The following is a 461,373-nucleotide window of genomic DNA, read 5'->3' on the forward strand; positions in this document are numbered from 1 at the left end:
TCTAATGTAATTCTTACAGAGCGTCCACTTTCAAAGTGTTGGGCAGCAAAACATGTAATTCCGGCGAACCCGACATCTTCCCTCTTAGAAGTGGGAAAAGGTTGATCCTCTATGAGAGTAATCTCTAAAGGAAGGTCTTTCGGATGTGAAACAAATTCCATCGCAACAAGCCAGCTAATTCAAGTATTAAAGTTATCGGCCACAAAGGCAGAGTGTTTAAAAAAGAATGCGAATTGTACGCTTTCTGTTCGGGCTGTACAGACGAATTTTAAGATAGCAAAATAGACATTCATAACTTCAGCTTATAAGAAAAAAGTCCCTAATCAGACACTATTAAGAAGTAATCCATTTTTTATCAGTTCGCCACTTAAAATGCGTTATAAATCATGTATTTTTGAAAAGTTATGTCGGAGAGTGCTGATAAATGTCGTTATCAGTCAGCACGTCATTTTCTAGACTATGAACCAAGCTTCCCAATTCCAATAAGGCCTGAAGATTTTTTTCATCCCATAACACGGCATAATTGAGCCTTAAATGGTGGGCATATTGGTTGGAAAGGCTAAAAGCAAGGCCGGGCAATAGGCCAATTTTCTGCGCCAGCGCCTCTTGATAAAGTTGCATTGCATCGACTGTGTCTGGGAGCGTGACCCAAAGTAAAAATCCCCCAGTAGGCTGGGACACTTTCGTCCCTGTAGGGAAAGCCTCCAGCACAAGGTTTTGACAGCGGATCAAATTGGTTTGATAAATTTGCCTTGTTTTGCGCAAATGGCGGTCATAAGCGCCATGCTCCAGAAAGTGGGCAATCGCAATTTGTGTCACGGTTGGAATCGCCAGCGACTGCACATAAGCATAATGTTCTATTTTATCTTGATAACGCCCACCAACTATCCAGCCGACCCTAAACCCAGGTGCGATGCTTTTCGAAAAAGAACTGCAATAAATAACTCGACCTGCTGTGTCATTGGCTTTTAAGGCGTTTTCTCGTTTGTCTTGATACCCCAATTCGCCATAAACATCGTCTTCGATGAGCGCGATATCGTATTGATTCACTATGCGCAATAAGTCGGCTCTGGCTTGCCTAGAGAGTGTCGCTCCGGTTGGGTTTTGATTGTTTGGTGTGACAATGCAGGCTTTTATTTTCCATTGCTGTGCCGCGTGCTCAAGTTGCTGGAGGTTGATACCAAGAGTTTCAGAGCAAGGGATTTCAATGGCCTTTAAGTGCAATACTTCGATGGCTTGTAACACGCCGTGATAAGCGGGGCTTTCTATTGCGATGGTATCGCCAGGTTGGGTGGTGGCTTGAAGCGCCAGCATGATGGCATTTTGACAACCTAGGGTGATGGTGATGTCATCCGTTTGAAGGCGGCACCCAGTATCGAGCATGCGAATGGCTATTTGTCGTCGTAGATCCAGTGACCCCGGCGTAAATTCATAGGTTGAACAAATCTCGGGCTCTGCCCGCATAAGCCGAACCACAGAGCGTTGCAATTGTTTGAGAGGCAAAAAGTCACTGTGTGGAATGGCGGCGCCAAAAGGGGCGATATTTTTATCTTGGGAGGCATGCAATAACTGGTTAAGCAGTAGGTGCATGTGGCCATCGTACTTTTTAGGGGCAATGTGCGCCGTTTCTGCGGTTGGTTGGTTACTCTGAACAAAGTAGCCTTTTTGGGGCCGAGCTTTAATTAAACCGCGATCTTCCAATAAGCTAAAAGCTTGCATCACAGTGGCAATGCTGACGTTGAATTGCTTACTCGACTTTCGAAGAGAAGGGATGCGGGCGTTGGGCAAAAAAGTCCCTTCGATAATTTGTTTTTCGATCTGCGTTGCGACTTGTTCGTAGAGAGGTTGATCCATAGCGGTTGCTGATACTCGTTAGTCGTTATGAATTGAATTTAGCAGATCCTTTTCGGGAAACCTATGGCTTCATTCTTGGTTGAGAGCATGATTTCTTGGTTTATGGGGCTGAAGCAAAAGTTTCATGGGATATCATTTGTCTATCAGGTCAGTTTTCTGCCAATATATGGTGTGATTTATGCACGTAATATGAAGATCAATTCCATTGCTAGAGGTTAGTTATGTCACTGTCTGTCATCCAAAGAATCCTATTGGGTTTTGGTGTCCTGTTATTGTTGTTGCTGGTGATTGCCGCCTCGGGTTTTACTGGAATTAAACAAATTGAGGATAATCTTGATGATATAACAGGAAATGTCGCCAAGATTACCGCACAAAGTAATGAATTAGGGCATGATCTGTCTCTCGCGAATGCGACAGTGTTGCAGTATTTATTAAGCAAATCGCCGGCTTCATTAGTCGGTTTGAAAAAATCGTTTGAACAGCATAAAAAGGCCATTGATGGTCTTTCAACAGAGTTGCAGCAAGAGGTCAATTCGCACCCTGAAATGGCAGATCTGCTAGCAAACATGCAAGTTCAGCTTCAAGCCTTCTATAAAAACACACAAGTCGCGTTTGCTAATCATGAGCACATGCTGAATCTACGAAACCAAATTCCAGATAAAAAATTCGATCTTAAAGATGACCTTTCCTACACCATTGATGACCTCAAGGCCATTGCTGAAGATAGCGATTCGCAAGCCGCTAAGTTTGCCGCGTCTTATGTGCGCATTCGTTTAGAAAGCCTACAAGTATCGATCGGCGACTATTTCGACTCCAGTAACTTAAAAGACATGAAATCGATCATGGATAGCATGGCTAAGGCCTTTACCGGCTTGGATGACAAGTTAAGTTATTTGGATAACCCAGACATTAAAGACTCGATTGAGTTACTGACCACAGAAATAGAGAAGAAAGACAGTGTCATTAATAATTATTATGACTATATCCGTTTGAATCAAGAGGCAGAAGTCATTGCCAAGCAGCTTTCTACTAGCATGGAGAAAGTGGATTCACTCACCAACTCTTTACTCAGCAGCACCGCTTCAATGCGCGATCAGGCGAAAATGGCGGCCAAAGAAAGCGCTTCTGTGTCGACTGTGATGATGGGCGTTGTTTTGCTTATATCCATCCTTATCGCCGTTGCCATTACTGTGTGGGTGAGTCGCAGTATTCGCAACCCATTGAATGAGGTGATGGCGGTTTTGGGCAAAATCTCAGAAGGGGATTTTACTCAGCGCAGTAAAGTAAAAACAAAAGATGAGTTTGGCGATTTGTCTCGCTGGGTGAATGATTTAGTCATTAAACTGCAGCAAGTCATGTTAGAAATCGATAACGCATCGAACGATGTTGCCGAGTCGGCGCAAAATAATGTTCGCTTAGCGGGCGATACCAAGGTGCTGATGCGAGCTCAAAACGAGCAAACCTCGAGTGTGGCCACTGCGATGACGGAAATGGCCGCCACCGTGCAGGAGGTCGCTAAGAACTCTGAAATAACCTTGAGCCAAATTCAGCACGTCGACCAACGAGCGAACGACAGCCGTGAGCAAATGAGCCGTAATATTGAAGAGGTGGAATTGCTCGCCAGTCAGCTTGAGCAGTCTACTGGCGTGGTGAATCAACTTGATGAATACTCACAAAATATTGGTCGTATTCTGGAAGTGATCCAAGAAATCGCTGAACAGACTAATTTATTGGCATTGAATGCAGCGATTGAGGCGGCACGAGCCGGTGAACATGGACGTGGGTTTGCAGTTGTCGCAGATGAAGTACGAACGCTTGCCACTCGTACCCATAGCTCTACGGAAGAAATTCAGAATGTGATTAACCAGTTACAACACAGCGTGAAAAAAACGGTGTCTAGCATGGAAGAAAGCCGCAATGGGGCTTATTCAAGCGTTGAAAACACCCGAGCGGTTGGTGTCTCTATCAATGAACTGCAAGCGGGCATGACGGAGATTCGAGATTTAAGTACGCAAATCGCTACGGCGGCTGAGCAACAATCGCTAGTGGCACAAGACATCAGTAAAAGCATTCATGAAATTTCTGAAATGTCGGATCAAGCCACTCACGGAGCCGATCAAAGTGAGCAGGACAGCAGCCGACTTTCTGCGTTGGCGACGCACCAGAAGCAGTTGTTAACACAATTCAAAACCGTGTAATAAATTGCATTTTAACGGGGTTTATCCGATTTGATGCGTTTTTCCTGTAATATGCGCTCATTATTATTTTATGGAGAGTATCTATGGCTGTTCAAATTGGGGATATGTTGCCTAATGGTCAGTTTCAAGTTATGGGTATTGAAGGCCCTGAAAGTGTTGATGTGACCGAGTTTTTCTCAGGAAAAAAGGTGCTGATGTTTGCAGTACCTGGTGCTTTTACTCCAACTTGTAGCGCAAGTCATCTTCCTGGATATGTGGTTCATTTTGATGCGTTTAAAGAAAAAGGCATTGATGAGATCGTGTGTTTGTCTGTTAATGATGTTTTTGTGATGAATGCTTGGGGCGAAGCTAACAATGCTGAGAACCTTGTTATGGCAGCCGATGGCTTGGCTGAATTCACCCATTCGCTTGGCTTAGAGTTGGATATCTCAGCGGCTAAGATGGGCATTCGAAGCTTACGTTACGCTATGCTGGTTGATCACGGTATTGTACAAAAGCTTTGGCTTGATGAGCCTGGTGAATATAAGGTTAGTTCTGCCGAATACGTACTAACACAAATCTAAAGCAGAACACCACTACGCTAAAAAGCCGCTTCACTCAAAGCGGCTTTTTTTGTGGCTAAATACAGCATTATCGAGAGCGTTCTACGCCAGCATAGTCGGTATTGAGTTAAGTGTATTAAAAAGAGATGAATTGTTCGCTCCATAAAAAGTGAATGCTTCAGATGTGTCAGTCAGATCGTGTTTCTTCTTAGTTATCACCACAAAGAAAACAGCATTGCTTGGTTCTGTGTATATCACTTCTTATAAAACTCAATTAAATCAATGTATTGAAGTATTTTTTTCCTGCCTTGTTATTGCCTTCAAAGGCTTTCTGATAAAACACAAAAGCAGCATTTCATCAGAAGTAAAAAACCTATCTATATCAAAACTCAATATCTTTTAAGTTAAATTGAACTGGTCAAAGAGCGGGTAGAAATCAATACTCAGGGATCGTTTTTCACTTGCAGCATAGACGTTGTGGTTGTATTCCACTTTTCGGAATGTGCTTTTTGCGGGTGTTATTTACCTTAAAACAAGACAGAGAAAAGTAGCATGATTATAGATTGCCATGGTCATTACACGACGACCCCGCCAGGGGTAGGTGAATACCGAGATAAGCAAAAAGAGCAGGTTGCTAAAGATCCTTCCTTCGTTGGGGAAAAAGGGAAAGTCATTGTTTCTGATGATGAGATCCGAGAAAGTATTGTGAATAACCAGCTTCGCTTACAGCATGAACGCGGCACGGATTTAACCATTTTCTCTCCTCGTGCAAGCTGGATGGGGCATCACATTGGCAACGAGCACACCAGCCAATATTGGACGGAACATCAAAACGACCTTATCCGCCGGGTGTGCGATCTTTTCCCTGAAAACTTTGCGCCTGTTGCTCAGCTTCCTCAATCACCAGGTGTTGATCCTGCAAAATCTGTGGCTGAAATTGTGCGTACTGTTGAGCAAATGGGGTTCATTGGCATCAACTTAAACCCAGATCCGAGCGGCGGTCATTGGCAGGATGCGTCACTAGGGGATCGTTCTTTTTACCCGATTTACGAAAAAATGTGCGAATACGACATTCCCGCGATGATCCATGTCAGTGCGGCGTGCAATGATTGTTTCCACACCACGGGGTCGCATTATTTAGGGGCCGATACCACGGGGTTCCAGCAACTTATGATGTCAGATGTGTTTAAAGACTTTCCAGAGCTTAAGGTGATCATTCCTCATGGCGGCGGCGCGGTACCTTACCACTGGGGACGTTTTCGCGGCTTGGCACAAGATCAGGGCTTCGACCTTGCCGAGCGCGTGTTGAATAACATCTACTTTGATACCTGCGTTTATCACCAGCGTGGCATTGATCTGTTATTGGATATTATCCCTACGAAGAACATTTTATTCGCCTCTGAGATGATTGGGGCTGTTCGTGGTATTGACCCAGAATCAGGCCATTACTTCGACGACACCAAGCGTTATATCGACAACAACACAGTGTTGAGCGCTGCGCAGAAGCAAGATATTTTTGAGGGCAATGCCCGTCGTGTCTTTAGCCGCTTGAAAGCATAAGGGGATTACCATGAGAGAAAATAAAGTGGTTCAACATATTCAACGCGCAGAACAATCCGTCATCGATGGCTTGGCAGAATGCGGCGTAGCGACCGTCCATGAAGCACAAGGTCGAGTTGGGTTATTAGCGCATTATATGCGTCCTATTCAAATGGATAAAACCATCGCGGGTTCGGCCGTCACCATTTCTGGTGCAGCCGGAGACAATTGGATGATGCATGTTGCGATCGAGCAATGCCAAGCGGGAGATGTGATGGTTTTTGCCCCGACATCCCCTTCAAATCACGGCTTTTTTGGTGACTTATTGGCGACGTCTGCACAGTCTCGTGGCGTAGTGGGTTTGATCATAGAAGGCGGCGTTCGTGATACACGAGATCTGCGTCAGATGAACTTTCCTGTGTGGTCAAAGGCGGTTTTCTCAGAAGGCACGATTAAAGAAACAGTTGGCTCGGTCAATGTGCAAATTGTCTGTGCCGAGCAAATTGTCAACGCTGGCGACGTTGTCGTTGCCGATGATGACGGTGTGGTGGTGGTGCGTCGTGAGAACGCGGCCGAAGTGCTTGAGTTAGCCCGCGCTCGCATGGTGAATGAAGAAGCAAAACGCCTGCGAATGGCGAATGGCGAATTAGGATTGGATATCTATGAAATGCGTCCTCGCTTAGAGGCGAAGGGTTTGAAATATGTCTAATCAAGGCGTGTCATGCATGTGGATGCGCGGTGGCACCTCGAAAGGGGCCTACTTTTTGGCGTCCGATTTACCGTCTGATGAGACGGCTCGGGATGCGTTGCTGTTGCGCGTAATGGGGTCACCAGATGATCGTCAGATAGATGGCATTGGTGGCGCCGACCCATTGGCATCGAAAGTCGCCTTGATCAAAAAATCAGAGCGTGATGATGCGGACGTAGACTATTTGTTTTTACAGGTCTTCGTTGATCAGGCTATCGTCAGTGATGCCCAGAACTGTGGCAATATTCTCGCCGGTGTTGGGCCTTTTTCGATCGAGCGTGGTTTGCTTGGTGGTGATCATGATGGCGAAGTTCCTGTGCGTATTTTTATGCAAAATACCGGACAAATTGCAGTGGCTCGTGTCTTGGTTAAAGACGGAGAAGTGCAATACGAAGGCGATGCGAGAATAGACGGCGTTCCAGGTTTTTCCGCCGCATTACCAATTACTTTTAAGGATACGGCAGGCTCCAGTTGTGGTGCCTTATTGCCAACCGGTAACACGGTAGATGTGATTGATGGCATTGAAGTGACCTGCATCGATAATGGCATGCCTGTTGTGGTGATGCGCGCACAAGATATGGGCATTAGTGGCACAGAAAGCCGAGAAACCTTAGAGGCGAATGAGGCATTGCGAGAGAAGTTAGAATCGATCCGCTTGCAAGCTGGACCTATGATGAACCTGGGCGATGTGACGTCAAAATCAGTGCCTAAAATGACCATGGTCAGTGCGCCGACAAAAGGCGGAGCAATCTCGACGCGAACCTTTATTCCCCATCGATGCCATGCTTCTATAGGTGTGCTCGGGGCCGTTAGTGTAGCAACAGCGGCGGTGCTTGAGGGATCGCCGGCTAAAGAAGTGGCGGTGTTCACGCAAGCGGGAAATATGTCGTTAGAAGTCGAGCATCCAATTGGTTCTATGACCGTCATTTTAGACAAGTCAGAGGATGGCGAGATAGGTTCAGCCGCGATCCTGAGAACCGCTAGAAAGCTTTTTGATGGCCAAGTATTTACGCATAAAAACGGCCTTTAAGGCTGCTTTTTTGTTTCAAGAATAATAAATAGGTAAGCACTTATGATGGATAAAGATTATCTTCCTTTTCACCCTGCGCCAAGCAAGCCCACTTTTGTTGTGCCAGCCGGTGCAGTAGACGCCCATTGTCACGTTTTTGGCCCAGCGGATAAATTTCCTTACCACCCGAAACGCAAATACACACCTTGCGATGCCTCGAAAGAGCAGCTCTTTGCGCTGCGCGATCATCTTGGTTTTTCACGTAATGTGATTGTCCAGGCATCGTGCCACAGTACGGATAACTCAGCCCTAATTGATGCTTTAACGAGTGCTGGTGAGCTGGCGCGTGGCGTGGCGTTTGTCGATGATTCTATTACCGAAAACGAGCTAAAAGAAATGCATGCTGCGGGTGTGCGTGGGGTGCGTTTTAACTTTGTAAAACGCCTAGTCGATAGCACGCCAAAAGAAGTGTTTTTCTCCATTGCTGAAAAAATCAGACCATTTGGCTGGCATATTGTGGTGTATTTTGAAGCCGCAGATTTAGCCGAGTTGATTCCTTTTTTAAAAGCATTGAACACCACCATTGTGGTCGATCACATGGGGACGCCGAACGTAGCAAATGGGGTGGATCATCCTGATTTTAAACGTTTTATTAACTTTATGGCCGAGAATGATAATGTCTGGTGTAAAGTGAGTTGTCCTGAGCGTTTAACGCTTCATGCGCCAGATTATTCAGATGTGGTTCCCTTCGCCCGTACCCTGGTAGACGCTTTTCCGCAGCGTGTTTTGTGGGGCACAGATTGGCCTCATCCTAATATGAAGGTGCATGTGCCAGACGATGGTCACTTGGTCGATGTTATTCCACATATCGCACCGACAGCAGACCTGCAGAAAGCCTTGCTGGTTGACAATCCTATGCGACTTTACTGGTCCTAGCGGCCGGTAAAATGTCACGACACAGTAAGACCTACAAAGGTTTATGTCATGTCCCAAAACGATCCAAGTCAGCCGATACCAGGCACCTATCTGTTTAATGGTCAGATGGCAAAAAAAGGGTATGGCTTAAACAAAATGTGTTTTTCATTTAACGAGCAATCTGCACGGGATGAGTTTATTCGTGATCCTGATGCTTATTGCGCCAAATTTGGTCTGAATGAAAAGCAAATTAAAGCCATTCATGAGCGTAATATTATTGGCTTGTTGCAAGAAGGCGGCAGCATTTATTACGTGGCAAAGTTTGCCGGTCTATTAAAGTTAAACATGCAGGATATTGGTGCGATTCAAAGTGGGCAAAGCCTTGAAGCGTTTAAAGAAATGCTAGAAAAACGTGGATCGGGAGAAATCTAATGGCAACGATTATAGGGGCAGTAACCACCTCTCATATTCCAGCGATTGCGAATGCAATGGCCAATAAGCAAGAGCAAACGCCTTACTGGAAGCCCTTTTTTGATGGCTACCCACCGGTTCGAAAATGGCTCAACGAAAAAAAACCAGATGTCATTGTGTTGTTCTATAACGATCATGGATTGGAGTTTTTTATTGATAAAAAACCCACCTTCGCGATGGGGGTTGCCGATGAATACCATAACTCTGATGAGGGCTGGGGGATTGCCACAATACCTCCTGTTACCGGTGAATCTGATCTGTCTTGGCATATAGCCAACAGCCTAGTAGACGATGGCTTTGACATGACGATTTGCCAAGAAATGAAGGTGGATCATGGTTTGACGGTGCCGTTGAGTTTGATGTGGCCAGGCAACGATTACGGCCATGTTAAAGTGATTCCCGTGTGCATTAATTGTGAGCAATACCCAATGCCGCAACCGAAGCGCTGCTATGCATTAGGCCAAGCCATCGGCAAGGCGATTGAGTCTTATGATGGGGATTTAAAAGTCGCTATTTTCGGTACTGGTGGTATGTCTCACCAACTAGATGGTGAAGCGGCAGGTACGTTAAATCGTCAATTTGATCTTGAGTGCATGGATACCCTAGTCACCAACCCAGAAGCATTGGCCCAGTACACCAACATGGATTTGGTTAAGAAGGGTGGCGCACAAACGGTTGAGCTGAATATGTGGATTGCGATGCGTGGTGTATTGCGTGGCAAGGTGACAGAGCTTCATCGTAACTACCACGCTCCGATTTCAAATACCGGCGCGGGGTTATTGTTACTTGAGCATGAGATGCCAGTACGAGAATAAGCACGGCTTTCATTGTTAAGAAAAAGACGAATAAGCAGGGGAAAGACGCCGACAGCCTCTCTCTCCTGCTTTGGCGATTAGTTAGAGCTTTTCAGTAGCTTATTAACGGTTTCTGAAACATGTTCAGCGCCAGTCAAAATTTCATCAATAATATCTGATGCTTGGCTAATTAGCTCGGCACTCTCGCTAGAATAACTTCGAATGCTCCCCATGCTATTTTTCGCTTTACGGGTAAGCTCGCTGTTTTGTGCGACCATGGCTTCTATTTCAACGGTAGACGTACTGGTTCGCGAAGCAAGTGTCCTGACTTCATCGGCAACCACGGCAAATCCTCGTCCATGCTCACCGGCTCGCGCGGCTTCAATCGCAGCATTCAGTGCCAATAAGTTAGTTTGATCAGCGATTGAGGCAATGGTCGTGACTATCTTGGCTATGTTCTCTGATTGCTTGTTTAGTTGCTCAATTAAGTCCGTAGACTGGTTGATTTCGGTGATGATTTTATCCGACGTGTTAACCGTATTCTGTAAAATATGAACGCCATTTTCAGATACTTTAGCGGTTTGGGTGGAGGTGCTATAAGCGACTTCAGCTGCGCTCTGTATTGCCATTTGGGTCAACACCCGATCGGTAATGTCAGAGGCTAATTTTACCACCTTAATTACCTTGTTTTGATCATCAAAGATGGGGTTGTAGCTGGCTTCTAACCACACTTTATTACCCTGTTTATCAATGCGTAAAAATTGACCTGTCTTAAATTCGCCCGCCGTAAGTTGTTGCCAAAAATTTGGATTGGATGCGTAAAATTCGTCAAGGCAGAACATGCTGTGATGCTTGCCTATGACTTCTTGCTTAGCGCTGTATCCCATGGTTTTTAAAAAGTTTTTATTCGCGTACTGAATGATACCGTCAGGAGAAAACTCAATGAGGGCTGAAGATCGATCAATGGCTTTATAAACGGCTTTTTGCTTGTCTGCTTGGCTTTTTTCTTTGGTAATGTCATTGGCTGTTTTGATGATTTTAACGACTTTTCCATCCAATTCGATGGGCACATAAGTCGCCTCTAACCAAAGATCTGAGCCGTCTTTGCGTCTCCGCTGAAAGGTACCTTTTTGGCTTTTTCCCGCGGCCAAATTTTGCCAGAAAAGTGCGTATTCAGGCGCTTTGATTAGGCTTTCAAGACAAAATATTGAGTGGTGTCTGTGCTGGATTTCTTCTAGCGTATAACCCGTCGCACTCAGAAAAAGAGGGTTGGCTTCTAGAATCTTACCGTCAGGGGTGAAGCTAATAATAGCGCAGTGTTTCTGTAGTGAGCTGATAAAGGCGTGATTCAACTCCGCAAGGGCCTGCTCTTTAAGGGCGGCGGTGTTGTCTCTTTTTTTAAAAAACATAATAGTCCTTTTCATCTCTATTAACGGTAAGGTTTTATAACTTTTTCTTGTAGGCTAATTCCTACATCGATTTGGCTAGTATAAAAAACATTCAGCGTGATTGATGCTGTTTTTTTGTTTAAAAAGGTGACAAAAAAAAGAAATTCTCATTCAAAAATGACAAAGTCACCGGTTTTTGTCACTTTTTTGTTACTTATAATTACAAAGCAAGATTTAGAGTGCTGAGCCAAAAAGAAGCCTTTATGCTGGTAGACCTATGTGGCGCAGAATGAGAGTGAGGCATAACCATCCCATGCAGAGCTATCCGACTTTTCAAGCAAGGTACCAAGCCATTCGCCGCCGAGATTCACAGGCGGTCGGGCATTTTTTTTATGGTGTGCTATCGACGGGTATTTATTGCCGCCCTGATTGTGCATCTCGTCAGCCGTTAATTGAGAATGTGCGTTTTTTTGATAGCACGGCGAGTGCCATTGAAGCGGGGTTTCGAGCTTGTAAGCGATGTCGGCCAGACTCCAATGAAGAGGGGTCTTTGATCCATCAGAAGGTCAGCGCCATGTGTCGTATGATTGAGACAGCAGAATCGTCGCCGACTTTAGATCAATTGTCTCGTTCCGTTGGCTGGAGTCCTGCGTATTTGCAGCGCGTATTCAAAGCCGAAATGGGGATGAGTCCCAAAGCCTATTCACGTCAGATTAGAATACAGCGAGTGCAAAAGGCATTGTCAGCGCCGCAATCCATTACGCAAGCAGCCCATCAAGCAGGTTTTGCCTCTACCAGCCATTATTATTCCGAGGTGAAAAAAATGGGCATCTTGACGGCAACTAAAGCCGCACAACCAAGAGCAGACATAAAAACAGGAAAAACAATGACCTCAGAGCAAGAAATACACTATCAGTTGGTTTCCACTTCGTTAGGGTTTTGTTTGATGGCCGCCACCGAAAAAGGGCTGTGTGCCGTGAGTTTAGGAGACGATGAAGAAGCATTGCTGGCAGAATTTACCACTCAGTTTTCTGCGGCGAATTTATTGGATGTCAGTACCCTATCCACACAACAAGACCAGGATACTGGGGGGTGGAAAGGCTGGTTCTCGGCGGTGATTAAGCAGGTGAATTCGGCTTCGTGGGAAGCCAGTAGTTTGCCACTAGATACCCAAGGGACGCTTTTTCAGCAACAGGTTTGGCAAGCATTGCGAACGATTCCACGAGGAGAAACTCGTACCTATAGTGAGGTGGCCGAATTAATAGGCAAGCCAAACTCTGTGCGAGCGGTTGCCACCGCGTGTGCCGCGAATAAGATTGCTTTGTTGATTCCTTGTCACCGAGTACTTCGCAAAGGGGGCTTGTTGGCGGGTTATCGCTGGGGGCTGGCACGTAAAAAAGCCTTGTTAGAACGCGAATCCCGTTATTAAGGAATATTATGACAACCGCGACACTGATTAGACCGCTTCCGAGCCATTTTCATCGTCAAGACTTTTTGGCTTTTCATCGCCGTGATAAAGACTCAGTCGCAGAGCGGTGTATGGAAAATGTCATTGAAAAAGGGATTTTTTGGCATTCTATTCCTGCGCTAATTAGGTTTGATTTCTGTGAAACCGAGAGCGTGGCTGTCACCCTAGACTGCGTGGGTGAGGATGCGAGTATTGACGCCGATGAAGTGTCTATATTGGCGGATCATATGCTGGGACTGGATCAGAATATTGACGAATTTGAAGCCGTCTGTATGGCGAAAAATACGCCATTTTCCGCTTTGGTTAAACAGCAAAAAGGGCTGCGTATTCCGCAAAGCGCGTCACCATTTGAAGCCTTTAGTTGGGCGATTATTGGTCAGCAAATCAGTGTTAATGCGGCCATCTCAATACGTCGCCGTTTTATTCAGGCATTTGGTGTGGCTCATCCAAGTGGGCTCTTGTGTTATCCGACGGCAGAGTCGCTACAAAATATCCCTCCAGAGGTGTTACAAGCGACGGGCTTTTCGAAAACCAAAGCGGCCAGCTTGTTGCTTTTATCTGAACAAATTTGTCAGGGAAAGTTGGTGTGGCCACAGCGAACGGATCGACACTCGATAAACGCATTAACCGAGCAGTTGCTGGCGCTGAAAGGCATTGGTCCTTGGACGGTCAGTTATGGACTATTACGAGGGTTTAGTTGGCTTGATGGTTCTCTGCATGGGGATGTTGCTGTACGCCGAAATTTATCCGCTTTGCTCAAATCGCCAGCGCCGTTAGACGCTAAGGCGACCGAGCAATGGTTGGCCGACTATTCACCATGGCGAGCCTTGGTTGGCGCGCATTTGTGGTCGATGGATTTGGCGTCTGGTTATTGACTCATCAGGCGTTGGAACATGGCTTCAAATTGACCAATGTTCTGCTGCACATAATCAATAAAAGAGCGCATGGTTGGTGTTGGGTGCTGACCTTGAGGGCTGACCAAACACCAAGACCGGCGTAAGGGGAAATCTTTAATTGGCAGCTCTACTAGGGTGCCTAAGGCTAACTCAGAGAGCACCCCTAAACGTGGTAATACCGCTACGCCTAAGCCGGCAATAACCGAGTGTTTGATGGCATCGTTTGAGCCCATAATCATTTTATTTTGAAAACGCACTCGCTGTTTCTGACAGTGCAATTCCAACGCCAAACGGCTGCCCGACCCAAGCTCCCTCAACAGCAATGTGTGCTCTAAAAAGAGTGCCAAGGTGACGTCATTTTTGTGCTCTAGTAATGGATGGTTTTTAGGCACAACAGCAATCATTTCGTTGCCCAAAAAAGGAATACTCAGCATGGGCTTATCGTTTGGCACCATGCCCATAATCGTCAATTCAGCGCGGTTCTTTTCGAGTCGCTCAATGGCTTGAGTTCGGTTAACCACATCGAGAGAAATGGTCACATTTGGGTTTAGGCTGCTGTAGGCTTTCAGTAAGTACGGCACTATGTATTGTGCTGTGCTGACGGCGACCAATTTCAATTCCCCTGAGACTAAACCGGTTTCAGCGGCCAAGTCATTTTGAAAGCGTTGTACTTCATTAAAGACCGCAAATGTACACTCGGCTAAGCGTTTGGCGATGGCGGTGCTGTACAGTTGGCGACCAACATATTCGAATAAAGGCTGCTCGATCGTTTGTTCTAATTGGCGAATTTGGTTGCTGACCGCAGGTTGGCTCAAGCCAAGCATGTCACCAGCACGACTGTAGCTGCTGAGCTCATAAACGCTATTGAAAACCTGAAGCTGCCTAAATGTTAATCGATTGGCTATATTTTGAACGGACGATGACATTTTTCTTCCTATTTTTCTTTTTATCCATCACGTATACCTTATAGATAACCTTTGAAATATCAATTTTTACTTTTGTATTTCTTTGAGTAGGCTAAATGTTCACCAAGTTAAGGAGTGACCCATGTTAAAGAAAGTGTTGATCGCTAACCGTGGTGAGATCGCGGTTCGTATTATACGTGCATGTTCAGAGTCTGATATTCGCTCAGTGGCTATTTTCACCGAGCCGGATCGTTATGCATTGCATGTTAAGCGCGCGGATGAATCCTATTCATTAGGCGATGACCCTCTCGCTGGTTATTTGGATCCTCTACGCATCGTCAATTTAGCGGTAGAAACTGGCTGTGATGCGATCCATCCAGGTTATGGTTTCTTATCTGAGAATGCACATTTCGCCGAGTTGTGTGAGCAAAAAGGCATAGTGTTTATCGGGCCTAAATCCAGTGTGATCAACAAAATGGGGGATAAAACCCAAGCACGCGATAGCATGCGTGCAGCGGGCGTTCCGGTTACTCCTGGCTCGGAAGGAAATTTAAAAGACCTTGATGAGGCGTTATCACTTGCGGGTAAATTTGGTTACCCAGTGATGATTAAAGCCACATCAGGTGGTGGTGGTCGCGGTATTCGCCGTTGTGACTCACCAGAAGAACTGATTAGCCAATACCCTCGAGTTATTTCTGAAGCCACCAAAGCGTTTGGTTCTGCTGAAGTTTTTCTTGAGAAATGCATTGTTGACCCTTGCCATATCGAAGTGCAAATTTTGGCCGACTCTCAAGGCAATGTGATTCACCTTTATGAGCGTGACTGTTCTATTCAGCGACGTAATCAGAAACTGATTGAGATTGCGCCTAGCCCACAATTGACCCCAGAGCAGCGACAATACATTGGTAATCTTGCGGTTACCGCTGCCCAAGCGGTGGGGTATGAAAACGCTGGTACCGTTGAATTTTTGCTATCGGGCAATGAAATCTACTTTATGGAAATGAACACTCGTGTTCAGGTAGAGCACACCATTACTGAGCAAATCACCGGTGTGGACATTGTGCGTGAGCAATTGCGTATTGCCTCTGGTTTAACGCTAAGTTTTCGCCAAGAAGACATCAGCTACACAGGGTATGCGATGCAGTTTCGGATCAATGCCGAAGACCCTAAAAATGACTTTTTGCCAAGCTTTGGACGAATTACCCATTATTACGCGCCAGGTGGTCCTGGGGTTCGAGTGGATACCGCGATTTATACCGGTTATGAAATTCCACCGTACTTTGATTCCATGTGTTTGAAGCTGGTGGTTTGGGCTCTCACTTGGGAAGAAATGATTGCTCGTGGTCGTCGTGCCATCGATGACATGCGTTTGCATGGCATTAAGACCACAGCCAACTATTACCAAGAAATTTTAAAACACCCAGATTTCATTAAAGGTGAGTTCAACACGAGCTTTGTGCCCGCGCATCCAGAACTATTAAATTATTCCGTAAAACGCCATCCAAGTGATATTGCGCTTGTATTAGCCGCGGCCCTTGCCGCACACCTTGGTCGATAATCCGCAGGAGGAAGGAACATGAGTCAAATTAACAAAACAAAAGTAGAAATCACGGACGTTACTCTGCGTGATGCGCATCAATCACTTATTGCTACACGGATGCGTACCGAAGACATGCTGCCCATTTGTGAGAAGCTCGATAAGGTTGGCTTTTGGTCTTTAGAAGTTTGGGGTGGTGCTACTTTTGATGCCTGCGTTCGATTTTTAAAAGAAGATCCATGGGAGCGTTTACGCCAACTAAAAGAAGCGTTGCCGAACACTCGTTTGCAAATGTTGCTGCGCGGTCAAAATTTATTGGGCTATCGCCATTATGCGGATGACGTAGTAGAAGCTTTTGTCCAAAAAGCGGCTGATAATGGGGTCGATGTTTTCCGTGTATTTGATGCATTGAATGATTTGCGTAATATCGAAACCGCAATGAAAGCGGTTAAAAAAGCCGGCAAGCACGCACAAGGTACCATCTGCTATACCACGAGCCCTGTGCATAATGCTGAATTGTTTGTTGAGCAAGCGAAAGCCATGCAAGCCATGGGCGCGGACTCGATTGCGATTAAAGACATGGCGGGGTTATTGACGCCTTATGCGACGTACGATTTGGTCAAAGCGATTAAAGCGGCGGTCGATTTACCGCTAGCGGTACACGGTCATTCCACTTCTGGTTTGGCGCCCTTGTGCCAATTAAAAGCGATTGAAGCGGGTGCGGATCGCATCGACACCGCGATTTCTTCTTTTGCTGGTGGCACCAGTCACCCAGCGACAGAATCTCAAGTTGCGGCATTGAAAGGCACAGAATACGACACCGGTTTGGATCTAACGTTGTTGTCAGAGATTGCAGATTACTTTCGTGAAGTGCGTAAAAAGTACCATCAATTTGAAAGTGAATTTACGCGTGAAGACGTGTCGGTACAGATCAACCAAGTGCCAGGCGGCATGATGTCTAACTTGGCGAATCAGCTGAAAGAGCAAAACGCACTGGATAAAATCCGTGATGTGTTTGCCGAAATCCCTCGAGTCCGCGAAGACCTTGGTTTCCCGCCATTGGTGACACCAACATCACAAATCGTAGGCACTCAAGCTGTATACAACGTATTGGCTGGTCAGCGTTATAAAACCATCACAAATGAAGTGAAACGCTATTTGTTGGGGGGATACGGTCAACCGCCAGCCGCCGTCAATGCTGAAGTACAGAAGAAAGCAGTGGGCAACGAAAGCGTGAATGAAAACCGCCCAGCGGATTCATTAGCTCCAGAGTTGTACAAGTTGCGCCAAGACATTGGTGAACTGGCGAAAACAGAAGAAGACGTACTGACGTACGCTATGTTCCCAGAGCTAGGTCGTGAATTTTTACAGCAGCGTGCCGATGGCACATTAGCGCCAGAAGCCTTATTGCCGCCTGAACAAGCGGGCAGTGCTGCTGCGTCGGGTGGTTTGGCCACCGAGTTTAAGATTGATGTGCATGGCGAAGTTTATGACGTTGAAATTACCGGTGTGGGTGACTTTGGTGCGGGCAAGCGCAAGCTGTATTTGTCTCTTGATGGCATGCCTGAAGAAGTTGTCTTTGAATCTTTGAATGAGTACGTTTCTGAAGGCGGCAGCGGCCGCTCGAAAGCAACGGAGCCTGGTCATGTTAGCGCCGCTATGCCAGGAAACATCATTGATGTGTTGGTCGCCGAAGGCGATACCGTAACAGCAGGCCAAGCGGTATTGATAACAGAGGCGATGAAAATGGAAACCGAAGTGCACGCCAATGTCGCGGGTACGGTGAAATCCGTTTGCGTGGCTAAGGGTGATCGAGTAACGCCAGGCGAGATGCTGATTGAAATTGTCTAGGAAGCGCTGGATTATGCTTCCTCAAACCGAATAGGTTGACCTCGATCTTGTTTGAGACGCCTATTTTGGTTGACTTAAAAGGCCGTCATTCTAGTGTAGAATGACGGCCTTTTTGTTACTTTTACTGGGTTTTTCGTGTTGTAACCGGGTCTAACTCAGGCAAATTCTTCAGTGCTAACATCGGCTTGTTGGGCCGCGTTATAACGAGCGCCAAATGCCTTGCCTTGATTGATCATCTCATCCAGGGCTGTCATTTGTTTTTGATTCAGTGTGAGTGTTCCTGCGCTCAAATTGTCTCGCATGTGACTTATTGAGCGGGTACCAGGGATCGGCACTATGTGTTTCTCTTTCGTGCGCGTCCACGCCAGAGCAAGTTGAGCGGGAGTGCAGCCAATGTCTTTTGCCATGAGCAGAAAATCTTGCAGTAAATCCATGTTTTTTGGGTAGTTCTCTGCACTAAAGCGCGGCATGGTTCTGCGAATATCGTTTTCTTCTAACTTGGCGACATCGGTAAGCTCGCCACACAAATAACCACGAGCGACAGGGCTAAACGCCACAAAAGTGATATCGAGTGCTTTGGTGGTTGCTAAGACGGCGATTTCTGGATTGCGAGTCCACAGGGAGTATTCGGTTTGTAAGGCAGTGAGAGGCGATTCCTTTTGGGCGCGTTCAACGATGTCAGCAGACACTTCTGATAATCCAATGCCGCCAATTTTGCCTTCTTTAACAAGATCGCCAAGCGCGCCAACGCTTTCTTCAATTGGCACATCTGGGTCCATACGATGCAAATAGTACAGATCGATATGATCCGTTTGTAAGCGTTTTAAGCTATTTTCACATTGGCGGCGTAAGTTTTCAGGACGACCGTTAATGACGCGTTTGCCATTCTCCATTTCCATGCCGCATTTACTGGCCAGAAAAAACTCATCGCGGCGGTCGTGTAAGGCTTTGCCAACCAATAACTCATTTTTTCCTGCGCCATAGAGAGTGGCAGTATCAAAATGGCGATAACCCATTTCAAACGCAGCGTGCAGCGCAGCAATGCCTTCGTCTTCTGACAGCGGCGTGCCATAAGCATGGGAAAGATTCATACAGCCTAAGCCGATGCTTGGGTTGCTTAGATGGGGATGTTTAGGCATGGGTACCTCGTTGTTTTACTAGCCGTTGGCCCTCGCGTTTTGCTGCGTAGTGATCAGCAAGGTGCGTGGTTATCTTGTGGGGGTATTTTGCGCTTAGAATGGCGTTTGAGCAAAATTATCATACTGTTCATGATTTCATGGAGCAACAAAATAAGCATAGGGAGCCGGCGCTCCCTATGCTTATCGCAATGATCCGCTTAGTCTTCTAAGCACTGCTCTAGGCGACTCAAGGTCTCCATGGCTTCAATGGCTTGGGTCACGCAAGAGTTTGGTTCTCGGCCTTCTTGAATCGCAGCGATAAACTCGCGGTCTTGCAGTTCGATACCGTTGTTAGACACAGCGACATCAGATAGGTCAATTTTATGGTCGTTACCATCATAAAGGTCATCGTAACGAGCAAGATAGGTGCCCTGGTCGCAGATATAACGGAAGAAGGTGCCAAATGGACCATCGTTATTAAAAGACAGGGACAAGGTGCAAATGGCGCCTGCCGGCACTTTCATGCCAATGCTCATGTCCATGGCAATGCCAAGTTCTGGATGAATAGGGCCTTGTAATGCTTGTACTTTGCTGGCGGTTTCGCCTGTTTGGTATTGGAATAAATCGACCGTGTGGCAAGCGTGATGCCAAAGCAGATGATCTGTCCAAGAGCGGGTTTGGCCTAATGCGTTTTTGTTAGAGCGACGGAAGAAGTAAGTCTGTACGTCCATTTGCTGAACCGTCAGTTCGCCGGCTTTGACCTTGTTGTGAATCCATTGATGAGAGGGATTGAAACGGCGAGTATGACCTGCCATTGCAACCAGTCCGGTTTCTTTTTTTACCGCCACAACGCGACGAGCATCTTCAATGCTGTCTGCCATTGGGATTTCAGACATCACGTGCTTGCCGGCTTCTAAACATTGAATCGTTTGCGCTGCATGCAGTTGTGTTGGCGTGGCTAAAATCACAGCATCCACATCATCACGCGCTAGGCTCTCAGCCAAATCCGTCGTGAAGTGTGGGATCTGACGTTCTGCGGCGAACGCTTTAATTGCATCGATTTTGGTGCCGACAACGGAAACAACCTCTGCGCCTTCAATAGCGGCAATCGCATCCATGTGTTTCATACCAAAAGCACCGGATGCTCCAGCGATACAAATTCTCATTAGTCTACTCCTGAGCGAGCGAGTGTAGGGGAATTAAAGCCAAAGCAGGAGACGAGTCATGATGGTATGCGCTTTATAAACCTGACACTTCACCTTACTTGTTGGCTTTTGCATTGTTCACCAATCTAGCATTGGTGTGAAAAAGGGGATAATCCATAAACCGCATTAGACATTCAAATTTTGCAATGCTTACTTTTTTATTCTTATCTAAAATCATCAGATACATTTCTCAGCATGCTGAGAAAATGAGACTGGGTTACCGTTGGAAGCCAGCTTTTACGGACACAAAGGCCGATTGGGCGGCGTGTATGCTCTAGTGGAAAAGTAACCTTTTTCAGCAACCCGATATTGATTTCTCGTTCAATCTGGCTGGCTGTTATCAAGGTTAGTCGATCACTTTCAAGCAATAATTCACGAATTAATATTTGCGAGCTGGACTCCACAATGCGTGTTGGTAGGGGCTCTCCAGCATCGTTAAAAATCGCTTCGAAAGCCTGACGTGTTGGGGTGGACTTAGCGGGAACGACCCACGCATATTGGGCTAAATCTTGCGCAGAAACGTTTTTTTGTTTCATTAACGGGTGGTCGCTGCGAGCCACAATCGACAGTGAAGGTGCCCATAACTCTTCTTGAATAACGTCGTCTGCTGGCGCTGGGTAGCGTAATGCGCCGAGCATCATATCGATATCGCCCTGACGTAGGTGATGCAATAAATCGGGGTAAGGCCCATCGGTGACATTGATGTTTACATCGGGGTGGCCATCATTAAAGCGCAGAATAGATTTTGGCAATATCGTGGTTCTGGCGAGTGGCATACAGCCCACTGAAATAGTACTCACATCGCGACGTTGTAAGGCGTTTATTTCATAAATACCTTGGCGCAGCTCGCTAAACGCGAGTTTGGTGGCAGTAGAAAGGGTTCTTGCGGCCTTGGTTGTGAGTATGCCAATGCTGTTTTTTTCGAACAAGGTGACGCCTAGTAAACGCTCTAAATCCCGTGCCGCTCTATGTACCGAAGATTGGGAAACCGCCAAGTTGCGACTGGCAATGCTGAAGTTTTGTACTTCGCAGACAGCGACTAAGGCTTTAAGTTGGGTGGTGCTGATTAGGCCTATGAGATTTTTAGGCGTCGTGTCTTTTAGCGTGTTTTCTTTAACAACTTCGAGGGTCGCGACCTGAAGATGTTCGATCGCGCGCGACACTCGATTGCGCCATACTTCCCCAGAAATAGTTGGATACATGCCATCAGAGTGGCGCTCAAAAAGTGGCGCGCCTAATTGTTGCTCTAATTTTGCAATGGCTTGAGTGATGGCGGGCTGCGACAAGAAAATACTATTAGAAGCACGTGTAATGCTCTTTTTTTCAGTAACCGCTAGAAAGACTCTAAGGTGACGTAAATTGGGGATTGGCATTTCCACGGTGCGATCCTTGTATGTTGTTTATAGAAAATACTATATCAAAAACGAATAACTAAAAATAAAAAAATAATACATGAAAAAGGGTAGATGATAGGAAAACTATCATTTTTAGTCTGTTCTAGCTCTATGTTATAACTTATATTTTTAAACAGCACTCTATTTTTCAAATAATAGAATCGCATTAAATAGCCCATATTCATAGTCTACTCCACCCATCATAAATCGATAAATAGCCTTTGCTGGCCTCACATAGCCCCACAGAATCCGCTACAGCATGGGGTTGAATAGCACCGTAAAGAGTACCTTTGGACTTGGGTTTAACCCTGTCCCTCTGTCGATCATTTACTCTATAATTGATGGTGTATAGGGAAAGTGCATGACGCATCAGACCCTGAATATCTCCGCTGTGCGCTTTTTAGTTTATGTATTTTTAATGCACTGCTTAGGGTGACTCTAAGCTTATTGAGGAAATTTGTATGTCTACCATTATGGTATTGAACGGTCCAAACTTAAATTTGTTGGGGACTCGCGAACCAGAAATGTACGGCCATGAAACCATTTTTGATGTGGAGGTGCTGTGTCGTGATACCGCAGCAGCATTGGGGCATGAAATTGATTTTCGCCAATCTAATCATGAAGGCACACTCATTGATTATATTCATGAAGCGGGTCGTCGAATTAAAGAAGGAGAAGTGCTAGGCGTGGTGTTTAATCCCGCTGCTTATACGCACACCTCTGTGGCATTACACGATGCCATCAAAGGGGCTGATGTGCCTGTCATCGAAGTGCATATTTCCAATGTTCATACTCGCGAAGCGTTTCGCCACCATTCTTATATTTCGTCTGTTGCCTTGGGGGTTGTGGTTGGTATGGGAGTGCAAGGGTACGCATTGGGGATCCAAGGGCTCGTGCATAAGCTCACAGCCTAAGATCATCTTTGTTTTATTAATGAAAAAGAGACCGTATCGACATCAATACGGTCTCTTTCGTTTAAGACAAAGCACTTAAAAAAAACGCTAAAATCTTCTATAAAACATGAAAAAACGCTATTAGTTCTGTTTTTTCAATGCTTTTTTTCCTTGCTCATCTAGGATCATCTCGCCATCTTCTTTGTAATAAGGCCCTTCAGGCCATAGGTCTAAAAGATCAAGTACTTGCTCGCTGGGGCGGCATAATTTAACGCCTTTTGGTGAGCAGACAATAGGGCGGTTAACGAGAATAGGGTGAATAAGCATCGCCTCAAGAATCTCATCGTCGGTGATTTTCTCATCAAGTAAACCCAGCGCTTGCGCAGGAGATTTGCTCGTGCGCAGGGCGGTTTTGGGTGTTAAATCTGCTGCTGCAAACAGTGCCAATAACTGCGCTCTGCTCCACCCTTCCGTTAAATAGTCGATAACAACGGGTGTAATGCCAGCATCTTGAATGATCTTTAGCGTATTTCGCGAGGTGCCGCATTCTGGGTTGTGGTGAATCACTATCATAAAGCTGAGTCCTCTTTGCTGCTCTTAAGCAAACCAATGACGAGTTCGATTGGCGAACCAAACGAGAGAAAGCATAACGGGAACTTCCACCAAGACCCCAACGACGGTGGCTAAGGCGGCGCCTGAATGCAGACCGAATAGGGAAATCGCGACGGCGACGGCCAATTCGAAAAAATTAGACGTGCCTATCATGCTGGCCGGTGCAGCTTCTGAATGGGGCAGTTTAAGCTTTCTGGCTAGCCAATAAGACACCGCGAAAATCCCATAGGTTTGAATCAATAATGGAATGGCAATGAGTAGAATGGCTTGAGGTTTGGCCAAGATGGTTTCCGATTGAAAACTGAATAGCAGCACCACGGTTGCCAGTAAGCCGACGATAGACCAAGGTTTCATTGTGCGTAAAAAACCATCGAGCCGTGAGTGGTCATTCTGTTTGTCTAACGCTTTGCGTGTCAGGGCTCCCGCAATCAGGGGCACCAGAACATACAAAACAACCGACAGTAATAATGTGTCCCAAGGCACATGAATGTCCGTGGCACCGAGTAAAAAACCGGCAATAGGGGCAAACGCAAAAATCATAATCACGTCATTGATGGAGACTTGCACTAGGGTGTAATTAGCATCCCCTTTAGTCATTTGGCTCCAGACAAATACCATGGCAGTACAGGGTGCGACGCCAAGCAGTATCATGCCTGCGATGTACTCTTTGGCGGTTTGAGGGTCTACCCATTGAGCAAATAGGATTTTGAAAAACAGCCAGCCTAATAGCGCCATAGAGAAGGGTTTGACCAACCAGTTGATCACTAAGGTGAGCAGCAAGCCTTTGGGTCTTTTACCTACGTCCTTGATGGAGGAAAAATCGATTTGCACCATCATTGGGTAAATCATAAGCCAAATCAGCACCGCGATAACGAAGTTAACGTGGGCGTATTCTAGGCGTGCGATGACCGAAAAAACATCAGGCACCAGGCTACCAGCCATAATGCCCACGATAATGGCCAACCCTACCCAGATCGTAAGATAACGCTCAAACAGTCCCATTTTTAAGTCCTATATTGATTTTTGGTTAACACGCTGGCTTAGTTGCTCAGCACTTTCGACTCGCTCGGAATAACGGTCGACTAGGTAATCTTTCTGATCGCGAAGCAAGAGAGTGAACTTCATCAGTTCTTCTAGCACATCGACGATGCGGTTGTAGTAAGAGGAAGGTTTCATGCGACCGTCTTCGTCAAACTCTAGAAACGCCTTAGCAACGGATGACTGATTCGGAATCGTCACCATGCGCATCCAGCGCCCCAAAATACGCATTTGGTTGACAGCATTGAATGACTGAGAACCGCCACTTACTTGCATTATGGCAAGCGTTTTACCTTGTGTCGGGCGTACGCTACCAATGCTCAGAGGCACCCAATCTAGCTGGCTTTTCAGAATGCTTGTCATCGAACCGTGACGCTCAGGTGAGCACCAAACTTGACCTTCGGACCACATCATAAGCTCTCTAAGTTTTTGTACTTTTGGGTGTTGTTCGTCTTCTGAATCCGGTTGCGGCAAGCCGCTTGGGTTGAAGATTTTCACCTCAGCGCCAAAACTGGTTAATAAACGCGCAGATTCTTCAATCACTAATCGGCTATAAGAGCGCTCACGCAGTGATCCGTAGAGTAATAAAATACGTGGTTTGTGACGGCTAGGCGTGGTGGTAAATTGCTCATGGCTGGGGATGATGAGTTGCTCATGGTCGATGTTTGGTAAGTGGCTTTCGAGTACTGACATTAGGTTCTCCCAAATTCTTTAATGGCGTTTTAGCAGCAATTAATCGCGGATGATTGACCGGCTAATAGTTTGACCAATGCTGCTTGATAGTAGTCTTTATTATGCTTGGCGGTCTCTGTGATGACGTTTTTTGCCCATTCAGGCAGCTCAGGATGCAAGCGGTAGTAGACCCATTTGCCACGGCGTTCGTCTTGCAATATGCCGCATTTACGTAACTCAGCGAGGTGGCGTGAGGTCTTGGGTTGATCAAGTTCCAACGCCGCCATTAAGTCACAGACGCAAGCTTCATCGGCTTGCTTGATCAGCATAATGGACTTCAAACGAGTGTCGTCAGCGAGACACTTATAAAACTTACAAGGGTTCATAAACATATCCGAAAAATAACATATGTGAAATTTCGTATATATTGATTCGAAAGTCAACAAGCTAATCGAGATTGTTTTTTTAGCTACTTTGTTAGGGAAGATGAAGAAGAGGTTAAATGGCCTGACTCCGGTAGAGTACCGAAATCAGGCATTGTTAGCCGGTTAATAAAGTGTCCAACTTTATGGGGTCACTTTATTTTCAGCCCCTTTTTATCGAACTGACGGTCTTGATGCGAGCGCTATTTAGAGCGCAACAGACGTGGCTTTAGGTGTTTTTTCCACAAGCTAGTTTGCGAGACAAAGATTAAGACAATACTCATAAACAAGATGCTCGAAAGCGGGCTGGTGAATATATGAGCAAAGAAGTTGCCCAAGCTACCACTCTCTGTGAGGATCGCACGTCGCCAGTTTTCATCGGTCAGTGAGCTTAGAATCACACCTAGAATGACTGGGCCAACCGGAAAACCATAGAGGCGCATAAAATAGCCAAAAGCGCCGAAGGCGAGCATCCACCATATATCGATCACGGCATTATTAATGGCATACGCGCCAACAATAGACAGCAAGAAAATGAGTGGGATCAGGATGCCTTTTGGGCACTCGACGATTTTTGAGAATAAACGGATGCCGGTTAAGCCAAAGATCAGGACGAAAATGTTCGCCAGTGTGAGATTGCCCACGGTAAACCAAAACATCTGTGGCTGTTCGACCAGTAGTAGTGGCCCTGGATTCAAACCATGAATAAACAAGGCGCCAATGAAAACCGCGGTAACCGCATCGCCAGGAATTCCTAGTGTCAGCATTGGAATATAAGCACCTCCGACGGCGGCGTTGTTGGCGGATTCAGGGGCGATTAAGCCTTCTTTTGCGCCTTCACCAAACGGAACTTTAGGGTCTTTCGTGGTGCGTTTGGCGTGGTCGTAGGCCATCAGCGCCGCAATGTCGCCACCGGTACCTGGTAGAGCACCGACAATCACACCGATAAAAGAGCTTTGCAGACTAAGCGGTAGATATTTTTTGATGTCTGATAGCTTTGGAATAATACGAGATATCTTCTGTTTTACGACGGCCTTGTCCATATGGTGGAGCTGATGCAAGGCTTCAGATACGCCAAACATTCCTATCATCACGGCGACAGGATTAATACCATCCCAAAGGTCGACAACACCAAAAGTAAAGCGTTCTTCTGCTGACATGGGGTCAAGCCCAACGGTGCCAATCAGTAAGCCCAGCGCCCCCGCGAAAATGCCTTTTGCCAAGCTGTTTCCAGACAATGAACCTACTAACATAATGCCCAATACACCGAGCATCATATAGTCTCTTGGTTGGAAGGTGATGGCGAATTCGCTGACGGTCGGCGCGGCCAGAGCCAGCACGATAATACCAACGAAACCGCCGATCACAGACATCACGGTAGACAGCCCAATGGCTTCGCCTGCTAGGCCTTTTTTCGCCAATGGGTAGCCGTCCATCGCGGTGGCAATGGCGGAAGGTGCGCCAGGGATGTTTAACAAAATAGCGGTGCGAGAGCCTCCATAAACGCCGCCCATGTAGACGCCAACCATTAAGCAAAGGGCGTTATTTACATCCCAAGAGAAGGTGAATGAAATCAGGATAGACACGGCCATGGTGACAGACAAGCCGGGAATAGCGCCCACATAAATACCTAAGAATGTGCCCAAGGCCGTTAAGCCAAGCAGTTCAGGAGACACCCAAGAGGTAGCGAAAAAGTGAAATGCGTCCATTCGTTTAGTGACTCCACCAAGTGGTAATTGCGGCTATGATGTCGCGCTCAGGCACAACCCCTTCTGGTAACACAACCTGAAAAACGAGGCGAAAAATAATGTACACCACAATCAGGGCGAGAATCGAAATACTTAGAGTAAACAATGGACTACGACGGTATAGAAGTTGAATACAGACGCATAAAAAAACCAAGCTGCTAAGGATAAAACCAAGACTTTCGATGGCCACTGCGTACAGCAAAATAATCGCCATAATGATGGACACCACAGGCGGAAGGCAGTGACGGAAAAACTGGATGCCTTCTGCGGCAGGTAATTTTAAGGTATTCACAAACACCACGCAGGACGCCATAACCATGGTGGCAGACGCCGCTAATGGAAAAGCACCAGAGGAGCTTAACGAGCTAAAACCAGCGATTTGGTAGGCTTGCCAGAAAAGAAAAACACTAAAGACGATCAGTAGAAAACAAAAAATGCGTTCGCCGGGCTTACGGACTTTTTGAGTAGAGAGCAGACTGGACATGATGACCCCAGGTGAGCGTAAACGAGGCGTGTGGGAGGTTAACCCCACACGCTAGAGAAACAAAATTATTGCGGTTTAGGGATGCCAAATTTCTCTGGAGAATATTTGCTGAAACCCGCTTCATCGACTAACCACGACGACGTTGAGCGATAAGAATTCAAGAATTGGTCTGCTTTTTCACCTGAGATATTCAAAATGGTAAAACCGCGTTTTTTCATAAGCGCCGTAAAATCAGGGCTGTCTGCTGCGGTATGGAACGCGGCTTGAAGTTTTTCGACGGCGTCTTCAGGAGTGCCTTTTTTCACGAAAACACCAAAGAATGGTCCCCATGGAAGGTAACGAGCCAGACCTGGCAGAGTGTCAGTCGCGGGTGATACACCTGGTAGCAAGGCATTGCTCTCTTTGTCGATCAGGCCGATGACTTTCATACGACCGGCTTTGATGGATTCAATAGAAGCGCCAAGAACAACTGGCATCACGTCGATCGCGCCACCTTGTAAGGCTGTTAATGCTGGGCCGTCGCCGTTGTAGGGAATGCTGATGTAATTTAAGGAAACTTGTGATTTCAGCATCGCCAAGACGATGGACGCTAGGCCACCTTTGCCAGTCGAGCCAAGTTTTACTTTGCCTGGGTTAGCGGACGTGTAATCAATGAATTCTTGCATGTTGTTAAAAGGTGCGTCGTTATTGGCGACTAAGACAGGCGTGCCGCGTGCAAGCACATTAATGGCAATCATATCGCTGTAATCTATCTTTGCCAGCCCTAATACCTTGTACATTTGTGGGTTTTCAGCGCCCATTAATAAGGTATAACCATCGGCTTTTTTTGCATTGACGTATTTAGTGGCAATAGCACCAACGCCACCCGTTCTATTGGTCAAGATCAAATCTGTGCCTAACGCGTCTTCCACATGAGGCGCAATAGAGCGCATTACGGTATCCGTTGAACCACCTGCACCCCATTGGATAATGCCTTGAACATCTTTTGTTGGGTAGTCAGCAAAGACTGCAGTAGAGGAGAGCGACAGGGCTGCAAGTAGTGCTATTGTTTTTTTCATTGGGGCTCCGATGTTGCCTATAATCAGTGAGTTGGTAATGATGTTTTTTAACAGTATTTGCTCTTATCGGTGTGCGCGTCTTGGCAAGAATCACTCGGTCGGCAATGTCTGTGGCGTTAACCTATCAATATTTTCCTCGAAAAGATGCAGTCGATTTTCGAGTTTGTTCATTTTATTGTCTTTTCGTGTGAGATGGCACCCAGAATGGAATAATTCTCCTAGGGAATCACGAAATAACACCGGCAGCATAAGATAAAAAGCAGAAAGGCACCCCTGAAGGTGCCTTTTTAGTGGCGAGTCGTTTGGACTGGATTAAGTGGCGCTTTAGCCCTGAAATGCGTTACGAGTTAGGTTCACAGGCACATCATCTTGAACGACAACATTGTCTTCTATGCGAATGCCACCATAAGGCTTGAAGCGTTCGATTAGCGCAAGATCACAGCCGTGTTGTGGAATGTCTGCCTGCATTTTTTCTAATAACATAGGGATAAAATATAAGCCGGGTTCTATGGTGATCACCATATTTTCTTCCAGCGTTCGAGTAAGTCGCAAGAAGGGGGCTTTCTCGTCTTTTCGGGTGGTGCCTAATTCATCGATTTGAAAACCACCCACATCATGAACTTGTAAGCCGAGCAAGTGACCTAAGCCATGAGGGAAAAACACTTGTGGAATGCCTTTTGCCATTTGTTCTTCTGGGCTTAAACGACAAATTTTATGCTCGTTAAGAAGACCCGCGATCCCTTCTAGGGTGTCTTGGTGAAGCTCTCGGTAATCCACACCAGACATGGCACTGCGGGCTAGTCCTTGCTCCATGCTGTCTAGGCTGTCGACTAGGGCACTAAATTCATCATTATGACGTACAAAAGTACGAGTGATATCGCTGGCATAACCGTGCTCACTAGCGCCGGCATCGATAAGTAACGTCAATGGACGTGCCGAACGATTAAAATCTTTGTGTTCGTAATGCAATACCGCCGCGTGCTCGTTAATGCCGACAATGCCAGGATAAGGTTCTTGTGCCGCCGTTTGTTGGCTGGCTTTTAAGAACGCCAAGTGAACTTCTAACTCACTCATACCCGCTAGAAAGGCGTCTTTGGCGGCTAGGTGGCCTTTTACAGCTCTCTCGGTGGATAGGCGCATGGCATTGATTTCAAACGGTGTTTTAACCGCTTTGGCAAAATCCACGTAAGCGTTTAGGCCATCGACAGTGCGAGCAAAAGGCTGGGGCTTTGGCCCTAGCCAAGCGCATTTTTCTGGCAAAGAGGAGAACCAGGCATCGTCTTTTCGTGCGGGTGAAATCTGCCATTCATTTTGCCATTCACCTTCTGGAACTGGGTTAGGCGCGTGCCAGAAGTCGTCTCGAATTGGCCACACAAGACGCGGTTTTGTTCCTGCTTGGATAACAAGGTAGGTTTCTGCGCTTAGGGTAAAGGGAAGCCATTGTTGGGCCCCAGAGTAGGCGTGGAAAGGCGCGGTATGATCGTCTTGAAAATAATAAGATTTATCGCCAGAAGCCAGCACAATGGCGTCAATTTGAAAGTGCTGCATGGCTTTTTCATAGCGAGTTTGTAGTGTCGCGAGGTGTTCTTGGTAAAGTGATATTGTCATAGCTCGGAACTCGTATTGGTAAAAGAAAACGTCAGCCAATCTTGTGTGGATTGATTAGTCGACAAATTAGCAACATAAGGGGGGGGGAGTCCAATCTTTAGGATACAGCAAATCGACGCGTGTGTTTGTGCCTGGCGATTTTTTCTTTGTGTTTTAGCGGAGCGAATGTTCATGATTATTTGATCGGTAAACCTATTTTAGTTATGTAGTCTTTTGACAAGGGCGTATCACAGGGGCCGGTTTCAAAAATCTCGACCCCAGGGCGCTTTCGATCTACTCGTTTATGGTGCAGGCGCATCGCGCTGTGGGCAACATGCCAAGCCAAAGACAGGTTCTGGTAGCTACCCGAATAGCGTAAGGTCAAATACTTGCCTTCTAATACAATGCGCTCTGGTCGGGAGGAGCAGGGTTCGAGATTTTGGACCGGAATCCCCAGCTTTCCTGCAAAGTAATGCTGTGCGGGGTCGGCTTTTGTGTATATGGCAAAGCTGGGATCTGAAGGCATATTATCAGGCCCTAGGGACAACATGAGATCGTGAAAGCCTTGTTCCATTTTTTGCGACATCGGTTGGTCGCTGACAACAAAAGGGCGTGTCACAGCATCGAAATGTTCCATTCTTGTTTCGCTTAATAACTCGAAATGAGGGTCGTCGTATTCATGCAAGGACGCGGTGTTGAGTTTTGCTAAATGCGCGTTTAGTCGAATCAAGGCGAGTTCGAGATCTCGTGCTGCACGGGTCAAATACAGGGCACTTTTCCAGCGTTGAAAAAAGGGAACCTTGCTGGTGATTTGCATGGACACTAGCGTGTGGGAACCTTGTTGGCCTAGGTCGATGTTGAAATGCAGCTCGCCTGGGTAAAAAGCGTCGGCTTCGACTATGGTGTGACAATAATGGGCGCTGGAGCGAGCAGGGATGATGGAAATGTAGCCTTCTTTAATCAGTTCGCCTTGCCATTCTAAGCAGGAGGGTAAAACCGCGTTATTACCAACGCTTGAGTAGCCAAAGTGTATTTTGGCGTTTGTGTCGTAAATAAGCCAAGGAACCCAGTGTGGCCAGTTACTTAGGTCGTTTAAATCTTGTGCGATAACAGAAGCTGGCAAATCAATAATGGTGTTTCGGCGAACGACAAATCGGCCCTTGTAGAAAAAAATATAAAACAGCAGAACAACAATGGATACCGTAATCACTAGGAAGCTTATGACCATTCTAGGACTCCAACTACGTTAAATGACTTTTCATATGGGTAACTATAGTGCTGAATAGATAAAGCTGCCGTGAAACAGTCGGTTTTATTTAGCGAGCCGGCGGAGTGTGTTATAGAAGAACAAGGTGATTCTTACGTGATTGTATTCGCAACCGTTTAACGAGGTAGATGCATGAAATCTGTGTTGGTATGGGACTGGTCTATTAGGGTGAGCCACTGGCTAATGGTGCTGTTATTTACCGGCTTAATTATTACTGGGCGCTATGACCGCGACTATTTCGATTACCATTTTTATTTGGGTTATGGCTTGTCCGCGTTAGTGTTGTTTCGTTTGATTTATGGTTTTTACGGTTCTCGTTACGCTAAATTTAGCCAGTTTCTTAAAGGGCCTCAGGCGATGCTTGCCTACGCAAGCGACATGCTAAAAGGGAAGCCCAAAGCCCATTTAGGGCACAATCCTGTTGGTGCTTTGATGGTAATTGCTCTGTTATTAGGATTAACACTGCAATGGGGGTCTGGACTTTTTACCAGTGACGACCTTTTCTGGACTGGGCCATTAAACGCGTATTTATCGGATGATTGGTTAAGTCGCATGGGATGGCTCCATCATGTTTTACCGAATGTCTTATTAACCCTGGTTGGGTTGCATATTTGCGCTGTGTTGTACCATGAATTATGTTTGAAAGAACGCCTTGTTATGGCGATGATTCATGGTAAGAAGAAAGCGAAACAAGCACCAGCCGAGGCCATAAAAGCGCCGCGTTGGGGACTCATATTTTCTATGTTAATTGGTCTTTCGTGGTTGGCATGGTTATGGCTCTTGCCTGTTTGACTTAATTGTCTATACAAGCTGTTAGATTATTAGTAGTCGCGATATAATGAAAAAATTGACCCCATAAACCGATAGGATGCCCCTTGTCAGATCAAACCGTTACTATGCTTGAGCATTTATTTGATGGCTTGCCAGATGTACCACAGCCTATTTATGCGAAGCTGAAACAAGCTATTTCGCAAAAAATTTCAGCGGGCGAGTGGTTGGCAAATCAGCGTGTTCCATCCGAAGCAGAAATAGTGAAGTCACTAGGTGTTAGCCGAATGACGGTAAATCGTGCGTTACGCGAATTAACCGTAGAAGGTTTTCTGGTTCGTCATCAAGGGCTTGGTACCTTTGTGGCCGAGAAAAAAGCGCATTCAGCTCTGTTTGAAGTGCATAATATTGCAGAAGAAATCGCAGCTCGCGGCCACAAGCATTTATCAAAGCTGCTAACCCTTGAGTCTGCTAGAGCCAGCGTAGAAGAGGCTATGATGTTAGGCGTTCGCACTAATCATGGCATTTTTCGTTCTGTTGTTCTGCATTATGAAAACGATATCCCTATTCAAATTGAAGAACGTATTGTTAATGCCAGTTTGGCGCCTGAGTACGATAAACAGGATTTCACGCTTCATACCTCTTATGAATATTTGATGGGGGTGGCTCCGATGACGGAAGGAGAGCATTTGGTTGAGGCTGTATTGCCGAATGCCATCGAGTGCGAGCGTTTGCAAATTGGTGCTCATGAGCCGTGTCTACAAATTAAACGCCGTACTTGGGCGGGAGATGACATTATTACCGCCGCTCGTTTGCTTCACCCAGGCTCGCGTTTTCAGTTGTTTGGCCATTTTGGTCGCTGATATTAAGTCGTCATAAGAAGGGCTGAGTCACCGTCCTTCTTGTTTTTTCTGCTCCGCGCTTTTATTACTTTTGTGTCGGAATGCCTTTCTCAGAATAATTCAAATCGCTTGAATCCCCTCTTTTCTGATCGTTTTCCTGAATAAACGCGTAATTTCCCCGATTGTTCCATACAAATCCTGCCGAATTATTATTTGGGTCATGTAAAGTCTGGCCCTTAGTTCAAGAAGATTTTGATAAGTCCGCTTATTTCTCTCCTTTCTTGGCCTCACTTTCGTTGCTTAAAAGACGATTGAAACAATAAATGAATACTCTGGTTGTCTGTGATTTAGCAGTGAATCGTTTAACAGCTGATTTTCAAACATCGATAAACTAAAGAAGGGAAAGCTCAAGTGAAAACAATGAAAAAGATGAAGTGGGCGTTCGTAGGGTTAGCTCTGTCGGTGGGAGCCAATGCCAGTTTTGCCAGTGAATGGTGTGATTCTGGCAAAACGATTAAGTTTGCAGGGTTAAACTGGGAAAGTGGCATGCTGCTTACCGTCGTAATGCAGGACATTCTAAAAGAAGGCTACGGCTGCAAAGTGGATAGCTTGCCTGGTAATTCTATTGCCATGGAAAATGCCCTTAGCACGAATGATATTCAGGTGTTTTCGGAAGAATGGGTAGGCCGAAGCAGGGTGTGGAACAGAGCCGCCGCGGCAGGCAAAGTCATTGGTGTTGGCTCACCTGTAAAAGGCGCTGTAGAAGGTTGGTACGTCCCGCGCTATGTAGTCGAAGGTGATGCTTCAAGAGGCATTAAAGCCTCCGCGCCTGATTTGAAAAACATTGCGGATCTGGCCAAGTACGCTTCTGTCTTCCGTGATCAAGAAGAACCATCTAAAGGGCGTTTTTACAATTGCCCAGCAGGTTGGACCTGTGAAACGGAAAACACCAAGATGCTTAAGGATTATGGTCTAAGCGCAAGCTACACGAACTTCCGTTCAGGTACTGGCCCAGCGCTTGATGCGGCGGTATTGTCTAGCTACAAACGCAAACAGCCTATTCTATTTTACTATTGGTCTCCGACTGCGTTATTAGGCCGTATTGATGTGATTAAACTGGCTGAGAAGCCTGGAGTGGATAAGAATATCTCGATAAAAGTTGGCTTATCGAAAACCTTCCATGATGAAGCCCCTGAGCTGGTGGATGTCTTATCTAAGGTCAATATTCCAATCGAATTATTGAACAGTTACTTGGCTCAAATGACAACCACTCATATTAAGGCGCCTGCACTGGCTAAGGTGTTCCTCAAAGAAAAGCCGGAGCTTTGGACTAAGTGGGTCAGTGCCAGCGCGGCAGAAAAGATTCAAAACTCACTCTAACATCATGCCCTTATGCTAATTCATTGGCTGAGGGCATTTTTTATTCGACGCTATTAGGGATGGGCATGTTTCCAAGCTTTATTACGTTTTCAATGACCGACTGGATAAACTCCGGTGTTGACAGTTTAGTGGTCAACTACGGTGACTTCTTCCGACAAATTTCTGACTTTTTAATTGTATTTATTATTAACTTGGAAAAATTTGTGCCTTGGTGGCTAATGCTGTGTATTGTCGCCCTCATTGCGTTTCATGCGACGCGAAAAGTAATCCCGGCCTTGGTTATTAGTGGTCTGCTGTTTTTAGTAGGGGCTGTGGGCTTGTGGGATAAGCTGATGCAAACGCTGGCTCTGATGTTGATCGCGATGTTTCTTTCGGTGCTAATCGGCATTCCCATGGGCATCTTATCTGCTCGCAGCGATCGCTTACGAAAAATCCTGATACCACTGCTAGACATAATGCAGACCATGCCGAGCTTCGTGTACTTGATCCCTGTATTGATGTTATTTGGCTTGGGTAAAGTGCCGGCGATTTTTGCTACGGTGATTTATGCGGTGCCTCCCCTGATCCGTTTGACCGACTTGGGTATTCGCCAAGTGGATAAAGAAATTATTGAAGCGGTAAATGCGTTTGGTGTGACTCGAACGCAACGCTTGTTTGGCGTGCAGCTGCCGTTGGCGTTGCCGAGTATTATGGCGGGCATCAACCAGACCACTATGATGTCACTGTCTATGGTGGTGATTGCCTCTATGATTGGTGCGCGAGGTTTAGGAGAGGAAGTGTTGATCGGCATTCAAACCTTAGACGTCGGGCGCGGGCTTGAAGCTGGGTTAGCGATTGTGATCTTGGCGGTGGTGTTTGATCGTATTATTCAAGCCTATGGCAAACCTAGATACGGAGAGTCATTGTGACGGTTGCTAAAATAGTCATTGAGAATGTATTGAAAGTATTTGGCCATCGAGTTTCTGACGCCTTGGTGCAGATAGAAAATGGCGTATCAAAAAGCGATGTGCTCACTGAAACCGGTTGTGTGGTGGGGGTAAACGACATTTCTCTTCGCATCGAAGCGGGTGAAACCTTCGTCATCATGGGGTTATCAGGGTCTGGAAAATCCACATTAGTGCGTCACTTTAATCGTTTGATTGACCCAACCCGTGGCCAGATTTATGTGGATGGGGAAGACATTCTTAAATACAACGACGCTCAGTTACGCGACTTTCGTCGTAAGAAAATCAGCATGGTTTTCCAGAGTTTTGGTTTGCTACCCCATAAAACCGTATTAGAGAACGTGGCCTTTGGTTTAAAAGTTCGTGGTGAAAGCAAAGCATTACAGCACGAAAAAGCGCATTACTGGGTGGATACTGTGGGCCTGAAAGGCTATGAATCTCACTATCCGAGTCAGTTATCTGGTGGTATGCGTCAGCGTGTTGGCCTGGCGCGAGCATTGGCGGCTGACACGGACATTATTTTGATGGATGAAGCCTTCAGCGCCTTAGACCCATTGATCCGTGCCGAAATGCAAGATCAGCTGATAACGTTGCAAAGTACCCTAAATAAAACCATTGTGTTTATTACTCACGACTTGGATGAAGCGCTGCGCATTGGTAACCGCATTGCCATTATGAAAGATGGGCAATTGATTCAGGTTGGCACACCGCATGACATTTTGAGCAATCCAGCGGATGAATACGTAGATCGTTTTGTGCAACGCAGAACCACCACCTTGCAAGAGGGTATTTGAGCGCTTATTAAAGGGTTAGGCCCGTTTAACAACCAAGTCGAGTGGCTTTATTGATGATAGGGTGGCCGGCTTGGTTGTTTTTACCTCGGCAGAATATCGATCCATACACCGCTACCACTCATCACTTGGAGGCTCTCAAGCTCGTTATTGCTGGCAGAGAAGGTCATAAAGCTTTGGGCCGGAAGGCGTCGCGTTTCAGTGTCGCCAGTGCGATCTATTTGAAACACTAATAGACTTTCTTCATTGGCATAAAAGCCTGTTAGTAGGCTGTTTTTGCTGGGTAGCGATAAGGCCGTTGGTGCGAAGCAGGCGTGTACTGTTGCAAGGGTATCGCTGTCTCGCACCATGATATTTAAGTCTTCAATTCGCCCCTTTGTTAGGCTGGCATGGGTGTGATCGCCGCCAGCAAAGCATGCCATGTCTAAAGGGGCTGTCAGCGCGTGTTCTACGCTTTCGTTATTGGCATTGCGATGGCTAAGCGTCATACCTTGGCTACTCAGTAAAACCAAAGTGCGATGTAAGCCACTGAAGTCGGAAAAAACACCATGATCGTTGACAGAGGCTTGGCTGATGCGAAAGCGCAGGCCTTGCTCATCGTCATGACGTTGGATTTCGAGTGTTTCACCTAGCCCATTTTTCCATGGCATGCGCAAATAATCGCTTTGCTCAATCAGGTGGCAGTGAAGTGGGGTGTTAAGCGTCATACATCACCTTTTTAATGATTCGAATAAACGCGCTACGGCTACTTTCTTCGTGTTCGTGGTGGAAGTTTTTAATGCGTTGTTGCCCTGCGACAAAAACGTCTTTTACCAAATTTTCATTGGTCGCAAACAACCAGCGGTTGAGCAAATCTTTGTTGTCACTGGCGGCCATAAAAGGCTGGCTTTCATCGAGTACCATGAAGTCGGCTCGGTTACCTGCCGCCAGCCCAAGAGAGACGCCACAGGCCTGATTCCCGCCTAATAATGCTTGCTGATAGAGATTATCACCGACGCTGGTTTGTTCTGGCCGGTACAGGCGGTTACGTTGTTGGTCTCGTAGGCGTTGGCCGTATTCTAATGTTCGTAACTCTTCGACAATCGACAAACTCACATGGCTATCAGAGCCAATCCCCCAGCGGCCACCTTCCTTTTCAAACGCCACCGCAGGAAAAATGCCGTCGCCTAAGTTGGCTTCTGTGGTCGGACAAAGCCCCGCAATGGCTTGGCTGGAGGCAATGGCTTGGCGTTCTGTTTCTGTTAGATGCGTGGCGTGCACCAGACACCAGCGATCGCTCAAGCCAATTTCGTTATGCAACCATTCTACTGGCCGTTGCCCACTCCAATTGATGCTGTCTTGCACTTCTTTTTGCTGTTCTGCGATATGAATATGGATCGGACTTGTTGTGTTGAAAGAGGCGTTTAATGTCTGCAATACGGTGTCGATTTGCGGTTTAGTGACCGCGCGCAGCGAGTGAAAACAAACGCCCAATTGATGAATCGGATGATTGGCCAATGTTTTAGCACAGGCTTGATGCAGCGTTAAGTAAGAGTCGGTGGAATGAATAAATCGCGCTTGCCCGGCATTGGGGGCTTGTCCGCCGAAACCTGAATGAGAGTAGAGCACTGGCAGTAGGGTTAAGCCTAAGCCTGCATCATCGGCAGCTGCGATGAGCTGATTCGACATTTCGGCCAACTGTCCATAGTGCTTGCCACCTATGTCGTGGTGCAAGTAATGAAACTCCCCTACTTGGCTGTAGCCCGCTTTTAACATGTCGATGTAAAGCTGCTTTGCAATGATGTGGGCATCGTCTGGGGTGAGTTTTTGGACGATTTTATACATCAGATCGCGCCAACTCCAAAAACTATCGTTTGGGTTCAAGCTGACTTCAGCGGCGCCCGCCATGATCCGTTGAAAAGCATGGGAATGTAGGTTCGCCATAGTAGGCAGAACGGGTCCAGACAATCTTGTGCTTGTGTCGGTGGCTGTCGTGTTTTCTGCAAATGAATGGAATTGGCCATCTTTAACCGAAAACAGCACATTGTTCACCCAGCCTGTCGGCAATAGGGCGCGCTCTGCAAAAAAATATTTAAGGTCAGAATTTGTTTGGTTAAGACTGCTCACAATGCCATTCCTAGGTTAGTTAGAATGGTTTGAGTGTAATAGAAAATATAATGTATATACAAGTTTGTTTTTATCTATTTCATTTTTGCTGGGTCGTCACTTAAATAGAGCCTTTGTTATACAAGGGTTTTACGCTTTTTCACTCTCTTTAAAAGTTGTTTTCCACAGAAATACTCTGTGTTTTTTCAGAAAAAAGACTTGCATATAGAAAACGAAGATTTTATCTTTAGATTGATTGTATATACATGTTCATTCTAATTCGTTTCGAGATGCCTGATTGGCTTTCTTTTTAAAGGTGCAGAAAATGACTAAGCAAACTATTACTCAAAAGCGTTATCGTGCCGGTGTGGTAAAAGCGGCAACAGGAACAAAGTTAACCGCTAAATCTTGGTTTACCGAAGCGCCAATGCGCATGCTGATGAACAACCTAGATCCTGATGTGGCAGAAAACCCTGAAGAGTTAGTGGTTTACGGTGGTATTGGTCGCGCTGCCCGTGATTGGGAAAGTTACGACAAAATTGTCGAGTCCCTCACTGAGTTAGAAGATGACGAAACATTATTGGTTCAATCGGGTAAGCCAGTAGGCGTATTCAAAACACACAGCAACGCACCTCGCGTGTTAATCGCTAACTCTAACCTAGTGCCACATTGGGCAAACTGGGAACACTTTAATGAGCTGGACGCCAAAGGTTTGGCTATGTACGGCCAGATGACCGCGGGTTCTTGGATCTACATCGGTAGTCAGGGCATAGTGCAAGGCACTTATGAAACCTTCGTTGAAGCGGGCCGCCAACATTACGATGGCAACCTAACGGGTCGTTGGGTGCTAACTGCGGGTCTTGGTGGTATGGGGGGTGCGCAACCATTGGCCGCGACCTTGGCCGGTGCTTGTTCTTTGAATATTGAGTGCCAACAAAGCCGTATCGATTTCCGTCTACGTACCCGTTATGTGGATGAGCAAGCAGCCGACCTAGACGACGCACTAGCGCGCATTAAAAAATACACAGCAGAAGGTAAAGCGGTTTCTATTGCTCTATGTGGCAACGCCGCCGACATCTTGCCAGAAATGGTAAAACGCGGTGTTCGTCCAGATATGGTGACTGACCAAACATCGGCGCACGACCCACTAAATGGTTATTTACCCACTGGCATGAGCTGGGAAGAGTACCGTGAAAAAGCACTGACTCAGCCTGCTGAAATCGTCACGGCGGCGAAGAAAACCATGGCGGTTCATGTCCAAGCCATGTTGGATTTCCAGAAAATGGGCGTACCAACCTTTGACTACGGCAACAATATTCGTCAAATGGCGATGGAAGAAGGCGTAGAAAACGCCTTTGATTTCCCAGGTTTTGTGCCAGCCTACATTCGCCCATTGTTCTGTCGCGGTATTGGCCCATTCCGTTGGGCGGCGTTATCGGGTGACCCAGAAGACATTTATAAAACCGACGCAAAAGTAAAAGAAGTGATTGCGGATGATGCGCACTTACATCATTGGTTAGACATGGCACGTGAACGTATTCAGTTCCAAGGTTTGCCAGCGCGCATTTGTTGGGTTGGTCTTGGTCAACGTGCCAAGCTTGGCCTAGCCTTTAACGAAATGGTTCGCAGCGGCGAATTGTCGGCGCCAATCGTCATTGGTCGTGACCACCTAGATTCAGGTTCTGTAGCAAGCCCGAACCGTGAAACGGAAGGCATGCAGGATGGTTCTGATGCGGTGTCGGATTGGCCATTATTGAACGCATTATTGAACACGGCGTCTGGTGCCACTTGGGTGTCTTTGCACCACGGCGGCGGTGTTGGCATGGGCTTCTCGCAGCATTCGGGAATGGTGATTGTGTGTGATGGTAGTGATGATGCCGCTGAGCGTATTGCTCGTGTCCTTCATAATGATCCAGCAACCGGTGTTATGCGTCACGCAGATGCAGGCTATGATATCGCCATTGAATGCGCGAAAGAACAAGGCTTGAATTTGCCGATGATTACGGGCAACCAAACAAAATAAAAATCCTACGCGTTAGTGCGAACAACATTGCAACGCAGAGAATTAAAATTAAGGATCATCATGTTTGAATTAACGATAAAACCAGGTCAATTGACGCTAAATGAATTACGACAAATCAGTCGTCGTTCGGTGAAATTGAGCTTAGATGAAAGTGCGTTTGCGGCAATCAATGCCAGTACACAGGTGGTAAATGATGTGATCGCAGAAAATCGCACCGTTTACGGAATTAACACAGGGTTTGGTTTGCTGGCGAATACTCGTATTGCGCCAGAAGATTTAGATGAGTTACAGCGCAGTATTGTGCTGTCTCACGCGGCGGGCATTGGTCAGTTGATGGACGATAAAACCGTCAAGTTGATTATGGCCTTGAAAGTAAACAGTCTCGCTCGTGGCTTTTCTGGTATTCGTCTAAAAGTGATTCAAGCACTACTCACGCTGATCAATAAAGAAGTGTACCCATGCATTCCGAAAAAAGGCTCAGTGGGCGCTTCTGGTGATTTAGCCCCCTTAGCTCACATGAGTACGATTTTGTTGGGCGAAGGTAAAGCCCGTTATCGTGGTGAAGTCATTTTTGGGCAAGCCGCTTTATCCATCGCAGGACTTGAGCCGATTACCTTAGCGCCTAAAGAAGGTTTGGCATTGTTGAACGGCACGCAAGCGTCGACGGCATTTGCGCTTGAAGGTTTATTTGAAGCGGAAGATTTGTTTGCTTCTGCCATCGTCTGTGGTTCCTTGTCAGTAGAAGCGGCATTGGGCAGTCGTAGTCCATTTGATGCGCGTATTCATGAAGTTCGTGGTCATCAGACCCAAATGGACGCCGCGGCTGCGTATCGTCACTTATTGGGTGAATCCAGTGAGTTAGGCGACTCTCATCAAGGCTGTGAAAAGGTTCAAGACCCTTACTCTTTGCGTTGTCAGCCACAGGTGATGGGCGCGTGTTTGGAGCAGATTCGCAGCACGTCGAAGGTTTTGTGTGTCGAAGCCAACTCGGTTTCTGATAACCCATTAGTGTTTGCTGCAGAAGGTGACATTATTTCTGGTGGTAACTTCCACGCGGAGCCTGTTGCTATGGCTGCGGACAACTTAGCCTTGGCGATTGCTGAAATCGGCAGTTTGTCAGAGCGTCGCATGGCACTTTTGATCGACAGCAACCTCAGTAAATTGCCGCCTTTCCTTGTGGATAACGGTGGTGTGAACTCTGGTTTTATGATCGCTCAAGTCACCGCAGCGGCCTTGGCGAGTGAAAACAAAAGCTACGCACACCCTGCGTCAGTGGACAGTTTGCCAACGTCTGCCAACCAAGAAGACCATGTTTCTATGGCGACTTTCGCGGCGCGTCGTTTGAAAGACATGGCGGAAAATACTCGTGGAATTTTGGCGGTTGAAATTTTATCTGCTGTGCAAGGGTTGGATTTTCGTGCGCCATTGAAATCGACCCCACGCTTAGAAGAAGCGCGTGCGACATTGCGCTCTCGTGTGCCTTTTTATGACAAAGATCGTTACTTTGCGACCGACATCGAAAAGGCCAATGAGCTCTTGTTAGAAGCGGTGCATAACAACACCATGCCTACTGGTTTGTTGCCTAGCGTGTTGTAAGTGCTGATTGAGCGCTGTGAATAAACCAGACGTTATAAATGCCTCGAAAGAGGCATTCTTGGTTGTAAAAACTTGCAGTCGTTAACAGCCGTTTTCTTGTGTCACTTTGTGTGTGATAGCAAGGGGTATTTAATAGTAATGAAAAGCGGACAACAGTAGGGGTAAAGAATGACAGCATCAATGGTTGACGACCAAACAGCGCTTAAATTGGATAGCGTATGGCGTGGTGCGCATGTAGCGACCATGAAAGAAGGGCGCTACAGCATCATTAAAGACGCCGCCATTGGTGTTGTTGACGGTCGTATTGCATGGCTTGGTGAAGCGGATTTGCTACCCAAATATCAAGCGAAGCAAGAGCATGATCTCGACGGCGGCTGGGTGACGCCTGGGCTAATCGATTGCCACACGCATTTGGTGTTTGGCGGTAATCGTGCGGGAGAATTTGAGCAGCGCTTGAACGGTGTGAGCTACCAAGAGATTGCCAAACAAGGCGGTGGTATTGCCTCGTCTGTGAACGCCACGCGCGCCGCCAGTGAAGCCGAGTTGGTTGTCAGTGCAACACGACGTTTGAAAAGCCTGATGGCGGATGGTGTGACCACCATTGAAATCAAATCAGGCTATGGTTTGTCATTGGACAGTGAGCTAAAAATGCTCCGAGTAGCGGCCGTATTGGAACAGCAATTTCCAGTCACCATTAAGCGTACTTGTTTGGCTGCGCATGCGATGCCACCAGAGTTCGATAATAAAGACGCCTACATTGATTACTTGTGCGAGACGGTGTTGCCCAAAGTGGCTGAACTTGGTTTGGCCGATGCCGTGGACGCGTTTTGCGAAGGGATTGCGTTTAGCACTGAGCAGGTGTCACGCTATTTCAAAAGAGCTCAAGAATTGAAACTGCCAGTGAAGATTCACGCGGAGCAGCTTTCTGCGTTAGGCGGTACGCGTATGGCTGCCTCTTATCAGGCGTTGTCAGCGGATCATCTGGAGTTTATGGAAGAATCTGATGTGCAGGCCATGGCCGAATCTGGCACTGTGGCAGTGTTGCTGCCGGGGGCATTTTACACCCTGAAAGAAACCCAGTTGCCGCCGCTGGATTTGCTGCGTCAATATGGTGTAGACATCGCCATTGCAACGGACGCCAACCCAGGTACATCGCCTGCTTTATCGTTGCGTTTGATGATGAACATGGCGTGCACCTTATTTGGTATGACACCTGAAGCGGCACTGGCAGGGGCAACGATTCATGCGGCAAAAGCCTTAGGGATCAGTGAGTCTCATGGCTCTTTAGAAGTCGGCAAGGTGGCGGATTTTGTCTGCTGGGATGTGGAAAGTCCTGGTGAACTTTGTTATTGGTTAGGTGGGCAATTAGTAAAACAACGCATCCAACACGGAGTATGCCATGAGTAATGTAGAGCTTCAGCCTGTTCATAATCGGATTGAATCGCCTTTTGAGTTCCATCAGGGGGATTCGCCATTATTGGTGAGTATGCCGCATTCTGGTTTGCAATTAACCGTAACAGAAGAAGCGTCGTTGACGGAGAAAGCCAAGCGCTTGCCCGATACGGATTGGTATATTCCAGAGCTTTATGACGATCTAGCGGCTCGTGGCGTCAGTGTTATTTCAGCCAATTACTCGCGTTATGTGATTGATTTAAATCGACCTTATGATGATGCAGCCTTGTACACCACTAAGACAACAGGGTTGTTCCCAGATATTTTGTTTGATGAAAGCCCGACGTTTTTAGCAGGAAAAGAACCTACAGATGTGCATCACGCATTATGCAAAGAGCAGATCTGGCGCCCATATCATCAGCAAATTGAAGACGAGCTGGCGCGCATTAAAGCCAAATTTGGTTACGCTATTTTGTTGGATGCACACAGCATAGCAGCAGAAGTGCCTATGTTGTTTGAGGGCAAACTGCCAGACTTTAACTGGGGCACCAACGCCGGTGAATCTTGTGCCCCTGCGGTTTTAAAAAGCGCGCAAGCGTGTTTGTCGAACAACTACAGCCAAGTGGCTAATGGTCGCTTTAAAGGCGGCTACATCACCCGTGGTTTTGGTCAGCCAGCAGAAGGCATTCATGCCATCCAGCTGGAACTCTCTCAAGCCACCTATCTAAACGACGAGCTAGTAAAACAAGGTCAATACTTACTGGACGAAGGTAAATTCCCCGTGATTCAGAAACAACTGAGAAAACTGGTGGACGCTTTGTTGAGTGTGAAGCTCTAACGTTCAAAGGAGCATTTCTTTGAGAACTTTTTAGCCAAGTTTAGAGATATTTAATCTCCACAAAAAAACGCCCATCTTGCAAAAGACGGGCGTTTTTATTGGTCGTGGTTTCTTAGCCAATTATGGCTATTACAGGTTAGGCCACTGTGCTTTCTTTGCTGTAGCCTTCTTTGTTGTAGATTGATTCGTCTAGCTCATTTTCGCTTTTGCCGACCAGTGCAGACACCATCAAGTCACCACATACGTTTACGCTGGTTCTCGCCATGTCTAGGATACGGTCGATACCGGCAACAATCGCTAAGCCTTCAATAGGTAGGCCAACGGTGGTAAGTACCAATGACAGCATGATCAAGCCCGCGCCAGGAACACCAGCAGTACCAATAGAAGCCAGAGTAGAAGTCATGATGATAAGTAGGTAATCGGCCATGTCTAGGTCAATGCCAAAAGCTTGTGCGATGAAAAGAGCACACACACCTTGGTATAACGCGGTGCCATCCATGTTGATGGTGGCGCCCAATGGCAAGACGAAGCTGGCAACGCCTTTAGAAACACCAAGCTCTTCACGTGATGCTTTGATGGTAGCAGGCAAGGTGCCGGAGCTACTGGTAGTGGTAAAAGCAACGGCAGCAGGGTTTAACAAGGCTTTTAAGTAACGCACAGGATTCAAGCGACCGATAGTACCGATTAAGCCTGCGTAAACGACAAGAACGTGAACGATACAGCCAAGGTAAACGACAGCGATTACTTTGATTAATGGTAGCAAGACTTCGATACCGTATTTGCCAGAAACCCAAGCCATCAAACCAAAGACACCGTATGGCGCTAGTTTCATAACCAATTCTGTCAGTTTGTACATGGCTTCCGCTAGACTTTCAAACACAGCAACCGCCGGTTTTGCCTTTTCGCCACATAGATTAAGCGCGATGCCTAGACCCAATGCAAAGACGATGATTTGCAAAATATTGCCTGCCGCTAAGGCATTCACCGGGTTTTTAGGAATAAGGTTTAAAAAGGTTTGCACTAAAGTAGGGGCTTCTTTCATCACGGTTGAGGTTTCATTTGCCACCATATTTAAGCCAGCGCCAGGGGCGAAAACAGACCCAAATACTAGTCCTATGGTAATGGCTACGGCTGTTGTTCCTAAATAAAGAACAACGGATTTAGCGCCAATGCGACCCATTTTGCGACTGTCTTCCATAGAGGTAACACCTACTACGAGAGAGCAGAAAATAAGTGGCACTATCAGCATCTTGATGGCATTAACAAACAAGGTGCCTATGGGTTTTAGAAACTCAGAGTCTGGCCCAAGGAGTACCCCAGCCACGACCCCTAATCCCATACCGATGAATATCTTCTGCCACAGTGGCATTTTTCCCCAGAAGCCAGGTTGCTTTTGGTCTGTTGTGTTATTTGTCATAGAGGTTTCCTTTTGTATTTCGTTATTTTTTAGAATTTATAATTATGTGAATTTGCAATTGGTGTGCCAGCTAGGTTTATCTATTTAACGCTTTGTTTTTATTGGATTAATTTTTAAATCTATTTAAAAAAACGGTATAACTTATATTATTGAAAATCTAAGGCTATTAATAAAAACTCTATGTTTTTCAATTGGTTAGAATGGCTATAACCAAACGCCTGCGTATAACTTAAGTTATAAGGTTTCTTGTTTCGCAATGGCGTACCAATCAACACAGGCTTTAGCGAGAGTGTCTGTCGCATCGAGTGTGAATGGCTTGGTTTCTGAATGTATATGGTCTAAAGCGAAAGGAATTTCGGTGCAGCCGAGAATGATGGATTCCACGCCTGTGCTTAGTAAGTCTTTCACGCAGTCTTCCAGTATTTTGGCGCCTTCTTCGACTGAGCCCGCTTTCACTAAGTAAATGCCACTCATGACTTTTTCTTGAATTTTTGTCGATGGCAGTGTTAATTCGATACCGTACTGCGCCAATTCTTTGCTATAAAAACCGGCTTTTAAGGTGCCATCTGTCGCCATGAGGGCAACCGATTTAATGTGTTGGTGGGTTAATTGTTGGGCACAGGTTTGCGCAATATGCAGGATCGGAACCGAGCAGATGCTTTGTAAATCTGGATGCCAATAGTGGGCGGTATTGCAGGGAATGGTAATACAGCTTACTTTGGTGGCGATTAAAGTATTGAGGCCTGCGGTGAGTGCGGGCAGTGGGGATTCTCCGCTGCCCATGAGAAAAGCGGTGCGATCAGGAATTTGCGGGACGCAATGAATCTGCAGAGGAATATTTTCCTGATCACTGCCTGCATGGGTATGATGAATAATTTTTTGTACGAAATCCAATGTCGCCAAAGGACCCATACCACCTAAAATACCAATTGTAGCACTCACAGCGATTTCCTCTTTAAGTTAACAAGGCAACAGTAACGCTGAAAGTTAGGTCGTTCTAATGCCGCTTTTGCAAGGGCTATGCGTATTAAACATATACTGTATTTTTAATTAATAAAATCATATGGTTAGTTGGTTATTTTGGTTTGTATAAAGAACGCATAAGAGGGCTATTGGGTGTTTATCGTCGCTAAAAAGGTATACTTAGGGTTATTATTTAGAAGGTCTGAATTCCATGAATATTGAAACAAAGTGGCTTGAAGATTTTTTATCACTCGCCCATACCCAAAGCTTTTCAAAATCTGCGGAGGAAAGGTTTTTAACCCAACCAGCCTTTAGTCGCCGTATTAAAGCGTTAGAAGCCGCGGTAGGCCGTGAGTTAATTGATAGAACTCGGTTCCCAGTACAATTAACCGATGAAGGTACCTTGTTTCGGATTACGGCTAAAAATCTAGTCTCACAATTGAATGAAAGTATTGCCCACCTTTGTGCCTTAAAAAAATCCGCTACGCCGGTTTTGAATGTGGCCGTTTCGCACACGCTTTCGTTGTCCCTTTTTCCCTCCTTCGCGCAGTCAATTAAAGCCGATTTAGAGCATGTGCAGATCCGTCAATTGGTTGCCAATGTCGATGACAGCGTGCATGCGCTGAAAAATGGTTTGTGTGATTTTCTTGTCGCGTTTGACGACTTTAGCCTGTCAAATGGGCTCTTTTCGCGACTAGAGTTGCAGACAGAATCGTTAGTGCCTGTGTGTTATCAAGACGAAGAAGGGGAGCCGATATACAGCTTAGATGCAAAGACACAAGAAGACATCCCTTACCTCGCTTACCCTGAGGGCATTTATCTTGGTCGACGGGTAAAAAGCTTGTTGGATGATCCGCCACGTAAACTTAATCTTCGTCAGTTGTTTGAATCTCCAATGGCCGACAGCCTTAAAGTGATGGCGCTACAGCGCATGGGTGTGGCGTGGGTGCCTACTTTCTCTGTGACAGAAGAGCTTAAACAAGGGTTTTTGTCTATTTGTGGCGACGCCTCTTGGCAGTTGCCTCTTACCGTGTGTGTTTATCGTTGTAATCGACTGTTAAGCCCTGAAGCGGAAAGGCTCTGGGGTATTTTGCAGCGCCGTTATGACGTTGTAGATTCTTCACTGGAAAAGACCTAAATCATGTTTCGATATTATGTGTGTGTTTGCTGCTTGTTCTTTTTGCCTTCGTTGGAGGCCGACGCTAGAACGCTTGCTGGATCGACCAACAAAGTAGTGATTGTCGGTGGGGATTTTAATTACCCTCCTTACGAATTCCTAGATCAAGAGGGCAACCCCACAGGCTATGGCACTGAACTCACCAAAGAAATTGCCGCCGTGATGGGCATTAATATTGAAATCCGTTTAGGCAAATGGTCCGACATGCGAGACGCGATAGAAAAGGGGGAGATCGATGTATTGCAAGGAATTACCTATTCCGATGAGCGCGCCAAAGTTTATGATTTTTCCCCTCACTACGCGATTATTAATCAGTCGGTGTTTGCCAGAGACGACCAGTCAACCAGTATCAATAGCATAGAAGATCTTAAAGGTAAGGAAGTCATAGTGCAGAAGGACGGCATTATGCACGACTTGATTTTAGAGCAGCACATTAAAATGAACTTGTTTACCGTGGATACCCACGCGGATGCTTTGCGATTACTGGCGTCTGGTAAACACGATTATGCGGTGGTGGCGAACCTTCCTGGTTTGTATTTGGGGCGAGAGTTTGCTTTGTCGAACATCAAGCCGGTGGGACAGACATTTGCTGCTCAGCGTTATGGTTTTGGGGTCAAAAAAGGCAATGAAGACTTGTTGGCTAAGTTTAGCGAAGGTCTGGCGATTTTAAAAAACACCGGCAGGCAGGAAGCGATCTACGAAAAGTGGTTTGGCGCATTAGAGAAAAGCCAATACCCTTGGAAAAAAGTAGGGCAGACCGCGGCGATCCTCTCTTTGTTGTTATTGATTACATTGGGCGGAATTGTGGTTTGGAATCGCATGCTCAAAAAAGAAGTTAACCGTCGCACTAAAGAATTAAAGCAACAACAGCAGCAATTATTACAAGCGGACAAGATGGCTTCGTTAGGGGTATTGGTGTCTGGTGTTGCCCATGAAATCAATAACCCTTGCAGTCTGGTGTCGATGAATATTTCCATACTTAAGGGCGTATTGCGAGACAGTGAAGAGGCCTATGACGCTTATTATCGTGACCACGGAGACTTCGATCTCGGCGGTTTGCCATACAGCAGAATGCGCGAAAAAATCCCCTATATGCTAGAAGACATTGCCACTGGAGCCCAGCGCATTCGCCGTATTGTGGATGATCTTCGAGACTTTGCTCGTCAAGGCCCACTGGATTTAAGCGAGCAAGTAGACCTTAATCTGGTCGCCGAAGTGTCAATCAGGCTGGTGGATAATACGATTAAGCAATCGACCTTTACTTTTAGTACGGAGCTGAGCAAATCTTTGCCAAAGATTTTAGGCAATAAACAAAAAATAGAGCAGGTTGTCATCAACTTGATTGTGAATGCATGCCAAGCCCTGAGTAGCCAAAAAGAAGGCATCAAGGTGATCTCTTATTACAATGAAGAAAGAGCTATGGTGTGTTTAGAGGTGCAAGACCAAGGAAGAGGCATAGAGCCAGATAACCTTTCTAAGCTAAATGATCCGTTTTTCACCACGAAGCGGGATCAAGGCGGAATGGGATTAGGGCTTTCTGTGTCGTCGGGGATTGTTCAAGAACATGGCGGGACGCTGGAGTATGAATCGGTGTTAGGGTTAGGGACACGCGCAATCTTGTCCTTGCCCATTAGTGTGAAAGGCGAAGAAATATGAGTGTGAATTTGTACCCCGCATTCGGTGTGTTGTTGATCGATGATGAAGCCTCGTTTTTGCGAAGTTTTAGTTTACTGTTAGAAACCGCCGCCGGAATTAATCATATTTATACGTGTGAAGACAGTCGGCAAGCCATGGATATGATTGAAAAACACAGCATTGGTTTGGTGCTGTTAGACATTAATATGCCGCACTTATCGGGCGAGGCCTTGCTGTCTGAGATTGTAGAAAGGCACCCTGAGGTTCATGTCATTATTGTCAGCGGTTTAAACCAGTTGGAAACCGCCATCAGTTGTATTCGTTCTGGTGCGTTTGATTACTTTATTAAAAGCTCAGAAGAAAAGCGTTTGATCGATGGCATAAAACGCGCCATTGAAATGCAGGAAATGCGTTTAGAAAACCAAGAAATGCGACGTTTGTTTTTCTCCGACACACTAAAGCATCCAGAGGCATTTGCGGACATTTTGACGCAAGACAAAGGCATGAAGCTGGTGTTTCAGTATTTAGAGTCTGTTTCAGAAAGCAGTCGGCACGTGCTGATTACAGGAGAAAGTGGCACGGGCAAAGAAGCCATTGCCCAAGCTATTCATGATTTGAGCGGCCGCACTGGGCCATTGGTCAGTGTGAACGTGGCTGGCGTGGACGATAGCTTTTTCTCCGATACCTTATTTGGGCATGCCCGTGGCGCTTTTAGTGGTGCCGACCAAGCTCGATCAGGCATGGTGGAGCAGGCCAGTGGTGGGACGCTATTTTTAGATGAGATTGGGGACCTTAGTTTGGCATCGCAAGTGAAATTATTGCGTTTGTTACAAGAAGGCGAATATTACCCACTAGGGTCGGACAAACCAAAGCGGCTTAACGCGCGCTTGGTAGTTGCGACGCATCAAAATCTAGACACCAAACAAGCCGATGGCAGCTTTCGAAAAGATTTATATTATCGCCTGTGTACCCATCAAGTCGACTTGCCAGCATTACGAAAAAGGCCCACAGATATTCCATTATTATTGGAATATTTTCTTGAAAAAGCGGCACAAGAACTGGGGCGCAGTAAGCCAACAGTGCCAAAAGAATTGCCTGTTTTGCTACAGAACTACGCTTTTCCAGGCAATGTTCGAGAGTTGCAGGCCTTGTGTTTTGATGCCGTGAGTCGTCATCGAGGCGGTATCTTATCGATGGCGGTGTTTAAGCGTGCTTGTGACAATGCCGATGTATCCATAAGCCCTGAAACGGCAGACGCTTTTTTCCAATACCCAGTTGATCACCCGTTGCCAACCTTGCAAAAATCAGCGGATTTATTGGTCGACGAAGCGATGAAACGGGCCAATGGCAACCAATCTATCGCGGCTCGATTGTTGGGGATTTCTCAGCCCGCATTAAGCAAAAGGCTAAAAAGCCGTAAAGGTCTAGAGACTCCTTCTGAATAGAGTCGCGATGCGTATTTTCTAAGAAGAGCTAAGTGATGTTTTATCCCCTGGTTCTTTTTTTTGCTTTTGTACTTGGCTATAAACAGAATTCCTGCCTTTTCAAAAGCTTACAATTCTAAATTGAGATGTTTTTCGGCCTGTACTAGGCTTAGTTTTAGTATTGGTATGGGACGCTGATATCTGGTTTTGAGTGTTCTAAAAGAGCAAAGGATTGCTGGTGTTACTGTGTGCTAGGGTCGTATTTGAACTCAGCGATGATTAATAACGCAATTTGTAGGACGAGGAAGCGGTGAGTGGAAGATTCAGACGATTTTTTGAGGTTAATCTTAGACTCAATTGCAGAGAATATTGCGGTGATTAATGAGCGCGGAGACATTTGCTTTGTTAACCATAGCTGGTCTCAGTTTGGCAGTGATAATGACTGTTTGGTTGTGCAGGATTGGAGCAAGGTGAATTATCTATCCGTCTGCGATAGTGCCGCTTTAGCAGGGGATGAGTTTGGGGCTCTGGCAGGGCGCGGCATTAAAAGTGTTATTGATCAAAAAGAGGCGTATTTCAATTTAGAATATCCCTGTCACAGTAATAATGAGCAGCGCTGGTTTATTATGCGTGTGTCTCCTTTTAAGCTGAACGAAGCGCATTTTTTTGTTATTTCTCATCAGGATGTCACTGAGAGAAAACTGGCAGAAAAAGCGGTGGAAAAACTGGCACGCCGAGATGGTTTGACCAATATTTATAATCGCCGAGCGTTTGATGAAATCTTGAGTGAACAATGGCAGCAATGTTTGACATTAAAACAGCCAATTAGTCTGGCGGTGATCGACCTAGATCACTTTAAGTTGCTCAATGATACCTATGGTCATCAGACTGGGGATGATTGTTTGATCGCGGTGAGTACGCTATTAAAAAACTTTGCCCGCCGCACAGGTGATGTTTGTGCTCGCTATGGTGGGGAAGAGTTTGCCGTTATTTGGAGCTATACCACTTTACTGGAAGCGCTAGTATTGTCTAAAGCCTTGTTAGAAGAGATACGTCAGTTAAAAATTCCCAATGAGCGTTCGCCTATAGCGCCTTATATGACCGCCAGTATTGGCTTAGTGGAAATGACCCCCAACCGTATCTTGGAGACAAGAGATCTAATCGCGCAAGCGGATGATCTACTTTATCAAGCGAAAGAAAGTGGCCGTAATAAAGTCTCAAGCTTAATTGTTGTGCCTTCCTCTGCTGTAGAAAATCAGAACTAGATCATCTCATTCGTGCTTTGACAGACCAATATCGCCATAAAAAAGAGCAGACCACTTGCGTGATCTGCTCTTTTCGAGGGATATCTCGTTTGGAATACTGTTACCAGTATTACAGTACCGTTAGGATGTTTTCTAGTGCTAGACGAGATTTTGGCAATGCGGCATTGTAGTCTTCAGTCGCATCGTTGTAGCCCATTGCTAGTGCTACGTCACATTGGTAGCCTTCAAGCTCTGGGAACAATTCACTGATCAGCTCATGATCAACACCTTCCATTGGCGTAGAGTCGATGCCCATGCGAGCAAGCGTTGTCATTGTGTTGCCAAGCGCGATGTAAGTTTGCGCTTTTGTCCAAGGTGCATTGATGCCTTTATCGTCTGTGTTCATATCAACGAAAGCGAAAGCGCCAAATGCTTGTTCTTTGTTTTCTGCTTTAGTACGGCCAGCTTCGATGTCAGCGTCGATGACTTTTGAGTAATCTTCACGTTTGTATTCTACTTTGTGGGCGAACAAAATAGTGTGTGACGCTGCTTTTGCGTGTTTTTGGTTGAACTGAAATTTGTTTGCAAAAGTATCATGGAAACGTTGTTTCGCTTCGTCACTTTCAATCACAATGAATTTCCAAGGCTGTGAATTGATAGAAGACGGAGACAGGCGAATAGCTTCGTAGATCACAGCCAAATCTTCTTGAGAAATACGTTTAGACGCATCGTAATGTTTTACTGTGTGGCGTTTTTCTAGTTCAGAAATAATAGGGTTTGACATGTTTGTCTCCATAAAAAAGTAAGCAACTTGGCAGCTTTGCCAATTGAGATGGCGCCATATTAACGCTTCTTCATCAAATGGAAAACAGGGTTTTTGTTGAATTATTATCAATTCTTATTTGATAATACTTTCATGACATTTCTATGAAAAAGGGTGAATTATGCAGCTTGAAGACCTCAGAGTCGTGCTGAACGTTGCGGAGTTTCGTAGCATCACTGCGGCGGCTAGACATCTTGATATGCAAATAGCGACGGCCAGCGCGGCGGTGAAGCGAATTGAAGCGGCGTTAGGGGTGGAATTGTTTGTTCGTACAACACGGCATTTACGATTATCGAGTGCTGGAGAGCGTTATTTGCCGCAATGTGCTGAAGCGTTATCGTTACTTGAGCAAGCCAAACAAACCATCCACAATGATCTGGATGTGATTAACGGTGAAATTCGAATTGCCGTATCGTCGGACTTAGGTCGAAATCTTGCGATTCCTTGGATTGACGATTTTATGATGCAGCATCCGCAAGTGACACTGAGGGCTCATATCAGCGACAGTAATATCGATTTCTATCGGGATGCTTTGGACATGGCGCTGCGTTATGGGCCGCCCTCAGACTCAAATTTGTATGGCTTCAAAATTTGCAATGTGCCGAGGTTATTGGTCGCCAGCCCCGAATACATTAATCAGCATGCGTTGCCATCACAGCCAAAGGATCTATTAAGCCACCAGGGATTGTTCTACCAGCTGCAAGACATTCTAAATGACACATGGCGCTTTTCTGATGATGAGCGCAGTTACAAGGTAAAGCCTAAAGCCATCTGTGCCGCCAACGATGGCGACTTAGTGAGGCGCTGGTGTGTTGCTGGCAAAGGGGTTGCGATCAAGTCGTCACTCGACATCGCTCACGACTTACTCTCGGGGCGCCTTGTTCCTCTGATGCAGGGTTATAAAGTCCCCGAAGGTGAACTTTGGCTGGTCTGTTCCAGTCGCCAATCCATCACGCCAACCGTGCGTTTATTGCGGGATCTCTTTAGAGAGCGCACGAAAGCGTTGCTGACGGAATTAGTGCAAAAAGGCTTTATTGACAGCAGCGTATTGGAGGAAGCGAAAGGCAAATAGGTCTTTTAAAGCGACGTTTTAGCGTGATTGACGAGCAGCCCTAACTCTTCCAGCAGCCAATCACGAAAAACCGTGGCGGACTTAGAGAGCGGCTTGCCTTCAGGAAAAGCCAGAAAGTAGTTGTCTTCTGTGGGTAAGCGAACCTTGAGAGGAGAACGTAATGTTTCTTTAAGGTCTTGTTCGGTAAAGAAATCCGGGTAAGCGAGCATTACGCCAAGCCCTGATTTTACCATCTGTGTGGCGGCCACTAGAGTGTCGACTTTATGGCATACCACCTTACTGACATCCATGTCGATGCCAACTGTTTCAAACCATTGTGACCAAGTGTGGCTGCTTCCCATGACTTCAATAAGGGGCAATGAGAGAAGGTCATTGGGCGAGTGGATTAATTTAGCCAGCTGAGGCGAACAAAACGCCTGTACTTCCGCCTTCAGCAGAGGTTCTAGGCTCAGTCCTGGCCAGCGCCCATTGCCATTCATGATGGATAAATCATAGTTACTTTCAGAAAAGTCACGTTCCCAGTTCGAGTGAATCAGTTGTAAGCGAATGCCCGGATAGCGTGTGCAAAATTTATAAATATGATGGGTTAACCAGAGCGACGAAAACGCGTAATTCACATTGAGTACTAAGCGGCCTTTGCCAATAGGAGAAAAAATATCCGCGGTCTTACGCTGCAAATTATTAAGCACCCCTTGCACGACAGGGAGATAGGCCAATCCACTGTTAGTAAGAGTGACCTTTCTGTGTTTACGAATGAATAAAGGATCACCTAAATGATGCTCTAATAGCTTAATTTGCTGGCTAACGGCAGATTGAGTCATGTTGAGTTCACGAGCCGCCGCACTAAAATTAAGCAGACGAGCTGCCACTTCAAAGGTTTTGACCCAGTTCATAGGAGGAAGGTCTGTTTTCATATTAATCCATCATAATTACTTATCAACTTTGTAAAAATATGTTGTTTGAATAAAATATACAATAGATCCATCATGGCCTGATGATTTTAGTCGATGTATTTCGTGTACTCAGGAGCGTGCCATGACCGCCAGTGTTAGTCAGCCAATCCCCTCTCTTTTGCAACAGAAAATTGTCTCAGTTCAACAAGCTGAACACAGTTTAACGCTTGAGTGGGAAACCGGAGAAAGTGCTCAATATCACTATTTGTGGCTCAGGGATAACTGCGATTCTGCGTTTCATCCGGAGACACAAGAACGGGATTTTGATCTGCTCAGCGTGACGGAGGACATTCACCCGTTGCGTATTCAGGTGAATGACACGAGTCTTGATATAGTGTGGTCAGAAGGAGGGCACAAGAGTACTTTTTTGCTGTCTTGGCTCTATGAACACAATTATTCTCGTCCCACTCGTGCGCGTCATACGAGTAGCTATCAAAGCTGGGATTCGTCATTTGCTCAGCGTATCCCGCGAGCGAATTATGCCTCGGTAATAAGTGATGATGCTGCCTTGTACCAATGGATGGTCGAGCTGGATAAGTTGGGTTTGACCATAGTGGAAGGCATGCCGGACACGGCAGAATCGATGGCAGCATTGGCGACTCGAGTGGACTATTTACGCCAGACAAATTTTGGTACGACCTTTGATGTGGTGTCTGTTGCGTCGCCAATTAATTTGGCTTACACCTCCATTTCACTGCCGCTGCACACGGATTTGCCCAATCAAGAAACGCCTCCGGGATATCAGTTTCTGCATTGCCTTGCGAATGAATGCGAAGGGGGAGAGTCAAGGTTTGTGGATGGGCTACGAGTAGCAGAGGCGTTGCGCGAACAATGCCCAGATCACTTCAAACTATTATCAGAACAAGTGATTCCTTTTCGATACCACGATCAAGAACACGATATTCGTCAGCACCATAGCGTTATCAATGTTGACGACTTCGGTAATATTATCGAAGTGAAATACAATGCGCACATCGCCACTGTGTTTGATTTGCCGGCCGAGGTAATGCATGACTATTACCTTGCTTACCGCAGTTTTATGGCGCGGTTACGGGATGCGCGTTTTGAAATAGAATTGAAGCTGCAAGCCGGTCAAATGGTGGTGTTTGATAACCGCCGAGTGTTACATGGGCGCAACAAGTTTGCCGACACCAGTGGCCGCCGTCATTTACATGGTTGCTATGTTGATCGTTCTGAGTTCAAAAGCCGCTTACGAGTACTTGCCCAAAAACACGGCTAGTTTTCTGATGATGGCGGCAGATAAAGCGCTTATCGCGGAAAATGACAACAAATAAAAGGCAAGGCCAACATACTTTATGTTGGCCTTTTTTTAGGCAATAAAAGGGCCGTGCCTTTATTTGGCGAATAGCTGCCCCATGTCTTTAAACGCTTTAAATTCTAGGGCGTTACCGCATGGGTCTAGGAAAAACATGGTGGCTTGCTCTCCGACTTGCCCTTTAAAACGAATGTAGGGTTCGATAATAAAATGTGTGCCCTGAGCTTGTAATCGTTTAGCCAGGTCTTCCCATTGCTCCCATGTTAATACCACACCAAAGTGAGGAACCGGCACATCGTGACCGTCGACAGAGTTCGTGCTAGCGCTTTCTTGTGTCGGTGTTTTAGGGTGATGATGGATCACTAATTGATGACCAAAGAAATTAAAATCGACCCATTCTTTGGCGGAGCGACCTTCTTCTAATCCGAATACATCGCGGTAAAAAGCACGCGCTAGAGGAACGTCATAAACAGGAATAGCGAGGTGGAAAGGCTGTAGACTCATGGTTTTCTCTCACAATTATTGACTGGTATTAATGATTGTAAGTTCTGCAATAGAACAATAATATCAATGAATATTTGACTGAAATACAAATTTAAATGATGAGTTAAGCCGCGAATGATCAAAGAACTGAAAACCTTAATCGCCGTCGCAAGTGAAGGCACCTTTGCAGCGGCAGGCGCTAAAATTGGCCTAACTCAAGCGGCTGTAAGCGCGCAAATGCAGCGTCTTGAGCACATGTTAGGTATGCAGATTTTTGATCGAGTGGGGCGTACAGCGTACCTCAACCAAGCTGGGTTGCATGTATTAGAGCAAGCCAAAGATATTGTTGACCGTTGTCACAGCCTTGGCACCACGCCGATATTCAAAGAAGGCATGAAGCTGATTAACATCGGGGCCATTACCTCAATACAGCGAAGTGTTTTGCCAACGGCATTGGCGGACTTTCACCAAGAATATTCCAGTTGTCGAACAAGAATATTTCCAGGGGTGTCCATGGCGTTATTGGACAGAGTCGATTCCGGCGAATTGGATCTTGCTGTGATGATACGCCCCACCTTTGATATTCACCCAGATGTCATTTGGGAGCCGCTGATTGAAGAGCCTTTTGTGCTGATTGCTCCTAAGCATTTCGCGGTTGTGGATTGGCAAAGCGGATTATCAGAGCACCCATTTATACGTTACGACCGCTCTTCTTTTGGTGGCCGTCAAGTTGACAAACTATTGCAGCAATTGCCATTTTCCGTGAATGAAAAGTGCGAAGTGGACGAGATTGATGCGATTGTTAAGCTGGTGGAACTGGGCGTTGGGGTCGCGATTGTGCCACAAACGGATGCTCATCCTAATTGGCCTGCTTCTATTGATGCCCTCACGCTAGGTTCGCATTATTTAAAGCGTGAAATTGGTTTAGTCTATAAACAAATGGCCAGTGTGGATCCAGCAATAAAAAGCCTAATTCAGGCGATTACCACAGCAATGACATGGCGATAACCGCCGTCTAGATGGTTAATTTATAACGCTCAATAAATGGCTTTTAATAAAGAACCAACAATAAAAACGGCGACATTAGGTCGCCGTTTTTCTTTTTTAGTGGGAGCCCATTAAGGCTCTTAACTGGGTTTAGGCGCTTGCCACCCAGAAGGCAACAGGGGTCGCGATGGCCATGGTCAGCAGGGTACGTATGTACCAAATAACCAGTATTTGTCGGATTGAAATAGGGATTTGAGTCGACAAAATACAAGGGATAGACGCCGAGAAAAAGAGAATCGATGAGATGGAAATTACGCCGATAACGAACTTGGTCACGAACACACTTTTGGCCGCGATCAATGCCGGCAGGAACATTTCAGCTAGACCTGTTGCCGAGGCTTTGGCAACCAGCATTGGGTCTGGTAAATGCAACACCCATGCAAATGGGTAGAAAAGATAACCAACCCAATCGAAAATCGGTGTGTATTTGGCTAACAACAAGCCAAGTAACCCCACCGACATAATGGAAGGCAAAATACTCATTGCCATTAACATGCCGTCTTTGGTGTTTTGGATGATGCTTTTAGTGAGTGGTTCCGCTTGAGAGGCAACGGATAAGCCCTCTTTTAGTGCATGTTGAATGCGAGAGCCTTCTATTTCATCTACGTCTGCAACGGTTTTTTCATTGTCCATACTGCGTAATGGTGGCAAGCGAACGGTAATTGCAGTCACGATAAAGGTGATGAGTAGGGTGCTCCAGAAAAATAGATTCCATACTTCCATCAAGCCTAACGTTTTCGCAACGATAACCATAAAGGTAGCAGACACGGTAGAGAACCCTGTCGCAATAATCGCAGCTTCTTTGGCGGAATATTGCCCTGATTTATACACCTTGTTGGTAATCAATAAACCAACGGAATAGCTACCGACAAAGGAGGCAACCGCGTCAATGGCGGATTTACCTGGGGTTTTAAAAATGGGCTTCATAATCGGCTGTAGAAGGATGCCTGCTAATTCTAAAAGTCCGTAACTGATTAAAAACGCTAAGAAAATAGCACCAAGCGGCACAATTAACCCAACTGGTACAACCAGTTTTGAGAATAAGAAGGGCAGCATGTCTTTTTCAAATAAGAAAGCGGGGCCGACAGAAAAGAAAGCCATTAACGCAGTTATTACGCCAAGGACTTTGAATACGGACAGCACTTTATTAGTGGTGCTGGTGTGCCATGTCCCTTTCCAAAAAGGGTAGATGCCCCCTGCGATAATCACGATCAATGCGTAGATTTGGATTCCATAAGAGAAATCGGAACGCAGCCAAGAGACGATGTGGTCCAGTGGTATAGTACTTTTACCGTTTAGAGTAATCGGTATAAAAAAGAACAGGAAACCAATGGCGCTAAATAAGATGAGCTTTGCAGCAGCAAGCCCTTTGTTTGTCGTTTGAGTGTTGCTTGAGTTCATGGGGGTCGTCCCTTTTGGTTTTAGTTGCTATCGTAAAGGCAAGAATTACGCCAATATGTATATACAACCTATATTTCTGTTTGTTTTTATTGTTAAACCAACAAGTGATAACAAGAGAGTTAGTGTTTTTAGAGGCAATAGTCTCTATTAACCGCTCTTTTTCACTTGCGGGAATAATTTACCATCAAAAATATATCATTAATACATGTATAGACAATCAGTGTTTTTTAATGGCGTTTCAAATGGATCGTTAAGGAGAAGGTATGGCTGAGTTTTTGGTGTTAGGCGCAGGGATGGTGGGTGTTAGTAGTGCGCTCGCGCTACAGGCGGCGGGCCATACCGTGACACTTGTGGACCGTATGGAGGTTGGCTGTGAAACCAGTTATGGCAATGCTGGCATCATTCAAGCTGAAGCGGCAGAGCCCTATGCATTGCCTAGAAACCCGATGGCGTTGTTTCAATACGTGTTTGAAATGAACAATGATGTGACTTGGCGATTAGATGGGTTAATGCAAATGGCGCCAGCGCTTTTGTCTTATTTCCGACATTCTTCTATGGCGAAGCATCGTGAAATTTCCCATTTTTATTCCCAGCTTACTTCGCGATCGACAAAGGATCATGCTGGTTGGATTCGTGATTCTGGTGCTGAAGCGCTTATTCAGCGTAATGGTTTCGCTATGCTATACCGAACGGCAGAGGCGTTTGAGCAAGCCGCTCAAAAGGCGACCTTTTTGGAACGTGAATACGGCGTAACATCGCGGATTATCGACGGAAAACGCTATCGTGCAGAAGAGCCTGAGTTACGCGGTGACCCAGTGGGCGTGGTGGATTTTGAACAAAACTGGAGTTGCCGATCGCCGGGTGATTTGACGAAAGCGTACGCGGCCTTATTTGTGTCTCGCGGTGGGCGCTTTGTTTTTGGTGAAGCGGACAGTTTGCTGCAAACCGCAACCGGCTGGCAAGTCATGACCCAAGAAGGGGCCTTGCATGCTGAACATGCGGTGGTTGCGTTAGGTCCTTGGTCGCCAGAGTTGCTCAAGCGCTTTGGTTATCGAATTCCGATGATTTACAAACGTGGTTACCATGGGCATTTTACGACGCCAACCTCACTTATTCGGCCTTTGATGGACGTAGAAAATGGCGTATTAGCGTGTTCGATGGCATCTGGTTTGAGAGTCACAACTGGGGTGTCGCTGGTGCCAATGAATGCGCCGCCTGAGATTAGCCAATTAAATCGTGGTGCTAAGGCGTTAAGCGAAATCCTCCCTTTGGGTGAGAAAATTGTTGAGCCGCAATGGTTAGGGACTCGTCCTTGTATGCCAAAGATGCTACCTCTGGTGGGGGCGGCGCCGAACCATAAAGGCTTGTGGTTTCATTTTGGTCATGGGCATCAAGGTTTTACACTGGGACCAACAACCGCAGAGTTGTTAGTAAAGTCGATCTCGGGTGAGACAGGCGCCTTATTAAGCGCGTTAGATCCAAAGCATCAGCTAGCGCATTAATCTGCGGGTTTTAAAAGCGCGCTAGTGAGGATAAAAAAACGTGACCTGAGGCCACGTTTTTTATGCGCCCAATAAATGGGGCGCGAAGGGCGGTGTTACAGCGCTTAGTGTTTCAGAAAACCGCGTTCTTGTAAGAAAGCTAACATGTGCTCGCGTTTCTTTTTCTGTACCGCTGCGGCGGTTTGTTCTGACCAATTGCTGGTTTTTTGGTTGTCACCACGACTTTGGTAATAGCCTTCCATTTGAGCGTCGTAGGCTTTGACATCCGCTTCGCAACGAGACGCGTCGTAGCGATCAGTATGCAAAACAACGTCGACAGGTAAACGCGGCTTAACGTCTGGCTCGGCATCAGGGTAACCAAGACAAATGCCAAACACAGGATAGACTTGTTCCGGTAGGGAAAGGAGTTCAGACACTTGGGCTGGGTCGTTGCGAATGCCGCCGATAAATACAGCGCCAAGACCAACAGATTCCGCCGCTAACATGAGGTTCTGAGCCATGAGCGCCGCATCGACGGTAGCGGTTAGGAAGTGCTCAGCATACCCCTCTAGTTTACCAAGACCTTGTTCTACACAGGCGTATTCGACTCGGCTAAGGTCGGCGCAAATTACCAGAAATTCAGGGGCGGCTTCTACCCAATTCTGACCGCCAGCCAAGGTGGCAATCTTCTTACGGTTTTCTGTGTTTGTTACCTGAACCAATGAATAGGCTTGAATAAAGCTAGACGAGGCAGCACCTTGAGCGCTGTTTATTAGCTGGTGTAAAAGTGTTGGTTCTATGTCTTTGTCTAGGTACTTACGGATGGAGCGGTGCGCCAGTTGTGCTTCAATAATAGGGTTCATAATCAAACTACTCGATGAATAATAATCATCGATACTAATCAGACGTTTCGTAGAATGAAAGCGTGCCACTGCACTTTCGCATTTTGCTGCACAAAGAGAACAAGATGGGGAGTTTCGCTTATCAAGCTTGTCTGCGTGCGGGGCATTGGGTATTGTCTTGAGCTTTTCATTATCCCGTGAAAAGCCCACTTATCTTTTTGAAAGGACGTCATTATGTCGAGCAAAGTGTATTGTATTGCGCAGTTTTTACCAAAAGCAGGCCAGGAAAAGGCCGTGTTCAAGCTATTGCAGGGGCTTGAAGCGAATACGCTACGTGAAGACGGCTGTATCCAATATCGCGTCACGCGCCAAATCGCCTGCCCTATGGCCACAGGCACTAGCTTTCCTATTGTTTTCAATGAAGTTTGGCAAGATATGAAGTCATTCGAAGCGCATAACCAGCGTAGCGAATTGGTGGCGTTTTTTGAAAGCCAATGCAAATCGAGCGATGGCTTAATTGAAGATTGGAATGTGTGCGTGTACTCAGATGAACCTGAAGACTTTGATGCGCCAAAATTAGGCTGATCTTGTGACCGCCTAAACAGGCTCGACAAGGTTAACCTTGTCGAGCCGCCAGTGTTTAGAAGCGGTATTCAGCACCCACGCTGGCTTGGTTAAAGTCCGTATTGGTGTGAGTGCTAGAGCTGTCGGTTGCGCTCTTCGCATCTAGATCAACGTCATACCAAGTGTATTGTGCGTTGAGCAAAAAGTTATCCGTCACCTTGAAGCCAACCCCGGCGCCTGCAAAGACTCCAGTGTCGTCAGAACTGTCGCTATAAGAAGCAACGGAATAATCGGTTGAGTACCAAAGTTGTCCGGCTTTTGCGAACAGCTCGACGCGATTACCGACAGGAATGGTGCCTTTAATCGCCGCAGTATAGCCGTCTGTTTTGGCGCTGGTCACATCATTACCATAGTGTCCAAAGTCGATGTAACTCCCTTCTAAAGCAATGTATTGGTTGATTCGATAGCCAATCACACCTTGCTTGATATCATGATCACTGTCTTGGTCAAAATCATCATCACCATCGAGTTTTAAATAACCATAGTTACCACCAACATAAAATCCGTGCGTGTTGGTTGGCCCTTCATTTGCTGCTGCAATTGTGCTGAAAGAAACTAATGCGACCGTTGTCGCGAGTGCGGGAATTAAGTTCTTCATGTGCTTACTCCTCAGTTACTTTTTAAAAAATGATACAAGCAAATTAGCGCTGTACTCAGGTAAGTAACAAGGTGCGTGCCAGTCTGACAGGAGCCCGCCTTTCTTCACTTTTACTGCTCTTTTTATGAGAAAAAACTGACAAACTTGTCACATCCCTCGCAGAAAAAGGGCTTTTCCGATAAGGCTAAGCGGTAAGGCTCAAGGTAAAAAGCGTTTGTTAGTCAGGCTGATTTTTTATATTTCTGTAGTTTTTTTATACAGTCTGAAAAAATTACCGCTGCTGACTCTGTGAGTTTATGTGGAACTCATCAGGGTCAGTGTTGGTTTATTTTAGACAGGTTAACTTGATCGCTGCGTTCTATGCCTTCGGTGATGGTGCGGCACAATAGGAGAAATTCTCGAATGCTTGGGGTCTGGAATTTTTTCTTATGCCAAAGAAAGTAGAAATAACGTTTTAGATCCAATTCAGGGGTTTCAATGGGGACTAAGCTGCCACGGCGAAAGGCATCTTTTAACGCAAGGCGGGAAATGCAACCAATGCCCAAGCCAGATTCCACCGCGCGCTTAATGGCTTCGGTGTGTTCAAGCTCTAAGCGAATGTTAAGTTGAGCATGATAGTGATGAAAGGCATGGTCAAAGGTTTCGCGTGTTCCTGAGCCACTTTCTCGGAGAATCCAAGGGGTTTTAATGAGCGTTTCCATACTGATGTTGCCGGCGTTGGCTAACGGATTATCAGGTGCGCAGAAAACAACCAGCTCATCGGCCATCCACTTTTCGACTTCTATGTCTGGGTGGTGGCATGCGCCTTCGATCAAGCCGATGTCTAATTCATAGTTGCTGATTTGTTGAATGATCGCGCTGGTGTTGTGTACTTCGAGCTTTATTTGGCTATCTGGGTGTAGGTGTAGAAACTCAGCGACCAAGAGCGTGGCCAGATAATTGCCTATGGTTAACGTGGCGCCAATTTTCATTAGACCGTAGCCTTGGTGGCCTTTGAGGGTGTTGTTAATGTCTTCGGCTCGATCCAACAACTCGACCGCTAAAGGCAGAATTTGGCGTCCCATTTCGTTGATTTTGAGCGATTTTCCGGCGCGATCAAATAACTGTGCGTTGTACTGGCGCTCCAGTTCACCCAATGCTGTGCTGGTTGCGGATTGCGATAAAAATAGGGTGTTGGCAGCACGGGAAACACTGCCGGTACGTGACACAGCAACAAAAATCTCAAGTTGTCTCAGGGTAAACTTCATAGGCTATATATCTATTTTATAGATGGATAATATCTAAACAATCAACTTAACAAATACTATAGTCGTTTATAAAATAGACAGCAACGAAAACGCTGAAGTCTCGACTGTTTAGTCTTCTTAGTCCTTCAGACGACCATTTTTATAGATTTATAGCAGGATAATCATGAGTGGATTTGCAACCGAACAAGTATTGAGTGTTCATCATTGGGATGACAATCTTTTTAGTTTTAAAGTGACGCGAGACCCAAGTTTGCGCTTTGATAATGGCCAATTTGTGATGATTGGCCTAGAAACAGACTCTCGTCCTTTGATACGCGCTTACAGCATTGCCAGTCCTAATTACAGTGAGCATTTGGAATTCTTTAGTATCAAGGTCGCCGATGGCCCTTTAACGTCACGCTTGCAGCATTTAAAAGCAGGCGATGATATTTTAGTCAGCCGCAAACCAACAGGCACGTTAGTGACCCGTGATCTGCACCCAGGTAAGCACTTGTATTTGTTATCCACAGGCACTGGTTTGGCGCCATTTTTGAGCTTGATACAGGACTTTGAAGCCTACGATGAATACGAAAAAATCATTTTGGTTCATGGTGTGCGTCACGTTAGCGAATTAGCTTATGCGGACTTTATTGAAAACGAGTTGCCAAATAACGAGTACTTTGGCGATTTGGTGAGAGAGAAACTGATCTATTACCCAACGGTGACGCGAGAGCCGTTTCGTAATCAAGGGCGTTTAACGGACCTAATCGCCAGTGGCAAATTATTTGATGATATCGGCTTGCCGCCATTAAGCCCAGAGCATGATCGTGTGATGATTTGTGGCAGCCCGCATATGCTAAAAGACACGGCGGCCTTGTTGGATCAGCGAGGCTTTAATGAATCACCTAAGATCGGTGTTCCTGGCGATTATGTGATTGAAAGAGCCTTTGTCGAGAAATAAGGTTTTTACTTCCCCATTTTTTCATCCTTTGTGCTCTAGTGCACAAAGGATTTTTTGTGTCATTATTTTCGTGTGCATTGTCGATATGGCCTGGTTCTGGTAGCAAGGCTATTGTGAGCCTCAAAAAAGGCCCCATCTAGACAGATACGACTGATGAATCAGCTAAATTTTGTAGGCCATTGGGCTGCAAAGACTTTTTTACCTGGTTTGCAAAAAGACACTTAGGAGATTCTATGAGTACTGAGACAAGTTACACCCCACCAAAAGTTTGGCAATGGGAGTCTGAAAATGGTGGTAAATTTGCTAGCACTAACCGACCGACTGCAGGGGCGACACATGAAAAAGTATTGCCGGTAGGTGAGCACTCACTTCAACTGCATTCTTTAGCAACACCGAATGGCCAAAAAGTGACTATCATGCTCGAAGAGCTATTGGCTATGGGAATCGACGCCGCCGAATACGACGCCTATTTGATTAACATTGGTGAAGGCGATCAGTTTGGCTCCGGTTTTGTAGAGATCAATCCGAATTCAAAAATCCCTGCTCTGATGGATCACAGTACAACACCGCCAACTCGTGTGTTTGAATCTGGCTCTATTTTGCAATATTTGGCTGAAAAGTTTGATGCGCTTGTGCCGAGTGACTTTAAAGCTAAGACAGAATGTCGCAATTGGTTGTTTTGGCAAATGGGTTCTGCTCCATATTTAGGTGGCGGTTTTGGTCATTTCTATGCCTACGCACCGTCTAAAATGCAGTATCCAATTGATCGTTTTTCAATGGAAGTAAAGCGTGAACTAGACGTACTTGATCAGCACTTAGCAAACAATGAATTCTTTGCAGGTGAAGAATACTCGATTGCAGACATCGCGATTTGGCCTTGGTACGGTAATTTGGTACTGGGTAACTTGTACGATGCCGCTGAGTTTTTGGACGTAGCAAGCTACAAAAACGTGATGCGTTGGGCAAAACAGATTGAAGCACGCCCAGCGGTTCAGCGCGGTCGCATCGTAAACAAAGGGTTTGGTGACGGAGCCAAACTGCTGGAGCGTCATGACGCTTCCGATTTTGATGGTTTACTCGACTAATTAGACTGGGTTAAATCGTTATTGGTTAAGTAAAGGGCTAACTTGGTTAGCCCTTTTTTATGGCTTTGAAAAGCGTTAAAAGCTGAGTTTTCCTACAATAAACTGCAAAAACGCGTCGATTCTAGAGGCAAGTGCTGTGTGCTTGTAATACACAGCTTGAATCAATTCTCGTGGATTTGGTGTATGGATGGCGTCTGGCAGTAAGGTAACTAGGCGGCCAGACTGAAGATCATTGGCAATCATAAAATGAGACAGCAGGGCAATGCCATTGCCCTCTAAGCACAGCTGGCGAATGGTCTCTCCGCTGTTGGCTTTGATGCTAACCGCCAGATTGACGGGAGGGGTATTGGGTAGCTTGTTTAAGTTCGCACTATCAGAGAAGCCAATAATATCGTGCTGGCTTAGCTCATCCAGTGTGCTGGGGGTGCCTGAGCGCAAGAGATAATCAGGCGCAGCCACTAAATGCAAAGGGCTGCGTCCAAGCAGTGACGCGTGCAGCCCTGAATCACTTAAGCCGCCGATTCGAATGGCTAGGTCGGTGCGCTTTTCGATCAAATCAATAATGTTGTCATTTGATACCAGCTCTAATTCGATGTCTGGATAGGCGATTCGAAACGGCTTGATCAAAGGAACAAGCTGATGAAGAACAAAGGGGCTGGCAGCGTCGATTCGTAAACGGCCACTAGGGCGTATTTTTTGTTCGGTGAGGGCGAATTCCGCGCCCATTATTTGCTTCATTGCCTCACGAATCGAGCGAATAAATTGCTCGCCTTCTTGTGTCACTGTGACCTTTCGAGTGGTGCGAGTAAATAAACTGCAGGCGTGCTCTTGCTCCAGGCGCGAGATAGCGCGGGAAACCTTGGCGACTTGTATGTCGAGTGCATTGGCTGCGGCAGAAAACCCCCCATGATCCGCGACGGCAAGGAGTATTTCTAAGTCTTCTGTTTTTGAGCGTATACCATTCATCTTGCCTCACTCGTATATTGTTGCCGTTTATGAAAAGGTGATTTGTTATTAATGCTGTTTTTGTAAATATTAACAGGCTTCATAATCCACTCCAACAAAACTTGAATCTCATTTTTAATAGGAGTGCATTATTATGCCGCTTGCTCTTTGGGCACTGGCGCTCAGCGCCTTTGCAATTGGTACGACTGAATTTGTTATTGTCGGCCTGATCCCGACCATTGCAAACGATTTGTCAGTGAGCCTGCCTAGTGCCGGTTTATTGGTTAGTTTATACGCGCTAGGTGTGGCCGTTGGTGCGCCTGTATTAACGGCGTTAACTGGTAAGTTAAACCGAAAATGGCTGCTGATTGGTTTAATGAGCTTGTTTATTCTCGGTAATATGCTGGCGTGGATTGCACCTAGCTATGAGGCCTTGATTACCGCCAGAATATTAACCGGCTTAGCCCATGGTGTGTTCTTTTCTATTGGTTCGACGATAGCGACTCGCTTGGTGTCGAAAGAAAAAGAAGCCAGTGCGATTGCTTTGATGTTTACCGGCTTAACGGTTGCCTTGGTGACAGGGGTGCCTTTAGGAACTTGGATCGGTCAACACTTTGGGTGGCGTGCGACCTTTTTAGTGGTGTCTGCACTTGGTTTGGTTGCCATGATTGGCAGCGCGATCTTAGTACCTAATAACTTGCCTCAATCTGCCAGTGCGAGTTTGGTGAAACAGTTGTCTGTATTGGCGAAACCGCGTTTGTTATTGGTCTATGCAATGACCGCGATAGGCTACGGCGGCACCTTTGTTGCCTTTACTTTTTTAGCGTCCATTCTTGAATCTGTGAGCGGCTTTCCCTCTTCTGCAATTGGTTTAATCATGCTGGTGTATGGCGTGTCGGTGGCGGTTGGTAATATTTACGGCGGCAGAATGGCGGATCGCATGGGACCTGTGTCGGCTTTGTCTTACCTTTTTGTAGCATTAGCGGCGGTACTTTTCTTATTTTACTTTACGGCGCCTTACCCATGGTTGGCGTTAGCAACTGTATTGATTTGGGGCGCCTTTGCCTTTGGTAATGTGCCAGGACTACAAGTCTATGTGGTGCAGATTGCTGAGCGAGAAGCGCCACATGCGGTAGACGTAGCCTCTGGACTGAATATTGCGGCGTTTAATGTTGGGATTGCGCTTGGTGCGCTTATTGGTGGCCACATAGTGGATAAATTCCAACTAATAGACACCGCATGGGTTGGCGGCGTTATTGTGCTGGTGGCGTTTGTTTTAACGCGTTTTAGTGGTTACTTGGATAACCGCTCCGTGGTGGAACGAGCCGCTGCTTAACGCCTATTAGGTGTACTAAAAGAAAAGGGAGCGATGATGATCGCTCCCTTTTTTGTTGATAAGCGTTTCGTCTTATTTCTTCGGTCTATTTTGCCGTTCCGTGTTGTTTGGCTTTTGGTCGATCATTTGCGCTGATGATCGACCGTGATAACTGCTATAAAGATGACAAAAGTCACAGGCGACTCTTCTTTGATGTAGTAGGCTGTCATTTCCTATAAAAATAGCAATTGATTCATCGAGTTATCCCTTTCTGGTATAGAGTTAATGAATGCTCCTCTGAATACGATTGAATAAAACACAACGAGAACGTCAGCATGGAACTCGAGCGTACCCTAATATCGGCTTTTCCCATTGTCCTTCTAATCTGGATGATGACCAAGAAGCGTGCCCTGCCATCCCATATCGCTCTGCCTATAACCGCCTTATTGGTGGGTTTGATCCAACTTTTCTATTTTCAATCCGCAGGGCGTGTAATGGGCGCCAATGTGATTTCTGGTGTGCTGTCTGTGCTCACGCCGATTTCTATTATTGCAGGGGCCATCTTGTTAAATCGAGTGTTGGCCATATCGGGTGCCGAAAAGGTGATTGGGCGTTGGCTGGATTCGATCAGCACGAACGCGGTTGCGCAGTTGATGATTATTGGTTGGGCTTTTGCGTTTATGCTGGAAGGGGCGTCGGGCTTTGGCACGCCAGCGGCGATTGCCGCTCCCATGTTGGTTGGTTTGGGGTTTGCACCGTTACATGTGGCCATTTTTGCTTTGATTATGAACTCGGTGCCTGTGTCTTTTGGAGCAGTGGGGACGCCTATTTGGTTTGGTCTTGAGGCCTTAAATCTGAGTCCTGAGCAATTATTAAGCGTGTCTAGCCAGACCGCTTTAATCAATTTGTTTGCCGCTTTAGTGGTGCCTATTCTGGCGCTGAAGTTTGTAGTTAATTGGCATCTTATTCGTCGCAATATCGTCTTTATTTTATTGAGTATCTTGTCTTGTACCTTGCCCTATTATGTCTTGGCTAATTGGAATTATGAGTTTCCTTCGTTGATTGGGGGTGCTATTGGTTTGATGCTGAGCATTGTGTTTGCCAAAGCAGATATAGGGTTAAACGCTGCGGAGCACGATTTGCCAAAAGGTGTGCGGGTGCCTTTTCGTGAGGTGTTCACGGCGGTGTTGCCACTGGTGTTGTTGATTGTGATCTTGATCGTTACACGCATCAGTCAGCTGGGCATCAAAGGGCTGCTAACGAATCCCCAAGCTTGGCTGGGCATGGATGTTGGCGCCAGCCATCTAGGGGTCAGTCAATCCTTGGTCATTTCATTTGAAAACATCTTATCGACTTCGGTAAGCTGGTCGTATAAGACGCTTTATGTGCCCGCATTGATTCCGTTTATGCTGGTGGTTTTGGTGTCGATTCCCTTGCTAAAGATGACCGGTCGACAAGTTAAAGAAGCCTTTTCTGAGACCGGTCGCAGGGTGCGACTTCCATTTGTCTCTTTGGCGGGCGCTCTAGTGATGGTGAATCTTATGATGTTGGGCGGTGAAAAATCACCTATCTTCTTGATTGCTAATGCTTTTGCAAACGCAACAGGGAGCAGCTGGTCGTTGTTCGCGGCTTTGCTGGGGGCGTTAGGCAGCTTCTTCTCAGGCTCTGCTACCGTGTCTAATCTGACCTTTGGCGGCATTCAACAAAGCATCGCCGAGCAAGTGGGCTTATCGACAACCTTAATATTGGCACTGCAATCCGCTGGTGCGGCCATGGGAAACATGGTTTGTATTAATAATATTATTGCCGTTTCTACTATTCTTGGCATTAGTAACAAAGAAGGTTTTATCATTAAAAAGACCATTATTCCAATGATGGCTTACGCAGTGATCGCCGCGTTGGTAGGCATTGTTCTCGCCAGTGGCGGGATTTAATCGTCAGGCCAACAAGGGGAAAATACCTATGTTGGCCTGATTGATTTTAATGTGATTATTTAAAAACCTTCTAGATCAATTTCTTACGAATATTCACCACGAGAATTTCCGCTAGAATAACCACCACAAAAATGGCCAGTAGCGACACAGACACCCGCTGCCATTGGAACAGGTTCATCGAGTCATTTAAGACAACCCCAATGCCGCCAGCGCCCACCAAGCCCAGCACTGCTGACTCGCGGACATTAATGTCCCAACGGAACAAAATGATGCTGAAAAAGGCAGGTAAGACTTGAGGCCAGTAGCCTTTGATTAATATCGAGGTTGGCGACGCACCGGTTGCCCGAATCGCCTCAACGGCGCCCATGTCCACTTCTTCCAGTGCTTCTGCGAGCAACTTACCGACAAACCCAACAGAGCGAAAGGCGATCGCGAGCACCCCAGCGATTACCCCAGGTCCAAAGATAGAAACAAACAGTAAAGCCCAAACCAGAGAGTTGACGGAGCGCGAAGACACTAAGAAAAAGCGAGCGATCCAATGCCCCCAAGCAGAATGGGTAATGTTGCTGGCGTTCATGAGCGCCAGAGGAATGGCGATGATCAAGGTGAGCAAGGTACCTATGGTGGCAATGTTTAGCGTTTCTACGATCGCATCATGGACGGAGAGTGGGTAATAGCTCCATTCCATTGGCCACATACGGCCAAACATATCCGCCATTTGTTCAGGCGCATCAAAGAAGAATTCAGGAATCACTTCGACGGTTTGCATGGATTGAACCAAGGCAACAACTAACACAAGATAGACACTGTAGCGTGCTAGTTTTTGCTTTAGCGTGAAGCGTTGCCAGTGGTGATTAATGGTCGTTTGCATAATAGACTCCTTCACACCTAGCTAAAAATTCGGCGCACAATGTTAGACAAAAACTCACCGACCATAATGATGGCAATGATGGTGATTAAAATGGCGGACACAAAGTCATAATCAAAGCGTTGGAAGGCGGAGAATAAAGTGCCCCCTAAGCCGCCCGCACCGACAATGCCAACCATGGTGGAGTTACGTAAATTGGAGTCCAATTGATAGGTCGCAAAACCAATAAAGCGTGCAAATACTTGTGGCATAACGGCAAATAAAATAACGCTAGCGAACCCTGCTCCTGTCGCACGCACGGCCTCGACTTGCTTCAAAGAAATTTCTTCAATGGCTTCGGCAAACAGTTTTGCAATAAAGCCGATGGACGCCACCACCAGTGTGAGAATCCCTGCGAGCGCTCCGAATCCCACACTTTTCACAAATAAGATTGCGATGATCACAGGGTGAAAAGTACGGCATAGGGCGATCAGGCCGCGCATGGGAATGCTGATCCAGTTGGGCATCAAGTTACGTGCCGAAAAGAGGCCAAAAAACAGCGACAGAATGATCCCTGTGATGCTCGCAATAATGGCGATTTCAAGGCTTTCTGCTAAGCCGCTAAGAAGCAGTTCCCAGCGTGAAAAATTAGGCGGAAACATGCGATCCAATAAGGCATTGGCGTGCCCTAACCCTTCTACGATCCGTGTCCACTCTAAGCCCATCGCATTAAAGGAATAGACCAGATAGGCGGCAATTAAAAACCAACCAAGACGGACTAAGTTATTGCCTTTAAAAGGGTTTTCGTGATTGCCTTGCGAATTTATACGAGCCATGACTCACCCCCATAAATTTGTTTTAGGTGATCATCTGTGATGCCTTCAGGTGGACCGTCGTAGACCACAACGCCGTTGCTCATGCCAATCATGCGTTTGGCATAACGGCGCGCCAAATTCACATCGTGAATGTTCACCAAGGCAGGCATGTTTTTTTCAAGCGCAAAACGCTCCAGTAGCTCCATGATTTCGACGGCGGTTTTCGGGTCTAACGAAGACGTAGGCTCATCGGCTAACAGTACGCGTGGGTTTTGCATAACCGCTCGGGCGATGCCGACGCGCTGTCTCTGGCCACCTGATAAACTGTCAGCGCGCTTTTTGGCGTGTTCGGCCAAGCCAACAGCCTCTAATAGTTCAAAAGCGGTATTAATGTCTTCTTGAGAGAAGTTACGGCGCCATGCGTTCCAAGCTGACATGTAGCCTAAGCGGCCCGTTAACACGTTTTCGATCACGGTTAAACGTTCGACCAGATTGTACTCTTGGAACACCATGCCGATTTTACGACGCAGCATACGAAGTTGTTTACCGCGCGCTTGGGATAAGTCTTCTTGCTCTAACAGAATGTGCCCTTTGGTTGGGTCAATCAAACGATTAATGCAGCGTAATAATGTGCTTTTCCCTGTGCCAGAAGGGCCTATGATGGCGATGATGCCTTGTTCTTTAATGTCTATATCAATGCCTTTTAAAATGGCATTTCCTGCCACATATTCTTTTTGTAAACCTCGAATAGAAAGAAGAGTGTGAGGCTCTGCGCTACCAGCTGTTGTATGCATAATCATTTCCTACGGGCGAAGAGGGCTATGCGACGCGATCTAGGTCATCGCATAGCCCATTCTTTAAAAATAATGAAAAGTAGTAAAAGAGTGCTTTATGGACGCGAACGTCCATAAAAATGATTAACCTTTTTCTTTGGCTAATTCAGCAGCGCGTTTTTTCGCGGCTTTTGCGGCTTCTTTTTCCGCCAGCTTTTGTAGGCCCGTTTTGGTGTAAGCGGTTCCTGTTGCGTGGGCGATGTCACGAATTACTTTCCAATCTTCTTTGTAGGTGATTGGGAAGAATCGGTCGGCGCCACCAAAAGTGCTTTGCATGTCTTTTGAAAAGCGGAAGGTGAAAAACGCGTCTTTGATTTTTTCGACAAGCTCAGGGTTTAGATCGTGAGCGTAACCAAAGGCAGACGTTGGGAAACGCGGACTGGTGTAAATAACACGGAAGTCTTTTTCTTGAATACGCCCCGCATCGATCATGCGATGGTAAACGTCAGACGCCACAGGCGCGGCATCATAGTCACCAGATAATACGCCCATAATAGATTGGTCGTGTTTACCTGAGTATTTCACTTGGTAGTCTTTATCAGGTGTGATGTTGAGGTTTGGAAACAAAGCACGAGGGGCTAGGTTACCAGAGTTAGACGACGCCGATGTATGAGCAACGACTTTGCCTTTTAGATCCGCAACGGTTTTGATGTCGCTGTTTGCTTTGGTAATGATGATCAGGTTATAGCCTTGGAAAGACTCTGCTGTGCCTTTGACGGCAATTGGTACATAGCCACCTAGGTTGACGGCGTAGCCAGTTGGGCCTGTTGAAAAACCAGCAATGTGCAAGCGACCAGAGCGCATGGCTTCTACTTCAGCGGCATTAGAATGCACTGTGTAGTAGATGACTTTTTTGCCTGTTTTTTCCGTTAGGTATTCTTGGAACTCATGAAAAGCGTCTTTATAAACGGCGGGGTCTTCCACTGGGGTATAGGTAAAGACCAGCGTGCTAGGGTCGCGCCATTGGCTTGGGTCTTTTGGCGTATCAGCGACCAGATCCATATTCTCATCACAGAATTTTTCATCCAGTACACCGCGATTGCTGCATTCTGCGGCGTGGGTCGTGGCAGCAGCAAACAGCAAAGAGCCGGAGACTAATAGTCCAGTCAGTATATTTTTAGACATGTTTCTTTCCTCAACACATATTTTTATTATTATCACCGGTCGGGAGGTTCCGTAGTCGGGGATGCGTGAGCCCACACCTTGTGTGATGGCTTCTTGCTATAGAGCAAAGCTAATGCCAGTTAATAAAAACAATTTAAAATCAAAAACTTATGTTGACTCTTTGATTTATTGAATCGTTTTTTGGACATTATTGTCTTAGTAAAAATAAGGAATGGGTCAGCCTTGTCCATTTTCTTCGCCGCGTCGGAAGTTCTGTTTATCGAGATGATACTTTTTCATTTTTCGATACAGGGTTTTGCGGGACAAATCCAACAATTCTGCGGCGTCGTTAAGTTGCCCTTGCGTGGCTCTTAGTCCATCGGTGAGCAATTGTTTTTCGAATTGTTCCATGCGCTCTTCGTAACGACCAACGCCATCCTCTTCCGCTTTGATAGAGTCGATCGAGGCTTCGCTGATGCCGAGCACAAAACGATCAGCGGCATTTTTCAATTCGCGCACATTGCCAGGCCATTGGTGTTGTAAGAGCTTATTGAGCAAGTTGGCATTGAGCTCTGGTAAGTCTCTCGTATAACGCTCAGCCGCTTGCGATGCGTAGTGATGAAACAGGGGCAACACATCTTCAGGGCGATCTTTAAGAGGGGGGATGGTGAGACTGGCGACATTGAGGCGATAGAATAAATCTTTACGGAATTTGCCTTCGTCGCCCATTTGCGCCAGATTTTCTTTGCTGGCGGCGATAACGGTCAGTACCACTGGAATGGTCTTGGTGCTGCCAACACGTTCAATGGCGCGCTCCTGGAGTACGCGTAACAGTTTAATTTGTACCGAGATCGGCATGGTTTCTATTTCATCTAAAAACAGCGTGCCGCCGTCAGCGGCTTCTATCTTGCCGATGTGGCGTTTGCTGGCACCAGTAAACGAGCCGGCTTCGTGACCAAATAGCTCGCTTTCGATCAGACTTTCACTCATTCCACCGCAGTTGATGGCAATAAATCTGTGGTGTTTTCGCTCACTAAATTCATGCAGGGCGCGAGCAACAATGTCTTTGCCGCAGCCGGTATCGCCATAAATAATAGTGTCGACATTGGCTTGGGCCAGCGCCAGAATTTGTTGACGAATAGTCTGCATAGAAGGGGAGTCGCCAATGATATAAGCCTCCAATCCTTGATGCTTTAATAAACCTTGGCGCAACTTACGGTTCTCTAAAACAAGGCGGCGTTTTTCCACCGCCCGACTGAGTTGCTGGATCAATATTTCCGGCACCAGTGGCTTTTCTAAAAAATCGTAAGCGCCTTCTTTCATCGCCTCAATTGCCATTGGCACATCGCCGTGGCCGCTCATCAAGATCACAGGGATGTCTTCATCGAGTTGATGTATTTGCGCCAATAGGCTCAAACCGCCCATCTTAGGCATTTTTACATCACTCAACACCACCACAGGTGCGTGCTTTTCAAGTGCATTTAGCGCATGGCTAGGGTGGTTGTAAACCTGTATTTGAAAGTCTTCTAGCTCAAGCATTTCAGTGAGCGCTTCGAGTATGTAATGGTCGTCATCTACGATCATTATGTGAATATCATCTAGCATTTCGGGCTCCGTTTTTGCCATTCTATGTTTGTTATTATTGTGTGTTTTAATGCTGTTTTTTAACTCTGCTTCTGTAGCTCTAGCGTGAAGCAACTGCCTTGACCTACGGTCGATTGGACGCGAATTTTCCCGCCAAAATCTTGGATAATGTTGTAGCTAATCGACAGCCCAAGCCCCAACCCTTCGCCGACTTCTTTTTGGGTGTAAAAGGGGTCAAAGATGTCTTTGAGACTCTTGCTCTCAATCCCGCAACCTGTGTCACTAACATGAATCAATACCCGCTCCGCTTGTTCTTCTATTTGAATACTGATGCGCTTTATTTGAGCGTCTGATAAGGCGTCTACCGCGTTGCTTAATAAGTTGACCAGCACTTGCTCTAAACGGATTGGTTCTGCCAGTACTAACAGAGGCGTTTGCGATGTTATGTCTTGTGAGTAGAGGCATTCGCAGCCAATGTCGTGCATAGGTGCAGACATTAGTTCAATCGCCTCTCTAATGACTTGGTCTAGGTCGACGGCGCTGCATTCTGTGCCTGCTTCGCGGGCAAAGGCTTTGAGGTGTCGAGTGATGCCAGCGGTCTTTTTCAACAGATGATTAATCTTCAACAAGCTTGCGTGTACCTTGTCGTAATGACCTTTTTCTAAGTGTCTACCGGCGCTGTGTATATGGCTCGCCATGGCGGTAAGAGGCTGGTTTATTTCATGGGTAATGCCCACGCTCAGTTGCCCTAGTGCGGCGAGTTTTCCGGCTTGTACCAGCTCTGATTGCGTTGTTTTTAGCTGACTTTCGGCGGCGATGCGCTCTTCAATTTCAGCGGCCAGCTGGTGGTTGGTTCGTTCAACTTCAATGGCCGTGTCTTGGAAGAATTTTAGATCACGAGCCATGCTTGAAATCTCATCATGGCCGACAATACGAACCTCGGTTTCCAGTTGCGAACTGGCGATGGCCCGCATGTTTTTTTGCAATTCAGAGATGCGTTGTAGAACATTTTTTCTGACATAAAACCATGAGATCGCACAGGCAACCGCCAGACTAACAAGAGACAGCAGTAAGACGTTGCGAATGCTGCTCTTCATCAGTTGCATGGCATTATTCAGAGAGTCTCGAATGCTGGTGTTGGTGCTATTGGTGTATTGGTTTATTTGCGCCGCTAGTTGCTGAATGTGGTTTTGGCTGTTTTCTAGAAAATAGCTCTGTTGGTAGCCCAGTTCTAGCTCTTCATTTTTGAGTTGAAACAAGTCTCCTTGACGCGAACTTAGGGCGATCAGGGTCGTGATGTCTTGGCGTAAAAGAGGCGTTAAATAAGGCAGCTCAGGCAAACGACTTTGTATTTCACTGCCTAGGGCTTCGAGTCGTAAAAAAGTGTAATCCAACTCATTAAAAGACGCATCATTGCTAACCTTCTCCATTAATCCTGCCAGATAATAGAGGCGATGGATCACCGGAGCCCATTTGGCTGATTGCGGTAAATTGTTCAGTTTTACAATTAAATTGTCGAAGAAAGGGAATATATAGTGGTTCTGCTCAGTAATGGCCGCGCGCACCGTCTCACGTTTTTCTACGCTTTGATTGAGTAGGGTAAGGCTGTTGTGGATCTGTGTCATGAGCTCGACAAAGTAGCGGTTGTAATCGGGTAAATTGCGCATTAGCGCATCCATTTCTGTAATGGCGCTACGCAGCACTTGCATGGCATTTTTACGAGCGGTATTGGCGTCAGCGGTTACCAATAATGGTGCGGTGGCAACGATCAAGCGGCTTTTATCGTTGAGGCGTGCAGCGGCCTCTAAGCCAGGAATGTCCTGTTGATTAAGCGCGGTAAGGCGATGACTCAAATCTAAATAAGTGTGTGTTGCCAGTCCGCTGGTAATAAGCGTGATCGACGAAATAAGCACAAACGCAAAAAACAAGCGTCCGCCGATGCCTATTTGCCGTATCCATGAAGAAAGCGATACGTACATGAGAATTGAGCCCTGTTTGTTATTATTGTGTGTTTGGGTAATGAAAAATTAGTGCCAACTTTCTCGGCTGAGAAATGGGGCATTACGCCACTTAAGCGCGGACAAAAATGTCCCATTAATAGTTATAACGGTTATTTGTAAGAAAGGTAAGGGATGTTTCAAGAGACTAACAATGGACGCCCTTTATGGCGAATTGGCTGTAAAAACAAAGCCACTGCCCATAATAAGCAGCGGCTTTGTCTTACAAGGCGTGATGAGTACTAGTATTGAGAGTCTTTTAGCACTCTTTCACCATAAATGCCGTTTTTAGGGATTGGCTTATAGCTCGAGTTGGCGGCGCGCATCACTCGAATGCCTTCTGCTCCAGCGTCACGAGCGGAAATGATATCGCCGTCTGCATCGCCGTAGTAGATCTTGATGTCATGCGCTTTTATGTACTGAGTCTTTGTGTATTCAGTACGGCTGCTGCCGGCAAAAATAACATCGTTCATTTTCTTGATCTGAAAGGTTTTTTGCAAATAGTCAGTGGTGAAATGACAAGCAGAACCTGTGCGTCCCGTAATGAAGTAAATATCATCGCCACGTTCTTGGTGCATTTTAATTAGCTTCTGTGCAATCTGCTTAGGCATACTGAACTTATCCCATCCGCAGTTCGCTTTATCCCAGAATTTTTGGTTTGTTAAATAAGAGTAGCCACCTGGTGAAAACATCTGTTGACCACGATAAAAGACAGGGGAGCTAAACAGGGTCGTATCATCGATATCAAAGCCCACGGCAAAAGGGGGCTTCCCTGCTAATTCATGCTTAATGTCCGCGACGGAAATCATTTTGACATCCTTTGGTATGCCCGCAGTGGTCATATCAATGGTGGAATAGCCTTGATGAGTGCCTGGAGTCTTTGGGTCTGCATTAGCAGATAGGCTGGCAACACAAGCCAGCACGAGAGTAAGAGTGCGAAAGGTATGGTTCAATGTGATCCCTCAACGTTATTGTCTGAATAATAATCCTGCATTCTATAGCGAAAAAATACGACTTTCTATGGTCTTGTTTCTAATGGAATAGGTTTGCTAAATGGCGACAAGGAAGATTCAATCGACAGGTGTATTAGCCTTGTACTGTACCTTTGCACATGAATTTGGCAGCTGTCTGATCATGCGTTTATCTTAGTTTTTTACAAAATAGTTCGAATAAGGGGCTATGATATTATTATTTATCATAATATCCCTAGGGATTACTGAATATTTAAGGTGGTTTAGATATGTCTCTAAGTTATAAAAATGAGATGATTCTACCTGATGCCAACATTGTTCATGCGTTATATGAGGGACTGACTGATCGAGAAGGTTTTCATCATTTTTTAGATCTTCTCCGAACGACGCATAATGCATGTGCTGCGGAATTAGTGGTTGTTCGTAAGCAACCATTACAAATTGATCACCTTTGGTATGCAGGACTGCCGGATGATTTTATAGATTGGTATACAAAGAATAATATGATCCAGCAGGATCTAGTTTCTAGATATGCAACTTTTCAGCCTCCAGGGTTATTTCACTCAGCTTTGTCTATCAAGGATGAGTTGAATGTCACAGAAGATTATAAGCGCTGGCAGAATGATCAGAATATGCTAGATAGTGCTTGGTTAGTTGTTCATTGCACGCAGACTCACACAATATTATTAACGATGCAGAGGACTGTTGACCAAGGTATATATCATCCTGAAGAGCTAGCTCGGCTTAATCAATTAGTGCCCTTTATCCGGCAAGCCGTTTTGTTGTATCAGCAAATTGATCAGCGAAATGTGGCGAGAAAAACACTAACCAGTGTGGTTAACGCTATGCCTCAGGCAACATTGGTACTAAATGAACAGGCTGTTGTCATTCATTCTAATCAGCCTGCGAAAGTATTTTTATTAGAAGAAAAATTATTGTCTGTTCGGAACGAGCGATTAATGTTCCAACAGAATGATGTTCAAAAAGCCTACCTTAGATCGTCGGTGCAAGTGATCCGAGCTAGCATGGGACAAGGTGAATATGATGCAGATACCTTATTTTTGCAAAGAATAGGCCGCCCCCCACTAATTGTCCTGATAAGGCCAATGGAAAGCACTGATGTTTCACGGGGTGGTGCCTTAGTGACTATTGTTGAGCCTGCTAAGAGAAAACTACCAAAGGCGGAAACGATTGGACAATATTTTTCGCTTTCACCTGCCGAGTCTGAATTATGTGAGGGTTTAGTCACAGGGCTAACGTTAAAAGACATTTCAAAAAAGAGCGGAAAAACAGAAGCAACAATCCGCTCTTATTTGAAAAATGTTTTTATTAAAACCAATCACTCAAGGCAAGGAGAGCTCATTAGTAGTATCTTATCCGCTTTGCTCCATTGACTAGATACAGAGTTAGCAACGCTTACTAAGTGTTAGAAACTATTCTTTTTGACATACAAAAATCATAGTCACATTACAGCGAAATTCATTTTTCTTTTGCTGACAATTCTTTTTGGCCATGTTGCCACTGTTCGCCTTTAACCGTCCATTGTGGTCGTTACGACACATTGAATGCGCCTTGTTTTCAGCGTTGGTTTGTGACAAATCAAGCGCTTGCTCATACGTAAAATAGCTACCTGTTGTACCGCTTGCCTCTATGTTTATGTTGGTTGGCTGAGCCGCTATCACTTTGGTTTCTACAGGTTTTGACTTGGCTATGGTTTGTTGTGAGTGCGGCTTAGCTTTTGGCAGGGGAGCATAGCGCTGCTCAATTTTATTCACATTCGATTGAACCTGTGTTGTCACTTGTTCTTTGTGCTGTATAAAGGACGCTTTTTGCTGTTCTGGTGTTTTTTGTGTGTTTGTGAAATCACCCATGGTGGAAGAAAACATGCTTACATCTGGTCCCAAATCGCTGAAATCACTAGTGGCGACGGCCACCGTCGCTGCAATCGCAATGATTTTACCGAAGTCGAAGCCGTTACCTTGGTCTTGTACTCTGGCATTTTGTTGCGCTTGTTGTTCTGATTTTAAGTCGCGTTTGAACTGAGCCAACATGCCCGCGTCAGAAGGTTTTAACCCAGAATATTTTGAACTGATAAAAGGCATGCCGATGAAGTAATTTGTGCCGGCTAACGTGGTGATTTCTTCTTCACCTTGATAGCTCACTTTCCCAATAAAAAGGATATTAGCGATTGAATGTCTCAGTGAGGTGTCGGGATTTTCCTCATAAATATGCTTAAACATACCCCGGCTAGGAATGGCATAGAATTCTCCGGTTAACGTTGCGCCAGTGATAGAGTGGTAAATCCCTTCATGGGGAAATGTGATGGTTTGCTTGCTGAAAGGATCATAATACTGTGTCCATTCACCGGTAAAATAATCTAATTCGCCATTAATATGCGAGTAAAACTTAGTCCCACTGACCGGCCTGCCATCTTTATAAAGAGTGGTAAACTCTTGACCTTTGTAGTCAATGGTATAAGTACCGCTACCAATCTCCCCTCCATCCCATTGGCCGTGGTAGGTTACTTTTGCGAATGGTGAGTAGAGAGATCCAACACCATTAGAGCAGTCCCCAGATTTACATTCTGCAGGCCCAAGCCCATGAGGCATCTGTAATGTTGAGCAGCCCGTACATGCTAAACAGATAATCAACAAAAACCATTTAGAGATAATAGTAAACATTATTTAAAAGGTCTCACAATCTGATTTCTGTACAAGTTCTCCTTGATCAAAACATAGGTTGGAACCGTATTTCCCAAAACTCTCCTGTAGACCTTGTGCTTTACCGTTTAGAGAGCGCCCAACGCCATCATGAACCGCTCCTGTATATCGATAAGAGCGAATCCGTTGTTCTTCTTTGTTTAAGGTCATAAAGTGTTGAGTAAAATAGATGTCAGGACTTGATGGTGCTTCAATCATATTTAATTGGTCATTTCCTTTCTTATAAGTGTAAATAAACGAAGGATCTTTTAAATTACTCAGGCTAAGTGCCAACTTAGTACCAAAGTCTTTTGTGAAGTCATCACCAATAATAGAAGAGTATAGGCTGATAGACACACTATGATCAGGGGCTATTCGCTGAACATGTTTTGTTTCAGTAATAGAGTGTGTGCCATTAAAGTTAGCTCCTGTTGTCTTGATTAGGTATTGGCTATCAATTAAAAAACTAACGTTACTAGCATCTGAATGGTTCGTTAATTTTTGACAATCTATGGTTGATGCATATAAAGCACCACCTTGCCAATTATAAGTCTGCTGGATATCTTGCCCTGCAGCAGAAGATGCGTCCTGACCAATTCGTGCAGTGAGTGATTTTTTTGAATCTTTATTTTTTCGAGTGGTATCAAGTAGGTCAGCAATGGCTGTAAAACCGGATATGTCTTGAAGTGTTTTTTGGTTGAGGTTACAGCTGCTGTATGAACTGGTATCCACAGGCATTTTATTGGTGTTGTGATATATCTCTAATTTTTTTCTAAAATCAGCCTGAGCATTTGTGAAAGCGGGTTGTTGAAAAGCAGGAAGTTCGCCTTTTTTTGCCCCCGTCGCATCCATTATCATTGAAGTGTTTGAGAAACAGCCAGATAAAGTGAGAGTGATTCCTGCAGATAATACGATCTTTAGCGACGTTACTTTATTCATAATTCATCTTCTTTTTGGTTTTTGCTGACGATTTAAATATAGACTCTTTACAATCGAGCAGACCACCCTCATTTGAGGGGGGGGGAAGGTAAAAAAGCTGACCTGATGGAATTGGCACGAGAATCAATGGTAGAGTTGTCGTTTTAATGATACTGCGTTTTACTGTGTCCCTGCCGAAGCGTATGGAGCCTTAATGGATAAAATGGAAGATATGGAGCTTGTAGCTCTCGCGAAGAAACGCGCAAATGAAGAAAGTATCTCAGTCAGCATCGCTGACTTATAAACTCGAATTTAAAAAGGGCGCTCTGCAAGAATGGCAAAACTTGGAGCCGCGTTATAACAGTAGTTCTAAGTATCAGATTGAATGAAATTTAGGCTCAGGCTGTTTTTTATATTCAGAAGCTTGTCCTTTAATTGTAAACGGAATGCTCTATGTCAATTGATACTTTCTATCGTTTCCGGTCTATCGAAAATCTTTTAGGTGAACGCGAAGAGTTGGAAAAACAGTCCATTTTCTTCGCTCCTCCACATTTACTTAACGATCCTGTAGAGGGTTTTAAGGATATTTATTGGCAAGGTGATCGCATTTTATGGACGAATTTATTTAACCACTACTTGTTGTGCTTAATGAAGTGGTGTGTGGAATTTTTGATAATTGGAGATGAGTTTGACTTAGACTTAGATAAACACTTTGATGCCTGTGTGACTGTTGATGATTTACACGAAAATTTCCAAGCAGAGTTTTCGATTGTTTCAGAAAATTTTATCAGAAGTGAACACATTCAAAATCTTATAGATGGGATATATATCTATAGAGAGAGCATTGGGGAAAATGAGCTTGAATTATACTTTCGGATGGTCCATTCCTTTGCGCTTTATTGTATCTATGAAAGGCTAGAGGAGATATCCGCCGTATCTGATAATGTTTTTAAAAAGATAGACTTCTCGTACTTAAAGAAAATAAATGATACCTATTTTCAAGACCTTAAAGATTTTGAAGCTAAATACGGAGAGGGTAAAGTTCAGGAGTTTCAACATAAAAATATCTTGTTTTTTGCCAAAGATGATGTAGCGCTTGCGTTCGTAAGTAGAATGTCAAAGTTTCGAAGAAAGATTTTTACTACTGAATTCGCGAGTTTATACGTTCAGCAATTGGAACGGTTAATGTTTCCCGACTGGTTTACGGCATGTTTTATGAGCGATTGTACTAATTCGTCTGTTTGGGGGCATTATGGGAAAAATCATACCGGTGTATGCATGGTTTTCTCAGCCGAAGTTGATAGTAATAAATATAGCTATCTTTCACTAAATAGTGACATTAAAGGGTGGAATAAAAATGGAGTAGTAAAAGGAAAATCGCCATTTAAATTTTTCCAAATTGAATATGAAAAAAAATATGAACCGATTAACTTCTTCAAGACAATAGGGCAGCTTCCTAAACCTTTAGTATACAGGAATTGGTATTCTTGGAATAGAGTTCTCAGTCCATTGGCTGAAAGTTACAATGTTGATTGGGGGGGTGAGCAATATTGGGATAATTTCTATAAATCAGTTACTAAGAAAACCAATGACTGGAAATATGAGAATGAGTATAGATTGTTGATATGTGATATGAATGGTAGTTACTCGCAAGAAAGCACTACTCTTCAATATGACTTTAAATCTTTGAAAGGGATTATTTTTGGCATTAAGACATCTGATGAAGATAAATGGAAAATCATTGAGCTGATAGAAAAGAAAGTCAGTCAATATAGTCATTATGAATTTTGTTTTTATCAGGCCTATTACTGTAGAGATGATGGAAATATCAAGCATTACGAGATATCTTCCCTTAAATTCGAGAGGCCAGAAAATACGTAAGATAATTGAAAGTGTGTCCTGAATTCACAATCTTCGAAAACACAAAAGCCAACTCTGTGAGTTGGCTTTTGTGTTTATGGCAGCCGTAAATCTAGTGGTTCTTAACCAACCCCAAGTAGTTTTCAATCCCTTTGATCTGGTCTTCTGCGTGGTGGTTGACATACAGCACAGTGGTTTCTTTGCCTTCGCAGATCTTTTCGATCAAGGCGAGTACTAGCTGGCGGTTCATGTCGTCTAGCCCTAGGCAAGGCTCGTCTAGGATCAATAGTGGTGGGTGCTTTACCATGGCGCGGGCGATGAGTAACAAGCGCTGGTCGCCGTAAGAGAGCTTGTTAAAGGGCTGGTCTGCGCGGTCTTTCATGCCGAGTAGTTCAAGCCACTGGTCGGCGATTTTCTTCTGGTTATCGGTGGACTTTGTGTACATACCGATGCTGTCAAAAAAACCTGAAATAATCACGTTGCGACAACTGGTACTCACGCGATATTCCCATTGTAATGCTGTCGAGACGTAGCCGATAAATTGCTTAATTTGCCAAATACTCTCGCCGTTGCCACGCTGGAAGCCGAAGACGAAAATATCGTTGGTGTAGCATTGCGGGTGATCGCCAGTGATTAAAGATAAAACACAGGTTTTGCCGCTGCCGTTAGGGCCGCTAAGCTGCCAATGCTGGCCTGGTTCAATTGTCCAATCCAGCTTGTCGACGATGGTCGTATCGCCGTACTTTATGGTCGCTTGTTTGAGCTTAACGAGGGGTTGGCTTGAATCTAACTCGGGCAGTTTATTCGCAGGGTCCGCGTCTGGCACATGCAGATCGGTGGTTTTTAAATGCAGCAGTTGGTAGAGCTCGCCAAACGCTTGCTCGTCATTTTTGTCTATTGTCAGTGTTAGGCGTCCCTTATCGCCTTGCTTTTTATCCGAGCTGTCTTTGTCTAGGTAGGCGACGTGAGTGATAAACTCCGGCATTTCATCAAAGCGATTGAGTACCATAATCATCGGAACTGTGTCAGCGATGCTGATCAGGTGCTCTTGTAGCATGGTCAGTGTGCCAGCATCTAAACCATCAAATGGTTCGTCTAAAATCAACAAGTTGGGTTTGCTGGAGAGGGCGCGGATCAACATGACTTTGCGTGTTTCACCTGTCGATAGTTTTCGAAAGGCGCGATCGAGTAAGGATGTTAAACCAAATTTTTCAACGAGTTCTTGTGCCAGTTTAGGGTCCTGACAGTCATCGAAAATCATTTCATGGACAGGTGTGCCAAGGGAGATAACGTCCATGATATCGGCGTCGTCTTTTTTTAATTCTTTGGCAATCAACTCGGCTTGAGCCTCAAAGGACACAAGGCCAACCTTGCTTGGTAAACCTGATAACTCACCGCCTTCGATCTCTCCAACGCCTGCAAGCACCGCAGCTAAAGCGGATTTCCCAGAGCCGTTGGTGCCAGTAATTACCCAATGTTGGTTAGCTTCAATGGTCCAATTAATCTCGCTTAGTTTAAAGCGATCATCAAAGTTCACTGTCACTTTCTTTAACTGGATAGTGTCTAAGCGGATTGTGTCCATTCTACTTTCCTAATTGTTGTGTATTTTTAATAGAGATTGAGTTTTAAAAGAGACAAAAAAGCCGAGTTTTCAGTGATGAAAAAACTCGGCTTTTTATGAGTAAATTACGATGTTATGAGTTATGCCAATACCCGTTTATGTTGAACGAAGTATTGGCAAACTCAGCAGTCGTATTAAACGATTTTTTTCATGTCAGCCATGTGGCCGCGAAGTACTGCACCGATCGCTTCTACTGGATGAGAGCGAAGTGCGGCATTTACTTCGATTAGACGAGCGTTGTCTACGCCGTTGTCTTCAGTAGAAAGACCTTTACCGATTACGTCAGTTTTGATGTCTTTCATGAAGTCACCTAGCAATGGTAGGCAAGCGTGGTTGTATAGGTAACAACCGTATTCAGCCGTATCAGAGATAGTTGCGTTCATTTCGTAAAGTTTCTTACGAGCAATAGTGTTCGCGATTAGTGGTGTTTCGTGTAGAGACTCGTAGTAAGCAGACTCAGCAACGATACCAGCGGCTGTCATTGTTTCGAAAGCCAATTCAACACCCGCTTTAACCATAGCAACCATCAAGATGCCATTGTCGAAGAATTCTTGTTCAGAGATTTCAACGTCACCTGCTGGTGTTTTTTCGAAGTTGGTTTCTGCTGTTTCTGCGCGCCAGCCTAGAAGATTTTTATCATCGTTCGCCCAGTCTTCCATCATAGTTTGAGAGAAGTGGCCGCTGATGATGTCGTCTTGGTGTTTGTTGTACAAAGGACGCATGATTACTTTCAATTCTTCAGAAAGATCAAAGGCTTTGATCTTAGCTGGGTTAGAAAGACGATCTAGCATGTTAGTCACGCCGCCGTATTTCAATGCTTCAGTAATCGTTTCCCAACCGTATTGAATTAGGCGAGATGCGTAGCCTGCGTCTATGCCTTCTTCAACCATTTTGTCGAAGCAAAGGATAGAACCCGTTTGCAACATACCACAAAGGATAGTTTGCTCACCCATAAGGTCAGATTTTACTTCCGCGATGAAAGAAGACATCAAAACGCCTGCTTTGTGACCGCCAGTACCGACAGCGTAGGCTTTTGCTAAAGCAAGACCTTCGCCTTTAGGATCGTTGTCTTCGTGAACAGCGATAAGCGTTGGAACACCAAAACCACGAACGTATTCAGCGCGAACTTCAGAACCTGGGCACTTAGGTGCAACCATGATTACTGTTAGATCTTCACGGATCTGCATGCCTTCTTCCACGATGTTGAAACCGTGAGAGTAAGATAGGCAAGCGCCTTGCTTCATAAGAGGCATCACCGCTTTAACAACAGGAGTGTGTTGCTTATCAGGCGTTAGGTTAAGCACTACGTCTGCAGTCGGGATAAGCTCTTCGTAAGTACCTACAACAAAACCGTTTTCAGTGGCATTTTTCCAAGACTGACGTTTTTCAGCAATGGCTTCAGCACGCAATGTGTAAGATACATCTAAACCACTGTCGCGTAGGTTCAAGCCTTGGTTAAGACCTTGAGCACCACAACCAATAACAACAATTTTTTTACCTTTAAGCGCTTCTACGCCATCAGCAAATTCAGAGCTGTCCATGAAACGACATTTTGCCAATTGAGCCAATTGCTCACGTAGCGGTAAGGTGTTGAAGTAGTTAGCCATGATAAACACATCCTAATTATTATGATTAAAGCATTAGCGATTAAAGGCGCCAAAGTGCTATTTAAGTTCAGAAATGGGTTACATCGATTGCCAGAACACTGGCAAATCATGTTAGTGGGGTTACTGTATAGAAAAGGCACTTTTTCGTAAATTGATATATTTGCAATATAACGTCCCATTTTTTGCAAACATAAGATAAGATGACGTTTATGAATATACGATCCTTAAAACACTTTCTTGCGTTAGCAGAAACGCTCCACTTTGGTCGCGCCAGCGATGAGTGTCATATTAGTATTTCTGCGCTCTCGCGTAACATCCGCCAATTAGAAGACGAGGTGGGGGTCAGCCTGTTTAATCGTGACAACCGTACGGTCACCTTAACTCAGGAAGGGAAGAAATTTCTCAAATACGCTCGAGACACCAGCAACCAATGGAACATGATTCGCCATGAGCTGATGGACAATTCCGATCAGTTACATGGAGAAATTAGCCTATACGGTTCGGTGACGGCCAGTTACAGCTTCTTATATGAGTTGCTTAGTCGTTTTCGTATTGCATACCCAAGTATCGAGATTAAGTTGCGCACAGGCGACCCCGAACATGCGATTGCTCACATTCTTGATGGCAAAGAAGACATTACAATAGCGGCACGTCCTGCCAATTTGCCCCGTGGTTTGGCTTTTAAACCTCTTGCAACCTCACCGTTACTGTTTATCGCGCCATTAGAGCAGCAAGTACCGAATGTACCCACGTTGGCGCCTGCCACCTCGCAAGAATGGGCAAATATTCCAATGATATTGTCAGAAAGTGGTGTGTCACGGGCTCGTGTTGATGAATGGTTTCGACAGCACGGAATTGTGCCGCGTATCTATGCTCAGGTGACGGGGAATGAAGCCATTGTGAGTATGGTGAGTTTGGGTTTTGGCATTGGCGTCGTGCCAAAAATTGTATTGGAAAACAGCCCGCTAATGGATCGCATTCAAGTATTAGAGGTGAAACCAGAGCTAGCGCCTTATGACATTGGTTTGTTTACTCTGAAAAAAAACCTCAAGAACCCCATGGTCGAAGCTTTCTGGAATCTGATGTAATTGGTCTGTTTGATGGCGGCGTTTGAGCAGAGACTGTTGCGGCTCCATTTCTCTGTTTTTATTATTCTCCGGTTATTGTGCTGGTTTAGTGTTACAGTCGTCACGTCGCTGCTCTGATCTATTAGCCTTTGGCAAGCTAAGACCCTTCTCCTTTATTTACGGCTTCTTTTTTCAGTTCCTCTTCCGACAATGCGTTTAGTAATAACCAGTTTATTGGCGTGGCTGATCACGCGTTTGTGAGCTCAATCCAGTTTATTTACATATAAAAGGACATGGTATGAGTCAATTAACATTCGGCGTTATTGGTACTTCTAGAAAAGAAGATGAGCGACGTTATCCAATACACCCTGAGCACCTACTTCGTATTCCCTTATCTGTTCGCCAACGGCTTATTTTTGAAGAAGGTTATGGTGCGGCGTTTAATATAAGCGATGCCGAGATAGCAGCGCAGACAGGTGGAGTAGCGACTCGGCATGAAATTTTAGCTGACATTGGCTGCGTGATTATTGCTAAACCTGTGCTAGCCGATTTAGAAGAATTGCGCGAAGGTGGCATCTTGTGGGGGTACGTACATTGTGTGCAGCAACAAGATATTACCCAGGCTGCTTTAGATCGTAAACAGACACTCATTGCTTTTGAAGATATGTTTGTTTGGTCTCCAAGTGGACAAGTAGGGCGCCATACTTTTTATAAAAACAATGAGATGGCCGGCTACTGTGCCGTAATTCATGCCTTACAACTAAAAGGTATTGATGGTCATTATGGCAATCAGCGTAAAGTCATTATCTTTAGTTTTGGTGCAGTAAGTCGAGGCGCCATTTATGCTCTTAAAGCCCATGGATTTCGTGATATCACCATATGCATACAGCGTCCTGATCATGAAGTTCGTGAAGAAGTATTGGATTGTCATTACGTAAAAGTCCGTGCAGGTCATGCAGGAGAAGCGCGTATGGTGGTGGTTGAACACGATGGCGCCATTCGCCCGTTAGCGGACTTGCTGGGGGAAGCGGATATTATTGTGAATGGTACTTTCCAAGAAACCGATCACCCTACGAATTTCGTTATCGAATCTGAGGCATCTACCTTGAAGCCTAACAGTTTGATTATTGATGTAAGTTGTGACGAAGGTATGGGTTTTTTCTTTGCTAAGCCAACGACCTTTCAAGAGCCACTGCTTCGTTGTCATGGCGTAGATTATTATGCGGTGGATCATACGCCGAGTTATCTTTGGGAAAGTGCAACTCGTTCTATTTCGGCCGCTTTGGTTGTGTACTTAGAATGTGTCTTGGCTGGGCGTGATGATTGGCAGAATAATGAAACGATTCGTCGGGCAATTAATATCGACAAAGGCATTGTGAAAAACCCACTTATTTTATCCTTCCAGCATAGAGGGCTAACACCCCCTTATATTGCTTTAAACTAGTTTCTTATAAAGTTACTTATTGAAAGATACGCAAAGGGCGTACAGATTAAGTTTTGTACGCCCTTTGCTGTGGTGCCGACACATAATGTGCCAAGCCTGTTTATTATCATTGTTGTTTTTCCTTGTGGTAAAAGTGACTTCCTTTTAGTCTGTTGGCCACGTTATTTTCAGACAAGGAGTTTAGCATGCAGCACGATTCTCTTTCCGTTCAAGTCACCCGTGGCGGTATTGTTGAAAGCGAACACAGTATTAAGGCGGTTATTGTTTCAAGCACTGGCGAAGTAGTGGAATCGTGGGGGGACGTGAACTCATTGGTTTATCCGCGTAGCGCCATTAAAGCCATGCAAGCCTTGGCTTTTATTGAAATGGGGGGCGCTAAACAATTTGCTTTTGATGACGAGGAGATCGCGATTTGTTGTGCGTCTCATAGCGGTGAGCCGAAACACGTGGCAACCGTGCAGAGCATGTTGGATAAATTGGCACTGTCTGAAACCGACTTTGAATGTGGTTGCCATTGGCCTATGCGCGCCGCAACCAGTTATCAACTGGCGGGTGAAGGAAAAACGCCAACTCAATTACACAATAACTGCTCAGGTAAACACGCCGGAATGCTTGGTTTAGCCAAACTGTTAGGCTCGTCGCCTCGTGGTTATATCGAGGTTGATCATCCTGTTCAACAAAAAATCGCCTCTACCATGGCTCAGATGTGTGAGTACGATTACAGCACCGCACCTTGGTCGCCAGATGGCTGCTCAGCGCCTACTTGGGCGATGCCGCTGACCAATCTTGCGTTGGCATTTGCCAAATTTTCTTGTCCTCAGGGGCTGGCACCAGAGCGCCAACTTGCCTGTAAAAGTTTATACGATGCCGTCGTTAAACATCCCTTTATGGTGGCGGGCACAGAGCGTTATTGCACCGATATGATGACGCTTCTGCAACAGCGGGTATTTTTGAAACTAGGCGCAGAAGGCGTGTATGTGGCGGCGATTCCTGAATTGAAACTTGGCATTGCTTTAAAATGTGACGATGGCGCTATTCGTGCGGCAGAGTCTGCGATGACCGCTTTATTAGACCATGTCGGTATTACAAATTTTGTGTCTGACGAGAAAATGAATAATTACCGTTCAGTGACACTGAAAAACTGGGAAAAACGCATCACAGGCGCGATTACTTGCGCACTGTAAAACATCACGAACCTAGGCACAGAGAATCACAGATAGATCCCTATTATGGGCTTTTGTTTTGGTGTCAACGGTGGACAATACGCACCTTAATATTAATGCGTCATAGATAGGTAGGAAGGGATCAGCTTGTTCAGCTTGCTTAAAAAAGAATGGTTTCTAGTGGGGATGTTGGCCGCTATTGGGCTGTCGGTTATATTGCCTAATGCGGGTGCCAGCCATGGGCTCTTGCGATTGGATCAAGTAACGCAATGGGGCATTGCTCTGGTGTTCTTCCTGCATGGAGTCAACCTTTCTCCACGAGAAGTCCGCAAAGGCTTAGGCAGTTGGCGTTTGCATGTGTTTATTCAGCTTGCGACCTTTGCAGTGTACCCGCTTATCTGGATACTGCTTGGTCAGTGGTTTGAGCAATTTTTACCACAAGCGCTGGCGTTCGGTTTTTGTTTTTTATTGATTCTACCGAGCACAATTTCTTCGTCAGTGGCCATGACCGCCATTGCGGGGGGGAATGTCCCCGGTGCGATTTTTAATGCTTCACTGTCCAGTGTGTTAGGGATATTTCTGACGCCGTTATTCGTTCAACTTTTTATGGGAATGAGCGGCGGGCATGTCGATCTTGGCGATACAGTGGGGCATATTGCCGCCTTGTTACTGCTGCCGATGGTGATAGGGCAGGTGATAAGACCTTTTATTGGGGAGTGGTTACGCCAATATAAAAGCGTCACTAGCAAACTGGATAAACTGGTCATTCTGCTGATTGTCTATAACGCCTTTTGTGACTCTGTGGTGCGGGGTGTTTGGCACGACTTTGATGTTATGACGTTATTCACTGTTATCGCCTTGTGTACGGTGATTTTGTTGCTGATGATTGTGTTGTTGATGAGCCTCTCGAAGGGGTTGGGCTTTTCCCCAGAGGATCAAGCCGCGGCACTGTTTTGTGGTACTAAAAAAACACTGGCAGCTGGTGTGCCTATGGCAAAAGTAATCTTTGGCGCTAGCCCTATGCTAGGGATGTTGTTATTGCCCATTATGATTTATCATCCGTTACAAATATTCATTTGTGCAGTGTTGGCTAATAAGCTGGCAGCAAAAAATAACAACGCCTCCTAATAAAAACACTTCTAAGTCAGAGCGCTTTGCCTAGCAAGGTGCGTGTATTTCTATTGGCTGAAACAAACGTATTTCATACTTCTGTTTTTGTGTAACAACGGACAGTAAATTTCCTTCTACTATTTTGCAGGTCAAAATGAACTTGGACTCTTCTACGCTTGATAACACCTCAACCCGGACTCAATACCTTCGCGTTATTCTGATGGGGATTGCCGCTTTTATTGTGAATACCACTGAGTTTGTGCCGGTGGGGTTGTTGTCTTCGATTGCCAACGACTTTCATATCTCGCCGGCCCATGCTGGCTGGATGCTCACCGTGTATGCCTGGATTGTGGCCTTAATGTCGCTGCCTTTAATGCTATTGACAGGCAAGATGAACCGCAAAACCTTATTGTTGTGTAGCTTCGCGCTGTTTGTGATAAGTCACGCCTTATCCGTAGTGGCTTGGAGTTTTGAGGTGTTACTGGTGAGCCGTATTGGGATTGCGCTTGCCCATGCTGTGTTTTGGTCTATCACCGCGTCGATTGCGATTCGTGTCGCGCCGTGGGGGAAAAAGAATCTGGCGTTAAGTATCTTAGCGACGGGAACAGGCTTGGCTATGGTGTTAGGCGTACCATTAGGGCGTTTGATTGGCGAGTCATTAGGTTGGCGAACGACATTTGCCGTGATTGGTGTCGCGTCTTTGGGCATTACCATTGCGCTCATGCGCTTGCTGCCTAGCTTACCTAGTCTGTTTTCGGGCACCTTGAGCAAGGTTTCTGAGCTGATGAAGAACCCTGTTTTGATTTTCTTGTACTTCTTCATTTTTCTGGTGTTTACCGCCCATTACACGGCGTACAGCTATATTGAACCTTTCTTAGCCAATGTTGGAGACAACAGTGCTGGTTTTACCACACTGATTCTGTTGTTGTTTGGTGGTGCTGGCATTTTAGGCAGTGTGATATTCGGCTACTTTGGCGAACGAGCCAATGCTCAGTTGATTGTGGCGAGTACCTTGATTGTGACAGCGTCGACCGCTCTTCTGTATTCGGCCGCTCACGATAGTACTTTTATGGTGTTGGTGATTCTCTTTTGGGGGGCGGCACTGATGACGGTCACGTTATCAGCTCAAGTGCGTGTTTTTAATGTCGATGCGAATGCTTCCGACATTATTATGTCATTGTTTTCAGGGATTATTAATCTAGGTATTGGAGCAGGTGCGTTAATCGGTAATCAAGTCATTCAGCTGGTTAACATTCAAAGCGTTGGTGCTGCTGGTGCCTTTTTCGGTGCGGCTGCTTTTATTGTGATCGTCTATATTTTACGTCACATTGCATCGCTTACCCAGGCAGAGAAGAACCTCAAACAGTAGGTTGTCCTACCTTTGAGGTTCTGTTGATGGCCATTACTAACCGAGGTTAGCGATGAGAATTTGCCGTTTTAAAGTTTTTTATTGATCTTCACCATTAAGGCTTGAATTTCTTTGTGACGGCCAGTGTCTGCCACTGGACGAGTGGGTCTTGGTGCGGCTTTTTCAGCACTTTCTAGATATTGTTTTGCTGCTTTATAATCGCCATCGTCGTACAAAAAGTCAGCGTAGAAATAGTTGCCATCCAGCCCTTGTGGGTTGGCTTCGACCCCTTGTTTTAGTAACTTCTTGGCTTTTTTATCGCTTCCAAAGCCAATCGGCCACCCCGGTACTTTGTGATAAAGCACACCGAGGCTGGTTAAGGCACTGCCCGATAATGCATTGGGGTTGATGGCAATGGCTTTCTCAAGATTGGCTTTGGCGCTTTTTGCGTAGGATAAAGCGCCTATGCCACCTTTGGCGCCTGCTGTGCTTGCTTGAATGATGCCAAGCCAGATCATGTTGTCTGGATTATTTGGGGCGGCCTTGATCATGCTCTCTACGTTTTGCGCTAAGGCGTTAAAGGCATCGACCTGCTTGTCACTGTCCGTCATTTGGTAATTGATGTGAGCCCATTGATGTTGAATATCCAATAAACTTGTCGTGTCTTGTGCCCACGCTTGAGAGATAAAGCTTGTTGTTATTGCCAATGCTAGTAGTAGGGCTTTCATAAGGCCTCCTTTGTGTTTTGAAAAATAAAACGTTTAATAACTGGGAGCTTTTTCAATAATGCTTTATCGACAATCGATGGAAAGGCACCATTGATTTTAACGAACAACTTCTCAGGAAAGCCGACAACGCGACGGCTCTTCCCTTGTTCTAACTGGTCGATAAGCGCTTTCGCTACCTTATCAGCGGTATCGACGGCGGTGCCCAGCTGGGCATTCATCGCCATCGCCTGTTGGCTGTTAATCGATGTGGCAGTGGCTCTTGGGGCAAAGTAAGAGACACGAATGTTGGTGTCAGCCAGCTCTCTATAAAGCGCTTCGCTAAAGCCTCGTAAGCCAAATTTACTGGCGCAATAAAGAGATTGCCCTGCGAAGCCAATGCCACCGAGGACAGAGCCAACATTGATAATATGTGACTCAGTGTCTTTGTTTAGTAAGGGCAGCAGGCGTTGAGTCAGCAAAATAGGCGCGGTTAAATTGGTGTTGATAACCTCATTGGCTTCTTCTGCGGAAGTGTATTGCAAGGCTGAAAATTGCCCGATACCGGCATTATTAATCAACATAGAAAACTCAGGGGTAACCGTCATCGCTTCTGAGATGGCCGTTAATCCGCTTGCTGTAGCTAAATCAGCGACAAGTATTTGATGATCGCCGGGCAATAACGCCGCTAACGCTAATAAGCGTTCTTCATTACGACCTTGCAGGATCAGAGTAACGCCTTTAGAGGCTAAGGCATGGGCGATCGCTTGGCCGATGCCTCCCGTCGCGCCCGTTAATAGGCAGGTTTGTTGTTGCCAGTTCATAAAACCTCCTAAGCGGCTTGTTCTGATGCTGTTTCATTATCAATTTCACGAAAGATATTCGCGTACAATTTGAAGAACATTTTGGCGCTGTGAATGATTTGGTCTTGCTCTTCTTTAGCGGTGATTTTATTCATGAGGTTTTCAAAGAAAACGATGTGCTCTTGGTCTAAAGCCCCGTGTGAACTCAAGTAACTAAAGGCTTCTTTTGGCAGCTTAAGTTTGTCTTGGATTTGCTGTGCAGCATTGTCCGCCAGCGCAATACTGGTTCCTTCTAAGACAAACACCATGCCAAAAAAGCGCAGAGGGTTTTTACGCTGAATGGCATCGTAAGCATAAGCGACCATTAGCTCTGCGGCCGCTCCTGGTTTGCTGTGGCGCACGGCGTCTTTATCACCGCCAGCCGCGGCTATGTCATTGAGTATCCATTCCTGATGGCCCATTTCTTCTTCAATGTATTCGCCTATGGCCTCGCGCAACCATTCTTTTTCATCCGGTAGTCGGCTGCCTGTGGCCATTAATAATGGCACGGTATGCTTAACGTGGTGGTAGGCTTGGCTTAGAAAATCTAAGTAATTATCCAATGTTATTTTGCCGTGGAAGCAGCGTTGAATAATCGCAGAGGTGACTAAGTATTGGCGCTCGGCTTGGGTTTCGTTTTGCAAACGTTGATAAAGTGACATTGGTTTGTTTCTCTCTTGTCTTTGCTGCTCTAGTAAAACTCGAAAGTTTTCTTTATTTTCAAGGGAATAAAGATTTTCGAGCGATGCCTTAAAGTGGTTAAAAATGCGTTCTCGAACGGGCTTTCCGGTGGCTGTGACAAGGCCAGGAACGCTGACTAATGGTTGTTCTAGTGTGATCCAGCCACCTATTTGAGCGTAATCGGGTAGCCTAATATTGACTTGGTCAACCACGGCGGCAATCTGTTGTTGGCTGGCGTTTTTTTGCAGTGGGGTGAGCAATGCCACGCAATGCGGTTGCGCATCCCCAGCAACCAGCACCTCGCGAAAATGACCGCTGGCCATCAATTCGGCTTCGACCCATTCCGGTGAAATATTTCTACCAAAGGAATTGATTAATACGTTTTTACGGCGACCCTCTATGGTTAAAAAACCGTTTTCTAGAGTGACTAAATCCCCCGTATAGACAGCGCTTGGATAGAAGCTTTCGGGTTGGTTAAGGTAGCCTAAAAAGAGGTTTCCCTTGATCACCAGTTCATCGTCTTCAATGTGTACTTGGTTGTGCGGGAGTGTCTTGCCAGCGGCGCTAATCTGTTCTGATTTTTTGGTGTTGAGCGCCACCACAGAAGCGCACTCCGATAAGCCATAGCCTTGATAAACCGGTAAGCCTAAAGCGCGGGCTTTTTGCAGCAACCCTGCTGCCACTTTACCGCCGCCAACGGCAATAAATTGGAGGGATTGCGGTGGTTGCCAACCTTGGGCGCAGGCGCCGACAAACAGAGATAATAGTTCAGGAACCAGTATTAGACTGTTAGGTTGCTGTTCATTAATCAGCATGAGTAGGCGCTTTGGGTCCGTTAAGCGACTGCCACTAAATCCGCGTTCGGTTTGGCTGGCCAATAGAATGGTGCCCCCAACCATTAAGGGAGCGTAAACCCCAGCGATGTTTTCTAATAAGGTCGCTAACGGTAAGAGGCTAAGATGGCGGACGTGTTTTATGTCTACGGCATCGACCAGAGAGCGGGCAACGTTTCGTTGCGACTCTGCGCTTAAACAAACACCTTTAGGGTTTCCTGTGGTGCCTGAGGTGAAGGTGATTTTATGAGTGCCTTCTGGTATCTGCGGTGTTTGTGTGACAGGAAAGCGCACGGCATTAATACCTGCGAATGGCGACGCTCTTGTGTCCTTCTGTTCGCTGTTGTTATTGCTCTCAGTGAGCAATAATTCAATGCCACTTTGTGTAACCAGATGCGTGGTTTGGGTGTCACTGAAGAAGCCTGGTACCGGCACGCAGCAGATATTCGCCTGCTGACACGCTAGGTCAAATAAGACCCATTCTATGCTGTTGTCCATGGCGATAGCGACGCGCGTTACTTGCTGTGCCTTGAGCCAATTTTGGCGAGCGGTTACTGCTTCAGCGAGAGCCTGGTACGTCAGTGTTTGATGGGACGTTTGCAGGGCGATCTTGTTCGCCCATTCCGGTGAGGAAAAGTACCACATAATTAGAGTTCCTCCATTTGCAGTAATAGGGGTTGAAGATGCATTTTGACTAGCTCAAGTAAGGCTTCTAGTTCAGGTTGCATCAGTGCGATCGAGACTGATTTTTTGACGTCGAGGAGCATGACTTTAGGGCTGTTTTGGTAATAGCTCCCCCATTGCTTTTCTGCATTGACTAAGCGTTTAGGGTTCGCGTCGGCTAAAAAGGTCATTGGTAATTTGAGCTTTTCGAGCAGTTGGCAAACTGTTTTTGTTCCTGAAAATACCAAGTAATCGACGTCGGATAAGTACAGGCTCATTACGACTGTCATCAATAGAGGTAGGGTGAAGCGTTGGTTCTGGCTGTACAGATTGCCCAGCTCAGCTACGTTATGGCGATCTGTCCAGATGCCATGTTCTTGCAGTATTTCGGTAATGGAGGCAGGTAAATATTGTTCGGTGAATAATGGCTCATTGCCACGCCTTATCCCTACCACCGCTTTTAGTCCGCGAGCTTGTATGCCAAGTAGCAACGGCATGAAGGTGTTGACATCCGCCTGGTATTTTTTATGAAAGCCTTCTTTTATAAAGCTTTCCAATTGGGTTCTGGTTGCTCCTGAAGCGTTGGCGGCTACAAATTCATAGGGCAATGTTGGAATCGCAATCGTATATTGCTTGGGGGCAATATTTTGTGCATTTGATAGCTGCATACGCGCTCACTTTCTTGCTGGATATAAGCAAATTAAGTGAGTGTAAGTGAAAAAAAAATTAATTATGAGCGGCGTTATAACGCTTGACCAAATAATCCACCTTATATGAATAATCTTTTAATCTGAGCGTAAAAAGGCGCTAATTGTGTAGTGAGAGCAGCATAACCTCTGTTGTTCAACAGAGGTTATGCTGCTCTCGATAGTGCTAAGAAAAGTTTATAAAATATTGATATATAAAATTATTCTGATGGCAGGCCAAATAAGAAAACCAATAAACACAGCAGTGAAATTAAGCTAAATAAGCGTACTTTTTGTGTGCGTTTTTCTAGTGTTTTGGTTTGGTAAGCAACAATGGCCGCGGTTGCAGATTGCAATGTATAGAATAAAGCAAAGGCACGTGAAGCGTACGCAATGATGGCGTTTACATCCGTCATCCAAGTCAGAAAAAGCGTCACAGCAAGGACCAGAAGATAGGCATAACGAATAGGGATTTTTTGCTGAACAATGTCTTCAACTAAACCGCCAGCCCCTGAGGTGTCCGCAACAGACGCCGAAAATTGACTGCCAATAGCGGCTACTGAAATGAGTATTGGCAGTAGTATTGCCACCGGTGCAACCATGCTCGTGATCGCGGTGACATCTGCGCCCATGCCATGCTGGAATAGCACCGTCATCAGGCTTAAGAAAACAATATAAATCCCCGCCGATATCCATTGAGCAAGACGCATGGTGCTTATGCGTAATTCGGCTGGGTGCTCACTTTGTAGATAACGCGATGTTTCAAAGCCCTGCACAACAATGAGTAACCCTAGTAGTACACGTAAATCGTGCAGGTCTATGGTGGAATCTAGAGTGGGTAAGTGCCAACTTCCTGTTGACACTAAGCGAATATTATAGAGCGCTAAAGCGAAGAGTAGGCCTGCGATCATACCGAGATTAAGGCTGACGGCGTAACTCTCTATTTTCTCTAATTGGCTCAGCCCGCGCCACATACCCACGCCTCCAATAAAGAGTAAAATAAGTGACGTAATAATGTTTGACCAAAGCTCGCTGCTGTAACCAAAGGCGTTGAGCAAAAAAGCCGATAAGAGTTGCAGATAATAAGTAACAGAAATGAAATAGGCGCCAGCTAAAACAATGCGTGACACGAACGACACCGTTTGAGCTGGGCCTCTTTGATGTTCAATGGGCTCAAAATGGCGAATGTTGAAGCGAATAGCGCCGCCGACAGCGTAAGCGAGAAGCAATAAACCCCCCATACAGAGCACCGCGAAATACCCCACGGAGTCCGCCAATAAGGGAGCGACAACGAGAAACCCACTGCCCATGATGGAAGCCAGCGGTGTGACGGTTGCTTTCCAGCCCTCAGAGCGGGCAAGTCTTGTAGAAAAAGCGAGGTAAAGAAAAACGCAGGTGGCGATAGCCACAATAAAAAAGTTCAACATCCGTGGTGATTCCTGTGTAGATATTCCGCCCCATAGCACAGAGAGTTAGATTATTTGCTGTAAAAAGGATTGTGGTTATAACAAGAGGCTACCAATAAAGCGCTATTTATTAATTTATGGTACTCCAATACCTTCTTCCTTTACAGAATATATGATTGATCTGGTTATTGTTTTTATAGGCTTTTGAGGGGGTACTCCTGTTGTTGAGATGATTTGCTATTTGTATTTTCTCTTCTAAAACCTATGGGTTTGATTCTTTATTTAGTGTGTAAGTTGTTTGCAGATAGCAAGGAACCCCAGCTGTTTTGCTGATTAAGTGAGCGATATCACGCATGCTTGTAATCACTTTTCATCACCTTAGGGAGTTAGAAATGAGCAAAACAGTATCGAAAATCATGGTAGAAGCATTGACCGAAGCCGGTGCCAAACGTTGTTACGGCATAGTGGGCGACACCATCAATCACCTCACCGATTCCATCCGTGGCTCAGATATTGATTGGGTTCATGTGCGTCATGAAGAAGTGGGAGCCTTTGCTGCTGGTGGCGAATCCTACATGACCGGCGAGCTTTCTTTGTGTGCCGGAACCTGTGGCCCTGGCAGCTTGCATTTTATTAATGGCATTTTTGAAAGCCATCGCAACGGTGCGCCTATGGTGTTGATTGCGTCTAATGTGGATCGTCGTGAAGAAGGGCTAAACTTCCCCCAAGAAGTTGATCAAAAATCACTTTATGAGCAGTGTTCAGTATTTTGCGAACGCATCTCTCACCCTGATCAAGCGCGAAGAATTACCGTGCAGGCGGCTCAAACAGCCTTAGCTAAAAATGGCGTTGCGGTGATTGTGGTTAACGGTGATATGTTTCAAGAGACTGTGCATGATGATGCACCTTGGAAGGTGCATTTAGCCAAACCAGAGATACGACCTAATGAAGCAGAAATTGACCAGTTAGCCGACATGATAAACAAGGCAAAGCGTATTACCTTGTACGCAGGGATTGGTGCTCGTGAGGCAAAAGAGGCGTTGGTGTCATTATCTGAGTTGTTAAGGGCGCCCATTGTTCATAGCTCACGCTCCAAAGAATTTATTGAACCGAATAACCCTAATCAAGTCGGTATGACTGGGGTGTTAGGCAACCGTGCAGGTATGGAGGCGGTGGCCGATTGTGATTTATTACTTTGTCTGGGGAGTGATTTTGCTTATACCCAGTTTTACCCTGAGAAAGCCAAAATAGTACAGTTAGACCGAGACGCCAGCCATCTGGGTAAGCGCAGTCCAATTGACCTAGGTTTAGTCGGTGATGTAGGGGATACCATCAAGGCATTATTGCCGAAACTGAGTGCTAGATTAGACCAAGAGCATTTAGACAAAGCTCTACAGCAATGGAAAAAAGACAAAGCTGATTATGTTTCTGAAGCCAAATCAGGCAACGATTTATTGCACCCACAAACCGTGGCGCACATGTTGGATAAGCTCGCCGATGACGACGCGGCATTTACCGCCGATGGCGGCTCTCCTATGGTCTGGTTATTACGTCATTTGACCGCCACCGGAAAACGCAGTTTTTTAACCAGTTTATTGCATGGCACCATGGCGAATGCTTATCCACAAGCGCTAGGGATTGCTAAAGCCTATCCAGATCGACAAGTCATTGCCATGTGTGGTGACGGTGGTATGAGTATGCTGATGGGGGATTTATTGACCCTAGTGCAGGAAAACATCCCGGTGAAGCTGATTATCTTTAACAACGAATCTTTGGGCTTTGTTGAAATGGAGCAAAGGGTAGAAGGGTTATTGGATTCGTTTACGGGGTTACAGAACCCAGATTTTTCAAATGTTGCACGCTCGTTAGGACTAGACGGTTGGCGGGTAGACAGTCTTGATCAGTTAGAAGGGGCGATGGCGCAGTGGTTAGCATCGGATAAGCCCGCCATTTTAGACGTTAAAGTCAGTCGTATGGAGCTGGTTATGCCGCCAAAAATTGAGGCCAATCAAGTGGCTTCCACCGCCATGTTTGGACTAAAAGCGGTGCTTAACGGTCGTAGTGATGAAGTGGTATCCTTGCTTCGAGATAACTTTCTACGTTAGAGAATGATGAAAAATAAGGACATTAGATGCTTTTATATCACTCTGATGTCCTTGTTCAGCCCAAAAGGATAGGACAAAAAGTGCCAAGCAATAAACAAGTATTTGAGTTCGATTTAGACCAAGACCATATTGTGATTCAACGACGTTATGAAGCCCTTGGTGCCGTGAATGACCTTTTGATTGCTGTGTGGTTTTTGATCGGTAGTTTCTTTTTTTTAACAGAGGCCTTGGTGGTGGATGGAACCTGGCTGTTTATTTTGGGCAGCGGCCAATTGCTGATCAAACCTATTATTAAATTGATCAGCTTGGTGCACGTGAAGCGTGTTTATAAATCCACTTGTAACAAGCAGATTGAGTGATGAACCCTCAGTCTGTTAGTAGACTGAGGATACGTCATTTCAGGGCTTATTTGGTGTCGCGGTATGCTTGCATCTGTGTCTTTATTTCTGGGTCAGACGCTTCTAGAAAGGCTTTTACTTTTGCAATGTAATGGCTGTTTTCGTGCGCCGGTACACCAATTTTGTGAGCATCCGCAACGGCGACCATAGCGTCTTGGTCGTGTTGTCGGTATAGGTCGACCATCTTCTCGGCGTTTTCTTGCGGGATTCCAAGTGCTTCAAATGCCGAACGCCCCATGCGCAAACTACTGTCGTGTACTTCACGAATGATGTCGCGACAACCGTAAGACCATAAATCGTAAACATGATGACGGTCGTATGCCCGTGAAATAACGTGCAAATGAGGGTAGTGCTCCATCACGTATTTAATCAGCTTAGAGATCTGTTCTGGATCATCAATGGCGACAATTAACAGTTGCGCGTCTTCAATGCCGGCGGCGTGCAACAGTTCAGGGCGCGTCACATCGCCAAAATAGTTATTCACACCAAAGCGCTGCAGTGTTCTTAATTGCTTGGTGCTGTAGTCGATCACTGTGGTGTCGTACCCAGCAAGACTCATCATTCGATCGATCAAGCTGCCCATTCGGCCTGAGCCGGCAATAATGATTTTCTTATCTCCTGGCATGCCAACCCCTTGAGGCTGATCATCTTTGTCCTTTAGATAATGTGGCGCTAAATAACGATCGTAGAGAATAAATAGAATAGGGGTGAGTAGCATAGAGAGCGCCACCACCAGTAAGAGTTGATCGGCCAGTGCTTTGGGGATCACGCCATTCGATTCGGTAAACGACAGCAATACAAAGCCAAACTCCCCTGCTTGTGCCAGTCCTAGCGCGAACAGCCATTTGTCTGCTCCGCGAATTTTGAACAAACTGCCCAGCATCAACAATGCGACCATTTTTAGCACAATCACGCCCAGAGTAAGACTGATGATGCTGATCAAATGATCGGCTAATAGACTGAAGTTGATCCCTGCGCCCACTGTCATAAAGAACAGCCCAAGTAACAACCCTTTAAACGGGGCAATGTCGCTTTCTAGTTCGTGTCGGTAGGGCGAGTTAGCCAAAACAACCCCCGCGAGAAAAGTCCCAAGAGCAGGAGACAAGCCAACCACTGACATCAATAAGGTAGTGCCAATAACAAACATCAAAGCCGTCGCGGTAAAGAGCTCGCGCAGTTGTGCGGACGCGATAAACCGAAATATCGGGCTGGATAAGTAACTACCGCCCAGTATCACGGTAATAATGGCACCGATTGTGACTAGGGTAATCTGCCAGGTGGCCAGCCCTTCCAATAAATTCCAGCTGCTGCCATGGGCTGAGGCTTGCTCGGCCGCATGATTTAAGGCGCTGAGTAATTCAGGCGTGGCGAGTAAAGGAATAAACGCCAGCATAGGGATCACTATGATGTCTTGAGCGAGCAAAACCGAAAAAGACGCTTGCCCACCGTCTGAGCGCATTAAGCCTTTTTCCCCTAAGGTTTGCAGCACGATAGCGGTTGAAGAGAGCGCCAAAATAAGGCCGACCGCAAGACTGATTCGCCACGACTGGTCGAGCATCATGGAGGCGCCCATGATAAACAATGCCGTTAACGCGACTTGTCCGCCACCTAACCCAAGTAAGCGGGTTTTCATTGCCCACAGCTTCTTCGGCTCTAGCTCTAGACCCACTAGAAACAGCATCAAAACGACCCCTAGCTCGCCAAAATTTTGTACTGAGACTAGGTCCACATTCAGAATGGAAAGAATGGGGCTGATGATTATGCCGGCTAATAAGTAACCGAGAACTGAGCCGAGTCCTAATCGAGAAGCGATGGGGACAGAAATGACTCCAGCAACAAGAAAAATGAACGTCAGTAGTAAAGCGTCAATCATGAAAGGCAATTTCCAGTAGGCAGCGAATTAAAGACTTATAATAAAAGGTTTATGAACTTTAATCTTCTTACAAATAGGCTATTTTATTTCATTGGTGTGTTTATTTTACGACATCTTTCATCCTTAGCTGTGTGCTGGGTTTGGTGTGTTGCAAACGATCATAAATAGAGCCTATTTTGATCATCTTATGTCGCATGAAAGTTGCTTTTAGACACTCAAGTAAATGGTTTTTTCTTTGAGTTGATAATGCGGCTTGTGTTCATATTCTCTCGCTTTCTATGGATAAAGGGATTATAAAGAAAGGACATCGCATGTTCATAAGTGCCTCTTTTTGAGAGTGTGTTCTTGCTGTTAACGCATCGCGCTCTTCATTCTATAAGCATTCAGCTACGCCTATTTTATTCATTACTCAGAGCTCAAACGAAGATGAAAATATTCAGTTGCCAACAGTGTTCACAAGTCTTGTTATTTGAAAATACCTTGTGTGAAAATTGTGGATCTGCCTTAGGTTTTTTGCCGGACCAAATGGTATTAAGTGCACTTAAGCCACATGATTCAGGCTATCTTGCTTTAGCGGACACATCTGTGCCGGCACCCGTATGGCATTATTGTGATAATCATCAACATGGGGTGTGTAATTGGCTGGTGGAGAGCGACCATACTTTTTGCATGGCCTGTGATTTGAACCGACACATACCCAATCTAGAAGCCATTGAGCAACGCCAAGCTTGGCAGCAGCTAGAGTTTGCTAAACATCGATTAGTCTATTCATTGCTGCAATTAGAGTTGCCCTTGATCAGCAAAAAAGAAGACCCTGAAGACGGTTTATCATTCGACTTCATCTCAGAAGAAAATGTGGTGCCGGACAATGCGCAATCCAGTACCGGTCATGCGCTTGGGCAAGTCACTATTAATGCCGCAGAAGCGAACAGTGCTGATCGTGAGCAAATGCGAGAAGACATGAATGAGTCTTACCGTACGCTAATTGGCCATTTTCGCCATGAGGTTGGGCATTATTATTGGGATCAATTGGTGGCGACAGACGAAAGTACGTTAGCGCTTTATCGCGAATTGTTTGGCGATGAACGGGAAAGCTATAAAGATGCTTTGCAGCGCCATTATGAGACGCCAGTCGAGAATTGGCGTGAGCAGTTTGTCAGTGTTTATGCATCCTCTCACCCTTGGGAAGATTGGGCCGAAACTTGGGCGCATTATCTGCATATCCTCGACACGTTAGAAACCGCGAGTCAGTTCGGGATGAGCCTTCAGCCGCCTAATGCTCAATATCAGTCACTTTGTGTGAATGTGACGATTGACCCGTATCAACACTCAAACTTTGATGACATTCTGGCTCAGTATTTACCGCTTACGTTTGCTGTGAATAACCTCAATCGAAGCATGGGGCAGCCGGATTTATACCCGTTTGTTATTGTCCCCGCTGTGCGTAAAAAATTGAATTTCATTCATCAATTATTACAGCCGATGTTATGAGGGGCTTAGCCTTCATGAGTCATCGTTAGAGCCAAAAATCTCAGTTAGAAAAGACAAAAACGCCATCAAGGAGAGGGCGTTTTTGCTAAAGGCTCGCTGTGGGATTAAGCCGCGTCGCTTTCAGGGTAATCGTTGCTATCTTCATCGAATGAGGTGGAGATTTCCTCTGCATCGTAAATAGCGTCTTCATCTGGTTCTATGACAAGATCTTCTAACGGCAAAGTGTCGTTTTTGTTTTGCTCTTTCGGTTGTGTTTCTTTGGCTTTGGATTTTATCTTTGGTGTGGTCTTACGCTTTGCACCTAAGGCCTCTAGCAGCGTGTCCTTGTTTTCAGCAAGATACATCGACAAGGCTTCTTTTTGCTGATGGTCTCCTGCTAAATCACTACTTTCTAACACTTCATAAAGTGCGTCTGCTGTGTCGAGTAACTTGTCATAGGCATCGGCTTCAGCTTTGGAAGTAAATGTCATTTTCTCAATTCCATCACGTTCTACAACGTATTTAATAACTACAGGCATGATCCACCCTCGTGAAAAATTATACTGTATAAATATACAGGAATGTTTTTCGTTCTGTCTAGTGCTTTTAGTTGGTGATTAATACAATGATTGATAAAGTAGTGCCCTTAATGAAGGAACCTAATTGTTATGTCATTCGATTTTTCTCAGCTCTCTTTTTCCGATTTTGACTTTTCGGTTGTGAAAGACCACCTCGAAATATTTTTGACCGTTGTTTGGCTATTGCTCTCCTATATTATCCGTCGCTTTACTAAGCGCGCTATTCGGCTGCATCCGACCTTAGAACATGACAAAAAACGTCAAAGAATCAATTCATTAGACAATATTTTCAACCTACTGTTGGTGGTGGGTTTTATTTTAATTTGGTCTTCTGAATTACAAAATATTGCGATCTCCATTGCTGCCTTTATGGTGGCCTTGGTATTGGCGACGAAAGAGTTTATTTCTTGCATAGTCGGGGCCTTTTATCGCGCCAGTACTCGACCTTATCAAGTGGGCGATTGGGTAAGAATTGCCAATTATGAAGGCGAGGTCACAGACAGCGATTGGCTTTCAACGACGCTTTTTGAAGTGGATTTGAAAGGTGGCAGTTACGGTTATACAGGACGAACAACTGTGATCCCCAACAGTGTATTGCTGACGCATACGGTGCAAAACCTGAACTACATGCGTCGCTATGTGACCCATACCTTTTCGATTTCTAGACTGACTGATGACGTCAATTTGTTTGAAATTAAAGGCAAAATACTGGATAAGATACGGGAATACAGCGAGCACTTTCATGAGGTTGCGATTCGTTACAATAGCCTGATTGAGAAGCGCTTAGACATTAAAATCTCAGGGCCTGAGCCTAAAGTGCGAATCACGACCTCCCCTGAAGGCTATAATATTTTCACCGTTTCATTATTTTGTCCGACGGAAGAAGCCATGGTGATTGAACAAAAAGTAACGGAAGACTTTATGAACTTTTGGTTTGAAAAAAGGGCTAGATAGTGAACAAAGTGGCTTTTTAGGAGAAACAGATGGCAATTCGTCGAATGATCGCATGCGTGGTTTTACTCGTAACCACTTTGATGCTGACAGGCTGTGACGGTCTAAGCATAAGTGAAGCTGAGTTAAATCAAGCGGTCGCGAAGCAGTTAGAACAAAGTAAACAAAATCATATTCAATTAACGCTAGAAGGTGGTAACACCTTGGATATGAATTTATTGGTAAAAACAGCCCATATTGATTTAACCGATCGTGATGGTGGTTTGGCTTTGGTGGACCTTAATACAGATTTACAGGGCACCTTAAGCGCATTTGGACAGTCTTTTTCATTTAGTACACAAGTGAACCCATCGTTCGAGTCAGGTGTGCGATTAGAAGAAAACCGTGTTTATTTAGTGGCGCCCAAAATCACTAAAATAGACGTTGAGGGCTCTAGCTTTAGTGACAAAATGCTGCGTTCGACATTGGGGTCTTTGCATGACGATTTCGAGAAAGCCTTAGCAAACTACTTCGATTCGCACCCTGTTTATGTGCTAGATCATTCGACAACAGAAAAAGCGACAGCGTCGATGATTAAAGACATCTCAATCAAAGAAGATGCGATAGAGTTCGCCATTTTCTAGGGACTCTCTATAATATCGCGCAAAATGCGCGGTTGCGCCGCTTAACTAAACCGCTGAGCCAAGTCGCTAAGTCAACACTTAACGACCTTGCTGAGTTGAAATAACAGAGGAAATATCATGTCCATTGCTGACAACCAAGTCGTTCAATTTAACTACACGCTTCGCCATGGTGAAGAGTTGATCGAAACTTCCGCGGGTAAAGACCCTATTTCTTACCTACACGGCCACGGCAATGTGATTCCTGGTCTTGAAAAGGCCATGGAAGGAAAAGAAGTCGGTGCTGAATTTGAAGTGACAGTACCAAGCGCAGAAGCGTACGGCGATCGTCATGAAGACCGTACTCAAGAAGTGCCTGTGAAACACCTTCAAGGTGGAAAACGTTGGAAACCAGGCATGATTGCTATGGTTCAAACAGATCAAGGTATGCGCCAAGTCAGCATTATTAAAGCGGGTTTAAAGCGCGCTCTTGTGGACTTGAACCACCCTCTATCTGGTAAAGACCTGACGTTTAACATTGAAATCGTAGACGTACGTGATGCGACAGACGATGAGATTGCCCATGGCCATGCTCACGGCGTAGGCGGTCACCACCACTAAGCATTATTCGTCTGATAAAGCCCCTGTTGCCTTTGGCAATAGGGGCTTTTTTGTGGCTCATGAGCTAGGTCATCAATCGAGTTGTTTTTAATGGGAATCGTTATCAATAACTTGACAGGAAAAGAATGTCGTCTCATTATTGATAATAGTTATCATTTCAATAGGCAGGACGACATCATGAGCCATTATCTAGTTCCCTTCTCGGTAATAGAGCAAGCCATTCAAGGCGGTCAGTGTGCGGATTCACCAGAAGTACTCTACCATTATCTCAATACGAGTGAAGAATACGCTGAGCGGCTAAATATTAATGATGCCGTGATCTTGCATCAGCGTGTTTTCAATGTTTTATTGGATACTGTGTGCGATTCACACATTGCACTGAATTGGCGACAAGTCTGCTTAGATATGGTCTATCGGCCATTAGCGAATCTAAAACGACTGATTGTGACTTATCAAGACGCCAAAGCGTATTTCAAAATGGAACATGACTTACGAACGTTGAGTCATTATTTTTTGTGCTCGTTGGAACAAGAAGGAAGTCGTTAGATCATGAAAATGCGAATTGAAAAAGACAGCATGGGCGAATTAAATGTCCCTGAAAAGGCCCTATACGGCGCACAGACACAGCGTGCAATCAATAATTTCCCTGTCAGTGGTGAAGCATTGCCAGAGGCGTTTATTCGCTCTCTTATCTTAATTAAATCCGCTGCGGCTCGCGCCAATCAAACCTTAGAATGCATCACACCGGCTCAGTCAAACGCCATTCAAAATGCTTGTGAAGAGTTGCTAAATGACCCTGATTTAATGACGCATTTCCCTGTGGACGTCTACCAAACAGGGTCTGGCACTAGCTCTAATATGAATGCCAATGAAGTGATTGCTACCATAGCGAATCGCTACAGTGAGACAAAAATCAGCCCCAATGATCATGTGAACTTTGGTCAAAGTAGCAATGACGTTATTCCAAGTGCGATCCATGTAAGTGCGAGTTTGGAGCTGACTGGGCATCTCATTCCTGCCATTGCGCACTTAAAATCGACGATTAAAGAAAAAGGCAATGCCTTAAAAGGGTATACCAAGACAGGGCGAACCCATTTGATGGATGCCATGCCGGTGCGTTTCGATCAAACCTTCCATGCTTGGGCGGCTCAACTTAAAGATAATCTCGATAATTTAAAATATTTAGAAACCAAGATTACTCGCTTAGCACAAGGCGGTACGGCGGTAGGCACTGGCATCAATGCGCACCCTGAATTCGCCGCCTTATTTGCGAAAGAATTGTCTGATTTAACCAATGTTACTTTTACTCCTGGCGACAATTTCTTTGCATTAATTGGCTCTCAAGATACTGCCGTCGCACTATCAGGGCAGCTAAAAGCGGTGGCGGTTAGCTATATGAAAATCGCGAATGATTTACGTTGGATGAATTCAGGACCATTGGCAGGATTAGGTGAAATTACGCTAGAAGCGCTGCAACCTGGCTCATCCATTATGCCAGGTAAAGTTAACCCAGTGATTCCGGAAGCGGTTGCCATGGTTTCTGCGCAAGTTATTGGTAACGATGCTGCCATTACCATTGGTGGGCAGGCGGGCAACTTTGAGCTTAATGTCATGCTGCCGATGATTGCAAAAAATCTATTAAGCAGCATTAAATTGCTAGCCAACAGCGGTCGCTTATTAGCGGACAGCGCCATCGCGACCTTGACGGTTAATGAAGACAAACTCAATGAAGCCTTGCATCGTAACCCGATTTTGGTCACCGCATTGAACCCGATTATTGGCTATTCAAAAGCCGCAGAAATCGCCAAAAAAGCCTATAAAGAAGGCCGACCTGTGGTTGATGTAGCAGAAGAAGAAACGGATTTAAACCGCGATGAGCTTTTATCATTATTGGATCCAGCAAAATTAACTCATGGTGGTTTGTAGTGTTTTTCTGATTTCTTTTCCCTGAATCAGAAGAGAAAAAAACCAGCGTGTGAGGAACGCCTCACTACGCTGGTTTTTTTTGTCAGCCAGTGATTATCGCGTGACTATTTTGCTCATCTGTTCAACCTGTCTTTGCCCAATGCCATCGCTTCTAGCTACTGTGTATAAGTGCCCATATCTTATTCTCCTAACGTCTTTGTTTGACTCACTACTAGGAATACTTGCCTATTAAACAAGAAGATGATTATCTTGAGTTTCTTGATCTGAACAAGATCTTAAGCCAGTGATTGGTCTGCTCGATAGAAGCCGTTGTTTATTTGGAGAAAACTATGAATTCGGAGTTGTTCCTTCGGCCCGCGACCATGGCTGATGCAGATTGTTTATTAGAATGGCGCAATGATCTAGCAACGCGTAAGGCATCCCTGTCTGCTGGTCGAGTGGAAGTAGCAGATCATTTAAAGTGGCTGCGAAATACTATCCATAATGATCAAAGGCGTTTACAAATTGCAGAATTAAACCATCGCGCGGTCGGTACAATAAGAGCCGATTTAGACCCTGAAGGGTGGCTTTTATCGTGGACGGTTTCCCCTAAAGCACGAGGCAAGGGGGTTGCCCAGAAAATGTTGGATTGTTTTATTCTTGAATTGGATGGGACGCTTTTAGCCCAGATAAAAGCGACCAACATAGCTTCACAAAAAGTCGCAGAGCGAGCGGGGTTTACCCTTGAAGAAGCCCGCGCTGGTATTTTGTATTATCGAAAAGCGCTTGGTTAAGGCGCTGTTTGATGTCTAGTTTTCATCAAAGCGAATTCGAACTTTAGGCTCGTTAGCCTGTTTTCTAGTGGGCTCGCGTAATGGATCAACCAACTTTTCTAAGCCATTAATCTTGATTTCTAAGGCAAGCTGTAGCCATTGCCCTAGGTTGCCATTCGGCCAACCTTCATGAGCGAACCACAATAAATAGGCTTCTGGTAAGTCGATCAAAATACGACCTTGGTATTTTCCAAACGGCATGGTTTGGCGGGCGACTTGAACAAGGTCTTGTTGAGAAAACATAAAGAGACTCATTTATTAGTACAATTTAGCGTATTTAATCATAGCTTGGGCGTGCTCGCTAATCGCTAAAAAGGCGGTTGTTGACTGAAGCGCTGAATCAAATAGTCACACACTTTTTGCAATTTAGGCGACGGCTGCCGCACTTTTGGATACACCAACCAAACACCGCTGTATGGGTATTGGTATTGTGGCAATAGAGCAATGAGCTCACCGGATGCCAGTTCATCGGCAACGTAATAATCGGGGAGTTGAGCAATGCCTAAGCCTTTTTTGACCGCGTCTAACAATGCCGGCCCCGAGTTACTGCGCCAATGGCTCGATACTTTCACTTCTTTGCGCTGACCATCTTGTTGAAATAACCAATGAGTTTTTGAACCGATGAGGCAGTGGTGCTTATTAAGTTCAGCTAACGTATGAGGGATACCGTGGCGATCTACGTAGTCGCGGGAGGCGCATAAATATTCTACTCGGTCGCATAAGCGGCGAGACAGGTGGCTAGAGTCTTTTAATGAGCCCATACGGATGGCAAGGTCATAGCCTTCTTCGATAAGATCGACAGGGCGATTACTGAGGTGAAAATCCAACTCTATTTTTGGGTGTTCGATTAAAAAATCGTTTATCACAGGCGCAATAAAACGCTCTCCAAATGTCGTTGCACAGGTTATTTTAAAAGGGCCTACTAGCGCGTTATTAAGGCTAGAGATGACTTCCTCTGCACTGCTCAGTGCTTCGGGTAGACCACGACAATGGTGATAATACAATTCCCCCGCTTCACTTAAACGAATGCGTCTTGTGGTGCGAAACAGCAAGGTTGTTCCCAGCTCACTTTCGAGTTGAGTGATGAGGCGACTAATATGAGAAGCAGAGACTTTCAGCTGTAGAGCAGCGGCCGAAAAACTGCCTTGCCTCACGACTTCGATAAAGGCTTCCATTGCTTCCCAATTCTTCATAGTGTGTTCATCTGCTGGTAAAGAGGCGTGTATTTTAGCGCAGATTTTGGAATATCGACAAGGATTGTTGCTGTATAGCAACAATCCTTTTCTGAAATAGCTATTATCGTCCTAATCATTTGCGACTACACTACAAGCAGTTAAGTAATTCGTACCTTATTGAAAGCACATATTGGAGAAGACAATGAAATGTAAAGCAGCTGTTGCTTGGGGCCCAGGCCAACCACTTAAGATTGAAGAAGTCGATGTTCAAGACCCACAAGCGGGTGAAGTTCTTGTGCGTATGGTGGCAACGGGTGTTTGTCATACGGACGCTTTCACTCTGTCTGGTGAAGACCCAGAGGGTGTGTTTCCTGCCATCCTAGGCCATGAAGGTGCAGGTGTAGTAGAAGCGGTAGGTGAAGGCGTGACCACGCTAAAACCTGGCGATCACGTTATTCCACTATACACAGCAGAGTGTGGCGAATGTAAATTCTGTAAGTCTGGCAAAACCAACCTTTGTAGCGCCGTTCGCGAAACACAAGGTAAGGGCTTAATGCCAGATGGTACTAGTCGTTTTAGCATTAATGGTGAGCCAATTTTCCATTACATGGGAACCTCTACTTTCTCTGAATACAGTGTCGTTCCTGAAATTTCTCTGGCGAAAATCCACGTAGACGCGCCATTGGAAAAAGTGTGCTTGCTAGGTTGTGGTATTACCACGGGTATTGGCGCGGTATTGAATACGGCAAAAGTAGAAAAAGGTGCCACAGTCGCGGTCTTTGGTTTGGGCGGCATTGGTCTGTCGGTTATCCAAGGTGCGCGCATGGCCGGTGCTTCTCGCATTATCGCGATCGATTTTAATGAGTCTAAGTTCGAGATGGCGGAGCAATTTGGTGCTACAGACTTTATTAACCCGAAAAAATTCTCTGATCCGATTCAGCAAGTGATCGTAGAAATGACGGATGGCGGTGTAGATTACTCTTTTGAATGTATTGGTAATGTTCAAGTAATGCGCCAAGCACTTGAGTGCTGCCATAAAGGATGGGGCGAATCCATTGTCATTGGTGTGGCGGGTGCAGGCCAAGAAATCTCAACGCGTCCATTCCAATTGGTAACAGGTCGAGTCTGGAAAGGGTCTGCTTTTGGTGGTGTAAAAGGTCGCAGCCAATTACCTGGTTACGTAGAAGATTACATGAATGGCAAGATCGAAATCGACCCATTTGTCACGCACACAATGCCACTTGAAGACATCAATAAAGCCTTTGATCTAATGCATGCAGGCGAGAGTATTCGTACTGTTATCCTTTTTGATAAGTAAGTTTTTTGATTCGTTTGCACGGTGTTTGCCGTGCAAACTCAAAGGAAGCTAACGATGGAATTATTATCCAATACAAAAAGCTTTGGTGGCTGGCTGAAACGCTATCGTCATGAAAGTTTGTCTGTTCGTGGTGAAATGACGTTTGCAATCTATTTGCCGCCGCAAGCTGAGACGCAAAAAGTGCCTGTTTTATACTGGTTGTCAGGTTTAACCTGCACGGATGAAAACTTTATGCAGAAGGCGGGAGCGTTCCGAAAAGCCGCAGAGCTAGGTTTGGCCATTGTTTGTCCAGATACCAGCCCGCGCGGAACGGACTATCCTGGAGAGCATGAAAGTTACGACTTTGGCTCAGGCGCAGGTTTTTATGTAAACGCCGAGGTTGCACCTTATTCCAATACGTACCATATGTACGATTATGTGGTGCAAGAGTTGCCTCATTTGGTCGAAACGCACTTTCCTGTGACGGATCAACGTTCTATTTCTGGCCACTCTATGGGTGGGCACGGCGCCTTGATTTGTGCGCTTAAAAACCCAGGTAAATACCAATCTGTTTCTGCTTTTGCTCCCATTACCAACCCAACTCAATGCCCTTGGGGCGAGAAAGCGTTCGCTGGTTACTTGGGAGAAGATCGCAAAGCATGGAAAGAGTGGGATGCCACTTGTCTAATCGAGAAAGCAGAAGAGCGTTTACCGCTGTTTATCGATCAGGGCGAAGCGGATAATTTCTTGGTGGAACAGCTTAAACCAGAGGCGCTCGAAGTTGCATGTGAAAGCGCAGGACACCCAATTACCTTGCGTCGTCAGCCTGGTTACGACCATAGCTACTTCTTCATTGCCAGCTTCATTGATGAGCATCTAGAGTTTCACTCTAAAGCATTGAGCTAGTCTCTAGTGAAAGGCGCTGCCGCGCAGTAGAAATGCATTGAAAAGCGAGCGACTGCTCGCTTTTGTTGTTTTTATCGATGTGCTATTTCGCCGTCAATAAGCAACGACAAGTCGATATTTAAAAAGCGGCTATTTGGAGTGGGCAGCGCAAGCGAGGTTTGGTTTATGTTTGTTTGTGATCTACCCTTTTGAAAGTAGGTGAAGCATTATTTTATTATCTAAACCGCATTTTCTGACTATTGCGTTTATGGCTATCACTGTTTTCAGTGAGGCCAGTTGTGAACGATTAACAAAAAAGAGGTCTATATGGATGTGCCTAAAAAACCTTTAAATGAAGCTGAGAGGCTGCATGCTTTAAGGGCGTTAAAAATTCTGGATACGTCTCAGGATGAGAGGTTTGATCGTATTACGCGTATGGCAGCACGCATATTTAGAGTGCCGATTACATTGGTTAGTTTTGTTGATGAGTCACGCCAATGGTTTAAATCTAGCCAAGGGCTAACGATCCAAGAAACACCAAGAGATGTTTCTTTTTGCGCCCATGTTATCAATCAAGATGATATTTTCGTTGTGGCTGACACCTTAAAGGATAGTCGTTTTTTTGATAATCCCTTGGTGCTCAATGACCCCTATATACGCTTTTATGCAGGCTATCCTCTGGCGTTACGGCCAGGGATTAATCTAGGGACTTTGTGCCTGATGGATTCCAAACCACGTGAGTTAAGTCGGGAAGACATGAGCCTTTTGCAGGATTTTGGCGCCATGATCGAGCAAGAAATAAAATCCATTCAATGGGCTACATTTGATGATCTCACCATGATTTCGAGTCGACGTGGTTTTCTGATGTTGGCAGAGCATGCGTTGAAAGTGTGTGTGCGTAAGAAATTATCGGCCACACTTATCTTATTTGACCTAGACAAATTTAAGCTAATCAACGATCTGCATGGGCATTATGAAGGCGACTTTGCGCTGGTTCGGTTTGCAGAGACGTTGCAGCAAACTTTTCGAGAAAGCGACATTACTGGGCGTTTCGGCGGTGACGAGTTCATTGTAATGCTTTCAGGCACGAACCTTGAAGATGTTCACTCGCTGCTGGTGCGTTTTGACAAGGCAGTTGCGGAGATGAATGCTCGCATCAATAAGCCTTATCAGGTCGAATTCAGTGCTGGCATGACGTTTTTTCCTAGTGAGAGTATAAAGTCCATTGATGAAATGATCGAAGAAGCGGACGCTGCCATGTACGCAGAGAAGAACAAGAAGAAGTCTCGAATGATTGGCTCTGAATAAAAACCAGCGGCTCATATCGTCAGTCAGCATGCAGACAAATAAAAAGGAGAACCTAGGTTCTCCTTTTTATTTGTCTGCTGTTGGACGGCTTAGTTAAACGAAGCCCAGATAATGGCGACAACTAACACAGGGCATACGAAGCGCACATACCAAGGCCAAATTTTTCCAAACAAGGAGTTGCGGAATTCCGCAAAACCGCTTTCCAGCTCTTTGAATTTTGCATTGCGGTTCCAAACCCAGCCGCCAAATAAGCAAAACATTAATGCCGCGAAGGGTTGCAAGTATTGTGTCGACAAGGTCGCGACTAAACCAAACATGGCACCGAAGTGATACACAATCACGCCGCTAAACAGAGCAATGATGCTGCCTAGCACCCAGCTTGTTGGCGTACGTTTGGTGTTGAATCGTTCTGACACTAACGCAACAGGGCACTCTAACATTGAGATAGAAGAGGTGAGTGCGGCTATGGTTAATAGTAAGAAAAAGACCACGGCAAACAGTTGTCCGAATAAGCCAAGACTATTAAACATGAGTGGAAGGACAGTAAACACAAGAGTGTCTGAGCTTAATAGTGAACCATTGTCGGCGTAAATCTGTACGCCATTGTGCATAGCAACAAACATAGCAGGAAGCACGACTAAACCAGCAACAAAAGCCACTGCGGTGTCGATGCAAGTGACGCTGAATGCCATTTTCGGCAGATTTTCTTTTTTGCTTAAGTAGGATCCGTAGATCAACATAGAGCAACCGCCGATGGTCAGCGAGAAAAAGCCTTGTCCCATGGCCGCTAGAATGAGTTTGCGATCCCAAATTCGATCGAAGTCAGGGATTAGGTAGTGTTTTAACCCTTCCATTGCGCCTTGTTGCATCATGATATAAATAAAGAGCACTGCAAACAGTAGGAATAGCGCAGGCATAAGACGGGTAGACCACTTTTCAATACCGCGTTTAACGCCCCCTTGAACGATTAAAATAGTAAGTACATAGAAGACAATAGTGCCAAATAGGTTACGCTCAATACTGAAGCCTTTTAACCAGTTTGCTTGTTCTGTTAGGCCTAATAGGCCAGCGATGGCGGCCAGCATAAAGCAAATAATCCAACCACCGACTATGCTATAAAACGCGAGTACCGCGCTGGGAACGCTGAGTCCAAGCCAACCAACCAAAGCGCCAACGCGTTTTGCGCTAGGGTTTTGATTAAGCGAGCGCATACTGTCGACAGGGTTGGCTTGCCCATAACGTCCAATGGCCATTTCGACGACTAACATAGGAAAAGCAACGACGAAAATTAATACCAAATAGACAAGTAGAAAAGCGCCACCACCATTACTTGCCGCTTGAGTGGGAAAGCCCCAAATATTACCTAGGCCGACCGCCGCGCCTGCGGCGGCTAATACAAAGCCAAGGCGAGAGCCGAAGGTTTCTCGGGTATTTTCGTTTTTAGCACTTTCGTTCATTACAACCACTTTAGATAGACAAAAAATTGCCAGTAACCTAAGTGAAAACCAGTAAAATAACAAGGCTATTTGAAGTGCAATCGAAGAAGATGGCATATTAAGTGCCGAGGCTTAGGCGACTGGTGCAGACGGTTTGTTAGCATTTATTTACTTTTAAAAAAGGGTCCGACATGCAGTATTCGATTTTAATTACAGGGTGTTCAAGCGGGATAGGTTTGGAAGCCGCGAAAATGTTGCAACAACGAGATTTTCTGGTCGTCGCGAGTTGCCGTCGAGAAGAGGATATTGAAAAGGTGAAAGCGGCGGGTATTCGCCATGTGGTGCAGTTGGATCTGGCTGATTCAGCGTCCATTGAAAAAGGCTTGCAAGACACGTTAGCTCTAACGGGCGGTCATTTATACGCGCTGTTTAATAATGGGGCGTATGGGCAACCTGGTGCTGTTGAGGATTTATCCGTTGATGTATTGAAAGCGCAATTTAATACCAATTTTTTCGGCACTCATGAACTGACCTGTAAAGTATTAAAGCTGATGTTGGCTCAAGGCTATGGTCGAATTGTTAATAATAGTTCGGTCTTAGGTTTGGTCGCTATGCCATTTCGTGGTGCTTACAACGCCAGTAAGTTTGCCCTAGAAGGGTTAACGGATACCTTGCGTTTAGAATTGAGAGGGACGCCGATTAAGATCAGTTTGATTGAGCCTGGCCCCATTGAAAGTCGTTTTAGAGCCAATGCATTGATCGCATTAAGAGATAATGTGGATAGTTCACAAAGTCGACATAAACAAGGTTATGAAGAGGCAATTGAGCGTTTATCCAAAGAAGGGCCAACCTCGTCTCAAACATTGCCAGCCAGTGCAGTGGTTAAAAAACTGCTGCATGCATTGGAGTCACAGCGGCCTAAAGCGCGTTATTACGTAACCACACCGACGTACATTGCAGGCATATTGAAACGTCTTCTACCAACCTGCTTACTGGATTTATTGATGAGTAAACAAAGTAACTAGGGCGTTATGACTTCTGTGTGTTTGTTTGCCTATTTAGCCAGTGATCTATGCTGGCTAAATAGGCTTCTCTTGCAGGTAATTGAGAGAGAAATAAGTCATGAAAGCCATTAGGGATGGAGGCTGTTGATAGTTGCCCAAAGGCTTTGGCTGCGGCTTCTTGCATGCTCTTCACATTCAGCACACCATCGCCTCGCTGCATATCTGAAACCGTTTTTTTATCCACTGTGCTGAATTCTGAATGACATAGCAGCGTCGGAATCTCAATGCGTTTCGTGCTGAGTTTGCGCTGTGCTAAGACAATTTGTTTAAGCCAATGAAATGATAAGGGATAGCCCGCAGCCGGTTTCCAATCCAGACGGTAATCCCACTCCCCGCCAAAGACTGTGTGCAATGTTTTACTGTAAAGAGTGGCTTTTTTGGTGTGTAAAGAAGCAAAAGGAAACAGAGTAACCAGTGCATAAATAGGGCAACTTATCCACTGCAGCGTTTTAGGAGAAAAAGGCAAGGCTAAAAACGGGCTGTTTAAAATAACGCCACACACCTCTGGAAAGGCCGTTTGGTAAATTTGTGCTCGTTCTTCTGAACGATAAGGCTGAGCTAAATAGGTTGCGGTAATAAGCCCACCGGTTGAGTGCGCCAGCAAAGTCACCTTATCGACCCCATCTGCCTTCATAGTGGCTAAGGCGATGTCTAAGTCTTGTCCGTACTGTTCAATCGAGTCACACCAGTTTGGGGGCGTATTCGGACGAATTGAACGGCCATAACCTTGTAAGTCCAGCGCATAAAATCGATGGCCCTGAGTAATAAAGTGCTCAGCTAAATCGGTTTGGAAAAAATAATCTGTGTAGCCGTGAATGTATAAAATAGCGTGCGTGGCGTGCTGTGCGCCGAGGTGATTGATTAAGGTGGTATGGGCTTCTCTTTTGGCACCTTGGAAAGAAAAGGTACGGGCGCGGTAACTCGCTCCCAATAGGTCTTCGTGGTCGTTAATTTGCTTCCAGTGTTGCCCTATTGGTGCGCTCATAATGTTCTTCTTTTAATCGTTGAGTCGTGTTTTAGCCAAACAGATTATCGCCTAATTGATCGATTGTCAGCTTGGTTTTACGCATTGTTATTTCAATGCATTCATCGCGGTTAGGAATCAGATCCGAGCGGATGAATTGATGGACTTTTTGCGCATCGCCTTCGCCTTTGGTGATGGTAGCCGCAACGCGATATTGGCCACCTTCCGCCATTGGTGCAGGAATGATTTCAAAGCCTTTGTATTCGACGGCTTTTTCTGCCGCTTCAGGGGCACTTTCGCCACCAGAAAATAGACCTTTCAGCCCGGATAAAATACCCATGATGTTCTCCTGTTATATGATCTATTTAGTGTGATCTCGTCTATTTTTCGGTGATTTTCATTATTAGTCAAATGTTCTGAGCGGTTTTTTGGGTATTTCTCCCATTAAAATCATTTGTAGATGCTCGTAAGATAGCGTGCTAGATGAGGTATAATTGCACAACGATTTTTTGAGAGTGAACAAGCAATGACAGCACAAGTGAATAACCCATTACATGGTGTTAAATTAGAAAAAATAGTTTCCGATTTGGTTGAGCATTTTGGTTGGGAAGAGTTGTCGATTAGGATCAATATCAATTGCTTTAAAAGTGATCCATCGGTGAAGTCGAGCTTAAAGTTTTTGCGTAAAACCCCTTGGGCAAGAGACAAGGTAGAGGCGCTTTATCTAGAAACGTTTTGTTAGTTTGCAAAACGGACTTGTTGGCTAAACACAGACGGCATTGCGGCCTGCGTTTTTAGCCTGATAGAGTTTGATGTCGGCAAGGCGTAAGGCGTCATTCATTCGCCCTCCTGGCGAGGAGCGCGCCACGCCAATACTAACGGTAAGGCGCAAACGCAAGTCGTGATTATGGAAAATATAGTGTTCGATGGCGTGGCGTATTTCTTCTGCTTTATGTTGTGCTTCTTGATGACTTTGCTTGTCGAGTACAATAACAAACTCTTCACCCCCAAGGCGATAAACCGCATTGCTATCCACATGGTTTTGTAGGCATTCAGCCACTTCAACCAGAACGTAATCTCCAATACCGTGGCCAAATTGGTCGTTGACCCGTTTAAAAAAGTCTATATCTACCAATAATACATTAGCCTGAGCTGAGTGTTGTTCTAATTTATCAAAGCACTTTTCTAAAGCATGGCGATTCTTTACGCCAGTCAAGGCATCATTGAGCGCCATTTGATGTAACTGGTTTTTATCTTGATAGTGCTGTTTTTCATATAAATGACATAAAGACCAGATGAAAAAGTGAGCGAGGCTATAGTTTGTCATTGCCCGATAAGAGATGAAAAAATCGGATGGTAAATGATAAAAGATGACATAAAGGCTTGGAAATAAAGCCACTAACGTGAAATAGAAACCTTGCTTTGAGCCAAACATAATATAATAAATAATTGGTAGGGTAAGTCCCCAAAGAATAGAAAAGCCTCTGATGTCCGCATGATAAGCGGCAAAGTAAATCAGAAAAGTGGTTAAGCCTGCGAGTGTATAATATTGGACGGTTTTTACTCGGCCTGATGAGGCAGCCCAAAAACAATAAAAACTGTAAAGTGAAATGCCAATTTCAATAAAGCCTATGATGGGGGTGTTCAAATAAAAAATATTGATGGGGCTGTAGAGCACCATTAATATTCCCAAGAGGAGACTGAGGGTTTTCTGCAGAGAAAGGCGTAACGAAGTTGTTTTTTTAGTAAAAATCATAAATCACATCGCAGTCCATTGTCGATAAACTCAAAAGAGAGGCCAGTACCACTGAGAAAGTTATAGTGGATTTGGCCATTTGACTCTTTTTAATTGAGTAGTAAGTCGTCCTTGATCGGGTAAAACCTTGTCGCTGCATTCACTAGAGAATTTGCTGTTAGCATGGGTACTCCATAAACTTCGACTTGGGTATGGTATTTATCGTCAAGCTTTTGTGCGAGTAAATCAAAGTCACCATCGCCGGATGCTAATACTAAAATGTCACTGTCTGGCCCATATTCCATCGCATCTAAGGTGATGCCTACGTCCCAATCTCCCTTACTAGAGCCGTCAGCACGCTGAATATAGGGCTTTAATTTCACTTCAAAGCCAATGGCTCGGAGAATGTTTTGAAACTGACGTTGTTTTTCATCGCCTCGGTCGACGGCATACGCAATGGCCTTAACCACGTTTCTACCTTGTGTGATTTTTTTCCAGAAGACGTTGTAATCAAAGCGACGGCCATACGCCTGCCGGGTTGTGTAATAAATATTTTGGACATCTACTAAAATGGTGACGTTTTCCATTTACCGCTCGATTTTTTTAAGGATCTCCAAAGATAAAGTAGTTTAAACAAACGGACAAGAAAATACGTTACGCAGTCTAATTTACGTCAATTATTTTTGTATTTGTCTTATTACCTTGCGGCAAGATTCATCTCAGATTCTCGATAAAGTGATTTGTTTTGAAACAATGTCATTAGCGTGGCAAGTTTAATCGCTTGTTTGGGCATCATTGAAAAAGAAAGGCGTTGAGGCTTGGTGAGAAAATCTTGGATTTGTGTCGCTATATGTTCCGCTTGTATTGACTCGTAAGGTGCCAATCCCGTGTTATTAATGAGTGTTTTAAGAAACGCTAACGTGTCTTTATTGTTTCGTGTATTTTGCGCATTGGGCCAAATATGTCGAGTCAGTCCATTATCTTGAAAGCGAAAAGCAAGGTTATGCAGCGCAATACTGTCACCATATAAAATAGGCATGGCATCAAGTTGCCCTAATGCCATAGATGCAAGGAAATCAGAGCGCAGTTCATTTAGGGAGAAATTAGCATCTAAAATGTCCATATTACTGGTTAACAAGAGTTTGCCTACTTGAGAAATATCCAGCGTGAGGCTGGAGTTGATATTGTTTCCTTTGGGCGTGGATAAAAAACGCCCGTGTCCTGCTAGCTGTTTTATTCCCGCAATGGCCATAAGGCGCCGAGTGTCTCTAGCGAGCGGTTGCGAGAGGCTGTCAAACTGAAACTCAATGTCTAATTTTGGGTAAATAGCGGGAAGGGAATTGAATTTGATTTGTGAGAACCTGAGCCAAGGGGCATTTTTATTGCCTATAGAGACGGAGTGCAGAGTGGGGGTTAGCGTCAAAGGGTCAAAACTGATTTTTTGATAATGGATGAGCGGTGTTAAGCCTGACTCTTGTATCTGATCATCGATCATCTGTATGGCGTAGCGAGTACCAAAGTATTTGAGCGCCAAAAAAACGGCACCGACCAACAATAAGCCAATAATGGCCGTGATCATCATGAAGCGCTGTTTTTTCTGGTTCGGCAGAGCTGTAGAATGCATGTAACCCTCTATATAATGAGCTTCAATATCCGCAAAGTAACCGCGAAACCTCTGCTTTAAGAGCGAATGAATGACGTTCGCTTATGTGTACGAGCATGGAATCTTATAAGAAATCTCTTTAGATAGACAAAACCTTTCTATTTACGTTCCTCTCTCTCTTGGCGTCTTGATGTTCACTCTGTGGGGTGGTCGTTTTATCCTCAAATCGGCTAACGAGCCATCTATCTATTTTGTAGATGGATGGTAACTACAATCTATCTGAATAAAGGTTGATAATAGCCTGAAATATTCCGTTCTAAGGAAAAGAAATGCGCACGACATTTGATAGGCTCAGACATACCATTGGCTTTGAAGTATTTGGTTTGATCATTTTGACTTTAGGTATCAGTCAGCTGATGAGTATGGATATGAAGAAAATAGGCGTGTTGGCGATTGCGTTCTCGCTCATTGCCATGGGGTGGAATTATTATTACAACATTCTGTTTGATCGGTTTATGCTCAAAAAAACAGGACGTGTTCATAAAACAACGCTGGTTCGTGTACTTCATGCGCTGATATTTGAGTTGGGTTTACTGACGATCAGTTTGCCGATTATGGCATGGTGGCTAAACATTAGTCTTATTAGCGCCTTTGCACTCGATATGGGGATAGTCGTTTTCTACTTGGTTTACGCCTTTGTTTATAACCTAGTTTACGATTATGTGTTTCCTATACCAGCGGCAAAAGCCTAATAAAGTGGACCATGGCCGCGCTGATGCCATCGACTTAAGTGCGGTCGTTTTATGTGTTGATGCAAGCCCAAATCACTTTCACTGTCGGTAAACAAAGAGAGGGTAAGATCAAATTTATGCAAATCTGAGGAATTTAGTCCCTTAAAGTTTCGCAGGCTTCCTAGGCAAACTGATATCTTTATAATAAGCGCGTACCATAGAGAAAATTATTTGCATAAACGGGAGTCAACTATCTCATCTTTGATACCAAGGGAACAAGATCTGTGGTTTTTACCTCTGGGAGGAACAGGGGAAATTGGCATGAATATGAACCTTTATGGTCATAACGGCCAATGGCTAATGGTAGATTGTGGGGTGTCATTTAATGAGCCACTTAAGCCAGATGATCTTCACACTGCAGAAGTGGTGTCGGCCGATCCAAGTTTTATCTCAGCACAAAAAGAACGCCTCGCGGGCATTGTCATTACTCATGCTCATGAGGACCACGTGGGGGCATTGCCGTTTTTATGGCGCCGTTTCCAATGTCCTGTTTACACCACTGCCTTTACCGCCGAAGTGCTACGTCGCAAGCTCGTCCAAGTCGGATTGGCCGATGAGGTGCCGGTGATTGTCGTTAATGAAAATGAAACACAACAGATTGGTGTTTTTTCGGTGTCTTGGCTGGCGTTAACTCATTCTGTCCCAGAGCCGTTTGCGATGACGATTAATACCCCAGCAGGGAGTGTCTTTCATACTGGTGATTGGAAAATTGATAAACAGCCGATTATTGGTGAAGGGTTTTCCCCCTCGCGTTTTCAAGCGCTGGCGAAAACGGGTGTGAAAGCGATGGTGTGTGACTCGACTAACGCATTGCGAGATGGGCATTCGTTGTCAGAAAGTGAGTGTTACGAGGGGCTGTTACAAGCCATAGCGCCTGAAAAAGGTCGTGTTGTCGTTGGTTGTTTTAGCAGTAATGTGGCAAGACTCGTCGCCTTAGGGCGAGTCGCAAAAGAGACAGGGCGTTATTTAGCCTTGATAGGTCGCTCGCTGATTAATATGGTGGGGGCCGCCAAAGCCACTGGCTATTGGCCGGATGATGTGCCCGTCATTGACTCGGCTCACTTAGGCTATTTGCCAAGAGAAGAGGTGTTGGCGGTTGTCACGGGTAGCCAAGGTGAACCGAGAGCGACGCTTAATCGATTGGCCGCTGATAATTGTTTTGATCTCAGTTTGGACGCGGATGATCTGGTGATTTTTAGTGCCATGATGATCCCTGGAAATGAAGCGGCGATTATGCGATTGGTTGAGCAGTTTAAAGGGCGAAAAATCCGCACCTTACAGCAGCAAGATACGGCGCTTACTATTCATGTGAGTGGGCATCCCTGCAAAGACGAACTGAGCCAGTTGTACACTTGGGTGCAACCTGAAATAGCGGTGCCTTGCCATGGTGAAGCCGCGCATTTAGAGGCCAATGGGCAAGTGGCGAAAGCCAGTCAGGTACCTCGCCAATTGATTGGCCGCAATGGCGATTTGTATCAATTGGCACCACAAATCTGTGTTCGCCGTCAGTTAGTAAAAACCTCTCGCATTGCGTTGGCTCGTTAGAAGTATGCGCCGCGTTTCGGCGTAGACACGCTAATCAGTCAAGGGTGCAAAGACGGTTTTTGCCTGCTTGCCGGGGATTTCTTTGGCAAGCCTTGGCACTAGGTAGCCAGGCAATTCAGCCGCTACTTTTCCCATTAGACGTTGTGCTTGCTCAATACTGATATCAAAGTGAGCGGCCCCGTCTACTGGGTCTAAGGTGAACATGTAATAAGGCAATAAGCCGGCTTTAAACACGGCTTCACTGAGATTGACTTGCGCGTCTACTGTGTCGTTTATCCCTTTTAATAATACGCCTTGATTCAACAAGGTAACGCCCGCTTGCTTTAATTGTGTGGCGGCGTGTATTACCTGTTCGTCCACTTCGTTAGCGTGGTTAATATGCCACACCATAACGATGTCCAGACGACTTTTTTTGATCCAATGCAGCATCTCATCACATACTCGTTGCGGAATCACCACAGGCAAGCGTGAGTGAATTCGCAATCGTTTGATCTGAGGTAAGGACTCAAGCTTAGCCACCTTATCGGCGAGTAACGAATCCTTCATCATCAAAGGGTCTCCACCACTTAGAATGACTTCGTTTACCTCGGGGTGAGCGATTAAATAGTCGATGACGGATTGCCATTCTGACTGAGCTAATTGGTTTTCACCGTAAGGGAAATGGCGACGAAAACAATAACGGCAATTTACGGCGCAGCTGCCAGCCGCAATCACCAATAGACGGCGTTTGTATTTATGAACAATGGCTTTTTGCGGAGTGTGATCCGCTTCTTCTAATGGGTCTGCCGTGTAACCAGGGACGACTTGCATTTCTGCGGCGCTGGGCAGAATCTGCAGTAAAAGAGGGTCCTTTGGATTACCGCTTTCTATGCGTGATAAATACGGACGTGGCACCAATAACTTAAAGGCCGTTTGAGCGTCACCGCCGTCTTTTACCATACTGGTTGGCAGATTTAGGTGCTGGATAAGTTCAGGTAAGCTCGTTAACGCCTTAGAAAGGTGTTGCGACCAAGTGAAAGTACTGTCTGTTTGAATCGGGATCACGTCAAATATCTGCAAAATAGAGTTAATTTGGGTTATGATTAGCGCCAACTTATTTCAGGCCGAATAGGCCTTAGGCTCTTTGAGATCTTCGCAAACGTTCTTTTATTGTTAAAAAGATGTTTGCTGAGATCGTCAGGCTGACATGATACGTCAGTTGGGGCCTTTTCTCTAAAAAATACACGGTGAGGATGTATGGCTAATATTTCTACTAGCGAAATGCGCAGTGGTACCAAGGTAATGGTTGATGGTGATCCATGTGCGATTTTGGATAACGAACACGTTAAACCAGGTAAAGGCCAAGCGTTTAACCGCCTAAAGTTGCGTAACCTTCGTTCCGGTCGTGTTTGGGAGCGTACCTTTAAGTCTGGTGATACGCTAGAAGGCGCTGATGTCATGGAAACTGACATGGAGTACTTGTACACCGACGGCGAATTCTGGCACTTCATGATGACTGACGGTTCTTTCGAGCAGCACGCTGCAGACGAAGCGGCGGTAGGCGACACAATGAAGTGGCTTAAAGAGCAAGAGAAGTACGTTATTACTCTATACAACGGCGCACCTCTTGCCGTTACACCTCCTAACTTCATTGAGTTGGAAGTGAAGGAAACAGATCCAGGTGTTAAGGGAGACACGGCGAACGGTGGTTCTAAGCCAGCTTTCTTAGTAACAGGTGCTATGGTTCGCGTTCCTCTATTTATCAATATTGGCGAAGTATTGCGTGTTGATACGCGTACTGGCGAATATGTATCACGTGCCACAGGCAAATAATCCTTTAAACTAAGGTGATTATTTCTCTTAAAAAGCCTTCAATGTTTGCGCATTGAGGGCTTTTTTGACTCTATTCCTCCCCCTTTTAATAAGACGTCTTTTAATTGAGTGACGTTTTGTTTTTCTTGTGTATTGATAACCATTATCGAATAACTAAATTCAATGTGCTTTTTCTATCACAATAAGGATCATCTATGACTCTGTGCCTGTTTTATATCAGGAATGTCGTAAAATAAGGCTTTAAATTCTTGTTTTATAAGGCAAAAATAAATTTATAAGCGGTGTTTTTTTAAAGATACTGACGTTATTGTGCGTTATCTGTATTTTTAACGACTTTTCGCTGTGATTTCTCTTCTCTTTTTCGGCATTAGAAGAAATCTTCATAATCCTGTTTTCTTGCGCTCATCTTCCTCTGTTCAGATACATAAAAAATGAACTTCTCTGTTTATAGTACCGCCGCATAAAAAAAACGCAGAGGACCGCTTTCATGAAAAGGACAATATTAGCTTTTGCTATACCGGCAGTGACCAGTATGGTGGCGCCAGCATACGCAGCGAATGTTTATAACACTGGTGGACAAACACTGGATGTTTATGGACGTGTGGAAATTGATGCCACCAATGCTGGTGGTAACAATTCAGATTCAGATAAGTACACGACAGATACGCAAGGTGATATGACATCCTCTGCGCGTTTGGGATTAAAAGGTTCGACTCAGATCAACGAAGACGTTTCCATATTTGGTAAAGCTGAGTGGCAAGTGGCGGGCGAAACCAGTGATGGTAACAAGTTCAAAACACGCTATATGTACCTTGGCGCAGATTTTGGGGAAGACGGTAGCGTCTCTTTTGGCCAGCAGTACACGCCTGTATATACCAGCCTAGTTAGTACGATCGATATTTTTGACCAATGGGGAATGGAAGCTCAAGGTGGTCTGTATGGGGAATCTCGACAATCTGGCCTTGCGATTTATTCCAATCACTATGGTCCTGTTACGGTTCAAGCCAGTTATCAGTTTCATAATGAAGATGGTACAGATGTCACCGGTACCAATGTGGGCGAAACCGAGAACGATGTACAGAATAACGCCTACTCAGCCGCGGCGGTTTACGATACAGGGATTGGACTAAATCTGCGCGCTGCATTTGCTAATCAAACCTTTGAAAATGACGCCAAAATTAATACCTATGGGGCAGGGGCGGATTACGCTGTTGGAAACCTCTACATGGCGTTTGTGTATTTGGGCGCTCGTGCAGATAACGGGGCCTCATCGAACTCTGAAACCAACATAGACTCATACGACTTAGTTGGTGCGTATAATATTAATCAATACCGCTTGTACACAGGCTATGGAGTGCAACGTCGTTCAGGTAGTGCACTGACAGACGCCTATGAAGCTGTCAGCTCCTACAAGCTAGGCGTTGAATACAACATTACTTCGAATGCCTTAACCTGGGTAGAGTATCGTCACAACAATGGCGACCTAGATACTAACTATGCGTCTTCAAGTGATTTCAACTATGACGATGCATCACAGCATCTTGGTACAAACGAGATCGCCGTTAGTGCTCAATATAACTTTTAAGCTCCCTTACCTTAGTTGAGGTTAACATTCCTTATTAAGTGAGGCTTAAAGCAAAAAAGACGAGATGTTTTTCATCTCGTCTTTTTTTTGTCTCTTTATGACAAGCTCACGATGCGGTACCTATCGTGAGTTATTGTTTAGACAGTATTTTATCAACAGAGTAAGAACCTGCGCCGCTGATCATCAAAGAAACAGCCACCACGAATAAAGTCAGAGCATATTCATAGCCATTGTTTGCCATGAACAAACCGTTGGAAATGTGCACAGAGAAAATAGCCACTAACATAGTGAAGGCAACCACAGCAGAGGCTGGGCGAATTAATAGGCCCAGTAACAGAGCCAAGCCGCCAAAAAATTCACTAGAACCAGACAGCAGTGCCATCAAATAGCCAGGGTTAAGGCCGATCGAGGCCATCCATTGACCGGTTCCTTCTAAACCATAGCCACCAAACATGCCGAACAATTTCTGTGAACCGTGGGCCATCAAAACAAGACCAACTGGAACACGTAATGCTGTACTAGCAATACCGGAAGTAGTGTGAGTAATTTTCTGAACGAATGTAGACATATTGACCTCAAGAAATAGACTGTTTGAATTGCCGCCTACTATAGTCAAACAGAACGGATAATAATAACGAATATTTTTAACGTAAAGATTCAGATTTTTTGAACTAGATTAAATATGCTTTTTTAAATAAAAATGCCAATTTTAGTGTAGAGAAAACCATCCTATTAAGCTGTATAAGCTAAAACCATTGCGCTGTGAATTAGCTGAATTGCTTTATGCCAAAGGCATATTTCCTATTTTGACCATCTTAAAAAATAAAGTTGTTCCGAGGGTACTTCTCTCTTTGTTTAGGTATGAACCCAGCTGAAAAGGAGACTGCTCGCGATCGGTCTATTTGTATTTCAATTGTAATTAAATGTCATAAAATGTGATCTATAATAGAAAAAGAGACAGATGTTTACCCTCTGCATCTGATTTTTCTAAAGGGGGAATTTCCTTGGAGATCACTATGAGACGATATTTGGTAGCAATGAGTGTGATGGTTTGCGCGTTATTATCCAGTATGAATGTACAGGCTAGTAATCCAGGACAGAGTGCAGAAAGGTGCTTGGACGCTTCTACTAATTCAAAGAGCTCGCACAATCTTATTTTCAAAAACCGATGTAGTTATCAAATTTTTGTCGTCTGGTGCGGAGACTTGAAATACAGTAAAAAAGATTGTGGTGATGGCCCTAACAATACCTATTACACACAGTCTGCTAACATCAAAGCGTACGGTGAAAAAGAAGTGACGCTAGAAAGAGGCGGCTCCTATGAATATGCGTCTTGTAAAGGAAAAATTGGTTTTGGTTCAAAAGGAATAGAGCACTCTGCATACGATAATGGCCGATACCGCTGCACTCGATAGCAGGTTCTACAATAGTACTGGTGGCTAAAAATAGTAACCAGTAGATACACAATAAAAAACTCGATTCAGTCTAACAGCAGGATCGAGTTTTTTATGTTCTATTACTTTCTTATTCTTTTTTTGAATGCAGTGCAGAGACAAAATTATCCGTTAATCTGAGTGTTGCGATGACTTGCCCGATGTCGTCAGGGTCTCTTTTGATACTGAAGCCGAGGTGCTTGCAAAAAGTGATCATGCGTTTATTTTCTGCCAAAACAATACCTTGCATAACTCGAATCCCTTTGTCGGCAGCGGCCAGAAAAAGCTGTTTCATCAAGTAAGAGGCCAAACCTTGGCCTTGAAACTCATCGTCTAATACCACGGCAAATTCACAGCTTTGGTCATCGAAATTATCAATATAACGCGAGGTGCCGATTAAGCGTTCTTTGCCGTTTATCTCATGAACTGCCATGAAGGCCATTTCTCGATCGTAATCGATATGCGACATACTGGAGAGCATGCGTGGCGTAAGTTCTTCAATATTCGAGATAAAGCGTAAGTAGCGGGTTTCTTTCGACATTCCACGGACAAAATCTGCAATCAGAGGGGAATCCTCTGGGCGAACTGGCCGCACTGTGGTGTTGCTGCCATCTCGTAATGTTAGGTGACTGACCCATTGGCGCGGGTAAGGCTGAATCGCCAAATGGTCGTAGCGACGTGCGTTGCTACAAGGGGCAAGCGTGATGGCAATGTCACCGTTTAAACAGTCATATTGGTCTATGTAGAGCTTGCTTAATTGTAAGGTTTGGCATTCAGGCAGTTCACACGCCAGGCTGGAGACATTCAGTAGTAATGCTTCCACTTGAGGGTAATTGCCAGGTGGTAATAACTGGGAAATAAGATCCCTTGCCAACAGTGTATTGAGTGGTGGTAAACCGACGACTTCGCTTTTTTGCGGAGAACCCTGATCAGACCCACCTAGGGCAACGCCTATGGCGGTACCAAAAACAGGGTCGCGAAAAATCCGTACATGCAAAGCTGCCTTGATGACACTCTGCGAGCGAGGGAACTGGGCGAAACTCAGGTGAAATAAAGCCAATACAGGGGCGAAATCGGCGGCGCAGAGCTGTGTCTTCCCTTGACGGATGAAGGTCTTAAGATGCTTTCTCGCTTGTTCTATATTGACTTGTTGACTGGCGGCATTACTGTCAGGAGACTGTTTTGCAAGCTGTTGGTTGCGCTGGAATTGCTCTAGAAATTGAAAGCCTTCAATGGCGGTTTCAGGCGTGCGAAATGTTGGGATTCCTGCTTCATTGAGGCGAGTTCGCATAGAGACAATATCGCCACCACCAAGTAGACACACCATGATGAGTTTTTTCTGTTTACGATGCAGTGCGATGACTTGCTCGTAAAAGGAAGACAGATCAATCAAGGCGGTTGGGCTTAACATTAATAAGACGGCACCGCAGGATTTACTGCTTAACGCCGTTTGTGCCAGATCAACAAAGACATCGCTTGGGCAACTCGCCCAGACGGTGCTGACTGGGCCGATATGACCGCGTTGGTCGACAATGTTTTCCAATTGTTCGCGCAGCACTTGATCAGGTTCTAATAACGACAGATTCAACTCCGCGGCCCGTTGAGCAGCCAATTCCCCAGGCCCTGCGCCATTCCCTATGATCATCAAGGCGCCTTCTTTAATACGGCGCGCATTGGTCATGACCGAAGCGGCACCGATCAAATCGTTTAAGCGACGGCCTCGTACCGCCCCTGTACGCATCAAGGCCGCGTCTAATACTCTTGGGTCGGCGCCTAGGTTGTGCTCGGTTACCACGGCGACCGGTTTACTGCGACTTGCTGCGCGCAAGCTGCTTAGAAAACGGGTTGGTTGGCCGACACTTTGTAAATACATCAAGATGGCTTGGCTTTCAAAATCGTTAGATAGAAAGTCGAGTACCTGAGAAGGCATGACATCGACCGGTGACCCCATCGCCACCACTTGTGAAAAGCCAATACCTTGCCAGCTAGCCCAATCGACAAGCGCGCTCGCGACTGTGCCAGACTGTGACATGAGTGCTAATCGTCCAGGGAGGGGATGCGTGAGCCCTAGCCAAGCTGAAATACCTTGTTTTGGTCGACAGATTCCGAAGCTATTTGGCCCTAATAGACGCACATTATGTTGTCTTAGGTGGTGTTGAATATCGCTTGGTGGCTCGCCAGTCCAAGAAAGCATTAGCAAGGCGTGAATGCCAGCTTGACTGCAAGCGGCGATGATTTCACTCATTGGTTGCGTGGTTTTACCGGCCAGGATCGCTAAGTCGTAAGGTTGAGTGAGTTCACTGAGAGAAGAGTAATGCTTAATCGGCGAGTTTTCAGCACCCCAATGTGGCTTGACTCCGACAAGGGTGAGACCCTTATTGTTTTTACTCAGCGCCTTCAATAAGGCGGTGAGAATAGGATCTGCCGCATCCTGACCTGTCAGAACGACCGTGGAAGAGGGGGCTAAAAGCGCTTGCAAAGCATGCTGTGACACAGGGACTCTCCTCTAAAATGCATACCCAATATGGGCGTGTAGACCATAGTAGGATAGCGCATTTGGCTCGATTTATGTTTTGATTTCACTCAGAATAAAACGAATTGCTTAGCGCATAAAAGAATAATAACGGATGGAATGAAGATGACGACCGCGTACATTACTCACAACCATTGTGACAAACATGACATGGGCGAAGCGCACCCTGAATCCCCCCAGCGTTTGGGGGCGATCCGTGATCGTCTGATTGCAGGGCAGTTACTTGACTACCTACGCTGTGTCGAGGCCTTACCTGCGACACAAGCGCAATTGAAGGCTGTTCATGATTCTGCCTACGTTGATTCCATTTTTGCGAAAGCACCAGAGCAAGGCCATATTGAAATAGAGGCCGACACCCTGTTAATGCCACACAGTCTTGCGGCTGCGGTGCACGCAGCTGGCGCGGTCGTACAAGCGGTGGATCTGGTGATGAGTGGCAAAATGGATAATGCATTTTGCGCGGTAAGGCCGCCTGGCCATCACGCTGAAATAGACCGCGCAATGGGCTTTTGTTTCTTCAATAACATTGCCGTAGGCGCCAAGCATGCGCTGACACATGGTGGTGTGAAGCGCGTGGCCATTATCGATTTTGATGTACACCACGGCAATGGCACAGAGGCTATTTTTAACGGCGACCCTAATGTGCTGTATGCGTCGAGTTATCAGCACCCTTTCTATCCTTATGCAGACCCCGGGGCTTCCCACGATAATATCCTGCACATGCCTCTCGATGCTGGTACTGGCAGTCTGGAATTTCGCACTGCAATGACGGATGTGCTGTTTCCGCGATTAGCGTCGTTTCAGCCAGAGTTGATCATGATTTCGGCTGGATTCGATGCTCATAAATCCGATCCCATGGGGCAACTTCGCTTAGAAGACAGTGATTTTCAATGGATCTCGGAGCAGCTCGTAGCGATCGCGGATGAGCGTTGTCAGGGTCGGGTTGTTTCTGTATTAGAAGGCGGCTATCACCTAGATGCGTTAGGGCGATGTGCGTTTAGCCATATTCGAAGTTTGATGAAAATGTAACGTCGTGGCGATTTTTTTATCGTGTTTTTCGTCATTTAGGGCAATAAAGACGAGTAAATAACCACTTTTATTGAAACGTTTTCCGCGCATCAAAAAGGCTATGTTAAAATAGAAACGGGCAGATCTTTGTTGTCCCATCATTATTTGAAAGTTGATCTTTTGGTCTAGGATTCTCCATTAAAGATCAGGTTTTTCTATTGGGTATTACAGGCCGCGAGCAAGGTGTTATTTAGTCTCTTGGTTTGTTTCAATGGTCTATTTTTGATGCGCTATTCTAAATTTAAAAAGCACATGCTAACCCTTTCCCTTGTCAGCTTGATCAGCATGGTTGTTTTGCTGTTTGTCATTGTTTGGCACCTTTATAGCTCCATACTCAAAGAACGAAAAATTCTGATTCACTCTCAAGTAGATACAGTCATGAGCCTAATGCAGGAGGTTTACGAAGACGCTCTTGAGGGCAAATTAACCAAGGCTGAAGCACAGCATCAGTTTTTAGAATATATAGAGAAACTTAAATACTCAGACAATGGTTATTTTTGGGTCCTTAACACCAAAGGGGTGATGCTAATGCACCCTTATAATAAGAGCAGTGTGGGCCAGTCTTTAATTCACTCTAAAGACAAAGATGGCAAGTTCTTTGTGAAGGCGTTTATTACAACCACTCAACACAGCGGCAGTGGCTTTGTGTCTTATTATTGGCCAAAACCGGATGACGAGGTGTTGGCGCAAAAACTCAGTTATGTGGCGCTGTTTAAACCCTGGGGCTGGATTGTCGGTACTGGCTTGTATGTAAGCGATTTAAATCGTGAGATTGTTAGCCAAATTTATATCGGCTTACTCATTATTATCGGGTTGTTTTTATTAAGCATTTTCGTTTCGTTGCAATTATATAAACGCTATTTAACAGAGCTTAGAGAGGTGGCTATTTTTGATCGATTGACGCGTCTTTATCGGCGCAGCTATTTAGATGAAATAGGCCCTAGAATGCTTAAAGAAGAGCACTCTTTACCTTTGTCAGTGATATTTTTTGATATCGACTTTTTTAAAAAAGTAAACGACCAATACGGTCATAATTATGGCGATAATGTACTGTCAGCCATTAGCAGTATTATCCAAAAAGAGTTATTGCCTCACAAAAATGTATTTCGTTATGGTGGGGAAGAAATGGTTGCTCTGCTGCACGCTACTGAAGAAGAATGTCGAATGTTTGCAGAGAAAGTAAGACTTGCAACAGCCAAGCATGTTTTTCATTACTCCGACAGCGAACATTTTCATATTACGATAAGTGCCGGTGTCGCCGTGGCGAGCCCACAAGATTCCTTCTCTGATATGGTGAGAAGAGCCGATCGATGCATGTATTTCGCCAAAGCAAGAGGGCGTAATAAAGTCGTGACAGAATCTGAGGTTCGTGGACTTCCAGAAGAATAAAAGGCGCTATTTTCAACAAAACTCCTCTACTAAGAGGAGGTTTTGTTATGATTGTGTTTATTTAATCGAGCCTTTTTTATGTACGACGCATCTTTGTGGCAACCCAGTGCGGATATGGCGACCTTGCAAAAGCGCGCCCAGCTATTTTCCACTATTCGCGATTTTTTTAGCGCCAGAAATGTGATGGAAGTGGATACCCCTTGTTTGTCATTAGCCAGCATCACAGACCCTCATATCGAAGTCTTGACCAGTCACACGCATTCACTTGGTAAAGCGCTGACTTATTACCTGCAAACCTCTCCAGAATACGCGATGAAACGCTTGTTGTGCGCGGGTTCCGGCTCAATTTATCAATTAGGCAAGGTGTTTCGAGCGGAAGAGATTGGCCGTCGGCACAGTATTGAATTTACTATGTTGGAGTGGTATCGCGTTGGTTTTGATCACTGGCGATTGATGGATGAGATAGAGAAATTACTAGCGTGTGTTTTGCAAAATGATGCATTGAAATGTGAGCGTTTAAGCTACCAGCAGGCATTTCTTCGTTATCTTGATTTGGACCCCTTTACGGCGTCGTTGCGTCAGTTGCAAGAATGCGCCCATAAACACACAGAATATGGCCTGCAAGAAGAAGACAGAGATACCTTGCTAGAATTGATTTTTGCGAGTGTGATTGAGACGGCTATTGGTCAAAATGAGCCTTGTTTTATCCATGATTATCCGACTAGCCAAGCGGCGCTGGCGAAGATTTACCAAGATGCAAAAGGTCAGTCAGTAGCGGCTCGCTTTGAATTGTATTGGCAAGGTATGGAACTGGCCAATGGCTACTATGAACTAACGGACGCAGAGGAGCAGCAGCAGCGTTTTAACGAGGATAAGCAATCCCGGCAAGCTCTAGGCTTGGCGGAACGACAGTTTGATGAGCGCTTAATCAGCGCCCTCCAGGCAGGCTTGCCAGACTGTGCTGGTGTTGCCTTGGGTATTGATCGATTGTTAATGCTGTTGTGCGAACAGCAACACATAGAAGCGGTGCTGCCGTTTGCTCATCAGCGGGCTTAAAAGATTAACTATGGCCGTCTTACTCGAAGGTCTTTATCCACTGTGCTTCGCTTAACGGCTTGGAAAGGTGATAGCCCTGTAGATAATCCACGCCTATGTCCACAAGGTAATCGTGTACCGTTTGGTTGTGGACAAATTCCGCCTGGGTTTTTATTCCTAGAGAATGAGCCAGCTTGTTAATGCTAAGCACCAATTTCTGCATTTTTTCATCGTGATCAATATTTTTGATGATGCTGCCATCCAGTTTGAGAATGTCAGGGTCCAATGAAATAAGCTTCTCCAAATTGGAATAGCCAGCGCCGAAATCATCAATCGCCAATAAAGCCCCCGCTTGACGAAATTCTGCCAGAATCGGGTTGATCCATTCGTAATCTTGGATCGACTCGGATTCGGTAATCTCAAGGGTCAAGCGGCCTGCAACTTGATTACGCTGAAAGAAACTTTTTAACGTATCCAGTGTGGCTTGATGTTTAAAATCCAATATCGACAGGTTCAGCGCGACCTTGATATCCGGGTACTGCTTTAGCAAACGCTCGCATTGAGCCAGCATCAGTAGTGTGATTTTTGGGTAAAGCTGAGTTTGTTTTATCAAATTTAAGAACGCGAAAGGGCCAATGATTTCGCCATTTATTTGCACTCGTAAGAGCGCTTCCGCGCCGACTTGCTGAGTCGTCTGGCTATCAAAACAAGGCTGGAAATACGCAAAAACCTGATCATTTTCTAACGCTTTTCGAATGCTTTGAATCCATTCTAAGTTTTCCCCAGAGCCAGATTGATGCTGTATGTCCCCATTCCAAGAGAGCGGCAAATTGCTGGTTTGCGCAAAGCGTCGTGCTTCACTGGCTTTTATTAATAAATGCTGGTGTTGGCACAAAGTATGGCCGTTGTGGTCTTTAGTCGACGCTAAGCCAACGGACAATGTGAGGGTGAGTAAATTTTTTGCTGAGTCGGTAGTGAAAAAAGTCCTGTCTTCTATTTTCTCAATTAATTTATGGAAGACTTGTAGGGTTCTTTTCGGAGTGATTTTGGTCTCAATGGATACGGCGATTTCATTGGCTGACAGTCGATAGCATACGAACCCCAGTTCAGTACCATCGAGCGTTAACTGGTGTTTTATATGATGGGCCAATTGAGCCAATAGATCGTCGGCGACACTGTACCCATATTGCTCGTTAATTAAGCGGAAGTTACGTACTCGTATCACCGCCAAATGCAAAATATCATCGTGTTTCTGCAATCGATTTAGTAACGCAAAGCGATTGAGTAAGCCGGTTTGAAAATCATAAAGCCAGTTGTTATCCGTGCCATTATTTTTTAATAAAGACAAAGCTTTACGTTCTTGTTCAATATCTAATAGCGTATTGTTAATGAGATTGAGAATAGGGAATATAGGGTTTTCGTTCGCAGGTAGGGTAAGCGTTTGTTGGGGGGGGTGTTCGCTCACTGCTGATTCGCTAAATGCCAAATAAGTGAGGGCGTGCTGGCGGTTATGAGTACCAAACTGCGAGCTGTAAAACTCACCGTAACAATAAGGCCCATTGAGTGTCTGCGAAGAGCCAATAAGCGCTAGGTTCTCCGTTGGCGATTCGCTATTAACGTCATTGCGACTGATGCATTTGAAGACAAAGACGCTTTCAGGCTGCAAGGTCTCTAACTCTTGTGCTTTCAAGGTGGCAGAGTAGATAGAATGCGATGGGTTAATGTACAAAAATTGAACCTGAGCACCTTCTGCTAGCGGCTCACTCATGGTTAATGCGCCATCGGCTTCTAGTTGCATAGGGATTGCATTAATTTCAAGACTATCGTCCACGGTTTGCAATGCAAATTGAGCCGCGATGGGCAGCTGTAGTCGTTCACCATTTGTTAGATAGCGCTGATACACTTGTTGAGCCGGTAAGTGGTCCAAGCATTTTAAGATATTGCCTTCGCTGGAGGTCACCAGCATCCGCTGACCAATGCGAATACTGTCGACAAAAATGTCTCTGTGTACCAATAAATTTGGATTTACAAAGCCCACGGCCAGGGCGTGATTTTGCAGTACATTGTCTTGATACAAAACCCAGCTCTGTGTCGTATCAGACAATCCCGCGCGTCCCCCGCTTATTAAACAATCATGTTCATTTGGGTAACTGAAAAATTGGTTCGAGAGAAAACCGTGGTTATCGGTTAACACAATATAAGAAGCAGCTTGTTGAGAACCTAGAGTGGTGATTAAAGGTTCAAACAGTGCTTGGCCGACCTGTTGAGCTTGTTGTGAAAATGGCGCGCTATTATGAATGAGCTGGGTGTTATCAAAATAAGAGAAAATGACCGTCATCCCAGTGGCTTTAATGTCACCATTGTAAATATGGCGATCACAAGCCATGCCGATGCGACATGCGGTAGGAAACAACCTTGTCAGTGATGAAGCCCATGTTGCCATTTCTTTAACAGGAGTAGTGCCGTATATTTGGATTAAATCAGGTATTTCTTGGTCTTTTATCTGCGAAATAAACGACGCGAGTGAAGTGCAATAAAAGCTATTGGAATACATTCCTACTGACCATCTTCCTTAATTAACGTGTAACGCATGCGAGTAGGGTGCAAAATGCCCTAAAGGCGATGAAATTGCAATTCGAATAAAGTAAAGATTATCAACACATTAGCCATTTTTAGGTGCTATTTTGAACGGTAAAAAAACCATCACCCTATCTGTAATTTTCAGTATTATTCGTAAGAGATTGATCTTTTTCTGCTTTTTGATATTCGCCTTGGCACTATTGGCCATTTGGAAAGGGGGGGATGCCCTTCGTGCTCAACAAATAAAAAATTTGCACGGTGAGATGGTAGGGCAGCTAGATCAATTGGCGGGTGTTTTGGAAGGCGCCATTGTTAAATATCAAAACATGCCAACGTTATTAGCGTCTAACGATAGGGTTAAGAAAGCGTTGCGCGATGGTTCCGCTGCCGACATTAGGCAACTGGATCGCGAGTTGGAACAAATAAACCGCATCACGGAAGCCTCTGATAGTTATATTATTAATGCAAATGGGTTAACCATAGCGGCGTCTAATTACCAAAAGAAAACCAGTTTTGTTGGCAATAACTTTTCGTTCCGACCGTATTTTAAAGACGCAATGGAAGGCAAGGCTGGGCGCTATTATGCCTTGGGCACCACCTCGAACCGTCGCGGCTATTATTTCTCCTATCCTGTTTATGATGGCGCCAAGATTATCGGTGTTGCCGTTGTTAAGGTGGATTTGACGCAATTTGAAAAGCGCTTCAATAACCAAAGTTATGAATTCTTATTAATTGATCCAGATGGCATTGTGTTTAGTAGTTCTCGAGTGGATTGGCTCTATCACTTATTAGGTGAGCTGTCTTATCACGAGTTGCAGCGTATTGCTGACAGCCAACGCTACAAGGGCAAAGACATTCAAAAGTTGGCGATTGTGTATAGCAAACAACTGGATGAAAAATCGAATATTGTGGATATTCTGGAAGAGGTGAGCAGCGATCATGATCAGCGATCGTTAGGCCGTCACTCTTATCTGCAAATGACTCGTCCGATACAGTTGCTGAATTTTCAGGTTTCCATCTTAGCGCCCCTCAAAACCATTAATGAAGAAATTGCCTTGTGGCGAGCCATTTTTGCGGGCGGTGTCACCATTACTGCCTTGTTATTTGGTTTGGCGATGTTGCGTACTCGTATGCTGCGAGAGCGCTCTGATGCGAATGAAATGGCACGCCACAATCAGGCCTACATTCGAGAAGTGATTCAGAATACGCAGGCGGGCCTGGTTACCTTGGATTCTGCCCATCGTATTGAGTCATTCAACCCTGCGATTGAGCATTTGATGGGACAGCCCTTGTCACCCCTGGTTGGGGAACCACTGAATAGCCTCTTTAAACCGCTCAACAAACAAGGGGAGAGCCTAAATCAGGCACAAGATGTGGTGCTGAAAACCGACGAACTAGGCGTTAAAGTGATTACCATGGAAGGCTCTCTGTGTTACTCGCAGCACAGCTCGATACCGGTTGAAATGACCTTGTGTGAGATGCAGTTGCCGAATCGTCGTAGTTATTTGGTGACTTTTCATGACATGACAGAGCGCAAACGCTACGAACAAGAAATCACTCATGCGCGCAATGCATTGGAAGAGCGGGTTCGCGAAAGAACCTTTGAGCTAGAAAATGCCAATGCGCTGTTGCGCCAAGAAATTGAAGAGCATAAGGGCACTCAGCGGGAATTGATACAAACGGCTAAGTTGGCAGTTTTAGGGCAGCTCAGTGCGGGTATTAATCATGAGCTTAACCAGCCGTTGACGGCGATTCGAGCGTTTGCGGACAATGGCTTAAAGTTTCTTGATCGAAATAATCATCAGCAAGCGTATGCGAACCTGCAGCACATTAGTCAGCTGGGTCATCATATGAGCGATATTATCGCGCGCTTTAAAGTATTTGCTCGTAAAGGGGATGTTCAGCCAGCCCCTGTTTCGGTTTCCACGGCGATTAAAGGCGCGTTGCGCATCATGGAGGCACGTTACAAAGAAGTGGGGATCGAACTTGAGCTGGCCGACCATGATGAAGACTTGATTGTGAATGGGGATATGGTGTTTCTGGAGCAAGTGTTGGTGAATTTACTGGCCAATGCAGCGGATGCCATATTGGAAAAAGAGCGAACGATTAAGCATGTGGTCATTCAGCAAAGTGCCAGTCAAGAGCAGGTTACGATTTGTGTCAAAGACTCTGGTGATGGCTTGAGTGAAGAGGCGATTAAACATTTGTTTGAACCTTTTTTCACCTCAAAACGATCAGGCTCAGGGCTGGGACTTGGCCTCTCCATTAGCCAACGTATTGTGGAAGCGATGGGTGGGCAAATACAGGCTCAAAACCAAGCAAAAGGTGGCGCAGAATTTTGTGTTACGCTACCGCGCTATCAAGCATCTTTAAATCGAAAAGGGGAATCTTAATGCCAGACGGAAATCAAATCATTTTGATTGATGATGAGCACGCGGTGCGAATGGCCATTTCGCAAACACTGCAGCTAGAAGACTTTGATGTGGTCGAGTGTGCGAGTGCCCAAGGCGTGGTGGATCGCCTGTCGATTGATTGGTCTGGCGTTATCATTAGTGACATCAACTTACCTGGGAAAAGCGGTTTAGAGCTGTTTGAAGAGGTGAAAAAAATTGATGCGGAAATCCCCTTTATTTTGATTACCGGCCATGGCGATATCAGCATGGCTGTGAATGCGATTCGTGATGGCGCTTACGACTTTATCGCCAAGCCTTTTTCCAGTGAAGACTTCCTGGAAGTCGTGCGTCGTGCCAGTGAAAAACGTCAGCTCACATTAGAAAATCGCAATTTACGATTAGAGCTGGCCGCGCAGAACGCCCCAGGCCCTCGTATTATTGGCAACACTCCAGGTATTCACCGTCTGAGACAAGCGTTATTGCATGTGGCAGACACGGGAGCAGACATCCTAGTGCAAGGGGAAACGGGCACTGGTAAAGAGCTCGTGGCGCGCTTCATTCACGAGCACAGCTCGCGTCGTCGTCATTCTTTTGTGGCGATTAACTGCGGTGCCGTGCCTGATTCTATAATGGAGTCGGAACTGTTTGGCCATGAAAAAGGCGCCTTTACCGATGCAAAAAGCCAGCGTATCGGCAAGCTTGAGCACGCCAATGGTGGCACCTTATTTTTAGATGAAATTGAAAGCATGCCGATGACCATGCAGATTCGCTTATTGCGAGTATTAGAAGAACGTCGTTTAGAGCGTTTGGGGTCGAACACGGCGATTGACCTTGATCTGCGTATCTTAGCGGCGACCAAGGTGGACCTGAAACAGCTTTGTGACAGTGGCGCTTTTCGTGAGGACCTTTACTACCGATTGAACGTAGTGCGTGTGGACATTCCTCCTTTGCGAGAACGTACGGATGATATTCCTTTGCTGTGGCAACACTTTTGTTTGGTGGCCACGGCGCAATACAAGCGAGAGTCTGAGCCGTTGTCGGCGGCGCGTATGCACAGCTTGTTGAGTTATGACTGGCCGGGCAATGTTCGTGAATTGCGTAACCTAGCAGAACGTTATGTATTGATGGGAGAAGCTGGGTCATTTGAGTTTGATGACATCATTATCAGCAATGAAAATAACCCAGGTGTGATGACGTTGCCAGAGCAAATGGAACGCTTTGAAAAAACCTTATTAGAACAAGAACTGCTGCGTCAAAAAGGCTCGATAAAGGGCACAATGGACGCATTAGGGCTGCCGCGTAAAACCCTCTACGATAAAATGCGTAAGTACGAATTAGACAAAGACATTTACAAGCTCTAGCGTCTTGGTGCTGCTTGAAAGCTGCGTTGGTGTTTGCTTAACCAGCAAACACCAACGAGAATGTGTAAAGAGTCCAACGGGCTCTGCTAGTGAACCCATTGCATAAACACCTCTATCAAGCCCCCCATTTTTTAGGCCGCTGTGGCATCCGGCACAGGAACGCGGGCGATTTGGCTTCTTAAATAAGTCGCAATGGCGATAGCAATACAAAGTAAGGAAACGACCAGCGCGACCAATCCCTGCCAACCTAGATGGGTGTACACATAGCCATTGCAATAACCAATGATGGATCCGCCTAGGTAATAGAAGAATAAATAAAGCGACGTGGCCTGGCCGCGATTGTTCAGCGCATATTTATTCACCCAGCGCAGTGAAATTGAGTGGCAACCAAAGAAACAACCGGTAAAAATGACCACACCGACGAGTACCATAGGCAGAAAATGGGTAAGTGACAGAGTCATTCCTAATGCCATGATGAGAAAAAGACCGGTTAATACTTTTGTACCGCCAAACTTATTGGCTAAGCGGCCAGATTGTGGTGCGGTAATGACACTTAATGCGAAACAAATAGAAATTAAACCGGCGTGAGCGTGTGATAAGTTATACGGATCATGGGACACGTAAAAGGTTAAATAATTATACAAAGAAGTAAATGATCCAAAAATTATAAAACCAATCAGGTAAACAGGAACGATCATTTTATTTTTAAAATGCCCGCCTATACCATGGATCATGGTGGTTAGTTTTAATCTTGCTGTTGGTTTGAAGTTTTTAGATTCGGGCAATATCACTAAAACCAGAACAGAGATAAAAAGAAGCAGCGCTGAAAAGCCATAAAAAATGTTGGTCAATTTCGTGTAGGCAATCATCTGGCTGGCAAATACACGGCCAAACATACCCCCCATCGAATTACCAAACACGAAATAGCCAGTTACTATACTGGCCACCGCAGGTGCGACTTCTTCACTGATGTAGGCTGTTGCAGCAGAGGCAATGCCACTCAATGTTAGCCCGAGTAACCCCATCATAGCCACGAGCATTTCCCATGAGTTGGCGGTAGAGCACAAGCAGGTAATCACCGCGCCGGAGAATAAGGCGGTCACTATGAGTTTTTTGCGGCCAAAGCGGTCGGATAAACTGCCAGTAAATAATAAGCCTATGGCCAACATGGCGGTTTCAACAGAGAGAATAATACTCACATTATCGATAGGGACATGATATTGCTTTGCTAAGGCTGGCAGTAAAGGTTGAATAAAAAACAAAGACGCCAGCTCCGATAACCCGGCTAAAGCCAATGCAATCGTAATGGTGATGTAAGATTTATAATGTACTTTTTCTTTTAATTGTATAGACATTTTTCATTGCCTTATCTCAAAGTTTTGTGTTGTTTTATGTTTTTAATCTCTCTTTGTTTTTATCGCTTTTATTTTAAATGACGTTTTATAGATGTATGGCAAAGAGAATCAGAAAGTGAGGCTTTCCTTTAAAAAGAGTGAAATAAAATAAGCCACTCAATAAGTGGCTAAAAATAGTTAGGACGGTGTTCTGTCATACCCATCACCGAGGAGTTCTAGCACCTTGATTGTCGAGCGGGGGGAACGACAAGACCCAGCCATGCAGATACGACTGAGTGAGTAGAAAGCGTAATGGATAAAGGTTGGTTTAGAGCGCTGAAGACAGCCATGAATACATCCTAATTAAAGCAACAACCTGCAACAGGCATTATTGTATTTTGGTTAAGGTAAGACCAAAAAAGCGCTGTTGGAGAGTGTGATGACGATATAACTGGATCGGCGTTGTATCTTGCGACCAGTTGCATTGTCTTTAGGCTTGTTCGCCGGCGAGTACAATCGCATATTCTTGATTGTTGCATCAAATGCAAAAAAAGAGGTTAGTTGATAAGGTTAACGAATTAATGGAGAGAGGCAAGTCGACAAATACACAGGAGTAGCGTGTAGCGCTGTCAGTGTGTTTTTTCGGATTATAAGGCGTCTATTTGTTTAAAACACAGGCGCAGCGTCAATATTTGTCGACGTGTGGAGGCTTATATTTCCATTGGATGAGACCAAGCGACCGCATTATGAGGATGCAGACTTTCTAAATGCCGAACATGAGCTTTGGGGTTAATGAAGGTGCCATGAAGTGCATGTCGAATACGCCGTACCGCGTCTTCAACAAACATCAGGTTTTGGCCATTAAGGGCCGCAAAGGCTTGCTCATCGGCTCGTTTTACCGCGGTTTGTAATGGGGTCTGCAAGGCTTTTTCTACGTTATTAATCAGTGCTAGAAGAGAAAAATCAGCGCTATTCTCAGCCGCTTCAACACAGACTTCTGCTTCACTGCGTTGGCTGTGAGGTGTGGCTAAGGTGGCGTTGTCACTTAGCCATAGGGCGACCTTTTCTGGTGAAATTTGTGCGTTATCAGAGAATTCGGCTAAGAAACCTTGTTCTATTAATTGCCGTGACAGAGCGGCAGAACAAGGGCATGTTGAGGAATATTCCACGCCCACTGTGGTGTGAATTCGACACTCTTGATTGATCATATGAGCGCTAATACTGACAGGATATGATTTCCAGCCGCCGATATTTTCTGTGATTAGAGCAGGGCGATAAACCAATAAGTTGAACTGAAGTCGCAGTCGAGCGCTGTCAGTATGACAGTCTTGGTGAGTGTCTATCATGCTTTTCAATAAGGCGTTGATGCGAGCAGGGGAGAGCGCAGTCCCTTTGCTCAGTGTCTCTAGTAATCTGTATAGGCGTGACATGTGAATGCCTTTTATATGAGCCGCTGGCAGGTTCACTTGTAAGTCCGCTTGCCCATGAAGCTCTTTTTTATAATCGCCTTCAGCAATAACGATGGGCAACTCAATGCCTTCCATACCAACCCATTCTATGGGGTGCTGGTGCGCGACTAGTTCACTAATGGAAACATCAGGCAATGTTTCATTCATGGTGTGTTTTCCTTGGATGGTCTTTGTGGATGATGGTGAATGCTTTTAAATTAATGTTATAACATATCATTAATACAAAGAAGAGCGATATCACGAATAAGCAGCATGAAGAAGAGAGTGGATTTGCGTTTCTAATGAGGCGATGAGATGAGCTATGCTGCACGAGCGTGAAGCGCCAGAAAGGCATAAAAAATGCCCTTGTTGGTTTATTAACAAGGGCATTTTGAGGGGGACGCTTTGTTGATAAAAAGAGGGGCTTTCTAGACTTTAGTATTTAGTCCCCTAGCACCAGCCCTTCACGTCGTGGATCAGCACCGCCGGTGAGTTGACCGTTGCGAATTTCGATCCCTTGAACCCCAGAGTTCATGTCTTTTATCGCCACTTTATAGCCCATTGCTTCGAGTGGTTTTGCGAGCTTAGTGGCCGTTGTGCCTTTTTCTAGTTCAAAAGTACCAAAGCGATTTAAGCTGTTGGGCAAAGAAATAGCCTGTTGAATGTCCATTCCCCATTGCAGATTGGCGATTAAGGTTTTGGCCACATAGCCAATGATCTGTGAACCGCCTGGTGAACCAACCACAAGGTAAGGCTTGTCGTCTTTCATGACGATAGTCGGCGACATGGAAGAGCGTGGACGTTTCCCAGGCTCGACGCGGTTCGCAATAGGGTGACCATCTTGGTAAGACTTGAAAGAGAAATCGGTCAGCTCATTATTAAGCAAAAAGCCGTGGCTCATCAAAGTAGACCCAAATCCATGCTCAATGGTCGTCGTGACTGAAATGGCATTGCCATCTTTATCGACGATAGAGACATGGCTGGTGTTAGGGAATTCAATGGCCTGATCATCGGCTAGCGCAATAGGGTGGCGCCATGCTGGTTCTCCAGGCGCGACTGTTTTCAGTGCTTTACCAGGAGTAATCAGTTTTGCTCGCGCTTTTAAATAATCCGCATCAAGCAGACCTTCAGGCATAGGGACGTAATCTGTGTCGGCGATGTAGCGCCCCCTGTCCGCAAAAGCAAGGCGAGAGGCGTCGCCAATGATTTGCCATGCTTTGGGGGAATTTGGCCCCATAGAAGCGAGGTCAAACTGATTGGTAATGCCGAGAATTTGACCCACGGTCAGGGCGCCAGAACTTGGTGGTCCCATGCCGCAGACATCGTAACCTTGGTAGGGTAAGCACACAGGCGTGCGCTCTTTTACGGTGTAACTGGCGATGTCTTTTTCAGACAAAACACCTGGATTATCTGGCACGCTGCGGACTTTTGATACGATGTCTTTGCCAATTCGACCGGTGTAAAAAGAGTCGGCTCCATAGGTGGCGAGCATTAACAGGGTTTCAGCATAAGGGGTGTTTTTAAGACGCTGTCCCGCTTGCTTGGTGGTGCCATCTGGATTGAAGAAGTAGGCTTTTGTTTGCGGGTAGCGAGCCAAACTTTTTTTGCTGTCGGCCAATGCGCCCGCCAACCGAGGCGACACGATAAAGCCATCTTGTGCGAGTGTGGCCGCAGGCTCTAATAAATCTTTCCATGGCAGCTTGCCATAGCGCTCATGCAACTCGCCTAACAATTTTACTGTGCCTGGGGTGCCGACTGAGCGCCCGCCGACAACCGCATCGTAGAACTTAAGCGGCTTGCCGTTCTTATCTTGAAACAATGCAGGGGTGGCTTCTAATGGGGCGGTTTCACGGGCATCGAAGGTGGTGAGCTTTTTCTGACTCGCATCGTAATACACGGCAAAAGCCCCGCCACCTAAACCAGATGATTGCGGTTCGACAAGGCCTAACGCCATTTGTACAGCAACGTAAGCATCGGCTGCAGAGCCTCCGGCTTTGAGTATCTCATAACCGATTTTACTCGCCACTGGGTTGGCTGTGGCAATCATAAAATGTTGTGCATGGGCGAGTTTTTGCGTTTGCAACGTGCTTGCAGCTTCAGGCGCTACCGTATCGGCGGCTTGGCCTGCTGCAAAACTGAGGCTGCTGGCTAGGCAAAGAGGTGCGGCCGTGAGTAGAGCGCGCCAAGGTAAAGGTTTGATCATTCTTTGAAGTCCTTTTGCAATATTGTGCTTGCCATAAAAACAAAAATAACGGCCTTTAGGAAGTCAAAAACGGACATTTACACTTTTCAAAAACGTCTGACAAAAAGTGCCTTCTAGCAAACAAAATCCAGCGTGTCAGCAAAAGGTAAAGTATCGATAGATGACATTCGATAGCCATGAACGGGTTTTACTCTGCGCGAGAAAATTGCTATTGGTAGTGCATAGTATCCCCATGATTTTTAGGAGACAGCATGTACATTGCGATGAATCGTTTTCGTATTGCGCTTGGGCGCGAAGAAGAATTTACCGACATTTGGCGTAACCGAGACACGCATTTAAAAGCCGTGCCAGGGTTTAAAGAATTCCATTTATTACAAGGGCAAACGGATGAAGAATGCACCTTGTTTGCGTCTCATACCGTGTGGGAAAGCGAGCAGGCGTTCCGCGATTGGACCCAGTCTGAAGCGTTCAAAAAAGCCCACGCAAACGCCGGCTCATCAAAAGGGGTATACCTTGGTCCGCCTAAGTTCGAAGGTTTTGATATCGTTGTTTAGGCCAGTAGCGAGTGACGGTTAACCTTTCACTCGCTTTATATTGATCAAAATAGGGCTGCCTGTCATTGGGTCTTCGATCAGATCACACTCAATACCATAAAGCTCGCGTACTAATGCTTGGGTCATTACCTCTTTAGGTGGGCCTTGCGTGATGATTTTGCCGTCTTTCATGGCAATGATATGGTCAGCATAGCGGCAAGCGCTGGGCAGATCATGAACCACCATCGCAATGGTTTTACCCTCTTGAGATAAATGTCTGATTAATTCAAATACTTCAATTTGATGGCCTAAATCGAGTGCTGATGTGGGCTCGTCTAATAGCAACAAAGGTGTTTCTTGAGCGATGGACATGGCGATCCAGGCGCGTTGTCTTTGTCCACCTGACAAGGTGTCTAGCTGTCGGTCTTTTAAATCATGCAGATCAGCGGCATCTAATGCATAGTCAATGGCTTGTTTGTCATCCATCGCCCACTGTTTCATCATGCTTTGATGAGGGTGACGACCAAAACGGATAAGTTCAGACACACTGATGCCGTCGGGTGCTGAGGTGTCTTGCGGTAACAGGGCTAAATATCGAGCGACGACTTTAGAAGGCACCCGATGGATATTACTGTTGTTGAGCAATACTTCTCCGCCGCTTGGCATGTGCACACGAGATAACCCATTAAGTAGTGTTGATTTACCGCAGCCATTGGGGCCCACAATAGCGGTCACCTTACCGGCGGGTAAGGTCACATCTAGGTGATCAATAATATGGGTTTTACCATGCTTAAGGGTCAGGTCATTTGCGCTTAGCGTGGTGTTTGCGGAATCACTCTGCTGCAGTGCCAGCTTGTGGTTATGGGGCATAGTAGAAGCCATGATTAGTTCCTTGGAGAGCGACGGACAAGTATCCAGATTAAATAAGGGGCGCCAACAATAGAGGTGACAATGCCAACCGGCAGTTCAATCGGAGACAATAAGGTTCGGCCAACTAAGTCAGCCAGTACCATAATAAAGGCCCCTGCTAAGGCCGAGCCGATTAACGGAATTCCTCGATAACCAGACATAGCGCGCGCCAACTCCGGCCCAACCAGAGCGACCAGCCCAACCGGTCCAGCGACGGCGACGGCTAATCCTGTGAGTAATACCGATATACTCAATGCCGCCACGCGGATCTTTTTGATTTGTTCGCCAAGTCCGGTAATGACTTGATCGGAAAAAGGCAATAGAGCAAAGCGCCGAGACAACGCAAGGCAAGCAATTAAACTGAGTAGCAGTCCAGCCCCTAACAAATACACCATATCGGTAGCGCGTGCGTTAAGGCTACCCACAGTCCAAGGGTAGGCCGCATTGGCCGTGTCCACATTGACTTGGCTGAGCATCAGCTGGGTAATAGAGCCGGCAATTGCTCCAATGCCAATACCGGCGACAATAAACCGATAACCTCGGGTACCGCTGCCACCAGACAAACCAAATGCTAACGCAGTGGCCGTTGCCGCACCGACGAGCGCCATGCCAGAAGGGGCCATTGAAACGCCAGTGCTCACAATAGAAGACACAGCAAACGCCATGGCAGCGTTGTCTATGCCAATAATACCTGGTGTGGCCAATCGGTTACGGGCGAGAGTTTGCATTAAACAGCCCGCTAAGCTGAAAGCTGCACCGGTAAAAATAGCCGCCAATAAACGCTCCATACGAAGGCTTTTAATGATGAATTGATTCAATTCAGAGCCTTGACCGAATAACGCTTCCAGCACATGCCATGGAGACATGATCAAGCTTCCCATGCCCAAAAAGGCAATACTAACGGCGGCGAGCATCAACAATAAGAGAATGTTTCGACGAACGGCTCTGTGTTCAATGAGCAGGCTATTTTGAGCGCCAAAGGTCAGCGCAGAATGGCCCTCAAGCGAGGCGGCTGATGACGTTTCTTCTACCTTGTGTGTTTTCATAGTTATCATAATGTTGGGAGGCGGCGAGCCCTGACAATGGCCAATAGAACTGGGGCGCCCACAATGGCTGTGAGAACACCTAGAGGCATTTCAGCAGGTTGGGCGATGAGACGCGATAAGGTGTCTGCGTTGATCACCACCATAGGGCCAATAGGCAAACAAAGCCATAAAGTGCGGCGAATATCGGGGCCGATTAAGGCACGAGCGGCAAACGGCACCACCAAGCCGACAAAGGCAACCGGCCCAGCCACCGCCACGGCAGCACCAACCAATAACGCCACGCAGACGATAACGATCAAACGGATGCGACCAGGGTTATGTCCAAGGCCAATGGCGACTTTTTCACCTAACGCTAATGAGGACAATGGGCGGGCTACATGCACTGTGCCCATCACGGCAATAAACATCGAAGGCAGCACGGCGGTTAATTGGTCTAACCCGCGGCCAGCCACACTGCCAGTTACCCAAAAGCGAATTTCATCGGCGGCTCTTTGATCATAAAGTAGCAGCAGCGAAGTCAGGGCGACCAATAAGCTCGATAACGCAGCACCGGCTAAAACCAAACGAATAGGGTCTCTATTTTGCCCCTGCATGCGCGCCGCGGTAATCACACAAAAGCAGCCAACGAGCGCACCGATTTGAGCAATGCTGACCGTAAGGGTCGCGGCGCTGGCGCCCATGACGAGTGCCAAGGCGACCGCAAACGTACTGCCTGCGCTCACGCCCAGTAAGCCAGGTTCGGCAAGAGGGTTACGTGCTACCGCTTGCATAAGCGCGCCGGCAACACCTAAGGACAGACCCACAAATAAGCCCACCAAGGTACGTGGAAGCCGCAGCTCGGTGACCACAAAATAGGCCTCGGAGCTGCCTTGATTAAACAATACTTGAAGCGCTTCAAATGGGCCGATTGAGCCTGCGCCATAGAGCAAGCTTAAGAAACACGAAAGTGCCAGCAGAAAAACGGCTGGCACTAGTGCGCTTAACAAAGAGCGTTGAGCGGGTATTCGATTAAACCAAGGGATCATTCAGGGTAAGACACCTTAGAATCAAGCATTTTTTGAATGTCGTCTAGAATCACGCTAGCGGCAATCGGGCCTGAACCACTGGTCCAAACTTGGCCATCAACGGGGATTACATGGTCTTTTTTAACCACGTTTAAGCGTTCAAAAGCAGGGGACTTTTTCGCGGCATCTAATGACTTTTGACCTTCTAGGTTCATAGTCGCAAGAAACACCCATTCGCTATCAATGCTAGATAGGTTTTCTAAGCTTAGCGCGCTGCTATGAGGGCTGCCTTGTTTCACAATGCCACCATCATTTACATTGAAGCCAGTGTTCGCCAATACTTCGGTAGAGAAGATTTTAGTCGACATCACCATGGCGCCTTGAGGCATCCAACGAATTAATGACACGTTGCATTTTTCTTTAGGAATTTTTACTTCGACGACATTTTTAATGTCGGCTTCACGGTCATGGATACGACCAATCACAGCTTCGCCTTGTGCTGTCTTGTTGAGCGCTTTGGCAAACAGGCGAGTTTCACTTTCCCACGATGGGAAGCTATGAGGTTTGGATTTTGGCACTATCGTTGGTGCAATTTTTGATAGGATTTTATATTGCTCTGGCGACAAGCGAGAAGACGCTAGGATCAGATCTGGGTGTTGCGCAGCGACCGCTTCAAGGTTTGTTTCACGGGTTGTGCCAACGATTTTAAGACCTTTTGTACGGTCACCTAGGTAAGTAGAGACAGTATCGCTGCCACGCGTAGTGAAGGCTCCAACAGGGTTAACGCCCAATGCGTAACTGATGTCTAGCGCGCCTTCGTATAAGGTAACAACGCGTTTTACATTGTTATCTACTTTTACATCACCGTATTTAGTGCTAACAATATGGTCGGCTGCTAGCGCGCCCATTGCGGCGGTTAGACCGGCAGTAAGTAGTGCTGCATGGCGAAATGATCGAGCTGAAAACATCAAAGACTCCTTTAGGGATGTGAGTAGATAAAGTGTACTCTTGAGCGAATCGCTCTGGTCGCTATCAAGCTGTAAAGAAGACGACAATTCTTTACCAGTGTAAAACTGGTTGCGAATGTTAACGCTTCTCATTTGTTTTTTAAACAAAGAGTGTATCAATTAACGAATTCAAATCTGCAACGCAACGTTTTACAAAAAGAGATAGCTTGTGAAAAGATGGGGGATTAGCGATTGCCGTTTAGGTGCGGTTATTCGCTCATAGGTGGAAAAGGGGTTGGCGAATCTAGGCTATGGGTTCGCTGAGTCGATAACAATGATAAAAATTCCGCTGCATGAGTGGATCAAAAGGAGGGAATATGAAACGTGTGCTGATGACTGGCGCGGCCGGTAATCTAGGTAAAACCATGCGAGCGTCATTGGCCGATTGGGCTGATGAACTGCGTCTATCCGACATTGTAATGGTGGATGACTTATTACCGAATGAAGCGTTTGTGGCGTGTGATTTAGCGAGTGCAGAAGACGTGATGTCGCTGGTTGAAGGCTGTGATGCCATTGTGCATTTTGGTGGTGTATCGACAGAAAATACCTTTGATAAAATTTTAAATGGCAACATCAAAGGGACTTATCATATTTACGAAGCCGCAAGAAAGCATGGTGTGAAACGTGTCTTCTTTGCGAGCTCAAATCATATTGTAGGCTTTCATCAGCGCGAAACCCTACTAGACGCCCATAGCCAGATGCGCCCCGACAGTCTATATGGTGTCTCCAAAGGTTTTGGCGAACTTCTAGCGCAGTATTATTTCGACAAATTTGGTATTGAATCGGCTTTGGTACGGATAGGTTCTTGTTTCCCCAAACCGTTAAACCGCCGCATGGTGTCTACTTGGTTAAGTGAGGGCGATTTGGCCGATTTAATCAAAAAGGTTTATGCCGCGGATCGCTTAGGCTGCACTGTCATTTATGGCGTATCGAATAACGCCAGCACTTGGTGGGACAATCGTCATGCCAAATTTATCGGCTGGTCTCCGCAAGACAGCTCGGCGGTATTCGAGCATGAAGCCTATTTGCAAGAAGAGTTGGTGGACCCAAATGATCCTGCAGTGCGTTTTCAAGGGGGGATTTTTGCAAGCGACGGGCATTTTGAAGATTGATTTTTTTATCTAAGGAGAGTGATCGATGCAAGGTTTAGGAAACGTACAGTTATCAGGCAAAATGTTAATTGGCCAAGCGTCCGTAACGGGGCAAGAAGAAGTCATTCGAGCGATTAATCCAGCCACGAATCAGGCGCTAGAGCCCGCTTATGCAGGGGCTAACCAAGATCAAGTCGACCAGGCTGCGAGTTTAGCATGGCATGCTTTTGACACATATAGAACGGTTAGTATGGCGTCTCGTGCCGACTTTTTAGACTGCATTGCGGATGAGATTTTGGCGCTTGGTGATGCCTTGATTGAACGCGCTGTAGCCGAGAGCGGTTTGCCGCGCGCTCGTATTGAAGGCGAACGTGGCCGGACCATGGGGCAATTACGTTTGTTTGCTCAGGTGGTGCGCTCGGGTGGTTGCTTTGATGCGCGTATTGACCATGCGATGCCTGAACGTTCTCCACTACCGCGCTCTGATTTACGTCTGCAAAAAATTCCTCTTGGTCCTGTGGCTGTGTTTGGCGCGAGTAACTTTCCATTGGCATTTTCGGTGGCTGGTGGCGATACCGCCTCAGCGCTAGCGGCAGGTTGCCCTGTGGTAGTAAAAGCGCATCCTGCCCACCCAGGTACTTCTGAGCTGGTGGGTAAAGCGATTCAAAGTGCGGTGAGAAAATGTCACCTTCCAGATGGCGTCTTTTCCCTTATCTATGGTGCGGGCCACTTTATTGGTGGCGCCTTGGTGTCGCATCCGCTGATCAAAGCGGTTGGCTTTACTGGCTCACGACAGGGCGGTTTGGCCTTGTTAACAATAGCAGCACAGCGTCCAGAACCGATTCCTGTTTACGCAGAGATGAGCAGTATTAATCCGGTGTTTGTGATGCCAGATAAATTGGCAAAAGACGCGGCGTCGGTGGCGTCTGGTTTTGTCGCCTCTCTCGCCATGGGCGCAGGCCAATTTTGTACAAACCCAGGCTTGATATTGTTATGTGGTGAAGACGGCGCCGACGAGTTTATCGCCAAAGCCAGTGACGAGGTTCGCAGCCTAACCAGTCAGACTATGTTAACGCCGGGCATTTGCGATGCGTATTATCAAGGTGTGAACAGTTTGGCACAAAATGCTCATATTACTCAGTTGGCCGCAGGGCAGCGCAGCGAACAAGCGAACCAATGTCAGGCTCACTTATTTGTGACCGATGCCACGGCTTTCTTGGCCGACTCGACAATGGGGCAAGAAGTGTTTGGGTCTTCATCTTTGATCATAAAATGCAAAGATATGAGTGAAGCCTATGCTGTGGCCGAGAAGCTAGAAGGGCAATTAACCGCGACGATCCAAATGCTCGATGCCGACATAGAAGCGGTAAGACCTCTGCTGCCTACGTTGGAGCGAAAAGTGGGACGGATACTGTGTAACGGTTATCCGACAGGCGTGGAAGTTTGTCATGCCATGGTGCATGGTGGGCCTTTCCCAGCCACATCAGACAGTCGAACCACGTCAGTTGGCAGTGCGGCGATAGACAGATTCTTACGCCCAGTTTGTTACCAAGACTTTCCGGCCGCATTGTTGCCAGAAACGGTTCAGGACGCGAACCCTTTGTCTGTGCCGCAGTTGCTAAACGGTGTGCTGACCTCGTAATGCAGACGGACTAGAGAAACAGCCAAGGAAAAAGGAGCAGACTAAATGCTCCTTTTTTTGGTGTAAAAAAAGGCGCCCCGAAGGACGCCCAAAACCAAAATTAAAGGTCTTCTATTGATTAATGGACAATCTCTGGCCCCATGATGCTGTATGGCAACATAGTAGAAAGCGCAGGGATGTAAGTAACCAAGACTAAGAACACCATCAACACGAGCACGAACGGCATTGCAGCCTTAACGACTCGTGCTAAGCTCATTCCGGTGATACCTGAGGTCACAAATAGGTTTAAACCAATAGGCGGCGTGATCATACCGATTTCCATGTTAACCACCATGATGATACCAAGATGGATAGGGTCAACGCCCAGTTTCATCGCGATTGGGAAAACCACAGGCGCAACGATCACCAATAAGCCGGATGGCTCCATAAATTGACCGCCAATCAATAACAAGATGTTGACTGCGATCAAGAAGGTAAACCAGTTAAAGCCGACGCCTAGCATCCATTCTGTGATCATCTGAGGAATACGCTCAGAAGACAAAGTATGAGCAAACAACAGGGCGTTGGCGATGATGAACATCAGCATAATGGTGGTCTTGGTGCCTTCCAACATGACCTTGCGGGACTCTTCACCAAATAGTGCAGGGAAGAAGCCGCGTAGCATAAGAGACAAGTTACGTCCCCAGATAGGCAAGCCGGCTGACAAACATACGAGGATAGACTGCTCTAGTTTTGCAGAGCGTTTGTAAACGTAGAATATGGCTAAGGCCACCGACATAATCGCTCCCCAAAGGGCACGGTCACCACCGGTGATGGTGTCGCTGCCAGCGAGAGCGAAGAACGACATAATTTCCCAAACAAGGAAAAACGACACGCCATAAACCGTACCGTTGAAACCAACACGGGCATGAGCGGCGTCGTTATCATTGGTCCACGTTTGGCCTTTCAATGGCCCCATATCGCGGTAAACGAACAGCGCGACAAAGATGGAATATACGGCGGCGACCACGGCGGCTTCTGTTGGCGTAAAGACACCACCATAAATACCACCCATGATGATAACCACAAGGAACAAGCCCCAGCCCGCTTCTTTACCGCCACGAACAAGATGGCCAAAGCCTTTCCATTCTTCAGCAGGAAGGTTCTTAATGCGCGCCACAACGTAAATGGCCAGCATCAACATACCGCCTGCTAGCAAGCCTGGAATAACACCGGCCAAGAACATACGTCCAACAGACACATCCGTGGCCGCTGCGTACACCACCATAACGATAGACGGTGGGATCAAGATGCCTAACGTACCGGCATTGGCAATGATGCCAGAGGCGAATTCTTTTGAATAACCAACTTGCTGCATACCAACGATCGCGATACTACCAATAGCGACAACCGTTGCCGGTGATGAACCAGACAAGGCTGCGAACATCATGCACGCCAATACAGACGCCATGGCTAAACCACCACGGAAGTGACCAACGCTGGCAATGGCGAAGTTGATCAAGCGCTTTGCCACACCACCGGTCGACATGTAAGACGAGGCGAGAATGAAAAACGGGATGGCCAACAAAGTATAATGTTGACCCGCCCCAAACAGGGAAATCGCAACCGATGACAAAGAGTCATGGGAGAAAAACGTAATAAACAGGATGGACGATAAGCCCAACGAAATACCAACTGGAATACCGATAAACAGCATCGCTAGTACAAAGGCAAATAAAATAATGGCTTCCACAATAAGCTCCTAACCGGCTAGTCTTTTAAGGCGTCTTTGTGTTCTTTGACCAGATCTTGTGCTTCATGGCCACTGATCAACATGTCACGTTTACCACGTGCTATATCAATGAAGGCCTGCAAAGAGCGGAGAGAGAGCATTGCTAAACTGATTGGCAGAATGACCAGTACTAACCAGCGCTGAACGCGCGGACGTAAATCAAACGCTTCTTGCATGAAGAGCGGATAACGAAGCTCTTCGCTGCCGATGCCAATTTTGTACATTTTTGACCAATATTCGATGGCCCCGCCGCGGGTGTCTATGCCCAATAACGCCAACCAAGTGGAATCAAGAAGAATCAAGCCATACATGATGGCGGCGAAAGCGCCGAATAGGGAAAGGGCTTTGGATACCTTTTTAGGAACCGCATTGAGGACAATGTCGACACCAAGGTGAATGCCTGTTTTGATACCATAACTCATACCAAGAAGGATCAGCCAAGAGAAGGCGATGGTATTGAATTCTAGCGCGGCGTCCCAGCCTGTATTGAAACCGTATCGTGCAATAACCTGACCAAATGACACCACCATAATCGAGGAAATGACAATGATCATCAGGTTTTCTTCTGCACGCTCCATGACTCTGGGGAAGCATTTTTCTAATGCCCAAAGCACGAGGACGAAAATCAATAAATAAATATGTGGCCAGTATGCCATTAGTGTCTCCTGAACAAATATAAGAGCGGCGCCAGTCGGTAACGAAAAGAGGGGCGTATTCTCAAAAGAGGGTAAAAGAAAGCCTGTTACCTAGCTGGCAAAAGCTGGCCTAATTAGGCCAGCTCATTGCTGGGTACTAAACGATAAATTACGCGCCTGCGGCGGCGTTAATAACGTCTTTACCGATGTCACCTTCAAACTTTTTCCAAACAGGTTTCATGGTATCAACCCAAGTTTGACGCTGTTCTGCTGTCAAAGTATTGATCTTACCGCCTGCTTTTAGAATGTTGGCACGGTTTGCCGCTTCTTTGGCTTTAACCGATTCGTTCGCTTCTTGAGTCACTGTGTCGGCAATGGCTAGGAATTGCTCGCGGTCAGCCGCTGAAAGGCTGTCTAGAAAGTCTTTAGACGTCATGAACAAGTAAGCCAATAATTGGTGGTTTGTTTCAGTGATGCTGTCTTGAACTTCGTAGAATTTTTTCGTGTAGATGTTAGACCAGGTGTTTTCCTGACCATCTACTACGCCGGTTTGCAAGGCACCGTATACTTCAGAAAACGCCATGGCTTGTGGTGATGCGCCCATGGCAGAAATCATGGATTTTGCTACGTCGGACGTTTGTACACGGAATTTTAGGCCTTCCGCATCGCTTGGTAAGATCAGTTTTTTGTTGGCAGAGAAGTATTTCATGCCAGACATCCAATAACCTAAACCAACGAAACCTGCGTTGTCTTCCATTGCCATCAACAAGTCTTTACCTTCTTCCGTTTTGGTAAAGCGGATCGCGTGGTCCATGTCTTTAAAGATGAAAGGTAGGTCGAAAACGCCGTATTTTGGAGAGTAAGAACCAAATTTAGACAAAGACGGTGCAAGCAACTGAACATCCCCTAATAGTAGGGCTTCAAGCTCTTTTGAATCACCAAATAGCGTCGAGTTTGGGTATACAACGACACACAACTTGCCGTTCATTTCTTTGTTTACGCGATCTGCGAAGTTATTGGCCGCCACGACTTTAGGGTGGGTTGTACCGCCAGTTACGTGGCTGAATTTGACAATACGTTCGCCTGCATCACAAGCGGAAGATGAATCTGCAAAAGCACTTCCTGCGGAAAAGGTAAGCGCAAGAGTAGTTAGGGCTAAGCTGAGTTTTTTCATTGTTATTGGACTCCAAAACTGAGTAATTATTATTGTTGCTCGTTTAATCTTTGTTAAACGGATAACAAGGTTAATAAATAACGTTGCAGCATTAGTTATTACACATTTTGTGCCAATTCTTTATTAATTTAATTAAGCTTTTGATTTGTATATAAAAATAGCATGATTATTTTTTGTGAAGTTAATTTAAACCGAGCAGATAGTGTTGTTTTGGGTGGAATTCCGCCCAAACTTTTTTTGTTAATGGGTGAAAAGTCACACATTTAATCAAATCGAGACCACACGGCCTTTTTACATCGATAATAAAGCGTCAACGACGGACTTTAAGTGTTTTTCTACTTGTTTCTTGGTGTTTAATTGGAAGGCGGAAAAGTCGACTTTATTCGCTGGTTGGCGGATTAGCGCATTAAGCAGCGAGTAATCTGGGTGCGTTACGGTCAGCTGCTGGCGGCTGATTTTACTTTGCACTAGGCGAGTGAGTTGCGCTCGTATGGTGAGGTAAGGGCGGTGGTGATGCACAAATAAGAGAAGGTCTTTTTTATCTTTGTCGGAAATAGTGTCGCAGACAGGCGGGTTTTCACCCCTAGACTCGTTAAACCTTGTGGTTATGAGGGGCGTATTTTCCACAAGCGGCATTGCCAGTTTATCGGCTAAATGAGCATCAATGTCTGAATAATCGCGTGGCAAGTTAATGGCGAGATTGGCTAAATAAGAATGATGCCAGTGCGCTGTCCGCTGGCGAGCCTTGTCTGTGAGCGGTTTTACCATCATCAGGGAATAGCAGCCGCTGGCCTGATCTTTCGTGGTGCCTAAGCGCACGGGCACAAACGCATTTTTTTGCCAAAAAGCCACCACATCGGCTGTTGCAGCAAAACTCGTGCACAGAAAATCACACGCTTCGTGTGCGTTTTTTTGTTTCGCGATTGCTTCAATGTGGTTAAGCAGCTCGCTGGCCATGCCTTTGTTTTGCTGGTTTGTTTGGGTGGCAATACGGCTGATACGCCAGTAACGGTATTGGCCTGCGTCTTCTATGCCTTCATGGGCCAACAAGGATTGCGGTATTAAATGCCCACGAGGACGTCGCGTCCCTTGCAGCACCGCGCTACTGAGTTCATCTGGTAAAGGACCTTCTTCGGTGACAATGGCCACGCTATGAAGATGATCGCCTTGCATCGATAAATACGTTGAGACAGAAGGGTCATCTAATACCCAGCGTAGGTTATCAGGCGAGGTTTGATAATGTGCACTGACCAAGAGTTGAAAGGTTTGTGATAAGGCGGCTGTTTGGGTTAACCATTCGGCTCCCTTGATAACAGAGTATTCGAGAACAGCGTCATCGTGCTTGGCGACAGACTGTGGGTTTTTTGTGTTTTGCTCTGGGGCTAAGAAGAAACAATCATTCATCCAATTTTCCAGTGGGTCATTTTCCCCCCACCGAATAGGGCGACGCAAAGTCAGTCGTTCCAGCGGTAATAAACAGCCATCAGATTGTGCTTCCAAATAACGGCAGAAGCGTATGCCAAAGCCTTTTCCTGCGCCTTCATAGCCATAATCTGTGGTGCTAAAAAGACAGTGCTTGGCTTTTTTATTGAGCGCCATCAGCATCGGAAGAGGAATACTTGACGCCTCATCGACCAACAATAGATCCCAATGAGTGTCACTGGAGAGCAACGCGTCAGGCGCAAAGAAAGGGAACTCCGCGGTGACTGCTGAGTGTTGTAATTGCTCGTCAAAGCGCTTTTTGAGAGTCGTAATGGCGGTTTGATTGGCGGCGGTCAAAGCGACTTTTTTCCCTGCTTGCAGCATTTTGGCAAGACTATCACCGAGCAGTGTGGATTTCCCACGTCCGCGTGGAGCGATTAGAACATAGGACTTTGCTTTTAGGCTCAGTAAACAAGCTTGTGCCGCGGTTTGCTCTTGAGTTAACGGGGCGTTTTCATTAAGGCGATCCAAGGCTGGCAAAGGTGTTTGTTGGTGAGAGTGACCCTGACTGGATAAGGCAATAAAAGGGGATGAATTATTTTCCAGACGTGCCAGTAAAAAACGCTTGAAGCTGGAGTCTATCTGCTCGCTTTGATAAGGCCATGGCAAATAACGGGGCAGGTCTTGGTCGACAACAGACAACCAATCTTCTTCAGGTAAGGCGATGGCGAAGATACCATTGCCGCGCACTGTACCTGCCAAAATAGCGAGCGCACTGGCGGATACTCCATGGGTTAAATCCACCAAGATGGCATCGTGGCTGCTGCCCAGCTCTTGTCGTGCTTGTTTGAAGGAACAGGTTCGAAACGCTGTGTTCTGTGACGGTGCAAGTTGTTGATATGGTTCAACATCATGGGCACAAATAAGCGGTGTGGTTAAGTGCTCACAAAGGCGTAAAAAGCCTGACAACACCTCAGGAGTAGATCCTTTAAATAAAAAACAATGGCGGTGGTTGTCGGCTGAATACATAAAATCTCCTCATGGTCAGCGTATGATACTGTGACCATGAGGCATAGCCAACTTAAGCTTATTTAAGCGTGAAGGCGTCTAGATCTTTTTGTAGAGATTTCGCCAGTTCTCGAATGTGCTGGCTGTGTCCTTGAGAGACATCCGATTGTTGCAATGTGGCGATGGCTGCCTCTTGCAGGGACTCTGAATTCTGACGAATTTGAGTGGCCGCGACACTTTGCTCCTCGGTGGCCGCTGCCACATTCGTAATGCCCGTTGCGACGGTCTGAGTGGATTTGAAGATTTGATCTAACACCTCTCCTGCGTACATGGTCTGCTTGACGCTATTGTCCACTTGTTCACGGCCTTTGTTCATTTCATTCACCGCTGATCGACTGTTTGATTGCAGGGTATCGATGACCTTGCGAATTTCTTCAGTCGATTGCTGAGTGCGTTGTGCAAGCACACGAACTTCGTCGGCGACGACAGCAAAACCACGTCCATGCTCCCCAGCGCGAGCGGCTTCAATGGCGGCGTTTAGCGCCAATAAGTTTGTTTGCTCGGCGATTTCATTAATCACAGTCGCAACGGCTCCGATGTTGTTGGAGCTGGCTTCGACACTGGCAATGGTTTCAGAAGCTTGGCTAAAAGCGAACGACAATTTACTAACGGTTTCTTCAACTCGTTTCACTGCTTCATGGCCGCTTTCCGTGGAGACTTGCACCGCAACGGATTCGCTCGACACCTCGGTGGCGCTTTGGGCGACTTCTTCAATGGAGGCGGAAATTTGCGTGATTGCTGACGCCACTTGAATGCTGGCATCTTTGCTGTTGTTCGCGCTTTCTTTTAAATCTAAGTTGGCGTTTGAGATGGCTTGTGTGGAGGCGAGCAACTCATTGCTAGACATTAATACCTTATTGATCAGGCTAATAAGGCTATCCCGCATGCGTATCGTGTCGTTCTGTAATAAGTCAACTTCATTGCGACTGTTGTGATCTTTATTGCTGGAAAACTCAAACGCCAAATTTCCTTGCCCTAGCTGATTCAAGCCATAAGAAATGTCTTTCAGAGGTTTTAATGCGCGGCGAATGAAAATCCATAAAATGCAGGCTAAAAAGAGTGACGCAAATGCACAAAGTAAGCTAATTCCCAATAACACAGCGTTTACTTCTTCCTTGTACTCATCATCGTAAGATTTCAAAGCAACGACCCAATCCCAGCCAGGCACTTTTTTGAAGACAATTTTAGATGGGCGCAATGTGTCGTCTTGCCCCGGTATTCTTAGCGCATAACGGGTGATGCCTTTATCGTGTTGATACATTTTATCTAAGGCACTATTTATACTCGGGTACATTTCTATCAGGCTTTTGCCAACCATCTCTTTATTTGGATGAACGAGAAGAGTGCCTTTATGTTCGCCGCTATTGGTAACGTAAACATAACCACTTTTGCCGAATTTAATGTTATTGAGAGACTGAGAAATGGGCGCAAGAACGCTGGCGTAAGGAATCAAAAGCTCATAATAAAGATCAGATGAGCCGCTGACCTTTGCGTATCGAGCAAAGTAGTTTTGTTTATTAATGCCTATTTTACCGGCAAACACGCGACCTTGCTGAATCGCTTTATAAGCAAGGGATAAACGAGGAATCTCGCTGCCAATGGCGGGTTCGCCTCCAATCTCATCCAGTGAGCTGGTTAAACGAATAAGCTTGCCACCTTGATTAATGATTAATCCAATTTGCAGCTCAATACTGCTGGCGAAATGGCTAATAAAGCGATTTTTACCATTGAGTATTTGGTCGTTCAGGGACAAGGTTGGAACCTGATAACCCTTCATGTTTATGGTGTTGCTCTTATCTACTTTGAGATCGTCGAGCGCTAAGTTAAGTAACTCTCCATCGCGCAGCGTGCGGCGACTTAACTGTTCGTACTTATCGTGTAATTGATTAGAAATCAGTGCGACTTCTTTTTCTTGATGACTGGTGACTATTTTATTGATTTGCTCACTAAAGAGCATTCTCATCAACAGAATGAGCAACAAAAAAATAATCACAACGGCCGATAAGGCACTTAAACCGAGCTGCTGCGGTAGCGGCGATTTTTTTAAATAAGACAACATGCTTTATTCCTTAATAGAGAAGCGAGCGTACGTTTAAACATTTAAAGGGGGAAACGCTAAAAACCACTAGGCATAGCTTGGCTGGACGCTTTATGGGCAATTAAAAGCGTCTCTTTGAGGCAATGAGTGATTCTTTAAAATTCTGGTGTTTTTATTATTGTGAGGCGATCTATAAAAATAATTTATAGGTTATTGATTAAATTTTCAATTTTTTAACGAATTCTTTAATAAAAACGGGCGGATGATAGTTTTTTTAGCGGGCCACGGTAAGCACCTAATAAGCGGTTTCATATTATCTACGAAAAGCCGGATGATTAAGGAGAAACTCAGGGGGAAAGAAGGCTTTCTAAGGAAAAAATGCCCAGAGACAAAGGTCTGTGGGCATTATGTGACTGCTTGGGTTTACGCTTTAGCTAAACGCAGATTACGCGATAACAAATAAATCCATAAAGCGATTCACAGGGGTTTGTTCTAACTTAGTTTGGTCTTTGCAAAGGGTGAAGATGTTTTGGCACTGACGGCTTGGAAAACGTGTTGCCAAGTTGTTTTTAAACTTCTGCTCTAAGAGCGGAATGCCTTCTTCACGACGACGGCGATGGCCCACTGGGTATTCGACAACCACTTCGTCTGTGCTGCTGCCGTCCTTGAAGAACACTTGGATCGCGTTGGCGATGGAGCGTTTGTCCGCTTCTAAGTATTCTGCGGTGAAGCGTTTGTCTTCAACAATCTCCATTTTCTCGCGCAGTTCATCAATAATAGGGTTCGCTGCGTGGAAGTCGTCTTCGTAATGCTCGGCAATTAAGTTACCAAAAGCCAATGGCACCGCTGCCATGTATTGCAAGCAATGGTCGCGGTCGGCGGCATTGGCTAATGGGCCTGATTTCGAGATGATACGAATCGCAGATTCATGAGTACGAATGACGATTTTGTCGATCTCAGCCAAACGGTCTTTGACTTGAGGGTGCAGAGTCACGGCGGCTTCAGCGGCCGTTTGAGCGTGGAATTCTGCCGGGAAAGAAATCTTAAACAAGATGTTTTCCATCACATAGGTGCCGTAGTCTTGGGAGAAAGAGAATTGACGCTCTGCTTCTGGCTTGATCGCTTGGTCTTTGTTTGTTTTCGTAAAAGACACATCATAGAAGCCCCATTGTGGCGCGGTTAGCACACTTGGTACGCCCATTTCACCACGCATCGACATGTCCGCTAGGCGTACTGCGCGCGAGGTAGCGTCGCCCGCTGCCCAAGATTTACGAGAACCGGCATTTGGTGCATGGCGATAAGTACGCAGCGCCGAACCATCGACCCAAGCTTGAGAAATGGCCGCCATGATTTGCTCACGGTCGCCGCCCATCATTTTAGTGACAACGGCTACAGAAGCGACTCTGACCAGTAATACGTGACACAAACCCACGCGGTTAAAGGAGTTTTCAAGCGCGATAACGCCTTGGATTTCATGGGCCATGACCATGGCTTCTAGTACTTCACGCATGGTTAGCGGCGCTTCACCATTCGATAGACGAACTTGAGACAAGTGATCGGCTACTGCCAAAATGCCGCCTAGGTTGTCCGAAGGATGTCCCCATTCTGCCGCCAACCAAGTGTCGTTGTAATCAAGCCAGCGAATAATACAACCGATATCCCAAGCGGCTTTAACAGGGTCAAGGGATAGCGAGGTACCAGGAACACGCGCGCCATTTGGCACCACTGTGCCTTGTACGATGGGCCCTAAATGCTTAGTACATTCAGGGAAACGTAGGGCAAGCAAGCCACAGCCTAGGGTATCCATCAAGCAATTACGAGCGGTGTCGAGCGCTTCTTGGTTGGTGACTTTATAATCAATCACATAGTCAGCGATGTCTTGGATGACTTGATCATAATCAGGGCGGTTATTTACATCTACGTTGGCGCTCATGTTCTTTCCTTTAAAATAGAAGAGAGTTATTTTTGTTATCAATAGGGTTCTGAAATAGCCTGTCTAAATACCATTGAAGATAGGCTTATGGCCGATCGTCTATGGCGATCCATTTTGCATGGTCTGGGCCGGTATAATCTGCGCTAGGGCGAATGATCCGGTTGTTCGCTCGCTGCTCCATGACATGGGCAGCCCATCCAGTGATGCGAGAGCAGACAAAAATGGGCGTGAACAACTGGGTTGGAATACCCATAAAGCGATAAGCACTAGCGTGGAAGAAGTCGGCGTTACAGAAGAGCTTTTTCTCCCGCCACATCACAGCTTCACAGCGCTCTGAAACGGCGTATAAGTGATCATCGCCGGTTTCTTCGCTGAGCTTTTTAGACCATTTTTTGATGATGTCATTACGCGGATCGCGCTCGCTATAAATGGCATGACCAAAGCCCATGACTTTTTCTTTATTGGCGAGTTTTTCCAGGAGGGCAGCTTCGGCTTCATCGGCGGATTGCCAAGGCTCGATCATCTCCATTGCGGCTTCGTTTGCACCGCCATGCAGTGGGCCACGTAAGCTGCCAATGGCACCGGTTACACAAGAGTGCATGTCCGATAAAGTGGAAGCGCAGACACGAGCGGTAAAGGTAGAAGCATTGAATTCATGCTCGGCATACAGAATCAAAGAAACGTTCATGACCTTGGTGTGTAATTCGCTCGGTTCTTGGTCGTGGAGCATGGTCAAAAAATGCCCAGCCAAAGACGGCACGTGACTATTCTGGGTGTCGATGCGCACGCCATCATGGGTAAAGCGATACCAATAAACAACCATGGCAGGTAAGGTGGCGATCAGACGGTCTGCAGCGGCCAATTGGCCTGAAAAGGCGTGCTGTTCAGAACTTAGCTCTGGCTCAAGGTTGCCTAAAAAGGAGCAGCCAGTGCGCATGACATCCATAGGATGCGCGTCTTTTGGTATTAGCTCCAAAGCGGCTTTTAGTGCTTCTGGCAGACTGCGCAGCTGCATCAGTTTGTGCTCGTAATCTTGCAGCTGAATCCGATTTGGCAAGGCGCCATAGAGTAATAGATACGCCACTTCTTCAAAGCTTGCATGGTCGGCTAATACATCGATGTCATAGCCTCGATAGGTTAACCCTGCGGCGGCTTTACCGACGGTACAAAGCGCTGTTTCGCCTGCACTTTGACCGCGTAGCCCGGCACCAGAAAGTACTTTAGCCATGTCGTCTCTCCTTTATTATTGTTCGCTGAGAAATCATTAGATTAAGTGTGCTTTATGTATTTTAGAGATTGATCAACGCCTTATTTTTGCGTCTTTTGCTCTGAGAAAAGCGCGTCTAGCTTGTCTTCGTAATCATGGTAGTTCAAAAAATCGTAGAGTTCGTTGCGCGTTTGCATCGTCTCGACGGTTGCACGTTGGTGGCCGTCGTTTAGTAGATGTTGATAGACGTTTAAGGCGGCTTTATTCATGGCCCTGAATGCACTCAATGGGTAAAGCACTAGGTCAACGCCTGCGCCGGCCAGCTCTTCTTTACTAAACAGTGGGGTTGCGCCAAATTCGGTGATATTGGCCAGTACTGGCACTTTTACCGCCGCGACGAATTCTTTGTACTGATCTAAGGTGATCATGGCTTCTGGGAAGATCATATCGGCGCCGGCTTCTACACACGCAATGGCGCGTTCAATCGCGGATTCCATACCTTCTACCGCCAAGGCATCAGTGCGTGCCATGATGACAAAATCGTCGTCATTACGAGCGTCGACACAGGCTTTGACACGATCGACCATTTCACTTTGGCTAACGATGGCCTTGTTTGGGCGATGACCACAGCGTTTCTGCTGAACTTGGTCTTCAATGTGGACGGCAGCGGCGCCCGCTTTTTCCATTTGTTGAACGGTTCTGGCAATGTTAAACGCGCCACCGAAGCCGGTATCGATATCAACCAACAAGGGCAAGTTAGACGCGGAAGTAATACGGCGTACGTCTTCTAGCACGTCGTGTAAATCTGTCATGCCTAAGTCAGGCAAACCATAAGAAGCATTGGCGACACCACCACCCGATAGGTAAATAGCATGGTGTCCGGTTTGTTCGGCCATCATGGCGCAATAGGCGTTGATGGTACCAACGACTTGCAGTGGTGATTGTGTTTGTACCGCTTTTCTAAAGCGGGCACCGGCTGAAAGATTAGTCATGATTTAGCTCTCTTTTTGTTGTTCTAATAAATGGGGGTCGACTTATTGTGAGGCGAGGGCGCTGTGCTCCATCGCTTGCTTCAACAAATGACTTGCCCGACTGATATGACGACGCATCAGCAACTCGGCGAGGTCGCCTTCGTGATTGGCAATGGCGTCTAGGATCGCTCTGTGTTCACGTAATGCCTGGCGCGGATCGCTGCGTTGGTCGGCCGTATGACGGCGATACATGCGAATCACTGCGTACAATTCTTCGGTCAGCAGACGCACTAACTTGGCGTTGCCGCTGGCGTGGATGATGCGCAAATGAAAGTCATCATTACCGCCTTGCTGAACATAATGTTCATCTTGGTTGTCATCGAGATAGGCTTGGTGTTTATCAAGCAAGGTATACAGACGATTGACTTCGGTAAGCGGCATGGATGCCGCCGCGAGTCTAGCGGCCATGCCTTCTAGAGCTTCACGCATGCTAAAGGTGTCTAGCATGTCTTGGATATTCAGTTGGATAACACGAGCGCCCACATTGGCGGTGCGGGTCACTAGACCAAGCCCTTCTAATTTGACGATGGCTTCTCTAAGAGGCCCTCTAGAGACGCCATATTGTTTGGCGAGCTCAGGCTCGGAGATTTTACTGCCCTGTGGAATTTCACCTTGTACGATCGCATTACTAAGTTGCTGCGCAATATCTTCAGATAAGGTGGCAGATTTGATGGAAACAAGGTTATTCATAAAGGGGTAAATCACTCTATTGTCGACAATGTGTTTCTTTATAGCCTTGATTTAGGCGTATATCAAGCATGATTGTCGACAATTTAAGGTTTGATTTTGTATTTTTGATGACAAATATAGATTTTATTATTGAAGGATTATCCGACAACGCCTTGTTTAATAATCGTTTTTTACGGTTTATTGCTGAGAAAAGTGTGGCAAAGAGGAAAAAACTGCTAGAGTCGAGGAAATGTCTCAAATCGCGTTTTTATGCAATGTGTCGACAATGCTTGAAAAGCATCGCTGTATTGATAACTGAACAGGTGAGGAAATCCATGAAAAAAGTTAAGAACGAAGCCGCACTGAGTAAAAAAGCCATTCAAGTTGGCGAAAACTATGCTTTAAAGCGAGGCTATGATGGTTTTTCTGCCACTATGTCAGCGAACGAGAAAACAGAAGCCATTTACCGTTTATTGGTTTTGGATAAATTGATTGTGGGGCTACCTGCGGATAAAGAAGATTTGCCAAGCATGAAACATAAACTGGCCTTGTGGATTCAAAAGCTACTGCCTAAAGACGATCCACTGCTTAAGTAATAAGCCACTCTTGCTGTTTGTTACCCAGTGACAGTGACGACAAAGTGACCACTTTTAGTCGATAGGAAGCTGGGTGACATTCTTGACTTCACGCATTGTGAAATGGCTTTGTGCTTCTTGGATATGCGGTAACTGTAATAACTTGCTGCGTAGAAAGGTTTCATAACTGCCAATGTTTTTTGCGACCACTCGCAAGCTGTAATCCATCGACCCTGAAATCGTCCAGCATTCCACCACTTCTGAAAAGTCGACAATAGATTGTTCGAACTCATCCAGCATCTTTCTGCCATGGGAAGACAGCTTTATGTTCACTAACACCACAATATCTAACCCCACTTTATGACGATTCAAAATCGCTTGAGTAGATTGAATGTAGCCCTCTTGTTCCAGGCGATTGATTCGTCGCCAACAAGGAGATTGTGATAAACCAACATGATCGGCTACTTGAGTCGCGGTTAAGGTCGCGTCTTTCTGCAGTAGGTTGAGTATTTTGCGGTCAGTCTGATCCAGATCATCCATAGGGAGCTCGTTGTTGATGGTTAGCATGTCTTCTGCTTTTCTATGCAGCGTTTTACCATTCAATAGGCTTATTGTTCCAGTCTAAATACGCGGCTTGTTGGTCTACGGGCGCACTCTCTAGTACCGATAAAACCCTTTCAGCGACAAATTCAGGGGTAAACAGTTTGTCTTTGGGCACATTATTTTGAAAGGGTTTTGACAGGGGCGTGTCTGTTGTACCTGGGTGAAAGGCGATGAGTTTTACGTTCGGGGCGCGTCTTGCGTATTCAATGGCACTGGTTTGTATCAGCATATTTAAGGCGGCTTTAGACGCGCGATAGCTGTACCAGCCGCCAATTTTATTGTCTGCGATACTGCCGATTCGAGCGCTGAACACCGCGACTTTTACCGCGTTTTCGCTTTTTAGTAATGGCAAAAGACGACTGATCCAAAGCATCGGAATAATGCTATTAGAGTGGTAAAGGCGAGCTAATTGATCGGCGCTAATGTCTTCGAGTTTTTTCTCGGGCATGCGTGAGGAGGCCGACTCGTCGTTGGCCTCATTGTGTAATACGCCATTGCAAATGAGCACTCTGCTAAAAGTGCCAGCATAAGGTTTTAAGGTGTGGCAGATGGTGTCGATGGAGTCGTCACTGTAATCGCATAATAGAGACGTGACTTTGTTTGCGAAAAGGTTAGCTGGGGTACGACTGACCGTGAAAACCCGTTGGCAGTCAGGGTCTTGTGCGAATAGCGCTGCGGCAGCTTGGGCTATGGTACTGCTCGCGCCAATGATAAGGGCATTGAAAGGCATAGCATTGTCCTCAATCGTTCTGTCTGAATAAACCTCAAAATGAGTGATGCTGCAGTGATAAATGTCCGTTTCTTAGCCTGATTTCTTAGCGTTAACCTAATGGTGCAAGGCGCCTTATTTGATGGCATTTGGGCTAATGCTAAAGAGCGTTTTATTAATAATGTGGAAAGAGCACTAAAATATGCAAAACGCAAACAATAGTGATGAGCACAAAACGTGTTCTAGAGTGGCCATCGCTGTGTGCGAAAAGCAGTTTCAGGCAACGGATTTCTAGCCAAAAAGTTGAAATAAAGCCGAGTAACAAAACGACGACAGCAAGAGTCGGGACTCCCATTAGCAAGGTTCCCCATGCCAACAGTGAGATAAGATGGCTAAACAGCATCACGCGACGACTATAAGTGCGCTGAGGATTTTCTATAACTTGCCCAAAAACCACGCCATTAAAGAAGCTCAAAATAATCGCACCGTAACTGGCAAATAATTGAACGCCAGAGTAACCCATTAAACTTGTGCCTGTTATGGCGAAGAGCGTCCATATTGCAAACGGGAGCACGCCAAAGAGGCCAAAAAGAACAATAGGGAAAATGGAGGTTGAGCGCATAGAAAATCCTGATCTCGGCTTCAAATGTGTAATTAATACGAATTATCTTACAAAATGAATGCAAAAACACCCTAAAAAGTTCAAAAAAAGAATGTTTTTGTACTTGCATCCTCCGCTATTTGTGAATTAACGATAAGCGTCCTAGCTAAATGAGAAATACTGTCATTCCCCAGCTGAAAAGCGATTTTATTTTCCCGAGTAATCGCCATTGAGGGAAATTCGGGCACAGAGTACAATGCCTAGTTATAACTTTCTTTGATATGCGCTCTTAGTTATGTCGAGCGTCTTTTCTATTAACGAATTTGCTTAAGGTGTGTTTAGAAATGCCAGCTAAAACAATGGATGAACTCGTTTCCCTGTGTAAACGTCGCGGATTTATTTTCCAAGGCAGTGAAATCTACGGTGGTATGCAAGGCGCTTACGATTACGGTCCGTTAGGTATTGAGTTGAAAAACAACCTAAAAGCGGCTTGGTGGCGTTCGATGGTTTACGAACGTGACGACGTAGAAGGTTTGGATGCCGCCATCATCCAAAATAAAAACGTCTATAAATATTCTGGTCACGAAGATACCTTCACTGACCCAATGGTCGATTGCCACGAATGTAAATCTCGTATGCGTGCCGACCACATGAAAGACATTAAAGTGTGTGATAACTGTGGTTCTACGAACGTAACAGAGCCTCGTGACTTTAATCTAATGTTTAAAACCAATGTCGGTCCAATGGTAAACGAAGAGTCTTACACTTACCTTCGTCCAGAAACCGCACAGGGTATTTTTACTAACTTTAAAAACGTGGTTGATTCAACTTCTCGCGCTTTGCCTTTTGGTATTGCTCAGATCGGTAAATCTTTCCGTAACGAGATCACGCCACGTAACTTTATTTTCCGTGTTCGTGAATTCGAACAGATGGAATTAGAGTTTTTCTGCAAACCTGGTGAAGACGAAAAATGGCATGAGTTCTGGGTCGGCGCTCGTAAGCAGTGGTGGTTGGATCAAGGCCTAGCCGCAGAAAATATTGAATTTGAATACGTAACGGGTGATGACCTAGCGCATTACTCAAAATCGACTGTGGATATCTTGTACCGTTTTCCACACGGTTTTGAAGAGTTAGAAGGTGTTGCTAACCGTACTGATTACGATCTAGGTTCTCATACCAAAGCACAAGAAGAGTTTGGTCTTTCTGCGAAAGTGAAAAAGAACGAACACTCTACTGCGAAATTGGCGATTCGTGATCTAGAAGCGAACAAGTGGGAAGTGCCTTTCTGTATCGAACCTTCTGCTGGTCTTGACCGTGGTTTGCTTGCGGTAATGACAGAAGCTTATACAGAAGAAGAGCTGCCAAACGGTTCGACTCGTACGGTTCTTAAATTTAAGCCTCATCTAGCGCCGATCAAAGTCGCTATCATGCCGCTTAAGAAGAACAAGCCAGAGATCGTTGCGCTAGCGAAAGAATTGAAAAACAAGCTTCAAAAACTGGGCTTGGGTCGTATTCTTTATGAAAACACAGGTAACGTAGGTAAAGGCTACCGTCGTCATGACGAAGTCGGAACACCAATCTGTGTCACCGTCGATTTCGATTCTATCGAAAAAGAAGGCGCACCAGTGACCGTTCGTGACCGTGACACCATGGAGCAAATCGTAGTAAACGCAGTGGACCTTCCTGCTTACGTGATCAACTACTTTATCAACCAAGACTAATCTCTTGATGCTCTAAAGTCGTCAGATTAAAAAGCCGTTATCATGACAACATGATAACGGCTTTTTTGTTTTTGAGGATTAAAGAAGTTTGGAGAAGATTACAGCACCATGGCCGCTATCCAAGCAAAGATCACCATACCAAAGTTGGCGTGCATAAAGGTAGGGATAACGGAGTCACGCACATGGTCGTGCTGACCATCGGCATTGAGTCCTGAGGTTGCGCCAAGTGTAATGGTTGAGGCTGGAGAGCCGGCGTCGCCTAATGCTGCAGAAGCACCTAATAATGCAACCGCCGCCATTGGCGAAAACCCTAATGTGAGGGCAAGAGGAATATAAATAGGCGCTAAAATAGGCACGCTGGCAAAGGAATCCCCAAAGCCAATGGTAATAAATAAGCCAACAATTAACATGATGGCCGCCGCTAGGGCTTTGTTGTCACCAATGATTTCAGCAGACGCTTGAACTAACGGTTTAATTTCTCCTGTCGCATCTAGGACACCTGCAAAACCAGACGCAATGGTGATGATAACGGCAATTTGCACCATCATTCTCATGCCTTCGGTAAACACATCATCCTGTTGGTCCCAACGGAATATGCCAGAAAGAGACAGAATCATAAAACCAATCATGGCACCAACAAGCAGTGAATCAAACAGGATCTGGATGGCTAAGGTTGCCGCAATGGCGATCAGGGTCATGATCAGCTGAAACGGTTTAAGTACAGTGTCTTTGGTTTTATCCAAATGCTGTTGTGCAATCTCGCTAACTTGGTAATCGCGAGGCTTGCGATAAGTAAAGAAAACCGCAACCAACATCCCAGCTAAAATCCCCATAACAGGAAGAAACATGGCTTTTGGTACCATGCTTGCCGTAACAGAGAGGCCATAAGCGGAGCCAACGTCATTGACGTTGGCGAGCAAAATTTCATTCAGGAAGATGGCACCAAAGCCAGTCGGCAACAATAGATAGCTGGCGCTGATAGAGCAGGCCAAAACACAGGCTACAGCACGACGGTCAATGCGCAATTTATTAAACACCACCAAGAGAGGTGGAATCATCACAGGAATAAACGCAATGTGCACAGGCACAGCGTTTTGCGACAAAATGGAAGACACCATAAAGATCAAATAGAGTAGCCATTTGACTTTCTTTTGCTCTTTTACGCTTTCGTTACCCAGCAAACTGACCATTTTTCTGGCCAATAAATCCAGAATGCCGCTGCGAGCTAGTGCCACCGCTAACGCGCCTACCATGATGTATGTCATACCGACTTGCGAGCCAATTAATAAATTATCATTGATGGCGGCAATGGCTTCATGGGTAGACAAACCGCTGTGTAAGGCACCGACTAAGGCCGACGCGATGAGTGCGATGGTCACAGGTACTCTGACGATACACAGAAAGATCATCAGACCTATCGCGAGTACCACAGAGTTAATTGGCAAACTATCAGGGTTAAGAATACCGACGCCTAAAATAGCGCTTAATACACAGGCGATACTGATGACCCGATACGGTGGTGTATTGGACGAGGTTGTAACGTTATTGTTCATCGTGTTCACTTTTATCTGTTTGAAGGGAGTGAGAATAGAGAGCATAGGATGACATCGAGTCATTCCTATTAAGACGAATCTATTCACGGCAGAAAATGAGCCGAACTAATCTAGTTTTTAATCCACCTTCTGTAAATGGTCTTGCTCTATTAATGGGTAATAAAGGTGACTTTTTCTCTGGGTAGGAAGGGTGAATCACGCCAGAAAGGCAGAGGGGATTTGAAAATGCTTGTGTCTAATAGAAAAAAACCGTTACTAGGAAATAGTAACGGTTTTTGATGATTTTCTATTCGTGCTGTTTAGGCTTGCTAGATTAGAAGGTCATTCTGATTTTTGCGTTATAGCGGCGGCCGTCTAACACTTCTTCATAAGTATCGTAGTCCACTTCTTTGTCCAGTATGTTGTAGATTCCGGCATAAACCGTCACATCTTTGGTCAAAGCGTAGCTCATACCAGTGTCGACGAAAGTATAAGAAGGGATGCCTTTAGAAATACTAGTACGTTCTAGGCCATCGCTTGATTTGCCACGGTAGTTAACTCGTGCCCAAGATTTCATCTTGTCACTCATGACCCAGTTCGTTGTTGCATTGATCATGTGTTTAGGCAAACGGTTAAGTGGTTCACCTGCATATGCGCCTGTTTTCTGCTCGGACTCTGTGTAAGTGTAGTTACCCGTGAAGGAGACATCTTTTGTAATGTGCGTGTTCAGGGTTAACTCAACCCCTTGCATAACAACGCGGTCGACATTGTACCTCTGGCTTAGGTAGGTATAGCTACTATCTCCGTCGTATGTACAGGATGCATCCCCTGCACCGGTATCACAAATACGTTCTTCGGTGATTTTGTCTTTATAGTCGGTGCGATAAATCGTCCCGCTGATTTGCGTGCCTTTATGGTTGTTCCAATAAAGCCCCGCTTCGCCACTGACGCTTTTTTCTGGGTCTAGGTCTGAGTTGCCAAGTATTAGTGCGTTTCCGGTTCTACCGCCTGTGGCTTGTGCCCAGCCGTCTGTACCTTGGCGCAAATCAGGTGAGCGGTAACCTGTGCTCACGCCACCTTTAAGTGTCCAATTTGGAGTGAAATTCCAGTTGGCGTACAGGCGTGGTGAGAAGTTATCCCCGTAGTTTTCATCCTTGTTGTAGCGTAGCCCCGAAGTTAAAGAAAGGTCATCGGTCAGGAAGTATTCATCTTCCACAAACAGCGCCGCTTGCCAGCGGGTTAACTGATCAACACCATTACTTGAGCCGTTGCCAGAGTCATCAAGCTTTTCATATTGGTATTGGCCACCAAGGGTCAAAATATGGCTATCAAAGGAGATGGTCGTTTGGTTGTTTAAAACGGTGTCCTCGTAGTACATATCTCGACTTGGGTTATCGATCTTCTCATTGGTGATGTAGGTCTGAGCACTGGTATCACCAACAGTAATATTGTGGGTGACGGCGTAGTGATCGCGGGTGTATTTAGTATTAGAGGTAGAGGTAGACGATTTGCCTTCCGTTGTATCTCTATCTTGGGTTTCCTTGCCCGCTTCAAAGACGATGTCTTGATCGTCAGAAAGTTTCCAAGTGACCTTGGCGGTACCATTGTTAATGTCTTGGTCAGCATAGCCATTGGTAATGTCATCTTCATCACGCTGAGAAACTTGACCGTAAAATTGCAGCCCCAATTTATCTTTGATCAAGGGGCCATTTACCATAATGTCGGCTTGGCGGCTGTCGCCTGATTTGTTGTTGTCTTGAATTGTGGTGCTGGCGGAAATTTCGCCGCCCCATTTATCCTGAACCTTTTTGGTGATGATGTTGATAACGCCACCGAGTGCGTCTGAACCATAAAGAGAAGACATAGGGCCACGTACCACTTCGATATGATCGATAGCAGACAATGGCGGTGTCCAGCCTTGTTCGATACCTGAGTTATCGCTGTTAGGTCGCGTTTCACGTGAACCTTGGCGTTTACCATCCACCAAAATCAGGGTGTATTTACCACTCATGCCTCGCATAGAGATGTCTCGGCTGGAACCACCGCCCGTGACCATCACTCCCGGTACGTCTTGCAGTGCATCGGTCACATCTTTATAAGGTTTGCTTTCTAGTTCTTCTTGGGTCACCACGGTAATCGACGCTGGCGCGTCTGTAATTTGTTGCTCATGCCCAGATGCCGTGACTACTAGCTGATCTAAGGTTTTTGCCACATCGGTATTATCTAATGCGGTGTTATCTGCTGCCAATAGAATAGGCGAGTAGCTTGCTGCGCTAATGAAAGCGGCGACTAGTGTACGTTTAAAATGGCGTGGTGAAGAGGTCATTTTGAGCATTATCTCCTTATATATTTGAGAACTTTTGGGTATGATGTGAATCATTAAAAATAGTAGTGAGAATGTTTATCATTTGCATTTTCTTACATATTTGATGCGATGTGTTGACACGCTCTGTTTCAATTTCTGCAACATTGCTAAATAATGAATTTATATGACGGATTTTTTCTTATTTTCCGGAGAGGCTCTAGGACCGAAGTATGTATGATTTGAACGAAGTAAAGACGTTTGTATCAGTAATGGGAACCGGTAACTTAAAAGAGAGTGCGCTTGAACTTGGGGTGTCTAAATCGACATTAAGTCGTCGCATCAATCATCTTGAAACCGTGCTCAACCAGCCATTATTGCGTCGTCAAGCGAATCGATTAATTGCCAATGAAGCGGGCCTTCAATTTTTACCCTTTGCCCGGAAAATGCTTGAAATAGCCGATGAAGGACTGAAAGCGGTTGAAGATTTAAAAGGAGAGGTCACCGGTAAGCTGACAGTCTATGTGCATAATGTGCTGATAAGAGGCTGGTTCTCAAGTCGAATGTTTGAATTCTTGGATCAACATCCAGGCGTCAACATGGAAGTGAAAACCGGTAATAACCTTGTACAAGGTTTATCAGGAAATGACGTTAGCATTTGGGTGGGTCAGCCAGCAGACGAAGGTCTAAAAGCAGAGAAAATAGGCGAATTATCACAAGGTGTATACGCCAGCCCTCAATATCTGGAAGAAACGACTCATATACAGCACCCGAGTGAGCTTCATCATTACGCGTGGGTGGATATGATTAAAAATGACGAAGGTTCTATTTGCCTAGAGAATGATGTCGATGGGAAGGTGTGTTTTGAGGTGCCCGAAAGTCGTTTAATCGTGGATCAGTTCACGCTTCACGCAGACGCGATTGTGAGAGGCAATGGAGTGGGGATTCTGCCGAATTATTTGGTCGACATGCGAGCTAAGCATCATGCTGATTCCTTGGTGAATTGTTTACCAGATTGGCGTGCTGATCCTATGCCCGTCTACATCCAGTACCCATATGGGCATTTGCCGAAAAAGCTACAAGTACTGATCAACTATTTAAAAGAAGAGAGCCGACATTTTTATTGAGTGCTTGGAGATAGTACTGACTCTGGGCACCATTGAGATGCCCAGAGTAAGAGTTAAATGACGAAGGTAATTAATAAATTGAAACCAAGTGCCGCGACAAAGCCAATGGGCGCGGCGCGGAATAAAAGCTGAGGGAATAAAATAGTTCTGCTTTTTTCAGTCGGACAAGCGCCTAAGATCAGACTGCCACCAGATGAAAAAGGCGAAATAGCGGTAGCTTGAGCTCCGACGACAATGCAAATAAACAACATCATTGGATCAATCGACAAGCTTTCTGCGATGTTTGGTACAAGAGGAAATAAAGCAGGAGTAACCACACCAAGAGTGCTTGCAAAGAGAGACATAAAGGCCGCGACAACCCCAAAAGCTACCGGTACTAATACATCTGGAATGGTGCTACTGATCCAAGAAGCCAATAAGTTAATCGTTCCCGCTTTAATGGCAACAGAAATCAGCATGCCGACACCACATATCATGATCATCGTCCCCCAAGGTAAAGATGCAATTGCCTTTTTCTCATCGCCAAGTTTTAACAGTAAAGCAATGACTGAGAAAATACTGGCAATTAATCCGATATCCATTTTGGAGTTAATGAAAGTAATTGTTTCATTGTCTGGTGCGATTAGGTTGGCAATAGGTGCGATTAACACACAAGCCATCATCATTAGTGTCAGCACTAAAGTGTGGCGCTGCTCAGTATTGAAGGTACTTGGCTTGTTTATTTCAAAATCTGAACTTGTCATCGATGTGCGGTGTTTGGTAAAGAAAATCAGCACTGTGATAACAATAAATGGAATGATAGCGGTACTTAAGAAAATGCCGATTGAGTTAATAAAGGCTTGGTTTTCGGAGATCCCAGAATTGGCCATAATGCTACGAAAAATAATGCCACTTTGACTAGACATGAAGTTAGCCCCAGTCAGCGCCCCATACCCTACTGACATTGCCCCTACTGTCATGCTCATTCCAGTACGCTGGCAGAGTAATAGTGTGATAGGGGCCATAAACGCAAGAACTGTGTAGTAGCCTGCACCTAATGCTGAGATCAATGTTGTGCAGATGAAAATAGCGTAAGGCAGCAAGTGAGGAAAGCGACGACAGCGGTAGAGTAGGTGCTCAGCTAGCTTTTCCAGAGTGCCATTAATAATGGCGAAGCTATAAAATAAAGACACAGAAAAAATAATAAAAAATATTTTCAGTGGCCACATGTAAATAACAGATTTTGGTGATAAACCTAAGCCAAAACAGCCTAACAAGTAAGCAAAAGCAATGGCAAATAGACCAATGTTGATGCGGGTTTTATACCCTAAAACAATGGATAGTAGGATGGCACCTACAACTAGAAGACTCATCATAATTAATTTCCTATTGGTATTATTGTTATCTTATGGAAAGGGTCTAAAATTGAAACCGGAATCGGCTAGCAGGGTTATGAATCAGCACTTTATTTCTTTCTTCAGTATCTGGTAATAGTCGAGTTAGTATCTCGTATTGTGCTGAATAATTTGTTTGCTGCTCAAACTGAGTGTGAGGCCAATCGCTTCCCCACAATAAGCGGTCAGAATGGCCATAAGCTTCTCTCAATACCTCTAGCATTTTCTCTGCATCACTGAGGCTTGCGTGGCAGCGATACGGGGCGGATATTTTTGTCCATATAGCGTTACTTTTGAGTAGTGCTAAAAACTCAGTATGCTGCTTGTTATTTGGGTCAATTTTACGAGTTGTTCTCCCATAATGATCAACAATCACTTCGACACCAGCAGCTAAAATACTAGGTAAAATCTGGCTAAGATCTTCAATCCCACGTTGTATTTCAATAGCCCAATTTCTTTGCTGAATTTTACTTAAAAAAGCGCGCCATCTAGGGCTACTATAGTCCTCAAGCTGTTTGTTAATTAAGTTAAAGCGGACACCAACCACCCCAGAGCTGTCCAGCATATCCAGATCAGCATCGCTGATGCTGGGGTCAACGACGGCAATGCCTTTTAATCTCCCTGCATATTTGTGTAGTGCGTCCAACATAAAACGATTGTCGGTACCTAAAAAACTGGGCTGAACTAATACCCCATGAGACAACTGGTGCGCATCTAAATTATCAATAAAAGATGACGCTAACGCGTTGTATTCAGGGGCGTAGCGGCGGTTTTCCGCCATGGGCAAGTCACTACGAAAGATATGAGCGTGAGTATCAATACCTAAAATAGGTTGAGTTAAGTTTGTAGCCATGAAGCTTGTACCTTTGTCGTTATTATCATTATTTATTGCTGTATCTTTAAATTCATATATATGAATGTATGACTATATGTATAAAATATAATCGAGTCAATAATCATGGACGCAGGCAGTACCGACTATTAAAATAATTGCCTTTTAGGAGCCTAAAAACGAATGGAGCTATCGAAGTGTGGCCACGATGAGCGTTTGCCGCTTTATCAGCAAGTAAGGGATGAGATCTTTAAGAACATCCAATGTGGAGTCTGGCTGCCTGATGTTGCTATACCAACAGAAGCAGAGCTAACTAAACACTACGGCGTAGCTATTGGTACGATACGTAAGGCGGTTGATACTTTAGTGGCAGACGGTGTGCTTTATCGCAGCCAAGGGCGTGGCACTTTTGTGCGTCGGCCTGATTTTTCTTCATCTTTATTTCGCTTTTTTAGACAGGTTTCTTCGGATGGAAAGGTATCGATACCGACCGGCAACATACTCTCGCGTACGCTTGTGTTGCCACCGGAGCATATTGCTAAGTCATTAAAAATTAAGCCTAATGAAATTACGATTCGCCTAGAGCGTAATAGAGTGCTAGATAATAGTGTCGTGTTAACAGAAGAAATCTGGTTGCCTGAGAGTTTATTCGCAAGCTTATCCGACATTGAGTTAACATCGTTTGGTAACTTACTTTATCCATTTTACGAGAAACAGTGTGGTTTGCTGGTGGCTTCAGCAACAGAAACATTGTCCATTGAGTCTGCGATGCCGGAAACAGCAAGCGTACTGGGGATTGACGAAGGTCGCCCTGTGGCTGTTATTGAACGGGTTGCCTACAGTTATGATAAAACTCCGTTAGAATATCGAATTTCTAGAGGCCCAGCTGAAACCTTTCGTTATCAAGTTAATATTTCATAGTGTTTTTTATCTGGGTTGGCAGACTATTGGGGTAGACGTGTTGGTCGCATAAATGTAAAAAATCATGTCTATAAATGCCAGCATTTCGGCGATTTTAGAAATTAATATAAGTTCCTTAGATTGTAAATAAATCCCCATCTTTTCTTTATTTAATAATAAATAGCATGAAAGAGATAAAAATGATCATCTCAATTGATGAGTATTGTTTTCTTACTCTATTCTTTTTAAAGTGCAGTTGTTTTTTGAAAGCTTTATGCAAATAAACTAAATAATGGTTGCGGTATGGATGAATGCATAAATTATCGTTTGTCAAAGCTTTATGATATTAATGACTGTTGAAGGGTTTTTAAAATGAGTACCGTTACCATATCGAAAGAAAAGCTTGAGTGGAGCCTATTGGGGCTGCGACTGAGTGTGTTTATTGTGCTAATTATGTGGACTGTGGATAAGTTTGTGAATCCTAGCCATTCCGCTGCTGTCATGAAAGTTTTCTATTCAATTCCTGACATAAGCGTCAGTATTGCTTATATCATGGGAGCCTTACAACTTGCTTTGGTGCTGAGCTTTTTGGTAGGTTTTCAGAGAAGATGGGCAACATTAATTATATTAATCATGCACTTAAGTTCTACTCTAGTGTCTTTTGGGCGTTACCTAGACCCTTGGGCAGGATCAAACTTACTCTTTTATGCTGCATGGCCGATGCTGGCGGCGATTGTGGCTCTTTACCTGTTTAGAGACTACGACAACAAATTCTCTCTGGGTAAGTAATCGGTTATATCGATTTTTCTTAACAGAAAGCAAATGTAAATTTTTAAAAAGCATGTCTTTATAGATGTGCTTTTTTTATTAAGTAATTGATGTTTTTATTAAGTAATTGATATTTTTCTAAAGTAAGTGATCGCTAAAATAATGGTTTGCTGAAGTGGTTTTTTTTGTTTGAAGTGTTTTGTTTGTTTAGTGGAAGAGAGTTTTTTTAATGTGTTTTAAAAACGAAGAAAAGCGAAACCCAAAAAGGATTTCGCTTTTTTTAAATATTTGTTTTTAATATTTGATGTTAGCTATTAAATTAATTCACCACGGGCTGGGTAGTTTTTATTAATAGCAAAATCGACAGCACCTAGAACTTCTCTAAAGTGTGGTCGAGCAAATGGCATTGTGCTGATATTGCTCCAATATAAAGTACCATCAGGGCGAACAAGGAAAAATCCTGGTTCAGTAAACTCAGCCGGTTCTTCAATTCCGATGCTGGTTAATCCGCGTCCAGCGCTGCGATGTAATCCCCATGCTTGTGATTGCTCAGGCGTTAAGCCGTAGCCCATGGTTAGATTTTCAATCGCCCAGTCAGTAGAAGCTTGCTGCGCGCGTTCTTGAGTGTCGCTACTAAGGGCGATAATACTCACACCTTTTGCGATAAAGTCATCGGCTAAACGACTTAGTTCTTTTAGGTAGTCACGGCATTTAGGGCAATGTAGGCCACGATAAACGACGATCATGGTGAAATTCTCTGGCGTTTGCTCAGCCAAAGACCAAGTGCCTGTTAGAGTGTTAAGCGCTAACTCTGGAGTAGCGGCTCTAGGCTTTAGTACAACCATTGGTATCTCCTCATGTTTCGTTGATTTTTACTATAAGGGCATACTACGATAAAATTCGATACGATAGGTGTTTTATAATCCTAAATGTATTGCAGATCGTATTTTCATAAGGCTAGGTAAACAATGGATCGACTTTCTTCTGTGTTAAGCGCGTTTCGTCCAAAAGCCACCTCAGTGAGCAGTTGCCTTTTTTTGGAGGAAAAAGGGCATTTGCCCCTTTCTCCGGACGCAAGTTATTGGCTGTACATGATGGAAGGAGAGTTGACTCTACGAGCAAAAGACAATCAGCTAATCACCTTAAAAACCGGTGATGGGGTTTGGTTAGCGTCTGGTATTGCATTTGACACATCGCTCTCAAAAGCGCCTACAGAGAATCATAGTGAGGCAAACAAACTGCTGATCTGTGAGTACGATTTTGGCAAAAAAGCACTCAATCCGCTTTTAGACGTTGCAGGGCAGTGGGTCAAGGTAGAAAGAGGCGATGAGATCGCCCAGCAATTATTGTCGTTAAATACTTTATTGCTTACTGAAATCACCCAGTTGCGTTGTGGCTCTCAAATTGTCTTAGAGCGATTGGCAGAAGCGCATTTGGTGCATCTGTTGAGATCTTTCATGCAGGCCAAAAAAGTACAATTTGGTCTGCTCGCAGGGTTAAGCGATGCCAAACTCGCCAGAGCCATCGTGGCTATTCATGAATCCCCACAGCAAGCGTGGCAAGTGGCCAGTTTGGCACAACAAGCAGGCATGTCGCGCTCGGCGTTCAGCGGCCTATTTAAAAGTACCATGGGCATTACGCCGATGGCCTACCTTACCTTATGGCGCATGCGCCTGGCGGCTCAGCGTATAAAAAGAGGGGAGAGCAATCTAGCACTTCTCTGTGATGAGTTAGGTTATCAAAGCGAAGCCGCGTTTCGCCGCGCCTTTAAAAAAGTAATGGGTATTGCTCCTGGGGCGATAATTCGTCAGTCGTGAACCTTGAGTACGCCAAGAAAAGTAGCCTTTTTTCTGTATTAGACTGAATTTACAGGCAAAACCATCTTGGCATTGGTTGCGCATATAGCTATAATGCGGATCGTTTTTAGGGCCTGTAGCTCAGTTGGTTAGAGCATCCGACTCATAATCGGCAGGTCCCCCGTTCAAGTCGGGGCAGGCCCACCATATAAAATAAGCCTCTAGAAAGTTAGTGAAAACTGACCTTCTAGGGGCTTTTTTATTGGCCAAAATAAGCTCGATTTCTTGTTATAGCACTCAGTCTTTTCCGTTCTCCCCCTATGCTGTATGGCCCACATACTGGGTCATTGATTGATTATAGGCGGTGATTAAACTGATCACTAATATGTCTAATCAAGGCTTTGAGAGTCGGGTTAAGAAAGCGGTTCGAAGCATATAAAATGTGCACTGGTAATGGTTCTGGCGCAAAATCGGCGAGGACTTCGACCAAGCTTCCCTCTGCAATATCTTGATTTACATACAGTTCTGGTAACAGCGCCACACCGTGTCCGGCTTTTGCGAAGGTGAGTAGGCATAATGATTCGTTGGTTTCTAGATCGCCATTCACTTTCACCATTTTATTTTTATCCTCTATTTTATAACGCCAACGTTTTGGTGTTGTGAGTGCTGTATTTATCAAGCAGTTATGATCCGCTAAGTCTTTTGGCATAAGCAGAGGTGGGCGAGTGTCGAGGTAACTGGGCGCCGCAACGGTTTTGAAAGCGATGTGGCCTAGCTCACGGGCGTATAAATTTGAGTCTGCTAAGTGGCCTGCTCGAATGGCAAGGTCATAATCTTCTTCGATCAAATCGACTTTTCGATTCATCAGAGAAAGCGATATTTGTACTTCAGAATGCTGAGATTTAAAGCCAGAGAGTATCTCGGGCAGGATGTGTTGACCAATCATCATCGGGGCTGTGATGCGCAATTTGCCTTTTAGCGTTTGAGGGTTCTGCGGACTCTGTTGTAGGCTCTCAACTTGATCCAATATCAATGCCATTTTTTCTAAATAATCGCGTCCTTCTTTTGTTAGGTGCAAAGAACGAGTGGTACGGTTGATTAAGCGAATCCCCAGCCACTTTTCCAACTCATTAATTTGTCGACTGACCGCCGATGGCACCAAATTTAATTGCTCTGCTGCTCGAGTAAAGCTTTGCTCTTTTGCAACCTGTTGAAATATTTGAATTGATTTGATGATGTCCATTAAGCTTCGCTTCTTTTTCGAGATTTAATTGTTCAGTAAAAATGACAAGTGAAATTATATTGTTGATATTTTTCGCATTATAAATCAAGAGTAAGATCCTCACTATCTTAAATTTTTATGAATAGTGGAGACTAAAATGAAGATTGTTTTAATCGGAGCGACGGGCACCGTTGGTTCAGCGGTAGCGAAAGAATTAAGCGAATTTGATGTTGTAAAAGTGGGTTTTAGTGGCGGTGATTATCAAGTCGACATTGAAGACAGAGCCGCTCTTGATGCCTTGTTTGAAAAAATCGGTATGGTAGATGCCATCATCTCAACGACAGGTCAGATCGCCTTTGGTCCCATCAAAGAACTTAATTATGAGCAGTTTGCGACGACGGTAAACAGCAAGATTTTGGGGCATATTAACCTTTTTCAGGCTGGTCGTGAGTACGTTAAAAAAGGCGGCAGCATGACCTTTACTTCTGGCTATTTGGCTCAGCATCCTATCGAAGGGTCATCGGCTGTTAGTCTAGTGAATGCGGCGTTAGATTCTTTTGCTAAGGCGGCTGCATTAGAGTTAGCCGGTGAGCTTAGAGTGAATACGGTAAGCCCAAGATTCTTAAAAGAAACCCTAGAGCAAATGGGCATGGAGACGGCAGAAGGCGTGTCAGCAGCGGATACGGCAAAAGCGTATCGCCACGCGATTCTAGCCACAGAAACTGGTCAAGCGTTTGATACCGCAGCGTTTGTTACTGCAGACTAGGCTGTTCTCGAGATAGACCATATCAATGATAAAGCCCATGAAGCGTCTGTTGAGACAAGTTTCATGGGCTTTTTATTGGCTTATTTAAACGTGCGTTGACGAACTTTTTCTAGGCGATTGAGTATCTTATCAAGACGTTCAGGTTTGACCATGAATTCTTGAAAGCCCTTCATGCCTTCTTTTGCCATATTAGGGTGAGTGTCACGGTCATAGAACTGAGCGGTGCCACTGGCGTTGCTTAATACTTCTACGCCTTTGTTTAAGAAGTAGTTATCCACCGCAGAGGCGTGTTTGTTAGTGGGGATTTGCAACAAAGCAGCGTTGACCAAGGTTTGGTTCTCTGCCCGCGCCATAAACTTAAGAAACTTCCGAGCGTCTTTTTTATTGTGAGCTTTGGCGGGTATATGAATGGTGTCGGTTGGCGCGTCTTCCGCGACAGGAACGTTAGGATCTATGATGGGGAATTGAAAGAAGCCCATTTTTCCATCCAGTTCTTTAGGGAAATTCGGCGCAATATAGTTACCAATCAAGTACATGGCCGCTGTGCCATTGTATAGGAAAGGCTGTGCTTCTTGCCAAGAGTAAGAGGAATGATTGGCCAAGAAGTAGCCTGGTTTCACCAGCTCTAGCCAATATTTGAATACGTTACGTACTCGCTCGTCAGTATAAGCGATGCGACCCTCCATCAAATCCATGTGAAATTTAAGCCCATTAAGGCGCAAATCTAGGTAGTCGAACCAAGCGGCAGCAGGCCATAGAAATTTTGTCCCAATGGCGATGGGGGCAATGTTATTGGCTTTTAGTGTTGCGCTGGCGTCTAGTAAGTCTTGCCATGTTTTTGGCTCAGAAAGGCCATACTTTTCAAACAAATCTTTGCGGTAATACACGCCTACTTGGTAGTAGGTGTAGGGAATGCCCCATTGCTTATTGTTGATTGTCATGGAAGACAAAGAAGACGGCATGCTCTCTTTGAGGTTGAGCTCATCCCAGATATCACTGACATCGTCAAACAAGTTCCGATCGACAAAGGTCTTCATACGGTTGCCCGCATACCAGAACACAACATCTGGTGGTGAGGTCGCTAACCAGTTACGAATGGCGGTTTTATAGGCTTCTTTATCGTAGAGGTTGTACTTTACGTCGATGTCAGGGTTTTCTGCTTTGAATTTGCTAATGATCTTTTCGAAGGCCGCTTTTGGTGCGGAATCGGCTTGGTCCGAATTGATCACAAGAGTATCGGCATGGGCTGAGCCTGCCAGTGCGGCGGCCAGTATCAATGGGCTTAATAGTGCGGAGAGTTTCTTCATGACGGTTCCTTTTTTCTTTTTATTTAGGATGGCATTGATTGTTTTATATTGCTTGCTTCTGTGACTCGATGTGATGAAAAAACTGAAATGTCTTTTCAATCTGCTGATGCCAATAAGGCCAGCTATGTTCTCCTGGAAAACGCTCAAACTGATGTGCTATGTTGAGTTTTTCTAGGTTCTGGTGCAACTCGACATTGGCGTCAAATAAAGGGTCTTCTACGCCACAATCAAAGCGCAAAGGAGGCAGCGTGGCAGCGTGTTTCTGACACCAAAAAAGCAGGTTATCTTGCTCGTTATTATCCCCACGATATTGGGTCAGCGGTGTCTTGGTAAAGTTACTCATTTGCTCGATCTTGGTGATGGCGGAGTGTGCGGAAATAGCGCTAATTTGCTCGCAGTACTTTGCTCCTAGGCGTAATGCGCCGTAGCCTCCCATCGACAGGCCGGTCAGATAAATACGGCTGGATTCAGAAACGCATGGCACGCTTTGGATAACGGCTGCGAGTACATCTTGCATGATCCATTGCTCGTAATTGCCGCTGTGCATTGGCAAATAAGCGGAACCGTCGTGCAAGCCGCCATCAGAAGGCATCACCAAAACGAAATCCTGTAGATTGTGAGTGCGTTTTACGGTTTCGTACACCAGATGAACGCCGCCTAAATGCATCCATACCCAATGATTCCCATAGACGCCATGCAGCAGCAAAATAATCGGGACGTTTTGCCCTTGGGTGTTCACGTTGTACACAGACACATCATGGCGACGTTCAAGATGAGATGAATGAATCGTCAAAAACTGCGTGTTATCGGGTGTGTAAATGGGGTTGGACACTTCTAAGCGTTTGATTGTCATGATTTGTGCCCTTAATCAAACACCACGACGCCTTTGGCAATGCGACCATGGATCAGGTCATCAAAGCCTTGGCTTAGGGTGCTTAGTGAGTATGTGAGACTAACCAGCTCATCCAGCTTTAAGTCGCCTTGTTGGTATTGCGACAAAATGCGGGGAAAATCGCGTTGCGGATTGCACATGCCGTATAACGGGTTGATGTATTTTTTATCCCATTCGAAAAGCTGGCAATCAAACTCGATACGTTGCTCTATGCCGCTGACTTGCACGGCGGTGCCAGCATGACGGATCAAGGCTAAAGGCGCGGCGCCAAGCGCTGGAATCGCGGTGCACTCAAACGCGTAGTCGGCCCCGAGGCCATCAGTGAGTTGCTTCACCTGAGCGGTTATCTGTCGAAAATCTGGGTCATTTTTATCCGCGATAATGCCATGAGTCGCGCCAAAGCGTGTGGCTTGGTCAAGTCGTTCTTGGGTGATATCAATCGCAATGATCATGCGGGCGCCAGACACCTTGCTGGCTTGAATCACATTGAGCCCGACGCCACCACAACCAATAACACAGGCTGAGCTGCCCGCTTTTAACTGGGCGGCGTTCACCACAGAACCCCAACCAGTCATGACGCCACAACCAATAATGGCGGCGGTAGGGAAGGGGATCTCTTTAGGAATTTTGACCACAGCGGCTTCTTTTACGACGGTCATTTCACTCATGGTTCCTAAATGAAAGGAACGTTCGAGGGGGCGCGTGTCATGCTGGCAAGCAGCGGCATGAGCATGCCCTTTAAGCCCACAACCACAGACAGGGGAATGGTTGGCGCAAAGGTGCAAGTTGCCTTCTGCGCATTGAAAGCATTGTCCGCAAGGAATTGCCCAATTTAAAATGACATGGTCGCCAACCTCGACACGAGAAACGTGTTCGCCTACTGCAGACACAATGCCTGCGCCTTCATGGCCAACAACAAAGTGTTTATTCCAATGTTGGATAGAGTCCCAATCAGTATGGCAAATGCCACTGGCTTTTAGGCGGATTTGAACTTCGTCTGCAGCAGGTAGGCCAACGTTGATCTGAGTAAGTTGATAATAACCTTGGCCGTTTGAAACGATGGCTTGAACCTGAGGCATGGCTTTTCCTTAACGCTTAAAAGAGGGTGATAGTTCACTCATTAACCTCGATTAGAACATGCAAGGGAGACGCTATTCTGCCAAATGATTGTCCCGTAATAGCATATATTTGTGGTTTTCTGTGTTTTGGCTATGCTAAAGATAATAAGCAATATCTGATACTTTTGTTCGTTGTGATGCAGGTTGAAATACAATAATGATAAAAACACAAACCTACTGCGAGCCTTTTTGTATTCAAGAAGGCTACCAATTTGAAGTCCATAGCGTTGCCTATGAAGAAGGGGAAAGCTACTCGTGTTTTATGCATTTTCATGAAGTGCACGAGTTTATTATTTTTGATCAAATAGACGGTTCATACTTTTACTCGCAAGGTGAATCCCAGCTCAAAGACAAAGACATTGTTTTTACCCCAGCGCTGGAAACCCATGATTTTGAATTAAACTCAGGGCAGAAATCTTGGACTATTGTGCAGTTTTTACCTGCCTTTTTAGACGATAATAATCTCAGCAAAGAGGCCGACTTCCTTCAGTTTGGCATTCATCTACGCTTAGGCAAAGAGCAGTTGCTCAACGTGCAGCAGCAAGTGGCGTGGCTAAAGCAGAGTTATCAAGCCGATCCACACAGTGAGATGAGCTTGACCTTATTGAAGCTGTTGATTATTTGGGTCGTAGAACACGCTAAGCCAGTCAGCTATTTACATGCCCAGCCGATTACTAAAAGCAAAGGCTATGAGCGTCTTGAACCTGTGATTGACCTGTTTCGGCATCATGCTTATGTTGAGCTTTCTTTGGTGGAGGCCGCGGCGCTTTGTCATATTTCAACGTCGTATTTCTCGCGCCTTTTCAAAAGTGTTTTTCGTTTTAATTTCTCTGAATATACGATTCGGCATAAGCTTTACAGTTCGGCTCGTATGCTGACACAAAGCAATAAATCGATCACAGAAATCAGTTATGAATTGGATTTTTCAACGCCGTCTCATTTTATTTCTGTGTTTAAAAAACAGTTTTCAGTCACCCCAAAACAGTATCGAAATGAGCTGTTAGGGCGTTCAGTGGCTAAAACATCTTAGTGCAAATATTTGATATTTTTGAGCGATAGTAGCGTTTTTCTTTGGCTTGTTAGTTCGTAATCTAATGGCATATCTATGTTGTTAGAGGAAGGCCAATCATGACGTGTTTTGATCAACTACTCAGCGTACCAGAGGACACCATCACGGCGTTTAATCAACAAGGCCATGTGCGAATCAATGGCGTGTGTGATGAACCGCAAGTAGCGTTGAGTCGACAAGCGATCCGTTCCGCTGTAGAGGATCGTAAATCCCGCCTTGCCCTAAAACCGCTCGAAGAACGCGACACTTATGGTAAAGCCTTCTTACAAATCATGAACTTATGGCCAGATTACCCAGAAGTCGCAAAGTTTGTTATGGCGAAGCGCTTTGCCGGTATTGCTGCGCAATTGTTAGGCACAGACAAGGTGCGAATTTATCATGATCAGGCCTTATACAAAGAGCCTTATGGTGGCTTAACCCCTTGGCATCAGGATCAATATTATTGGCCGTTAGAGACGGATAAAATCCTCACCATGTGGATGCCTTTAATTGATATAACAAAGAACATGGGCACGCTGAATTTTGCCAGTGGCACCGGTAAGGTTGGGTATTTGGGGGATATTCCTATTTCAGATGAATCTGAAAAAATCCTTAGCGATTTGTGCCAGAAACGAGGCTTTGAGATAGTTAATCATGGTGCAATGCAAGCGGGTGACGCGACCTTCCATTCGGGGTGGTGTTTGCACGGAGCCCATGAAAACCAATCCAATGTGATGCGTGAAGCCATGACCATTATTTGGTATGCCGATAACACCAAAATTATCGAAGACCCAGATAGCCAAGGGCGTTGGAACAAAGGCCGCCGAGATGATATGACTCGTTGGTTGCCAGATCGCCAGCCTGGGGAAATGGCCGATGGCAAACTTAACCCATTGATTGAGCCCTTTTCCTAGGGGGGCTTCTCGTTTTTTATCGAGTTCTTCTCGTGGTTTTATCAAGAGTCCTGCAGGTACTTTCTTTCATTGAGTACCCGCTTTAAGGAAGAGGCTTTACTTCTTGTATAGATTGGCTTCTTCCTTTTTTTTATTCCGAGGTTGGTGAGTGCTTTTGAGGACAAGGAGAAGCTAGGCGTTGGCGAGTATTTTTAGTGCAATGCCTGCGGCGGCGGTGCGGTTTTCGACACTCAGTTTCGGAAAAATCTGCTCTAGGTGCTTGTTCACGGTTCTTGGGCTCATATCGAGTATTTGGGCAATCTCACGGTTGGTTTTTCCATTGGCGAGCCAGTGCAATACTTCGGATTCTCGTTCTGTTAATTCCAACTCTTGGCGTAATAAATGGGGGCCGGTGGGGCGGCGTCCGTCTTCTAATTTGAGTAAGCGTTCTTGTCCTTGTTCTGCGCTCACGATTTTAACCGACAATGGATAATCTAACCCGCTGAGTGGCAAACGACTGTCTATTTCGGGCTGATGATCAAGCCACTGTTTTAGTTGTTGGGTGAGAACCTTGTGCTGCCATTGGGTTGAGGCGCGTGCCTTGGCAAGCAGCGCATAGGTTTGTGGCGTTGCCCACATTATATTACCGTCATCGGACACCGTCATTAGGTGTTGGCCTGTGCTATCCAGCGCTAATTGAGCGCTGCTGGTTAGGCGAGCATTATTAAGATGAACCTTCATGCGTGCCAGCAACTCGCTAGGCTTGATCGGCTTTGTTAGGTAGTCGACCCCTCCCACTTCTAGGCCTCGAACTATGTCATCTGTGTCACTCAATCCGGTCATAAAGATCACCGGAATGGAGGCCAGACTTGCGTCGGCTTTTAGAGCTCGGCAGGTTTCAAATCCGTCCATGGTTGGCATGATGGCGTCGAGTAAAATAATATCAGGTCGAATGCGCTTGGCGATGGTGAGGGCTTGTTTGCCTTCTAGTGCCACCAGCACATCCATATTCGCGGCTTCTAAAGTGTCGTTAATCAAGCTGAGCGCATCGGCAGAGTCGTCTACCACCAAGACAATGTCATTGTTCGTTTTCATCATGTTATTTTGTCTCCTGCGTTGCTTGAGAAGCTTGGCTCATGGCATCGATTGTGCTGTGTTGGGTTAAGTAAGTGGCCAAGATATCGAATTGAAAGGTGTTGTAAAACTGTTCGATCTTGTTCTGTTGTTCGGTGTTTAGTAACTCAAATTGCGCTATTTTTTGTAAGGTATTGCCCACGCCTTTTCGATACCCCATTTCAGCGAAGGCGACCAATTCACGGATCAGTTCATGGTCTGGAATAGGAGCCTCTGAGTCATTGTTGTTGTTTTTTAAGGTGTTTTTTACTGGCGAACAATAATCGACAGACGTCGTTTTGGACGCGGAATCTGGCGCATTAATGGGCGTTTGATAGACCCAATCAAGGTCAATATTGGCCGAGATTTTTTCAAGCAAGGTTTGGTTATTGACCGGTTTGACCAAGTAGTCATCAAAGGCGGCTTTTTCGTCGGGCTGTCTATGTTGTTCTTGGGCGTCAGCAGACAGCATAATGATAGGAACCTTAACGCCTTGTTGGCGCAGTTTTTTGGCCAATTCTAGGCCGTTCATGCCGGGCATAGAGACATCCAAAATAAACAGATCAGGGGCAACGTCGGGCAATTGAGACAAACAATGTTCCGCGTCGTAGGCTTCATAGGTGATGAAGTTAAGAGGCACTAAAATGTCTGCCAGCAAGCCACGCACCACAGGGTCGTCGTCCACCACAAAGAGCTTTTTTTGGAAGCCATGGTAGCCAATAACACGTTGTTGGGTGTTTTCTCGTAGGGTTTCTTTGTTTACCCAAGGGAGCATTAGGTTCACTGTAAACTCACTGCCTTCACCTACTTGGCTGTTGGCTTGTAAATCACCCCCCATAATTTCTGTGAGTAATTTTACTATGGTGAGGCCTAAACCTGTGCCGGGTAAGTTGGCGGTATCGGCATTACGAACCCGTTCAAAAGGGTCGAAAATACGCGCCATCTGATGCTCTGGGATGCCAGGGCCTGAGTCTTTAATCACAAATTCCGCCACTTGATTACGATAGCGAATAAAAAAATCTACACGGCCCGCTTTGGTGTATTTAATGGCGTTGGATAACAGGTTGATCAGAATCTGACGTAAGCGCTTTTCGTCAGTCATTACCGAGTGTGGCAAAGGGTCGAGAATGTGATGTTGGAAATGCAGCCCTTTGCTGGTGGCCTGCATCGAAAACATATTGCAGAGCTGTTCAATTAGCGCCGGTAAATCCACTGTGTTGCGATACAGGTCTAAGCGCCCCGCTTCGATTTTCGAAATGTCCAACAATCCCTCGATCAGGTCTGCTAAATACTGACCACTGCGCTGGATAATGTCTAAGCCATGTTGGTGTTGTGGTGGCATTTCATTTTTATCAGAAAGCAGTTGGGCGTAGCCAATGATCGATTGCAGTGGGGTTCTTAGTTCGTGACTTATCCCGGTTAAATAGCGACTTTTTGCCGCATTAGAGCGTTCTGCCAGCTCTTTTGCTGATTGTAGTGCCTTGTCTGTTTCCTGGTGGGCATCGATTTCTTGCGTCAGCTTTCGAGTTTGCCGATTGGACTCTTTTTGTGCCACCACTCGGCTTTCATGAGCGAGCAGAAACAGCCAAGAAAGCACCCCAGAAACAATTAAGAGTGTAAAAAAGAGGGTCCACATGGTCTGGCTTAATAGGGCGGCTTCGGAGAGCGTTTGCGGTGCCATTTGCCGATAGATTAAGGTCATCAGTGCGGCGTTAATTAAGTTGATCACCAGCAGCAGGGTGGCAAAACGCCCGAGTCGGGAATTGATTAGGCGCACAACTTTTTTCGGCAAAAACATGCGTTGAAACGCGATGCTCTGTTGGCTGATGCGGGCGTGAGGTTTGCAGCTGTCCATGCAGCGAACATCCAAAGAGCAGCACAATGAGCAAATCGGTTGCTGATACGCTGAGCAGTAGCTCATGTCGGCGACTTCAAAGGTGTTTTCACAAATGCCACAAGTGAGTACGCGATAGGTGATCTTCGGGTGTTGATCTGCTTCTAGGAGAATCAATGGCAGTAATTCGGGCGATTGTCGTGCTAAATAATACTTGCCCTTGGTGAGCCAAGCGATGGTTGGCACGCACACAAAGCAGCTGGCAAGACTGACAAAATGACACAGGGCTTTCATGGTGTCGCCAAACACGCCCAAATAGCTCACCAACCCCAAAATAGTCGCGATCAGCATGGAGCCGGTGCCAACTGGATTAATATCGTATAAATGCGCGCGTTTGAACTCCACATAATCAGGGCTTAATTTGAGTGGCTTATTGATCAATAGATCCGCTGACAAACACCCTAACCAACTTACCGCGGCGATGGCAAACACCCCCAATATGGCCTCTAGGGCTTGGTAAATCCCCAACTCCATGAGCAATAATGCGATGGTGACATTAAACACCAACCAGACCACGCGACCTGGGTGGCTGTGAGTTAACCGAGAGAAAAAATTAGACCAAGCAATTGACCCTGCATAGGCATTGGTGAGGTTGATCTTCATTTGACAGATAAACACCATGATGGCGGCCATGATGAGCGCGAGAATGGGGGAGTTGGTAAGAAACTCGAACACCCCTTGATACATATGAGTAGGGTCGGCGGCTTGCTCAAACGGCAAGCCATTTGAAAAGGCGAGGAAGGCCAGAAACGACCCAAGCAGCATTTTTATTCCCCCCATAAACACCCAGCCAGGCCCAGCAATAATCAGCCAAAACCACCAGCGTCTTTTATTCTCTGCGGTCTTTTCTGGCATAAAGCGAAGGTAGTCTACCTGCTCTCCAATTTGCGCCATGAGAGCAAAGAGCATAGAAGCGGCGGCGCCAAAAAGAATCAGATTAAAGTTACCGCTGTTGGGTAAGTCGGGGACAGTGTACTCGCTCCAAGCCTGGAAATGATCGTATTCGTTGAACACCACAACCAACAATGCGGTTAATTGCAACGCCAGCCAAATGTATTGGGTGAGCCACTGAAATCGGCTTATTGCCCGTATGCCATGGGTCACGATCGGTATCACAAACACCGCCGATAGAGCATAACCAATGGCTAGAGGAATACTAAATAAGACTTCTAGTGCCGAGGCGAGAATGGCGGCTTCAATGGCAAAGAAAATAAAGGTGAAGGTTGCGTAGATAAGCGATGTGATGGTGGAGCCTAAATAGCCAAAGCCCGCCCCACGAGTCAGCAGGTCAATGTCCAAACCGTGCTTGGCAGAATAATAGGCAATGGGAAAGCCGGTGATAAAAAACACCAGTAAGACGACAGCAATTGCTGCGATGGCATTCGTAAAACCATAATTGAGCGTGATGGCGGCGGCAAGGCCTTCCAGCGCCAGAAAAGCGGTGGCGCCTAAGGCGGTGTTGGCCACTCGCTCAATGCTCATTGTGTGGGTTTGTTTGGAGGTGTAGCGTAACGCAAAATCTTCCAGAGTTTGGTCAGCAACCCATTTATTATAATGGCGTCGAACTTTAAATATTTTTTGTGATACCGGCATGCGCATCTCGACAGAATAGTGAATGGCGGTAACGCCATGCATTAAAAAGGTGCGAATGAATAGTGTAATGCACCAATACTGTATCTCTAGATGTGAAAAAGCCGCATTAACTGAAGTCGTTTAATGCAAATACACAGATAGGTCCGTAATAACGGTAGATGGTGAGAAATCTTGCAGGCATCGTGCCACCCCATGGTCTTGCGGGGCGGCACGATAGTGAGCAGTTAGTCTTGTGCTGGACTTGGCTTGCGGTTACGACGAGCAGGCGCTAACGGCTTGCTGCGTATGCCTTGCCCTGGTGTAACATCTGCCTTTGGAGCGGCTTTTGCGCCATTTCCAGAGCGACGAGCGCCAGAGAATTTTGCAGAGCCGCCAGAACCTTGTTTTGCCCCAGCGTGCTGGTCACGTGGTGACTTAGCGCGTTTGGGTTTATTTGGTTTAATTGGACGCGTGTCTAATGTGGTGTCTGGCAACATATGCGTTGGCATAAAGTCGTCCACATAACGGCGTTCGATTAACTTTTGAGTAAGACGTTCAATAGCTCTTAGTTGGTCTAGCTCATCAGCCGCGACGAGAGAGATCGCTTTACCTGTTGCACCAGCACGACCTGTACGACCGATACGGTGAACATAGTCTTCTGCCACATCTGGTAGATCAAAGTTCACCACATGAGGCAATTGTTCGATGTCCAGACCGCGAGCGGCGATGTCGGTCGCAACCAGCGCTCTAACACGGCCTTCTTTAAAGTCTGCTAGGGCGCGAGTTCGTGCGCCCTGGCTTTTATTACCATGGATGGCGCTGGCACGAATGCCGCTTGCTTCAAGTAATTTCGTGATCTTGTTTGCGCCGTGTTTGGTGCGCGAAAACACTAAGACCTGTTCCCACTCACCTTCAGAAATCAGTTCGATCAAAAGCTCTGTTTTGCGTTTTTTATCGACCGGATGAAGCCACTGTTCAACCGAAACGGCTGTCGCGTTTCTTGGGGTAACAGAAATTTCAACTGGGTTGTTTACCAAGCCTTTTGCCAACTGACGAATTTCTGGAGAAAAGGTGGCAGAAAACAATAGATTCTGGCGTTTCTTAGGCAATATCGCGAGGATCTTTTTGATGTCATGAATAAAGCCCATGTCTAACATGCGGTCAGCTTCATCGAGTACCAACACTTCGAGATTGTCGAAGCGAACGGCTTTTTGATTGTACAAATCCATCAAGCGACCTGGCGTGGCGATAAGGATATCGGCGCCGCGGCGCAATGCCATCATTTGTGGGTTTATTTTCACGCCACCGAATACTACGGTGGATTTTAGCGCAAGGTGTTTGCCGTATTCTTGAACGCTGGCGGCGACTTGTGCAGCAAGTTCACGGGTTGGCGTTAACACAAGGGCACGGACTTGGTTACTTTTTGCAGGTTCGCCTTGGATTAGGCGTTCTAGCAATGGCAAGGTGAAACCAGCGGTTTTACCAGTACCCGTTTGGGCTGCAGCCATCACATCTTGACCTTCCAATACGGCTGGAATGGCTTGAGCTTGAATGGCAGAAGGCGTGGTATAACCTTGCTCTTCAATGGCTTTTAAGATGGGGGCAGATAGCCCAAGGGCGTTGAAACTCATAGGTGTTCTCATTTATTAAAAAAGGTGGGTGCTAGGCAAAGAAGTTCTACCTAGTATAGATTGTGTGGAGCTTACCCTATATCCCTTTTACATGCTATGTCATCGATGTTGGGAAAATGTACGATGACCTTTACAAATAAGGTTAAAGGCGTCGTACATCCACAGAGACCGACATTTGTTGGCTGCCACCGCCTTCAAAGATAACCCCTTGAAGTGGTGTCACATCGGCGTAGTCACGTCCCCAAGCGGTCACTATGTGCTGATCGCTGGGCATTAAATCGTTGGTAGGGTCGAACTCAACCCAGCCCAGTTCCGGCAGGAAAATCGCAAACCAAGCGTGTGAGGCATCGACGCCGATGAGTTTTTCTTGACCAGGCGGCGGTAAGGTTTCTAGGTAACCGCTCATATAGCGTGCCGGTAACCCAACGGAGCGTAAACAGCCGATGGCAAGGTGTGCAAAGTCTTGGCAAACCCCGCTGCGTTGCTCTAATACTTGCTCAAGTGGCGTCGCCACCGTGGTTGTATTGGGGTCAAAAGTGAATTCACTGAACAGTTTATGGGTAAACTCTAGCGTCGCTTTTAAGGCATTTTTATCCTCTGTAAACACTTCTGCGGCGTAATCCTGAAGTGCTTTTGAACGACGCACTTGAGAGGAGTCCAACAAATACTCTTTGGCTAAGCGCTCTTCAGGTGTGCTTGGCGCTTTTAGCAAAGCTCGTAATTGACCACAGCTGATGGTGCTTTTGGCTTGATAGGTCTCAAGGTCAATAGGGGTAATTTCGAAGTCACACGTTACGTCTATTTCGAGTTTTTTATGGGCTTCTTGAATCGAAAAATAGAAGGTTTGATTGCCAAAGTAATCGGTGCTTTCGTTTTGATAAACGGGCAGTGGCGTAATGCGTACTTTTTGATTAAGGCAACGCTGGTGCTGGGTGTCTCTGGGTAATAAATGCGCCATGTTGTAACACAGGCTAACGGGGGCACCGTATGAGTATTTTGTGATATGACGTACACGGTATCGCATTATTGGCTCCCCCAGCTATTTTCTACCAAGGAATGAGGCCCAGCGGTATGATCAAAATATTTGTCACTGATAAACACAGTAAACTGTTCTAGTTGCTCTAATAGTTGTGTCATGAGTTGCTCAAGAGGCAGCCGTGTTTGAGTGCTGCTGTCCACTTGAACGAGAGCGTCTAAATCGGCCAGTTGAATGTCATTCAACGACTTAATAATCAAGTGGTTTTCTGGGCTTAATCCTGAGGTTGGCAGATTATTGCGAGGCAGCTTTTTAAGGTGCTTACGCAACTGATTGATTTGATAAATCAACGACCTAGGGTTAGTGCCATCGAGCATAAGCAGCTCTAATCCGTATTCAACACGCGCGCGATTGCGGTAGCGTCGACGAAAAGAAATCAACGCCTCAACACTGAGTAGCACAGACTCAAGGACTTGCTGTTGTTGCGGCGCTGGTAATGGCTTGGCTAAAGATGAACGCAGTAGCGTGGCTGTTTGCAGCGCGCGCTCAGTACGACGGCCAATTTCTTGAAAGGTCCAATCGAGGCCGCGTAACATGCTTTCGTGGTTTAACCCAGATAAAGCCAGTAATGAGGTAACCAAGCTGTCGAGAGACTCTTCAGGAGCCGCAGGCAAGCCATTGGTGTAAGCGCGATCCAGTTCGTGAATGTGATCGCGTAACTCATTAATGATGATACGAGTGTCGGCGGAGAGCATTTCTTTGACTTGTTCACCACAGTTGATCATGGCTTGTAAGTTCGCTTTGATCGATCCGGGGCGATTGCCATCGGTAATGATGGACACTAATTCACTGTCTGGTGTGTCAATGAGTGCGTCGTCCGCGTCGGTAAATCCGGGCAAACAACCGGTTTGTATGGACACCATTTCCAGCATCAAGCGACGGCTTTCAGCGGGCAAGGGGTCAATGCCATTCATCTGCTTGAATAGGGTGCGTAGTAAACGCGTACTGAGTTCTGCTCGTTCAGCGTAGCGTCCCATCCAGAATAAGTTTTCCACAACTCGACTGGGCAAATTGGTCTGCAAAACTTCATTTTGCAAGATGACTTTGTCTGACAGCTGCTCGGTTTGTTTTTCCGGCTCGGAGGCCAGAATCCAGGTGTCCTTGCTTTTAGAAGAAGAGAGATTGGAGACTATGGTGTCTTTTTCCCCATTACTAACGCGCGATAAGCCACCAGGCATGACGGCAAAATGGCCTTGGTCTGAGACAGTGAAGGCGCGCAAAATGCTCGATCTCGCTTGTAATCCGCCATCTTGCCATACCGGTGCCACAGACCCAGGAATGTAGCTTTGTGCGGTATACAAATGAGGCTGTTTTTTGATCATGGCTAAGGTGTTTAGCTGTTGCTTTTCATTCAGTGTATGGCCATAAATACTGGGCTGATTAGGGTGTCGAATGGCCGACTTGATAATCAAGTCACTGATATTCTTAGTGACGTAATCGAAATCGTCCGCATCGCCGCACCACCAAGTAGACACGGATGGAATAGCCAGTTCAGAGCCGGTTAAAAAACGGCTAATCTCGGGGAGAAATTTCAATAACGCAGGTGTTTCAAGGACTCCGCTACCCAGAGGATTCGCTATGGCAACGTTGCCAGCACGAACCACTTCCAATAAGCCTGGTACACCTAGCATGGAGTCTGTTCTAAGTTCGGCTTGATCACAGTAAGCGTCATCAACACGCCGTAAAATCACGTCGACTCGTTCTAGTCCACTGAGGGATTTCATCCAAACCGCGCCATTACGAACGGTTAAGTCACTGCCTTGTACTAACGGTAGCCCCAAATAGTTCGCCATATAGGCTTGTTCAAAATAGGTGTTACTAAAGGCCCCTGGGGTGAGCATGACAATGCGAGGACTATCGGTCCAGTCACTGGCAAGTTTGGAAAGCATGCCTTTGAGTGAATGGAAAAACGCCGACAATCGGTGCACCTGACTGTCGCGGAAAATACTGGGAATGACGCGTGAAACGACGGTCCGGTTTTCCAGTGCGTAGCCCGCGCCACTAGGTGCTTGTGTGCGATCGCCAATGATCTGGAATTGACCGCTACTGTTGCGCACCATGTCGACACCATGCAACAGCAGCTGGTGGGGACCTGGGGTAATGATGTTGTCACATTGACGCAGAAAACCTGGATGACTAAAGAGAATTTCAGCCGGCAGAATGCCGTTTTTTATCAGCTCTCTTGGGCCATAGAAATCTTTTAAGATGAGGTCAAACAAAGAAGAGCGCTGTGCCAAACCTTCTTCTATGTGTTGCCATTCATCGCTTTGAATAACATTGGGAATCAAATCCAGCGACCAAACGCTTGGCGTTAATGGGTCGCTGGTTAGATTGTATGTCGCACCGTCTTCACGGAGTATGCGCTGTGCACGCGCTTGTCTATCGACCATGCCGACATTAGAGAGACCTCTAATGCTGTTGAGCAAGTGCTCCCAGTGTGGGCGCGGTTGGCGATCTTCCGTGAAGGCCTCATCAAAAGCATCCATTGGCATTTCATAATCAGAAAATAACGCCTGAGCGGATGATGAATCATCCGCTGGCGTACTAAGAATACTAGATTGAGATTGCATAGTGCGTGTGAGCCTAAAAAATTAACGATCAGAGTACAGTATACTGCTTACGCAAATCTAATGTATGAGGATATTCATCCATTGGCTCTTCTGCTGGTGGTGCCATGGCTTTAGGAGGCTCCTCATTGGGGTAAAAAGCCCGCAATGCATTAAACGCCGACGGTTGTGATAACTCGCCTTGGGTAAAGCCATGATCCCAGAAGCGATTGACACGACGAGCTTCCGCCTCGTTGCTATTGACCGGCAAATTATCATAAGTACGTCCACCTGGGTGCGTAACATGATAAGTACAACCGCCAATCGATAAGCCATTCCAAGTATCGATTAAATCAAATACCAGTGGCGTATCTGTTCCCAATGTTGGGTGTAAAGCGGATGGTGGCGCCCATGCTTTGTAACGCACCGCGCCAACAAACTCACCTTTACGGCCAGTAGAGCGGATTGGTACACGGCGGCCATTACAGCTCAATACATAACGACCTTCGGTTAAACCAGTAAGTTTGACCTGTAGACGTTCCACAGAAGAATCAACATAACGGGCGGTGCCGGAGGCGGTAATTTCTTCCCCAAGTACATGCCAAGGCTCGATGGCCCAGCGCAATTCAATTTCTACATCGTCTATTTGCTGGCGACCATAATGAGGGAAGCGGAATTCTTCAAACGGCGTTAACCATTCTAATTTGAATGGAAAACCGTGGCGTTGCAAGTCTTCCACGACTTCTTTGATGTCTTGCCAGACAAAATGCGGCAGCATGAATTTATCGTGCAAGCTGGTGCCCCAACGAACCAGTGGCTTTTTATAGGGTTCTTTCCAGAAACGTGCCACCAAGCAGCGCAATAGCAGCATTTGCACCAAAGACATGTGTGGATGCGGTGGCATTTCAAAACCACGAAACTCCAATAATCCTTGGCGTCCACTGGCGCTACCGGCGGCGTACAATTTGTCGATACAGAACTCTGAACGATGGGTATTACCGGTAATATCGACCAGTAGGTTGCGCATCAAGCGGTCGACCAACCAAGGCTCGTGAACAAAGCCATCGGGCATATTTTGAAAAGCAATTTCCATCTCATATAAGGCTTCGTCTCGACCTTCGTCTGGGCGTGGTGCCTGACTGGTCGGGCCGATAAACATGCCAGAAAACAAGTAAGAAAGGCCTGGGTGATGCTGCCAAAAAGTCACCAGACTTTGCAGTAATTCTGGACGTCTTAGTAAGGGGCTGTCTGCTGGAGTACGACCGCCAAGGGTCACATGGTTGCCGCCACCGGTCCCAGTATGGCGACCATCGAGCATGAATTTTTCAGCGCCAAGGCGTGACAAATACGCTTGGTGATACAAGGTTTCTGTATTGTGTACGAGCTCTTCCCATGAACCAGCAGGATGAATGTTTACCTCGATCACACCTGGATCAGGGGTGATCAAAAATTTCTGTAAACGCGCGTCTTTAGGTGGTTCATAGCCTTCAATCACGACTGGCAGGTCAAGCGTTGTTGCGACACTTTCAATGTGGTTCAACAAGCTCACAAAATGCTCTAGATGCGTGGTCGGCGGCATAAAGACATGCAAGCGTCCCTCTCGTGGCTCTATACAAAGGGTGGTGCGAATGACGTTTTTCAGTGTCTTTTCAGTCGCTTGTTTTTCTTCCGCTAACAAGGGCGCTGTTGGCTTTTTCGCGAAGTGCTGTTTGGCCACATTGTTAAGGACTGTTGCGCTGGCTTTTTCGGTTTTATTCGCGAGCGGCTGACGAGGGTCGAAAGGGTCCCGTTCGGGAATTCGATCTTCTTCGGCAACGGGCGGCAATGAATCCAAAGGAAGACGATAACCCATTGGGCTGTCGCCAGGAATCAAGGTGATGACGTCGCTGCGCATTGGCCACAGTGAACTTTGCCATTGATGACGGCTGGTATCGAACTCAATTGGCAAAATATAACCGGTTGTCGTGCTTAGCCCGCGGTTCAGCAGTTTGGCTAAGCGACGACGTTCTAAGTCGTCTTTTAGATCGGCTTTTCTTGGGTCGGCTGTGACTGGAAGAGACTGCTCTAGCCATAAATAGTAAAGCGTGTCTTCGTAGGTGTCTTGTAGGTATTTGCCATCCAATTTGAGGGCAGTACACAGCTGATCACCAAAGGCTTTGGCGTCTTTGATCGTGTGTTTGTAATCTTTATCGACGCGTGCGAGATAGTCTTGGTTGTGCCACAGCGCTTCGCCATCGGTGCGCCAGAAACACCCTAATGCCCAACGTGGGACTTCTTCTCCTGGGTACCATTTGCCTTGACCGTAATGCAGTAACCCATTGGCACCAAACTCTTTTTTCATGCGCAGTAAGAGGTCTTTAGCCAGTTTGAGCTTTTCAGCACCGAGTGCACCGGTATTCCATTGTTCGCCATCCATGTCATCGATGGAAACAAACGTAGGCTCACCCCCCATGGTTAAGCGGACGTCGCCTTCGTCAAGCTGCTTATCGACGGCAAAACCTAGGGCTTTGATGTTTTCCCATTCGCCTTCTGCATAGGGTTTGGTCACTCGTGGGTCTTCGTGAATACGAGTGACTATGTTGCTGTAACTAAATTCGCATTCACATTCGTCAATCAAGCCCGAAATCGGCGCGGCCGAAGCGGGTTCTGGCGTACAGGCTAATGGAATGTGACCTTCACCGGCAAAGAGGCCGGAAGTGGGGTCTAATCCAACCCAACCAGCACCTGGTAAGTAGACTTCACACCACGCGTGTAAGTCGGTGAAATCTTCTTCAGGGCCAGATGGGCCATCAAGGGCTTTGACATCGGAAGTCAGCTGGACCAGATAGCCAGAAGCAAAGCGTGCGGCCAACCCTAAACTGCGCAAAATTTGCACCAATAACCATGAGGTATCACGGCAGGAGCCTTTTGCTAGTGTTAGCGTTTCTTCTGGCGTTTGCACGCCAGGTTCTAGGCGAATGCCATAGCCAATATCGCCTGCCAAACGGCTATTGATCGCCACTAGGAAGTCGTTGATAGGCGTTTCTTTGCGGTCTACCGCAGACAGCCATTTGTCTAATAACGGGCAAGAGTCGGTGACTTGTAAATACGGGTCCAACTCTTTTTTCAGCGCTTTGTCATAGGCAAAAGGGTAGTTTTCTGCGTAGCTTTCGACAAAGAAATCGAATGGATTGATGACCGTCATGTCAGCGATGACTTCCACCATAAATTCGAGTTTATTGGTTTTTTCAGGGAACACCAAACGGGTTTGAAAATTGCCAAATGGGTCTTGCTGTAAATTGATAAAGTGCGTTTCAGGCAGTACTTTTAGTGAGTAACTGTGGATTTTGGTACGAGAATGCGCGGCCGGTTGCAGCCTCAAAATATGAGGCCCAACATTGATAAATCGATCAAAGTCGTAAGTGGTTTTATGCTGTATTGCTATTCTAATCGTCACGCGGCATCTCCTTGGCGAAAATTGAACCAACTCTCAGTAATGTGGTGGTTTATTTCGATGACTTTTAGTTGCAGATCATTGAGATAATCGTGGAACTCAGCATTAATGTCTTCGGAGCTGGAAATCGGGTAGTGCTGCTCGCTTAATGCTTTTATTTGAGCCGTGATAAGGCCCGCGCGCGGTAGCTTAGCCGCCGCTTCTCTAATTTGTTCTAAACAATAGGTAAGGCTTCGTGGGAAGCAAGGATCATTCAGTAAAAAGCTCACCGCTTTGGCGCCATTAATGGATGAGCGGACAGTACGGCGGTAGTCTAGGTGGGCGCTTTGCGATCTAAGCACTTTCGACCAAACCACCTGACCAAGACGAACATCTTCCTCTTCTTTCGATTGCAGCATCACTGACACGGCGGCATCAATAATGCGGCTATTCATGTCAGCACGTTCAAGGTAACGACCCATGATCAAAAAGTGCCAACCGCAGTCGCGACTCATGGCCCCAGCTAAGAGGCCGATGATTTTCTGGCAGCCTTCAATAATGGTGTTTAAGAAAACATGACGTTCCGAGCGGTTAATGCCTTGTTTGATATTTTGCCTAGCGTATAAATCCAACTCATTGATCAGCTCCCACATTTCTTCAGGCACAACGTCTCGTGTGGTACGAATGTTTTCGCGGACGGCTTTAAGGGAAGACAGCATGGAACCTGGGTTGATGTCATCGGCGAGCAAAAACTTCACCACATTGCGTTCGTCTTTTACTTTGTAGCGCTGTTCAAACTGTTCTACGCCACTGTTGATTTCAATTAAGTTGTACCAAGAGATTTCAATGTCTCTTGGGAGGTCAAAAAGAAGCTCGTCGTACACACTGACTAAGCGGGCGGTGTTTTCCACACGCTCCAAATAACGTGCGCTCCAATATAAGCGCTCTGCCACTCTAGATAACATAGTTATTGCCCCTTTGTTTCGACAATCCAAGTGTCTTTACTACCACCGCCTTGTGACGAGTTAACGACCAAGGAGCCTTTTTTCATGGCCACTCGTGTGAGTCCGCCTGTGGTGACATAGGTTTCTTTGCTTTGCAAAATGAATGGACGCAGATCCAAATGGCGAGGCTCTAATGTGCCTTTTGCAATGAGCGTTGGGGCCGTGGAGAGCTTCAAAGTAGGCTGTGCGATGTAGTTGCGTGGGTTGCTTTGAATGAGCTCTGCGAACATGGCTTGTTCTTTTTTAGTTGAGTGAGGCCCAACCAGCATGCCGTAACCACCTGATTCGTTAGCGGGTTTTACCACCAATTTGTCGAGGTTTTCTAATACGTAGGCTCGTTGTTCTGGGTCTTCACATAAGAAGGTTTTCACGTTCTTCAGGATGGGTTCTTCGTCGAGGTAATAACGAATAATAGCCGGTACATAAGCGTACACTACTTTGTCATCCGCTACGCCGGCACCTGGTGCGTTGGCGAGAGCCACATTGCCTTTGCTCCAGGCTCTCATTAAGCCTGGAACGCCCAATACGGATTCCGAATCAAACACGTCTGGGTCGAGAAATAAATCATCAATACGACGGTAAATAACGTCGACACGCTCAGGCCCATTAATGGTTTTCATGTAGACACAGTCGTCTTCTTCATCAACAAATAGATCACTGCCTTCCACCAGTTCTGCGCCCATTTGTTGTGCTAAGAAAGCGTGTTCAAAATACGCTGAGTTATAGATACCTGGGGTGAGTACGACAATTTCTGGGTTTTCTATGTCCCGTGGCGACAGCGCCGCTAAGGTATCAAAAAGGTGAGAGGTGTAAGAGCCAACAGGAAGAATGTCGTCGTTTTCAAATAGCTCAGGCAATACACGTTTTGTGATCGCGCGGTTTTCTAACATGTAAGAAACGCCAGAAGGAACGCGTAAATTGTCTTCTAACACATAAAAGTCGCCGACGTCGTCGCGCACTAAGTCAGTACCACAAATGTGCGCCCAAACGCCGAAAGCAGGTGACACGCCGACGCATTCTGGTCTGAAGTTTTTTGAATCTTTAATGATGTGGGCGGGGATAATGCCGTCTTTGATGACATTTTGGTCGTGGTAGAGGTCGTCGATGAATAAGTTAAGGGCTTTTAGGCGTTGTTTTAAGCCCGCTTCTGCAATGCGCCACTCTGACGCTTCAATGGTGCGAGGAACAATGTCAAAAGGCCAAGCTCTGTCGATGTTTCCTTCTTCGGTATAAACAGTAAAGCTTATGCCCATTTCTTGGATAGTGGCTTCGGCAGTGAGCCTGCGCTTTTCTAACTCTTCTTCGGATAAACTGTTTAAATAATTCAGTAGTTGTTCGGCTGGTGCTCTTGGCTTTCCTTGTGGGTCTATTAGTTCATCAAAAAAATCTTTTGATTGATATTGGCTACTCAAACTGTCCATTTACACCTCGCTTTATTATTAGCTTTTGGGCTTTGATCTTAAAAATGGTGCGATTCCTTGCACTTGTTGGCCTAGCGCGCCCCCTTTTTCAGAGGCTTATTTGTTATGCTTACGCGTTATAGAATTAATAATAACCGTACTGATAATCTGACATTAGCGCGCTAATTAGGCAAATGAAATACAGCAAGTATTGCGCCAGAGTGTGTTTTTTTAAGAGAAATAATCGAATGACTATGACTTGGCGTGATTAAGCGCAAGACATTATTGGACTAAGGTCGTTACTATTTCTTTATTGGTTGGAATCTAGCTAAACAACGTCAGAGAGCAAATTAATCTGGCCGTAATAGGAAAATATCGTGAATAAGGCAAAGCAAGTCGCTATCGCAGGGGCTGGAATCGGTGGACTGAGCGCCGCATTGGCGTTGGCAAAGACAGGTCATAAGGTCACTATCTTTGAACAAGCCAGTCAACTTGGTGAAGTGGGAGCAGGCTTGCAAATGAGCCCGAACGCCATGAAGGTGTTGCGTTACTTAGGGGTAGAAGACGCCTTACGTGCGTTTGCTTTTGTGCCACAGCATGCCTGTATACGACATTTCAAAAGCGGCGATTATTACCTTAAAAGCCCATTAGGGGCGTCGTCGGAAGCGCGTTATGGGGCGCCTTATTGGCATTTACACCGTGCTGATTTGCATAAAGTACTGCTTGCTGCCTGCGAAAAGGTCGGTGTGACGCTGGTGTTAGGCCGCAGTGTGGAAAGTTATCTTGAACAAGATGATCAAGTCATTGTCATGTTGGCGGACAAATCACAACACAGGGCGGATTTATTGATTGGCGCTGACGGCATTCGTTCCGTGATTCGAGAGCAGATGTTAGGAAAAGAGTCGCCGACCTTTATGAAACAGGTGGCGTGGCGTGGTGTGATTCCTGTTAGCGAACTTGATGGCGTGACCATTCAACCTGATGCGTGTGTGTGGGTGGGGCCAAAGCGTCACCTAGTGACTTATTACTTACGTGGCGGTGAATGGGTGAATTTTGTTGCGGTGGAGGAACGAGATGATTGGCACCAAGAATCTTGGCGTGAAGAGGGCGACATCAACGAGCTGAGAGCCGCTTTTGCTGGCTGGCATCCAGAGGTGAGTGGTCTATTGGCGAAAGCGCAGAGTACTTTTTTGTGGGCGTTAAATGGCCGTGAAGCCTTGTCGACTTGGCATCAAGGCCGAGTCGTGTTGCTCGGCGATGCTTGCCACCCTATGTTGCCTTTTATGGCGCAAGGGGCCGCGATGGCGATTGAAGATGCTTATGCGTTGGGGCGATTGCTTGAACAACATGCGTTGCCACTTGCACTTGCTCGTTATGAAGCGCTGCGTAAACCAAGAGCGACCAAAATTCAGGCGATGTCAAAAGACAATGCTGGTTTATACCATATGCGTGGTGGTGCATTAGGTCGGATGAAACTGAACGCTCTTCGCGTCGCATCTGAGTATTGTCCACAGCTCATTCATGCCAAGTTGGACCCTGTTTATGGGTATGATCTTGAAGATGAGTTGGTTGACTCTTCCCGTGAGGGTTAGAGGGTATTATGGTGTCTTGTTTTTATAGCGGTTTAATATAAAGAGTTAATAAAATTGCGATAAATCGTTATAACAATTTACAACAAATACAGCACAAATTATTATTGGCCTAGACTTGCCGATTTCATTAATATCGGCGCCCTTCTCATTCTCAAGGCCATAAGCTGCGAGGAAACGTTTTAATTTAGAAACAACTCAATCTGGAAACAACAGACATTATGACTTCTAAAACTCCGCTGGCGCTTCTGCCGTTAGCGCTTTTTCTCGTTCTTTTTGTAGGCAGCGGCCTTTGGTATCAAGCGCATGATGTTGATTATGCCTTTTATCAGATTTCGGCGCCGGTCGCGATTTTACCTGCTATAGCGTTGGCTATTTTGTTAGGCAAAGGCGCTTTGAATAAGCGCATTGAAACCTTTGTGAATGGGGTTGGCGATAACACCATCACAACCATGATATTGATCTACTTGCTAGCCGGCGCGTTTGCCAGTGTGGCGAAAGCAGTCGGTGGGGTGGATGCTACGGTTAACTTTGGTTTAAGCATAGTGCCTCCTTCGATGATCTTGCCGGGCCTGTTTGTGATTACCGCCTTTGTTGCAACGTCGATGGGAACCTCAATGGGTACGATTGCTGCCATTGCACCGATTGCCATAGGCGTCGCTGAAGCAGCGGATTTACCTATGTTGTTGACCGTTGGTACCGTCATTGGTGGTGCTATGTTTGGTGACAACTTGTCGATTATCTCTGATACCACGATTGCGGCAACTCGCACCCAGGGTTGTGATATGAGAGATAAGTTCAAAATGAACTTTAAAATCGCTTTACCAGCGGCGATCTTGACGCTGATTTGGTTGTTCTTTCAAAGCAGCGCTGCGCAAATTAGCGCGCCTCAGGACTACGACCTTATTCGAGTCTTACCTTATGTGGCAGTTTTAGGGCTGGCCGTTGCGGGTGTGAACGTTATGTTGGTGCTGTTTAGCGGTATTGTGTTGGCGGGTGGCATTGGTCTTTCGCTACAAGAGGGCTACACCTTCGCTACCTGGTCTAAAGACATCTACTCAGGCTACACCGGCATGCAAGAAATTCTGATCTTGTCTTTGTTGATTGGTGGTTTGGGCGCGTTAATGAAAGCGCAAGGTGGTTTGGATTGGCTGGTGTCGGCGATTGAGAAAATCAGTCGCATTTTTGGTGCCAAACCAGGCTCCACCAGAGCAGGCGAGCTGAGTATTAGTGCATCGGTGGCGTTAACAAACCTATGTACTGCTAATAATACTGTGTCTATTTTGATTAATGGCTCGGTCGCAAAAGACATTTCAACACGTTATAACGTTGATCCACGTCGCAGCGCTAGCCTATTGGATATATTCTCTTGTGTGACGCAAGGAATCTTACCTTACGGTGCGCAAATATTATTGGCGTCTTCTTTGGCTAAGGTATCGCCTTTGTCTTTGATCGGCTATGTGCAGTACAGCTGGATATTGGGTGTCATCGCTTTGTTGTCTATTTTCTTTGCATGGCCAAAAGTAACGCCGTTACCAGCAAAATAGCCACGGGATTTTAGTCAGCAGTAGAAAAGCCTGTTTTACATGGATAAAATGTAAAGCGGGCTTTTTATTGTCTTGAAAATGAGAGAATCAATCGCGCCTTTTAAAGGAGGCATAACCTCCTGCATTATCCGCTACCCTTTTCATATATACTCACCGCAAATTATTACTGCCGAATTGATACTAAGGACAGATTTTGAAACAAGGATCGCACTTAAAAGCCGAATTTATATTGGTTTTTGTTACTGTTTTGGCCGGCCTTGGTTGGATTTTTTCAAAAGAAGCGCTAGCCGGGTTACCACCACTTTTTTTTATGGGTGCACGGTTTTTGGTCGCGGGCTTCATTTTGGTGCTGGCAGGGCGTCGATTTTTTTATGGCTTAGTGTGGGATGACGTTAAAAAAGCCATGCTTGTCGGTTTGGTGATGGGCGTGGCCATGATGTTTTGGATCAGTGGTCTGGATCGAGCTTCCAACCTTGGTGTGGGGGCCTTTATTACCAGCTTGGGCGTGGTTTTAGTGCCTGTATTTGGGCGCTTTATTTTTAAGGATCATCCACCAAAGAGTATTTGGGTTGCGCTGCCAGTTGCTGTGGCTGGGTTGGCTTTTTTAGCACTCGGTAATGGCGTGAGCTACGAAGTGGCGCAGTTGTTATTTTTGGGCGCCGCCTTAACGTTTGCGTTCCAGTTTAATTTATTGTCTCGATTATCTACCCGTATTCACGTGTTGGTGCTGACCGCGATTCAACTAATGGTAGCTGGGTGCTTTTTACTCCTTTTGTCTGTGTTTTCGGAGGATTTACCGAGCAGTGTATCGCTTGAGGTGGCTGGTTGGTTCTTAGCAAGCGCCTTAATTGCCACCAGTTTGCGTTTTTTATTGCAAACCTACGGGCAAAGTTTAACGCCCACCAGTCATGCGGCCGTGATCATGAACCTTGAGCCTGTTTGGACCTCTTTGTTTGCCGCCGTATGGTTTTCGGAGTCGATGAGTCAGCAACAGCTGGTTGGGTGTGGGCTTATTTTTCTGGCGATGCTGATCAGTCGCTGGACTCAGATCAGGGCGATATTCACGGCCTCTTAGCTGGGCGGCAGTGTGTTAGGTTAGCCTGGCAATATATCTTCTAATACTTTGCTGTATAAGTTTATGGTGGCGGTAGATGGGGGCTCCCGTTGGTCGTCCCAGCGCGTCATAAAACCTTCTGTAATGGTAATCAGCAAATCAATACGCGCGATAATTTCTTCTTTCCCCATCGTTGGGTATCTTTCTTGCATTATTTCAATCGCTCTATTCTGCAAGAGTAGATGCGATTTGTAGCAAATATTAGAGATCACGGTATTGCGTGCTGCTTCCGCTTTGATCTCTATCGTCAGAATGCGCATATTGTGTCTGGTTTCGTTTGGTGTCGCGACATGACGAGCGAGCCAGTTTTGCTTATTTAAGAATTCCGACATGAATTCTAGGCGATAGGATGTTGTTTGTTCTACCAATGCACAAATAATGTCATCTTTATGTGCAAAATAACGATAGATCTGTCCGACGCTCAATTCGGCAGATTTGGCGACTTCGCTCATGCTTGCTTTATGAAAGCCCTTGCTTATTGCTTGCTCTTTCATCGCATCGATAATGCGTTGGCGATGATCAGTGTATTTTTGAATGCAGTTGGTTTTCATAGCGTATTTACTCTGTATTTCTATTAATGCACCTAGTTCTCATTTATTTGCACGTTTATTCGTATAACGGTTTGTTATGTTCGATTATAGTGAGAATGAACGTTCATTCTCAATGTACTTAAAGGATAAATCCTCGATGTTGTCTAAATTCAAATATGCCTCAGGCGCTCTTTTAATCATGCTTTTAGCTGGTTGTGAAGAACAGGCATCTTCTAATGCGGCGGCGCCTCAAGCGCCAAAAGTGGAAGTTGGTGTTGTCGTTGTAGCACCTCAAAAAGTAGTACTTACTACCGAGTTACCAGGTCGGACTGCATCTAGCCTTGTTGCAGAGATTCGTCCTCAAGTGGGTGGCATTGTTCAAAAGCGTCTTTTTGAAGAAGGACAAGATGTAAAAGAGGGTCAACCTCTGTATCAATTAGATGACTCTACTTATGTGGCAACTTATAACCAAGCACAAGCGGATTTAGACTCCTCGGCTGCGAGCCTTAAGTCAGCAGAGCTAACTTACAATCGTTACAAAGTACTGCGTAAGCAAAATAATGTTTCTCAATCGGATTTAGACGATGTTTACGCGGCTTATTTAGAAGCTGTCGCGAGCGAGAAAAAAGCGAAAGCGTCCGTTGAGAACGCTAAAATTGATCTAGAGCATACTAAGGTACGCTCACCAATCAGTGGTCGCATTGGTATTTCTCAGGTAACCGTTGGCGCCTTGGTTACCGCAAGCCAGACTACGGTAATGGCAACAGTTCGTTCACTTGATCCTATTTTTGTGGATTTATCTCAAACCAGTTTAGACCAACTGAATAAGCGCAACTTATTGAACGAGCCAAATATCACTAAGAGTGATAACAAGGTTTCTTTAGTACTTGAAGATGGCACAACCTATGAACATCAAGGGGTTCTAAAAGCCCGTGAAGTCAGTGTTGATGAGTCAACCGGCAGTGTTACTCTGCGCGCTGAGTTCCCTAACCCAGACGATAAACTTTTACCGGGTATGTTTGTGCGCGGTGAAGTCAATGAAGCTGTGGACAGTGCCGCTATCATAGTGCCTCAACAAGCGGTTTTTCGTAATGCGAAAGGTCAGGCAGTATCGTATGTTGTGAATAAAGACAACAAAATTGAGCAAAGAATTCTGACTACGGCAAGAACGTTCGGCAATCAATGGATGGTCACTTCAGGCTTGAAAGCAGGCGATAAAGTGGTTGTAGAAGGATCGTCTAAGGTTCGTATCGGCAGCGATGTGTCAGTTGTTCAGCTTCAATTTGACTCTAAAACGGACACAATGAAAGAAATTAGCGCTTCAGAAGCTTCTTCTTCAAACTAAGGACATATCGATATGTTGGCTCGTTTTTTTGTTAATCGTCCCGTTTTTGCGTGGGTGATTGCGATTGCAATTATGCTGACTGGGGTGGCTGCTATTTTTGAGCTCCCAGTTGCGCAATATCCTGATGTGGCGCCGCCGTCCATCAGTGTTTCAACTACCTACACTGGGGCCTCTGCAAAGACGGTTGAAAACAGTGTCGTACAGGTAATTGAAGAACAGTTGAGCGGTATCGATGGCTTATTGTACTTCTCTTCTACTAGTTCATCCGATGGCTCCGCTAATATTACGGTTACCTTTAAACAAGGTACGGACCCTGACATTGCGCAAGTTCAAGTGCAAAACAAGGTGCAGCAGGTAACATCCCGTTTGCCGCAAACCGTTCAGGACAATGGCGTTACCGTTAAAAAAGCAAACAGCGATTATTTATTGATTGCTGCGATATACGACTCAAAAGATAAAGATAGAGCGAGTGATATCTCAGACTTTATTGTGTCGAATATTCAAGACCCAGTATCTCGTGTAGCGGGTGTGGGTGATTACAAGGTATTTGGTTCGCAATATTCTATGCGTATCTGGCTTGACCCTTTAAAACTGGCGTCTTACAGCTTAATGCCGAGTGACATTACCAGTGCGATTGAAGCGCAAAACGTTCAAATAGCGGCCGGTGATCTTGGTAGTCGTCCTTCTGTGCAAGGGCAAGAATTGAACGTAACCGTCACTGCTCAATCGAAAATGGAAACGGTGAAAGAGTTTCAGAATATCATTCTGACACACCAAGAATCTGGTGCCATTGTTCGAGTTAAAGACGTTGCGAAAGTAGAGCTAGGCAGTGAATCTTACGATGTGATTGCACGCTTAAATGGCCACCCTGCGGCCGGTATTGCGGTCATGCTTTCTCCGGGCGCGAACGCATTATCGACCTCTGAAGCGGTAAAACAGAAATTAGCGCAACTTCACGGGACTTTCCCAGATGGCTATAAATTAGCCTACCCTGTGGATAACACTGCCTTTATCAAAGATTCTATTGAGGAAGTGGTAAAAACGCTATTTGAAGCGATCGTACTCGTTGTTGTCGTGATGTTTGTCTTCTTGCAGAACTGGCGTGCCACCTTGATCCCGGCCATTGCGGTTCCTGTTGTACTTTTAGGTACCTTCGGTATTTTGAGCCTGTTTGGTTATTCGATAAACGTACTGACCATGTTTGGTATTGTGCTCTCGATCGGGTTGCTGGTGGACGATGCCATCGTGGTGGTGGAAAACGTCGAACGAGTCATGCGGGAGGATAATTTATCGCCCCGAGATGCCACGCTTAAGTCCATGCAAGAGATTACCAGCGCCTTGATCGGTATTGCGGTTGTATTGGCTGCGGTATTCTTACCTATGGCGTTCTTTAGTGGTTCAACTGGAGTTATTTACCGTCAGTTCTCTATCACTATTGTTTCTTCTATGGCTTTGTCTGTACTGGTTGCGTTGACGTTAACGCCAGTATTGTGTGCAACCTTGTTGAAACCAGGGCACGGTGAAAGCGAAAAAGGTTTGGCGGGTTTCTTTAACCGCAATTTTGATCGTGCGACAGACGCTTATAGTAATACCGTGGGGCGTCTAGTTAAGCGCCCGATACGCTGGATGTTTGGCTATGCCTTGATTATTGGTGCACTAAGTTGGTTGATGACGAACTTGCCAACGGGCTTCTTGCCAGTAGAAGACCAAGGTTATGTCATTGTCATGGTGTCCTTGCCTGAAGGTGCTTCATTGAATCGTACCAATGAAGTAATGCGTGATATTGAGCATCACTTCATGGTGAACGAGAAGAAAGATATGAAGAGTATCTTTACTATCTCGGGCTTTAACTTCATGGGAACGGGGCAAAATGCCGGTCTTGCGTTTGTGGTATTGAAAGATTGGGCTGAACGTCCTAATCCTGAAGACAGTGCTGGGGCCGTAGTGGGTCGTTCTTTTGCCGCACTGGGTAAAATACGCGATGCGCGCATCTTTAGTTTGTTGCCGCCTTCTATTCGTGGTCTAGGTCAGAGTAATGGCTTTACCTTTGAATTACAGGCTTCGGGTAATACAGACCGTGCCACTCTATTGAAAATGCGTGACAAACTCTTGCAAGACGCCAATGCAAGTAAATTGCTGATGGGTGTTCGTCTGGGTAGCCAGTCAGAATCGCCTCAGTTGTTTATTGATATCGATAAAGAGAAAGCGTCCGCACTGGGGCTGTCATTGTCGGATATTAGTAATACGCTAAGTACTGCTTGGGCAGGTGATTACGTCAATGACTTTATTGACCGTGGCCGAGTGAAAAAAGTCTACGTGGAAGGCGATGCTAAATATCGCTCTTCACCGAATGACCTTGAAAATTGGTATGTACGTAGTGCCGATGACACCATGACGCCTTTCTCTGCGTTCGCTACGTCTAAGTGGACTTATGGGGCGAAAAGTTTGGCTCGTTTCAATGGTCTTCCAGCGTACGAAATTCAAGGGAGCGGCGCGCCAGGAGTAAGTTCTGGTCAAGCAATGAGTGAGTTACAGAAAGTAGCCAGCAGTTTGCCTGGTACAACTGGCGCATGGAGTGGCTTGTCTTATCAAGAGCAGCAATCCAGTGGTCAATCGTTGGTCTTGTACAGTATCTCGATTCTGGTTGTCTTCTTATGTTTGGCTGCGCTATATGAAAGTTGGACGGTGCCATTCTCGGTTATCTTGGTGATTCCTCTTGGGGTTATTGGTGCGGTTTTCGCCGCTCATCTAAGAGGCTTGGAGAACGATGTTTACTTCCAGGTTGCCTTGCTCACGACAATAGGTTTGTCATCCAAAAACGCCATCTTGATTGTGGAGTTTGCGGAAGCGGCCTACATGCGTGGTGCGACTGTGTGGGAGGCGGCAAAAGAAGGGGCGCGTTTACGACTAAGACCAATCATTATGACTTCGATGGCCTTTATCGTTGGTACTTTGCCACTGGCTGTCTCCACTGGCGCTGGTGCGAATAGCCGAGTGTCGATTGGTTCTGGTATCGTTGGTGGTACTTTGACCGCGACCATATTGGCGATCTTCTTCGTGCCTTTGTTCTTTGTCTTAGTGCGTCGTTTGTTCCCAGGGCGTAAAGTGATTCCAGCAGACAATGTTGAAATGACTGCGATCACTGATGACCATCAAGATACGCTAAACAACGAAAAATAAGTCGCTAATAAAGACACATTATGAGCGATAAAAAAGGAGCCGAGAGGCTCCTTTTTTTGTGCTTTACGTTTGACCTAATGTCATTCTGGTCGCGTAATTGAGTGCAAGAAGGCGATTAGGCCGTCAGTTGGTTCGCGTTGTTATGATTGCCCCATTGGCTGATGTCGATCAAGGCATTGGCCAAGGTGCGAATTTGGTGAGTTTGCAGTCCGGCGATGTTTATTCGGCCATTAGAGGTGCCGTAAATGGCGTGCTTCTCTTGCAGTTGTTGCATCTGAGCTGCGCTAAATGGCAACAAAGAAAACATGCCTTTTTGCTTGGCTAGAGCGCACAGTTCCGCGCTGGCGCCTAACGCTTTTAGGGTGCTTCCTAGTTGCTGGCGAATGGTTAAGATTCGTAGGCGACACTTGGTTAGCTCTGCGGTCCATTGTTCTGGATGGTTGAAAACAAATGCCGCGACGGCGGCCCCATGATCGGGTGGCATTGAGTAATTAACGCGTGCAATGTGCTCTAATAACACTCTTACACTAGGTTGTTGTGCCGTGTCCTTTGTGACTATGGTTGCTGCGCCTGTGCGTTCACAATACAGCCCCATGTTTTTGGAGCAGCTGGACGCAATCAAGACGAGGTCCAGTTGGCTGACGAGCCATCTTAAGCCCGCCGCATCGGTCTCAGGGCCGTCGCCAAACCCTTGGTAAGCCATATCGATAAGCGGGATCACACCGGTGTTTTTACAGAAGGTTGCCAACGCCTGCCACTGAGCAAAAGTGGGATCAATGCCAGAAGGGTTATGACAGCAACCGTGCAGCAGCAGAATGTCGCCGCGGTGAGCGTCTATCAAATCAGAGAAGCAGGATTCGATGTCCAACACCCCCTCTTTTTGCTGCCATCTGAAGTGGTTTACCCTAAGTCCTGCCGCCTCCATGATAGGTTGATGATTGATGTAACCTGGATCAGTATTCCAGACGGTGGCGTTGGGGGAGAGGCGATGAATAAAGTCACCTAAGACACGGAGTGCCCCTGTGCCTCCGACCGTTTGTATGGTGCAGTGGTGGGCGGTGGATGCCTTGTCTGGCGACAATAAAAACTGCCCCATATGATGATTAAACTGAGCATTGCCAGACAGCGGTTTATAAGCTTTGGATTGTGCGTTATTGGCAAGCCAATGTTCTGCTTTTTGAACAATATCAAACACCGGCGTTTGCCCTGATTCGTCTCGATACACGCCGATGACTAAATCGATTTTATGGTCTCGCTTATCTTCTTTGAATAGGCGAATTAATTCCCATAATGGGTCTGTTTCTAATGGCGGAAGTGTGGATAGCATTAGTTGTTTTCCTTGTGGGCAGCCGGTTTTGTTCTTGTTGATAAAAGAACGCCAATAGTGGTGAGAGAAATGCCAACGATAATGGGCATAGAAAGTGATTCGCCAAAAATAGGGAAAGCCAGTAATGCGGTGAGTACTGGGGAGAGAGACCCCATAACGGCTGCGCGAGCAGCGCCCAGTTGGCGGATTGCATAGGTGTAGCCTGTGGTGGCCAATACGCCAACACCTACCCCTTGAACCAAAATAAAGGCGAATGAGTTTTGCAGAGTGGCTTGTTCTAAGTGGCTGTCAACAAAACCGAAAATCATCATGGCGATGGTTATGACCAGGGAAATGGCCGATAAAATAAGCGCCACGGCAATAGGGTCTAGCGTCGCGCGCTTTAAACCAATGGTATAGACAGCCCACACCATGCTGGCAGCAATCAAAAACAATAAACCGTCTTTCATGGTGTTGGATAAGGTCTGATTGTCACCAAAGGTCATCACCATGATGCCGATGAGAATAAGAGAAAGCGCAGCACCTTGTGTTTTGGTAAGGATTTGGCGATAGACTAGATACAAAAGCGTAGGCACAAAAAAAGGTTGAGTGCCGACTAAAAAGTTCCCCACATAAGCCGTCGGTACTTTACTTGCGCCATAAGCGGCCAGAAAGAAGAAGGGCAAGCCGCCCAATAAAATCAGCATAATATCCGACCATCTTGCGTTCTTGATCTGTTGGAAACGAGAAGGAAGAAAGGGCAGCAGCAAGATAAAAGGCACCGCAAAGCGAATAAGGGCCACATCGGCAGTGGTCAAAGGCGAACTGTGAATCGCGCGCATAGTCAGCGCAAAGCCAGACCAGATTAACAGCACCAGTGTCATAGCAATATAGCCCATCAGAAGAGGAGGGAAGGTGTCTTTCGAGCGGCTAATTTGAGGGCTTAATTCAATCTGTTTCATGGCTAAAATACTCGGTTTAGAGTGGCTTGTTATGACTGCTATTATCTCCTGTGATGGACGCTTTTATCTGGCAAATTGATCTCTAATTTTGTTAATCTTGGTGGAAAGAAGCGTTTTAAAATTAAATACTGATGGAAATCGGCGTCACTATGGATCGAATTGATAAAGACATACTAAAGATTATTCAAAGCGATGGGCGACTCTCTACGGCAGAATTGTCAGAGAAGGTTGGTTTGTCACCCTCACCATGTGCAAGACGTTTAAAGCGCCTAGAGGAGGAAGGTTACATTGAGTCCTACCAAGCGCGCTTAAACAAAACAAAAGTCGGCATAGGCATGAGTTTCTTTGTGGACGTGCGTTTGAATAATCATCAGGCGTCGTCGGTTGAGGATTTTGAAAGGGATATTTCGGCTATAGAAGAAGCCATTAATGTGCATATTGTTTCTGGCGCTTACGATTACCTAGTGGAAGTGGTGAGCAAAGATTTAGCCGGCTTTGAAGCCTTTACCAGAAAGCTGCATCGCTTATCCAGTGTGAAAGACTTCCATACGCACCTTGCTGTGCGTCAAGTGAAAGGCAACACGGCCTTGCCGATTTACCTTTAAAACGAGATGGGATGAGCGCGCTAATAAAAGTGAATGGGCTAACTCGTGCGAAACTTCTGCATTTTTAAATGAGCGAAAAGAAAGGGGTTTTGATAGAATCCCGCCCAACAGTAAAAAATTGCATAAAACACGTTTTGTATCCAATAAAAACGTGCATAAAAGAGAATCCTATAAAGATGAGTCAAGAATTTATTAGTAAAGTCGATGAGCGTCGCACGTTCGCCATCATCTCTCACCCGGATGCTGGTAAGACTACGATTACCGAAAAATTGTTGTTGCTTGGGCAGCTTATTCAAACCGCAGGTTCGGTAAAAGGGCGCAAAGGCGATAAGCATGCGACCTCAGACTGGATGGCCATGGAGAAGCAACGTGGTATCTCTATTACGTCTTCTGTCATGCAGTTTCCTTATAAAGGTCGTACCGTCAATTTGTTGGATACACCTGGGCACGAAGATTTCTCGGAAGATACTTATCGCACATTGACCGCTGTTGACTCAGTGTTGATGATCATCGATGGCGCAAAAGGGGTCGAGGATCGCACGATCAAATTGATGGATGTCTGTCGCTTACGTGATACGCCTATTTTAACCTTCATCAATAAAATGGACCGTGATATTCGTGACCCTATTGATTTGTTAGATGAAGTCGAAGACGTTTTGAAAATTGCTGCGGCCCCCATTACCTGGCCGATTGGTATGAGCGACTTCTTTAAAGGGGTCTACAACCTTTATACCGATACGATTCATGTGTTTGTTCGTGGCCGCGGACATACCTTGATGGACGATATTCGCATTGAGGGTTTGCAGTCGGATGAAGCCAAAGAATTGCTTGGTGATGACTGGGAAGCTTATGTTGATGAAATCGAATTGGTGCGCGGTGCAAGTCATGAATTTGATCAAGAAGCGTACTTAAATGGTGAATTAACGCCTGTGTTTTTTGGTACGGCACTGTCTAACTTTGGCGTACGTGAAATGTTAGATGGCTTTGTTGAGTGGTCACCATCACCGATTGGTCGTGAAACCAACACTCGTAAAGTAGAAGCGACGGAAGAGAAGTTTTCCGGCTTTATCTTTAAAATTCAAGCCAATATGGACCCGAAACACCGTGACCGTATTGCTTTTATGCGAGTGTGTTCAGGGACTTATAGTCGTGGTATGAAAATGCGCCATTGCCGCTTAGGCAAGGACATTAAAATTACCGATGCGGTGTCCTTTACCGCCGGTGATCGAGAAGGGGTTGAAGAAGCTTTTTCTGGTGACATCATAGGTCTGCATAACCATGGCACGATTCAGATCGGTGATACGTTCACCGAAGGTGAAGACCTTAAATTTACCGGTATTCCACACTTTGCGCCTGAACTTTTCCGCCGTGTTCGCCTTAAAGACCCAATGAAGATGAAGGCCTTGCAGAAAGGTTTGCAACAACTGTCTGAAGAAGGTTCGACACAGTTATTTATGCCACAGCGCAATAATGAGCTGATTGTTGGTGCGGTTGGTCAGCTGCAGTACGAAGTGGTGGCTTACCGTTTGAAAGATGAGTACAAGGTTGAGTGTATTTACGAAGCGGTTAACGTCAACAGTGCGCGCTGGGTTGATTGTGAAGATCCAAAGCGTTTTGAAGAATTTAAACGAAAATGTGCAGATAACTTGGCAATCGATGGCGGCGGACATTTGACGTATTTGGCGCCAACCCGCGTAAACCTGATGATGGCTGAAGAAAAGTGGCCTGAAGTTTCGTTCCGTTCAACGCGAGAGCATTGATCAATACTTGACTATTTTACTAGGATAAGAGGATAATTTGATTATTCTTAAATTAGGTTTAGTGGTATCAAAATGAGTGTTGTTGAATCGGCAAATCCCATCGAGTTTACTTCGGCGGCGGCAGCTAAGTTGCAAACTCTGATTGAGGAAGAAGAAAACGATCGCTTAATGTTACGAGTCTATGTGACAGGAGGCGGTTGTTCTGGGTTTCAGTATGGTTTTACGTTTGATGAAGAGCATCAAGAAGACGATACAGAAGTTCAGCGAGATGGTGTGACGCTAGTGGTAGATCCTTTGAGCTTTCAGTACTTGGTTGGTTCAGAAGTGGATTACCAAGAAAACTTGGAAGGTTCTCGCTTTACCGTGAAAAACCCTAATGCGACATCAACTTGTGGTTGTGGCGCAAGCTTTAGCATCTAGTTCTTTGTTTGAATATTAAAAAGGCCCTTCAGTTTTGAAGGGCCTTTTTTTTGCATTGATAGAAAAAGTCATGCCTTTGTATAAAGGTAATTGCTTTTTCTGTTGGTTTCTTTGAGTGCTTGAGCGTGGCTGTTGAGCGGTGGGTAATGCCCAATGTACAAAAGCCCCATTTTTTTGTCACCAAGAACAATAGGGCGAAGGCTCGCGCCTTGGGTTCGCCAAAGTCGTAAGCCATAAATGTCGGGTGTTTTATTGTCTTCCTCTGACGGCGGCGGTGTGAGCAAGGGGTATAAAGGCGACAGTTGATCCGGCTCGCCGTCTAGATCCAGCAGAATATGGTAGTAGGTAATCTGCTGGCCGATAAATTCGGGCGTGTAAGGGGTTTTTAATAAGGGCAGTGTATTTTCCTTTGGGATGTGTGAGAAAAAATACGGTATTTCTGGTGACCCTTGATGGGCAGACAGCAGAACGGTCATTTCGACGGGGTTGCCGTAAGCAGGTTTTACTGGAATGCGAAAGCGTAGCTGCTTTTTTGCCGGCTGCTTTTTTATTTCAGGCTCTTGATAACTGTTGCTGTTGATGACCGGCGCGTCAGATTGGGCTCTGTTGGGAGGGGCTTGTAAGAAAAGACGCCATTCTTTGTTGTCTATATTGAGCTCTTCTGGAGACAGAATGGATAGCTCAGTGTTTAATATGTGATTAAGAATGTGTTCGATCAGATTTGCAAAAATACTAGATGAAGCTGTTAGTGGTGTTTTTTGTTCGCTGTCTAAGTGAATTTCTTTCACTTCATTCGCGGCCGTGCTTAGGTCCACAGAGTCTTTCTGTGTCATCAAAGGACGGTTTTTTAATTTGCCTGTCGCCTGAGGTTTGTTCGGCTGAGTTCCGACTCTATTTAAAGCTTCTATAAATAGCATTGGATGAATCCTTTATGAGATACAAAGGATATCGGCCAAATTCCAGGTAAGTTTAGTGAAATAGCCTGTTTTTTAAACAGCTAGGCTATTTCACTGACGTTCTTAGCGAAGTAGGTTGGAAAGCTTTGGGTTAGCTTCTAACGCTGCGCGGTAAAAAAGTGCAACCTTACCAATCGTTTGGACCACTTCACACTTCATAATTTTACTGATTTCTGCAATCAGTGCTGTTCTTACGTCACGATCCATGACGCTAATACGAACCTTGATTAGCTCGTGATCTTCTAGAGCACGATCGATTTCGGTTAGTACCGATTCCGTTAAGCCGTTACCTGCGATCATAACAACAGGATTAAGGGCGTGACCAATTAAGCGATATTGCTTTTTTTGTGCGTTTGTCAGACTCATAATAAAAATTTCTCATCTTAGTTAACCCTCTTTATTGGAGGCTTTAGAGGTTAAGCGATATTATAGCGGAATATAGACTGATTTAGGTATGATGAAACCGTGGCAAGATCAAAAAGTAGTAATAGTTGGATGAAGGAACATTTTGACGATCCATATGTCAAAAAATCCCAGCAAGATGGTTATCGCTCTAGAGCCAGCTATAAGCTGATAGAGATTAACGATAAAGACAAATTGTTCCGCCCTGCGATCAGGGTGGTTGATTTGGGGGCGGCCCCTGGTGGGTGGTCTCAAATCGCAGCGAAACTGGTTGGGGATAAGGGCACGATAGTCGCGTCTGATATTCTTGAAATGGCGCCTTTGCCAGGTGTCACCTTTGTGCAAGGTGATTTTACTGAGCAAAGTGTCTATGAAGCCATTTTGGCAGAAATGGGGGATGAAAAGGCAGATCTTGTAATTTCAGATATGGCCCCCAATATGAGTGGTAATAGTGCGTCTGATCAGCCTCAGGCTATGTATCTTGTAGAGCTGGCTTTGGATATGGCGGCGCAAGTGTTGCGTCCTGGCGGGAACTTCTTGGTGAAAGTGTTTCAAGGAGAGGGTTTTGAGGAATATCTCAAAGCTATGCGTGCGCAGTTTGCGAGCGTTGTAACACGAAAACCGGAAGCATCGCGTGCACGTAGCCGCGAAGTTTATTTATTAGGAAGACAATACAAAGGTTAATTAAGCGTGTTCTGGTATGATACTGGAAACATTAAATATAACCGTTTAGAGGTGAGCTCTTGAACGATATGCTGAAAAATATACTGTTGTGGTTGGTCATTGCCGCTGTGCTACTGACCGTATTCAACAATTTTAATACGACATCTGACACAAATCGAATTTCTTATTCTGAGTTCGTCCAAGAGGTTCATGATGGCCGCATCGCGAAAGTGGTTGTTGATGGTTATACCATTAGCGGTACGCGCACCAGTGGTGACACTTTTGATACGGTTCGCCCAGCGGCGGCAGATCCAAAGATCATGGATGACTTGTTAAGCAATAAAGTCGTTGTAGAAGGCAAAATGCCTGAGCGCCAAAGTATTTGGACTCAGCTGCTGGTAGCCAGTTTCCCTATCTTGCTTATCTTGGCCATTTTTATGTTCTTTATGCGCCAGATGCAAGGCGGTGGCGGTGGTAAAGGCGGCCCTATGTCCTTTGGTAAATCAAAGGCGCGCTTATTACCAGAAGATCAAATTAAAACAACCTTTGCCGATGTGGCAGGTTGTGACGAAGCAAAAGAAGACACCGAAGAGTTAGTCGACTTCTTAAGAGAGCCGAGTAAATTTCAGCGCTTAGGCGGTAAAATACCTCGTGGTATTTTGATGTGTGGTCCTCCAGGTACTGGTAAAACATTGCTGGCTAAAGCGATTGCTGGTGAGGCAAAAGTGCCTTTCTTCACCATTTCTGGTTCTGACTTTGTTGAAATGTTTGTGGGTGTGGGTGCATCTCGTGTACGCGACATGTTTGAACAAGCGAAAAAACACGCCCCTTGCATCATCTTTATTGATGAGATTGACGCAGTAGGTCGAAATCGTGGTTCCGGTATGGGCGGCGGTAATGATGAGCGCGAGCAGACATTGAACCAATTGTTGGTTGAAATGGATGGTTTTGAAGGCAACGAAGGTATTATCGTTATTGCGGCGACTAACCGTCCTGACGTGCTAGACCCTGCGTTGTTGCGTCCTGGTCGTTTTGACCGTCAAGTACAGGTTGGTTTGCCTGATATTCGTGGTCGCGAACAAATTCTTAAAGTGCATTTGCGTAAAGTGCCTTGTGATGATGATGTTGAACCGAAAAACATTGCACGTGGTACACCGGGTTTCTCTGGTGCCGATTTGGCTAACCTAGTCAATGAAGCAGCGTTGTTTGCAGCACGCTCTAATCGCCGTTTGGTGAATATGGAGCAGCTTGAACTGGCGAAAGACAAAATCCTCATGGGCGCAGAGCGCAAAACCATGGTGATGAATGAGAAAGAGAAGCTGAATACGGCTTATCATGAAGCGGGTCACACCATCATTGGTTATTTAGTGCCTGAGCATGATCCTGTTTATAAAGTGTCTATTATTCCTCGTGGACGCGCCTTGGGTGTAACCATGTATTTGCCTGAAGAAGACAAATACAGTGTGAGTAAGACAGGTCTTGAGAGCCAAGTTTGTAGTTTGTATGGCGGCCGTATAGCAGAAGAAATCATTCATGGTTTTGATGGCGTATCGACCGGTGCATCGAATGATATTGAGCGCGCAACAAGCATTGCTCGAAACATGGTGACGAAATGGGGCTTATCTGAAAAACTAGGACCATTCGCCTATGAAGAAGACGATAATAGTGGCAGCTATATCTCAGGCCCAACAGGAAGCAAGGCAAACTACTTCTCTCCTGAAACTGGCAAAATAATTGACGCCGAAGTTCAGGATATTATTAATCGTTGTTACGAAAAAGCATCACAAATCCTAAATGACAACCGCAGCAAGCTGGATGTTATGGCAGAGGCTTTGATGCAATATGAAACGATTGATGCAAAACAAATCAAAGAGATTATGGATGGCAAGAAGCCATCTCCACCAGAAGGTTGGACGGATCCAAGTGGCAATGCGCCAGCGGGTGATGCTAAGTCTGAAAACGATGAGACAAAAGCGTCTGATCAAGAGGTAGAAGAAGCAAAAGTAGAGACTCAAGATGATCTTGATTCTTCTGCTAATCCTGCGAGCTCTACTAACTCTAAAATATCGGGTGAGTCTTAACTCACTCGATAGTCATGTCTATGGATAGTGAATGTCTTTTATGACCTTTGGAGACAAGTCGCTCGACTTGTCTCGTCCTCATGTAATGGGGATATTAAATGTCACCCCAGACTCATTCTCTGATGGCGGGTCTTATTCTTCCCTTGATGATGCTTTAGCGAAAACCGAAAGAATGATTTTGGATGGTGCAAGCTTCATTGATGTGGGAGGAGAATCCACTCGGCCAGGTGCCCTTCCTGTTAGTGTTGAAGAAGAAATGGATCGCGTGCTGCCGGTTGTTGAAGCCATTAAAGCGCGCTTTGATACGATTATTTCTGTTGACACCAGTACTCCCTCGGTAATGTCTGAAAGTGCGCGTTTAGGGGCTGGACTGATCAATGATGTGCGAGCGTTAGAGCGAGAAGGTGCGCTCCAAGCAGCGGCCAACACTGGATTGCCTGTTTGTCTTATGCACATGCGAGGCAGTCCAAGCACCATGCAGGATGATGTGGTGTATGATTCTGTTGTAGAGGAAGTGAACGCGTACTTGATGGCACGTGTTGCGGCTTGTGAAGCGGTTGGTATTGGTCGAGATAAATTGATTTTGGACCCCGGTGTCGGCTTTGGAAAATCTTTGCCACACAATCTTGCGCTGTTAAATCACACGGTAGATTTTAGGCGTAAAGGGTTTCCTGTTTTGATCGGGTTGTCGCGTAAAACAATGATTGGTGAGGTGCTAAACGTGCCTGTCGATGAGCGTCTTTATGGAACCATGGGGGCGAACGCTGCGACCTATTCCCAAGGTGCTCGATTATTTAGAGTTCATGATGTGAAGCCTCATGTGGACATGTTAGAGCTGATGTATCGTATTGAGAGAGAAGTATAATGCGCAAGTATTTTGGAACGGATGGAATTCGAGGTAAGGTCGGCACGACGCCAATTACGCCAGAATTTATGTTAAAACTTGGCTGGGCTGCTGGTCAGGTGTTTAAAGAGAAAGATAAGAAAATCTTAATCGGTAAAGACACGCGCATTTCTGGCTATATGTTTGAGTCGGCGTTGGAGTCTGGGATTGTGGCGGCGGGCGCTGATGTGCGTCTTGTTGGGCCTATGCCAACACCAGCTATTGCTTATTTAACGCGAACCTTCCGTGCAAGTGCCGGCATTGTCATTAGTGCTTCTCACAATCCTTATACGGACAACGGTATTAAGTTCTTTTCTGCCGAGGGTGGAAAAATTTCAGATGAGCTTGAAGAGCGAATTGAATATTACCTAGATCAGCCAATGGAAGTGGTTGATTCAAGTTTGATTGGTCGGGCTAGACGCATTGAAGATGCGGCTGGGCGCTACATTGAATATTGCAAAGGGACTTTTCCGATCGGCCTTCAGCTGAGCGGTTTGAAAATTGTTGTTGATTGTGCCGATGGTGCAACCTATCACGTTGCACCTCGTGTGTTCTCTGAGTTGGGTGCGGATGTTATCGCCATTGGTATTAGTCCAGATGGGCTGAATATTAATGAGATCAGTGGTGCCACTAAACCAGAGCTATTGCGTGAAACCGTATTGGCTGAAAAAGCAGACATTGGTATTGCGCTCGATGGTGACGGCGATCGATTGATTTTGGTTGACCATAATGGTGTTGTGCGCGACGGCGATGATGTCTTGTATGTGATTGCTAACCACTTGATGCAAACTGGCCGCTTTAGCGGTGGTGTGGTTGGTACCTTAATGAGTAATTTCGGTCTTGAGTTGGCGTTTTCTGAAAGCGGAATTGGCTTTAGTCGGGCCGCCGTAGGCGACCGATACGTTAACGAAAAATTGGTTCAGCATGGCTGGGTGTTAGGTGGTGAGCCATCAGGGCACATTGTTTGTCGTTCTATTACGACCACGGGAGACGGCATTATAGCGGCTCTTCAAGTGCTTAGAGCCATGATCGAAGAAGAAAAAACACTAGAAGAATTGCTAAAAGGTTTGGTTAAGTTTCCACAGAAACTGAAAAATATCCGTGTAGAGAAGCGCTTTGTGCCAACGGAAGTGCCTTCTTTGCAAAAAGCCATAGCGGTGGCCAACGAGCGATTAAATGGCTTGGGGCGTGTGCTTTTGCGCGCTTCTGGAACAGAGCCTTTGATTCGCGTTATGGTTGAAGGCCGAGATGATGAAACGGTTGATGAGCTGATCGAATATTTAGTCGATGAAGTGAATGCTGTGGTGGCGGGTTAATTTGTATTGATGCGTTAAGGTGTTTTTGCTTTAGGCAAAAATAAATGCTTGAAACAATGCGCGCCATTCCATAGAATGGGCGCCTCGAATTTAAGGGTTAGAGTATGATTCGTCAAAAAATAGTTGCGGGTAACTGGAAAATGAATGGCTCGACAGAGTCAATTACAGCGCTTGTAACTGATTTGCTTAAGGCGGGTCACTCTAATTCTGAAGTGGTTGTATCTCCTTCGTTCCCTTACTTGCATTTAGTGTCTACTTTATGTGCCCAGAGCGATCTGATCAAACTGGCTGCGCAAAATGTAAGTGACAAAGAAAGCGGCGCTTTCACTGGCGAAGTATCGGCTTCAATGTTAGAAGATTTTGGCGTTAAGTATGTCTTAGTAGGGCATTCAGAGCGTCGCTCCCTTTATGGGGAAACTGATGATCTTGTCGCTTTGAAAATACAGTCACTGCTTAATAAAGATTTTACTCCTATGTTTTGCATTGGTGAAACATTGGAAGAGCGTGAAGCAGGGCAAACACTGGCTGTTTGCGAAAGACAAATTCAAGCAGTTTTGAGTTTGTTGGGTGTGGAAGCGTTTAATCGTATAGTAATTGCCTACGAACCTGTTTGGGCAATTGGTACAGGACTATCGGCAACATCAGAGCAAGCGCAAGAAGTGCATTGCGGGATCAGAGCTTTCATCGCTAAATCCTCAGACCTTGTTGCTCAGCGTGTTCAGATTCTATATGGCGGCAGTGTAAAGGCGTCAACCAGTCGTGCTTTATTTGCGATGCCAGATATAGATGGTGCTTTGGTAGGTGGTGCATCACTTGATGCAAAAGAATTTTTAGAAATAGTAAAAGCGGCAGGTTAATTTAATGGAAGCACTTGTGTTAGTTCTGCATGTATTGGCGGCGATTTTGATTATCGCTCTAGTATTGCTACAGCAAGGTAAAGGTGCAGACGCTGGAGCCTCTTTTGGTGGTGGCGCTTCTCAAACTGTATTTGGTAGTCAGGGTAACAGTAGCTTCTTTGGTCGTATGACGGCTGTGTTTGCGCTAGTGTTTTTCTTGACAAGCTTTGGCTTGGCATATTTTGCCAGCGAAAAAGCAAACGGTGTTTCTGGTGCTCACGATTTGGCACCTATCGCGTCTCAAGTAGATGACAGCGTTGAAATGCCTAAACTAGGTGATGATAAGAAATCCTCAGATACAACGTCCGATTTACCAACAACTAATTAGTAAATTGGAACGTAGTGTGGTTATGCCGATGTGGTGGAATTGGTAGACACGCCACCTTGAGGGGGTGGTGGCCTTAGGCTGTGCCGGTTCGAGTCCGGCCATCGGTACCAATATTGAGTTGACGTTATATTTCCTGTATAGTGTCGTTAGTTTGTCGCGGGGTGGAGCAGTCTGGTAGCTCGTCGGGCTCATAACCCGAAGGTCGTTGGTTCGAATCCAGCCTCCGCAACCAATTTTTACTCAGTGTTGAGTTTTGGAATGACAAGCCATTTTCGAATGGCAGCTCTCTTAATTGTATTCTTAAGGCGAGCTATGAGGACCCCTATATGGGGTTTTTTGTTATCTGCACTGTGACTGGTTATAAATGGAAATGGGCCGCGAGCCCGTTTTTTGTTTCTGCGTTTAGAAAATTACCGTTTCGGAGAAAGCGATTGTCAGCGAAATATACGATTTTAGAAGAACTAATCCGACCTGTCGTAGAAGGTTTGGGGTTTCAATTTTGGGGAATGGAATACTTATCTCAGGGTAAGGATTCTGTGCTTCGTATCTTTATTGAAACCGAAGCTGAGAAAGGGATAGATGTCGAAGATTGTGCTCAAGTCAGCCGACAAGTCAGCTCTATCCTAGACGTTGAGGACCCAATTACAGGGGAATACAACCTAGAGGTATCTTCTCCTGGGTTGGATCGTCCGTTGTTTGATCTGGTTCAGTACCAAGCTTATGTAGGATCTATTGTTTCTCTGCGCTTACGTGTTCCATTTGATGGACGTCGCAAGTTTAAAGGGCAGTTAGTGGGTATCGAAAACGAAGACATCGTTATCCGTGTAGACCAAGAAGAATACCTATTGCCAATCGACTTGATCGAAAAGGCAAATGTTGTTCCACAATTTTAAAAATTAACCTTGAAGAGAGGCTAAAAGGATGAGCAAAGAGATTCTTTTGGTAGTGGAAGCCGTTTCCAACGAAAAAGATGTTCCGAAACAAGTTATTTTCGAAGCCGTTGAAATTGCTTTAGCTAGTGCTGCCAAACGTCGTTTTGAAGAAGACGCCGTTATTCGTGTTTCTATTGATCAGCGTACAGGTGATTATAAAACATACCGTCAATGGAATATCGTCGCTGATGAAGATTACTCTGCGCCAGCTTCCGAATTAACAATCGATGACTCCGAAGAACAAGATCTTGGTGTTGGCATCGGTGAAGTGTACGAAGAAGAAGTTGAGTCTGAAGAGTTTGGCCGTATCGCTGCACAAACAGCGAAACAAGTGATCGTACAAAAAGTACGTGAAGCTGAACGTGCAAAAGTGGTTGCTCGATACTCAGAAAAAGTAGGCAAACTGGTACACGGTCAAGTGAAGAAAGTGACTCGTGACAGCTTGATTGTTGATCTTGGTGAAAATGCAGAAGCAGCGTTGCCAAAAGATCAGCTGATTTCTCGTGAAACATTCCGCATGAATGATCGTATTCGTGCCTTGTTGTTAGAAATTCGCGAAGACAATCGTGGTCCACAACTTATTTTGTCACGTAACTCTCCTGCCTTTATGATCGAGTTATTCCGTTTAGAAGTGCCAGAAATCTCTGAAGAAGTGATTGAAATTCGTGGCGCGGCTCGTGATCCAGGCTTACGTGCAAAAATTGCAGTAAAAACCAATGACCGTCGTATTGACCCAATTGGTGCTTGTGTGGGCATGCGCGGCGCTCGTGTACAGGCTGTTTCAAATGAAATGAATGGTGAACGAGTTGATATCGTCCTTTGGGATGATAATCCAGCTCAATTAGTCATCAACGCAATGGCTCCTGCTGAAGTTGATTCTATTGTGATTGATGAAGACGCGCATTCTATGGATGTTGCAGTAAAAAGTGACAACCTTGCGCAAGCCATTGGTCGTAATGGCCAAAATGTTCGTCTAGCTTCAACATTAACAGGTTGGGCTTTAAATGTGATGACGAGCGAAGACGCCGAGGCGAAACAGCAAGAAGAGTCACAAAAGTTGATCGACTTGTTTGTTGATAACTTGGAAATTGACGACGATTTGGCTATTCAAATGGTCGAAGAGGGATTTGCTTCCTTAGAGGAAGTGGCTTACGTCCCAATGGAAGAAATGTTAGACATCGACGGATTTGATGAAGATTTAGTAAACGAATTACGTTCTCGTGCAAAAGAGGCCTTGCTAAACCAAGCGCTTCAAGCTGAAGAACAGTTAGATGGTGCTAAGCCAGCAGCAGACCTTTTAGAGATGGAGGGGATGGATAATCACCTTGCTCTTGTTCTTGCTTCTAAAGGCGTGATCACGATGGAAGATCTTGCCGAGCAGTCTGTTGATGAGCTACTTGATATCGACGATATGACAGAAGAGCGTGCCGGCACACTCATCTTGACTGCGCGTGCACCATGGTTTGCTGAATCTGAGTAAAATCTGAGTACATAAGGGGGAACTTAATGACAGTTCAAACCGTAAAGATACTATCCGAATTGGTGGATACACCAGTCGATAAGCTACTGGCTCAGATGAAAGACGCTGGTCTTCCTCAAAAGAGTGAAAATCAAGACGTCTCTGATGTTGAAAAGCAAATACTGTTAAACTATTTAAAACGTCAGCACGGCGATGAGGATGATGGAGCGCAGCGTATTACATTGCAGCGTAAAAAGACCAGTACCTTGTCCCGCAGTGATGGCGGTAAAGCAGTTAATGTTGCTGTTAAGAAAAAGCGCACTTATGTGAAGCGAAATGATGCCGATGAGGAACTTCAGAAGCAACAAGAAGTTCTTGCGCAGCGTCAGGCCGAAGAGCAGGCGCGTCTAGAGGCCGAAGAACAGGCTCGTCTTGAAGCTGAGCGCAAGCTTGAAGCGGAAAAGGCGGCAAAAGCCAAAGCTGAAGCCGAAGAAAAAGCACGTCAGGAGGCGGTGAAATCCACTGTTTCAAATGCTGATGTGCAAAACGATACGGAGCAGAATGACTCCGATATAGGAGCGGCAGAACCCGTGGAAGCACCAAAACAGCCTAAAGTGACGAAAAAAGCGTCTCAACCAGCGATGGACAATAAAAAATCGCCAGTTGCGCCTAAAGGTAAAAAAGGGGCCCCTCGCCAAGACGGCGATAACAAGCCTCGTGGCCGTAATAACTCAGATAACAAGCGTTCCCGCGTAAATGTAAACGGCGATGATGATTTCCGTCGCGGTAAACTGGGACGTAAAGGTAAGAAACCTTCTAAGCAAGAACACGGCTTCCAAAAACCGACAGCGCCTCAGATCCATGAAGTTGCTCTGCCGGAAAGCATTACTGTTGCTGATCTTGCAGAAAAAATGTCAATCAAAGCCGCTGAAGTGATCAAGGTGATGTTTAAAATGGGCGCAATGGCGACCATTAACCAAACTATTGACCGCGATACAGCGACCTTGGTTGTTGAAGAAATGGGTCACACGGTTAAATTCATCGATGAAAACGCAGTCGAAAATGACATGCTTGAAGCCATCGATTATGAAGGTGAAGCAATCAAACGCGCACCTGTTGTGACGGTAATGGGTCACGTAGACCATGGTAAAACATCGCTACTTGATTACATCCGAACGACTCGTGTTGCCGCGGGTGAGTCTGGTGGTATTACACAGCACATTGGTGCTTACCACGTTGAAACACCACATGGCATGATCAGTTTCCTAGACACACCTGGACACGCCGCCTTTACTTCTATGCGTGCACGTGGTGCGAAAGCAACAGACATTGTTATTCTTGTTTGTGCTGCGGATGACGGTGTTATGCCACAGACAATCGAAGCGATTCAGCATTCTCGTGCAGCCGGTGTTCCTATGGTTGTTGCGATGACTAAAATCGACAAAGATGGCGCTGACATTGATCGTGTTAAAAACGAATTAGTGGCTCAAGAAGTTGTGCCTGAAGAATGGGGTGGTGACATCCAATTCGTTGGTGTTTCTGCTAAGTCTGGTGAAGGCATCGAAGCGCTTCTAGAAGCGGTTCTACTGCAAGCTGAAGTACTTGAACTGAACGCCGTACCTAGCTCTCCAGGTAAAGGTGTTGTGGTTGAGTCTCGTCTTGACCGTGGTCGCGGTTCGGTTGCTACCTTGTTGGTTCAAAATGGTACTTTGCGCAAAGGCGATATCGTTTTGGCTGGTCTACAAATGGGCCGTGTTCGTGCCTTGTTAGACGAAAATGGTAAAGCAATCGACAGTGCTGGTCCTTCTATCCCAGTAGAAATTCTAGGTCTAGATGGTACGCCAGAAGCCGGTGAAGAATTCATCGTGGTGGCTGATGAGCGTAAAGCGCGTGAAGTGGCTAACTTCCGTCAAGGCAAATACCGTGAAGTACGCTTTGCTCGTCAGTATTCTGCGAAATTAGAGAACTTGTTCTCTGAAATGGGCAAAGACGAAGTTCGTACGCTTAATGTTGTGCTTAAAGCCGATGTGCGTGGTTCTTTGGAAGCCCTAATCAAGTCATTGACTGACTTGAATACTGAAGAAGTGCAAGTGAACATCGTTTCTAGCGGTGTTGGTGGTATTACCGAAACAGACGCGACATTAGCGCTTGCTTCTGAAGCGGTTATCTTTGGTTTCAACGTTCGTGCGGACGCATCTGCGAAGCAATTCATTGAGCGTGAAAGCATTGATCTACGTTACTACAGCGTAATCTACAACATTATCGACGATGTGAAATCTGCCTTGTCTGGTATGTTGACTCCAGATCTTCGCGAAGACATCCAAGGTACAGCAGAAGTACGTGATGTATTCCGTTCTCCTAAGTTCGGTTTGATTGCTGGCTGTATGGTTATTGAAGGCACGGTATACCGTAATAAGCAGATTCGTGTATTGCGTGATGATGTTGTTATTTACGAAGGTGAACTTGAGTCTCTTCGTCGCTTCAAAGATGCGGTTAACGATGTTAGTAAAGGCATGGAATGTGGTATCGGTGTTAAGAACTACAACGATGTTAAGGTAGGCGATAAAATCGAGGTTTTTGAAACCGTCGAAGTTGCGCGTACTCTTTAATAGGACAAAATCATGGCAGGCGAATTTAGTCGTACTAGTCGGATTGGTGACCAGCTCCAAAAGGAGCTGGCGTCCTTGATCCAGTTTGAAGTAAAAGACCCGCGTTTAGGGTTGGTTACTATCAACGAAGTGCGTGTGGCCAAAGATTTAGGCTACGCGGACATTTATTACACGGTTTTGGGTAAAGACGATCAGCCAGAAGTGTTGGCTGAAAATCAAGAAGCCCTAGACAGTGCGAAAGGTTTCTTACGTGGCCGTTTGGCAAAAGAAGTAAAACTTCGAGTTATGCCGCATTTGCGTTTCCATTATGACCAGAGTGTGGTCAATGGGTCGCGAATGTCTGCTTTGATCGACGAAGTGATTCGTGATGATGAAGCAAAAAACGGTAACGAAAGCGAGTAATTGGTCGGTATGTCTAAAACAAAATGGCGTTCAGTGGACGGTATTGTCTTACTGAACAAGCCCATCGGTTTAAGTTCAAATCAGGCGTTACAGCGAGTTCGTCGCTTGTACCGGGCAGCTAAAGCAGGCCACACAGGCGCTTTAGATCCATTGGCAACAGGTATGTTGCCTTTGTGTCTGGGAGAGGCGACGAAGTTTTCGCAGTTCCTTTTAGACGCTGATAAGCGTTATCTAACCTGTATTCAGCTAGGTAAAAGAACCACAACGGGTGATCGTGAAGGCGATGTGCTGACCGATGAGCCGGTTCCTTCTTTAACAGAAGACGAGCTTGAGTCTGTGCTTGATCGTTTTCGTGGCGACATAGAACAAATTCCCCCGATGTATTCTGCGCTTAAGCACGAAGGCAAACCTTTGTATGAATACGCCCGCAAAGGCATTGTCATCGAACGTAAACGTAGACAGGTTACTATCTCTGATCTGACGTTAGTGTCGAGAACAGAAGACTCGCTTACTTTGGATATCCAGTGTTCTAAAGGCACCTATATTAGAACGATTGGCGAAGACATTGGTGAGGCATTAGGTTGCGGAGCGCACTTGAAGTCCTTGCATCGTATTTCAACGGCAGGCTATGCCCCAGAGGGTATGTTAACCCTTGAAGAGTTTGAAGCGATTGCAGAGCAAGGTGAAGCGGCCCTTGATGCCCATTTAATGCCGATGGATTCAGCGGTAGACTATTTGCATCGCATAGAATTGCCGACCCACGATACTAAGGATATGTTGTTTGGTCGTACGGTTTCTAGCCCTATCCCATTAGAGGAAGGTCGCTTACTGAGACTCTACGATCAAGACAGTCAGGACTTCCTTGGGTTGGGCAAAATCAAAGAGACAAATATTCGTCCGCATCGACTATTAAATACCAGCGAGAGCGCGAATAAATAGCAGTGAGTTCTGCTAAAAAGAGTGTTAAACTTGCAGGCTATAGGGTAACTGAAAATATGCTCGGCTACCCTGTATTTTTTTATAGCATATTAATTTGGAGTTATAGATTATGGCATTATCTGCAGTATCAAAAGCAGCATTGGTTAAAGAGTTTCAAGTAGCGGAAGGCGACACTGGTTCTCCTGAAGTTCAAGTAGCATTGTTGACTAAGAACATCGAAGGTCTTCAAGGTCACTTTAAAACTCATATCCATGACCACCATTCTCGTCGCGGTCTAATTCGCATGGTAAACCAACGTCGTAAATTGTTGGATTACCTTAAGCGTAAAGACGCTGCACGTTACACTAGTTTGATCAAAAAACTAGGTCTGCGTCGCTAAGACTGAGGAAGGGCCATAAGTTATTATGGCCCTTTTTTTATTTATTGGTCTCCCAAGGGACAGCCTGTACTTCATATGCATTTTTCGTTACTGGAAAACGAGACAGAAAGAGTGCATATGAGTACTGGCTTTAAAAGAAGATCTTTGGGAGAAAGTAATTTTTTTAATGAAAAGGAATACGTGTGAGTATTACGACAAAAACTTTCCAGTTCGGTAACGATACCGTAACACTAGAAACAGGCCGCATTGCTCGTCAAGCAACCGGTGCGGTTCTTTGTACTATTGGTGATGCACAAGTGCTTGCAACTGTTGTTGGCGCTAAATCTGCTAAACCAGGTCAAGACTTTTTCCCATTGTCTGTTCATTACCAAGAGCGTGCTTACGCGGTTGGTAAAATCCCAGGTGGTTTCCTAAAACGTGAAGGCCGTCCTTCTGAAAAAGAAACTCTGACTTCTCGTCTTATTGACCGTCCAATTCGTCCATTGTTTCCAAAAGGTTACATGAACGAAGTTCAGGTTGTTTGTACGGTTATGTCGACAAACACTAACTTAGACGCTGACATCGCGGCTATGTTGGCAACGTCTGCAGCATTGACTATCTCTGGCATTCCATTCAATGGCCCAATTGGTGCAGCACGTGTCGGTTTTAACGACGAGTCTGGTTACATTCTTAACCCAAGCTACTCTGATCTAGATGGTTCTTTGCTAGACATGGTTGTTGCGGGTACGAAAGACGCTGTATTGATGGTTGAATCTGAAGCGCAAGAGCTAACAGAAGACGAAATGTTAGGCGCGGTTCTTTATGCTCATAAAGAAATGCAAGCGGCTATTTCTGCGATCACTGAATTCGCTGCTGAGTGCGCTAAGCCTCGTTGGGAATGGGAAGCAGAAGTGGCGAATGTTGCTTTGACTGAAGCGCTAGCAACAGGTTACGCCGCTCAAATCGAAGAAGCATACGGCATCAGCGAAAAAATGGCACGCTACGCTAAATTAGGCGAAGTACGTGCAGCGGCTGTTGAAGCGCTAGTGACTGAAGAAGGTGAATTCTCAGAAGCTGACGTAACCGGTGCTTTCGCGAAACTTGAAAAACGCACCGTTCGCCGTCGTGTTATCGATGGTCAGCCACGTATTGATGGTCGTGACAACAAAACCGTTCGCCCAATCAACGTTGAAGTGGGTTTGTTAAGCAAAACTCACGGTTCTGCTTTGTTCACACGTGGTGAAACTCAAGCGATTGCAACTTGTACTCTAGGTACTAGCCGTGATGCGCAAATGTCTGACGGTCTAGCTGGCGAAAACAAAGACAGCTTCATGTTGCATTACAACTTCCCTCCATACTCTGTTGGTGAATGTGGTCGCATGGGTGGCGTTGGTCGTCGCGAAATCGGTCACGGTCGTCTAGCACGTCGTGGTGTTCAAGCGGTATTGCCTTCTGAAGATGAATTCCCATACACCATTCGTATTGTGTCTGAGATCACTGAATCAAACGGTTCTAGCTCTATGGCGTCTGTTTGTGGTGCGTCTTTGTCTATGATGGACGCAGGTGTTCCTCTTAAAGCGCCCGTTGCTGGTATCGCAATGGGTCTGATCAAAGAAGACGACGGTTTTGCTGTCTTGACTGATATCTTGGGTGACGAAGATCACCTAGGCGATATGGACTTTAAAGTAGCGGGTACTGAAGAAGGTATTACCGCGCTTCAAATGGACATTAAAATCGAAGGTATCAATGAAGAAATCATGGATATCGCATTAAGCCAAGCAATGGAAGCGCGTAAGCACATCCTTCGCGAAATGGCGGAAGTGATTGGCTACGCTCGTCCTGAAGTGTCTCCAAATGCGCCGTCTATGGCAACGATCAAAATCGATCCTGAGAAAATCCGTGACGTTATCGGTAAAGGTGGTGCGATGATTCGTTCCATTACTGAGCAAACAGGTGCTTCTATCGACCTAGATGACGACGGTACAGTACGTATTTACGCAGCGGATAAAGCCGCGTCTGATGCTGCATTGCTTAAGATCCATGAGATCACAGCAGAAGCAGAAGTAGACAAACTTTACCAAGGTAAAGTGGTTCGTCTTGCTGAGTTCGGTGCTTTCGTGAATATCTTGCCTGGTAAAGATGGTTTGGTTCACATCTCTCAAATCGCTGAAGAGCGTATCCGTGCTGTTTCAGACTTTTTGTCTGAAGGTCAGGATGTGATTGTAAAAGTACTAGACGTTGATGCGCGTGGCCGTATTAAATTGTCTATGAAAGACGTAACAGAAGAAGACAAAGCGAACTTTACTGAATAAGTAAACGCGTTATGACTTTTTTGAAAAGGTGCCTTTTGGCACCTTTTTTTGTTTTTATGGGATGAATTCGTCTACTATACAAAGAATTCAAATTGTTTATTTGAGAGTGAGGAAAGGATGAAGTTTAAGTTACTTGGTGTTGCCGCCGCGGCCTTGTTGTTAGCGGCATGTAGTTCAAAAGAAGTGCTTACTCAAGCTGAGCCTGTGCCGGATTGTGTGTTTGCCGATGGTTCAAATAAAGCGGCACCACAATGGGTTTGTGGCGCGCCGGTTGAAGGTGTGGCACTTTCGGCTGTAGGCTACAGTGAAAAATCCGCAGCAGGTCCAAACTATATGAAACAAATGGCGGCAACAGCGGCCAGAGTGGAACTGGCTCAAGTGCTGAGCCTGAATCTGCAGAATATGGTGAAGCAATATGTAGAAACGACAGGGGCTGGCGACGCTGAAAGTGTTGATCGTGTAAACAGTGTTGTCACTAAGCAAGTGACAGAGCAAACCTTAGTTGGCTCTCGTGTGTTGCGTCAGCTGCCAACGCCAAGCGGCGGTTTGGTGGTGTTAGTGGGTCTAGACCCAAAGCAAACGGAGAGTATTTCTGAAGATATTTTGCGTACATCAATGAAGAATAACCAAGCAATTTATCAAAAATTAGAAGCAAAAAAGAGCTTTGATGAATTAGCGTCAGAGATTGCTAAACAGAAAGTACAATAAGTTAGGGAGTAAGCCAGCGTCTACATTATGAGGCTGGCTTACTCTTATTTTCCCTTCTTTTTATTCTTGATCGTCTTCTGAGAAAATAGGGACAGGTTTTTTGTTTTCATCAATGGCCACGAAATTGAAGTGCCCAGTGATGGCTTTGGTTCGTTTGTCGCTGTCGAGTTCTTCTAAGAAAATATTCACTTCAACTTTTAAAGAGGTGCGACCAACATGGACAACGCGAGCCACCAATTCGACTAAAATACCGGACGGAATAGGCTGTTTGAAATTCACTTGTTCGGTCGAAATAGTGACTAAGGGTTTTCTGGCAAAGCGTGTCGCGGCAATATAGGCGACTTCGTCCATCCATTGTAAGGCGATTCCACCAAACAGGGTGTCATAGTGATTGGTGGTTCCTGGGAAAACCATTTTGGCGACGCGGGTTTCAGAGATTTCTTCACGTTTTTGGATTAGCAGCTTGTTCATATTAATTCGTATATTTCCTCAAGTCGTGTGGGCTATCGCTTTGGGTTGCTTGCTGGTGCTGACTGGCTGCACTTCTCGGTATCAGCCTGAGTCATTGCTGATGGATTACGTGAAGGATTTATCCCGTTCGAAATACATACAGCTTGTCGTACCGGACTTCGTTTCGCCCAGCTTGTATCCTCCTTTGCATCAGCGACAGCAAGCACTCACTAAATTTGACGTTAGCATACTCGATTTTCTCTCATTACAGCAGTGTGATGTGGGCTTTTTAGTGGGCGAGAAAAACAGCGTGTTGGGGAAGGTTATGCCGGCAAGTCAGCGCTTTTTGTATGAAATTAATATTATCCGCGCCATTGAGTCATGTCATATTGGCAATGTTCAATTGGCTGAAAAACTCAATGCTATTGCCAAAATTAAGCGACAAGAGTTGCCTATTGCTTTTACCAATGCCGTGTTTAATGGTGCTGAAGGGAAGGATTTTTTTAGTTTGTCGAACGGCTTTTTACCACTTAAAAACGATTTGACTCATTATCAAGTGTTGCTGGCCTCATTGCGTGACATAAACGCGCTGGGGGCGAATTTATCTTCTTTGCCTAAGCTTGAAGGAAAGGCGTTTGAAGAGGATCTAAAGGCACTGAGTGACAGTGAGTACGCAGGGCAATTAATCTATAGCTTGGCGCAATTAAGTCGTTTTTTGAGTGTTGTGTCAGAGGCAATAGAAGACTTGCCAGAGGGCGTTTGTGGGCCACCGGTGACCTTTCTTAAGCAACAGTTTGAGCGTCATTACATTAAGATTATCCAGCCTTATATGGCAAAAATTAATGCGACGGCTTATCAGATATTACCTTTGATTAGGCAAGCTGCCGTCTATGGACAACCATTGCCGAAAGCCTTGGATCAATACTTGTCTATGTTATCGCTTGATCAAAAAGAGGGGCTTTGGGGTCGTTATCAGCGCGCTTCCCAGCGTCATGCGCAGGCTTGGAGTCGATTGTTTAATCGCTGCGATATCGCTTTATCAGGTATTGTAAGATGAGGGTTAAATACGAGTGCTGATTTGGCTTTCTAGTGCTTCCACTGCGTTATATTGGTAAGGCATGCCTTGTGCTAAAGGTTCTTCGTTAAGTGCTTTTAGCAGAGCAATATTGGCTGATGGATTATCGATAATGCCGCCAGAGAACTGAATAGGGCGGGTAATGGCGTGAGGTTCATGCACGCTGCGAGTGTCAGGTGCGTCTATGATTGCAGGGCCTGGTTGGCTAAACAAACTCATCATTAAAGCAAATTGAGCGTTACCTGAGACGGGTTTGCCCGCCGAGGTGCTCTGGGTCAGTTGTGTTTGGACAACGTCTCTAATGTTCATTTGCATTCTCACTATCATGGATGAGAAGTGTATCGGCCGATTATTCTAATAGATTAGCGAAATACATAAGTTTTTTTGCTTTGTTTGGGGAGGCTGGGCGCTTTTTTGGGGATTGTGGAAAAACTAAGACGATCGTATTTTGTTACAAAAGTTTCGCGTCGTTTGGACGTTATTAATGGCTCAAAGGATTGAAGCGTCGTACTATAATATATTATAGATCAATTGCTTTTCTAAATATGGCGATGACTTTTTCTATGTCGCAACAGGGCGGTCGGGACATTTGATGCATGCATGATATTAATGAGCTAATAGACAATGTTAGGCATAACGAGGCAATCGCGCTTAAATTTTTCGAGATTGAGCGGTGTATTTTGTCTATCGGTCGTTGTGATCAATTTGTGTCGACCTTGACCAAAGAAGTTCAGAAGCAATTTAATGTCCCTTATGTCTGGGTCAATTTGATCAATGAAGCGCCCTTGTCTCACCTTATTGACACCCTTGAGAAAACGCCTGACTTAAGAGATCGTGTTCTGTTTACCCGTCGACGGGTGATGATAGACGTTATTAAGTCTGGTAATAAGACGGTGCTTTTAAATCATAACCTTGCTGCTTGTAGCGAAATCATCCCGCCAGTGTATCGTGATATCATCTCCTCTGTGGCGGTTTCTCCGCTGACAATCGATGGCGAACTGGTGGGGTTATTTTGCCAGGCTGACTCGGACAGCACTCGCTATGATGCGGCCACTAAAGATACCTTTTTATTAGACCAACTGGCGATCAAGATTTCTATCTGCTTAAGCAATGTGACGGCTCGCGAAAAGCTCGAATATTTGGCGACAAGAGATCCGCTGACAGGGCTGCTTAATCGCCGTCAACTAGAGTTGATGTTGGACCGTGAATTTTCCCGGTCGAAAAAGCAAAACCGAGATTTGACCGTAGTATTTATTGATTGTGATGCCTTTAAATCAATCAATGATACGTTAGGGCATAATTGTGGGGATGAGGTGTTAGAATACATAGCCAAACGTCTGCTAAAATATGTCCACAAGCAAGGCTTGGCATTTCGTTTTGCTGGTGATGAATTTGTCTTCGTGACGCCTGGAAAAAGCTATGATCAAGCGCTGTTGATTGCTGAATCTATTCACGAATATCTTCAGTCTAATCCGTTAAGGTATAAATCTAACTTGGTTCCTATTACCATAAGTTATGGCGGCGCCAGTGTGATCAGCGATACGCCTACCAGCTACAAGCATCTGCTGAAATTAGCAGATGAACGTCTCTATAATTATAAAAATAACCGTAAAAGATCAGTACCAACGAAGGTGTTCAAGTTTTTAAATAGAATCAAATAAAATGTAATTTTATTACATTCTATTCGGTAAAAATTCCATTCTTCGGTATTTTTCAAGGTTGTTTTGTTATAAAATTTCAAAAAAATCAGATAGGGTTCTTTTATGTCCCACGCTTTGATCGCCGACTTAGGCGGCACCAATGCTCGTTTTGCGCTGGTTCCAATACATGAGTACATACCACAAGAAGTACGAGTGTTCTCTTGCAAGAACTACGAGAATTTTTTTGATGCTGCCGCCGACTATATAAATAACTGTAGTGTCGATATGGATAATATTGACGCCATAGTGCTTGCCATTGCAGGCCCTGTAGACCTTCCTGTCATTCGTTTCTCTAATAATCCTTGGCAATTTACGCGAGCAGAAGTGCAATCTTACTTCGGTGAGCATAAGGCCGTCGCGTTATTAAATGATTTTGATGCGGTCGGTCACAGCTTAGAGGTGCTTACCCCAGAAGATCTAGTGGTCATTGGTGAGTCGTCTGTTGTTGATCCAAAAGAAGCGTCTTGGGTTGTTGGAGCAGGCACCGGCCTTGGTGTTGCTTGCGTCGTACCGCAAGATGTTGGTCCTAATATAGTGCTTTCTGGTGAAGGTGGTCATGTTGATTTAGCCACTTGTAACGAACAAGAAGATGATATTTTACGCTTTTTGCGTACTCGTCATAAGCGAGTTTCGGCAGAACGTGTTTTATCAGGAATGGGCCTAGAAAATATCTACGAGGCGTTGGCGGCCAAACAAGGCATCGAGCGTCGTCTTACGGCACCAGAAATCGGTGCTGCGCTCAAAGCGGGTGACGACCCTATTGCTGAAGCGGCATTAGAGCAGTTCTTCGTGTTCTTGGGACGGGTGATTGGCGATCTCGTGTTATCGGTAGAATCTCGTGGCGGTGTGTATATTGCCGGTGGGATTGTGCCGCGTTATGTGAATGAAATTCTAAAAAGTGGCTTTCGTAATGCCATGCAAGAAAAAGGTCGTATGAAAGAATTTGTGTCACCGATTCCGACCTTTGTTGTTCTGTCTGAATACCCAGGGCTGATGGGGTGTGCTTGTTATGCATCTCATCTTGTATCGAAAGCCTAGACTAGTTGGAGAATGAAGAATATGAAGGCAAGTTTGAAAGCCTGTGATGTAGTGATCTTCGGTGGTGGTGGTGATCTTGCTATGCGCAAGTTGTTACCCGCTTTGTACCATCTTGAAATGGATGGATTGTTAGCCGCGACAACACGCATTATTGGCGCCTCTCGACGAGAGATGAGTGCAGAAGATTATCAAGACAAAGTGCGTGTTGCGTTGGATGAGTTTGTTCCAGCGAGTATTGGCGATGATAAAACATGGTCTCAATTTAAAGCGCGTTTGAGTTATGTTTCTGTGGATGCGCAAAAAGAGTCGGATTTTGCTCGTCTTAATGACGACAATGTTGGTGGTGATGATAGAGACGTTGTTTTCTACCTAGCCACATCGCCTAGTTTGTTTGGTTCTATTTGTTCTTCATTGGCGGCGCATGGCTTAAACAAAAACCGTATGCGTGTTGTATTGGAGAAGCCTCTTGGTCGTGACCTTGATTCTTCCCGTGCCATTAACAATGAAGTAATGGAGAACTTTACGGAGCAGCAAGTATTCCGTATTGACCATTACCTTGGCAAAGAAACCGTACAAAACCTATTGGCAATTCGCTTTGGTAACACCTTATTCGAACCTCTTTGGGACAGTGCACACATAGATAACGTGCAGATTACCGTGTCTGAAACAGTGGGTGTTGAAGGGCGTTGGGGTTATTACGATGACGCAGGCGCTATGCGAGATATGGTTCAAAACCATATTATTCAGCTGTTGTGTCTTGTGGCGATGGAGCCTCCAGGACGTATGGATGCGGACTCTGTGCGCGACGAAAAAATTAAAGTGTTGAAAGCATTGCGTCCAATTGAAGGCGCGAATGCTTATACCAAAACAGTACGTGGTCAATACGCTCGTGGCGTTATTAAGGGCAAAGAAGTTCCTGGCTACTTCGATGAAGAAGGAAGTAATCCTGCTTCTCGTACGGAAACCTTTGTGGCATTACGCGCCGATATCGATAACTGGCGCTGGGCGGGGGTTCCTTTCTATCTGCGAACGGGTAAGCGTCTCGGTCAACGTTATTCTGAAATTGTTATTCAGTATAAAGCGGTCCCTCATAGTATTTTCAGCGATGAAAGTAATCGTCAGCTACAGCGTAACCAATTGGTGATTCGTCTACAGCCAGAAGAGAAAATCTCCCTGACTGTGATGAATAAGGTGCCAGGTGCGAGTGAAGGTATGAACCTTCAGCCGGTTGATCTGAATTTGAGTTTGACAGAAGCCTTCCATAACAAGCGTAGCCCAGAGGCTTACGAGCGTTTGCTATTGGATGTTATGCGTAACGATGCGACCTTGTTCATGCGCTATGACGAAGTTGAAGCCGCTTGGAAATGGGTTGACGGCATCATGTCTGCTTGGAATCAAACGAGCGAACGTCCTAAAGAATACGCAGCTGGCTCTTGGGGGCCTGCGGCTTCTATGGCGTTACCGATTAAAGATGGCCGTAACTGGCACGACTATTAAGCTAAGAAGGACTAGATTATGACGACTTCATTAACTTCAGCGCAAGTGATGACGGCAACGCCGGTAGTACCTGTTATTGTGGTAGACGATGTTGCACAAGCGGTAGCACTTGGAAAAGCTTTAGTGGCTGGCGGCGTGCCTGTATTAGAAGTGACGCTGCGTACTGAAGCGGCACTGGAAGCGATTACCGCTTTGCGCAAAGAAGTACCTGATGCCATTGTTGGTGCTGGCACAGTTTGTTCCCGTGAGCAGTATGTACAGGCGGTGGAAGCAGGCTCTCAGTTCATCATTAGTCCAGGTATGACGCCAGACTTGTTGGCCGTTGGTAAAGAATACGATATTCCTTACTTGCCAGCGGTTGCGACTATTTCAGATATATTGTTGGGTATGGAATATGGCTATGACCATTTTAAATTCTTCCCAGCGGAAGTGAATGGTGGCGTCAAAGCTCTGAAAGCCTTTGGCGGTCCTTTGCCGCAAATTAAATTCTGTCCGACAGGCGGTATTGGTGCAAACAACTTCCGTGAATACTTGGCTTTGCCTAATGTGCTTTGCGTTGGTGGTTCGTGGATTGTGCCGACAGATTTAGTAAAAGCCGGCAAGTGGGATGAGATTACTGAGCTGGCCAAATCGGTTAATCAGTAAAGCGTTTCTCTCTAAAGAGAGCATCTGAAAAGGGAAGGCGATTTGCCTTCCCTTTTTTATTGCTTGTGTGCCTGTTTGAGGTTCGTGCTCAGAGGTTTTCTTCAGCAAACTCTGCCAAACGGCTTCGTTCTATGCCATTAACATGCATCACGCTGGCGTATTTAAAGGATTTACATTTTTCGACCAGATAGGTCAGGCCAGACGTCAGTGGGGTGATGTATTTGTTGTCAATTTGCGCCAGATTCCCTAATACAATGATTTTAGAGTTACTGCCCACCCGAGTAACAATGGATTTGAGTTGAAACTGGGTTAGCCCTTGGGCTTCATCAATGATGATTAAGGCGTTGTTAAAAGAGCGTCCACGCATAAAGTTTAGGGATTTAAATTGAATGTTTGCTTTTTGTTTGACGTAATCAATGCTGCTAAAGGCATGCTCATCTGCGCCATGCAATATCTCTAGGTTATCGTCAAACGCAGCCAGCCAAGGCGCCATTTTCTCTTCTTCTGTTCCTGGTAAAAAACCAATATCTTCCGCCATTGGCGGGGTTGATCGAGCCACAATGATCTTATTAAAGCGTTTTTCCTCCATAGTAACTTGCAGCCCATAAGCCAAGGCGAGTAGGGTTTTTCCTGAGCCCGCAGGACCGGTCATGATCATGAGGTCTGAGTTGTCATGGCGTAGCAGATAAAAAGCCATGGCTTGCTCAAGATTGCGAGGTTTAATGCCCCAAAAGCTTTGGTGCATTATATTTTGTTTGTTGATGTCTAAAAGGTAAACGTACTCTTTGTCGATATTGACAACAAAGCCAACAAACTCCTCATCGTCAATAATAAACATGTTGAGATAGAGTGTAGGGAGGGTGTTTTTTTCTATCAGGTGTACCGTGTGTCGACCATGGGATTCGGTGCGCACACTGTCAACGGTAGACCAAAAGCTACCCTCTGCTTGGATGTAGCCTTTACTCATTAAATCGACGTCATCCAGTACCTTGTCTTTTCTGTAGTCCTCCACGCGCTCTAAGCCAGAGCCTTTTGCTTTGATGCGCATATTGATGTCTTTGGTGACTAAGCAAACAGAAGATCTAGGGTTGGTGGCTTGTAAGCTTAGCGCCACATTGATGATGCGGTTGTCATTGGCATGGTCGTGATTGCCATTCAGGAAGGGGATATTATCAGTGTGGGTGATTTGTTGATCAGGGAAGATGGCTAAAGAGCCTTCAGTGGCTTTTCTTGGGCTGTCCTCATCGCTTATTTGATGGGGCTTTCTAATGGTGACACCACTTTGTAGCGCTTTAGGGGAAGCGTCACCAACTATTTTATCTATGGTGTTGATGGCAAGCCTGGCTTCTCTGCTTACGTCTTTGTCTCGTCTGTCTTTGATGACATCTAATTCTTCTAGTACCGTCATCGGGATGACGACTTTATGCTCAGTAAAGGCATAAATCGCTAAAGGGTCGTGAAGCAGTACATTGGTATCTAGGACGTAAATTTTTTCCATACAGCATTACTCCTTTTGAACGAGAAAAGTTTTTTTGACACTTTGATCGGCTAGAAAAATACGTATTTAATGGATGAGATTGCGAAGTTTTTGGGTATAAGAGGGAAGCGGCGTTTACTGTAAAAGCGCCATTTAGAGTCACTGCAGAACGTTTTTCTGGGAGAAAATCGGTCAGCAAACTGTCGTGCTTGTTATCACGATAAGGTTTTTTCAAGCTGAATCTCACTGTCTTTTGCTCGATTATGCTTTGAGTGTATGACAGTTTTGTTGAAGATGCTTTCTTTTTTGGAGGGATTTTAAAAGAAAAAAGCCATTGAAAGTATCAATGGCTTTTTATAGTGACTCGAAGTAAAACAATTACTTACTCGTCTAAGAAGCTTCTCAAATGCTCTGAGCGGCTTGGATGACGAAGTTTGCGCAATGCTTTGGCTTCAATCTGACGAATACGTTCACGAGTTACATCAAACTGTTTGCCCACTTCTTCAAGCGTGTGGTCGGTATTCATATCGATACCAAAACGCATGCGAAGTACTTTTGCTTCACGGGCGGTTAAGCCTGCCAATACGGTTGTCGTTGACTCACGAAGACCTTCAATCGTTGCTGTATCGATAGGGGATTCAGCGCCGTCGTCTTCAATGAAATCGCCTAGGTGAGAATCTTCATCATCACCAATTGGTGTTTCCATCGAAATAGGCTCTTTCGCAATTTTCAGTACTTTACGAATTTTGTCTTCAGGCATATCCATACGAGCAGCAAGCTCTTCTGGTGTTGCTTCACGACCCATCTCCTGAAGCATCTGACGAGAGATACGGTTCAGTTTGTTGATGGTTTCGATCATGTGTACTGGAATACGAATCGTGCGGGCTTGGTCGGCAATCGAACGTGTGATTGCTTGACGAATCCACCATGTCGCATAAGTAGAGAATTTGTAACCACGACGGTATTCAAATTTATCAACCGCTTTCATTAGGCCGATGTTACCTTCTTGAATCAAATCCAAGAATTGTAAGCCACGGTTGGTGTATTTTTTCGCGATCGAAATAACCAAACGTAAGTTGGCTTCTACCATTTCTTTTTTAGCTCGACGCGCACGCGTCTCACCAATAGAAATGCGACGGTTAATTTCTTTTAGTTGGGCAATGGTTAGCCCTGTTTCTTTAGCAACGGTGCGTAGTTTACGTTGGCTACGCATGAACTCTGCTTCGTTTTCTTCAAGTCCTGCTGCGTACCCTGCGCCAGAGCTAATTTGCTCTTGTAACCAATTGGCATTGGTTTCATTGCTTGGGAAGCGTTTTAGGAACTCGGTACGAGGCATGCCGGCTTTACGAACACATACTTGCATAATCAAACGTTCTTGCTCGCGTACTTTGTCCATACGAGAACGAACACGGTCGATTAGTTCATCAAATAACTTGGGTACCAGTTTAATCGGAGCAAAGCTAATGCTTAGCTCTTCTTGCTTGGCTTTTACAACAGGGTCGTGTCTGTCGCGAGTTTCAAGCAAGACTTTTAATTCTTCATAAATGCGCGAGATGTCATTGAAGCGCAGTGCGGTTTCTTCTGGATCAGGGCCGCTTTCTGTTTCTTCTTCTTCGTCATCGTCGGAGTCATCGTCGGAGTCATCGTCAGCGCTGTCTTTTTCTTCTTCAGTAGGAACGTCTTCTAATAGCTCTTCGAAGATAGGTTCTTCGCCGTCGCCATCGATGAAACCACTAAAGATGTCGCTTAAGCGGCCTTCTTCTTCTTTCACCCTTGCGTAAGTGTCAAGTAGGACGTCTACGGCACCAGGGAAGTAAGAAATGGCAGCCATCACTTCGCGCGTACCTTCTTCGATACGTTTCGCAATGGCAATTTCGCCTGCGCGGGTCAGTAGTTCAACTGTTCCCATTTCGCGCATGTACATTCGGACAGGGTCTGTAGTACGAGTGACATCGCCTTCTACAGCGGCCAATGCAGCAGCGGCTTCTTCCGCAGCCGCTTCATCGGTCGAATCACCTTCTTCCATCAGAAGGCTATCTTTATCTGGAGCAACTTCAGAAACCGTGATCCCCATGTCATTGATCATGGCGATGATTTCTTCTACTTGCTCTGGGTCAGAAAGGTCATCAGGAAGGTGATCGTTTACTTCTGCGTAGGTTAAGTAACCTTGTTCTTTACCTTTAGCGATCAGCTCTTTGAGACGCGACTGTTGAGTGTCTGGCATTCGACAACCTATCGTTAGAAATTCGTTTGGGAGTTTTGCAAGCAGCGGATTATAACAAAATCAATCAGTTTTATCCAGATATTCGTCTCTTTTTTGAGTGAATATTAGACAAGAATTATGATTTTTTTCGTCGTATTTGCTCTATTCTATTCCGCCAATCTTGCTTTTCTTGCTCTGTATTTATGGAATCACTTGCGCCATTTTTCAAGGACTCCATGCCAAGATTTTTTTCTAATTTAGCAATAACGTCAATCACCTCTTGTTGTGGGTGAGGGAGTTTGAGTTGAATAGGCGCGTCTTTGTGATTTAGTAGCTTAAGAATGGCGGCGCTCATGTCAGGGTCGCTGAGATCCACTAAAAAGTGCCCGACATTTCGACTTGGGTGTTTCTGGAAGTAGCGCCATACCTTGCATAGGAGCTGCAAGTGCCCTTCGGCTTTGTTTACGATTGGGTCGGGAATATCGATGTCTTTAGCGATGTGTGGGTGTAATAAAAGACACAAAGAAGCTTTGGCCAAGCGGTTTAAACTAGGCGGCGCTGGCGGAAGGGCAGGTTCATCTTTTTGAAACTTGCCTTTTTTAAATGGCTTTTTAAACGAATTTTTTTGGGGTGAGCTGTACTCAATATGGCTGTCAGTAGGCTGGTAATCGTCGTATTCGTCAAACGAAGGCGCCATTTCATAGTGGCTTAAGTCTGGCGCACTGTGATCGTAGGAGGCGTCCATTGAGGTGTTCGCTGAGCTTGTATGGTCGCTGTGCGCGCTGTTCGAATGGTGGCGCGTCTTAATGTTTGTATTGCTTAGTGTTTCGCTGTCAATGCCCGACTGCTCACTGAGTTGACGAATAAGAACTGAGCGGAAGGTAAGCTCTTTCGGGATCTGTTGAATCAGCCCCATGGCGTTGCGGGTAAACTGAGCTTCGCCTTCTTCATCGCCTAGGGTAACTTGGCTTCTGGCGTGTTCAAACAGTGCATGCGAAAGTGAGGAGGCGTCTGCAAGGCGATTATTGAACGCTTCCTTGCCCTCTTTTCTGACCAACGAATCTGGGTCTTCCCCTTCAGGAAGAAAAAGAAAGCGGATCTGTTTTTCATCTTGCATGACGGGCAGTGCCGCTTCGAGGCCACGGACGGCGGCGGCTCGACCGGCTTTATCGCCATCGAAACAAAGCACGACTTTGCTGACGAGCTTGAAAAGCTTGCGAATGTGCTGGCTATTGACCGAGGTGCCCAGCGTCGCAACGGCGTTGGTGATGCCATGCTGAGCCAGGACGATGACGTCCATGTAGCCTTCCACAACGATGATTTGATCGAGTATGGGGGTGTTCTGTTTGGCTTCGAAAAGTCCATAAAGCTCTTGGCTTTTCTGAAAGACGGGGGTTTCGGGAGAATTTAAATATTTTGGCTTTTCATCGCCGAAGGCGCGTCCGCCAAAGGCAATAACGCGTCCGCGAGAGTCTCGAATAGGGAAAATTATGCGATCACGAAAGCGGTCGTAGTAATGGCCAGGTTGGTCTTTTTTCTCGACTAGCATGCCGCCATGAAAAAGCTGTTCTTGGCTTTCGGCGCGAGTACCAATGCGTTTTAGTAGATTATCCCAGCCAGGTGGCGCATAACCCAAGCCAAATATTTTGGCGATTTGGCCTGACAGCCCTCTGTCTTTGGCGAGGTAGTCGGTGGCCTTTTTCTTATCTGGGTGTTGTGTCAGCTGTTCTTGGTAGAATTGCGAGCTTTCTGAAAGACGCTTTAGGAGTTCAGCGTTTTGCTCATAACGATCAGGAGCGCCTTGATCGCGAGGCACTTCCATGCCGGCGTCTTTGGCAAGCAGTTCAATGGCGTCTACAAAATCCAGGTGGTCGTGTTCCATAACGAAAGAAATAGCGTTGCCGCCAGCACCGCAGCCAAAGCAGTAATAAAACTGTTTGTTGGGGTTGAGGCTAAAAGAAGGGCTTTTTTCATTATGGAAAGGGCAAAGACCGCTGTAGTTTTGCCCTGTTTTTTTTAAGCTAATGCGGGACGCAACCACGTCAGTCAAGTCGGTTCGAGCGAGTAGCTCGTCAATAAATTGATCGGGAATGCGTCCAGCCATATTGTTAGCCTAATTGCGCTTTAACTTGTTTGCTGATTTGTGCCATGTCCGCGCGGCCTTGTGCTTGAGGCTTAACAATGGCCATAACCGCACCCATTTGCTGCATCGAGCTGGCGCCTGTTTCTGCGATAGCGGCTTTCACGATCTCAGCCACTTCTTCGTCTGTTAGTTGTGCTGGCAAAAACTCGCTGATAATCTGCATTTCTTCTTGTTCAACTTTGGCTAGATCTTCACGGCCACCATCAAGAAACTGCTGAGTAGAGTCTTTGCGTTGTTTGTTCATTTTATCCAGAACGGCCAATACGCGCGCGTCGTCTAGTTCTATGCGTTCATCGACTTCGATTTTTTTGCATTCAGAAAGGATGGTTCGAATAACGGTGACGCGTTGTTTTTCTTTCGCGCGCATGGCGGTTTTAAGCGTATCGGAAATGTGTTTTTTTAAGTCTGACATGAGGTCCTCTTTACTTTCTAGTAGGCAAGTATATAAGCAAAAAAAACGGCTAGTTTGTTAACTAGCCGTTTTTTATAAGCCTAAATGCAATAAGCGTCTAGGCAAAACATTTGTTTTTTAGCAAATTGCCAAACGGCAGATCGACCTAGTACAAACGTTGGAATTTTTTCTGCTCACGAGAAACTTTCTTAGCGTGACGTTTAACAGCAGCGGCTGCAGCACGTTTGCGAAGAGTTGTTGGTTTTTCGTAGCATTCACGACGACGAACTTCAGCCAAAACACCTGCTTTTTCACAAGATCGTTTGAAGCGACGTAGAGCGATGTCAAATGGTTCGTTATCTTTTACTTTTACAGCTGGCATGTATTTACCTTTAGAATGTTTTTTTAAGTTTAAGTGTTCACAAAAACGGCGTGAATCATACCTGTATTTGACAGGCTTTCAAAGCGCGCTTTTGTTGGACAGAGTGAGATCTACTCGAGATCGATTTTTCTTACCCTGAACAGACTCTTTCGCGTCTGTAATGTATTGATGTCTTTAATAATAAGAGGGGTTTGATATCTCTTCTCTGAATTTATCGAAATAAATAAGAGCCGAGCCAAACTAGAAAAATCACCTGCCTTTTAATTTAAACGTTGAAAACGCGCGTATTGTAAATGTTTTAATCAGTCCTGTCTAATCTGTTTTGTAACCTGCCTCCCTTTGGTCAGATGAGTTACAATACTGGCACATAGAGATTAATGAGATGATGTGAATGAAAGTACTGGGTTTGGAAACATCTTGTGATGAGACGGGCATCGCCATTTATGACACAGAAAATGGCTTATTAGCTCACAAAATATATTCTCAAATTGCTCAGCATGCTGAATACGGTGGTGTCGTGCCGGAATTGGCGTCTCGAGATCATGTCCGTAAAACCTTGCCTTTGATTGATGAAGTATTGCAAGAAGCGAACATGACGAAACAAGAGTTGGATGCGATTGCTTATACGAGTGGTCCAGGGTTGGTTGGCGCCTTAATGGCTGGCGCGACCATCGGGCGTTCTTTGGCTTATTCATTAAACATCCCTGCGTTGGGGGTGCATCATATGGAAGGTCATCTGTTGGCGCCCATGCTTGAAGAAAAGCAGCCAGCCATGCCGTTTATTGCTTTGTTGGTGTCGGGTGGGCATACGCAATTAGTGCGAGTCGATGGCATTGGTCAATATCGCTTGCTCGGTCAATCGTTAGACGACGCGGCAGGTGAAGCGTTTGATAAGGCGGCTAAAATGATTGGTTTGCCTTATCCTGGTGGTCCGCAAATCGCGGCCTTAGCAAAGCAGGGGAACAGCCAAAGTGGGTTGAAATTCCCTCGCCCCATGACAGATCGCCCAGGGTTGGATTTCAGTTTTAGTGGGTTAAAAACCGCCTTTCTAACGGCAGTACACAGCGCCTTAGATGAAGGTCGTTGTGATGAGCAATTTAAAGCAGACGCGGCGCTCGCGTTTGAAACCGCGGTAGTGGATACCTTGGTGATTAAATGTCGTCGAGCGCTTGAGGCAGAAGGTCTTAAACAGTTGATTATTGCTGGCGGTGTGAGCGCCAATCAGCGCTTAAGAGAACAATTAGAATCACAGTTGAAAAAGATTAAGGCGAGTGTGTTTTATGCACGGCCTGAATTTTGTACCGATAATGGCGCCATGATTGCGTACGCAGGCGCACAGCGATTGGTAAAGGGTCAATCTTCGCCCTTGAACCTCTCTATCCGAGCGCGCTGGCCATTGTCTGAATTGCCCCCAGTGAAGGAGAGTGCAGTATGAATGATCTAGTCTTTATTGAAGGTCTTGCCGTTAAAGCTGTGATTGGCGTATACGATTGGGAAAAAGTGATTGAGCAAGACCTGGTCTTTGACCTGGAGATGGAGCACGACAATCGTGAGCCTGCGCAAACTGATGATTTGGCTAAGACGCTGGATTATGAGGCGATTTCCAATTTCATTATAGATTTTTGTGCAGAACGTCGATTTGAGCTTATTGAAACTTTAGCAGAGCACTTGTGCGATGAATTGATTAAAGTCTTTCAAATGAACGCCTTGGTCATGACGTTGCGTAAGCCTGGCGCGGTAAAAGCCGCCAGTGCGGTGGGCGTAAAAATAGCTCGTAGCAAGGTGAGTGCTTACTAATCACCTTGCTCTATGAAGGGGTGGGGAAGCTCGCTTAGGCTGAGAATTCTTGCTTCTTTTAGGGCTTGGCCTAATTCAGCGCCGCTAAAACCTTGCTTCATGAGGCTGGCGGCATTGATGCTGGCGACCTGGTTACGCAGTGCCAGCCAAGTGCTTTGCTGGGTTTGAGTCATTAAAGATAAAACCTCAATCAGACGTTGGTATGGTTGAGGTTTTTTTATGGCGCTCACTTGAGTCAGCCAGTTTTCCCATTGCGTCGCCGACATGGGGATTTGTTGCTGCTCTTTAAATGCTCGGACTTGCTCTGCCAAGCCTTTGAACTGATTTGGGCTCTTTAGCTGTTTGTGCAGTGTGACCAATACGTCTAGTTGAGTATCTTGGCACAGCAATGACCAACGCTGTGCTGGGGTCAGGTTTGCTTGTTTAAATTGTTCTTGGTGTCGTTGGCTGGATTGCCAGACAAAGCCTGGAAACAGTATTTTTAGTGCATCTATGCTTGCTAACACAGCAAAAAAGACAGGTGCATTTGGCGTTAATAAGGCCTTTTCTAACTCTTTCCATACGCGTTCAGGGCTTAGGCTAGAGAGCTCCCCTGAATGGCTGATGGCTTTCATTAGGGTGACGGTCTCTGGCGCAATAGTGAAGCCAAAGTCGGCAAAACGGGCGGCAAAACGGGCGATGCGCAAGACTCGCAGCGGGTCTTCTATAAAAGCGCTGGAAACGTGACGAAACAGGCGATTGTCGAGATCTTGTTGACCGTTGAATGGGTCAATGAGGGTGCCGTTTTCATCTTGAGCAATGGCATTGATGGTGAGGTCGCGTCGCTCTAAATCTTCTTCCAAGCTAATGTCGGGCGAGAAGTCACAAATGAAGCCAGTGTAGCCTTGGCCTTGTTTTTTCTCTTTGCGAGCGAGTGCGTATTCTTCTTTGCTCTTAGGATGAAGGAAAACAGGAAATTGTTTTCCAACTTGTTGATATCCCTTGTTTTCTAGTTGCTCAGGTGTGGCACCAGTCACAACCCAGTCATGGTCTTTTACTTCCAGTCCGAGTAGTTTATCTCGCACCGCGCCACCGACTAAATACACCTGATAATGTGACATAGTGTTGTTTAAGCACCTAACTCACATTGCTCTGGGAACATGGCGCTCCACTGGCTGTATCCACCATTTAATGAATACACTTCATGAAAGCCTTGAGCGGCTAGGTATTCTGCTGCGCCTTTGCTGCTGTTGCCGTGATAGCAGCAAACAATAACGGGGCGGCTTTTGTCGCTGCTCTCAATAAAGCTTTGTACGTTATCATTATGGAGGCTGATCGCATTAACGATATGACTATTTTGATAGCTTGTTGTGTCGCGAATATCGACAATGAGAGCATCGTTTTCGATGATTGGAAGCGCGTCAGAGACGTCAATACAAGAATAAGTCATAGTGATTTCCGGTTCGTTGAACAAGGGGTGCTAAAGCTTTGTTTATCTTCTAAGCGAAGCGCGGTTAAGCTACCTCCCCAGACACAGCCTGTGTCTAAAGCGTGTATTTTGTCTTGGTTGGTTATGCCTTCTAATGCGGCCCAGTGACCAAAGACAATATGGCAGTTTTCAGGCAGTTTTGAAGGGTAAGTAAACCAAGGAGCATAGCCTGCTTGAGCCGTGTTGGGGCCTTCTTTGCTTTTTAGGTCCAGTTTGCTGTGAGGATCACAAAAACGCATGCGCGTTAAATAATTGGTGATGGCGCGTAAGCGATCCATACCTACTAGGCTGTCCTTCCACATTCTGGGTTTATTACCATACATAACTGCAAGGAAATCATCAACATGATTGCCCTTGAGTTGATTTTCCACTTCTTTGGCAAGCTCGAGTGTCTGTGAGAGCGTCCAGCAAGGTGGAACACCTGCGTGGGTCATTATGGTGTTGAGAGATTCATCGTAATGGCAAAGAGGTTGTTGTCTAAGCCATTCAATCAGCTCGTCACGGTCACGGGCGCTGAGTATTTCGAGTAGGGTGTCGCTGCGTTTTAATGTGCTGTGACCATGGGCCACAGCAATCAAATGAAGGTCATGGTTGCCAAGTATGACTTTGGCGTTATCGCCAAGGGATTTAACAAAGCGAAGTGTTTCAAGAGACTCTGGTCCGCGGTTGATCAAATCACCAGCAAACCAAAGTTGATCGTCTTCTTGTCGGTAGTCAATTTGCTTAAGCAATTCTATTAGCGGCGTCAAACAGCCTTGTAAGTCGCCAATGACATAGGTTGCCATAGTAAATCCTTAGTGTACCTGGTTTGGAACGTACAGCGTAAATGGGCGAATTGGGGCGTCGAATTCAGTGCCATCGTCTGCGGTAAAGCGGTAACTACCTTGCATGCTGCCCACCATGGTTTCCATGATAGTGCCACTGGTGTACTGGTAAGATTCACCAGGCGCTAGATAAGGGTATTCTCCGACAACGCCATCACCTTTCACTTCTTGGACCTTTTCGTTGCCATTGGTGATGATCCAGTGTCGTGATTTCAACTTGGCCGGTTCGCTGCCACAGTTGGTAATAGTGATGTGGTAGGCAAACACAAATCGAGACTCTGAGGGCATCGATTGTTGGGCCAAGTATTCAGTCTGCACAGTGACAGCAACGTCGTGCTTTAACATCAACTAGGCTTCCTTGTTATGGATAAAATTAGCAATGCGCACGAACTCTTCCACATCGAGACGTTCTGGACGCAGGCTTGGATCAATCTGTAGTGCTTCAAAATCGTCATTGTCTAACACCCCTTTGTAATTGTTACGTAGGGTTTTTCGTCGCTGATGAAAGCCAATTCTTACGGTGTCTTCAAGGCCTTTGATGTCTTCCACTGGGAAAGGCAGTGTTTTATGAGGCGTCATTCGAACAATGGCAGAATCCACTTTTGGCGCAGGGTCAAAGGACTCAGGTCCGACAATAAACAGAGACTCAACGGAACAGTAATATTGAGCCATAACACTTAATCTACCGTACAGGTTGTCGCCAGGGCGTGCGGCCAGACGATCAACCACTTCTTTTTGAAGCATGAAGTGCATGTCTTCAATCACATTCGCTTGGCTCAGCAAGTGGAAGATCAGCGGGGTTGAAATATTGTAAGGCAGGTTACCAACAACGCGGATATTTTGCTCTGTGGCCAGTGAGCTAAAGTCGAATTTCATCGCGTCCGCTTCATGCACAGTAAGCTCAGGAAAACGGAATAAATTAACCTTTAAAATAGGAATAAGGTCGCGGTCTAATTCAACCACGTCCATGCGTTCTGTGGTGCTGATAATGCCTTCCGTTAGGGCGCCTTTACCAGGGCCGATCTCAACAATTCGCTGGCCTTTTTTGGGGCCGATGCAGGCAACGATACGACGGATCACGCCGTGATCATGTAAAAAGTTTTGGCCGAAGCGTTTTCGTGCTTTATGGGACTGTGGTTTGCTCATTAGGAATGTTTTTTCGCGTTATTGGCCATGTTGATGGCGTGTTGAATGGCGACTTTTAAACTGCCGTCATTGGCGGTGCCAGTACCTGCTAAATCAATGGCTGTGCCATGATCTACGGAGGTTCGAATAATGGGTAAGCCTAACGTAATATTAACGGCATTACCAAACCCTGAATATTTTAACACAGGTAGACCTTGATCGTGATACATGGCGAGTGCGCAATCCGCATGGTCTAAATACTTGGGAGTGAACAAGGTATCGGCAGGCAAGGGGCCAATTAAATCGACGCCTTCGTTTCTTAATCGATCTAGGGTTGGAATGATGACGTCTATTTCTTCCATACCTAGATGCCCATCTTCACCCGCGTGTGGGTTTAAGCCACAGACGAGGATTTTGGGTGACGCTATGCCAAACTTTGTTTTAAGATCATGATTAAGCGCATTAATAACCAAGCTTAGGCTGTCGTCGGTAATGGCTTGAGAAACCTGCTGTAATGGCAAATGGGTAGTAACCAGTGCCACCTTCATTGCGTCAGTGGCTAGCATCATGACGACCTGCTCTGAGTGGCACAGTGCTTGAAAAAACTCAGTGTGCCCAGAGAAATGAACGCCAGTCTCACATAAAATCCCCTTATGAACAGGGGGCGTGACAATGGCGTCAAAGTCGCCATTCAGGCAGCCTTGCCCAGCAATCTCTAATGTTTTTAGCACATAGGGGGCATTGGCGACATTGAGCTGGCCGACTTCACTTGGTGTGGCTAACTCAATGGGGAGTATGCTAATGGTGCCTTTTTGATGTGTAGCTGCTTGATCGGCCGATTGGATGATCTCCCAATTTGGCGCGAGCCCCAGCTGCTTCGCTCTCGCTTGGAGCAGTACTGGGTCAGCCAGAATAACAAGACGCGCAGCAAATGACTCTGTCATTAATGCGCTGAGAATGATGTCTGGACCAATGCCTGCGGGCTCCCCTGAGGTAATCGCAATAATAGGCAGTGGATTGTTCTCGTCTTGTTTAGTCATGTTAGTGGTTTAGTCCTTGATGTCGATAAAAGCATCCGCTTTTAATTCTGCCAGCCAATTGCTTAGTACCACGTCTTTTTTCTGGGCGATTAACGCTTGTTCAGCTTTTGCGCGCTGTACTTTTTCACTGATGTCCGCTTTACGGCGGCCTTCTACTTCAACAATGTGCCAGCCAAATTGAGTTTGGAAGGGTTGGCTAAAGTCGCCAATGGCCGTTTTGTCCATGACTTGCTCGAATTCTGGCACCATGGTTTTAGGAGATACCCAGCCAAGTTCGCCGCCTTGTAGGGTGGAGCCTTGATCTTCGCTGTATTTTCTCGCTAGATCACCAAAGTCCGCGCCTTTCTTAAGTTGCTGGTAGATGTTTTCAGCCAATGCCTTGGTCTGTTTCATGTCTCTGATTTCGTTAGGGCGAACCAAGATGTGACGCGCTTTCGTCTGTTGCTGAATCGTAGTCGAAGGGGAGCGCTTGTCCATTAGCCAAAGTAAGTGAAAACCTGCGTTACTTTGAATCGGACCCACCAGTGAGCCTGGCTGGCTATCACCCAGAGCTCTCACAAACAAAGGGGGGAGTTGGTTAAGAGGGCGCCAGCCTAGGTCACCACCTTCGATGGCAAATTGACCATCTGAGTTGGCAATGGCTTCGTCGATGAAATCGCTCTCGCTGTGGATTTTCTTGGCAATGGCTTCAATTTTTGCCTTGGCTTCGCTTGGTTGGCTTGAACGAATTAATAGGTGTCTTAAATGCACCTCGTCTTTGTCTTTGCTCAAGCTGGTGTCGGAGCTAAGGTAATCGCTGATTTCTTGGTCGCTAATCGTAATGCGTTTTTTGATGATTTCTTTTTTGATGTTGTTGATCAAAATTTCTTTTTCGATCTGATCGCGATAGCGGCTGTAATTGATGCCTTGTTTGGCAAGCACTTGTTTTAAGCCATCTATATCCGTATTCATACGTTGAGCCACGCTCATAATGGCTTTATCAACCGTGCTGCTAGAGGCTTGCATACCAACGCTTACCGCGTAGTTTGCTTCTAGGGTCTCGTCGATCAACTGGTTGAGAATTTGACGGTGGATATTTGCGGACATTTTACCGCCTGGAATACGACTTTTTACCACATTGAAGCGGGCTTGAATGTCGCTGTCTAGGATCGGTTGAGAGTCAACAATAGCGGCAATGCCATCAAGTTTTGTTGGCGCGGCTTGAAGGCTTTGAAAAGGCGCAAGAATGAGCAGCGCGCTTAGTATAAAAGAAAATAATTTCATCATTAGTATCCAACTTTTCCTTCGTTCCAATATTCATCAGCGATGCTAGATGTGCTGTTATCTTTAGCACCAGGACTACTTAAACTACGTAACGTAAATTGTAGGAAGAAGCCGCTTTCAAATTCGCTGTCATCGTTAAGCCAGTGTTGGTAGCTTGCTGATACTTTGACACAGCAATTTTCATAGCCTAGGCCGGCGACTTCTTTTGTACTTCTATTATCAAAGAAGTCATAGGTGTGTTGTAAAAACATCGACCAGTTTTGATTGATTGGGAAAATGGTGCCGATATTACTTTGGTTAGTGTCGTCATCTTCGTCATCGTTATCAATGCTATAAAGATAACTTAAATTGACTTTGACTTCGTCAACTGGTTTCAATTTTACAATAACTTGAGTAAGCGTGGTGTCGCGTCCGCCGAGATCATAGTTGGCATTGGCGGTTAAACTGAAACGATCGCTTCCGGTGTAGGTGACAGACCCAAGTAATGGACTGGTGCTGTCGTCATCGACCGGTGTATCGCTGTCAGTGTCTCCACTAGTGGAGACAAAACGGTCTTTTAGGTATTGAATTTGTCCCAGTTTGAAGGCCCAGCGCTCATTGTTGTTTTCGTCGTATAAACGGCTTTCAACGCCGAGCGTAAACTGTCTTGTGTCACCAATGCGGTCATTACCACTGAAGCGTTCATGACTGAAGGCTTGAGAGTAACTCATTACCGAGGTGCTGGCGTCAAAGTCGACAATGTCTGTTTGGTCTGTGTAAGGCGAGTCTAAAAAGCTAAGTCTCGGCTCAAGGGTTTGACGCCATGTTTTATCACCGTTGGTGATGCTGCGTTCAAACACTGTCTTAGTGTCAAAATACGTTGAGACGTGGTTCAGGCTGGTATCGTAATCAGAATCGTCTGTGTAATCGTGAATAGAGTAATCACGATTCTGTATCAAGACACCCGGACTGAAACTGCCCCAAGCGTTACTGAAACTGAGACTAAGGTCTTGATTTAAGACGGTACGTTGGCCGTCAAAGTCATCTTCATCAGGGTCATAGAAGTCCGTGTATTGCATGTCGACACTGTAATCAAACAACCCTGTGGCATAACGGTATGAAGATGCAACACGAGGTAGCCATTCAAATGGCGCATCCTCATCTGGATCCGGTGTTTGGTAACGTCGTACAGTGGCTTTACTGCTAAAGTTGCCATTGTTAAACGAAAGATAACCGCTTCGCTCGTAGTTGTCTTCTTCACCGATGGAGGTGGTGTTGGCGTCTGGGTATTTGTCTTCGGTTGGGTTGTCTTCTAGTAATAAACCGCTACTAAAGTACTTATTAAATGTTAAGTCTGTTTTGAATTTACGAACGATTTGTTCGCCTTCGTCATTATCCTCAAAGGTCGATTGTTCAAAGGTCGTCTCGTCATAGTCACCTAAATGGCGTAATTCAAGGTCAAACCCAGAACCTTCTTCTTGAATGTAGTTGGGGGTAATGGTGGCGTCGTAGTTTGGCGCAATGTTCCAGTAAAAAGGCGCAGAAACACTGATGCCTTTGCTGCCAGAAACACCAAACGTTGGGAATAAGAAACCGGTTTGACGCGCGTTGTTTAAAGGAAAGCGTAACCAAGGAAAGTAAAAAACAGGCACATCGTGAATTCGGATCTGAACGTTCTCAGCGGTACCAAAACCCTCTTGAGGGTTAAGCTCAATCGCGGTTCCGTACAGCTGCCAGCTTTCTTCTGTTGGTTCACAAGTGGTGTAATACCCTTGATGAATAAAGATTATGCCATTTTTACTGCGCAGTAAGGATTTTGCTGCTCCGCGTTGGCCTGATTCCAAGTTGATAAACTTGGCATCAACAAATTCGGTTGGGGAGTCGGTTGAGTTGGATACATAGCCGCTGGAGCCACGAATCATCTGACCTTTCTGCCTCAAAATAACGTTGCCGTCTGTTTTATAATATTTGTCGGGCACGCCTTCAATATTATCAGCCTGCAGGCTTGACGTTGGCTGAATGATTTCTGCCGCCCCATTGAGGTGGACGACACCATTCTCATCTCGATAAATTAAATCAGCCTTAAGATTAGTGTCTTCAGAGTTAGGGCTTTTCCATTGGTCGATGTACGACCCTTGGCAATATCGGCCAAGTTGTGCCTGTTGCTCTGCAGGTAGGGATTCCCGTGGAACCCAGTCCCATTGGTTTGCATGAGCCGCAGGTAAAATGAAAAGACTTTGAAAAAATAAAGCGTAAATACGTGAATGCTTAACCATGCAGGGTATACTTGTCGCCAAATGATGATTGTCCTAAATTGGACTCTGCCCCTAGTCGGGTCCTTGATAATGACAAATGATAATCTAAGCAGGCCTCTACGGGCTACCGATTCTGGAGAAATATCTTTATGTGGAAGTTGATTGGTGCAATTTTTGGCACCGTCGTGATGGGATTCTGGGGCGGGCTGCTGGGCTTGTTTATCGGCGCAATGCTAGATGGTGCAAAGCGTGGCGACGCTTTTGTTGGTTTACGTGGGCGAACAAATGTTCGTCAACAGCAAGAAACTTTTTTTCGTACACTATTTTTACTAATGGGGCGATTAGCGAAGTCAGACGGCCGTGTGTCCCAAGAAGAGATTCAATTAGCTGAAGCGGTCATGCAGCGATTGCGTTTATCGCCGATGGCGCAAGAGCAGGCCCGTCAGTTATTTAATGAAGGTAAATCTGCTAATTTCGACTTAGTTTCTGTGTTGGGGCAATTCAAAGAGGTCGTGGGTCCTGGTGATCTGACTCGAACTTTGCTGGAAATATTATTGGTCTCTGCTTATGCGGATGGTCATTTTAGTGTCGAAGAAAAATCCTTGGTGTCGCAAGTATGCGCTTACCTTGGTGTTTCCGTTGCTGAGTTTGAAAGCTTGCACATACAGGTGAAGCAGCAGGCGCATTTCAGACAAGGTTACCAATCTTCAGCAAACGCTGCGGATTCGAAAGATTTATTAAAAGCGGCTTATGATGCATTGGGCGTCAGTGCTGATATGAGTGATGGGGATATTAAAAAGGCGTATCGTAAACTGATGAGCCAGCATCACCCAGATAAGCTGAGCGCAAAAGGCTTGCCAGACGAAATGATTGAGCATGCAAAAGAGCGTACTCAAGAAATACAATCTGCTTATGAGATGATTAAAAAATCTCGTAAATAAGCGGCTTGGCTCGTCATAAGGTTAACGATTAAGGGCTTTCATAGAAAAGCCCTTTTTTGTATGCGGGAATAGATTTTAACTGCTCTGTTTGGGCCGTGTTTTGTTTTAGAAATCCGCGCACTCGCTGAAGAACTTGCTGAACATCTTCGACTGGTGCGTTTGCTTCGTCAGTGGCGGTGAGTTGAGTAAATTCACCCGTCTCGCCCTTTCTTTGGTTGGCGGCCTGTTTTCGCCATACTGCAAATCTAAGAGCTTGCGCGGAATCATCAAAGTAATAATCGAGCACGGGTTGTTCTATTACACTTAATTCTTGAGCGAGGTCATAGTCAGTGGTTGGGCTAGGGGTGAGTGTGTCTATGAGGATGAGAGCATCGCCTAAGGTTTTGTTTTGGGCAAGAAAGTGTAGCGCATAAGCAGCGCCCGTTCCGTAACCTATAAAGACGAATTGTTTGTTATTGCCTTTGCTCTTTGCGTCGTCAATGGTGGCTTGGATACGAGCAAAGACCATCTCTTGGTTTGGTAAGGTTATTTTCTTAGAAGCGGGGTCTTGTGTGCCAGTAGCCAGCGGCTTAGTTGGTATTTTGACGGCTTGGGCACGCTTGGTGATGTCTGGTATCTCAATAGAAACGGTGCACCAGCTGTATTTTGGGAGTGCGTTTCTCAGAGGTGATATAACAGAAGGCCAATCAGGGTGCTCATTGTCAGACTGAAGTAAAATGGCACAGCCTTGGGAGTCTCCAGTGAGCGCGCTTCTGTAGAGAGTAAGAAAAGGGCTGCCTTGCGCTTGAAGGATGTTGATCTGATGGGCTAGGTGATTCTGTTTTAAGGTGTCTTCTAAAGCTTGAATGCGTGATTTTTCCGGGTCAGGCACCACCCTTTTGGTCGAGTTTGGCTGAGGTGGGCTGGTGGGCGAGTCTTCTGCAGCCTTGGCAATTGACGACAAAGGGAGTGTCAGCCCTAATAAAATCGTCTGTATAAATCTCTTAGTATTTTTCTTCATTGTTATCAATACTTATTAAGTGTGCCTTGTTAAAATGCCAAAAAGAGTAAGATGTTTTCTATTTTGTCACTGCTGGAGCCAGATATGAATGATTTTATTATCGCCCCTTCTATCCTTGCTGCCGATTTTGCCCGTTTAGGGGAAGAGGTAGATAAGGTATTAGAAGCGGGAGCCGACATGATTCACTTCGACGTGATGGATAACCATTACGTACCTAATCTAACGATAGGGCCTATGGTCTGTAAAGCATTGCGCAAGCATGGCGTGACAGCGGATATTGATGTTCACCTGATGGTGAAGCCTGTTGATCGTATGATCAAAGAGTTTATTGAGGCCGGTGCAACGAGCATTACCTTTCACCCAGAAGCCAGTGAGCACATCGATAGATCTTTGCAAATGATAAAAGATGGCGGTTGTCGCGCAGGTTTGGTTTTTAACCCAGCGACGCCATTGCATCACTTAAAGTACGTGATGGACAAAATCGACATGGTGCTACTGATGTCGGTAAACCCAGGGTTTGGCGGACAATCTTTTATCCCTGGTACATTAGATAAACTTCGCGAAGTCAGAACCATGATTGAAGCCAGTGGCCGTAATATTCGCTTAGAAGTGGACGGTGGCGTGAGTGAAAAGAACATCGCTGAGATTGCTCAAGCAGGTGCGGATACCTTTGTTGCTGGTTCGGCTATCTTTGGTAAAGAAGACTATAAAGCGGTGATTGATATGATGCGCACAGAACTGGCGAGTGTGCGTTAATGAAAACACCACGACATTTTAAGCGGTGGTTTGACGGTTGGCCTGATTTGGTCTGTTTTGACTTAGATGGCACGCTTGTCGATAGTGTGCCGGATATTGCCGCTTCCGTTGATGCCTTCCTGGCTGAGCAAGGGGTGGCGTTGGCAGGTGAAGATCGAGTGCGCGGCTGGGTTGGTTTGGGCTCGGCTAAGCTTATCGAGCAGGCGATGGCATGGGCTGACCTTGATCCGAACAAGCATGAAGAGTGCTACAGTCGGTTTTTGAAGCATTATTTTGAGCACTCGACGGACAAAACAAAGCTGTACTCAAATGTAAAAGAGTTGCTGAAAGCCTTTAAACATCAAGGTGTGCCAGTGGCTTTGGTGACCAATAAACCAGGTATTTTTATCAAACCTATTTTGGATCACTTTGAAATTACTGAGCATTTCGGTTGGTTTTTGGGTGGCGATACATTGGCCGAGAAAAAGCCATCGGCGTTGCCGCTATTGCATTGCAGTGAGGCGATTGAAGCGGAACCTGAGAAGTGTTTAATGATCGGTGACTCTATCACGGATTTTCGTGCGGCGAACAATGCGGGCTTTAAGTGCGCGCTCGTCACATATGGCTACCATCAAGGAGTAGACTTGGCTTCTTTGGGTGCGGATGCGGTGATGGATGACTTAGCAGAGTTGCTGATTTAGACAAGACATACAGAGGATAAAAAGGGTCAAGTCGGTTCGCCGCTTGACCCTTTTTTGTTTTCTATTGGCCTTTCTCAGCGGTGGAAGCGTCACCTTCTGGCGTGTGGTCAAATGGCATATGAGCATGGTTTGCCATATGGACTGTGTGCGTTGGGAAAGCGACTTCAGCGCCATGGGATTCAATAATGGCCATGATTTTAAACAATACGTCTTGTTTGACGTTGTGGAAAATTTTCCAATCAACTGTCTTGGTGAAAGTGTAGATAAAGAAATCCAAAGAAGAGGGGCCAAACTGGTTAAAGTTCACCATGCATGTTTGGCTCATGTCTAAATCATCATGGTTGGCGATCATTTCTTTTACCTCGGCAATAATGTCAGGCAATTTGCTGAAATCATCATAACGAACACCGATGGTTTCGTTAATTCGGCGGTGGCTCATTCGTGATGGGTTTTCGACCGAAATTAAAGAGAAGGTTGAGTTGGGAACATACAAAGGGCGTTTATCAAATGTTCTGATGCGTGTTTGGCGCCAGCCTATGTTTTCCACCGTACCTTCAATGTTTTTGTCTGGCGAGCGAATCCAGTCGCCGACCACAAAAGGTCGGTCTAAATAGACCACTAGGCCACCAAAAAAGTTGGCTAGCAGATCTTTAGCGGCAAAACCAACGGCAATACCGCCGACCCCACCAAAGGCTAACACCCCAGAAATACTGTATCCCAAGGTTTGTAGGATAACGAGCATGGCGGTAATGATAACGGAGACTCTAAGTAGCTTACTGATGGCTCCCGCCGTCGTGTAATCTACTTTAGAGGCTATTTTTTCGGACGTAGTAAGGGTGGTTTCTGCGCCTTTTATAAACCTTAATACAAACCAAGCAAGCAGCGTAATGATACCGACTTCACGGACTGCGCTGATGAGGGAGGCAAATTTCGGGTCTAATTCCGTGCCTGATATTTCCGCGGCAACCGAGAGACCAACGAGCCAAATAAAGACCCCAATTGGTTTTTGAGTGGCTTGGATCAGCACGTTGTCCCAAGGGTTTTTGGTCTTCCCTAGGTGGTGCTCAATGCGGCCTAATACTCGCACAGCAATAAAGTTGACGATAAGGGTGAGTAAAACGACGATAAAAACACGCACTATCCAGTGCATATTGGAGTCGCCTAACCCTAAGTATGTTTGTGCTGTTTCCCAAGTCATTGTCTGTCTTGTCCTGTTTTGTTTAGTGCTAAAAAATGCATCGTAATCTGGTTAAAGAAGAAAGAGTGTGCCCAACCCTAAGAAAGCGACAAAGCCTGCGATGTCTGTCACCGTGGTTAAAATGACGGAGCCAGAAAGCGCGGGGTCGATTTTGAGTTTGTCTAAAACAACAGGGATGATGACACCAGAAAAAGCGGCCATAATAATATTGACGATAATGGCCATGCCGATAACAGCCCCCAACATAGGGTTTTCAAACCACCAAAGTGTGACCACTCCAATGACGATGGCCCAGAGAATGCCGTTTAATATGCCGACTTTTAGTTCTTTTGAAAGCAAAGATTTTAAGTTGCTGCGGGTGATTTGCCCTAGCGCTAAGCCTCGTACGATCAATGTGAGTGTTTGGCTACCGGCGATGCCTCCCATTGACGCAACAATAGGCATCAATACCGCAAGAGCGACCACTTGCTGGAGGGTCGCTTCAAAGAGACCAATAAAAGAAGACGCTAAAAAAGCCGTTAAAAGGTTGATGCCAAGCCAAATTCCTCGCGTCGCCGCGCTGCGTTTTACCGGGGCAAATAGGTCCGACTCTTCGTTTAAACCTGCTGTCGTCATTTGCTGTGTTTCATAGGCAAGTCGCAGGCTTTCCAGTGCGAGTCCAGTATGGAAGCGACCTAATAATATGTGATTTTCATCCACCACGGGTAAGGCAGAAAGCTCTGCCCTTTCGAGTTGCTCAGCGGCTTTTGTCAGCTCGGTTGTTGCCAAAATAAAGGGGCAGTCATCGTCTACTAAACTGGATATCGCTTCGTGCCCTTGGGCTTTGAATAGGGCGTCAAACTTCACGCAACCAACCCAGCGTCCGGTGCGATTAACCAAGTAAATCATGTCGGTGTAATTGGGGGTGCTCTTTTTAAGTAAGCGCAATGCTTCTGATGAGCGAATGCTTTGCGAGGTGATGAGCAACTCATGATCCATCCAGCGGCCAACAAGGTCATCATCATAGACAATCCCTTTTTGGTAGTATTCTCTCTGTTTATGGTCCATTTGGTTGAGTGCGAGATCTACCATTTTGTCAGGTAGGGAATCCGCAATCTCGAGCAAATCTTCAGCGTCAACATCTGCAAATAAGGCTTCAATGTCAGATTCATCAAGCTCTTTTAACAGCAGACGTCGAGATTCACCTCGCATTTCAACCAAAATATCGAGGCGATTCGCTTGTTTTATGTTCTGCCACGCTCTCGTTCTTTGTGCGAGCGGAATGGACTCTAATGCCAGCGCCACATCGTCTGGTGTTAATTCGGCTATGGCTTTGCCGATGGACTCATAGGAGTACTCATCTTGAATTAGTGCTTCAATAAGGTCTGCAACTTGGTTGTGCACAGCATGTCCTTTATAACCAAAAAAGAGAGGAAGTAGCGATGGAGCGTTAGTGTGAAGTATAACGGTGATTGTTTCAAACAAGAGACGATTGTTAAGTACTTTTTGACGAAAAAATTGAATAAGGCTTAGCTTTCTTGATATTTTGTTGTGTTTTTATTTAGAGAGCGAGGCAATCGCTCCAACGTCAGAGAAAGGTGTTAGTGTTCGTGAGGCAAATCCTTTAAAATCGAGCTCTAACGAATGTTATGCTTCCCTGCGGTGAGGCGAAAAGACGCGCCAGCTAGATGAAACCATAACCGTGTATTTTAATGCCTTATATGAATTTAAAGAGTTAGTACAAACATGCTGTTAATGATCGATAATTACGACTCTTTTACTTACAACCTAGTGCAGTATTTTCGTGAATTAGGCGCTGAAGTTTGTGTTTACCGAAACGATGAAATTAGCCTAGAAGAAATTGCACAGCTTGCGCCTTCTCATTTGGTTATTTCGCCGGGCCCTTGTACGCCAAATGAAGCCGGTATTTCGATGGACGCGATTCGTGAATTTGCCGGTAAAATTCCTATTTTAGGCATTTGCTTAGGCCATCAAAGTATTGGGCAAGTCTTTGGTGGGGATGTGATTCGTGCTAAAAATGTCATGCATGGGAAAACCTCGCTTATTTATCACCATGGCACGTCTGTATTTCAAGGCTTACCGAATCCGCAAAGAGCAACGCGTTATCATTCTCTGATTGTTGATGAAACCAGTTTACCGGACTGCTTTGAGGTGACGGCTTGGACACAGGACCAAGACGGTAATCGAGACGAAATTATGGGGATGCGACATAAGTCCCTACCTGTAGAAGGGGTGCAATTTCACCCAGAATCTATTTTGACTGAGGCGGGACACGCCTTGTTAGCAAATTTTTTGACGCGATAGGAGAAACGGGTGGATATCCAAAAAGCAATCTCAGCGGTAGCGAGTCATCAGGATTTGACCAGTGATCAAATGCGTCTTGTTATGACCGATATAATGACAGGAAAAGCCACACCCGCTCAAATTGGCGGATTCTTAATCGGTTTACGAATGAAAGGCGAAACCGTCGCCGAAATTACAGCCGCCGCAGAGGTAATGCGCGAATTGTCTATGAAGGTTGATTTGCCATTAGACAATTTGGTCGATACCTGTGGTACCGGGGGCGATGGCGGTAACTTATTTAATGTGTCTACGGCGTCGGCGTTTGTGGTGGCTGCTGCTGGTGGCAAGGTTGCTAAGCATGGCGGGCGTTCTGTTTCCTCCAAATCGGGCAGTGCCGATGTATTGGAAGAGGCGGGAATCTACCTTGATTTAAGCGCGGAGCAAGTCTGTCGTTGTGTTGAAGAAATTGGTTTGGGTTTTATGTTCGCGCCAAATCATCACTCTGCAATGAAGTACGCAGTAGGCCCTCGTAAAGAAATGGCCACACGAACGATTTTTAACTTATTAGGGCCGCTGACTAATCCGGCTGGTACTAAGAATCAGGTGATGGGTGTTTTCGCGAAAGAGTGGGTTCGTCCCATTGCCGAAGTGCTTAAGGCATTAGGCAGTGAGCATGTGATGGTGGTTCATTCTCAAGATGGCTTGGACGAAATTAGCATTGGCGCACCGACGTATGTCGCCGAGTTGAAAAACGGTGAGATCTCAGAATATACGGTTGCACCGGAAGACTTTGGGATTCCGACCCAATCTCTTGAAAGCTTGCAAGCCACAGATTCAAGTAACAGCTTGGTGCTGGTGAAAACGGCATTAGAAGGCAAGGGTATTGAGAATCCGGCGCGCGATATTGTGGCGTTAAATGCTGGTGCAGCTATCTATGTTTGTGGTGTCGCTGACACGCTAAAGCAAGGCGTAGAAATGGCGGAAGACATGATTGGTAGTGGGCTGGCGAAAGTGAAGCTTTCTGAGTTGGCTAGTTTTACCCGTTATTATAAAAACGCTGAGTAAGTAAAGCGAAGGATGTTGTTATGCAAGTAGAAATTCCAACCATTTTAAGAAAAATTGTCGCGCGTAAGTTTGAAGAAATAGAGGCGCGTAAAGCCCAAACCTCTTATGCGAATTTGGAAGTGGCCGCTTCTGTCGCCAATGTTCATAATGCGACAAGAGGCTTTGCTCAGGCGCTGCGTAACAAGGTGGCAGCGGGTAACGCTGGGGTAATCGCAGAAGTAAAGAAAGCATCCCCTAGTAAAGGCGTTTTGCGAGAAAATTTTTCGCCAGCACAAATTGCTCGCTCTTATGAGCAGTATGGCGCTGCGTGTTTGTCTGTACTAACCGATCACGATTTTTTCATGGGCCATGAGGATTATCTGGTCGAGGCGCGTAATGCCTGCAAGTTGCCAGTGATTCGCAAAGATTTCATGGTCGATGAATACCAAATAATGGAATCTCGTGCGATTGGAGCGGATTGCATTCTTCTGATTGCGGCCTGTTTAGATGGTGCTCAACTGAAAGCGTTTGATTCCTTGGCGCGAGAGTTGGGGATGGATGTTTTGGTTGAGGTTCACAATCAGGCAGAATTGGAGCTTGCATTGGAGTATACCGAGACAGAATTGTTAGGCATTAACAATAGAGACTTGCATACCTTTGAATTAAGCCTAGATCATACTTTTGAGTTGATGAAAGGCGTTCCTGAAAATCGTCTAATTGTGACGGAAAGTGGTATTCATTCACGCGATGATGTGGCGCTAATGCGTCAAAACAATATACATGCCTTTTTGGTTGGTGAAGCCTTTATGAAAGCGCAAAATCCAGGTGAAAAATTGGCAGAGCTTTTTGATTAAGATTGTAAAGAAGGTTAGACGATGAAAACCGAAGTAACATGGCAAGAAGATGTGCATTTTACCGCACAAACAGGCTCAGGCTTTAGTATTGAAATAGATGGTAATCAACAAGCAGGCGCTCGCCCAATGGAGCTCTTATTGGCCGGCTTAGGTGGTTGCACCTCTTATGATGTGGTGAATATTCTTAAAAAATCTCGTCAAGATGTGGTCTCTTGTGTGGCTAAGATTGACGCGGATCGTGCGGATACCGTTCCGTCCGTTTTTACTGAAATACGCGTTCATTTTGTAGTGGCTGGGCGTAACCTCAAGGACAAGGTGGTAGAGCGCGCCGTTAAGCTATCGGCTGAAGAATATTGTTCTGCGTCTTTGATGCTTGAAAAAGGCGGTGTGAAGATTGTTCATAGCTTTGAGGTGATAGAAGCAGAATAACAGCACTTTCTGTGCGTTTAAAAAGAGCGGTAACGCTCTTTTTTTGTGTCTGGTGTCCCCTGCGAGATTCGAACTCACGTCTAAGACTTAGGAGGTCCTTGTTCTATCCGGCTGAACTAAGGGGACATTATCTTTCGATCTGAGATTTATACCTGATTTTGCACGCTAACTCAAATTCTGAAGCGGGAAATAATTGATTTGTATGAGTATTTTAGGCTCTTCCTAGCGTGTGTTTGCTACTAATTGGGCGGGTGGCGCCTCTGGAAGTGTAGACTTTACTTTTGTCATTATGACCTTGCAGTAACTCAAAAAGGTGTTTGTTGCGCTTTTGCAAGGTGCTAAGAATGCGAGCATTACTTTGGTTCTTTGTTTTGCAGATTGTGAGCAGGGCTTCGCAGTCTTCCATAAGTTGGCGGGTTTCATCCATTGAGCTGTCTTGCTCAGAAAGCCATACTTTGAAATCTTCTTCGGACGGTTTCTTGCGGTCAAGGATATTGAACTTAATGAGTAGATTGACTCTGCGCTCATTTAGCAAGTTCATTTCATCAAGGAGGGTGCTTTTTTCGGTGGCGATACTGACAATGGCTTCGCTGTTTAACTCACCAAATGCGACTCGTTCGCTATCAAGCAGAGAGGATAGCTGTTGCAGTATTTCTTTGCTTCTTAGAAAAACAGGAACGATGGGCAGCATAAGGCAAACCAATTAAGACTGTATTAGTAACAGTCTAGAATAATGAATCCATAGAAGCCATGTTGCTGGCAAGTTTTTGCGAGTCGATTTTGTAGTTTCCAGATGCAATGGCTTGTTTGATTTGATCTACTTTTTGCTGATCAATGTCAGAAAGGCCATTAATTTTGGATTCTTGATTTTGCAGTGTTTGAGCGGCGCCACTGAGCTTGACGGTATCTTCGGCCATAATGCCACCGCTGCTCGACGTGTTGGCGTCAACAGAAGCTTTCGATGTAGTGGAATCTTCTACAGGTGTACGGTTGTTTTTAGCAACGTTGCCCTGATTTGATATCCCTGTAAAATTTATTGCCATTGGGTTATTACCGCCTCGAATGATTTGCCTACTAGCTTTAACGGCTTTGAGTTGGAAAACTTTAGTAGAAAAAGCCGATATTTATACATCGCAATGAAACACTGCTTAGTAGTTTACAAGAACCTCACTGTCGGTTACAACTTTCGCGTATATAATTCGCCCCGAACTGGTGTTTTGTACGCGAATTTGTTGACCTTTAATGCCATTCTCTAGTGCTTTGCCATTCATTTTCACGACGATATTGCCGGTTCTTGCTGTAATTAAGATGCGCTCGCCTTTTTTGATCAGCGTCGGCTGTTTCGTGACGTTGTCGGTGATGAACGCATTAATGCGTAAGTTGCGAGAAGCAATTAATCCGTAAGGTGGGTGACTTTTAGTAAAAACTTGCCCTCTAAGACTTGTGATATCAACTTGGCCAATGTCTGTGTTTTGCTGGTTAATGGTCTGCCCGCGGTTGATCGGTGAGGTCGCTTTGATGGCAGAAATTAAAATGGTTTGGGTGACCGGCACAAAGGACTTCCATTCAGGCGATGTGCAGGATATCGCGTAGGTAGTGCGTTTTGACGCGTTAGGGCGTTGGTTTTCTATTGTTATCTTGGTGTCTTGGCAATCTGGCAAGTAGCTCAGAGCGGCTTGATTATTGAGATCAATTTTAATGTCGGCATCGGGGTACACGCTTGCCAGTCTTGGAATCTCAACAAGATTAATATAGTTGTGAATTTGCTCGGTTACCGATAAAGCGAAGCTATAACTGGCTTGGAGGCAAGCAAAGGCTATTATTAGCCTTACTGACGACATAATTAACTCTCTTTGTTATTGTTAAGTTATTAGTAAAATAGGGATAATCCCTCTATTATGGCTTTATATTTTAATATTAATGAGTCTGACTTAATACTCACTTTACGTATACATATTTTAGGAGACATTTATGGCTAGTGTTCTCGATAGCGTTAACCAGCGTACCCAGCTAGTTGGGGAGAACCGCCTCGAATTACTGCTTTTTCGACTGAATGGAAAACAGATTTACGGGATCAATGTTTTTAAAGTAAAAGAAGTATTGCAGTGTCCTAAACTGACCGCTTTACCGCACAGCAACCCGGTTGTTAGGGGTGTGGCGCATATTCGTGGTGGCACCATTCCTATTTTAGACTTAGGGTTGGCAACAGGCGCGAGCCCAATGGAAAATATCGGGCAGTGCTTTGTCATTATTACTGAGTATAACCGTCGTATTCAGGGTTTCTTAGTGCGTGGTGTTGAGCGTATCGTGAATATGAATTGGAGTGATATACAACCACCTCCAAGAGGCTTGCTGAATGACAATTATCTTACTGCTGTCTGCCAAGTAGACAAAGAGATGGTTGAAATCATCGATGTGGAACAAATTTTGTCCGAGGTGGCGCCAACTCGTCAGGATATATCTGATGGGATCGTCAACGAAGGCGTGCAAAATAATGCTAAGAAACATCATATTCTTATTGTTGATGATTCGTCTGTTGCCCGTAAGCAGATCAAGCGTTGTATGGAACAAGTGGGTTTTGCAACCACAGTATTAAATGATGGGCGTGAAGCCTTAAACTATCTGCAAGGCATGGTGGCTGATGGTGCGGATGTGACGAAAGAATTTGCCATGGTTATTTCAGACATCGAAATGCCTGAGATGGATGGCTATACCTTGACCACGGCAATTCGAAATGACAGCCGTTTACAGGATTTGTTCATACTCCTTCATACTTCATTGAGCGGCGTTTTCAATGAGGCGATGGTGAAGAAGGTAGGAGCGGATGGGTTCTTAGCGAAATTTCAACCTGATGAATTAGCGCGCTTAGCGATTGAGACGGTTCAGGTTCAAGCGGATTGATACATTGTTATAATCGAGCCGTGTCTCGATGCGCTTTTATTGTCTGCTGCTTTAGGAGTTTTAATGCTCAGTAGTACAAATGCAATTACACCTAATGGTTATCTTAGGTTTAGAAATTTCCTACAAAAGGCTTGTGGTATTTCTCTTAGTGAGAATAAGCAATATCTTGTTGCTAGCCGGTTAGGAAAAACCCTTGAGAGGGAGAATTTTACTAAAATTGAGCAGCTGGTCGACGTGTTAGAGCGTGCCGGCAGTGCGAGGCTCAAAGAAGAAGTGATTAATGCTATGACGACTAACGAAACCTTGTGGTTTCGTGATTCTCACCCGTTTACTATTTTGAAGAATAAAGTGTTGCCAGAGATGACGGCCAGGCCCCTTAAAATATGGTCCGCCGCGTCTTCTACTGGCCAAGAGCCTTACTCTATCAGTATGGTGATTGATGAGTTTAAGTCTCTCAGACCTGGCGTCTTAAAAGCAGGCGAGCGAATTGTAGCAACGGATATTTGTACGAATATTTTGCAGCACGCTAAGCAAGGGGAATACGACAGTTTGGCCATTGCTCGTGGTCTCGGTGCGGATTTGCAGCACAAGTATTTTGATAAAGTCGATGTGTCTACTTGGAAAATAAAACCGCATTTAAGTGCTCGAGTCGATTTTAGGTATTTGAACCTGATTGAGCCATTTTCGTCACTAGGCAAATTTGACATTATTTTTTGCCGTAATGTGCTGATTTATTTTAATGGGGAACTTAAGTTGGATATTTTGAAGCGCATGCACGCTTCGCTTAATCCTGGCGGCTATTTGTTTCTTGGTGGCTCTGAGGCGTTAAGTGGCTTGTCCTCTCTGTTTGAGATTGTGCAATGTCATCCAGGCATAGTGTATAGAGCTAAGTCGCTTTAAAACAAGATTGTACAGATTAAAAGCCCGTACTTTGGTAGCACCAAGGTACGGGCTTTTTTTGTTGCTGTCTGTTTGAGATGCCTTGCCGATTTTTGCCGGATATAAGGTGTTGAATTTTAACCTATTGAATAATAAAGGTTTTTTATTTGGCATCGATATTGCTTAAAGAATGTTAGGTTTTAAGTATTTGTCGTTAGGAGGTGGTGTGGCCATATCATTTAATCAAGCGTTTGCAGGGCATGACAAGATGCTGGAGTTTAGAAGTGCGAGAGCTTCTGTCTTGGCAAATAATATTGCCAATGCTGATACGCCGAATTATAAGGCTAGAGACATCACCTTCGGCTCTATGTTTGACGAAGCGAAAAATAAGCTGCGCTTAGCCAGTGACGACGATCAACATATACAAGGAAGTAGCGCTGCCGATGACGATAGTGGGCTCTTCTACCGGAATCCAAGCCAGCCTTCTTTAGATGGTAATACAGTAGACATGCAGCGTGAGCAGGCGGAGTACGCACAAAACTCCATGCGCTTTGATACCAGCTTTATGTTTTTGGACAGAAAAATTAGCGGCCTGAAAAAAGCCCTCACAGGGAATTAATAGCCATGTCTTTGAGTAATATTTTTACCATTTCTGGGTCTGCAATGAGCGCTCAAACGATTCGTTTGAACACCATTGCAAGTAATATGGCCAACGTGGATAGCGTGGCAAGTTCTGCTGATCAGACCTATCGGGCGCGTAAGCCTGTGTTCTCTCAGATGATGAATGACGAGATGCAAAAGAGTGGCTGGAATGGTGCTGGTGTTGATGACACAGGAGCAGGTGTTGGGGTTAAGGTTGATGGCATTGTCGAGTCTGATGCGCCTTTAAAGCCTCGTTACGAGCCAGATAATCCAATGGCTAATGAAGAAGGGTATGTCTACTACCCTAATGTAAATCCCATTGAAGAAATGGCCGATATGATGTCTGCCTCTCGATCTTTTCAAACCAATGTGGAAATTATGAATTCGGCGAAAAGCATGATGCAGAAGATGCTTACGCTAGGTCAGTCATAGAGGTGAGATATGGCAAATATATCTGAAAACAATGGCTTAAAGAGCCTGATATCTCAATACGGCACGGACGGCGCAAAATCGAAAGCGGGCATAGAAAAGCCGGAAGAGGTGGCGAAAAAAGACGCCACTGGCGGTCTTGCGGATAAAAACGTCTTTTTGAAACTTTATATTGAGCAGTTGAAAGGGCAAGACCCAACAGCGCCCCAAGATACCAATGATATGGTGTCTCAGATGTCTCAATTTAGCTCATTGGAAAAGTTGTCTAGTATTTCGGATCAGCTTAAGAATATGACCACTTCGCTGACGTCAAATCAGGCTGTGGGGGCTTCTAGCTTAGTTGGCAAGTCGCTCATGATGAAGGCAGATAAAACCACGGTTACAGACTCACAAGAAGATGTGGCATTAAAAACAGTGCTGCCAGAGGGTGCTAAGTCGGCAACGTTAAAAATTTACGACGCCAATAATCAACTGGTGCGCACCGCTAAGCTTGATAGTGGGCAGTATGATTGGGATAAGAAAGACGACGCCGGAAATGTTTTGCCGCCTGGCGAATATCGTTTTGCCGCCTCGATCGTGAATGACAAAGGCGAGGTGTCTGCTTTATCGACTCAGCTGCCAAGCCGGATTCAAGGGGTCACGATCAATGGTCCAGACGGTACGGTTTTGAACGTGGAAAATCACGGTAAGGTCAAACTAACAAACGAATTGGAAATATTAGGATAACTGGAGCGTAATATGGGGTTCAATACAGCATTATCGGGTATTAAAGCGTCTGCTGACTACTTAAGCGTGACAGGTAACAATATTGCCAACGCAGACACAACAGGCTTTAAAAAATCGCGCATCGAATTTAATGACCTTTACAACAGTAATGTGTTGGGAGCAGGCAGCAGTAACGTTATTGGTTCAGGTGTTAGCGTTGCTAGCGTTTCACAAGAATTCTCATCCGGTAACCTTGCTTATACCGACAACAATTTAGATTTGGCGGTAGATGGGACAGGCTTTTTTGTATTGGACGCTGGGGCTGGAACTCAGGCCTATACTCGCGCTGGTGAATTTAAATTGAATGCGGATGGTAACTTGGTTACGAATGCGGGTTCTAAAGTGCAGGGTTATAATGCGGTCGATGGCATCATTGGCGGTAACTTAGAGGATATGGTTGTACCCACTGCCCGTATTCCACCTAAGGCGACTTCATCGGTTGAGTTGAAAGTGAACTTGAACTCTGAAGGGGAAGATGTTCCTCCTTATATCCGTGCTGATTTCGATCCTGCCAATCCGGACACTTACGATTATACGCAAACGCAAACCGTTGCAGATGGTAATGGCAATAACCACCTTATTAGCTACTACTACGCTAAAAGTAAAATGCCCAATACGTACGAGGTGTATGCCACGGTTGATGGTAAGTCGACAGACGATACTGGCGCGCCTTTTATGCAGCCAACCTATGCGACATTTAATGGCGCAGAGGCATCGGATTATAATGGTGATGGCGTGGATGAGCCGCCATTCTCACTCTTGTATAGCGGTGCCGCTGAACCAACGGTGACGGACATTGCGAATTTGACGAAGAACCCAATCGCAGCAGGCGGTACTTTGAATGGGGTCGCCATTGCTGGCACGTTGGATCCAACGCTAGTACGTACGCCAGATAATATTGCGCGTCCAGCATTCGATCCAAAAGACCCATCTTCTTACAGTTATGGCAACACCAAAAATGTTTACGATGCGCTAGGTGAGACTCATACCTTGGGTTATTACTTTATTCAGCAAGGTGAAGATAATACCTATGAATTGCGAGCGACGGTGGATGGTAAAGAGTCTTATATTGACCCGACCACAGGCGAAGACAAACGCTACCTTGATAAAGACACAGTAGTGACCTTTGATCCAGCGGGTAATTTGTCGGGCGCTTATAAAGGAATTCCACCTTTTGGTTCTTCTCAGCCTGTTCAGTTGCAAATTCAAGGCTTTGACCCGACCAACCGAAATTCAATTATTCCTGTGGATTTAACAGGTTCAACTCAGTTTGCTCTGGATAGCACAGATGAATTGAAACAGGACGGTTTTTCAGCGGGTGAGTTGCAAGGGGTGTCTTTTGATGAAGACGGTAACCTTATTGCGACTTACACCAACCAACAAACGGCAACACTTGGCCAGTTAGCCTTGGCAACCTTTGATAATACCGACGGTTTGGTGCCAGATGGTGATACGGCTTGGGTGGCAGGGAAAGATTCTGGCCCAGCAAGTGTTGGTCGGCCAAACAGTGGAACACTGGGCAGTGTTCAGGGTGGCGCGCTTGAAGAGTCAAATGTGGATTTGACCTCTGAATTGGTGGCTTTGATAGAGGCACAGCGTAACTATCAAGCCAACTCTAAGACATTAGAGACCGAAAACACGGTCACGCAGACGATTATTAACCTGCGTTAGGTTCACTGAGAACGTTAAAAAAAGCCGTAACACGAACTGTGTTACGGCTTTTTTTTGTCCAATTTTTACTTATTTTTTAATTTCTTACGAGTTGGTACAGTTTTTGATAGTAACTCTAGGATAGAGAGTTGTTATTGAGGGGAAGGGGAATGGATAGAGCGTTATATCTTGCAATGAGTGGTGGGGTTCAAACCATGAACGCCCAGACAATACATGCCAATAATTTGGCTAATGTTAATACCACAGGCTTTCGAGCAGATTTTGAGCAAGCTAGATCCATGCAGGTAAATGGCGACTACTACCCTAGCCGTGTCTATGCTATGACCGAAAACCCTGCTACTCGATACTCTCAAGGTGACATGATTCAGACCGGAAGAAATCTGGATGTGGCGGTCAAAGGAAAAGGCTTTATTTCCGTTTATGACAGTGAAGGCCAAGAAGCTTATACCCGTGCTGGAGATTTACAGATCAATGCAGGTGGGCAACTGGTGACTGGGAGAGGATTACCGGTAGTCGGAAATAACGGGCCTATTTTTTTACCGCCTCTACAAAGTCTTACTATCACTTCTGATGGCTCTATTTCTATTGTTCCTCAAGGTGGCGCTGCGAATGAAGTAGCGGTCATTGATCAGATTAAACTGGTTAACCCAGACACTGATTCAATTCGCAAAGGCGAAGATGGCTTGATCCATTCAAAAACGCCAGGTCAGGTTCTCGACATAGATCCAAATATTCAGCTAGCCTCGGGTTTTATTGAGGGTAGTAATGTGAATGCGGTTGAAGAAATGACGCACATTATGGATCTTTCTCGCCGTTTCGAAATGAGCATAAAAATGATGGACACGATTCGTGAAGACAGTGCCGCATCAGCAAGAATTTTACAGCGTAACGCTTAATTCAAGTCGTTCGTTTTATGTGTTTTCTGTTATCAGTATTTAACGTTTTAGTATTTATAAAAAAGAGGCTTCTATGAATTCAGCGCTTTGGGTAAGTAAAACAGGTTTGAGCGCCATGGATAAACAGCTAAATGTTGTTGCCAACAACTTGGCTAACGTATCCACAACGGCGTTTAAAAAGGACCGTGCTGTCTTCGAAGACCTAATGTATAAAACGGTTCGTGCGCCAGGTGGTCTTAGTGCGCAAAATGCCGAGCTGCCATCGGGTTTGCAGTTAGGTACCGGTGTTAAAGTCGGTGCTACCCAGAAAGATTTTTCTGATGGTGATTTTAATGTTACCGACCGAAAACTGGATGTGGCCATTCAAGGAAAAGGCTTTCTGCAAGTCGTGCAGCCAGATGGCACTATGGCGTATACGCGAAACGGCAGCTTGCAATTAAACAGCGATGGTAACTTGGTGACTTCTAATGGCTTGTTAATCGACCCAGGTATTCAGATTGACCCAGACGTTACTGAGATCGATATTGCCCAGGATGGCGTTGTGTCTGTGAAAAAAGCAGGCCAAACCGACATGCAGCAGGTCGGCGCGATTAACTTGGCTGGGTTTGTCAATCCGACAGGCTTGGATTCCATCGGTGCGAATTTATACACAGAAACCAATGCCAGCGGTCCTGCGATTGTTGGGGCGCCAGGGACAGATTCTCTGGGGACTCTAGGGCAAGGTATGCTGGAAGCTTCCAATGTAAATTCAATCGAAGAGTTGGTGAACATGATTACGACGCAAAGAGCGTATGAAATGAACTCTAAAGTGATTGCATCTGCAGATGGTATGATGAGCTTTGCAATACAACAGCTCTAGGATTGGTGCACGGATATGAACATCAAATTAGCATTTTTAGTGCTGCTCACAACCTGCTTAAGTGGTTGTTTGTCATGGAATATTGATCAGCAAGAAGTGGCTAATGCCGCTGCTGCTGGCGCGGGTGCCGCGGCGGTTAACGCTGTGGCTGATGCGGTAACAGATGACGGTGAAGCAGCCGATGCTGAAGACAAGGAACCGGAAAAAGAAGCGCCTCGTAAAGGCTATGTTCCTGATCCTACAAACCCTATGTCAGGTCCAAAAGTGACGGAACACATTCAGTCGGACGATCCCGCTTATGCACCGGTTTACCCTGATGGCATTGAACCGCCTCAGGCGCCTACTGGAGGCATTTATAAAGCCAGTATGGGCGATGTGTTTTTTGGCGACCAAACCGCCAATAAAGTAGGGGATATACTTACTATTAACCTTAATGAGAGCACGACATCCACTAAGGCGAATACGGCCGCCATATCAAAAACGGCGTCCGCTACGATTCCAGATCCTAAAGTGCTAGGCCAAACATTGAACATGGACACTGATGTGCCGGCACAAACGACAAACTTTTCAGGCAACGCATCCGCGGATCAAAATAACAGTTTAGCTGGCACCATTACGGTTACGGTATATCGAGTTTACCCGAACGGATTGTTGGCGGTTCGTGGTGAAAAATGGCTTAAGTTAAACCAGGGTAATGAGTACTTACGCTTCACTGGTGTGGTAAGAAAAAGAGATATCTCCCCAGATAATACCGTCGAGTCTGGGCGTGTTGCTGATGCTCGAATTACTTACTCTGGCACTGGGGAAGTGGCCGCAGGAAGCGAGCAAGGATGGGTGAGCCGGTTATTAAATTCTAGAGAAATGCCGAATTAACAGGGCAACTGATTTAACCGGTTAGCTAATGCCATTGGGCACTTATTTAATTAGCGAAATAGCGCTTGAGACCAGAGGTCTCAACAAGGGTGATAGACATGAAGTATGTAGCATTAATCTTGACGGCCTTCCTCTCTTTTGGGGTGTTTGCTGAGCGTTTAAAAGACATAGCCAGTGTGCAAGGCGTGCGAGATAACCAATTGTTCGGGTATGGTTTGGTGATTGGTTTGAATGGTACTGGAGACAGTACGCCTTTTACGAACCAGAGTTTTGCGAGCATGTTGTCACGCTTTGGCGTGACGCTACCAGCCGGTGTGACAGCAACCTCTAAAAACGTCGCCGCGGTGTCTTTAACCGCCACCTTGCCGCCTTTTTCAAAGCCGGGTCAAAAAATTGATATTACGGCGTCATCGATTGGTAATGCAGCGTCTTTACGTGGCGGAACACTTTTACTGTCGACGCTGAAAGGGGCCGATGGGCAGGTGTATGCGGTTGCTCAAGGGAATCTTGTCGTGGGTGGTTTAGGTGTTGACGGTGCGGATGGCTCACGTTCTTCACTGAGTATCCCAACGGTTGGCTTGATTCCAAACGGCGCCAGTGTTGAGCGTTCTGTTCCCAACAGTTTTGTGAATGGCGATACGCTTACCTTTAATCTCAATCGTCCTGATTTTACCACGGCCAAACAAGTCACAGATAAAATCAATGGCTTGTTAGGGCCTGGTGTGGCGAAAACCCTAGACGCTACATCGATTCGAGTTACGGCGCCACGAGACTCCAGTCAGCGTGTCACTTTCTTGTCTATTTTAGAAAATTTGGATGTCAAGGTTGGCGAGGAGAGAGCGCGCATCGTTATTAATTCCCGTACTGGGACGATTGTGATTGGTCAACATGTGAAAGTCTCTCCGGCGGCGATTACTCACGGCAGCTTAACCGTTACGATAAAACAGGCGCCACCAGTGCCTGGCCAAGATGGCACCTTGACGGGAGGGGAGACCATATTGTCGCCTCGTAATAACAATGTCCAAGTGGATAAAAACAGTGGGCATATGTTTGTTTTTAATCCAGGAACCTCGCTGAATGATATTGTTCGAGCTGTGAATCAGGTCGGTGCGGCACCGGGTGATGTGATGGCTATTTTGGAAGGCCTGAAAGAAGCCGGCGCGATCAACGCTGATTTTGTTGTGATATAGGTGGCACTATGAATTCTGTTTCTTCTCAAGATTTCTTTGGTAACTTTTCTGCGCTGTCTGATTTGAAGACAAAAGCGCAGAAAGACCCTGAGACAGCGTTAAAAGAGGTGGCTCAAAAGTTTGAAGCCATCTTTATTAATATGCTGCTGAAAAACATGAGAGCCGGTAATGAGTCTATTGGTAGTGGCCTTTTTTCCAGTGCGCAAACCAAACAATATCAGGACATGATGGACTCTCAGATGTCTCAAACTCTCGCTAAAACGGGAGGCATTGGCATTTCAGACGCTCTGATTAGGCAATATGAAGGCAAGGGGAGTGTGTCTGCTCCATCTCATGATGACACGAGTTTATTACATCGTGTATCCCAGCAAGACTTAGTTCGAGTGCAGGCATTGGCGCACAAAGCATCAACGGAATTTGTACAGGCGGTGCAAAAAGAAGTGGCGGAGAAAGCGTCAATTGATTCGGCGAAAAGTAATTTAGCCGGCGTAGCGGCAAGCGATGTCACTAAGCCTTCTGCCCAGTCTGTGGCGTTTGATTCACCAGAGTCATTTGTTAAGGCTTTGTGGCCTCATGCACAACAAGCCGCAGAGAAATTGGGGGTGAACCCTAAGGCCATCTTAGCGCAAGCAGCGTTAGAGACCGGCTGGGGAAAATACCCAATTGCGAAAGAAGATGGCAGTGCCAGTTTTAACCTTTTTGGGATTAAGGCAGACAGTCGCTGGCAAGGGGATCGAGCTGTCGTAAATACCTTAGAGTATCGGGATGGTATCGCGAAGCGAGAAAAAGCGGCGTTTCGTGCTTACGATTCATTTTCTCAAAGCTTTAATGATTATGCTGATTTTTTGAGCGCCAGTGATCGTTATAAGGATGCCTTGGAATCGGGTGATGATGCGTCTAATTTTGCCGCATCATTGCAGAAAGGGGGATACGCAACGGATCCCAAGTACTCGGATAAAATTAATCATATTCTGTCCAGTAAGTGGTTTGAGTCCCTATAGTCACGGCTGGTGTGATTTTCACGGTTTGGTAAAGTTCTTGCGGTGCTTGCCGATAGTTTATTAAGCAAAATGCTTTTTCATGTTCTAGAGGTGTGAGCGATGGGCTCTGGTTTATATTCAATTGGTTTGTCGGGATTACAGAGTAGTAGTGCTCGTATTAACACGACAGGTCAAAACACAGCCAATGTGGATACTGAGGGCTATAGTCGTCAGAAAACCACCACAGTTAGCTCGCCAACGGGCGCGGTTAGGATTCAAGACACCTCACGAATAGTTGACAAGTTTGTTAACGATCAGGTGCGCTCAGACACGTCTACTCATTCTTATTACGATACATACCATTCTATGATGTCGGCTTCAGACGGCCTTTTGGGTGAAAACAGTGTCTCATTAAATAACTATCTCGATAAGGCGTTTAAATCTCTGCATGAGGTCAATAATGACCCGACGTCCTCTTCTCTTCGAGAGCTTGCCCATTCAAACTTAAAAGGTCTTACCGAGCACTATCACACCTTATCTAAGTTGGTTGGAGAGCAAAAAACAATTGCGGATAAGCAAACGCAGACGTCGTTGGGTGAGCTGAACAATCTGACCTCTCAAGTGGCTCACATGAACAGTCAAATTTTGCAGGAAGAAACGGGTTCCACATCCCCTGCGAATGAATTGAGAGACCAGCAAGAGCTGTTGGCTAAAAAGATATCTAATTACGTCAATGTAAAAGTTCAATATGCGGACAATGGTGTGATGACCATTCACCTTGGTAGTGGTCAGCCACTGGTTATGGATCAAAATGCGACCGTATTGAAAGCCATCCCCGATCCTAATAATCCAAGCCAGAAGAAGCTGTTTATTGATTTTGGTAAATACGACGTGGCGGCGAAGACCGAGCATCTAGGTGGCTCCATTGGGGCTTTGATGGACTACCAATCAGAGTTCGCAGAGAAAAGTGATCGAGAATTAGGTCTGAATGCAATTTCTATTGCCGATGCAATGAACAAACAAAACACCTTGGGATTAGATGCCAGTGGTGCGTTCGGTAAGGACTTATTTAAAATTGGCGACATCAAGGTTTATGGTGACTCTGCCAACAAAGGCGAGGCCGATAACATTGCCGTGCATGTTGCTGACGGTCAGTCAGCAAATCTGGCGCTTGGAAATTATGAACTGTCTAAAACGGATACCAATCAATTTACGGTGAAAGTATTCGACTTGGATGGGAAGCTGAGTCAGAGGTCTGCTGTATTAGACCTCAATTCAGCGCAACCAGATAAAAATGGAAACTATCAAATAGATGCGTTGGGAATCAGCGTGCATCTAGGTGATTTAAAAGATTACGAGTTACATGATACCTACCGTTTTTCACCCACTGATGGGGCGGCTTCAGGGGTGAGTTTGTCGGCCAAGAATGGTGACGACATTGCACTGAGCGCGCCATTGGGTGTTAAGACGAATCCCAATAATTTGTCGGATGCAAATTTAAGTGTCACTTCGGTTACGAATACTGATCCGAGTAATTCGGCGTTTTCGATGAATGGCGAGCTATACCCGGTGGCGCCCCATAGTATTTATTTTACATCAGACAATGCCTATGAAGTACGAGATGGACAAGGCAATGTGCTTGCTTCAGTGAATGATGCACAAGACTTCAACGACTTGTTGGGCAAAGCAGGGTTGGCTGAAGAGGCTGGTTTTGATGTTTCTGTGTCGTCTGCCCCTAAAGCCGGTGATGAATTTAGCATGAGCATGGGAGACCTGGGGCCTGCAGATAACTTTAATGGCTTACGTTTGGCCGATTTGCAAAACCAGTCGTTGGTGTCTGGAAAAACAACGTTGGCGGAATCTTTTTCTGATTTGGTTACTTCGGTTGGTAGTAAAAGTGCCGCTTTAGAAACCAATAGACAGTCTAGTGAAGTGGTGATGAATCAGAGTGTTGCGAGACGTGATGAAGTTTCCAGTGTCAGCTTAGATGAAGAAGCTGTGAACTTATTGAAGTATCAGCAATCTTATTCAGCTGCTGCCCAAGTTATTACCGCAGCGAGAACAACCTTCGATGCGTTGTTAGGGGCTGTGAGGTAAGTTTATGAGAGTCACAAATAACCTAATTTATGGTCAATCCAGCCAGGCGATTTCAAAAGCAAATGATCGCTATATGGACATTCAGAATAAAATTTCTGAGCAGACAAGTATCGTCAAACCCAGTGACAATCCAGTTGGCACTGGGCAGGTATTGCAATATGAAAACAGTACCAGCCAGCTTAAACAGTACGATGGCAATATGAAAATGGCGAAAAGTCACCTTGAGTACGAAGAAGTGGCTTTAGACAGTTTAAATGGCCTTCTTGATGATGCTAGAACCTTGTTCATACAAGCTGAGAATACGGCAAACACTCAAGATGACTTAAATGCTATTACTGAGCAGGTTTCCAAAATGGTTGATTCCATGGCGGACTTAATGAATTCAAAAAGCGCTGATGGCAGTTATATTTTTGCTGGCACAGACATTAAGAGCCCAGCGTTTACTTTGAGACCGGATGGTCGTTATGACTGGACGGGCAATGAAGGCCAAAAGTTTGCTCAGATTTCAGAAAATAGAAAAATCCCGATCAATGACACCGGCAAACAGCTTTTTCAAGATGTGTGGACGCGCAATAACTTCACTGCGACCTTGTTGGCGGGAAATGTATCCTTGAGTGCCAAGGTGCATGATGAAGGGGATTTTGATAATTTCCTGAGCAAAAATTACAGCGCAACAAGTGGCGTGGCGAATAACTTTGTATTGACGACGGTACCGCTAGGTGGGGCGGATGCTCAAGCAGCGAATGCTGAGTTGCCTCCGCAAGACGGTTCAAAAGTGCCTTTTTACGGAGGACCTCCAGGGCAATATTCGTTAACAGACTCTGCGGGTAATGTTGTCTCTTCTGGCGTGTATGAGCCGAATCAACCCTTGATCATTAATGGCATGTCGTTTGTTATCAAAGGGGCGCCGGGGGCGGCAATTGAAGTCTCTTTGAATCCACCTAAACGTGACAATGTATTGAACCAGTTGAACGATGCGATTGCTGTTTTACGTGATAAAACAGCCACGCCCGATGAAAAAGAAGCGGCTTTTCATGATGCTCAAGTGAGCGTTGTTAATACTCAGACTTCAATCGGAGAAGGTCGCTCTGCCGTCGGCTCTCGCTTAAATACATTGACTGAACGAGGCGATTTTAGTTCGGCCAATCAATTATCAAATATCATGGCCCAAGATAGGGTCGCTGGGCTAGATATGGGTTCTGCAGCAACGGAGTTGTCGATGGCTGAATCCGCACTTACCTCTTCCCAAAAGCTTTTTTCACGAGTCAGTAATCTGTCTTTGTTTAATAAAATTTGATTTTAAAACTCAAGGTGATCAGAAATGTCTTCATTTCAGATAGAGTCATGCTTTGGGGCTGAAATCGGTGCTGGATATTTTGATATCGATGAAATACTCGATATTTTCAAAATAAAAAATGCAGTTGTTAACCATAAACGTGCTAAAAAACTAATTCTTGAACATGGACGTAAAGAACGCATTGTTAGTGTGGTTCTACGACAGTTGGCGCTCGATGAAGTACGCCCTGTTCTTGAAGGAAAAATGCTTCCTTTTGATCCTTATTTTAATGACGATCAGTTGTTAAATAGTCGACAGGATCGATTATACGATGCCCAAGAGCGCTTCCTTATGTTGTGTTTTTCTATTGCAACGGGCAAGTCGGTTCGTAGTCTTAAAAAACTGCATGAGGGGTTGTCGTCTAAAGAATGGCGAGATAGGTCGATAAAAGGCGGGAATTTATTTCGCTATTTTCGACAAGAGCTCAACGATAATACACGTGAATATATTTTGTCTTATAAGGCGAGGTTAGAGTCTATCGAGCCTGACCAAGACATTAGAAAACGTGTTATTAATATTCCCTCTACCACGCTAGAGCCAGAAGTAAATATTCCGTCTCATGCGACTAAGCCTGTGCTTATTGAGGATGACGTTGCAGAGAGAGCTAAGCTCGAACCGACGGCGTTTAATGATGAAGTATTAACCGCGCTTCGATTGTTTGAAGATGGTCACCTGTTACTGCTTGAGCAGGTGGAGCGCTTTAAACAAGGCGATCGGCTGGATATGGGGAGCCTAAAGCAGTTTTGTACTCGTCTTATTGAGTCTTATACAAGAAATCCACACGCCTTAATGGCCATAAGGCACATTAAAGATTCCTCAGCGTACATTGCACAGCATGCTATGGGAATGGCGGTGTTGGGTGTTCATTTTGCGAGAGCCATGAAGCTGTCAGAGTCTTATGTTGATGTTATTGCATTGGGCGCGCTGCTGTTTGATTTAGGGCGTTTTCGCTTGCCAACCCCGATGGTGAATAAAACCACTAAGATGACGGCTGGCGAATTTGATTTGTTTCGTAAACACATTCAGTTAGGCGAGCAAATCATTAGGCGCTCCGATAATATCTCTAAGGTGATTTATCATATGTTGCTGGACCACCATGAACGAGTGGATGGTGCTGGGTATCCGAAAGGTAAGCAGGGCGAAGAGATTTCAATCTATGGCAAGATCGCGGCCATCATTGATGCTTACGATGCTTTGACATCAGAGCAGGTTCATCAAAAGTCAATGGGACCGGCCCAGGCAAGGCGACAACTTATTAAAGAAGCGGGGTTGGCATTTGATAAGCGTTTGCTGGCCGTCTTTCTGAAAAATATTGGTCGCATCCCCGTCGGCTCGTGTGTGTCTTTGTCTAATAGACGAATTGGCTTTGTGCTGACTCTCGGCCATGATTTTCAGCCTGCGCTGGTGCGACAAGTTTACAGTGCGAATAATAAAGCGTTTATCGCCTCTACCGACATTGACCTGTCTAAGCCAGGAACAAGCGTTAAGGTAGAAGGTGAAGTGGACGCTCAAAAATTTGGCCTGCAGTTCATTAAACATCTTGTTTGATGGCTGCGTTAGGTCGTTGATAACCATCTCCTTTCTTTGTGTTTCTCTTTTGTACCTTAGCTTTAGTAAATAAATCTTAAAAAAGATTAAAAAAAAGTTAAAGGTACAAAGGCGCTTGCCGATAAATAAATCATACAGGCAAACAACCAAATAACTAATTAAATCAAACGGTTGTTTTCCAAGATTTTAATGTTTAGGAGAGAAACAAATGGCTTTATATGTAAATACAAACACGTCTTCCTTGAATGCTCAGCGTCAGTTGATGCAGTCTGGAAAAACTCTAGATACCGCTTTTCAGCGTTTGTCTTCTGGTCAGCGAATCAATAGTGCCGCAGATGATGCAGCAGGTTTGCAAATCAGTGACCGATTAACCTCTCAGGTTAATGGCTTGAACCAATCAGTACGAAATGCCAACGATGGTATCTCCCTTGCACAAACAGCAGAAGGGGCGCTAGACGAAACAACCAACATGTTGCAACGTATGCGTACCTTGTCTATCCAGTCTGCAAACGGATCCAATACCGACAAAGATCGTTCAGCTCTTCAGCAAGAAATGTCTCAATTGTCGAAAGAAATTAACCGAGTGGCTGATACAACCACATTTGGTGGACGTAATTTGTTGGACGGTACTTACGCCGGTGTGTTCCAAGTAGGTGCTGATGCGAACCAAACGATCAGTTTTACAATGGAGTCTGGTGGTAGCGCTAACTCAATCGATTTTGCAGGAAACGGTGGTTTTACCATGTCTGGCTTGTCTGCAGGGTCTTTAACACCTCAAGTCTCTGTGTCGACCGCTTCTGTATCTAGCATGACCAATGCACAAAGCATGATTTCTGTTTTGGATACCATGATTTCTGCAGTTGATACAAAACGAGCAGAACTGGGTGCGGTACAAAACCGATTCAGCTCTACGATCAACAACTTGAGCAATATTACAGAAAATGTTGCTGCGGCTCGTTCTCGAATTAAAGACGCAGATTTCGCGGAAGAAACCGCGTCACTAACCAGTGCGCAAATTCTTCAGCAAGCGAGCAGCAGTATGCTTGCACAAGCCAATAAACGTCCGCAAACGGCATTGTCTTTATTGGGTAACTAATCAGATCCATTAGAGCGGTACGTTTGTGCCGCTTATTTTATTGTTTCGGATTTGCTTTCGAAGCAAGGTGGCTTCTCTCTCCTAGAAGCTGCTTTTAGCCAGGTGAGAATTCTGTCATCTGGTTTTTTTATGTCTAAATTTTACCCAGATTAGACATTTAACTAAATGTTTATAAACAAAATAAACATGATGTTTTTCAATATCTTAGGCATAAAACCACCCTTTGCGTGGCGTGTTTTTGCCTATATTAGGTAAATAATTGCCATAAATTGCTAAAGTTTTTTAAAGAGACGTCGATATCAAGGACGAGTACTGCTTTTTCGCAGGATTTCTGAAATCTTTGGAGGCTATATGGCTCTTTATGTAAACACGAATGCCTCATCTCTTAACGCTCAGCGTCAATTGATGAGTTCAGGGAAAACGTTAGACACAGCTTTCCAGCGATTGTCTTCTGGTAGCCGTATCAACAGTGCTGCTGATGATGCTGCTGGCTTGCAAATTTCGGATCGATTAACTTCTCAAGTTAATGGTTTGAACCAATCTGTACGTAACGCGAACGATGGCATTTCTTTGGCGCAAACCGCTGAAGGTGCATTAGACGAAACAACAAATATGCTTCAGCGTATGCGTACTTTGTCTTTGCAGTCTGCTAACGGCTCTAACACTGATAAAGATCGTACTGCACTACAGCAGGAGATGGGTCAGTTATCGAAAGAAATCAACCGTGTTGCATCGGATACTACTTTCGCAGGTCGTAACCTGTTAGACGGTACTTATGATGGTGTCTTCCAAGTTGGTGCAGATTCTAATCAAACCATCAGTTTTAACATGAAAGACGCTGGTGCGAATGGATCTATCGACTTTGCGGGTAACGGTGGTTTCACCATGTCCGGTTTGTCTAGCCAAGCATCTTCTCAAGTCAGTGTGTCTACTGCGTCTGTTACCTCTATGGCCAATGCTCAAAGCATGATCAGCGTTCTTGACTCGATGATCTCTGCGGTTGACTCTAAACGTGCGGAATTGGGTGCGGTGCAAAACCGTTTCGGTTCAACGATTAACAACCTTAGTAACATCACAGAAAACGTATCTGCAGCTCGTTCTCGAGTGAAAGATGCTGATTTTGCTCAAGAAACTGCGGCGCTAACAAGTGCACAGATTTTGCAGCAAGCTAGCTCATCGATTCTGTCACAAGCAAACCAACGTCCTCAAACCGCGTTGTCTTTATTGAGATAGTTCTTTCGTTAAGATAGTTCTAACATAGCTAAAAGCTGGGGCAGTGCCTCAGCTTTGTCTGTTTTTAGGAGACTTGGGGTATGTCGATTAGTTCTAGTGATCTTTCTAAACAAGCTTTCCACAGTATGTCGCTTAGACCAGAGCAACGTGCTTCCCATGAATTTACCGCTCGAAAGCAACTTGAGTCTAAAGTTGTCCAAGCTCTGTCCGATACAGATAGGGTAGGCAGTAATACACCACAAGGGCAAGGTCCTTCCCCTACGGTTGAGCCTAACCAAATTGAAGAAATGAACAGCAAAATGACACAATTGAATGTGCGTTTGTCATTTGAAACCACCGAAGATGGTGGCAGAAATATCATTAAAGTAGTCGATCAATCTTCCGGGGATGTAGTGCGTCAGATTCCTACTGAGGATTTTTTGAAAATGTCAGAGCGAATCGATGATATTATTAGTGAGCTAAGTGATGTTAAAGGCACCTTAGTGAACAGTAGGGTGTGATATGTCGTTTTGATGATGTCTAAAAGATCAGGAGAAAAGCTATGGCGGTTGGCTCATTGGGTGCTGGATCAGGTGTTGATCTAGAGTCACTTGTTAATAAAATGGTGAGCGCTCAGAGAGATGATAAGGTTAAGCTGTATAAAAATACCATCCAAGGCTACGACTCGAAATTATCAGCGTTAGGGTCTGTTGGATCAGCCATCGACACCTTCAAATCTACCGTAGAAAAGCTAAATGATAGCGATCTTTTCACTGGTCGTAATGCCATTGTTGATCAACCTGATGACAAGAAAGTACTTGATGTAAGTGCAGACCGAAACTCTTCAAACGGCTCTTATGAAATCAGTGTTAATCAGACTGCAAAAGGCAGTCGAGCTTTATCTACACCAGGGTTATTCAGTTCAGCCGATGATGTGATTACCGCTCGCGGTGGTAAATTAACCTTTAGTGCTGGAGATAAATCTTTTACGCTTGATGTACCGCCTAAAACAACACTCTCCCAATTAAGAAAACAAATAAATAGCGCAGAAGACAATTTCGGCGTGTCGGCCAACTTGGTTGATAACGGTGAAGGAAATTTGTTTTTTACGATTACCTCGGATAAAGAAGGGGATGGCAGTTCTTTACGCATCTCAAACGTACCGACTCCCTTATCTCAGTTGGCTATTTCGGATTCCTTAACGCAAGATGAAAAAGACGCATTAGAAAAAGCACCGACTAATGCCAGTGGTTTGTCTTTAGACAGCGTATCTACCGAAGGTTTGTCAGCAGGTATGTCTGTGTCACTCAATGATCAAGCGCGAGACGCTGTGATTACGGTAGATGGCATTCAGATTCGTAACGACAGTAATACGTTTGATAAAGCGGTGTCTGGCTTATCAATAGACGCACTTGCTCTAACGACCAAGCCAACAAAGGTGGATGTTAGTTATGACGAAGAAACAGTGAAAGAGACGATTAAAAGTTTCGTCTCTTCTTATAATGATCTTGTTGGCGTTTTAGGTCGAAGTGCTGCGAAAGGCTCTGTCTTGAATGGTAATAGCATGATTCGCAACTTGCAGTCATCAATGACCAGTAGTTTCATGATGAGTCATTCTAATACTGGCAAGCTAGCTTCTGTTTTTGACCTTGGCCTTAAAATGGGCAGTAAGGGGACCTTGAGTATCAATGAAGCTAAGCTTGATAAAGCAATAAGCCAGAATTATGACGAACTTCCTGACTTATTTACCGGCACTGGTGGCGTCGCTGGGTCTTTGGATAAATTGCTGAACAGTTATACCGGCAGAGACGGTATGAATCAGGCGCTTAAGGATTCCATCCAAAAGTCCAAAGATAACACAGAAGAAACCTTGCAATCTTATGAAGATCGCATGACCAAATACGAAGCTTCTCTACGGGATAAATTTACCAACTTAGGCTCACAACTTTCTAATATGAAAGCCCAGGGCAACTATTTAAATTCCACACTAAATAATCTGTAACAATGTTTTAACTGTAACAAAACGGGGTTGTGTATGTACGAGAAAAAAGGGATTCATGCTTATAAAAAGGACTCACTAAAGTCTGATTTGGCCTCTGCAGATCCTCATCGAGTCATTCAGCTCTTAATGCAAGGTGCCTTAGAGCGGTTAGCACTTGGTAAAGGCTGTATTGCGCGAGCTGATTGGGAAGGAAAGGCCGCAGCACTGACAAGCGCTGTTGAAATTATTAATAGCTTACGCGATGCCTTAGACCGCGATGTTAATCCTGAGTTAGTCGATAATCTTGAGTCTTTGTATGACTACATGACGGCTCAAATTACTGAGGCGAGTGTGAAGAAAGATACCGCGATTCTTGATCATGTAATGGGTCTTATCTTACAGATCAAAGGCGCTTGGGACCAAATTTCTGATATGGACAAACAGAAAGCCTACGAAGAAAGAAATCAAGCCAGAACAGGAACGGTTTAATGCTGGATGAGGCTTACCTAAAACGCTCGATTACGATACTAGAAAAAAGCATCAAGGAAAAAGACAGTCAGGAAATACTGCGCTTTTGCGAAGAAAATGATGCTTTTATTCGCTCTATCGAACCTTCAGGTAATGCTCAAATAGACTCTCAGATAAAGGTCTTTATACAGCTACATCAACAAGCGATTATGCTTATTCAACACCTACATGACACCATGAAAGAGCAGCTTTTTCAGTCCACCAAAACACGCAAAGGTGTTAGTCAGTACAAAGGCGTCAAACATGCTAAATGAGAGCTCCCCTGTTTCTGTTGAGCAAACAGAAGAATTTATTTTGCTTTTTTCTCAAGGTTTAGCGCGCATTAAAGAGCATGACCAAGTTCTTACTGAGCGTTATCTTAAAAATATGGCGTTATTTGCCAGTGTTATGCCGCACATATACGACGAGTTTGTTCACTTCCAGCCGACAAAAAAACATATTTACATGGAAGCTTGCGGCGACTTAAATTTATTTCGCGAAGACATTGCCGCGCCTCTGTTTTCCCAACAACCAAGAGCGCAGTCAGAGCGAAAAATACTGTCATCGTTGGCATCGCCTAATAAAACCTTCCTCAATTTAAATAAGACTGATAATCACCCAAGTCGCCATGTGTTTTATAGCAATAAAATGATGGACGTGATGGCTGAGCAAAAAAAAGGTCTAGAAAAGCAAAAAGGGCTACCTGCATTTGTGGGTTCTGCTGTCTTTTTTGGGATTGAGCTGGGCTACCAACTAGAAGCGTTTCTAGCGCGTCAGGACGTCAAACACCTGTATTTATATGAATGCGATTTAGACTATTTCTACTATTCATTGTTTGCCATCGATTGGCAGCCAATATTAGAAGCATTCAACTCGGATGGCCGTACCATACATTTTTTTCTAGGTGTGGAGCCTGAAGAGTTTACCGAAAAGTACATTCTTCAATTGGCTGAAAATGGCTATTTCATGGCCCCTGAGACGTTTTTGCACGTGGCTTATGGTAGTCCTGAAAATGACAGCGCCATTGCTTATTTTCAAAAGCACTACGCTCGACAGGTCATGGGATGGGGCTTTTTTGATGATGCGTTAATTGGGATTGCTCAAGGACTGCGTTCTCTACCGAACACTCGATTGGCGGAATTTAAAGGCCGCGACGCATTACCAAAGTGGGTGACAGATGTCCCTGTGTTTATTTTGGGTAATGGCCCTTCTTTAGACCAAGGCATTGAATTGGTTAAAGAAGTCCGTGATCAGGTTTTGTTAATTAGTTGTGGTTCGACGATTAATACCTTAAAAAAATTGGGCATTACACCGGACATTCATGTGGATATTGAACGCATGAAACAGACGGTGGACAAGTTCTTGTTTCTTGATCAAGACTACCTTGATCAGATTTGGGGATTGTCGGTAGATGTCATGCACCCTGAATATTTTCAATACTTCAAGCGCTCAGGAATGGCGATGAAGCCAGGGGAAGCCATTACTTCTCTGATCCTAAATCAAGCCCGTGCCCAAGGCGATACTAAAGACTATGTACAGCTTAATTTCTGTAATCCAGTTGTAGCGAATTTGGCACTGTCTTACGTTCAACTATTTGGCTTTAACACTGTGTATTACCTTGGTGTGGACAATGGCTTTAAAGACAAAGGCAGTCATCACTCGATTCACAGTGGTTACTATAAAGATGGAAAAGAATCCGGTTTTCAGAGCTTCCAAGACGCCACGTTAATTGAGCGAGAAGGGAATTTCGGTGGTGTTATATACGGCACCAACATCATGGAAACGTCTCGAGTTCAGCTAGAGTCTCTGACGCGACAGCTTAATAAGCGCCGAGGGTTTAACAGTTATAACTTGTCTGATGGCGCGAAAATGGAAGGCGTTGAGCCGCTCCGGCCAGAAGATGTGATGATTTTAGATCCTAAAGTTGATCATAAACAGATTGTCGATTTACTTGATAAGGCATTTTTTACCGAACCGCCTGAGAGTATATTAAATCAAACCCCCGAAGCACTGATCTCGGTAGAAGATTTTCGTAAGGTCACTCAATTGTTGATGCAAGGCTGGGACGACAGCGTCACGTCCCGAGCGGCTGTGTGCGATTTGCTATGGTCTCATCATCGTACTATTTACTTCTTGAAAGGCAGTGTTCATAGGCATATTCAAGATTTATTAATTGGCTCTTTCACCTATTCGGCGTTTTTGATCATTAAATTTATTTTTGAGTATGAGGATGAAGCGGAAGCCGTTCGTCGTGCGCAAAATTTATTTTCTGTTTGGTGTGAATTTCTGGAAGAAATGCCGAGTTTAGTACAGCAAGCGTCTGATTTTGTTGACCAGGGAAATGACCATCTTATTACTTTTTATAATGGCTAGCGCTTAATTATGTTTGAAAATACGCCTTTTATTATTGCCGAACTTTCTGGCAATCATGACCAGAATTTTGAGTTAGCAAAATCAATGATCACGGCCGCTGCAAAAGCAGGCGTTGATGCGATTAAGTTACAAACCTACACGCCCGATACCATGACGTTAGATGTTCGTCATGGTGAGTTTATGGTGTCGGAAAGCGACAGTTTATGGCACGGCTCTAATTTATACGATTTATACGCTAAAGCATCGACACCTTGGGAATGGCATAAGCCTTTATTTGAATACGCTGAGTCCTTGGGACTCGTTGCATTTAGCTCTCCTTTTGATTTGAGCGCAGTGGCATTTCTTGAGTCATTGGATGTGCCCTTGTACAAAATTGCCTCGTTTGAAATGACCGACATTCCTTTGATTCAAGCGGTGGCAAAAACGGGAAAGCCAATCATAATGTCGACTGGCATGGCGAGCTTTGAAGAAATTGAAGAAGCCATTGCGGCGATTCGAGCAATAGGGGATAACCCTCTTACCCTGCTTAAATGCACCAGTACTTACCCTGCTAAAATAGCCGACTCTAATTTGCTCACCATGGCCGATTTAGCGAAACGCACAGGCTGTTCAGTCGGTTTATCGGACCATACTCAGGGGATTGGTGCTGCGGTTTCTGCGACGGCATTAGGCGCCACCGTGATCGAAAAACATTTTGTTCTCGATCGCAGTGCAGGAGGCGTCGATGCGGCTTTTTCTATGGAGCCTGCGGAAATGAAAGCCTTGGTTGAAACCTGCAGAAGTGCCAAAGAGGCATTAGGCACAGTGACTTATGGTGGCTCTGAAGCCGAGCAAAAGGCCAAGAAATACCGTCGCTCAATCTATATCACTCAAGACCTTCCCTCTGGCACTGTATTGTCTGATCAGCATTTGAAAATCATTCGTCCTTCGTTGGGTTTAGCGCCTAAGCATTGGTCTGAGGTGGTGGGCAGAACACTGGCATCGGATGTGCAAAAAGGTCAGCCGTTGTTTTGGGATTTGATGGAATGAAAGCTCTAATCCGTGCCGATGCGTCTGTGCAAATCGGCATGGGACACAGAGTGCGTTGTCAGGCATTGGTGGTGGCATTGCAAGCGCTTGGCTGGCAATGTCAGTTTGTTGTGCATCGTGATTGCGCGGCTTTCTCTGAATTGAATGATCGCCTGATTGATGATGAATGCGAATTTCTTATGCTTGCCATGGAGGTAGATCTCGTCATTTTGGATCACTACCAATACCAAGCTTCTGATATCGAAAAGGTATACCAGCAACAAACCAATTTATTCGTGCTGGACGATATGAATGATCGAGGCGCATTCCCTGCTAGATGGGTGTTGAACCCACTTCATGAACGGTATTCTTCGCGTGTTATCACGCCTTTAACCGGACCTCAATTTGCCTTGCTGCGTCCTGAGTTTTCCGCTCCTGCGGAGCCTGTTATTGCTCCCCCTGAAAAATTATTGATTACATTAGGTGGCACAGACCCACTTATGCTGACATTGGGTATTTTGCAGTCTTTGCTGCGTCATGCTTTTCCAGTAGAGAAAATACAGGTCTTGTTAGGTAAAAATGCTGCCAATAGTGAGGCTGTTAAGGCTTTCTCAGAGCAGTATGGAATTCAGCTTGCGCAAGGGGTCGTGGAAGTCAGGCCGTTCATGGCGAACGCAAGGCTTGCGATTGCGGCGGCGGGTGGGACCTTATTTGAGCTGGCGTGTATGAGAGTGCCGACCGTGTTTGCTCAAGTCGCTGATAATCAAACGCGCTCTTTAGAAGAGCATGTACCGCTGGGCTGGTGCCAGTGCGTTCGTTTTGATGATCTCCCTGAGGCAAAGCGAAGCGATCAGATTGAGACATTAGTGCATCACGTATTGCTGGCTTGGTCTGATTCCGCTTGGCGGCAAGCGTCTAGAGTAACGGCTCAGTCGCTGGTTGATGGACAAGGCTCTGTCCGTGTTGCGCAAATAATTCATAACGCGTTAGTTGCGAAATAACAGTGCCTTTATGGGCTATTCAGTTTCATCAATTGGGTTAAACGCTGCCAGTCTTCTTCTGTGTCCAGATCCTGAATTCGGTGTCTCGGTAGCATAATGGGTTTCGACCTTTCGCCAAAGATATGACCATCTGTTAACCAACTTTCAGTCGTCGCCCAATAGAATTGGCCGGCATCATGAATGGCTTCGACCAGATCTTGCGATCGTTTGCCGATGTGCTCTGGGAACAAGGTGGTGAGTTTGCCTTCGTCGTTTAGGCATAATGCGCGTTGGATAGGAAAATCAAAGGTGCTGGCTGAGAAACAAAAGCTGGCATTTTCTAACGCTTTAAAGCCTTCAATAATGTCATCGGCGCGCAGCAAAGGGCAGGTCGCGTATATCAGACAGGCTTCGCTTGGCGCTTGCCCCAACTCGGTTAGAAAGCGCAGAGCGTGCTGCATAACAGGGGTGGTTCCGGTAAATGCATCGGCTAAATTAGCAGGCCGCATGAAGGGCGTTTCTGCGCCATATTCTCGTGCTACAGCGGCAATTTCGTCATCGTCTGTTGAGACAATAATGCGGTCAAATAGTTGGCTCGCATACGCGCTTTCAATAGAGTAAGCAATGAGTGGCTTGCCATTAAGTAAACGGATATTTTTACGTGGGATGCGTTGTGAACCACCGCGTGCAGGGATCACGGCAATACGCTGAGAGGGACGTGTTTGGCTCATGCAGACATCACTCTACTGGTAATTAAGGCGTGTTTTAATAGTAACGCCACACGATTTTGTTGGGCTTCACTTAACTCAGAAAAAAGCGGCAAACTCAAAGTGCGGGCGTAATAATCTTCTGCCACAGGGTAGTCCCCTTTGGCAAACCCGAGGGCTTGATAGTAGGGTTGAGTGTGCACCGGAATATAATGCACCTGAGTGCCTATGCCTGCTTGTCGCAAGATATCAAATACCGACTTTCTTGCATCTTTACTGCTCTTAGGTAATAAGATTGGGAACAGGTGCAAAGCGGAATAACTGTCTTCGGCTTGGAAAGGCAAGGTGATGGGGAAGTCTTTTAGCAATGTCTGGTAGCGCATGAATTGAGCGTGGCGTTGTTCAATAAATTCATCTAAGCGCGACAATTGCGACAAACCTAACGCCGCTTGTAGCTCGGTCATTCGGTAATTGAAGCCCAGAGTATGTTGCTCATAATACCAATCACCAGGATCTTGTGTGAGCTCTTCTGGCGATTTTGTTGTGCCCTGCTGAGCGTGGGTGCGCATATGGCTGGCGAGAGCGTCATGATTGGTAACCGCCATGCCGCCTTCCCCAGAGGTAATGATTTTGACCGGATGGAAACTAAAGACGCAGATGTCACTGAAGCGACCATTGCCAACCGGTTGTCCTTGATAATCGGCGCCAATGGCATGGGAAGCGTCTTCAATAATCGCAAAACCGTATTCTTTTGACAGCTGGTGAATCGCTTGCATATCGCAAGACTGTCCTGCGAAATGCACCGGAATCACCACCTTTGGCAAGGTGTTTTGGCGCTTTGCTTGCTTGAGTTTATTGGCGAGCTGACGCGGACAAAGGTTGTAGGTTTGTGGGTCAATGTCCACAAAATCTACGTCTGCCCCACAATAGCGAGCACAATTTGCCGATGCAATAAAGGTATTTGGTGATGTCCAAACACGGTCTCCAGCGGTGACGCCCAAGGCTAAACAGGCCAAATGCAAAGCCGAAGTGGCACTGTTCGCTGCGACGGCATAACGGGCACCAACTTTGTTGGCAATGGCGTCTTCAAACTCGGTTACTCTTGGTCCTTGGGTGAGAAAATCGGACTTAAGAGCCTGCACAACGGCGGCAATGTCGTCATCGCTGATGGATTGTCTGCCGTAAGGAATAAAGCCGGTATTACTCATCGAAGGAGAGGATCTCGTCAACGGTTAAAAAGTGTGGGTTGCTGCCTGATTGGTATTCAAACCCTGCGTTGACCAAGGTGCCTTGTTCTCCTGTTTTATTGCGATCAAAACGGATTTCATCTTGGAAAAATTTAATGCTAGGCGCAATCACATAATGATCTGTGAATTCAAAGGTGTGGAAGGAATCGTCAGTCGGGCACATCACTTCATGGAGTTTTTCACCTGGTCGAATCCCTACTTCCTTTGTTGGAATGGACGGTGCATAAGCCGCCGCTAAATCCATAATACGAACCGATGGAATTTTAGGAATGAAAATTTCACCACCATGCATGCGTGTGAAGTTACGCAGTACAAAATCGACTCCCATTGGTAAGGTAATCCAAAAACGTGTCATTTCAGGATGGGTGATGGGAATCGCCTTTGCGCCCTCGTTTACCAGCTTTTGGAAGAAGGGAACCACTGAGCCTCGTGAGCCAACCACATTGCCATAGCGAACCACAGAGAAGCGAGTGCGGCCTTGTCCAACCATATTGTTGGCGGCAACAAAAAGCTTATCAGAGGCCAGTTTAGTGGCTCCGTATAGGTTGATAGGCGCTGCTGCTTTATCCGTAGAAAGCGCAATGACTTTATCTACATTATTGGCAATGGCGGCCGCAATCACATTTTCGGCGCCATGAATATTGGTTTTAATGCATTCCATGGGATTGTATTCAGCGGCGGGCACTTGTTTTAGTGCCGCCGCGTGGATCACATAATCGACGTCGCGCATGGCTTGGGTTAAGCGGTCTTTATCGCGTACATCGCCGATGAAATAACGCATGCAAGGAGCATCAAATACTTGCTGCATTTCATATTGTTTTAGCTCATCACGAGAGTAGATGATCAGTCGTTTAGGCTGGTAGAGTGCCAACAGGGTTTTGACGTATTGGTGGCCAAAAGAGCCGGTACCACCAGTGATGAGAATACTTTTGTTGTTAAACATGGAATCAATACCGAACCAATCAAGTGTGAGTGTCGTTTGTTGCGTGGCGTATTGGTTGTATTTTCGGCACGCATAAGGTCTAAACTATTATCGGCAAGCCGACGGAAAACATTAATAAAATCAAGACACTGACGCCATAAGTTAATGGCGTGCGCAGCAGTTTTCTAAATGGTCATTGACCATGCCCGTTGCCTGCATAAAAGCATAGCAGGTGGTTGGGCCGAAAAAATGAAAACCGCGTTTTTTCATGTCCTTGGCTATTTTGCTAGAAAGCGTCGTAATGGCTGGCACATCGGCCATCGAATGTACGGTGTTTTCGATTACTTTGTGGTCGCTAAAAGACCAATAATACTGACTAAATGAGCCAAACTCTTCTGCAATGGTCAAAAAAGCCTGCGCATTTTTTATCGTCGCGCTGATTTTTCCACGATGACGAACAATATCAGGGTTGAGCACTAATCTGTCTATGTCTTGCTCGGTCATGGTGGCCACTTTTTGAGGGTCAAACTGGTGAAAAGCAGACCGATAACCTTCACGTTTGCGTAAAATAGTGATCCAACTTAGACCCGCTTGAGCGCTTTCGAGTACAATATACTCAAACAATGTTTGGTCATCATAAACGGGTTTTCCCCATTCTTTATCATGGTATTGAATGTACTCTGGCGAGCCTAGACACCAATGACAACGGACAGCTTCCATCAGTTTGTCTCCTTAATCAAGAAATGAGCATACCTTGTTGATTTGATAGCGTCATCTGGATTTCAGAATTCTCTACGTTGTCACTTTGTTGAGCATGCTAAGAAATCTTAACACGCCACGAAATAGGATGAATAATTATGGCTTTTAAACCGACCTATAGTCAGAAAGATGTGGACATTATTAACGATGAATGTGTCTACAAAGGCTTTTTTGAAATGCATAAACTGACCTTGAAACACAAAAAATTCAACGGTGAGTGGAGCCAACCCATGACCCGTGAAATGATGGTACGTGGTGATGCTGTATGCGTTCTCTTGTTTGACCCTGTGGCTGATAAAGTGCTGTTGATTGAGCAGTTTCGTCCAAGTTTACCAAAAAGCGAATCACCTTGGTTGATTGAATTGGTGGCCGGTATGGTCGAAGAAGGGGAAGGCGACGAAGAGGTCGCGCGCCGTGAGTCATTGGAAGAAGCAGGCGTTACTGTAAAGCGTCTTGAGTACCTCTTTAAATTTGTGCCTTCACCTGGTGGGTTGGTGGAATACCTTCGTATGTATGCTGGTGAGTTTGACGCCAGCGCTGTGGATGTTAACCGTACTCATGGTTTGGATGCAGAAAACGAAGACATTCGCCTGCATCTTCTGGACGCAGATGACGCCATTGCGTTGCTCGATAGCGATGTGGAAAACGCCAGTACTATTATGGGGTTGCAATGGTTTGCGCTAAACAAAGACAAGCTATTAAAGCGTTGGTGTTAATCGACCATGAAACAAAAAACGACGTTGGGATTAGGGCGGATGAGCGTTATACAGCCAATAGTAGGTGTTCTGTCCTTTTTCTTTATGTGTGGGAATGTGTTGTTTTGGGCCGGCTTGATGCATGTGTTTGCCCTGGTTCGTCTGCTGCAAAAACACGGTGGATTGGCACGCACAGAGCAGCTTTACGACCGCTGCTTTGCCGGTTGGATTACCACTAACGAATGGTGGTTCCAGCGAGTGCTTGGTGTTTATTGGCAACTTGATGAGAACATGGTTAAAGATTTTGAACATTGGCATTTAATGGTGGCCAATCATAGATCTTGGGCGGATGTGTATATTATTTTGGCGCAACTTAATGGCCGTCGTCCGCTGCCTCGTGTGTTTATGAAACAGGTATTGTTCTGGTTGCCTTTAGTGGGTTCAGCGACTTGGCTGATGGGGTTTCCTTTTATGAAACGCTACAGTAAAGCCAAATTGCAGAAGTCGCCGCACCTTATCGGCAAGGATTTAGAAACAACGAGACAATCTTGCCGGCGTTTTATCCAGCGTCCTAATTCGGTGCTAAGTTTTGTAGAAGGTACCCGATTTTCGACTAAGAAGCAGCAACAGCAAAGGTCGCCGTATCAGTACCTACTGAAGCCAAAAGCTGGTGGTGTTGGGTTTGTCTTGCAAGCCATGCCAGGGAAGTTTTCTAGGATTACCGATATCAATGTTTTATACGGACAGGAAAATATTTCTTTTTGGGATTTGCTGTGCGGCCGATTGACCGCCGCGCAAGTGATAGTAAGAGATGTCGCACTGCCAGAGACCATGTTACAGCCTGATTACCAAGCGGCAAAAAAGGATCGTGAAGACTTCTTTGTTTGGTTTAATCTATACTGGCACGATAAAGACAACAGAATAGCAAGCCAATTGGCGGCTATGAAATCGAATGTGATGCCGTTGAAAGAGGTTCTGACAGAAGGAAGTTCATCACAAGAATGACTGAGGTAATAGAGCAAATGTCAAAACAGTACGTCCCTGATTTATCCAGCTTACAACTGCTTGGCGAGTTGAATTATCGCCGTGTGGTTAAGCTGATGCGCGGGCACGAGGAAGAAAAGGCATGGCATTTTTCGATTCACAGTGCAGGCGACCAAGAGAGCAGATTGTGTTTGTCTCTTGGCAAAGAAAGCCGCTTCACGTCAGAAGTGTTGTTAGAATTTGGGCCAGAGAGTTCAAATGAATTGCTGTTTGATAGCAAGGTCGTCATGACGGTGCGTTTATATCATGATGTGGGTATTGCTGAAATTACCGATGGGCATCGTCAGTACAGTGGTAGCTACCCTTATCCTAATGGGGACATGTACCACAAAGACGAAAAATTCCGTTTGAATCAGCAGCTGTCTGATTTATTAGAGCTGTGTCTAAAGCACGGACATCGCCTGTACGAAACGCCTTATTTTCAGTTTGCCTAGGCTCTCTCTTTATATTGAGAAAGCATCTTTGAGTTTCCCATTTTATAAACCACGATTTGAGAGGGTGCTGGGTTGAATAGCTTGCTCTATATTCACGGATTTAATAGTTCAGAACGCTCCCACAAAGCCTTGGTTTTAAGTGAAGCCATGGCTGAGATTGGCACAGCGGGTGGTTTTTTATCTCCGCGGTTGCCATGGCAGCCCGCGCAAGCCATCGCCTTATTAGAAGAGATCATAGGCTCTTATCTTGAGACCCACGGTGCTGGCACAATGACGCTAGTTGGCAGTTCATTAGGAGGTTTTTATGCCTGCTATTTGGCTGAAAAGTTTCAGATAAAAGCGGTGTTGGTGAACCCAGCAATGCAAGCGCCGCGTTTATTAGTTGATCATGTAGGGGCACAATATAATCCTTATACTGATGAGCATTATGAATTGACCCATGAGCACATGGATGAACTCAGCACCTTGGTGATTTCACAGCCGACGCCGGAGCGTTATTGGCTGATGCTGCAAGAAGGCGATGAGGTGCTGGATTATCGCGTGGCGCTAAGCGCCTTTCCTCAAATCGGCAAATTGACCTGTGAAGCCAATGGCGATCATCGGTTTATTGGCTTTGAGCGATTTGCCAGCGATATTTTGCATTTCGCAGGAATCAAAGTGTAATTAAATTGGCTAAGTAGGTGGTCGATTTCACAGGCTTCAACTCCAGTGATAGACTCTAGACCATCTTATTTACATCCTAACTCGATACTGTATTTTACCTTGGTATCGTAATCTCAATTTGGAAGAACAAATACGCATGTCTGCTAAAGAATATAACGCCGGATCGATAGAAGTGTTGAGTGGCCTAGAGCCAGTACAAAAACGTCCAGGAATGTACACCGACACAACACGCCCCAATCACTTAGCACAAGAAGTTATAGACAATTCAGTGGATGAGGCGTTAGCAGGGCATGCTGATCGCATCGAGGTCATTTTGTATAAAGATGGCTCAGTCAGTGTGGAAGACAATGGCCGTGGTATGCCTGTTGATATTCACCCAGAAGAGGGGGTGTCTGGGGTCGAGTTGATCCTCACCAAGCTCCATGCTGGGGGCAAATTCTCTGGAGACAATTACCAGTTTTCTGGTGGTCTACATGGTGTGGGCGTGTCAGTGGTGAACGCCTTATCGACCTCATTGGAAGTGTTTGTTAAGCGTGATGGCAAACAATATCAAATTGGTTTTGCTGACGGTTTTAAAGTCTCTGAGTTGGCCGAAATCGGCACGGTTGGTAAGAAAAATACAGGCACAAAGGTCAAATTTACCGCCGACGGAAAGTATTTCGACAGTCCTAAGTATTCTTTATCGCGTCTTAAGCATTTATTAAAAGCCAAAGCCGTTTTGTGTTCTGGTTTGCATGTGATCTTCATTGACCAAAGTGGCGCTGAAGAAGCACGTGAAGAGTGGTTTTACCAAGACGGACTAAAAGACTATCTAGCACAAGCCAACGAAGGGTTTGAGTTATTGCCAGATGAGCCATTTTTAGGCGGCTTGACCGAAAAAACTCAAGGGGTTGACTGGGCAGTACAATGGTTGCCAGAAGGCGGAGAGTTGATCACAGAGAGCTATGTTAACCTGATTCCTACTGCGCAAGGCGGGACACATGTTAATGGTTTGCGTACCGGTTTATTGGAAGCGATTCGAGAGTTTTGTGATTTCCACAACTTGTTACCGCGTGGCGTTAAACTCACAGCAGAAGACGTCTGGGATCGCTGCAGTTATGTGCTCTCCGCTAAAATTCAAGAGCCTCAATTTTCAGGGCAAACGAAAGAGCGCTTATCGTCTCGTCAGATTGTGCCGTTTATTTCTGCAACCGCTAAAGATGCGTTTAGTTTATGGCTGAACAAGCACGTTGAAGACGGTAAAAAGATCGCGGATTTAGTGATTAATAGTGCGCAGAAGCGTTTAAAAGCCAGCAAAAAAGTGGTTCGTAAAAAGATCACACAAGGTCCTGCGTTACCAGGTAAATTAGCGGATTGTTCTGGTCAAGATTCAAGCCGAAGTGAACTTTTCTTAGTGGAAGGGGATTCAGCTGGTGGTTCTGCTAAGCAAGCAAGGGACAAAGATTTCCAAGCCATTTTGCCGCTGCGAGGCAAAATTTTAAACTCTTGGGAAGTGGATTCTAGCCTGGTGCTGGGCTCTCAGGAAATTCATGATATTTCTGTCGCCTTGGGAGTGGACCCTGGTGAAGATGAGTTGGCTGGATTACGTTATGGAAAAATTTGTATCTTAGCGGATGCCGATTCCGATGGGCTGCACATTGCGACTCTACTGTGTGCGTTATTTGTTCGTCATTTCTCAAGCCTTGTGAAAGCTGGGCACGTGTTTGTTGCCATGCCGCCGCTTTACCGAATCGACTTAGGGAAAGAAGTCTCCTATGCCTTGGATGATGAAGAAAAAGACATCATTTTGCATAAAATGCAGGCCGAGAACAAACGCGGTACACCAAACGTTCAGCGTTTCAAAGGCTTGGGTGAGATGAACCCTTCTCAGCTGCGTGAAACGACAATGGCACCAGACACCCGTCGCTTGATCCAATTAACCATGGAAGACCCATTAGATACGGGTGAACTTCTGGATAAGTTGCTGTCAAAAAAACGCGCAGGAGATCGTAAACATTGGCTAGAGACTTACGGAAACCTAGCGATTGTTGAGGCGTAATATGACAAGGCGCCTTTGTTAAAAAGGCGCTTTCTTACCGCATTCTGTCTAGAGTGCTGAAATACCCTGTTTATCGAATTTAAGTGTTTCATCAGCAAGTCTAATAAAGACGGGTTACACTTAGAGAAACCAGCAACAAAGTGGAACACAATTACATGTCTGATAACGAAGATCCTAACGTCATTAGTGAAGAGGCGCTTTATGAGCGTCTAGATCACTATTTGTCCACGCTTGGAACCGATAGATCTATTCTTTGTGTGTCAGAGTTAGATGGCTTTTTAACCGCCATTGGTTGCTCTGAACAAGAGCTTGCCCCAGACTTTTGGTTGAGCGCTATTTGGGGGGCTGATGAAGATCAGCCAGCATGGGCGTCGTCAGAGGAAGAAGATGAGTTTCTAAGTCTTGTTTTGATCATGTACATGGAAACCATGAACACGATTGTCCACGGTGACCTTTACCCTGTGTATTTAGAGCAAGAAGTAGACGGTGGAGAAAGTCAGGTTGTTGTGGAAGAATGGTGCGTGGGCTTTATGCGAGGTTCTCGCCTAATTGGTCTGGGTTTGGATGAAACCAATCGAGATTTTTATGATGATGTACTGGCATCGGTGCGTCTCTTTGGTACCGAAGCGGGCTGGGTAAAGCTAGAAGGCATGGTGGACGAAGAAATTCAATTTTGGCAAGACAATATTGAGTCCTCTATTTTACGGCTGGCTCAGTTTAACCACCCAGAAATTCAAACCATATCCACAGAAGATGAAAAGTCCCATACACTGCATTAAAGAGGATTCTTTTAGGCTGTTAGAAGGGCAAATAAAAACGCGAAAAGAGACGATCTTTTCGCGTTTTTTTATGGCCGTTAAGCTCGGCTTTAAACGAGGGTATTAACCAACTACTTTAGCAATGCTTTCGCATAAGTAATCAATGTTGTTGTCGCTGACGCCTGAAATGCTCATGCGGCCAGAGTCGGCAATATAAATTGAGTAGTCGCTGCGTAAGCTGCGAACTTGCTCAAGGGTTAAGCCTGAGTAAGAAAACATACCGCGTTGGTCTTTGATAAAGCTAAAGTCTTTGCTGACACCAGAAGCGGCCAGTTTAGCGACCAGTTTTTCACGTAAGCCATTAATTCGATTACGCATTGCCGTGACTTCTTGTTCCCACTCTGCTTTTAACTCAGGGTTGCTCATAATGGTATAAACAACCGCAGCACCGTGTGCTGGAGGCATAGAGTAGTTTGCACGAATCGCTTGACCGACGATAGAGAAGGCCGCGTTGGCTTCGTCTTTGCTTTCTGCAATGATGCTTAGGCCGCCACAACGCTCGCGGTAAATACCAAAGTTCTTCGAGAAGGAGTTCGCAATTAGCATATCTTTTACGTTAGCCGCCATATGACGAAGGCCTGCCAAATCATCGTCTAAGCCATCGCCAAAACCTTGGTAAGCCGCATCAACAAGAGGCAGTAAGCCTCGCTCGTTGACAAATTCAGTCAATATTTTCCAATGTTCAGGCTGTAAATCGATCCCCGTTGGGTTATGGCAGCAAGCGTGAAGCAATAACACATCACCTTCTTTCACTTCGGCTTTTAACGTTGCCATCATGTCATCGAAGCGTAGACCGTTGGTTTTTGGGTCATAGTAAGGGTAAGGTTTTACTTCAACACCAGCGGAATTAAAAATAGATTCGTGGTTGCCCCATGTTGGATCACTCACCCACAAACGCGCGTCTTTTAAGTTGGCGCTGATGAAGTCTGCCGCTACTTTAAGAGCGCCGGTACCGCCAGGTGTTTGAGTTGAACGAATGCGTTCAGAAGCAATCAATGGATTGCCTTCGCCAAGAATTAAATTCTGGATAATAGCTTCAAATTCCGCCGCGCCGTAAATACCTAGGTAGCTTTTAGAATCTTCTTGTTCAAGCAAAATTGCTTCCGCTTTTTTCACGCTATTTAAAATGGGAGTGGCACCATTGTCGTCTTTGTAGACACCCACACCCAAATCAATTTTTTTCGGATTCGTGTCTTGCTTATGAGCAACGATAAGAGCTAAAAGAGGGTCGCCAGAAACGGCTTTTAAATGCTTAAACATGATAGTTACGGGGTCCTTTTAGAATGACTCACAGCGTTACCGCCATAAGGAAAAATAGCGTGTGTTACTTGCTTGAACAAGCAAACCATTCTGCCGTATTTATCGCAAAATACAATGCAAGAAGAGGGGAAATTCTGGATTAGATGTAAAGAAAATAAGACACCTTATGTTTCTTTATTAGAGACGCGTTCTTTTGCTGCATCAGTGCTATCAATGTTGCCTTACCAAGGAAGGGGCAGAGACTCAGAAAGTCGCTGCCCCTAGTGTGGCAATAGCAGGATTAAGCCAGATCAAAAATCAGTGCTTTTGCTTGCTGTTGGCCGGCGTTTTTCAGTGTGATCGCCTCTTCAAGACGGATCTTGGCACCATCGCCCTGTGTTAGCACTGTGCCATCGGTCAGGGTTAATTCGCCTTCGACCTGATGAATATAAAGGCTTCGATCAGGTTTAATGCTGATGGTTTGCTCTTTTTCAGTGTCTAAAATAAGCTGAAATAATTGTGCATCTTGCTTGATGCTTAACGTGCCATCACGGCCATCGGGTGTGATGATGCTTGTTAGCCCGTGTTCATTGCCAAACGCTTTTTGTTGATATCCAGGTTGGCCACCAATAACATTTGGCTCGATCCAGATTTGCAAAAACTTCAATGTGTCTTTGTCTGAGGCATTAAATTCACTGTGAAATACGCCTTTTCCTGCCGACATTAATTGAAATTCACCCACGGGCAATTCTTTGATGTTTCCCGCGCTGTCTTTATGGGCAATACGACCTTGCAAGACATAACTGATGATTTCCATGTCTTTGTGACCATGAGTATCGAATCCTGCGCTGGGTGCGACCGTGTCATCGTTGATGACTCTTAAGTGAGAAAAGCCCATTTGTTGTGGGTCATAATAGCTGCCGAAAGAAAACGTATGATGGCTATCTAGCCAGCCAAAATTAGCGTGTCCACGATCGTTTGCGTTACGAATAGTTATCATCGTTCAACTCCATCTATTGAGTAGGTTAGTGGGCTGGCGACTTCTCTTCGCTCGGCCCTTTGTGGTATGAAGTGAGTGTAAGAGACCGCAACTCGAAAGAAAATTAGAAGATTCTGAGCTGTTATTTCAAAATATTTGAATAAAGAGATATGACCATGAATAATGCCGTAACCCTAGACGCATTACGGGTGCTGGAGGCAATAGATCAGCTGGGCAGTTTTGCCGCCGCCGCAGATGCTTTGTTTAAAGTACCATCCGCCCTTACTTATACGGTTAAAAAACTTGAGGAGGATTTAGGCGTATCACTCTTTGATCGCTCGCGGCAAAAAGCGGTATTAACACCAGCGGGACAACTTGTACTAGAACGAGGCCATTTCATCTTGGAAGCAACGCGTCGTTTAGAGGAGTCGATAAGCGCGCTTGAATCCGGTTGGGAGCCAAGGTTAAGAATTGCACGTGACACTGTGTTGGCGGAGGAGCCATTGATGTCTGTCGTAGGTGATTTCTTATTGCAGAACCGGCCGGTAGAGGTGATTTTATCGGAAGAGGCGGTCGGTGGTGCCTGGGATGCATTGCAAGATGATCGAGTGGATTTGGTGATCGGAGCAACCGGAGAATTACCCAAAGGGCATTTTCATACCCGTGCTTTAGGCGAGATCGAGTTTGTCTTTGCTGTTGCACCGACACACCCCTTGGCTCTGACGCAAGGGGCGGTGAGTGCGTCACAATTACGAGAATATCCTGCCATCGTGGTATCGGATACCTCAAAAATTTATCCGGCACGTAACAATGGTATTTTTGAAAGCCGACAAGTACTGAAAGTGGATACTATGCGCAGCAAAATACAGGCGCAGTGTTTGGGGTTGGGGGTTGGTTACCTACCTAAGCACAGGATTCGCGAAGAACTAAAAAACGGGCGTTTGGTGGCGCGTGAATGCGATATCCCAAGGCCCAATCAAATGGCCTATTTGGTCTGGAAGAAAGAAGAGCTAGGGCGCGGACTTAGCTGGTTTGTTGAGGAACTGGAAAAACAAGATTGGTGTTTAATTAAACGTTAATATTTAGGCTTTAACCACGATAAGGACTTAGTGTGTTTTCACTTTCAATGGCGATTATTCCAATATTTTTGTTGCTCATGGCTGGAGCACTTTGCCAGCGCTTGCGCTTCCCGATGGAAGGCTTTTGGGTGGGGGTGGATAAGTTAACCTATTGGTTGCTGTTCCCTGCGCTGCTTTTTTATAAAACCTCTCAAATTGATTTCTCTAATCCCTTGTTGTCTCAATATGCATTGATTTTATTATGCGCTTTAGTCATCACGGCGATATTTACTTTTGTTAGTGCATGGTTCGTAAAAGCGACAGCGCCAACGGCGTCGTCCATGTTACAGGCAGGGGTGCGTTTCAATACCTTTATTGTGTTGGCGTTAGCCGGCAGCTTATATGGCAATGACGGCTTGATTTACGCCGCGTTGGGCGCTTCTGTGCTGATTCCATCGGTGAATGTGTTTTTGGTGGTGAGCATGGTGTTGATGCATGGTAAGCCATCAAAGAGTGACCCTGGTAATGCGCTTTGCTCTTCCTTGCCCAAGCTATTAAGCGGTGCGTTAATTCGCAATCCTTTGATTCTTTCCATTGTGCTAGGCAGTGGTTTGAATTTATTAGGACTCACTCCGATTCCAGTGGTGTCTGAGATGGCAGAGCTACTTTCTAAAGCGGCGCTGCCGATGGTTCTATTGGCTGTGGGGGCGAGTGTCCGCTTAGAAGCTATTCGCTCTGTAGGCATCTTCTTTGTGCTTTCAACGATTGCCCGTTTTGTGGTTTTTCCCTTGTCGATAGGCTTGATGTGCTGGTGGCTGGGCATAACCGGTTTACCGGCTTTGGTGGCGGTTTTATTTGGTGTCGTGCCAACGGCCACATCCGCTTATGCTCTTGCACGTCAGTTAGGAGGCGATGCGGAGCGCATGGCGGCCTTTATTACATTACAGACCATTCTGTGTGTGGTGACGCTTCCTGTGAGCGTGTGGCTTAGTCAAATGGCGTTTAACTAAGTGCGTGAGACAGTTTAACCGCCGTCATAAAAAAGCCATGTGTGACCACGCTTCAGAGAAGTTAGATCAAACATGGCTTTTTTGTTTTTGTCGTGAAGCATCAGTGCTTGTGGTGATGGTGCTCATGATGGTGATCATGAAGCTCTTCTTCTGGATGGCGAAGCTCAGACTCACCAGGGTAGTGAAGCCCCATGTCCTGACGAATTTCATCCAGCGTAGCAATAAGCTCAAGGCTGTCTTTCCAGCTGTGGTTAGGGCTTTCCTGTAGGCCTTCAATTAAGCAGCGATTCACCTCATCCACTTCGAATTGGTAACCTTCGCCAGGGAAGTCAAATTCAACCGCACGTTCTTGGCCTTCACTGCTAACAATGCGGCAGGATTTGGCTTTAAACCATTCAGAGTCGATTTCAATGTAGCCTTTTGACCCAGAGAATATGGCTCGGTTTGGATGGCAAGAAATGAGAGACGCTTCTAAAGACGCCAATTGGCCGTTTTCCCAACCAAGTAATATTTGCTCAAACACGTCCACGTCGGTATCGCCAATCACTGCTTGGTTTTGTACAAAATCGGGTTTGCCAAAGAAAAGTTGGGCTAAAAATACAGGATAAATACCAATATCAAGTAGGGCACCACCGCCCATTTCCAGATTCAACAAACGGTGTTCTGGGTCAGTGGGGGCCAGAAAATTAAAGCTTGCTTGAATGCTATGCAAAGCGCCGATTTCGCCTTCTTCAACCCACTCTATGACCTGTTCAATAACAGGATTAAAACGGGTCCACATGGCTTCCATCAAGAAAACGTTTTGCGCCGCAGCAAGGTCGTACAACTCTTTGGATTGTGCTTCATTGAGGGTAAAAGGTTTTTCGCACAATACCGCTTTGCCTGCCAGTAGACAGGCTTTGGTCAAATCGTAATGGGACGTGTGTGGCGTCGCGATATAGATAACATCAACTTCGTGGCTGTTGATAAGTGAAAAGTAATCCACAAATGCGAGTTCGATATCAAAGTCGGCGGAGAAGGCGTCAGCCGACGCTTTATCCCGTGACGCGATGGCGCGTAGTTCGCCCGATTTAGCATAACGAAAGTCGCTCGCAAAACGGCGTGCAATGTTACCTGTGCCGATAATTCCCCAGCGTACTTGTTTCATGGGATTCTCCTTTTCACATAATAAGGCGTACAGCACCAGTTACTTTTGGTGACCAGTGCTCGCGTTCAAAAAGCGGCTAAGTCTGACGCTAATTGTCATTATAGTCCACTGGCATTTTCTAGCTGCGCGATTCGTTCTGACAAGTTTAAGACCAATTCTTCTAAAGCCTCAATGCGTGCGAGGAGTGGCTCATCATCTACAGGCTGGTTAGGCTGGATACGGGGACTGAGCTCGGCGCTGTATTCTGAGCAAAAACACTCTTGGTAGCGCGACTCTCGTTTGCCTGGTTCGCGTGGCAACGCTTGAACATAAGGTCCACCGGTTTTGTCTTGCAGGGCTTTCAGTGCAGATTCGACTTCTTCTCGGTTTTGAAAGTTATGCAGGCGCCCGCTTCGTGAACGCAGTTCGCCCGGAGTTTGTGCTCCTCGTACGAAAAGTAAGCAAACGATCGCTAACTCGGCTTGAGACAGCTGTAAATCAGAAAACTCCGTATTGCAAAAACGGTGTTGGTATTTACTTACGCGACTGTGAGAAGCAGAGACTTGAGTAACTAACCCTCTTTCCACCAGTTCGTCTACCGCGTCTTGAATTTCTAGTTCCGTGTAGCTTGTGACAGGCTCACGGCTGGACTTTTGATTGCATGCATTGACCAGTGCATTGACGCTGAGCGGGTATTGATCGGGCGTGGTGATTTCTTTTTCAATTAGGCAGCCGATGATTCGCATTTCAATCTGGTTTATATCGTAATAGCTCATAGTCTTTCCTAAGGTTTTTTATTGTGAGTGACGTCTCGTGTTGATGGTGGAGGGGATGTGAAGGGCATCAACAACAAGGTTTTTAAAGAGGCTTTGTTTGTGTTTTGCGATCTTGGTAAACCGATCCGGATCTGCTCGTCACCTCCTTGAGCTTGTTCTGTATAGCTATGAAACAAACGGTCCCAAAGGCTCAGGCAAAACCCATAGTTGCTGTTGGTTTCTTTAAAACGAACAGAGTGATGGATGCGATGCATATCTGGCGTGACTAAAAAGCGTTTGATAATAGACTCTGCGTATTGAGGCAAACGAGCATTTGTATGGTTAAACATGGCGCAGGCATTTAACAATATATCGAAGACCAGTACGGCTTCAATAGGAATGCCCAGGCATAAAATCGCAATGGCTTTTATGCCTAAAGAAAGAAGAATTTCGATGGGATGAAAACGCACTGCAGAACTTACGTCTAATGCTTGGTCGCTGTGGTGTACCTGATGGAGACGCCAAAGTAGGGGAACGCGATGAAATACACGATGTTGCCAATAAATTAACGCGTCTAGGGCAATAATGCCGAGTAAAAACTGGCTCCAATAAGGTAAATGAAACAGGCTAAAAATGCCTTGTTCAGCGTTGATAAAGGCAATAAGAGATAACAGTAGCGGTTGGAAAAGTCGAACACACAAGGCTCCCAATAACAATAAACTAAAGTTGTGAAACCATCGTGTCGACTGTTGTTTGAGAGGGGCTCTTGGGGTTTTCCATTGCCATATTATGAGTAGGCAAAGTAAACATATAAAAATGCTAATACGTAAGGAAAAATCAATCATTCAGCCTGAGTGCCTATTAGGTCAAGGTACAAGTATTATGACTTTCTAATGTGCCTATTTACTATGGTTTTATAGTAAAGCACTTTGCTAATCAATGACATGGCTATTTTATTTTTGCGGCTAACGCGTCCTTCAATAGCGCCAATTGAGCGCTATTTGAAGAAGCGATTCGCTCTGCATTAATGCAGTAAATGCGCTAACCGGTCACGACCTCGCTTGATTGAATGGACTTTGATTTGGCTTAAAAGTTCAGCAAAGACATTAATGTTGATGTCGTGAAGATGGTGGAAAGTGAGGCAATTTTCACCAAATTGGGCATGATTTAAGCGCTCTGCGAAAGAATAAAACTCAGAGGTATCATCAAAGTAGATGCACAGGTGATCTTCTCTGGCAGCGACACCAAATAGCAGGTCAGAATCTTGCTGAAAGTAGGGGATACCAAGCTCGAAAGATAGCTCCGCATGCGGCGCTATCAATCGCATTATCGCTAGAACTTCATGCAAATCAGCACGCATGCTTGCAGCAGCGTGCTCAATATAGCTATCAACAAAGGTATTTATAGGTAATGTCATCATAATAACCTCCAAGGGGCTCGATTATGCGTACCTAATTCCTTTTTAATAAAGAGAACTATAGATAATTATGCTTTTTCAGAGCATCGTTTATTCGCTTTATCGCGTCTTCGAGTCGTGATTTAGGACAACCAAAGTTTAGGCGAATATAGTTCGGATTGCCAAAATCTTTTCCATCAGAAATACCGACACCCGCTGCCAAGAAGAATTGGTGAGGGTTGTCAATCTGCAGTGCAGAAACATCAATCCAAGCCAAATAAGTCGCTTCTAAATGAACCATTTTAAGGGGCGTACTTGGTAACCAACGAGCAATAATATCGCGATTCTCTTTGAGGTAAGTTAGCAATGACGCATGCCATTCTTGGCCTGCTTCATAAGCCGCATTTGCTGCAGTTAGGCCCAGCAAGTTCGGGTAAGGCACTAGCCCAGTTTTGGCCTCATTAAAGGCGTTTCTTAGGGTCGGGTTGGTAATCACAGCAAAGGCATAACCTAAGCCTGCCACATTAAATGTTTTGCTTGGTGCCATCAAAGTGATGGTGCGATTGGCGGCATCCTCATTAATGCTGGCAAAAGGCACGTGAGGCACATCATCTAGAATAAGGTCGCAGTGAATCTCATCGCTGACGACCAATAAGTCATGGCGTTTTGCGAGCTGGTGGATGGCTTCAAGCTCTGCTTTGGTATAAACCGTGCCGCCTGGGTTGTGTGGATTGCATAGCAGAATCATCTTGCTGTTAGGTTGGGCACAAGCGGTTTCTAGCGCTTGCATGTCCGGTACCCAGCGACCTTCTTTTACCTCCATATCAACACGAGAAAGGGTACGGTTGGCCAATAACGGGGCTTTATTTAAATGGTAATAAACTGGCCCAGGCACCACGATGGCATCGCCTTCGTTCGAGAAATTTCTAACGGCTAGGTGTAAGGCACAGACAAGGCCGGGTAAATGAACAATGTGAGTCCTTGAAATAGCCCAGTTATAGCGACGTTGGGCGTGTTCTACAATATTGTTTTCGAGTGATTTGGACGCGTGGGTATAACCAAAAACCCCTTCATCGACGCGCTCATTAAGTGCGTTTTTGATGCACTCAGGTGACTCGAAATCCATGTCGGCGACCCATAATGGAATCACTTCTTGAGGGTATTTAGTCCATTTGTCACTGTGACTGTTTGTGCGGTCGATTTCTTTATCAAAACAAGACATTTGCTCATCCATTCTATTTCGATTCCTATCAGTATTTTGAACTCTATTCTTAACGCCTATAGATCCTTTCTCACTATATCTCTTCCGCGAATGCTTTTTAAACAAAAGAGTAAAAAATCACTCTATAATGGATGAAAAACAAACAATTGTTCAAAAAACGTCCTTAAACTTTATTATTCCGACAAAAGTGGGTCATGAAAAAAAGTTGAAAATTATTTAAATTGTTATTTTATTCTTTTAAATCATAGAGTTAAGTTGTTTAGTGTACTAAGTTTTTGATTTGTCAAGGGTTGACCCAAATTGTAAAAGCAGCCTAGTATAGTTTTCATTAAACGGCTGTTTAATAAAAAAGGACGCGTAATGCCAAAAGTGGGAATGCAAGAAATACGAAAACCTCAGTTAATACAAGCGGCCATCGACGCGATCGATGAACACGGCTTTACAGGCGCAACTGTCAGTATTATTGGTAAAAATGCCGGCGTGTCCCCAGCCATCATTAATCATTACTTTGGCGGTAAAAACGGTCTATTTGAAGAGACAATGAAAAGTTTAATCCAAGAGTTCTTTTCTGGATTGCATAAAGAAGTTTCGCAGGCTAAAGATAAGACCTCTAAAGAAAAAGTCATGGCGTTAGTCCGAGCGAGTCTTAGCCAGTCGCAAACACATCCACAAGTGGTGAAAGCGTGGATCGGGTTCTGGGCATCCGCCATGCATACGCCGTCTTTATACCGATTACAGAATGTGTATTACCACCGCTTGCATACGGCCTTGGTGGTGGTGTTGAAAGAAGCGTTTGAAGTAGAAAAAGCGCGTGAGATTGCGCAGACCATGGCTGCCTTAATTGATGGTATGTGGTTAAGAGGGAGTTTATCGGGAGGCATTGATAAAGCCCGCTCAACTCGGCAAATCTCCGCCTACCTAGAGTTGGTATTTAAGTACTAGTACTAATGGTGTGTATCTGAGATAAGTTAATTGAACATATTTTGTTCGTAATGGGTTTCCACAAAAAGAGGAAGAGTTATGTTAAAGAAGGCAAGTAAGGTCGCGTTAGCGGTCAGTATCGCCAGTATTTCTGGCTTAACAATGGCTGCGAATTGTTCAACAGTTCGCTTTTCCGATGTTGGCTGGACTGACATCACTTCGACTACTGCAGTGGCTACGGAAATTCTTCAAGGTTTGGGTTACCAAACCAAAATACAACTTCTTTCTGTGCCTGTTACCTACACCTCTATGGCGAACGGAGACATTGATGTTTTCCTAGGTAATTGGATGCCTTCGATGAAGGCCGATGTTGCTCCTTATCTTAAGGCTGGCACTGTTCAAGATTTAGGCCCGAACTTAAAAGGCGCAAAATACACACTGGCTGTTAGTAAAGAAGCTTACGATGCAGGGGTAACGGATTTCTCTGATCTTGCTAAGCACCGCAAAGAATTTGCCGGTCGTATTTACGGGATCGAACCTGGTAATGATGGCAACCGTTTGATCCAAGACATGATTGATAAGAATGCCTTCGATCTAGGTAACTTCCAATTGGTTGAATCAAGCGAAGCCGGCATGCTTTCTCAAGTAAAACGTAATATCCGCCGTCATAAGTGGATTGCGTTTTTGGGTTGGGCGCCACACCCAATGAATTCAAATTTTGATATGGATTACTTGTCTGGTGGTGATGAATATTTCGGCCCAAATTATGGCGGTGCGAATGTTCATACCAATATCCGTAAAGGCTACCTTGCTGAGTGTCCAAACGTTGGCAAGTTTGTGAAAAATCTTAAATTCACCATGTCTATGGAAAACCAAGTCATGGGTTACATCCTTGACGATGGTAAAAAGCCAGCGGTAGCCGCAAAAGAGTGGCTGACGGCAAATCCCGATGCTTTGACTGCTTGGCTTGATGGCGTAAAAACACAATCAGGTGGAGATGGTCTCGCCGCGGTTAAAACCCATTTAGGTCTATAAAAAACCACTAATGACTGTATAGAGCGTCAGTGGTGATTTACCGCTGACGTCTTTTTTTGATGTATCGGGAGAAAAATATGAATTGGCTAACGGATAATAAAATCCCTCTTGGCGCCTGGATGGAAAGCTTTGTTGACTGGCTTGTGGGCTCGGCTTCTGGCTTCTTTGATCTGATTTCTATGGTATTGGAAACCATGATCTCATCTATGGTTGACTCAATTATGTGGGTTCATCCGCTGGTCGTAATTGCGATTGTCTTGGTTGGTGTTTGGTTCTTACACCGCAGTATTGGGTTGTTGGTATTTATTGCCGCTTCTTTATTGTTGATTATTAATATGGGGTATTGGGAAGAAACCATCCAAACCTTAGTGTTAGTGGTTTCTGCAACGACCTTCAGTGTGATTATTGGTGTGCCTATTGGTATTGCGGCAGCACATCGGTCGTGGTTATACACCATGCTGAGACCTATTTTAGATTTGATGCAAACCATACCTACCTTTGTGTACTTGATTCCAACCCTTATTTTATTCGGTCTAGGTTATGTTCCTGGTCTGATTTCCACGGTTATTTTTGCGATTGCTGCTCCTATACGATTGACCTATTTAGGCGTCAGTAAGGTGCCGAGTGAGTTGTTAGAAGCGGGCCTTGCTTTTGGTTGTACAAAATCAAAACTACTTTACAAAGTGGAATTACCCGCGGCGATGCCAAGCATCATGGCCGGTATTACCCAATGTATTATGCTGTCCTTGTCCATGGTGGTGGTCGCGGCTCTGGTTGGTGCCGATGGTTTAGGTAAACCAGTGATTCGAGCACTAAATACGGTAAACATTTCTCAAGGTTTTGAGGCGGGTGTTGCCATCGTATTGGTCGCAATTATGCTGGACCGTATTTGTAAAACACCATCAATGAGAAAAGAGGGATAATTATGGCTGTGGTAACAATAGAGCACTTAGATATTGTTTTTGGCGATAATTTGGCAAAAACACTCCCTTTAATGGACAAAGGTCACACTCGAAATGACATCATCGGCCTGACGGGCGATGTGGTCGGTGTGCAAGATGCCAATATAGAAGTCAACGAAGGCGAAATTTGTGTCCTGATGGGGCTGTCTGGTTCAGGTAAATCCACTCTGTTAAGAGCGATTAATGGACTTAATAAAATTGCCCGTGGACGCTGCTTAGTCAGAGACGGCGATGACATGGTCGATATGGCAACTTGCGACGAAACCAAATTACGCCATATGCGGACTCACCGAGTGTCCATGGTGTTTCAAAGCTTTGCTTTAATGCCTTGGTTGACTGTGTTGGAAAACGTCGCCTTCGGTCTAGAGATGCAAGGCATGGGGTTAAAAGAGCGTCTTGTCAAAGCGAAAGAGCAGCTCGACATGGTGGGTCTAACTCGATGGGCAGACAAAAAGCCGGATGAGCTATCAGGCGGCATGAGACAGCGAGTTGGTTTGGCGCGTGCCTTTGCAATGGACACCGATGTGTTGTTGATGGATGAACCTTTTTCAGCACTCGATCCGCTTATTCGTTCTCAGTTACAAGACGAATTGATTGAACTGCAAAAACGGTTAAATAAGACAATTATCTTTGTAAGTCATGATCTAGATGAAGCGCTCAAAATTGGCACAAAAATCGCGATCATGGAATCGGCGCGCATTATTCAGCAAGGCGAGCCTGAGCAAATTGTATTAAATCCAGCAACCGAATACGTTGAGAAGTTTGTGGCTCATACCAACCCACTCAATGTGTTATGTGGCAGTGCATTGATGACGCCGATCGCAGAGCTAGCGCAAAAAGAAGCGCGTTTCGCCATGGGGGAAAATCTGTGGCTTGCATTGGATGCAGGGCAATTCCAAGGCGTGTATTCCAATGAGGAAGAGGTGACGAGTGCCCAATGGACGCCAGATATGCCGATTGAAAAAGTGCCTGCTAATACGGTTGTTCGAGTGCATGAGACGATCAAAATGCGGGATGCGGTAGAAATTCGTTATCACACAGATCGACCAATAGTGCTTGAGAATGAGGGTCAGTGTGTTGGTATTTTGAGCGACCATAATTTTTATCACGCACTGCTAGGGAAGCACTTTAGCCGCACTGAATCATAAGATTTTTCACCCTCATAGTAAGTGTGAGTGATGGATACAAAGCGAAGACAAGTTACTTGTCTTCGCTTTTTTTTCATCTGATGACAGCCCTTTACTCTCGTCAACACTAAGGATTGTGTGGCGAATGAGGCTCGTATTACGCTCGGATGAGCGTGCCTGTGAGCTCTGTGCCAGGGGCGATAGTGTTAAATACGGTGCCGAATTTGCGGACATTGTCGTGCAAAAGAGCGAGTCTATGGTCGGATTCTTCGCTGGTGACCTTGATTGTATATTGTATGGATTCCATCTTGGGTGGTGTGTCTTGTCGTACGCCATGTATCTCTACTTCAAGACGTTGCAGATCAAATTTTAGAATAGGCGTGACACGCTCTATGCCTTTAATAATGCAGGCTGCTAATGCCCCCATTATCAGCTCTGCTGGGTTAAAAGCATCCAACCTGCCTTGCAAATCGGTGTCGATAACAAGCGAGGCGTCTTTGCAGCGGACTAGGCTGCCATGAGCGTCTACTCGATTGGCGATAACGTTAAAGGTCATTTTATTGCTCATAATTAGGCTCCAGACAACATCAGGTTCGACGGACATAAGAGGCTTGCATCAACCGGTTATCTGGGGGTCATGCTAACCATTCTTTTATTTGTGACGTCTGGGGTACTGAGCCTGAATGGATTAAGGTGTCGTCGATCACCACCGCAGGTGTGCTCATTACGCCATATTCCATCATGATTTGAGGGCTGGTTTCTTTTTCCACAGAAACTGCAGAGCCTTGTTCTTGAGCGACTTGTTTGATGAGGTCCGCTGTTTTTGTACATTTGGCACAACCGCTGCCCAGTACTTTGATGATTTTCATCGTGTGATCCTCTATAGGAAAGGGGTGAAGAAATTAAATAGCCAACCCACTAAAGTGAATGAAAACAGCAGCATCACAAATAGAATAGCCAATAATTTCCACTGCATAACTTGTTTGAGTAGGATGAATTCAGGAAAGCTCGCCGCGACTGTGCTCATGCAAAATGCCAGCGTTGTGCCTATTGGCAAACCGTTAACGATGAGGCTTTCCATCACGGGGATCACGCCTGTTACGTTGGAGTAAAGAGGAATACCAAGCAGTACCGCGGCAGGCACAGACCACCATTGACCGTCGCCAAGGTGTTCTTGAAGCCAGCCGTCAGGGATAAAACCGTGCAACGCGGCGCCAAGACCCACCCCGATAATGACCCACTTCCAAACACGCCCAAAAATTTCAAACGACTCTTCTTTGGCGAATTGGTGGCGCTCTTTAAAGGAGAGGGTTTTCGCTTTTAATGTGCTGTTTGTTGAGCCATGTTGATTGCTTTGTCCTTTCGCGAGCGCTTTTGCGGCAAAGGACTGCAGCCATCTTTCCGCTTTGATGGTATCCAGAAAAAATCCCCCCAAAATCCCAACTGACATGCCGATGACCACATAAAGCACGGTGAATTTCCAGCCTAAAAGACCCATCAGCAAAAGCACGGCAACTTCATTAATTAAAGGGGAGGTGATAAGGAAAGCCATGGTGATGCCCACAGGGATGCCTGCAGAAGTAAAACCAAGGAAAATAGGGATGCTAGAGCAAGAGCAAAATGGGGTAATAGCACCAAAGCTAGAGCCTATAAGGTAGCCCATGCTGCGATGTTTTCTCGCTAAGTAATCTCGTACGGTTTCGACGTTTAATGACGCGCGCATGAGGGCAATCACGTAAATCATAAACAAGAGTAAGGCGAAGATTTTACTGACGTCTTCAACAAAGAAGTGCAGGGCATCGCCTAATTTTGTGTCGGGCGACAAGCCTAAAATGGTGTAAGTAAGCCAACTTGCAAAATCCGTAAAAATTCCCAGCATGGCTCAAGTCCTTCAGTAAAAAAGCGTGATCGATTCCAATGAAAAGGAGGTTTCTTAAGTTAGCGTAAAAAGCATCCATAAACTGTGCCACTGCACGCCTTTTGTGTCATTGACCTAGATCGTCTTTCTTTGATTTAAGTGCTCTTTTAGGGGAAATAAATCCCCTAGTATTTTGATGAAAGCATGATTTTTTAATAAACACATCACTGGGATGCGTCACCGATAATGGCATAGGTCGAAGTGAGTAGGCGTGGTTTGGGGCTGTGAAGATCACAGTGTTAGCATAAGTTGGCAGTGTGACAATGACATGGTGTTTATTTCTCTCTCTTTAAGGCTTGTGCCGCTGCCTACTCGGTGTATTTCAATAGGATGAATTTGTAAAACCCTCCCGCTATAAGCCGATCATTTTTTGCTTTAATGCGTTTGAGTGCTCTACATTGAATAATAAAATTGCTATCTTGGTTGTTAACTTTTTAACCTGTTGATTAGTTATTGCATTCACGAATTGTGTCGGTATAGTCTGCCGAAATTATAACCACTTATTTTGTTAAAACCGCGCCCTAGTACGAAGGATTTTCATGTTTAAAACCTTACTGCTTCCTATTTGGAGCTTGCTTTTCGGTATTGCCATTCTTTCTATGGCGAGCGCTTTGCAGAGCTCTTTAATCGGTATTCGAGCCTCATTAGAATCTTTTGATACGACGGCGACGGGTTTGATTATGTCGGCGTATTATTTAGGCTTTATTATTGGCTCAATGTTGGTGCCGGGGTGGGTTAAAAATGTCGGCCATATTCGTGTATTTGCCGCTGTTGCATCGTTGGCGTCGATTACTATCTTGATGCAATCTGTGGTGGTGAATCCTTGGTTTTGGATGCTGATGAGAATGGGAACGGGCCTGTGTTATGCGGGTCTGTATATTGTGACGGAGAGTTGGTTAAACGACATTGCAACGAACCAAACTCGAGGCCGATTGTTCTCCATTTACACCATTGAAATATGGGCCAGCCAGACGCTTGGTCAGGTGTTATTGAACTTATCTTCCCCTGGTGGCTATGGTTTGTTTATTTTGACCTCCGTCTTGATCTCCATGGCCTTGGTACCCTTGTTATTGGTGCGTACGCCATCGCCAACCATTAATGTTCCTGAGAAATTAAACATAGTCGGGCTGATTAAAACCGCGCCGCTTGGGGTGACGGGAGTGACCGCAGCCGGTGTGACTGCCGGGGCTTTGTTGGGGCTTGGTGCGCTTTATGCTCAAAGTATTGGAATGAGTGTTGGGCAGATCTCATTGTTTATCGGTGCGAGCTATGTTGGCGGTATGCTTTTACAGTGGCCAATAGGGAAGTTGTCGGACCGTCAGGACCGTCGAGTGACCATTTTGTGGGTAAGTCTAGTTGGTGCTCTTGCCGCTTTTATTGTGCCACTTGGCAATATGAGCAACAGTCAGATATTGATGATGGTGGGGATGTTCTGTGTCGGCGCATTTACTTTTCCTATGTACTCGTTGGCGTCTTCACACATGAATGACCAGCTGCGACCTGAGCAAATTTTATCTGCGAGTAGCGGCATGATCCTTCTCAATGGTATTGGTGGCATGATGGGGCCTTTATTAGCCGCGTCCTTGATGGATTTGGTTCGTATTGATGCTTTGTTCTGGTTTGTTGCTGCGATTAACTTCTCAGTCGCGCTGATGGCGTTATACCGAATTAATTATCAGCCACCTATGGTGATTGAAGACCAGAGTGACCCTATTCAGGTTGCGCTTTCTGTAAGCCCAATTGCGACCGCTGAAATGTGGGTGGAAGCGGATTCCACCTCAACCTCAGACGAAAGTCATGAGGTTGAGATCAAACTGTAAGCGTGCCTATGGGTTGGCTTATCAAGGCGGCCTTTAGACAGCCATTGGCGACTAGCTCGCTAATGGCTGGGTGGCGATTTTAAACGCAATGCTCCAGATCAATAGTGCATTAGCGCGATTAAACCAGCGCCAAAATACGGCTGAACTCAACCATTTAGCACACGCATGACCGATGAAAGCGAGTAATAAAAACCAAACGGTAGACGCCACAGCGCCACCGAGCACAAACATCCATTTATCGTCTAAAAATTGATTGGACAAGCTGCCCATTAATATCATGGTATCAATATAAAAATGTGGGTTTAACCAGGTGACCGCCAAGGCCATCATCAGTAATGGCCACCCCGCTAAACGAGTGTTTAAATGCTTGATAACAAGGTGCTCGTCTAGAAAGGATGAACGCCATTTTTGCAAAGCAAACCAGGTCAGAAAAGCCACACCGCCCCAGCGAAACAGGATTAACAGCCAGTCACTGCTTTGAATAAGTAGGCCAAAACCAAACGCCCCGAGAGCAATAGCAACAATGTCGCTGAGAATAAACAAAAAGGCGATGGGAAAGGCGAGGTGTCGTTTTAAGGCTTGCTCTAGCAGAAAGCTGTTTTGCGCACCAACGGCAATAATAAGTCCGCCGCCAGTAATCGCGCCACTAAAAAATGCAATCATATCTCTCTCGTCTTGTTAGGGTCAGTTTAACGGCCTTGATCCTAAACGTATTTACACTTAAATTTAAATTAATTTAACTTAAATTACATAAGAAAATATTATGATGGATTATAAGGCGTTAAGTTGTTTTGTCGCCGTATTACGCTTTCAAAGCTTCGAACGAGCTGCGGATCATCTAGGGTTGACTCAATCGGCGGTGTCTCAGCGTATTAAGCGTTTAGAGCAAGAATGCGGCGGGCCTTTATTGATAAGAGCGCGTCCTGTATCAGCGACGCCACTCGGCGAGCAGTTGTTGGCGCATGCCAACAAGGTTGCCATGTTAGAAGACGGTCTGTTTGAGTCATTGCAGCGGGAGCACAGCCATCAACCGCTTTCTATTGCGGTCAATCATGATGTGTTAGCGACTTGGTTTACGAAAGTATTAAGTGCCTTTTCAGCCATAGATGAGACGCGTTTGCATATTAAAGCGGCGGACCAAGGAAAGACGAGAGAGATACTGCAAACCGGAGAAGTAGTCGCTTGTTTGAGCCAAATAGGCACGCCTGTATCCGGTGGAGAGTCGGTGTTTTTGGGTAACATGACCTATGAATTGGTAGCGACTCCTCACTTTGTAAAAGAGCGTCTACATGGTGAGATTAGTGCGCTTTCTGTGCTGGCGGCGCCTTCTCTGGTTTTTGACGAGTTTGATGAGTTATGGGGGCGTTATCAGAATGAGTGCATGCAAGTAAAGGCGGACATTCGTAATAGTCACTGGTATCCTTCGTCTCATGGATTTGTGGAAATGGTGATGTCTGGCACAGTCTGTGCTTTAGTACCCAGTGTGCAAGTGGCGGAGGAGTTGAATAATGGTCTTCTTATTTCGTTGTTCCCCCACAAGAAACTTAGCGTACCCTTGTATTGGCATTGGTATAAGTTAAATTCCCCAATTTTGGATCGCTTAACGAGTGTTATTTTATCAACAACACGCAACACGTTAAGCTAATTAATAGGCTGTTATTTATCATTGTTTAGTGGCCATTCTTTAATGCTATTTTAAGGATAGAGTATGATTCGTAAATGTTTGTTTCCCGTAGCGGGCTACGGAACCCGATTTTTACCTGCGACCAAGTCGATGCCTAAGGAAATGCTTCCTATCGTCAATAAACCTTTGGTGCAGTATGGTGTAGAAGAGGCTGTGCAAGCAGGTTTAAAGAATGTGACCTTTGTAACGGGTCGTGGTAAGCGTGCCATTGCTGATCATTTTGATATTAGTTACGAGCTTGAACATCAGATTTCTGGCACCAGTAAAGAGCAGTATTTGGAAGGTATTCGCCACTTGATTGCGAACGCTGTTTTTTCTTTTATTCCTCAAAATCAAATGCTTGGTCTAGGCCATGCTATTTTGACAGGGGAGCCGTTAATAGGCGGCGAAGCGTTTGGTGTGGTGTTGGCTGATGACCTTTGCTTTGGTGAAACTGACGATGACGGCGTGATGGCGCAAATGGTGAAACTGTACAATCAGTTCCGCTGCACCATAGTGGCGATTCAAGAGGTGCCAGAAGACGAAGTGCATAAATACGGGGTTATTAAAGGCGATGATATGCTAGAAGGCCTTTATCGTGTGACCGATATGGTAGAGAAACCATCTAAAGAAGAAGCCCCTTCCAATCTTGCTATCATTGGTCGTTACATTTTGACGCCAGATATTTTCGATAAAATCCGTAATACGCCAGCGGGTCGAAATGGAGAAGTGCAAATCACCGATGCGATTTTGCAACAAGCAAAAGAAGGTTGTGTGTTGGCGTATAAATTCAAAGGTCGACGCTTCGATTGCGGTAGTGTAGATGGCTTTGTAGAAGCGACTAACTACTGTTACGAAAATATTTATAAAGCGTAAGTTAGAGTTTAATAAAGCAAAAAAAAAGCCCGCTTCAAAGCGGGCTTTTTTTGCTTAAATATTAGTTTAAGTGTTTGTTTAGAATAGGTAATAAAACCTTGAATAAACGAGGGTTAGCACACAATACATCGCCACTTTCAATGCTTGGAGAGCCATCAAAGTTAGCAAATAGGCAACCTGCTTCTTTTGCAATAAACAGCGGAGCTTGCATTTCCCATTCTTGTAGCTTGATACCCCAAGCGGCGTCTAAACGGCCAGCGGCGGTATTAACAAGCGTCAAGGCAGGAGTATCTTGCATAACAACGCGAGCGCCTTTCTCAGCGATTTCAGACAAAATAGTCAGCTGACCTGATAAGTAAGGAGCCGTGCGGTCTGTTGCTGGGAATTGAGCGGCAACGGTTGTTTTATCTAGGGTGCGAGCAATGCTGGTACGAATTCGAGAGTTGTTTAAGTAAGCGCCACGGCCTTTACTTGCGTAGAATTCGTCTTTGGTGTGAGGGTTTAGCACAAGAGCGTGCTCAACTTTACCGGCAACTAAGTAGCTCATGGTAATAACGTGGCCTGTTAAGCCGCGAGAAAACAAATGCTGACCTTGAATCGCATCAATAATCCATTCACCTTCAGTACCATTTTGAACGCTGCCTTGAAGGCGAGTCGTAATGGTGTCGCCTGGGTAGGCTTTTTCTAAATGATAGACGATGGCACGTTCCGCGCCAGAGCATACGATTTGGTAAACCTGAGCGGCATCTTGTCCCTGCTCTTTGTCGAAAAGTAGCTTCTCTTGAGAGTGAATGATGTATTCTGCTGCCGCGCGAGCAGCTTTGATTGCGACATTGATTCTAGGTTGCATAGGGTACCGTCAATTGTTCTAAATGAGAGTTCATATGCCGTCTTATTGTAAAAGACAGCACAGTTGCCAATAAAGTGTTAAAGAGCAAGCGCCCCTCCTGTTTCAGTCCATCGCAAAGCGTTGAAAAGGGGAATCAGGAAGGGCGCAAAATATGAGCGCGGATTCTAACGTAAAAGGAGTTTTTTGGCTAGTAAAAGTTGTTCAAAAACTGAGCGCCTTGAGGAATTGAAAGAAAAATCTGTTAATATTCACCGCATCATTTGTCCGCTATAAATTGGTAGTTCATAACATGCAGAATAAAGTAAGAATTGTCCTTGTAAACACCTCCCATCCAGGAAATATTGGCGCTGCCGCAAGAGCAATGAAAAACATGGGGTTAGCGGATTTGTATCTGGTGGCGCCTAAGCAATACCCAAGCCCTGAAGCGGTGAGTCGCGCCTCTGGTGCGTCTGATCTGTTGGACAATGCCGTGGTGGTTGAAACACTAGAAGAAGCCATTGCCGATTGTCAGTTGGTGATTGGTACCAGTGCGCGTGAGCGTCATATTCCTTGTCCTTTGGTCGACCCAAGACAAGCTGCAGATTTGGTTTTTGAAGAGCAGTTGGAAACCGCGTTTGTCTTTGGTCGTGAAGATAGAGGGTTAACAAACGAAGAGCTACAGCGTTGTCATTACCATGTTCATATTCCCTCTATTGAAAGCTTCAGTTCTTTAAACCTAGGTGCTGCGGTGCAGGTGATTGCCTACGAACTGCGCATGAAGGGGTTGCTAATGGCTGATGCGCCTGTTGTGGAAGCCAAATGGGATGTGCCAGCGGCGACGGTCGAGCAGCTGGATTTTCTGTTGGAGCATTTAGAAAAAGTGCTGACCGATACAGAATTTTTAGATCCTAAAGCGCCGCGTAAAGTCATGACGCGTTTTCGTCGATTGTATCAGCGTGCTCAATTGGATCAGCAAGAAGTGGGCATGTTACGAGGCATGCTAAGTGCGGTTGAGAAGGCGACGAAAGCGGAATAAATTTCGTTAAAAAGCCCCATTAAAGGCAGTGTTGAGTCTCTTTTGTATCAAAGCTATGTCTATTTTCATGGCTTTTTTACTTCTATGCTGCGCTCTCTCTAGGCGTATCTTGTTTCATGATGTAATCTTTGCTGATGTATATTGATAGCCACTGTCATTTAGATTTTAGTGTTTTTGATGATTCTCGCGATGCGTTAATGAACACCTGCATCGAGGCGGGCGTTGAGGGTTTTTTGATCCCTTCGACGACGAAAACAAGCTGGGCAAAAGTCGCTGAACTTGCCAATCGTTACCCTCAATGGCGGGTCGCTTATGGGTTGCACCCCTACTTTTTGGGAACGGCGAGCATTGCTGACATTGATCGCTTGGCTGAGCAGTGTGAATTGCATGGTGCATTGGCCATTGGTGAAATTGGTCTTGATTGTTGGCCCGGAGCGATAGCGCTGGATCAACAAAGCCTGTTCTTTTCTCGACAGCTTATTGTTGCTCGTGATTTAGGGCTTCCAGTTATTGTGCATGCCCGCAAGAGCTATGACTTGGTGATCAAAGCTGTGCGTGAGACGCGCTTTACATCTGGTGGGGTTATTCATGCCTTTAATGGCAGTATTGAGCAAGCTAATCGCTTAAGAGGGTTAGGGTTTCTGTTGGGGATTGGTGGTACTGTCACCTACCCAAGAGCAAAAAAGGCACAGACTGTCTTGGCGCAATTAGATGATTCGGCTTTTGTGTTAGAAACAGACTCACCGGATATGCCTTTGTGTGGCTTTCAAGGGGCGCTTAACACTCCGCTTTCTATTCCGATGATTGCCCAGTGTGTTGCAACGATAAGGAAGAGCTGTGTCGATGACATTGCTCGACAAACAAATAAAAACCTTCTTAGTACTTTTCCTAAGTGGTACAAGGATACACTTTGACTAATAAACAAGATATTAATGCGCCTATTCGTGTCCTTTTATTGGGCGCCGAATCGGAAGTGGGCACGGCCTTGCTGGAATTTTCAAAAGGGCAAAATGACATTGATTGGATATGCCCTCAAGAGAACTTGCTGCTTGAAAGTGGGGCTGTAAAAGAGCTGGCATCGATTGACTATGATGTTGCCATTGATGCACTTAGCTTACGTTACGCCTTACAAAGTGACTATAGTAAGTTTCAAGCGACATTGGCGGGAGTGAGTGAATCGAGTGCGCCGCTTATTATGTTGAGCAGTGCCAAAGTGTTTTCAGGCGACAATAATGTGCCTTACCTTGAAACGGATACACCAGACAGTAACGAGCCTTATGCTCTTGCTCTTATTGAGGCTGAATCCATTGTCGCGAAGAACCCTGCCAATATTATTTTAAGAACGGGTTGGCTTTTTAGTGGCAAGGGGGATGACTTTGTATGTCGTACTTTAGGTCTGATTCAAGACGGCGTTAATCTTGCTTACAAAGACAATTTAATTGGTAGTCCTACGCCGGTTTCAGATTTAGCGCGTGTTATTTTGTCTTTGATTAAGCAGCGTTACTATGGCGCAAGCAATACCGGTGTTTACCATTATTGTTGTGCAGAAGAGATTAGTTGGGTTGGATTGGTGGAGGCGATTTTGGTGACCTCTAGTCAGTTTGATCCGAAAGCGCAAATGGAAGTCGAATCGTTGGAAGGGGCTTTTTCAGAAGAAGATGGCGTAGTGGTGCAGATTAAAAGGCAGTCTCTTTCATGCCGGAAAATATTTAACCATTATGGTGTGAAACAAAGGCCATGGCGTTCAGTGCTGAGAAATTTAGTTCGAGAACTCTATAAAACATAACGAAAAGGGAGGTAAGGTTTAGCGTGAATAAAATCAATCATAAAGCCATTTTTCTGGTCTTCTTATTACAGGTCCTGGTTGGATTTTTGTGGTATTCGGCTGCCCCAGCCGCGTTGATTGATCCTAATCAAGGTATGGCTAAACTTCCTTCAATTGAGCGCCTAGTAGGCTTTTTTGTTGCCTCATTTGTGTATTTGTACTTTACCGCTTGGTTGTTGGTAAAGGTAAAGCAGATGTCTGGTTTTTCAATGATGCTGCTGGTGTTCGGGGTGTGGGTGTGTGTGGTGTTGCCAAACTACCTTTTCATTAGCTTTTACCTGCAGCTTGAATTCTCAAGTGCTTTGTATCTTTTGTCTTATAGCGCGGTATGCAGCTTTTTGGCGGCGATTATATTGCCTATGTGGCGAGCGTCACGTTCTATTTTCAAAGGCTGATTCTGAGGAGGTGGCCACGAATGGAGTGGTTTTTAAAAACCTGTGATTTGAAGGGTGATGGTTTAATAAAAATAGCTAATACCGGGCGGTATTAGCTATTTTTTTGTGTTTAACAAATGTCATCAAACTCAGTGTTGGTTCCGAAAGTTACTGGCATTTCGTAGCCTGGTAGGCGAATTTCTTTGTCAGTAATATTGAGGTCTTCACCACCAAGAACATTGAAGCCAAATTTATAAACAGGCAGAACTTGGCCATGAATCGCGGCTTGGTTGTAAGCTTCTGCTGCTTCTTTTACTTTGGCATTCTTAATGGCATATTCTTCAAGTTCGGCGTTTGAGTAGCGTTTGCTAAGCATTCCCATTACTTTATGAGGCGCTAGCAAAATGGCTGTTGCGTTATTGCCACCAAAACCTTTCGAGTTAAGCAGGGCAGCGTCAAAGTAGTCTTTGCCGTACGCTTCATGTTTAAGCTGAAAGTGTAACCCTTCTTGATAAACGTCGTTAGCGAGTTCAGTCGACGTTGTGATGCCGGGTAGAATACCGTCTTTCCATACACCTAAAGAAAGGTGTAATTGGTCGCCGCCAGCGGTGCCTTGAGAGTGGCCAAGAAAGGCTTTAAGTGCGGTAACAGGCATGCCAGTCGCCCCAAAGCTTGTTGCGGCTTTACTAAGGACATGGGACTCTGTGACTCTATTTTGCGGTGTGCTGGTACCGTGAGCTTGAATAAAGGTGCGCTCGGTAAGACCGTCTTTGCCAATCATGTCCTGTAGGTAGGCCATGGCTTTGCTCATGGTCAGATAGTTACCAATACCCGGTGCGGATATGGACTTCTTATGGCCGTCGGCATGGGAAAATACCGCCGGAATGGCGCCATAAATTTCAGCCCCTAATTCAATGGCTAACGCATCGTCCATTAATAGCGTCCACTGACTTGATTCACCAATGGTGAAGCCGCAGTTTTGAGCAAAAGGACGGCAGCTGCGCGTGTGATCGGGTTCTTCTTGGTTGTCTATTTGATCAAGTGCCAATAACGCAGTGTCTTCTGCTAAGGCTCCCATGGTACGGAAACCTTCAATAATTTCAGGTGTGATAGGGGCATCGCTACCGCCCACCATGGCCACTCGGAATTTACCGGTCTTAATGCCTTCAACGGCTTTTTCTAAATTGAAAAAGTAAGTGGCACAAGCACCAATTGAAGTGCCGACACTGCCGACGCTGCCTAGAATATAAGCGTTGACGAAGTCCGCTGGCATTTGCGCATAGCCAAGAGGCAAATGCTTAGACGTTGTTCGTTTGCCAATTAAGGCGGATTTTAACATGCCGCCAAAGCCGAGGTCGTCCATTTGTCCAATGGAGTTCGCAGCGTAGACCGCCATTTGATCAGGAGCCACTTTGCTGCGAATGACTTCCCAGTCGATACCACTGCTTTGTACGGCATCCGAGGCGCCGTATACCGTCATCTGTAGACCGCGAGGGTGATTACGACTTTGGTATAGTTTAGAGGCATCAAACCCTGTTGGTAGCTGACCAGCAGATTTTACAGACAGGGCTTTTGAATCCTTGATAAAGGCTTCTAAATTACCGTCAATGGTGACTTTTGATAAATGATCAGAAATTTCTGTCACTTGCCAATTGGTAGGGCGGTCAGAGGGGAGTGAGCGAGTCTTGATCGTGAAACTGAGTTTCTCTTCTTGGCTGTTTGGTGTCAGCACGGAAGATTTATGCAGTGTGACGTGATCAACATCAAAAAGACTAGGGTGTATTCTGCGAATCAATGTTCGGGCTAATAAGGATTCGCCGATGCTATCAATAAGAGAGGCAGCATCTAGCTCTTCTCCACCTTCCGTATGCCAAAAACCGTTTTTGTATTCTGCGGCATTCGTTAGTGTGGCAAGATCAAGCAATACGTCCTGCTGAATAGCGCTTGGGAGGAGATCCAATACAATTCGGCGGTAGGCTTGATGTGAAGATGAACGACCAGCCGAATTAATTCCGCCAAAGCCAACAATAACAGGTAAACGGGCCAATTGAATTTCCTCGTTTTTATGAGTGGGTAAATAATCAGGCTATTGTAATGAAGCCGCGATTGCTTAGCCACCCTGTGGCGCGCAATTCGCTTCAAATACATAGGTCTATATCACAATTTTATGCACAGAGTTGCTGTGACGTTTTATTTTTCGGCATTTTCTTTGTTGCGATTACTTGCATTGAACCGCCAAAGTTTATTGTATTGGATCAATCCTTCTATTTCGTCAACATAATCTTGTCCACGCTGTGAGTAATGGTCTAGACCATGAACGAGTGCAAGTCCGGTAATCGGTGCATTATTGTCGCGTAAATCTGTGCGTATGCCTCTTAGTTCTTTATAGGCATTGTTGCTGTTTAAGTTATCAATGTAAGCGAAAACAGATTCTCGGGCGTCGCGGAACTTTCTAACCTCGTGATCCGCATCGTCATCTCTTGACTCAGGTACTAGGCCACAACCCTTTCTAAAGCACCATTGGCCAAAAAAGTTATTGCCGTCTGTGGCAAAGCGAGAAGTCCCCCAAGCGGATTCATTAGCGGCTTGGGCAAGCACTAATGAGACTGGCACAATGTCTATGTAAGTTAATAATTCATTGATGTTCTCAGCGCTAATCGTCTCTACTTTATCAAGCTTGTAGTTAGACATTAACCCACTAACCCAGTTTTTATCTTTTCTTGACAGATTCTTGGCTTTCCCTCTTAACTCGATAAGGCGTTTTCTTTCAGCCAGCAAGAGGGTGTTCTTCTCATCCACAAAGGGGGTTAAGAAATTAAAAAAAGCCATTTTGCGTTGCTTGATGTCTTTTATGGCTAAGAAGTCAGGCGTTTTGCTCTTAATGGGGTGAGCTTTGAAGTAACTTTTTTCATCCGCCGTGGCTTCGCCAGAACGGTCACTTGCTTTGTCACTTGTCGACTCTGAGACCTGTTTTTGAGACTGATGGCTTACTGAGTCTTCAGCGGGCTCTATTTTTAGCCACAGAATGAAGAGCAGAGCAAAGGAAATAAGCCAGAGAATTTTTCTTTCCATAAATGACCACGAGTCTCAAGTTTTGTACGCTTTCTAAGCCTATTGTTCATTAAAGGCTTTGTCATCGTACTTTCATATATTAGTAAAAAAAGTACGCGCATTATCTCGAAAAAGAGCTTACTTTAATAGCTTTATCCCTGACCTCCTCTAATTTGCCTTATTCGGTTATTATTGTAGACATTGTTAATTAAATAAAACGTTAGGCCCTGTAGGGATGATTCTACTTGGGTTAATAGTGGCATGGCTGTAGTAATAATGGCGTTTAATATGCTGGAAATTAACCGTCTCTGAGATCCCTTTGGTTTCATATAAGCGTTTCAAATAGGCATTTAAGTTAGGGTAATCAAGCAGTCTTTTTAAGTTGCACTTAAAATGATTGAAGTACACCACATCAAAACGGATTAAGGTTGTAAATAAACGCCAGTCTGCTTCTGTTTGCTGTTCCCCTAGTAGGTAAGTTTGCTTGGCAAGTTTGTCCTCTAAAAAGTCTAGTGTAGAAAACAGAGGAATCAAGGCTTCTTCGTAAGCCGCTTGTGTGGTGGCAAAGCCACATTTATAAACACCATTATTGAGCGTGTGATAAATTCGATCGTTGAGTTGGTCTATGTCGGATCGAAGAGCGACTGGATAAAAATCCTTTGAGTTGTGCGTTATCTCATTGAATGCTGTATTGAAAATTCGGATAATATCAGCCGATTCGTTAGACACAATCGTATGTGTTTTTTTGTCCCATAGGATGGGGACGGTAACTCGGCCTGTGTAGGTTGGCATGGCTTTAGTATACAGCTGATGGGCAAAATCGAAGTGGTAAAGAGGATCTCCGGTAGGCACTTGAGGGTCTGAAAACCGCGTTTCATGTTTAAATTCCCAACCATTAGAGAGCATGTCTGGGTGCACGCAACTTACGCTGACGATGTTTTCAAGTTGCTTTAACTTTCGAAAAACAAGGGTTCTATGTGCCCAAGGGCAGGCCAATGAAACATAGAGGTGATAACGATTTTCTTCTGCCAAAAATGGCATATCATGACTCTCTTTATCATCGGTTTTAGGGATGATCTGATGCCGAAACTCAGAGTCATCACGAACAAATTTCCCTTTTGTGGCTTTGGTGTCATACCATTGGTCGACCCATTTACCTTTAATCAGTAATCCCATCGTTTTCTCCTAATAATTTATTTCTCTATTATTAATGAAACGTAAGTGTTTTCGGGGCAGAATATTGATTGTATTTAATCGAATGATTTGATGTTTTAAGGCGTTGTATGGTTGAGCGTTTACAGTCTCTTTTGATCCCATTCCTGATTTTGCTAGCCAGTGTGTATGCTAGCTTATATGTTGGGACACTGCCGCCGTTGTGGTTTGCGCTACTGCCATTTTTCCCTTTTATATTATCCATCATCGCTTTGTTGTTATCTTGGCACTTCAACAAAGGCCGAGTGCTCATCTTGGTTTGTCTACTGCTGATACCTAAACTGCATGGTGCGAGTGATGATGCTTCGATGACGGCGTATTTGGTGGTGTCGTGCTTTTGTATTGCACTCTTGTCCTTTGTAAGAGAAAGAGGGTTTTTTAATCGCTTTGTGATTAATCGATTACTCTTTGTTGGTATGTTGTTGGGGTGGTGCTACGCGGTTGAATCCCATTGGGTTTCTTTCGGCTTTTTAGATCAAGCCATTTTCCATTTTGAAACCACATGGTCGAGCTTTCTACTTTGGTTGATATTATGCTTCAGTATTGTGTTGGTGTTTGTAGGTTGGTGGTCAACAGGGGATAATTTTCAGGCGAGCGGTCTGATTAGTATTGTTAGCCTTATTGTTTTAACCCACTTCTCTGTTTCTCAAAGTCAGTTTGATGCCTTGCTGTCTGCGCAATTTCTCCTATGGATTTGGTTTTTGCTAATGGAAAGCCATCGTATGGCGTATTTAGACGATTTAACACAATTGCCAGGGCGTCGAGCCTTGAATGAAAAATTGGTCGGATTGCCTAAAAAGTACGCCTTAGCGATGGTCGATGTTGATCACTTTAAAAAGTTCAACGATACCTATGGGCACGATATGGGGGACATTGTCTTGAAGAATGTCGCCGCTCAATTGAAACGCTTTTCTCACCCAGGGAAAGCATTTCGTTATGGTGGGGAGGAATTTACCATTGTATTTCGACACAATCGCTTGGAAGGCGTAGCGGACATTCTAGAAGACATTCGTTCGCATATTGAGCAGGCCGAAGTGTCTGTTTTTGACCCTAAGAAGAAAAAAGAGGTGTCGGTAGCTGTTACGGCTAGCATCGGGGTGGCTTTTGCGACTCAAGGGGATCTTCCTGATGAGGTGTTAAAGCGGGCAGATGAAGCTTTGTACCAAGCAAAACGCAAAGGGCGAAACCGAGTTGCCCAAGCGCCCGCTTTGAAAAAGAGCTAAAGTGTAAAAAGTTGTACGATTGGTCAAGTTTTTTACCTTGATCTATTGCGCTTGCTGAACAGCTGTTTATAATTCCCTTCACTGAATTCAACGAAGCCTTCTAGGCTTTATTAAAAGCGAAGTATTTATAGTGAGTGCTTGCTTAGAAAAAGAACATTGTGAAAAAGCTCTTCTTGCTTTGAACAATAACTGAGCCAACGTGGTGCAGCAGTTAGCGTAACGATGAATGCCTATAGTCGTTTTAACGTCTCTGCTGTGAGGGGAAATGGGGAGCTTCGGCTCCCTTTTTTTATGCCAAACTTTCTGATTCGGCTCTCTCGCTTCTTCCTCTCATTAAAGAGTGTTATCTTTGCCAGCAAATATTGCGAATGGAAAAGCAATATTCCCCTTTTCGTTAATATCCGTCAGCAAATGAGGCATTATTTTGTCTGAAGTAAAGAGAGCCAAAGATCAGCTAAAGACGCACATTCGTGCTCAAAACCAAGCGCTTATCCTCGAAACAGCAGAGCGTGTTTTTGCACGCCAGGGCTTGGCAAAAACCACCACACAAATGATTGCGAATGAAGCCAACCTACCCAAAGCGAATATCCATTATTACTATCGCTCCAAAAAAGATTTATTAGAAGCGGTATTAGAACGTATCTTAGCGATGTGGCTAGCGTCGGTGAGCCAGTTTACTTTAGAAGACGGTCCGAGAAAAAATTTAACCCGTTACATCAGCGAAAAAATAGACCAGTCGCGTATCAATGTAAGTGCTTCTAAGGTGTTTGCGATGGCGCTTATTGGTGAAGATGAGTTTGTCTTGAACTATCTTCGTGAGAACTTTGTGACAGAGTTGAGTCGGGAGAAACATACGATCCAAACTTGGGTTGAGCAGGGGCTAATGGCGCCGATTTCAGTAGAGCATCTTTTTATCAGCATGTGGGCTATGACCCAAACGTACGCCGACTTTGATGCCCAGGTGAAAGTACTACTTGGCAAAGAAAGCTTGGATGAAGAGGACTACGCAGAAGCGAAACAGTTTATTACTCGAATGGTGTTGGCCGGCTGCGGTGTAAAGGAGGAGTAACAATGACTTTGCAAAGTGCGATTACCTTCTTTATTGCGATTTTTATATTTAGTGTGACGCCGGGGCCTGGTGTATTTGCGATTATTGGCCGTAGCATGATGAGAGGTGCCAAAAATTCGGTTGCCTTGTGCGTTGGGATGGCACTAAGTGACATAGTGTATTTAATCATGGCTTGTTATGGTCTGGCTGCTATCGCAGCACAATGGGAAACCGCCTTTTTACTGGTGCGTTACCTTGGGGCAGCGTATCTGATTTACCTTGGTTGGAAAATGTGGACTTCTCCAGTCTCGAATGGCAATGAAGCGTCTTCAAAAAATACGACAAATGGGCTGGCAAGCTTTTTACAGGGCTTTATGATTTCGGCATCGAACCCCAAAGTTATCGTATTTTATATCGCTTTTCTTCCTAACTTTCTAGACGTTACCACCTTACATGGCATGGATGTTTTATTGGCGGCAGTGATTGCTTTTACGGCGTTATTACTTGGTTTGTCGATTGTTTCTGTTGGCGCTTCTCAGGCTCGGCGCTATATGAAGTCTGAAAAAGCCATGAAAGGTATGAACCGATCGGCTGGCAGTATTATGGCGTTGGCTGGCTGCTATTTAGGCTTAAAGGGATAGTGTGAAAAAAGCGGCGTTAAAGAGAGTGTGAAAAGAATCGATATTGGAAAGGTAGGCCATCCAGCGCAAAGCTAGATGGCCTTTTTTACTAGCGAGTTCCGTAAATTCGGTCGCCAGCGTCGCCAACACCTGGGCGAATGTAGGCGTGTTCGTCTAATTCTCGGTCAATTGCCCCTACATACATAGGCACATCGCTGTGGGCTTTTTTGAAGGCTTCAATGCCTTCAGGTGCTGCAAATAGGCAAATGAAACGAATGTCTTTCGCTCCCATCTCTTTCATTTTATCGATGGCTGCGATAGCTGAATTCCCCGTTGCTAACATAGGGTCAACGACAATGATGGTTCTTTCGTCTACAGAGTGAGGCATCTTTAAGTAGTATTCTACTGGTTGCTTGGTCTCTGGATCACGATACATACCCACGTGGCCAACACGGGCAGAAGGAGACAGCTTAAGCACGCCTTCTGCTAAGCCGTTGCCGGCACGCATGATGGTTACTATGCATAATTTTTTGCCTTTTAACATTGGGCTCAATGTTGTTTCTAAAGGTGTTTCTACCTCGGTATCCACTGTTTCTAAATCACGAGTCGCTTCGTAACCAATTAAGGTCCCTAACTCTTCTACCAACATGCGGAACTCTCGAGTGTTGGTGTTTTTGTCTCTCAAACTGGTCAGTTTATGTTTAACAAAAGGGTGATTGATCACGAAAATATCAGGGTAAGTCTTAAGGAGCTCATCGCGAGTCATGGTTGTTTCCTTCTATTTAAATGGAGGCGGCGCGTTGTTAATAAATATTGTGCAGGAATGATACCACAATGGTTTTGTTGATTAATCAGCAATCCTGTCTTTTTGGTTAGCACGCTTAGGAATGGGCAAAGAATAGGAAAAAGACAGTTAGGGATTGTTTTCATTCGGATTGGCATTACATAAATGAGTAACGTAGCTAGATTCTAGTGCAGTATTTTGAATCTCAATATTGAGAGCGAAACTTGGATTCATTGAGAAGTAGATTATGAATAATGATGATCAGTACCCAGATGTAGAAGATGAACAAATAACAGACGTTGAAGAAGACAGTGTCGCGATTAATGACCCAAGAGGCTTAGCATTACCGGATGATGTGCTGCCTGATACTCTGTATCTTTTGCCTATCTCCAGCCGACCTTTCTTCCCCGCTCAAGTACAGCCTGTGATGGTGGATGCAGACCCATGGGAAGATACGTTAGATCGCATTGCCGAGGATCCTCAGACAGCAGTGGGATTGGTGTATGTCGACAAAGTAAAAGGGGCGCCACCGGTTGAATCTTTTCGGGCCATCGGTTGTGTTGCCCGCGTACACAAGGCAGAAAAACAAAATGATAAAATCACCTTCTTAGCGCAAGGGGTGAAACGCTTTGAAGTGGTTGAGTGGTTAAGTGAAACCACGCCGTACTTAGCACGTGTTCGTTACATTAACGATTCTAAAAAGAGTGATGATGAAACGAAAGCGTATTCCATTGCTATTTTAGACTCGATTAAAGAGTTGATCCGTTTAAACCCTCTTTTCAGTGAAGATTTACGTCAATACATTGGCCGTTTTTCTTTTAACGAGCCTGGATTACTGGCAGATTTTGCCGCATCGATCACTTCTGCGGATGGGAAGGATTTATACGAGGTACTAGAAACGGCGCAGGTTCAGGCAAGAATGCACTTGTCGCTTACCTTGATCAAAAAAGAACTCGAGATTGCCCGTCTTCAGAATGAAATTAGTGCGGAAGTAAATGACAAAATCAGTCAGCATCAGCGCGAGTTCTTCTTAAAAGAGCAGCTTAAAGTCATTCAAAAAGAGTTGGGCATTTCGAAAGATGATCGTACGTCTGATGTGGAAACATTTGAGGCGCGCCTTGAGGGGAAAACGGTTCCTGATGCGGTAAATGACAAAATCCAAGAAGAGCTTCATAAGTTAAGTATTCTAGAAACAGGTTCTCCAGAATACGGAGTAACTCGTAACTATTTGGATTGGGCCACATCCTTACCATGGGGTGTTCATTCTGCCGATAACCTTGATATTAGCGTTGCGCGAGACGTACTTGAATCTCACCATGCTGGACTTGGAGACATAAAGGATCGCATTGTTGAATTCTTGGCTCTGGGGGCGCATCGCGGTGAAATGGGGGGCTCGATTTTATTATTAGTTGGACCACCAGGGGTCGGTAAAACATCGATTGGTAAATCCATAGCAGAATCCTTGAATCGTAAATTCTATCGATTTAGCTTGGGTGGTATGCGAGACGAAGCAGAAATCAAAGGTCATAGACGCACTTATATTGGCGCGTTGCCCGGGAAATTTGTTCAAGCTCTGAAAGATGTAGAGGTTGAAAACCCCGTTATCATGTTGGATGAAGTGGACAAAATTGGCTCTTCTTTTCAGGGGGATCCCGCGTCTTCTTTATTAGAAGCGTTAGACCCTGAGCAGAACAGTGAGTTCTTAGATCATTATTTAGACATGAGAGTCGACCTTTCTAAGACCTTGTTTATTTGTACTGCGAACCAACTTGATACTATTCCTGCGCCGTTATTGGATCGAATGGATGTGATTCGGTTGTCTGGTTATATTGGCGATGAAAAGCTTGCTATCGCCAAGCAGCACCTGTGGCCGAAATTACTTAAAAAGAATAAGTTGTTGAAAAAGCAGCTTAATATTACCGATGCTGCGTTGCGCCATATTATTGAACATTATGCGCGTGAAGCTGGGGTTCGAGGGCTGGATAAACTCCTGCAAAAAATCTTACGTAAGTCGGTTGTTAGCTTAATGACGGGTGAGAAAGAAACGATCAGTGTGGGTGTGAAAGATGTAGAAAAGTTACTCGGTATGCCGTATTTCCGACCTGAAAAAACCTTGCAAGGCGTAGGGGTCGTGACTGGGCTTGCGTGGACTTCAATGGGCGGAGCAACACTGCCTATTGAAGCCAATAAGGTACATGATTTGACTCGTGGCTTGAAATTGACAGGTAAATTGGGCGATGTCATGAAAGAGTCGGCAGAGATTGCGTATTCTTATGTTTTCTCACACACCAAAAGTTATCAACGTACCCCTGAGTATTTTGATAAATGTTTAGTGCATTTGCATGTGCCGGAAGGCGCCACGCCAAAAGATGGCCCTAGTGCCGGTGTTACTATGGCAACGGCGTTAATGTCATTAGCGCGAGGTGAGCCTATTCGCAAAGGGTTGGCGATGACGGGTGAGCTAACCTTGACTGGGCAGGTGTTGGCGGTTGGTGGTATCAGAGAGAAAATTATCGCGGCAAAACGCAGCAAAATCAGTGAAGTTATTTTACCTGAGCCAAATCGCCGGGATTTTTATGAATTGCCAGAATCCGTGAAAGAAGGGATGACGGTGCATTTCGCAGAGCGTTTTGCTGATGTCGAAAAGATTGTTTTTAATCGAGGCAGCAATGATGTTCACTAAGCATTTCTAACCCCAGTTTATGGCGAGGGTTTAACTATCCTCAAAGTATCCATTCTCACCAACTAAGATACGTGAGAAAATAATTATGCCGGACGAGCACGAGCTCGCCCGGCTTTTTCATATTGGTATTAATTGTAGGGGAAGTGAATGCCGCATCAGGCAAAACTAACACAGGGCTCAACGCTAAAGCATGTGGTAACTATGTCGTTTACCAGTGCGCTTGGTTTGATGTGTATGTTTTTGGTTGATCTGGTCGACATGCTTTTCCTTTCAATGTTAGGTGAGAAAGAAGCGGTGGCCGCGGTGGGATTTGCTGGCACCATTATGTTTTTTACTATCTCGCTGAGCATCGCTGTTTCTATTGCTGCTACAGCATTGGTTGCTCGAGCCATAGGGGAAGGGGACGTTGCATTAGCGAAACGCAGAGCGGTGAATGTGTTGGCTTTCGGGGTGATTTTTTCCACCGCCATCGTGTTACTTTTATGGCCTCACATCGCAGATCTCCTCTCCTTTATTGGGGCGACTGGGCGCACGCTTGAATTAGCCAATGGGTACTTGCGCATTCTGGTGCTGGGTATGCCTGCGGTGATGATAGGTATGATAGGTTCTGGCATTATGCGCGCATTAGGGGATGCACGACGTGCCATGTATGCCACCTTAGTTGGCGGTATTGTGAACGCTATCCTAGACCCTATTTTTATATTTGCATTGGGGATGGGGGTGCAAGGCGCTGCGCTAGCGTCTTTGATTGCGCGATTTTCTATGGTCGTGGTGTCGTATTATGGCGTGGTTCATGTTCATAAAATGCTGGGGAAATTTGACCTCGTTGGCTTTTTTAAAGATCTTAAGCCGATCTGTAGAATCGCCTTACCTGCGATGCTGACGAGCTTGTCCTCACCATTGGCCAACACCATTGTTATGAGTCATACCGCCACCTTTGGGGATGATGCTGTCGCTGCAATTGCCATTATTGGGCGTATTATCCCTGTGGTATTTGGTGGTTTGTTTGCCTTATCTGGTGCAGTGGGGCCTATTCTTGGGCAGAACTACGGTGCGCGACGATTTGATCGCATGCATGGCGCCATTTATAGCGCGGTCACTTACGCTTTTGTGTATTGTTTTGTTCTGTGTATTGCTTTGTATCTTATGCAGGATTGGTTGGTTTCTGTGTTTAATGCAACGCAAAGAACCGCTGATCTTATTCGCTTTTTTGCGACCTATGTGTCTTTTAGCTTCTTTTTTCAAAGCTTGTTGTTTATTGCGATCGCCGTGTTCAATAACTTGGGAAAACCCTTTAACAGTACCTTGTTAAATTTTGGGCGTGCAACGCTAGGGACTTGGCCGCTGATCTTTGTGTTTGGTTTCTTTATGGGAGCCGAAGGGGTGTTGTTTGGTCAAGCCGTGGGCTCGGTTGTGTTTGGCTGTTTAGGGTTTTATATGGCACGTCATTATATTGCCGAGTTAGAAGCGAAGGACGGCAATGGAATCTCCGCGAACTCATCTTTGGGGTACGAAGAGATTCTTTAGATGCTTTCTACGCGTCTTTTGTTGCCCAAAGAAGAAATTCTCGATTGCCATCACCGCCCTTTATAGGGCTTTCAATGTAACACTTTACTGTCATGCCAAGGTGCCTTATAAAAAGCTGAATGTCCTCTTCAAGCTGCTTTATACGCTGCTTATCTTTGACAACCCCTCCTTTGCCGACAAACTCTTTACCCACTTCAAATTGTGGTTTGACAAGGGTGATCAAATGACCAGATTGCTTTAGTAATGAAGGCAGTTGCGGCAGTATTTTAGTTTGCGAGATAAAAGACACATCCATAACAACAAGATCAAAGCCAGCCTCTGGGAAATGCCCATTCAGGTGCTCTTTTGTCAGACTTCTTGCATTAATCCCTTCTAAGCAAATGACATTGGGGGTATCTCGTAAACGTTTGTCGAGTTGATCATGACCCACTTCGATACCCACAACGCGCTCAGCCCCATGTTGAATTGCACAGTCAGTAAAACCGCCGGTAGACTGTCCTACGTCTAATACTTGAAACCCAGTGAGGTCTATTTGGGTGTGTTTGATGGCCCCCTCTAGTTTCAACGCGCCTCTAGACACATAACGATCGGCGTCATTGACAGTGACATTGAGCTTGCAGTCGGCTTCGAGCTTTATGCTGGGTTTCGTTGCCGTAATCCATTTTTCTTCTTGTAGGAAAGACACGCGACCTTCGCTGATAAAAGTTTGTGCTTGAGAGCGGGATTTAGCGAGGCCTTGCTCAGTGAGTAATAGATCAATACGAATCATTCGGTGCTCAATGGAAGTGGTAATGTTAGCGCGGGATATTAGCAAAAAGTTGCCAATCAAAGTAGATTTATGGGATCAATAAGATGAATTTCCGTTACCAATCGAATCAGTAAGGAAGAATTATGCTGTTGCAGACTTTAATCAGTGTACAGGCGCTAAACGACGTGCTTGAGCAAGAAAATACAGTAATTTTAGATTGTCGGTTTTATCTAGTGGATCATAAGAAGGGGAGATATGAATACGAAAAGGGTCATGTCCCCAAGGCGATTTTTGTTGATGTTCATCATGAGTTAGCGGGTAAAGAGACAGAATTAACGGGTCGACACCCGCTACCGGAGCAAGAAGATTTTGCCGATCAACTTCAGCGTTGGGGCATTGATCAGCATTCTCGCGTGATCGTTTACGATGACATGGGAGGTGCTATCGCAGCGCGTGCTTGGTGGATGCTTTCCCAGCAAGGGATTGAGACCTACGTATTAGATGGAGGCATTGCCGCTTGGCAGACGCCGCTTGCAACGCAAATTGAGAGACCTGTCGCTTCCTCTTATCGCTTTAATGTGTCTTTCCCTTGGCAAGTAACGGAAAGAGACGTTGTTGAAAATTTCGAACTGGGTTCTTTTCAGTTGGTGGATGCTCGTGCTTCTGATCGATTTTATGGTGAAAATGAAACGTTAGACCCTATTGCTGGGCATATTCCAGGAGCGATCAATCGTCCTTTTTCTAAAAACCTCACTGAAGGTGCTTCGTTTAAATCTAAAGAGGCTTTAGCCAGCGAATGGCATGCTCTATTAAGAGGAAGCGAAAATGTGGTGCATTATTGTGGTTCCGGCATTACATCGTGCCATAACGTATTGGCCATGAATTGTGCTGGGATAGAAGCGAAAAGAGTGTATGTAGGCTCTTGGAGTCAATGGGCTAAACGCATGTTGCGTGCAGCAGAAATAGGGGCTTAAACTTATCATAGATAAAAGCCGCGGCTTTTGAACTGGCCTCTTGTCGCTGCGGCTTTTAGGGTTATGTGTTATTTGGGCGTGACGCCAGACAGGAAGATTTGAACTTGTTGATGGGCGTCTCCCCAGATGTGGGATTTAATACTAAGAATGAATTTTTCAGCTTCTTTTAGTGACACTATGCCATCCAATAATCGAATGCCTATGCCTTCTTGAGTAAAAAAGAAGTGCCAGATGTGGTTGTCGATGGAGACTTCACCTTCTCCGTTCTCGTAGGATACCTGGGTAAAAGAATAATCAGAAGGAACAAAGCAGGCTAACTCTTGCCCAGCGCCTCCATAATTTAGGTCGGGAATATAGCCTTGACGATCAACCAGTTCAAACTTCATAGAGAACTCCTCATCTTGTTTTCTTTTAGAGTAGTTTTAAATAATGCTTTTGACTATGTCTTTTTCATCAAAGGGGAGAAAGGTTAAGCTTCAGTGTCTACTTATGGCGTAATTTGGGGTGGAGTAATGATAGAAGCGAGCGGAATAATGACGTGAGATGAATCTCACGTCATCTAAAAAGCTATGCCATACCTAGAGAGTGTTCTAATGTTTTCCAGCGTTTGACCAATTTGAACCGAGCCAATGCTTTTATATTGCTCACAAGAAATAGTTTCAGGCCGTAGCGTCTGGTACCTAATCCATCAATGATTTTGGGAACATAGCCATTTTCTGTTTTTTTCAAAAGGATCTGGTCTTTTGTTACGTCACCCAACAAAATGGCGTTTTTATATAGATCTTGAAAAACAGTACCTAGTATCTCTTTAGCTTCAGTCTCAGAAATGATTTTATTTTTTAATAACGAATAAATAGACTGGCTTGAAGTGCCGTCGTTATCTGTAACCTTTTCAAAGACTAACCCTTCTCCCATGTTGGTTGTTACTTCACCATAGAATTCAGAAAGGAAAGGGGATAGGTTTTTTCTTTTTTTTAATTTTGTGTAATAGTATTTTTCTATTTTATTTTGACTTCTGTGTTTTCTTCTTTGAACTTTTACACACAAGTCTCTATTCAAAGGGTTGGTGTAGCAAGCTCGCTCATTTCCTTTGCCAATAAAATCGGATTCTTTAAGAAAAAGTGGTTTGTCTTTTGGTAAGGCTAAACTGAAAGAAGTCATGGTAAGCACACCCTAAACATATATTTGTTACTGGGATGTTAAGTTTTTTTTATTTATTTTTCATTTTTTTTGAGGGAGAAGATAGATCTTCCATCTTACATTCACATTTTGTTCACTTTTTTAATGGCGATTCTTGAATGGAGAAGGGAAAACTTATACAGAAAGCAGCTTGATAGTCAGCTTTTGAGTGTCTTCAAAAGGAATGTCTGTATTGAAGTATATGATTTTATTGGGCCTTATCAGGACAGAGCTTTCTAAGTAAAAATGGCTGAGAAAATTGATGGTTTGCTCTGAAAGCTCATTTCTTCTAGATAAAATGACATCGGCAGGAGCGTCTAACTGAATGATTGTTTTTGGTGCAGGAATAAATCTGCTCTTAATCGAGATCTTCTGGCTGGATTTTGGAGGGGCTTCGGCTCTCAAGTGAGAGGCGAGATGATCATTAGTGTAGCGATCACAGAGGATTTTTTTTGTTGAAAAAAAAGACAGTATTGATTTGATATAAAGTCGTAATAGAGAGGAAATTAAAACCGCATTGGGGTGTAAATCATCGTAATTATTTTTCGATGTATATTTTCTCTGTTGTAGGGAATAGAGGACTTTATAAGTAAGGGATCTACGGAAAACACTTTTATAGCGAAGCGGTTTAGAAGGGGTGTCTTGTTGAATGACAGAAGCGATGGTGCTTTTGCCTACGCCATCAGGGCCAATAAGGCAGATGAAATTGTTTTTAAAAATCTTAACATTACGTATTTTGTTCCATAGGAAGCAGGCATTTTTTTTAGTGGGTAGTTGTGTTTTGCTTCTTACTAACCTCTCAGAGGCTAAGAGCTCTATATGAAGTTGCGCAACCTCATCAATGTTTGGCGAGACGATTGATAGGGTTTTTTGATGATGGTTCTTGTTATAAAAAACAAAACTAATAGATTCTTTTCTACAAAAGTCTTTTATTGTCTTTAGCAATAAAACTAAATTCTTATGTTCTAAGTATATGACCTTGTTGAGCGTATCTTGCTCTTTTTGAAACGGTAAAATAGAGAGTCTAAAGTGACTCTGAGAAATTAAAGTTGTTAAGATTTTATTAAGAAGATTAGTCATGGTCACTGTTTGAATGAAAGTAAGATGCGCTAAACATGCATTAATTACAGGGGATGATAAAACGTTTGTATTTATTAATCATCCTTTTAGTAGCGTTATGGTTATGTTTACTCGCTGTTTAGCTACCTTGCTACTTATAGGGATATATTAAGGAGAATGGCTGGTAAATATGCAGGATAGATACGCATATTTACCAAGTATACTCAAACTTACTGCCCCTTTTTGTATAGGGCCAAATAGCGCTCAGCCATTTTTTTCGGGGTGTAGTTTTCAAGGCGAGCAGTCGCGCCAGCGACCAGAGACTGTTGCAAGGCTTTGTTGCAAGAGAGGGTTACGATGGCCTCTTTAAGCGCTTCACTGTCATTAGCTGGCACTAACAACCCAGTTTCTTGGTGGATGACAATATCTGGAATGCCACCAACGTCAGAGGCGATAATAGGCACGCCCGCGTCCATGACATCCAATAGGGTGGAGCCAAGCCCTTCGTTTCTTGATGGAAAGGCGAAGAGGTCAAAAAAGGGTAAATAATCCCCAATATTGGGCTTGAACCCCATCCAAGTTACATTGCTGCTCTTTTCTGAATAGGCTTTGAGTTCGTCTTTATCTGCGCCGTCACCAAAGAAGACGAAGTGGAATTCAGGGTGAGTTTTTTCCAGCTTCACCGCGGCATCGAGTAACACTTTTTGCCCTTTATGTCGGTCGACTAGTGCGCCAACGTGACCAATGATGACTTTGCCGGGAAAGAGGGATCTAAACTTCTCCCCTTCTTCTTTATGGCGTTCTAAGTGCGCCAAGGTACTCGGTATCTGCTCCACATCGCCCCAGCCCTTATCTCGGATATGGTTGGCGATTAAGCTCGATATACCAACGCGAAAAAGTGCATTTTGGTAAGAACGAGTGTTTGACCATTTATCTTTAATCGGTGTGTCAACACGTCGAGTTAAAAGGTAAGGGGTTTTACGCAACAGTTTATGTAAGTAAGCCCAATGAACGGCTTTGGCTTCATGAGCATGCACTATATCGACTTTTGGTGCGCTGAAATGACCATCAAGCTGGTGGTTGGCCGTTAGAAAGGTCACCTTATTTATCAGCTTTAATCTGTCTCGTAACGGTGAGTCATCTCGGCAGGCCACGATTTGCGTGACATCAAAATGTTTAGCAAGTGCGGTTATTAATAGCTCAGTTTGCCTTTCGCCGCCACGAAACCCTTTTGCAAGGTTGACGTGCATAATAGTAAGAGTATTAGTCAAAATAGGGGGCCTAGTTGATTACCAAATATTGTTGAAATCGTCTTGTTTCGTCACGCTGGGATCACGTTGATATTCAAGTAGTTTTGCGTATTTCAAATAGCTATTAATCGCCGAGCTTAATGCGACAGTCATTCCATCCACACCGCCTAAAAAACCCCGTTGAAAAATATACTTACGAATAAACGCATTGAGGCCATGTAAGAAGGGGGAAAAAGCGTTGGCTTTTTTGCCTTTCGCATACATTATTTTAGCGGCACGGCCACTGAAGTTACGTCCCGGCTTAGCGAACAATTCGCCTATATTCTTAAAGGAAAAATGAATAATGTCAGCGTTAATTTCTTGTACAGATTTGGCCTGTACGCTGGAATGTTGTTTGACATCGGCAAAGCGAGTTTTGTCGGTATTGTAAAGACGTATGCAGCGATCTGGGTACCATCCGCACTGCTTAATCCAGCGACTGCCTATCATATTTTGGCGACGGAATGAGAAGCCTTCGACCGATGCTGAAGATAAATCCAGTTGGCTGATAGCGAGGGACATTTCAGGCGTTAGGCGTTCATCAGCGTCAAGGCTGAGAACCCAGTTGTGTTTGGTATGAGATAAAGCCACATTTTTTTGAATACCATCCCCTAAATAGGCTTGATGGACAACCGTTGCTCCTGAACGCTGGGCAATTTCGACCGTTCTGTCGGTGCTTCCTGAGTCAACCACCACAATGTCGTCACAAACGCTTTGCATGGATTCGATACAAGCAGCGATGTTGTTTTCTTCGTTAAGGGTGATTATGTTGCCTGAAATATTCATGTTTGGCTCTTTAGTATGAATGCTTTAATAGATTGATAGCGTGTTCTGTAACCAGCTTAATGCTGATTGTTTTAATGTCTTGGTTTTGGTGTGGTGTCACTTTAATGGATTTAGGGTGCGTTAGAAACCATTCAGGATTAGCTTCTTTAAATAGCCCAATGTACGGTCTTTGCATACATTGGGCGATATGAGATGGTCCGCAATCGTTAGCTATGGTTAAGTCGCAGAGCGACACCAATTTACAAATATCTTTAATGGGCAGTGCGGTGTGTAAAAACAGGTCTTTAGAGGTTGCCAATAAGTTATTCATCAGCTGGATTTCTTCTGTTTCATCTGGGCCAAGCAGAACGTGGAGGTGACATTTTTCCCCCGATTGCTCAGCTATTTTCTTGCTTACTTTAAGGTAATTTAATAACCCCCACTTTTTGTGTTCTCCACCACCGCTACCTGGCATGACCAATACATTAATGACTTGCTTGTTAATGGTAAGGCTGGATGATTCGGCGAGTTCATAAAAAGGCAAAGCGAGGGCTTCTGATAGCTCGGCTTTATCCTGAGTGAATATTTTAAGATAGTTGAGTGCTCGGTACTCTTCTTCATTCAGAATGCTGTATTGATGAGCAGGTAAACCTGCGGCTTCACTATTCACCAAATCAAAGATCTGACCATTTTTAATGGTCTTATAAAGCAAAACTGGAAAGCGATTACTCGGCCTTAAGTTTAAGAGGTTGCTGCCATTAGAGAGCGCTTTGAGCTCAGCTAGGTAATTTGTAGAATGTATTGTACTTTCTATCCAGGGGAATTGTTGGAATACCCAGCTGACCTTATGTCTTGATAGAAGAATAAGGGGGTCATCACCACAATGGCGTTGACTAAATAGCCTTAACGCTGGGAGTGTGGTGATTTGAGCGCCGAAATGAGGCCGGTTTCTGAGCAATACAATATTCGTCATGTCAGTACGGATCTTGCGATTATGTCAGGAGTGAGTTGGTTTTGGCAGTTTGTGTGACCAAGAGGGCAGGTGCGTTTAAAGCACGGAGAGCACTCTAGGTGCAAGTTGTGTATCGTCTTATTGTCAGTCAATGGTGGTGTGAATAACTCACTGGTTGAACCATAGATACCATGCACCTCAGTGCCCACGGAAGCGGCGACATGCATCAGCCCTGAGTCATTGCTGACGGCTTTTTCAGCGGCGGCAAGTAGATCTATCGCGTCAACAAGCTTGGTCTTCCCGCATAAATTGAAAGCATACTCTCCCAATCCTTTGGTGATATTCGCGCCATCTTCAGCGTCTTTAGGGCCACCTAGTACCCATATTTGATAACCCGCCTGGATGGCTTTCTCTGCTAACTCGTGGAAATAAGCGATAGGCCATTGCTTAGAAGGGCCAAATTCTGCTCCTGCCATTAAGGCAATCGCTGGGCGATCTGGCAATTGGTAAGTATTAAACAAGGCTTTTTGATTGTTAGGGTCGACTCGTAATGCTGGGTAAGGCAATGTTTTAGGTGGGTACGCCTCTTCACTAGGTAGACCAAGAGAAGTAAATCGCTTCACGGTTTGATTTAATATGTTCTTATCAAGCTTACGGCGTTCATTCAATAAAAAGTAGCGCTGCTCACCGGTAAACCCAACTCGGTGTTTGGCTTTGGCAAAAAAGGGTACTAAGGCCGACTTCCAGGAACGGGGTATCACTATGGCGTGGTCATAGTGCTCGCTGCGTAAGGATTTGCCCAGCTGTCTGCGGGTGCTAATTCCCCATTCGCCATGCCCTGTTGGTAAGGTGATGGCATTACGGACCTCAGGCATTCTCGCTAAAATAGGCGATGACCAGTTAGGCCCAATAACATCAATAATCGCCCCTTTATCACGCTCTTTTAGGGTGATAAAGAGGCTTTGCGCCATTACCATGTCACCGACCCAAGAAGGGCCGACAATTAAGTATTTAGCCATTTGAATCAAGCCATGTTAGGTAATCTTGTACGCCTTTTGCTAGGCCGCGGAAAGTACCAGGGTAGCCTGCGTCTCGTAACTTTTGGATGTCTGCCTGAGTGAAACTTTGGTAAGCACCTTTCAAGTGTTCTGGGAAAGGAATGTATTCGATTTCGCCTTTTCCGTAATGCTCAATCACGGTTTCAGCAATGGTGCGAAACGGTTCAGCATTACCGGTACCCAGGTTGAAAATCCCCGACTTATCGCCATTCTCCATAAACCAAAGTTTAGTATTTACTAGATCTTCTACGTAGATGAAGTCACGGCTTTGGCCGCCGGCTTCATAGCCATCGTAAGCGCCGAATAATTTAGGGTTTTCACCTTCCAGTACTTGATTGCGCAAATGAAACGCAACGCTTGCCATACTGCCTTTGTGCTGTTCACGAGGGCCGTAAACATTAAAGTAACGAAAGCCGACAATTTGGCTTTTTGCTGTTGGTAAAACAGCACGAATGTATTGGTCGAACTGAAACTTAGAGTATGCGTACATGTTTAATGGTTTTTCGTTTTCACGGGATTCTTGGAAAACAGGACCAGAACCATAAACCGATGCCGACGATGCGTAGGAAAATGCAGCGCCGTGCTTTAAACAAAAATCCAATACCGCTTTGGAATATTGGTAGTTTACATCCATGACATATTTGCCATTCCACTCAGTGGTCGCAGAACAAGCGCCTTCGTGGAAAACCGCTGTAGGTTTAATGTTTAGAGTGTCATTTTTTATGGCGTCTAAGAAATCGTACATGTCCATGTAATCTGCGATATCTAGGTCGGATAAATTGAGGCATTTCTTGCCGTCAGTCAGGTCGTCAACCAATAGGATGTTGCTGATGCCTTTGTTATTTAAGGCTTTAATAATATTGCTGCCGATAAAGCCAGCGCCGCCAGTTACGATATACATAAATTGTTCTTCCTCAGAGAGTAAAATCGGAATGAGATTGTTGCCATCTTATCACTTCGGCGAGGCCGAGAAAAATGTGATAGCTGCTGGTGCCTGGTAGCGGGAAGTCTTTCGGCTGGTTGTCAGCGTCAAGGTACTCATTCCAACGACCGTTTTCGATAAAGTAATGATCTTGAAGGAAGTTTAGCGCTTCAGTGATGCGCATGACTTTTTCTTCCTTGCCGATCGGCATGACCGTAATGGCTTTTAGGTATTCGGTGATCGGCCAAATGCGTTTTTCTTTGTCTATGGGGGTGTAGTCATTGCCATCTATTTGGTTATAAACGCCACCGTTATCTGCTAGACCATGGCGCGATGCGGTAAGCCAAAGATGTTGCGCCAACTCAGTATAGTCTGAGTTTGGAAGAATTTTATTGGCTTGAAACAGCAGCCAGACCCATTCGAAATGATGTCCTGGCTCGACTTGATGGCCTGTTTTAGGGTGAAGTTGCCAATCTAGAGTGAAAAATTCTCGTAAGGTCTTTGTTTTTTTCTCGTAAAAATGCTCAAGGGCCAGTGTTAGTAATGCCCCGATTTGTGTTTTGTATGTGTCGTCTTGAGTGGCTTCATAAGCGGCGATGTAACCTTCAAGCAAATGCATATGAGGGTTTTGTCGACGCAATTGAGTGGGATCAACAGGAAAGGCTTCATAAAAACCACCGGACTTAGCCGACATGTGCTTGATCAGAAAACAATGTGTTTTCTTCATCAAATCAAGAGCACGTTGATCTTTTGTGAGGGTGTAATAATGGCTAAAAGACAAGAGTACGAAGGCTAATGCATAGGCATCCGATTGAGTGTCCTTTATGGATAGGTCATCGTTGAGTGAGAATATCCAGCGTTCGTCTTGAAAATAGTGGTGAATAATAAAATCAAACAGAGGCGGTAACTGGGCGCGCCATTGTTCATTGTTGCTCATGCTGGCCGCATGACTGAAGGTATACAGTTGGCGACATTGTGTTAGCAAGCGTACACGACCTACTTTGTTTCGGCTCCAGTCGTGATTCATACTCTCATAGCTAAAGCCCAAATTTTGGTCAATACCATGCTTTGCCCAGTTAGCGAGTAGCTGATCAAAAAGGAAGTTTTTACAGGAAGTTAGGGGGGGATTCAGCATGAGTAAATTTGCCTTATTACTTGTGATGTAGGTATGTCCAACTTATTGAGTGAGTATGATAGGATGAGCGCTCTCAAAAATCGATTATTATGTGGCTATGAACTCTTCATATTTGAATTTTAAGGATAAACACATCCTCGTTGTGGGCGATGTCATGTTGGATCGCTACTGGCATGGTGGCACCTCTCGAATTTCACCAGAAGCCCCTGTGCAGGTAGTAAAAGTCTCTACTATTGAAGACCGACCTGGCGGAGCAGCGAATGTCGCTCTTGGACTTGCTAAACTTGGCGTAGCCGTGACCTTGGTTGGTGTGGTTGGTAAAGATGAAAACGCCGAAGTATTGACGCGCTGTTTAGAAGCAGAAGGCGTGAACTGTCAGTTTGTCTATTCCGATGCCTTGCCTACCATTACCAAGCTGCGTGTGATGAGTCGTCATCAGCAGTTGATTCGCTTGGACTTTGAAGAGCGAGAAGACAGTCTATCTCAAAATGACGCTGTCGCTACTATGGTAAAAGCCTGTCTGCCTAATGCCGACGCGGTGATTTATTCCGATTACGCCAAAGGCTGTTTGGCGGATGTACAGACGTTGATTCAATTATCGAATGCAGTCGATGTCCCAAGTTTTATAGACCCGAAAGGCGATGACTTTTCTATCTATAAAGGGGCAACTCTGGTTAAGCCTAACTTATTAGAGTTTGAAAATATTGTTGGCAAGTGCAGCTCAGTTAAAGAGTTGGAAGAAAAAGCCAAGGCGCTGCGTGAACAGTTTGGTTGGGATGCTTTATTGGTCACCCGTGGTGAAGACGGTTTAATACTATTAAGTGATAACAAGCCACCATACTCACTGGCGACAGCGGCAAAAGAAGTGTTCGATGTTACTGGTGCAGGAGACACTGTAGTGGCGGTGTTGACCGCTGTTTATGTCACCAGTAAACGTTTTATTGACGCTGTAGAGTATGCCAACCAAGCCGCAGGGTATGTGGTGGGTAAGTTGGGAACCGCGTCTATTAACGCCGAGCAGCTTGATGCCATCATGTATCAGCGTAATCGTACGACAAATTTTGGTGTGTTATCGCCTACGGAAGTACTTGAGCAAATCAAATTGGCTCAAGTGAGCGGTGAAAAAGTGGTTTTCACCAACGGTTGTTTTGATATTCTCCATCCTGGCCATGTAGCGTACATGAAACAAGCCAAGGCTTTGGGGGATCGATTAATCGTTGCGGTGAACACCGATGCATCAGTGAAACGCTTAAAAGGCGAGAAGCGACCGATTAATAACCTAGAACATCGTATGGCTGTGTTGGAAGGCGTTGGCGCGATTGATTGGGTGACCTGGTTTGATGAAGACACGCCAAAAGAAATAATCGAAGCGCTAAGTCCAGATGTATTGGTAAAAGGCGGTGATTACACCATTGAGAGCATAGTAGGTGCAGAGCATGTACTGTCCCATGGTGGTGAGGTAAAAGTATTGACCTTTGTTGATGGTTATTCAACAACCTCCATTATTGAGAAGGCAAATCTTTAAATGCAAGACGAAACGACATTGAATGTGAAAAAACAACAAGAAACCGCGTCTGGGATGTCACTGTATTTCAGGTTATTAGGCTACGTAAAGCCATCAATAGTGTATTTCTTATTAAGTGTGCTTGGCTATATTTTATACTCTTCCATGCAGCCGGCGTTAGCCGCATTGCTTAAGTACATTGTAGATGTTGTCTCAAATGGCACAGTGGTTGAAGGGCGTATGCTAATCCCAATGGCCATTCTTGGTGTTTTCTTAGTGCGTGGGGTAGGGACCTTTTTGGGTAGTTACTGCATGGCTAAAGTCGCCAATAACGTGGTGTTTGACCTGCGAACCAGCATGTTTAATAAAATGGTGACCTTGCCATCCAGTTATTTTAACAACATGCCAAGCGGCCGTTTATTGGCGAAGTTAACCTACGACACAGAGCGAGTCATCGATTCTGTTACCCAAGCCATTCAGGTGATTTTGCGAGAAGGGTTAACCGTTGTCGGTTTGCTGGGGTATATGTTGTTCATCAACTGGCGCCTTTCTTTATTATTTTTGTTTGTGATTCCAATTATCGGCTTGGTTGTACGGTATGCTTCTAAACGTTTTCGTAAATTAAGCCTGAAAATTCAAAATGCCATGGGTGGTGTGACAGATGTGGCCTCTGAAGCGATTAAAGGTCATGAGGTTATTAAAATTTTTGGCGGTAATGAATACGAAACTCGACGCTTTTATAAAGCGGTGCAAGAAAACCGTCGCTCACAACTGAAAATGGAATTAACCAAGGCGCTGAATGTGCCTATTATTCAGTTTGTTATTGCGATTTCTTTGTCGCTATTGATTTGGTTAGCGTTAGATCCTGCTATTTCAGCAAGTATGTCTGCCGGTGATTTTGTTGCCTTCATCGGTGCTGCAGGTATGTTGAGTAAGCCGATGCGCCAACTGACCTCAGTAAACAGCATTTTGCAAAAAGGCATTGCTGCAGCGCAGAGTATTTTTGCCTTTTTGGATCTGGACAGTGAAAAAGACACCGGAAGTAAAACGGCAGATCGCTTGAAAGGGGACATTAGCTGGAAAGGGTTAACCTTCAGTTACCCTGGAATGGATAAGGACGCCTTGAGTGATGTCACCTTGTCCTTGCCCGCTGGTAAAAAGCTTGCGTTGGTTGGTCGTTCAGGCAGTGGTAAGTCTACTTTAGCCAACCTGATTCCGCGTTTTTATGATGTGAACGATGGTTGCTTGTTCATTGATAATGAAAATATCAATGACTACCAACTAGATGATCTGCGTAAAAACATTGCTTTAGTTAACCAGCAAGTCGTACTTTTCAATGGCACTATTCAAGAAAATATTGCTTACGGTGGCTTGAAAGACGCTTCAGAAGAAGAGGTGATTGAAGCCGCAAAAGCCGCGAATGCTTGGGGCTTTATCCAAGAGTTAGAGCTTGGTTTGCAAACATTGGTGGGAGAAAACGGCGTATTGCTTTCTGGTGGTCAGCGCCAGCGTCTTGCAATCGCCCGAGCGATTCTAAAAAATGCGCCTATCCTGATTCTTGATGAAGCGACTTCTGCACTGGACACAGAGTCTGAGCGTGCGATTCAGCAGGCGTTAGACACATTGATGGAAAACCGTACGACTATTGCCATCGCGCATCGACTGTCTACGATTGAGAACTCAGATATCATTGCGGTCGTGGATCATGGCCAAATTGTTGAAATGGGTTCCCACAGTGAATTGTTGGCGAAGAATGGGGCCTATGCACAGCTTCATAATCAACAATTTAGCGATGTTGCTGAATAATTATGTGGCTTTATCGTCTTCTCTTGTTGGCATTGACGCCGCTTATCTTAGTCAAGGTTCGGCGCTTTAGAAAAAGCTACCCTGCGTATCGAGCTCGTGAAGCCTTTGGTTTTTGGCAGCCGGTTAAAGCGGATATTTGGATTCATTGTTCGTCGGTTGGCGAAGTGTTAGCGGTGCGACCTTTGGTGGCTCAATGGGTAGAAAAATACCCTGAGCGTCCCATTTTGATCACCACAATGACGCCGACTGGTGCCGAACAAGTCGAAAAAACGTTTCCGTTTGCGGTTCATCGATACTTGCCTATGGATTGGCGGTGTGCGGTGAAACGTGCCTTAAAGCAGATTGAGTGTGATCGTTTACTGATTGTGGAAACAGAGCTTTGGCCAAACCTTCTCCTTCAGGCGAAGCGAAAAGGTTTGCGTATCAATATCGTGAATGCTCGTTTAAGTGAACGCTCCTTTAAGCAGTACCAGAGATTTTCTCGACTATCGAAGCGTTTGATGGCATTGCCGAACAGTTTCTTAGCCCATGCACAGGCAGATGCGGAGCGCTTCAGTGCATTAGGGGCGAATAATGTATTGGTCACAGGCAGTATTAAGTTTGATTTGAGTGTGCCTGATTCAGTGGCTGAACAAAACTGGCATCGCCAAATGTCGAGCTCGTTTGTTTGGACCGCAGGCAGCACGCACAATGGTGAAGATGAGCCTTTGTTAAAAGCCCATCAAGCGTTAGTGGAAAAGTACCCAGATGCCTTATTGATTCTAGTGCCTAGGCATCCAGAGCGTTTTCAAAGTGTGTATCAACTAGCGTGTGAGTATTTTGACAAGGTTGCTTTGCGTAGTCAGGTAGAGCCTCAATGTTGGGCGGGGCTTAACGTTGTTATCGGTGACTCTATGGGTGAACTGATGCATTATTATCAGGCGGCAGACTTGGCTTTTGTTGGTGGCAGTTTGGTAAAACGAGGCGGCCATAATCCCATTGAACCTGCTTTGCTGGCTCGTGCCACATTGGTTGGGCCCTTTACGTTTAACTTTGCGGATATCACTGAGCAGTTGATAAAGCAGCATGGGGCGATTCGTTGCCAGAATGCAGATCAGCTACAAGAGGTGGTTATTTCACTGGCAGGCAAACACAGTCAGTGTCATCGTCTTGGGCAGGCTGCGTTGCGTTTTGCACAGCAAAATCAAGGGGCGGTCACACGGGTTTTATCTGAAATAGACTTCCGTTAAACGACTCTTTACAATAGTCCCACTATATATCTCATGGGGTGTTTTGGTTGTATTTTAGCCAAAACTGAGAAGCCTTTGCTAACCCATTGAACCTGATCCAGATCATGCTGGCGTAGGAATCGAGATAGCAAGCCTTCCTTGCCATTTCCCCTGTACGCCGCTCATTTTTAGGAGCGACACAATGAATAAGTTTTTACTAAGCAGCTGTGCCATCGCAGGGGCGTTACTGTCTTTCTCAAGTTCTTCTTTTGCTGAAACCTTGAACGTTTATACCTATGACTCTTTTGCTTCTGATTGGGGGCCAGGTCCAAAAATCAAAGCCAATTTTGAAAAGGAATGTGGGTGTGACGTTAACTTCGTAACGGTTGATTCTTCGGTTGGTATCTTGTCTCGGGTACAGCTGGAAGGGAAAAGCTCAGAAGCGGATGTGGTGTTAGGCTTGGACCTTAATTTAATGCAAAAGGCCAAGCAGACTGGGTTATTGGCAGAGTCAGGCGTCGACACAAGTCATGTTGTGACCCCCACACCTTGGACAGACCCGGTTTTTGTGCCTTTTGATCAAGGCTATTTTGCTTTTATCTATAACTCAGAAACCTTGTCATCACCACCGACGAGTTTGCAGGACATTGTAGAGAATCAAAATCTGCGGGTGATTTATCAAGACCCAAGAACCAGCACCCCAGGGTTGGGGTTATTACTTTGGATGAAGGCGGTATACGGTGACAAGGCTGCAGATGCGTGGGCGACACTTGCCAAGCATACCGTGACGGTTACCAAAGGCTGGTACGACGGTTACAGTCTGTTCTTGAAAGGTGAGTCGGATGTCGTGTTGAGTTATACAACGTCTCCTGCTTATCATGTGGTCGCAGAAGGGAAACATCAGTATAAAGCCGCGCCTGCGAGTGAAGGTTTTTACCCTCAAGTGGAAGTGGCGGCGATGTTAAAAAATGCCCCTCATCCAGCCTTAGCGAAACAATTTATGTCATTTATTTTAACGCCTGGTTTTCAGTCCACGGTGGCTACAGGTAACTGGATGTTTCCTGTGATCAAGCAAGACAAACCGCTGCCGGCGGTATTCAATACCTTGCCTAAACCTACCAAGGTATTGACCTTGGACGCCGATGAGGTGGCACAACAACGTAAAGCTTGGATAAATGAATGGCTTGAGGCAACGACGCGCTAATGATTTACCGCTTGTCAGTCATGCGTCAGTTGGTGCGGCTATTGCCCGCGTTAATTGGCGTCTTGCTTTTTGTGCTTGTTGGAGCCGCCAGTTTGGCGGCTCTTTTACATCATATGGACATGTCGCAGTGGAAAGGCTATTTACAAGACGCCTACTTGTGGCGAATTATTCGATTTTCATTGTGGCAGGCTCTATTAAGTAGCGTGCTCAGTTTGCTGATTGCTATTCCGGTAGCCTCTTGCTTGAGTCATCGGGAATTTAAAGGCAAACGGGTTTTGTTGCAGCTGTTTGCTGTGTCTATGGTGGTGCCTACCATAGTGGCAATTTTAGGCATTGTGGTGGTTTATGGTCGCTCAGGCTGGCTAGCAGATGGGTTGGGGATTCATGTGCCCCTTTATGGCTTGTTAGGGATTCTGCTGGCGCATGTTTTTTTTAATATGCCATTGGCAGTGCGTTTGCTTATTCAAGGGTATGATTTGATCCCTTCTGGCCAATGGCGGCTCGCGTCGCAACTGGGGTTTTCAAGAGGAACCTCCTTTCGTCTTATTGAATGGCCTTACATTAAGAAAGTGTTGCCAGGCGCTTTTGTATTGATCTTTATGCTTTGTTTTTCCAGCTTTTCTGTGGTGTTAAGTTTAGGTGGCGGGCCTAAATCCAGCACCTTAGAAGTTGCTATCTACCAAGCGCTACGCTTTGATTTTGATTTGGATAAAGCCAGTTTTTTATCGCTTCTTCAGGTGGCGATTTGTACCTTGGTCGCGACCTTGATTTATAAAGTGGCTCCTAAGAATCAGCAAGACGTTAGTTTGTTGAGGGCGCAATGTTATTTTGTCAAAGACACGCGTGTAGCTCGTTGTTTTGACGGTTTTATCATGACGCTGGCGCTGCTGTTGGTGCTCCCCCCTTTTGTCGCTATTTTTGACCCTATTTTCTCAGCCCAATTTTTGCCAACTTTATTGGCGCCAGCAACGTGGCAGGCGTTGTGGGTGTCATTAAAAATAGCGCTGCCTGCGGCCATGTTAAGTGTGTTGTTAGGGGGCTGCTTTGGGGTGTTGGCTCGCATGGCAATGGGTCGAGGCTGGTGGGATTTTTTGCCCAGTAAATTAGAGCATTTGGGGAATATGATTTTGATGGTGCCCGGGCTTGTGTTGGCGACAGGGCTTTTTCTGTTATTGCGTAGCCTTGGTTTCGGACTGCAATCCAGCTATTGGGTGGTGGTGTGGGTGAATGCCGTGATGGCGTTGCCTTTTGTGCTTAGGGTGTTGATGCCCGTGTTGTACCAGCAAGAGAGGCGTTATCGAAATGTGTATTCGAGTCTCGGTATTTATGGTTGGTCGCGCTTTAAAATTGAGTGGTCGTTAATTCGCTCGAGCGTGGCTCAAGCGTTAGGATATGCACTCTTGTTGTCATTGGGTGATATGGGGGTTATCGCGCTATTTGGTAGTCAAGGGTTGGTGTCCCTGCCTCTTTACTTGTTCCAGTTGGTTGGTTCTTACCGTTTAGAAGAAGGGGCTTGTGTTGCGGTGATATTGATTTCTCTTTGTCTTATTTTGTTTTATCTTGCCACGCGCGTTATCGGAGGAAAGTCAGATGTTAGAGATTAATCTCCAATACGATTGGGAGCAATTTCATGCCGCCTATCAAGTGTCTATTGAACCTGGCATGACAACCTTGCTGGGGGCGAGTGGGGAAGGTAAAAGTACCTTGCTTCATTTACTTGGTGGGTATTTGAAAGGACGCGGAACCTTGTCTTATCAAGGCGAGGATTTTTCAGGCTTAGCGCCTTTTGAACGTCCGATCTCTACCTTGTTTCAAAGTGACAATCTTTTTCCTCAGCTAACGGTTTGGCAGAATGTCGCTGTGGGACTTGAGCCGTCAATGCGGCTGACGAATGAGCAGCAGAAAAAAGTGGAGTGGGCCTTGTTGCAAACACAGTTAATGGCGAAGCGGGATCAATACCCTCAAGCCTTGTCTGGTGGGCAGGCGCAGCGGGTCGCGATCGCCAGAGTGTTGGTGCGTAAAAAACCCATCTTGTTGTTAGATGAACCCTTTAGCGCCTTGGACCCTATGTTACGAGAAGAGATGCTCAAGCTGGTTCACGATGTAACAAAAGAGTTTCATTTGACGACGGTTTTTGTGTCCCACATGCCAAGCGAGGCCTTGTTGGTCGGTGGGCGCGTGATGTTGATCGCAGGCGGTCGAGTTGTGGCCCATGAAGCGGCCGATGTTTTAGCCTCTGATGTTATTCCTAGCACTTTTTCTCATTACCTTGGCACGGCAAATCGTTCGACAAATGAGATGAAATGATTTAATTGTTGAGTCGTGCGCGGTCACTGTTTGGCCGTATTATTACAATGGAAGTGAGGTGTGTGTGTCACTGGAACTCAATGAGAAGCAGAGGCTAAAAAAAGGCATATTGCTGACGATTGCTTATGCGTTTGTTATGTCGGTGACTGGGCTTGCTGCAAAGCAGGTGCAGACGACCATAGCGGTTCCAGTGTTGGTATTTTGGCAGAGTATCTTTTGTGTCGCCGTGCTCTATCCGCAATTACGAGGCCGCTGGCAGCGCCGACCTATCGCTATTTGGAAAATTCATTTTCTACGCAGTGTGGGAGGATTTACAGGCTTTTTGTTTTATTACTGGGCGCTCAATCACATCCCTTTGGTTGAAGCGACCTTGTTGCGTTACTGTGCGCCACTTTGTGTGCCCTTGGTGGTGTTTATTATGCATAAAGTGGCCGTGCCAAGCGCCCGTTGGGTCCCTCTTGTTATTGGCTTTATTGGCGTGGCTTGTATTATTCAACCGACGCCAGAGCACCTTAATCCGTGGCATTTAATCGGTTTTCTATCCGCCATTGGTTTGGCTTTTTCTATGGTGACGACTCGTATGTTGTCTCATCAGGTGAGTGGTCAAGAAACCATGATGATTTATTTTTTGATCTCGGCAGGGCTGTCATTCTGCTTAGTGTTAATACAAGGAGACAGTTTGTTATTGCCAATGGCGAGTTGGCCATTGGTCGCGGTAGTTTGTATCACCTTGTATGTTGGTATGTTTCTCTACACCAAGGCCTACACTTATGCACCGGCGAGTGTGGTTTCTCCGGTAAGTTATGCCGGCGTAGTGTTTAGTGGCTTATGGGGATGGATGGTGTGGGGGCATGTACCAGATGCCTTTGCTTATGCGGGGATGGCATTGATCTTTATAAGCATCCTTATTAGTACCCGCATCGCAAAGAGTCAAAGTGCCTAGTGTTGTTCGGCTGGTTTGAGGTGCATCAGTTTTTTGTTTAATAGGGTGGCGACGAAAATGCCCGAAAAAATCAAAACAATGCCAATGTAGTGGAAGTGATAAAGTTGTTCGCCAAGAAACAGCACAGAGAGTGAAATGCTAAACACAGGTAACAGATGAATAAATTGCCCTGCAGTGGCAGCCCCTAGCTTTTGCACACCTAAGTTCCAGCAAAGGAATGCCGCCAAAGAAGCAAACAATCCCATGTAGAGCAAAGTTCCCCAATTAATGGCGGATAACTCATTAAGCGACGTTGTGCCGAAAATGAAGAACAGCGGTGCTTGAATGGCGGTGCCAACGAATGCCGTGGTCGTAAAAAAGCCGATAAGAGACATCCCTTTGGGGCGTTTAGCGATCAAAACAGAATACACGGCCCAACTGATTGCCGCGGTAATGATCCATAGATCCCCTTGGGATATGGTCAAATGCAGAAGAGTGTCTAGGCTGCCTCGACTAATAATTTCAATCGCGCCTATGGTTGATAGAAGTATGCCTACGTTTTGTAGCCAGCTGGTTTTGCTGCCGAGTAATAGCCTAGCTGTGATGAGGATGATAACAGGCACAATGGCGTTGAGCAGCACGGCGTTGGTGACACTGGTTGAGGTTAAACCAATGTATAAAAAAAGGTTGTAGTTACAAATACCTAGCCAGCTAAACAGTAACAGCAGAGGCCAGTTCTTCACAATTATCGCGCGTTCTGCCCAGACTTTTTTGTAGGCAAAAGGCAGTATGATCAGGCAGGCAATACTCCAGCGTAAGAAAGAAATAGAAAAGGGGTCAATGCCTTCAGAAACGGTGAAACGTCCTAGTACATAATTACCAGACCAAAAAAGCACTGGCAGCAGCAAGTAAACAAAAGCGGGCATGTAACATCCTTATTAGAGTGTGGCTGTTTGAATCAGGTGTCTGATCAAATCGCTCTGACGACAGTCGATTTTAGATTGTCGCCAGAGTGGTTACCTTACTCTGCTTAAAACTTATAAATAATGCCAGCCCTAGCAATGCTTTTATGGTCTTTTTCAACGATCGGACTGTCTAATACGTTACTGTTGTATTTTACGTAGGTGGCGCTTAAATTAACCGTCAATGATTGTGTGATTGGGTAAAAACTATTGAGAGTGACACGTGTCATGGTCGTTGAAGGCGCGTTATAGGCGCTAATGGCCCCGCTTGTTTTTGCCGCTTCAGACGAGCTGACGCCCAATTGATAATCGCTCATTTCGCTGCTCATATAGCGATAGTGGATGGACGGAATAAGGCGCCATTTTTGTACTTGAATAGGATAACCCGCGCCGACTTCAGCATAGTAACCACGGTTAGTGTCGCTTACATCTTGGGCGAGTTTGGCCGAAAAGAAGCCAATCTTCGCATGCACTATGGCCATGACACTGTCGTCACGATCATCCAGTTTTTGAATGTTTTTATCGTCTGAGTCATCAGGATCAAATTCGGCAAAATGATAGCCAAGACCAACGCCTATATTGCGTTTTGAATGATTTGGCAAAAAATTATAACCAAGCTCTGGCCCTTTTAAGTAGAAATGTTCGCCAGTATAGGCAACAAACGGAAGCACTTTAGTGTCACTGTCAGTGTCTTTATAAATAGAAGTCGCATAGATGCCCATGACGCCTACGCTGAAATCACCGCTATCAGCCAGAGCCATGGCTGGCGATAATGGAAGTAGGGCGGCGATGAGAATGCCCATGTTACGGCGCGATATCATTGAGTTTCTTCCTTATTTAATTAAAGACCTAGGTTGTTTTATGGTAAATAGACGAGTGAAATATGTAAACGAATACTAGCTATGCCTATTTATTTATAAGAGTGCGCGGGCTAGACAGCGAGCTAATTGCTTTTAAAGAAAGAAAAACCTTCTTATCAAGGTGCTCTGCGTGTTTATTTATTGTTCTGTATGCTATACAATTCGCGTCCCTGTAAATCTATACTCCTTGTCTCAAGGCTTCATAACAGGGGGAGCGTAGAGGCTAGAATCCATAAGGAGAGCTTAAATGCGTCATTATGAAATCGTCTTTCTGGTTCACCCAGATCAAAGCGAACAAGTACCAGCAATGGTTGAGCGTTACACTAACCTAATCACTGAAGATGGTGGACAAGTTCATCGTCTAGAAGATTGGGGCCGTCGTCAACTAGCTTACCCAATCAACAAAATTCACAAAGCACATTATGTTCTTATGAACATTGAGTGTTCTGACAGTGTTTTAGCTGAATTAAACGATACTTTCCGTTATAACGATGCAATCATCCGTAACTTGGTGATTCGTTGTAAAGATGCGATTACTGATGTATCTCCTATTAAAGCTTCTGAAGGTCGTGAAGATCGTCGTTCTGCTCCTCAACGTGAAGAGCGCAACAACGAAACAACTGAAGAAGTTGTTGCTGAAGAATCTGAAGATTAATCAATATTTTTATTAGGAGACACGTATGGCTCGTTTTTTTCGTCGTCGTAAATTCTGCCGTTTTACAGCAGAAGGCGTTAAACAGATCGATTATAAAGATCTAGAAACACTGAAAGGTTATGTTACTGAAACTGGTAAAATCGTACCTAGCCGTATTACTGGCACTAAGGCACGTTACCAGCGTCAACTAGCGACTGCGATCAAACGCGCTCGCTACATTGCTTTGCTTCCTTACACTGATAGCCACTTCAATTAATAGGTGGAACGAAGTACCAGAATGAGCGCTTTAGCGAAATGGGTTATGACACGTCCGCGCAATGCCATTATTGGTGTTGCTGTTTTCAGTATCATACCCTTACTGTTCTGGGTGTCTGCCGCCATTATTGGTTTGGTAGTACTTCGTAGAGGTGTTAAAGAAGGAATACCTGTATTAGCTTGGGGATGTCTACCTGCAATAGTTTTGTGGGCATACCAAGGTGATGCGACAGCACTGATGGTGTTGATAGACGTGACTTTGTTGGCTTGGTTACTCAGGGCAACAACATCATGGAGTTGGGTGTTAATGGTTGGCAGTTTTATTGCCGTCATCAGCACTTTTCTGCAGCCTTTGCTTATGTCAGACATGTTGAATTTAGTGACAACACTGATTCATCGAATTTTGACATCGGAAGGGGTGGTAGTACCGGACAAAGGTATTATCTTTCATCAAGCGGTAGTGGCCTTGTCCATTATTCAGGCGATGATTGCTATTGTGTCGCTCTTTTTAGCGCGAAAATGGCAAGCAGGGCTCTATAATCCTGGTGGATTGCGACATGAATTTCATCAGCTAAGACTGCCGATAGCGTTTAGCTTGGTTTTAGGTGCCATGGTGTTACTAGGCGAAAGCTTAGGAGGATCGTACCTTGTTTTATCTCAAGCGGCCATTCCAGCCTTAGTGTTGCCAGGCATTGCGTTAGTGCATGGTGTTCTAGCAAAAAAAAGAATTGGGATTGTTGGACTGATTGCATTTTATCTTGTGGGATTCTTTGTTCTAAACGTCTATTTCGCAAACATATTGATCGTACTTAGTGTGATTGATAGTTTTGTAAATATTCGAGAACGAATCCAAGATAAGTCATCCAGCATCAAGTGATAGTGAATGATTAATTAGAGGTGATCGAGATGGAAGTTATTCTACTCGACAAAGTAAACAAGCTAGGTGGTATTGGTGACGTTGCAGTCGTTAAACCAGGTTATGCTCGTAACTTTTTGATTCCGAACAGAAAAGCTGTAATGGCAACTAAAGCTAACTTGGCTAGCTTTGAAGAACGCCGTGCTGAACTTGAAGCTCAAGCTGCAGAGCGTAAAGCTGCTGCTGAAGCTCGTGCTCAAACACTAGAAGGCAAAACTTTCAAATTCGAAGCGAATGCTGGCGATGAAGGTAAACTTTTTGGTTCTATCGGTACACGCGATATCGCTGAAGTAATTTCTGCAGAAGTAGAAGTTTCTAAAGCAGAAATTCGTCTTCCTGAAGGCGCTATTCGCCACACAGGTTCTTTCGAAGTTGACGTTCAAGTACACCCAGAAGTGGTTGTTACTGTTACTTTGGAAGTTGTTGCTCAGTAATTCGTTTCGACGAAAACTGATCAATAAAAAAGGGTGTCTTGTTTAATACAAGATGCCCTTTTTTTGTTGTTGTCATGATAAGCTAATCCCCTTGTTTTTCCTCTATTCTGGTTCGGGTGTTTTTACGTGCAATTAAACGATTCTGAAATCGCTTCTATTAAATTACCGCCTTACTCTATTGAAGCCGAACGCTCCGTCGTTGGTGGCTTGATGCTAGACCCGCAAGCTTGGGAAAAAGTGTCTGAATTGGTTATTGCCGATGACTTTTATCGCCCTGAGCATAAGCTGATTTTCTCAGTAATTGCGCGATTAGCGGATGAATCGGAACCGATTGACGTCGTGACAATCGGTGAGCGTCTGGATAAGCGTGGGGACTTAGAATCCATTGGTGGCATGGCCTACCTGATTGAAGTTGCGGAAGCGACACCCAGTGCGTCTAACATAGCTTCTTATGCTGACATTGTGCGCGAACGTTCTATTCTGCGACGCCTTATTTCTACCACCAATGAGATTTCGGCTAGGGCCTTTCACCCCGAAGGCATGACGGCCGCAGAAGTCTTGGATGAGGCTGAGCGCCGAATTTTTCAGATTGCTGAAGGCGGTGAGAAAAAAGGTGGCCCACGCATCGCGTCAGATATATTGAGCGCGACGGTGGACAAGATTGACGAACTCTACCACCAAGAAGGTGCTATCACCGGTTTGAGTACGGGGTTTACAGATTTAGATGGCATGACGGCAGGTTTGCAAAAATCCGACTTGGTGATTGTGGCGGGTCGCCCTTCCATGGGTAAAACGACATTTGCAATGAACTTGGTGGAAAATGCCACCATGATCAGCGACAAACCCGTTATTGTATTTAGTCTCGAGATGCCTTCTGAGCAGCTGATGATGCGTATGTTGTCTTCTTTAGGGCGCATTGACCAAACACGCATGCGTTCAGGTCAGCTAGTGCAAGAAGATTGGGATAAGCTGATGTCGGCAGTGAAAATGCTCAAAGACCGTAAGTTATTTATTGATGACACCGGTGGTATTAGCCCAACTGAGATGCGTTCTCGGGTGCGTCGTATTGCGCGTGAGCATGGCGGTGTGGCTCTGATCATGGTCGATTACCTTCAGTTGATGCAGATCCCAGGTTTCACCGAAGGTCGAACCAATGAGATATCTGAGATATCTCGATCGCTAAAAGCCATTGCCAAAGAAATGGAATGTCCTGTTGTGGCGCTTTCCCAGCTTAACCGTAGTTTGGAGAATCGCCCAAACAAGCGTCCGGTTAACTCGGATTTGCGTGAATCTGGAGCGATCGAGCAGGATGCGGATGTCATCTCATTTGTTTATCGTGATGAGGTGTATCACGAAGACTCTCCGCACAAAGGTATTGCTGAAATTATCATCGGTAAACAGCGTAATGGTCCGATTGGAACTTGCCGCTTAGCCTTTGTTGGTAAATACACTCGATTTGAAGATCTGGCGCCAGATGCTTATCGTGATTTCGATGATGAATAGGCGTCACCTACTCGTCATTCGATTAATGTAAACTCCCATAAAGACAACAATAAGGCCACAAGAATGGTGGCTAAAATATAACAAAGAGACCTGGAACTGTTTATGAAAAAAATGCCTGTTACCAACAAAGAATATGATTTTCCTGCGGATTATCAGATTGTCTCAAGTACGGATACAAAAGGGCGTCTTACCTTTGTTAACGATCACTTTTGTGATGTGGCTGGCTATGAACGTGAGTCATTAATAGGTAAAGCGCATAACGTCATTCGTCACCCAGATGTTCCGCCTGCTGTGTTTGCTGATATGTGGAGCAACTTGAAACAAGGCAATAGCTGGATGGGTTTGGTGAAAAACCGTTGTGCGAACGGCGACCACTATTGGGTAAGTGCTCATGTTAGTCCCTTGTTAGATAATGGAAAAATTATCGGTTATGAATCCGTGCGCCGAAAAGCAACGCGTGATGAGATTCAGCATGCGCAGTCATTTTATAATCGGCTAAATAGCGGTAAAAAAGCGATACCGACGAGTACTAAAGTGGCGTCTTTTTTCAGCAACAGTGTGTGGCCGCTATTGCTTATTGTTGTGCTTATGACGTGCGTTGCTCTGCTGTCTGCAAGTTTGTCTTTGCAAGTGTTGGGTGGGCTGGCTGGCGTTATTGGTGTGTGGTTGCTGTTTATTCAAAAGCAGTCTTTAGATGCCACGTTACGGAATCTTCCAATCGAAGCACAAAACCCAATAGGTCAGTATTTATATTGTAAAAGCATTGGTAGCAAGGCAGCAGTGCGTTTTGGTCATACTCATCAGGACGCCGCAGGCAATACTTTCCGCTATCGCTTACTGGAAGGGTCAGAGCAGTTACGCAAACGCGCTTCCAATGTCAAAGTCAGTGTGGCGACCAATTTAGATAACTTTACTAAACAGCGAGATACGTTTAGAAGCGTTGTGGCGGCAAGCTCGCAGCTGTTGCAAAGTGTTAATGATGTGGCAGAGCACGTTGGCAGAGCGGCTGAAGCGACAGAGTTGGTGGCAATTTCAGCGCGTGAAAGTCAAAGTTTGGCGCTTGATACTGGCGACACCATGAGACAAGTGTATTCTGAAATATCGGCGGCCAAAGGCGTGGTAGAGATATTGGCTGAGCGCAGTGATAGCATTAATAATGTGGTGAATTCGATTAGTGACATTGCCGATCAAACCAACTTACTTGCTTTGAATGCGGCGATTGAGTCGGCACGAGCAGGTGAGGCGGGGCGCGGATTTGCCGTCGTAGCCGATGAAGTTCGAGCGCTGGCAATCAGAACGCAAGCGGCGACGCAAAGCATTAATGAAATGACCGAAGAGTTGAAGAAAAACACCTCTGACGTTACCCAAGCGATTGATAAGGGCAGCCTTGTTGCACAAGAAGGTGTGAGCCGAGTGGAGCAAGTGGCTGAGAAAATGCAGACGATAGAATCCTCTATTAAGCATATTGTTGAAATGACGGCGCAAATTAATGTCTCTTCAGAAGAGCAGGCTGGTGTTGCGCGTGATCTGAACGAGCAGATGCAGCAAGTGGATGCCTTGAGTTTGGCAAGCATCGAGCGCGCTGAAAATACGGTTACGAATATTGCGCACATTGAAGAAGAAGCGTACGAGCAAGGCAATCTGGCTGAACGTATGAAATCGTAAAAAAGAAACAGAAAGCGCCTTATAAAAAAGCCTAGAAGAACCGCTTAGTACTCGTTACTAAGTGCGCTTCTGGGCTTTTTTAATGGCATTAGTAGCTGAGAAAGTTGTCAGTATTTGTTATGGTTTGCGAAATCTATTGTTAAGGGTGAAATAAGATGCGAATAGCAGTAATTGGTGCGTCTGGGCGCATGGGAAAGAATTTGATTATCGCAGCGAACGAGGCGGAAGGCGTTTCTCTTGGCGCGGCTATTGTGAAAGCAGGAAGTTCACTTGTTGGCGCGGACGCGGGTGAGATAGCAGGCATTGGTAAGCTTGGCGTTGCCGCTGTGTCATCACTGGATGACTGCGTAACCGATTTTGATGTGTTGATTGATTTTACAACACCGGCACTGACGTTAGAAAACGCTGCATTTTGTGCGCAGCATAATAAAGCGATTGTGGTTGGCACAACTGGCTTAAACGATGAAGAGAAGGCGACATTAACTTCTTTTTCAGAACAGTCTCCTGTTGTTTTTGCACCTAACATGAGCATTGGTGTGAACTTGACGTTAAAGTTGTTGGCTACGGCTGCTGAAATCTTGGGCGATGATTACGACGTTGAAATTGTCGAAGCGCATCACAGACACAAAGTGGATTCTCCTTCTGGTACGGCGTTGCGTATGGGAGAAGTGGTTGCTGAGGCGTTAGGTCGTGACCTGAAAGAATGTGCTGTTTACGGTCGTGAAGGTCAGACAGGCGCTCGTACGCAAAAAGAAATTGGTTTTGAAACCATTCGCGCCGGCGATGTCGTGGGCGAGCACAGTGTTTGGTTTGCAACAGAGGGCGAGCGTATTGAGATCGTTCATAAAGCCAGCAGTCGTATGACTTTTGCTAAAGGTGCAGTCCGTGCGGCCAAATGGCTGTCAGGTAAATCAGCGGCTATGTACGATATGCAAGATGTACTGAACCTAAAATAACTTGCTGTTATTGGACACAAAGAAATGGCCGCGATTGCGGCCATTTTTATTGTTTGCCATACACTCGAAAGTTAACTCGGAGAAAGAACATCCGCTAATTTTCGAGCCTCAAGTCGACCGGTTAGTTCGCCTGCTTTATTCACAACAGGTAAGTCAAATCGAGTGTTAAGAGACAAAGGGATAACCTTTTGCAATAGGTTGGCTTTACGCACAGACGGTACGGGATGAAGCGCGTCTTTTAGGGAGCTTTCGTCGTCTAAAGTGGTGGCTTGTTCTTTGGTAAGCACACCTTGATAGCCTTCGTTGTTAAACACAAATACGTATTCTTTGTCTTGAGGGAAGTTGGCCTTCGCTTCTTTCATCGTATTGGCGTCGAGTTTTTCAGTGCTTGGCGTCATTACCGTTTGTACTGATAAAGCTCTTGCTCGGTTAACGTCGCTGGCAAAGGCTTTAACGTAGTCGTCAGCTGGGCGTAGCATGATATCGACTGGAGTACCAATTTGGACGAGTTTGCCGTCTTTCAGAACGGCAATTCGATCCCCCAAACGCAACGCTTCGTCTAAATCGTGGGTGATAAAGATAATGGTTTTCTGCAGATTCTCTTGCAGTTCAATAAGCTGTTCTTGCATTTCGCTGCGAATCAGCGGATCTAAAGCGGAAAAGGCTTCGTCCATAAGAAGAATTTCAGCGTCTGTGCACAACGCTCTGGCTAAGCCAACGCGTTGCTGTTGCCCACCAGACAGTTGGGAAGGGTATTGCTCTTCGTAGCCCGCTAAGCCTACGGTATCGAGCCACTGAGTGGCTTTTGGCACCCAATCCGTTTTCTTCTCGCCCTTAATGGACAGACCATAACCTACGTTGTCCACGACGTTTCTGTGTGGCATTAGACCAAAGTGTTGGAATACCATGGCCATTTTGTGACGACGAAACGTGATCAGTTCTTTTGGTGAGAGCGCCATGATGTTTTCGCCGTCGACTTTGATTTTGCCTGCCGTTGGATCAATTAAGCGGTTAAAGTGGCGAATAAGCGTGGATTTCCCAGAACCAGAAAGGCCCATAATAACGAAAATCTCGCCGCGCTTAATGGTTAGGTTTATGTCTCTAAGACCAACAGTATGGCCTGTTTCTGCGAGTACATCTTCTTTGCTAGCGCCAGCTTTTACCTGGGGTAATACGTCATTGGGCTCTTCACCGAAGATCTGATAAAGGCCTTCTATCTCTATTAATGTTTCGCGATTATTATCCATTATCATTTCCTTCCATATGTCTTTGAGCGCGTTTTGCATAAGTCTGAGAAACACGGTCGAAAATGATTGCTAATGCGACAATTGCTAGACCATTAAGTAACCCGAGAGTGAAATATTGGTTGGTGATGGATTTTAACACCGGTTGACCTAGGCCTTTAACACCGATCATAGAGGCCACTACCACCATGGCCAAAGCCATCATAATAGTTTGGTTAATGCCTGCCATGATCGTTGGCATGGCCAATGGGATTTGTACACCGAACAGTCGTTGTGTCGCTGTTGCGCCGTAAGCTGTGGCGGCTTCCAGTGTTTCTTTGTTGACTAGGCGTATGCCCAAATTCGTCAACCGAATAACAGGTGGAATGGCGTAGATGACCACCGCAATAACGCCCGGAATTTTACCGATGCCCAATAGCATCACCACAGGGATCAAGTAAACAAACGCAGGCATGGTTTGCATGATGTCGAGAAGCGGCGTGATGATGGAGCGAGCTCTATCGGAGCCTGCCATTAAGATGCCAATGGGAATCCCTATGCAGATGGACAATATGGTACACACAGTAATGATGCTGAGTGTCCGCATGGTGTCTTCCCACATGCCAAAGTAACCAATGGCTAGAAAAGAAGCGAGAACGCCTAGGCATAATCGCCATGATCGCGTTGCGGCATAAACTAAGCCGACAATGGCGGCAAGTACAATCCACCAAGGTGTTTGTATTAATAGGTCTTCAAACCAAATAAGGAAGTGTAAGAGAGGGTTGAAAAAGTCCTCGATCGATTGGCCGTAAGCGCGGGAAAAAGTTCGGTAGGCACTGTCTAGTGTTTGTCGTATGGCCAGCAGATCACGTCGGCTCATATCTGGAAATTCTGTTAACCAGGAGCTGTCTATCATAAATAATGTCTCAAAGAGTAAAGCAGGGTATCGAGCCATGCAAAGGCATGGCTCTTTGTTATCTTAACGAATTATAGATTGTTGATAGCTTTGTCAAGTTTGGCTTTCACGTCTTTATTTACCCATTTAGACCAAATGTCTTCATGGTTCATCATGAAGTTCTCAGCGGCGTACTGGCCATCCGCTTGGTTGTCTTCCATCCAAGCAAGTAGCTTGTTCATCTGAGCGTTAGTAAATGAGCGTTTTGCCGTGTAGGCATAGGCTTGTGGTGCACGTTTAGCAAACTCGGTTGTGGTGATGCTGTACACAGGGGAAGGTGGATACATAGTCACTTTAGGATCTAGGCAACTGTCTTTCGTAATACAGTTCATGTAGTGCTCTTGGTTAATACCTGAGCCAAAATCTACCTTAACCATTTCATATTTGCCTAAAATGGCCGTTGGTGCCCAGTAGTAACCAAACCAAGGTGCTTTGCGCTCATAGGCACGGCTTAATGAGCCAGATAGCCCCGCCGCTGAACCTGGATCAATTAACTCAAAACCAGCGTCTTCAAGGTGAAGTGCCTTAAATAAATTGCCAGCACTTATTTGGCAGCCCCATCCAGCAGGACAGCCATAAAAGGCCGAAACAGCATCGTTTTCAGGGTTTGGGAACTTTTTAGCGTGTTTCATCACACCCTGAATGGTCGCCAATGATGGGTCTTTATCGACCATGTATTTTGGAACCCAGAAGCCTTCTTCGCCACCATCTGATAACGATTTACCAGCGATGCTTAGGCGTTTTTCTTTTACACCTCGATCAATCAGCTCACTGACCGCGTTTGTCCACATTTCTGGGGCTATGTCGGGTTGCCCTTTTTCAACCATGGAAGTACTGGTTGGCATGGTGTCTCCTGGTATTAATTCTGCGTCACAGCCGTAGCCGTTATTAAGAATAAATTTATCAACATTGGCCATAAAGGACGCTGAATTCCAGTTCATATCTGCGATTTGTACTTTGCCACAGCTGCTTGCTGCTGCAAATGACGAGGTCGCTGCAAGTGTTAAAACACCAGCAATAAGGCTTTTGGTATACATGGTTAGGTTCCTGTTGTGATCTATAATTATTAGTCATCAAACTAAAATTAGTTTACACATCTAAATGAATTTATCAAATGTTTGTCATATTGGTGTCAGAAATGACTTTTTTTTAGCATATAAAAAGGAACGAAAAGAGGCGTTTTGGGCGAGGTTTAGCTTGTTTTTAGCTGAAAAAGGCAAAAAAAAGCTCACTTGTTTCCACCAGTGAGCTTTTGTTGCAAATTGTTGTGTCTTAGATATTTGGAGAGTTGATATCCAATAATGGTGCCGCATCAATGCTTTCAGCGTCCATCATGATGGCGATTCGTTGCAGAGATGATAGCACTTGGGTTTGTTCCCAGCCTTGTAAAGACTCAAATTCACCAATGAATTTCTCATGAAGTAGTGGTGGCGTAGTCTGTAAAATAGAGCGCCCCATTTCAGTTAATCTTGCATTGACGATGCGCTTATCTTTTTGTGCTCGGACTCGTTCTACGAGTTTGCGGTCTTCCAAGCGGTTTAAAATGGTGGTTACCGTTGCTTGGCTTAGTGAAACACTGTCTGAAATCTTACGAACAGTAACATCACCTAGCTCTTCAATTGACCGAAGTACCATGATTTGGGGAATAGTAAGTCCGCAGGCTTTAACAACACGTTTTGATTGTAAGTCCGTGGCGCGGATGATGCGTCTCAGATGAACGAGCACATCATGGAGGTGTTGAGATTCTGACATGTTACGAGTGTTATCCATTAAAATTTCCGCAAATTATATGCTTTCAAAGCCATTGGTTAAACTCTTTATAATTATTAACTTTAGGCGAGTAAGTCTATTATAAGGTAAACAATTTATAGCTCTAATCATAGTCTGCATTTTAAAAATGGGAAAGTATCTAATGCACTGGATTATTGTCAGCAATGCCCAGCTTACTTATGCTCTTTAATCTCCTTTAAGTCAGCAAAGGATTGAATCGCCGCAAGCCGCGCTGCTTTGTAATCAAGTATCGGGGAGGGGTAGCCGCATTCGATTCTTTGCGCAGGCGATGGGTTATGAATCGACTTTGCATCCAGTGTTTTCAACTCGGGAACAAAGCGTCGGATGAAGTCCCCCTTTGCATCGTAAGTCTCAGATTGACGGGTAGGGTTGAACACTCGAAAGTAAGGGGCGGCATCGCAGCCTGTAGACGCGCTCCATTGCCAGCCTCCATTATTGGCTGAGAATTCACCATCGACTAACTTACTCATAAAATACGCTTCGCCCTTGCGCCAATCGGCAAAGATTAATTTGCTTAAAAAACTGGCGCTAACCATTCTCAGCCGGTTGTGCATCCAGCCTGTTTGATTGAGTTGTCTCATGGCGGCATCAACGATGGGAAAGCCTGTGTTGCCTTGTGTCCAAGCCTCAAACAGTGCCTCATCTTGATTCCAGCGAATAAAGTCGGTTTCGTTCTTAAAAGGTTTTCCCATCGCTAGAAAAGAAAAGTGGCCCATTAGTTGGCGGTAGAAGTCACGCCAAGCCAATTCTTTTAGCCAAATACTGTCTTGCCATCGGCGATCGGTTTGCTCACAGACATATTGGATCGCAAATAAACACTCTCTTGGACCGAGTGCACCCAACGCCAGATAAGGCGATAAGGTGCTTGTTCCAGGTTCCATGGGATAATCACGTTTTGCCTGATAATCGGCCTCTTTGGTGTGACAAAAGTGCCAGAGCTTTTGTTTTGCTATCTCTTGATCTGGTATCCATAGGTCATCTCGATAGGTTTGATCCCAATGGATTTCAGGCTCGATAAAGTCAAGGGCTTCACCTTGAGGCGCGGGCTCCGGCAATGGTTGCCAATCTTGCATGGAGAGCAAGGACAGCCAGCGTTTAAAGAAGGGAGTAAAGACTTTGAAGGGGGTCCCTTGTTGGCTTAATACTGCATTCGGCACGATCAAATCGACACTTTGGGGATGGCTTTCAATGCCTTTGCCTCTTAATTGCTGGCTGACCCCTTGGTCCCTTTGTTGTTCGTCAATCGGAATGTCTTGATTAAACCAAATGTGCTCTACGCCATGGCTTAAACAATAGCGCTCAAGGGCATCTGGTAGATCGTCAAACGTATCCACAGTAATTAGTTCTGCAGGAATGCCAGAGTCTGCTAGTTTTGCAAATAATCGACGAATCAACCCGGCTCGCAATCCTATTTTAGCCTTGGATTCGTGGTGTTTTTTCCATTGCGTTGGCGTTGCAGTCACCAGTACTCGAATGCTCCCTTCAAGCGCCGCGTAATAAAGCGCAGGGTTGTCGAGCCAGCGAAGGTCATTGCGAAGCCAAACAAGGTGTTTAATAGCCATAATAAAGTCCTAAACTGTGTTACGAATGCCTAAAGCGCTTGGGTAAGGTGCAAAGTAGCGCTGTTCTTTTACGTACTGACTACCATAGTGGTTCAGATAATGGCCGAGCAATGTCATCGGCGTGGCCAGATTCACTTCGCCACGACGGTATTGCTCAATCACACCGATAATGTCTTTGCGGATTGAGACATCCACCGAACGTTTTAAATACCCTACTAGGTGCATTAACGCATTACAGTGGTTTTTGCGTTTCGCAGGTGTGGATAGGGTTGTCATCAAGGCCTGAAAGTAGGCATCTTTTAATGCCTCAAAAGGTCTCGGATCATTGCCTGATAGCATTTTTCCTAACGCCTTATAAGCAGGTTGCGAATGCGCCATCACGAGATATTTATAACGACTATGAAAAGCAAGTAGCGCCTTCATGCTCGGTTTTGCTGTGACGCTGTGACGAAATTCGTGATGCGCAAACACGCGCAGCAGAAAGTTTTCTTTTAACGCTGGGTCATTTAGACGGCCATCTTCTTCCATTGGCAGCAATGGGTAGCGTTCTTTTAATGCTTTGGTGAATAAACCGGCGCTGCGTTCCATATGAGGATGGCCATTTTCTTGATAGACCTTGATGCGTTCTAAACCGCAGCTTGGTGAGTTTTTCATGAGGATATAGCCATCAAGATGCTCTAATTTGTCTAAATAAGGGCGAGTCGCGTCCATGAAAGTGGCGGTAATATCGCCGCCTTTCTGGTTTGAGTAGGTCATTCTAGGGTTGCTTGGATCGCCTTCTAGGCGAACGGTCGGTCTTGGAGTGCCAAATCCAGCTGCCACTTCAGGGCAAAATTTCTGGTATTCAAAATAATCGCTCAAGCTCGTATCGCAATAAGCGGATCGGCTGTGCCCGCCGTTAAAGCGCACATTATCACCTAATAAACAGGCGCTGATGCCGACCGGAATTTTATGGGACAAGTGGTCGGCTGATAAAGAAGCGTGTGAGATAGTGTTTGGGGTTGTCATAATACTCTCCAACTAGGGTAAGTTATTCGCTGAGTTCATTGCTAAGGTGGTCGCATAAAGAGAGTGCGCTAAGCATGGCTCCTTCTGCGTCACCTTGGGATAGCCAGTCGCCAATAAGACCAATGTCTTGCTGCTTGTCCCATAAATAGGGCGCGTTTTCTACTATCGGCTGGGAGCGACTTAATAACCATCGATGAGGTTCTCCGCAGGCGCTAGGGGTGAGCTGTGTTTGCTCTTTAAAGGCCTTGGTCAACAGCTCGGTAATTTCTTGGTTTTCTTTGTTCAGATGTTTCTGAGCCCATTCTGGTGTCGTTTGTAGCACCCAGCGTTCTTGTGCTGGCGTTCTGCAAGGTTTCTGGTTGTCTTTAATCAACCTTGCTAGCGGGGAATCTGTCGCTTCGATTATGGATGGAAGCGTACTTGTCTCTGTTTCTAGCCACATTGCCCATTGCGACTGGTATGTCTGTCCGGCTTGAATCGCTTTTAGTAGCAATGTGTCAATGTCTGGGGTGTTGGCAAGTAAGATCGCCGCTTGTGGTGCGGGCGTTGCTATGACGATGCGTTTGGCAAAAAAGTGTTTGCTGTAATGGTCGTTATGCAATTGCCAGCAGTCTTCATTTTGCTTTTTTATACGCTCAATATGGTGTATTCGAGTGTTTGAAATCAACGCGATGTTATTGAGCCAATGGCGTGTAAGTGCACTCATTTTAGGTGTGCCTACATAATATTGTGCGTCATTTTCTTGCTCTTTTTGTGGTAACTGCGGCCAACGTTGGGCGACACCTATGTCACTAAGGGCCGCTAAAATAGCTTGAGTGCTTGCCTGAGTAGAGCGAATAAAGGGGGTACCAAGGTCGCAGCTTTGTTCATCGTTTAGTCGCTTGCTGCCAGCTCGGCCGCCAGTACCACGGCTTTTTTCCAGCACACAGACTTGATGACCAGCTTTGCTTAATAGGTTTGCACAAAGGCTTCCAGCAATGCCCGCACCAATAATGGCGACATCGTAGAGTAACGAAGTGTTTGTGGGTATCTGGGCATGCTTCATACTTGTACATCCTTTAGTTTTGTATCACTTATTCTTATACAATATAGTAGCTCGTATAACAAAAGCAATAGTGTTGTACAAAAAGAAAAACTGTATAATATTTTGATATCAACTATTATTAATGAACTCGAAAGCCATCATGGCGCTGAAAGACTGCGCTTGGTGTCGCCAAGTAATAGAGGCGGATAATAAGAAAGGAAGTGATCAAGTGGACCAAGATATGATTGAGTTGAACATAGAAAGCGAAGAGGTGAATTTTCCTATTCGTACTCTATCGGCAAAAACTGGGGTGAATTCTGTGACCTTAAGAGCATGGGAGCGCCGCTATGGTTTGCTTAAGCCGCAGCGTACAGAAAAGGGCCATCGACTTTACAGTGAAGAGGATGTTGCGCGTGTTGACGCCATTGTTCGATGGGTGCAACAAGGTGTGGCTGTGAGTAAAGTCAGAGCATTGCTTGATCGTGAGGAAAGTGCTGAAAATGTTACCCCAGCAACGGAATGGATAGAGTGGCAGGCTTCATTGATCAATCTGTCACGACAATTTAATGAAGATAAAATAGAGCATTTATATCAGCAGATATTCTCCCAATATCCTCCTTTAGTAGCGTTTAAAAATTGGATATTGCCCAGCCTAGAACAACTGACTGTTGGTGTGCATGCGCGCTTCTGCAACGCAGTATTGAGTCGTTGTTTAGCTGGCCGTCTTGCGTCGCTTAAAAATCAACATGTAAATGCCCCTAAGGTGTTAATTACTGGGTTGTATGGAGAGCGTACACTTTGGTGTTATATGGCGTCTGCGCTGTTTAGCGATCAAGGTTTCGCTTGTTGTGTTTTGCCCAATATGTCCTCTGGCCAAGATTGGCAAGCACTGATAGAAGGGCTTGAGCCGAGTGCACTTATTGCATTTTGTGAAAATGAACTCGTACCTAAATCCACGGATTTGATTACTGCATTGGATGCATGGGGTGAGCCAGTTGCCTTAATTGGTGCCAGTTTCTGGTTGGCGGCGCACGCTGATGACATGACTGAAATTGGCTCGGTGAAGGTGTATTCTGAGGCGTTAGAAGGCGTGACGGCGACACTAGAAAGGCTAGGTGGTGAGGAGTAAATGGATTGTGTGAATTTAAAAAACTATTAGAGAGATAACAATAATATATTTTATCTATTTATGTGCCTCGAGTAGTCTATAGCTAAGAGACAAAACGAGGAGAATCACATGACTAAGACCATTACTTTTGCTGTTATGCACTTTACCATTGCCTTTAGCGTGGCTTATTTAATTACTGGAAGTTTTATTGTTGGTGGCTTGGTTGCCATTGTTGAGCCTGCGATTAACACGGTTGCTTTTTACTTTCATGAGCTGTTTTGGACAAAACATGACAGCACGAAGAAAAATCACAGCATGAAGAAAGCATCAAAGTTTGATAATGCTTGGCAAGCAGCGAGTGAAAGTTACGCCCTAAGAGGCATGTGATCTTGGTATGATAAGACGCGAATGTAGAGCGTCTTTGGTGTTTTTCCTCAGATCAAGAATACGCCATAAAAAAGCCCCGTGACGCCTTGTCAACGGGGCTTTTTTCGTACTATGGCGTCATTACAGGTTCAGATAGAACACAATCGCAATGGCGATCGGGGCAATGAAGCGAATTGCGAATCGCCAGAAGCGATAAAAGGCATCAGAAATGCTAAGTTCTTCTTTCGCGTATTTGCTTTTAACAAACCAGCCAGCAAAGATAGCGGTCAAAATACCACCAAGCGGCATCATGATATTGGCGGTAATGTAATCTAAGAAGTCGAACGTTGTTTTGCCGAACATAGTGACATCACTCATAAAGCTGAAAGAACCTAGGCAAGCAATACCCAAAGCCCAAACTGCAGAGCCTAAGAGTATGGAGGCTTTCCAACGACCCATTTTAAAGCGCTCAACTAGGTAAGCAACAGTCGGCTCCATTAGAGATATTGCAGAAGTCCAAGCGGCAACGCCAACCAGAACAAAGAATAGGAAGCCAAAGAACTGGCCGCCAGGCATTTGTCCAAAAGCAACAGGCAAAGAGATAAACATCAAGCCTGGGCCAGCCGCAGGATCCATACCATTGGCGAAAATGATTGGGAAAATACAAAGACCCGCAACCAAGGCAACTAAGGTATCCAGTGCGCCTATGGCTAGGACTGTGCTGCCAATAGAAGCTTTCTTAGGCATGTAAGAGCCGTAAGCCATGATAGTACCCATCCCCAAGGATAGGGTGAAGAATGAGTGACCTAATGCGACTAAAACAGAATCCCACGTAATCTTGCTGAAATCAAAGTCAAACATGAAATGCCAACCAGCCGAGAAGCCGCTGGTTGTCATTGCGTAACCAAACAACACCAATAACAGGACGAAAAGTGCTGGCATCATGATGCGGGTGGCTGTTTCTAAGCCTTTGTTTACGCCACGTGCGACTACTATTATTGTCATAATAGTGAACAGTGTGTGCCAGCCTAGTAAGGCCATTGGATCTGCGAGTAAAGCATTAAACGCCGCACCAGCTTGCTCAGAGGTTGCCCCTGCTAACTCGCCCGTTGCCATAGCTTTAATGTAGTGAAGTACCCAGCCAGCAACAACAGAATAGAAAGAGAAAATAAGCACGCCTGATAGCATCCCCATCATACCGATCAACCCCCAAGCGCGGGTTGTTTCGGATTCTTCCGCCACATCTTCTAGGGCGTGAACTGGGTTTTTTCGAGCTCGTCGGCCAATGAAAACCTCCGTCATCATGATTGGAATACCAACCAATAAAATACAGACTAGATACACGAGTACAAAAGCGCCACCGCCATTCTCACCTGTAATGTAAGGAAATTTCCAAATATTGCCCAAACCAACAGCCGATCCCGTGGCCGCCAAAATAAAAATCCAACGACTCGCCCACGAGCCTTGGATGGATGTTTTTTCTTGCATAAATGATCTCTAAATAGTTGAAAACAAAATATATAAACAGCGAACAAAGTCTCTTCTTATTAAGACCACTCAATAATTCCCACTTTATTTAAGGGATCTATTTTTAGGGAAGACTTTATTTAGGGGCGAGATTTTCCGAATTTTGTTCTCATCATGCAACAAAAAATGACATTTTTTGCGGGAAAATGAAGAATCCTGTTATTTCTCGGAAAGCAAGAGAGGGCAAGGGATAGCGCGATTTCACTCAATGAAATACTTCCACAACAAAACATTAGTGTTCTAAATAAGTGCTGGACATTGTCTTTTAACTCGATAGAATGATTAGACATCAAATCAATTTGATATTGGCTCACGTCCTAATATGATAATTTTTTTATTGATTTAGGGCGATTTTTTGAATTCTGAGCTGGTTCGATATTGGTTTATTGTTTTGTTGTCTAATGGGTCAAATTATGACTATAGAAAAGTTAGAGCTGAAAAAAACAAGTGCGTTAAATGGTATGGAAGTCAATCAGTTGGTGGCTGACTGTGCGCCACTTGATACGAATTCGGTTTATTGCAATTTACTGCAGTGTGATCATTTTAGTGACACCAGCGTCGCCGCTGAACTGGATGATGCGCTGGTTGGTTTTATCTCAGGTTATTTATTGCCTGCAAAAACGGACACCTTATTTGTTTGGCAGGTTGCTGTACATGAGTCTGCGCGTGGCAAAGGCTTAGCAAAAAAGATGCTTAGAGACATTTTGTCACGACCAAGCTGTGCTGGGGTTCGTTACCTTGAAACTACGATCACTCGGTCAAACGAAGGTTCATGGGCTTTATTTCGAAGCTTAGCGAAGCAATTGAATTCGCCATTAAATGAGTCGGTTCAGTTTGACAAAGAAACACATTTTAAAGGCAAACATGACACAGAGTATTTGGTTCGCATCGGTCCTTTTTAGAAGGCGTCCTGATCCCTGTACCGTGTCACCCACTGTTATTTTAATTAAGAGGAAGCGATAGCATGAAAATTTTTGAAGAGCTTGAATCAGAAGTACAATCTTACGCCCGAGCATTTCCACGTGTCTTTCACCGAGCTCAAGGTGCGCATTTGTTTGATGAGGATGGCAACAAATACATCGATTTCCTTGCTGGCGCCGGCACCCTGAATTACGGACATAACAACCCAGTATTCAAGCAAAAATTGGTTGAATACATCATGGAAGATGGCATTACTCATGGCCTAGATCTGCATACGAAAGCCAAAGCCGCTTTCATGGAAAGCTTTAATGAACATATCCTTAAGCCCCGTAAACTGCAGTACATGATGCAATTCACCGGACCAACAGGAACCAATGCGGTGGAAGCGGCTCTGAAATTGGCCCGCAACGTCACCGGCCGAGAAAACATCGTCAGCTTCACCAATGGCTTCCATGGTTGTAGCTTGGGCGCATTATCCGTCACGGGTAACTCGCATCATCGCGGCGCGGCAGGCACTAGCCTAGGCGCGGGCGTATCCACAGTGCCTTTTGATGGCTATCTAGGCGACGGCATTGAAACCACCGAATATCTAGACAAGGTTCTCAGCGACTCAAGCAGCGGTGTGGATCTGCCGGCAGCGGTCATTGTTGAAACCGTACAAGGTGAGGGCGGCATTAACGCTGCAAGCTTTGGTTGGTTACAAAACCTTGAGGCTGTGTGTAAAAAGCACAAGGTGCTGCTGATCGTGGACGACATCCAAGCGGGTTGTGGTCGTACCGGCACCTTCTTTAGTTTTGAAGGCGCAGGCATTACACCTGACATAGTTACCATGTCGAAATCTTTGAGCGGTTATGGCTTGCCATTTGCCGTGGTATTGATGAAGCCAGAACTGGATGAATGGAAGCCTGGTGAGCATAACGGTACCTTCCGTGGTAATAATTTGGCATTTGTGACGGCCAAGGCAGCGATCGATACGTTTTGGCAAGACGATGCGTTTGAAAAAGAGATCAAACGCAAAGGGGATTACATCCATCAACGTACACAGAGCATTGTTGACCAATATGGAGAGGGAAACTTTATCCTACAAGGGCGCGGCATGATGCGTGGTATTAACTGCGTCAGTGGCGAATTGGCGGGAAAAATCACCAAAAAATGTTTCCAGAATGGTCTGATGATCGAAACCTCCGGTGCGGATGATCAAGTTGTGAAGTTCCTATGTCCGCTGATTATTCCAGACGAAGACTTAAAAGAAGGCATTGATATTCTGGAAAACGCGATTCGTGAGATTTGCGCCAAGGAAGATGATATGCCAGAAGCGAAAAGTTACTTTGATGAGAACTACGACATTGCTGTCTAGTGTCTATTGATGCGTCGCTCTTTTAGAGCGGCGTTGTTTCTGACTTGAGTGACCTAAATTGTAAGTTCAACACCTTAAGTCGCCACGGTAGTGTTTAGCACTGCCTTTATTGATTTAGTATTGATCAGGAGAACAGAATGTTTGCACGTGATTTAGCCGAATGTGAAAAGACCGATCGCCGGGTTGTCTCTCCGGACGGCAATTGGGAAAGTACTCGCCTGTTATTAAAAGAAGATAACATGGGGTTTTCCTTCCACATCACCACGATATACGAAGGCAAAGACTTTGATATGCATTATCAAAATCACCTTGAATCTGTGTACTGTATTTCAGGTGAAGGTGAAGTAGAAAGTCGTGAGACAGGGCAAAAACACCAGATCAAACCGGGTGTTGTGTATGTCTTGGATAAACACGACGCGCACACATTGCGAGCCTCTAAAGAGTTGAAGTTAGCGTGCGTTTTTAATCCACCGATTACCGGTAAAGAAGTCCATAATTCAGAAGGCGCATACGAGCTGCTTGATTAAGCTTTTCAGCAAAAAAAAGCGTCTTTGAATGAGGCGCTTTTTTCTTCCTATCCGACGACATTCATGTCGTTCTTAACGTTGACCAAGGTAGAGACGATTGGCCTCCATCTGCGTTTATTCATAGCGGACGCTGGTATTTTTTTGACGCCTTGTTGTATGGCGCCTACTGACTATTTAGTCAGCAATAAATGAAGCCAAAGCGTCGTGCGTTGAGGCAAGTATTAAGCGCTAAAAAGTCACTTTTCTACTTAATTTTTAACATACCTTATGACACTATTAGCGTCAGCGTTTGAACATGGCTGTGGTTTACCCTTCAGCCCTTTAATTTATTAGGTTAAGTAAAATGGGACAACATACAGTTGAAAAAATCGGTGGTACGTCCATGAGTGACTACCATTCGGTGCGTGACAATATAGTTTTCAAACCCGTTCAAACGAACGATCTTTATAATCGTATTTTTGTTGTGTCGGCTTATGGCGGCATTACAGACAAACTGCTTGAGCATAAAAAGACGGGTGAGCCTGGGGTTTATGCATTATTCGCGTTAGAGCGTAAACAAGATTCTTGGTCTGTTGCACTACAAGATGTGTGCGATTCGATGTTGGCCATTAACGCCTCTTTATTTGAAGGTGAGTTGCTGCATAAAGCAAACGACTTCATTAATCATCGTTTGCAAGACGCTCGAGAATGCCTAGAAGATCTTCACCGTTTGTGCCAGCACGGTCACTTTTCCCTGAGTGAGCATTTGGCAACGGTGCGTGAAATGTTGGCCAGTATTGGCGAAGCGCACAGTGCCTGGAACACGGCGACCTTGTTGCAGCGCGACGGTGTTAATGCGGTATTTGTCGATCTAACAGGTTGGAACACCGCTCACCACATGTCTTTAGACGAGCGCATTCTTGATACCTTCAAGAGTGTAGACCTGAATACTCAGTTGCCAATTGCAACAGGGTACGCTCATAGTGAAACGGGCTTAATGTCTACCTTTGATCGTGGCTACAGTGAAATGATCTTTAGTCGCATTGCGGTGCTGACAGAAGCGCGTGAAGCTGTGATTCACAAAGAATTTCACTTAAGCAGCGCTGACCCTCGTTTGGTGGGTGAAAATAAAGCGGTGCCGATTGGCCGTACTAACTACGATGTGGCTGACCAGCTTGCTAACTTGGGTATGGAAGCGATCCATCCAAAAGCGGCCAAAGGTCTACGCCAAAATAATATTGCATTGCGGGTAAAAAATACTTTCGAGCCAGAGCACACTGGCACCTTAATCACCGGCGATTATGTCAGTGATGCACCTTGTGTCGAAATCATTGCGGGTTCTCGCGGTGTGTTTGCGGTGGAATTGTTTGATCAAGATATGTCTGGCGATATTGATTTATTTGATGTGTCCATTCTTAAGGTACTACGTCAATTCAATATCCATATTATTGCCAAAGACATTAACGCCAATACGATTACTCACTACTTGGCGATTAACTTGAAGATACTCAAGCGTGTAATGAGAGTCTTGCATGAGCGCTTCCCTGATGCGGAAATCACGCAACGTAAAGTGGCGATTGTATCGGCTATTGGCAGTGATATGAAAACTACTGGTATGTTGGCGAAAGCGGTCAAAGCGATTGCTGAACAAGATGTTAACGTGATCGCGATGCACCAATCGATGCGTCAAGTGGATATGCAGTTCGTAGTGGATGAAGAGGACTACGAGCGAACTATTTGCAGCCTTCATAAAGAGTTAGTTGAAGTGCATGAGCATGGTCGTGCTATCTGTTTAGCGTCTTAAGTTAAGCTAAACAATAAAACCCCGATTATTGGTCACGATAATCGGGGTTTTTTATGACCATGGATATCTCACTGGATAGGAGGCGCCGCGTTAAAGTCTGCTTCAGGTATGGCTCGACTGACATAATATCCTTGCCCAAAGTCACACTGAAACGACACCAGCATATCCCATTGTTCTTTGCTTTCTATGCCTTCCGCTAAGACTTTGATCCCCAGTTTGTGAGCCATCGCAATGATCGCTTCAACGATTTTTCGATCGGCTTGATCACGCTCTAAATCCATCACAAAACTGCGGTCAATTTTAAGCAAACTAACCGGCAGGTTTTTCAGTTGCCCTAATGAAGAGTAGCCAGTACCAAAGTCATCAATAGCAACACAAATTCCCATGTCTTTTAACGATTGAAGCAAGACTTTGGCTAAGCTGACATCTTCTAATAAAGAGGTTTCGGTGACTTCTACACCAAGCCACTCTGCTGGTACTTTATACTTATAGAGCAAGGATTTTACCACGGTTACAAAATGTGGGTCGGCAAGTTGCTGAGAGGCAAGATTCACATGCAACAATATGTAAGGCAGGCCTTGTTCTCGCCGTCTGGCTAAATACGAAATGCCATTTTCTAATACCCAGTGGCCGAGCTTGATAATTTGCCCTGTGTTTTCTGCGAGTTGAATGAATTGGTCAGGAAAAATAAGACCTTTTGTTGGGTGGTGCCAACGGATAAGGGCTTCAGCGCCAAATACCTGTTTTGTTTGTAGATCGAACTGTGGTTGGTAATAGAGTTCGAATTCGTCATTTTGCAGGGCTTTTGTTAGGTCGTCTTCCGCTTCAATAAGGTCTAATGTGGCGGCTTTCATATCATGTGAGTAAAAAACAGATTGGTTTTTACCACGTTGTTTTGCTTGATAGAGTGCCATATCGGCATTTTGCATAATGGTAACAAGCGTGTCCCCATCCTCAGGGACCATGGCGATACCAAGAGAGGTGCTAAGAATAAATTCTTTAGAATCAATGCTAATGGGGGAATGAATGTAAGCGAGCACTCTTTCAGCGTGTTCTTTTGCTTCTTGTTTGTTGGCAATGTCACTTAGGAAAATACCAAATTCATCGCCACCTAAACGAACGACTTTGTCTGCTTCATGACACAATGAATTAAGTCGTAGCGCCACAGTTTCAAGTACCTTATCGCCGACGTCATGGCCTATGGTGTCATTAATACGCTTGAAGTTATCGAGATCAAAATAAATAAACGCAGAGAGTTTTTGAAATCTTCGACTTTCTTCTAAAAAACTAGGTAAGTAATCATTTAAATAGCGTCGGTTTGGTAGGTTGGTAAGAGGGTCTTTGTAAGCAAGTTCTTTCAGTTCGTCTGTTTTGTCTTCGACCAGTCTTCTTAGGCGAATTGGCTGAATTAAGATGGCGTATAGAGCCAAGGCAAGGAAAAAAGCACTGCCAATGCTTAATAGGTAACCTGATCGTAAATTATTATTAAGTCGAGCAGAAATATCACGACTGATATTGAGCTTCCAGATCCCCACAGGAAGGGGGATGTCTGTGGTCGCGACAATATCTGACAGCGGTTTTTCAGAATGAGAGAAAATAACGGTCTCTTGGGTGTCTGCATGCTGTCGTGATAATGAATACTGATAGCCATCTTCGACAAGATCTCTAAGGCGTGTGGATTCCAAAAGATTGTCTAGATTGATGACCGCAGAAGCGAACCCCCAAAAGACTTCCCGTTGAGTACCTTTGAATAAATAGACTGGTGAGCGACTAATGACAGCGATACCACCTTGTACTAGAGGAAGCGGCCCAATGGCAATCATGGTGTGATTTTCTACGGCTTTGATCGCCGCCTCTCGATATTTTTGGTTAGCAAAAATATCCAAACCAATGGCTGATTCATTGCCTTTTAACGGTGAAATTTTTTCAATAATACCGTTGGGAGCAAGCTGTAGACTGGAGACGCCACCAATCGAGTTCATTAGATTTTGTGCATAGTGGTCGAAATCTTCGAATCGGCCGCCATGTTGCTCTAGTTCTATGGCCAAGATTTGTGTCGAGGTAAAAGCTAGAGAAAGACGTCTTTCTAATACTGAGGCTTGAGTGCGAGAAATACCGTTTAATAGCAGCTGTTGTTCATTGCTAATGGTTCGATTTGAAGAATAGGTCCAGTAGAGACCAAAAAAGATAATCGCGAAGAAAACAGCGCAAGCGATGAAAATAGCAGAAGGTTGTTTTAATTCGGTTTTTATCAACAATGTAGTCCTTTTCTATGTCTCGATCGATGCGATATTGGCTTCTACTAGCCCATTAAAAATATCAATGATGATCCACTCTATCATTTAGCTATGACAAACCAGAAAGGTGACTCTGTCACAACGAGAAATGTACAGGGAATAAGGCAGAAAATAAACACGGAACAAAAAGACGCAACGAATTAATAAGAAAGTAAACAAAGGGACAACAAAGATAACAATCAGCCACTGGTACCGGTTTTAAAAGAACCCAGAGTCATGTATGTGGTTCTTAGCACCAGTGGCTGCAAGTGTTTAGGCGATGGCCATGACAACGCCAGCTGCGGCAATGATGCCACCAGAGAGGCGAGTGACAATAGGCGCTTCGATGCGAGCGATGGCTTTACCCATGCCCATGCCAACAAGGTGTAACAAAGCAGTTGCAGCAGCAAAGCCGAGTGCGTATTCCGCAACATGTGCGTTTAATGGCATTTCCATACCGTGCGCAGCGCCATGGAAAAAGGCAAAAACACCCGCAATGGCAGCGCAAGTGCCGACAGAGAAACGTACAGAAGCAACAAGCAGTGCGCCCATAAGAATCACAGAAAGCGCAATGCCTTGTTCAACGAAAGGAACTTGCATTCCTGCCATACCAAATGCGCCACCCAGAATCATGGTGCCGACAAAAGCCGCAGGCACAGCCCATAATGCTTTTCCACCCATGCTTGCCGCCCAAAGGCCGATCGCAATCATGGCTAACAGGTGGTCAAGACCGCCCATAGGGTGCATAAACCCCGTCATAAAGCTGGTGCTGTGCTCGTGACCTGGATGAGCAAGTGCCAAGGTTGGAGCGGCAGCAATTAGAGTGGCTAATCCCATTTTTAGCGTAGTAAGACGCATAGATAATCTCCGAAATAAATAAATGAATTAAACCACCGCTCTTGCGGCTGGAATCGTTTTGAATTCTAACATACCTTCGGTAATGATAAATTGAATGATTTCGTCTAAGCCTTGGGCTTTTTTCAGGTTGGAAAAAACAAACGGTCGATCGCCACGCATCATTTTGGCATCACGATCCATTACCTCCAAAGAGGCTCCGACTAAGGGCGCCAAATCGGTTTTATTAATAATCAAAAGATCGGATTTGGTGATGCCAGGGCCGCCTTTACGAGGGATTTTGTCGCCGGCGGAAACATCAATCACATAAATGGTAAAGTCCGACAGTTCTGGGCTGAATGTTGCGCTTAAGTTATCGCCACCACTTTCCACAAACACCACGTCTAATTCACCGTGACGCTCTATTAATTGATCGATCGCGGCCAAGTTCATTGAAGCATCTTCACGAATCGCCGTGTGTGGGCAGCCGCCTGTTTCTACCCCCACAATACGATCAGCATCGAGAGCTTCGTGCTCAGTGAGGAATTTAGCGTCTTCTTGAGTATAAATATCGTTCGTCACAACGGCGATATTATAATGATCGCGAAGAGCAGAACACAAAGATCGCAGTAATGCGGTTTTACCAGAGCCGACAGGGCCACCGACGCCGATACGTAATGTTTGTTTTGGTTTGCTCATAGTATTTCCTCTTTAAACCAAGGTTATCCCAAAAAATTAAGAACGGAATAATCGTGAATATTGTGTTTCGTGTTGCGCGCTAGCAATGGCAATTGCCGGAAGACCTGCGCCAACACTGTCTTCATTAATAATCAGTGAGCTACGAATGGCGTCACTGATCACAGGTTGTAATTCGCCGAGTAATTCTTGTGCTTGGGTTTGCCCTAATGGCACCAATTTTGTCGCTGCGGCGATTTGGTTTTCTAGCCAAGACCAGGTAAACCCAAGGGCCGCCAGTTCAAGGTTGATCGACCAATGAGTGGCCGTCACGGCAAATAAGGTCACAAAGCTGATGTCTTCTAAGCGCTGAAAAGGCGTGGCGATTTCTAAGCTACGCATTAACCGCGCCAAGGCTTCTCCCATCGCCGTATCGTTTAATCGCAGCTCTTTGGTTTCTCGGCACGCCAGCGCCAGATCATTGAGTTCTAATAGGCGCGCGTTATCTTGCTGACTGGCCGCGAGCATACACAAACGCAAAATCGGTAAATCAACACGAGCCACAGATTGTTGCAGCTGCAAGCTGATCCAATCGCACACTTGCGTTTTGTTTGTTACCCAACCTTGGTCGATAGCGTATTCCATGCCCTGTGAGAACGCATAACCACCAACCGGTAAACTCACGCTGCTCAACTGCAAGAGACGCAATAGGCTGCTATCCGTGGTGGTGACCATGGCTGTAGGCTCCAGATTCAGGGACAAACACCGCGCTTTCATGGCTCACAACCAAACCAAGTAGGTGAAGCATTTCTTCTAAGACATGATCCGGCTTGATACGTAACCAGCGATCACCCACTTGAATCTTGGTGTGGCGGTTGCCTAGGTGATAACAGGCTTTGGAAAAAGCTTGCCAATCGTCGCAACTGGCATGAGCCACATCTTCAACGGCGCCTTGAACTTGCACTATTTTGTTGCACTCGCTTCGCAAAAACTCCCCAACTTGGAGCGGTTTGCCGCGATCGAGAAAAACGCGAACCTCTTCGCCATTTTCTCCGATCAATTTAAGACGGCCGCGATCGCGTTGCTCGTGACTAAGAGTCACCTTGGTGTAAACCGCTTCGTGGCAATGGGTGCCTAATCTTTGATATATGTCTAGCATGGTATGTTTCCTAACCGCCAAGCGTTATTTCGCTTGGCTTTTTTGATGTTTAAAACAGGGCTCGTTTAAAATAAGGTATAAAGCTGAGCCAGTGGCAAGGTTTCTGCGGGCTCACAGGTGAGCAATTCGCCATCGGCTCGTACTTCATAAGTCTGCGGATCCACCGTAATGTCAGGTAACCAGCTGTTATGGATCATGTCGTGCTTGGAGATATTGCGAGTATTACGGCAAGCGACCAGAGTGCGATCCAAGCCAAACTTTTCCGCCAGGCCATTTTCTAACGCCGCTTTTGACACAAAGGTTACCGAGGTCGCGGCGGCGGCTTTACCAAAGGCGCCGAACATAGGGCGGTAATGAACGGGCTGAGGCGTAGGAATCGAAGCGTTTGGGTCCCCCATAGGCGCGCTAGCAATCATCCCGCCCTTGATAATGATGGAGGGTTTCACCCCAAAAAAGGCCGGTTTCCAAAGTACTAGATCGGCGAGCTTACCGGCTTCAATGGAGCCCACTTCGTGGCTAATACCGTGAGCAATGGCTGGGTTTATGGTGTATTTGGCGATGTAGCGTTTGGCGCGAAAGTTGTCTGCGCCTAATGCTTGATCTTCTGCCAGTAAACCAAACTGTTGCTTCATTTTATGGGCTGTTTGCCAGGTTCGTGTGATGACTTCACCGACCCGTCCCATGGCTTGTGAGTCAGATGAAATCATACTGAATGCGCCGCGATCGTGAAAAATATCCTCCGCGGCAATGGTTTCTTTGCGGATACGAGAATCCGCAAAGGCCACGTCTTCTGGGATGTTACTGTCCAAATGGTGACATACCATCAACATGTCTAAATGCTCATCGACTGTGTTGTGGGTATAAGGACGAGTCGGATTGGTAGAAGAGGGCAGCACATTCACATTACCGGCCGCACGTATGATGTCTGGAGCGTGCCCGCCACCAGCGCCTTCGGTATGGTAAGTGTGAATAACTCTCTCTTTAAACGCGGCTAACGTGCTGTCGACAAAGCCGGATTCATTCAGCGTGTCCGTGTGGATGGCCACTTGCACATCGTACTTTTCAGCGACGCTCAAACAGCAATCAATCGACGCAGGCGTCGTGCCCCAATCTTCGTGCAATTTTAGGCCACAAGCACCGGCTTCTAGCTGCTCTTCTAGCGCTTCGGGCTGGCTGGCGTTGCCTTTACCAAGAAAACCTAGGTTCATTGGCATGTTGTCGGTAGCTTGGAGCATTTTACCCAAATACCAAGGTCCTGGCGTACAGGTGGTGGCTTTGGTGCCCGTTGCTGGGCCCGTACCGCCGCCAATCATGGTGGTCACGCCAGAGGTCAGCGCTTCTTCAATTTGTTGTGGGCAAATAAAGTGAATGTGAGCGTCGATGCCGCCGGCGGTTAGAATCGAGCCTTCCCCCGCAATCACTTCTGTGCCAGGGCCTATGACAATGTCAACATTGTCTTGTATGTCTGGATTGCCTGCTTTGCCGACTTTAAAAATACGACCTTCCTTGACCCCCACGTCGCCTTTGACAATGCCCCAATGATCAAGCACTAAGGCATTGGTAATCACCAAATCGACCGCCACCTCATTGGTTACTTGGCTTTGCCCCATACCATCTCGGATTACCTTGCCACCGCCGAACTTTACTTCGTCACCATAGGTGGTGAAGTCTTTTTCGACTTGAATCCAGATATCGGTGTCGGCCAAACGAACCCGATCACCTGTGGTTGGGCCGAACATTTGTGCGTAGCCACTTCTGTCTATTTTAACCGCGTCTATTTTAACCGCGTCTAAGTTGGCAGTGTCTGTTTTGCTCATGCTGACGGCTCCGTTTTATTCAGTGTTCCCATTACCTCGCCACGAAAGCCATAAATGGTTTTCGTGCCAGCGTATTCGACCAATTCCACTTCACGGCCTTGGCCGGGTTCAAAGCGTACTGCGGTGCCAGAAGCAATGTTGAGGCGAAATCCTTTGGTAAGATCACGCTCAAAAGACAACGCAGGATTGACTTCATAAAAATGGTAATGGGAGCCAATTTGAACCGGTCGATCGCCGGTGTTTTCGACTCGGATGGTTAAGGTTTTACGGCCTACATTCAGCTCAATATCGCCTGCGGCTACCTGAATTTCACCTGGAATCATGGTGCGTCTCCACATTAGTTAATTGGGTTATGAACCGTGACCAGCTTGGTACCATCGGGGAAGGTTGCTTCGACTTGCACTTCGTGAATTAAATCCACCACTCCTTCCATGACTTGGTCAGCACTGAGCAATGTTTTGCCAAAACTCATTAACTCGGCGACGGTTTTGCCATCGCGAGCGCCTTCAATAATTTCCATGGTGATGTAAGCCATGGCTTCTGGATAATTAAGCTTAAGGCCGCGATTTAAGCGACGTTCTGCTAATAACGCGGCGGTAAAGACGAGTAATTTGTCTTTTTCTCTAGGTAGTAATTCCATTATTCAGCCCTTTTTTCGTTATTCTATGGCGCCTTGATTTTGCTTGTTAGAATCAGGTCGCCCAAATTCTTGGTTCACACGCTTCTTTACCAATAAGCGCTGGACGAATGGCTCGCCAGCATTGGGTAAACAGGCGTTTCATGTGCTCCGAGTCATCATGGAGGCTGCGCACAATGATGTATTCATCCACCAAGGTCGCGCCGCAAAGCGAAACGTGTTTTGTGCAATGGTCACGAAGTGTGTCCATCAGCTCATCATGATTGTCCGTTCGGTCAAAAGGACCTGCAATCATCAGGCCATTTATTGGTTTGTTGGCTAAGCCTGCTTTCGCTTGAAAAATATTGCGACTTTGATCATCGATGATGAAACGCTCGCGCACTTTTAAGCGACCATCCTGACGAATCTCAAAACCTTGTTCAGCGTGTCCATTAGCAAAGCTTTCATTGTTCGCCGGTAACCCAAAGCAGGTCACTTCCCAGCCAATAAATTTGGCGTTGCTGGCTAGGTTGATCTGATTTTCAAGTCGAGTGTGGGCGTTTGGATAGAGGATAGCTTCTTGTGGAAGCCACTCCATCACACTGTCCTTAGGGACGTTTAATTGGGTGATTTGGTGTTGCAGGGTTTTGTCTTCACGGGCGCGATACACACGGCCAGCGCCAGGGGTCGTAATAAGCACATGGGTGTTTTCGGCCAAATTGGCGGTGATGGTCAAGCGGTCGCCAGACACCAAACCACCTGGCGGGTGCAAGAGGTAAACGTGGGCGGTCTCTGGGCCTTCTGGGTAAAAGGGTTTTTGAACGTAAAGTGGTCCCTTGTGGTCGCAGGTTTTCAGGACGGTGCCGCGCGCGGTTTTTTGAAAGCCTAAGGTTAAATACGCATGCCAGTGAGAAGGCGCATTAGACGCTAAAGACGTCTTCTCAGATGGTGCTTCTGACGGCGTTACCAAGGCAAGATTATGATTATTATGCATCTCTTCCTTAACAAAATATCGGCTTGTTCAGCGTACTAGGATTACACCGCTAGATACTGCTTGATCAAGTTGTCATTGAGTTTATCCATTCGGTCTGCTGCGACTATGCGGCCTTTTTCCATTAAACGGAATTCCTTGCCGACCCTTCTTGCAAAGCCAAGTTTCTGCTCGATCAAGATCACGGTCAGGCCTTCTTCGGCGTTTAATTTCAAAATGACATCGCCAATTTGTTTCACAATATTGGGCTGAATGCCTTCGTTTGGCTCGTCTAGAATCAGCACGCTTGGGTCTAATACTAGGGCGCGACCTATGGCTAATTGTTGTTGTTGTCCGCCAGATAGGTCTCCACCACGGCGATGCAACATGTCTTTTAATACCGGAAACAGTTCAAAGATTTTCTCCGGTATGTCGTTTGTTTTGTTTTTGCTTTTCTTGTTCAGTACTGGCAAACCAATGCGTAGGTTTTCTTCCACCGTGAGCATGGGGAAAATATCCCGGCCTTGAGGCACATAACCAATGCCTGAGTAGGCGCGTTTTTCAGCACTTTGCTTATTAAGTGTTACGCCATTCATGGTGATTTCGCCATTACTGATTGGCAACAAGCCCATAATGGTTTTGAGTAAGGTGGTTTTTCCTACGCCATTGCGTCCCATAATGCAGGTGATGGAGCCGGGTTCTATGTCTAAATCCAACCCCCAAAGGATTTGTGTGCCACCGTATAATTGATCAAGGTTTTTGATTGAAATCATAGGGTTACTCCTTCTGTTATCACGTCATCAGTGGCTTCTTGTTCTCCTAAATAGACTTCAATCACATCTTTGTTGCTTTGGATTTGATCCATGGTGCCTTCTGCGAGCACAGACCCTTGGTGCAATACCGTTACTGTTTTGGCGATGCTGCGGACAAACTCCATATCGTGCTCTACGACAATCACGGTACGTTCCCCCGCCAGCGAGGTGAGTAACTCGGCGGTGCGTTCGGTTTCTTGGGGGGTCATTCCCGCGACTGGCTCGTCGATCAATAAAAGCCTAGGATCTGATACAAGTAACATGCCAATTTCGAGCCATTGCTTTTGCCCATGAGACAAAGCCCCCGCCAACATAAAGCGATGTTTGGCAAGGCCGATGATGTGAAGCACATTATCAATGCGGTCAATCTGTGTGGGGGTGAGTCTGGAAAAGAGCGTTGGTAATACGCCTTTATCGGTTTTTAGTGAGAGCTCTAAGTTATCAAACACGGTTTGCTCTTCAAACACAGTGGGCTTTTGGAATTTTCGGCCTATGCCCAATTGCGCGATTTCTGCTTCGTCTTTATTGAGCAGGTTTTGGTTTTGCCCAAAAAATACGCTGCCAGAGTCGCATTGGGTTTTGCCGGTTATGACGTCCATTAGGGTCGTCTTGCCAGCCCCATTGGCCCCGATCAAACAGCGTAACTCGCCATCGTTGATGTAGAGGTTCAAATGGTTTAATGCTTTAAAGCCATCAAAGCTTAAGTTCAAATCTTCGACGTACAAGATCACGTTTTTATCGACGTTGACCTTAGCGTTCGCAGGAGCAAGAAAAGGCCAGACCTGATCAGGACGAAATGTCTCGCGTAAGCTATTTAGGGAATGGTGAAGGGCGCTCATGCGTTAGACTCCTTAGTTGGTTGCGGGCGGCGTTTTTCCATGAGTTGGGTGTATAACCCAACGATGCCTTTGGGCAAATACAGGGTGACTAAAACAAACAGGCCGCCTAGAGCGAACAGCCAAGCTTCTGGTAAAATAGCGGTAAAACGGGTTTTCGCGTAGTTCACTAAAAGCGCGCCTATTACAGCACCAATCAAGGTGCCGCGGCCGCCAACCGCCACCCATATCACCATTTCGATCGAGTTGATTGGGGAAAACTCACCCGGGTTAATAATGCCGACCTGAGGCACATACAGAGCCCCTGCGATACCGGCAATCACCGCAGAAAAAACGAATAACCAGACTTTGTAACGATCGGTTCGATAGCCAATAAAGCGAGCACGAGATTCGGAATCACGTATCGCTAAGACCACCTTGCCAAAGCGGGATGAGAGGATTTTCCGGCTGATCACGAACACCAGAGCCAACATCAAGGCGGTAATGGCAAACAAACTCACTCGGGTGGTGTCGGCTTGCAAACTAAAGCCGACAATGTCTTTGAAATCGGTTAAGCCGTTATTGCCACCAAACCCCATTTCGTTACGGAAGAAAGCTAGCAACAGAGCGTAAGTGAGCGCTTGCGTCATGATTGACAAATACACCCCTGTCACCCGAGAACGAAACGCCAACCAACCAAAAATAAACGCCAATAATCCTGGCACCAGAACCACCATGATCATGGCGAACCAGAATTGGTCCATCCCATGCCAAAACCAAGGCAGCTGTTGCCAGCCTAAAAACACCATGAAATCAGGTAGATCAGGGTTGCCATAAGCGCCACGGTCGCCGATTTGGCGCATTAAATACATTCCCATGGCGTAGCCACCTAAGGCGAAAAACGCCCCATGTCCCAAACTGAGAATGCCGCAATACCCCCAAATGATATCGACGGCCAACGCCAGCATAGCGTAACACAAATACTTGCCCAATAAGGTGATGGAGTAAGTACTTACATGCAAGGCGGAGTCGCTTGTTAGGTAGAGGTTGGACAAACACGCCAGTGCCGTCACTGCTAAGAGGATGATCACAAAGGGCAAGGTGTGTTTGCCTGAAGTACGACCCGCTGAAAAATATTGCGTAATAGAGCTCATTCTGCGGCCCTCCCTTTTTGTGGAAAGAGTCCTTTAGGACGTTTTTGGATGAATAAAATGATGAACACCAACACCAAAATGGTGGATAAAACCGCGCCAGTCATAGGCTCAAGGAACTTGGTGGCAATGCCCAAACTGAAGGCGGCGACTAGGGTGCCGAGCAGGTTGCCCACGCCACCGAAGACAACGACCATAAAGGAATTAATAATGTAATCCTGACCCAGATTCGGCCCCACATTCGTGAGCTGACTCAGCGCCACACCAGCGATGCCTGCGATGCCAGAACCCAGACCAAATGTCATGGCGTCTATCCAATTGGTTTTTACCCCCATGGCTTTGGCCATGTTGCGATTTTGGGAAACCGCGCGCACGTTTAACCCCAGTGAGGTTTTCTTTAGCACCATCACCAGTGCGAAAAAAACCAACAAAGAAAACGCGAGAATGTACAAACGGTTCATGGTTAACGACAGCACAGGGTTAATTTCCCACGAGCCGCTCATCCAACTGGGGGTAGACACTTGGCGGTTTAATGGCGAGAAGATGGTGCGTACCAATTGCTGCAGAATCAAACTGATACCAAAGGTCGCCAGCAAGGTTTCCAGTGGGCGGCCATGCAAATGACGGATGACTAATCGCTCAATTAATATTCCTACCAAAGCAGACACTAAAAATGCCGCCGGAATCGCTACCCAAATGGAATAGTCGATGTAATTTGGCATCATCAATTGCACCACATAGGTGGTGTAGGCACCGAGCATAATCATTTCGCCGTGGGCCATATTGATCACCCCCATGACGCCAAAAGTAATGGCCAGACCAATCGATGCCAGCAATAAAACAGAGCCAAGGCTCAAGCCAAAAAACAGCTGATTCAAAAAGCCAAAGCGTTCTACTCGCTGAGTAATTTTCGTCAACGCAGCCTGTGCAGCGGCTTTTATGTCCGGGTTGTCTTGGTAGGTAAGCTGATTGAGTTTATTGCGCACCGTCGTTTCTAGGCTACCGGATAGGCGCTCAATCGCGGCAATGCGAGTTGAATTTGGTAACTCGGTTTGCAAAGCGGTATTAATCGCCAAAGCCAAGCCCATTTCTTCTTTTACTTTGGTATTTGACTCGCTTGAGTAGAGTCGCTCAAGCGTCGCGACTGTGTCTTCGTCAAGACTGGAAAGCAGCGCTTGAACGGCCCCTCGGCGTACTTCGGCAGAGTGAGAGGTTAGCTGAATGCGGGCGATGGCATTGCGTAAATAGCCCCGCAAACGGTTATTTACTTTGATTTTAGACACCGCTTGCTCGCTAAGATTGGCGATCAATTGTTGGCTAAAAATTCCTCGATAAGCGTCTTGGTTCTCGACTTCAATCCGTTGGACGAGTTGTTTGTTGGCTTTAATGAAGTACAAATCTCCATTCATCATGGTACGAAACAGCGGCAGCATAGACTCATCGCTGTTGGCCTCGATGGCTTTTAACACGGGCAAGAGTTTGCTGTATTTCACTTGAGTCAGTTTCAGCATTAAAGGGGCGAGTGCGGCGGGTGGCTGATTAACAGACAGGCTAGCGGGTGTTGACGATTCTGCGCTATAAGCCTGCAAGGATAAGAGGCCAAAAAGACAGCAGCAAAGTGCAATAAAGTGTCTCAAGGTCATGCTCCATGGAATAAGTAGTGGCAAGGTTTCTTGCTGGTGGGCCTGCTCCTTATTCTTGCGTAATTTCAACAAGAAAGTACGAGTAGAAAAAGGGACTCTCTGCACTGTGTGACAGAGAGTCCATACCACCCTGGGAGAGGTTAGTTATTGGTGTTAAACCGCTTTTTGAAGATCAACCCTGATCATCGACGGTTTAGGAATTGCTTAGTTTTCGCCAGAACATTTCTTCGTTACCGTGTTGTAATGGCCGCAATTGATCGGCGATGTCCAATCGGCAATGACGTTCTTAGAACTTGGCAAATAGTCCGACCAAGAATCCCCAGGAACCGTACTGTCGGTTTCCCAAACGGTTTCAAATTGACCGTCATCTTGGATCTCACCGATAAGAACCGGTTTGCTTAGATAATGGTTTTTATTCATCGTCGCCATACCGCCAGTCAGGTTCGGAAATTTCTGACCTATCATGGCTTTTTCAACCGCATCCACATCCGTTGTTCCGGCTTTCTTCACTGCATCAACCCACATATTGAAACCAATGTAAGTGGCTTCCATAGGGTCGTTTGTGACCGCTTTAGGGTCTTTTTTATAGGCTTTCCATGCTTTGATGAAACGCTCGTTTTCTGGCGTATCGACGCTTTCAAAGTAGTTCCAAGCCGCTAAGTGACCTACTAATGGTTTTGTGTCTAGACCGGATAATTCTTGCTCACCAACCGAGAATGCAACCACAGGAATGTCTTCAGAAGAAATACCTTGGTTGGCTAATTCTTTGTAGAAAGGCACGTTGGCATCACCATTGATGGTAGAAACCACCGCGGTTTTTATGCCTTGGCTACCGAACTTCTTAATTTGCGAGACAATAGATTGCCAGTCAGACTGACCAAATGGGGTGTAATTCACCATGATGTCTTTGGCAGGAACGCCTTTCGATTTTAAATAGGCTTCTAGAATCTTATTTGTAGTACGTGGGTACACATAATCGGTACCGGCCAGAACGAAACGTTTCACACCCAAATCGTTCATTAGGTAATTAACCGCAGGGATCGCCTGTTGGTTTGGCGCCGCTCCAGTGTAAAAGATGTTTTTAGACGACTCTTCCCCTTCGAATTGCACCGGGTAAAACATCAGCCCATTGAGCTCTTGAAGAACAGGAAGCACCGATTTACGAGACACAGACGTCCAGCTACCGAAAATCACATCTACCTTGTCTTTGCTGATCAGCTCGCGGGCTTTCTCCGCAAACAGCGGCCAGTTAGACGCAGGGTCAACCACCACAGGCTCGATCTGTTTGCCAAGCAAACCGCCTTTCGCGTTCTGCTCTTTAATCAGCATCAGAACCGTGTCTTTTAGCGCGCTTTCAGAAATCGCCATGGTGCCAGAAAGAGAATGCAGCACGCCCACTTTGATCGTATCTGCGGCCCATGAAGGCACAGCAACCAGCGTGGCGCCCGTTAATGCTATCGCGGAAACTAACGTCTTAATCTTCATTGTTGAGTCTTCCTATCGGTTATCTTTTAATGAGTAAGCAAACTCAGTATCCATAGAAAACCAAAAGAAATGTATCCGCTGAATGACCCAGAGGGGTACGTCATTTGACGTATAGGTAGGGTGGTCTTTAGGCCAATAACTCATGCCTTTGTGAATACTAGAATCGGTTAAAGTCGAAATGATCGGTGACATTTTATCTTTAAGGCATAACCGAGGCCGGTGGCCGTAAAGCGGCATCAGTTCATAATGAAATGCTATCGAGTGTAAAAACAGGTAGATTAAATGCATTATGATACTAACGCTGGATTTTGATTTTCAGAGGAATTCTATTTTGTACCAACTTTATTATTATCCGAATAATGCGAGTTTAGCCGCGCATTTTTTGCTCTATCACATGGGGCTAGATTACGAGCTGTTATTGGTTGATAGGGACGCTAACTTGCATAAGTCATCGGAGTATTTGACGCTGAATCCAGCGGGTCGTATTCCAACTTTAATTGATGATGGGCAGGCTATTTTTGAAAGTCCAGCCATCTGTATTCACTTGTGTGAGCAGCACCCTGAGCATGAGTTGATACCGGCACTAGGTAGCAAAGAGCGGCCCTTGTTTTTCCAATGGTTGGCTTATTTAAATAACACGCTACAAGCTGAGCTGATGGTGCGATATTACCCTCATCGACACACAACCGATGACAATAGCATACCGAATATCATCGCCGCACAAGATGAACTCATTGCCTCGGCGCTTGGGGTTATTAATGATCAATTGGCGGACAAAGAGTATTTATTGGGCCGTCAGATTAGCGCCTGTGATTTCTTCTTATTCATGTTAGCGGAATGGGCATTGCCGATAGAAAAATCACCAGTCACCTTTCACCATTTAGCCGCCTATTTGAAGCGCTTGAGCTTGCACCCGACGATTAAAGCGGTCTGTGAGATGGAAGAGATAAGCCTTGAGCCATTTGAAATTGGCTGATCAACACCAAGCAAGGGTAAACGCGTCCTAGTGGAGCAAAATAACCCAAAATGTTGAACGGTATTCTCAAGTGGATTATGGCGCTGCTTGAGTTTGTCTTTTGAGTGTGGGTGAGCATTAGGAAGGCTTAAAGCCCTGTCATATCAAGCGGTTGTGTTTTAACCGCCGGTTTGATGTCGGGTCAAAAATACCCTATTGTTCATCTGACTTTTCTCCACCTACCCATCTGCTACTTTGGCGAATACGATTTATGACGACACATAAGACAAAAGGTTTTTCTCCTTCTTGTGATAGAAACAAACAACCGATTCTTGAGCGCCTTTGTGTGCATTTTAAAGCGTGTAAGCACGTGCTTGAGATTGGTTCTGGTACTGGGCAGCATGCGGTGTTTTTTGCTGAGCATTTGCCCCATTTGATGTGGCACACGAGTGATATGCTCGACTACCACGGCAGTATTCAGGCTTGGATGGCGGATGCAAATTTACCGAACCTTGTTGCACCTATTGAGTTTCATTTTGGGAAACAGGCTTGGCCAAGGTTGGATCTAGATGGTGTTTTTACGGCGAATACCACGCACATTATGCCCCGTGATGCGGCTCAATTGATGATGCAAACGATCGCGACCCAGTTAAAATCGGGTGGCGTGTTTTGCCAATACGGGCCGATGAATGTGAATGGAGAATACACCAGTGAAGGGAACCGAGAATTTGACCAGCAGTTACAGCAAAGTGGCTGTGGCGGTATCCGTGATCTGGCCGAGTTGGTTGAATGGGCCGAGGGTATGGAGTTAACAGAACAGATAGCCATGCCTGCGAATAACTTCTTGCTGGTCTGGAAAGTGCGTTAATTTGAGTCAAAAACGCAAAGAATGAAGGCACCAATAAGCAAAAGATCAACAAGCCCTGCGTTATGTTTTTACTGTGTTGTAGACACTATAGGTTAGCGAGGGGCTTAGTTTTTTACGCTTAATCAGGTGTTACTCTGCGTATTTATCCGCCGCCCCCGGCTAGGTTTACTCTTCTTAGAATGGTGCTACTTCGTCATAAGCGACTTGTGGCGTTGACCAGCGCTGGCGTGGGTCTAGGGTGGTTTGTGCGCCCGCTAATGGAATCTGCCCACGATCACCGTACAGCCAAAGAACAAAGTTTGTGCGAGTCCCGCTGGTGATAGGGTGAGCCGCGTGGGGAACATTTCCACGGTGCAACATGGCAACGCCAGGTTGGAACCTAAGTTGGTTCGTTTTGCCCGTTGCCGTATCGTAAAAATCGACTTCAGACCCAGTATAGGTCTCTCCTGGTAAGTTCAGGTTTACGTTCAGTGTTGCCGCAGACGCGTCCGTATGAGGTCGAAGTGATGTGTCCATACCGGCTTGATATTGGATGGAAAAACCAAATGTTTGAGTGTCATAACCGACTATTTCAGGAAACAAAAGTCGTGCGATTGGTCGCATGTAGCGATCAAGCAGTTCCCGATAAAATGTCTGGAAATTTGGGGCCGCAAGAAAGCCTTCTGAGCGTGGGTCGAGCATAGCGCCATGACGATTCAGTGCGATGCCATAAGGTGCGCGCATAGGAATTTTGGCGTCTGCGATATTTTCTAAGTAATCTCGTAATTCTGCGAGGCGCTCAGGATCAAAGAACTGGCACATGAACACATTCACAGAGACTTCTCTTGCACTGCGGATTCTTTGCTCGGGTCTTGCCATGCTTGTTCAACCGCATCGCGTAGGTTTTTATCCAGTAGCGAGGCGTCAGGAATAAACAGAGAGTCTTGGTGGTTATTTTCCCACTCTTGCCACGCTTCACTAAGCAGGCTGTTATTGCGGTTCCAAAACTGTTGGACAGATGGCGCACGGTTTAACGTTGCCTCTCGTGAAGGCAAATCCAAGGCGCGAGCGCGTTCTAATGAACTCACTGGGTTTGTTTGGTTAAAAGTAGCGGTATTGTTCATGTCGCTGTCTCCTGAAATGCAGCTAAGTCGTTTTGACTTTGATAATGGGGCCAATTTATTACATCTTACTTTGTAGATAAACGGGCCTTATAAAGAGACAGAATTAAGTATTTCTATATAATCTCAATGTGACCTACCCCTGCTCAGAGACGTTTGTCTGTGTGAGAAAGAAAAGGGGAACCTCAGTTAAGATGAGGGCTACAGTTTGAAAGGAGGTTTCTCACTGTCATTAAGCTGGTTAGAAACATGGGCGAAAGTGCTTAGCATAAGAGCGCTTTTTATGGCGTGGTGAGTGCTTAAAAAAGCCTTTTAGATCAATCCTAAAAGGCTTTTTGGTTTGCTGTATTAATGCTTTTTGAGCTACATAGCGGCTTTGAAAATAGCCACCACGTCTTCATGGCTTGGTTGGATTGGGTTGGTAAGCCCACAAGCGTCTTTCATGGCGTTGTCAGCCAGAGTACTAAAGTCTTCTTCTTTTGCGCCAAGCTCGGTTAAGCCAGCTGGGATGTTAACGCTTTGAGACAGTTTAACAATCGCTGCAATGGCGGCATCCGCGCCTTCTTTATCGCTTAATCCGTTTACTTCTTGGCCCAATGCTTTGGCGATATCTTTTAAGCGTGGAGCGGCCACTTGAGCGTTATAGCGTTGTACATGAGGCAGCAATACTGCGTTACACACACCGTGTGGCAAGTCATAAAAACCGCCCAATTGGTGAGCCATAGCATGCACATAGCCTAACGATGCATTGTTAAACGCCATGCCTGCTAAGAATTGCGCATAGGCCATTTTGTCGCGTGCTTCCATGTTAGTGCCGTTATGCACCGCTTCGTGTAAATGGTCACGGATCAGTTCAATGGCCTTGATGGCGCAGGCGTCTGTGATTGGGTCCGCGGCGGTAGACACATAGGCTTCAATGGCGTGTGTAAGTGCGTCCATACCGGTTGCAGCGGTCAAAGATGCTGGCATGCCTGCCATGAGTCGAGGATCGTTTACCGATAAAATCGGCGTTACGTTTTGATCCACAATGGCCATTTTTATGTGGCGATCTTGGTCCGTGATGATACAAAAGCGCGTCATTTCAGAGGCGGTGCCCGCCGTGGTGTTAATGCCAATCAAAGGCAGTTGTGGTTTCTTAGACACATCCACGCCTTCGTAGTCGCTAATATGACCGCCATTGGTCGCAACAAGGGCGATGCCTTTGGCGCAATCATGGGCAGAGCCGCCGCCTAAAGAGATCACACAGTCACATTGATGAGTGTGTAACACGTCTAGGCCTGCGTTAACGTTGTTGACTGTCGGGTTGGGTTGAACACCATCAAAAATCAAGCTTTGTATGCCGCGAGCTTGCAACAAACCTTTTAGCTCATCAGCGACACCTAGCTTTGTCATTCCTGGATCAGTAACAATCAAAGCTTGCTTAAATCCAAGGTTTTCGATTTGTACGATGGCGTCATTAAGAGCGCCTTCGCCCATGATGTTGACCGCTGGAATGTAGAATGTGCTACTCATGACATTATCCTTATGATTAGTGATGGATGTTGTAAACCATGACTTCATTTTGGCACTTTTCATTTGTGTTCGATTTGACTTAACGCAAGCTTTTGTAGAATGGAAGCGACTTTGTTTGATGCTAATTAATGCGCGACGGCTTTTAGCATGGGGATGCATTTTAACGCCGCCTCTCGATCTTGGCTGACGTAGGCGCTGCTAATGGCGCCTTCTTTTAACAGGCAGATTAGGTCGACAAAAGACGCATCTTGGTTGCTCAATGCTTGTTGAATGAGGTGGCGAACCTGTTCTTTATGCTGGCGGCAATATTGAGAAATAGCACAGTCTTCATCGCTGAATTCGGCGCATGTGTTGATGAAAAAGCAGCCTCGAAATGAGTCTAACTCAGGAACTTTGTCGTGAAACCAATCGTTTAACCCATGAAACAACTTGTCTATCACGTCATGGTCATTTTTGGCACCGTCTAGCAGGTTCGTTAACCATTGAAGAAAACGCTGGTTTCTTGCTTCTAGAGTGGCTAATGCCAATGCCTCTTTGCCGGCAAAATGATGGTAGAGGGTTTTTTTGGCAATGCCGGACACACTAAGAATCTCGTTGATGCCGATAGAGTGGATGCTGTTTCGGTAAAACAGCGTCAGAGCGGTTTCGATAAGGGTTTGGCGTTTGCTGTTCATTGTGACTCCTCTTGAAGCCTTATAGTGGCAAAAGTAGACTGAAGTGTCTACTTTTCGTGGTGTAGGTCTTTTTCTGCTTTTGGTGATTTTTATCAAGAAAATTAATTGCGTTGATCCTCATTGCTTGTGGATTTATCACTGCTCAAATTGTCGCTCTGTGGTAAGGTTTCGGCTATTCAAAGCGTGAGGGCGAATTGGCCGCAGCGCACAGACATTAGTGACCTATTTAGAAGGAAGTGGTTGTGTCCGACACTCAATCGATAGAAATCAGTAAATTAGAAAAATTGCGTACTGCTTGGTTGCCTGCGGTCGAATTTTTGTTTGGGGAAGCCGCACCAGAAGCGGAGTTTGTTGGTTTTGAAATGAACGCCAATTCGGCAAAACCAGTGGCTTTGTTTGACAATGAGAAGGCACCATACCAATACAAGATTCAGATGCCAGCCCGTAGTTTTAGCAATGACGTGATGTTATTGGCAGATGTGATTCAAGAAATGGTCCGTGGCTTATTTCCGGCGGGTGAAAAAGATCATCAAACTACCTCACTTTGTGAAGGCACTGTGGTTTACGGGGCTATCATGGCGATTAAGCAGGTGTTTGGTGAAGAGTCTGTGGATTCTTACTTGAATGCGCTGCGCGAAAATGTGCCTGCTTATTACGATGCTTTTTCCTATGTTGCCGTGTTGTTAACAGAAGACCCTCAAGCCATTAAAAAGCTGCGTTCTGTTCAACCACTTTTATATAAGGTGAAAAAAGAGGACTTCGACACCGCGAATGTTGAGATTAACCGTAAGGTGAAGGATATTCTGCTGCTGACGTTCCGCGCTTAATAAGCGTATTAGGCCTAGCGCTTAGATAGGATGTTGAACACACTCTAAGCAAAACGAAAAAGCCGTGTCGAGACACGGCTTTTTTATGACTTATTGTCGAGCTAATGAGGTTTGTCAGTAGCCAATAGGAGTCACTCAATAAGCAGACTGAGTGACTCTTCCTCGTTATTCTGGTTTTAGTTCAGTCAGTTCTTCACTGAACCAAATTTTACGTTTGAAGCGAGGGTTTTTCGACGACATATCGATCTTGTATGGGTTTGGCTCATGCGTTTGAGGCAACTCTAGAATGTTGCACAGCTCTTGTGCCAACCATTTCTCAACTTTTAGCACGACCATTTTTTTACGTAGACGGCCTTGCTCGTCACGGTTCAAAATAGTCGGCAATGTATTCAGCGTTAGAATCTCACCCAATGCCGGGTGCGCCATACGCTCACGTCCTTCATCGCTGGCATAAAAATGCGAGACGGCGAAGACCATACGTTGAGGGTTGATTTGTTGTAAAAACTGACACGATTTCACCACGGTAGAACCAGTACGCACCATGTCGTCAAACAACACAATGCTGGCGCCGTCTAGGCCGTCGAACGTGTGCTCACTTTCTTTGTGTAGGGTGATTTCTACTTTACGCTCATCAGTACGCTCTTTGTCGAGCATAATGAATTTGGCTTTGCTCAGACCAAGCGTATTGAACATCTCTTTAACGAAGTCGCGAGCGCCTTTATCTGGAGCACAAAGTACCAAGCCTTCGCCATCTTTGCCGTAATGCAAAATGTCTGAATTCAGCAAATAGTGCGCGTAAATTTCATAAGGGATTAGGTTATGGAAATCGCCTTCAAAGACTTCATTAAAGATCTTTTGTACGGAATCTGAATGGTTATGGATCGTCATGACGGTATCGACGCCAGACAGTTTTAGCATTTGTGCGTAAAGCTTCGCAGTGAAGGGTTGGCCATCGAACTTTTTAATGTCTTTCACATCGCGTTCGAAGCTGGTTTCACCTAGGCTTTTGTGAGGTCCGCGATCCTGTGCGCTGTAGAACAAATCTGGTTCTACTAGGATGACACGGGCGGCGCCGTTTTCTTTCGCTGCTCTGGCGATAATGAAATTCGACATAGCAAGTTCTTGGCGAGTTTTCACATGGCTGCCAGTACTGACAATAATGACAGACTTGCCTTTAAGTTTACGGCCTATATTTTCAAAATCTGTCTCGTCAGAAATGAAACGCGGACAGAACTCAGAGTTCATGAATTGCTTCATGCTGATCAAGTCAGCAATGTCATCGTATTGGCCCATAGCATAGGCGATATCAATAGCAAATGGATTATCGGAAGAGTTACTAACGACTACAACGTTAGCTGGCTGACCGGTCGACAAAGTCATGAAAGATCCTTAACTAGAGGGGGTATGGGGATGAGCCAATTTTAATACTTGTCGGCTTATTGCGATAGGGTCGATGGAGATAAATCGCACATTAGTTTTAAGATAGATGATAACTGATTCTTATTCGTAAAAAAGAACTGTGTCGTTTCGGTTTTTATTCTTGCTTTTAAGCTGGGTATTCATTCCGCTCTTCGTTTTTTGTGTTTTTCCTAAACGGTTTGGAAAGTATTGGAAAGGCAATGTTGAATTTTTAGCAAAGTAAGCCGCACAGTGGCGACTCACTTCATCATGGACGGGACGCTCCTAGACACCTAATAAGGCGAACACCGAGTGAATAATAGGTGTCTTTTGAAGTCTCTTTGACTAACCGCCACAGGCTTGATAGCAACTTGGGGTCCGCGGACACACAGACCCTCTTGAGCAGATTAGCCTAGCGTCGTTATCTATGCCTCGTTCGATCCAGTTAATGTTAAGGATTTTTGCCACGCTCATCAGGTCTTTCTTCATGGCGTTGGGAATGGCCGATGTGCCGCCGCCACTAAAGCAGGCCTGTTTGAGCTCTTGAGCAATGGCGATAGCGTCTTTGCCTTGCGCCGTAATCGCTGGGTTCAAATCGATGCCAGAACAGAGAACGTGACTGCTGCCAGTCAGGTCTTGTACCTTGATGGATTCACAGGCATAGATACGCGGCTCGTCTCCCACGTTTAAAATGGAAATCTGCGCTGAAGTCCCCGTGGTCGGCGCGGTAATCATCCGAAATACAGCCCAGTTCTGACAAGGGTCTTCGACCAAACTCATGTTTCCCCAGGGCAAAGGAATGCCATTTCCGCGATAAACCGCTTTTAGTTTGCCCGGTGCAAAGGCATCAAAATAATGCCAATGGGGGTAGGGCGACACCGCGGTCATGCGGCGCATGGCCACCGACTCAGAGACACCAGCCAATTTTGCCGTGTTAATTTCGTAACCATTTCGGTCAAGCATTTGCCGAAAGGGTACTTTAGGACACAGTAAGGCGCCGGCAAAAAAACTGCACTCAAAATCCCGCCACGCATAGAGGATATCTTGCGCATCCATACCTGAGGTTTGTACTCGCGAATTGGGCGCTTGCAGAGGGGATATTTCATTACGTCCGGTCACTAAAACGTTTCTCATGCCGTCTTTATCGTGCAATACCGCATGACCAATATGCACCGCGAGATTGTACTTTAGTCGTTGTGGCTGGGACTTCATTATCTGATTGATGTAGATCTGGTTTGGGGGCTCAAAAAACGAGGTAACGACATGTTGCTCGTTGATTCCCATGCTCTCTAATACTGACAAAGGGGTTTTGCGGAACCATTTGATCTGCAACCCCATCTGCTTGGTGATGGCGACTATGTCGTCGAGGCTGAGAGGTAAGCGTTTTAACCCCACTTCTTCTGCTGCTCGTTCTAAATCTGGGAAATGATTTTGATGATGTTCTTGGTGGGCACGAATCAAAAGATGGGCGAATTGACGACCGCTGGTGCCGGTTTGAGACAGCATTTCAGGAATGGCAATTTGCAGGATCTCTTTTGAGAACAAGAAGTTTGGCTCCAGCGCCATGCCATTAATGCCACCACCGGACCCTTTTTGCGGAACGATCGCGTCTTCTTCTGGAATGTCGTCTAAAAACCAATCGATGTTTTTCTGAAAAACACTGGCAATAATCTCCAATACTTCTTCACTGGGAACGCGTTTACCGCGTTCTATCATGGACAAATAAGAGACAGACGGCGCGTATTCCGCGTTCACTTTTACGCATCTTGCAGACAGGTCTTCCATCGTCAAACGGTTGCGTTTTCTGAGGTTGCGGATCTTAGTACCCAAAAAATGGGCTTTACGGATAAGGCTATTTTTATTTTTCATTTTTGTAAAATTTACACTGTGTAATTCTTATTGTGAAATTTTAATTTAGTTTGTCATAGACTAAAAATCAAGCAATCGGAACTTGTTACCGACATCCCGACAAGACAGGCAGATGAGAAAAGGAAAGTAAGATGAAGCAATCACACAATAAAAATACTGCAATGCAAGATGGGTTAGACCTGTTCGTAAATGATGATTTCCGTCGCTTTCTTGATAACGATGTCTTGCCACTGCATGGCTTAGAGACTGAGACATTTTGGCGTGACCTTAAGCAGTTGATCTGCGACCTAGCACCTGTCAATCGCCAGTTGCTCGCCACGCGAACTCGCCTGCAACAGCAAATTGACCAGTGGCATAAAGAACAACAAGGTCAGCCAATGGACATGGCGGAGTACGAGTCTTTTCTCAGAGACATTGGCTACATAGTAAAAGCAGGTGGTGATGTCACTGTAAGCACTGACCATGTGGACGACGAGATCGCGCAGTTAGCAGGCCCTCAATTGGTTGTACCGCTTAAAAATGCTCGCTTTGCGTTGAACGCAGTAAACGCTCGTTGGGGCAGTATGTACGACGCTTTTTACGGCACCGATGTCATTGAACGCGGCGAACTCGATCTGGCTGGTGGGCATAATGCACAGCGCGGTCAACAGGTTATCGCGAAAGCAAAAGACTTTTTGGATGAGATCTTCCCATTAGACCAAGGTTCTCATCATGATGTGACCAGCTATGTTGTTTACTACCATCATCTGTTGGCCTTTTTCGCCGATGGCCGTCAAACCGGACTGAAAAAACCTTGCCAGTTCGTTGCTATTAATGGGCAAAAAGCCGACCCAGAGTCGCTTTTGCTGAAAAACAATGGCCTGCATGTGGAGATCAAATTCGATCGTAATGGCAAAAATGGCATAAGCGACAAGGCCAATATTGATGACATCCTCATTGAGTCTGCGCTGACCACCATTATGGACTGTGAAGATTCTGTTGCCGCGGTGGACGCCGAGGACAAATTAGAGGTTTACCAGAACTGGTTAGGCTTGATGCAAGGCACCTTGGAAACAAGCTTTGAAAAAGACGGTGAAACCCACACACGCAGGATGAATCCAGATCGTATTTTTTCTGACTTAGACGGTGAGGTGTATCGAGTTTCAGGTCGTTCTTTGATGTTGATTCGAAATGTCGGGCATTTGATGGAATCGGATTTGATCCAAGATTCAAAGGGAGATTTTGTACCAGAAGGCATCATAGATGCCGTGGTAACTGCCCTGATTGGTGCCTTGGATTTGCAGCGTGAAACAGGCCTTAGCAATAGCCGCACCGGCAGCATTTACATTGTAAAACCGAAAATGCACGGACCCGAAGAAGTGGCTTTTAGTTGCGAGTTGTTTGCCCGTGTTGAGCAACTTTTGGGTTTGGCGAAGAACACATTGAAGATTGGCATTATGGATGAAGAGCGCCGTACAACGCTGAATCTAAAAGAGTGTATTCGCATGGCGCAAGAACGTGTGGTGTTTATTAACACCGGCTTCTTAGATCGTACCGGTGACGAAATACACACCAGTATGCAGGCCGGGGCGTTTTTGCCCAAAGATCAGATTAAACAGCAAGTGTGGATAGACGCGTACGAGAATCGCAATGTCGATGTTGGCTTGCAGTGCGGTTTGCAAGGTCGAGCACAGATAGGCAAAGGCATGTGGGCGATGCCAGATGAGATGGCGATGATGATGAAAACCAAAATCGCACACCCTCAAGCCGGCGCTAATACCGCTTGGGTACCGTCGCCAACTGCGGCAACACTGCACGCTCTGCATTATCACCAAGTTGATGTGTTTGCTGAGCAAGAGTGCATCAAACAGCGGACGCCAGTGACCTTTACGGATTTGCTGCGAATTCCCATTATTCAACCGGGGCAGGCCTTGTCTGCCGAGATTATTCAACGCGAAATTGAGAACAATGTTCAAGGGTTGTTGGGGTATGTCGTGCGCTGGGTTGAAGCGGGCGTTGGTTGCTCAAAAGTGCCCGATATTAACAATACGGCGCTCATGGAAGACCGCGCGACATTGCGTATTTCTAGCCAGCATTTGGCGAATTGGTTACTGCACGGCATTTGTAATAAAAGCCAGGTGATGGATGTGATGGAACGCATGGCCAAGGTAGTGGATGAACAAAATAAAACCACCGCAGGCTATCAGCCAATGGCGCCAGAAGGCAAGACCGCGAGTGAGCAGGCAAGTTTCGCTTTCAAGGCCGCACAGGATTTGATTTTCAACGGTGTTGAGCAGCCAAGCGGTTACACCGAGCCGCTTTTGCATACCTACCGAGTAAGGGCAAAAGCCGCTGCGAAGCAGTAGTGTACAAAGATGAATTTGATTGATTTAAACGATGTTGGCAGTCGCCAAAGAGACTAAAAACCTAACCCTAAATAAGAGAGCTTAACCATGCAAACTTACAAAAACAAAACTCAGCAGGCAGCACAAACTATTCAGCAACAAGGCACATGGGGGGCGATTAACCCTGAAAATGTGGCCAGAATGCAATTGCAGAATCGTTTTACCAGTGGTTTAGACATTGCAAAATACACGGCTAAGATCATGCGTGAAGACATGGCAAGTTACGATAAAGACGCGGCCAATTACACTCAGTCTTTGGGGTGCTGGCATGGTTTTATCGGCCAACAAAAAATGATCTCTATTAAGAAGCACTTTGGTACGACGCGCAGTCGTTACCTGTATCTATCTGGTTGGATGGTGGCGGCCATGCGTTCTGAATTTGGGCCTTTACCTGATCAGTCTATGCATGAAAAAACGTCTGTGCCGGCCTTGATCGAAGAGCTTTATACCTTTTTGAAGCAAGCGGATGCTCGTGAGCTACAGCATTTATTTAAAGAAATGGACGAGGCTCGTGCCGCCGGTGATCAGGTGCGTGAGCAGGCGGCGCAAACGCAAATTGATAATTTTGAAACCCATGTAGTGCCTATTATCGCCGATATAGATGCAGGTTTTGGTAATGAAGAAGCGACCTACTTGCTAGCGAAAAAAATGATCGAAGCGGGCGCATGTTGTATTCAGATCGAGAATCAGGTGTCTGATGCCAAACAGTGTGGTCACCAAGATGGCAAGGTAACCGTGCCTCATGAGGACTTCTTAGCGAAAATTAACGCGGTACGCTATGCCTTTATGGAGTTGGGCGTTGACGATGGTGTGATCGTTGCTCGTACGGATTCATTAGGGGCAGGCTTAACGCAAAAAATCCCAGTGTCTCGTGAGCCAGGTGATTTGGCGGATCAATACAATGCCTACCTAGATGGGGAAGAAGTGAACTCATTGGCTGACATGCAATCGGGTGATATGGCGATTAAACAAGGCGATCGTTTGATCAAACCGACCCGTTTGCCAAATGGTTTAGTACGCTTTAAAGCGGATACTGGTGCAGATCGTGTGGTATTGGATTGTATTACGTCGTTGCAAAATGGTGCGGATCTGTTGTGGATCGAAACGGAAAAGCCTCATATCGGCCAAATAGCTGAGTTGGTAAACCGTATCCGTGATGTCGTGCCTAATGCCAAATTGGTTTACAACAACAGCCCATCGTTTAACTGGACGTTAAACTTCCGTCAGCAAGTATTTGATGCTTGGTTGGAAGAAGGTAAAAACACGGCCGATTACCAGCGTGATCAGTTGATGTCTTCTCAATACGATGGCACAGAATTGGCGGATGAAGCGGATGAGCGTATTCGTTGCTTCCAAAGAGACGCCGCGCAGCAAGCGGGTATTTTCCATCATTTGATTACCTTGCCGACTTACCATACCGCGGCCTTGTCTACTGACAATTTAGCGAAAGACTACTTTGGCGAGCAAGGCATGTTGGGTTACGTGAAAGAAGTGCAGCGCAAAGAAATTCGTCAAGGTCTGGCCTGTGTGAAGCATCAGGACATGTCTGGCTCAAACATAGGCGATGACCATAAAGAGTACTTCTCTGGTGCACAAGCGCTAAAAGCATCAGGCAAAGACAATACGATGAATCAGTTCGCCGTATCTTCTTAAGGAAATCTTAAGAAGCTGAGTTCTGTAAAGAGATCTTAGAATGATGTTGTTCTAAAAAGATCCTAATAAAGAGTTTCCTTAATAGACCTTTGTAAGGCCAGCAATGATGTGATTGCTGGCCTTTTTTTGTCTATTAAATAGTTTAATTCGAATGTCTTTAATACTTTGTTTGCCTTTCCTCTTTAAGCTACTTAGCATTGCGCCTATCTGTTTTATAGGAGCAATGTGGTGGACGTAACACAGAATAGATTGAAAACAGCGACCATTGTCTCAGCCATTACTATGGTGCTGACAGGCTGCTCTTTATTCTCAAACAATGGATACCAAGGTGGCGATCATCGTGGCGGTGGGCCTACGGGGCCATTAACGGGCACGGAAATAGCTAACAAAATAGACCCTGAAGACCTAAAAGCCGAGCAAGACGAAAACGCCCCTTATGTTGGCGGTGATCATCGTGGTGGAGGCCCAACGGGACCTTTATCTGGTGTAGCAACCGACAGCGCAGCGAGCTCTGAGGAAAAAGCGACTCAAACCTCTTCTATTGCAGAAAACTCGGCGAGCGTGGAACAAAGCAGTGATCTTCAAGAAAGCTCAGAAACTGGCGCAGACGAAGAAGTGTACTTAGGCGGAGATCATAGGGGCGGCGGTTCTGTGGTGCCTTGATCGAGTCAATGGTGCAGCATTGTCTAATAAAAAACCTGAGCGTTGGGCAACCATACTCAGGTTTTTTTATGGAAGTTAGGACACCTTGTTAGGCGATGACATAGTGTGTTCATTAAAGTGTCATCGATTCTGTGTATTTTGATGGGATAGCAATTAACCGTCTACGATGTTCGCATTTGAAGGATACACAAGATGAAATATAACGCTTTGCTCGTCGGCTTAGTGTCCGCTGGTGTGTTAGCTGGTTGCACTAGCACAATGACAAAAACAGCCGATACGAGTTTTACCACGTCTTTTCCACAAGAGGGCAGTCCGCTGCCTTATCGGGTTTTACGCAACGACTTATTGGATGCAAGAAGCGGTAAAGTATTTGACATTCGTAACGGTGGCTACGGTTCGGCAATGACAGGGAACCCTCATCATGCCAATCAGTTTTATGCGTTAACAGATCGTGGCCCAAATGCCGCTTTTACTGGTGATCTAGGGAAAGGAAAGATGTTCCCTGTAGCGGATTACACGCCTCGTATTGGTTTGTTTGAAGTGATGCCAAATGGCGTGATTAAGCAGCGTAAAGATATCCTATTGAAACGCCCAGACGGTACCTTGATAAGCGGTTTGCCCAATTCATCCGCGTTAGGCGGAACGGGAGAAACGCCATACGATGCCAAAGGCAATGCCATCTTGGAGAACCCCAACAAGCCATACAATAAAGTCAGCAATCCCATTAAGTTGGATGATTACGGTCTTGATGGGGAAGGGTTGGTTGCGCTAAAAGATGGCACCTTTTGGGTGAGTGATGAATATGGCCCACACATAGTTCATTTCGATGCTAATGGCGTTGAAATGGGTCGTATAAACGCCTTTAAAAACGACAGCAGGGACCGTTTCCATTTGCCTGCAGTATTCCAATATCGTCGCGCGAACCGTGGTATGGAAGGTTTAGCCATTACACCAGATGAAAAGACGCTGGTGGGCATTATGCAATCGACTTTAGCGAATCCGAATAAAGCCGCGCAAAAAGGGGATTTAACGCGTCTGGTCAGTATTCGATTAGACAATGGCCAATCTGAGCAGTATTTGTATCGCCAAGAGAAAAAGCAAAATTCGAACTCTGAGCTAGCCGCGCTCAACAGTCATGAGTTTTTAGTGGATGAACGTGATGGTGGTTTTTTACTTGGCGGATTAGATGGCGACGCTAACCCGAATGTTCAAAAGCATATTTACCGCATCGACCTTACGACAGGCACACCATTGTCTAGCGTCCCTTTATCGTCTTCTATTACACGTGACCCTCGCCATGGGTTGATGATAGACGGATTGACCCTAGAGCAATTTGTAGAGAAAAAAGGCTGGGCAGCATTGGCCGAAAAAGGCATGAAACCGGTTGAGAAAACCTTGGTGGTAGATGTGGTGAAAGCCGTGAATTACCCACACGATAAAATGGAAGGCCTATGGGTGATTGATTCACACCATTTGGGCATTTTAAACGATGACGACTTTGCGACCTGGTCTACAAAAGGTAAGTTAGAGCAAAAATACCTTGATAAACAGCAAGTGGATGGCAACCGCCTGTACATAATTGATACCGACTTGTTTGCTACAGAGTAGGCTTGTTCTCTGATTTTGAGAACTTTTGTCAGAAATTTTGCGTTTTTTAGTGATCATTGAGGATACCGTGAGACAATTTGCTTGGTCTTATTTACGGCTAGCCTCAAGAAGCTTTAGACTCGTCTTTATTATTGGTGAAGAGGAGCTTTTTATGAAATCAGCAAAACGAATGATGAAAGCGATGGTGTTAGCGTCCTTGTTAGTCGGGTTAACCGCGTGTGTGTTTATGCCGCATGGACATCATGGCGGTGGGCACGGTGGTCGAGTACATAGCCGGTAATCAAAAAAAGCGCAGCGGCGCTTTTTTTTGTGTCTAGGGTTTGGGGTTATTCGTATTCGACCTTTATGATTTAATAGATTGTTTTTTATCAAGAAAAATGGACAAATCAGTATTAATTACGCGCCAAAACAGAAGAAAATCCTCAACTATTTTTAGCTTTATGGTAGATTGAAGCAATACAACAGAGTTCGGACCATTATTCGAATAATAACATCACTTAAGATAGATTTGTGGTCGGCACAAATCGCGCTTTTAGGGAGCCAAATATGCGTTTTAAGCACACTAGACTTTTAGCTAGCTCGATTCTACTTGGAGCTATGACAACTCATGCGATGGCCGCAGAATTTAAAGTCCCAGTTTCATACGAAATTATGTACGTTGACCTTAAAGACACCAGTAAATTTGGTTCTGATTTTGATATTAAACTTGATAAAGGTCATCACCAAGTTGTTGTTCGTTATAACCAAAACATCCGCAATAGCGACGATTTGAATCTATACAGATCAGAGCCTATCATCATCGATTTTGATGTAGAGCAAGACACCAAGCTTGAGCTTAAAGCGCCTTTTATCCGCAAAGATCAACAAGCATCGGACTACGCAGACAAACCTACCTTTACTATTGTAGATGCAAAAACTGGCAGCAAATATGATTACACAGATCAGATGCTACCGATGAAACCGGGCTTTCAACCAACACGAAATTACCTAGAAGAAATTAAAGTCTTCACAGGTGTGAAAGCCGCGAATGCCGCGAGCTCTGCAGCGACTTACGCACCAACACCACCACCAAAAGAAGTGGCTGAAACCAATGAGTTCCAGATGATGCAGTTCTGGTTTAATAAATCTGACGCGGCAACGCGCAAAGATTTCCGCATCTGGATGGTAGATAATACGCATCAACCAAAAGCGAAAAACACACAATTTGAAATGCTGACATTCTGGTTCAATAAAGCCACGCCAACTGAGCGTAAAGCCTTCCAAGTTTGGTTAGTTCAGTAATTTTGTAGCCTTATAGATGTAAAAAAACCTGCCAGAGAGCAGGTTTTTTTTCGTTTGGAGATTATTTATACCGCTTTGACGGATGTTTGTGTTACTCGACTTTTAGTAAATTGCTTATTAATCCATAGGGCAAAAAGCATGATTGCGCCGCCAATTGAAAGACGTATTAGGTCAGCGTCACGATTCCAAAATATCAGGTTGACTAGGATGCCGGCAGGTATGAGCAGATTGTTAGAAATAGCAAGAGTACCAATGTTCACCAGTGTTGCGCCGCGATTCCAAGCAAAATATCCCACCCCAGAAGCAATAATACCAAGGTAGGTTAATATGCCCCACTGTAATGGTGTTGTTGGTAATTTATCTAAGTCTCCTAGTAACAAAAAGCATGGCGTAACGACTATTAATGCGCCAATAAAGAACCAGCCAAATATGGCTCTTTGGGGCAAATCGATGGTGCTTTTTGCCATTATCCGTTTATAACCCACTTGACCAACAGCAAAGCAAATATTGGCACCTTGGACAATCAGAAAGCCTTTGATAAAGCCTTCATCCACACCTTGGTAGCGAATAGCGACAGCGCCTAAGACAGCAACGCCAGCACTAAAAATAAAGCCTGGGTTAAATTGTTTAGCGAATAGACCATTGATCAATGTCACATAGATAGGCGTCAAAACACTAAAGAGTAATACTTCTGGCACGGATAGATATAAAAAGGATTGGTAATAAAAGCCATACATAATGCCCAATTGAAAGGCACCACATAGCATCAGTAACAAGGCGGTTTTAGCTTCTATTTGACGCCATTTTAAGAAGGGTAAAAAGACGAGAGTGGCGAGGGCGACGCGCATTAATACCGAGAACCAAGCATCCACTTGCCCCGCTAGGTAAACGCCGATCAGGCTAAATGAGAATGCCCATAAAAAAGTGACGGCAATAAGTATTGACATGGTTAAATTCCAGAAAGTTCATCAAAAGTGACGCTAAGTTTAACGACTTTGATAATTTTGGTAAATCTGTTTACCAAAAATAAAATTCAGGTTTACTAATGTGGTTTTTTTAGCAGTGTCATTGTTTAGCCGTATAAAACCATAATGGTGATGGGGTGAGTAACGAGTTAGGACGGCTAAAGAGTTGTTTTTTATTGATCTAGATTCAGGTTTTGTTGTGCTTGTCGGCTTGCCTCCGGAAAACCTTGATCTAGATTAAGATTTATTCTCATCAGACTTGTTACCTTGCTGGTCATTGATATTTCGTTTGACCAAAAAAGGAATCTGATGATGAAAGCATTTATCCCTGTTGCCCTTGTTTCTGCTCTTTGCTCTTCTGTTGTGCTTGCTCATAATGAAGGCGATTTTTTCGTCCGTGGTGGTGCCGCGATTGTGATGCCGAATGAGAGCAGTGATGACGTTGGTGGTAATGAGCTGAAAATTGATGACGACACTCAATTAGCGGCGACCTTTACTTACATGGCAACAGACAATATTGGTGTTGAGCTGTTGTTAGCGACCCCTTTTACTCATGACGTTAAGCTTGACGGTGATAAAGTTGCCGAGGTGTCTCAATTGCCACCGTCTTTGATGGTGCAATATTATTTTGCTCAAGCGAACAGCAAAATTCGCCCTTATGTTGGTGCTGGTGTGAATTACACTTTTTTCTTTGATGAAAAAGGCAAAGGGGCTTTGTCTGGAACAGATGTTAGCGTAGATGACTCAATGGGTTGGACGGTTCAAGCAGGGGTGGATGCAAAATTTGCAGAAAACTGGTTTGCGAATGCGTCAATTTGGTACATGGACATTGATACCGATGTACGTACTGCCATAGGAACTATCCATACAGAAATTGACCCTGTCTCCGTTATGCTCGGTGTGGGTTACACCTTTTAAAATGTGATGTGTTAAACCACTAAAGCGCCCCTGTATTGATGTGTCATCATGCAGGGGCGTTTTGCATTGTCTGGAAAAAGTGTCTGGCAAAACGTGTTTATAAAGGCGCGGTTTAGAAAATGATTAAGTGCAATACGCCGCGTAATAGCATGCCGATCAGGCCGCCGTATATGGCCACACGCATCACTTTGTTAATGCGTGTTCCGGCGGCAGCGAAAATAGCAATGCCTGCGATATCAAGAGGATTGGTCGCAAATCCAGCCATGCGATTAAGTTCTGTAACGCTAATGGCACCTTGTTTGACTAAGTCGATGGTGATGCCAACGTAAGCGGTGCCACCTGCGATAAATTTGGTGACGAGTGGTAAAACACTGGCTTCAGGCAAATGGATTAGGCTAAGTGCTGGGGCTAGAAGAGGCGCTAAATAGTCAATGACATGGAGAGCTTTGAGTAAATTGACAAAAAAGATCGCAATAATCAGCATAGGAATCATGCCGAGCGCCAAGCGCATACCTTCTTGTCCACCGTCAGACAAAATCTGTAAGACGCTCTTTTTCCCTTCATAATGAGCGGGGGCGGTATTGTCTTCATCGGTGACTTCTCTACTATCCCAACTTTTTGTGAACAGGTAATAGGTGACGGCCGCCGCGGCTAACCCACCCACAAACGAAGTCGCGATTAAAATACCGACATTAAGCCCGACAGCGGCTAATGGAAACGCCGCGTTGGCTTGTGACATGGCGAGTACCATCGCGATGGTGGCTGCCAAGTGACGCTCGTTGGTGCCGTTCTTATCCATTAAGGACAAGGTTGCGATGGGCGCGGCAAAACTTACGAAGGTGATTTTTAACGCGGCAAAAACGCCGAGTCCAGGAATACCAAATAGACGAGTAACTGGTGCAATTTTATCGCATAGCCAACTTAAAACACCTTTAGCATCAAGCAGTTTCATAATGGCGAGCATGATAACCATCATGGGCAATAAAATGTACAAGGCCATATCAAGTCCCGCTTTACCGGAGACGAGTACAAGAGAAATAAACTGGTCCATCAAGTGTTCCTGTTGATAGTAAAAAACAGCAATAGAGCGGCAATGTATAGAAAAAACGCGCTAAATAGAAGGCTTGCTTTGTTTTGATCGTTCTTAAACTTCGCCTTGAATACGAGTATGATGCGCAACACCCAACGCAAAAAGAGAATGATTTATGTCTGATACTTGGCTCATGGCATACGAACACAAGTGCCGTGATTTTATCGAGCAAGCCAGCATAGCAGATGTCGCCCATGATATTCACCACATAGAGCGAGTGGTTCGCGTCGCCAAAAAATTGGCGCTAGAAGAAGCGGCAGAGTGGGCGATTGTTGTGCCAGCGGCTTGGTTGCACGATTGCTTTTCTGTGCCGAAGAACCATCCAGATAGAGCCAAAGCGTCAACCATAGCGGCCGATAAGGCGGTTGAGTTCTTATCTGATATTGGCTATCCGTCGCAATATCATGCAGCGATTCACCATGCGATACGCGCCCATAGTTTTAGTGCCAATGTGTCCCCTGAAACGCTAGAAGCTAAAATAGTACAAGATGCCGACCGTCTTGATGCGTTAGGTGCGATTGGCGTGGCGCGTTGCATGCAAGTGAGTGGCGCGCTTGGGCGTCGTTTGTATTCTTTACACGATCCTTTTTGTGAGCAGCGTCAAGCGGACGATGTCACTTTCAGTATTGATCATTTTTATAAAAAACTCTTTCACATTGCTGACACCCTAAATACGAGCGCGGCGCGAAAAGAGGGCAAATCAAGAGAAAACTTCATGCGCGATTTTCTACGCCAGCTGGCTGAAGAAATCTAATAAAGCCTCTCTCTTCGGCTACCCTTGACGCAATATGGTCAGCGTAACACCGCCGCAGATTTGATTTGCGCGATGACGGCCTGACCTTGGTGTAAATTTAAGCGTTGGGCGGACAAGGCGGTAATGTTGGCCAGAATAGGCGTGTTTCCTGCGAGCATTCTGACCATCATAGTGCTTGAGTCTTGCGGGTCTTTGATCAGTTCATCGATCAATACCGGTAAGCGATTTAAAATACTTGAATTGTCTGCATGGGAAAGTGAGATGCTGACGTCTCTTGATTGCACTCTTAAGCGTACAGTGTCGCCTATTTTTTCACGGCCTTGTTTGACCATCATCTGATGATTGTCAAAGTGTAAGGTCGATAGCCCCCATTCATCATTCTGTTCAATAACCGTGCCTGAGATAAGCACACTGGTGTCTTGACCTTGAGCTAGCGCCGTGGGGGATTGTCCAAGTACGGCTTGGGTTGCGCCTTGCTCGATGACTTTTCCATTTTCTAAAATAACCAGATGATCGGCTAGGCGAATGACCTCATCGATAGAGTGGCTAATGTATAGAATGGGAATTTGCACGCGGTGACATAAAGCTTCCAGATAAGGGAGTATGTCCTGTTTTAAAGAATCATCTAAAGCGGACAGAGGCTCGTCCATTAGCAATAATTTCGGCTGGATTAATAGCGCACGCGCGATGGCGATACGTTGACGTTCCCCTCCCGACAATTGATTTGGGTATTTTGCTAGCAGTGGCTGCAGACCCATTAAGGCGATGACATCCGCATAATCAATGATGGTGCGCTTGGCGTCGGCTCTTTTTATCGCAAAGTCGAGGTTTCCCTTAGCGGTTAGATGAGGGAATAAGCTGGCTTCTTGAAAAACATAACCTATCGGGCGTTTGTGGGCAGGGAGCCAGTTTGTTGTGCTTTGCCAGCGTTCACCGTTTAGGCTGATGTCGCTGTTTTCGCTTCTTTCTAAGCCCGCAATACAGCGCAGAAGTGTTGTTTTACCTGAGCCTGAGCGACCAAATAACGCCGTCACTCCTTGGTTTGGTAAATCTAGATTAACCGATAAAGAAAAATCGTCAGAATGCTGTTTGGTTAGGCGTATTGTCAAATCAGTCATTATTAATAAGGCCCAAAATGAGGGGTGCTTTTAGTGCGTTTTTGCAGCGAATAAAGCAGCGCTAAAACACAAAAAGCAAAGGCCACCATAAGCAAGGAGAGGAGATGGGCTTGGCCGTATTCTAGCGCTTCTACATGGTCGTAAATCTGCACAGAAAGCACGCGTGTTTCCCCTTCGATATTACCGCCAATCATCAAAATAACGCCAAATTCCCCTACGGTGTGGGCAAAGCCCAGCACCGCCGCGCTAAGGTAACCGGGTTTTGCCAGAGGAAGCGCGACGTGGATAAAACGGTCCCAAGGGGAAGCTCGTAATGTGGCTGCGACTTCTAATGGACGTTGACCCATGGCTGAGAATGCATTTTGAATGGGTTGCACCACAAAGGGCAAAGAATAAATCATGGAAGCGACAACTAAGCCACTAAAGCTAAAGGGCAGGGGCGACAGCCCGAGCGAGTCTAGCGCTGAGCCGAGCGTACCATCAGGGCCTAGAAAAAGCAGTAAATAAAACCCTAGTACGGTGGGCGGCAACACCAATGGCATAGCGACAATGGCGTTGATCGGCGCTTTTAACCAAGATTGCGTACGCGCCAGCCACCAAGCAATCGGTGTGCTTATGATTAATAACAAACTGGTGACCAATACCGCAAGCTTCAGCGTTAGCCAAATTGCTTCTAGGTCACCTGGGCTTAATGACATGCTAAAAAGCCTTTATTGTGGCGTTGTCTGGTAGCCAAAGCTGGCAATTTTTTGCTGGATATCAGCGCGCATTAAAAAGGCTAAAAAGGCGTTGGCGACTTCTTTTTGATGAGAGCTTGACAGTACCACAGCGGACTGTTTGATGGCGCTGTGATAGGAATTAGGCACTTTCCAATAGTGGCCTTTTACGTCACCAGCAAGCACTTGGGATAAGGCAACAAAGCCCACATCGGCATTTTTACTGTAGGTAAATTGATAGGTTTGCCCAATATTTTCCCCTTGCACCAGTTTGCTTTTCAGCTTAGACCAGAGCGCCAGTTTGGTGAGCGTTTCTTTTGCCGCTTTACCATAAGGCGCCAATTTAGGGTTCGCAATGGCGATTTTTCGAGCCTCTAGTAGGGTCTTGTCTACGGGTTCTACTGATTTAAGGCTGGCTGACCAAAGAGCAAGCGCCCCTTTTGCGTAAATGATTTGGCTGCTTTCTAGCGCTAAGCCTTTTTCAATCAGCTTGTCGGGTTTGGCTTGGTCGGCAGAAAGAAAAACGTCAAAAGGCGCGCCGTGTTGAATTTGTGCAAAGAACTTACCCGATGAGCCAAAGGAAAGTTGTATTTTGTGTCCTGTTTCTTGTTCGAAAATAGGCGCCAGTTTTTGAATTGGCGACGTGAAATTTGACGCTACCGCTAGGCGTAAAGGTTCGGCAAAAGCGATGCCAGTAAAAGCGATAAAGCCGCCTAGGGTAATGATTTTCAGCAGCGATGTGAACACAGTGCCGTTCTTTTTGATTAAAGCATGGAGCATAGTTATTAAATCTCAAAGTCAGTGTAGGTGTGGATGGACGTGATACGGGACACCTCTTCCAAATAGCGCTGAATAGGTTCAGGGAAGAGCAGTCCAGAAACCATAGTAAGGCTTCTTAATATAGGAAACAGGAGTATATCATCCCAACTGATGGTGTTGTTATGATCCGAAGGCAGAGACAGTGGTGACAATGCGTTTAAGGCTTGTTCCACTTGCTTTTTGTATTTAGAAGAGTCTAGTAAGGCGTTTTCAAAGCTTTGTTGAAGGTCTTTCTCTTTTTTCGATTGGAAATGATCTCGGGCACTTTGAGTGGCAAATTCAGGCAGTCCCAAGAGTATGATTCTAGGAAACACCAAGCAGCGAATGGCTTGTTCAACCTCCTTCAATGGGGATGGCTGATTGATGCTATTCGCCTCGCCTCGGATGATTTTACGGGGGTCGCCGATGGTGTCTAAATGCTTGGCAATCAGGAGGTTATCAGACAGGGTAGTGCCGTCAGAATGTTCGAGAATAGGGGCTTTTTTGGCGTTTGTTAATGTCAGACAGGTTTCTTCATCGTCATTTAGCAGATACACCTTCTCATGAGGGATCTCTTTGTAGTTTGCGATCATGTCGACACGGACGCAAAATGGACAGTGATGGTATTGGTAAAGTTTCATCGAGTTCTCCGAATGCTATAACAACATTGTTATTCAGAAGCCCTGACGAGAAATATTCGCTGACCCTAGTGAGGGTAAGTTCGTTAGGCTACTGCCGCGCTGCTTTCACCAATGAGCAGATAAAAATTGCCTTTTTCAACGCCCAGTGTTGCGCGTTTTAAGGCTTTTCCTTGGCAAGGCCCTGCAATGCATTGACCATCTGTTGGCGTGAAAAGAGCGCCATGATGGTGGCATTTTAGATAATCCCCTTCTTCATCCAGAAAAGGCTCTGCTGAGCAGTTTAAAGACCGCTTTTGATGGGGGCAGCGATTCTCGTAAGCAAACAGCTCGCCTTTTTGTTTCACTATGACAAAATCGGTCCGATCAGTTTGGAAGTGCAGGGTACTGCCTTCAGATAAATGTTGGGCATTTGGAATAAGGTGTTTATCAAACATGACAGGACCACATGGTAGTAGGCAAAGAAAAGGTCGAATTCCAGCGCAAGCGCTGTGCGGCTGGCTTTTTCACAGGACGATGTAAATGCTCAAACAAAACCGTATTCATGGCGATCGAACTCTTCGTTTGTATAAGTTTAATTGCTGGTGTGGCCTTATTGAGCCATCTTTTTATTGTCATGGTTAAATGTTCCTTTATCCATTGCAATAGACTACTAATGAAAGTGTCAGATTGTTATGGGTCTTGTCAATATAAAGCAGGTTAATTGGTGGAATTTTGTCGATGATCTGAATAATAAACAATAGTTTGTGAATCGTTATTGCGAGCCAGAGATAAGCTCCTTATACTCCTCAAATGGCTAATAAAACCCCCTCAAAATCTCCACGTAAGTCGATGACTTCAAAAACGAAAAAGAAACCAAAAGGCAAAGCAAAGCGCTCCTTTTTTGGCAAACTCTGGCGCTTCATTTTTAAATGGGGGCTGATTATTGCTTTGTTAGGAAGTCTACCTTTTGCTGGTTGGGTCTGGTGGCTTGATCAAAAAGTGGTGGCTCGCTTTGAAGGCCAGAAATGGCAAGTGCCTTCTGAAGTCTACAGTGCGCCCATTTACCTCAAAAGTGGCGCGCCTTGGAAAAAAGCCGACCTCGAAGCGCTGTTGCAAGAAACGGGTTATCGTTTTGGGCGTAACAGCCAAAAAGTAGGCTGGGCGGCTCGGAGTCGCACCAAAGTCAGTGCTCATTTGCGCTCCTATGTCGATTATTCCGGTTATCACCCTAGTGAACGTCGTATATTTTCTTTCGAGGATGGAAAGTTATCGATCCATTCGCTCAATGGTGACCTGGTTGCGCAAGCAAGCATCGAGCCTCAGCGCATTGGTTTTTTATACGGCGGTAACACCGAGCGTCGGGAAATTCTTTCCTATGAGGACATCCCTCAACCGCTGATTGATATTCTTACTACGGTAGAAGACCGAGATTTTTATCATCACTGGGGGATTTCTCCTACTGGGATTGCGCGTGCCGCTTGGGTTAATGCCACTCACGGTTCCAGACGTCAAGGTGGCTCAACGTTAACGCAGCAGCTGGTTAAGAACATGTTTCTTAGCTCAGAGCGAACCTATACTCGTAAGCTGACCGAAGTGGTGATGAGTCTGTTGTTGGAATATCACTATTCGAAACAGGCGATCATTACCGCTTATATGAATGAAGTGTATTTGGCCCAGGTCGGTAGTGAAGGCTTACATGGTTTTGCCGCAGCCAGTCAGCATTTCTTTGGACGTCCGTTAAAAGAGCTAAATATCGATGAGTTTGCGCTGCTAGTCGGCATGGTTAAGGGGCCTTCTATATACAATCCTGAGCGCCACCCTAAACGGGCATTGGCGCGTCGTAACACGGTATTGGCGGTACTCAAAGACCAAGGTCGTTTGACTAACTCTGATTATCATGTGCTGGTGAAGCAGCCGATTCGCCTTGCGGATAAACACAAAGAACGCTCTGTTTACGGCGACTATTTAGACCTGGTGTCGATGCAATTGTCCCGTGACTTTGACCAGAAAACACTCGCCACAGAAAATCTACGCATTTACACAGGGGTGGATATTAGGGCGCAGCAAGCGGCCAGCCAAGCGATGCGTCGCCAAGTTGGGGCGATTAGCCGCAGTCGCAAATTAAAAGGGCTGCAAGGGGCCATGGTGGTAACAGACCGAACGAATGGCCAAGTGCGTGCTATTGTGGGCTCAAGTGATAAGTATTATTCCGGCTTTAACCGTGCTCTTGGGGCGGTGCGACCGATAGGATCTTTGGTGAAACCGCCACTCTATATGTCCGCCTTGGCGACAGGGAAATTCACCTGGTGGTCGCCCATCGAAGACAAGCGCATAAGGTTTGATATAGCGGGGAAAATTTGGGCGCCAGAGAATTATGATCGCACGACTCATGGGGTCGTGCATCTTTATGAAGCCATGGCGAAATCCTATAACTTGGCGACCATTAACTTGGCGCAACAGGTAGGTTTTGACCGCGTTGGTGACACATTAAGACAGCTGGGCGTGAAACGACCATTTACCATGCATCCGGCGATGGCGTTGGGGGCCTTGGAGCTTTCTCCGTTCGAAGTGGCTAGATTGTATCAACCGATTGCCTCGCGTGGACAAAGTAGCGAGCTGGGCGTGGTGTTGGCGGTGATGGACCAAAAAGATCATTTGATTAAACGCTTCGATCGTTCAACAAGTGTGCCCTTTACTGAAGCGCTGTTAGCAGTGACCTTGGACGGTATGACCAAAGTACCCGAAATCGGCACAGCAAGAGCCGCTCAGCATCGTTTTCCAGGGTTAACCTTTGCTGCGAAGACTGGCACCAGTAACGAATTGCGTGACAGTTGGTTTGAAGGTATTACCGGCGATTACGCGAGTACGGTCTGGTTGGGGATGGATGATAACGAGCCGATGAACATCACCGGCGCTACGGGCGCTCAAAAAGTATGGATTGATTTTACAGAGCATACCAATCCACGTTCTTTGCCAGAAACATTGCCGTCAGGCGCCGCGCGTTATAATGTGTTAAACAGTTCGTTTGAAATTGCAGCCGATCGTTGTGATGATAAAGAGTCCTTAGCGTTTGTATTAGGCACCCAGCCTCAAAGCTCTTCGTCTTGTATATGGCCGTTTTGATGCGCTTGGGTTGTACCTAATGCATGTTTTATCTCGTTGTTTGTTGGAAGGAGTGTGTGCGGTATGGGATTACACAATGCCGTTGTTTTTTGTTTGATCGCTGGCGCTTTTGTCAGCAACTTCTCCCATGCAGTCAGTGCTGAAAAGAAAGTAGAGGGTGTTTGCTCAGCGCTCACCGCGACGGGGAATTTAGAGTATCCTCCTTTTCTTTGGCGCGCAGCAGATAACAGCCATCACGTTCTTGGCGCCAATCGCCTGATTATTGATGAGTTAAGTCGTCGTATTAAAATTCCTATTACCTTGGAAGACGTTGGTCCTTGGTCAAAAGCGCTATCCTCTGTGAAAAAAGGCCAAGTAGACATGCTTGCTGGTGCCTTTTATACCAACAGAAGAGCGAGTTACATGGATTACTTTTATCCTGTAATACTGCATACCACGAGTGTGGTCTGGCAACGAAAAGATAAAACGTTTCCTTTTCATTCCAAGGAAGATTTAGAAGGAAAGTGGGGGGCGACTGTGATGAGTAACAGTTTTGGGCAAGCGTTTGACAGTTTTGCTCAGCAAAAATTAAATATTTTTTCGGTTGCGAGTGTGTCGACGGCATTTCGAATGCTGATGGCGGACAATGTGGATTATGTGCTGTATGAAAAAAATCCAGGTGTCGCGTACGCATCGATGCTAGGGTTTGAAAATCAAATAGAGTCAGTGCAGCCTTTTGTGAGTAGTGAGGGCTTGTATTTGACGTTGTCGAAAGCCTCTCCTTGTAATACGCCGACGATCAAGCGAAAAATTGCACTGGCGTTGTATGGTATGCATCAACAGGGCTTGGCAGAAAAAGCCCTGCTAGAAGGGGTTAAAGAGTGGCGCCAGTCGCGGTTAAAGGTGACGGCCTTATTAAATAACAAAGACTGATGCGACTGACGGCCGTTGGTTGCGTATTTAGTTTAATAAACCGCGGTACACTTGTTCCCACTTCTCAGTGGTTCCTTCCCAACTGAAGTCATAAGCCATTGCATTGCGTTGTTTCTCTCGCCAGGCATGAATGTCTTCAAAGCAGGCTAAACTGCGCAATAACGCGTCGTTCAGTGCGGCTTGATTGGCGTGCTCGAACACAAAGCCGTTAGCGTGCTCGCCTTCTTCAAAGACACTGTCTGCTAATCCTCCTGTTTTTCGAACCAGCGGCAAGGTGCCGTATTTCAATGCGTAGAGCTGAGTAAGGCCACATGGTTCAAATCGCGATGGGATCAATAACGCATCGACACCTGCTTGCAGCCGATGAGAATAGGCTTCGTCGTAACCAATTCTGATCGATACTTGCTCAGGGTAGCGCTGTTGCAATTCCAGATAGGCGCTTTCTAATGCTTTGTCTCCAGAGCCTAATACAATCAGTCGGCAACCTTTTTGCAATAGACTCGGGATGGCTTCTAACACTAGGTCGAGGCCTTTTTGCTCGGTCAAACGGCTAACCACCCCAAAGACCAGTTTGCTTGGGTCTTCTGATAGGTTGTTTTCTTTTAATAAAGCGAGTTTGTTGGTTAGTTTGTTTTCTAAAGAGTCCACTCCGTAGGCTTGCTTAATGAGTTTGTCTTTCTCGGGTGACCATTGCTCGTAATCGACGCCATTTAAGATGCCATGTAGTTTATAGCGCATCGCTCTTAGCGTTCCGTCTAGGCCGTCACCGTAGTCGCTGGTTAAGATTTCTTTAGCGTAGGTTGGGCTGACTGTGGTAATCGCGTCGGCGTAAACCAGGCCGGCTTTAAGTCCAGAAAAACGCCCATAAAACTCGAGGCCATGAATGCTTAAAAGTTCACCAGAGAGCCTCATGTCGGGGAACTTATTCATCTCAAAGCTGCCGTTATAACGTAGGTTGTGCACTGTGGTGATGATGGGGATATGATTCATTTTCCAGCTTTTTAAATACGCCGCTGCGAACCCCGTTTGCCAATCATTGAGGTGCAGTATGTCAGCTTGCCAGCCAATTAGATGGCCATGTTGAGCCAGCATGGCGATGGCCCAAGAGAAGGCGCCAAAGCGTAAATGATTATCAGAATAGTCTATGCCATCTTGATCGACATAAGGTCCAGCATCGCGTTCAAACAAAGCTTGGCATTGCAGAAGAAATATAGGTGTGTCATTTTCTATGATACGTGTTTCGAGCAGGATTAAGTCACCAACCCCAAATGGGTTGCCCAAATTGGTTTTTTTATGGATAGGTTCGACTTTTTCTAATATGCCTTTGTAAGCAGGCATGATAAGTTTTACATCGTGTCCTTTCGCTCTGAGGGCCACTGGTAGAGCACCAGCAACATCGGCAAGCCCGCCTGTTTTTATCAAAGGGTAAATTTCGGATGCGGCAAATAGTATTCTCATCATCTCGTATCTTATTGATTTGGCATGGTCAGGATAGTATACCTAAATATAATTCGGAGTAGAGTTAGTAGATAACTTTTTAAGGGTAAATTATGGATTTAAATACCGCATGTATGAAAACTTTGTCTATCATTCTTGCTGGTGGTAGAGGCTCCAGGTTAAAGCAGTTAACGGATAACCGCTCTAAACCTGCTGTTCCGATCGCAGGGAAATATAAAATAATCGACTTCCCACTTTCGAATTGTATCAACTCAGGCATGCGTCGCATTGCTGTCCTTACTCAATACCGTTCCCATACTCTTAATCAACATGTCCAACGCGGCTGGAACTTTCTGCGCTCTGATTTTAATGAGTTTATTGAACTCTGGCCTGCCCAGCAGCTAACTGGCGGAAACTGGTACCAAGGGACAGCGGATGCCGTGTATCAAAATCTGACCATGATTGATGGCTTAGACAGTGAATACGTGCTTATTTTGGCAGGGGATCACGTTTACAAACAAGACTACAGCATCATGCTCAAAGAGCACATTGAAAGCGGCGCTGATGTCACCGTGGCTTGTATTGAGGTGCCGGTACAAGAAGCCGATCAGTTTGGCATCATGCATGTTGACGAAAACGACAATATTATTGCCTTTGAAGAGAAACCCAGTTCACCACCCACCATGCCAGGCAACCCTAATGTCTCTCTTGCGAGCATGGGAATCTACATCTTTAACACCAAGTTTCTTTGTGAACACCTTAAGTCAGACGCCATCGATGCCGCGTCTAGCCATGATTTTGGTAAAGACCTTATTCCTCTGTTTGTTGGTCGTAGCAATATTAAAGCGCACCATTTTTCCAATAGCGTGATTGCCAATGAAAGCTTTCCTAACAAGCCTTATTGGCGAGATGTTGGTACCTTGACGGCGTATTGGGAATCCAATATGGATTTGACTAAGCTGGTGCCGGAGTTGGATCTTTATGATGAAGAGTGGCCAATTCGCACAGCTCAGTATCAGCGTCCTGCGGCCAAATTCAACTACAACTACGAAGAGCGCATTGGTACGGCATTAAATTCTGTGGTGTCGGCCGGTTGTATTGTGTCTGGTTCTACGGTTGAGCAATCCATACTGTTTAATAATGTGCGCGTAAATTCCTACTCTCATGTGAATAAGTCGGTTGTGCTCCCGCGCTGTGATATTGGCCGCCATTGTCGCTTAAATCGCGTGGTAGTGGACTCAGATTGTCATATTCCTGAAGGCACTGTTATTGGCGAAGACCCGATTGCAGATGGTGCACGTTTTTATCGTAATTCTGACGGAATCACTTTAGTGACTCAGGATATGATTGAAGCGCTTGTGGAAAAATAACCCCAATCCTATTGAGAGTGAGCTTATGTATCCTCCTCAATAGGAAGCTAAATGTCGCGTATCAGCACAAAGGTCATCGGTCAAATTGGCTTTTAACCTTGAAAAATGGAATTTTGATCGCATTTCCTAAAGCAGTTTGGGTTATCCCCGCATGCTGTGGATAACCCTATTAGTGACTGTGTGATAACTTGCGTTACGTCAGGTGTAGCGGCGCTTTGAGCTAAGCTGTTCATTTCTTCTTCATTTGCCTGCAAGTTATCTACTTAGCGCTGTTTTAACGATAAAAACTTCTAAATTCGATAAGGATCTTTCATGTTTACTGGCATTGTTCAAGGCGTGGCGTCTGTTAAATCATCTGAAACGGTTGGCCGTAATAAACGCTTGGATATTCTTTTTCCAGCTGGCGTTATGATGGATCAACAGCTTGGTGCGAGTGTGGCGATTAATGGTGTTTGTCTTACGGTTTCTGCGCTGGCGCATGATGTATTGACGTTTGATGTTATTGATACCACCTTGGCATTAACCAATATAGGATTATTAAATGCGGGTGACTCTGTGAATTTTGAGCGCGCGGCCAGAATGGGTGACGAAGTGGGTGGGCATGTGATGTCTGGCCATATTATGACCTCTGTTACCGTGTCGCGTATTGAGCAGGTTGGTGAAAGCGTTCATATTCGTTTTACCACAGACCGCCAGCATGAAATTGATGCACGCCGTTATTTATTTGATAAAGGTTATGTTGGGTTAAATGGCTCTAGTTTAACCATTAGTAATATTGGTGATGATTGGATCGAAGTGTCTCTTATTCCTGAAACCTTACGCTTAACGACCTTCGGTCAACTGGCTGTGGGCGATAAAGTAAATTTAGAAATTGATGCGCACACTCAAGCAACGGTTGACACGGTTGAACGCGTATTAAAAGAGCGCGGTATTGTTTTGCCTTAGTTTAAGGGGGAAGTATCCCTATTTGGCGGGTTGCGCACGCTAGAATTAGACTTCCCTAGAAAGTCTCAATGCTTTTAAATAAATGGAGTAGTTGGTTGATTTTCGGTAGAATGCTCGCCAATTTCTATCCTGAGAATCTGTTGATAAGTGATACGATGGCTGTTTTTGTTGTGTTTTTACGCGAAAAAATGGCTGTGGCGAGCAAAATGCCTACGCCAGTCGTGGTTTATTAACCGTTATTCAACCAAATATCGCTTTTAAAGTGTGAGTAAATAGTGTCTTCAAATAATCTTAAGCACATACGAAATTTTTCGATCATCGCCCACATCGATCACGGTAAATCGACGTTAGCAGACCGCTTCATCCAGACCTGTGAAGGTTTGAGTGAACGGGAAATGTCGGCGCAAGTTCTTGACTCAATGGATATTGAGCGTGAGCGTGGTATTACTATCAAGGCCCAAAGTGTGACCTTGGATTATCACGCTAAAGATGGTCAAACTTACCAGCTTAACTTTATCGACACACCTGGACACGTTGACTTCTCTTATGAAGTATCTCGTTCACTTGCGGCCTGTGAAGGCGCTTTGTTGGTCGTTGATGCGGCTCAAGGTGTGGAAGCTCAATCGGTAGCAAACTGTTATACCGCGATTGAGCAAGGCCTAGAAGTTATGCCGGTTCTCAATAAAATCGACCTGCCACAGGCAGAGCCAGAGCGTGTTTGTGCTGAAATCGAAGAGATTATCGGCATTGATGCCATGGACGCGGTCACCTGTTCGGCGAAAACCGGTGTGGGTGTGGACGATGTACTTGAGCGCCTTGTTGCGACTATTCCGCCACCAGAAGGCGATATTGATGCGCCATTACAAGCCTTGATTATCGATTCTTGGTTTGATAACTACTTAGGCGTTGTGTCCTTAGTGCGTATCAAACAAGGGACATTACGCAAAAAAGACAAGATCTTCATTAAGTCCACTAAACAGGTTCACCCTGTGGATATGGCGGGCATCTTTACACCAAAACGCAAAGAGACAGGCGTCTTGAAAGCGGGTGAAGTTGGCTATGTTGTCGCAGGCATCAAAGACATTCACGGCGCGCCAGTTGGGGACACGATTACCCATTCTAGTACACCTGATGTGGCTCAGCTTGAAGGTTTCAAAAAAGTGAAGCCTCAGGTTTACGCTGGTCTGTTCCCAGTCAGTTCTGATGACTACGAAGACTTTCGAGTGGCACTGGACAAACTGACGCTCAACGACGCGTCTCTTTTCTTCGAGCCTGAAAGTTCAGATGCATTGGGCTTTGGTTTCCGTTGTGGCTTCCTTGGTATGCTGCACATGGAAATCATCCAAGAGCGTTTAGAGCGCGAATACGACCTAGACTTGATCACTACGGCGCCGACGGTTGTGTTTGAAGTCGAGTTAAACAACGGCGATATCATCAACGTTGATAGTCCTTCAAAAATGCCTGATCCGGGCACCATTAAAGAAATGCGTGAGCCTATTGTTGAAGCCAATATCTTGGTGCCTCAAGAGTATTTGGGCAACGTTATTACCTTGTGTATTGAAAAACGTGGCATTCAAAAAGACATGTTGTACGTTGGTAAGCAGGTGCAATTGCGCTATGAGTTGCCAATGAACGAAGTGGTGTTGGATTTCTTCGACAAATTGAAATCCTGCAGCCGTGGTTTTGCGTCGTTAGATTACAGTTTTAGCCACTTTAGCCCTGCGCCTTTGGTGCGTTTGGATGTGCTTATCAATGGCGAGCGCGTCGATGCCCTGGCTTTGATCATGCACAAGGATAACGTTCAATATAAAGGCCGTGCTTTGTGTGAAAAAATGAAAGAATTGATTCCTCGTCAAATGTTTGATGTCGCCATTCAAGGGGCTGTCGGGGCAAAAGTCATTTCTCGTACGACGGTAAAAGCGCTGCGTAAAAACGTAATTGCTAAATGTTACGGTGGCGATGTGAGCCGTAAGAAAAAGCTATTACAGAAACAGAAAGAAGGTAAAAAACGCATGAAGCAGGTTGGTAATGTTGAAGTGCCACAATCTGCTTTCCTTGCGGCGTTAAAAATCGATAGCTAATTGTCGCGACAATAGAACAGGCATGTTGTTCATGCCTTTATGGAGACAGATGTATGGGTCTTGATTTCGAATTAATACTAACCATTGCTTTCGTGGTTACGGGTGCTTTTTGGTTGTATGACCGTATTGTGTTCGCACCAAAGCGCAAAGCTATCTTGGCAGATATGCCGGAGGCTGCTCGCTCGGCGTTGAAGAAAAACGATCTGCCTCTATTGGCCGATACACCTAAATATGTGGCAGAAGTTAAATCCTATTTTGTCATCATTGCGGTCATTTTCTTTCTGCGCTCTTTTGTTGTTGAGCCATTTCAAATTCCATCTGGATCTATGTTGCCAACGTTAAAAATTGGTGACTTTATTTTGGTGAACAAATTTGATTACGGTATTCGATTACCAGTATTGAACACTAAAATCATAGAAACAACCGAGCCTAAGCGTGGCGATGTGGTGGTGTTTAAATATCCTCGTGATCCTAGTCTAAACTATATTAAACGTTTGGTTGGGATGCCGGGCGATGTGATCAGTTATCACAACAAAACCTTGATGGTTAATGGTGAGGTCGTTAGTAAGGCGTTCTTAGCGGAATTGCCGATTTCTCTAAACCCTAACCAAGAGCCGGTAAAAGTCTATCAAGAGGATTTAGGTGGTAAGCAGCACGAAACGTATAACTCTTATCATCATGGTGCGCCTGATGGTGACTGGATAGTGCCAAAAGGTCATTATTTCGTGATGGGGGATAACCGTGATAACAGTGCAGATAGCCGAGAGTGGGGGTTTGTACCGGAAGCAAATCTGAAGGGCCGAGCTTTTTATGTGTGGCTTCATTGGAATAAGTTTTTGAGTATCCCAAGTTTTAAAAATAATGGTTTGATTGAATAAGTATTTTTGGAGAAATTTTGAGTTCACTGTATCAGAAGTTGTGTCGGCGTATAGGGTATTTTTTTGCTGACCTTGGACTGCTTGAGCTGGCGCTAACGCACCGTAGTTTTGCTGGGAAGAATAACGAGCGCCTAGAGTTTTTGGGCGACTCCATTCTTAATTATGTGATCGCGGAAGATTTATTTCATCGTTTCCCAAAGGCGAAAGAGGGTGAGTTAAGTCGCCTTAGAGCGTCTTTGGTAAAAGGTGACACATTGGCAGAATTAGCGCGTGAGTTTCAGTTGGGTGACTTTCTTAAACTGGGCGCAGGCGAATTGAAAAGTGGCGGTTTTCGCCGTGATTCAATCTTGGCCGATGCGGTTGAAGGCATCATTGGTGGTATGTACCTGGATGCGGGTATGGACGTTTGTCGTGAACACATACTGGCTTGGTATAAAGAGCGTCTGGATGCCACGTCGCTTAAAATTGTGACAAAGGATGCAAAAACGCGTTTGCAGGAATTCTTGCAAGCAAGAAAGCATGGCTTACCTCAATACGAAGTTGTGCAGATAGTGGGCGAGCCTCATGATCAAACCTTTTTTGTTCATTGTCAGATCGAGTTGAGTGATGAGCCTATTGAAGGCAAAGGTAATAGTCGCCGAATTGCAGAGCAAAATGCAGCAACCAAAGCGCTCAAACAATTGGAAAAGAAATAATGTCTGACGTCGAAATTACTCATTGCGGTTATGTGGCCATTGTTGGTCGCCCAAACGTTGGTAAATCCACTTTATTGAACCATATTTTGGGGCAGAAGCTTTCTATTACGTCACGTAAACCTCAGACAACCCGAGACCAGATTCTAGGGGTGAAAACAGAAGGGCATATTCAAGCCATCTATGTAGACACACCAGGGTTGCATTTGGGTGAGACAAAAGCGATTAACCGTTTTATGAACAAAACGGCGTCGGCGGCATTGAAAGACGTTGACGTAATTTTGTTCGTGGTCGACGCCGATCGCTGGACGGAAGAAGATGAGTCTGTTTTGCAAAAAGTAAAACACGCTCGTTGTCCTGTTGTTTTGGTTGCGAATAAAGTAGATCAAATTGAAAATAAAGACGACATATTACCGCGTTTAGCGAACTTGTCTGAGCGTATGAATTTCTCTCAGATCGTTCCTATTTCGGCGTTGCGCAATAAGAATCTAGATCGTCTTGAGCGTTTGGTAGAAAGCTACATTCCTGAGGGGATGGCGTTTTACCCTGAAGATCAAATCACCAATCGCAGTTCGCGTTTTTTAGCGGCCGAAATTGTCCGTGAAAAAATCACCCGTCAATTGGGGCAAGAAGTGCCTTATGAAGTCGCGGTTCAAATCGAAGAGTTTGTCTTTGAGGAATCGGCGATTCACATTAGTGCATTGATTCTGGTTGAGCGAAATGGCCAAAAGCGCATTATCATTGGTGAACGTGGCGATAAGATCAAGTTGATCGGCAAAGAAGCCCGCATCGATATGGAAAACCTGTTTCAGCATAAGGTGATGCTAAACCTATGGATTAAGGTGCGTTCCGGTTGGTCTGATGATGAGCGTGCTTTGGCAAGTTTGGGTTATCAGGAAGAATAGTTTGGATATCAGAAAGGGTAAATAGTATGCGCGTCAGTGCGTATGTCATCCATACTCGCCCGTTTCAAGATGGCAAAATCCTAGTGGATTTGCTCACGCTTGAGCAAGGTTTATTGAGGGGAGTATGGCGTTTACCTAAAAAAGAGGCTCGGGTCATACCTGGGCCTTTTTTATGCTTTGAAGTTGAGTGTACAGGGCGTGGCGAGCTGAAAACCATTAAGAGCATGGAGTCGGTGCAAGCGGGCTTTTATCTGGAAGGCATGCCTCTTTATGCGGGTTTGTACATTCATGAAATTGTTGAAAGGTTATTGCCCCTTAACCTCCCATTACCTGCTATCTATGAACTTTATCAATGGTTAATAAGTAGCTTGCATGGCGGGGTCTCCATTGCGCCCATTTTAAGGCGTTTTGAAGTGGGTTTGTTTGCTGAGTTAGGGGTTGCCATTAATATGGCGTCGACAAGTCGTGGTGAGGCTTTGAGTGGTAAACAGCTTTATCAGTTTCATCAGAAATTTGGCTTAAGGCCGTATTATGGTGAACAGCCGAAACAAGTGCCTTTGCTCTATGTTGAAGGGCAGGTGGCGCTCGATTACAACGCAGGAGCATGGACAAATAAGCAGGTGCTCGGTTTGGCCAAAGAGTTGCATCGCTCTTGGTTGGATGGCTTGTTAAATGGCAAGCCTGTCAGCGCCAGACGCTTGCTTCCAAAGCATGTCTTTCAGGGAGAGCGGCTAAATGGCGTGCCTATCTTTCGAGCGTTACCTTAGCGAGTGGAAAGTGACTTGGTTTTTTGGGCTATGTCATTGATTTTAGGTTGGTATAAAGAATGAATTTTACAGTAGGTAAATGGTTGTGATCATTGGGATTGGCACAGATTTAGTGGATATTTCGCGTGTATCGGACTCGATTACAAGGCTGGGTGAGCGTTTTATTGAACGCATTTTGACCGCGGATGAAAAAGCGCAATGGGCTTTGATATCGAATCAGCCAAAGCGCGATGCTTTTGTTGCGAAGCGTTTTGCAGCAAAAGAAGCGGCGGTTAAAGCCTTGGGGACTGGCATAGGTCGAGGCGTCAGTTTTCAGCATTTCCAAGTGAATAACCTTCCATCAGGCCAACCCGTTCTGGTGGTTGATAGCAGTATAGAAGCCCGTTTTGAGTCGCCGGTTACCTGGCATTTGAGTTTAACCGACGAAAAGGCTTACGCTCAGGCGTTTGTTATTCTTGAGGCCAAGGGATAAGGTGGCGAATGGCTAGTAGCATATCAATGCTGTCTAAAAAGTCGTTTAACACACCTTCTACGTCTTCCATGCCCAGTTCTTTTAAGTGGGTTTCTAAAAAGCCCGCATGACGGGTTAACTCAATGGTTCCTGTGTATTTTGATGCGCCATGTATACGATGCACAACGTGAATCAGTTTTTCAGTGTCCTGAAGTTCAAAATGATGTCTTAGCAGTTTTTTCTCGTCGGCAAGCGAGTCGGCGAGCATCTCAAACATTTCTTTTGCTATGTCGCTTTTCTGACTGACGATGGACAATGCTTTATTGATATCAAAGGCTTGTGTCACCTGGGTGTTGATGTGTTCTTGGGCGCTTTCTTTTCTTAAACACCATTTCTCAATAGTATTTAACAGAATGAGCTCATCGACGGGTTTGGTCAGATAGGCGTTCATGCCAGAGGCTAGTATGTTGTCTTGCTCAGAACCAAGTGCATGGGCCGTTAGGGCAATAATTGGTGTCTCTTTGTACGCCTCTAATGCGCGCAAGTGCTGGGTGGTTTCTAGGCCATCCATCTCGGGCATCTGAATGTCCATTAGAATCAAATCAAATTGCTGCTCTTTTGCCATGCTAATGGCTTTGCGACCGCTATTGGCTAAAAATACGTTTAGTCCATGAGGGGTTAGCCAGTGTGTTAGCAGTTGTAAGTTTACTTGGGTGTCATCCACAGCAAGTATTTTAAGCCCCGTTAAATGGGTAACAGGCAGGGGCTGCTTTTCAATGGTTGGGCTGTCGCTAGTAAGGCCTGCAGCGGCTATCGCGTTGGGCGGCTGAATGTTTTTTAACGCATTAAATAAATGTTTGTGACTGATGGGCTTAAGCAATACATCGCTGCACATTGTTTTCAGTTTCGGGTAGTGATTTATCTGGCCTGGCGGCTGAATCATCAAGATGCAAGGAATGTTAAATTGCTTAATGGCATACGAAGCGAGTTCTTTGGCGTCATTGGTGCTTTGTTTGTTCGGGATGATGTTTAAGAGAATCGCATCCACTTTGTTATGGTGTTGATTGAGCTTAGAAATGATTTGCTCGACGCCTGAACAGGCGATGCTTTCAACGCCTATTTCTGAAAAATAGTTGCTAAGGTAGTGTCGATAGGTGTTGCTAGGCTCTAGGAAAACAATGAATTTTTCCAGCTTTTCTTGCTTCGGCTGAGGCTTGTTTGATGGTTTGAGTTTGAGCGTAAAGTGAAACGTAGAGCCTATTTTAGGAACGCTGCTTATGTTGATGACGCCGCCCATTTGCTCGACCAGTTTTTTGGTAATGACCAAGCCTAAGCCGGTGCCACCAAATTTGCGTGTAGTGCTGGTATCTACTTGGGAGAAGGGTTTAAAAAGCTGGTTTATTTTGTCTTCTGGAATGCCAATGCCGGTGTCGATGACCTGAAAGGACAGGGTTAACTGGTCTTTGCTTTTGCTCGACAGTATGACTTTGGTTTTTATGGAACCTTTGTTCGTGAATTTCAGTGCGTTGCTGATTAAGTTGGTAAACACCTGGCGTATACGAATACTGTCGCCAATCATGGTTTGTGGTACGTCGGGAGAGAAATCAGTGACTAGGTCAATTTGCTTGTCATTGGTGAGCAAATTGGCACTCAGTATTTGGTAAACGTCATCGACCAGCTCTCTGATGTTGATGAGACTGTGATCCAAGCTTAGTTTGCCCGCCTCAATTTTTGAGAAATCTAAAATGTCGCCAATGATGGCCAATAGACTATTGGTGGATTGTTCAATGGTATCGACATAAAGCTTGTTTTGGTTGTCCTTGATGTTCTTCTGAAGGATTTTGGTGTAGCCCAAAATGGCGTTGAGCGGGGTTCTTACCTCGTGGCTAATATTGGCAAGGAATTGAGATTTGAGTCGATTCGATTCCATCGCTTCTTTGTTGGCAATGTACAACTGAGCGCTTTTTTCTTCCATGCTGTCCATGTTTCTACGCATGTCTTCAGTCGATTGTTCTATCCCTGCCGTGAGCTCTTTTTTGTGATTTTCAAGTCGCTCAGCAAGTTCTAGCAAGTCTTTTTGAATCTCAGAGTATTGGCTTGGCAGCTTGATGGATTTTGCGGCGGCGTATTGACTCTTCGTCAGTTTGCGCAGCGATAAGGACACTTTTTCGATGGGGTGTGTCAGTGAGCCAGCAACACGGGAGGTGATGAAGGCATTGAGAACATTAAAAAGAGAAAATAAGAAAAGCAGCAAAAAGAAGAGTTGGTATTTTGCGATGTCCAGTTGCGATATGTTGGTTTCTACCTTGATCCAGCCTATGATGTTGCGTTGTATTTTAGGATTATAAGAATCAAGCGGTGAGCTCAGGCTGCTATCGATAGGCAGCGGGTTATGATAAATCGCCTGTGTACTGACGAGAAAGGTTCCGGATCTTTGGGTTTGCGCAAGCGCCGATAATGGCGGTGTTGGTATGTGGGCGGCCGGACCGATCTCAGAGATCACTTCTTTTTTATGGTTGAACACAGTGATGTTGTTGATGTTGCCATAGCTCAATGCGTGTTCTAGAAGTTGAGAAATTAACTGTTTGTTTGATGTGGTTATCGCGTACTCGCTGGTAATAGCGAGTTGATTGGTGATGTTTTGGATTTTGTTTTCAACCTGCGTATTTAGGTCGTGCATTCTATAGACGAAGACAAGCACACAGAAAAAAAGCGAGATGATGAACGTTGGCGCAAACAGCATCCAAAAAAGCTTGCGTCTCGGCGACAGATTGATCGAGAAGGGGAATGCCCTCATGTTAAAACGCACAGTTTTTTTTCGTTAGTAGCACACCAGGTTGCCTTTGTTTTTACGGCGGCTGCATTCACGCTCGTAGTTTTCGCATGCCAATACTTTGGTGCGTGATGGGTTTTTAATTTGTTTGCATTCACGCCATTTACTTCTTAATTCGTTATCTGGAATGTCCGCCGCAGGTCCAGCAAACATGTCGCACCCCGCGAGCAGTAATAGAGAAATTAATGTGGTGATACAGAGGCAAGTGCGCATGCTTTGGGCTCCAAATGTGAATTCTTGGCTAAGTTTATAACGCTTTCTTATTTTACTCTTGAGTAATAGTGTTTTTAAATGCACCTAAATGTTAAGTTTCATTCCCCACGTTATTAATGTCAATGAAGTTTTTATGAGCCAGTACCCAACGATAGAATCCATTATAGGACAAACCCCATTAGTGCGCTTACAACGCATCAACCCTAATTCTAGCAATACAATTTTGCTGAAACTAGAAGGGCAAAATCCAGCAGGCTCGGTAAAAGATCGACCTGCGTTAAACATGATAGTGCAAGCTGAACGACGCGGTGATATCAAACCAGGAGATAGCCTAATTGAGGCGACAAGTGGTAATACTGGGATTGCGTTGGCAATGACGGCGGCCATCAAAGGCTACAAAATGCACCTTATTATGCCAGATAATATGAGCCAGGAGCGTAAGTCGGCGATGACGGCTTATGGGGCTGAGCTTCATTTGGTGACTAAGGAAGAAGGCATAGAGCGCGCTCGTGATTTGGCCTTGGAAATGCAAGATCAAGGTGTGGGTAAGGTGCTAAACCAATTTGGTAATCAGGATAACCCTAATGCGCATTATGTGAGTACAGGGCCTGAAATTTGGCAGCAAACTGAAGGTACGGTAACGCACTTTGTGAGCTCAATGGGAACGACCGGCACCATTATGGGTGTGTCTCATTATTTAAAAGAGCAAAACCCAAACATAGAGATTGTTGGCTTGCAGCCGCAAGAGGGCTCGAGTATTCCAGGTATTCGACGTTGGCCGAAAGAGTATTTACCGGCTATTTTCGATGAGACTCGTGTCGATACTGTGATGGATGTGGGCCAAAGTGATGCAGAAACAACGATGCGTCGTCTCGCAACAGAAGAAGGTATTTTCTGTGGTGTGTCTTCTGGAGGCTCTGTTTTTGCTGCGCTCGAATTATCGAAAACGGTCAATAATGCCGTGATCGTGGCGATTGTTTGTGATCGAGGCGACCGTTACTTATCAACCGGTGTGTTTAATCCCGCGTAAGTTTATTGTCTTTGTTGTGGGGTGATAAATAGTAGGGATCGATAAACAGATGCGTTAGAATAGCATTATTTATTGATCCCAGCTTAATTAGAGAGTCTCCATTGAGAAGAAGAACAGCACCACGTCGCTCCCCTAAAGTGCAGCCCCTAGGTCCAGTTCAAACGTATCAGGTGGACAGCTTAACCCATGAAGCAAAAGGGGTGGCGCGCTTCTCTGGTAAAGTTACTTTTATTGACGGCGCTCTGCCTGGTGAAACGGTAGAAGCGCAAGTTGTTAAGGCTGGACGTCGTTTTGACGAAGCCAATTTAACCCGTATTCTTCAATCCAGTCCTCATCGTATTTCCCCAGCGTGTGTTCACTTTGCTAAGTGCGGCGGTTGTAGTTTTCAGCATCTGGCCGCAGAGCAGCAGTTAGAAACGAAAAAACAATGGCTTAAAGGGCAGCTACGAAATGTGGCCGATAACGCTGAGCTTGAGTTGTTAAGTGATGCTCCTTTTGCTTATCGTCGTCGCGCAAGAATCTCCATCCAGTCTCAAAAAGAAGGCTTTCAAATGGGGTTTAGAGGGAAAGCCTCTAAAAACATCATCCAAATTGATCAATGTTTAGTGCTTACTCAGCCACTTCAACTCGTCTATGCCGCGCTTAAAAAATCGTTAGAAAATAATGCTCTAACCAGTAAGATTGGGCATATTGAGTTGCTGGAAGATACGCAAGGCTCCTCTGTGTTGTTTCGCTTGACGGCGCCAATAGCAGAGTCTCTACAAGCAGAATGGCAGGCGTGGGCTAAGGATCATGATGTTGTGCTGTATTGGCAGCAACCAACTGAAAGCAAAGCGTCTGTAGCGCCAACCTCGTTAAGATGTTATGAGCTGGACGGTTTGACGTTCCAGTATCATCCACAAGACTTTATTCAGGTGAACCAAACCTTAAACCAACAGATGGTCGCGCAAGCGATGGATTGGTTAGCGCCTAATGACGAGGATGTTATTTTAGATTTGTTTTGTGGCGTCGGAAACTTTTCGTTGCCTTTGGCAAAGCGAGCAAAACAGGTCTTAGGGATTGAAGTGCAAGAGAGTATGGTGGAGGCTGGCCGGAAAAATGCTCAGCTAAATCAACTGGACAAGGTGGCATTCTTAGCGGCAGACTTAACTCAACCGGTTTCGGCTGGTTTGTCGAAAATGGGCGTAACGAAAGTGCTGCTTGATCCTCCTCGGACAGGCGCTTTAGAGTTTCTTGATAGCATTATAAAAATCAAACCAGAGCAAATATTGTATGTTTCTTGCAACGCTTCTACTTTGGCACGGGATGCTGAGTATTTAGTCGCAAAAGGATATCAGGTCTCACGGGTCAGTTTGATGGATATGTTTCCTCAAACTTCCCATGTAGAGGCAATGATGTTGCTGCAAAAAAGAAGTAAATTGAAGGGCAAGTAAATGGTAACAGTCAGAAAAGACCACCCGATTTCAGGGGATGGTACGGTTGATATAGACCGTTGGATGGAGCAATTTGCTGATAAAGTAGACGAAGGCGCAAGAGTGCCTTTGCGAATGGCTTGTGAGCTTGCACGTCAGGCAGAACTCCAATCACCTCGACATTCTTATTGGGGCCCGCAAGCGAGTACATTCCGCGCAGGCCTTGAAATGGTTGAAATTCTATCCGGTTTTCGAGCCGATCAGGATTCGTTATTAGCCGCCGCTTTATACCGTGCGGTACGCGAAGATCAATTGCCACTTTCTCGTGTGGTCGATATGTTCGGCCGTAAAGTAGCCTCGCTTATTGAAGGGGTTATTCGCATGGGGGAGGTTTCCAAGAACCTTACCGCAGACACCGCGGCCGAAGTCTTGGGCAGCAGTGAAAATCAATTAGAGTCACTGCGTAAAATGCTGGTGTCCATCATCGATGATGTGCGTGTGGTGTTGATTAAGCTTGCCGAACGAGCTTGTGCCATCAAAGAAGCCAAGCACCAAGATGAAGCAAGACGTGTGGCTGTTGCGCTAGAAGTGCAGAGTGTTTATGCCCCGCTTGCCCATCGCCTTGGTATCGGTCATATCAAATGGGAGCTGGAAGATCTTTCTTTTCGCTACCTTTATCCTTCTGATTACAAACGCATTGCCACCTGGTTGGACGAAAAGCGTTTAGATCGTCAGCAGTATATTGAAGACGTTATTAATATACTCAGAGAACGCCTTGTTAACATCAATATCCATGCGGATCTGATGGGGCGAGCTAAGCATATTTACAGTATTTGGCGCAAAATGAAGCGCAAAAACATTGGCTTTGACGAAGTCTATGACGTACGCGCTGTGCGTATTTTGGTTGATGAAACCATGGAATGTTACGGCGTGTTAGGCGTGGTCCATAATTTATGGCGACCCATTCCTCAAGAGTTCGATGATTACATTAGTAATCCAAAAACCAATGGCTATCAGTCTTTGCATACCGCGGTGATTGGTCCTCAAGGTCGGGCGCTTGAAATACAAATCCGTACTCATAAGATGCATGAAGATGCGGAGTTGGGTGTGTGTGCCCATTGGAAATACAAGGGGACAGACCTGAGTTCGAACAGCACCAGCTATGAAGAGAAGCTGCAATGGCTACGAACTATTTTGGATTTCCATGAAGTACAGGGCGATTTAGAGTCTCTGTCTGAGCAGGTGCGTAGCGACATTGAGCAAGACCGCATCTATGTCTTCACGCCAGATGGGCATGTTGTGGATCTGCCTGTGAACGCCACGCCGATAGATTTTGCTTACCGTGTGCACACAGAAATTGGTCACCGCTGTCGTGGTGCCAAGGTGAACGGCAGAATTATTTCTTTGGTAACGCATTTAAAAACCGGTGACAAGGTGGAGATTCTTACCTCGAAAGAGGGAACGCCAAGCCGTGACTGGTTGCATCCTACTTTTGGTTATGTGCAAACCAACCGTGCGCGCGCCAAAATTCAAAACTGGTTTAGAAAAGAAGACAGAGAGAAAAACTTAGACGCGGGTAAGAGTTTGCTGGATAAGCAGCTTAAGCGTTTAGGTGTGGAAGACAGTAAGGTTGACTTGCTGAAGCTCGCGGAAAAATTCAATTTCTCAAGCGCCGAAGACATTTATGTGGCACTCGGTGCTGGGGATATTCAACTCTCTCGAGTGCTTCATGCGATTGATGATTTGTACGGTTTGGATGGTCAAACTCCAACGGTACGACCGATCAGGCTAAAAAAGAGTCGTCATAAGTCTTCTGATAATGATGTGCACATATTGGGAGTCGGTAAGTTATTGACCCAAATGGCGAAATGTTGCTCGCCTATACCTGGCGACAGTATTGTTGGCTACATCACTCAGGGTCGAGGTGTCTCGATTCATAAGGAAGACTGCATCAATGTCGTGCAAATGAGTCTGGATGAACCTGAGCGTATGGTGGAAGTGAACTGGGGGGAAGAGGTCGATAACCTTTACCCTGTTAATATCCAAGTCGAGGCATATGATCGCACTGGATTACTCAATGACATCACCAGTTTGTTGGCGAATGAAAAAGTGAATTTGCTATCCATGAATACCTTGTCGGCGCAAGACAGCCATACCGCTACGATTCGCTTTACGATCGAAGTTGGGGAGCTGGGCGTGCTGAGTAAGTTGTTGCATCGCATTGATCAATTGCCAAATGTATTGAATGTATTTAGAGAAAAAGACTTTTGAACCCGCCTATCAATGAGTTGTTAACTTTGATGGCCTGTCTTAGGGATAAGCAAAATGGTTGTCCTTGGGATCAACAGCAAAGCTTCAAATCGATTGCACCATACACCTTAGAAGAAACCTATGAGGTGTTGGATGCCATCGAGCGTGAAGATCATGAGCACTTAAAAGAAGAGCTTGGGGATCTGCTGTTTCAGGTTGTATTTTATGCGCAAATAGGAAAAGAAGAGGGGCGTTTTGATTTTGACGATATTGCGTCAGGTATCGTTGAGAAAATGTTACGTCGGCATCCTCATGTTTTCCCTAGTGGCAAGTTAGACAGCTTTGGTAGCGGGACAAGTGTTGATCAAGAGAGTCTGTCTGAGCAATGGCAAACGATTAAAGCACAAGAAAAAAGCGCGCTGAAAAAACACAGCCTATTAGATGATGTGCCGGTTTCGATGCCGGCTCTTATGCAGGCGGCTAAGTTGCAGAAAAAAGCCTCAAAAGTGGGCTTTGATTGGGATGACACTGCGCCCGTATTCAATAAGATTCGTGAAGAGTTGGACGAGCTAGAAGCCGCGATGAAGGGCATGGAACAAGATCATATTGAAGTGGAAATGGGAGACATATTGTTTGCCATGAGCAATTTGGCGCGACATGTTAAGGTGTCTCCAGATGTGGCGCTGAATCGAACGAATGTGAAATTTCGTCGTCGCTTTAGCAGAATAGAAAGTTTGCTTTCAGAGCAAAACAAAGAGATAACTCATTGTTCCTTAGAAGAATTGGATCAATATTGGGAGCAAGCAAAACGAGAAGGTTTATAATAAACGCGGTTAACAAATTATAATAATTAGAGACGTTTTTTAGCGGAAGGAGGGTGAAGTGAGTGATAATCAGGCATCGTTGCGAGAAAATGTCCGACTACTAGGAGATTGCCTTGGGGAAACCATGAGCAACCACCTTGGGAGCACGTTTTTAGACACGGTTGAAAACATTCGATTGTTGTCAAAAGAAGGGCGTCAGACTGGAGACCCAGCGGCGTTAATCGAAGCGCTTGAAGCATTGGATGACAAAGATATTGTTCCCGTTGCTCGTGCTTTTAATCAATTTTTAAACTTGTCGAATATTGCAGAGCAATACCATCGAGTTCACCGTCGTCGCACGAATGAAAGCTTGGGGGTATATCACAATCCTGTCGGTGATCTTCTTTCTCGCCTTGCGGCCAAAAATGTGTCAGCTGATCAAATGCTGGCGTCGCTGCAAGAGCAATCCATTGAGTTGGTATTAACCGCCCACCCAACGGAAGTAGTACGTCGTTCATTGATTCGAAAATACGACAATATTTCTACCGAATTAGAAGCGCTTGATAAAGACAATATTCTTCCGTTAGAAGAAACCAAACACATTCGTCGCCTGAAAGAGATTATCACTCAGGCGTGGCATACAGACGAAATTCGTGAAGACAGACCGACACCGGTAGATGAAGCCAAGTGGGGCTTTGCGGTGATAGAGCAGTCTTTATGGCAGGCGATACCTCGTTTTTTTAGACAATTAGACGCTCAGTTAAGTGAGCACTCTAATGGCAAGCAACTGCCTCTTGATCTGGCGCCGATTCGTTTTGCGACCTGGATGGGTGGGGATCGAGATGGTAACCCTAATGTGACGCATAAGGTCACTGAAGAAGTGACCTTATTGGCTCGCTGGATGGCAGCAGACCTTTATATTAAAGACTTAAATGTGTTGCGTTCAGAGTTTTCGATGACGCAATGCAATGCGGAATTACGCGCGCGAGTAGGTGATAGTGCGCAGCCTTATCGTGATATTTTGCGCCATCTAGAAAGTAAAATAGTCGCGACCAAAAATTGGGCCAAAGCACGTCTAGATGGTAAGCCTGCATCAGATGACGGCATTATGCTCAACAGTAAAGAGCTCTATGATGACTTGGTGTTGTGCTATCAGTCATTGATAGATTGTGGCATGAAGGTGATTGCTAATGGCTCTTTGCTTGATTTGATTCGCTGTGCAGCCACTTTTGGTATGACTCTAGTGCGTTTGGATGTGCGCCAAGACGCTTCTCGTCATATAGAGGCGTTGTCGGCGATTACTCGTTTTTACGGTCTAGGGGATTATGCTGAATGGGATGAAGCGTCTCGACAGGCTTTCTTATTGACCGAATTAAACTCTAAGCGCCCTTTGTTGCCTTCAGATTGGACACCGACCGCGGATGTTAAAGAAGTACTTGATACTTTTTCGATGATAGCGAAAGGTGAAGCGAACTCGTTTGGCTCTTATGTTATTTCTATGGCGAGTGCGCCATCGGATGTGCTGGCTGTTGCCTTGTTGCTGAAAGAGTCTGGTGTGACATTTGCGATGCGCATCGTGCCTTTATTTGAAACATTGGCAGATCTTGATAACGCCGAACCTATTATTGAACAGCTGTTTTCTCTGCCTTGGTACAAGGCCTATATCGACGGTCGCCAAGAAGTGATGATCGGGTATTCCGACTCCGCCAAAGACGCCGGACAAATTGCGGCGACATGGGGGCAATACCGAGCGCAAGAAGCGCTGACCCGCTTGTGTAAAAAGCACGGCGTTCATTTGACCTTATTCCATGGTCGCGGTGGCACCGTAGGTCGTGGTGGCGGTCCTGCTCATGTGGCTATCTTGTCGCAGCCTCCAGGGTCAGTAAATGGTTCGATTCGAGTGACAGAGCAAGGGGAGATGATACGTTTCAAATTCGGCATTCCTGACATTGCGGTGCGTTCCCTTGAATTGTATTGCTCAGCGGTCATGGAAGCGACGCTGATGCCAACCACTGAGCCAAAAGAAGAATGGCGTGCCATTATGGACGAAATGGCAGAAGTGGGGATGAATCAATATCGCTCTATAGTGCTCGGTCATGAAGATTTTGTGCCTTACTTTAGAGCAACAACACCAGAGCAAGAGCTGGCTAAATTGCCATTAGGGTCAAGACCTGCTCGTAGACGCTCTGATGGCGGTGTAGAAAGTCTAAGGGCCATTCCTTGGATCTTTGCTTGGATGCAAATTCGTTTGATGTTGCCAGCTTGGTTGGGAGCAGAAAGTGCATTGGAGCAAGCGATTGAGTCAGGCAATCTTGATAAACTGCGAGAGATGCATAAAAAATGGCCTTTCTTCGGGGCTTATCTGGATATGTTGGACATGGTGCTGGCGAAAGCAGAGCCTGAAATTTCTGAATATTATGAAAAGCGTTTGGTCAGTGAAGAGCTGCAAGGCTTAGGTCGATTGCTGCGTAATAAATTGGCGCAAGTGAGTCGTTTGGTGAAAGAACTTAAGCAGCAAGATCGCTTAATTGAAGACAATAAAACGATTCGACAATCGATTGATGTGCGTAACCCATACATAGATCCACTGCATTATTTGCAGGCTGAATTATTGCACCGCAGCCGTAAAAGTGCTGAAAATCCAGAGGTGAATAAAGCCCTGATGATTACTATGGCGGGGATCGCGAGTGGCATGCAAAACACGGGTTAAATCAAAAAACGGTTAAATAATGAACGAAAAAGGCGCGGAAATAGCGAAAATAAGACAGTAAATTTGCATCTTAAAGGCTTGCTTGGGTATGCTTGGCAGCCATTCAATTTTTATTTTGCAAGTTGTCTGCCTTTACGCTGTGTTTTCGCGCCTTTTCTGCGTGTGTTTTTAGCGTGGCAGACAAATTTGTGTTTCAGTTTATAGACTGACTTTTGGAGACTTTTTTATGCGAGTAATATTATTAGGTGCGCCAGGCGCTGGTAAGGGTACTCAGGCTCAATTCATTACGGAAGAATTCGGTATTCCACAGATTTCTACAGGCGACATGCTACGTGCGGCTGTGAAAGCGGGTAGTGAGCTGGGTTTGAAAGCAAAAGCTGTAATGGATGCCGGACAATTAGTTTCTGACGATATTATTATTGGTTTAGTAAAAGAGCGTCTGACTCAAGAAGATTGTGCAAAAGGTGCTTTGTTTGATGGTTTCCCTCGTACGCTTCCACAAGCCGATGCGTTAAAAGACGCAGGCGTGGAGATCGACTATGTGGTCGAGATCGATGTTGCAGACGAAGAGATTGTTAAACGCATGAGCGGTCGCCGTGTACATGAAGCGTCAGGCCGTACTTATCATCTTGTTTATAATCCACCAAAAGTGGAAGGCAAAGATGATGTGACAGGCGAAGACCTAGTACAACGTGTGGACGATGTAGAAGAAACTGTACGTAAGCGTCTTGGTGTTTATCACGATCAGACTGCGCCGTTAATTGGCTACTACCAAGAATGGCTGAAAAACGACAGCGCCACCGCGCCTAAATTCGTTAAAGTGAACGGTGTGGGTGATTTGAACGAGATCAAACAAAGCTTATTGGCTTCATTGAAGGCTTAGTTTTTAATGACTGCGATTTTAGCTTTAGATACATCAACGCCAGCTTGTTCGGTTGCGTTGAATATTGATGGTGTGGTGCTGGAAGATTTTCGTATGGCACCGCGTCAGCATAATGATTTGATTCTGCCGATGGTGGAGCAAATACTGCAACAATCCGGATTGGTCTTGTCTGATCTGGATGCGATCGCTTTTGGTCGTGGCCCAGGCTCTTTTACTGGGCTTAGAATCAGCGCGGGTGTCGTTCAGGGGTTGGCGTATGGCGCAGACCTACCGGTTATTCCTGTGTCCACCTTGGCAGCGCAAGCGCTAGAAGGGTTTCAAAAAACGGGGAAACATCATTGGTTGTCAGCCTTAGACGCCCGAATGGGTGAAATCTATGTGGCTGGTTATCATGTGAATAAAGTCGAAGGGCATCATCTTGTTGAATGTCTTTTCGATGAGCGTGTCGCAAAACCGGATACACTGATGAAGTTTGATGAGTGTTATCAAGGCGTTGGTTCTGGCTGGCTTTATGACGAGATGCTATCCGCTTTGTTGCCTCAAAAGCCTGAGCATATCTTGCTTGATGTTGCGCCGCGGGCTGCTTGCATTGCGCAATTGGCTCAGGAATTGTTTTCTCAAGGAAAGACTGTGTCCGCGTACGATGCGATGCCGACTTACTTAAGAGATGAAATCACCTGGGAAAAACAGGCGCCTAAAGTCGGCAAAAGATAACGATAATAGGCCATAAGAGAGTCGCTTTACTGTTCAGTTAGCGTCTCTTTTTCGCCTTTTATTGCTCGCCTTTCACCGCTTCCTCTTGTATTGTTTTTCTGTTTACTTTGTTTAACTCGCCTCATTTATACCCTTACTGGAACGAACGCCCTTGTTAAGCTCTCTTGCTGTTGCCTCTGATAACCCTCTTCATGATCTCGAAGCCAAAGCCTTGGCGGATGCTTTATCCCTGCCTTACTTTCCATTGCAAGTGGCGCTTAAGTTTGTGGTGGAGTTTGATTATTTACTGCTTAAAAGCGAACAAGGCTTGGCGCTTGCTAAAACGGGTAAAGGGGCGCCAAAACCTGTGTTTGTTGATTTTACCGCTGGCGCGGTGGATCACCGTAGACGCTTTGGTGGTGGCAAAGGGCAAGACATTGCCAAGGCAGTAGGCTTAAACAAACGCGCTCATTTGTCTGTGTTGGACGCCACCGCAGGGCTGGGTCGAGATGCCTTTGTGCTGGCGAGTCTGGGTTGTCACGTGTCTTTGTGTGAGCGTGTAGGCTTTGTCAGAGCCTTGTTGGAAAATGGCTTGTCGCGTGCTTTGTTGCACCCTGAGGTCACGAGTATTGCATCACGCATGCCTTTGCTGGCTGGAGAGATTGGCGAGCTGCTTGATCAGCGCTTTGATGTGGTTTTTCTCGATCCTATGTATCCCCATACGGAAAAGTCTTCTGCAGCGGCAAAAAAAGAAATGGCGTTTTTTCGGGATTTAGTCGGTAAAGATGAAGATGCGGATCTTTTATTGCCAAAGGCGCTAGAAATAGCAAACTACCGAGTCGTCGTAAAACGCCCCAAAGGTGCGCCTTATTTAAATAACGTGGAACCAAGCTATCAGTTGGGTGGTAAAGCGGGCCGTTTTGATATTTATGTCCTTAAATCATTAGACATAAATGAGCAGTAAGCTTATTAATAGTGGGGTGGTGTTTCGCCTTCGACAATATTCTGTTGTTGGCGGTTAGCTTCTAATTGTTTTGCCAGCATGACCAGTTTTTCTTGCATCAGCAGTAAATCTCTTTGTTGCACAATTAGGGACTGATTAAGGCTGTCTATCATGTCTTCTTGGAATTGAAGTTTGTATTCGAGTTCGTCGATACGACGCTCTGTGTCTAAGGTATTCATTGGTGGCATCAGTATGTTAACCTTAATATGCTAAGCTCTTAATTTCGGAGCCTTTCTATGTGTTGCATGCATCTTCTTTGCACATTAGAATAGAAAATGGCGCGGAGTTTGCTTTTAAAGAAGTGGGTTATTTTACTATGATCTTCTTTCGCTTCACACGCTAATTTCGTAAGAGAGTAGTAAAAACTTTTAACTTTTCACGTTTGTATTAGTTTAACGAGAGAATTTTTACCTAGGTAATTCATCCTTTCGAATCATAAAATATTTTAATTTAACAAGAGACACAGTTATGAATGATCATCAGGATAATGTTACGAGTCACAAAGGATCTTCTGTTGGTTCCGCCTTATTTTCAGTGCGTGCGTTTGTTGCCAGTCTAGTTATTGCTTTAGTTGTTCCTTTGTTAATTGCCGCAGTATTAGGCGATCAAATTGGGACAAACTATTTGGTTTATTTTGCGTTTATTTTAGTGTCTGTTTATGTCGGTGCTATGGTGGGTCAAGAAAGTGGCTCAAGTGCGAACTCCCAATCTGAAGAAGATGAGGATGACGATCGTGAGCAAGGCACGGTAAAATGGTTTAACTCTTCAAAAGGTTTTGGTTTCTTAACAATGGAAAATGGTGACGACGTATTTGTTCATTACCGTGCGATTCGTGGTCGTGGTCGTCGTTTTCTTGTTGAAGGCCAGCTTGTTCGCTTCTATGTAACAGAAGGCGAAAAGGGTAAGCAGGCTGAGAACGTTTCTATTGTTCGTGGCTAGTACATTCTTATAGATAGTTAAGGAAAAGATCATGTCATCAGTAACACTTAAAGGTAATCAAATCGAAACAGTTGGTTCGCTTCCAGCTGTTGGTGCACAAGCGCCAGCGTTCGAGTTGGTAAAAACGGATTTGTCTGTCGTGTCATTAAGCGATTACCAAGGCGCTAAATTAGTTTTAAATATTTTTCCTTCTATTGATACGCCTACATGCGCAACCTCAGTTCGTAAATTTAATGAGTCTGCGGCTTCTTTAAAAGGGGTTAACGTACTGTGTGTTTCTGCGGATCTACCCTTTGCTGCTGCGCGTTTTTGTGGTGCTGAAGGTATCGATCATGTTGATACTGGTTCAAGCTTCCGTACTTCTTTTGGCGACGATTACGGCTTGACGTTCACCACAGGGCCTCTTGTTGGTTTGTTGTCTCGTGCCGTGGTTGTACTGGATGAAAACGGTAAAGTTCTGCACACAGAGCAAGTAGCTGAAATTGCGGATGAGCCAAACTACGATGCAGCCTTGGCTGTTCTAGGTTAATTTAGCTTTGTGTTAGGCCTGCGTTAAGCTGGGCTAAACGGACAAGCAAAAAAGCCAGTTAAGCGATGCTTAACTGGCTTTTTATTGTCTTGAAGAAAGGCGTTGTGTTGAAAAAAACGCTTAGTCTTTTTGAACTGGAATAGTGTTGGTGGTGCGTTCCACTGTGTTGTCTTTGTTTAAGTAGACCAGTTTTGGCTTGAACTCATCGGCTTCGTTTTCGTCAAATTGTCCATAAGTCGCAATGATAACGCGATCCCCAACTTGAACTTTTCTCGCGGCTGCGCCGTTCATTGAAATGGTTCCAGATCCCGCTTCTGCAAGGATAACGTAGGTGTGAAAACGCTCACCATTATCAACGTTATAAATGTCTATTTTTTCAAATTCGCGAAAGCCAGCTAACTCTACAAGGTCTTTATCAATGGCGCATGAACCGTCATACCAAAGCTCAGCTTGGGATACGCTTGCCATGTGAAGTTTGCCTTTTAGCAGTGTAATTTGCATGAATCTATTCTCTTAATCTTATCTAGGAGTTGTGAGTGGGACGGTGTTAGTTCCAAACAAAAGGACCTTCACCGTGGCTGTTAATCTTCCACCATTGGTCTGGGTCTTGATCACCTTCTTCTTCCCAGCCTTGGTAGTTGCAGCGTACTTCGCACTGTAAGCTGCTGTAGGCGTCTTTAGCGCAGAGAATGTCGTTTTCCCAAGGGGTGTGGCTAGAGTCAAACCAGATGGAGGTAAAACGTTTTCCTGAAGCTTGCTCTAAAATGGTAACGGGAATGGTGTTGCCATCCAACTCAAGAATCACTTTGGTGCACAGTGATGATGGGTGAGTCTGTTCGAGCAGGGTGAATTTCTGGCTAAGCCAAGTGACGATATTATCAGTTGGGCACGACAATACATATATTTCGATGTCAGGTTGCATCGTTTAGTCCTTTTTATTGATCATGTTATACAGCCTTAATACGCTCATCGACAGATAGCCGACAGCGGTCCAGAGGACGCCGGCGCCGGCGATGATGAGTCCGATTAAGGCGATAAGTTCTTGGCTGATGGAATCGTTCAGAACTTGGTTGGATACCATTATCATGAGAACGCCAAACGCAAACAAAAGGCCGCCTTGGATCATTTTTATCAGTGCCAGTCTTGGGTTGTTACCCAATCTCATGGCTAGTTTGTGTAAGCGGCCTTGGATTTTCATGCGTTTTGAGTGTTGGTGAATAAGTTGATTAATATGCCTTCATAGATGCGGCTAAGCTGGTTAAGACTTTCGGCATCCACGCATTCATTCAGTTGGTGAATGGTTGCGTTTATAGGGCCAAGCTCGACGACTTGAGTGCCCATTTTAGCAATAAATCGGCCGTCGGATGTACCGCCAGAAGTGGATAATTCAGGGGTGATGCCAACCGTATCTTGTACTGCTGTGGTGATGGCATCAACCAACTCACCTGGGCGCGTTAGGAATGGTAAGCCGTTGTAGGTCCATTCTACGTCGTAACGTAATTCGTGTTTGTCGAGTATTTCGATGACGCGGGCTTTCAGTGTGTCGAAATCAAGCTCCGAAGAGAAACGAAAGTTGAATTGGGTGTTGAGCTTGCCTGGGACAACGTTGGTCGCGCCCGTGCCAGCTTGAATGTTGGACACTTGAAAGCTGGTTGGCGGAAAAAAGTCATTGCCGTTATCCCAATGTGTGTTTGCCAATTCTGTCAATGCAGGGGCGGCCAAGTGTATTGGGTTTTCGGCTAAATGTGGGTAAGCAACATGGCCTTGTTTTCCGTGTACGGTAAGGTTGCCGCTAAAAGATCCGCGACGGCCATTTTTAATAATATCGCCCAGGGTGTTGGTGCTGGAAGGCTCGCCGACAATACACCAGTCAACGGTTTCGTTTCTTTCCATTAGGGTGTCGACGACGCGAGTGGTGCCATCAACAAAAGGGCCTTCTTCGTCGCTGGTGATCAAGAAGGAAATTTGCCCGCTGTGATCAGGGTGCGCTGTCACGAAGTTTTCTACAGCGGTGATCATAGAGGCAAGGCTGCCTTTCATGTCGGCAGCGCCACGGCCATAAAGCATACCGTCGATTATTTCTGGCGCAAAAGGAGGAACTTTCCATTCTTCTTCAGGGCCAGTTGGTACAACATCTGTGTGCCCAGCAAAGCAAAGATTAGGGCCTGAGGTGCCGCGTTTGGCGTAGAAGTTTTTTACGTCGCCAAACGGCATCGACTCAATGTGAAAACCAAGACGTTCTAGGCGTTGAATCATTACTTCTTGGCATCCGGCGTCTTCTGGAGTGACAGAAGGGCGAGAGATAAGATCCATTGCCAGTTTAAGAGTGGGGGACAAGTTAGTCATTCTTTACCTTTGTGTTGGTTTTCACGGCTTTATAAATTATCCTGTCTAGATTCAGGATGTTTGATAAAGGTATGTTATGAAGTTAAGTATCGTTGTTGTTTTGGGATTAATGCTGAGTGCCTGTAGTCTATTAGAGCCACCGGTTGCTCAGGAGAGCTATTTTGTGCCTATCATACAATCCGATGCAACAAATTCAGGCTATAAGCCCAGTGTGACACCGGTTGTTAAAAAGCAAACAAAAGAAGTGCCACGAGTATACCCTTCACCAGTTAACTGAGAAATTGGCGCTCATAGTCTTCTGCGTTAAAGCCTAGAATAATAGCATCATCCTTGATGATTAGAGGGCGTTTAATAATAGAAGGTTGTGCCATCATAACGGCAAGCGCGTTGCTGTTGTTCATGGTGTCTTTGGTGTTGTCGTCCAATTTTCGCCATGTGGTGCCGCGTTTGTTAATGAGCGTCTGCCAGTCTTGCTGTGCCAGCCATTGGGTGGCTAACTCGGCGTCTACGCCGACTTTTTTGTAGTCGAAAAATTGATACTCGACATTGTGCTCGTCTAGCCAGCGAAATGCCTTTTTCATGGTGTCGCAGTTTTTAATGCCATAAATGCTAATCATGTATTTCTCCAATAAAGCCATACTGCAAATGTCTGCAGTATGGCTTCTTTGTTTGACTAGTTGTGAGCGTGTAGTGCTTCGTTCAATGCAATGGCCGTTTTATTGGTTTTGCATTCAATGGCGCCTGTTTCAGAGTTACGGCGGAACAGAAGATCTGATTGGCCAGACAATTCACGGGCTTTTACGGTTGAAACAACTTGGTTGTTTTCATCGAGTACAGCCACTTTAGAGCCTGCAGTGATGTACAAGCCAGACTCTACTGTGCAGCGATCACCAAGGCCGATACCGATACCAGCATTGGCGCCGATTAGACATTTCTCACCAACACCAATGACGATGTTGCCACCACCAGAAAGTGTGCCCATTGTAGAACAGCCACCACCAAGATCAGAACCATTGCCAACCACAACGCCTGCTGAGATACGGCCTTCAACCATGCTTGAGCCTAATGTGCCAGCATTGAAGTTGACAAAGCCTTCGTGCATAACAGTCGTGCCTTCGCCTAGGTGTGCGCCTAGACGGATGCGAGCGCCATCGCCAACACGGATGCCTGTAGGAACAACAAAGTTCAGCATTTTAGGGAACTTGTCCACGCTGAATACTTCGATGGTGCGACCTTGCATGCGAGCGCTTAGCTGACGGTCCGCCAGTTCGCGTACATCGATAGGGCCTTCGCTTGTCCATGCCGTATTGATTAGCAGGCCGAACATGCCATCTAACACAACGGAATGAGGCTGTGCTAGGCGGTGGGAGATCAGTTGCAGCTTAAGGTAAGCTTCGGCTGGGTTAGTTGGGGCTTCATTGGTAGCAAGAACACACAGCACAACAGGTTGTGTTGACGCCTTTAGGCGAGAGGCCAATTCGGCTTGTTCTATGTTGCCAGCCTTCAGTAGGCTCATGTGAAGACGGTTAAGGTCGCCTTCTTCTAATACTAGCGTGCTGTTGCCGCCTTCGTAGTTGGTGCTTTCTAGTAGCGCATCAAGTGTGCTTTGTTCAACATTGATGCTTGGCGCAGAGTAGAAAACTTCTAGCCAGTTGCCTTCTTTGTTTTGGGTGCCGATGCCAAGGCCGAATGCGAAAATTTGATCACTCATTATGTTCTCCAGTGAGTTTTTAAGGGGGTTACTTGTTCGTTAATTTGTTGGTTGTTAATAAGTCGCGGATGCGTTTAGCGGCTTCAACACACTGTGATTCTTCTGCAACGAGTGCCATACGTACGTGTTTGCTGCCAGGGTTTTTGCCATCGACTTCGCGGCCAAGGTAGCTGCCTGGTAGGACCAGTACGGAGGCTTGCTCGTACAGAGCAATACAAAAAGCTTCATCATCCATGTCCAATTCTGGCCATAGATAGAAGCCAGCTTCAGGTTTGCTGACCTTCATTACTGGGCTTAATATATCGAGCACACTGTTGAATTTTCGAGTGTAGATCTCGCGATTTTGAGCGACATGTTGTTCATCGTTCCAAGCGGTAATAGACGCTTCTTGGTGATGAATAGGCATCGCACAGCCTTGGTAAGTTCTGTACAGCAAAAAAGGCTTAAGTAGGTTGGCGTCGCCAGCGACAAAGCCTGAGCGCAGGCCGGGTAAATTAGAGCGCTTCGATAAGGATTGAAAAATCAGGCAATGTTCGTAGGAGGTGTTGCCCAGTTGTTGGCAGGCTTCTAGTAATCCTAATGGTGCTTTATCGTCAAAATAGATTTCTGAGTAGCATTCATCTGCCACTATCGTGAAATTAAACGCTTTGGCTTTTGCGATAAGGTAGGCGTAATCCTCTAAGGTGGTGATGCTGCCGCTTGGGTTATTTGGGGAGCAAACAAAGAGCAGTTCGCAGCGTGCCCAGATCTCATCACTGACACTTTGGTAGTCGATTTTATAGGCAGTGTCAGGTCCACAAGGTAAGAAATGCAATTCTGCACCAGCCAGTATGCCGGCCCCTTCGTAGATTTGATAAAACGGATTGGGGCTTACTACGAGCGGATTGCTTTTTTCGCCGACCAATGTCTGTGTGATAGCAAACAGGGCTTCACGAGTGCCTGTAACCGGTAGAATTTGGCTTTCTGGATCAAGCGAGTCCAGATGAAAGCGCGTTTTTGTCCATTTTGAAATGGCGCTGCGTAACGCCAGCTCCCCTTTGGTGCTTGGGTATTTATTCACACCATTAAGCGAGTTGGCCAATGTGTCCAGTACGATCTGTGGTGAGTCGTGTTGCGGCTCCCCAATCGTAAGGCGGATCAGAGGTTTGTCTGGATTAGGTGTGTGTCCTTCTAATAACTCGGAGAGCTTTTGGAAAGGATACGGGTGCAAGGAATCTATAAAGGGGTTCATAGGGTGGTTAATCCATGGCTTGTGAAAAGCGGTCAATTTTTTCTTTTAAAAGATCGCAAATAGAGCGCATTCGATCTATGTCGGTAATGAGCTCACCATCTTCTTCTGTAATGTAAAAGGTGTCTTCTACGCGCTCACCTAACGTGGCGACTTTGGCTTTGTGTAGCATGATTTTATTGTTCACGAAGAACTGCCCGATCAGTGCTAAGAGTCCTGGGCGATCTGGTGCCGTTACCTCAAGAGCAGACCAAACTTCTTCAGGTTGGCTGACAAAATGCGCGGTAGCGGGTGAGTTAAATATTTTCAGAATACGTGGCGTGTAGCGTTGCACTAGGCTCTCGTATAAAGACGGGTTGTTGAGTTGCTCCGTCAAGGTCTCACGTATCACTGAAATTCTTTCTTGGTCGAGGTGCAGGCTGGTTTCGTTTTCATTGACGTCCATGACAACGAAGGTGTCGAGTGTGTAGTTGTCTGTGGTGTTGCTGATTTTGGCGTCGAGAATGGTTAAGCCTAGCTGTTCGAAGATGGCCGCTGTCACAGCAAATAAGTGACGACTGTTCGGGGTATAAATGAATACCTTGCTAGCACCAGAGAAATTGCGTCCTCCAAGTGGGCTGATCGCCACAAGAGGCTTGATGCTTGGGCGATGGCGTAGAATGGCTTCTGTGTTCCACGCAATTTCATCGCCATTGGAACGAATAAAGTACTCTTCTTCGATCTTAGACCAGACTTCTTCTGCATCGGTAAAATCGACATTGCGCTCGATGAGGACTTCAAGAGCGCGCTGTTTGTGCTCATCGCTCTGCATGTCGGCGTCGATCGGGTAGTCTAGTCCGCGGCGTAATGCGCGTTTTGTTTCTAGGTAAAGCTGTCTCATGAGCGAGGCGCGCCAGCTGTTCCACATGGTGGGGTTGGTGGCATTGATGTCGGCGACGGTCAGGATAAACAGGTAATCTAGATGCTCCTGATCTTTGACGTAGCTGGCAAATTCCCAAATCACTTCTGGGTCTGAAATGTCTTTTCGCTGTGCCGTAACAGACATGAAAAGGTGGTTTCTGACTAGCCAGACAATCAGTGCGGTGTCTCTCTTCGAAAGCCCGTGGCGTTCGCAAAATGCCTGAGCGTCGACGCAGCCAAGCTCGGAGTGATCGCCGCCACGACCTTTTGCTATGTCATGATAAAGGCCGGCGATATAGAGTAATTCCACCTTGGGTAGGTGGCGAATGGCTTGTGCTGAAATAGGGAATTTCTGTTTGAATTCTGGCAACCAGAGGCGGCGAAGGTTTTCGACTAAATGCAGTGTGTGAGCATCTACTGTGTAGATGTGAAAGAGGTCGTGTTGCATCTGGCCAATGATGGCGCCGAATTCAGGTAAATAACGCCCTAATAAACCTATGTGTTTCATCGATCGCAGTATGCTGGTGAGGCGATATCGACTGGCGATGATGTCTAAAAATAAGTCGGTGTTTTTGCTGTCGTTACGAAAGGCGTCGTCTACCAAATCTAGGCTGTCGCGCAGTTGGCGCATGGTGTTGGCGCGGATGCCTTTGATGTTTTCGTTGTTGCCGCGCAGGACGTAAAGCTCCAGCATGGCGGAGGGGTTGTCTTGAAACAAGGTAGGGGATCTTGCTTCTAGCTGGCCATTACAGGATTGGAAGCGCTCGTTCAGTATTTCGATTGAGTCGTTAGCGTCGGCCAGTAAAAACGATTCCTCAAAGTGTTGCAGAAGAAGGTCGTTCAATTGCTGAATGGCGGCCACGCTTTGGTAATAGCCTTGCATAAAGCGTTCGACGTTTCGCTTTAAATCATCGTCGTCAAAGCCAAATACCTTGGTCAAGGTGCGCTGGTGATCGAAAAGCAGTCGATCCTCTTTGCGCCCTGAAATCATGTGCAAGGCCCAGCGAATGCGCCAAAGGTTTCCCACTGCGCCTTTTAGTTGGATGTATTCGTCTTCGGATAAAAAGGATTTGTCGATTAAGGCGCTTAGTCTGTGGGTGTGCAGGTGGCGCTTTGCGACCCAGTCAATCACCTGCATGTCGCGCAATCCGCCTGGGCATTCTTTTAGATTGGGTTCTAAGTTGTAGGCGGTGTTCTGGTATTTTGCGTGACGGCGTTTTTGCTCTTCCAATTTGGCTTTGTAAAAGGTGTGGCCATCCCACATGTGAGTGGTGTCGGTATTCAGTTTTAGGTTGGCGAGCAGGTCTTCAGAGCCATACAGGGTTCTGGATTCGATTAGGTTGGTGATGACGGTAATGTCTTGTGCGGCCATCTCTATGCATTCGCTGATGGTGCGAACGCTGTGTCCCACGTCGATATTGATATCCCACAAAAGAGTGATAAAGGCTTCGATTTTATCTTTCTGTGGGGTGGCGTCGTCTTTGACCAGAATAAGTAGGTCTATGTCGGATTTTGGGTGCAACTCGCTGCGCCCAAAACCACCAACGGCCACTAAGCTTACGGACTCTTCTTGGTCTAAACCCTTGGCAATCCAAGCGGATTGTAAGGCTTCGTCATAGACTGAAGACAACCCTTTGACGAGTTTCTCTATAGGGTACAGAGAGTGAAAAAGGTTGTCATAGGCTGCCGTTTTCTCTTCCAAAATGGCTTTGTAGCGCTGTATTGAACAAGATGGCTGTGCCAACTCGTGTTTTTCATCTTGTGTTAATAACGGCGGAGCATCTGGAAAAGCAGGAAAATCCATACAAAAGCCTCGAAACGTGGGTCAAGAAAATAGCTTAACGGTATTGGGTGGTTTGCGCGCGGCGCTTCTTTAAAAGAAGCGCGTTTCTTCTGGGCGTTTTGTCAGTACTTCCACCCCGGTCGCTGTGACCAGTAGGGTGTGTTCGTACTGAGCAGAAGGGCGGCCATCTTTGGTTTTGGCGATCCAGTTATCAGGGCCTGTGTGCTTGACCTGTTTTTTGCCAGCATTGATCATTGGCTCTATGGTAAAGGTCATGCCTTCTTCTAGGATGACTCCAGTTCCTGGGGTGCCGTAATGCGCTACTTGAGGTTCGCCGTGGAAAGTGGTGCCAACGCCATGTCCGCAATACTCTTCAACAACAGAGTAATGGTGTTTGTGAGCGTAGGAAGCAATAGCGGCACCTATGTCGCCAAGGCGAGTGCCGGGTTTCACCATGTCGATAGCAAGGTAGAGGCTTTCTTGAGTGACTTTGCAAAGGCGCTCAATGTGTGGCGCTGCCTCACCAGCAAAAAACATACGACTGGTGTCGCCATAGTAGCCATCTTTAATGATGGTGATGTCGATGTTTACCGCGTCGCCTTTTTTAAGTGCTTTGTCGTTCGGAATGCCGTGACAAATAACATCGTTGACTGAGGTGCAGCAAGATTTAGGGAAACCGTGGTAATTCAATGGTGCTGGGATCGCGCCTTGAACGTCAACAATGTAGTTGTGAGCAATAATGTCGAGTTGCTCAGTAGAGACGCCAGGTACAACAAATTCTTCAAGCATTATTAGTACGTCTGCGGCCAGTTTCCCTGCCGTTCGCATACCTTCAATGTCACTGATGTCAGTGAAACGTGTGGCCGCGGTTCTCGGTGTCCATGTTGGGACGTCGCTGCGACCATTTTTTGTTAGTGCTTCTACTTTTCTTAAAATGTCGTTGCTCATAATAAATGTCTTTCAATATTTGATGTATTAAATTTGTCGCTATTCTACATGACTTGTAAAGGAGAATCGCCCCTTTAGCAGTGAAAAAAGCGTGGAGACTCTGTCGGCAAAAACGCCACCTAGGTCTTTTGGTTTATTCTAAAATATGGTATAAATCGCCGGCTTGTTGTGCCTTTGGCTCAAACGCAAGCAAAACCAATATTAAACTAACGATCTTACCACGTTAAGTGGGTGTGTCTGGGGTGCCAATGGTTGCTTTAAACCTTGTCTGGCTGACGCGCTTGGTTGGTAAGCTTAAATAACCCAAATTAAAGGATAGTAAAATGCCTACAGTTTCTATGCGCGACCTATTACAGGTTGGTTCACACTTTGGTCACCAAACTCGTTACTGGAACCCAAAAATGAAGCCTTTCATTTTTGGTGCTCGTAACAAGATCCATATCATTAACCTTGAGCACACTGTTCCTGCTCTTAACGAAGCTCTAGAGCTTGTTAAGAAAATGGCTGAGAACAAAAACAAGGTTTTGTTTGTTGGTACTAAACGTGCTGCATCTAAAACGATCAAAGAACAAGCTGCTCGTTCTGGTATGCCATACGTAAACCACCGTTGGTTAGGTGGTATGTTGACTAACTACAAAACGATCCGTACTTCTATCAAGCGTCTTCGTGAACTTGAAACTCAGCTTTCTGACGGCACGTTTGAAAAGCTAACTAAAAAAGAAGCATTGATGCGTACTCGTGAGCTTGAAAAACTTGAGCTTTCTATGGGTGGTATCAAAGACATGGGCGGTCTTCCAGACGTTCTGTTTGTTGTTGACGTTGACCACGAGCGTATCGCTATTAAAGAAGCGAACAAGCTTGGTATCCCAGTTATCGGTATTGTTGATACAAACAGCGATCCTGATGGCATCGATTACGTTATTCCTGCAAACGACGATGCGATTCGTGCGGTTCAATTGTACGTTTCTGCATTCGCTGATGCGGTTCTAGAAGGTCGTTCTGCGACTGCTGGTTCTGCAGATGAGTTTGTTGAAGTAAGCGAAGCTACAGAAGCGTAAGCAAACTATTTAGTTTGTTCTGGTTTCTAAAGGGGGGCATCTCGCCCCCTTTTTTAAATTTGAATTGTATTGAGAGGATATAGACATGGCCGCAGTATCTGCAGCATTGGTAAAAGAGCTACGCGATCGCACTGGCTTGGGTATGATGGAGTGCAAAAAAGCACTAGCAGCAGCAAACGCTGACATCGAAGTAGCAATTGAAGAGCTACGTAAATCTAGCGGCATGAAAGCGGCTAAAAAAGCAGGTCGTACTGCTGCTGAAGGCACTATCGTTATGCGTGTTGCTGACGATGCGTCTTACGGTGTATTGGTTGAGATTAACTCTGAAACTGACTTCGCTTCACGCGACGAAGGTTTTATTGCTTTCTCAAACAAAGTTGCTGATGTTGTTTTTGCAACAAAAGAAACTGACATGGCTGTATTGCTTGCTGGTGAAATTGGTCAAGCACGCGAAGCGCTAGTTCAAAAAATCGGTGAAAACATCACGCCTCGTCGTGCTGTTATCATTGAAGGTGGTCTAGTTGGTGGTTACCTTCACGGTAACGGTCAAATCGCTGTATTGACTCAGCTTGAAGGCGGCGACGCTGAATTGGCTAAAGATGTTTCTATGCACGTTGCTGCTGTTTCTCCTCGCGTAGTGCAAGGCGATGATATGCCTGCTGACGTGTTGGCGAAAGAAGAAGAAATTATTCGTGCGCAACCAGACATGGCAGGCAAGCCTGCTGAAATCGTTGATAAAATGATTGTTGGTCGTATGAAAAAATTCTTGGCTGAAAACAGCCTTGTTGAACAGCCTTTTGTTAAGAACCCAGAAGTTAAAGTGGGTCAACTTGTAAAAGACGCTGGCGCAAAAGTATCTTCATTCATTCGTCTAGAAGTAGGTGAAGGCATTGAAGTTGCTGAAGTAGATTTCGCTGCAGAAGTAGCGGCACAGCTTAAAGGTTAATCCTTGCTGTGATGTCTTCAAAAAAAGGGGCAGTTTTACTGCCCCTTTTTATGAAAGATAGATTATAGAAACGGTCGTTCCAATAGACCCATCTGTTGCCTTAGACACAACCCTAGTCGGAGATTGAGATGCCAAAAGAAAAGAGCCCAAACTACAAAAGAATTTTGCTTAAGCTAAGTGGTGAGGCCCTGATGGGTGATGAATCATTTGGTATTGACCCAAAAGTATTGAACCGAATTGCGCTTGAGATCGGTCAGCTACGTGGCATCGGTGTTGAAGTGGGTATTGTGATTGGTGGTGGTAATCTATTTCGCGGTCAAGCGCTAAGTAAAGCGGGCATGGATCGCGTTACTGGCGACCACATGGGGATGTTAGCGACGGTAATGAATGCATTGGCGATGCGCGATGCGTTAGAACGTGCCAATATACGTACCCGAGTAATGTCTGCTATTACCATGACTGGGATTGTAGAGCCTTATGACCGTCGTCGAGCAATGCGTTTGCTTAAAGAAGGCGATGTGATGATTTTCTCTGCTGGTACTGGTAACCCTTTCTTTACAACTGACTCTGCTGCTTGTTTGCGCGGTATTGAGATTGATGCAGACGTTGTATTGAAGGCGACTAAAGTGGATGGCGTGTACTCAGCCGACCCAATGAAAGATCCATCTGCCGTCAAGTATGATACATTAGGCTATGATGAAGTTTTGGAAAAACAATTAGGGGTCATGGACTTAACAGCGATTTGTTTAACCCGTGATCACGCTATGCCAATTCGTGTATTCAATATGAATAAACCAGGTGCTTTGATTAATATCATGGTAGGTGGTGACGAAGGCACACTGATTAAGTGAGGAAATTATGATCAACGAAATTCTTAAAGACGCTGAAGAACGCATGAGTAAAGCGGTTTCTTCTGTTGAATCTGCATTCAAAAAAATTCGTACCGGGCGTGCACACCCGAGCATTCTAGATTCTGTTAAAGTGAACTATTACGGTTCTGAAACGCCGTTAAGCCAGGTGGCAAATATAACGGTTGAAGATGCGCGTACTTTGGGCGTGTCTCCTTGGGAAAGTAACTTGGTTCCTGAGATCGAAAAAGCCATTATGAAATCCGATTTGGGTTTGAACCCTGCGACGAATGGCAGCTTGATTCGTATTCCTATGCCTGCTTTGACAGAAGAAACGCGCCGTAATTACTTCAAACAAGCGAAATCAGAAGCGGAAAACGGTCGTATCGCGATTCGTAATATTCGCCGTGATGCTAATGGCAGTTTGAAAGATTTGGTTAAAGAAAAAGAGATATCTGAAGACGACGATCGCCGTGGTCAGGATCAAGTGCAAAAAATCACAGATAAATACGTTGCTTTGGTTGAAGAACGTCTTGCTGCGAAAGAAAAAGACTTGATGGAAATCTAAATAAAAAGGGTGGGCCTAGCTCACCCTTTTTATTGGCTAAGGTAGATATATGTCGAAATTGACAGGATCAGGGACGTGTTCTGATGCCATCCCTCGCCATATTGCCATTATTATGGATGGCAATAACAGATGGGCGAAAAAAAGATTCCTGCCTAGTATAGCAGGGCATACCGCCGGAGCTTCTGCGGTTCGTCGAGCGGTAGAAATGGCGGCGAAAGCGGGTATTCAAGTGCTTACCTTGTTTGCTTTTTCGAGTGAAAATTGGAAGCGCCCACAAGCAGAAGTGGATGCTTTGATGGGCTTGTTTATGCGCTCTCTTAAAAAAGAGGTGAAGCGTCTAAATGAACATCAGATTTGCCTGCGAATTGTCGGAGATTTGTCTGCGTTTAGCGATAAACTCCAACGACAGATAAAAGAGACAGAGGCACTAACCTCTAAAAATACAGGGATGGTTCTTGTTGTGGCGGCCAATTATGGCGGTCGCTGGGACATTGCACAGGCGGCTAAAAAAGTGGCTTGTCAGGTCGCAGAGGGCAAAATTTCAGCGGATGATGTTGATGAAGAGATGCTGGCTCAACATATGCAGTTGGCCGATCTTCCTCCTCCTGATTTATTGATTCGTACTTCAGGGGAAGAACGTATAAGTAATTTTTTATTATGGCAAACCGCGTATTCTGAGTTTGTCTTCCTTTCGGTGTTATGGCCGGATTTTGATCAATTGCATTTTGATGAAGCCATTCAGCTTTATCAAAAACGCCAACGTCGCTATGGTGGTCGATAATTCATGTTACTCCCTCGTATTCTCAGTGCCATCGTGATGGTCGTTTTGTTTGTTTGTGCTGTTTTTGTTTTAGAAAAAACAGGTTTTATGTTGGCTATGGGTGGTGTTGTGCTGCTGGCTGGCTGGGAATGGGCTAGATTATCAGGTGTTAAAGCGGCACTTTCTCGTGTCGCTTTTGCGTTGTTGGTGGGGGCGTTGTGCTTTTTGACATACCAACAAGGTTTTCAGCAACACATCTTGTACGCCGCGCCTGTTTTATGGTTGATGGCCTTATATTGGGTGGTAAGTTATCCGTCTATGAAAGGATGGCGTTACCAATCAGGTCGTTTGCTATTTGGTCTGCTTATTCTCATCACGACTTGGGCTTCCTTAGTGGTTTTAAAACAATCCA

Annotated in this window: 420 protein-coding genes, 4 tRNA genes, 1 pseudogene and 1 riboswitch (2 of these 426 running past the window's edge); of the genes and pseudogenes, 224 read left to right on the plus strand and 201 right to left on the minus strand. The window is 45.5% G+C overall.

The features are described from left to right. Positions 1 to 161: the 5' end (the start) of a PilZ domain-containing protein gene (locus ACIGBN_RS00260; RefSeq protein ID WP_133002027.1), read on the minus strand. 250 nt of this gene lie to the left of the window's left edge; the window shows 161 of its 411 coding nt (coding positions 1–161); the start codon lies at positions 159 to 161; its stop codon lies beyond the left edge, outside the window. 241 nt (positions 162 to 402) lie between these two features. Beyond that, entirely contained in the window at positions 403 to 1,854 is a 1,452-nt protein-coding gene (locus ACIGBN_RS00265; protein WP_396662976.1) for a PLP-dependent aminotransferase family protein, read from the minus strand. Between the two features lie 221 nt (positions 1,855 to 2,075). On the opposite strand from ACIGBN_RS00265, the gene ACIGBN_RS00270 reads away from it, so the two are divergent. The 8 genes from ACIGBN_RS00270 to ACIGBN_RS00305 all read left to right on the plus strand — a co-directional run bounded on the left by ACIGBN_RS00270 (position 2,076) and on the right by ACIGBN_RS00305 (position 10,091). Further along, on the plus strand, positions 2,076 to 4,052 hold the full coding sequence (locus ACIGBN_RS00270) for a methyl-accepting chemotaxis protein (protein WP_133002025.1): 1,977 nt from the start codon (positions 2,076 to 2,078) through the stop codon (positions 4,050 to 4,052). Between the two features lie 83 nt (positions 4,053 to 4,135). Further along, positions 4,136 to 4,615, plus strand: coding sequence for a peroxiredoxin (locus ACIGBN_RS00275; RefSeq protein ID WP_133002024.1), 480 nt, complete (start codon positions 4,136 to 4,138; stop codon positions 4,613 to 4,615). A gap of 531 nt (positions 4,616 to 5,146) precedes the next feature. Continuing rightward, the gene (locus tag ACIGBN_RS00280; protein WP_396662979.1) at positions 5,147 to 6,154 is read left to right on the plus strand and encodes an amidohydrolase family protein; all 1,008 of its coding nucleotides are present in this window, start codon (positions 5,147 to 5,149) and stop codon (positions 6,152 to 6,154) included. Between the two features lie 10 nt (positions 6,155 to 6,164). Continuing rightward, a complete protein-coding gene (locus ACIGBN_RS00285) occupies positions 6,165 to 6,842 on the plus strand; it encodes a 4-carboxy-4-hydroxy-2-oxoadipate aldolase/oxaloacetate decarboxylase (RefSeq protein ID WP_396662981.1) in 678 nt (225 codons plus the stop codon). Then, complete coding sequence (locus tag ACIGBN_RS00290) at positions 6,835 to 7,911, plus strand: 4-oxalomesaconate tautomerase (RefSeq protein WP_396662983.1); 1,077 nt, start codon at positions 6,835 to 6,837, stop codon at positions 7,909 to 7,911. Before ACIGBN_RS00285 ends, ACIGBN_RS00290 begins: the two co-directional genes overlap by 8 nt. Before the next feature lie 42 nt (positions 7,912 to 7,953). Beyond that, positions 7,954 to 8,826 carry an amidohydrolase family protein gene (locus tag ACIGBN_RS00295; protein WP_207923323.1) on the plus strand — a complete coding sequence of 291 codons (873 nt, stop codon included), beginning with the start codon at positions 7,954 to 7,956 and terminating at the stop codon, positions 8,824 to 8,826. A 48-nt stretch (positions 8,827 to 8,874) separates the two neighbouring features. After that, positions 8,875 to 9,237 carry a protocatechuate 4,5-dioxygenase subunit alpha gene (locus ACIGBN_RS00300; RefSeq protein WP_133002020.1) on the plus strand — a complete coding sequence of 121 codons (363 nt, stop codon included), beginning with the start codon at positions 8,875 to 8,877 and terminating at the stop codon, positions 9,235 to 9,237. Beyond that, positions 9,237 to 10,091 (plus strand): class III extradiol dioxygenase family protein, encoded by an 855-nt coding sequence (locus tag ACIGBN_RS00305; RefSeq protein ID WP_133002019.1) that lies wholly within the window; start codon positions 9,237 to 9,239, stop codon positions 10,089 to 10,091. Before ACIGBN_RS00300 ends, ACIGBN_RS00305 begins: the two co-directional genes overlap by 1 nt. 77 nt (positions 10,092 to 10,168) lie before the next feature. On the opposite strand, the gene ACIGBN_RS00310 is transcribed toward ACIGBN_RS00305, so the two are convergent. Beyond that, a complete protein-coding gene (locus ACIGBN_RS00310; RefSeq protein WP_396662986.1) occupies positions 10,169 to 11,479 on the minus strand; it encodes a methyl-accepting chemotaxis protein in 1,311 nt (436 codons plus the stop codon). Between the two features lie 292 nt (positions 11,480 to 11,771). On the opposite strand from ACIGBN_RS00310, the gene ada reads away from it, so the two are divergent. Continuing rightward, entirely contained in the window at positions 11,772 to 12,887 is a 1,116-nt protein-coding gene (ada, locus tag ACIGBN_RS00315; protein ID WP_396662988.1) for a bifunctional DNA-binding transcriptional regulator/O6-methylguanine-DNA methyltransferase Ada, read from the plus strand. An 8-nt stretch (positions 12,888 to 12,895) separates the two neighbouring features. Beyond that, positions 12,896 to 13,801, plus strand: a complete 906-nt coding sequence (locus ACIGBN_RS00320; RefSeq protein WP_396662990.1) for a DNA-3-methyladenine glycosylase family protein — start codon at positions 12,896 to 12,898, stop codon at positions 13,799 to 13,801. Here the strand turns inward: ACIGBN_RS00320 and ACIGBN_RS00325 are convergent. Then, positions 13,795 to 14,748 (minus strand): LysR family transcriptional regulator, encoded by a 954-nt coding sequence (locus ACIGBN_RS00325; RefSeq protein WP_133002015.1) that lies wholly within the window; start codon positions 14,746 to 14,748, stop codon positions 13,795 to 13,797. The genes ACIGBN_RS00320 and ACIGBN_RS00325 overlap by 7 nt on opposite strands. Before the next feature lie 121 nt (positions 14,749 to 14,869). Between ACIGBN_RS00325 and ACIGBN_RS00330 the strand changes: the two genes are divergently transcribed. Both ACIGBN_RS00330 and oadA read left to right on the plus strand, forming a co-directional pair. Beyond that, positions 14,870 to 16,285 carry an acetyl-CoA carboxylase biotin carboxylase subunit gene (locus ACIGBN_RS00330; protein WP_133002014.1) on the plus strand — a complete coding sequence of 472 codons (1,416 nt, stop codon included), beginning with the start codon at positions 14,870 to 14,872 and terminating at the stop codon, positions 16,283 to 16,285. Positions 16,286 to 16,303: 18 nt separating this feature from the next. Continuing rightward, positions 16,304 to 18,115 carry a sodium-extruding oxaloacetate decarboxylase subunit alpha gene (oadA, locus tag ACIGBN_RS00335; protein WP_396662992.1) on the plus strand — a complete coding sequence of 604 codons (1,812 nt, stop codon included), beginning with the start codon at positions 16,304 to 16,306 and terminating at the stop codon, positions 18,113 to 18,115. A 155-nt stretch (positions 18,116 to 18,270) separates the two neighbouring features. Here the strand turns inward: oadA and ACIGBN_RS00340 are convergent, their stop codons facing one another. From ACIGBN_RS00340 to ACIGBN_RS00350, 3 genes are all read right to left on the minus strand, one after another. Beyond that, positions 18,271 to 19,254 carry an aldo/keto reductase gene (locus ACIGBN_RS00340; RefSeq protein WP_396662994.1) on the minus strand — a complete coding sequence of 328 codons (984 nt, stop codon included), beginning with the start codon at positions 19,252 to 19,254 and terminating at the stop codon, positions 18,271 to 18,273. A 197-nt stretch (positions 19,255 to 19,451) separates the two neighbouring features. Next, complete coding sequence (locus ACIGBN_RS00345; protein ID WP_133002012.1) at positions 19,452 to 20,399, minus strand: Gfo/Idh/MocA family oxidoreductase; 948 nt, start codon at positions 20,397 to 20,399, stop codon at positions 19,452 to 19,454. 203 nt (positions 20,400 to 20,602) lie between these two features. Further along, positions 20,603 to 21,811, minus strand: a complete 1,209-nt coding sequence (locus ACIGBN_RS00350) for a LysR family transcriptional regulator (RefSeq protein WP_243711932.1) — start codon at positions 21,809 to 21,811, stop codon at positions 20,603 to 20,605. A gap of 482 nt (positions 21,812 to 22,293) precedes the next feature. Between ACIGBN_RS00350 and aroQ the strand changes: the two genes are divergently transcribed. Next, on the plus strand, positions 22,294 to 22,746 hold the full coding sequence (aroQ, locus tag ACIGBN_RS00355; protein ID WP_133002010.1) for a type II 3-dehydroquinate dehydratase: 453 nt from the start codon (positions 22,294 to 22,296) through the stop codon (positions 22,744 to 22,746). A 120-nt stretch (positions 22,747 to 22,866) separates the two neighbouring features. Here the strand turns inward: aroQ and arsC are convergent, their stop codons facing one another. The 9 genes from arsC to ACIGBN_RS00400 all read right to left on the minus strand — a co-directional run bounded on the left by arsC (position 22,867) and on the right by ACIGBN_RS00400 (position 31,574). Beyond that, a complete protein-coding gene (gene arsC / locus ACIGBN_RS00360) occupies positions 22,867 to 23,298 on the minus strand; it encodes an arsenate reductase (glutaredoxin) (protein WP_133002009.1) in 432 nt (143 codons plus the stop codon). A gap of 24 nt (positions 23,299 to 23,322) precedes the next feature. Then, on the minus strand, positions 23,323 to 24,339 hold the full coding sequence (arsB, locus tag ACIGBN_RS00365) for an ACR3 family arsenite efflux transporter (RefSeq protein WP_133002008.1): 1,017 nt from the start codon (positions 24,337 to 24,339) through the stop codon (positions 23,323 to 23,325). A gap of 9 nt (positions 24,340 to 24,348) precedes the next feature. Further along, positions 24,349 to 25,068 carry an arsenical resistance protein ArsH gene (gene arsH, locus ACIGBN_RS00370; RefSeq protein WP_396662998.1) on the minus strand — a complete coding sequence of 240 codons (720 nt, stop codon included), beginning with the start codon at positions 25,066 to 25,068 and terminating at the stop codon, positions 24,349 to 24,351. A 29-nt stretch (positions 25,069 to 25,097) separates the two neighbouring features. Then, positions 25,098 to 25,433: a metalloregulator ArsR/SmtB family transcription factor gene (locus ACIGBN_RS00375; protein ID WP_396663000.1), complete on the minus strand. Its 336-nt coding sequence runs from the start codon at positions 25,431 to 25,433 to the stop codon at positions 25,098 to 25,100. A 239-nt stretch (positions 25,434 to 25,672) separates the two neighbouring features. Then, entirely contained in the window at positions 25,673 to 27,178 is a 1,506-nt protein-coding gene (locus ACIGBN_RS00380) for a tripartite tricarboxylate transporter permease (RefSeq protein ID WP_133002005.1), read from the minus strand. Between the two features lie 4 nt (positions 27,179 to 27,182). Further along, positions 27,183 to 27,701, minus strand: a complete 519-nt coding sequence (locus ACIGBN_RS00385; protein WP_396663002.1) for a tripartite tricarboxylate transporter TctB family protein — start codon at positions 27,699 to 27,701, stop codon at positions 27,183 to 27,185. Between the two features lie 65 nt (positions 27,702 to 27,766). Beyond that, complete coding sequence (locus tag ACIGBN_RS00390) at positions 27,767 to 28,759, minus strand: tripartite tricarboxylate transporter substrate binding protein (RefSeq protein ID WP_133002003.1); 993 nt, start codon at positions 28,757 to 28,759, stop codon at positions 27,767 to 27,769. Positions 28,760 to 29,083: 324 nt separating this feature from the next. Beyond that, complete coding sequence (gene pepQ, locus ACIGBN_RS00395; protein ID WP_396663005.1) at positions 29,084 to 30,367, minus strand: Xaa-Pro dipeptidase; 1,284 nt, start codon at positions 30,365 to 30,367, stop codon at positions 29,084 to 29,086. A 175-nt stretch (positions 30,368 to 30,542) separates the two neighbouring features. Further along, on the minus strand, positions 30,543 to 31,574 hold the full coding sequence (locus ACIGBN_RS00400) for an AraC family transcriptional regulator (RefSeq protein ID WP_133002001.1): 1,032 nt from the start codon (positions 31,572 to 31,574) through the stop codon (positions 30,543 to 30,545). 171 nt (positions 31,575 to 31,745) lie between these two features. On the opposite strand from ACIGBN_RS00400, the gene ACIGBN_RS00405 reads away from it, so the two are divergent. The 5 genes from ACIGBN_RS00405 (at position 31,746) to ACIGBN_RS00425 (ending at position 36,341) form a co-directional block, all read left to right on the plus strand. Beyond that, a complete protein-coding gene (locus ACIGBN_RS00405; protein WP_396663007.1) occupies positions 31,746 to 32,405 on the plus strand; it encodes a cytochrome b/b6 domain-containing protein in 660 nt (219 codons plus the stop codon). 83 nt (positions 32,406 to 32,488) lie between these two features. Beyond that, the gene (gene hutC / locus ACIGBN_RS00410; RefSeq protein WP_243711921.1) at positions 32,489 to 33,244 is read left to right on the plus strand and encodes a histidine utilization repressor; all 756 of its coding nucleotides are present in this window, start codon (positions 32,489 to 32,491) and stop codon (positions 33,242 to 33,244) included. Between the two features lie 399 nt (positions 33,245 to 33,643). Next, complete coding sequence (locus ACIGBN_RS00415; protein ID WP_396663583.1) at positions 33,644 to 34,603, plus strand: ABC transporter substrate-binding protein; 960 nt, start codon at positions 33,644 to 33,646, stop codon at positions 34,601 to 34,603. A 65-nt stretch (positions 34,604 to 34,668) separates the two neighbouring features. Continuing rightward, complete coding sequence (locus ACIGBN_RS00420) at positions 34,669 to 35,511, plus strand: ABC transporter permease (RefSeq protein ID WP_396663009.1); 843 nt, start codon at positions 34,669 to 34,671, stop codon at positions 35,509 to 35,511. After that, complete coding sequence (locus ACIGBN_RS00425; RefSeq protein ID WP_396663011.1) at positions 35,508 to 36,341, plus strand: glycine betaine/L-proline ABC transporter ATP-binding protein; 834 nt, start codon at positions 35,508 to 35,510, stop codon at positions 36,339 to 36,341. Before ACIGBN_RS00420 ends, ACIGBN_RS00425 begins: the two co-directional genes overlap by 4 nt. An 80-nt stretch (positions 36,342 to 36,421) precedes the next feature. On the opposite strand, the gene ACIGBN_RS00430 is transcribed toward ACIGBN_RS00425, so the two are convergent. Both ACIGBN_RS00430 and ACIGBN_RS00435 read right to left on the minus strand, forming a co-directional pair. Beyond that, positions 36,422 to 37,045: a HutD family protein gene (locus ACIGBN_RS00430; protein ID WP_396663013.1), complete on the minus strand. Its 624-nt coding sequence runs from the start codon at positions 37,043 to 37,045 to the stop codon at positions 36,422 to 36,424. Next, positions 37,035 to 38,444, minus strand: a complete 1,410-nt coding sequence (locus tag ACIGBN_RS00435; RefSeq protein ID WP_396663015.1) for a formimidoylglutamate deiminase — start codon at positions 38,442 to 38,444, stop codon at positions 37,035 to 37,037. Before ACIGBN_RS00435 ends, ACIGBN_RS00430 begins: the two co-directional genes overlap by 11 nt. Positions 38,445 to 38,748: 304 nt before the next feature. Between ACIGBN_RS00435 and hutU the strand changes: the two genes are divergently transcribed. From hutU to hutG, 4 genes are all read left to right on the plus strand, one after another. After that, entirely contained in the window at positions 38,749 to 40,446 is a 1,698-nt protein-coding gene (gene hutU / locus ACIGBN_RS00440) for a urocanate hydratase (protein WP_133001995.1), read from the plus strand. Positions 40,447 to 40,506: 60 nt separating this feature from the next. After that, on the plus strand, positions 40,507 to 42,042 hold the full coding sequence (gene hutH / locus ACIGBN_RS00445) for a histidine ammonia-lyase (RefSeq protein WP_396663017.1): 1,536 nt from the start codon (positions 40,507 to 40,509) through the stop codon (positions 42,040 to 42,042). 168 nt (positions 42,043 to 42,210) lie between these two features. After that, positions 42,211 to 43,449: an imidazolonepropionase gene (gene hutI / locus ACIGBN_RS00450; RefSeq protein ID WP_396663019.1), complete on the plus strand. Its 1,239-nt coding sequence runs from the start codon at positions 42,211 to 42,213 to the stop codon at positions 43,447 to 43,449. Next, positions 43,442 to 44,272: an N-formylglutamate deformylase gene (gene hutG / locus ACIGBN_RS00455; RefSeq protein WP_396663021.1), complete on the plus strand. Its 831-nt coding sequence runs from the start codon at positions 43,442 to 43,444 to the stop codon at positions 44,270 to 44,272. Before hutI ends, hutG begins: the two co-directional genes overlap by 8 nt. 136 nt (positions 44,273 to 44,408) lie before the next feature. Here hutG and ACIGBN_RS00460 read toward each other — a convergent pair whose 3' ends face one another. After that, positions 44,409 to 45,689 (minus strand): dicarboxylate/amino acid:cation symporter, encoded by a 1,281-nt coding sequence (locus tag ACIGBN_RS00460; protein ID WP_396663023.1) that lies wholly within the window; start codon positions 45,687 to 45,689, stop codon positions 44,409 to 44,411. A 234-nt stretch (positions 45,690 to 45,923) separates the two neighbouring features. Further along, positions 45,924 to 46,631: an aspartate/glutamate racemase family protein gene (locus ACIGBN_RS00465; RefSeq protein ID WP_243711918.1), complete on the minus strand. Its 708-nt coding sequence runs from the start codon at positions 46,629 to 46,631 to the stop codon at positions 45,924 to 45,926. Between the two features lie 232 nt (positions 46,632 to 46,863). On the opposite strand from ACIGBN_RS00465, the gene ACIGBN_RS00470 reads away from it, so the two are divergent. From ACIGBN_RS00470 to ACIGBN_RS00485, 4 genes are all read left to right on the plus strand, one after another. Further along, the gene (locus ACIGBN_RS00470) at positions 46,864 to 47,790 is read left to right on the plus strand and encodes a LysR substrate-binding domain-containing protein (protein ID WP_133001991.1); all 927 of its coding nucleotides are present in this window, start codon (positions 46,864 to 46,866) and stop codon (positions 47,788 to 47,790) included. Between the two features lie 3 nt (positions 47,791 to 47,793). Beyond that, positions 47,794 to 49,485 carry a transporter substrate-binding domain-containing protein gene (locus ACIGBN_RS00475; RefSeq protein ID WP_396663026.1) on the plus strand — a complete coding sequence of 564 codons (1,692 nt, stop codon included), beginning with the start codon at positions 47,794 to 47,796 and terminating at the stop codon, positions 49,483 to 49,485. After that, positions 49,482 to 50,909 (plus strand): sigma-54-dependent transcriptional regulator, encoded by a 1,428-nt coding sequence (locus ACIGBN_RS00480; protein ID WP_396663028.1) that lies wholly within the window; start codon positions 49,482 to 49,484, stop codon positions 50,907 to 50,909. The genes ACIGBN_RS00475 and ACIGBN_RS00480 overlap by 4 nt, the downstream gene beginning before the upstream one ends. Positions 50,910 to 51,202: 293 nt before the next feature. Continuing rightward, complete coding sequence (locus ACIGBN_RS00485; protein ID WP_133001988.1) at positions 51,203 to 52,153, plus strand: diguanylate cyclase; 951 nt, start codon at positions 51,203 to 51,205, stop codon at positions 52,151 to 52,153. A 109-nt stretch (positions 52,154 to 52,262) separates the two neighbouring features. Here the strand turns inward: ACIGBN_RS00485 and ACIGBN_RS00490 are convergent, their stop codons facing one another. After that, complete coding sequence (locus tag ACIGBN_RS00490; protein ID WP_396663030.1) at positions 52,263 to 52,916, minus strand: nitroreductase family protein; 654 nt, start codon at positions 52,914 to 52,916, stop codon at positions 52,263 to 52,265. Between the two features lie 160 nt (positions 52,917 to 53,076). Here ACIGBN_RS00490 and ACIGBN_RS00495 point away from each other — a divergent pair, with 160 nt between their 5' ends. Beyond that, positions 53,077 to 54,027: a LysR family transcriptional regulator gene (locus ACIGBN_RS00495; RefSeq protein WP_396663032.1), complete on the plus strand. Its 951-nt coding sequence runs from the start codon at positions 53,077 to 53,079 to the stop codon at positions 54,025 to 54,027. Between the two features lie 5 nt (positions 54,028 to 54,032). On the opposite strand, the gene ACIGBN_RS00500 is transcribed toward ACIGBN_RS00495, so the two are convergent. Beyond that, entirely contained in the window at positions 54,033 to 54,941 is a 909-nt protein-coding gene (locus tag ACIGBN_RS00500) for a LysR substrate-binding domain-containing protein (RefSeq protein ID WP_396663034.1), read from the minus strand. A gap of 121 nt (positions 54,942 to 55,062) precedes the next feature. On the opposite strand from ACIGBN_RS00500, the gene ACIGBN_RS00505 reads away from it, so the two are divergent. Next, positions 55,063 to 56,220 (plus strand): TauD/TfdA family dioxygenase, encoded by a 1,158-nt coding sequence (locus tag ACIGBN_RS00505; RefSeq protein ID WP_396663036.1) that lies wholly within the window; start codon positions 55,063 to 55,065, stop codon positions 56,218 to 56,220. Positions 56,221 to 56,334: 114 nt separating this feature from the next. Here ACIGBN_RS00505 and ACIGBN_RS00510 read toward each other — a convergent pair whose 3' ends face one another. Further along, complete coding sequence (locus ACIGBN_RS00510) at positions 56,335 to 56,760, minus strand: VOC family protein (protein ID WP_133001983.1); 426 nt, start codon at positions 56,758 to 56,760, stop codon at positions 56,335 to 56,337. A 114-nt stretch (positions 56,761 to 56,874) separates the two neighbouring features. Between ACIGBN_RS00510 and ACIGBN_RS00515 the strand changes: the two genes are divergently transcribed. Beyond that, complete coding sequence (locus ACIGBN_RS00515; protein ID WP_133001982.1) at positions 56,875 to 57,747, plus strand: LysR substrate-binding domain-containing protein; 873 nt, start codon at positions 56,875 to 56,877, stop codon at positions 57,745 to 57,747. A gap of 129 nt (positions 57,748 to 57,876) precedes the next feature. Here the strand turns inward: ACIGBN_RS00515 and ACIGBN_RS00520 are convergent, their stop codons facing one another. Continuing rightward, a complete protein-coding gene (locus ACIGBN_RS00520; RefSeq protein WP_396663039.1) occupies positions 57,877 to 59,187 on the minus strand; it encodes a YjiH family protein in 1,311 nt (436 codons plus the stop codon). Between the two features lie 263 nt (positions 59,188 to 59,450). Here ACIGBN_RS00520 and ACIGBN_RS00525 point away from each other — a divergent pair, with 263 nt between their 5' ends. After that, entirely contained in the window at positions 59,451 to 60,689 is a 1,239-nt protein-coding gene (locus ACIGBN_RS00525) for an NAD(P)/FAD-dependent oxidoreductase (RefSeq protein ID WP_396663041.1), read from the plus strand. 104 nt (positions 60,690 to 60,793) lie between these two features. On the opposite strand, the gene nfsA is transcribed toward ACIGBN_RS00525, so the two are convergent. Continuing rightward, entirely contained in the window at positions 60,794 to 61,531 is a 738-nt protein-coding gene (gene nfsA, locus ACIGBN_RS00530) for an oxygen-insensitive NADPH nitroreductase (RefSeq protein ID WP_396663043.1), read from the minus strand. Positions 61,532 to 61,744: 213 nt separating this feature from the next. On the opposite strand from nfsA, the gene ACIGBN_RS00535 reads away from it, so the two are divergent. Then, on the plus strand, positions 61,745 to 62,095 hold the full coding sequence (locus tag ACIGBN_RS00535; protein ID WP_396663045.1) for a putative quinol monooxygenase: 351 nt from the start codon (positions 61,745 to 61,747) through the stop codon (positions 62,093 to 62,095). A gap of 55 nt (positions 62,096 to 62,150) precedes the next feature. On the opposite strand, the gene ACIGBN_RS00540 is transcribed toward ACIGBN_RS00535, so the two are convergent. Beyond that, positions 62,151 to 62,732: a porin family protein gene (locus tag ACIGBN_RS00540; RefSeq protein WP_133001977.1), complete on the minus strand. Its 582-nt coding sequence runs from the start codon at positions 62,730 to 62,732 to the stop codon at positions 62,151 to 62,153. Positions 62,733 to 63,046: 314 nt separating this feature from the next. Then, positions 63,047 to 63,979 carry a LysR family transcriptional regulator gene (locus ACIGBN_RS00545; protein ID WP_396663047.1) on the minus strand — a complete coding sequence of 311 codons (933 nt, stop codon included), beginning with the start codon at positions 63,977 to 63,979 and terminating at the stop codon, positions 63,047 to 63,049. Positions 63,980 to 64,142: 163 nt separating this feature from the next. Between ACIGBN_RS00545 and ACIGBN_RS00550 the strand changes: the two genes are divergently transcribed. Together ACIGBN_RS00550 and yghU are read left to right on the plus strand one after the other, a co-directional pair. Next, positions 64,143 to 64,919 carry a ferredoxin--NADP reductase gene (locus tag ACIGBN_RS00550; protein ID WP_341566252.1) on the plus strand — a complete coding sequence of 259 codons (777 nt, stop codon included), beginning with the start codon at positions 64,143 to 64,145 and terminating at the stop codon, positions 64,917 to 64,919. A gap of 233 nt (positions 64,920 to 65,152) precedes the next feature. Continuing rightward, positions 65,153 to 66,004, plus strand: a complete 852-nt coding sequence (gene yghU, locus ACIGBN_RS00555; protein ID WP_396663049.1) for a glutathione-dependent disulfide-bond oxidoreductase — start codon at positions 65,153 to 65,155, stop codon at positions 66,002 to 66,004. Positions 66,005 to 66,079: 75 nt separating this feature from the next. On the opposite strand, the gene ACIGBN_RS00560 is transcribed toward yghU, so the two are convergent. Then, entirely contained in the window at positions 66,080 to 66,970 is an 891-nt protein-coding gene (locus ACIGBN_RS00560; protein ID WP_396663051.1) for a LysR family transcriptional regulator, read from the minus strand. Positions 66,971 to 67,103: 133 nt separating this feature from the next. Here ACIGBN_RS00560 and ACIGBN_RS00565 point away from each other — a divergent pair, with 133 nt between their 5' ends. After that, positions 67,104 to 68,285, plus strand: coding sequence for an MFS transporter (locus ACIGBN_RS00565; RefSeq protein ID WP_396663053.1), 1,182 nt, complete (start codon positions 67,104 to 67,106; stop codon positions 68,283 to 68,285). Between the two features lie 314 nt (positions 68,286 to 68,599). Next, positions 68,600 to 70,198: an L-lactate permease gene (locus tag ACIGBN_RS00570; protein WP_396663055.1), complete on the plus strand. Its 1,599-nt coding sequence runs from the start codon at positions 68,600 to 68,602 to the stop codon at positions 70,196 to 70,198. 70 nt (positions 70,199 to 70,268) lie between these two features. On the opposite strand, the gene phnE (ACIGBN_RS00575) is transcribed toward ACIGBN_RS00570, so the two are convergent. From phnE (ACIGBN_RS00575) to aphA, 7 genes are all read right to left on the minus strand, one after another. Then, positions 70,269 to 71,069 carry a phosphonate ABC transporter, permease protein PhnE gene (phnE, locus tag ACIGBN_RS00575; RefSeq protein WP_396663057.1) on the minus strand — a complete coding sequence of 267 codons (801 nt, stop codon included), beginning with the start codon at positions 71,067 to 71,069 and terminating at the stop codon, positions 70,269 to 70,271. Positions 71,070 to 71,086: 17 nt separating this feature from the next. Continuing rightward, positions 71,087 to 71,881: a phosphonate ABC transporter, permease protein PhnE gene (gene phnE / locus ACIGBN_RS00580; RefSeq protein ID WP_396663059.1), complete on the minus strand. Its 795-nt coding sequence runs from the start codon at positions 71,879 to 71,881 to the stop codon at positions 71,087 to 71,089. Further along, entirely contained in the window at positions 71,869 to 72,654 is a 786-nt protein-coding gene (gene phnC / locus ACIGBN_RS00585; protein ID WP_133001968.1) for a phosphonate ABC transporter ATP-binding protein, read from the minus strand. Before phnC ends, phnE (ACIGBN_RS00580) begins: the two co-directional genes overlap by 13 nt. Positions 72,655 to 72,777: 123 nt before the next feature. Next, positions 72,778 to 73,818, minus strand: coding sequence for a phosphate/phosphite/phosphonate ABC transporter substrate-binding protein (gene phnD, locus ACIGBN_RS00590; RefSeq protein WP_133001967.1), 1,041 nt, complete (start codon positions 73,816 to 73,818; stop codon positions 72,778 to 72,780). A 216-nt stretch (positions 73,819 to 74,034) separates the two neighbouring features. Next, positions 74,035 to 75,402 carry a sigma-54-dependent transcriptional regulator gene (locus tag ACIGBN_RS00595; RefSeq protein WP_396663062.1) on the minus strand — a complete coding sequence of 456 codons (1,368 nt, stop codon included), beginning with the start codon at positions 75,400 to 75,402 and terminating at the stop codon, positions 74,035 to 74,037. Positions 75,403 to 75,461: 59 nt separating this feature from the next. Next, positions 75,462 to 77,360 (minus strand): ATP-binding protein, encoded by a 1,899-nt coding sequence (locus ACIGBN_RS00600; RefSeq protein ID WP_396663064.1) that lies wholly within the window; start codon positions 77,358 to 77,360, stop codon positions 75,462 to 75,464. A 260-nt stretch (positions 77,361 to 77,620) separates the two neighbouring features. Beyond that, a complete protein-coding gene (gene aphA / locus ACIGBN_RS00605) occupies positions 77,621 to 78,331 on the minus strand; it encodes an acid phosphatase AphA (protein ID WP_133001964.1) in 711 nt (236 codons plus the stop codon). 287 nt (positions 78,332 to 78,618) lie between these two features. Here aphA and ACIGBN_RS00610 point away from each other — a divergent pair, with 287 nt between their 5' ends. Further along, positions 78,619 to 79,743: a helix-turn-helix transcriptional regulator gene (locus ACIGBN_RS00610; protein WP_396663067.1), complete on the plus strand. Its 1,125-nt coding sequence runs from the start codon at positions 78,619 to 78,621 to the stop codon at positions 79,741 to 79,743. 39 nt (positions 79,744 to 79,782) lie between these two features. Here the strand turns inward: ACIGBN_RS00610 and ACIGBN_RS00615 are convergent, their stop codons facing one another. Continuing rightward, a complete protein-coding gene (locus ACIGBN_RS00615) occupies positions 79,783 to 81,030 on the minus strand; it encodes a hypothetical protein (protein ID WP_396663069.1) in 1,248 nt (415 codons plus the stop codon). Positions 81,031 to 81,033: 3 nt separating this feature from the next. Beyond that, positions 81,034 to 81,987, minus strand: coding sequence for a hypothetical protein (locus ACIGBN_RS00620; protein ID WP_396663070.1), 954 nt, complete (start codon positions 81,985 to 81,987; stop codon positions 81,034 to 81,036). Between the two features lie 145 nt (positions 81,988 to 82,132). Here ACIGBN_RS00620 and ACIGBN_RS00625 point away from each other — a divergent pair. Together ACIGBN_RS00625 and ACIGBN_RS00630 are read left to right on the plus strand one after the other, a co-directional pair. After that, positions 82,133 to 82,270: pseudogene (locus ACIGBN_RS00625) on the plus strand (antitoxin); the annotation flags it as partial. A gap of 149 nt (positions 82,271 to 82,419) precedes the next feature. Beyond that, positions 82,420 to 83,847, plus strand: coding sequence for a DUF2971 domain-containing protein (locus tag ACIGBN_RS00630; protein ID WP_396663072.1), 1,428 nt, complete (start codon positions 82,420 to 82,422; stop codon positions 83,845 to 83,847). A 91-nt stretch (positions 83,848 to 83,938) separates the two neighbouring features. On the opposite strand, the gene modF is transcribed toward ACIGBN_RS00630, so the two are convergent. Further along, complete coding sequence (modF, locus tag ACIGBN_RS00635; protein WP_396663074.1) at positions 83,939 to 85,408, minus strand: molybdate ABC transporter ATP-binding protein ModF; 1,470 nt, start codon at positions 85,406 to 85,408, stop codon at positions 83,939 to 83,941. Positions 85,409 to 85,581: 173 nt separating this feature from the next. Continuing rightward, positions 85,582 to 87,054: a ketol-acid reductoisomerase gene (gene ilvC, locus ACIGBN_RS00640; RefSeq protein ID WP_133001959.1), complete on the minus strand. Its 1,473-nt coding sequence runs from the start codon at positions 87,052 to 87,054 to the stop codon at positions 85,582 to 85,584. A 209-nt stretch (positions 87,055 to 87,263) separates the two neighbouring features. On the opposite strand from ilvC, the gene ilvY reads away from it, so the two are divergent. The 5 genes from ilvY (at position 87,264) to ACIGBN_RS00665 (ending at position 93,207) form a co-directional block, all read left to right on the plus strand. Then, on the plus strand, positions 87,264 to 88,142 hold the full coding sequence (gene ilvY / locus ACIGBN_RS00645) for an HTH-type transcriptional activator IlvY (RefSeq protein WP_133001958.1): 879 nt from the start codon (positions 87,264 to 87,266) through the stop codon (positions 88,140 to 88,142). Positions 88,143 to 88,419: 277 nt separating this feature from the next. Continuing rightward, positions 88,420 to 89,565: a N(5)-(carboxyethyl)ornithine synthase gene (locus ACIGBN_RS00650; protein WP_396663076.1), complete on the plus strand. Its 1,146-nt coding sequence runs from the start codon at positions 88,420 to 88,422 to the stop codon at positions 89,563 to 89,565. Positions 89,566 to 89,750: 185 nt separating this feature from the next. Further along, a complete protein-coding gene (locus ACIGBN_RS00655) occupies positions 89,751 to 90,749 on the plus strand; it encodes an asparaginase (RefSeq protein WP_396663078.1) in 999 nt (332 codons plus the stop codon). 126 nt (positions 90,750 to 90,875) lie between these two features. Further along, positions 90,876 to 91,856 carry a bile acid:sodium symporter family protein gene (locus ACIGBN_RS00660; protein WP_396663080.1) on the plus strand — a complete coding sequence of 327 codons (981 nt, stop codon included), beginning with the start codon at positions 90,876 to 90,878 and terminating at the stop codon, positions 91,854 to 91,856. A 142-nt stretch (positions 91,857 to 91,998) separates the two neighbouring features. Continuing rightward, the gene (locus ACIGBN_RS00665; protein WP_396663082.1) at positions 91,999 to 93,207 is read left to right on the plus strand and encodes a sugar transporter; all 1,209 of its coding nucleotides are present in this window, start codon (positions 91,999 to 92,001) and stop codon (positions 93,205 to 93,207) included. Positions 93,208 to 93,275: 68 nt separating this feature from the next. On the opposite strand, the gene ACIGBN_RS00670 is transcribed toward ACIGBN_RS00665, so the two are convergent. The 5 genes from ACIGBN_RS00670 to ACIGBN_RS00690 form a co-directional block, all read right to left on the minus strand. Next, a complete protein-coding gene (locus ACIGBN_RS00670; RefSeq protein ID WP_133001953.1) occupies positions 93,276 to 93,914 on the minus strand; it encodes a hypothetical protein in 639 nt (212 codons plus the stop codon). Further along, positions 93,911 to 94,714, minus strand: a complete 804-nt coding sequence (locus ACIGBN_RS00675; RefSeq protein ID WP_396663084.1) for an SDR family oxidoreductase — start codon at positions 94,712 to 94,714, stop codon at positions 93,911 to 93,913. The genes ACIGBN_RS00670 and ACIGBN_RS00675 overlap by 4 nt, the downstream gene beginning before the upstream one ends. Before the next feature lie 8 nt (positions 94,715 to 94,722). Further along, positions 94,723 to 96,891, minus strand: coding sequence for an AMP-binding protein (locus ACIGBN_RS00680; protein WP_396663086.1), 2,169 nt, complete (start codon positions 96,889 to 96,891; stop codon positions 94,723 to 94,725). 2 nt (positions 96,892 to 96,893) lie between these two features. Next, positions 96,894 to 97,577 carry a thermostable hemolysin gene (locus tag ACIGBN_RS00685; RefSeq protein ID WP_396663088.1) on the minus strand — a complete coding sequence of 228 codons (684 nt, stop codon included), beginning with the start codon at positions 97,575 to 97,577 and terminating at the stop codon, positions 96,894 to 96,896. Between the two features lie 239 nt (positions 97,578 to 97,816). Beyond that, on the minus strand, positions 97,817 to 99,022 hold the full coding sequence (locus ACIGBN_RS00690) for a hypothetical protein (RefSeq protein WP_396663090.1): 1,206 nt from the start codon (positions 99,020 to 99,022) through the stop codon (positions 97,817 to 97,819). A 371-nt stretch (positions 99,023 to 99,393) separates the two neighbouring features. Here ACIGBN_RS00690 and ACIGBN_RS00695 point away from each other — a divergent pair, with 371 nt between their 5' ends. Both ACIGBN_RS00695 and ACIGBN_RS00700 read left to right on the plus strand, forming a co-directional pair. After that, a complete protein-coding gene (locus tag ACIGBN_RS00695; RefSeq protein WP_133001948.1) occupies positions 99,394 to 101,106 on the plus strand; it encodes a thiamine pyrophosphate-dependent enzyme in 1,713 nt (570 codons plus the stop codon). A gap of 80 nt (positions 101,107 to 101,186) precedes the next feature. Next, positions 101,187 to 101,465, plus strand: a complete 279-nt coding sequence (locus tag ACIGBN_RS00700) for a YrhK family protein (protein WP_207923319.1) — start codon at positions 101,187 to 101,189, stop codon at positions 101,463 to 101,465. Between the two features lie 46 nt (positions 101,466 to 101,511). On the opposite strand, the gene ACIGBN_RS00705 is transcribed toward ACIGBN_RS00700, so the two are convergent. After that, a complete protein-coding gene (locus tag ACIGBN_RS00705; protein ID WP_396663093.1) occupies positions 101,512 to 103,377 on the minus strand; it encodes a cation:proton antiporter in 1,866 nt (621 codons plus the stop codon). 426 nt (positions 103,378 to 103,803) lie between these two features. On the opposite strand from ACIGBN_RS00705, the gene ACIGBN_RS00710 reads away from it, so the two are divergent. Further along, positions 103,804 to 104,868, plus strand: a complete 1,065-nt coding sequence (locus tag ACIGBN_RS00710; RefSeq protein ID WP_396663095.1) for a putative zinc-binding metallopeptidase — start codon at positions 103,804 to 103,806, stop codon at positions 104,866 to 104,868. A 104-nt stretch (positions 104,869 to 104,972) separates the two neighbouring features. On the opposite strand, the gene ACIGBN_RS00715 is transcribed toward ACIGBN_RS00710, so the two are convergent. Next, a complete protein-coding gene (locus ACIGBN_RS00715; RefSeq protein ID WP_396663097.1) occupies positions 104,973 to 105,386 on the minus strand; it encodes a YebG family protein in 414 nt (137 codons plus the stop codon). A 129-nt stretch (positions 105,387 to 105,515) separates the two neighbouring features. Between ACIGBN_RS00715 and ACIGBN_RS00720 the strand changes: the two genes are divergently transcribed. The 6 genes from ACIGBN_RS00720 to ACIGBN_RS00745 all read left to right on the plus strand — a co-directional run bounded on the left by ACIGBN_RS00720 (position 105,516) and on the right by ACIGBN_RS00745 (position 110,295). Then, on the plus strand, positions 105,516 to 106,379 hold the full coding sequence (locus ACIGBN_RS00720; RefSeq protein WP_133001943.1) for a mechanosensitive ion channel family protein: 864 nt from the start codon (positions 105,516 to 105,518) through the stop codon (positions 106,377 to 106,379). 29 nt (positions 106,380 to 106,408) lie between these two features. After that, positions 106,409 to 106,999, plus strand: coding sequence for a DUF1439 domain-containing protein (locus ACIGBN_RS00725; protein ID WP_133001942.1), 591 nt, complete (start codon positions 106,409 to 106,411; stop codon positions 106,997 to 106,999). 117 nt (positions 107,000 to 107,116) lie between these two features. Continuing rightward, positions 107,117 to 107,596, plus strand: coding sequence for a peptidylprolyl isomerase (locus tag ACIGBN_RS00730; protein WP_133001941.1), 480 nt, complete (start codon positions 107,117 to 107,119; stop codon positions 107,594 to 107,596). Positions 107,597 to 107,773: 177 nt separating this feature from the next. Beyond that, the gene (locus ACIGBN_RS00735) at positions 107,774 to 108,142 is read left to right on the plus strand and encodes a hypothetical protein (protein ID WP_133001940.1); all 369 of its coding nucleotides are present in this window, start codon (positions 107,774 to 107,776) and stop codon (positions 108,140 to 108,142) included. A 3-nt stretch (positions 108,143 to 108,145) separates the two neighbouring features. After that, complete coding sequence (locus tag ACIGBN_RS00740; RefSeq protein ID WP_133001939.1) at positions 108,146 to 109,522, plus strand: class II fumarate hydratase; 1,377 nt, start codon at positions 108,146 to 108,148, stop codon at positions 109,520 to 109,522. Between the two features lie 329 nt (positions 109,523 to 109,851). After that, positions 109,852 to 110,295 carry a GNAT family N-acetyltransferase gene (locus ACIGBN_RS00745; RefSeq protein ID WP_133001938.1) on the plus strand — a complete coding sequence of 148 codons (444 nt, stop codon included), beginning with the start codon at positions 109,852 to 109,854 and terminating at the stop codon, positions 110,293 to 110,295. Between the two features lie 15 nt (positions 110,296 to 110,310). On the opposite strand, the gene ACIGBN_RS00750 is transcribed toward ACIGBN_RS00745, so the two are convergent. After that, the gene (locus ACIGBN_RS00750) at positions 110,311 to 110,577 is read right to left on the minus strand and encodes a DUF3820 family protein (protein ID WP_133001937.1); all 267 of its coding nucleotides are present in this window, start codon (positions 110,575 to 110,577) and stop codon (positions 110,311 to 110,313) included. Positions 110,578 to 110,642: 65 nt separating this feature from the next. Next, a complete protein-coding gene (locus ACIGBN_RS00755) occupies positions 110,643 to 111,527 on the minus strand; it encodes a LysR family transcriptional regulator (RefSeq protein ID WP_133001936.1) in 885 nt (294 codons plus the stop codon). Between the two features lie 184 nt (positions 111,528 to 111,711). Here ACIGBN_RS00755 and ACIGBN_RS00760 point away from each other — a divergent pair, with 184 nt between their 5' ends. From ACIGBN_RS00760 to ACIGBN_RS00770, 3 genes are all read left to right on the plus strand, one after another. Next, entirely contained in the window at positions 111,712 to 112,827 is a 1,116-nt protein-coding gene (locus ACIGBN_RS00760; protein ID WP_133001935.1) for an S-(hydroxymethyl)glutathione dehydrogenase/class III alcohol dehydrogenase, read from the plus strand. Between the two features lie 54 nt (positions 112,828 to 112,881). Next, entirely contained in the window at positions 112,882 to 113,712 is an 831-nt protein-coding gene (gene fghA, locus ACIGBN_RS00765; protein ID WP_133001934.1) for an S-formylglutathione hydrolase, read from the plus strand. 306 nt (positions 113,713 to 114,018) lie between these two features. After that, a complete protein-coding gene (locus ACIGBN_RS00770; protein ID WP_133001933.1) occupies positions 114,019 to 114,999 on the plus strand; it encodes a sensor domain-containing diguanylate cyclase in 981 nt (326 codons plus the stop codon). A gap of 89 nt (positions 115,000 to 115,088) precedes the next feature. Here ACIGBN_RS00770 and ACIGBN_RS00775 read toward each other — a convergent pair whose 3' ends face one another. Next, positions 115,089 to 116,456, minus strand: coding sequence for a sodium-dependent transporter (locus ACIGBN_RS00775; RefSeq protein WP_133001932.1), 1,368 nt, complete (start codon positions 116,454 to 116,456; stop codon positions 115,089 to 115,091). 170 nt (positions 116,457 to 116,626) lie between these two features. Between ACIGBN_RS00775 and ACIGBN_RS00780 the strand changes: the two genes are divergently transcribed. Beyond that, positions 116,627 to 117,460 carry an SDR family NAD(P)-dependent oxidoreductase gene (locus ACIGBN_RS00780; protein WP_133001931.1) on the plus strand — a complete coding sequence of 278 codons (834 nt, stop codon included), beginning with the start codon at positions 116,627 to 116,629 and terminating at the stop codon, positions 117,458 to 117,460. A 4-nt stretch (positions 117,461 to 117,464) separates the two neighbouring features. Here ACIGBN_RS00780 and ACIGBN_RS00785 read toward each other — a convergent pair whose 3' ends face one another. Together ACIGBN_RS00785 and ACIGBN_RS00790 are read right to left on the minus strand one after the other, a co-directional pair. Further along, the gene (locus ACIGBN_RS00785; RefSeq protein WP_396663104.1) at positions 117,465 to 118,484 is read right to left on the minus strand and encodes an alpha/beta hydrolase; all 1,020 of its coding nucleotides are present in this window, start codon (positions 118,482 to 118,484) and stop codon (positions 117,465 to 117,467) included. A gap of 31 nt (positions 118,485 to 118,515) precedes the next feature. Then, complete coding sequence (locus ACIGBN_RS00790) at positions 118,516 to 118,803, minus strand: HlyU family transcriptional regulator (protein ID WP_396663106.1); 288 nt, start codon at positions 118,801 to 118,803, stop codon at positions 118,516 to 118,518. 186 nt (positions 118,804 to 118,989) lie between these two features. Between ACIGBN_RS00790 and ACIGBN_RS00795 the strand changes: the two genes are divergently transcribed. Beyond that, complete coding sequence (locus ACIGBN_RS00795; RefSeq protein WP_133001928.1) at positions 118,990 to 119,205, plus strand: VF530 family DNA-binding protein; 216 nt, start codon at positions 118,990 to 118,992, stop codon at positions 119,203 to 119,205. A 21-nt stretch (positions 119,206 to 119,226) separates the two neighbouring features. On the opposite strand, the gene ACIGBN_RS00800 is transcribed toward ACIGBN_RS00795, so the two are convergent. The 3 genes from ACIGBN_RS00800 to ACIGBN_RS00810 form a co-directional block, all read right to left on the minus strand. Beyond that, on the minus strand, positions 119,227 to 120,219 hold the full coding sequence (locus ACIGBN_RS00800) for a GGDEF domain-containing protein (RefSeq protein WP_396663108.1): 993 nt from the start codon (positions 120,217 to 120,219) through the stop codon (positions 119,227 to 119,229). Positions 120,220 to 120,308: 89 nt separating this feature from the next. Continuing rightward, a complete protein-coding gene (locus ACIGBN_RS00805) occupies positions 120,309 to 120,785 on the minus strand; it encodes an NYN domain-containing protein (RefSeq protein WP_133001926.1) in 477 nt (158 codons plus the stop codon). 110 nt (positions 120,786 to 120,895) lie between these two features. Further along, positions 120,896 to 121,822: a hypothetical protein gene (locus tag ACIGBN_RS00810; RefSeq protein ID WP_396663110.1), complete on the minus strand. Its 927-nt coding sequence runs from the start codon at positions 121,820 to 121,822 to the stop codon at positions 120,896 to 120,898. A 308-nt stretch (positions 121,823 to 122,130) separates the two neighbouring features. Here ACIGBN_RS00810 and ACIGBN_RS00815 point away from each other — a divergent pair, with 308 nt between their 5' ends. Then, entirely contained in the window at positions 122,131 to 122,553 is a 423-nt protein-coding gene (locus tag ACIGBN_RS00815; protein WP_133001924.1) for a PACE efflux transporter, read from the plus strand. Positions 122,554 to 122,853: 300 nt separating this feature from the next. Then, positions 122,854 to 124,137, plus strand: a complete 1,284-nt coding sequence (locus ACIGBN_RS00820) for a ribonuclease J (RefSeq protein WP_341562250.1) — start codon at positions 122,854 to 122,856, stop codon at positions 124,135 to 124,137. A 30-nt stretch (positions 124,138 to 124,167) separates the two neighbouring features. Here ACIGBN_RS00820 and epmB read toward each other — a convergent pair whose 3' ends face one another. Beyond that, positions 124,168 to 125,181, minus strand: coding sequence for an EF-P beta-lysylation protein EpmB (gene epmB, locus ACIGBN_RS00825; protein WP_396663585.1), 1,014 nt, complete (start codon positions 125,179 to 125,181; stop codon positions 124,168 to 124,170). 192 nt (positions 125,182 to 125,373) lie between these two features. On the opposite strand from epmB, the gene efp reads away from it, so the two are divergent. After that, entirely contained in the window at positions 125,374 to 125,949 is a 576-nt protein-coding gene (efp, locus tag ACIGBN_RS00830) for an elongation factor P (protein ID WP_133001923.1), read from the plus strand. A 487-nt stretch (positions 125,950 to 126,436) separates the two neighbouring features. Next, on the plus strand, positions 126,437 to 127,534 hold the full coding sequence (locus tag ACIGBN_RS00835) for a porin (protein ID WP_133001922.1): 1,098 nt from the start codon (positions 126,437 to 126,439) through the stop codon (positions 127,532 to 127,534). A gap of 130 nt (positions 127,535 to 127,664) precedes the next feature. On the opposite strand, the gene ACIGBN_RS00840 is transcribed toward ACIGBN_RS00835, so the two are convergent. Further along, positions 127,665 to 128,102 (minus strand): DoxX family protein, encoded by a 438-nt coding sequence (locus ACIGBN_RS00840; RefSeq protein WP_396663114.1) that lies wholly within the window; start codon positions 128,100 to 128,102, stop codon positions 127,665 to 127,667. 637 nt (positions 128,103 to 128,739) lie between these two features. Between ACIGBN_RS00840 and ACIGBN_RS00845 the strand changes: the two genes are divergently transcribed. Further along, entirely contained in the window at positions 128,740 to 128,949 is a 210-nt protein-coding gene (locus ACIGBN_RS00845) for a hypothetical protein (protein WP_396663116.1), read from the plus strand. A gap of 109 nt (positions 128,950 to 129,058) precedes the next feature. On the opposite strand, the gene ACIGBN_RS00850 is transcribed toward ACIGBN_RS00845, so the two are convergent. After that, positions 129,059 to 131,461 (minus strand): GNAT family N-acetyltransferase, encoded by a 2,403-nt coding sequence (locus ACIGBN_RS00850; protein WP_396663118.1) that lies wholly within the window; start codon positions 131,459 to 131,461, stop codon positions 129,059 to 129,061. A 144-nt stretch (positions 131,462 to 131,605) separates the two neighbouring features. Here ACIGBN_RS00850 and ACIGBN_RS00855 point away from each other — a divergent pair, with 144 nt between their 5' ends. From ACIGBN_RS00855 to epmA, 3 genes are all read left to right on the plus strand, one after another. Further along, positions 131,606 to 132,529 carry a histone deacetylase family protein gene (locus tag ACIGBN_RS00855; RefSeq protein WP_396663120.1) on the plus strand — a complete coding sequence of 308 codons (924 nt, stop codon included), beginning with the start codon at positions 131,606 to 131,608 and terminating at the stop codon, positions 132,527 to 132,529. A gap of 291 nt (positions 132,530 to 132,820) precedes the next feature. Continuing rightward, a complete protein-coding gene (locus ACIGBN_RS00860; RefSeq protein ID WP_396663121.1) occupies positions 132,821 to 133,957 on the plus strand; it encodes a cache domain-containing protein in 1,137 nt (378 codons plus the stop codon). 78 nt (positions 133,958 to 134,035) lie between these two features. Then, the gene (gene epmA / locus ACIGBN_RS00865) at positions 134,036 to 135,013 is read left to right on the plus strand and encodes an EF-P lysine aminoacylase EpmA (protein WP_396663123.1); all 978 of its coding nucleotides are present in this window, start codon (positions 134,036 to 134,038) and stop codon (positions 135,011 to 135,013) included. Positions 135,014 to 135,032: 19 nt separating this feature from the next. On the opposite strand, the gene ACIGBN_RS00870 is transcribed toward epmA, so the two are convergent. Beyond that, positions 135,033 to 137,546 carry an EAL domain-containing protein gene (locus ACIGBN_RS00870; protein ID WP_396663125.1) on the minus strand — a complete coding sequence of 838 codons (2,514 nt, stop codon included), beginning with the start codon at positions 137,544 to 137,546 and terminating at the stop codon, positions 135,033 to 135,035. 130 nt (positions 137,547 to 137,676) lie between these two features. On the opposite strand from ACIGBN_RS00870, the gene ACIGBN_RS00875 reads away from it, so the two are divergent. Continuing rightward, the gene (locus tag ACIGBN_RS00875) at positions 137,677 to 139,965 is read left to right on the plus strand and encodes an ATP-binding protein (protein ID WP_396663127.1); all 2,289 of its coding nucleotides are present in this window, start codon (positions 137,677 to 137,679) and stop codon (positions 139,963 to 139,965) included. Beyond that, complete coding sequence (locus tag ACIGBN_RS00880) at positions 139,965 to 141,326, plus strand: sigma-54 dependent transcriptional regulator (protein WP_133001913.1); 1,362 nt, start codon at positions 139,965 to 139,967, stop codon at positions 141,324 to 141,326. The genes ACIGBN_RS00875 and ACIGBN_RS00880 overlap by 1 nt, the downstream gene beginning before the upstream one ends. A 131-nt stretch (positions 141,327 to 141,457) precedes the next feature. Here ACIGBN_RS00880 and ACIGBN_RS00885 read toward each other — a convergent pair whose 3' ends face one another. The 3 genes from ACIGBN_RS00885 to ggt all read right to left on the minus strand — a co-directional run bounded on the left by ACIGBN_RS00885 (position 141,458) and on the right by ggt (position 146,311). After that, complete coding sequence (locus ACIGBN_RS00885) at positions 141,458 to 142,681, minus strand: MFS transporter (RefSeq protein WP_341562259.1); 1,224 nt, start codon at positions 142,679 to 142,681, stop codon at positions 141,458 to 141,460. A 689-nt stretch (positions 142,682 to 143,370) separates the two neighbouring features. Beyond that, positions 143,371 to 144,276, minus strand: a complete 906-nt coding sequence (gene folE2, locus ACIGBN_RS00890) for a GTP cyclohydrolase FolE2 (protein WP_396663130.1) — start codon at positions 144,274 to 144,276, stop codon at positions 143,371 to 143,373. Between the two features lie 274 nt (positions 144,277 to 144,550). Further along, positions 144,551 to 146,311 carry a gamma-glutamyltransferase gene (gene ggt / locus ACIGBN_RS00895; RefSeq protein ID WP_396663132.1) on the minus strand — a complete coding sequence of 587 codons (1,761 nt, stop codon included), beginning with the start codon at positions 146,309 to 146,311 and terminating at the stop codon, positions 144,551 to 144,553. A 251-nt stretch (positions 146,312 to 146,562) separates the two neighbouring features. Here ggt and ACIGBN_RS00900 point away from each other — a divergent pair, with 251 nt between their 5' ends. Beyond that, positions 146,563 to 146,865 (plus strand): antibiotic biosynthesis monooxygenase, encoded by a 303-nt coding sequence (locus ACIGBN_RS00900; RefSeq protein ID WP_133001909.1) that lies wholly within the window; start codon positions 146,563 to 146,565, stop codon positions 146,863 to 146,865. 18 nt (positions 146,866 to 146,883) lie between these two features. Here the strand turns inward: ACIGBN_RS00900 and ACIGBN_RS00905 are convergent, their stop codons facing one another. The 4 genes from ACIGBN_RS00905 to ACIGBN_RS00920 are packed head-to-tail and all read right to left on the minus strand — an operon-like array spanning position 146,884 to position 150,771. Beyond that, on the minus strand, positions 146,884 to 147,714 hold the full coding sequence (locus tag ACIGBN_RS00905; protein WP_396663587.1) for an ABC transporter ATP-binding protein: 831 nt from the start codon (positions 147,712 to 147,714) through the stop codon (positions 146,884 to 146,886). A gap of 14 nt (positions 147,715 to 147,728) precedes the next feature. After that, positions 147,729 to 148,799 (minus strand): iron chelate uptake ABC transporter family permease subunit, encoded by a 1,071-nt coding sequence (locus tag ACIGBN_RS00910; protein WP_133001908.1) that lies wholly within the window; start codon positions 148,797 to 148,799, stop codon positions 147,729 to 147,731. A 5-nt stretch (positions 148,800 to 148,804) separates the two neighbouring features. Then, the gene (locus tag ACIGBN_RS00915; protein ID WP_396663135.1) at positions 148,805 to 149,824 is read right to left on the minus strand and encodes a FecCD family ABC transporter permease; all 1,020 of its coding nucleotides are present in this window, start codon (positions 149,822 to 149,824) and stop codon (positions 148,805 to 148,807) included. Then, positions 149,821 to 150,771 carry an ABC transporter substrate-binding protein gene (locus tag ACIGBN_RS00920; protein ID WP_396663137.1) on the minus strand — a complete coding sequence of 317 codons (951 nt, stop codon included), beginning with the start codon at positions 150,769 to 150,771 and terminating at the stop codon, positions 149,821 to 149,823. The genes ACIGBN_RS00915 and ACIGBN_RS00920 overlap by 4 nt, the downstream gene beginning before the upstream one ends. Before the next feature lie 356 nt (positions 150,772 to 151,127). Between ACIGBN_RS00920 and ACIGBN_RS00925 the strand changes: the two genes are divergently transcribed. Both ACIGBN_RS00925 and ACIGBN_RS00930 read left to right on the plus strand, forming a co-directional pair. Further along, entirely contained in the window at positions 151,128 to 151,922 is a 795-nt protein-coding gene (locus ACIGBN_RS00925) for an NAD-dependent epimerase/dehydratase family protein (RefSeq protein ID WP_396663139.1), read from the plus strand. Between the two features lie 25 nt (positions 151,923 to 151,947). After that, positions 151,948 to 153,543, plus strand: a complete 1,596-nt coding sequence (locus ACIGBN_RS00930) for an aldehyde dehydrogenase (NADP(+)) (RefSeq protein ID WP_396663141.1) — start codon at positions 151,948 to 151,950, stop codon at positions 153,541 to 153,543. A 118-nt stretch (positions 153,544 to 153,661) separates the two neighbouring features. Here ACIGBN_RS00930 and ACIGBN_RS00935 read toward each other — a convergent pair whose 3' ends face one another. The 9 genes from ACIGBN_RS00935 to ACIGBN_RS00975 form a co-directional block, all read right to left on the minus strand. Next, positions 153,662 to 155,275 carry a TRAP transporter large permease gene (locus tag ACIGBN_RS00935; protein ID WP_133001903.1) on the minus strand — a complete coding sequence of 538 codons (1,614 nt, stop codon included), beginning with the start codon at positions 155,273 to 155,275 and terminating at the stop codon, positions 153,662 to 153,664. Between the two features lie 17 nt (positions 155,276 to 155,292). Further along, on the minus strand, positions 155,293 to 155,970 hold the full coding sequence (locus tag ACIGBN_RS00940) for a TRAP transporter small permease (RefSeq protein ID WP_133001902.1): 678 nt from the start codon (positions 155,968 to 155,970) through the stop codon (positions 155,293 to 155,295). A gap of 148 nt (positions 155,971 to 156,118) precedes the next feature. Next, a complete protein-coding gene (locus ACIGBN_RS00945) occupies positions 156,119 to 157,123 on the minus strand; it encodes a TRAP transporter substrate-binding protein (protein WP_133001901.1) in 1,005 nt (334 codons plus the stop codon). 291 nt (positions 157,124 to 157,414) lie between these two features. Then, positions 157,415 to 159,574: a tRNA(Met) cytidine acetyltransferase TmcA gene (locus ACIGBN_RS00950; RefSeq protein WP_396663144.1), complete on the minus strand. Its 2,160-nt coding sequence runs from the start codon at positions 159,572 to 159,574 to the stop codon at positions 157,415 to 157,417. A gap of 58 nt (positions 159,575 to 159,632) precedes the next feature. Further along, positions 159,633 to 161,672: a methyl-accepting chemotaxis protein gene (locus ACIGBN_RS00955; RefSeq protein WP_396663146.1), complete on the minus strand. Its 2,040-nt coding sequence runs from the start codon at positions 161,670 to 161,672 to the stop codon at positions 159,633 to 159,635. 424 nt (positions 161,673 to 162,096) lie between these two features. Then, positions 162,097 to 163,584, minus strand: coding sequence for a 2-methylcitrate dehydratase (gene prpD / locus ACIGBN_RS00960; RefSeq protein ID WP_396663148.1), 1,488 nt, complete (start codon positions 163,582 to 163,584; stop codon positions 162,097 to 162,099). A gap of 85 nt (positions 163,585 to 163,669) precedes the next feature. After that, on the minus strand, positions 163,670 to 164,812 hold the full coding sequence (gene prpC, locus ACIGBN_RS00965; RefSeq protein WP_396663150.1) for a 2-methylcitrate synthase: 1,143 nt from the start codon (positions 164,810 to 164,812) through the stop codon (positions 163,670 to 163,672). An 80-nt stretch (positions 164,813 to 164,892) separates the two neighbouring features. Further along, on the minus strand, positions 164,893 to 165,783 hold the full coding sequence (gene prpB, locus ACIGBN_RS00970; protein ID WP_133001896.1) for a methylisocitrate lyase: 891 nt from the start codon (positions 165,781 to 165,783) through the stop codon (positions 164,893 to 164,895). A gap of 42 nt (positions 165,784 to 165,825) precedes the next feature. After that, positions 165,826 to 166,512, minus strand: coding sequence for a GntR family transcriptional regulator (locus ACIGBN_RS00975; protein ID WP_396663152.1), 687 nt, complete (start codon positions 166,510 to 166,512; stop codon positions 165,826 to 165,828). 314 nt (positions 166,513 to 166,826) lie between these two features. On the opposite strand from ACIGBN_RS00975, the gene ACIGBN_RS00980 reads away from it, so the two are divergent. Next, complete coding sequence (locus tag ACIGBN_RS00980) at positions 166,827 to 167,087, plus strand: DUF5062 family protein (protein WP_133001894.1); 261 nt, start codon at positions 166,827 to 166,829, stop codon at positions 167,085 to 167,087. 54 nt (positions 167,088 to 167,141) lie between these two features. Here the strand turns inward: ACIGBN_RS00980 and ACIGBN_RS00985 are convergent, their stop codons facing one another. The 3 genes from ACIGBN_RS00985 to ACIGBN_RS00995 form a co-directional block, all read right to left on the minus strand. Further along, complete coding sequence (locus ACIGBN_RS00985; protein WP_243711914.1) at positions 167,142 to 167,669, minus strand: Lrp/AsnC family transcriptional regulator; 528 nt, start codon at positions 167,667 to 167,669, stop codon at positions 167,142 to 167,144. Beyond that, entirely contained in the window at positions 167,659 to 168,399 is a 741-nt protein-coding gene (locus ACIGBN_RS00990; protein WP_396663155.1) for an SDR family NAD(P)-dependent oxidoreductase, read from the minus strand. Before ACIGBN_RS00990 ends, ACIGBN_RS00985 begins: the two co-directional genes overlap by 11 nt. 154 nt (positions 168,400 to 168,553) lie before the next feature. Next, entirely contained in the window at positions 168,554 to 169,000 is a 447-nt protein-coding gene (locus ACIGBN_RS00995; protein WP_133001892.1) for a DUF3429 domain-containing protein, read from the minus strand. Positions 169,001 to 169,323: 323 nt separating this feature from the next. On the opposite strand from ACIGBN_RS00995, the gene ACIGBN_RS01000 reads away from it, so the two are divergent. Then, a complete protein-coding gene (locus tag ACIGBN_RS01000; protein WP_396663157.1) occupies positions 169,324 to 170,700 on the plus strand; it encodes a glycine--tRNA ligase in 1,377 nt (458 codons plus the stop codon). A gap of 98 nt (positions 170,701 to 170,798) precedes the next feature. On the opposite strand, the gene ACIGBN_RS01005 is transcribed toward ACIGBN_RS01000, so the two are convergent. Together ACIGBN_RS01005 and ACIGBN_RS01010 are read right to left on the minus strand one after the other, a co-directional pair. After that, positions 170,799 to 172,139: a Na+/H+ antiporter family protein gene (locus ACIGBN_RS01005; protein ID WP_396663589.1), complete on the minus strand. Its 1,341-nt coding sequence runs from the start codon at positions 172,137 to 172,139 to the stop codon at positions 170,799 to 170,801. 427 nt (positions 172,140 to 172,566) lie between these two features. Beyond that, positions 172,567 to 174,558, minus strand: coding sequence for a ligand-gated channel protein (locus ACIGBN_RS01010; protein ID WP_396663159.1), 1,992 nt, complete (start codon positions 174,556 to 174,558; stop codon positions 172,567 to 172,569). Between the two features lie 209 nt (positions 174,559 to 174,767). Between ACIGBN_RS01010 and ACIGBN_RS01015 the strand changes: the two genes are divergently transcribed. Beyond that, entirely contained in the window at positions 174,768 to 175,661 is an 894-nt protein-coding gene (locus ACIGBN_RS01015) for a LysR family transcriptional regulator (protein ID WP_396663161.1), read from the plus strand. A gap of 53 nt (positions 175,662 to 175,714) precedes the next feature. On the opposite strand, the gene ACIGBN_RS01020 is transcribed toward ACIGBN_RS01015, so the two are convergent. Then, positions 175,715 to 177,016 carry an SLC13 family permease gene (locus tag ACIGBN_RS01020; protein ID WP_396663163.1) on the minus strand — a complete coding sequence of 434 codons (1,302 nt, stop codon included), beginning with the start codon at positions 177,014 to 177,016 and terminating at the stop codon, positions 175,715 to 175,717. A gap of 43 nt (positions 177,017 to 177,059) precedes the next feature. Continuing rightward, positions 177,060 to 177,887 carry an amidohydrolase family protein gene (locus ACIGBN_RS01025; RefSeq protein ID WP_396663165.1) on the minus strand — a complete coding sequence of 276 codons (828 nt, stop codon included), beginning with the start codon at positions 177,885 to 177,887 and terminating at the stop codon, positions 177,060 to 177,062. Between the two features lie 162 nt (positions 177,888 to 178,049). Here ACIGBN_RS01025 and ACIGBN_RS01030 point away from each other — a divergent pair, with 162 nt between their 5' ends. Beyond that, on the plus strand, positions 178,050 to 178,787 hold the full coding sequence (locus ACIGBN_RS01030) for a GntR family transcriptional regulator (protein WP_396663167.1): 738 nt from the start codon (positions 178,050 to 178,052) through the stop codon (positions 178,785 to 178,787). 351 nt (positions 178,788 to 179,138) lie between these two features. After that, entirely contained in the window at positions 179,139 to 179,555 is a 417-nt protein-coding gene (locus tag ACIGBN_RS01035; RefSeq protein WP_396663169.1) for a hypothetical protein, read from the plus strand. 293 nt (positions 179,556 to 179,848) lie between these two features. Here the strand turns inward: ACIGBN_RS01035 and ACIGBN_RS01040 are convergent, their stop codons facing one another. Beyond that, positions 179,849 to 180,379 carry a peroxiredoxin-like family protein gene (locus ACIGBN_RS01040; RefSeq protein WP_133001886.1) on the minus strand — a complete coding sequence of 177 codons (531 nt, stop codon included), beginning with the start codon at positions 180,377 to 180,379 and terminating at the stop codon, positions 179,849 to 179,851. A 123-nt stretch (positions 180,380 to 180,502) separates the two neighbouring features. On the opposite strand from ACIGBN_RS01040, the gene ACIGBN_RS01045 reads away from it, so the two are divergent. Both ACIGBN_RS01045 and ACIGBN_RS01050 read left to right on the plus strand, forming a co-directional pair. Continuing rightward, complete coding sequence (locus tag ACIGBN_RS01045) at positions 180,503 to 181,351, plus strand: AraC family transcriptional regulator (protein WP_341562285.1); 849 nt, start codon at positions 180,503 to 180,505, stop codon at positions 181,349 to 181,351. 109 nt (positions 181,352 to 181,460) lie between these two features. Beyond that, a tRNA-Ile gene (locus ACIGBN_RS01050) sits at positions 181,461 to 181,537 on the plus strand. A 148-nt stretch (positions 181,538 to 181,685) separates the two neighbouring features. On the opposite strand, the gene ACIGBN_RS01055 is transcribed toward ACIGBN_RS01050, so the two are convergent. Beyond that, on the minus strand, positions 181,686 to 182,573 hold the full coding sequence (locus tag ACIGBN_RS01055) for a LysR family transcriptional regulator (protein WP_133001882.1): 888 nt from the start codon (positions 182,571 to 182,573) through the stop codon (positions 181,686 to 181,688). Positions 182,574 to 182,709: 136 nt separating this feature from the next. Here ACIGBN_RS01055 and ACIGBN_RS01060 point away from each other — a divergent pair, with 136 nt between their 5' ends. Further along, positions 182,710 to 183,318 (plus strand): short chain dehydrogenase, encoded by a 609-nt coding sequence (locus tag ACIGBN_RS01060; RefSeq protein WP_133001881.1) that lies wholly within the window; start codon positions 182,710 to 182,712, stop codon positions 183,316 to 183,318. Positions 183,319 to 183,398: 80 nt separating this feature from the next. Here ACIGBN_RS01060 and ACIGBN_RS01065 read toward each other — a convergent pair whose 3' ends face one another. Genes ACIGBN_RS01065 through ACIGBN_RS01075 form a run of 3 tightly spaced genes read right to left on the minus strand, consistent with a single transcriptional unit; the run spans position 183,399 to position 186,596 of the window. After that, entirely contained in the window at positions 183,399 to 184,625 is a 1,227-nt protein-coding gene (locus ACIGBN_RS01065; RefSeq protein WP_396663172.1) for an ABC transporter substrate-binding protein, read from the minus strand. 43 nt (positions 184,626 to 184,668) lie between these two features. Next, positions 184,669 to 185,478 (minus strand): alpha/beta hydrolase, encoded by an 810-nt coding sequence (locus tag ACIGBN_RS01070; RefSeq protein WP_396663174.1) that lies wholly within the window; start codon positions 185,476 to 185,478, stop codon positions 184,669 to 184,671. Positions 185,479 to 185,489: 11 nt separating this feature from the next. Beyond that, entirely contained in the window at positions 185,490 to 186,596 is a 1,107-nt protein-coding gene (locus ACIGBN_RS01075; RefSeq protein WP_396663176.1) for a Zn-dependent alcohol dehydrogenase, read from the minus strand. A 196-nt stretch (positions 186,597 to 186,792) separates the two neighbouring features. Here ACIGBN_RS01075 and ACIGBN_RS01080 point away from each other — a divergent pair, with 196 nt between their 5' ends. Both ACIGBN_RS01080 and ACIGBN_RS01085 read left to right on the plus strand, forming a co-directional pair. Continuing rightward, positions 186,793 to 187,665, plus strand: a complete 873-nt coding sequence (locus ACIGBN_RS01080) for a helix-turn-helix transcriptional regulator (protein WP_396663178.1) — start codon at positions 186,793 to 186,795, stop codon at positions 187,663 to 187,665. A gap of 98 nt (positions 187,666 to 187,763) precedes the next feature. Beyond that, positions 187,764 to 188,597 carry a phytanoyl-CoA dioxygenase family protein gene (locus tag ACIGBN_RS01085; RefSeq protein ID WP_133001877.1) on the plus strand — a complete coding sequence of 278 codons (834 nt, stop codon included), beginning with the start codon at positions 187,764 to 187,766 and terminating at the stop codon, positions 188,595 to 188,597. Between the two features lie 171 nt (positions 188,598 to 188,768). Here the strand turns inward: ACIGBN_RS01085 and ACIGBN_RS01090 are convergent, their stop codons facing one another. The 8 genes from ACIGBN_RS01090 to ACIGBN_RS01125 all read right to left on the minus strand — a co-directional run bounded on the left by ACIGBN_RS01090 (position 188,769) and on the right by ACIGBN_RS01125 (position 204,205). Beyond that, positions 188,769 to 189,674 (minus strand): response regulator, encoded by a 906-nt coding sequence (locus ACIGBN_RS01090; RefSeq protein ID WP_396663180.1) that lies wholly within the window; start codon positions 189,672 to 189,674, stop codon positions 188,769 to 188,771. Position 189,675: 1 nt separating this feature from the next. After that, a complete protein-coding gene (locus ACIGBN_RS01095; protein ID WP_396663182.1) occupies positions 189,676 to 193,176 on the minus strand; it encodes an ATP-binding protein in 3,501 nt (1,166 codons plus the stop codon). A gap of 224 nt (positions 193,177 to 193,400) precedes the next feature. After that, positions 193,401 to 194,786, minus strand: coding sequence for a DEAD/DEAH box helicase (locus tag ACIGBN_RS01100; RefSeq protein WP_133001875.1), 1,386 nt, complete (start codon positions 194,784 to 194,786; stop codon positions 193,401 to 193,403). A 142-nt stretch (positions 194,787 to 194,928) separates the two neighbouring features. Continuing rightward, positions 194,929 to 195,810: a transglutaminase family protein gene (locus ACIGBN_RS01105; RefSeq protein WP_133001874.1), complete on the minus strand. Its 882-nt coding sequence runs from the start codon at positions 195,808 to 195,810 to the stop codon at positions 194,929 to 194,931. Then, positions 195,810 to 198,392 carry a circularly permuted type 2 ATP-grasp protein gene (locus ACIGBN_RS01110; RefSeq protein WP_396663185.1) on the minus strand — a complete coding sequence of 861 codons (2,583 nt, stop codon included), beginning with the start codon at positions 198,390 to 198,392 and terminating at the stop codon, positions 195,810 to 195,812. Before ACIGBN_RS01110 ends, ACIGBN_RS01105 begins: the two co-directional genes overlap by 1 nt. A 28-nt stretch (positions 198,393 to 198,420) precedes the next feature. Beyond that, positions 198,421 to 201,804 carry a DUF2126 domain-containing protein gene (locus ACIGBN_RS01115; protein ID WP_396663187.1) on the minus strand — a complete coding sequence of 1,128 codons (3,384 nt, stop codon included), beginning with the start codon at positions 201,802 to 201,804 and terminating at the stop codon, positions 198,421 to 198,423. After that, entirely contained in the window at positions 201,801 to 202,745 is a 945-nt protein-coding gene (locus tag ACIGBN_RS01120) for an alpha-E domain-containing protein (protein ID WP_133001871.1), read from the minus strand. The genes ACIGBN_RS01115 and ACIGBN_RS01120 overlap by 4 nt, the downstream gene beginning before the upstream one ends. 2 nt (positions 202,746 to 202,747) lie before the next feature. Next, positions 202,748 to 204,205: a circularly permuted type 2 ATP-grasp protein gene (locus ACIGBN_RS01125; protein WP_396663189.1), complete on the minus strand. Its 1,458-nt coding sequence runs from the start codon at positions 204,203 to 204,205 to the stop codon at positions 202,748 to 202,750. Between the two features lie 356 nt (positions 204,206 to 204,561). Here ACIGBN_RS01125 and ACIGBN_RS01130 point away from each other — a divergent pair, with 356 nt between their 5' ends. The 3 genes from ACIGBN_RS01130 to ACIGBN_RS01140 all read left to right on the plus strand — a co-directional run bounded on the left by ACIGBN_RS01130 (position 204,562) and on the right by ACIGBN_RS01140 (position 208,395). Then, positions 204,562 to 205,776: an FAD-dependent oxidoreductase gene (locus ACIGBN_RS01130; protein ID WP_396663190.1), complete on the plus strand. Its 1,215-nt coding sequence runs from the start codon at positions 204,562 to 204,564 to the stop codon at positions 205,774 to 205,776. Between the two features lie 218 nt (positions 205,777 to 205,994). Further along, positions 205,995 to 207,320, plus strand: coding sequence for a Na+/H+ antiporter NhaC family protein (locus ACIGBN_RS01135; protein ID WP_396663192.1), 1,326 nt, complete (start codon positions 205,995 to 205,997; stop codon positions 207,318 to 207,320). 193 nt (positions 207,321 to 207,513) lie between these two features. Continuing rightward, on the plus strand, positions 207,514 to 208,395 hold the full coding sequence (locus tag ACIGBN_RS01140; RefSeq protein ID WP_133001867.1) for a DMT family transporter: 882 nt from the start codon (positions 207,514 to 207,516) through the stop codon (positions 208,393 to 208,395). A gap of 20 nt (positions 208,396 to 208,415) precedes the next feature. Here the strand turns inward: ACIGBN_RS01140 and ACIGBN_RS01145 are convergent, their stop codons facing one another. Continuing rightward, positions 208,416 to 208,985 carry a TetR/AcrR family transcriptional regulator gene (locus tag ACIGBN_RS01145; RefSeq protein WP_396663195.1) on the minus strand — a complete coding sequence of 190 codons (570 nt, stop codon included), beginning with the start codon at positions 208,983 to 208,985 and terminating at the stop codon, positions 208,416 to 208,418. Between the two features lie 136 nt (positions 208,986 to 209,121). Here ACIGBN_RS01145 and ACIGBN_RS01150 point away from each other — a divergent pair, with 136 nt between their 5' ends. Both ACIGBN_RS01150 and ACIGBN_RS01155 read left to right on the plus strand, forming a co-directional pair. Next, a complete protein-coding gene (locus ACIGBN_RS01150; protein WP_396663197.1) occupies positions 209,122 to 210,309 on the plus strand; it encodes an efflux RND transporter periplasmic adaptor subunit in 1,188 nt (395 codons plus the stop codon). Between the two features lie 12 nt (positions 210,310 to 210,321). Then, positions 210,322 to 213,489: an efflux RND transporter permease subunit gene (locus ACIGBN_RS01155; RefSeq protein ID WP_396663199.1), complete on the plus strand. Its 3,168-nt coding sequence runs from the start codon at positions 210,322 to 210,324 to the stop codon at positions 213,487 to 213,489. Positions 213,490 to 213,604: 115 nt separating this feature from the next. On the opposite strand, the gene ACIGBN_RS01160 is transcribed toward ACIGBN_RS01155, so the two are convergent. Together ACIGBN_RS01160 and ACIGBN_RS01165 are read right to left on the minus strand one after the other, a co-directional pair. After that, the gene (locus ACIGBN_RS01160; protein WP_396663201.1) at positions 213,605 to 214,816 is read right to left on the minus strand and encodes an aromatic amino acid transaminase; all 1,212 of its coding nucleotides are present in this window, start codon (positions 214,814 to 214,816) and stop codon (positions 213,605 to 213,607) included. Further along, the gene (locus tag ACIGBN_RS01165; protein WP_396663203.1) at positions 214,816 to 215,757 is read right to left on the minus strand and encodes a DMT family transporter; all 942 of its coding nucleotides are present in this window, start codon (positions 215,755 to 215,757) and stop codon (positions 214,816 to 214,818) included. Before ACIGBN_RS01165 ends, ACIGBN_RS01160 begins: the two co-directional genes overlap by 1 nt. 149 nt (positions 215,758 to 215,906) lie before the next feature. On the opposite strand from ACIGBN_RS01165, the gene ACIGBN_RS01170 reads away from it, so the two are divergent. The 3 genes from ACIGBN_RS01170 (at position 215,907) to erpA (ending at position 218,542) form a co-directional block, all read left to right on the plus strand. Beyond that, the gene (locus tag ACIGBN_RS01170; protein ID WP_133001861.1) at positions 215,907 to 216,362 is read left to right on the plus strand and encodes an Lrp/AsnC family transcriptional regulator; all 456 of its coding nucleotides are present in this window, start codon (positions 215,907 to 215,909) and stop codon (positions 216,360 to 216,362) included. A gap of 176 nt (positions 216,363 to 216,538) precedes the next feature. Continuing rightward, the gene (locus tag ACIGBN_RS01175; protein WP_133001860.1) at positions 216,539 to 218,122 is read left to right on the plus strand and encodes a peptide chain release factor 3; all 1,584 of its coding nucleotides are present in this window, start codon (positions 216,539 to 216,541) and stop codon (positions 218,120 to 218,122) included. Between the two features lie 72 nt (positions 218,123 to 218,194). Then, positions 218,195 to 218,542: an iron-sulfur cluster insertion protein ErpA gene (erpA, locus tag ACIGBN_RS01180; protein ID WP_115896802.1), complete on the plus strand. Its 348-nt coding sequence runs from the start codon at positions 218,195 to 218,197 to the stop codon at positions 218,540 to 218,542. Between the two features lie 68 nt (positions 218,543 to 218,610). Here the strand turns inward: erpA and ACIGBN_RS01185 are convergent, their stop codons facing one another. Together ACIGBN_RS01185 and ACIGBN_RS01190 are read right to left on the minus strand one after the other, a co-directional pair. Beyond that, complete coding sequence (locus ACIGBN_RS01185; protein WP_133001859.1) at positions 218,611 to 219,459, minus strand: hypothetical protein; 849 nt, start codon at positions 219,457 to 219,459, stop codon at positions 218,611 to 218,613. A 102-nt stretch (positions 219,460 to 219,561) separates the two neighbouring features. Further along, positions 219,562 to 219,864 carry a YhbY family RNA-binding protein gene (locus tag ACIGBN_RS01190; protein ID WP_133001858.1) on the minus strand — a complete coding sequence of 101 codons (303 nt, stop codon included), beginning with the start codon at positions 219,862 to 219,864 and terminating at the stop codon, positions 219,562 to 219,564. Between the two features lie 99 nt (positions 219,865 to 219,963). On the opposite strand from ACIGBN_RS01190, the gene rlmE reads away from it, so the two are divergent. The 16 genes from rlmE to ACIGBN_RS01270 all read left to right on the plus strand — a co-directional run bounded on the left by rlmE (position 219,964) and on the right by ACIGBN_RS01270 (position 235,786). Continuing rightward, entirely contained in the window at positions 219,964 to 220,584 is a 621-nt protein-coding gene (gene rlmE / locus ACIGBN_RS01195) for a 23S rRNA (uridine(2552)-2'-O)-methyltransferase RlmE (protein WP_133001857.1), read from the plus strand. A gap of 59 nt (positions 220,585 to 220,643) precedes the next feature. Next, positions 220,644 to 222,644, plus strand: a complete 2,001-nt coding sequence (ftsH, locus tag ACIGBN_RS01200) for an ATP-dependent zinc metalloprotease FtsH (protein ID WP_243711913.1) — start codon at positions 220,644 to 220,646, stop codon at positions 222,642 to 222,644. Positions 222,645 to 222,675: 31 nt separating this feature from the next. Then, a complete protein-coding gene (gene folP / locus ACIGBN_RS01205) occupies positions 222,676 to 223,509 on the plus strand; it encodes a dihydropteroate synthase (protein ID WP_396663207.1) in 834 nt (277 codons plus the stop codon). Further along, a complete protein-coding gene (glmM, locus tag ACIGBN_RS01210) occupies positions 223,509 to 224,843 on the plus strand; it encodes a phosphoglucosamine mutase (protein ID WP_133001854.1) in 1,335 nt (444 codons plus the stop codon). Before folP ends, glmM begins: the two co-directional genes overlap by 1 nt. A 104-nt stretch (positions 224,844 to 224,947) precedes the next feature. Continuing rightward, positions 224,948 to 225,700 (plus strand): triose-phosphate isomerase, encoded by a 753-nt coding sequence (gene tpiA, locus ACIGBN_RS01215; RefSeq protein ID WP_133001853.1) that lies wholly within the window; start codon positions 224,948 to 224,950, stop codon positions 225,698 to 225,700. 4 nt (positions 225,701 to 225,704) lie between these two features. After that, positions 225,705 to 226,067, plus strand: a complete 363-nt coding sequence (gene secG, locus ACIGBN_RS01220; protein ID WP_341562307.1) for a preprotein translocase subunit SecG — start codon at positions 225,705 to 225,707, stop codon at positions 226,065 to 226,067. A gap of 24 nt (positions 226,068 to 226,091) precedes the next feature. Beyond that, positions 226,092 to 226,177, plus strand: a tRNA-Leu gene (locus tag ACIGBN_RS01225). A 45-nt stretch (positions 226,178 to 226,222) separates the two neighbouring features. Then, positions 226,223 to 226,299, plus strand: a tRNA-Met gene (locus ACIGBN_RS01230). A 199-nt stretch (positions 226,300 to 226,498) separates the two neighbouring features. Beyond that, positions 226,499 to 226,960, plus strand: a complete 462-nt coding sequence (gene rimP, locus ACIGBN_RS01235) for a ribosome maturation factor RimP (protein ID WP_133002116.1) — start codon at positions 226,499 to 226,501, stop codon at positions 226,958 to 226,960. Positions 226,961 to 226,988: 28 nt separating this feature from the next. Continuing rightward, positions 226,989 to 228,479 (plus strand): transcription termination factor NusA, encoded by a 1,491-nt coding sequence (nusA, locus tag ACIGBN_RS01240; protein ID WP_133001851.1) that lies wholly within the window; start codon positions 226,989 to 226,991, stop codon positions 228,477 to 228,479. A gap of 26 nt (positions 228,480 to 228,505) precedes the next feature. Continuing rightward, positions 228,506 to 231,067, plus strand: a complete 2,562-nt coding sequence (gene infB, locus ACIGBN_RS01245) for a translation initiation factor IF-2 (RefSeq protein ID WP_133001850.1) — start codon at positions 228,506 to 228,508, stop codon at positions 231,065 to 231,067. Between the two features lie 12 nt (positions 231,068 to 231,079). After that, positions 231,080 to 231,469, plus strand: a complete 390-nt coding sequence (gene rbfA, locus ACIGBN_RS01250) for a 30S ribosome-binding factor RbfA (protein WP_115896791.1) — start codon at positions 231,080 to 231,082, stop codon at positions 231,467 to 231,469. 9 nt (positions 231,470 to 231,478) lie between these two features. After that, complete coding sequence (truB, locus tag ACIGBN_RS01255; protein ID WP_133001849.1) at positions 231,479 to 232,408, plus strand: tRNA pseudouridine(55) synthase TruB; 930 nt, start codon at positions 231,479 to 231,481, stop codon at positions 232,406 to 232,408. A gap of 109 nt (positions 232,409 to 232,517) precedes the next feature. After that, positions 232,518 to 232,787 carry a 30S ribosomal protein S15 gene (gene rpsO / locus ACIGBN_RS01260; RefSeq protein ID WP_133001848.1) on the plus strand — a complete coding sequence of 90 codons (270 nt, stop codon included), beginning with the start codon at positions 232,518 to 232,520 and terminating at the stop codon, positions 232,785 to 232,787. A gap of 182 nt (positions 232,788 to 232,969) precedes the next feature. Continuing rightward, positions 232,970 to 235,078, plus strand: a complete 2,109-nt coding sequence (gene pnp / locus ACIGBN_RS01265) for a polyribonucleotide nucleotidyltransferase (protein WP_133001847.1) — start codon at positions 232,970 to 232,972, stop codon at positions 235,076 to 235,078. Positions 235,079 to 235,195: 117 nt separating this feature from the next. Then, complete coding sequence (locus tag ACIGBN_RS01270) at positions 235,196 to 235,786, plus strand: LPP20 family lipoprotein (RefSeq protein WP_341562312.1); 591 nt, start codon at positions 235,196 to 235,198, stop codon at positions 235,784 to 235,786. A gap of 60 nt (positions 235,787 to 235,846) precedes the next feature. On the opposite strand, the gene ACIGBN_RS01275 is transcribed toward ACIGBN_RS01270, so the two are convergent. Beyond that, entirely contained in the window at positions 235,847 to 236,257 is a 411-nt protein-coding gene (locus tag ACIGBN_RS01275; protein ID WP_133001845.1) for an acyl-CoA thioesterase, read from the minus strand. Here ACIGBN_RS01275 and ACIGBN_RS01280 point away from each other — a divergent pair. After that, positions 236,250 to 237,293, plus strand: a complete 1,044-nt coding sequence (locus ACIGBN_RS01280; RefSeq protein WP_396663214.1) for a DUF3080 family protein — start codon at positions 236,250 to 236,252, stop codon at positions 237,291 to 237,293. The genes ACIGBN_RS01275 and ACIGBN_RS01280 overlap by 8 nt on opposite strands. A gap of 3 nt (positions 237,294 to 237,296) precedes the next feature. On the opposite strand, the gene ACIGBN_RS01285 is transcribed toward ACIGBN_RS01280, so the two are convergent. Continuing rightward, positions 237,297 to 237,620 carry a hypothetical protein gene (locus ACIGBN_RS01285; RefSeq protein WP_396663216.1) on the minus strand — a complete coding sequence of 108 codons (324 nt, stop codon included), beginning with the start codon at positions 237,618 to 237,620 and terminating at the stop codon, positions 237,297 to 237,299. Positions 237,621 to 237,907: 287 nt separating this feature from the next. On the opposite strand from ACIGBN_RS01285, the gene ACIGBN_RS01290 reads away from it, so the two are divergent. The 4 genes from ACIGBN_RS01290 to ACIGBN_RS01305 all read left to right on the plus strand — a co-directional run bounded on the left by ACIGBN_RS01290 (position 237,908) and on the right by ACIGBN_RS01305 (position 242,191). Continuing rightward, the gene (locus tag ACIGBN_RS01290) at positions 237,908 to 238,972 is read left to right on the plus strand and encodes a diguanylate cyclase (protein WP_133001843.1); all 1,065 of its coding nucleotides are present in this window, start codon (positions 237,908 to 237,910) and stop codon (positions 238,970 to 238,972) included. Positions 238,973 to 239,074: 102 nt separating this feature from the next. After that, positions 239,075 to 240,049, plus strand: coding sequence for a glucokinase (glk, locus tag ACIGBN_RS01295; protein ID WP_396663218.1), 975 nt, complete (start codon positions 239,075 to 239,077; stop codon positions 240,047 to 240,049). 21 nt (positions 240,050 to 240,070) lie between these two features. Beyond that, complete coding sequence (gene zwf / locus ACIGBN_RS01300; RefSeq protein WP_396663220.1) at positions 240,071 to 241,546, plus strand: glucose-6-phosphate dehydrogenase; 1,476 nt, start codon at positions 240,071 to 240,073, stop codon at positions 241,544 to 241,546. An 18-nt stretch (positions 241,547 to 241,564) separates the two neighbouring features. Beyond that, positions 241,565 to 242,191, plus strand: coding sequence for a bifunctional 4-hydroxy-2-oxoglutarate aldolase/2-dehydro-3-deoxy-phosphogluconate aldolase (locus ACIGBN_RS01305; RefSeq protein ID WP_133001840.1), 627 nt, complete (start codon positions 241,565 to 241,567; stop codon positions 242,189 to 242,191). A gap of 88 nt (positions 242,192 to 242,279) precedes the next feature. Here the strand turns inward: ACIGBN_RS01305 and ACIGBN_RS01310 are convergent, their stop codons facing one another. The 5 genes from ACIGBN_RS01310 to rpsU all read right to left on the minus strand — a co-directional run bounded on the left by ACIGBN_RS01310 (position 242,280) and on the right by rpsU (position 248,787). Further along, positions 242,280 to 243,689, minus strand: coding sequence for a PhoH family protein (locus ACIGBN_RS01310; protein ID WP_133001839.1), 1,410 nt, complete (start codon positions 243,687 to 243,689; stop codon positions 242,280 to 242,282). 361 nt (positions 243,690 to 244,050) lie between these two features. Next, entirely contained in the window at positions 244,051 to 245,892 is a 1,842-nt protein-coding gene (gene rpoD / locus ACIGBN_RS01315) for an RNA polymerase sigma factor RpoD (RefSeq protein ID WP_133001838.1), read from the minus strand. Between the two features lie 115 nt (positions 245,893 to 246,007). Then, entirely contained in the window at positions 246,008 to 247,975 is a 1,968-nt protein-coding gene (dnaG, locus tag ACIGBN_RS01320) for a DNA primase (RefSeq protein ID WP_396663223.1), read from the minus strand. A 4-nt stretch (positions 247,976 to 247,979) separates the two neighbouring features. Further along, the gene (locus tag ACIGBN_RS01325) at positions 247,980 to 248,426 is read right to left on the minus strand and encodes a GatB/YqeY domain-containing protein (RefSeq protein ID WP_396663225.1); all 447 of its coding nucleotides are present in this window, start codon (positions 248,424 to 248,426) and stop codon (positions 247,980 to 247,982) included. Positions 248,427 to 248,571: 145 nt separating this feature from the next. Continuing rightward, positions 248,572 to 248,787 (minus strand): 30S ribosomal protein S21, encoded by a 216-nt coding sequence (rpsU, locus tag ACIGBN_RS01330; RefSeq protein WP_009835737.1) that lies wholly within the window; start codon positions 248,785 to 248,787, stop codon positions 248,572 to 248,574. Positions 248,788 to 249,178: 391 nt separating this feature from the next. Between rpsU and tsaD the strand changes: the two genes are divergently transcribed. Together tsaD and folB are read left to right on the plus strand one after the other, a co-directional pair. Then, positions 249,179 to 250,222 (plus strand): tRNA (adenosine(37)-N6)-threonylcarbamoyltransferase complex transferase subunit TsaD, encoded by a 1,044-nt coding sequence (gene tsaD / locus ACIGBN_RS01335; RefSeq protein ID WP_133001835.1) that lies wholly within the window; start codon positions 249,179 to 249,181, stop codon positions 250,220 to 250,222. Continuing rightward, complete coding sequence (folB, locus tag ACIGBN_RS01340; RefSeq protein ID WP_133001834.1) at positions 250,219 to 250,584, plus strand: dihydroneopterin aldolase; 366 nt, start codon at positions 250,219 to 250,221, stop codon at positions 250,582 to 250,584. The genes tsaD and folB overlap by 4 nt, the downstream gene beginning before the upstream one ends. Here folB and ACIGBN_RS01345 read toward each other — a convergent pair. The 8 genes from ACIGBN_RS01345 to ACIGBN_RS01380 are packed head-to-tail and all read right to left on the minus strand — an operon-like array spanning position 250,581 to position 258,559. Continuing rightward, entirely contained in the window at positions 250,581 to 251,684 is a 1,104-nt protein-coding gene (locus ACIGBN_RS01345; RefSeq protein WP_396663229.1) for a tRNA nucleotidyltransferase, read from the minus strand. The genes folB and ACIGBN_RS01345 overlap by 4 nt on opposite strands. A gap of 8 nt (positions 251,685 to 251,692) precedes the next feature. Beyond that, complete coding sequence (glpE, locus tag ACIGBN_RS01350; protein WP_133001832.1) at positions 251,693 to 252,013, minus strand: thiosulfate sulfurtransferase GlpE; 321 nt, start codon at positions 252,011 to 252,013, stop codon at positions 251,693 to 251,695. Beyond that, complete coding sequence (locus ACIGBN_RS01355) at positions 252,010 to 252,837, minus strand: symmetrical bis(5'-nucleosyl)-tetraphosphatase (protein WP_133001831.1); 828 nt, start codon at positions 252,835 to 252,837, stop codon at positions 252,010 to 252,012. Before ACIGBN_RS01355 ends, glpE begins: the two co-directional genes overlap by 4 nt. A gap of 9 nt (positions 252,838 to 252,846) precedes the next feature. Then, positions 252,847 to 253,221: a Co2+/Mg2+ efflux protein ApaG gene (apaG, locus tag ACIGBN_RS01360; protein ID WP_133001830.1), complete on the minus strand. Its 375-nt coding sequence runs from the start codon at positions 253,219 to 253,221 to the stop codon at positions 252,847 to 252,849. Between the two features lie 3 nt (positions 253,222 to 253,224). Continuing rightward, positions 253,225 to 254,022 carry a 16S rRNA (adenine(1518)-N(6)/adenine(1519)-N(6))-dimethyltransferase RsmA gene (gene rsmA / locus ACIGBN_RS01365; protein WP_133001829.1) on the minus strand — a complete coding sequence of 266 codons (798 nt, stop codon included), beginning with the start codon at positions 254,020 to 254,022 and terminating at the stop codon, positions 253,225 to 253,227. Next, positions 254,022 to 255,041: a 4-hydroxythreonine-4-phosphate dehydrogenase PdxA gene (gene pdxA / locus ACIGBN_RS01370; RefSeq protein WP_396663232.1), complete on the minus strand. Its 1,020-nt coding sequence runs from the start codon at positions 255,039 to 255,041 to the stop codon at positions 254,022 to 254,024. The genes rsmA and pdxA overlap by 1 nt, the downstream gene beginning before the upstream one ends. 9 nt (positions 255,042 to 255,050) lie before the next feature. After that, the gene (locus ACIGBN_RS01375; protein WP_396663234.1) at positions 255,051 to 256,307 is read right to left on the minus strand and encodes a peptidylprolyl isomerase; all 1,257 of its coding nucleotides are present in this window, start codon (positions 256,305 to 256,307) and stop codon (positions 255,051 to 255,053) included. Then, on the minus strand, positions 256,307 to 258,559 hold the full coding sequence (locus ACIGBN_RS01380) for an LPS-assembly protein LptD (RefSeq protein WP_133001826.1): 2,253 nt from the start codon (positions 258,557 to 258,559) through the stop codon (positions 256,307 to 256,309). Before ACIGBN_RS01380 ends, ACIGBN_RS01375 begins: the two co-directional genes overlap by 1 nt. Positions 258,560 to 258,687: 128 nt before the next feature. Between ACIGBN_RS01380 and djlA the strand changes: the two genes are divergently transcribed. Further along, positions 258,688 to 259,479, plus strand: coding sequence for a co-chaperone DjlA (gene djlA, locus ACIGBN_RS01385; RefSeq protein WP_133001825.1), 792 nt, complete (start codon positions 258,688 to 258,690; stop codon positions 259,477 to 259,479). A gap of 28 nt (positions 259,480 to 259,507) precedes the next feature. Here djlA and ACIGBN_RS01390 read toward each other — a convergent pair whose 3' ends face one another. Then, entirely contained in the window at positions 259,508 to 260,479 is a 972-nt protein-coding gene (locus ACIGBN_RS01390) for a DUF3530 family protein (protein WP_396663237.1), read from the minus strand. An 84-nt stretch (positions 260,480 to 260,563) separates the two neighbouring features. Between ACIGBN_RS01390 and rpe the strand changes: the two genes are divergently transcribed. Together rpe and ACIGBN_RS01400 are read left to right on the plus strand one after the other, a co-directional pair. Further along, positions 260,564 to 261,235, plus strand: a complete 672-nt coding sequence (rpe, locus tag ACIGBN_RS01395; protein WP_133001823.1) for a ribulose-phosphate 3-epimerase — start codon at positions 260,564 to 260,566, stop codon at positions 261,233 to 261,235. Then, positions 261,235 to 261,915: a phosphoglycolate phosphatase gene (locus ACIGBN_RS01400; RefSeq protein WP_396663239.1), complete on the plus strand. Its 681-nt coding sequence runs from the start codon at positions 261,235 to 261,237 to the stop codon at positions 261,913 to 261,915. The genes rpe and ACIGBN_RS01400 overlap by 1 nt, the downstream gene beginning before the upstream one ends. Positions 261,916 to 261,976: 61 nt before the next feature. Here ACIGBN_RS01400 and ACIGBN_RS01405 read toward each other — a convergent pair whose 3' ends face one another. Next, on the minus strand, positions 261,977 to 263,113 hold the full coding sequence (locus ACIGBN_RS01405) for a mechanosensitive ion channel family protein (RefSeq protein ID WP_133001821.1): 1,137 nt from the start codon (positions 263,111 to 263,113) through the stop codon (positions 261,977 to 261,979). A gap of 51 nt (positions 263,114 to 263,164) precedes the next feature. Beyond that, a complete protein-coding gene (locus tag ACIGBN_RS01410; protein WP_133001820.1) occupies positions 263,165 to 264,496 on the minus strand; it encodes a magnesium transporter in 1,332 nt (443 codons plus the stop codon). Between the two features lie 342 nt (positions 264,497 to 264,838). Here ACIGBN_RS01410 and ACIGBN_RS01415 point away from each other — a divergent pair, with 342 nt between their 5' ends. From ACIGBN_RS01415 to ACIGBN_RS01430, 4 genes are read left to right on the plus strand one after another with little or no spacing between them, the layout of a single operon-like run. After that, the gene (locus tag ACIGBN_RS01415; RefSeq protein ID WP_133001819.1) at positions 264,839 to 265,417 is read left to right on the plus strand and encodes an aminodeoxychorismate/anthranilate synthase component II; all 579 of its coding nucleotides are present in this window, start codon (positions 264,839 to 264,841) and stop codon (positions 265,415 to 265,417) included. A 9-nt stretch (positions 265,418 to 265,426) separates the two neighbouring features. Beyond that, positions 265,427 to 266,461, plus strand: coding sequence for an anthranilate phosphoribosyltransferase (gene trpD, locus ACIGBN_RS01420; protein WP_396663242.1), 1,035 nt, complete (start codon positions 265,427 to 265,429; stop codon positions 266,459 to 266,461). Between the two features lie 20 nt (positions 266,462 to 266,481). Beyond that, positions 266,482 to 267,294 (plus strand): indole-3-glycerol phosphate synthase TrpC, encoded by an 813-nt coding sequence (gene trpC, locus ACIGBN_RS01425; RefSeq protein ID WP_396663244.1) that lies wholly within the window; start codon positions 266,482 to 266,484, stop codon positions 267,292 to 267,294. A 21-nt stretch (positions 267,295 to 267,315) separates the two neighbouring features. Then, positions 267,316 to 267,723 carry an OsmC family protein gene (locus ACIGBN_RS01430; RefSeq protein WP_396663246.1) on the plus strand — a complete coding sequence of 136 codons (408 nt, stop codon included), beginning with the start codon at positions 267,316 to 267,318 and terminating at the stop codon, positions 267,721 to 267,723. Positions 267,724 to 267,773: 50 nt separating this feature from the next. Here the strand turns inward: ACIGBN_RS01430 and ACIGBN_RS01435 are convergent. From ACIGBN_RS01435 to flgA, 4 genes are all read right to left on the minus strand, one after another. Beyond that, positions 267,774 to 267,849: transfer RNA gene (locus ACIGBN_RS01435), tRNA-Arg, on the minus strand. A gap of 85 nt (positions 267,850 to 267,934) precedes the next feature. After that, entirely contained in the window at positions 267,935 to 268,414 is a 480-nt protein-coding gene (locus tag ACIGBN_RS01440; RefSeq protein WP_396663248.1) for a flagella synthesis protein FlgN, read from the minus strand. A gap of 34 nt (positions 268,415 to 268,448) precedes the next feature. Beyond that, positions 268,449 to 268,766, minus strand: a complete 318-nt coding sequence (flgM, locus tag ACIGBN_RS01445) for a flagellar biosynthesis anti-sigma factor FlgM (protein WP_133001814.1) — start codon at positions 268,764 to 268,766, stop codon at positions 268,449 to 268,451. Between the two features lie 105 nt (positions 268,767 to 268,871). Beyond that, the gene (gene flgA, locus ACIGBN_RS01450) at positions 268,872 to 269,564 is read right to left on the minus strand and encodes a flagellar basal body P-ring formation chaperone FlgA (RefSeq protein WP_133001813.1); all 693 of its coding nucleotides are present in this window, start codon (positions 269,562 to 269,564) and stop codon (positions 268,872 to 268,874) included. 130 nt (positions 269,565 to 269,694) lie between these two features. Here flgA and ACIGBN_RS01455 point away from each other — a divergent pair, with 130 nt between their 5' ends. The 23 genes from ACIGBN_RS01455 (at position 269,695) to ACIGBN_RS01565 (ending at position 293,967) form a co-directional block, all read left to right on the plus strand. Beyond that, positions 269,695 to 270,624, plus strand: coding sequence for a chemotaxis protein CheV (locus tag ACIGBN_RS01455; protein WP_133001812.1), 930 nt, complete (start codon positions 269,695 to 269,697; stop codon positions 270,622 to 270,624). 63 nt (positions 270,625 to 270,687) lie between these two features. Further along, positions 270,688 to 271,524, plus strand: a complete 837-nt coding sequence (locus ACIGBN_RS01460) for a CheR family methyltransferase (RefSeq protein ID WP_396663251.1) — start codon at positions 270,688 to 270,690, stop codon at positions 271,522 to 271,524. A gap of 205 nt (positions 271,525 to 271,729) precedes the next feature. Beyond that, positions 271,730 to 272,122 (plus strand): flagellar basal body rod protein FlgB, encoded by a 393-nt coding sequence (gene flgB, locus ACIGBN_RS01465; RefSeq protein ID WP_133001810.1) that lies wholly within the window; start codon positions 271,730 to 271,732, stop codon positions 272,120 to 272,122. Positions 272,123 to 272,127: 5 nt separating this feature from the next. After that, positions 272,128 to 272,577, plus strand: a complete 450-nt coding sequence (flgC, locus tag ACIGBN_RS01470) for a flagellar basal body rod protein FlgC (protein ID WP_133001809.1) — start codon at positions 272,128 to 272,130, stop codon at positions 272,575 to 272,577. Positions 272,578 to 272,586: 9 nt separating this feature from the next. Further along, positions 272,587 to 273,300: a flagellar hook assembly protein FlgD gene (locus tag ACIGBN_RS01475; protein ID WP_133001808.1), complete on the plus strand. Its 714-nt coding sequence runs from the start codon at positions 272,587 to 272,589 to the stop codon at positions 273,298 to 273,300. Between the two features lie 12 nt (positions 273,301 to 273,312). Beyond that, positions 273,313 to 275,010 (plus strand): flagellar hook-basal body complex protein, encoded by a 1,698-nt coding sequence (locus tag ACIGBN_RS01480; protein WP_396663254.1) that lies wholly within the window; start codon positions 273,313 to 273,315, stop codon positions 275,008 to 275,010. A 149-nt stretch (positions 275,011 to 275,159) separates the two neighbouring features. Next, positions 275,160 to 275,906 carry a flagellar basal-body rod protein FlgF gene (flgF, locus tag ACIGBN_RS01485; RefSeq protein WP_133001806.1) on the plus strand — a complete coding sequence of 249 codons (747 nt, stop codon included), beginning with the start codon at positions 275,160 to 275,162 and terminating at the stop codon, positions 275,904 to 275,906. A gap of 73 nt (positions 275,907 to 275,979) precedes the next feature. Next, complete coding sequence (gene flgG / locus ACIGBN_RS01490; RefSeq protein ID WP_133001805.1) at positions 275,980 to 276,765, plus strand: flagellar basal-body rod protein FlgG; 786 nt, start codon at positions 275,980 to 275,982, stop codon at positions 276,763 to 276,765. Between the two features lie 15 nt (positions 276,766 to 276,780). Beyond that, the gene (locus ACIGBN_RS01495) at positions 276,781 to 277,638 is read left to right on the plus strand and encodes a flagellar basal body L-ring protein FlgH (RefSeq protein ID WP_133001804.1); all 858 of its coding nucleotides are present in this window, start codon (positions 276,781 to 276,783) and stop codon (positions 277,636 to 277,638) included. A gap of 98 nt (positions 277,639 to 277,736) precedes the next feature. Continuing rightward, positions 277,737 to 278,828, plus strand: coding sequence for a flagellar basal body P-ring protein FlgI (locus tag ACIGBN_RS01500; RefSeq protein WP_133001803.1), 1,092 nt, complete (start codon positions 277,737 to 277,739; stop codon positions 278,826 to 278,828). A gap of 8 nt (positions 278,829 to 278,836) precedes the next feature. Continuing rightward, on the plus strand, positions 278,837 to 279,829 hold the full coding sequence (flgJ, locus tag ACIGBN_RS01505) for a flagellar assembly peptidoglycan hydrolase FlgJ (protein ID WP_133001802.1): 993 nt from the start codon (positions 278,837 to 278,839) through the stop codon (positions 279,827 to 279,829). Between the two features lie 99 nt (positions 279,830 to 279,928). Next, positions 279,929 to 281,905 carry a flagellar hook-associated protein FlgK gene (gene flgK / locus ACIGBN_RS01510; RefSeq protein WP_133001801.1) on the plus strand — a complete coding sequence of 659 codons (1,977 nt, stop codon included), beginning with the start codon at positions 279,929 to 279,931 and terminating at the stop codon, positions 281,903 to 281,905. A 4-nt stretch (positions 281,906 to 281,909) separates the two neighbouring features. Continuing rightward, positions 281,910 to 283,202, plus strand: a complete 1,293-nt coding sequence (flgL, locus tag ACIGBN_RS01515) for a flagellar hook-associated protein FlgL (protein WP_133001800.1) — start codon at positions 281,910 to 281,912, stop codon at positions 283,200 to 283,202. 24 nt (positions 283,203 to 283,226) lie between these two features. Next, complete coding sequence (locus ACIGBN_RS01520) at positions 283,227 to 284,789, plus strand: HD-GYP domain-containing protein (protein ID WP_396663258.1); 1,563 nt, start codon at positions 283,227 to 283,229, stop codon at positions 284,787 to 284,789. Positions 284,790 to 284,997: 208 nt separating this feature from the next. After that, complete coding sequence (locus tag ACIGBN_RS01525) at positions 284,998 to 285,885, plus strand: flagellin (protein WP_133001798.1); 888 nt, start codon at positions 284,998 to 285,000, stop codon at positions 285,883 to 285,885. Between the two features lie 351 nt (positions 285,886 to 286,236). Beyond that, positions 286,237 to 287,118: a flagellin gene (locus ACIGBN_RS01530; protein ID WP_396663261.1), complete on the plus strand. Its 882-nt coding sequence runs from the start codon at positions 286,237 to 286,239 to the stop codon at positions 287,116 to 287,118. Positions 287,119 to 287,198: 80 nt separating this feature from the next. Then, on the plus strand, positions 287,199 to 287,618 hold the full coding sequence (locus ACIGBN_RS01535; protein WP_133001796.1) for a flagellar protein FlaG: 420 nt from the start codon (positions 287,199 to 287,201) through the stop codon (positions 287,616 to 287,618). A gap of 41 nt (positions 287,619 to 287,659) precedes the next feature. Beyond that, the gene (fliD, locus tag ACIGBN_RS01540; RefSeq protein WP_133001795.1) at positions 287,660 to 289,099 is read left to right on the plus strand and encodes a flagellar filament capping protein FliD; all 1,440 of its coding nucleotides are present in this window, start codon (positions 287,660 to 287,662) and stop codon (positions 289,097 to 289,099) included. A gap of 33 nt (positions 289,100 to 289,132) precedes the next feature. After that, positions 289,133 to 289,567, plus strand: a complete 435-nt coding sequence (gene fliS / locus ACIGBN_RS01545) for a flagellar export chaperone FliS (protein WP_133001794.1) — start codon at positions 289,133 to 289,135, stop codon at positions 289,565 to 289,567. Next, complete coding sequence (locus ACIGBN_RS01550) at positions 289,567 to 289,860, plus strand: hypothetical protein (protein ID WP_133001793.1); 294 nt, start codon at positions 289,567 to 289,569, stop codon at positions 289,858 to 289,860. The genes fliS and ACIGBN_RS01550 overlap by 1 nt, the downstream gene beginning before the upstream one ends. Then, positions 289,850 to 291,958 (plus strand): 6-hydroxymethylpterin diphosphokinase MptE-like protein, encoded by a 2,109-nt coding sequence (locus ACIGBN_RS01555; protein WP_396663264.1) that lies wholly within the window; start codon positions 289,850 to 289,852, stop codon positions 291,956 to 291,958. The genes ACIGBN_RS01550 and ACIGBN_RS01555 overlap by 11 nt, the downstream gene beginning before the upstream one ends. Before the next feature lie 9 nt (positions 291,959 to 291,967). Beyond that, complete coding sequence (gene pseI, locus ACIGBN_RS01560; protein ID WP_396663266.1) at positions 291,968 to 292,987, plus strand: pseudaminic acid synthase; 1,020 nt, start codon at positions 291,968 to 291,970, stop codon at positions 292,985 to 292,987. Further along, on the plus strand, positions 292,984 to 293,967 hold the full coding sequence (locus tag ACIGBN_RS01565; protein ID WP_396663268.1) for a UDP-2,4-diacetamido-2,4,6-trideoxy-beta-L-altropyranose hydrolase: 984 nt from the start codon (positions 292,984 to 292,986) through the stop codon (positions 293,965 to 293,967). Before pseI ends, ACIGBN_RS01565 begins: the two co-directional genes overlap by 4 nt. Positions 293,968 to 293,975: 8 nt before the next feature. Here the strand turns inward: ACIGBN_RS01565 and pseF are convergent, their stop codons facing one another. The 4 genes from pseF to ACIGBN_RS01585 all read right to left on the minus strand — a co-directional run bounded on the left by pseF (position 293,976) and on the right by ACIGBN_RS01585 (position 297,542). After that, positions 293,976 to 294,677, minus strand: coding sequence for a pseudaminic acid cytidylyltransferase (pseF, locus tag ACIGBN_RS01570; RefSeq protein WP_396663270.1), 702 nt, complete (start codon positions 294,675 to 294,677; stop codon positions 293,976 to 293,978). Continuing rightward, entirely contained in the window at positions 294,674 to 295,861 is a 1,188-nt protein-coding gene (gene pseC, locus ACIGBN_RS01575; protein ID WP_396663272.1) for a UDP-4-amino-4,6-dideoxy-N-acetyl-beta-L-altrosamine transaminase, read from the minus strand. The genes pseF and pseC overlap by 4 nt, the downstream gene beginning before the upstream one ends. Further along, on the minus strand, positions 295,854 to 296,843 hold the full coding sequence (gene pseB / locus ACIGBN_RS01580) for a UDP-N-acetylglucosamine 4,6-dehydratase (inverting) (protein ID WP_133001787.1): 990 nt from the start codon (positions 296,841 to 296,843) through the stop codon (positions 295,854 to 295,856). Before pseB ends, pseC begins: the two co-directional genes overlap by 8 nt. Positions 296,844 to 296,984: 141 nt before the next feature. Next, positions 296,985 to 297,542, minus strand: coding sequence for a DNA-3-methyladenine glycosylase I (locus ACIGBN_RS01585; RefSeq protein ID WP_133001786.1), 558 nt, complete (start codon positions 297,540 to 297,542; stop codon positions 296,985 to 296,987). Between the two features lie 137 nt (positions 297,543 to 297,679). Here ACIGBN_RS01585 and ACIGBN_RS01590 point away from each other — a divergent pair, with 137 nt between their 5' ends. From ACIGBN_RS01590 to ACIGBN_RS01615, 6 genes are all read left to right on the plus strand, one after another. Then, a complete protein-coding gene (locus ACIGBN_RS01590; protein ID WP_396663275.1) occupies positions 297,680 to 298,297 on the plus strand; it encodes an NUDIX domain-containing protein in 618 nt (205 codons plus the stop codon). A 39-nt stretch (positions 298,298 to 298,336) separates the two neighbouring features. Then, positions 298,337 to 299,281, plus strand: coding sequence for an acetyltransferase (locus ACIGBN_RS01595; RefSeq protein WP_396663277.1), 945 nt, complete (start codon positions 298,337 to 298,339; stop codon positions 299,279 to 299,281). Beyond that, positions 299,278 to 299,754, plus strand: coding sequence for a DUF1249 domain-containing protein (locus ACIGBN_RS01600; protein ID WP_133001783.1), 477 nt, complete (start codon positions 299,278 to 299,280; stop codon positions 299,752 to 299,754). The genes ACIGBN_RS01595 and ACIGBN_RS01600 overlap by 4 nt, the downstream gene beginning before the upstream one ends. A gap of 72 nt (positions 299,755 to 299,826) precedes the next feature. Further along, complete coding sequence (locus tag ACIGBN_RS01605) at positions 299,827 to 300,417, plus strand: YqiA/YcfP family alpha/beta fold hydrolase (protein ID WP_396663279.1); 591 nt, start codon at positions 299,827 to 299,829, stop codon at positions 300,415 to 300,417. 136 nt (positions 300,418 to 300,553) lie between these two features. Beyond that, positions 300,554 to 302,455, plus strand: coding sequence for a DNA topoisomerase IV subunit B (parE, locus tag ACIGBN_RS01610; RefSeq protein WP_133001781.1), 1,902 nt, complete (start codon positions 300,554 to 300,556; stop codon positions 302,453 to 302,455). A 155-nt stretch (positions 302,456 to 302,610) separates the two neighbouring features. Then, complete coding sequence (locus ACIGBN_RS01615; RefSeq protein WP_133001780.1) at positions 302,611 to 303,234, plus strand: UPF0149 family protein; 624 nt, start codon at positions 302,611 to 302,613, stop codon at positions 303,232 to 303,234. A gap of 102 nt (positions 303,235 to 303,336) precedes the next feature. On the opposite strand, the gene ACIGBN_RS01620 is transcribed toward ACIGBN_RS01615, so the two are convergent. Together ACIGBN_RS01620 and ACIGBN_RS01625 are read right to left on the minus strand one after the other, a co-directional pair. Further along, positions 303,337 to 304,533 (minus strand): amino acid aminotransferase, encoded by a 1,197-nt coding sequence (locus tag ACIGBN_RS01620; RefSeq protein ID WP_133001779.1) that lies wholly within the window; start codon positions 304,531 to 304,533, stop codon positions 303,337 to 303,339. 280 nt (positions 304,534 to 304,813) lie between these two features. Next, positions 304,814 to 305,512 carry a pirin family protein gene (locus ACIGBN_RS01625; protein ID WP_133001778.1) on the minus strand — a complete coding sequence of 233 codons (699 nt, stop codon included), beginning with the start codon at positions 305,510 to 305,512 and terminating at the stop codon, positions 304,814 to 304,816. A gap of 155 nt (positions 305,513 to 305,667) precedes the next feature. Between ACIGBN_RS01625 and ACIGBN_RS01630 the strand changes: the two genes are divergently transcribed. Together ACIGBN_RS01630 and ACIGBN_RS01635 are read left to right on the plus strand one after the other, a co-directional pair. Beyond that, positions 305,668 to 306,570 (plus strand): LysR family transcriptional regulator, encoded by a 903-nt coding sequence (locus ACIGBN_RS01630; protein ID WP_133001777.1) that lies wholly within the window; start codon positions 305,668 to 305,670, stop codon positions 306,568 to 306,570. 32 nt (positions 306,571 to 306,602) lie between these two features. After that, positions 306,603 to 307,559: an AEC family transporter gene (locus ACIGBN_RS01635; RefSeq protein WP_396663283.1), complete on the plus strand. Its 957-nt coding sequence runs from the start codon at positions 306,603 to 306,605 to the stop codon at positions 307,557 to 307,559. 100 nt (positions 307,560 to 307,659) lie between these two features. Here ACIGBN_RS01635 and ACIGBN_RS01640 read toward each other — a convergent pair whose 3' ends face one another. From ACIGBN_RS01640 to ACIGBN_RS01660, 5 genes are all read right to left on the minus strand, one after another. Beyond that, positions 307,660 to 308,706, minus strand: coding sequence for a Gfo/Idh/MocA family protein (locus ACIGBN_RS01640; protein ID WP_133001775.1), 1,047 nt, complete (start codon positions 308,704 to 308,706; stop codon positions 307,660 to 307,662). Between the two features lie 98 nt (positions 308,707 to 308,804). After that, positions 308,805 to 309,461 (minus strand): YceH family protein, encoded by a 657-nt coding sequence (locus tag ACIGBN_RS01645; protein WP_396663285.1) that lies wholly within the window; start codon positions 309,459 to 309,461, stop codon positions 308,805 to 308,807. A gap of 8 nt (positions 309,462 to 309,469) precedes the next feature. After that, positions 309,470 to 310,141 carry a sterol desaturase family protein gene (locus tag ACIGBN_RS01650; protein ID WP_243711909.1) on the minus strand — a complete coding sequence of 224 codons (672 nt, stop codon included), beginning with the start codon at positions 310,139 to 310,141 and terminating at the stop codon, positions 309,470 to 309,472. A 323-nt stretch (positions 310,142 to 310,464) separates the two neighbouring features. Continuing rightward, positions 310,465 to 310,860, minus strand: a complete 396-nt coding sequence (locus tag ACIGBN_RS01655; RefSeq protein WP_133001772.1) for a DUF1801 domain-containing protein — start codon at positions 310,858 to 310,860, stop codon at positions 310,465 to 310,467. Positions 310,861 to 310,915: 55 nt separating this feature from the next. Then, positions 310,916 to 312,070: a MalY/PatB family protein gene (locus ACIGBN_RS01660; protein ID WP_396663288.1), complete on the minus strand. Its 1,155-nt coding sequence runs from the start codon at positions 312,068 to 312,070 to the stop codon at positions 310,916 to 310,918. Between the two features lie 348 nt (positions 312,071 to 312,418). On the opposite strand from ACIGBN_RS01660, the gene betI reads away from it, so the two are divergent. From betI to choV, 4 genes are all read left to right on the plus strand, one after another. Further along, on the plus strand, positions 312,419 to 313,000 hold the full coding sequence (gene betI / locus ACIGBN_RS01665) for a transcriptional regulator BetI (protein ID WP_133001770.1): 582 nt from the start codon (positions 312,419 to 312,421) through the stop codon (positions 312,998 to 313,000). Between the two features lie 78 nt (positions 313,001 to 313,078). Beyond that, complete coding sequence (locus ACIGBN_RS01670; RefSeq protein ID WP_133001769.1) at positions 313,079 to 314,014, plus strand: choline ABC transporter substrate-binding protein; 936 nt, start codon at positions 313,079 to 313,081, stop codon at positions 314,012 to 314,014. Positions 314,015 to 314,091: 77 nt separating this feature from the next. Further along, positions 314,092 to 314,937: a choline ABC transporter permease subunit gene (choW, locus tag ACIGBN_RS01675; RefSeq protein ID WP_396663290.1), complete on the plus strand. Its 846-nt coding sequence runs from the start codon at positions 314,092 to 314,094 to the stop codon at positions 314,935 to 314,937. Positions 314,938 to 314,939: 2 nt separating this feature from the next. Beyond that, entirely contained in the window at positions 314,940 to 316,124 is a 1,185-nt protein-coding gene (gene choV / locus ACIGBN_RS01680; RefSeq protein ID WP_133001767.1) for a choline ABC transporter ATP-binding protein, read from the plus strand. 136 nt (positions 316,125 to 316,260) lie between these two features. Here choV and ACIGBN_RS01685 read toward each other — a convergent pair whose 3' ends face one another. From ACIGBN_RS01685 to ACIGBN_RS01695, 3 genes are all read right to left on the minus strand, one after another. Then, positions 316,261 to 316,671, minus strand: coding sequence for an OsmC family protein (locus tag ACIGBN_RS01685; RefSeq protein ID WP_396663292.1), 411 nt, complete (start codon positions 316,669 to 316,671; stop codon positions 316,261 to 316,263). A gap of 67 nt (positions 316,672 to 316,738) precedes the next feature. Then, positions 316,739 to 316,972, minus strand: a complete 234-nt coding sequence (locus ACIGBN_RS01690; RefSeq protein WP_341562429.1) for a thioredoxin family protein — start codon at positions 316,970 to 316,972, stop codon at positions 316,739 to 316,741. An 11-nt stretch (positions 316,973 to 316,983) separates the two neighbouring features. Continuing rightward, a complete protein-coding gene (locus ACIGBN_RS01695; RefSeq protein WP_396663295.1) occupies positions 316,984 to 317,982 on the minus strand; it encodes a permease in 999 nt (332 codons plus the stop codon). 578 nt (positions 317,983 to 318,560) lie between these two features. Between ACIGBN_RS01695 and ACIGBN_RS01700 the strand changes: the two genes are divergently transcribed. Continuing rightward, on the plus strand, positions 318,561 to 319,841 hold the full coding sequence (locus ACIGBN_RS01700; protein WP_133001763.1) for an MFS transporter: 1,281 nt from the start codon (positions 318,561 to 318,563) through the stop codon (positions 319,839 to 319,841). A gap of 51 nt (positions 319,842 to 319,892) precedes the next feature. Here the strand turns inward: ACIGBN_RS01700 and ACIGBN_RS01705 are convergent, their stop codons facing one another. After that, positions 319,893 to 320,504 (minus strand): LysE/ArgO family amino acid transporter, encoded by a 612-nt coding sequence (locus ACIGBN_RS01705; RefSeq protein ID WP_133001762.1) that lies wholly within the window; start codon positions 320,502 to 320,504, stop codon positions 319,893 to 319,895. A 100-nt stretch (positions 320,505 to 320,604) separates the two neighbouring features. Here ACIGBN_RS01705 and ACIGBN_RS01710 point away from each other — a divergent pair, with 100 nt between their 5' ends. Next, the gene (locus ACIGBN_RS01710) at positions 320,605 to 321,486 is read left to right on the plus strand and encodes an ArgP/LysG family DNA-binding transcriptional regulator (RefSeq protein ID WP_396663297.1); all 882 of its coding nucleotides are present in this window, start codon (positions 320,605 to 320,607) and stop codon (positions 321,484 to 321,486) included. A 63-nt stretch (positions 321,487 to 321,549) separates the two neighbouring features. Further along, positions 321,550 to 322,380: a UTP--glucose-1-phosphate uridylyltransferase GalU gene (galU, locus tag ACIGBN_RS01715; RefSeq protein ID WP_133001760.1), complete on the plus strand. Its 831-nt coding sequence runs from the start codon at positions 321,550 to 321,552 to the stop codon at positions 322,378 to 322,380. 61 nt (positions 322,381 to 322,441) lie between these two features. Here galU and ACIGBN_RS01720 read toward each other — a convergent pair whose 3' ends face one another. Continuing rightward, the gene (locus ACIGBN_RS01720; protein ID WP_133001759.1) at positions 322,442 to 323,230 is read right to left on the minus strand and encodes an inositol monophosphatase family protein; all 789 of its coding nucleotides are present in this window, start codon (positions 323,228 to 323,230) and stop codon (positions 322,442 to 322,444) included. Between the two features lie 289 nt (positions 323,231 to 323,519). Here ACIGBN_RS01720 and ACIGBN_RS01725 point away from each other — a divergent pair, with 289 nt between their 5' ends. From ACIGBN_RS01725 to ACIGBN_RS01740, 4 genes are all read left to right on the plus strand, one after another. After that, positions 323,520 to 324,245, plus strand: a complete 726-nt coding sequence (locus tag ACIGBN_RS01725) for an RNA methyltransferase (RefSeq protein ID WP_396663300.1) — start codon at positions 323,520 to 323,522, stop codon at positions 324,243 to 324,245. Between the two features lie 134 nt (positions 324,246 to 324,379). After that, a complete protein-coding gene (locus ACIGBN_RS01730; RefSeq protein WP_396663591.1) occupies positions 324,380 to 325,159 on the plus strand; it encodes a TatD family hydrolase in 780 nt (259 codons plus the stop codon). Next, positions 325,156 to 326,031 (plus strand): sugar nucleotide-binding protein, encoded by an 876-nt coding sequence (locus ACIGBN_RS01735; protein WP_396663302.1) that lies wholly within the window; start codon positions 325,156 to 325,158, stop codon positions 326,029 to 326,031. The genes ACIGBN_RS01730 and ACIGBN_RS01735 overlap by 4 nt, the downstream gene beginning before the upstream one ends. Before the next feature lie 23 nt (positions 326,032 to 326,054). Beyond that, a complete protein-coding gene (locus ACIGBN_RS01740; protein WP_133001755.1) occupies positions 326,055 to 326,465 on the plus strand; it encodes a hypothetical protein in 411 nt (136 codons plus the stop codon). A gap of 109 nt (positions 326,466 to 326,574) precedes the next feature. Here the strand turns inward: ACIGBN_RS01740 and ACIGBN_RS01745 are convergent, their stop codons facing one another. The 3 genes from ACIGBN_RS01745 to ACIGBN_RS01755 all read right to left on the minus strand — a co-directional run bounded on the left by ACIGBN_RS01745 (position 326,575) and on the right by ACIGBN_RS01755 (position 330,671). Further along, positions 326,575 to 328,491 carry a beta-ketoacyl synthase gene (locus ACIGBN_RS01745; protein ID WP_133001754.1) on the minus strand — a complete coding sequence of 639 codons (1,917 nt, stop codon included), beginning with the start codon at positions 328,489 to 328,491 and terminating at the stop codon, positions 326,575 to 326,577. A 143-nt stretch (positions 328,492 to 328,634) separates the two neighbouring features. Beyond that, a complete protein-coding gene (locus ACIGBN_RS01750; RefSeq protein WP_133001753.1) occupies positions 328,635 to 329,516 on the minus strand; it encodes a glucosaminidase domain-containing protein in 882 nt (293 codons plus the stop codon). 183 nt (positions 329,517 to 329,699) lie between these two features. Next, a complete protein-coding gene (locus ACIGBN_RS01755) occupies positions 329,700 to 330,671 on the minus strand; it encodes a glutathione S-transferase family protein (protein WP_396663305.1) in 972 nt (323 codons plus the stop codon). Positions 330,672 to 330,778: 107 nt separating this feature from the next. Here ACIGBN_RS01755 and ACIGBN_RS01760 point away from each other — a divergent pair, with 107 nt between their 5' ends. The 3 genes from ACIGBN_RS01760 (at position 330,779) to ACIGBN_RS01770 (ending at position 333,619) form a co-directional block, all read left to right on the plus strand. Then, positions 330,779 to 331,930, plus strand: a complete 1,152-nt coding sequence (locus ACIGBN_RS01760; protein WP_396663306.1) for a GGDEF domain-containing protein — start codon at positions 330,779 to 330,781, stop codon at positions 331,928 to 331,930. A 424-nt stretch (positions 331,931 to 332,354) separates the two neighbouring features. Then, positions 332,355 to 332,999: a TetR/AcrR family transcriptional regulator gene (locus tag ACIGBN_RS01765; RefSeq protein ID WP_396663308.1), complete on the plus strand. Its 645-nt coding sequence runs from the start codon at positions 332,355 to 332,357 to the stop codon at positions 332,997 to 332,999. A gap of 2 nt (positions 333,000 to 333,001) precedes the next feature. Further along, complete coding sequence (locus ACIGBN_RS01770) at positions 333,002 to 333,619, plus strand: LysE family translocator (protein WP_396663310.1); 618 nt, start codon at positions 333,002 to 333,004, stop codon at positions 333,617 to 333,619. Positions 333,620 to 333,707: 88 nt separating this feature from the next. On the opposite strand, the gene upp is transcribed toward ACIGBN_RS01770, so the two are convergent. Continuing rightward, positions 333,708 to 334,364, minus strand: coding sequence for a uracil phosphoribosyltransferase (gene upp / locus ACIGBN_RS01775; protein ID WP_133001748.1), 657 nt, complete (start codon positions 334,362 to 334,364; stop codon positions 333,708 to 333,710). Positions 334,365 to 334,629: 265 nt separating this feature from the next. On the opposite strand from upp, the gene lon reads away from it, so the two are divergent. Both lon and ACIGBN_RS01785 read left to right on the plus strand, forming a co-directional pair. Beyond that, positions 334,630 to 337,065 (plus strand): endopeptidase La, encoded by a 2,436-nt coding sequence (gene lon, locus ACIGBN_RS01780; RefSeq protein ID WP_133001747.1) that lies wholly within the window; start codon positions 334,630 to 334,632, stop codon positions 337,063 to 337,065. A 147-nt stretch (positions 337,066 to 337,212) separates the two neighbouring features. Beyond that, the gene (locus ACIGBN_RS01785; protein ID WP_133001746.1) at positions 337,213 to 338,592 is read left to right on the plus strand and encodes an MATE family efflux transporter; all 1,380 of its coding nucleotides are present in this window, start codon (positions 337,213 to 337,215) and stop codon (positions 338,590 to 338,592) included. A gap of 7 nt (positions 338,593 to 338,599) precedes the next feature. Here the strand turns inward: ACIGBN_RS01785 and ACIGBN_RS01790 are convergent, their stop codons facing one another. Then, positions 338,600 to 339,361, minus strand: coding sequence for a TlyA family RNA methyltransferase (locus tag ACIGBN_RS01790; protein WP_133001745.1), 762 nt, complete (start codon positions 339,359 to 339,361; stop codon positions 338,600 to 338,602). Positions 339,362 to 339,483: 122 nt separating this feature from the next. Here ACIGBN_RS01790 and ACIGBN_RS01795 point away from each other — a divergent pair, with 122 nt between their 5' ends. Further along, positions 339,484 to 340,314: a sulfurtransferase gene (locus tag ACIGBN_RS01795; RefSeq protein ID WP_396663313.1), complete on the plus strand. Its 831-nt coding sequence runs from the start codon at positions 339,484 to 339,486 to the stop codon at positions 340,312 to 340,314. Positions 340,315 to 340,382: 68 nt separating this feature from the next. Here the strand turns inward: ACIGBN_RS01795 and ACIGBN_RS01800 are convergent, their stop codons facing one another. The 9 genes from ACIGBN_RS01800 to ACIGBN_RS01840 form a co-directional block, all read right to left on the minus strand. After that, positions 340,383 to 340,700 carry a hypothetical protein gene (locus ACIGBN_RS01800; RefSeq protein ID WP_133001743.1) on the minus strand — a complete coding sequence of 106 codons (318 nt, stop codon included), beginning with the start codon at positions 340,698 to 340,700 and terminating at the stop codon, positions 340,383 to 340,385. A 181-nt stretch (positions 340,701 to 340,881) separates the two neighbouring features. After that, positions 340,882 to 341,475: a YrbL family protein gene (locus ACIGBN_RS01805; RefSeq protein WP_341566130.1), complete on the minus strand. Its 594-nt coding sequence runs from the start codon at positions 341,473 to 341,475 to the stop codon at positions 340,882 to 340,884. A 153-nt stretch (positions 341,476 to 341,628) separates the two neighbouring features. Further along, entirely contained in the window at positions 341,629 to 342,573 is a 945-nt protein-coding gene (locus ACIGBN_RS01810; RefSeq protein ID WP_396663315.1) for a hypothetical protein, read from the minus strand. Between the two features lie 209 nt (positions 342,574 to 342,782). After that, complete coding sequence (locus tag ACIGBN_RS01815; RefSeq protein ID WP_396663316.1) at positions 342,783 to 343,823, minus strand: glycosyltransferase family 4 protein; 1,041 nt, start codon at positions 343,821 to 343,823, stop codon at positions 342,783 to 342,785. A gap of 18 nt (positions 343,824 to 343,841) precedes the next feature. Then, a complete protein-coding gene (locus tag ACIGBN_RS01820; RefSeq protein WP_396663317.1) occupies positions 343,842 to 344,627 on the minus strand; it encodes a glycosyltransferase family 2 protein in 786 nt (261 codons plus the stop codon). A gap of 10 nt (positions 344,628 to 344,637) precedes the next feature. Continuing rightward, the gene (locus ACIGBN_RS01825) at positions 344,638 to 345,579 is read right to left on the minus strand and encodes a glycosyltransferase family 9 protein (RefSeq protein ID WP_396663319.1); all 942 of its coding nucleotides are present in this window, start codon (positions 345,577 to 345,579) and stop codon (positions 344,638 to 344,640) included. Further along, positions 345,576 to 346,577 carry a lipopolysaccharide heptosyltransferase II gene (gene waaF, locus ACIGBN_RS01830; protein ID WP_396663320.1) on the minus strand — a complete coding sequence of 334 codons (1,002 nt, stop codon included), beginning with the start codon at positions 346,575 to 346,577 and terminating at the stop codon, positions 345,576 to 345,578. Before waaF ends, ACIGBN_RS01825 begins: the two co-directional genes overlap by 4 nt. Next, positions 346,570 to 347,517 (minus strand): ADP-glyceromanno-heptose 6-epimerase, encoded by a 948-nt coding sequence (gene rfaD / locus ACIGBN_RS01835; protein WP_133001739.1) that lies wholly within the window; start codon positions 347,515 to 347,517, stop codon positions 346,570 to 346,572. Before rfaD ends, waaF begins: the two co-directional genes overlap by 8 nt. Positions 347,518 to 347,530: 13 nt before the next feature. After that, positions 347,531 to 348,673, minus strand: a complete 1,143-nt coding sequence (locus tag ACIGBN_RS01840) for an AGE family epimerase/isomerase (RefSeq protein WP_396663322.1) — start codon at positions 348,671 to 348,673, stop codon at positions 347,531 to 347,533. Between the two features lie 97 nt (positions 348,674 to 348,770). On the opposite strand from ACIGBN_RS01840, the gene hldE reads away from it, so the two are divergent. The 7 genes from hldE (at position 348,771) to ACIGBN_RS01875 (ending at position 357,645) form a co-directional block, all read left to right on the plus strand. Then, positions 348,771 to 350,198 carry a bifunctional D-glycero-beta-D-manno-heptose-7-phosphate kinase/D-glycero-beta-D-manno-heptose 1-phosphate adenylyltransferase HldE gene (hldE, locus tag ACIGBN_RS01845; RefSeq protein ID WP_396663324.1) on the plus strand — a complete coding sequence of 476 codons (1,428 nt, stop codon included), beginning with the start codon at positions 348,771 to 348,773 and terminating at the stop codon, positions 350,196 to 350,198. After that, complete coding sequence (gene msbA / locus ACIGBN_RS01850) at positions 350,199 to 351,983, plus strand: lipid A export permease/ATP-binding protein MsbA (protein WP_396663326.1); 1,785 nt, start codon at positions 350,199 to 350,201, stop codon at positions 351,981 to 351,983. Positions 351,984 to 351,985: 2 nt separating this feature from the next. Then, positions 351,986 to 353,212, plus strand: a complete 1,227-nt coding sequence (locus tag ACIGBN_RS01855) for a 3-deoxy-D-manno-octulosonic acid transferase (RefSeq protein WP_396663328.1) — start codon at positions 351,986 to 351,988, stop codon at positions 353,210 to 353,212. A gap of 24 nt (positions 353,213 to 353,236) precedes the next feature. Next, positions 353,237 to 353,349, plus strand: a riboswitch (TPP riboswitch). A gap of 44 nt (positions 353,350 to 353,393) precedes the next feature. Beyond that, on the plus strand, positions 353,394 to 354,395 hold the full coding sequence (thiB, locus tag ACIGBN_RS01860) for a thiamine ABC transporter substrate binding subunit (RefSeq protein WP_396663330.1): 1,002 nt from the start codon (positions 353,394 to 353,396) through the stop codon (positions 354,393 to 354,395). Beyond that, the gene (gene thiP / locus ACIGBN_RS01865) at positions 354,395 to 355,999 is read left to right on the plus strand and encodes a thiamine/thiamine pyrophosphate ABC transporter permease (protein WP_341562464.1); all 1,605 of its coding nucleotides are present in this window, start codon (positions 354,395 to 354,397) and stop codon (positions 355,997 to 355,999) included. Before thiB ends, thiP begins: the two co-directional genes overlap by 1 nt. Then, positions 355,986 to 356,702, plus strand: a complete 717-nt coding sequence (locus tag ACIGBN_RS01870) for an ATP-binding cassette domain-containing protein (protein WP_396663333.1) — start codon at positions 355,986 to 355,988, stop codon at positions 356,700 to 356,702. Before thiP ends, ACIGBN_RS01870 begins: the two co-directional genes overlap by 14 nt. 64 nt (positions 356,703 to 356,766) lie before the next feature. Continuing rightward, on the plus strand, positions 356,767 to 357,645 hold the full coding sequence (locus tag ACIGBN_RS01875; protein WP_396663335.1) for a DMT family transporter: 879 nt from the start codon (positions 356,767 to 356,769) through the stop codon (positions 357,643 to 357,645). On the opposite strand, the gene ACIGBN_RS01880 is transcribed toward ACIGBN_RS01875, so the two are convergent. Continuing rightward, positions 357,642 to 358,550, minus strand: coding sequence for a DMT family transporter (locus ACIGBN_RS01880; RefSeq protein WP_133001732.1), 909 nt, complete (start codon positions 358,548 to 358,550; stop codon positions 357,642 to 357,644). The genes ACIGBN_RS01875 and ACIGBN_RS01880 overlap by 4 nt on opposite strands. Positions 358,551 to 358,654: 104 nt before the next feature. Beyond that, complete coding sequence (locus ACIGBN_RS01885; RefSeq protein ID WP_396663337.1) at positions 358,655 to 359,407, minus strand: MipA/OmpV family protein; 753 nt, start codon at positions 359,405 to 359,407, stop codon at positions 358,655 to 358,657. Between the two features lie 286 nt (positions 359,408 to 359,693). Here ACIGBN_RS01885 and rpsF point away from each other — a divergent pair, with 286 nt between their 5' ends. The 7 genes from rpsF to dapB all read left to right on the plus strand — a co-directional run bounded on the left by rpsF (position 359,694) and on the right by dapB (position 365,830). Continuing rightward, positions 359,694 to 360,101 carry a 30S ribosomal protein S6 gene (gene rpsF / locus ACIGBN_RS01890; protein ID WP_133001730.1) on the plus strand — a complete coding sequence of 136 codons (408 nt, stop codon included), beginning with the start codon at positions 359,694 to 359,696 and terminating at the stop codon, positions 360,099 to 360,101. Between the two features lie 25 nt (positions 360,102 to 360,126). Next, positions 360,127 to 360,357 (plus strand): 30S ribosomal protein S18, encoded by a 231-nt coding sequence (gene rpsR / locus ACIGBN_RS01895; RefSeq protein ID WP_036161308.1) that lies wholly within the window; start codon positions 360,127 to 360,129, stop codon positions 360,355 to 360,357. A 21-nt stretch (positions 360,358 to 360,378) separates the two neighbouring features. After that, positions 360,379 to 361,233, plus strand: a complete 855-nt coding sequence (locus tag ACIGBN_RS01900; RefSeq protein WP_396663340.1) for a hypothetical protein — start codon at positions 360,379 to 360,381, stop codon at positions 361,231 to 361,233. A 29-nt stretch (positions 361,234 to 361,262) separates the two neighbouring features. Beyond that, a complete protein-coding gene (gene rplI, locus ACIGBN_RS01905) occupies positions 361,263 to 361,706 on the plus strand; it encodes a 50S ribosomal protein L9 (protein WP_133001728.1) in 444 nt (147 codons plus the stop codon). Between the two features lie 126 nt (positions 361,707 to 361,832). After that, positions 361,833 to 363,209, plus strand: coding sequence for a replicative DNA helicase (gene dnaB / locus ACIGBN_RS01910; RefSeq protein WP_133001727.1), 1,377 nt, complete (start codon positions 361,833 to 361,835; stop codon positions 363,207 to 363,209). Positions 363,210 to 363,311: 102 nt separating this feature from the next. Next, positions 363,312 to 364,874 carry a methyl-accepting chemotaxis protein gene (locus tag ACIGBN_RS01915; RefSeq protein WP_396663342.1) on the plus strand — a complete coding sequence of 521 codons (1,563 nt, stop codon included), beginning with the start codon at positions 363,312 to 363,314 and terminating at the stop codon, positions 364,872 to 364,874. Positions 364,875 to 365,029: 155 nt separating this feature from the next. Continuing rightward, on the plus strand, positions 365,030 to 365,830 hold the full coding sequence (gene dapB, locus ACIGBN_RS01920) for a 4-hydroxy-tetrahydrodipicolinate reductase (RefSeq protein WP_133001725.1): 801 nt from the start codon (positions 365,030 to 365,032) through the stop codon (positions 365,828 to 365,830). A gap of 71 nt (positions 365,831 to 365,901) precedes the next feature. Here the strand turns inward: dapB and ACIGBN_RS01925 are convergent, their stop codons facing one another. The 7 genes from ACIGBN_RS01925 to ACIGBN_RS01955 form a co-directional block, all read right to left on the minus strand. Further along, a complete protein-coding gene (locus tag ACIGBN_RS01925; RefSeq protein WP_396663345.1) occupies positions 365,902 to 367,077 on the minus strand; it encodes a glycine betaine/L-proline ABC transporter ATP-binding protein in 1,176 nt (391 codons plus the stop codon). Further along, positions 367,070 to 367,969 (minus strand): proline/glycine betaine ABC transporter permease, encoded by a 900-nt coding sequence (locus ACIGBN_RS01930; RefSeq protein ID WP_133001723.1) that lies wholly within the window; start codon positions 367,967 to 367,969, stop codon positions 367,070 to 367,072. Before ACIGBN_RS01930 ends, ACIGBN_RS01925 begins: the two co-directional genes overlap by 8 nt. A 71-nt stretch (positions 367,970 to 368,040) precedes the next feature. After that, complete coding sequence (locus ACIGBN_RS01935; RefSeq protein WP_396663351.1) at positions 368,041 to 369,045, minus strand: ABC transporter substrate-binding protein; 1,005 nt, start codon at positions 369,043 to 369,045, stop codon at positions 368,041 to 368,043. Positions 369,046 to 369,280: 235 nt separating this feature from the next. Continuing rightward, the gene (locus tag ACIGBN_RS01940) at positions 369,281 to 369,760 is read right to left on the minus strand and encodes a MarR family winged helix-turn-helix transcriptional regulator (RefSeq protein WP_133002111.1); all 480 of its coding nucleotides are present in this window, start codon (positions 369,758 to 369,760) and stop codon (positions 369,281 to 369,283) included. A 191-nt stretch (positions 369,761 to 369,951) separates the two neighbouring features. Then, entirely contained in the window at positions 369,952 to 371,361 is a 1,410-nt protein-coding gene (locus ACIGBN_RS01945; protein ID WP_396663353.1) for a cryptochrome/photolyase family protein, read from the minus strand. Between the two features lie 9 nt (positions 371,362 to 371,370). After that, the gene (locus tag ACIGBN_RS01950; RefSeq protein WP_396663355.1) at positions 371,371 to 372,369 is read right to left on the minus strand and encodes a YbgA family protein; all 999 of its coding nucleotides are present in this window, start codon (positions 372,367 to 372,369) and stop codon (positions 371,371 to 371,373) included. A gap of 22 nt (positions 372,370 to 372,391) precedes the next feature. Next, positions 372,392 to 373,414, minus strand: coding sequence for an NAD(P)/FAD-dependent oxidoreductase (locus tag ACIGBN_RS01955; RefSeq protein ID WP_396663357.1), 1,023 nt, complete (start codon positions 373,412 to 373,414; stop codon positions 372,392 to 372,394). A gap of 139 nt (positions 373,415 to 373,553) precedes the next feature. Between ACIGBN_RS01955 and ACIGBN_RS01960 the strand changes: the two genes are divergently transcribed. Further along, a complete protein-coding gene (locus ACIGBN_RS01960) occupies positions 373,554 to 374,522 on the plus strand; it encodes a MerR family transcriptional regulator (RefSeq protein WP_396663359.1) in 969 nt (322 codons plus the stop codon). 108 nt (positions 374,523 to 374,630) lie between these two features. Then, on the plus strand, positions 374,631 to 374,888 hold the full coding sequence (locus tag ACIGBN_RS01965) for a DUF2061 domain-containing protein (protein WP_133001717.1): 258 nt from the start codon (positions 374,631 to 374,633) through the stop codon (positions 374,886 to 374,888). Positions 374,889 to 375,008: 120 nt separating this feature from the next. Here ACIGBN_RS01965 and ACIGBN_RS01970 read toward each other — a convergent pair whose 3' ends face one another. Further along, the gene (locus ACIGBN_RS01970; protein ID WP_396663361.1) at positions 375,009 to 376,355 is read right to left on the minus strand and encodes a sodium-dependent transporter; all 1,347 of its coding nucleotides are present in this window, start codon (positions 376,353 to 376,355) and stop codon (positions 375,009 to 375,011) included. Between the two features lie 452 nt (positions 376,356 to 376,807). Here ACIGBN_RS01970 and ectA point away from each other — a divergent pair, with 452 nt between their 5' ends. The 4 genes from ectA (at position 376,808) to ACIGBN_RS01990 (ending at position 380,982) form a co-directional block, all read left to right on the plus strand. Next, positions 376,808 to 377,296, plus strand: a complete 489-nt coding sequence (gene ectA / locus ACIGBN_RS01975; RefSeq protein WP_396663363.1) for a diaminobutyrate acetyltransferase — start codon at positions 376,808 to 376,810, stop codon at positions 377,294 to 377,296. A gap of 62 nt (positions 377,297 to 377,358) precedes the next feature. Beyond that, positions 377,359 to 378,672, plus strand: coding sequence for a diaminobutyrate--2-oxoglutarate transaminase (gene ectB, locus ACIGBN_RS01980; protein WP_133001714.1), 1,314 nt, complete (start codon positions 377,359 to 377,361; stop codon positions 378,670 to 378,672). Positions 378,673 to 378,809: 137 nt separating this feature from the next. After that, positions 378,810 to 379,199, plus strand: a complete 390-nt coding sequence (locus ACIGBN_RS01985; RefSeq protein ID WP_115896201.1) for an ectoine synthase — start codon at positions 378,810 to 378,812, stop codon at positions 379,197 to 379,199. Between the two features lie 343 nt (positions 379,200 to 379,542). Beyond that, positions 379,543 to 380,982: an aspartate kinase gene (locus ACIGBN_RS01990; RefSeq protein ID WP_396663366.1), complete on the plus strand. Its 1,440-nt coding sequence runs from the start codon at positions 379,543 to 379,545 to the stop codon at positions 380,980 to 380,982. A 68-nt stretch (positions 380,983 to 381,050) separates the two neighbouring features. On the opposite strand, the gene ACIGBN_RS01995 is transcribed toward ACIGBN_RS01990, so the two are convergent. The 14 genes from ACIGBN_RS01995 to urtA all read right to left on the minus strand — a co-directional run bounded on the left by ACIGBN_RS01995 (position 381,051) and on the right by urtA (position 395,235). Beyond that, a complete protein-coding gene (locus ACIGBN_RS01995) occupies positions 381,051 to 383,237 on the minus strand; it encodes an EAL domain-containing protein (RefSeq protein ID WP_396663368.1) in 2,187 nt (728 codons plus the stop codon). A gap of 294 nt (positions 383,238 to 383,531) precedes the next feature. Further along, positions 383,532 to 384,116 (minus strand): HupE/UreJ family protein, encoded by a 585-nt coding sequence (locus ACIGBN_RS02000; RefSeq protein ID WP_133001711.1) that lies wholly within the window; start codon positions 384,114 to 384,116, stop codon positions 383,532 to 383,534. A 27-nt stretch (positions 384,117 to 384,143) separates the two neighbouring features. After that, a complete protein-coding gene (gene ureG, locus ACIGBN_RS02005; protein WP_396663370.1) occupies positions 384,144 to 384,791 on the minus strand; it encodes an urease accessory protein UreG in 648 nt (215 codons plus the stop codon). Positions 384,792 to 384,827: 36 nt separating this feature from the next. Next, the gene (locus ACIGBN_RS02010; RefSeq protein ID WP_133002110.1) at positions 384,828 to 385,502 is read right to left on the minus strand and encodes an urease accessory protein UreF; all 675 of its coding nucleotides are present in this window, start codon (positions 385,500 to 385,502) and stop codon (positions 384,828 to 384,830) included. Further along, entirely contained in the window at positions 385,483 to 385,926 is a 444-nt protein-coding gene (ureE, locus tag ACIGBN_RS02015; protein WP_133001709.1) for an urease accessory protein UreE, read from the minus strand. The genes ACIGBN_RS02010 and ureE overlap by 20 nt, the downstream gene beginning before the upstream one ends. 65 nt (positions 385,927 to 385,991) lie before the next feature. After that, complete coding sequence (gene ureC, locus ACIGBN_RS02020; protein ID WP_396663372.1) at positions 385,992 to 387,743, minus strand: urease subunit alpha; 1,752 nt, start codon at positions 387,741 to 387,743, stop codon at positions 385,992 to 385,994. Further along, positions 387,740 to 388,066: an urease subunit beta gene (locus ACIGBN_RS02025; protein WP_133001707.1), complete on the minus strand. Its 327-nt coding sequence runs from the start codon at positions 388,064 to 388,066 to the stop codon at positions 387,740 to 387,742. The genes ureC and ACIGBN_RS02025 overlap by 4 nt, the downstream gene beginning before the upstream one ends. Before the next feature lie 14 nt (positions 388,067 to 388,080). Next, on the minus strand, positions 388,081 to 388,383 hold the full coding sequence (locus ACIGBN_RS02030; RefSeq protein WP_133001706.1) for an urease subunit gamma: 303 nt from the start codon (positions 388,381 to 388,383) through the stop codon (positions 388,081 to 388,083). 52 nt (positions 388,384 to 388,435) lie between these two features. Further along, positions 388,436 to 389,353: an urease accessory protein UreD gene (locus ACIGBN_RS02035; RefSeq protein WP_396663375.1), complete on the minus strand. Its 918-nt coding sequence runs from the start codon at positions 389,351 to 389,353 to the stop codon at positions 388,436 to 388,438. Positions 389,354 to 389,394: 41 nt separating this feature from the next. Beyond that, the gene (gene urtE, locus ACIGBN_RS02040) at positions 389,395 to 390,102 is read right to left on the minus strand and encodes an urea ABC transporter ATP-binding subunit UrtE (protein WP_133001704.1); all 708 of its coding nucleotides are present in this window, start codon (positions 390,100 to 390,102) and stop codon (positions 389,395 to 389,397) included. Beyond that, on the minus strand, positions 390,099 to 390,980 hold the full coding sequence (gene urtD, locus ACIGBN_RS02045) for an urea ABC transporter ATP-binding protein UrtD (protein ID WP_341562490.1): 882 nt from the start codon (positions 390,978 to 390,980) through the stop codon (positions 390,099 to 390,101). The genes urtE and urtD overlap by 4 nt, the downstream gene beginning before the upstream one ends. Further along, entirely contained in the window at positions 390,977 to 392,110 is a 1,134-nt protein-coding gene (gene urtC, locus ACIGBN_RS02050) for an urea ABC transporter permease subunit UrtC (protein ID WP_396663378.1), read from the minus strand. The genes urtD and urtC overlap by 4 nt, the downstream gene beginning before the upstream one ends. Next, on the minus strand, positions 392,107 to 393,750 hold the full coding sequence (gene urtB / locus ACIGBN_RS02055; protein ID WP_396663593.1) for an urea ABC transporter permease subunit UrtB: 1,644 nt from the start codon (positions 393,748 to 393,750) through the stop codon (positions 392,107 to 392,109). The genes urtC and urtB overlap by 4 nt, the downstream gene beginning before the upstream one ends. Before the next feature lie 204 nt (positions 393,751 to 393,954). Beyond that, a complete protein-coding gene (gene urtA, locus ACIGBN_RS02060) occupies positions 393,955 to 395,235 on the minus strand; it encodes an urea ABC transporter substrate-binding protein (protein ID WP_133001701.1) in 1,281 nt (426 codons plus the stop codon). Between the two features lie 331 nt (positions 395,236 to 395,566). On the opposite strand from urtA, the gene ACIGBN_RS02065 reads away from it, so the two are divergent. Both ACIGBN_RS02065 and ACIGBN_RS02070 read left to right on the plus strand, forming a co-directional pair. Continuing rightward, positions 395,567 to 396,211: a glutathione S-transferase family protein gene (locus ACIGBN_RS02065; RefSeq protein ID WP_396663381.1), complete on the plus strand. Its 645-nt coding sequence runs from the start codon at positions 395,567 to 395,569 to the stop codon at positions 396,209 to 396,211. A 250-nt stretch (positions 396,212 to 396,461) separates the two neighbouring features. Further along, entirely contained in the window at positions 396,462 to 397,058 is a 597-nt protein-coding gene (locus ACIGBN_RS02070) for a DUF938 domain-containing protein (RefSeq protein WP_133001699.1), read from the plus strand. A 174-nt stretch (positions 397,059 to 397,232) separates the two neighbouring features. On the opposite strand, the gene ACIGBN_RS02075 is transcribed toward ACIGBN_RS02070, so the two are convergent. The 4 genes from ACIGBN_RS02075 to ACIGBN_RS02090 form a co-directional block, all read right to left on the minus strand. Then, the gene (locus ACIGBN_RS02075) at positions 397,233 to 397,871 is read right to left on the minus strand and encodes a hypothetical protein (RefSeq protein ID WP_396663383.1); all 639 of its coding nucleotides are present in this window, start codon (positions 397,869 to 397,871) and stop codon (positions 397,233 to 397,235) included. Then, positions 397,868 to 398,161, minus strand: coding sequence for a hypothetical protein (locus ACIGBN_RS02080; protein ID WP_396663385.1), 294 nt, complete (start codon positions 398,159 to 398,161; stop codon positions 397,868 to 397,870). The genes ACIGBN_RS02075 and ACIGBN_RS02080 overlap by 4 nt, the downstream gene beginning before the upstream one ends. 360 nt (positions 398,162 to 398,521) lie before the next feature. Further along, complete coding sequence (yiaY, locus tag ACIGBN_RS02085) at positions 398,522 to 399,670, minus strand: L-threonine dehydrogenase (RefSeq protein ID WP_133001697.1); 1,149 nt, start codon at positions 399,668 to 399,670, stop codon at positions 398,522 to 398,524. A gap of 125 nt (positions 399,671 to 399,795) precedes the next feature. Further along, complete coding sequence (locus ACIGBN_RS02090; RefSeq protein WP_396663387.1) at positions 399,796 to 400,344, minus strand: TetR/AcrR family transcriptional regulator; 549 nt, start codon at positions 400,342 to 400,344, stop codon at positions 399,796 to 399,798. 242 nt (positions 400,345 to 400,586) lie between these two features. Between ACIGBN_RS02090 and ACIGBN_RS02095 the strand changes: the two genes are divergently transcribed. Beyond that, a complete protein-coding gene (locus ACIGBN_RS02095) occupies positions 400,587 to 401,171 on the plus strand; it encodes a hypothetical protein (protein WP_341566100.1) in 585 nt (194 codons plus the stop codon). Positions 401,172 to 401,336: 165 nt separating this feature from the next. Here ACIGBN_RS02095 and ACIGBN_RS02100 read toward each other — a convergent pair whose 3' ends face one another. Both ACIGBN_RS02100 and ACIGBN_RS02105 read right to left on the minus strand, forming a co-directional pair. Continuing rightward, positions 401,337 to 402,551 carry a phosphoribosyltransferase family protein gene (locus ACIGBN_RS02100; protein ID WP_133001694.1) on the minus strand — a complete coding sequence of 405 codons (1,215 nt, stop codon included), beginning with the start codon at positions 402,549 to 402,551 and terminating at the stop codon, positions 401,337 to 401,339. 363 nt (positions 402,552 to 402,914) lie between these two features. Continuing rightward, positions 402,915 to 404,438: a DUF3612 domain-containing protein gene (locus tag ACIGBN_RS02105; protein ID WP_133001693.1), complete on the minus strand. Its 1,524-nt coding sequence runs from the start codon at positions 404,436 to 404,438 to the stop codon at positions 402,915 to 402,917. A 161-nt stretch (positions 404,439 to 404,599) separates the two neighbouring features. On the opposite strand from ACIGBN_RS02105, the gene ACIGBN_RS02110 reads away from it, so the two are divergent. The 6 genes from ACIGBN_RS02110 to ACIGBN_RS02135 all read left to right on the plus strand — a co-directional run bounded on the left by ACIGBN_RS02110 (position 404,600) and on the right by ACIGBN_RS02135 (position 412,027). Continuing rightward, the gene (locus tag ACIGBN_RS02110) at positions 404,600 to 406,783 is read left to right on the plus strand and encodes a malate synthase G (RefSeq protein ID WP_396663595.1); all 2,184 of its coding nucleotides are present in this window, start codon (positions 404,600 to 404,602) and stop codon (positions 406,781 to 406,783) included. Between the two features lie 87 nt (positions 406,784 to 406,870). Further along, on the plus strand, positions 406,871 to 408,475 hold the full coding sequence (locus ACIGBN_RS02115) for an isocitrate lyase (protein ID WP_133001692.1): 1,605 nt from the start codon (positions 406,871 to 406,873) through the stop codon (positions 408,473 to 408,475). A 228-nt stretch (positions 408,476 to 408,703) separates the two neighbouring features. Beyond that, on the plus strand, positions 408,704 to 409,138 hold the full coding sequence (locus ACIGBN_RS02120) for a hypothetical protein (RefSeq protein ID WP_396663391.1): 435 nt from the start codon (positions 408,704 to 408,706) through the stop codon (positions 409,136 to 409,138). A 192-nt stretch (positions 409,139 to 409,330) separates the two neighbouring features. Next, positions 409,331 to 410,746 (plus strand): esterase-like activity of phytase family protein, encoded by a 1,416-nt coding sequence (locus ACIGBN_RS02125; RefSeq protein ID WP_396663393.1) that lies wholly within the window; start codon positions 409,331 to 409,333, stop codon positions 410,744 to 410,746. A gap of 151 nt (positions 410,747 to 410,897) precedes the next feature. Next, positions 410,898 to 411,026, plus strand: a complete 129-nt coding sequence (locus ACIGBN_RS02130) for a hypothetical protein (RefSeq protein WP_279433429.1) — start codon at positions 410,898 to 410,900, stop codon at positions 411,024 to 411,026. A 317-nt stretch (positions 411,027 to 411,343) separates the two neighbouring features. Continuing rightward, a complete protein-coding gene (locus tag ACIGBN_RS02135; protein ID WP_396663394.1) occupies positions 411,344 to 412,027 on the plus strand; it encodes a DUF2057 family protein in 684 nt (227 codons plus the stop codon). 65 nt (positions 412,028 to 412,092) lie between these two features. Here the strand turns inward: ACIGBN_RS02135 and ACIGBN_RS02140 are convergent, their stop codons facing one another. After that, on the minus strand, positions 412,093 to 412,974 hold the full coding sequence (locus tag ACIGBN_RS02140; RefSeq protein WP_396663396.1) for a carboxylate/amino acid/amine transporter: 882 nt from the start codon (positions 412,972 to 412,974) through the stop codon (positions 412,093 to 412,095). Between the two features lie 327 nt (positions 412,975 to 413,301). On the opposite strand from ACIGBN_RS02140, the gene ACIGBN_RS02145 reads away from it, so the two are divergent. Continuing rightward, entirely contained in the window at positions 413,302 to 413,910 is a 609-nt protein-coding gene (locus ACIGBN_RS02145) for an OmpW family outer membrane protein (protein WP_396663398.1), read from the plus strand. Between the two features lie 112 nt (positions 413,911 to 414,022). Here the strand turns inward: ACIGBN_RS02145 and ACIGBN_RS02150 are convergent, their stop codons facing one another. Further along, positions 414,023 to 414,961, minus strand: a complete 939-nt coding sequence (locus ACIGBN_RS02150) for a nucleoside recognition family protein (RefSeq protein WP_133001686.1) — start codon at positions 414,959 to 414,961, stop codon at positions 414,023 to 414,025. A 154-nt stretch (positions 414,962 to 415,115) separates the two neighbouring features. Here ACIGBN_RS02150 and ACIGBN_RS02155 point away from each other — a divergent pair, with 154 nt between their 5' ends. Then, complete coding sequence (locus tag ACIGBN_RS02155; protein ID WP_396663400.1) at positions 415,116 to 415,754, plus strand: HD domain-containing protein; 639 nt, start codon at positions 415,116 to 415,118, stop codon at positions 415,752 to 415,754. A 38-nt stretch (positions 415,755 to 415,792) separates the two neighbouring features. On the opposite strand, the gene modC is transcribed toward ACIGBN_RS02155, so the two are convergent. The 5 genes from modC to ACIGBN_RS02180 form a co-directional block, all read right to left on the minus strand. Beyond that, positions 415,793 to 416,872 carry a molybdenum ABC transporter ATP-binding protein gene (modC, locus tag ACIGBN_RS02160; protein ID WP_133001685.1) on the minus strand — a complete coding sequence of 360 codons (1,080 nt, stop codon included), beginning with the start codon at positions 416,870 to 416,872 and terminating at the stop codon, positions 415,793 to 415,795. A 2-nt stretch (positions 416,873 to 416,874) separates the two neighbouring features. Then, positions 416,875 to 417,570 (minus strand): molybdate ABC transporter permease subunit, encoded by a 696-nt coding sequence (gene modB, locus ACIGBN_RS02165; RefSeq protein ID WP_396663403.1) that lies wholly within the window; start codon positions 417,568 to 417,570, stop codon positions 416,875 to 416,877. Between the two features lie 12 nt (positions 417,571 to 417,582). Next, positions 417,583 to 418,335: a molybdate ABC transporter substrate-binding protein gene (gene modA, locus ACIGBN_RS02170; RefSeq protein ID WP_396663405.1), complete on the minus strand. Its 753-nt coding sequence runs from the start codon at positions 418,333 to 418,335 to the stop codon at positions 417,583 to 417,585. A 38-nt stretch (positions 418,336 to 418,373) separates the two neighbouring features. Next, on the minus strand, positions 418,374 to 419,027 hold the full coding sequence (gene grxB, locus ACIGBN_RS02175; RefSeq protein ID WP_396663407.1) for a glutaredoxin 2: 654 nt from the start codon (positions 419,025 to 419,027) through the stop codon (positions 418,374 to 418,376). Between the two features lie 83 nt (positions 419,028 to 419,110). Continuing rightward, positions 419,111 to 419,461: a Rieske 2Fe-2S domain-containing protein gene (locus ACIGBN_RS02180; RefSeq protein ID WP_133001681.1), complete on the minus strand. Its 351-nt coding sequence runs from the start codon at positions 419,459 to 419,461 to the stop codon at positions 419,111 to 419,113. Between the two features lie 394 nt (positions 419,462 to 419,855). Between ACIGBN_RS02180 and ACIGBN_RS02185 the strand changes: the two genes are divergently transcribed. Together ACIGBN_RS02185 and ACIGBN_RS02190 are read left to right on the plus strand one after the other, a co-directional pair. Continuing rightward, positions 419,856 to 422,129, plus strand: a complete 2,274-nt coding sequence (locus ACIGBN_RS02185) for a transglycosylase domain-containing protein (RefSeq protein WP_396663409.1) — start codon at positions 419,856 to 419,858, stop codon at positions 422,127 to 422,129. Between the two features lie 63 nt (positions 422,130 to 422,192). Next, the gene (locus ACIGBN_RS02190) at positions 422,193 to 423,041 is read left to right on the plus strand and encodes a substrate-binding periplasmic protein (RefSeq protein WP_396663411.1); all 849 of its coding nucleotides are present in this window, start codon (positions 422,193 to 422,195) and stop codon (positions 423,039 to 423,041) included. A 27-nt stretch (positions 423,042 to 423,068) separates the two neighbouring features. On the opposite strand, the gene glgA is transcribed toward ACIGBN_RS02190, so the two are convergent. Beyond that, on the minus strand, positions 423,069 to 424,502 hold the full coding sequence (gene glgA / locus ACIGBN_RS02195; RefSeq protein ID WP_243711902.1) for a glycogen synthase GlgA: 1,434 nt from the start codon (positions 424,500 to 424,502) through the stop codon (positions 423,069 to 423,071). An 89-nt stretch (positions 424,503 to 424,591) separates the two neighbouring features. Between glgA and glgC the strand changes: the two genes are divergently transcribed. The 8 genes from glgC (at position 424,592) to acpS (ending at position 432,588) form a co-directional block, all read left to right on the plus strand. Next, complete coding sequence (gene glgC / locus ACIGBN_RS02200; protein ID WP_396663413.1) at positions 424,592 to 425,848, plus strand: glucose-1-phosphate adenylyltransferase; 1,257 nt, start codon at positions 424,592 to 424,594, stop codon at positions 425,846 to 425,848. Between the two features lie 312 nt (positions 425,849 to 426,160). Continuing rightward, positions 426,161 to 426,793 carry a riboflavin synthase subunit alpha gene (locus tag ACIGBN_RS02205; RefSeq protein ID WP_133001677.1) on the plus strand — a complete coding sequence of 211 codons (633 nt, stop codon included), beginning with the start codon at positions 426,161 to 426,163 and terminating at the stop codon, positions 426,791 to 426,793. A gap of 275 nt (positions 426,794 to 427,068) precedes the next feature. After that, a complete protein-coding gene (lepA, locus tag ACIGBN_RS02210; RefSeq protein ID WP_133001676.1) occupies positions 427,069 to 428,874 on the plus strand; it encodes a translation elongation factor 4 in 1,806 nt (601 codons plus the stop codon). A 53-nt stretch (positions 428,875 to 428,927) separates the two neighbouring features. Continuing rightward, positions 428,928 to 429,752, plus strand: a complete 825-nt coding sequence (gene lepB / locus ACIGBN_RS02215) for a signal peptidase I (protein ID WP_133001675.1) — start codon at positions 428,928 to 428,930, stop codon at positions 429,750 to 429,752. Positions 429,753 to 429,769: 17 nt separating this feature from the next. Beyond that, positions 429,770 to 430,447 (plus strand): ribonuclease III, encoded by a 678-nt coding sequence (rnc, locus tag ACIGBN_RS02220; RefSeq protein ID WP_133001674.1) that lies wholly within the window; start codon positions 429,770 to 429,772, stop codon positions 430,445 to 430,447. Then, on the plus strand, positions 430,447 to 431,349 hold the full coding sequence (era, locus tag ACIGBN_RS02225; RefSeq protein ID WP_133001673.1) for a GTPase Era: 903 nt from the start codon (positions 430,447 to 430,449) through the stop codon (positions 431,347 to 431,349). Before rnc ends, era begins: the two co-directional genes overlap by 1 nt. A 26-nt stretch (positions 431,350 to 431,375) precedes the next feature. Further along, positions 431,376 to 432,116, plus strand: coding sequence for a DNA repair protein RecO (gene recO / locus ACIGBN_RS02230; protein WP_133001672.1), 741 nt, complete (start codon positions 431,376 to 431,378; stop codon positions 432,114 to 432,116). Positions 432,117 to 432,201: 85 nt separating this feature from the next. Then, positions 432,202 to 432,588, plus strand: coding sequence for a holo-ACP synthase (gene acpS / locus ACIGBN_RS02235; protein ID WP_133001671.1), 387 nt, complete (start codon positions 432,202 to 432,204; stop codon positions 432,586 to 432,588). On the opposite strand, the gene ACIGBN_RS02240 is transcribed toward acpS, so the two are convergent. After that, complete coding sequence (locus tag ACIGBN_RS02240; protein ID WP_396663417.1) at positions 432,566 to 435,247, minus strand: ATP-binding protein; 2,682 nt, start codon at positions 435,245 to 435,247, stop codon at positions 432,566 to 432,568. The genes acpS and ACIGBN_RS02240 overlap by 23 nt on opposite strands. A 141-nt stretch (positions 435,248 to 435,388) precedes the next feature. Beyond that, positions 435,389 to 435,613, minus strand: a complete 225-nt coding sequence (locus tag ACIGBN_RS02245; protein ID WP_133001669.1) for a hypothetical protein — start codon at positions 435,611 to 435,613, stop codon at positions 435,389 to 435,391. Positions 435,614 to 435,746: 133 nt separating this feature from the next. Between ACIGBN_RS02245 and cysM the strand changes: the two genes are divergently transcribed. From cysM to ACIGBN_RS02285, 8 genes are all read left to right on the plus strand, one after another. Then, positions 435,747 to 436,643 (plus strand): cysteine synthase CysM, encoded by an 897-nt coding sequence (cysM, locus tag ACIGBN_RS02250; protein WP_396663419.1) that lies wholly within the window; start codon positions 435,747 to 435,749, stop codon positions 436,641 to 436,643. A 101-nt stretch (positions 436,644 to 436,744) separates the two neighbouring features. Further along, complete coding sequence (gene rlmD, locus ACIGBN_RS02255) at positions 436,745 to 438,076, plus strand: 23S rRNA (uracil(1939)-C(5))-methyltransferase RlmD (RefSeq protein ID WP_396663421.1); 1,332 nt, start codon at positions 436,745 to 436,747, stop codon at positions 438,074 to 438,076. Beyond that, the gene (relA, locus tag ACIGBN_RS02260) at positions 438,077 to 440,326 is read left to right on the plus strand and encodes a GTP diphosphokinase (RefSeq protein WP_133001666.1); all 2,250 of its coding nucleotides are present in this window, start codon (positions 438,077 to 438,079) and stop codon (positions 440,324 to 440,326) included. Then, on the plus strand, positions 440,323 to 441,129 hold the full coding sequence (gene mazG / locus ACIGBN_RS02265) for a nucleoside triphosphate pyrophosphohydrolase (RefSeq protein WP_396663424.1): 807 nt from the start codon (positions 440,323 to 440,325) through the stop codon (positions 441,127 to 441,129). The genes relA and mazG overlap by 4 nt, the downstream gene beginning before the upstream one ends. Positions 441,130 to 441,187: 58 nt before the next feature. Continuing rightward, entirely contained in the window at positions 441,188 to 443,818 is a 2,631-nt protein-coding gene (gene ppc / locus ACIGBN_RS02270; protein WP_396663426.1) for a phosphoenolpyruvate carboxylase, read from the plus strand. Between the two features lie 226 nt (positions 443,819 to 444,044). Beyond that, a complete protein-coding gene (gene adk, locus ACIGBN_RS02275; protein ID WP_133001663.1) occupies positions 444,045 to 444,701 on the plus strand; it encodes an adenylate kinase in 657 nt (218 codons plus the stop codon). Between the two features lie 6 nt (positions 444,702 to 444,707). After that, positions 444,708 to 445,415 carry a tRNA (adenosine(37)-N6)-threonylcarbamoyltransferase complex dimerization subunit type 1 TsaB gene (tsaB, locus tag ACIGBN_RS02280; RefSeq protein ID WP_133001662.1) on the plus strand — a complete coding sequence of 236 codons (708 nt, stop codon included), beginning with the start codon at positions 444,708 to 444,710 and terminating at the stop codon, positions 445,413 to 445,415. Between the two features lie 151 nt (positions 445,416 to 445,566). Continuing rightward, positions 445,567 to 446,358 carry a class I SAM-dependent methyltransferase gene (locus ACIGBN_RS02285; RefSeq protein WP_396663428.1) on the plus strand — a complete coding sequence of 264 codons (792 nt, stop codon included), beginning with the start codon at positions 445,567 to 445,569 and terminating at the stop codon, positions 446,356 to 446,358. A gap of 5 nt (positions 446,359 to 446,363) precedes the next feature. Here the strand turns inward: ACIGBN_RS02285 and ACIGBN_RS02290 are convergent, their stop codons facing one another. After that, positions 446,364 to 446,585 (minus strand): SlyX family protein, encoded by a 222-nt coding sequence (locus ACIGBN_RS02290; protein ID WP_243711900.1) that lies wholly within the window; start codon positions 446,583 to 446,585, stop codon positions 446,364 to 446,366. A 280-nt stretch (positions 446,586 to 446,865) separates the two neighbouring features. Here ACIGBN_RS02290 and ACIGBN_RS02295 point away from each other — a divergent pair, with 280 nt between their 5' ends. Together ACIGBN_RS02295 and tpx are read left to right on the plus strand one after the other, a co-directional pair. Beyond that, on the plus strand, positions 446,866 to 447,336 hold the full coding sequence (locus ACIGBN_RS02295) for a cold shock domain-containing protein (RefSeq protein ID WP_279433428.1): 471 nt from the start codon (positions 446,866 to 446,868) through the stop codon (positions 447,334 to 447,336). A gap of 31 nt (positions 447,337 to 447,367) precedes the next feature. Continuing rightward, positions 447,368 to 447,865, plus strand: a complete 498-nt coding sequence (gene tpx, locus ACIGBN_RS02300) for a thiol peroxidase (protein WP_341566082.1) — start codon at positions 447,368 to 447,370, stop codon at positions 447,863 to 447,865. A 120-nt stretch (positions 447,866 to 447,985) separates the two neighbouring features. Here tpx and panD read toward each other — a convergent pair whose 3' ends face one another. The 4 genes from panD to dapE all read right to left on the minus strand — a co-directional run bounded on the left by panD (position 447,986) and on the right by dapE (position 450,211). Further along, the gene (panD, locus tag ACIGBN_RS02305; protein WP_133001659.1) at positions 447,986 to 448,366 is read right to left on the minus strand and encodes an aspartate 1-decarboxylase; all 381 of its coding nucleotides are present in this window, start codon (positions 448,364 to 448,366) and stop codon (positions 447,986 to 447,988) included. Positions 448,367 to 448,412: 46 nt separating this feature from the next. Further along, entirely contained in the window at positions 448,413 to 448,787 is a 375-nt protein-coding gene (locus ACIGBN_RS02310; protein ID WP_133001658.1) for a hypothetical protein, read from the minus strand. Positions 448,788 to 448,790: 3 nt separating this feature from the next. Continuing rightward, positions 448,791 to 448,952, minus strand: coding sequence for a hypothetical protein (locus tag ACIGBN_RS02315; RefSeq protein ID WP_341566081.1), 162 nt, complete (start codon positions 448,950 to 448,952; stop codon positions 448,791 to 448,793). A gap of 107 nt (positions 448,953 to 449,059) precedes the next feature. Further along, positions 449,060 to 450,211 (minus strand): succinyl-diaminopimelate desuccinylase, encoded by a 1,152-nt coding sequence (gene dapE, locus ACIGBN_RS02320; protein WP_133001657.1) that lies wholly within the window; start codon positions 450,209 to 450,211, stop codon positions 449,060 to 449,062. Between the two features lie 76 nt (positions 450,212 to 450,287). On the opposite strand from dapE, the gene ACIGBN_RS02325 reads away from it, so the two are divergent. Continuing rightward, positions 450,288 to 450,488 (plus strand): hypothetical protein, encoded by a 201-nt coding sequence (locus ACIGBN_RS02325; RefSeq protein WP_133001656.1) that lies wholly within the window; start codon positions 450,288 to 450,290, stop codon positions 450,486 to 450,488. Here the strand turns inward: ACIGBN_RS02325 and ACIGBN_RS02330 are convergent. The 5 genes from ACIGBN_RS02330 to map all read right to left on the minus strand — a co-directional run bounded on the left by ACIGBN_RS02330 (position 450,481) and on the right by map (position 456,781). Beyond that, positions 450,481 to 450,828, minus strand: coding sequence for an ArsC family reductase (locus tag ACIGBN_RS02330; protein ID WP_133001655.1), 348 nt, complete (start codon positions 450,826 to 450,828; stop codon positions 450,481 to 450,483). The two genes, ACIGBN_RS02325 and ACIGBN_RS02330, sit on opposite strands and share 8 nt — an antisense overlap. A 56-nt stretch (positions 450,829 to 450,884) precedes the next feature. Continuing rightward, positions 450,885 to 451,922 (minus strand): 2,3,4,5-tetrahydropyridine-2,6-dicarboxylate N-succinyltransferase, encoded by a 1,038-nt coding sequence (dapD, locus tag ACIGBN_RS02335; RefSeq protein WP_341566079.1) that lies wholly within the window; start codon positions 451,920 to 451,922, stop codon positions 450,885 to 450,887. Between the two features lie 28 nt (positions 451,923 to 451,950). Next, positions 451,951 to 453,153 (minus strand): succinyldiaminopimelate transaminase, encoded by a 1,203-nt coding sequence (dapC, locus tag ACIGBN_RS02340; RefSeq protein ID WP_396663433.1) that lies wholly within the window; start codon positions 453,151 to 453,153, stop codon positions 451,951 to 451,953. 7 nt (positions 453,154 to 453,160) lie between these two features. Next, positions 453,161 to 455,854, minus strand: coding sequence for a [protein-PII] uridylyltransferase (gene glnD, locus ACIGBN_RS02345; RefSeq protein WP_133001652.1), 2,694 nt, complete (start codon positions 455,852 to 455,854; stop codon positions 453,161 to 453,163). A gap of 69 nt (positions 455,855 to 455,923) precedes the next feature. Next, positions 455,924 to 456,781, minus strand: coding sequence for a type I methionyl aminopeptidase (map, locus tag ACIGBN_RS02350; protein ID WP_133001651.1), 858 nt, complete (start codon positions 456,779 to 456,781; stop codon positions 455,924 to 455,926). Positions 456,782 to 457,104: 323 nt separating this feature from the next. On the opposite strand from map, the gene rpsB reads away from it, so the two are divergent. The 6 genes from rpsB to ACIGBN_RS02380 all read left to right on the plus strand — a co-directional run. Beyond that, positions 457,105 to 457,839 (plus strand): 30S ribosomal protein S2, encoded by a 735-nt coding sequence (gene rpsB, locus ACIGBN_RS02355; RefSeq protein ID WP_133001650.1) that lies wholly within the window; start codon positions 457,105 to 457,107, stop codon positions 457,837 to 457,839. 85 nt (positions 457,840 to 457,924) lie between these two features. Next, entirely contained in the window at positions 457,925 to 458,785 is an 861-nt protein-coding gene (gene tsf, locus ACIGBN_RS02360; RefSeq protein ID WP_133001649.1) for a translation elongation factor Ts, read from the plus strand. Between the two features lie 128 nt (positions 458,786 to 458,913). Then, the gene (gene pyrH, locus ACIGBN_RS02365) at positions 458,914 to 459,636 is read left to right on the plus strand and encodes a UMP kinase (protein ID WP_133001648.1); all 723 of its coding nucleotides are present in this window, start codon (positions 458,914 to 458,916) and stop codon (positions 459,634 to 459,636) included. A 7-nt stretch (positions 459,637 to 459,643) separates the two neighbouring features. Continuing rightward, complete coding sequence (frr, locus tag ACIGBN_RS02370) at positions 459,644 to 460,201, plus strand: ribosome recycling factor (protein ID WP_133001647.1); 558 nt, start codon at positions 459,644 to 459,646, stop codon at positions 460,199 to 460,201. Between the two features lie 49 nt (positions 460,202 to 460,250). Beyond that, positions 460,251 to 460,982, plus strand: a complete 732-nt coding sequence (locus ACIGBN_RS02375; protein ID WP_133001646.1) for an isoprenyl transferase — start codon at positions 460,251 to 460,253, stop codon at positions 460,980 to 460,982. A gap of 3 nt (positions 460,983 to 460,985) precedes the next feature. After that, positions 460,986 to 461,373: the start of a phosphatidate cytidylyltransferase gene (locus ACIGBN_RS02380; protein ID WP_133001645.1), read on the plus strand. Its footprint extends 416 nt past the window's final position; 388 of the gene's 804 nt are visible here — the first part of the coding sequence; its start codon is at positions 460,986 to 460,988; its stop codon lies off the right edge, out of view.

The sequence above is a fragment of the Marinomonas sp. NPDC078689 genome (assembly GCF_044542435.1).
In the GTDB taxonomy this organism is placed as follows: Bacteria; Pseudomonadota; Gammaproteobacteria; order Pseudomonadales; family Marinomonadaceae; genus Marinomonas; species Marinomonas arenicola.

What these genes read in the sequence shown, in the direction of transcription:
- hutH (WP_396663017.1), top strand. Translation starts at nt 40,507, where the DNA reads ATGTTTGAATTAACGATAAAACCAGGTCAATTGACGCTAAATGAATTA.
- ACIGBN_RS01915 (WP_396663342.1), top strand. Translation starts at nt 363,312, where the DNA reads ATGAAAAAAATGCCTGTTACCAACAAAGAATATGATTTTCCTGCGGAT.
- rpsU (WP_009835737.1), bottom strand. Translation starts at nt 248,787, where the DNA reads ATGCCAGCTGTAAAAGTAAAAGATAACGAACCATTTGACATCGCTCTA.
- ACIGBN_RS02110 (WP_396663595.1), top strand. Translation starts at nt 404,600, where the DNA reads ATGCAAGATGGGTTAGACCTGTTCGTAAATGATGATTTCCGTCGCTTT.
- ACIGBN_RS01085 (WP_133001877.1), top strand. Translation starts at nt 187,764, where the DNA reads ATGACGTGTTTTGATCAACTACTCAGCGTACCAGAGGACACCATCACG.
- ACIGBN_RS01100 (WP_133001875.1), bottom strand. Translation starts at nt 194,786, where the DNA reads ATGAGTTTCAACGCCCTTGGGCTATCTGCCCCCATCTTAAAAGCCATT.
- rplI (WP_133001728.1), top strand. Translation starts at nt 361,263, where the DNA reads ATGGAAGTTATTCTACTCGACAAAGTAAACAAGCTAGGTGGTATTGGT.
- ACIGBN_RS00835 (WP_133001922.1), top strand. Translation starts at nt 126,437, where the DNA reads ATGAAAAGGACAATATTAGCTTTTGCTATACCGGCAGTGACCAGTATG.
- frr (WP_133001647.1), top strand. Translation starts at nt 459,644, where the DNA reads ATGATCAACGAAATTCTTAAAGACGCTGAAGAACGCATGAGTAAAGCG.
- dapE (WP_133001657.1), bottom strand. Translation starts at nt 450,211, where the DNA reads ATGACTAACTTGTCCCCCACTCTTAAACTGGCAATGGATCTTATCTCT.
- ACIGBN_RS02240 (WP_396663417.1), bottom strand. Translation starts at nt 435,247, where the DNA reads ATGCACGACCTAAATACGCAGGTTGAAAACAAAATCCAAAACATCACC.
- ACIGBN_RS01800 (WP_133001743.1), bottom strand. Translation starts at nt 340,700, where the DNA reads ATGAAGTTTGAACTGGTTGATCGTCAAGGCTATATTCCCGACCTAAAT.
- adk (WP_133001663.1), top strand. Translation starts at nt 444,045, where the DNA reads ATGCGAGTAATATTATTAGGTGCGCCAGGCGCTGGTAAGGGTACTCAG.
- ACIGBN_RS01810 (WP_396663315.1), bottom strand. Translation starts at nt 342,573, where the DNA reads ATGACTAATCTTCTTAATAAAATCTTAACAACTTTAATTTCTCAGAGT.
- ACIGBN_RS02115 (WP_133001692.1), top strand. Translation starts at nt 406,871, where the DNA reads ATGCAAACTTACAAAAACAAAACTCAGCAGGCAGCACAAACTATTCAG.
- pseC (WP_396663272.1), bottom strand. Translation starts at nt 295,861, where the DNA reads ATGAGTAATACCGGCTTTATTCCTTACGGCAGACAATCCATCAGCGAT.
- ACIGBN_RS01345 (WP_396663229.1), bottom strand. Translation starts at nt 251,684, where the DNA reads ATGTCACATTATCAGGTGTATTTAGTCGGTGGCGCGGTGCGAGATAAA.
- ACIGBN_RS01150 (WP_396663197.1), top strand. Translation starts at nt 209,122, where the DNA reads ATGTTGTCTAAATTCAAATATGCCTCAGGCGCTCTTTTAATCATGCTT.
- ACIGBN_RS01035 (WP_396663169.1), top strand. Translation starts at nt 179,139, where the DNA reads ATGAGTACCGTTACCATATCGAAAGAAAAGCTTGAGTGGAGCCTATTG.
- ACIGBN_RS00955 (WP_396663146.1), bottom strand. Translation starts at nt 161,672, where the DNA reads ATGTTGTCTTATTTAAAAAAATCGCCGCTACCGCAGCAGCTCGGTTTA.
- flgG (WP_133001805.1), top strand. Translation starts at nt 275,980, where the DNA reads ATGAATTCAGCGCTTTGGGTAAGTAAAACAGGTTTGAGCGCCATGGAT.
- ACIGBN_RS00620 (WP_396663070.1), bottom strand. Translation starts at nt 81,987, where the DNA reads ATGAATAAAGTAACGTCGCTAAAGATCGTATTATCTGCAGGAATCACT.
- secG (WP_341562307.1), top strand. Translation starts at nt 225,705, where the DNA reads ATGGAAGCACTTGTGTTAGTTCTGCATGTATTGGCGGCGATTTTGATT.
- ACIGBN_RS01175 (WP_133001860.1), top strand. Translation starts at nt 216,539, where the DNA reads ATGAGTCAAGAATTTATTAGTAAAGTCGATGAGCGTCGCACGTTCGCC.
- ACIGBN_RS01535 (WP_133001796.1), top strand. Translation starts at nt 287,199, where the DNA reads ATGTCGATTAGTTCTAGTGATCTTTCTAAACAAGCTTTCCACAGTATG.
- ACIGBN_RS01325 (WP_396663225.1), bottom strand. Translation starts at nt 248,426, where the DNA reads ATGTCAGACTTAAAAAAACACATTTCCGATACGCTTAAAACCGCCATG.
- ACIGBN_RS01925 (WP_396663345.1), bottom strand. Translation starts at nt 367,077, where the DNA reads ATGGATAATAATCGCGAAACATTAATAGAGATAGAAGGCCTTTATCAG.
- ACIGBN_RS01105 (WP_133001874.1), bottom strand. Translation starts at nt 195,810, where the DNA reads ATGCGATACCGTGTACGTCATATCACAAAATACTCATACGGTGCCCCC.
- ACIGBN_RS00755 (WP_133001936.1), bottom strand. Translation starts at nt 111,527, where the DNA reads ATGAAGAATTGGGAAGCAATGGAAGCCTTTATCGAAGTCGTGAGGCAA.
- ACIGBN_RS02205 (WP_133001677.1), top strand. Translation starts at nt 426,161, where the DNA reads ATGTTTACTGGCATTGTTCAAGGCGTGGCGTCTGTTAAATCATCTGAA.
- pseF (WP_396663270.1), bottom strand. Translation starts at nt 294,677, where the DNA reads ATGAGCCAAACACGTCCCTCTCAGCGTATTGCCGTGATCCCTGCACGC.
- recO (WP_133001672.1), top strand. Translation starts at nt 431,376, where the DNA reads ATGCGCGTCAGTGCGTATGTCATCCATACTCGCCCGTTTCAAGATGGC.
- urtD (WP_341562490.1), bottom strand. Translation starts at nt 390,980, where the DNA reads ATGAGCGCCCTTCACCATTCCCTAAATAGCTTACGCGAGACATTTCGT.
- ACIGBN_RS01290 (WP_133001843.1), top strand. Translation starts at nt 237,908, where the DNA reads ATGCATGATATTAATGAGCTAATAGACAATGTTAGGCATAACGAGGCA.
- infB (WP_133001850.1), top strand. Translation starts at nt 228,506, where the DNA reads ATGACAGTTCAAACCGTAAAGATACTATCCGAATTGGTGGATACACCA.
- ACIGBN_RS01590 (WP_396663275.1), top strand. Translation starts at nt 297,680, where the DNA reads ATGGCTTTTAAACCGACCTATAGTCAGAAAGATGTGGACATTATTAAC.
- ACIGBN_RS01165 (WP_396663203.1), bottom strand. Translation starts at nt 215,757, where the DNA reads ATGAAACAGATTGAATTAAGCCCTCAAATTAGCCGCTCGAAAGACACC.
- ACIGBN_RS01170 (WP_133001861.1), top strand. Translation starts at nt 215,907, where the DNA reads ATGGATCGAATTGATAAAGACATACTAAAGATTATTCAAAGCGATGGG.
- nfsA (WP_396663043.1), bottom strand. Translation starts at nt 61,531, where the DNA reads ATGAACCCTATTATTGAAGCACAACTGGCGCACCGCTCCATCCGTAAG.
- ACIGBN_RS01480 (WP_396663254.1), top strand. Translation starts at nt 273,313, where the DNA reads ATGGGGTTCAATACAGCATTATCGGGTATTAAAGCGTCTGCTGACTAC.
- pepQ (WP_396663005.1), bottom strand. Translation starts at nt 30,367, where the DNA reads ATGACAATATCACTTTACCAAGAACACCTCGCGACACTACAAACTCGC.
- flgF (WP_133001806.1), top strand. Translation starts at nt 275,160, where the DNA reads ATGGATAGAGCGTTATATCTTGCAATGAGTGGTGGGGTTCAAACCATG.
- ACIGBN_RS00475 (WP_396663026.1), top strand. Translation starts at nt 47,794, where the DNA reads ATGTTTCGATATTATGTGTGTGTTTGCTGCTTGTTCTTTTTGCCTTCG.
- ACIGBN_RS01135 (WP_396663192.1), top strand. Translation starts at nt 205,995, where the DNA reads ATGACTTCTAAAACTCCGCTGGCGCTTCTGCCGTTAGCGCTTTTTCTC.
- folP (WP_396663207.1), top strand. Translation starts at nt 222,676, where the DNA reads ATGTCTTTTATGACCTTTGGAGACAAGTCGCTCGACTTGTCTCGTCCT.
- ACIGBN_RS01630 (WP_133001777.1), top strand. Translation starts at nt 305,668, where the DNA reads ATGAATAATGCCGTAACCCTAGACGCATTACGGGTGCTGGAGGCAATA.
- ACIGBN_RS01725 (WP_396663300.1), top strand. Translation starts at nt 323,520, where the DNA reads ATGCAGAATAAAGTAAGAATTGTCCTTGTAAACACCTCCCATCCAGGA.
- ACIGBN_RS00330 (WP_133002014.1), top strand. Translation starts at nt 14,870, where the DNA reads ATGTTAAAGAAAGTGTTGATCGCTAACCGTGGTGAGATCGCGGTTCGT.
- ACIGBN_RS01030 (WP_396663167.1), top strand. Translation starts at nt 178,050, where the DNA reads ATGGAGCTATCGAAGTGTGGCCACGATGAGCGTTTGCCGCTTTATCAG.
- ACIGBN_RS02080 (WP_396663385.1), bottom strand. Translation starts at nt 398,161, where the DNA reads ATGAACAATACCGCTACTTTTAACCAAACAAACCCAGTGAGTTCATTA.
- ACIGBN_RS01000 (WP_396663157.1), top strand. Translation starts at nt 169,324, where the DNA reads ATGCCAGCTAAAACAATGGATGAACTCGTTTCCCTGTGTAAACGTCGC.
- ACIGBN_RS00340 (WP_396662994.1), bottom strand. Translation starts at nt 19,254, where the DNA reads ATGCCTAAACATCCCCATCTAAGCAACCCAAGCATCGGCTTAGGCTGT.
- ACIGBN_RS01380 (WP_133001826.1), bottom strand. Translation starts at nt 258,559, where the DNA reads ATGGTTAAGCATTCACGTATTTACGCTTTATTTTTTCAAAGTCTTTTC.
- ACIGBN_RS00405 (WP_396663007.1), top strand. Translation starts at nt 31,746, where the DNA reads ATGAAATCTGTGTTGGTATGGGACTGGTCTATTAGGGTGAGCCACTGG.
- ACIGBN_RS00995 (WP_133001892.1), bottom strand. Translation starts at nt 169,000, where the DNA reads ATGCGCTCAACCTCCATTTTCCCTATTGTTCTTTTTGGCCTCTTTGGC.
- ACIGBN_RS00775 (WP_133001932.1), bottom strand. Translation starts at nt 116,456, where the DNA reads ATGAACGAAAGTGCTAAAAACGAAAATACCCGAGAAACCTTCGGCTCT.
- ACIGBN_RS01985 (WP_115896201.1), top strand. Translation starts at nt 378,810, where the DNA reads ATGTTTGCACGTGATTTAGCCGAATGTGAAAAGACCGATCGCCGGGTT.
- ACIGBN_RS01060 (WP_133001881.1), top strand. Translation starts at nt 182,710, where the DNA reads ATGAAGATTGTTTTAATCGGAGCGACGGGCACCGTTGGTTCAGCGGTA.
- ACIGBN_RS00275 (WP_133002024.1), top strand. Translation starts at nt 4,136, where the DNA reads ATGGCTGTTCAAATTGGGGATATGTTGCCTAATGGTCAGTTTCAAGTT.
- ACIGBN_RS01615 (WP_133001780.1), top strand. Translation starts at nt 302,611, where the DNA reads ATGTCTGATAACGAAGATCCTAACGTCATTAGTGAAGAGGCGCTTTAT.
- ACIGBN_RS00725 (WP_133001942.1), top strand. Translation starts at nt 106,409, where the DNA reads ATGGCAATTCGTCGAATGATCGCATGCGTGGTTTTACTCGTAACCACT.
- ACIGBN_RS00565 (WP_396663053.1), top strand. Translation starts at nt 67,104, where the DNA reads ATGCCGCTTGCTCTTTGGGCACTGGCGCTCAGCGCCTTTGCAATTGGT.
- ACIGBN_RS00415 (WP_396663583.1), top strand. Translation starts at nt 33,644, where the DNA reads ATGAAAAAGATGAAGTGGGCGTTCGTAGGGTTAGCTCTGTCGGTGGGA.
- ACIGBN_RS00385 (WP_396663002.1), bottom strand. Translation starts at nt 27,701, where the DNA reads ATGTCCAGTCTGCTCTCTACTCAAAAAGTCCGTAAGCCCGGCGAACGC.
- ACIGBN_RS01645 (WP_396663285.1), bottom strand. Translation starts at nt 309,461, where the DNA reads ATGAGCTATTACGATATAAACCAGATTGAAATGCGAATCATCGGCTGC.
- ACIGBN_RS01670 (WP_133001769.1), top strand. Translation starts at nt 313,079, where the DNA reads ATGTTAAAGAAGGCAAGTAAGGTCGCGTTAGCGGTCAGTATCGCCAGT.
- fliS (WP_133001794.1), top strand. Translation starts at nt 289,133, where the DNA reads ATGTACGAGAAAAAAGGGATTCATGCTTATAAAAAGGACTCACTAAAG.
- ACIGBN_RS00915 (WP_396663135.1), bottom strand. Translation starts at nt 149,824, where the DNA reads ATGATCCCTTGGTTTAATCGAATACCCGCTCAACGCTCTTTGTTAAGC.
- truB (WP_133001849.1), top strand. Translation starts at nt 231,479, where the DNA reads ATGTCTAAAACAAAATGGCGTTCAGTGGACGGTATTGTCTTACTGAAC.
- pyrH (WP_133001648.1), top strand. Translation starts at nt 458,914, where the DNA reads ATGCCAAAAGAAAAGAGCCCAAACTACAAAAGAATTTTGCTTAAGCTA.
- ACIGBN_RS01415 (WP_133001819.1), top strand. Translation starts at nt 264,839, where the DNA reads ATGCTGTTAATGATCGATAATTACGACTCTTTTACTTACAACCTAGTG.
- ACIGBN_RS01355 (WP_133001831.1), bottom strand. Translation starts at nt 252,837, where the DNA reads ATGGCAACCTATGTCATTGGCGACTTACAAGGCTGTTTGACGCCGCTA.
- ggt (WP_396663132.1), bottom strand. Translation starts at nt 146,311, where the DNA reads ATGATCAAACCTTTACCTTGGCGCGCTCTACTCACGGCCGCACCTCTT.
- ACIGBN_RS00855 (WP_396663120.1), top strand. Translation starts at nt 131,606, where the DNA reads ATGACGACCGCGTACATTACTCACAACCATTGTGACAAACATGACATG.
- ACIGBN_RS00325 (WP_133002015.1), bottom strand. Translation starts at nt 14,748, where the DNA reads ATGTCATCGTCCGTTCAAAATATAGCCAATCGATTAACATTTAGGCAG.
- ACIGBN_RS00570 (WP_396663055.1), top strand. Translation starts at nt 68,600, where the DNA reads ATGGAACTCGAGCGTACCCTAATATCGGCTTTTCCCATTGTCCTTCTA.
- ACIGBN_RS00980 (WP_133001894.1), top strand. Translation starts at nt 166,827, where the DNA reads ATGAAAAAAGTTAAGAACGAAGCCGCACTGAGTAAAAAAGCCATTCAA.
- ACIGBN_RS01790 (WP_133001745.1), bottom strand. Translation starts at nt 339,361, where the DNA reads ATGATTCGTATTGATCTATTACTCACTGAGCAAGGCCTCGCTAAATCC.
- ACIGBN_RS02310 (WP_133001658.1), bottom strand. Translation starts at nt 448,787, where the DNA reads ATGCAACCTGACATCGAAATATATGTATTGTCGTGCCCAACTGATAAT.
- ACIGBN_RS01885 (WP_396663337.1), bottom strand. Translation starts at nt 359,407, where the DNA reads ATGATATCGCGCCGTAACATGGGCATTCTCATCGCCGCCCTACTTCCA.
- ACIGBN_RS00800 (WP_396663108.1), bottom strand. Translation starts at nt 120,219, where the DNA reads ATGATTTTTACTAAAAAAACAACTTCGTTACGCCTTTCTCTGCAGAAA.
- ACIGBN_RS00515 (WP_133001982.1), top strand. Translation starts at nt 56,875, where the DNA reads ATGATCAAAGAACTGAAAACCTTAATCGCCGTCGCAAGTGAAGGCACC.
- dnaG (WP_396663223.1), bottom strand. Translation starts at nt 247,975, where the DNA reads ATGGCTGGACGCATTCCCGATCAATTTATTGACGAGCTACTCGCTCGA.
- ACIGBN_RS00380 (WP_133002005.1), bottom strand. Translation starts at nt 27,178, where the DNA reads ATGGACGCATTTCACTTTTTCGCTACCTCTTGGGTGTCTCCTGAACTG.
- ACIGBN_RS01020 (WP_396663163.1), bottom strand. Translation starts at nt 177,016, where the DNA reads ATGATGAGTCTTCTAGTTGTAGGTGCCATCCTACTATCCATTGTTTTA.
- ureG (WP_396663370.1), bottom strand. Translation starts at nt 384,791, where the DNA reads ATGAGCAAACCAAAACAAACATTACGTATCGGCGTCGGTGGCCCTGTC.
- ACIGBN_RS01935 (WP_396663351.1), bottom strand. Translation starts at nt 369,045, where the DNA reads ATGTATACCAAAAGCCTTATTGCTGGTGTTTTAACACTTGCAGCGACC.
- ACIGBN_RS01930 (WP_133001723.1), bottom strand. Translation starts at nt 367,969, where the DNA reads ATGATAGACAGCTCCTGGTTAACAGAATTTCCAGATATGAGCCGACGT.
- ACIGBN_RS00600 (WP_396663064.1), bottom strand. Translation starts at nt 77,360, where the DNA reads ATGTACGTATCGCTTTCTTCATGGATACGGCAAATAGGCATCGGCGGA.
- phnC (WP_133001968.1), bottom strand. Translation starts at nt 72,654, where the DNA reads ATGCATACAACAGCTGGTAGCGCAGAGCCTCACACTCTTCTTTCTATT.
- rfaD (WP_133001739.1), bottom strand. Translation starts at nt 347,517, where the DNA reads ATGTATATCGTAACTGGCGGCGCTGGCTTTATCGGCAGCAATATTATT.
- prpD (WP_396663148.1), bottom strand. Translation starts at nt 163,584, where the DNA reads ATGAGCGCCAACGTAGATGTAAATAACCGCCCTGATTATGATCAAGTC.
- ACIGBN_RS01990 (WP_396663366.1), top strand. Translation starts at nt 379,543, where the DNA reads ATGGGACAACATACAGTTGAAAAAATCGGTGGTACGTCCATGAGTGAC.
- ACIGBN_RS00510 (WP_133001983.1), bottom strand. Translation starts at nt 56,760, where the DNA reads ATGAGTCTACAGCCTTTCCACCTCGCTATTCCTGTTTATGACGTTCCT.
- ACIGBN_RS01945 (WP_396663353.1), bottom strand. Translation starts at nt 371,361, where the DNA reads ATGGCTATTAAACACCTTGTTTGGCTTCGCAATGACCTTCGCTGGCTC.
- ACIGBN_RS01690 (WP_341562429.1), bottom strand. Translation starts at nt 316,972, where the DNA reads ATGAAAATCATCAAAGTACTGGGCAGCGGTTGTGCCAAATGTACAAAA.
- arsC (WP_133002009.1), bottom strand. Translation starts at nt 23,298, where the DNA reads ATGATAGTGATTCACCACAACCCAGAATGCGGCACCTCGCGAAATACG.
- thiP (WP_341562464.1), top strand. Translation starts at nt 354,395, where the DNA reads ATGATTTACCGCTTGTCAGTCATGCGTCAGTTGGTGCGGCTATTGCCC.
- ACIGBN_RS02025 (WP_133001707.1), bottom strand. Translation starts at nt 388,066, where the DNA reads ATGATTCCAGGTGAAATTCAGGTAGCCGCAGGCGATATTGAGCTGAAT.
- galU (WP_133001760.1), top strand. Translation starts at nt 321,550, where the DNA reads ATGATTCGTAAATGTTTGTTTCCCGTAGCGGGCTACGGAACCCGATTT.
- ACIGBN_RS02090 (WP_396663387.1), bottom strand. Translation starts at nt 400,344, where the DNA reads ATGAACAGCAAACGCCAAACCCTTATCGAAACCGCTCTGACGCTGTTT.
- modF (WP_396663074.1), bottom strand. Translation starts at nt 85,408, where the DNA reads ATGGACACAATCCGCTTAGACACTATCCAGTTAAAGAAAGTGACAGTG.
- ACIGBN_RS01720 (WP_133001759.1), bottom strand. Translation starts at nt 323,230, where the DNA reads ATGCAACCTAGAATCAATGTCGCAATCAAAGCTGCTCGCGCGGCAGCA.
- oadA (WP_396662992.1), top strand. Translation starts at nt 16,304, where the DNA reads ATGAGTCAAATTAACAAAACAAAAGTAGAAATCACGGACGTTACTCTG.
- ACIGBN_RS01500 (WP_133001803.1), top strand. Translation starts at nt 277,737, where the DNA reads ATGAAGTATGTAGCATTAATCTTGACGGCCTTCCTCTCTTTTGGGGTG.
- ACIGBN_RS02035 (WP_396663375.1), bottom strand. Translation starts at nt 389,353, where the DNA reads ATGCATAATAATCATAATCTTGCCTTGGTAACGCCGTCAGAAGCACCA.
- fliD (WP_133001795.1), top strand. Translation starts at nt 287,660, where the DNA reads ATGGCGGTTGGCTCATTGGGTGCTGGATCAGGTGTTGATCTAGAGTCA.
- ACIGBN_RS02190 (WP_396663411.1), top strand. Translation starts at nt 422,193, where the DNA reads ATGGGATTACACAATGCCGTTGTTTTTTGTTTGATCGCTGGCGCTTTT.
- tsf (WP_133001649.1), top strand. Translation starts at nt 457,925, where the DNA reads ATGGCCGCAGTATCTGCAGCATTGGTAAAAGAGCTACGCGATCGCACT.
- trpC (WP_396663244.1), top strand. Translation starts at nt 266,482, where the DNA reads ATGCAAGTAGAAATTCCAACCATTTTAAGAAAAATTGTCGCGCGTAAG.
- ACIGBN_RS00500 (WP_396663034.1), bottom strand. Translation starts at nt 54,941, where the DNA reads ATGAAAACAGACCTTCCTCCTATGAACTGGGTCAAAACCTTTGAAGTG.
- ectB (WP_133001714.1), top strand. Translation starts at nt 377,359, where the DNA reads ATGAAAATTTTTGAAGAGCTTGAATCAGAAGTACAATCTTACGCCCGA.
- ACIGBN_RS01190 (WP_133001858.1), bottom strand. Translation starts at nt 219,864, where the DNA reads ATGAGTCTGACAAACGCACAAAAAAAGCAATATCGCTTAATTGGTCAC.
- rpsR (WP_036161308.1), top strand. Translation starts at nt 360,127, where the DNA reads ATGGCTCGTTTTTTTCGTCGTCGTAAATTCTGCCGTTTTACAGCAGAA.
- ACIGBN_RS01955 (WP_396663357.1), bottom strand. Translation starts at nt 373,414, where the DNA reads ATGAAGCATGCCCAGATACCCACAAACACTTCGTTACTCTACGATGTC.
- modC (WP_133001685.1), bottom strand. Translation starts at nt 416,872, where the DNA reads ATGACTGATTTGACAATACGCCTAACCAAACAGCATTCTGACGATTTT.
- ACIGBN_RS02150 (WP_133001686.1), bottom strand. Translation starts at nt 414,961, where the DNA reads ATGGACCAGTTTATTTCTCTTGTACTCGTCTCCGGTAAAGCGGGACTT.
- grxB (WP_396663407.1), bottom strand. Translation starts at nt 419,027, where the DNA reads ATGAAACTTTACCAATACCATCACTGTCCATTTTGCGTCCGTGTCGAC.
- ACIGBN_RS00480 (WP_396663028.1), top strand. Translation starts at nt 49,482, where the DNA reads ATGAGTGTGAATTTGTACCCCGCATTCGGTGTGTTGTTGATCGATGAT.
- ACIGBN_RS00295 (WP_207923323.1), top strand. Translation starts at nt 7,954, where the DNA reads ATGATGGATAAAGATTATCTTCCTTTTCACCCTGCGCCAAGCAAGCCC.
- ACIGBN_RS00810 (WP_396663110.1), bottom strand. Translation starts at nt 121,822, where the DNA reads ATGCATTCTACAGCTCTGCCGAACCAGAAAAAACAGCGCTTCATGATG.
- ACIGBN_RS01770 (WP_396663310.1), top strand. Translation starts at nt 333,002, where the DNA reads ATGACTTTGCAAAGTGCGATTACCTTCTTTATTGCGATTTTTATATTT.
- dapB (WP_133001725.1), top strand. Translation starts at nt 365,030, where the DNA reads ATGCGAATAGCAGTAATTGGTGCGTCTGGGCGCATGGGAAAGAATTTG.
- rsmA (WP_133001829.1), bottom strand. Translation starts at nt 254,022, where the DNA reads ATGAGCAAACCACAGTCCCATAAAGCACGAAAACGCTTCGGCCAAAAC.
- ACIGBN_RS01155 (WP_396663199.1), top strand. Translation starts at nt 210,322, where the DNA reads ATGTTGGCTCGTTTTTTTGTTAATCGTCCCGTTTTTGCGTGGGTGATT.
- ACIGBN_RS01600 (WP_133001783.1), top strand. Translation starts at nt 299,278, where the DNA reads ATGACTGAGGTAATAGAGCAAATGTCAAAACAGTACGTCCCTGATTTA.
- ACIGBN_RS00545 (WP_396663047.1), bottom strand. Translation starts at nt 63,979, where the DNA reads ATGAAGTTTACCCTGAGACAACTTGAGATTTTTGTTGCTGTGTCACGT.
- ACIGBN_RS02325 (WP_133001656.1), top strand. Translation starts at nt 450,288, where the DNA reads ATGAAGTTAAGTATCGTTGTTGTTTTGGGATTAATGCTGAGTGCCTGT.
- ACIGBN_RS00735 (WP_133001940.1), top strand. Translation starts at nt 107,774, where the DNA reads ATGAGCCATTATCTAGTTCCCTTCTCGGTAATAGAGCAAGCCATTCAA.
- lon (WP_133001747.1), top strand. Translation starts at nt 334,630, where the DNA reads ATGAATAATGATGATCAGTACCCAGATGTAGAAGATGAACAAATAACA.
- ACIGBN_RS01940 (WP_133002111.1), bottom strand. Translation starts at nt 369,760, where the DNA reads ATGTCAGAATCTCAACACCTCCATGATGTGCTCGTTCATCTGAGACGC.
- ACIGBN_RS01015 (WP_396663161.1), top strand. Translation starts at nt 174,768, where the DNA reads ATGTATGATTTGAACGAAGTAAAGACGTTTGTATCAGTAATGGGAACC.
- ACIGBN_RS01405 (WP_133001821.1), bottom strand. Translation starts at nt 263,113, where the DNA reads ATGACTTGGGAAACAGCACAAACATACTTAGGGTTAGGCGACTCCAAT.
- ACIGBN_RS01705 (WP_133001762.1), bottom strand. Translation starts at nt 320,504, where the DNA reads ATGATTGCATTTTTTAGTGGCGCGATTACTGGCGGCGGACTTATTATT.
- ACIGBN_RS00320 (WP_396662990.1), top strand. Translation starts at nt 12,896, where the DNA reads ATGACAACCGCGACACTGATTAGACCGCTTCCGAGCCATTTTCATCGT.
- ACIGBN_RS02125 (WP_396663393.1), top strand. Translation starts at nt 409,331, where the DNA reads ATGAAATATAACGCTTTGCTCGTCGGCTTAGTGTCCGCTGGTGTGTTA.
- ACIGBN_RS01045 (WP_341562285.1), top strand. Translation starts at nt 180,503, where the DNA reads ATGGATCGACTTTCTTCTGTGTTAAGCGCGTTTCGTCCAAAAGCCACC.
- ACIGBN_RS01595 (WP_396663277.1), top strand. Translation starts at nt 298,337, where the DNA reads ATGAGCGTTATACAGCCAATAGTAGGTGTTCTGTCCTTTTTCTTTATG.
- glgA (WP_243711902.1), bottom strand. Translation starts at nt 424,502, where the DNA reads ATGATGAGAATACTATTTGCCGCATCCGAAATTTACCCTTTGATAAAA.
- relA (WP_133001666.1), top strand. Translation starts at nt 438,077, where the DNA reads ATGGTAACAGTCAGAAAAGACCACCCGATTTCAGGGGATGGTACGGTT.
- ACIGBN_RS00270 (WP_133002025.1), top strand. Translation starts at nt 2,076, where the DNA reads ATGTCACTGTCTGTCATCCAAAGAATCCTATTGGGTTTTGGTGTCCTG.
- ACIGBN_RS01305 (WP_133001840.1), top strand. Translation starts at nt 241,565, where the DNA reads ATGACGACTTCATTAACTTCAGCGCAAGTGATGACGGCAACGCCGGTA.
- glk (WP_396663218.1), top strand. Translation starts at nt 239,075, where the DNA reads ATGTCCCACGCTTTGATCGCCGACTTAGGCGGCACCAATGCTCGTTTT.
- ACIGBN_RS01455 (WP_133001812.1), top strand. Translation starts at nt 269,695, where the DNA reads ATGGCTAGTGTTCTCGATAGCGTTAACCAGCGTACCCAGCTAGTTGGG.
- ACIGBN_RS01585 (WP_133001786.1), bottom strand. Translation starts at nt 297,542, where the DNA reads ATGGAAGCTGTCCGTTGTCATTGGTGTCTAGGCTCGCCAGAGTACATT.
- ACIGBN_RS02295 (WP_279433428.1), top strand. Translation starts at nt 446,866, where the DNA reads ATGAATGATCATCAGGATAATGTTACGAGTCACAAAGGATCTTCTGTT.
- ACIGBN_RS02155 (WP_396663400.1), top strand. Translation starts at nt 415,116, where the DNA reads ATGTCTGATACTTGGCTCATGGCATACGAACACAAGTGCCGTGATTTT.
- ACIGBN_RS00420 (WP_396663009.1), top strand. Translation starts at nt 34,669, where the DNA reads ATGTTTCCAAGCTTTATTACGTTTTCAATGACCGACTGGATAAACTCC.
- pseB (WP_133001787.1), bottom strand. Translation starts at nt 296,843, where the DNA reads ATGTTTAACAACAAAAGTATTCTCATCACTGGTGGTACCGGCTCTTTT.
- apaG (WP_133001830.1), bottom strand. Translation starts at nt 253,221, where the DNA reads ATGTTAAAGCACGACGTTGCTGTCACTGTGCAGACTGAATACTTGGCC.
- tpiA (WP_133001853.1), top strand. Translation starts at nt 224,948, where the DNA reads ATGATTCGTCAAAAAATAGTTGCGGGTAACTGGAAAATGAATGGCTCG.
- ACIGBN_RS02315 (WP_341566081.1), bottom strand. Translation starts at nt 448,952, where the DNA reads ATGATAATGGTATCCAACCAAGTTCTGAACGATTCCATCAGCCAAGAA.
- ACIGBN_RS01965 (WP_133001717.1), top strand. Translation starts at nt 374,631, where the DNA reads ATGACTAAGACCATTACTTTTGCTGTTATGCACTTTACCATTGCCTTT.
- thiB (WP_396663330.1), top strand. Translation starts at nt 353,394, where the DNA reads ATGAATAAGTTTTTACTAAGCAGCTGTGCCATCGCAGGGGCGTTACTG.
- flgL (WP_133001800.1), top strand. Translation starts at nt 281,910, where the DNA reads ATGAGAGTCACAAATAACCTAATTTATGGTCAATCCAGCCAGGCGATT.
- ACIGBN_RS00950 (WP_396663144.1), bottom strand. Translation starts at nt 159,574, where the DNA reads ATGTATTCAGCCGACAACCACCGCCATTGTTTTTTATTTAAAGGATCT.
- phnE (WP_396663059.1), bottom strand. Translation starts at nt 71,881, where the DNA reads ATGGCTCGTATAAATTCGCAAGGCAATCACGAAAACCCTTTTAAAGGC.
- ACIGBN_RS01625 (WP_133001778.1), bottom strand. Translation starts at nt 305,512, where the DNA reads ATGATAACTATTCGTAACGCAAACGATCGTGGACACGCTAATTTTGGC.
- ACIGBN_RS00990 (WP_396663155.1), bottom strand. Translation starts at nt 168,399, where the DNA reads ATGCCTTTCAATGCCCTTATCATTGGCGCGAGCAGTACCATAGCCCAA.
- ACIGBN_RS00750 (WP_133001937.1), bottom strand. Translation starts at nt 110,577, where the DNA reads ATGTTTTCTCAACAAGACCTTGTTCAAGTCGCCCGCCAAACCATGCCG.
- ACIGBN_RS00655 (WP_396663078.1), top strand. Translation starts at nt 89,751, where the DNA reads ATGCAGCACGATTCTCTTTCCGTTCAAGTCACCCGTGGCGGTATTGTT.
- epmA (WP_396663123.1), top strand. Translation starts at nt 134,036, where the DNA reads ATGTACGACGCATCTTTGTGGCAACCCAGTGCGGATATGGCGACCTTG.
- glmM (WP_133001854.1), top strand. Translation starts at nt 223,509, where the DNA reads ATGCGCAAGTATTTTGGAACGGATGGAATTCGAGGTAAGGTCGGCACG.
- ACIGBN_RS00740 (WP_133001939.1), top strand. Translation starts at nt 108,146, where the DNA reads ATGAAAATGCGAATTGAAAAAGACAGCATGGGCGAATTAAATGTCCCT.
- ACIGBN_RS01285 (WP_396663216.1), bottom strand. Translation starts at nt 237,620, where the DNA reads ATGAACATTAGAGACGTTGTCCAAACACAACTGACCCAGAGCACCTCG.
- ACIGBN_RS00430 (WP_396663013.1), bottom strand. Translation starts at nt 37,045, where the DNA reads ATGACGCTTAACACCCCACTTCACTGCCACCTGATTGAGCAAAGCGAT.
- hutI (WP_396663019.1), top strand. Translation starts at nt 42,211, where the DNA reads ATGACAGCATCAATGGTTGACGACCAAACAGCGCTTAAATTGGATAGC.
- prpC (WP_396663150.1), bottom strand. Translation starts at nt 164,812, where the DNA reads ATGGCTAAAGTACTTTCTGGTGCCGGGCTACGCGGTCAAAGTGCAGGC.
- ACIGBN_RS01095 (WP_396663182.1), bottom strand. Translation starts at nt 193,176, where the DNA reads ATGCCGGTATCACAAAAAATATTTAAAGTTCGACGCCATTATAATAAA.
- ACIGBN_RS00290 (WP_396662983.1), top strand. Translation starts at nt 6,835, where the DNA reads ATGTCTAATCAAGGCGTGTCATGCATGTGGATGCGCGGTGGCACCTCG.
- phnD (WP_133001967.1), bottom strand. Translation starts at nt 73,818, where the DNA reads ATGTCTAAAAATATACTGACTGGACTATTAGTCTCCGGCTCTTTGCTG.
- betI (WP_133001770.1), top strand. Translation starts at nt 312,419, where the DNA reads ATGCCAAAAGTGGGAATGCAAGAAATACGAAAACCTCAGTTAATACAA.
- ACIGBN_RS01750 (WP_133001753.1), bottom strand. Translation starts at nt 329,516, where the DNA reads ATGGAAAGAAAAATTCTCTGGCTTATTTCCTTTGCTCTGCTCTTCATT.
- ACIGBN_RS00595 (WP_396663062.1), bottom strand. Translation starts at nt 75,402, where the DNA reads ATGCTAGATGATATTCACATAATGATCGTAGATGACGACCATTACATA.
- ACIGBN_RS00745 (WP_133001938.1), top strand. Translation starts at nt 109,852, where the DNA reads ATGAATTCGGAGTTGTTCCTTCGGCCCGCGACCATGGCTGATGCAGAT.
- ACIGBN_RS01695 (WP_396663295.1), bottom strand. Translation starts at nt 317,982, where the DNA reads ATGCTGGGAATTTTTACGGATTTTGCAAGTTGGCTTACTTACACCATT.
- ACIGBN_RS02030 (WP_133001706.1), bottom strand. Translation starts at nt 388,383, where the DNA reads ATGGAATTACTACCTAGAGAAAAAGACAAATTACTCGTCTTTACCGCC.
- ACIGBN_RS00720 (WP_133001943.1), top strand. Translation starts at nt 105,516, where the DNA reads ATGTCATTCGATTTTTCTCAGCTCTCTTTTTCCGATTTTGACTTTTCG.
- ACIGBN_RS01080 (WP_396663178.1), top strand. Translation starts at nt 186,793, where the DNA reads ATGATAAAAACACAAACCTACTGCGAGCCTTTTTGTATTCAAGAAGGC.
- choV (WP_133001767.1), top strand. Translation starts at nt 314,940, where the DNA reads ATGGCTGTGGTAACAATAGAGCACTTAGATATTGTTTTTGGCGATAAT.
- ACIGBN_RS00815 (WP_133001924.1), top strand. Translation starts at nt 122,131, where the DNA reads ATGCGCACGACATTTGATAGGCTCAGACATACCATTGGCTTTGAAGTA.
- arsH (WP_396662998.1), bottom strand. Translation starts at nt 25,068, where the DNA reads ATGTCAGTACTCGAAAGCCACTTACCAAACATCGACCATGAGCAACTC.
- ACIGBN_RS00925 (WP_396663139.1), top strand. Translation starts at nt 151,128, where the DNA reads ATGAAACGTGTGCTGATGACTGGCGCGGCCGGTAATCTAGGTAAAACC.
- ACIGBN_RS01655 (WP_133001772.1), bottom strand. Translation starts at nt 310,860, where the DNA reads ATGATGACATTACCTATAAATACCTTTGTTGATAGCTATATTGAGCAC.
- tsaD (WP_133001835.1), top strand. Translation starts at nt 249,179, where the DNA reads ATGAAAGTACTGGGTTTGGAAACATCTTGTGATGAGACGGGCATCGCC.
- ACIGBN_RS02130 (WP_279433429.1), top strand. Translation starts at nt 410,898, where the DNA reads ATGAAATCAGCAAAACGAATGATGAAAGCGATGGTGTTAGCGTCCTTG.
- ACIGBN_RS01430 (WP_396663246.1), top strand. Translation starts at nt 267,316, where the DNA reads ATGAAAACCGAAGTAACATGGCAAGAAGATGTGCATTTTACCGCACAA.
- ACIGBN_RS01660 (WP_396663288.1), bottom strand. Translation starts at nt 312,070, where the DNA reads ATGGATGAGCAAATGTCTTGTTTTGATAAAGAAATCGACCGCACAAAC.
- ACIGBN_RS00535 (WP_396663045.1), top strand. Translation starts at nt 61,745, where the DNA reads ATGTCGAGCAAAGTGTATTGTATTGCGCAGTTTTTACCAAAAGCAGGC.
- ACIGBN_RS01620 (WP_133001779.1), bottom strand. Translation starts at nt 304,533, where the DNA reads ATGTTTAAGCATTTAAAAGCCGTTTCTGGCGACCCTCTTTTAGCTCTT.
- ACIGBN_RS01185 (WP_133001859.1), bottom strand. Translation starts at nt 219,459, where the DNA reads ATGCTATTTATAGAAGCTTTAAATAGAGTCGGAACTCAGCCGAACAAA.
- ACIGBN_RS00540 (WP_133001977.1), bottom strand. Translation starts at nt 62,732, where the DNA reads ATGAAGAACTTAATTCCCGCACTCGCGACAACGGTCGCATTAGTTTCT.
- ACIGBN_RS00390 (WP_133002003.1), bottom strand. Translation starts at nt 28,759, where the DNA reads ATGAAAAAAACAATAGCACTACTTGCAGCCCTGTCGCTCTCCTCTACT.
- ACIGBN_RS02105 (WP_133001693.1), bottom strand. Translation starts at nt 404,438, where the DNA reads ATGAAAAATAAAAATAGCCTTATCCGTAAAGCCCATTTTTTGGGTACT.
- ACIGBN_RS01710 (WP_396663297.1), top strand. Translation starts at nt 320,605, where the DNA reads ATGATGGATTATAAGGCGTTAAGTTGTTTTGTCGCCGTATTACGCTTT.
- ACIGBN_RS00670 (WP_133001953.1), bottom strand. Translation starts at nt 93,914, where the DNA reads ATGAAAGCCCTACTACTAGCATTGGCAATAACAACAAGCTTTATCTCT.
- ACIGBN_RS01390 (WP_396663237.1), bottom strand. Translation starts at nt 260,479, where the DNA reads ATGAAGAAAAATACTAAGAGATTTATACAGACGATTTTATTAGGGCTG.
- tsaB (WP_133001662.1), top strand. Translation starts at nt 444,708, where the DNA reads ATGACTGCGATTTTAGCTTTAGATACATCAACGCCAGCTTGTTCGGTT.
- ACIGBN_RS00560 (WP_396663051.1), bottom strand. Translation starts at nt 66,970, where the DNA reads ATGAATGGTATACGCTCAAAAACAGAAGACTTAGAAATACTCCTTGCC.
- ACIGBN_RS01075 (WP_396663176.1), bottom strand. Translation starts at nt 186,596, where the DNA reads ATGCCTCAGGTTCAAGCCATCGTTTCAAACGGCCAAGGTTATTATCAA.
- ACIGBN_RS01550 (WP_133001793.1), top strand. Translation starts at nt 289,567, where the DNA reads ATGCTGGATGAGGCTTACCTAAAACGCTCGATTACGATACTAGAAAAA.
- ACIGBN_RS02070 (WP_133001699.1), top strand. Translation starts at nt 396,462, where the DNA reads ATGACGACACATAAGACAAAAGGTTTTTCTCCTTCTTGTGATAGAAAC.
- ACIGBN_RS00715 (WP_396663097.1), bottom strand. Translation starts at nt 105,386, where the DNA reads ATGCCTGTAGTTATTAAATACGTTGTAGAACGTGATGGAATTGAGAAA.
- ACIGBN_RS01055 (WP_133001882.1), bottom strand. Translation starts at nt 182,573, where the DNA reads ATGGACATCATCAAATCAATTCAAATATTTCAACAGGTTGCAAAAGAG.
- urtE (WP_133001704.1), bottom strand. Translation starts at nt 390,102, where the DNA reads ATGATTTCAATCAAAAACCTTGATCAATTATACGGTGGCACACAAATC.
- ACIGBN_RS00900 (WP_133001909.1), top strand. Translation starts at nt 146,563, where the DNA reads ATGTACATTGCGATGAATCGTTTTCGTATTGCGCTTGGGCGCGAAGAA.
- ACIGBN_RS01495 (WP_133001804.1), top strand. Translation starts at nt 276,781, where the DNA reads ATGAACATCAAATTAGCATTTTTAGTGCTGCTCACAACCTGCTTAAGT.
- zwf (WP_396663220.1), top strand. Translation starts at nt 240,071, where the DNA reads ATGAAGGCAAGTTTGAAAGCCTGTGATGTAGTGATCTTCGGTGGTGGT.
- ACIGBN_RS00495 (WP_396663032.1), top strand. Translation starts at nt 53,077, where the DNA reads ATGCAGCTTGAAGACCTCAGAGTCGTGCTGAACGTTGCGGAGTTTCGT.
- ACIGBN_RS00305 (WP_133002019.1), top strand. Translation starts at nt 9,237, where the DNA reads ATGGCAACGATTATAGGGGCAGTAACCACCTCTCATATTCCAGCGATT.
- ACIGBN_RS01145 (WP_396663195.1), bottom strand. Translation starts at nt 208,985, where the DNA reads ATGAAAACCAACTGCATTCAAAAATACACTGATCATCGCCAACGCATT.
- panD (WP_133001659.1), bottom strand. Translation starts at nt 448,366, where the DNA reads ATGCAAATTACACTGCTAAAAGGCAAACTTCACATGGCAAGCGTATCC.
- ACIGBN_RS01700 (WP_133001763.1), top strand. Translation starts at nt 318,561, where the DNA reads ATGTTTAAAACCTTACTGCTTCCTATTTGGAGCTTGCTTTTCGGTATT.
- ACIGBN_RS01730 (WP_396663591.1), top strand. Translation starts at nt 324,380, where the DNA reads ATGTATATTGATAGCCACTGTCATTTAGATTTTAGTGTTTTTGATGAT.
- ACIGBN_RS00920 (WP_396663137.1), bottom strand. Translation starts at nt 150,771, where the DNA reads ATGTTTTCAGCTCGATCATTTCGCCATGCAGCACTACTTACTGCCGGT.
- ACIGBN_RS00300 (WP_133002020.1), top strand. Translation starts at nt 8,875, where the DNA reads ATGTCCCAAAACGATCCAAGTCAGCCGATACCAGGCACCTATCTGTTT.
- ACIGBN_RS01950 (WP_396663355.1), bottom strand. Translation starts at nt 372,369, where the DNA reads ATGACAACCCCAAACACTATCTCACACGCTTCTTTATCAGCCGACCAC.
- ACIGBN_RS01160 (WP_396663201.1), bottom strand. Translation starts at nt 214,816, where the DNA reads ATGCTATCCACACTTCCGCCATTAGAAACAGACCCATTATGGGAATTA.
- nusA (WP_133001851.1), top strand. Translation starts at nt 226,989, where the DNA reads ATGAGCAAAGAGATTCTTTTGGTAGTGGAAGCCGTTTCCAACGAAAAA.
- ACIGBN_RS01755 (WP_396663305.1), bottom strand. Translation starts at nt 330,671, where the DNA reads ATGGGATTACTGATTAAAGGTAAATGGGTCGACCAATGGTATGACACC.
- ACIGBN_RS00885 (WP_341562259.1), bottom strand. Translation starts at nt 142,681, where the DNA reads ATGTCTATACAATTAAAAGAAAAAGTACATTATAAATCTTACATCACC.
- ACIGBN_RS00345 (WP_133002012.1), bottom strand. Translation starts at nt 20,399, where the DNA reads ATGAGAATTTGTATCGCTGGAGCATCCGGTGCTTTTGGTATGAAACAC.
- ACIGBN_RS00265 (WP_396662976.1), bottom strand. Translation starts at nt 1,854, where the DNA reads ATGGATCAACCTCTCTACGAACAAGTCGCAACGCAGATCGAAAAACAA.
- ACIGBN_RS01880 (WP_133001732.1), bottom strand. Translation starts at nt 358,550, where the DNA reads ATGCCCGCTTTTGTTTACTTGCTGCTGCCAGTGCTTTTTTGGTCTGGT.
- era (WP_133001673.1), top strand. Translation starts at nt 430,447, where the DNA reads ATGTCTGACGTCGAAATTACTCATTGCGGTTATGTGGCCATTGTTGGT.
- ureC (WP_396663372.1), bottom strand. Translation starts at nt 387,743, where the DNA reads ATGAGCAAAACAGACACTGCCAACTTAGACGCGGTTAAAATAGACGCG.
- djlA (WP_133001825.1), top strand. Translation starts at nt 258,688, where the DNA reads ATGTGGAAGTTGATTGGTGCAATTTTTGGCACCGTCGTGATGGGATTC.
- ACIGBN_RS00650 (WP_396663076.1), top strand. Translation starts at nt 88,420, where the DNA reads ATGAGTCAATTAACATTCGGCGTTATTGGTACTTCTAGAAAAGAAGAT.
- urtA (WP_133001701.1), bottom strand. Translation starts at nt 395,235, where the DNA reads ATGAAGATTAAGACGTTAGTTTCCGCGATAGCATTAACGGGCGCCACG.
- ACIGBN_RS00945 (WP_133001901.1), bottom strand. Translation starts at nt 157,123, where the DNA reads ATGAAAAAACTCAGCTTAGCCCTAACTACTCTTGCGCTTACCTTTTCC.
- ACIGBN_RS00375 (WP_396663000.1), bottom strand. Translation starts at nt 25,433, where the DNA reads ATGAACCCTTGTAAGTTTTATAAGTGTCTCGCTGACGACACTCGTTTG.
- lepB (WP_133001675.1), top strand. Translation starts at nt 428,928, where the DNA reads ATGGGTCTTGATTTCGAATTAATACTAACCATTGCTTTCGTGGTTACG.
- ACIGBN_RS00820 (WP_341562250.1), top strand. Translation starts at nt 122,854, where the DNA reads ATGAATATGAACCTTTATGGTCATAACGGCCAATGGCTAATGGTAGAT.
- ACIGBN_RS00795 (WP_133001928.1), top strand. Translation starts at nt 118,990, where the DNA reads ATGACAGCACAAGTGAATAACCCATTACATGGTGTTAAATTAGAAAAA.
- tpx (WP_341566082.1), top strand. Translation starts at nt 447,368, where the DNA reads ATGTCATCAGTAACACTTAAAGGTAATCAAATCGAAACAGTTGGTTCG.
- ACIGBN_RS01270 (WP_341562312.1), top strand. Translation starts at nt 235,196, where the DNA reads ATGAAGTTTAAGTTACTTGGTGTTGCCGCCGCGGCCTTGTTGTTAGCG.
- ACIGBN_RS01475 (WP_133001808.1), top strand. Translation starts at nt 272,587, where the DNA reads ATGGCAAATATATCTGAAAACAATGGCTTAAAGAGCCTGATATCTCAA.
- ACIGBN_RS02100 (WP_133001694.1), bottom strand. Translation starts at nt 402,551, where the DNA reads ATGACTTTGTCGACCGGTCAGCCAGCTAACGTTGTAGTCGTTAGTAAC.
- ACIGBN_RS00470 (WP_133001991.1), top strand. Translation starts at nt 46,864, where the DNA reads ATGAATATTGAAACAAAGTGGCTTGAAGATTTTTTATCACTCGCCCAT.
- ACIGBN_RS01040 (WP_133001886.1), bottom strand. Translation starts at nt 180,379, where the DNA reads ATGGTTGTACTAAAGCCTAGAGCCGCTACTCCAGAGTTAGCGCTTAAC.
- ACIGBN_RS00870 (WP_396663125.1), bottom strand. Translation starts at nt 137,546, where the DNA reads ATGTATTCCAATAGCTTTTATTGCACTTCACTCGCGTCGTTTATTTCG.
- ACIGBN_RS01840 (WP_396663322.1), bottom strand. Translation starts at nt 348,673, where the DNA reads ATGCTGAATCCCCCCCTAACTTCCTGTAAAAACTTCCTTTTTGATCAG.
- ACIGBN_RS00805 (WP_133001926.1), bottom strand. Translation starts at nt 120,785, where the DNA reads ATGGAAAACGTCACCATTTTAGTAGATGTCCAAAATATTTATTACACA.
- ACIGBN_RS00840 (WP_396663114.1), bottom strand. Translation starts at nt 128,102, where the DNA reads ATGTCTACATTCGTTCAGAAAATTACTCACACTACTTCCGGTATTGCT.
- dapD (WP_341566079.1), bottom strand. Translation starts at nt 451,922, where the DNA reads ATGAGTGATCAAATTTTCGCATTCGGCCTTGGCATCGGCACCCAAAAC.
- ACIGBN_RS01960 (WP_396663359.1), top strand. Translation starts at nt 373,554, where the DNA reads ATGGCGCTGAAAGACTGCGCTTGGTGTCGCCAAGTAATAGAGGCGGAT.
- ACIGBN_RS00675 (WP_396663084.1), bottom strand. Translation starts at nt 94,714, where the DNA reads ATGAACTGGCAACAACAAACCTGCCTATTAACGGGCGCGACGGGAGGC.
- ACIGBN_RS01565 (WP_396663268.1), top strand. Translation starts at nt 292,984, where the DNA reads ATGAAAGCTCTAATCCGTGCCGATGCGTCTGTGCAAATCGGCATGGGA.
- rbfA (WP_115896791.1), top strand. Translation starts at nt 231,080, where the DNA reads ATGGCAGGCGAATTTAGTCGTACTAGTCGGATTGGTGACCAGCTCCAA.
- ACIGBN_RS00910 (WP_133001908.1), bottom strand. Translation starts at nt 148,799, where the DNA reads ATGAAAACACACAAGGTAGAAGAAACGTCATCAGCCGCCTCGCTTGAG.
- efp (WP_133001923.1), top strand. Translation starts at nt 125,374, where the DNA reads ATGGCTAATATTTCTACTAGCGAAATGCGCAGTGGTACCAAGGTAATG.
- ACIGBN_RS00680 (WP_396663086.1), bottom strand. Translation starts at nt 96,891, where the DNA reads ATGTGGTACTTTTCCTCACCGGAATGGGCGAACAAGATCGCCCTGCAA.
- arsB (WP_133002008.1), bottom strand. Translation starts at nt 24,339, where the DNA reads ATGGGACTGTTTGAGCGTTATCTTACGATCTGGGTAGGGTTGGCCATT.
- ACIGBN_RS01685 (WP_396663292.1), bottom strand. Translation starts at nt 316,671, where the DNA reads ATGAGCAATAAAATGACCTTTAACGTTATCGCCAATCGAGTAGACGCT.
- ACIGBN_RS01530 (WP_396663261.1), top strand. Translation starts at nt 286,237, where the DNA reads ATGGCTCTTTATGTAAACACGAATGCCTCATCTCTTAACGCTCAGCGT.
- aroQ (WP_133002010.1), top strand. Translation starts at nt 22,294, where the DNA reads ATGTCTACCATTATGGTATTGAACGGTCCAAACTTAAATTTGTTGGGG.
- ACIGBN_RS02140 (WP_396663396.1), bottom strand. Translation starts at nt 412,974, where the DNA reads ATGTCAATACTTATTGCCGTCACTTTTTTATGGGCATTCTCATTTAGC.
- ACIGBN_RS00785 (WP_396663104.1), bottom strand. Translation starts at nt 118,484, where the DNA reads ATGAGCGCACCAATAGGGCAACACTGGAAGCAAATTAACGACCACGAA.
- pseI (WP_396663266.1), top strand. Translation starts at nt 291,968, where the DNA reads ATGTTTGAAAATACGCCTTTTATTATTGCCGAACTTTCTGGCAATCAT.
- yghU (WP_396663049.1), top strand. Translation starts at nt 65,153, where the DNA reads ATGAGTACTGAGACAAGTTACACCCCACCAAAAGTTTGGCAATGGGAG.
- ACIGBN_RS02290 (WP_243711900.1), bottom strand. Translation starts at nt 446,585, where the DNA reads ATGCCACCAATGAATACCTTAGACACAGAGCGTCGTATCGACGAACTC.
- glgC (WP_396663413.1), top strand. Translation starts at nt 424,592, where the DNA reads ATGGATTTAAATACCGCATGTATGAAAACTTTGTCTATCATTCTTGCT.
- ACIGBN_RS00695 (WP_133001948.1), top strand. Translation starts at nt 99,394, where the DNA reads ATGAGCAAAACAGTATCGAAAATCATGGTAGAAGCATTGACCGAAGCC.
- ectA (WP_396663363.1), top strand. Translation starts at nt 376,808, where the DNA reads ATGACTATAGAAAAGTTAGAGCTGAAAAAAACAAGTGCGTTAAATGGT.
- ilvC (WP_133001959.1), bottom strand. Translation starts at nt 87,054, where the DNA reads ATGGCTAACTACTTCAACACCTTACCGCTACGTGAGCAATTGGCTCAA.
- flgA (WP_133001813.1), bottom strand. Translation starts at nt 269,564, where the DNA reads ATGTCGTCAGTAAGGCTAATAATAGCCTTTGCTTGCCTCCAAGCCAGT.
- dapC (WP_396663433.1), bottom strand. Translation starts at nt 453,153, where the DNA reads ATGAACCCCTTTATAGATTCCTTGCACCCGTATCCTTTCCAAAAGCTC.
- rpe (WP_133001823.1), top strand. Translation starts at nt 260,564, where the DNA reads ATGAATGATTTTATTATCGCCCCTTCTATCCTTGCTGCCGATTTTGCC.
- ACIGBN_RS01870 (WP_396663333.1), top strand. Translation starts at nt 355,986, where the DNA reads ATGTTAGAGATTAATCTCCAATACGATTGGGAGCAATTTCATGCCGCC.
- ACIGBN_RS01440 (WP_396663248.1), bottom strand. Translation starts at nt 268,414, where the DNA reads ATGCTGCCCATCGTTCCTGTTTTTCTAAGAAGCAAAGAAATACTGCAA.
- pdxA (WP_396663232.1), bottom strand. Translation starts at nt 255,041, where the DNA reads ATGACTAAACAAGACGAGAACAATCCACTGCCTATTATTGCGATTACC.
- ACIGBN_RS01760 (WP_396663306.1), top strand. Translation starts at nt 330,779, where the DNA reads ATGGTTGAGCGTTTACAGTCTCTTTTGATCCCATTCCTGATTTTGCTA.
- ACIGBN_RS01125 (WP_396663189.1), bottom strand. Translation starts at nt 204,205, where the DNA reads ATGGACAGTTTGAGTAGCCAATATCAATCAAAAGATTTTTTTGATGAA.
- ACIGBN_RS00550 (WP_341566252.1), top strand. Translation starts at nt 64,143, where the DNA reads ATGAGTGGATTTGCAACCGAACAAGTATTGAGTGTTCATCATTGGGAT.
- ACIGBN_RS00460 (WP_396663023.1), bottom strand. Translation starts at nt 45,689, where the DNA reads ATGACAAATAACACAACAGACCAAAAGCAACCTGGCTTCTGGGGAAAA.
- ACIGBN_RS00350 (WP_243711932.1), bottom strand. Translation starts at nt 21,811, where the DNA reads ATGCCAATCCCCAATTTACGTCACCTTAGAGTCTTTCTAGCGGTTACT.
- rpsB (WP_133001650.1), top strand. Translation starts at nt 457,105, where the DNA reads ATGCCTACAGTTTCTATGCGCGACCTATTACAGGTTGGTTCACACTTT.
- ACIGBN_RS00310 (WP_396662986.1), bottom strand. Translation starts at nt 11,479, where the DNA reads ATGTTTTTTAAAAAAAGAGACAACACCGCCGCCCTTAAAGAGCAGGCC.
- ACIGBN_RS01640 (WP_133001775.1), bottom strand. Translation starts at nt 308,706, where the DNA reads ATGAAACAAGTACGCTGGGGAATTATCGGCACAGGTAACATTGCACGC.
- ACIGBN_RS02000 (WP_133001711.1), bottom strand. Translation starts at nt 384,116, where the DNA reads ATGCGTCTTACTACGCTAAAAATGGGATTAGCCACTCTAATTGCTGCC.
- ACIGBN_RS00780 (WP_133001931.1), top strand. Translation starts at nt 116,627, where the DNA reads ATGCAGTATTCGATTTTAATTACAGGGTGTTCAAGCGGGATAGGTTTG.
- ACIGBN_RS02145 (WP_396663398.1), top strand. Translation starts at nt 413,302, where the DNA reads ATGATGAAAGCATTTATCCCTGTTGCCCTTGTTTCTGCTCTTTGCTCT.
- urtB (WP_396663593.1), bottom strand. Translation starts at nt 393,750, where the DNA reads ATGACCTTGAGACACTTTATTGCACTTTGCTGCTGTCTTTTTGGCCTC.
- ureE (WP_133001709.1), bottom strand. Translation starts at nt 385,926, where the DNA reads ATGCTAGACATATATCAAAGATTAGGCACCCATTGCCACGAAGCGGTT.
- flgK (WP_133001801.1), top strand. Translation starts at nt 279,929, where the DNA reads ATGGGCTCTGGTTTATATTCAATTGGTTTGTCGGGATTACAGAGTAGT.
- ada (WP_396662988.1), top strand. Translation starts at nt 11,772, where the DNA reads ATGCAGAGCTATCCGACTTTTCAAGCAAGGTACCAAGCCATTCGCCGC.
- yiaY (WP_133001697.1), bottom strand. Translation starts at nt 399,670, where the DNA reads ATGAGTAGCACATTCTACATTCCAGCGGTCAACATCATGGGCGAAGGC.
- cysM (WP_396663419.1), top strand. Translation starts at nt 435,747, where the DNA reads ATGAGCCAGTACCCAACGATAGAATCCATTATAGGACAAACCCCATTA.
- fghA (WP_133001934.1), top strand. Translation starts at nt 112,882, where the DNA reads ATGGAATTATTATCCAATACAAAAAGCTTTGGTGGCTGGCTGAAACGC.
- phnE (WP_396663057.1), bottom strand. Translation starts at nt 71,069, where the DNA reads ATGCAAACGACCATTAATCACCACTGGCAACGCTTCACGCTAAAGCAA.
- ACIGBN_RS01275 (WP_133001845.1), bottom strand. Translation starts at nt 236,257, where the DNA reads ATGAACAAGCTGCTAATCCAAAAACGTGAAGAAATCTCTGAAACCCGC.
- ACIGBN_RS00400 (WP_133002001.1), bottom strand. Translation starts at nt 31,574, where the DNA reads ATGGTCATAAGCTTCCTAGTGATTACGGTATCCATTGTTGTTCTGCTG.
- hutU (WP_133001995.1), top strand. Translation starts at nt 38,749, where the DNA reads ATGACTAAGCAAACTATTACTCAAAAGCGTTATCGTGCCGGTGTGGTA.
- ilvY (WP_133001958.1), top strand. Translation starts at nt 87,264, where the DNA reads ATGAATATACGATCCTTAAAACACTTTCTTGCGTTAGCAGAAACGCTC.
- ACIGBN_RS00280 (WP_396662979.1), top strand. Translation starts at nt 5,147, where the DNA reads ATGATTATAGATTGCCATGGTCATTACACGACGACCCCGCCAGGGGTA.
- ACIGBN_RS00880 (WP_133001913.1), top strand. Translation starts at nt 139,965, where the DNA reads ATGCCAGACGGAAATCAAATCATTTTGATTGATGATGAGCACGCGGTG.
- ACIGBN_RS02010 (WP_133002110.1), bottom strand. Translation starts at nt 385,502, where the DNA reads ATGGTCACCACCACGGATAGCAGCCTATTGCGTCTCTTGCAGTTGAGC.
- ACIGBN_RS00710 (WP_396663095.1), top strand. Translation starts at nt 103,804, where the DNA reads ATGAAAATATTCAGTTGCCAACAGTGTTCACAAGTCTTGTTATTTGAA.
- ACIGBN_RS00685 (WP_396663088.1), bottom strand. Translation starts at nt 97,577, where the DNA reads ATGCAGCTATCAAATGCACAAAATATTGCCCCCAAGCAATATACGATT.
- prpB (WP_133001896.1), bottom strand. Translation starts at nt 165,783, where the DNA reads ATGACTAATCTTTCAGCCGGTGCCCGCTTTAGAAAAGCGGTACAAACA.
- hutG (WP_396663021.1), top strand. Translation starts at nt 43,442, where the DNA reads ATGAGTAATGTAGAGCTTCAGCCTGTTCATAATCGGATTGAATCGCCT.
- ACIGBN_RS01970 (WP_396663361.1), bottom strand. Translation starts at nt 376,355, where the DNA reads ATGCAAGAAAAAACATCCATCCAAGGCTCGTGGGCGAGTCGTTGGATT.
- urtC (WP_396663378.1), bottom strand. Translation starts at nt 392,110, where the DNA reads ATGAGCTCTATTACGCAATATTTTTCAGCGGGTCGTACTTCAGGCAAA.
- rpsF (WP_133001730.1), top strand. Translation starts at nt 359,694, where the DNA reads ATGCGTCATTATGAAATCGTCTTTCTGGTTCACCCAGATCAAAGCGAA.
- glpE (WP_133001832.1), bottom strand. Translation starts at nt 252,013, where the DNA reads ATGACTTATTCTTGTATTGACGTCTCTGACGCGCTTCCAATCATCGAA.
- hldE (WP_396663324.1), top strand. Translation starts at nt 348,771, where the DNA reads ATGAACTCTTCATATTTGAATTTTAAGGATAAACACATCCTCGTTGTG.
- ACIGBN_RS00905 (WP_396663587.1), bottom strand. Translation starts at nt 147,714, where the DNA reads ATGCCCCATAACCACAAGCTGGCACTGCAGCAGAGTGATTCCGCAAAC.
- ACIGBN_RS01900 (WP_396663340.1), top strand. Translation starts at nt 360,379, where the DNA reads ATGAGCGCTTTAGCGAAATGGGTTATGACACGTCCGCGCAATGCCATT.
- map (WP_133001651.1), bottom strand. Translation starts at nt 456,781, where the DNA reads ATGAGCAACGACATTTTAAGAAAAGTAGAAGCACTAACAAAAAATGGT.
- ACIGBN_RS00285 (WP_396662981.1), top strand. Translation starts at nt 6,165, where the DNA reads ATGAGAGAAAATAAAGTGGTTCAACATATTCAACGCGCAGAACAATCC.
- ACIGBN_RS00520 (WP_396663039.1), bottom strand. Translation starts at nt 59,187, where the DNA reads ATGAACTCAAGCAACACTCAAACGACAAACAAAGGGCTTGCTGCTGCA.
- ACIGBN_RS00975 (WP_396663152.1), bottom strand. Translation starts at nt 166,512, where the DNA reads ATGAATAACCTTGTTTCCATCAAATCTGCCACCTTATCTGAAGATATT.
- ACIGBN_RS01010 (WP_396663159.1), bottom strand. Translation starts at nt 174,558, where the DNA reads ATGACCTCTTCACCACGCCATTTTAAACGTACACTAGTCGCCGCTTTC.
- ACIGBN_RS01310 (WP_133001839.1), bottom strand. Translation starts at nt 243,689, where the DNA reads ATGGAAAAAATTTACGTCCTAGATACCAATGTACTGCTTCACGACCCT.
- ACIGBN_RS01855 (WP_396663328.1), top strand. Translation starts at nt 351,986, where the DNA reads ATGTGGCTTTATCGTCTTCTCTTGTTGGCATTGACGCCGCTTATCTTA.
- ACIGBN_RS00790 (WP_396663106.1), bottom strand. Translation starts at nt 118,803, where the DNA reads ATGGGTATTTTATCCGGGCTGAAAGGTCTATTTTCTGGTGGCGAAAGT.
- upp (WP_133001748.1), bottom strand. Translation starts at nt 334,364, where the DNA reads ATGACTCGCGATGAGCTCCTTAAGACTTACCCTGATATTTTCGTGATC.
- ACIGBN_RS02375 (WP_133001646.1), top strand. Translation starts at nt 460,251, where the DNA reads ATGTCGAAATTGACAGGATCAGGGACGTGTTCTGATGCCATCCCTCGC.
- rpoD (WP_133001838.1), bottom strand. Translation starts at nt 245,892, where the DNA reads ATGCCAGACACTCAACAGTCGCGTCTCAAAGAGCTGATCGCTAAAGGT.
- ACIGBN_RS00860 (WP_396663121.1), top strand. Translation starts at nt 132,821, where the DNA reads ATGCTAACCCTTTCCCTTGTCAGCTTGATCAGCATGGTTGTTTTGCTG.
- ACIGBN_RS00490 (WP_396663030.1), bottom strand. Translation starts at nt 52,916, where the DNA reads ATGTCAAACCCTATTATTTCTGAACTAGAAAAACGCCACACAGTAAAA.
- ACIGBN_RS02180 (WP_133001681.1), bottom strand. Translation starts at nt 419,461, where the DNA reads ATGTTTGATAAACACCTTATTCCAAATGCCCAACATTTATCTGAAGGC.
- ACIGBN_RS00730 (WP_133001941.1), top strand. Translation starts at nt 107,117, where the DNA reads ATGTCCATTGCTGACAACCAAGTCGTTCAATTTAACTACACGCTTCGC.
- erpA (WP_115896802.1), top strand. Translation starts at nt 218,195, where the DNA reads ATGAGTGTTGTTGAATCGGCAAATCCCATCGAGTTTACTTCGGCGGCG.
- ACIGBN_RS00930 (WP_396663141.1), top strand. Translation starts at nt 151,948, where the DNA reads ATGCAAGGTTTAGGAAACGTACAGTTATCAGGCAAAATGTTAATTGGC.
- ACIGBN_RS01825 (WP_396663319.1), bottom strand. Translation starts at nt 345,579, where the DNA reads ATGACGAATATTGTATTGCTCAGAAACCGGCCTCATTTCGGCGCTCAA.
- ACIGBN_RS01520 (WP_396663258.1), top strand. Translation starts at nt 283,227, where the DNA reads ATGTCTTCATTTCAGATAGAGTCATGCTTTGGGGCTGAAATCGGTGCT.
- ACIGBN_RS01120 (WP_133001871.1), bottom strand. Translation starts at nt 202,745, where the DNA reads ATGTTATCTAGAGTGGCAGAGCGCTTATATTGGAGCGCACGTTATTTG.
- ACIGBN_RS01025 (WP_396663165.1), bottom strand. Translation starts at nt 177,887, where the DNA reads ATGGCTACAAACTTAACTCAACCTATTTTAGGTATTGATACTCACGCT.
- ACIGBN_RS01805 (WP_341566130.1), bottom strand. Translation starts at nt 341,475, where the DNA reads ATGACTTCTTTCAGTTTAGCCTTACCAAAAGACAAACCACTTTTTCTT.
- ACIGBN_RS00760 (WP_133001935.1), top strand. Translation starts at nt 111,712, where the DNA reads ATGAAATGTAAAGCAGCTGTTGCTTGGGGCCCAGGCCAACCACTTAAG.
- modB (WP_396663403.1), bottom strand. Translation starts at nt 417,570, where the DNA reads ATGTCATTAAGCCCAGGTGACCTAGAAGCAATTTGGCTAACGCTGAAG.
- ACIGBN_RS00705 (WP_396663093.1), bottom strand. Translation starts at nt 103,377, where the DNA reads ATGATTGACGCTTTACTACTGACGTTCATTTTTCTTGTTGCTGGAGTC.
- ACIGBN_RS01375 (WP_396663234.1), bottom strand. Translation starts at nt 256,307, where the DNA reads ATGATGAAATTATTTTCTTTTATACTAAGCGCGCTGCTCATTCTTGCG.
- ACIGBN_RS01460 (WP_396663251.1), top strand. Translation starts at nt 270,688, where the DNA reads ATGCTCAGTAGTACAAATGCAATTACACCTAATGGTTATCTTAGGTTT.
- ACIGBN_RS02245 (WP_133001669.1), bottom strand. Translation starts at nt 435,613, where the DNA reads ATGCGCACTTGCCTCTGTATCACCACATTAATTTCTCTATTACTGCTC.
- ACIGBN_RS00770 (WP_133001933.1), top strand. Translation starts at nt 114,019, where the DNA reads ATGGATGTGCCTAAAAAACCTTTAAATGAAGCTGAGAGGCTGCATGCT.
- folE2 (WP_396663130.1), bottom strand. Translation starts at nt 144,276, where the DNA reads ATGAATGAAACATTGCCTGATGTTTCCATTAGTGAACTAGTCGCGCAC.
- msbA (WP_396663326.1), top strand. Translation starts at nt 350,199, where the DNA reads ATGCAAGACGAAACGACATTGAATGTGAAAAAACAACAAGAAACCGCG.
- ACIGBN_RS02330 (WP_133001655.1), bottom strand. Translation starts at nt 450,828, where the DNA reads ATGATTAGCATTTATGGCATTAAAAACTGCGACACCATGAAAAAGGCA.
- flgC (WP_133001809.1), top strand. Translation starts at nt 272,128, where the DNA reads ATGTCTTTGAGTAATATTTTTACCATTTCTGGGTCTGCAATGAGCGCT.
- waaF (WP_396663320.1), bottom strand. Translation starts at nt 346,577, where the DNA reads ATGGCTAAATACTTAATTGTCGGCCCTTCTTGGGTCGGTGACATGGTA.
- ACIGBN_RS00505 (WP_396663036.1), top strand. Translation starts at nt 55,063, where the DNA reads ATGACCGCCAGTGTTAGTCAGCCAATCCCCTCTCTTTTGCAACAGAAA.
- ACIGBN_RS00940 (WP_133001902.1), bottom strand. Translation starts at nt 155,970, where the DNA reads ATGGCATACTGGCCACATATTTATTTATTGATTTTCGTCCTCGTGCTT.
- ACIGBN_RS01785 (WP_133001746.1), top strand. Translation starts at nt 337,213, where the DNA reads ATGCCGCATCAGGCAAAACTAACACAGGGCTCAACGCTAAAGCATGTG.
- ACIGBN_RS01820 (WP_396663317.1), bottom strand. Translation starts at nt 344,627, where the DNA reads ATGAATATTTCAGGCAACATAATCACCCTTAACGAAGAAAACAACATC.
- ACIGBN_RS00690 (WP_396663090.1), bottom strand. Translation starts at nt 99,022, where the DNA reads ATGTTGAACTTTTTTATTGTGGCTATCGCCACCTGCGTTTTTCTTTAC.
- ACIGBN_RS00615 (WP_396663069.1), bottom strand. Translation starts at nt 81,030, where the DNA reads ATGTTTACTATTATCTCTAAATGGTTTTTGTTGATTATCTGTTTAGCA.
- ACIGBN_RS00525 (WP_396663041.1), top strand. Translation starts at nt 59,451, where the DNA reads ATGGCTGAGTTTTTGGTGTTAGGCGCAGGGATGGTGGGTGTTAGTAGT.
- parE (WP_133001781.1), top strand. Translation starts at nt 300,554, where the DNA reads ATGTCTGCTAAAGAATATAACGCCGGATCGATAGAAGTGTTGAGTGGC.
- ACIGBN_RS00630 (WP_396663072.1), top strand. Translation starts at nt 82,420, where the DNA reads ATGTCAATTGATACTTTCTATCGTTTCCGGTCTATCGAAAATCTTTTA.
- flgM (WP_133001814.1), bottom strand. Translation starts at nt 268,766, where the DNA reads ATGGCAATAAATTTTACAGGGATATCAAATCAGGGCAACGTTGCTAAA.
- flgJ (WP_133001802.1), top strand. Translation starts at nt 278,837, where the DNA reads ATGAATTCTGTTTCTTCTCAAGATTTCTTTGGTAACTTTTCTGCGCTG.
- ACIGBN_RS02135 (WP_396663394.1), top strand. Translation starts at nt 411,344, where the DNA reads ATGACAACTCATGCGATGGCCGCAGAATTTAAAGTCCCAGTTTCATAC.
- ACIGBN_RS01090 (WP_396663180.1), bottom strand. Translation starts at nt 189,674, where the DNA reads ATGATGAAAACGAACAATGACATTGTCTTGGTGGTAGACGACTCTGCC.
- ACIGBN_RS01110 (WP_396663185.1), bottom strand. Translation starts at nt 198,392, where the DNA reads ATGCAATCTCAATCTAGTATTCTTAGTACGCCAGCGGATGATTCATCA.
- ACIGBN_RS01555 (WP_396663264.1), top strand. Translation starts at nt 289,850, where the DNA reads ATGCTAAATGAGAGCTCCCCTGTTTCTGTTGAGCAAACAGAAGAATTT.
- ACIGBN_RS01070 (WP_396663174.1), bottom strand. Translation starts at nt 185,478, where the DNA reads ATGACAATCAAACGCTTAGAAGTGTCCAACCCCATTTACACACCCGAT.
- ACIGBN_RS01525 (WP_133001798.1), top strand. Translation starts at nt 284,998, where the DNA reads ATGGCTTTATATGTAAATACAAACACGTCTTCCTTGAATGCTCAGCGT.
- ACIGBN_RS01795 (WP_396663313.1), top strand. Translation starts at nt 339,484, where the DNA reads ATGCTGTTGCAGACTTTAATCAGTGTACAGGCGCTAAACGACGTGCTT.
- ACIGBN_RS02185 (WP_396663409.1), top strand. Translation starts at nt 419,856, where the DNA reads ATGACTTCAAAAACGAAAAAGAAACCAAAAGGCAAAGCAAAGCGCTCC.
- glnD (WP_133001652.1), bottom strand. Translation starts at nt 455,854, where the DNA reads ATGGATTTTCCTGCTTTTCCAGATGCTCCGCCGTTATTAACACAAGAT.
- choW (WP_396663290.1), top strand. Translation starts at nt 314,092, where the DNA reads ATGAATTGGCTAACGGATAATAAAATCCCTCTTGGCGCCTGGATGGAA.
- rpsO (WP_133001848.1), top strand. Translation starts at nt 232,518, where the DNA reads ATGGCATTATCTGCAGTATCAAAAGCAGCATTGGTTAAAGAGTTTCAA.
- ACIGBN_RS01400 (WP_396663239.1), top strand. Translation starts at nt 261,235, where the DNA reads ATGAAAACACCACGACATTTTAAGCGGTGGTTTGACGGTTGGCCTGAT.
- ACIGBN_RS01065 (WP_396663172.1), bottom strand. Translation starts at nt 184,625, where the DNA reads ATGAAGAAACTCTCCGCACTATTAAGCCCATTGATACTGGCCGCCGCA.
- ACIGBN_RS00610 (WP_396663067.1), top strand. Translation starts at nt 78,619, where the DNA reads ATGTCTCTAAGTTATAAAAATGAGATGATTCTACCTGATGCCAACATT.
- folB (WP_133001834.1), top strand. Translation starts at nt 250,219, where the DNA reads ATGAATGATCTAGTCTTTATTGAAGGTCTTGCCGTTAAAGCTGTGATT.